Below are 461,373 nucleotides of genomic sequence, written 5' to 3'. Positions count from 1 at the left end.
AAGGGTTCCTTACCGAATCCATTCGCTACTCGTAGAAGATCGCTGCTGAGTTTTTGATTGGACACAACTAAGAACTTCCATCGGCGTCGACAGCCGTCCGCAGCGTGGCGCAATAAGGTGAAGACAGTGGGACCATCGGTGACGCTACTTCGGCAAGCTTGCGATCGACGCGACATGTTGGTTGGTTTGGCAACTGCCGCGATCGCCTTGCCAACGCGAGTGGCGGCTGCGGCGATCACCGGGGACGCCTCGGGGATTGCGGCGATTGAGCGAAAACATGGCGGACGGCTTGGAGTTTTCGTGCTCGATACCGGGAGCGGGCGGACACTCGCGCACCGGGCCGAAGAGCGGTTCCTGATGTGCAGTTCCTTCAAAGGCGTGCTCGCCGCCTGCGTGCTTGCGCGGATCGACGCCGGGATCGATCGGCTCGATTCAATGATCCACTACGGCAGGAGTGATCTGCTGACCTCTTCGCCGGTAACCGAAGCGCATGTCGAGGTCGGCAGGATGTCTGTTGAGGCCTTGTGCGGCGCGATACTGACCCAAAGCGACAATGCCGCTGCGAACCTTCTGCTGGCGCGGATTAATGGACCCGCTGCACTCACCAAATTTGCCCGGCGTCTTGGAGATCGAACCACCCGCTTCGACCGGACGGAGCTCGATCTCAACACGGCATCCGGCTTGCTCGATACGACGACCCCGGCGGCGATCGTCTCGACCGTGCGGATGATCTACCTCGGGCGAGTGTTGAAACCGACGACACTGACAGTGCTCGAGCGCGGGATGATTGCCAACGCCCGTGGACCTAGGCGTCTGCGCGGCACGCTGCCGCGCAGTTGGATCGTGGGTGACCGCACAGGTACAAGCGACGACTACTGCAACGATCTCGCTTTTGCGCGCCGCCCACACGCGGCCCCGGTTGTGATGGCCGCCTATTACGAGGCGCCTGGGCGAACGACGGAAGCGCGGGAGGCCGTACTACGCGAGGTTGGCACCCGGATCGCCGATTGGGCGGTTTGAGCCGCCAGCATGAGACGCGTCGATCTGCGGTTCGCGTGTTGATACGACTTCAGAAGCGGCCACTCGAACACAGATGCGTATCTCGGCAGACGTATGATCTTCAAAGGGCACGGCTGGCCGTGCCCTCAATCAGCGTCGCTACGAAGGGGCGACGCAAACGCTCGCGGATTGGTTCCTTCAAGCAAGTGTATGCAGCTTACGCCGCGAGCATTTGCTGCTTGGCGACGAAGGTTCGCCTTGGACGCCGACCTGGAGGTGACGGGTACCTCATGGCAAGACCTCCGGTTGTAGGAACCTTCCGACGGCGCCTTTGAATGAATAACCGTCTGAAAAGATGAACTACTTTATGCTGTTCGTGCCTCGCCGTGACTCGGCGTGCAAATATCGTCGATCTGCGCTTATGCAGCCAGATTTCATATCCAGACCAACATGGGAATCGCTTTCGACGTCCTGTGGCAAGATGGGATGAATTCTACCGGTTGTGAATTGTTCAGTAAGAGTTCGCAAGCTATCGTCGAAACTGGTTTTGCAGCAGCCGCGAGTTCGACTAAACCCTTCGGGAAAAGTGATGATCGCCATGCCTTCTTGATATCGGCCATACACTGGCACAGCCACAAGGAGACAGGCTTGTTGAGTTCAGTTGATAGACCGATCGGTGGAACGCTTGCGGCGCATTTGCGCGCGACCATGCTGGGCACGAACGGGGAGCACATCGTGTTCTCGCACGGATTTGGCACGGATCAGGCAGCTTGGAGTCAGATTGCTCCCCCGCTATCCGTCGGCGCGCGCTGCGTGTTGTTCGATCTGCCAGGTGCAAGCCCCCTCCTGCCTGCCAGCTTCGACGAGCGGCGCTACCGTTCGATCGCTGGCTATGCCGACGACCTTCTCAACCTCCTCGACGAGCTTGAAATATCGCGCTGCACGTATGTCGGCCATTCCGTTTCCGGCATGGTAGGGGTTCTAGCGGCCATCGAGGCCCCCGAGCGATTCAGCAAGCTGGTGCTCCTCAACGCCTCGCCGCGCTACATCAACTGCCCCGGCTATGTGGGAGGCTTCGAAACCGGCGAGATTGACGCGTTGCTCGAAGCGATGAGCAGCAACTATCAGGCTTGGGTCGCGGGGTTCTCTTCTCTGGTCATGCCAGCCGGGTTGCCCAGCGCGCTTGCCGACTTTTCAGCCGGACTGCTGTCGATGCGCCCCGACGTGAGCACGCGCATCGCTCGCATGATTTTCGAGGGCGATACTCGGCACATTCTTCCGCAGTTGAAAGTGCCGACGCTACTGCTTCAATCGCGTGAGGATGTTGCCGTGCCGCCAGAGGTTGCTGCGTACCTTCTCGCGCAATTACCTGCGGCGGAACTCAAATGGATCGAGGCCGCGGGGCATCTCCCTCACATGTCGGCACCGGATCAGGTTCTGGAGGTGCTGCGTGAACATCTTCACTAGCATTGCCCCGACGCCCCCTGCGCCCGGACCTATGCGCTCGGTTCTCCAGATGCTGCAAGCGATCGAAGGGGTAGACGTCGCCATTCTACTTGCGCATGTCGATGGACCCCTCTTTGAGATTGTCGACGCGACGTGTGCTGGTAAAACAGTTGGGTCGTTTATCGCCCTTGCTGAGGAGACTGTGTTTCCGCCTGCGGGGCGCTCGACGTCCAACTTGCGTATGCCGACTGCCTTCACTCTGATGGCCGACAAGCGACCGTCCTGGATCGGGGCCAAGCAGCTAGCGGGCACTGGCCTGCGCCTCGTTGCCTTATGCTCGCACAATCCGAACTTTCTGGAGAGCCAGCTTGAGGCTGCGGCTGCTACGATGGCCGAACTTGACCGGCACGGCGCCAAGAGTGAACGGCAACGGTTGCAGCAGGGTCGCATCAGTGCGTTGATCCGGAGCTTGCCGGTACCGTTCGTGTTCGTGGACGCGCAGGCGACCGATGCGCTGATCAATGGCGACGCACGCGCCCTATTGAAGCTTTCGCCTACCGAAGTGGGTGTCGAGCAGATTGCAAGTGCCCTGCGCTACCTCATCCAGTCCCAGGGGAATGCCGCACTTCGCCATCAACTGGCTGCAGACCCACGGGCAACCGCAATTTTCTATGCCCACCATCATGGACGCACTTACAAGGTGGACACGCAGTGGATCGACGACGGCCTCGTTGGTCGCATCTGGACCTTCCACGATATCACCGAAGAGCGCCGCTTGGAGGAGGAGTTACGCGTGCTCGCCAGCACGGACCACCTGACCGGCGCGCTCAACCGACGAGCGTTCCAGCTCGCGTTCCGGTCGGAATTGGCGCGATGCCGCCGCTACGGTGTCCCTCTCAGCCTCATCATGCTCGACCTGGATCACTTCAAGCGGGTGAACGATACCTACGGGCATCAGGCGGGGGACGCCGTTCTGAGGGAGGCAAGCCGCCTTATCCGGTCGTTGCTGCGCGATAGTGATATCTTCTGTCGCTTCGGAGGCGAAGAATTTGCGCTGCTGCTCCCCCACACGGACATGGACGAGGGAGCCGTGCTCGCCGAACGCCTCCGCTACGTGATGGCTGAAAAGCCCATAGACGTCGGATCTGCATTGGTGCCGATCACTACCAGCGTTGGGATCGCGGCCCTCCGGCTGCAGACTGATTCCATCGACACGATGATGCGACGGGCGGACGAGGCGCTTTATGCAGCGAAGGCCGGTGGTCGCAATCAGACTGTATCGGCCCCCAGGACAAGTCATCCTAGCGTTTGAAGCTGCGGCCCTTTCGTCGCACTGGAAGAAGGCTTGTCGCCTGCCCAGGCCCAAGCATGAAAGAGCGGCCGTTCCGGAGACGCGTTAGCCGAGCCTCGATGGCGATTCCTGGTTCATACGGCGCCTGAGAATGGCGTTCCTCCCAGGGCAGCATGCGTGCCGATGACCCCGCGATCGATCAGGCCCAGGAAGATACCCTTCGCCGCCTCGACGTTGCCGGTGGCGCTCAGTTCAGCGTGCGCCCGTGTGAACGCGATACTCCACGTTGCTGCGATCAGTCCGGCCGCGAGGTATGCCTCGGGATCATCGGCGGCGCGTCCAACACCGTCTGCCAATACGCCAGCCAAGGCACGCACGAAGTCGTCGCGCATCTGTCGCGCACGTGCTTTCAACGGCTCGCTCGCCTGCGCCGTTTCGACGAACGTTCGGGTGTCCGCGAACAGCGGAAATGCATCCGACGGCTCCTCGATCATCTGGTGCGCGAGCACCCCCAGAGCTTGGACAGGCGAAGTTCCGGGTGCCCGCGACCGGATGGCCTCGAACGCCAGATCGTGTCCGTCCTGCTCGCGGTCGAAGAACATGTCTTCCTTGCGTGGGAAATGGTTGAACACCGTCATGCGTCCGACGTCCGCCGCGTCGGCGATCTCGTCGATCGTCACCTGATCGAAGCCGCGCTCCATGAATAGGCGCGTGGCGACGTTGGATATCGCCTGGCGTGTCGCCAGGCGCTTCCGCGTTCTCCGGTCCGTACCCAGATTATTCATAGCTTGCATACTTATCTATACCGAGTACATAATGAGTCTAGATCCAGTTTGGGGACATTCTCATGGCTTCGTCAACCGCCGTTCTCGTCAGCGGCGCCAGCTTTGCTGGCCTTGCGACCGCATATTGGCTGAACCGGCTCGGCTACCGGGTCACCATCGTCGAGGTCGCTAAAGGGCTTCGGCGAGGAGGGACACCCGTCGACATCGAAGGTGAGACGATCGACATCCTAGCTCGCATGGGCCTCGCCGACGCGGTACGCGCCAAGGCGCTGCCTCCTCGCCATTTTGCGTTCAAGGACGTGGACGACTTCACGCTGGGCACCGTCGGTGTCGACAGCGATGAGGCATCGCCCGGGCGTTACGAGATCCACCGTGACGACCTGCTGGATATCCTGTTCGGTGCCGTCGCGGACGGTGTCGAGCTGCAGTTTGGCCGGTCGATCGATCGGCTGGAGGAAGGGCAGGGCGCTGTCTCGGTCACCTTCGACGATGGCGAGCGGCGCGACTTCGCCCTGGTCTTCGGGTGCGACGGCAATCGGTCGAACACGCGTAAGCTCATCTTCGGCGAGAGCGACCAATTTACCTATTTCATGGGCGGTTACTTCTTCCTGAAGGTGGTCGCGCAGACCGGGCTGCTGTCCGCGAACGTGTCGGAGGTCTTCAGCGTGCCGGGCCGGATGGCGATGCTGAATGGCTATGACGATCGGACTGATATCGGGTTCGGTTTTCGGACCGAAGGCGAGATCGACTACGACTATCGCGATCGGGCGCAGCAACGCCGCCTGATTCAGGAGCGGTTCGACGGGCTCGGCTGGAAGGTGCCCGCGATGCTCGCTAGCGTGGCCGACGACGACGATTTCTACTTCGATCGGATCAACCAGATCAGGATGCCGAGCTGGTCTCATGGGCGCGTCACGTTGGTCGGCGATGCGGGCTATTGCGTCTCGCCACTCGCCGGCTTCGGGGGCTCGATGGCGATCATCGGCGCGGGACGGCTGGCCGCGGCGCTGGACCATTACCCCGGCGACCACGCCGCAGCTTTCCGGCACTATGAAGATGGGTTGCGGCCCTTTGTCGAAGAGGTGCAGGAGCGGGCGACAAGCAATGGGATGTCGATGATGTGCCCCGCGGACGAGGCTGAGCTTGCTGAGCGTAATCAGAAGATTGCAGCGGGCGATATGGGGTTTTAGGGGGCCGATCCGTTCGTTCGTTTCCGCTTCGACAGGGATAGGACGAAGCGGTGGGGCCTCCGTTTGAAAATGCTTGGCGACCAATGAGCGCGGCGGTAATTAAGTAGCGGCCAGCCGGCTTGCATGACCGGGTGTGGGCCTCTTAGACCGCGAAGGTCCAGGAAGCTCAAGCCCGATAGATAACGGGCGTAGCTAAACCCCGTTCGATGGCCCGAACTTCCATTTGGCGGCAAGCATCGCCAGCAGAAGATCGACGTAGCTCCACCCCTCGGCGCGGGCGGCGATTGCCGATAGGCAATCCTGATCTTCGCGCCCTGGGCGGCCTGGCCCCGTCATGTTGGGTTTCATGTTGAGGTCGAACAATTTGAACGTGCCATGGCGATCGGCCCGGCAATCGATCCGGATCGCGGTGCGGGCGTCGACCAGCGCGGCTGCCGACACGCAGCTGTCGATCATCGCCACGATCGCGGGATCGCGCAGCCGCTCGAGGCCGATCGCGATGCTGTTGGCGGTAACCGGAACGTCGCCGTTATACGGGGCTACGCCGCCGCGCTGATCGAAGCGGTAGACGGGCGGCAATGCCCAGTGCGTCAAGGCCCGCGAACCATCCGGACGTGGGGATGCAGGCGGCATGACGGTGACGGTCATCTCGTCCCCCCCAAGAAATTCTTCCACCATCAGCATGTCGCCGAAGGCGGCGGCCTCGATCAACGCAGTCGCGGCATCGCGCAAGTCGCCGAGGCTTTCCACCAAGGTGACGCCCTGGCTGCCACGCCCACGCACCGGCTTTACGATCATCGGAAAGGACATGCCGCGGGCGGCGCACGCCTCCTCGACATCCGCTAGCGCACAGACGTTCTCCTTGCCCGTGCCTGACAGCAGAAACGATCGCGCTACCGGCAGGCCGGCCTCGGCAAGATGGTGGTTGGTTTCGAACTTGTCGTCGAACGCCTGCATTGCTGCGGGAAGCTGCCCGACGATCGCGAAGTCGCCCATTGCCGTCTCGAGCGGATGTCCTTCGAACAGGACCGTGTTCGCCCACAGGACCGATGCGCCCGCAGCGCCTGCGCTACGGATGCCCCCGTCCGTGTCCGGGAACACCCAGTCGAGTGCCTTGGAAGGGTCTGGCAAGGAGGCGGGCGTGACCACATCCACGCCTGCCGTCCGCAATGCGAAAGCGATGTCGGCGCCGCCATCAGAATATCCGCCCGGCTTTGCGTCCTTTCGCAATCCGTCGATCATCGGTGGCGGAAGCGCTTGGTAGAGGATGGCGACCGGCGCTGTTTTCATGCATTATCTCCTGCGCGTCGCGCACTAGCCCGTAGCCGCACGGCAAGGCAAATGGCTGGCTTGCTTCTCGTGCCCGAGGCAGTCGACTTCGGCAGCGAACGTCCTCTTTCCTCCCATTGCCTATGAACGTCAGCTGCAACCTCGCTGATGTAGCGGCGCAATGTCTTTCGATTGGCGACAAAGTGACCGCGCAGGACGAGCCGTCCCTCTAAACGAGAAGCGCGTAATGCGGCCGGCGCACCTGGGCACGTCTCAAGCGATCATGCGCTGGCTCGCGCCCGTGATACAAGCGATTTGACCGGGACGGACTGCGCGATGGGAAGGCCTTGGCGCCGATGGGCCGGAACCTCCGGCCCATCCTGACGCCGCAGAACATCAGAACCCGATGCTTGCGCTCAGCCGGAACGTGCTGTCTTCGCTGCGGCTGCCGATCACCCCGGCATAGCTCGAGGTCAGTCGGATGTTTGCAGCGGGGGCCCAGACCAAATCGATTCCCGCAGCCACGGCATCGCGCGACAGCGGAACGCCGACAATGTCGAACGTCCCTCCACCGGCAGCGAACCGCGCCACGTTGCTTGGTGCCACGCCTTCGACGCGCCGCTGCCACGCCCCAACGCCACGTGCGGACAGTCCGTCAACGATCGGCGTGTCGAACCGCAGACCCGCACTTGCAAAGGCGAAGGACTCGGTGCGCTTGGCGACGGTCAGTGCCGACACACCGCCGATTTCGGCAAAGCCGTCGGTACGGACCCTGAACGCCTGGAATGCGCCGAACGGCTCGACGCTGCCACCGCCGAACGGCACCGCATAGCCTGCCTCGACATAGCTGTGCGCGGTGCTGCCGTCATAGTCTCCGCGCAGGCGATCAGCGAAGCCGGGAAAGGCGACGAACCGGTCGGTGCGGTTGTCGGTCCAGGCATAACCGAGCCCAGCACGGACCCGGATTGCGCCATAGCTGCCCCCGGCATAGCCGAGCAGGTGGATCGCCTTGGCCGTCGCGTCGCTCGCGCGCGCATCGACCGCCAGCTTGGTCCGCGTATAGCCACCCGCGACGCCGACACGGCCATGCGCCGCATCGCCATCGCCGAAGCCGATGTCGAACCCGCCGATCCCGCCGAACGTGTGGCGGTGGACTGCCGCTGCATCGCTGCTGCCATCGTCATCGCCACTATTGCCGAGCAAGGTGCCCCACAACCCGCTGGGCTGGTCGCCGGCCAGAGTCCGCGCCACGACGATACCCTGGACGATCTGCGCATCGTGCACCGTGGCTGCGCGCAGCGACGCATGGACCTCGCCAGTAAGGAGGTCGAACGCGTGCGTAACGGTGTCGCCGTCCGGCACCAGCGTCAGCGCCGCATACGCTGCATTGCCCACGCCGAGCGGCGCGAATGCCGCGGCCAGCCTCGTCTGGTTGGTGGTTCGCGCGAGGCCGAGCAGTCCGGTACCCGTACGTGCGACCTGCGCGACCACCGCGGTCCCGGTATAGCCGAAGCGCAGTTCGCTGCTGCCCGCGCCCGACTGGGTCACGGCGTAGGTGCCGGTCACCCCGCCCACCGCGGCCAGAAGCGTGTAGCGCGTGCCGATCGGGCCGGCGGTGCCCGATATCGCCAGCTGCGCGCCCGGCTGTAGCGTCGCGGTCCCGCCGACGATGATCCGGTCGGACAGGCCTGCCGCATCGATCTCCGCTGCATAGGTCGATCCCGCCTGCTGGACAAAATTGCCGGCGATCGACAGCGTCCCGATGCTCGCACCCGGCGCGATCGTCCCGCCGCTGGCGACCGTGGCGCTGGCGACCGTTCCGCTGCCGCCGAGCGTGCCGCCAGACTGGACCGTCACCGCGGAAGGCAGTGTGCCGGCGACCAGCAGGCGTCCCGACTGGATGCTCGTCGCGCCGGTAAAGCCCGTCTGGTTACCGATCACGACGCTGGCCGTGCCGGCCTTCACAAGCGATCCGGTGCCCGTCAGCGTCGCGCCGAACACGCCATCAACCGTCTGGTCGATGCGCAGCGTCCCCGCATCGGCAATCGCGCCGGTCAGTGTCGTCGTCGCGCCCGCGAGCGTCGCGCCGGCGGCAATGCCGGTGCCGTTGACGAAATTCGAAGCGGCCGTGAGCGTCCAGTTGCCGGACGCGACGTCGAGCCGCTCGAAATTCACGGTGCCCGCAAAACTACCGGTGCCGGAACCGGCCAGGATCACCTGATCGTTACCAGCCCCGGCATCGACACGGCCAGTGATCGATGAACCCGGCATCAACGCGAGTATATCGTTACCCGCCCCTAGGTCGATCGCGCTGCCGTTGCTGCCGCCGACGATGCTGCCCGAATTGACGACCATGTCATCGAACGCGCCGACCAGCGTGATCGCGGCGCTCGTACCACCCTGGACGGTGCCGGCGTTGACGATCGTGGTCGCGCCGTAGGCGCTGCCGGCCGAACCATCGTCGACCAGGATGCCGCGGCTGGCGCCGGCGATGATCGCGCCCGCCGCGTTCTCGATGCGGCCACCGCCGATGGCGATGCCCTCCGCACCGTTGGGCTGGCCGCCCGAATCGACACCGCTTGCGCTCAGCCCGCGGATCGTGCCGAAATTCCGGACCGTGCCGATCCGGTCGATATCCACGCCATCGCCGTCACCATTGGTGGCAACACCGTCCCATGCGCCGGTGATCGTGCCGTAGTTGGTGACGACGCCCGTGCCGTCCGACCCTACCCCCGATCCGTTGCGGCCCTGGATCAGGCCGTAATTGGTGACGTCGACCGCGGTGTCGCTGGTGATACCGTGACGCAGGCCGGAGATCGTCCCGGTCGCCGCGTTGACGACGACGCCGGTCTTCGCCTGCCAGTCGATGCCGTCGTAATTGTTGTTGGCAGCGCCATCGGAGCGGATCAGCCCGGCATTGGTGACGATCGCCCCTTGTCCCGGACGGATCGCGTCCTGGCCGAATGACTGGATCACCCCGCCGGCATAGTTGTTGATGACGATCGACGCGCCGCCCGACGCAGCTGCGTCGAAATCGAGCGCCTGGCCGCCGTTCGTCGTTTGAATCGTGCCCGCATTGTTGACGACGATCGTCCCTCCGGTCGGATTGACGTTGATGCGGATGGCGTCATCGCCGCTGGTGATCATGCCACCAGCTTGGTTGTTGATCGTGATGGTGCGGACAGTTGCGCCGCCCGAGACGTTGATCGCACGGCCTGTCGCGTTAGTGGACGAAATCGTCCCTGCGTTCGTGACCGTCAGATTGCCGGGCACGGTAAGCGTCGTGCCCATCGCGCTCGTGAGGATCGCGCCGCTCGCGACGGTCAGGTCGGTGCTCGCGAGGCTGCCGGTGAGCGCGAGCGTGCCCGCGGTCACAGTGGTCGCGCCGGTATAGGTCTGGGCGCCAAGCGTCAGCGTGCCGGCGCCTGCCTTCGTCACTGTGCCGGTACCGGTGATCGTTCCGGCGAAAGTTGCGGAGGTGCCCTGATCGAAGATCAGCGCGCCGGAATTGGAAACATTGCTGCCGAATGCGGGGGCCGTCGCGGTCAGGCTGGCACCGCTGGCGATAGACGTGCCGCGAGAATAGGTTTGCGGCCCCGTCAGCGTCCAATTCCCGTTGGCAACCGTCAAACGCTCGAAATTGCTGGCGCCGGCGAACATTGCCGCGCCGGCGCTTCCCTTATCGAGCGTGATCGTGTCGATTCCCGCGCCGCCATCGATCGTGCCGCTGACGCCGGTCGTCGAACCCGTCACGATCAGCGTGTCGGTGCCCGAGCCGAAGGTAAGGTTACCTGCGATCGTACCGCCGTTGGCGACATAGGTGCCCGATGCGAACGATTGCCCGAACGGAGTATAGCCCATGTCGACCGAGCCGATGATGGCGCCTGCATTGGCCAGTCTGCCTCCGCTCATCTGGACGGCACCGGTCACCGTGCTGCCGCTGATCGTTCCCGACGCCAGGTTGTCCACGGTGCCGTTGCCGGTGATCGCAGCATCTCCCGTGCTGATGATCACGCCCGAATTGCTGACAGTCCCGGCGTTCGGCAGCGATATGGCGATGCCTGTGACGTTGATCATGCCGCTGTTGGTGACGGATCGCACATCGAGCGTGCCGTTCGACGCGGTGGCGCCCGTTGCCGTGCGGATCGTCCCGCTGTTGATGAGGGATTCCGCGTCGGTGACGGCATAATTGCCGTTGAGAAGAATGGTCCCGGAATTGGTGACGCCGTTCCAAGACCGCACCGCGGCGAATGCCGTCGAGCCTGCGTCGATCGTGCCCGCATTTTCGAAGTTGGACGTGCTCGTGCCGTACACGACAGCCAGGCTCGCGCTGGGCCCACTAGCGGCGGTCAGCGTTCCGCGGCTGACGATCGAAAGGGCATTGACGGGAAGATCGTCCCCCAGGCCCGAATATCCCAGGCCCGAATATCCCGGGAGCGCCAGTATCGAGGCATCGATCAACGGTCGGCCGGCACCAGTCAAGTCGGCGGTCACGTCGATCGTTCCGGTGCCCGCGAAGCTCAATGGAAGGTCGAGCGCGCTGGCGCTCGTCAACGTCAGTTTCGCGCCGCCCGCAACCTCGTAACCGACACCTTCGAATGTCGCACGCGGGGCAATGACTGCCTGCGCGTTCACGCTCGTGCGATACCGGAAGATGTCGAAGCCGGTGCCGCCATCGATCGTGCCTGTGACCCCGCCCGACGGACGCGCGAGATCGGTGACGAAGAGATCGTCGCCGCCGCCCATGCGGACGTCACCATTCACGGTGCCGCCGCGATCGATGAACCAATCCCGTGCCGAACTCGACGAACTTGCCGAGCCGAAATCGACATTGCCGTTGATCGTCCCGGCGTTGGCGACATAGTTCTCGAAGAAGCCGTCGCTTCGAATTGCTGCCTGCGTACCCGAGACGATCCCGCCAACGCGGTTGTCGAGCGTCGCTCCGCTCATGGCGAGACCGACGCCGTTCGATGCGGTGATCCGGCCACTGTTCACCAGCACGAGCGAGCTGAGCCCATATCCGGTCGTCACGCCATCGACCACGCCGCTGTTGGTCGACGTGTCGGCACGCACTCCACCGCCGCCAAGGTCGTTGCTGACGGCCGTTCCCGTAAGCGAACGGATCGTGCCAGTGTTCTGCAACACGCCGCCGACGATCGCGCCGGTGTTGGTCGCAACGATCGTGCCGCTGTTGGTGAACAGAAGGTCGCTGGTCGCCTTTTGAAACGAAACACCGTTCCCGTTGATCGCGGTGATCGTTCCGCTGTTGACCGCCGTGGTGACCCGCAGGGCGACCGCGGAGTCGAAGGACCGCGTGAGCGTCGCGGTGACTTTACGGTCGTTCACGAACAGGAGCTCTTCGAGTCCAAGATTCTCCTGAACATAGTTGTTGCTGATGGCGGGCCCCGCCGTCGTGGTCAGGTCCGTGCCGACGACCACAGTACCGTTGCCGCGGACGAAATAGCCTCCTGCAGGTGGCTGCGCCGCCAGCGTCAGCGTGGCATCGTTGACCAGGTCGAGTTGCAGGACTTCAAAATTGGTCGGCAGTGTAACGTCCGTGAGAACGCGGTTCTGCCCGACGATCAATTCCAGCAGGTCGGTGCCGGTGCCGCCGTCGACCGCGCCGGTCACGTTTTCGATGAGCATGTTCTGACCGATCGTCGTGATCAATCGGTCGTCGCCGCCGTTGAGCATGATCGACCCGTTGACGATCCCTGCGCGCGTATCGATCCTGTCCGGAAAGCCGTCGCCGCCAACGATGCCGCCGTTGATCGTCCCGGCGTTGGTCAGCGACACCTGAAACGTGCTGCGAACCGCGATGGGGCCACCGCTACCGATCACGCCGCCGGACGCGTTGACCAGGTTGAGCGAGCGGCTTCCCGCGTCGATCGCCAGGCCCGTGCCGGCGTTGATGATCCGGCCGCTGTTGCTGAACTGTTGAGGCGTGGAGGCGGTCAGATCGAGTGTCGCCGCCGCTCCGTTAGACAGGATCGATCCGCTATTGACGATTGCCGAGGGGAACACGGAGGTCTCGGTGCCCGGGAAAGCGATCGCACTGCCGGTGCCGCCATCGATCGTCCCGGCGTTGGTCAAGCGACCGAACCACACGTTTATCGCGCCGGCAGATCCCGCTATCGTCGCACCAGCCGCATTCGTGATCGACGAGACACCCACCCGACCGGGATTGTTGAGCGCGACAAGCGCAGTTCCGCCCGGTGCCGAAATCGTGCCGTTATTGTTCAGGATGGCGATCGTGGACGACTGGGCCGAGGAGGAGAGCGCGATCGCTCCAGCCTGGGCAGCTCCCTTCAGGACGGTCGCGTCGGCGGCGACGACGATCGTGCTGGGCGTCGTCACGACCAATCCGTTCGCGTCGGTACCCGAGCAGATCGTCGTACCGTTCGCGATGGTCGGGTCCGGTGCGCACTGTGCCGAGGCGAGAGAGGCGGCCGCACTTAGCGCGACAATGCTCGTGCCAGTGATGAGCGTGGCACGACTAAGCGACAAAGCGCGTCTTGAACCGATCATGGAATCCCCCCGTTCGGCATCGTATCATCGGCGCCGCAGGGGGGTTCTAGCCTTCCGCGCCGCTTCGGCAATAGTCTCCGCGCCGAGTAAGACCAACGCGCTGCCGAAGATCGTCCGCAATAGGCAGGCACTTGTTGACCCTTGAACGCTCGCAAAGGACCTATGTGAGCTCAAACGACCAAGCGATCCGCCGGGTTCTCGATGCCTCGAGCGTTTCGTCTCTCTCGCTGGTGTTCATTGGTCGAACCTGATCAGGTCCTTGAAGATCATCCGGCCCCAGCTCTTGTCGTGCGCCTGAACGAGCAGCCCACCTTCCGAAAGCCCGCCGAGCTGGATCGGCGCGAAGCCGAGATCTTGCCAGAGCGCCGACCTGTGCTGCCGCATCGTCGTCGTCGCTCGACAGGAACACGACACGCCTGCCGCCCTGTAAGGCCGGATCCTGATCGAGCACGGCGGCGACCAGATGGTTGAAGCCTTGACCACCCTGCCGCCGGCGAACGCGTCTGCAAGGACCTTGGCCGAGGGCCGTCCGCCTCGACCGCCTCGGGGGCGTGATGCCGGGACCGATAACGACCGCGGTCGATGCGAAGCTTTCCGGATCGCGCGTGGTCGCGACGGATACCGCAATCCCCTTGCGGGCGAACGTCTTGGCGAGGGTCTGGCCGATCTCGCCGAAACCGATGATTGCGTAGGTCATGATAATTCCCTTGGGGTTTCGGGCGGTCAGAGCTTGTAGCCGCCGCTCTCTTCGATCGTCTGGCCGGTCACCCAGTGGCGGTCGTCGGATGCCAGGAACGCCACGACGGCGGCGATTTCCGAAGGCTCGCCAAAGCGTCCGAGCGCGATGTTGGCCTCGACCGCCTTCACGAGCGCCGGATTCTTTCGGAAGCCCGCGTTCGCGTCGGTCCGCGTGACGCCTGGCGCGACGGCTTTCGCGGCGATCCCGCGCGGCCCCAGTTCGGAGGCGAGCGCCTGCGTCAGGGTGTTGATCGCCGCCTTGGCCATCGAGTAAATCGGCGCCGCCGTTACCGGCTTCGTCGCGGCGGCGGACGAGATATTGATGATCCGTCCGCCATCGGCGAGGCGATCCATTGTGGCCTGGACGATGAAGAAGGGCCCGCGCAGATAGACTGTCATCAGCGTGTCCCAGCTGGCGGGCGTCGCGTCCTTGAAGCCGATCCAGCCGGCGTTGCCCGCGTTATTGACCACGATGTCGAGTGTATTGCTGCCGTTCCGCTTGGTGAACTCGTGGTCGAGCGTGTCGAACAGGACCGGCACGGTGGCCGGGTCCACCAAGTCTGCAGGAATCGCAAACGCAGTGCCACCAGCTTTCTCGATGGCCGCAGCGATTCGTCCGCGCAGGCACTCGGCACTGCGGGCGGAAGCTGGACCCAGCTCTATCGTCACCGTGCTCGCGGCAAGGGTGATGGCGACGCCGCAGCATACGCCAATACCTGTCCGGGAGATACGGCGATCATGCTAGCTGGCGCGTTCGATGTTCCGTCTGGCGCGTATCCGGTCGAGCATCATGCCAGCGAAGCCAGCGGCACCTACATCGGTTCTCAGCCACATTGAGGTGCCAGCATGTCGCGATCGACCAGCCCCCTGTTCGTGGATGCCGTGATCGACTGCATGGGCGAGGGAAGGGCGCCGACCCTTGAGGAACTGTTGCTCGTCGCGCAGCGCATCTGGTCCGATGGCGCCGCATCCCGCTCCGCATTCTCGTGGAACAGCTTGTCGGTATCCTCGCCCGACCGCCTCTGTTCCATGCGGGCGGCCGATTTGGCTTTGCACGGATCGCGTTGACCCGGCGAGTCCGGAGCACGCATGTCTGCCGGCAACGATCCCGAGGACGGCAGAGGAGCCGGGATGTCGCCGCAGCGTCGTCGATCGTCGTTGGTAAAACGGAATAGCTGCGTTTCCGCCTCCATGCAGCGACGCGGCGTCACTCGCACCCTATCTTACGTAAGACGACATCAGATCGCCGTCACGAGCTTGACGACGGCAAACATCAGGATTGCGCCATAAAGAAGATTGGGTTCCTTTCGTTTGGCCATTGGTCGTCATCACCGCAATCCGCAACGCGGTCCGCGTCGGACGTGCTGCTGCAGTCGATCGACCTGGCCGTCGCCGCGGAGGAATTGGGCGCCGACGGTGCATATTTCCGCGTGCACCACTTCGCCCAGCAGCTCGCATCGCCCTTTCCGCTGCTGGCTGCGGTGGGCGCCAGGACCAGCCGGATCGAGATCGGTACCGGCGTGATCGACATGCGCTACGAAAATCCGTTCTACATGGCGGAGGATGCTGGATCGGCTGACCTGATCAGCGGCGGCCGCTTGCAGCTCGGTATCAGCCGCGGTTCACCCGAGCAGGTGGTCGATGGATGGCGTCACTTTGGGTACGCGCCGGCCAAAGGCGAGACCGACGCCGACATGGGGCGTCGCCATGCCGAAGTGCTGCTCGATCTGCTGAAAGGCGAGGGGTTCGCGCAACCGAGCCCGAACCCCATGTTCCCCAATCCAGCAGGGTTGTTGCGGCTCGAACCGCATGCGCCGGGCCTGCGGCGGCGCATCTGGTGGGGTTCGTCGTCGAATGCCACCGCGATCTGGGCCGCGCAGAACGGCATGAACCTGCAAAGCTCGACCTTGAAGGCGGACGAGAGCGGCGAACCGCTCCACGTGCAGCAAGCCAAGCAGATCCGGCTCTATCGTCAGGCCTGGAAGGACGCGGGGCATGACTGGGAGCCGCGGGTATCGGTATCGCGCTCGATCTTTGCGCTGATGAACGATCGCGACCGCGGCTATTTTGGGCGGGGTGAAAGCAGCGACCAGATCGGCGTGATAGACAATATGCGTGCCGTGTTCGGCCGTTCCTATGCGGCCGAGCCCGAACAGCTGATCGAGCAGCTCCGTGCCGACGAGGGCATTGCCGAGGCCGACACAGTGCTGCTCACGGTGCCGAACCAACTCGGCGTCGACTACAACGTGCATGTGATCGAGTCCGTCCTGACGCACGTCGCGCCAGCACTCGGATGGCGGTGGGGTGGCGTGTGTCGCAACGCTTCAACTGGTTCGCCACGTTGAACAGCAAATGTCGGAAGGCCACTCGAACGTCGGCGATGACAATGGCAACGCGTTACGAGTGGGTGTCCAGTTTTAGAATCGTCGACCCAGTTGACCACTATCGTGAGGATCTTCTTCAGCGGCCTAAGCACATCGTCCCGTAGGCCATTGAGTCAGTACACTAAAACTTGGGGGCGGAACCGGCGCCGATGATGCAGCCGCGGCAGTCGCGCCGGTCGATCGTCTCGCAACAGCTGCCGAGCGCCGCTCGCGAGTCAGAGCGGCGCTGGCAGTGCCACACGGTAGACTAGTATTCGGTTATCATTGTCGACGTCGGAATCGCAGGATTGGCCGGACATCTGGCAATGCCGTGCGATGAAGTCGTTGTCGTTGCCGACGAGCAGGAAATAGTCGTTCGGATGGTCCTGCTCCAGCACCGGCACGAGATCCATCGCCTCCCATTTTTCAGAGAGATCCGCGACGGTCAGTCCGACGCGTGCCAACTGGACCGGGTTGAGCATGTTGATCAACTCGACTGAACTGGCCGGGACGATACCGGTTCTCAACGTCGTGCTGGCCGGACTCCGCAGCACGGAGACGATGCCGGTCTCGTATGACGTACCCGCAAGATTGGTCGCGCCTGTAGTGTCGACGAGTAGAATACTTTTGTAGATGATGGGCGTTGTCTTTTCCGCGCCGCGACCCGCGGCATCGCGGGCGAGCATGAGGAACCGGTGGTCGTCGAGCGCGAGGATCTCGCTTTGTGCCGCGGTGCGATTGGGTGCGCTGCCATCGCCGCGGTCGGCATAGGCGGGCAGTTGCACCACGTGATGCGCGATCGGGTGCGCCGGAGTCGGCGTGCGGCTCAGGTCGTACACAAGAATTCGCGTGTTGATCCTACCCGATGCGTTGCCGTTGGCGCTGTCCTGCATAAGCGCACTTTGCAGCGTCACGAACAGCGTGCGACCGTCGGGCGACAGCGACATGCCCTCCGGCCCCTGGTTGTTGCGCCGACCGGTGTCGGGTGCTTCCAACGATCCGAAATAGCGTCGTCCGGCGCGTTGTGGCGCGATCGCGGTGGGGGGGCGGATCACGCCGCGCAAGCGACCTTGCCGATCGAAGTAATAGATGTTCGCGGCGTATTCGTCGCCGATGTAGAAGCTGCCGTCGCGTGCGAATTGCAGCGATTCCGCATCAAACGATACCTTGCCGGCACCTATGCCGTTGGCCGGTGCAGGTAGAGCAATGCTTCGCTCGGTAAGCGTGCCCGTACCCGGATCGGCGCCCGTGAAGGGCTGGCCGCGAAAGTCCCGAAGTTCCAAGCCGCCATCAGGCATCAGATCGAGCGTGCCGCGGGCCGGCGTGAAGCGGATGCGAAACCGGTTCAGCCGTGCGGGATAATCGAAGAAGAGCTTGGCCGCCGGATCGTTGCGACCCCGATCGGGAAGGGTCCAGAGCACGCCTTCGTAGTGATCGCCAACCCGTTTCCAGCTGTCGCGCGCGATCTTCAGCGAGGAGAAGGAACCGAGCGTATCGCCGAGGAAATCGACCGTGTCCGCCGACAGCACACCTGCGCCGACCAGCCCCTGATCGACATAGGTCCGGCCGTGCAGCGAGACGCTGTGCGCGCCGGCGGTCCGATCGAGATGGGGTCGGGTGATGGCCTCCTCGCCGCCGGTGAAGGCGGTGAGGAGATCCATCAGGATCATCAGGGCCGGCAGGCGTCTAGAACGCAACGCCGAGGGTTCCGAAGACCTGCCGTGGTGCCGACGAATGGAATACCAGGATCGATCCCGTGGGGTCGCTCGGCGCGAACACGCTGCTGTCGAAATTGGAGGCATAGCGCTTGTCCGTCAGGTTGGTGACGTTCAGCGACAGCTTCGTGTTCTTCAACGGGCCGAAGTCGTCGAAGCTGTAGCTGAGGCCGAGATCGACCGTAGCATAACCGCCGAACCCCTGGTCGTTGGTATAGGTATAATAGCGCTTCCCTGTATACTTACCCAGCACCGACGCGGAGAAGCCGCCCTGCGTCAGGGTGAGCATGCTCGAGAATAGCTGTTTCGGGGTATCCACCTGCTGCTTGCCTTCGGTGGCATAGAGCACGCAGGTGGTCGTGCAGAAGTTCAGATCCTGATCATAGGTCGTCTTGTTGAGCGACGCCGCATTATACCACGTAATCCACGGTGCCGGCTTCAGGAGGACGCCCAGCTCGATGCCGCGCGCCGTGACGCTGCCGGCATTGTGGAAGGAATTGCCACAGCCCGGGTTCTGTTGCTGGTTTGTCGGGCACGGGTTGTACTGCAGCAAGCGATCGTCGAACTTCACCCAATAGCCGGTCAGTGACACCTGCAGCATCCGGCTGACATACCGATAGCCGCCCTCGACGCTGCGCGACGTTTCCGGCTTCAGCGTCGATCCCTGGACGTTCCAGATCGCCTGCGTCACCGATTGCGGCCCGAGCTTGAAGCCGCCCTGGTACATCGCGATGTTCTCGGCATAGCTTGCGAACAGTTCGTGCCCGCGCGCGACTTCATAGCGTACGCCGGCCTCGGGGAGGAAGTAATCCTTGGCCACCAGCGTGCCAGTCGCGAACTGCGTGGATGCGGGCGGCGCAGCCTTGGCGATACCGGGCACCGCGCGCGCCTCGGACCTGGAATAGGTGCCCTTGAAGCCGAAATCGAAACTGAGCGCATCGTCGAGCAGCAAGACCGTATCCTGCAGGTAGAATTGCCGCGTCGTCCAGTCGGTCTCCTGGACCCACTGCGCCGTCGCCGGCTGGCCACCGAGGAACTGTCCCAGGTCGAACGGGCCCTTCACGTCGTTGCGGATATAGCGCGCCGCGCTGCTGGTGTTGCCCTCCGTCCAGACGCCCGCTTCGAAATGGTTAAAGCCGATCCGCCAGCTCAGGCTGCCGAGGATACCGTCGCGGTCGATGGTATAACGCGTGTCGCGGATCTGCACCGGCAGATCGTCCGCCGTGGTTGCCGTGCCCTGTGTCGAGAGCCCGGAGATGAAGTTGTTGCCGGCACCCTTGTCGGTGTGGCGATAGCCCTGGACGCGCGCGCTTAGGCCCTTGGCGATGTCGATGTCCGCCGCAAGATAGAAGAGTTCGTCGTTCCGCAGGATCTGGCCATTGGTGTAGGTGACGTCGCCGCTCTTTTCCGGCAGCACCGAGGGCGCACACTTGATGGGCGTCGTCGTCACGGCGCAGGCGTTGCGGCTGAGATAGGTCTGCCAGTCGGGCGCGTAACCGCCGAGATCCCAGCCGCGGCGTCCCAGCGTTTCCTTCGATAGATAGGCATCGTCGGCCTGGTTGGTGCGCGAGATGTCTGCAAAGGCGGTGAGGCGGAAACCGTCGGTCTTGTACATGATCTTGGCGTTGATCTGCTTGCTGGTGGACCGGGTATACGCGCCTTGGTCGACGAACAGGTCCTGCCGGGCATATTGGCCCGAGACATAGGCCGACAGGCCTTCATACTCGCCGGTGTCGACGCGGACGAAGGTGCGCAGGGCGTTCTCACTGCCGACCGTCTGGCTGATTTTGAGGCCGAGATCCTTACTTGGATTGCTGCTGGTATACATCACCGCACCGCCGAGGTTGCTGGTCGAGGCGATGCCGAGACCGGCGATCCCCGTCGCGAGATCTGCACGGCCCAAATTCTCCGAAATCAACGCGCGGCTGATCGTGAGGCCGTTATAGTTGTTGTAGGCGCCGTCGCCGAGCGGCATCCCGTCGAGCGTGTAGCCGAGATGCGTCGTGCTGAAACCGCGAACCTGCAGCGACATCGACTGTTCGTTGAGGCCCAGCGCATCGATCGACTGCGCGCTGACACCGGGCAGCACGTTCAGCGCCTTCTGGATGCTGGTGCCGGGCGGCAGCGAGTCGAGGTTCGCCGGCAACAGCGTCGATACCGAGCGGGTTTCACCGGCGCCGACCACGACAATGTCGGCGGCGGTGTCGGCATCTGCGGTGGCCTCTGCAGTCTGGAACTGGGGGTCGGCGGACTGGGCATACGCGCCGGGCGCAAACGCAATTAGTGCCGCGGACGCCATCAGAATGGCGTAGCCGTGACCGCTGCGCAGTCCGCGGCGCGAAAAATATATCATGGTGTTTCCCTGTCGCAGCAGCCGGACGGCCGCCCCCCTCGTCGCGGCTAGACGTCGACTGAGTCATTTCGGTTACGAAACGGCGTCCTTCCGGTGACACCACTGCAGGGCAGTACTGGAACATAAATCTGAACGATTGACGGATGCCCCGATGTTGGGAGTTCGAGACGGCTCGTGGACGACCGAAGGCGGTCAGACATCCGTCCGCTCTGAAAGCTCCAACGCGTCTGCGGCATCGTCGCCAAGGTAGCGAACCCTGCTCTCAATCTTAGCATGGCCGAGCAGGATCTGCACCGCGCGCAGATTTAAGGCTTGGGTAACGGGCAGTCGTCTGTTTGCTGGGGGCCGCCGCTTCTCCGGCTCCCCTTAATGTCGTCGCCAAGCTGGCATCATGCGGCGCAGCTCGCGGTGTCGATCGATCCATTCGTGTTTCAGGGCGCCGCCGATATGGAACGCGACGAGTGTATAGAGCAGGTAGGATAGGTACACGTGCGAGGCGCCGAAACCATCGTGCACGGCATCTCGCGTGGCGGGCGGCAAGCTCAATATCGTGCCGATCCGCGGCCATTCGAACAGCCCGAACAGGAACATCGGGTGGGTAGCCGCATCCTTGTACGCCGAGTCCATGATCCAGCCGGTCAGCGGCATCGCAAAGATCAGTGCGTACAGCAGCCAGTGGGTCACGTGCGCCGCGCCGATTTCCCATTTCTGATACGTGGTCGGCATTGGCGGAGGCCGATGCGTCAGCCGCCAGAGCAGGCGCATGATCGCCAGGCCGAGGATCGTGATCCCGATCGACTTGTGCAGGTCGATCGCCGGGCGCACGCGTTCGTCGGCAAGGTGTGGCCAGAGCCAGGGCAGGGTCACGTTGATGACGATTCCCACCGCGATCAGCCAATGGAAGGCGATGGCGACACCCGTGTATCTAGTACTCATCCGCTATTCGCTCCACCACGCCGTGTCGATTCTTGGTCCTCGACACACTCTGCAATAGCGCGTTCAGCAAGCCAGCGTTAGGCGCTGGCCGATGCACGCTCTCACCGAAATTTTCACCGCGCAATCGCCGCGTCTCTCGCCACGGCGGATCCCGCTGGCAAGCCGGGTGATCAACTTGGCCGCCCCGCTGGTGTTCGTCGTGCTGATCGCGCAGGCGTTTCTGCGCCAGGGGCTCGCCATATGGTCGGTCGGGATCGCGTACATCCTGTACGACACGGCGCTTCTCGTTTTTACGGCCTGGCAGATCCGCAACCTCGCCCAGACCGCAGCGCCGGCCCCAAGCGGCGTGCAGCCGAGCTTCGGCGTGATCGTTGCCGCGCATAACGAGGCAGGCGTGATCCGCCTTGCGATCGACCGGCTTCTTGCCCAGGACCAGCCACCCGAGGCGATCCTCGTCGCCGATGACGGATCCAGCGACGATACGCCGTCCGCGATGGCGGCGGGCTACGCGTTGGCGACGCCGCCACTGGGGGGACTCGTCGAGATCGAGGTCGGGCACACGCGGCTTCAGTGGCTGCGACTGCCGCACGGCGGCAAGGCGCGCGCGCTCAATGCTGCGCTCGAGCGGATCGAGACGGACGTGGTGCTGACCGTGGATGCCGACACGTTGATCGAGCCCGGATCGATCGCGGCGATGCGCGCTGCATTTGCAGCCGAGCCTGAGCTGGTGGCGGCCACCGGGGTTCTGGCGCCGATCTGCGGTCCAAACCTGACCGGTCGGATATTCGAGTGGTTCCAGTCCTATGAATATGTCCGCAACTTCCTGTCGCGCGACGCGTGGATGCGGATCGACGGGCTGTTGCTGATTTCGGGTGCCTTCGCGGCATTCCGGCGCGACGCCGTGCTGACGGTTGGCGGTTTCGATCCCGATTGCATGGTGGAGGATTACGAACTGATCCACCGGCTGCACCGCCATGCGCACGACGTCGGGCTGCACTGGACGGTGCGGGTCGTCGGTGGTGCGCTGGCCCGAACCGATGCGCCGGCCAGCATCCCAGCCTTCCTGAAGCAGCGACAACGCTGGTTCGGCGGCTTTCTGCAGACGCAGTATTGGAACCGCGACATGGTGGGCAACGCGCACTACGGGCGGCTTGGGACGCGGATGCTGCCGGTGAAGGCGCTCGATACGGTGCAGCCGATCTACGGCTTGGCTGCTTTCGCCGTGTTGATCGGACTCGTCGTCACGGGTCGATACACGCTCGCATTCCCGATATTGCTGGTCATGGTCGCGAAGATAGCGATCGACCTGACCTTCCACCTATGGTCGCTCGGCATCTTCAAACGCTGGACCGGGCAGCGCGAGGGCTTGAACCTCGGCCCGGCGATCGTCGCCGCGATCGCCGAGCCGTTCAGCTTTCAGCTCTTGCGTCACGCGGGCGCGATCTATGGCTGGTACGCCTTTCTGCGTGGCGGCCAGACTTGGAGCGCACAGACTCGGACCGCGCTTCAACAGCGCGCGTGACGGAGAGCCGGCGATGTCCGCCGAATACGTACGAGACGGCGGGACGGATTACGCCTTGGGCTAGCAATCCTCGAGGCAGACGAGGCTCAGTAAGAAGCGTTGCCTGGCGAGATGTCCGGGTGTGGGTCGAATCGACGAAGACGAGACCGGTCGATCTCGGTCAGTCTCCGCGAGCGTCTAACAGGGCGCGCAGGCGCTCCGCATCCGCCGACGATGCGGGGTTGTAGATGATCATTCCGAGTTCGGGGCGCCCTTCCACGGCGAACGAGGAGAACTCCATGGCGAGCAGCCCGGCATCTGGGTGGTGGATCCGCTTCACGCCCTCGGTGTGAGCGACCACGTCGTTGTCTCGCCATAGTGCTTCAAACTCGGGGCTGATCCGGGACAGTTCGGCGACCAGATCGGCCGTCGCGGCGCTGTCGTTGGCGCCCGCCCGCGCGACGTCCGCGCGAAAGGCACCGACGACGTAGCGGGCGATGCCGTCCCAATCCTCGTTCCGGGCGCGGACATGGTCGCTACCGAACATCAGGCGAAGGATGTTCCGCCCCTCGCGCGGCAGCTTGGCATAGTCGGTCAGCAACAGTGCCGCCGCCCGGTTCCAGCCGACCACGTCCCACATCGCGGTCTTGATGATCGCCGGGCTCAGCACCATGCCGTCGAGCACGCGCTGAAGTCGGGGGCTGATGCCGTCGACCGGCTGGTAGCGCGCCTCGGGCAGGCGGCCGAGACCGAGCATGTAGATGTGCTCGCGTTCCGGCTCGGTCAGCATCAGGCCCTTGGCGATACGATCGAGTACGTCGGCCGATGGCGCGCCGCCGCGACCCTGTTCCAGCCACGTGTACCATGTCGGACTGATGTTGGCGCGGCTTGCAACCTCTTCGCGGCGCAGGCCTGGGGTACGCCGCCGTCCGCCGCCGAACCCGAATGCCACCGGGTCGAGCCGGGTTCGACGATCGCGAAGATAGGTTCCGAGCGGGTTTGGCGCCTCATTGGCCATGATCGATCCTGTTACACGGTATACCACGATAAGGTCACTACTTTAACATGGTCGAACAGGTCGCGATACGTCGCCTTGGCAACAAGGAGATATTATCATGCGCGTGTTTCTCACCGGCGCGACCGGCTTTATCGGCTCGCACGTCATTCATGAGCTACTGGCTCGCGGCCATCAGGTGCTTGGCCTCACTCGTTCCGACGCGGGTGCCGATCGCCTCGCAGCGGTCGGCGTCGACGTCCACCGCGGCGACCTCGAACAGCCCGAGACGCTCGCAAGTGGCGCCGCGGCGGCCGACGCGGTGATCCACTGCGCGTTCGACCATAATTTCGCGACCTTCTTCGAGAATACCAGGAAGGATGAACGCGCCATCGCGGCGATGGGCGATGCGCTCGCGGGAACGCACAAGCCGATCTTGATCACGTCGGGCGTCGGCATCGGTACGCCGCTCAACGGCGGTCCGGCGACCGAGGACGTGCTCAACCCGCGCCACGCCAATCCGCGGATCGCGACCGAACTGGCCGGCGCGGCGCTGATTGCGCGCCGCATCGACGTGCGCACCATCCGGTTGCCGCAGGTGCACGACACCACCAAGGCCGGGTTGATCACCCCGCTGGTGAGCGAGGCGCGTCGGGCGGGAGCGGTGGCGTATCTCGGCGAGGGGCAGACACGCTGGGCCGCAGCGCACGTCGGCGACGTGGCAAAGCTCTACGTCCTGGCCTTGGAGCAGGGCGAGCCGGGCGCTCGGTACAATGCGTCGGTAGAGGAGGGCGTCACGGCACGCGCCATCGCCGAGGCAATCGGAAAGGGAACCGGGTTGCCTGTCCGCTCCATCGAAGCTGACGAGGTCGAGCGCTATTTCGGCTGGATGGCACCGTTCGCGGCGCTCGACATGACCGCATCGAATGCCTGGACGCGCGCGCGCCTTGGATGGGAGCCGACGGGTCCCGATCTGCTCACAGACCTCGCCGCGATGGACTTTGCGGCGCTCGCTGACGCCTAATCAAACGCCGTTTGCGAGTTGGGGGGATCGCAAATGCCGATCCGAGTAGTGACGCCCGAGAGCTACGAAAATGAACGGATGTCCGTTTTTGGGAAGTTTCTAAACGGCGGTGACCGTCCGTATCTGGGTCACCTGTCGCCGGCTCATGCCAGCGACAGGTGACGGCCGTGATCGCCAATGCGAGATCAGTCGGCCGCGATCGATGCGGCGGTCTCGCGGTAGCCGTGCAGCGAGCGGCCGAGCATCGTCGTCAGGCGCTCGCGGTCGCCTTGTTCCGGGATCATGCCGTCGCTGACGTAGCGCTGGGCCATGAGGCGCATCTCATAGGCCATCCACGGTGGCATGAACGTCGCCATGTTCTGCTCGAAGCCGCTCGTTTCGTCGCCGCCATATAGTACCGGGCGCCCAAGCACCTCGGACCAAATCGCAGCGATATCCTGGCCGGTCAGCGTGTCGGGACCGACCAGGTTGATCGTCTCGTTCGGCAGCTTGGTGGGCGCGTTTTCGCGGCGGATCAACTCGATCGCGGCGACCTCGGCGATGTCGCGCGCGTCGACCATCGCCACGCCCTTGTTGCCGATCGGCATCGGGTAGACGCTGTGCTGGAGGATCACGTCCTTCACCATGACCTCGTTGTCGATGAAGTAGGTCGGACGCAGGATGGTCGCGCCAAAGTCCATCGCCTCCAGCATCCGTTCGGCACCGGACTTCACTGCGAAGTGCGGAACGTTGACGGCACGGTCGGCATCGAACACCGACAGGTAGACGACCCGCTCGATGCCGGCCTCGCGTGCAACGTTCAGCGTGATGATCGCCTGGGTGAATTCGTCGCCCGTTACGGCATTGAGCAGGAACAGCGTGCTGATGCCGGAGAAGGCGGCGCGCAGGCCGTGGATGTCGAGGAGGTCGCCCTGTACCACCTCCACACCAGCTGGAAACGAGGCTTTTGCGGGATCGCGGGTGAGCACGCGCACCTGCGCGTCGCGCTGCAGTAGTTGGTTGACGACATGGCGGCCGACCCGGCCGGTGGCTCCGATAACGAGAATGGTCATGGTGTTCGCTCCTTCGTTTAAGCTTGCTGACAAGACGAAGATGCGTGATCCACGGCGTTACCAATAGACGTGTAATCTGGACACGTCGTCTCACGGGTGGAACGACATGGATCTGCTCGCGCTTGCCGACTTCACGCTCGTCGCCCGCCACGGGGGCTTCGGAAAGGCAGCGCGCGCTGCTCGCCGACCCAAGGCCACGCTGTCTCGACGCGTGGGAGAACTGGAGGCGGCGCTCGACCTGCGGCTGTTCGAACGGGGGAAACGCGATCTCAAGCTGACGGAGGAAGGGCGGGCGCTGTTCGAACGCGCCGGTGCTTTGCTGACCGAACTGGAGGAGACGGCTGCTGCCATAGCCTCGGGTAGCGAGCGCGTACGCGGGCGGCTGCGGATAAGCGCCCCGCTGCTGTTCTCGCAGACGGCGATGGGCCGGCTCGCTGCGGAGTTCGCATGTCGCTACCCCGAAGTCCGGCTAGAGGTGACGACCGATGATCGAGCGGTAGACATGATCGAGGAGGGCTACGATCTTGTGATTCGGGTGGATCCGGCGCCCGATGCGACGCTGGTCGGACGCCGATTCCTCCACGACCGGCTGGTGGTGGTGGCCGGGCCCGACATGCCGCGTCCGGCGGGTCCGATTGTCCCTGTCGTCGTTCGTGGCAGCGATGCGTCGCAACGGTGGGCGATGACCAATTCGGAGGCGACATCGACGTTCGCGGTCGACCCGGTCCTGCGGATGTCTTCCCTGATCATGATCCGTGACGCGGTGCGCGCCGGGGCGGGCGCGGCGCGGCTACCGCTGTCGCTGGTCAGCGGCGACATCGCCAGCGGGCGGCTGAGCCACTGGGGCGATGTTGCGGGATCGGACATCGCGCTATGGGCGCTCTACCCGTCGCGCAGGCTGCTCAGTGCCAGGGTGTCCGCCTTTCTCAACCTCCTGAAACAATCGTTTCCGCAAGCCGCGCCCGAGGAACTCGCTGCCTATCTCGACCGGTAAGGTCCGATGGATACTCAAACTCCAAAGCAATGGGCCTCTCCGAACTCAGCGGAGCGGCCCATTGCTGGCGGTCAAGCCGCTGCACCACCATCGATGTTGAGCGTGGTACCCGTGATGTAACTGGCATCCGGCCCGGCGAGGAACGCGACCGCGCCCGCAATCTCCTCGACCTTGCCGTAGCGGCCGAGTGGGATAAATCCGATCATCTGTTGCGCAAACTCGCCGTTTGCAGGGTTCATGTCCGTGTCGATCGGGCCCGGCTGTACCGTGTTTACCAGGATATTGCGGGAGGCGAGGTCTTTCGCCCAGCCTCGTGCCAACGCTGCCACCGCCGCCTTGGTCGCGCTGTAGACTGCGGTCGCCGGGAAGGCGAGTTCGCCTGAGACACTGCCTATCAGGATGATCCGCCCGCCATCGTTCAGGTGCGACAGCGCCGCGCGGGTGCCGACGTGCAGGCCCTTTACGTTGACGTCGAACTGGCGATCGAAGGTCTCGTCGGTGTCGTCGGCGACGGCGGAAAATTCGGCCACCCCGGCATTGTGGACCAGGATGTCGATCGCGCCCAGCGCCGCGGCAGCCTGCTCTACGCCGGCGCGCTGCGACGCCGGGTCGGCAGCATCGGCCTGGAACGCAAAGGCGGTGCCGCCGGCGCTCTCGATTGCCGCCACTGTAGCGTCTGCTGCGGCCTTGTTGCCGGCATAGGTGATCGCGACGGCCGCACCGTCGGCTGCCAACCGCTTGGCGATCGCCGCACCGATACCGCGCGATCCACCGGTGACGAGCGCTTTTTTGCCCTGAAGAGACATGTCAATTCTCCGAAATGTGGCCCGCGATCACGCCGTCGTGCGCTGTCGGCAGAACAGAGATAAGCTGACACTTCCATAGTTCAACATATCCGAACTATTAAATTGGTGTCGCTGTCTTATATGAGGCTGATGCCCCGTTTCACGCATCCCCGGCTGGAGGACGTTCCACTTGATCTCGCGCTACACGCGCTGGCCGATTCCAACCGATTGGGCATGGTGGCGCGTCTCGCCGCGACGGAGCGGCTAAGCTGCACCGACGCCGCACCATGCGAGTCGATCCCCAAAAGCACGCTGTCGAACCACCTGAAGCTGCTTCGCGCCGCGGGGCTGATCGAGACGACTCAAGCCGGGCGCGAGATGATCAACACGCTGCGACGCTCGGATTTCGACCAGCGCTTTCCCGGCCTTCTCGATGTGGTGCTTGCCAACCGGGCTGCCTGAGCCACGCCTATCTGTGGATAAGCGTTGTTCGAAGCCGATAGGTTCGGCGGAGTGCCTCGTTCCGGACGATTGGCGGCCGAACCGCGCCAAGGGAGAGGCCGAGTGCGCGACACGCCTACGTGTTTGATAGCTCTGGCCGAACAAGCGCCCGAAGCCGGGAATGACTCAAATCGACCTGAGTCTCCGCGATTGGCTCCAATCGCACAGCGAGAGAGGCTACACGGGCGTCAGTAAATTGCCGCTACGCTGCAACTGTTCGATGTCACGACGTGGAGGCGCACCAAACAGGCGGGCATACTCGCGGTTGAACTGCGATGGACTTTCATACCCGACGGCAAAACCCGCGCCGCTTGCGGTCGAGCCTGCTGACAGCATCAGGCGTCGCGCCTCCTGTAACCGCAGCTGTTTTTGATACTCCAACGGCGTCATCTTCGTCACCGCCTTGAAGTGCTCGTGCAGGGACGATGTGCTCATACCTGCGGCGTTGGCGATGTCGCCGATGCGCAGGGGGCGGTCGAACGCCGTGCGGATCGTCGCGATAGCGCGGCTCACCTGGTTGAGATGACTGTCGGCGACCGCCATGGAGCGCAGGGCAGGGCCGTGGGGCCCCTTGAGCAAACGATACAGGATTTCCCGCTCGATCAGCGGCGCCAGCGCAGCGATGCTGTCGGGCTGGTCCAGCAAGCGCATCAGTCGGCATGTCGCGTCGACCAGATCGTCGTCGCTGCGATATACCGCAAGAGCCGGCAGTTCGGCCTTGGGCGCCCGGCCGCCTTCCGCCAGGATAAGGTCCGCCAGCACGGCCTGGTCGATGTCGATCTTGCAGCAAAGGTAGGGAGCGTCGCGATCCGCCTGGATGACATGTCCGACGAGCGGCAGGTCGACCGAGACCAGCAGGTAATGCGCGGCATCGTAGAGAAGGCTCTGTCCGCCGAGCGAGACTCGCTTGGCACCCTGGGCAATTATGCAAAGCGAGGCGTTATAGACGGCCGGCAAGGGCACGGTCGGCTCATCGGCCCGGAACAGCGACAGTCGATCGATTGGCGTGCTCACCATGCCGGTTCTCGGGACATGGCGTGCAACCAGCGTGGCAAGGTCTGCGATCGTGCTCATGAAGAGGACTGTGTTCGCTGTGGCCCATTCTCACAAGCGTGATTGAGGTCGTTTCGGAGGATCGTGCAAGGATCGCGGGCGATCGGTCTCACGCTGGCCGACCTTCCGGTTCCATCTGTGCTCGCCTTCGGGACAACAGGACAGGAACAATCATGAACGACGTCATCGACAAGACCGTGCTGATCAGCGGCGCCTCAAGCGGTATCGGCGAGTCCACCGTGCGGGAGCTGGCGGGCAGGGGCGCGCGCCTTTTCATCGGTGCGCGCAGGACCGATCGCCTCGAGGCGCTCACGGCAGAGCTCGGCGCGAATGTTGCCTGGCGTGCGCTGGACGTGACCGACCCGGCGAGCTTCGCAACCTTCGCCGACGCGGCGGAAGAGCGGTTCGGGCGCGTGGACGTGCTGATCAACAACGCTGGCGTGATGCCGCTCTCACATCTCGCCGCGCTGAAGCAGGATGAGTGGACGCGGATGATCGACGTCAACGTTCACGGCGTGCTGAACGGAATCGCTGCCGTGCTGCCGCGTTTCGTTGCGCAGAAGGCAGGCCACGTCGTGAACGTCGCATCTATCGCCGCGCATTTCGTGATGCCGAGCGCCGCCGTCTACTGTGCGACCAAATATGCGGTCTGGGCGATCACGGAAGGGTTGCGCCAGGAGCATGACGACATCCGGACGACGATCATTTCACCGGGGGTTGTCGCAACCGAACTCGGCAACGACATCACCGACCCGGATATCGCCTCCGCGCTGACCAGCTGGCGCCAAAAGTCGCTGACTCCCGACGCGATTGCACGAGCGATCCGCTACGCATTGGAGCAGCCGGAAGGAGTGGACATCAACGAGGTCATCGTTCGTCCGACCGCAGCCGGGATGTAGGCGGATTGCGCAATTCGGTCCGGGCAGACTTTTGCCGGCCCGGACTGATTGCTCGGGGTGAAAGACCGTCTACAAATCCACAATTGAGCCAGCTGCACCACCGATCAGCAAGGCGCGCGTCAAGATGATCGTGGTGTCAGCATCACGCAGGCTGGCGACAATAGCTGAAACAACAGTGACACCAGAGATCAGGAAGTAGGCAAGCCGACGTCGTGGGGCCATCGACGGCTTCGGACGTACCGTCGCCCGGACCAGGTCGACGGCTACTCTGGCGCCAGATGGGACGTCATGAAGTCGATGAACGCCCGCAACCGCGCCGTCACCTGGCGGCTGGCCGGCCATAATACGCTGAACTGGTCCATCTCGCGGACATGCTGTTCCAGCAACGACAGGAGCCGACCGTCGAGGATCTCCTGCCGTACTGCGAACGGCGGCAGGCAGGCGATGCCGTGTCCGGCGATCGCCAAGTGGATCAGGGGATCGACCACGTTGGCGCTCATCGTTTCCGGCACGATCGTCGCACCCCCGGCAAGGGGCCAGGGCCGCAGCTTGCCCGTACTGGGCGAGCGTTGCCGCAGACAGCGGTGGGTCGCCAGATCCTGCGGCGACGCCGGGCTGCCATACTCGGCCAGATAGGTGGGGGCAGCCACGAGCAGCAGCCGGAAGCGTCCGGCGTTGCGGCTCATCAGCCGACTGTCCGTAGGGTATCCCGTACGCAATACGGCGTCGAAGCCTTCGTCGACGACGTCGACCAGCCGGTCGCTGAAGTCCAGATCGAGCTGGACCTCGGGATATGCGGCCATGAAGTCGGCTAATATCGGCGCAAGGAACATCGCGACCAGCGGCAGGCTGACGCGGAGCCGGCCGCGCGGCGTGGGATGGGTCTGGCCCAACTCCGCACGCGCCGCCTCCATCTCCGCCAGGATGCGCCGGCATCGCTCGAGGAACATGCGCCCCTCCTCGGTCAGCGCCATCTTGCGGGTATTCCGGTGGAACAGGCGCGCTTGCAATTGCTCCTCGAGCCGGACGACCGCCTTGCCGACGGCCGATGCGGTCAGCCCTAATTGACGGCCGGCAGCGACGAAGCTGCCGGTCTCCGCGGCCTGGGCGAATGCGGTAAGCGCAGCGAACTGATCCATAGCGCCGGTATAACGGAATGATGTTCCGCAGTCATCGGAACAGCGGCTGGGTTTTCTTTGTCCGACACTGCTCTAGTTCCAGCGCTCCAGGCACGAGCAGGAGCGCGACATGGCCGCCATATTTACACATTCACCGATGCCGCCGACGTTCATCGTCAACGTCGAGGCCATTTCAGACCCCGGCGATGTCGACCTGTTTTTCTCGGGGCCTGTCTTCTGCGACAAGTTCGAGCAATTGAACGCCGTATCGAGCGGCGACGTAATGCTGCCGCCGGTCGCCGTATGACATCCGCATCCGACCGACTGCCACTGTCAGGACTGGTTGCCTTGGCAGCGGCGGGGTTCGTCACCATCCTGACCGAGGCGCTTCCTGCCGGCCTGCTGCCTCAGATCGGTCGCAGCTTCGGCGTAAGCGAGGCATTGGCCGGACAGTGGGTCAGTGTTTTCGCGCTAGGGTCGCTGCTCGCCGCGATACCGCTGACCGCCGCGACCCGACAATGGCGGCGACGCCCGCTGCTGATCGGTGCGATCGCCGGGTTCGCGGTCGCCAACCTGCTGACGGCGATGACGCACAGCTTCGTCGTGTCGCTCGTCGCACGCTTTGTAGGCGGGGTGTCGGCGGGTTTGCTATGGGCGCTGCTGGCTGGTTACGCTCTCCGCATGGCGCCCGACCGCATGGCCGGACGCGCCATGGCGGTGGCGATGGCCGGCACGCCGCTGGCATTGTGTATTGGCATCCCCGCCGGAACGATGCTCGGCAATCTGGCGGGGTGGCGTACGGCGTTCGTGCTGCTGAGCGCGATTGCCGTAGTGCTGGCAGGCTGGATGGCGCTGCGACTGCCGGATTTTCCGGGCGAGTATGCCGTAGACCGACCCTCGCTGGGACGCGTCTTCGTGCTACCCGGCGTGCGCCCGGTGTTGCTTCTGACGCTTGCCTTCGTCCTCGCGCACAACGTCCTCTACACATACATCGCACCGGTGCTGGCACGGGCCGGCATGCCTGCGCAGATCGATCGCGTATTGCTCGCCTTCGGGGTGGCCGGACTGGTCAGCATTGTGCTGACGGGCATGCTGGTCGACCGCCATCTCCGCCTGCTCACCGGCATCGGCATCGGACTGTTCGCCAGCGCCGCGATGCTGCTAGCGGCTTCCGTGGGTCCTATCGGCGTCTACGCGGCGGCTGTAGCCTGGGGGCTGGGCTTCGGTGGCGCGGCTACCGTGTTGCAGACCGCCTCCGCACGGGCAGCGGGTGCGGCAGCGGACATAGCGCAGGCCATGATCGTCACCGTCTGGAACCTGGCGATCGCCGGCGGCGCAGTTCTCGGCGGTTATCTGCTCGACGGGTCTGGCGCGGGCGCATTGCCGTGGGCAGCGTTGCTGCTGCTAGCGGTTGCCGGGATAACCGCACTGAAGCCCGTTCGAAGTCGCGGCCATGACGATCCTGGCAGTACAATTCAAACCGCACTCGATTTCCCCGATTGACCATCGGGGAACGGGCATGTCGTTTTTGAGAGCAATGAACGGGACATCGCGGTTCGTGGATCGTGCCATGATAGCGGCCGCACCGTAGGAGTTCGCCATGTCGTTTCGCGTACTAGGAATAGATCCACGCCAGTTCAGCCATCTCTACGAACTGCCGGACGCCGACTTGGCGGCTGCCGGCGCAAAGCGGTATGTCGTGGATGCAAAACCCGGCTTTCCCGACCGCATCGAGGTCCGTGATATGGACATCGGGGACTGTGCCATCCTGCTCAACTATGAGCATCAGCCCGCCGACACCCCGTATCGGTCGCGGCACGCCATCTTCGTCCGCGAGGGTGCAAAGGTCGCGCTGGACGTGATCGATACCATTCCCGAGGTGATCCGCATTCGACCGATCTCGCTGCGGGCCTTTAGCGAGGACGGGGAGATGCTGGATGCCGATCTGTCGGACGGTGAAGATCTTGTGCCGCTGATCGAACGTTTCTTCGGCGATCCCGGTGTCGCATACTTGCATGCGCATTACGCAAGACGAGGATGCTATGCCGCTCGTATCATCCGGGCCTGACCTTCCCGGTCCGGGATCGTTTTTCAGGCACTGTGCTTTAGCCGATCCCGAGGATCGGTCAGCTTGACGCAGCGCTGGCCCAAACCCGACCGTTTGCTCCCGGAGAGTGCTGCTTTGCGCCACGAGTTGTGACTATTATGCGGGTTGCAGAGACCTCGGCGGGAAGATGCGGTCATCAGCCCGAACAACGTGGCCGAACCGTTTGCGATAGTCGCTCGGGCTGAGCCCCGTGAGCTTGGCGAACAGCTGGCGAAAGGACACCGGATCGATGTAACCAACATCCCAAGCGACTTTGGAAATCGCATCGGTCGTCGTTTCAAGGAGTTCGCGCGCCTGCTCGATGCGGAGTCTTTGATGGTACTCGTTGGGGCGCAAGCCAGTGGCTGCGTGGAAACGGCGGATGAAGGTCCGCCTTTCCAGGCCGGACTGTTCGGACATGCTGGCAATGGTGCAACCACTAGGACCGTGTGCATGCAAGTGCTGTTGGGCTCTCAGGACCGCGCCGTCGCCGTGGTTCATCTCTGGGGCGAAAGTCTTGTAGAAGCGCTGCTCGCGACCTGGCGGGTCGATCATCATGAAGCGCGCGGTTGCCATCATCGCTGCCGCCCCGAGTAATCTCCGGACGATGACAAGCGCGAGATCGGTCCACGCCATGACGCCTCCGACCGTGATCAGGTCGTCTTCTTCCGTTAGGAGCGCATCGATGTCGACGTTCACGGCGGGGAACATGGTTGCCAGCTCGGGCGCGCACAGCATGTGCGTGGTGGCGCGGCGGCCGTCGAGCAATCCGGTCTGCGCGAGCAGGAACGTGCCGCCGCAGATCGACCCGAGGACGACCCCTTCCGCATGGCGCGCGGTCAGCCAGTCGGCCCATCTGCTGCTGGTCTCGATGCCCAGCGCGGCGGTTTCGCACGGCGGGATGATGACGATGCTCGGACCGGCTCCCGGCGCCGCGCCATCAGGCAGAGAATCGAAGGTTCTCACGATGCCACGGGCGCCGGTATCGGAATAATGGGTGATCCGCAGCACCGGCGCGTCCGAGCCGAGCCGGACGCGACTGAGGTCATCGGTGATCCGGAACAGATCGGTCAGTCCGTGAACGATGCCCAGCATCATCCTGGGGCGTAGGACGATGCCGATCTCCACGGGGGCAGGTGGCTGCGCCATTTGTCACTTTGACCTTGTGGTTTGTCGGTTCGGCCGATCACCGTTCCGGATCCGTTACGGTATCACACATCCGGCGGCGAGACGCCGAAGTTACCGCGAGGAACTATTATGCCAACTTTACTTAGCCCGGACCCTGTCGCTGCGACAGGTGGCTCGCGCCGCGAAGTCCTCGTCGGTGCCGCCGTCGTTGCCGGACTTACCCTCGCCGCGCCGGCTTTCGCTGCCGCCGGGGCAAACCGCACTCCAGGAGAGCAGATCATGAGCACCATCACAGTCAAGGACGGCACCGAGATCTTCTACAAGGAGTGGGGCGCCGGCCAGCCGATCGTCTTTCACCATGGCTGGCCGCTGAGCGGCGACGACTGGGACAACCAGATGATGTACTTTGCCGACAAGGGCTACCGCGTCGTCGCGCACGACCGCCGCGGCCACGGCCGGTCGAGCCCGGCGTCGAAGGGCAACGACATGGACACCTACGCGGCCGACGTCGCGGCCGTGACGATGCACCTCGGTCTCCAGAACGCGGTCCACATCGGTCACTCGACGGGCGGCGGCGAGGTCATCCGCTACATGGCGCGCTACGGCGGCAAGGGTAGGGTCGCCAAGGGCGTGCTGATCGGTGCGATCCCGCCGCGGCTGGCCCGCGCCGCCAACAATCCCAACGGCGTTCCACCCGAGGTATTCGACGGCATCCGCGCCAGCGTCGCCGGCAACCGCGCGCAATTCTATCGCGATTTCTCGAGCGGGCCGTTTTACGGCTTCAACCGTCCCGGCACCAAGATCCTGACCGGCGTGTCGGACAACTGGTACCGTCAGGCGATGGCCGGCGACATCAAGGCACAATACGACTGCATCGCCGCCTTCGCCGACACCGACTTCACTGCTGACCTCGGATTGATCGATCAGCCCGTGCTGCTGATGCACGGCGAGGACGATCAGGTCGCGCCGTTCGCGACGACCAGCCAGTCTGCCGTCAAGCTGCTGAAGCACGGCACGCTGAAGAGCTACCCGGGCTTCCCACACGGCATGGCGACGACCCATGCCGACGTGATCAACCCGGACATCCTCGCCTTCATCCGCGCCTGAAGGCTCCGGGCGGGCGGAGCGAGCGCTCCGCCCGCCAACGGCCACCAACCGAAACGCATGGCGCCGCCAAGCCGCGCGCCTGGGAGCCCCGTCATGTCCGCACCCAACCCGCTGTCCTATCCCGATCTGCGCGCCCTGTTTCCGACCTTGCCCGAGACCCCGATTATCCTGCGCGCCTTCGACTTTGCGCGCGACCACATGAGTCATTCGCTGTTCAACCACGTCACGCGGTCGTGGATCTTCGCGACCAAGATCGCCGTGGTGCGCGGCGACTCCTTCGATGCCGAGATCGTCGCCGTCGCAACGCTGCTCCACGACATTGGCCTGGCGCCGCACGGCGACGGTCCTCACCGCTTCGAGGTGAACGGCGCCGGTATCGCTGCCGCCTTCGTCCGCGAACAGGGTTTCGACGATCGGCGTGCGCAGCTCGTCTGGGACGGTATAGCGCTCCACACCACGCATTCGATCAGCCTGTTCAAGGAAACCGAAGTCGCGCTGTCGTCCCGCGGCATCGGTGTCGATTTCGGCACCGCCGACTATGCGACACTCGATCAGGCCGACATCGAGGCGGTCGTCGCGGCGGTCCCGCGCCTCGACATGAAGCGCCAGTTCGCCGCGTGCGCACTGCACATCGCCCAGACGAAGCCGGAGACTACCTACGAGAACTTCATCCGCGACTTCGGCGAGCGGCTCGTGCCCGGCTACAAGGTCCCGTCCTGGGTCGATGTGATCGCCGGCGGCCCGTATCGCGAATAGCGATCACCAATCCGCGGGCGAGGTAGCGCAGACTGATATCGCGCCGTTGTACGAGGTAAACCTGGGGCAGGAGGTCGAACCCCTCGACGTTCAAGCGAACGACCTGCCGATGTTCGACGCCGATGTGACCACCGCCAGATCCGCGGGCATCTACGGCAGTTCGCTCGCCGAGCGGCAGCGGCAGCGTTGGGGCGCCGACGAGATCGCGTTGAGCGTGCCGATGTGGAATTTGGCATTCCCGACCCTAGCGTCGGCGATCGAGTCGCCGCGACGAAGCCTGACTGCGTGGCTCTATTCACGGTTACCGCAGCGGTAACCTTCAATATCTGGAACGATCATCTGTCCGCACGGCTTCTAGGAGCATCTGCAACCGAGCCAACGACAGGAATCACGATGAGCACGAACCTCATATCCGCCGTATTCGATAATCATGCCGACGCAGAACGCGCGGTTGCGGAACTTCGCGCTGCCGGCGTCGAAGACCGCGCCATTTCGGTGATCGCTCAGCACGATGGCAAGAACACGACTACCGACGGTAACGGCGACACGCAGGAATTCGCCGGCAAGGTTGCGGCCGGCGCGGGCATCGGGACCCTGCTCGGTATTGCGGCGCTTGCCATCCCTGGTGTCGGCCCCTTGGTCGCCGCGGGTGCGATCGCATCCGCCGCGATTCCCGCCGCCGCGATTACGGGCGCGGCGCTTGGTGGTGCCGTGGGAGGTCTTGAGAAAGTGATGACCGACCACGGTGTCAGCCGGGTCGATGCCAGCTATTACGAGGGCCGCATCAACAAGGGTGGCGTGTTCGTGTCCGTCGATACCAGCGCCGCCGGGGTGACCCCGGAAGATGCCGCCGATATGCTGTATCGCTCCGGCGGCCATACCTCGACGCGAACCAAGGTCGCCATGGCGTAATCGCCCACGATCCGGGGGGCGCAGTCGTCTCCCGGATTACGTGCTATGCGGTTGCAGCAAGAACGGGATTTGCTGGTGTTGGACGACCCGTCACTCCTCGTGGTCGAGCCTACGTAAGGAGAGATGGTCGGTTGAGCTCTCCGCGTGGCTTGTGAAGCGGTCCGATCATCACCTGTTGACTGGACAAGTATGTTGCCGCGGACATGCGACTAAAAGCTGCATCCGAGCAAATTGCCGAAGTCAGGAAGCCTATCGACCGCAGCGAACGTCGATCCACGAGGCCCTACATCATGACGACGTTCGCAGCGGGTCGGGTCACCAGGCCGTCGCTTTCATGCGAACGATTTGCATTAGCGCGATGGCACGCGTAGGGGCGTCCCTATTCGGGGGGCATTATGCGGTTTGGGCTTTTCACTATCCTGGCGTTACCGGCCATCGGTACTTCGGTGCCGGTCTGCGCCCAGGCTATGCTGACCTCGGCGGCGGATGATTCAGACGGTAGATCGTCGGACGTTCCCGCAGATATCGTCGTCAGTGCGACGCGCAGCATCCTGCCGCCCAACGCGCTGCCGCTGACGATCGACGTGATCGACCGCGCCGCGCTTGACCAGCAGGTCGCGATTGGCGGGTCCGTGGTCGATGCGGTGTCGAACCTGACCCCGTCCTTCTCCCCGACGCGGCAGAAGCTGTCGGGCGCGGGCGAGACGTTGCGCGGGCGCTCGCCGCTCTATGCGATCAACGGTATCCCGCAGTCGACGCCGCTGCGCGATGGATCGCGCGACGGGTTCACGATCGATCCGTTCTTCATCGACCGGGTCGAACTGATCTACGGCTCGAACGCGTTGCAGGGGATCGGCGGCACCGGCGGGATCGTCAACCAGGTAACCGTGCAGCCGCCGCGTGCCGAAGGTCTTTCGGGCCGCGCGCTGGTGCAGGGGACGACCGACACCGGCTTCAGCGGCGACGGCAAGGGCGGCAAGGTCGCAGGGCTGCTCGCGTGGAAATCGGGGCGCTTCGACGTGATGGCGGGGGGTGCGTACGACAAGCGCGGTGCGTTCTACGACGGGCACGGCAACCGCGTTGGCACCGACCTGACCCAAGGCGAAACGCAGGACTCCCGCAGTTGGTCGGTGTTCGCACGCGCCGGTTATGCGCTCACCGATACCGCGCGGATCGACCTGATCGCCAACCGGTTCGAGCTGAGGGGCGGTGGTAACTACATCGCCAGTAACGGTAATTTCCGCACGAACCTGCCGACCACGTCGGTGCGCGGAACGCCGCCGGGCGATCCGGCCGAGAACCGCACCGAGAGCATCGCCCTGTCGCTGACCGATCCCGATCTGTGGGGCGGCAACCTCGTGACCCAGGTCTTCTTCAACCGCTCGCGCGATACGTTTGGCGGCGAGGTGGCGCCGATCGCGACGTTCCAGGACGTGCGGCTCGCACCGGTCGGCACGCTGTTCGACCAGTCGCAGAACCGCTCGCGCAAATATGGCGGCAAGTTCAGTTACGAACGCGGCATTCCCGGCTTCGAGGCGCTGACCGCGACGCTGGGCTTCGACGCGCTGTACGATCGCACCGAGCAGCGCCTGATCGCGACCGACCGCGTCTGGGTGCCACCCGCCGACTTCCGCAGCCTCGCGCCGTTCGGGCAGGTCAACCTCGCGCTGTTCGACAAGGTCGTGCGGATCGCTGGCGGCGCGCGCTACGAGAATGTGAAGATCGTCATCGACGACTACACCACGCTCGCCTCGTACGGCAGCCATGCGGTTGCGGGCGGCAGCCCGAGCTTCAGCAAGGCGTTGTTCAATGGCGGCGTCATCGTCGAGCCGATCCCCGGCATCCGCGCCTATGGCAGCTATGCGCAAGGGTTTACCGTGCCCGATGTCGGCCGCATCTCGCGCGCGATCAACCGCGACGGGGTCGACCTCGACAGCTATGTCGACATCGCGCCGATCGTGTCGAACAACCGCGAACTCGGCGTCGAGGTGAAGCGCGGGCCGATGAACGCGAGCGCGACCTATTTCTGGTCGACGAGCACGCGCGGGCAGGTGCTGGTGTTCGTCGGCGGCGCCTACGAAGCGCAACGCCAGCGCGTCGAGATCCAGGGCATCGAGGTCAATCTGGAGGCGCGAACGCCGCTGCCGGGGCTGACTCTGTCGACCGGGTTCGCGCATCTCGTCGGCCGCACCGACTCGAACGACGACGGCAAGGTCGATATCGATCTGGACGGCGCGAATATCTCGCCCGATCGCCTGAACCTCGCGGCGAGCTATGTCCGCGGCAAGGTGTCCGCCCGCGTGCAGCAGCAATTCTACCTCGCGCGCAAATATGCCGGGCTGCCCGCCGCAAACGACTTCAGCGGCTACAATATCACCGACGCCTCGATACGGTACGCGTTGCCCGTCGGCGCGCTGACGCTGAGCGCGCAGAACATCTTCGACCATTTCTACATCGATTATTACAGCGACACGGTGCGGCCGACCGACAACGCGCACTTCTTCTCCGGGCGCGGGCGCAATTTCACGCTCGGCTGGGACGTCCGGTTCTAGCATGGCGCTGCTCGATACGCTGCACCGCTGGGCTGGCGGTTTCCTGGGGCTGGTCCTCGCGTTGCTCGGGCTGACCGGCGCGATCCTGGTGCACCGCGATGCGTGGATCATGCTGCCGCATGCCAGCGACGCGCAGATCCAGAGCACGCGCATCCTCGCCGCGACCACCGAGCGGTTGATGGCGGACCCCGCGAACCGGCCGCAGAGCATCACCTTCGCCAACGCCAATCTCGGGCTCGACCGGCTCGATTTCGGCAAGGGCGCAGGCGCCTATACCGATCAGGCGGGTACGATCGTCAGCCAGTGGCAGAGCCAATGGGCGCGGCCTGAATTGTGGCTGTTCGACCTGCATCATCATCTGTTTTCGGGCGACACGGGCGAAACGATCATCGGCATCGCGGGCGTAGCGGGGCTGTTGTTCGTGATCACGGGGACGATCCTGTGGTGGCGGACGCGCAAGACGTTCGCGTTCCGCCCGCTGCCCAAGCGTCTCAGTCGTCCGGCGATCGTCCGGCATCACCGCGATCTGGGAATCGTCGCGGCACCGTTGCTGATCCTGTCGCTGCTGACCGGCGCGACATTGGTGTTCCGGCCGATCAGCGCGCTGTTCCTCGGCCCCAGCGCGCCGGCGACGATCGACGCGGCATTGAAACCGCCAAAGGGGCCCAAGGTCGCGCTCGCCGACCATCTCGACTGGCGGGGCATGATCGTCGCAGCACGCGCGCGCTTTCCCGACGCCGAACTGCGCAGCCTGTCGCTGCCGCGCAAGGAGAGCGGGCTCGTCACGATCCGGATGAAGCGGCCGCAGGAGTGGCTGCCGAACGGGCGGACGACACTGTGGTTCGCGGCGGATGACGGCCGGCTGATCGGCGCGCGCGATGCAGGCTCGTTGTCGACTGTCGTGGCCGCATACAACATCCTGTACCCGCTGCACGCGGCGAAGGTCGGCGGACTCGGCTACCGTCTGGTGATGACCGTATCAGGTATCGTACTCGGCCTGCTCGGCACGTTGAGCGTCTGGAGCTTCTGGTTCAAACGGCCAGCGCGGAAGAAAATGCGGACAGACCGTTCAATCGTAGAAGCCACAGGAACGAACGCCTGAATTGGGGGGAATGGATATCGCTCGAGAGCGTCCATTTCTGGGTCGTAGAAGATCTCGGAAGGTTAATGCATACGATGGATGGTGAATGCATAACCTAATTACCCGGCAGAGGTGTAAGAAGTATCGATCCATCGGTGTTTGCGACCGTGCGAACAGGGAAGCTTTGTTGGACGGCGTCGATGAACTGCGTCGAGTCGGACGTTCCAAAACGTCCGCCGATGCGGAGTGCGGCTAGCCGATTGTCACCAAGAATTATTGGCGCGCGTCGGTATCGGTTGAATTCCGCGACGGCTTGTTCGAGGGTTTCGCCGTCGAGTTCAATCACGCCCTCTTGCCATGCAGTGCGTTGTCGGATGATCGCTTCGCCCAGATGGTTCGTCTCCGCGACCCCGCCGCGTATGGCGGCGCCATAGCCCGCTGCTACGGTGCGCAGCATCCTGCCCCCCTTGCTGATAGCGACCGCGCCGCGGGAGACGGTCAATTCGACCAGTTCCGCGCGGATCCGTACGTTGAACGCGGTGCCCAGCACGCGGAGCAGGCTGCCGCCGACCTGTACGTAGAAGGGGCGTTCCGCGTCATGCGCGACATCGAACATCGCCTCGCCCTGCAACAGGCGGACGACGCGGCGGCTGGTTTCGAACGCGACTGCGATGACCGAGCCGGTGTTCAGGTCGATCCGGCTGCCGTCGGTGAGCGATACCGAGCGACGCGTGCCGATATCGGTGGTGTAGCGTGCGTCGCGCGATCCGAGTGCGAGCGTCGTCGCGATACCGCCGACCGCGCTCGCGGCGAGCAGGCCGGCGAGCAGCGTACGTCGATGCGTCGGCGTGGCGATCCAGTGGGCGGTCGGGTGAGAATCTCCGCGCACGGCGTCGCCTTGCGGGGTGACCGCGCGCAGCCGACCTGCCGTCTCCCACGCGCTCTCCGCCCGGGCGAGAGCGATCGCGTGGAGCGGGCTCTGGCCCGCCCAGTCCATCGCGATCCGTTCGCGCGCGGGATCCGGGGTCGACGAGAGGCTAGCGACCAGTCGCGCCGCATCCGCGTCGATCTGGCATCTGTTCGTGTCCGCGGTCGTATCGCTCAACGTCGGCATCCTCGCGGTCCCTGATCGCCTGCATAATGCGGGTGATCGCCTTGGTCAGGTGCTTTTCGACTGTAGAAACGGACAGACCCAATTCTTCCGCTATCTCGGTCATCGAACGATCGTGCACGCGCCGCAAAAGGAACACGCGGCGGCATTGCGGGGGCAGCGTGTCGACGATCACCTTCAGACGGCGGAGTTCGTCGCGCGCATGAAGCCCGGCCTCGACGCTGTTGTCGACATGAAGAAGATCGAGATCGGCGACGACGTCGAACGAGACGATCTTGTCGCGCCGCGCGATGTCGATGATCAGGTTGCGCGCGATCTGGAACAGGAAGGCGCGGCCGCGATCGATCCGCGTAAAATCGGTGGAGGCATAGGCGCGCGCCATCGTCTCGGCGGCCAGATCCTCGACGTCGTCGCGGTTGCGGACGATCCGGCGCAACCGTGCAAGCAGCGCCGGTTCGTGCGGCAGCACGACGGTCTTGAACCAGGTATATCGATCGATATCGGCAGCCACGACGCACTCCCGGGCGTTCGAGTTGCCTCTCCTAAAAGCGTCTTCGATTCGTAACAAACCACGCCGCCGCGATCCTGTCCAGTGCGTGGAGGTGCGTGAAAGGCGGCGAGACAGTCTGAAAATTTCGTGAACGACGGGTGGCGGGTTTTTATCGGCAACTCGTTCGAAGGGGCAGGACGCTACGGATCGGGGGATCTTCGCCACATGCCAGCCTTCTCTATTGTCGCACGCAGCCTGGCCGGATGTGCCGTTATCGTCGGCCTGCCGACCGCCGCGATCGCCAAGCCGCAAGAGGTCAGCTTCAGGATTGCCGAGCAGCCGGTGCAGGCCGCGCTCGCGCAATTCTCGCAGCAATCCGGGCTGCGTCTGCTCTACCCCTATGAACAGGTCATCGGGCTGCGATCGCAGGGCGTCAGCGGCGCGATGTCGCCCCGCGATGCGCTGACACGGCTGATCCGCGGCACCTCGCTGAAGATCGTCGTCATCAAGGACGGCTATGTCGCGTTGCGCGCCGACACGGCTGCACTGCGGCCGGTCGCGCTGGCGGCGACGATGACGCGACCGATGGCAGGGCAGGTCGTGCAGCGTCGCGATGCCGCGCCGCCGCCGCCCGCGGCCCCGGAGGCCCAGGTGCAGGAGGATGCCGGCAGCGATATCGTCGTCACCGGATCGCGGGGCCAGCCGCGAACGGTCGCGGACAGCCCGACGCCGATCGATGTCATCGGTGGCGCTGACCTGCAACGCACCGGTCGGTCGGGCGTCCTCGCCGCACTCAACACGCTGATCCCGTCGTTCAACCTGCCGTCACGCGCGGGCGGGGGCACGTCCACGGTGATCTCGACGGGCGGCCTGCGCGGGCTGAACCCCGACCAGACGCTGATCCTGGTCAACGGCAAGCGGCGGCACAAGACGTCGCTGATCAACGCGGTATCGACCTATTATAACGGCTCGGTACCGGCGGATCTCGACATGATCCCAACCGCCGCGGTCGATCATATCGAGGTGCTGCGCGACGGTGCGGCGGCGCAATACGGGTCGGATGCGATCGCCGGCGTCATCAACATCATCCTGAAGAAGTCGTCGAGCGGCGGCTTCGCGACCGCCAGCGCAGGCCAGAACATGGACCGAAGCGACGGCGAACTCTATCGCGCCGAGTTCGATATCGGCACGAAGCTGGGCGAGGACGGCTTCCTCAACGTCGCGGTCGGCGCCAAGAAGCAGCTCGCGTCCAACCGTGCCGAGCCGATCGCGTCGACGATCCGCCTCTATCCGCTGGTCGCCGGCCAGCTCGATCCGCGCGAGGCGACGATCGATCGTCAGGTCACCTCCAATTACGGCACGATGCCGCAGGAGAGCATCAACGGCAGCTACAATGCGGGTTATGACCTAGGCGACGTCACGCTCTACAGCTTCGGCACGTACGGCCAGCGCAAGTCGGACCTGAACTACACCTACCGCCCGGCGACCAACGCCAACTCGCTGCCGGGCGTGTATCCCAACGGCTTCTATCCCCGCGTCGTGATCGCCGAGGAGGATTACGAGTTCGCGGTCGGCGCGAAGGGCGTCGTCGCCGGCTGGCACTGGGATTTCAGCAGCACGCTCGGCAAGAATCGTTCGCGGCAGAATGCCGACAACACGATCAACGCCTCGCTCGGACCGACCAGCCAGACCGAATTCTACGTCGGTACGCTGGTGTCGAAGGAGGCGGTCAATTCGCTCGACCTGACGCGTGGCTACAAGGTCGGCGGCGGCAACCTCCAGGTTTCGACCGGTATCCAGCACCGGATCGAGAGCTATCAGATCAAGCAGGGCGAACCCGCGAGCTATGCGGCGGGGACGTATACGAGCAGCCTCGGCCGACCATCGCCCGGCGCTTCGGGTGCGGCCGGGTTCACGCCCGACGATGCGGGCTTCATCAAGCGCAACAACTTCGCGGGGTATCTCGACGTTGCCTATGATCCGACGCGCGACATCACGATCGGCGGCGCGGTGCGCTACGAGCATTATGACGACGAGAGCGGCGATACGCTGATCGCCAAGTTGAATGCGCGCTATGCGATCACTCCGTGGGTTGCGTTGCGCGGGGCGGTGAGCACGGGGTTCCGCGCGCCCGCGCTCGCACAGCAGATCTATGCGTCGACGACGGGGCAGTTCCGCAATCTCGGCAATCCGCCGGTGCTCAACCTGTTGCAGATCAAGACGCTGCCGGTCGGATCGCCTGCCGCGATTGCGCTGGGGTCAGAGCCGCTGACGCCGGAGAAATCGACCAACTTCAGCGGCGGGATCGTCCTGCAACCGCTCGAACGTCTGACAGTGACGATCGATGGTTATCAGATCAAGGTGAAGGACCGGATCGCGATCACCAGCACGCTGACCGGCGCGGCGGTGTCGGCGATCCTGATCGCGAACGGCCAGTCGCCCGATATCAGCGCGCAATATTACACCAACGCGATCGACACGCGAACGCGCGGCATCGACGTCGTCGCGACCTATCGCCACCCGCTGTTCGACGTGGCGACCCTGTCGTGGAACCTCGGCTACAACTACAACAAGACGATCATAACCGGGGTGAAGGACAACCCGGCGGCGCTGGCGTCGCTCGGCGCGGATTACGTGCTGTTCGACCGGCTGTCGCGGAGCAACCTGACGGTCAACCTGCCGCGGACCAAGCTGTTCATCGGCAACGTCGCGACCGCAGGCGACTTCTCGCTGAGCACGCGCGTCGTCCGCTATGGTGGGTTCAAGGCATACGGCAACGCGGTCGTCAGCGATCGGTCGTTCGGCGCGAAGTGGATCACCGATCTCGAATTCGCGTGGCAGGCGACCAAGCAGATGAACCTCGCGGTCGGCGCGAACAACCTGTTCAACACCTATCCCGACCGCAACGACACCGCGACCAACGTCAACACCGGTGCGGGCTTCTATTCCACCGGCGGCGCCTACGGGTTCACCGGCGGCTTCTATTACGGCCGCGTGTCGGTCGAGTTCTGAGGATGAGCATGCGCAACCTTGTGATCGTGAGTGCCGTTATCGCGGCTGGCCTGGTGGCACCCGCCGCAACTTCGAAGACGCCTGTCGCGAAAGGCGGCGAGATCCTGTGGGACAGCTTCGGCGTGCCGCATGTCTATGCGAAGACCGAGGCGGGGATCTTCCACGGCTTCGGCTATGCACAGGCGCAGAGCCACGGCAATCTGCTGCTCCATCTGTACGGCGAGGCGCGCGCGCGGGCGGCGGAATATTGGGGCGACAAATACGCGGCGTCGGACAAATGGCTGATCGCCAACGACGTGCCCGAGCGATCGGCGCGCTGGTATGCGCAGCAGACGCCGCAGTTCCGCGCCGACCTCGATGCGTTCGCGGCCGGAATCAACGCCTATGCCGAGGCGCATCGCGAGGCGCTCGATCCGACCGTGTTGCAGGTGCTGCCGATCCGCGGCGTCGACGTGATGGCGCATGCGCACCGCCTGATGAACTACGTCTATATCGCGTCGGAACAGAAGGTGCTGGCGAACCCGGAGGCGAACGAGGCGGGCGGGTCGAACGCCTGGGCGGTCGCGCCGTCGCGCTCGGCGAGCGGCAAGACCCTGTTGCTCGCCAACCCGCATCTGCCGTGGTCGCCGAGCCTGCTGACCTATTACGAGGCGCATCTGAACGGGCCGGGGCTGTCGCTGTACGGCGCTACGCAGGTCGGGCTGCCGATCCTGCGGTTCGGGTTCAACGACCACTTGGGGTTCACCAACACGGTCAACACGATCCTCGGCTTTACCGCGTACAATCTGAAGCTGGCGGACGGCGGGTATAGTTTCGATGGCAAGACGCTGCCGTTCAAGACGGTGGGCAAGAGCTTCAAGGTGCGGCAGCCTGACGGTACGCTGAAGACGGTCGCGTTCGAGCAGCGATCGAGCGTGCAGGGTCCGGTGTTCGCGACCCCAGACGGGCGCACGATCGCGTTGAAGGTTGCGGGACTCGACCGGCCGGGCGTGCTCTCGCAATATTACGAGATGGGCCGCGCGCGCGACTGGGCGCAGTTCCAGAGGGCGGTGCGGCGCGTCCAGGTGCCGATGTTCAACATCGTCTACGGCGACCGTGCGGGGCACATCCTGTACCTCGACAATGGTATCCTGCCGAAGCATCCGGACGGCGATTTCAGGACATGGTCGCGGCCGGTGGCGGGCGATACGTCGAAGACCCTGTGGACCGACGTGCACGGCTATGACGACCTGCCCAAGGTGCTCGATCCGGCGTCCGGCTTCGTTCAGAATGCGAACGATCCGCCGTGGGTGTCGACATGGCCGCAGGTGCTCGATCCCGCCAAGTTCCCGGCTTATGTCGCGGTGCGCGGGCCGATGAGCCAGCGCGCGCAGATGTCGGTCAAACTGCTCGCCGAGGGGCCGAAGATCAGCTTCGAAGATTTCGTCGCGAAGAAGCTCACGACGCGGTCGCTGATGGCGGACCGGTTGCTGCCCGAACTCGTGCCGCTGGCGGAAGCAAGCGACGACCCCGAACTCAAAAGCGCGGCGGCGTTGCTGAAGGGGTGGGACCACCGGTTCGAGCCGGACTCGCGCGGTGCGCTGCTGTTCGAGACCTGGGCGCTGCTGTTCTCGCCGACCAACTTCACGACGCTCAAGAACTACCGCGAGACTTGGTCGGCGGAACGGCCGCTCGCGACGCCGACTGGGCTGAAGGATCCGGCGGCCGCGCTGGTGATGCTGAAGGCGGCGGTGGCGAAGACGCGGACGCTGTACGGAGCGGTCGATCGGCCGTTCGGCGAGGTCTCGCGCTTCCATCTGGGAGCGGTCGACCTGCCGGGGAATGGCGGGTTCGGGAATACCGGCGTGTTCCGGACGATGACGTGGGGGCCGATGAAGAACGGCCAGCGCACGCCGCTCCACGGCGAGACCTGGGTGTCGATGGTCGAGTTCGGGACGCCGATGAAGGCGGTCGGGCTGATGAGCTACGGCAATTCGAGCCAGCCGGGATCGAAGCACGAGTCCGACCAGCTCTCGTACCTCGCGAACAAGACGTTCCGGACGCTTTGGACGACGCGCGGCGAAGTCGAGAAGCATGTCGAAGAGACGACCAAATTCTAAATTCGGGGAGACGACGGATGATGAAGTTCTGGATGGCGGCAGTGTTGGCTGCGATGACGGCGACACCGGCGATGGCGAAGGACGCGCATAGCGGCACCTGGGTCTCGAACGAGGCGAAGAGCTACTGGAGCGATGGCAAGTTTCCCAAGGGCTTCAAGCTGACGATCGAGATGAAGTTCGAGCCGAACAAGCTGGTCTATCACGCGGTCAACACGACGCGGCCCGAGACGCCGTACATCAACGATTTCGTCGCGACGCTCGACGACAGCGTCAGCCCGATGGACAATCCGCGCTTCAACGAGATCCGGATCAAGCCACTCGATGCGGACACGTTGCAGGTGCTCGAGCAGAAGAACGGCGACGTCATCGTCGGCCAATATTGGCGGTTTGCCAAGGACGGCAAGTCGTTGGTACGCTGGGGCATCGGCAAGGCGCCGGACGGCAAGTCGAAGGCGTTCCTCGAATGGTTCGATCGGGTCAAATGATGCGCAAGATCATCGCCGTTCTCCTTGCCGCGCCACTGATCGTCGGTGCGGCACCTGATCCCAAGACGGCTCGCGCGGTGCACGAGCGCGCGATCGTGCTCGATACGCATTTCGATACGCCGGCCAATCTCGGGCGCGCCGGGTGGAGCATCATGGGCCGCCACGACGTCGCGGTGACGGGCGACCAGGTCGACTATCCGCGGATGGTGGAGGGCGGCGTCGATGGCGGGTTCTTCGCGATCTATATCGGGCAGGGGCCGCGCACGCCCGACGGCGACCGCGCCGCGCGCGATGCCGGGCTGGTCCGTGCCGTCCAGATCCGCGAGATGGTTGCGGCGCACCCGACCGTGTTCCGGCTGGTGACGACCTCGGCCGAGGCGCGCGCGGCGGTCGCGGGCGGCAAGCGGTTCGTGTTCATGAGCATGGAGAACGGCTATCCGTTCGAGGCGGACCTGAGCCTCATGCGGACGTTCCAGCGGCTCGGCGTGACGATGATGAGCCCCGCGCATTTCAAGAACAACGACCTCGCCGACAGCGCCACTGACAAGCCCGAATGGAACGGCCTGAGCGAGAAGGGGCGCGCGTTCGTCGCGGAGGCGAACCGGCTGGGGATCGTGATCGACGCATCGCACAGTTCGGACCTGTCGCTGCGCCAGATGATAGCGCTGTCGAAGGCGCCGATCATCCTGTCGCATTCGGGCGTGCGCGCGATCTTCGACCATCCGCGCAACGTGACCGACGCCGACCTCCGGCTGCTCGCCGCGAAGGGCGGCGTGGTGCAGGTCAATGCGTTCAACGGCTACATGGTGCCGCAGCCGAAGATCGCCGAGCGCGATGCGGCGATGAAGACGCTGATGACCGGCATCGACTTCGAGAAGATGACCGACGCGGGTCGTCGGAAACTGGTCGCGGGGCGCAAAGCGATTGATGCGAAATGGCCGGTGCCGAAGGCGCATTTCGACGACGTGATGAAGCATTTGCTCCACGCGATCGAGGTGGCCGGGATCGACCATGTCGGGATGAGCGGCGATTTCGACGGCGGCGGCGGAGTCGAGGGGTTCGACGACGTCACCGACTATCCGAAGATCACCGCGGCGTTGCTCGCCCGCGGGTTCAGCGCGGCGGACGTGGCGAAAGTGTGGGGCGGCAACGCGCTGCGCGTGCTCGACGCGGCGCAGCGGCTGGCCGACCCAGGCGTGAAGCCGGCGATACCCGTGACGTCGTGATCGCGAGTTCGGCGAGCCGCAGAATGGCCGCCGCAGCCTGAACGAGGGGGAGGAGACCGGGACGCCGTACACGGTGGCCGGTCGGTCTGAAGGCACTCAACGGTCGGTTCGCCGACCCAAAAGGGAGCCTCTCGCATTGACCAAAGCCCGTTATTCCACCGGCACCGCGCTCGCGCTGTCGATCGCACTTGCCGTGCCGACGTTCGCCTCCGCACAGGTTGCGTCGGCGGAGAATGCCGAACCCCAGGCTACCGAGGAACCGACGGGTGAGATCGTCGTCAGCGGGCGCCGCATCTCGCAGGCGGACGAGGCGGTCGGGCAGGATCGGATCACGAGCACGGTCGCCGTCACGCGCGAGGCGCTGCTGTCCGCGCCATCTGGGATCTCCGGACTTAAGATGCTGGAATCGCTGCCGGGCTTCAACGTCCAGACCGACGGCGCGCTCGGGCTCTACGAGTTCGGCAACAGCGTACAGGTGCGCGCGTTCAACCTCGACCAGATCGGCTTCATCCTCGATGGCATCCCGACCGGACGCAGCGACGCGTTCGGCGGCAGCCCGATCTTCCGCTATGTCGACAACGAAAATCTCGGGATCGTCGAAGCCTCGCCGGGTGCGGGCGGGGTGACGATGCCAAGCTATTCCTCGCTCGGTCCGATCGTGTCGTATCGCTCGATCGAACCGCAGGAGACGTTGGGCGTGTTCGCGTCGCAGAGCTTCGGCGACTTCGACATGAAGCGGACGTTCGTGCGCGTCAGCACCGGGCGGGTCGGACCGGTCAAGGCCTATGTCAGCCGGACCAAGCTCGATACCGATCTGTGGCGCGGGGCAGGATCAGTCGACCGCGAACATTGGGAGGCGCTGGCGCACGTCGATCTCGGCGGGTCGAGCTGGGCGCGGTTCAAGTTCGTCTCGAACGACTTTTTCGATTATGATTCCCCGACACTGTCGCGCGCCGAATACAACTCGACCACGCCCGATCTCGCGGGGAACGTCGGTCGGTATCGCGGCTATTACGACCAGCCATTGCCCACATACGCGCCGGTCGCGGGCGGCCCGCAATATTCGAACGCGAACTACACCTATTACTACGGGCAGGCGATCAACGTCCGCAAGGACAAGCTGTACGGTGGCACCGTGCATCTTGGCATTGCCGACGGCGTCCATGCCGAGACGACGGTGTATTACGAGGACAAGGACGGCTGGGGCAGCTCGCCCGACAGCTATGCCAACACGCTGACCTATTATAATCGCCAGCGGCTCGTGTCGGGTCTCTCGCTGACCGCGCCGCGCGGAACGCAGTTCGGCGTGTCGAGCCTCGGCGGCTATCGGCAGGGCATCCTCCAGAGCCTCCACGCCGATGTCGGCGCGCATGCGCTCGATGTCGGGATCTGGGCGGAGGACGAGAAATACCGGCGCTACCAGCGTCGCCAGAATACCCTCGATGGTTCGCCCGCCAGCGATCCGAATTACGACGAACTCGTCTATGCCCGGCGCGACTACACATCGAAGCGCGCGACCGTGCAGATGTACGCGCGCGATCGGATCAGGCTGACCGACAGTTTTAGCGTCGACCTGGGCGTGAAGGCGCTCGATCTGGATTACCAGCAGCGCGGCTACCGCGATTATGCCGATTACGCGCGCACGGTGAACGGCGTGAACGTCGCCGGCTGGGGCCCGCAATATAACCGCGCGCATTATTCGGACTATTTCCTGCCGACCGCGGGTATCCTGTTCAAGCTGCCCGACGACCGATCGCAGCTGTTCGCGTCCTATGCCGAGAACATGGCGATGCCTAAGGGGATGGATGACATCTATTCGATCGCCTATGCTAATTCGGCAGCGGTCGTCGCGGCGCCTGCTCCCGAACGGTCGAAGAATATGGAGCTGGGCGTCCGCACCACGCAGTCGCAGTTCTTCGCGTCGCTGACCGGCTATTACACCAAGTTCGACAACCGCATCCAGTCGATCACCTCGATCCTGCCGGGCACCACCAACGTCACCGAGACCTTCTACCAGAATGTCGGCAGCGTAGAGGCGTATGGCGCCGAACTGCTGGCGAACTTCAAGCCGACCGCGTTGCGGGGCTTTGCGTATTTCAACGCGAACGTGACGTACAACCATGCGCAGTTCCAGGACGACATCGTCGCGGCAACGACGACCTATCGAACGTCGGGCAAATACCTTCCGGACAGCGCGAAATGGACGGTCTCCGGCGGGGTCACGGTCGAACCGACATCGTGGCTGGTTGCCAACCTGACGGGCAAATACACCAGCAAGCGGTTCTCGACGTTCGACAACAGCGCGGGATCGTCGGTTCCCGGGTTCACCGTGTTCTCCGCCTATGCCGATATCGGCGACGGGTTTTCGCTGGGCCCGGTCAAGAACGCGAAGATCCGCGTCAATGTCGACAATCTGTTCGACAAGGACGTACTGTCGTTCATCTCGCCCGCGATTACCGGCGACGGTCTGTTCCGCCCCCTGAGCCCGCGCACCGTACAGCTCAGCCTGTCGGTCGACCTTTGATCTCTGTTTCCAGCGAGGATTTTGCCATGACCGAACAGACTTCTCTTCCCGAGGACGCCCGCGACGACCTGCTCGACCGGGGCTATTCGCGGCGGCAACTCGCGCGGGTCGCGGGGATCTTCGGGGCGGGGGCGGTGGCCGCATCGCTCGGGCGTCCGGCCTGGGCGTCGGCGGGCGTGCCCGATCCGGCTCCGACCGCGAAGGTGCGGATCGGCTCGAACGAATGCTGGACCGGGCCGCTGCTGCCGGGCCAGCGTGCCGCGCAGAAGATCATCGCGAACAGCAACCGTTATGCGCCTGCCGACGAACGCAACGATTTCCTGAAGGCAGTCATGGCGGTGGAGGGCGTGCCGTACGACCATATCGCGCCGTGGCCGGGCTCGAGCGATCCGTTGTCGCGCGCGATCGTCAGCTTCTGTTCGCCGCAGCGGGGTCTGGTCACCGCCGACCCCACGTTCGAGCTTGCCGGGCGAACCGCGGACTGGCTGGGTGCGCCAGTGAAGCGCGTGCCGCTGACCGCCGAGTACGCGCACGACGTGCGGGCGATGCTGGCGGCGGATCCGAACGCGGGGCTGTATTACATCTGCACGCCCAACAATCCGACCGGGACGATCACGCCGATCGCCGACATCGAATGGCTGATCGCCAACAAGCCGGCCGGATCGATCGTGCTGGTGGACGAGGCCTATACGCACTTCGCGGGCGTTCCCGTGGCATCGCCGCTGGTGACGGCAGGGCGCGACGTGATCGTGCTGCGGACCTTCTCGAAGATTTTCGGGATGGCCGGCATGCGGATGGGCTTCACGATGGCGCGGCCGGATATCCTGGCGAAGATGATCCGCTACGACGGCGGGATGCAGTCGGGGGCGCTACCTTTGCCATCGCTGGCATGTGCGACGGCAAGCCTGACCGCGGCACCGCTTATCGCCGCGCGCCGGAACGAAATGGTGCAGGCGCGGGGGATCGCACTCGATCACCTCCGTGCGCGCAACATCACGGTGAAGCCTACCAATGCGAACATGTTCATGATCGACTGGAAGACGCGCCCCGCAAAGGACGTGCAGGCGGCGTTCCGTGCGCAGAGCGTCGAGATCGGGCGGTCCTGGCCGATCTGGCCGACGGTGTCGCGTGTGACGGTCGGGTCGGCGGCGGAGATGAAGGCGTTTTGCCTCGCGCTCGACAAGGTGATGGCTTGAAGTACATCTTGAATTGATGCGTATCCAACGCCTGTCGTGCGGCCAATGCACTTTGACCAACGGTCGTCTCCGTCAGAGCTCCTGATCGGCCTCTCGTTCTGCACTGCCAAGGGACGGTGTCCCTCGGCAGTGCTCTCTGAATTCCGAGAATCGTGGACGCGGATGTCGGTACTGGAATGCGACGATGATGAGCGATGTCGGATTTAGTGCCCGGACAAATCAAGTGGTCATCTGTTCCAAAGCAGACGCCAGCTTGTCCATGTCCGCCATCGTGTTGAACAACGCGGGGGTCACCCGTACGCATGCCCCCGCGGCAGGCCCGTCGCGGTGTACGGTGAATATACCGAACCGGTCCAGCAACGTCTTCGCGATCGCAACATTGTCCGCGGAGCTTGTCTTCCCGGCGACGCGAAACGCGGTGATGCCGCCGTGCAGCGCGGGATCGTCGGGTGTCAGAACCTCGATGCCCCGGATCGTGCGCGCGCGCGTGACCCATCGATTGCGGAGCGCGGCCAGTCGGTCGGCGCGGCGCTTGCTGCCAATCTTCTCCTGAAACGCCAGTGCCGCGGGCACCGTCAGCGGCGCGGCGAAATCAACCGTCCCGGTATGAATGCGCGCATTGATGGTATCGCGGTCCGACGCCGGATTGGCGGGGTCGCGATCGATCGCTGCCAGGCCCGCCCGGTGGATATGGATCGCGCCGACACCCAACGGCGCGCCGAGCCATTTGTGGCAGTTGATCCCGACATAATCGCAATCGAGATCGGCCAGCGTCAGGTCGAGCTGGCACCAGCTGTGGGCGGCGTCGACGATCGTCGCGATCCCGCGCGCACGCGCCATCGCGGCGATTTCGCGGACCGGCAGGACCAGTCCAGTACGATGGCTGAGATGCGTGAGAAGGATCAGCTTGAGACGTGGGTTCGCTTCCATCGCCTGCGCATACGCATCGATCAACGACTGGTGCGTGGCCGGCTCCGGCAATGCGATCCGCACCACCGACACGCCGCGGCGCGGACCAAGACTTTCCATGCACGCCTGCATGCTGTCGTAGTCGAGATCGGCGTAGAGCACGGAATCGCCCGGCGTCAGGCGATTATAGCCCAAAATCAAAGCCTTCAGCGCTTCGGTCGCGTTGCGCGTGAACGCGACCTCATCGGGTTTGACCTGCAACGTCGTCGCCAACGCATCGCGTGCCGCGATCCAGTCGGCGATCATTCCGCGCCGCGTGTAGTAGCTGGTGTCGCGGTTAACGCGCTCGAGGTTGCGTTCATACGCCTCGAGCACGGGACGCGCCATCATGCCCCAATTGCCGTTCTCGAGCTGGATAACCTCCCGCGTCACGTCGTACTGGGACGCGATACCTTTCCAGAACGCGGCTTCGTCGACCGCCCCGGACGGAAAGGTACCTGCCCGTGCCACCGCGGGCAGGGCGGCGGCTCCGGCGAGGAACACGCGGCGATCGACGATGGCCATCAGAAGTTCATCCCGACGCGCACGTAATATTGCCCGCCATCGGTGTCGTACGGGGCATTGCGCGAGTAGATGAGCCCGCGAACGGCTTGGTTGGTGGCCTCCGCCGGATAGGTGTTGGCGACGTTCTCCGCACCGATGCGCAGGTTGAAATGCTCGTCGAACCGGTAGCCCGCCGAGACGTCGAACAAGGCGATCGAGCCGAACTTCTGGAACAGCTCGCCGGTCGCATTGCCGGTGACGTCAGTCCAGCCGCCGTAATAGCGCGCGCGGGCCAATAGCGACACCGCACCGATATCATACCCGATCGAGGCCGTGCCGTTATGTTTGGGCAGGCGTTCCTCGAAGATACGGCGCTGCGTATCGTTGGGGATCGCCGCGGTGACGCCGCTGCGGACCTTGGTCTGGTTGTAGTTGTACGCGAGGCTGAGACTTGCACGGCCCGGTCCGACGCGGTGGGCGTAGGACAGCACCGCATCGATCCCGCGGGTGCGCGTGTCGAAATCGTTGGTGAAGAACGACACCGCCGTAAAGCGCTGCGGGTTGGCGAACGTCGCCGGCACCGCGAACGTCTGCGACTGGCCGAACCGGTTGTCGACGTCGATCTGGTAGATATCGACCGAGCCGGTCAGCCCGATGCGGCTCTGGAAGGTCAGCCCTGCCGTTGCCGTCTTCGATGTTTCGGGCGTCAGCGGCTTGGCGCCGAGCGCGATGGCGAGCGGATCGCTTGGCGACAGGCGGCCCTGGTTGAAGATCTGCAGCGTCGTCGTGTCCAGCCCCTGCGTGGTCTGCGACGTGTTGAGCTGCGCCGGGGTCGGCGCGCGGAAACCGGTCGAATAGGTACCGCGGGCGGCGATGCCCTTGATCGGCTCGAACCGGGCGGACAGCTTGTAGTTGAAGGTGTCGCCGAATTCGGAGAAATCCTCGTAGCGACCGGCGGCGCCGAGCGTCACCATGTCGATCGGCTGCCACTCGAGATCGACATAGCCCGCATAGCTGGTCTGGTCGAAGGTCCCCGCCAGGCTCTGGCTGAAACCGGGAAAGCCGTTCGAATTGGGCGCGAGACCGGTCGCGGCACCGGCGCCGACCGCGTAGGATGCGGGATCGCCGGCCGATACCTGATAGGTTTCGCGACGCCGTTCCGCGCCGAACGCGATGTTCACCGGGTGCGCGGTGCCGACCGGCAGGCGATAGACGAAGTCGGCGTTGAGGTTGAATTCCCGCTGTTCGAGTTGGCCGAGATAGAAGCTGGTCGGGCTTGCCGGCCCAAGCGAGGCGTTCAGGCTTTCGTTCAGCGTATAGGCGATCCGGCTGCGACCGGCGGCCGCGCTCAGGTCGTAGCTGAAACGGTCGCTCAGATCGCCGCGCAGGCCGCCATCGACCTGATAGTCGCTGAACGTCGTGCCGAAGCGCGGCGTGAAGCCGACCGGATAGATACTGCGGAACGAGAAGCCGGGAAACGCGCTGCTCGCGTTGTAGACGCTGCCGGTGCCCGCGGGATTGCGCCAGTTGAAGTCGGTGACGCCTTCGCCCTGTTGCGCGGTACCGAACAGATAGACCGTCGCCGCGTCGGCGAACGCGTAATGCGCGTCGACCGCACCGCGGATGCGCTCCTCGTCGGGCTGTCCCCAGCGCTGCACCGGGTTGGGTACGGCAAGGGTCGGGTTGGCTGCCTGGAACGCGATCGCGTCGGGGCGCTGGCGGGTGCGCGATGTCGCGTCGGATTTGTCATATTCGCCGGTGACGACGATCGCGCCGCGGGTCCCCAGTGCGATGCCACCACGGGCGCCGGTCTTGTATTCGTTGCCGTCGCCTTCGTAATATTGCGAGAACTGCCCGTACGCCTCCATCCCGGCGGTATCGTCGAGGATGATGTTGACGACGCCGGCGATAGCATCCGAGCCATATTGCGCCGACGCGCCGTCGCGCAGCACCTCGATCCGCTGGATCGCGAGCGATGGGATGCCTGCAAGATCGGGCGCCTGCGCACCGCGCGTGCCGAGCAGGGCGGAGCGGTGATAGCGCTTGCCGTTGACCAGCACGAGCGTCTGATCCGCGGACAGGCCGCGCAGGGTAGCGGGGCGGACAAAGGCTTGGCCGTCTGCGGCGGGCAACCGCTGGACGTTGAACGACGGCAGGAGCTGCGCCAGCGTATCGGACAGATCGCCCGATACGCTCGAGCGCACGGCGTCGCCGGACAGGACGTCGACGGGGGCGAGCGTGTCGAACTGCGTCCGCGACCGATCGCGCGTGCCCGTGACGACGATCTGGCCTTCTTCGCTCGGCTCGGTTGCGGTCGATGGGAAGGTCTGTGCCGTCTGAGCCAGCGCAGGCGTGCCGACGAGCAGCGCGACGAGCGCGCCGCTGGTGATGAATTTCATGATGCCCCTAGATGTTGCCGGCCTTGCCTCGGTCGGTTCGAAGGAGCAGCTATGCCATTCATTTTTCGTGTTGATGACGGAACCGCGGCACTTAAAAGACAAGCGATGTTCTCAGCGTGGGCCGGACGAATTCCTATGCATGGGCGTCTGAAACTGGGAAGCAGATGCCAGTCGTGAGCGTCCGCATCGAACGGTATATGTACCCGTAGCTCGTTACGATTAGTCGGGCGCCGAGCCGGTTTCACCGTTGAAGCGGGGGTTTGCGAAATCGATCGGGGAGGGGCGTACCTCCGCAGGCGCGGCGGCGCTTTCGTTCCAGGCACGGCATAGCATGTCGCGGAGCATCGCCGCGCCAGCCGTCGTCTGGGTGTAGACGAGCGCCCGCACGTCCTTGTCGGCGAAATCGGTAAAGCCGTTCCGCTTTTCGAGGATGTAGACGCGTTCCATCTTGTTGCCGGCGTCGTCGAGAAAGGCGAGGATCGCGTCGAACATGTCGCCGTCGCGGTGGCCCGGCGCGCCGATCCGCGGCGAAATATCGGATGCGGTCAGTTTCATCCCATCGACGAAGCCGCTTTCGAACCGGCCGTGGATCGATCGGTCGGTGGTGTAGCCTTTTGGATTGGATCCGCGCCAGCCATCGCTGTTGACCGAGTCGTGCAGAGGCTGCGCGCCGTCGCCGATGTAATGGCCGAGGCGGATGACGTCGAAGGCACAGTGCTGCTCGGCGAACGCGCTGTCGCGACCGGCCGCTTGTGCGGCGCGAACGTCGCGCATGCAGACCACGATCCGCTCATAGGCCTCGATCGCCGCATAGGGGAGGGTGCCGGTCCAGCGGACGTTGGTCCGCGCCGCGGTGGCGGGATCGGTGCGCTTGATCTTCTCGTGCTGCTTGAACACCGCGATGACGAATTCATAGCGTGATCGCGGGATCGGTTTCAGGAAGGTGAACTGCTCCCGGAACCAGCCATGGTTCGGATCCTCCGCGATCTTCGAGAAGTTTTCGGCTGCGCCACGCCAGGTGTCCGGCAGTGAAGCCGACCCGGCGATGTAGTCGACGTGGCGACGCAGGAAGACCGGGCCGTCGTCGGGGATAGCCTCGATTGCGGCGCGGTCGATCACGGCGTGCGCAGTGCCGCCCCAGGCCTGCGCCGACGTGGGCATCCAGGCTACGGCAAGAACGGCGATCGTGGCGAACAGGGCAGGGCGCATCACAGGCTCCAGACGGGATCAGGGATCGAGGGGGTCGCGCGGGTCGATGCGCAGGGATAATGGCGAAGGCCGGAACTCGAGTTCTGTCGGCGACAACCGCCGACCGACCTGGCCGGGAACATAGCCCAGTTCGGCCAGGTTGCGCTGCGCAAAGGCGGCGCTGGCGATCGTCTCGCTCTGCCCTGGATTGCAGACGATCACCGCATCCTTGTCGAGCGGTGCGCCCAGCGCGGCAAGCAGGCGAGTGGCATTGCGCAGGTTGGTCGTCGTGTGCCGGGCATAGGGTTCGACGACGATCGCGTCGGCCGGCACGCCGTAGCGTTCGATCAACGCAGCCCGCATCTGCTCGGCTTCGGTGAAGCGCGTGCCACGGGGATGCGCCCGCCCGCCGGTCAGGATGATTACCGCGATATCGCCTCGTGCAAAGCGATCCGCGGCGAGGCGGATGTGGTATTTGCCGAACGGGCTCAGTGCGGCGTCGGGGGTCTCCGGCCCGACGCCGGTGACGATCATCGCGCTATAGCGCCACCGCGTCCAGTCGAGCGACCTCGCGCGCCTTGTGGCAGCGGCGTTGAGCCCGCCCATCAGCGGATCGAAGCCGATCGCATCGGTTCGGTCGCTGACGTCGAGCAGCGCCAGCGCGAAGTCGACGCTGGTGTCGAGCGCTTGAGCCGATCCTGCGCGAGGAGTGCGCGAAAGCCAATCGGCGGCCTGCAATCGCGCGCGTACCTCGATCGGATCGATCGGGCCGGCGCCATCGATCTGGGGGTATCGCGGCACCTGACCAAGACCGAAGGTACGAAGAACGACGTTGATCCCTTCGATCTCGCGTTTAGCCTGTGCCGCGCTGCCGTCGTCGGCATACGCCGTGCCGGCCGGTACCGCCGTGGCTAGGGTCGCGGTCTCGGACGGGGTCCAGACCATCGCCTGCGTGATGCAGCCGAGGTCGTCGGCGCACGCGGCTCGCCGCTCGGCACGCGTCGCCAACATGACCGCGACGCCCGGTTTCGCCTTCAGCCGCTCGACCCCGCCCGGCTCCGTGCCGATCGCGTCGAGCAGCGGGAAAAGCCGGTGCGACAAGGCGCCGATGACGCGGTCGCCGACCGGCTCGGCCCCGGCAGGCACGCTCGCAAAGCCGAGTATCGCGGCACCAAGGGCCAAGGCGAGCCTCACCAGGATTTGCCGACGACGAGCCGGACGTTGCGGCCGAAGATCGGGCGGCCGTAGATCGCTTCGGCGCTGCCCTGACCACTCAACTGATCGGTACGGGTGTTGCCTTCGGTCAGGCCATGCGCGTTGAACAGATTGTCGCCGACCACCTGCACCTGCCACGTGCCGTGGCGCACCGTCACGCCAGCCCCGGTCGTGCCGTACGCCGGCAGCGCGGTATTGTTGTACAGGTCGACGAAGCGCTTCCCCATATACGTGTAGCGGCCATAGACCGAGACGGCGTTGTCGCCGAGATCGAAGTCGAAGCTCGGGCGGATGTTGCCGTAGATCTTGGGCTGGCGAACGATCTGCTTGCCCTCGGCCAGGACGGGATCGGCGCCGGTCGAGCTCTGGAAGTTCTTGTACTTCGGATCGCTGATCGTCAGCGCGCCGTTGAGCGAGAACCACGAGGTGAGCACCAGCGAGCCGTCGAACTCGATACCCTTGACCTGCGCTTCGCCGATAAAGGGGATGTTGACGTCGTTGCGCCCGGTGGACGGGTCGAATGCCAGGAACGAGGCGTTGAGCGGATCGAAATTGGTATAGAAGCCGGTGACGTACAGATACGAACGGCCTGCCGCCAGCTTCAGACCCGCCTCATACTGATCGGCGATCGTGGTCAGGATCGTCGGGTTGATGCTCATCACCGTCTGCACGCTCGGCGGCGTCTCGAGATGCGAGGCGCGACCGTACACGCCGATGTGCCGGTTGAAGTCGTAATTGGCACCCGCGGTCCAGTTGGTGACGTGCGGCTTGCCCGTCTGGTTGATGATGTTGCCCGTAAACGCGCGCGTCGCATCGTCCGCCAGTGTTGCGCCGTTGCCGAGATTTGCCTGCCCGGTCAGCGCGGCATACCCCGTGTAGCTGTAGCGTTCGTGGCGGATGCCTGCGTCGAACCGGAGGCCCGGAAGCACTTCCCACGTATCGTTGGCGAACACCGCGATCATCTTCGCATCCGAATTGCCGCGCGTGAGTGTCGCGGCATAGTTCAGCACGCCATTGTCGGTGACCGAACCGATCCGCGTTCCGGCGGCGTTATAGGCGACCAGGTCGAGCGTGCGCGGCTTGCCCGCCACCTCGATCAGGTAATTCTGGTAGATCGTCCGGCTGTCCTCGCCGTACAGGCTGCCATACACGCCGAGCTTTAGATCGTGGCTGCCGAACCCCGTCTCGAACTTCTTGGCCACCGAGAGGTTGACCTGGTTCGAATAGAATTTCGAATGGATGTCGCGGTACTGGCCCTGCACGACCAGACCGGAGGCGGCATAGGGATCATAGACGGTGTTGGTCCCGGCGAGCACATAGCCCAGCGACGCGACCGGACCGAACGCCGTCGTTGCGCGTGCGCTGTAACCACTTGCGAAGCTGTTCGCGTCGACCGGGTTGGTCGTCGAATAGAACGCGTTGAAGTCGAGCTTGCCCATCGTGAAGCCGGCCTTGGCGGAGACCAGCCAGCCGTCGAACTCGGCGTCGTATTGCGTGCCGATGTTGATCATCCGCATGTGACGGCCATTGGCAAGGTCGCTCGCCTGGTTCTGGACGACGCCCGCGCCATCGCGGTAGCGCAGATCGACGTTACGCAGCGCCGGGGAGTTCATCGTGCCGGAGAAATAGTCGATGTAGCGATCCAGCGAGACCGCCGGATTGCGCGGGTCGGCGGTCGGGATCGGCAAATAGAACACGTTGTGATCGTTGACGTAGTTGACGCTGAGCCGCAGCGAGCCGTTATCGAGGTCGTGCTTTATGTTGGCCCGGAACTGCCCGCCCTTGTCGTTCGGAAAGCCATTGTCGCGGTAGCCGTCGTGATATCGCACGAACCCACCGACCGCGTAATAGGTCTTGCCGCCGAGAGGCCCCGACTGGACGATATCGGCACGGTAGAGACCGGTGTCGCCGATCGTCACCTGCGCCTTGCCGCGCACGTCGTCGCGCCCCGTAACCTCGATCGCGTTGACGATCGCGCCCGAATAGCTGGCGTAGACCGGGGCGGGGCCGCCGCGCACGACCTCGACCCGCTCGGTCATCAGATCGGGCTTCAGGATCGCGTCGCCGCGGAAGAAAACGCCGTCATTCTCGTGGAACAGCGGCAGGCCGTCCTGCTGGAAACTGACGAAGCCACCGTCGTTCGGCAGGCCGCGGATACGGTAGATGTTCTGCACTTCGCCGCCGGTGATCTCGGTCTGGAAGCCGGGCAACTGGCCGATCAGGTCCGCAAAGTTCACCGGAGCGATCTTTTCGATGTCAGCCTGCGAAACGACGTTGATCGCATAGGATGCATCGAAGCGGCGTTGCGCGCGCGTCGAGCCCGTGACGATGATGTCTCCCTTGACGTCGTCAGGAGCCGCGGACTGGCCACTTGCGGGAACGGGATCGATCGCTTTCGCTGAAACCGCATCGGTGGCCTGGGCTTGAGCGGGTACGGCGAAGGCGGCGTACATCGCCACGAACGCGGTACCGGTTGCGAGAACGGATTTGAGCATGGACCCCCCAGAAGCTCTGCGCCGCCAAATCGGCGATCACGACCCCGTTGGTGTCCAAATGTTACACCCTCAATTATCAGACCAAAAAAATACCAATATTCGGTCGGCTCGCCGGTGGTGACACGGCATCAACCTTAGGACCGGGAGCGGCCGGGCGGCCTCGCCTGCACCCAACTGTCCTGCCATCGGCAAATCAGCTCTTCAAAGGAATGAGTGAAGCGGCGAGGCAGAGTACTGTCGAAAGAGACGGTCGAGTGATCGATCGATCCAGCCTAGCCGACCACGCCGGCATCGGACTTCTTCGACACTTTTGCGAACAGCCAAAGGCCGCCCACCGCCGCGGCCGCGGCTACCAGTTTGGGTCGCGTTCGCAGCGCCGTATAGGTGCTGGGTCGGGCGCGATGACCATGCGTGTCGCCGTGCTCCGTCGACCCGATACTCGGCTCGTACAGATTATCGGGGCGTTGGGCCGGTGGCTTGTTCGTCTTGAAGATCTGCTGCGCGGACATAGCGGCGGCTGCATCCGCAACGGAGGGGAGCATCTGGCCCAAGATGCTGCCGATCCGCGCCGCTCCACCAACGAACAGGCTCCTCACCGGATGCTCGGCCGCGTAAAGGATCGTCCGCGCGACATCCTGCGGTCGATAGAACGGCGGCGGCATGGTGGCCTGACGATCGAGCAAGTTACGCTGGTGCTGGAGGACCGGGGTCGCGATCGGTGCAGGCTTGATGAGCGTGATCGAAATCGGACGACGATCCATCGCGACCTCGATGCGGAGCGCATCGGTATAGCCTTTGATCGCCTGCTTGGAAGCGGAGTACATGCCCATATAGGGGGCCGCCACATCCGACGTAAAACTGCCGAGGTTGATAAGAGCGCCCCCCTGCCTGCCGAGATGCGGCAAGGCGGCCAGGCTGCCGTTCACGACACCCCAGAAATTCACGTCGAACAGCCGCCGTGCATCTTCGAGCGGCAGATCCTCCAATCGGGCGGCAATGGCCACCCCGGCATTGTTGATCCAGGTGTCGATGCGTCCGCAGCGTGCGATAGCCGTGTCGGCAAGCTGTCCGATCGATGCCGGATCAGACACATCGCAGGGGATCGCGATCGCTCGTCCACCGAACGCATCGATCTCTTCGGCAAGCGCAGCCAGCGCGGTTTCACCTCGCGCTGCGATCACGACCATCGCACCCCGGGATGCCGCCATGATAGCGGTTGCGCGTCCGATGCCGCTGGACGCGCCGGTGATCACGATCACCTGTTGGGCGATAGGCTTCAGTTTCATACGCATCGTCGTAGCCTCAGAGGGGGGCAGGTACCGTTCGTGAGCCAAACGCCCGCTGAAGTATTGGGAATGGCCTATATGCCATATCGAACGTGCCCCGCCCGAAGGCGAAGCACGGTCTGATCACGCGGACTTGTCGCCGTCAGGGTTAGTCCTTGGCGCTGCCGGGTTCGGCCATTTTCCGATGCTGTTCGGCGAGAACCGACCCCGGGATGACGTTGGCAAGCACACCCTGGACCTTCGTTTTCCAGCCCGAAAAGATCGATGCCTTGCCGTTCATCAGCGCGTTCCACCCGTCCTTGGCGACATCTACCGGATCGCTCTTGTTCGGATCGGTGCCGACATCGGTGTCGTTCATGTCGGCACGGTCGAAGAACTCGGTGTCGACCGGCCCCGGCATCAACGTCGTCAGGGTGACGCCGTCCGCATCCTTGATCTCGTTGCGCAGCGCCTCGGTGAAGCTGTCGATGAACGCCTTCGAGCCGTTATAGACCGCCTGGAACGCACCCGGGATGTAGCCTGCGACCGACCCCGTCACCAGCACCTTGCCGTCGTTGCGTGCGACCATCGCCGGCAACACCTTCTGGACAAGGTACAGCGTGCCCGTGATGTTGGTGTCGATCACGTTGCGCCAGTCGTCGACCGTCTGGTCGAGAAAGCCGTGCCCGAGGCCGTGGCCGGCATTGGCACACAGCACGTCGACTTTTCGCCCGTTCGTCGCGGTCAGCAGTGCATCGACGCCTTCGATCGTCGACAGGTCCGCCTCGACCGCAGTGACGTCGGTGCCGAACTGCTTAAAGTCGGCGGCGGCCGCCTGGATCAGCGCTTCGTTGGCGACGACCAGGATGTCGTAGCCATCCTTCGCCGCGAGCGTGGCAAGTTCGAAACCGATGCCCGTCGAGGCGCCGGTGATGATCGCGAATTTATCGGCCATGTCGTCAAATCCTCTCAATTGAAGCCGGGCTTGAGCACGACCTTGGTCACTTCGTTCTGGTTGTTCTTGAACATGTCGTAGCCCTTGGGGGCGTCCTCCAGGTCCATCCGGTGCGAGATCAGGAAGGTCGTGTCGATCTTGCCCTCCATGATCGCGTTGAGCAGCGCGGGCATGTAATGCTGGACGTGCGTCTGGCCGGTCTTGAGCGTCAGCCCCTTCTCCATCAGCGCACCGAGCGGGAACTTGTCGATGAACCCGCCATACACAGCCGGCATCGACACGCGCCCGCCCTTGCGACAGGCGATGATCGCCTGGCGGATCGAATGCGCGCGATCGGTGCCGAGGAAGGTCGACGCCTTGATCTGGTCGAGCACGTTGTCGACGAAGAAGCCGTGTGCTTCCAGCCCGACGCTGTCGATCACCGCATCGGGACCGATCCCGCCGGTCATCACCATCAGCGCCTCGTAGACTGCGCTTTCCTCGTAATTGATCGTCTCGGCGCCGAACTTCTTCGCCAGCTCGAGGCGGTGCGGGAAGTGGTCGATCGCGATGACGCGCTCGGCGCCCATCAGGAACGCCGACTGCACCGCGAACAGCCCGACCGGCCCGCAACCCCAGACCGCGACCGTGTCGCCCGGCTCGATCTGCGCATTTTCCGCCGCCATCCAGCCGGTCGGCAGGATGTCGGAGAGGAACAGCACCTTCTCGTCCTCGACGCCGTCGGGGATCACGATCGGGCCGACGTCGCTGAACGGCACTCGGACATATTCCGCCTGACCGCCCGCATAGCCGCCGGTCATGTGGCTATAGCCGAACAGGCCGGCCATCGGCTGACCGTAGAGTTCCTGCGCGATGTCCTGATTGTCGGCGGGCAGGCCATTGTCGCACGCCGAATACTGGTGCTTGCCGCAGTGATAGCAGCTGCCGCACGCGATCGTGAACGGGACGACGACCTTCTGGCCCTTCTTCAGCGTCGACTTGGCGCCGACCTCGACGACTTCGCCCATGAACTCGTGGCCGAGGATGTCGCCGGCCTGCATGGTCGGGATATAGCCGTCGTACAGATGCAGGTCGGAGCCGCAGATCGCGGTCGCAGTGACCTTGATGATGCAGTCGCGGGGATTGACGATCTCGGGATCGTCGACGGTATCGACGCGGACGTCGTGCTTACCGTGCCATGCCAGAGCGCGCATCAGCGTTGCTCCTCGATAAAAATTCCGCGCATCAGGCCATCTCCTCTTCGCGTTGCTTGCGGTTCATCGCGGCGGTCGCGATCTCGCCGGTTTCCATCAATTGCTTGAAGCGACGCAGGTCGCGGCGTGCCTGGATCGCGGGTTCGCGCTGGAACATCTTGGCGATCAGCTTGCCGACGATGCCTGCGGGTGGATCGTAGGCGATGGTCGCGGTGACGACCGTGCCGCGCGCGCCCGCGTCGCGAAACTCGACCCGGCCGCTGTTCGCGACATCCGCACCGGGCTCGGACGTCCAGGCGATCACGCGGTCCTTCGCCTCTTCGGTGACGATCGCATCCCATTCGACCGTCTTGCCGGCGGGCGCCTTCACCACCCAATGCGAGCGCGTGTCGCTGAGGATGTCGATCCGTTCGACGTTCTCCATGAAAGTCGGCAGGTTCGCGAAGTCCCGGAAATACGCGAAGACCTCGCCGACCGGACGGTTGATCGTCACGGCGCGCGCGACGATCGAGCCGCCTTTTTCATCGGGAATTGCCGACTCCGCCAGGGCATCGCCCTTTTTCCACGTCGTCGGTGGGGCATCGTCGGTATGAGCGGTCGTCTCGTCCGTCATGTCGTCTATCCTGTCCTGTGGGGGAACGGTAATCGAGGCCGCCTGGATTACGGCGCCTTCAGCATGATGATGTGATGCGACCGGCCCGACCGCTGCGGCGGTGGTCTTCAGCGCGGCGGCCAGCGTTTCGCCATCCGAGCGCGGCGGATCGCAGCGCAAGGCGCGGAGATACCGACAGTGACGTCGCGTTGGTGGGTTCAGCGGGTTGCGCCGAGGCCGCACCGGAAGGTCCGATCAGCGCCGCTGCAGCGAGAAGCTTTATCGTCACGACATCTTCGCCCTGTTTTTCTTAGCTTCTCAACAGGGGCGTCAGCAGATCGTTCCGGAACTCAGGCATCGGCCTGATCCAAATTAATACAAATTAACTAACTAGTTGGAGGGCTGTCCGGGCCGCCTCGCCAAACCGCACGAGATCATGAAGGCTGGCGTCCCCGGTTCGCGGCGAACCGCGTGACAGCTTGCGGCAAACGGACCGGACCATCTGGCGCGTGGCGTGATCGCGGATCGAGACCGACATGCGCCGGGATGCCTTCGGACGCGTGGCTTTGTCGGTGATCGGTGTCGGCTGCGTTACTTCTGGGAAAGTATTACTGGCCCGGTCGTGCGAAGATGCGCGAGCAATATCTTGCGCGACGACGCCAAGCTCAGGCCGAACCCGCGCAGGAAATCTAGCGACACCGCCACCGCCTGACGCATCTGCGCCGCCTGGTGCGGACCCGGAAGTTCCGGACGACAGATCAGCCCGCCGAAATAATGATCCGCTCCGTCCAGCACCAGCGCGAAGCGATCGCCGCCTGCCGTCGCGCTGTCATAGGCGAGCAGGTGGTTCTTCCACGCATCGGCCGCGATCGCAGCCCCCGGCGCGCCGGGCGGCACGTCGCTGGTTCCGGTCTGAATCAACGCCGGTACTGCAAGGGCGGCATAGCCTGCCGCGTCGATCAGCCCCGGCGCAAGGCCGGGCGGTGAGAAGGCGACCACCGCGCGAGTCCGCGGATCGCGCAACGATCCCGAGACGCCCATCGGCACGACGGCCTGAGCGCCCCCCATCGTCAACGCGGTCAACGCGCCATAACTGTGCCCCGCAGAGATATGCACGCCGCCGACATGCGCCGACAGCGCCCGCATATCCTCGATCCTGGCACCCCAGCTTTTAAGCGCCGGAAACGCCTTGGTATCGGGGTGGTCGGTCGAATCCACGTGCAGCGGCGCCCAGACGTCGAAACCCGCATCGACCCAGGGCAGGATCAACGCATCGTATTTCGCGGGTGACGAGAGCGCGCCGTGCGAGAACAGGATCGTTCCCCGTTGATCCCGCGCGCGCCAATGCGTGACCCGGCTGACCCGCCCGCTCGATGTCGCGAGGTCGAGCGTGCCCGAAGGTGCGGGCGCTGGTGGCGACGCGGCTGTCGCATCATCGAAGGCGATAAGCGTCAGGCCGCTCGCAATCCCTGCGCCGAGCAGGGCGAGCGTCGAGCGTCGGGTGGGATGATCTGGCATGATCCGAGGCTAGGCGACGCGTCGGAAGCTGGCTGGCCGATGCATGGTCTATCCGCTTGTCGGTCAGTCGCAGGCGCGGCGGCTCGGGCCTGTTCCGCAGTTTGAGCGCGCCGGACTGGTCGTCTGTCGAACAGTATCGATCCATGCGCGGGCCGGTTTTCGCACGGCCGCTACCCCCATGCGACGAGTAGGCGATTGCACGGGGGAAGTGGTGTGGCGAACGTGACCGGAACGAACACGACAATCCGGCGGACGCAGGTATTGGTTGCGGGCGGCGGCCCGGTGGGTGCGGTGGCGGCGTATCGGCTCGCGCTGATGGGTATCGACACGGTCCTGGTCGAGGCGTTGCCCGATTGTCCGGAGGACATGCGCGCCTCGACGCTGCATCCGCCGACGCTCGACATGCTCGCGGACCTCGGCGTGCTGGGGGAGCTCGAGCAGGTCGGCCTGCGGGCGCCGACCTATCACTACCGCAACCGGCGCAGCGGCGACGTGATCGAACTCGATCTCGGCGAACTGGCGGACGTGTCGGCGCATCCGTATCGGCTGCAGTGCGAGCAATTCAAGCTCGCCCGGCTGCTGACCGCGAAACTCGACGCGCTGCCCAATGGCGAAACCCGGTTCCAGCGCCGTGTGCTGGCCTATGATCAGGACGCGAACGGCGTCACGGTGTCGATCGAGACGCCGATGGCGATCGAGACGATCCGCGCGGATTATCTGATCGCGGCCGATGGCGCGAACTCGACGGTGCGCAAATGGACCGGGACGAGCTTCGACGGATTCACCTATCCCGAACGCTTCCTGACGCTGTCGACGCGCTATCCGATCGAGCGGCATTTCGACGGACTGGCGGGCGTCAACTACGTGTCCGACCGCGACGAATGGTGCGTGCTGCTGCGCGTGCCGGATTTCTGGCGCGTGCTGGTGCCGACGAACATCGCCGCGCAGGACGTCGACCTGCTGTCGGACGCCAAGAAGAACGCGGTGTTCGACGGGCTGGTCGGCGATGGCGCCAAGGTCGAGACGTCGCATCGCACGCTGTACCGCGTGCACCAGCGCGTCGCGGGCGGCTTCCACCATGGCCGCGTGTTGCTGGCCGGCGATGCCGCGCATCTCAACAATCCGCTCGGCGGGTTCGGGATGAACTCGGGTATCCACGACGTCTGGAACCTGACGACCCGGTTGCGCGACATCATCCTCGACGATGCCGATGCCGACGTATCGCTGGCGCAGTACGACCGGCAGCGCCGGACGATCGCCAACACCTTCGTCCAGTCGCAGACGATCGCGAACAAGACGATGATGGAAGCGGGCGGCGACGGCCGCAGCGCGCAGGAAGTGCGGCTGGCAGCGCTGGCCGCCGATCCGGTGAAGCGTCGGGCGTATCTGCTCCGCCAGTCGATGTACGAGAGTTTGAAGGACGAAGCCGCGATCGGCTGAGGGGCGTACACCCGCAGGTTCTCGCCACCCCGGCGAAGGTCGGGGCCCGATTGGAGAACGTTGCCGACTGAGCGCTGGGCCTCGTTATTCCAACCTCACCAATTGTGCCCCGGCCTTCGCCGGGTGGTGGTATTTGGTCGGTTCCGTGCTTCCTGAACCCGTTCTCTCGCGAAGGCAGGAGTCCACGGTTACAGGCGTACCGTGGCTTCTGTTCTCCCACCTTCGCGGAAGAACAGAAGCCACGGGCCGAGCCTTTGGTCCGAGGCCTACAGGCTCACCCCTCGGCGATCTCCGCGATCGTCGAGCGATACCCCTCATGCGTCGCGGCCTGCCCGGCCTCTTGCGCGTCCTTGCGCATCAGGTAGAACAACCGCTCGAGGAAATCCTGCCGCCACGCCTCGCGCGTCTCCAGCGCAGCCTGGTCGAGTTCCAAGGTCTCGATCCCCGCCGCGAAGTCGATGCCGTGCTTGGCCGCGACGCGCTCGACCGAATCCAGGCGGTCGTGGACGACGGAGATTTCGTTCGCGAGCACCATGATCATCGACATCGCCTGGTCCATACCCGGCGCCTCGTAGAACACCGGCCGCTTCCCCTTGGCGTCCTTGACGACGTGCGGGCGGTCCTGGGTATCGGTCGTCGTCATGCTGCGATTGCCTCTGCGAGGGGTTTGCGGGCGATCAGCACTTCCCAGCCGCCGCCCGGTGCGAATTCGCCGGCGGTGAAGTCACGCTCGGCGACCGCGCTGGCGGACTCCTCACTATAGCCACCGCCCTGCGCGGCGAACTCCATCACCGCCATCGGCGCCGTATCGAAGCGCACCTCGGCCCGGTCGAACCCGGCCTTTTCGGCCAGCGCGACCTGGTCGGTATCGCGCATCGCACCCCAGAACGGCTCGTTGTTATACCAGGTCTCGTTGTCGAGGATGAACTGCGTGAACGGGTCCATCAGGTCGAACGGCGGCAGATCGGCGTGGATCATGTAGCCGCCCGGCGACAGCAGCCGTGCGCATTCGTCGAAGATCCGCGGCATCGCCTTGCCGCTCGTCTCGTGCAGCAGGATATGGCTGACGATCAGGTCGAAATGCCCGTCCGGAAAGCGCGTTTCCTCGGCATTCATCTGCGCGAAATTGACGTTCAGCCCGACCCCGGCGGCGCGAGCGTGCGCGTAACGGATCTGTGGTGCGGCGACGTCGATCCCCCAGATTTCGGCGTCCGGAAACAGCTCGGCATAGGGCAGCGTCGAATGGCCGACGGTGCAGCCCATGTCGAGGATGCGCTTTGGCGAGAACCCCTTGAGGTTGCGCTTCACGTAGTTGCAGACCGACCGCCCCATGTCGTCGTTCATCGGCCCGGTATAGCCCATCGCGTAGAGATACACGCCGCGATCGTAGAGCACACCGACCGACACGTCGTCGGGCGCGACCTCGGTCGCATAGCCGCCCGGCATGCAGTGGATGTCGAGCGCGGTAATGTAGCGCGGCGTCTCGAACTCGTCCGGAATGTCGAGCACGGCGGTCGACCCGGCCGATAGCGCTTTGGCCTTCTCGATCAGCTCGGGCAGCTCGCGCTCGACGCTGATGTTGGTCGATTCCCACAGCAGTTCCTGCGCGGTGCGGTTGGCCGATGCGTAATGCTGGAAATACAGGTCGTCGACCATCGCGGTGCGGATGTCGCGGCGATCGGCCGGCGCGCGACCGTGCTCGCGTTCGAACGCCTTCGATACCCGGCCACCATAGACGGGGCCGAGACCAGGCAACAGCTTGGCCTGGATGAACCCCTTGAAGCTCTTGGTGAATTCCTGACGAGAGGCCTCGTCGTGCGTGACGCGGGGCAGCATGGGATGCAGCGCCTGCTGGAACGTGTTGAGCATATACTGGAACTCCTATGCTGGCTGGGGCCAAGTCTGCGGGAAAAGGGCGGGTGATAAAAGGCGCTGCGGCGATTTATCCACCTGACGGTAAGTGCGGCGTTGCGTCAGTCGGGATCGACGAGCAGCCGCATCTCGACCGTGCCCGCACCGACGCGAAGTGCGGCGGCGGCGAGATACTCCGCCGACCGGGCATAGCCGCGCGCGGCTTCGGCGGACGGATAGCGGCTGACCACGACGCGCTCGCTGGGCGCGACATCGCCTTCGAGCACTTCGGTGATGGCGCCGCGGACGATATACTCGCCGCCATGGCGTTCGCTCAGACCGGCAATGGCCTTGCCGTACGCGCCGAAGCGGACCGGATCGGTGATATTGACGGTCGCGACGATATAGGCGGCCATGGCGATGTCCTTGCAGCTGACGGGTATGCGATCAGCCTAGCTCCGGCCGCCGACGCGCGAAGGCCGTGCGTGCCGTTATCCGCCTGTCGGTCAGAGACCCAGCGCGCCGGGGTTCATCAATCCCTTTGGATCGAGTGCCGCCTTGATCCCGAGCAGCAGCGCGCGTGCCTGCGGGTCGAGCCGGTCGCGATAGGGATAGGCGCGGCCGATCTGGAAATGCGCGGCACCGAACTGTTGGTAGAGCGCGATGATCTCCGCTTTCAGCTGGTGCGTATAGGCGCGCGCCTCCGCATTCTCGGGATAGGGTTTGAGGCCGGCGACATGGTCGGGCGTGAGCGTATGGCGATGATAGTCGGTGCGATCGTCGGGCCAGTAGAGCGCGACCTCGTAGAGGAAGCCGCTCGACCCCGCCGGACTGAACATCGTGCCGGACCAGATGCCGAGCCGCTCCATCTCGGCCTTGCGGGTTTCGTAGAACGCCTTGAGCGCGTCGTGGAACGGCACGACGGCGTCCTGCTGTAGCACGCCGTGGATCGGCACCCAGCGTTCGCCGCTCGGCCCCAGGATGTTGGTCAGCGGTGCGAACGGCAGCGCACGGACGAAGCTCGGCACGCTGTTGGCGATCTCGCGGCCGTGCGGCGCGATCACCGCGCGCAATCTGGCCGCGCGCGCGGTGGTGTCGGTCGCGTCGACGCCCTCGACGATGAAGTGGCCCATGTATTCGCCAGCCCGCATCGCCGCGTCGCCAGCCACCGCCATGCGGATCAGTTGCTTCACGCCGACGAACGCGTTGGGTGCCTTCGCGAACAGGTCCCGAGCGATCTTCAGCTTCGCGGCAACGCCGTCCTGCCGTGCGATCTGGCCTTGCGACAGCGCGAGATCGAGTCCGAAATGCGAATCGTCCAGGCCTTCGCGTTGTGCCCTGCTGACGCCGGCATGGCAGGCGGCGAAGCTGTCGAAGGCGAAGCTGACAGCCTCGAAACGCGGGCGGATCGCGATCAGCGGCAGGCGGATCGTCGCCTTGATACCCAGCGCGCCGCAGTCGCCGGTGAACAGCCCGGTGAGATCGGGGCCATAGAAGCGCGTCGCGGTCGAGGCACCGGTCTTGAGCAGGTCCCCCGATGCAAGCACGACGTCGAGCGACAGTACCGACTGCGCGGAGATGCCGTAGGTGCCGCTGCCGTGGCTGAGCGTATTCTGGCTGACGCTGCCGCCGACCGTCGCGGCCAGCCCCGAAAAGGGCCCCCAGAACGGCGTGCGCAGGCCGTGTACCGCCAGCGCGTCCTTGAGCTTCGCCCAGGTCGCGCCCGCGCCGACCGTGACCACCGCGTTGTCGACATCGATCTCGATACTGTCGAGCGCGCCGGTGTCGAACAGGACGTGCCCGCCGGCATCGAACAGATACCCGTCGGTATAGGACGCACCGCCGCCGCGGGGCACCATCGCGACGCCTGCCGAACAACAGATGCGTGCCGCAGCCTGCAGATCCGCGACCGAGGTCGGGCGCACGATCAGCGCGGGGACGCCGGATCCGCGATAGACGTCGTTGCTCATCACGGCGAGAACAGCCGGATCGTTGCTGACCGCGTCCGCGCCGATCGCGGCGATCAGGTCGTGCATCAACGTCATCATCGTCCCCGGATCGTCAGCGATAGTCTGCGCCTTCCGTGCACCATGCCGGTGCGCGATGCGAGCATGGCGGGCGCGCTATCCGATACCCGATCATTCGATCCTTCCACGATCATGTCCGCCTGTCGGCCAAATCCGACGCTGCGAACGATAATCGGCCAGAGGGCGCCAATTTGGCCGGATGACCAAGGCCTCATCGCTCGAATCCGATCGACCCGACATCGGAATACCCGCCAAGACCCGCGCTCCGTTGATCGTATCGGTCGGCATCGCCGACGCACGCCTGAACGATCCCGCCTGGGCCGCGAAGATCGTCGCGCTGGCGAGGACCGCCCGCGTAGCGCTGTTGCTGCTCGGCGATGGTGGCGCGGCGGGGTTCGATTCAATCGCGATCGGCAAGTCGATGGCGCCGGACGCCGGAGGGCTCGCCTTCGTTCCAACGGTAGATACCGGGTTCGACAATCCGGTGACCGTCGCGCCGTCGCTCGTCGAACTCGACCGGCTGGCGTCGGGCAATGCCGGGTGGCAGCCGACGACGCTCGTGCAGCCGCATACCGCGCAGAGCTTGGCCGGTGGTGTGGATTTCGTCGCGGCCACGCATGCCCGTTGGGCGGAGCACGAGCGACCGGTGCTGGTCCAGAGCGACGCCGATCCCCTCTGGTCGCGAATATCGCCCGACATCGTCATCATCGATCGCGACTCGCCCGCACCGAAGGCCGGCCCCAAGGTCTTGCTGCGTACCTTCACCGCGATGGCGGGGCTCGACCAGATCGAAGCGTTGTATCTGGACGGCATTATCGACGGCATCCACCTGACCCCGCCCGACATGGAGGAGGGGCTTCAGGCGTTTGCGGAAACGATGCTGCCGGCACTGATCGCCCGCGGTCTCGTCCTGGCCGAGGAACCGGAGGGTTCGCTCAGGGCGCGGCTGGGGATCGGCTGACGCAGCATCGAAGATCAACGTTCTCCCGATGTCTGCGGGAGAGCGATGTCCTTCAGCATTGCGCGGTAAACTGGTCGAACACGTCGCCGCCAGTCGCGAACCACGTCTGCGGTCGCGACGCGAGCGCGGCGAGCAGCGCCTCGAACGCATCCATGCGGTATGGCAGGCCGACGATGTACGGCGTCAGGTGCAACGGCAGCAGCCGTCCGCTACCCTGCGCCTCGGCCTCCTTGCCCAGCCAGTCGTGCGCATCGAGGATCTGTTCGGCATAGCTGTCGACCGACTGCTGCTGGACATTGAGGATCTGGCGGTCGGACAGCTCGTGGTTGAGCGGCACGTTGACCAACCCGTTCGCGAACCTCCAGGGCAGCTCGTCATTCGCCCAGTCGACGCAATAGTCGACGCCGAGTTCCTTCAGCAGCGGCACGGTATTGAAGCTCTGCGACCGGGCGATCGAGTGCCAGCCGCGCGGGCGAGTCCCGGCAACACGCTCCAACGCGTCGAGCGACGTCGTGATCAGGGTGCGCTCCTCGTCCACCGGCAGTCCGCTCGCGATCGTGCCGTTCATGTCGGTCGAATGCGCGATGATCTCGTGACCCGCGGCGACCACGTCGCGGATGATCGACGGATAGCGCTCGGCGATCGCGCCGTTCGCCGCGACCGATACGCGCACGCCCGCTTTCGCGAACGCATCGAGCAGGCGATAGAAGCCGACGCGGGTGCCATATTCGCGCGCGGTGTAGTGGCGGTAATCGGGATAGGCGGTCTGCATATGGCCGGGCGCGCGGAACGGCGTGTCCTCCGGCGTGATCGGGAACCACTCCAGGCTGACGACGATCCACGTTGCGACCGTCTTGCCGTCAGGCCACGCGATCGGCGTCCGCGTTGGCAGCGGCTCGTACGCATAGAGATCATGGTCGTAGCCCAGCCGGCGCCTGGCATAGTCGAGATAGGTCGGGTCGAGGCTCATGCGATCTGCCTCCGGTAAGCGTCGGCGATGTCGCCGGCGCGGGTGATCCACGCACGACCGTCGGCGGCGATGTGCCGCAGCACCTCCTCGAACGCGCCGATCCGGTGCGGCTGGCCGATCAGATAGCTGTGGAGCGGGATGCACATCACCGTGCCGCCTGCGCCGCCGGTCGTCTCCGCTTCGTCGGCGAGCCGCTCGTACTGGCGGATCAGCGTCTTGGCGTATTCCCTCGGCGACATGTTGTAGATGAAGAAGCCGTAATGGTCGTTGACCTCGAGACTGTACGGCATCGAGATCAGGTCGCCGGTCGCGGTCTTGACCGGCATCGGCTGGTCGTCGTGATACAGGTCGCAGGTGTAGTCGAGGCCGTATTCGGCGATCAGGTCGAGTGTCCGCGGCGTGTGCGTCAGTGCCGGCGCGAGCCAGCCGCGAATCGTCTGGCCGGTCGCCTCGCGCACCGTGCGGATCGAATCCTCGATGATCGCGCGCTCCTGGTGCTCGTCCATGCCGTAGCTGTAGCGCGTGTTGTAGATGCCGTGGCTGAAGAACTCCCAGCCGCGCGCCGCACCGTCGGCGACGACCTCGGGATGATGCTGGCACAGCGCGACCGACAGCGAGACCGAGCCCGGAAAGCCGTGCTTGCTCATCGCCTCGGCCATCCGCCAATGGCCGACGCGGTTGGCGTGGTCGCGGTGGCTGTAGCCGACCACGTCGGGATGCGGCTTCGCCCAGCTCTTGCGGTGCGGATTGGCGGGCGGATCGATCTCGTAATATTCGAGGTTGGGCGATACCCACACTGCGACCTTCTTGCCATCCGGCCAGACGATCGGCTTGCGATCGCGGTAGGGTATGAAGTCGTATAGTCCGGGATCGGCGGCGCCTTCCCGCATTACCGTGCCTCCAGCCAGTCGATGACGGTCTGCACCGGCCCGACGTCGGCGTATTTGAGCTGCAGGTCGGTCAGGTTGGCGAAGTGATAGCTCTCATGCTTGTCCGCGCACGTCTCGATCGGCACGATGGTGCGATAGCCGCGGCTCAGTGAGTCCACCGCGGCGGCACGGACGCAGCCCGAGGTCGAGCCGCCGGTGATGACGACGGTATCGACCTTGTGCCACACCAGCAGGCTCTGCAGCGGCGTCTCGAAGAACGGCGACGGCATGCGCTTGGTGTAGACCGCATCGCGCGCGTGATCGATCTCGCAGCGATCGTCGAACGCGTGACGGCGCGAGCCGTATGCGATGTTCTGCAAGCTGTCCGGCGTGTCGGTCCGGGTGCCCCATACGCCTGCGTCGCTGGCGTCCTCCCTATAGGCGACATGCGTCCACACGACGGGCATGCCCTTCGCGCGGGCGAGGCGCGATATGGTGTTGGCATATTCGATCTGGCGCGGGTCGGTTTCGTACGCGGTCTTGAACTCGTCGATCCGGGTGTACGCATTCTGGAAATCGATGTTCACGATCGCGAGCTTCTCGCCAAACCCGAATTTCGTGCGCGACGGATTGGCCATCACCGCGTCGAACAACTGCCGCGCGGTCTTGTCCTCGCGGATCATCTTCGTGCCGACGATCGTCATGCTGCGTTCCTCCAGCCCAGCGGAAGACCCGCGTCGGGCAGGAAGCCGAACAGCGGCTCGCCGGGCAAAGCTTCGGCGAGGATTGACCGCACAGCGACCAAAGCGTCGAGGTCGATCCCGGTCCGCAATCCCATCGCGGCGAGCATGAAGCATAGATCCTCGGTGACGATGTTGCCCGACGCGCCCGGCGCAAACGGACACCCGCCAAGCCCGCCAAGCGACGAGTCCAGCGTCGTCAGCCCACATTCGAGCGCCATCAACGCGTTCGCGAGTCCGAGTCCGCGCGTGTTGTGCAGGTGGATGCCGGTCAACGCATCGTCCCCCGCAGCCCGCTTCACGAGCGCGATCAACCGCTTGACGGCGGATGGGTCGGCATAGCCCGTCGTATCCGACAACCCGACCTCGTCGCACCCCGCCGCCATCAATCCTTCCGCGAGCCGCGCGACCTGCGCGTCGGGGATCGCGCCCTCCAGCGTGCAGCCGAACACCGTGGACAACGATCCCTCGAAATGCGGGCGCTCGTCGGCGGGTAGCGCCTTGATCATGTCCGCGATCGTCTTCGCCTCGACCAGCACCTGTGCGTGCGTACGGCGGAGATTGGCCAGGCTGTGCGTCTCGCTGACCGACAGCGGCAGCGTGATCTTGTGTGCGCCCGCCGCGATCGCCGCCGCCGCGCCCTTGGCGTTAGGGACGAGCACGGCCACCGTCAGGCCGGGAATGGTCCTGGCATGCGCGACGATCTCCGCCGTGTCGGCCAGCTGCGGCAGGAGCTTGGCGGGTACGAAGCTGCCGACCTCTATCTCGCGCAGCCCCGCTGCGGCCTCCGCCGTGATCCACGCCTTCTTGGCAGCGGTCGGCATGATCCGATCGATGCTCTGCAAGCCGTCCCGCGGGCCGACTTCGCTTACCAATATGTCGATATCGGTCATTGTTTCCGGTCCTCGGATAGTCGGCGCAGTGCAGTGGCGAGCGATGACGCGCGCAGGGCAGGGTGGCGACGGATCAGGAGAAAGTGACCGGATGTCGGATACGGAAATGCCCTCGCTCGATGGGCTACCCCTCGCAGGCCTCAAGGTCGTCGAGTTCACGCACATGGTAATGGGCCCGTCGACCGGGCTTATCCTCGGCGACATGGGCGCCGACGTCATCCGCGTCGAACCGATCGGCGGCGACCGCACGCGCCGGCTACTCGGCTCGGGCGCAGGCTATTACCCGATGTACAACCGCAACAAGCGCAGCGTGTGCCTTGATCTCAAGTCCGACGGCGGCATCGCCGCAGCGCGCGCGCTGGCGGCGGACGCGGACATCGTCGTCGAGAATTTCCGCCCCGGGGCGCTCGACCGCCTGGGGCTCGGCTATGATGCCCTGTCGGCGGACAATCCCGGATTGATCTACTGCTCGGCGAAGGGTTTTCTCGCCGGCCCGTACGAGAACCGCACCGCGCTCGACGAGGTCGCGCAGATGATGGGCGGTCTCGCCTACATGACCGGCCCGCCCGGCAAGCCGCTCCGGGCCGGCGCCTCGGTGATCGACGTCACGGGCGGGATGTTCGGCGTGATCGGGATCATGGGGTTGCTGGAACGGCGGCATCGCACTGGCAGGGGCGGGCGAGTCAAATGCTCGCTGTTCGAGACCACCGCGTTCTTAGTCGGACAGCACATGGCGCAGAAGGCTGTCACCGGCACCGCGGCGGCGCCGATGCCGGCGCGCATCTCGGCCTGGGCGATCTACGACGTGTTCGCGACGGCGAACGGCGGGCAGATATTCGTCGGAGTGGTCAGCGACCAACAGTGGAGCGCGTTTTGCACAGCCTTTGCGCTCGAAGATTTCGCCGCGGACGACACGCTCGCGCTCAACAACGACCGTGTTCGCGCGCGTGACCGCATCCTGCCCCGCATTCGTGCGCTGTTTGCCACCATCGGCAGTCAGGACCTGCTTGCGAAGTGCGAGGCGATCGGTCTTCCGGTAGCCCCGATCGCCCGTCCGGAAGATCTATTCGACGATCCGCACCTCAATGCGCAAGGGGGGCTGGTCGATCTGAACCTGCCGGGTGGCGCGGTGGCACGCCTTCCTGCGTTGCCGATCGAGGTCGACGGCGAACGCTTCGGCGTCCGTCACAATCTTGGAGACCCCGGCGCGGACTCGCGGACGCTGCTGATCGATGCGGGCCTGTCGAGCGATACCATCGACGCGTTGTTCGCATCCGGTGCGGCAGCATGACGACGGGGTTGACGATTTTCGAGAAGATATGGCGCGATCACCAGGTTGCGTCGCTGGCGGACGGCGGCCTGATCCTGATCGACCGCGTCCTGCTGCACGAACGCACCGGTGGCATCGCGCTGCAAGGCCTTGCCGAGGCCGGTCGCACGGTCGCGGCGCCGCGGCACGTTTTCGCGACGATGGATCACGTCGTCGACACGCTCCCCGGGCGGACGGATCGCACGATCATGCCGACCGGCACCGACTTCATCCGCGCGACCCGTGCGGCAGCGAACGCCGCCGGCATCACGCTGTTCGATATCGGCGATCCGGGGCAGGGGATCGTCCACGTCATCAGCCCCGAACAGGCGATCGTCCTGCCGGGCGCGACGCTCGTTTGTCCCGACAGCCACACTTGCACGCAAGGCGCGCTCGGCGCTCTGGCCTGGGGGATCGGCTCGACCGAAGCCGAACATGCGCTCGCCACCCGGACTCTCCGCGTACTGAAGCCGAAGACGATGCGCGTCACGATCTCGGGCAAGCTCGGACGCGGCGTCACCGCCAAGGACCTCGCGCTTCATATCCTCGCCAGGCACGGATCGAGCGGCGGCCACGGACACATCGTCGAATATGCCGGCGACACCGTCTCCGCGCTCGACGTCGAGGCGCGTATGACGTTGTGCAACATGGCGACCGAATTCTCCGCCTTCACCGCGATCATTGCCGCCGACGACACGGTCTTCGCCTATCTGAAGGGCCGCCCCCACGCCCCCGATGGTGCAGCGTGGGAGGATGCCGTCGCTTATTGGCGAACGCTCCGCACCGACGCCGACGCGCTCTTCGACGCGGAGATCATGGTCGATGCAGCCGACGTCGCGCCGACGATAAGCTGGGGGATCAGCCCGCAGGACTCGATCGCGCTCGACGCCAGGGTCCCCGTGGATGCCCCCGATCGTGCGCTCGCTTATATGGGATTGGCGGCGGGCGACGCGCTGCTCGGCCTGCCGATCGATGGAGCCTTTATCGGTTCGTGCACCAACAGCCGGCTGTCCGACCTGCGCCGTGCCGCCGTGTTGCTGGACGGGCGAAAAGTGGCGGAGGGTGTTCGCGCGATCTGCGTTCCCGGTTCGACCGCGGTCAAGCACGCGGCCGAAGCCGAGGGTCTCGACCGCGTCTTCCGTGCCGCCGGTTTCGAGTGGCGCGAATCCGGCTGTTCGATGTGCTTCTTTGCGGGCGGCGAGAGCTTCGGCGCGCGCGAGCGGGTCGTCACCTCGACCAACCGCAATTTCGAAAGCCGACAGGGCCCCGAAACCCGCTCGCATCTCGCCAGCCCGGAAACGGTGGTCGCGAGCGCGATCGCGGGCCGGATCGCGGATCCCCGCCTGTTGGAACGCTGAGTCATGGAACCCTTCATTCACCTGACCGCCGTCGCGGCGCCGTTGCTGCGCGACAATATCGATACCGATGCGATCATTCCCTCGCGCGAAATGCGATCGGTCTCGAAGACCGGGCTGGCCGACGGCCTGTTCGCAGGCTGGCGCTATATCGGGATCGGCACGCGCGATCCCGATCCCGAGTTCGTCCTGAACCAGTCCGCCTATGCGGACACGCGGATCATCCTGGGCGGTGCGAATTTCGGCTGCGGTTCGAGTCGCGAGCACGCCGCATGGGCGCTCGCCGAATACGGCATTCGCGCGATCGTCGCCTCGTCGTTCAACCCGATCTTCCAGGGCAATTGCATCCGCAACGGCATCGTCCCGGTCACGCTCGACCTGGAAGCGATAGCGTCGCTTGCGACAGCGCTCGCGCCCGACCCTCAGGCATTGCGCATCACCATCGACTTGCCGACGCAAGTCTTGACCGGGCCCGACCGTAAAACCCACGCCTTCCCGATTGCGGACGAGGCGAAGGAGATGCTGCTGGACGGGCTCGATGCGATCGACCTGACGTTGAAGCGTCGCGTCGAGATCGACCACTTCATCGCCGCCGACCGGATGCGGCGTGGCTGGATCTATCCCGGCTGACCGAGTCCGCCGAGGAACTCCATGACATCATCCGCGCTGGCGACATCAAGCATATTTCGCGTTCGTGTCGAACCGGTTGGCCTCTTGCGGTTCGGCGTCGCGCGGTTCGGCATGCGATCGGCGCTAGCATCGGCGAAGACCGCTGTGCGGAACCCACGCAACCGGCATAGGGTCGACCCCTGATCGCACCGTGGACAGTATGGGCGTCGTCGTGCCCCCGCGGTGCCGCGCCCGCATAGATCGTCCTGCGCCTGATGCGCGGGGAGAGTTGCGATGGAACCGCCTGCATTCGGATCGACCGATACGCCGGTGACTCGTGGTCCGGGCGCGGGTGGTCCGGGCGCGGCACGCAGTTCACGCGTCGTCACCGGCGGCGTGACCGGGACGATCGGATATTTCGTCGATGGCCGGGAGACCGGGCGCGAGCGGTTCGAGATATTGCACCATGCGGACGGGCACGTCCTGCGCGCGGTGTGCGAAATCGACGACGAAGCCCTGTTGCGCGACGTGACGGTGTCGATGGACGCGGACTGGCACGCCCGCGACGGGTTTTGCCGGATCGTGAAGGCCGGTGCTCCGTATGCGACGATGTGGTTCGACGTCGGCGACGACAGCGTCCGCATGGCCGGCCGCATCGGCACCCGGGCCAGTGACGCGACGGTGCCAACGCCCGCCCGAATTCCGTATCTCGGGCTCCACCCGCTCCAGGGCGACGCGCTGATTGCAGCGATCCGCGGCACCGAAGATCCGGGACGTTTCGTCGGCATCGCGGCCGTCACCAATTCGGTGTCCCCCAACGGCGACGAAGCCTGCGGGGCGGTGCCGCTGCAAATCGACGTCGCTTATCTCGGGCGGGAGGCGCTGTCGGTGATCGCGGGGGACTTCGCGGCACGCCGGTATGCGATCCGCTGGCGCGACGATTGGCCGGCCGCCGACCTGTGGGTGCGCGACTCCGACTTCACCTTTCTGCGCATGCGCTGGGACTTGGTGCCGACCGTCTACGAGCTGACCGCGGTGTCCGAACTGGCATAGGTCGACCGTCATCGCGCCGGCGCGATGACGGTATTGTCGGCAGGCTGGTCAGGCGGTGCCGGACGTCACGAACCACGACCGGAACACGCCGTCGGACGTCTCTCCGAACTTGAGCGGCGAGTGAGGTCCGGCAAACGCCGTCGACTGGTAACCGACCTTGACGTCCTTGAACCCCGCCGCGCCCATCAGCGCGCCGTAATCCGCGGACAACGCGCCGCGCCAATAGGGCTCGTTGTTGAACTCGGCTTCGATCTCGGCGGAAAGTTCCTCCCACATCATGCCGAACGTGTTCATCAACGGCACTTCGAGATGGATCGCGACGCCGCCCGGCCGGAGCAGGCGACGCGATTCGGCGAGGATGTTCGACGCAGCCGCCTGCGACGTCTCGTGCAGCACGACGCAACTGAACACGACGTCGAACGACCCGTCGGCAAAATTGGTGCGCTCGGCACTCTGCTGCGAAAAGTGGATCGGCGCACCGAGATGCTCGGCGCGGGCATGGGCATAGCGAAGGATCGAGGCGCCGACGTCGATCCCGTGGATCTCGGCGTCGGGAAACCACGTCGCGGCGGGCACGACGCTGGTGCCGATGCCGCAGCCCATTTCCAGGATCTTCAGAGGTTTCAAGTCGGGATAGACGGTCGGCAGATGCGCCATCGCGGTATGCCCACGCAGGTCGTTGAGCATGCCGCCGTTGCGCCCGAGCATGAACACCGCGCCACCGCGATCCATCACTGCGCCCTGCAATAGCGATCCGTCGTCGAGCGCGTTGCCGCCCGGCATCAGGTGGATATCGGCGCCCGTGATGTATGCTGGCGCGACGAAATCGGGATCGAGCGTGACCGACCCGATCGGCGCGTCGATCCGGCCGAGCGTCTCGAGGGTGTCCTTCTGGCGCCCGACGCTCTCGCCGACCGCGGACCAGAGGTGGCGCTGCGATTCACGCTTCAGGCCGATCCAGGTCTTGAAGCTCTCGACGCCCATCATCCGGTCGCGCAGATCCTCGACCGGGCTGTTGGTGTTGGTCAGCGGCGCGGCGGCTTCCAGCTTCTGCGCGATCGCACGCTGAGTCGGCTCCAGCGTACCGCTGACGAACACCTTGAGGTCGCGGACGAACATCTGCTCGACGAGTTCGTCGTGGTTCGGTTGCGCGATCATCGGATGGCCGAGCATCGCGGGGCTGCCTTCGTTCATGCCGGTCATGCTGCATCCTCGGAATGGGGCTCGGAATGGGGCTCGGAAGCGGGGTTAGCGTTGGTGTCGGAGAGCGCGGCAAGGTCGGCTTCGCCGGCTTCGTGAAGCGCACGGAAAATCTTGGTCATGCTCTGCTGGCGCAACAGGTCGCGCTCGGCCTGCGCGGCCGCATCGGGGACGAACGCGTCGATCGCGCCCGGTGCCAGCACGGCGTTCTCGACCAGAAGCCGCTCGCACGCGTCGATCCGTGCGCGCATCACCGTCTGTTGCGACGCGAGCGCGACGATCATCGACATCGTCTGCGCATCCACCAGCCGCTGGCCGGGAATAGTCGCCAACCCCTTGGGGGTCGTGGGAAGGGGGGTCGTCATGTCGGTCCTCTCCGAGCTGCCACAGCCTAACCAAGGCTGGAAACATGTCGGAAAACTGGCCGCGCTAGTGTGTATCGGCAATGCGCAATCTCGACATATGGCTATACCGGATTAGTATAAAGGGTCACGTTGGATCGCGCTGCATGTGGGTGCGCAGCGATTGCAGCACCGCCGCGACGCCTTCTGTAGGGATCGCCGACTTCAGCGTGATCATGCTCAGGGCGTAGGGAAAGTGAAGCTCCGGCATGTCGAGCACGCGCAGCGTCCCACCGGCGAGCTCCCGCTCGACCAGGAATCGCGGCACGATGCCGATCAGCGACCAGTCGAGGATGGCGGTCATCAGCAGATGCATCGAAGAACAGTTCAGCCGCTGCGCCGGCACGGTCAGGTTTCGCCGGAAGAACGCGCTCTCGAAGCGATAGCTGACCGACATCTGGTGCGGCACCACCCAGTCATAGTCGCTGAGGTCCGCCATGCTCCGCTCGGCGGCGAACACCGGATGGCCGCTGCGCGCGACCGGGATCATCTCCTCGTCGGCGAGTTCCTGAAACGTCACGTCGGCATGGTCGCTGCGCCGCCCACTCATATAGTCCGGCACGATGCAGAGCGCGGCATGCACGGCATGCTTGCGGACCTGTTCGAGCAGTTCCTCGAGCGTGCCGGTCGAGATCACGATGTTGCGCTTGTCGGGATGCTGAGTGAGCGCGCCGAGCGCCGCGGGCAGGCCGCGGTAGAGCAGGCTGGGCGAAACTCCGATGCCGACCTGCTCGATCTCCTCTTCCTGCGGCGTCTCGAACAGCGATTGCGCGCGCGCGATCTCGTTGATGATCGATATCGCATGGGGCAGCAGGCGGCGGCCTTCCTCGGTGATGGCGGTGCCGCGTGTCGTGCGCTCGAATAGCTTGGCCCCCATCGCTGCCTCGAGCTGTGCGATGCTGCGAGACAAATTCGGCTGGCTCGTCCGCATCTTGCGGGCGGCGGCGGCAAAACCGCTGCTTTCGGCGACATTGACGAAATGTTCGAGCGCGCGGAGTTCAATAGCCATAACGCATTCGTATAAGCATATAGTGGAAACAGGTATAGACCATCAGCGCATACAGCCGCAGGTTTAACCTATGATGGGCTTAACCACATTGCTGGACAGCGGCGCGGCTCGGACCATTTCGGACCGGAGCAAGGCGCCCGCCATACGTCGCGGCTATGTCGACGGTCGCTACGGCCAGATCCATTACCGCCACGCCGCCGCGCCGGGGGCGTCCGCTCGTCCGCTCGTGCTGCTGCATCAGAACCCCGCATCGTCGTTCGAATACGAGCCGCTGATCGCCGCGATGGCGACGGATCGCCATGTCGTCGCGTTCGACACGCCGGGCTATGGCATGTCCGACGATCCGCCGTCAGCATTGTCGATGGCCGGCTATTCGGGATGCTTGGTCGACGCCGCCGCGCAACTCGACCTGACGGGCAGGGCGGGATGCGATGTCTTCGGCGTGCACACCGGCGCGCTGCTCGCGATCGAGTTCGCGCTCGCGGCGCCCGACGCGGTTCGCCATGTCGCCTGTTCAGGCATCCCCATGCGCAGCGCCGCCGAGCGCGCCGACCGGCTCCAGGCCGCGCACGATGCGACCGACGCGCTGGACGAAACCGGCGTGGGCGCCTTGGCACTGGCCGAGCCCCTCTGGGATTTCATCGTCACGCAGCGCCTGCCGGGCGTGCCGCTCCGTCGTGCCGCGCAGCTCTGGGCCGACAAGCTCGCGCCGATCGACCGCGCGTCCTGGGCGTATCAGGGTGTCTGGAGCTACGACTATGAAGCGCGCCTGCCGCTGATCCGGCAACCCTTCCTGCTGATCCAGCCACCCGAGGAAATCGCGGCGCAATCACGCGCCGCGGCCGCGCTCGTATCCGATGCGCGGATCGTCGAGATGGCAGGCTTTCCTCGCGACAGTCTCGAGTTACCCCAATCCCTCGACCAGATCGGGCAGGCGCTGCGGCGCTTCTTCGACGGTCCGCACCTTTAGGAGATCTGCATTGGCCACCGTCTTTCAGGAGCCCCGCGTCGAGACGCCGCTCGTCAAAGCCATCGTCTCGCATTCGGTGCTCGACCCGAGCTTCATCGCCGCGGAGATGACGCGCCGCTACGCGCTGTCGGGCAAGGTCACCGCGTTCCTGCTCTATCGCGGCATGAACGACGTCTACCTCGTCCAGGACGAGAACGAGCGGTACGCCGCGCGGGTCTGGCGCAAGACCTACCGCGACGTCGACGACGTCGCCTATGAGCTCGATTTCCTCGATTACCTCCGTAACGAAGGCTTCGCTGCCTCGACCGGCGTTCGGGCGAAGGACGGCAATCTCTATTTCAAGGTCGACTCGCCCGAGGGCGAGCGCGCGATCGCGCTCTACGACTGGGCGCCGGGGCACAAGTTCGGCGACATGCTCGACATCGGCATCGCCGAGCGGATCGGCGCCACTTTTGCGCAGATGCACCTGCACGGCCTGAAGTATCAGGGCGACACCCCGTTCTCGTCCGACAATACGTGGCGCTTCGAGGAGACCGTGCCTGCGTTGCTCGCCTTCGTCTACGACCGCCCCGACGACCTGCGCGACTATGCGATCATCGCCGAGCGGCTGAAACAGCGGCTGATCGATCTCCAGGCCGAAGACGTGCCGATGGGTATTTGCCACTGCGACTTCCACCCAAGCAACGTCCACGTCTCCGAAGACGGACAGATCACGCTGCTCGACTTCGACGGGCTCGGCGAAGACTATATGATGCAGGACGTCCAGAACTATGTCTGGGGCAATTTGTTCTACGGTTTCTCGCCAAGCTACGGCGAGGCGTTCGAGCGCGGTTACGAGACCGTGCGGCCCTTCACCGAAGCCGAGAAGGCGAACAAGGAGCTGTTCCTGCTCGCCAAGGCGTTCCGCCTGATCGCCGGCATGGCGGAATCGTCGAAGAGCGTGGGGCGCGGTACCCTGCGGTTCCGCGGGCTCGACTGGCTCGGCGACTATATCAAGTCGCGCGCACGTCCCCTGGGCCTGCTGTAAGCGCATGAACGGCCGGAACCCCACCGCCGCATCCGCGTCCTTCGATCAGGGCTATCCGCGGCCATTACGCGCCTGGACGATCTTGTTGCTGCTGTTCGTCGCATCGATCGTCTCGGTGATCGACCGCGGGCTGCTCAACATCGTCGTCGATGGCGTCAAGAGCGAACTGCACATCTCGGACGTGCAGGTCGGGTTGTTGCAGGGGCTGGCATTCGGGTTGTTCTATGCGGTGATGGGCGTGTGGCTCGGCATCGTCGCCGATCGCACCTCGCGGCGCTGGTTGATCGTGATCGGCATCTTCGTCTGGAGCTGCGCGACAATCGGCGGCGGGCTGGCCGGATCGTTCGGGGAATTGTTCCTGTCGCGCCTGCTGGTCGGGTTGGGCGAAGCGGCGCTGGCGCCGGCCGCGATCTCGCTGATCGCAGACCTTTTCCCGCCCGGGCGGCGAGGGCGAGCGGTCGGCTTCTACATCATGGGTCAGGCGATCGCGCAGGGCGTGTCGATTTCGGTTGCGGGCTTCCTGCTGGGTGCCGCGGCACGGGGCGATTTTGCCGGCTGGCCGATACTGGCCGGGTTGGCCCCATGGCGGATCGTGTTCATCGTCTGCGGCCTCGCCGGTACGCTGGTCGCGCTGGCCTTCCTGACAACGCGCGAGCCTTCACGGCGTGGTGCCGTGACGACTACAACCACGATGGCGGGGCGTGAGACCTGGGGGGCGCAGGTGTCGCGGACACTCGGGCATTTCTGGACCGAGCGCAGCAAGTTCGTCGCCGTCTATGTCGGGTTCGCCGCGTTCTTCCTCGGCACCTACGGCGCCTTTGCGTGGCAGGTCGCAATGATCTCGCGCAAGTTCGGTGTCACGCCGGCAGAGGTCGCGCCGCTGCTCGGGCCGATGGCGATCGTCTCGGGGCTGCTCGGCCCGATCGTCGGCGGCTGGATCGTCGATCGGATCGTCAAGCGGTCCGGGCATGGCGCGATCCCGAAGCTGCTGGTTGTGCTGCCGTTCGTCGCCCTGCCATCGGCGTGCGCGGTGCTCGCACCCACCCTGACGCTCGCCTGCGTAATGTGCGCGTCGCTTGCCGGGATCACGGCGATGGTCGGTGCGGCGACGCTGACCTATCTGCAGGCGGAGGCGCCGGCCGACATGCGCGGCATGGCGATCTCGATCACCGGCCTGATGAACACGGTGTTCGGCGCCGCATTGGGGCCGGTGCTGGTCGCCATGCTGACCGAGCATGTGTTCGGGCGGCCGGAATTGGTCGGCTACGCGATCCTGTGCGTCGCGGTGCCCGCCTATTTGGTGGCGGCATTCTGCTTCGCACGTGCCGCGGGTGCCAACCGCACCCTGGCTTTCCGGATGGCGACGGCATGATCCTCGATACGACAGACTGGCTCGCCCAGGACGACGCGCTGCTGGATGCCCTGCGCGAGGGGGGCCCGATGAACCTGCCGCGCGCGTACGAGGTGACGGAGCGGTTCGATATCGACGGTATCGTCGTCGGCGATCCGCTCAACGTGTATCACATGCTCGGCTATTGGCCGCAGATCGGCACGACGCGGCTCGGCCAGCCGCCGACGACCTTCGCGATCCTGTCGCGCGACCAGCGCCAGAAGCCCGCGATCGTCACCTCGCATTTCATCTATTACTATACCTTCGCCGATGGCGGCCCGCGCTCGGGAATCCAGAGCTACCTGTTCGTCGAGGCGGGCGATGCAGGCGACGCGGATGCACCGGGGACGCGACACGGCATGTTCGCCGACCGCGGCGCGGATCCGCGGTCCGACGTCGAGCTGCGGCGCGATGAGGGGACCGACGCCGCCCTGGCAATCGAGCCGCTGCTGTACGACGCCGGCGGCGCCTTGACCCGCGCGTTGAAGGCGATGGGGCTGTGGAATGGCCGCGTCGCGTTCGACCATGCGGTGATCGCCGAAGTCTGCGCGCGGCACGATCGGCCGGGCACGCTGGTCCCCGCCGACAACATCCTGCGCTGGATCCGGATCGCCAAGTCGCCGCTCGAACTCGCGCTGATGCGGCGTGGGGCGGGGGCCAATGCCGCCGCGGTGAACGCGGTGGTCGCACAGCTGCGCGAGGGGGCGAGCTATCATCAGGTCCGCAACATGTTCGCGGTCGAGAGCGCCAGGCGCGGCAACCGTTCGGTCTTCATGACGGTCGACCGCGTGTCCTCCGACCTGCCGACGAGCGACCGCATCCGCGATGGGCAGTCGCTGTTCCTCGACGGCGTCGGGCACTTCCAGAACTACCACGGCGACTATGCGCGCACCGTGTTCGTCGGCGAACCATCGCTGGCGGCCCGGCGTGCAGCGGCGGCGGCAACGCTCGGCTGGCAGGCGATCCGCGAGCAGTTGCGGCCCGGTCTCGACTATGCCGAGATCGCCGCGCTCGGCCATGCCGCACTCAAGAAGGCAGGGGTCGCGGACATGATCGGCTTCGGCCCGCACAGCGTCGGCCTGATGCACTCCGACGAACCGGGGCTCGAGGCCGGCGGCTTCTACAAGAAGCACAATCTGACGCTCGAGCCCGGCATGGTGCTCAGCGTCGACTGTCCGGTGGTCGAGGTCGGCATCGGCGGCTCCATCCATATCGAAGACCTGGTCGTGATCACCGCGGACGGCTGCGAGCCGATCCATGCGGTGGGCGACCACGTCATCACAGTCTGAGGGATCAGTATGTTACTCTCCGCATGTATCGATCCGTCGTCGGGCAGGGCCGCGGCGCTCACCGCAAAACTCGCCGCGATCGATGCGACCGGGCTCGATGTCCTGCTGCTCGGCGACGATTCCGGTAATGTCGTCGTGCCTGCGGGTATTGAGGCGTTGGTGACGATGCCCTGGGTGCTGGGCGTAGTGCGCAGCGCGGTCGTCGTCGGTGTGCTGCCGGCGCTGCACAGCCTGCCGTTCCACGTCGCGCGCGCGCTGTCGGCCATCGACATCCTGAGCAACGGGCGGTCCGGCTGGATGCCGACCTGCGCCGACGCCGCACGCTTCGACACCGCTTATGGCGCGAACTACGTGCTGCCGGCTGGCGAGGCTGTGGTGAAGTATGACGACTTCATCGGCGCGACGCAGGCATTGTGGGATAGCTGGGACGGCGACGCGCTGGTGCTCGACAAGACGAGCGGCGTGTATCTCGACAGCACCAAGGTTCGCCGCGTGCATCATGACGGGCCGTATTTTTCGACCGTGGGTCCGCTCAACGCGGCACGCCCCAAGCTCGGCTATCCGCTGCTGTTTCGCGAACCCGCCGACGAGATTGCCGATGCTACAGCGCCGGCGGACGTCGTGCTGATCGCCGCAACGTCGATCGACGACGCCAAGGCCCAGATCGCAGCTGCCTCGGCCGCACCCTATCGCCCAGCGATCCTGCTCAGGACCGCGGCCGGCGACGTCGCCGCGACGCTCGCAATCGCGCAGGCGGTGGGCGCAGACGGCCTCCACCTGACCGGCCATGCCGATGCCGCGACGATCGCGGCCGCCCGCGCGCTGGTGCCCGCGACTGCATTCCGGGCCGGCGATTGCTGGCGGAGCCGCATCGGCGTGCCTCGCCCCGTCAACCCCTTCAGCAAGGCCGCGTAAGATGGAAAACCTCAATGGCCGCCTTCACCTCTGGGCCTTTCTCCAGGGGATCGGCTTCTATCCCGGCGGCTGGCGCGACGAGGACGCTACCCCTGCCGCGGTGTTCGACCGGACCTATTACGAGCGGGTCGCACGCGCCGCGGAAGCCGGCTGTTTCGACGCGATCGTGTTCGGCGACCAGCTCCAGGGCCGCGACGCCGCAGGGCGCACGCCCGGTCGCCTCGCGATCCCGACGCTCGATCCGTTCACGCTGCTGTCGGTGATGGCCGGTGCGACCAGCCATATCGGCCTGGTCGCGACCGTCTCGACGACGTTCAACGAACCTGCCGAGGTCGCCGCCAAGTTCGCCGCGCTCGATCATCTCAGCGGCGGTCGCGCCGGCTGGAACATCGTCACCACCGCGCACGTCAACGCCGCGCTCAATTTCGGCGAGACCGAACTGCTCGACAAGACGCTGCGCTACGAGCGTGCCCAGGCGTTCCTCGATGCGACCGAGGTCTTCTGGCGCAGCGCCTGCGACGGCAAGTCGGAAGCGCTCAAGAACGCCTGGTTCGATTTTGCCGGCAAGCTCGCCATGCCGTGCCCACCCCAGGGTCGTCCATTGATCGTCCAGGCCGGGCAGTCGCCCGACGGTCGCGCGTTCGCGGCCGGCAGCGCGGAGGCGATCTTCTGCGCCGCGCCGACGATCGAGGCGGGTCGAGACTATCGCAACGACATGCGCGCGCGCATCGCGGCGGCCGGTCGTGATCCGAACCTGGTCAAGATCATGCCGGGTCTCGCCTTCATCCTCGGCAGCACCGAGGACGAGGCGCGGGCGACTCAGGCCCGGATGCACGAGTTCGCCGACGACGCGCTCTGCATCGAATATCTGAGTGAATCGATCGGCTACGACCTGACCGTCCACGCGCCCGACGCCCCGATCCCGATCGAGGAGATCGCCGCGACGTGCGAATTCCCGCCCGCCGATATCCGCAAGATGATGGCCCCGGCGATCGAGAGTGGCCGCAGTCTTAAGGATTTTTGCCGCGACTATGCCGGCAAGCCGCGCGGCCACGGTATCTTCGTCGGCACGCCCGAGCAGTTCGCCGATCATATGGAGACATGGATCGACGCAGAGGCGTGCGATGGCTTCACGTTGCAGCCCGCCTTCATGCCGCTCGAACTGGACGTATTCTGCGCGGAGGTCGTGCCGATCCTCCAGCAGCGCGGGCTACTCCGCAAAGCCTATCAGGGGTCGCAACTGCGCAACCATCTCGGCATGGCTGCATGACGACCGCGGGCTTGATCGAACGTGCGTTCGTCTCGATCGACGAAGGGCAGGTCCACCTGCGGCAGATCGTCGCCGCCGATCCTGTCCACGCACCGCTGTTCCTGTTCCACGCCTCGCCCTCGTCGTCGCGCTGGATGGCGCCGTTGATGCAGGCGCTCGCAGGGCAGGGGCGAACGGTGATCGCGCCCGATACGCTGGGCAACGGCGACTCCCCCGCGCCAGCGATCGCCGAACCCGACATCGCCTATTTCGCCGACAGCGTCGTCCGCCTCGCCGACGCGATGGGGATCGATCGGTTCGACGTGTACGGCACGCATACCGGCGCGCGGATCGCGTGCGAGCTCGCAGCGGCCTATCCCGACCGGATTGGGCACGCGGTGCTCGATGGCATCACCGATTATGGCGATGCGATGCGCGACAAGATCCTCGCGCAGTATGCGCCCAAGATCGTCCCCGACGAATATGGGGCGCATCTCGCCTGGGCGTTCAACTTCGTCCGCGACCAGGCGCTGTTCTTCCCGCATTTCGAGAAGATCCCGGCCAACCGCCTCAATGGGCCGATGCCGTCGCCGCAAATTCTTCATGACGCTGCGCTCGACGTGCTGAAGGCGTTCGACACCTATCCGCTGCCGTATCTGGCGGCGTTCCGCTACCGCGCGCTCGAGCGGATGCCGCACATCGCGGCGCCGGTGCTGCTGCTGAAGGCGGATAGCGAACTGGCGATCCTCAACGCCTCGGTCGCCGCCGCCGCTGGTGCCATTCCTCGCGCGACGATCGCCGCAGTCGCCTCCGATCCCGCATCCAAGGCCGCCGCGATCGGCGCTTTCCTCGATATGCCGGCATGACCGGCACAGGATCACACATCATGACGGCACCATACGCGTCCACAGCACCATCCTCGGCGAGCGATACCCGCCTGTCGATGGCGACCTGCCTGGGGTTCGGGGTCGGCACGGTCGGCGTCGCGGTGATGCTGAACGCGGTGACCGCCTATTTCCCCGCGCTGATGACGACCGTGCTCGGCAAGTCGCCCGAGATCGCCGGCTACCTCCTGATGGCGTCGAAGCTGTACGACGTGTTCGCCGATATCCTGGTCGGCACGATGAGCGACCGGACGCGCAGCCGCTGGGGCCGGCGCCGTCCGTTCCTGCTGTTCGGCGCCGTCGTCTCCGCGGGTTCGTTCCTGATGATCTTCGCGCCGCCGGCGATGAGCGACACGATGGTCACGGTCTACATGCTGGCGGCGCTGATCCTGTATTCGACCGGTTATTCGCTGTTCAACGTGCCGTACATGGCGATGCCGTCCGAGATGACGGAGTCGAAATACGAACGCTCGCGGCTGTTGTCGTTCCGCACCGTGTTCGTCTCGATCGGCCAGCTGATCGCGATCGCGGGTACCGCCGGGATCATCAGCTGGGGCGGCGGCGGCGCGCGCGGCTACATGGTGATGGGGTTCGTCATGGCGCTGGTGATCGTCTCGGCGATGACCGCGTCGTTCTTCGGCACCGCCAACGCGCCCGAACTGGAGCCCAAGCCACATGCCCCGCATATGGACGGCAGCCAGTTCCGGCTGATCCTGCGCAACCGGCCATTCATGCTGCTGGTGGGCGCCAAGATCTTCCAGTTCCTGTCGTTCGCGAGCGCCGCGACGACCAGCCTGTTGTTCATGCTCAACGTGCTGAAGGTCGGCTATGCCGGCCAGATCAAGTTCGCGATCGCCAGCAACATCACGGTCGCGCTGTCGATGCCACTCTGGCTGTGGCTGGAACGGCGGATGGGCAAGCGCAACGCGTATCTGATCGGCGTCGCGTGCATGTGCGCGGTGTCGCTCAGCTGGCTCACCGCGGACGCATCGATCACCGATGCCGGGCTGGTCGCGCGGGCGATCGTCGCCGGGTTCGGCTCGGGCGGCATGATCCTGCTGTCGATCTCGATGCTCGGCGATACGCTGGCCTATGACCGCGACATGACCGGGCGGCACCGCGAGGGGCTGTTGTCGAGCGTGATCGCGGTGATCGAGAAGACGGCGTTCGCGTTCGGCGTCGGGCTGGTCGGCGTCTATCTCGGCTATGCGCACTACATGCCGACCAAGAACGGCCAGCTGATCACGCAGCCCGCGTCCGCGATCACATCGCTCTACGTCGCGTTCGCCGTATTGCCGGTCATACTCTACGCCTGCAACGCGGTGTTCATGACGCTCTACCCGCTCGGCGGACGCAGCGACGTCGTACGTCGGCCCCAAGTTTGATCGAGATCAAGAACGTGCCAGGGGCGGCAGGCACGTCCGGCATACGCCACCAGGCAGCCGGCAAACCGGCTCAAGACGGATCATCTTGCACCCCGGCATCGCCGCGAAGGACCAGCACATGAAAATTTCGGTTCGATCGATAGCGGGGCTCGGCGCTGTGCTGGCGGCACTGGTCGCTGCCTCACCCGGTCCCGTATCTGGCGGCGTACCGGCCCGCCTTTCCGTCGAACGACTGCGGACCGAGCTTGGCCGGCCGGGCGACCGCTATGTCGACGTAGCCGGTGTCCACGTCCGGTACCGGGACGAGGGGCGCGGACCGGTGCTGCTTCTGTTGCATGGATCGCGCAGCACGCTGGACGCATGGGACGGCGTCGCCGCCGAATTGAAGGCGCGGTACCGCGTCGTGCGGTTCGATCAGCCGCCGACCGGGCTTTCGGGGCCGGTGTCCGACGCGGTGGTGGCTCGGATCGGCGCCCCCGAAGCGTTCACCGCGGCGTTCCTCGATGCGCTGAAGATCCCGAAGGCGACGCTGGTAGGGGTCTCGAGCGGCGGCACGCTCGCCTATTATTTTGCCGCGACCTATCCAGCCCGTGTCCAAGCGCTGGTGCTGTCCAACACGCCCTCGGATTCGGTGACCAACCTGAAACTGCCTTCGACGCCTGCGCTCGACGCATCGCTCGCAGCCGCAAAGGCTACGGGGATCGAGGGCCGCGATTTCTGGCAGGCATATCTCTCGTTCCTGTACGGCGACCAAAGCCGGCTCAGCTCCGCCACGGTCGACTATTTCTATCATAGCAACCTGCGCACGGCCGAGCCCAACAAGTTCAAGCTGCACGCGCTGACCGCGGATGCGCCGACGACGATGGCGCGACTGCACGGCGTCAAGGCGCCCGTGCTGATCCTGTGGGGCATGCGCGATCCGGTGATGACGCCGACCGAGGCGACCGCGCTCGTCGCGCATCTCGATTCCGCGCGCGTGATCAGCTTCGTCGGCATGCCCGATGTCGGCCATTATCCACCGATGGAAGTGCCGCACCGCTTCGCGCTGATGGTCGATGCCTATCTGCAGGCGACGCAACCATGATCCGGGTTGCGCATGCCATCGCGGTGGGCGCCCTGCTGCTCGCTACCGCCACGCCTGCCGCGACCGCCGCGCCTGCCGCTACCGCTACGCCCGCCGCGCCCGCTGAGCCGGACGTGCGCTTCGTCGTCGGTGGCGGTGGCGTGCCGATCGCGATCGAGGAATGGGGAAACCGGGCAGCGCCCGCGGTGGTGCTGATCCACGGCGCCGGGTTTGCGAAGGAATATTGGGCGCCGCAGCACGCTGACGCCGCTCTCGCCAGGCGTTTTCATATCGTGGCGTTCGACCTTCGCGGGCACGGCGCGTCCGGCAAGCCGTGGCGCGAGGAGGACTATGCCGACACAGGCCTGTGGGCCGACGATCTGGCGGCCGTCATCGCAGCGGCGAAGCTCGACCGGCCGACGATCGTGGCCTGGTCGATGGGGGGCTATGCCGCGATCGACTATGTTCGCAAATTCGGCACCGGGTCGCTTGCCGGACTGATGATGGTGTCGACCACCGGCGGGCTGATCCCGGCGAACAAGGTCGTCCGGGCGGACCCCGCCTACGGCCGGGCCAACACCGATCTCATGTCAGGCGAACTCGAGCGCTTCGCCGCCGGCGGCGAAGCGCTCGTACCGTTCATGTCGAGCCGCACCCTGTCGCCTGCGACGCGCGCGGCCTGGTCGCGGCAGCAGTTCAGCTGGCCGGTCTATAGCCGACGCGCGATGCGCGGCTTCCGCATCGACAATGCCGATCTGGCGCGCAAACTGCCGCTCCCGATACTCTTCGTGGTGGGGGGCAAGGATGCCGCCATGCCCGTCGCCGGGCTGAAGACGCTTGCCGCGAGCCTCCCGCACGGCCGCGTGATCAACTTTGCCGACGCCGGCCACACCGTCAGCGCCGATACGCCAGTCGCGTTCGACGCTGCGCTCTCCCGTTTCGTCGACGACGTCCAGTCGCCTGCCAAGCCTTAGGAATTGCCCATGACCCGCTGGATCAAAGGCGCGCTCGGCGTCGTCGCCCTGTTGCTGATCGCCGGGCTCGCATGGTACGTGCCGGCCCGCGCCGGCTGGTTCGCCAGCGATCGCGCGACGTTGGTCGAACGCTATGCGAGCGCGCCGTCGCAGTTCCTGACGATCGATGGCGTCGATGTGCATGTCCGCGTCGAGGGCAGGGGGCCGCCGGTGCTGATGCTGCACGGAACCGGCGTCAACCTCCACGAATGGGATCCGCTCGTCGCGCGACTGAAGCCCTATTACACGATCGTGCGGATGGATTGGCCGCCATACGGCCTCAGCGGGCTCGATCCCAAGAACGGCTACACGACCAAGCGCGCGGCGGAACTGGTCGGCGGCGTGCTCGACCGCCTGGCGATCCCGAAGATCGCGGTGATCGCAACCTCGAACGGGTCGAACGTCGCGTTGCAATATGCCTCCGGGCATCCCGAGCGGATTACCGCGATGGCGTTCTCGATCCTGCCGCTCGAACGCCCCAGCCAGACTCGCGCGGTCGACTGGAAGATCCGGGCGATGATGGCGTTCAACAAGGCGGTGCTGCCCGATTATCATCCGAAGATCTTCTACAAATGGGTGTTCGAGGACACCTCGCATCCCGGCTGGGCAGTGCCGCCCTACCTGCCGCAGATGATGTACGACCAGGCGAACCTGCCCGGCGCCGTGGCGCGCCAGCAGTCGTTCCTGAAGTCGAACGCCGTGCTGTTCAAGACCACCGACGTCGGCGCGATCGCGGCAACGATCCGCGCGCCCGTGCTGCTGCAATGGTGCGAACGCGACACTGTCATCGCGCAAGGGGCGGAGGCGTCGGTCCGGCGCTTCGCCAATACGCATGTCGAGCTCGTGCGCTATCCCGATGTCGGGCACTGGCCGATGTGGGAAATCCCCGACCGGTTCGCCAAGGACGTGAAGACGTTCCTGGACAAGGCGATCCCGGCGCGATGACGGCTGCACGCGGCGCGAATTATCCACCCAGCGGTCAACGTCCCGCATCCATCTTATAGAAAATATGTGACAGCATCATGATTGCTGCGAAAGAAGGTTGCCCCAGCAGCCCGTCTATTATCGATACGGCAGAGCAAATCACCGGAGCCGTTCAAGGTCTCGGATAGAAGCGCCGGCCGCAGGAAGTGTTCATGAACGCGCGATCGCCGGTCCGCCGGCGAGTGATCGGTCCCCTGATCGGGGTAGGTCGCGCCCAATTGGTATTTATGGGGATTTTTGGATGAACAACCTGAAGCAATACGCCCGCTCGACGTCCGCATTGGTGCCTATGCTGATGATCGGCGTAGCCCTGGCGATGCCGGCCGCTGCCCAGGTCGCCGATCCCCAGACGCCGACGGACAGTACGTCCCCCTTTTCGCCTGTGTCCCCCGCGCCTGTGTCCACCGCGCCTGTGCTCTCCGCGGAGACCGCGCCGCAGACCGCCGGGCCGGCCGAGGTGAAGTCGGATGCGCAGCCGGGCGGCGACATCGTGATCACCGCACGCAGGCGGTCCGAGGACATTCTGCGGACGCCGGTCGCGGTCACCGCGCTATCGGCGCAGGACCTGGCAGTACGCGGCATCACGACGATCAACGACATTGCGAACTTCACCCCCGGCGTAAACGTCAACAATAACGCAGCCGGTCGCAACGATCGCTCGTTTCAGCAGGTCATCATCCGCGGCTTCACACCGTCGGCAGCGACGAACCCGACATCGGCGCTGTTCATCGACGGCGCGCCGGTCGCGTCCCCGAGCGCCTTCTCCTCGATCAGCGATCCCGAGCGCGTCGAAGTTCTGAAAGGTCCCCAGTCCGCGTATTTCGGGCGCAGCACGTTTGCCGGCGCGATCAACGTCGTCAACAAGGTGCCGGGCAGCGTACTCGCCGGATCGGTCGGCGGCATGATCGGTACCCGCGACAACTACAAGCTGCATGCCGACATCGAGGGTCCGATCCTCGGCGACAAATTGACCTTCCGCATCAGCGGCGACCGTTTCTCGAAGAACGGTTCCTATGAAAACAAGGCTGTACCAGGCCAGACGCTGGGCGATCAGAAAACCACCAGCGGGACGGTCATGCTGGTCGCCAAACCGACGGACCGGCTGACCATCAAGGCGTTCGGGCTCTTGTCCGAGGACAAGGACGGCGCACCCGCGCAAGGCCTGATATCCGCCTACACGATTGCCAACGCCGCCGGCACGGTGGTGGTACCCGGCCAGTCCAACTGCACGCTGACCGGTCGTTCGTCGACCGGAGCGGCGGTGTCCAACGCGTTTTTCTGCGGCACCGCGCCGAAGCTCAGCAGCACGACCCCCTCGTCCAACACCACCAACGATTCCGTCATTCAGAACTTCCTCGCCAACCCGAATGGCCGCCTGATCGATCCGGACGACGGCGTGCAGGGCTACGGCCTGGTGCGGCGCTATTATCACTTGCACCTCGGCGCCGATTACGAGGTCGGCGACACCGGCGTAACGGTATCGTCGCTCACCAGCTATAACAACGAGCGCTACAGCCAGCTGTCGGATCTGGACAATTACGGCGATACGACAATCGCCAACCTAACGACCACCGGTCGCAGCTATTTCGACTTTCCGTATCTGGTCGAGCGCATCAATCGCGACTTTTCGCAGGAGTTGCGCGCGAGCTACGATCAGGGCGGGCGGTTCAAGGCGAGCTTTGGCGGTAGCTATCTGAACAGTTTCTCACAGGGCGGTCTCGGCGGCGGCAATGGCGCGCTCGGCACCGACACCTATGCGTCGGTGGTCAGCGGCGCGACCCGGTCGCGTACCTTCGGGGCGTTCTACGGCCTGTCCTATGCGGTCACCGACAAACTGACCCTCAACGCCGAAGGCCGCTATCAGATCGACAAGCTGTACGCCTATGCGCAGCCGACCGGCTACACCGCGACCACCGATCTGTTCGTTCCTGCCGGCTTTTATGCGGGCGGATCGAAGCTGCTGAACCAGAACTACAAGAACTTCCTGCCGCGCTTCATCGCCCAGTATCAGGCGACGCCGGCGGTGATGGCGTACGCGTCCTATTCGAAAGGCGTGAACCCGGGTCTCTTCAATACCGCATTCTTGACCGCCAGCGTAGCCCAGCAGAACGTGGCCAGCGCCGCGGGGATCAGCGTTGCGGTCGCGCCGGAAAAGGTCACCAACTACGAGATCGGCGTCAAGGGCCGGTTCTTCGACAACAAGCTTCGCCTGTCGCTGGACGGCTATTTCGCGCCGTGGCGTAACCAGATCAACGCCATCACGGTGAACGTCGTGGACACCGCGACCAACACCACGCAGATCATTCGCGGCTCGGCCAATACCGGCGCCGTCGACATGAGCGGCATCGAGCTCGATGGCACGTTCAATGCGACCCGTGCGATCGCGCTCAATTTCTCGGCGGCGCTGACCGACAGCAAGATCAAGAAATTCCAGAACGTGACCGTGACCGCCTATTCCGGGATCACCGACTTCAGCGGCAACGAAAATCCGAATACTTCGAAGTATGCGGCTACTGCGGGGGGGCAGTATACCGGCGACATTCGGGGGCTGGACGACGCGTCGTGGTTCGGTCGCGTCGATTATTCCTTCAAGTCCGGGATGTGGTCCGACGCCGCCAATCTGGTCAAGACCGCGGCGAGCCATACCGTCAACACGCGCATCGGGGTGAGCCAGAACGGTTTCTCGATCGAGGCGTTCGTCAACAACGTGACCAACAACCGATCGTACACGACGATCGCCGATGCGAGCGTCCTCACCAACAACTTCCGCTACAGCACGTACAGTTCCGCGCTGATCGTCGGTCTTCCCGACCTGCGGACCTACGGCCTGCAGATGAAGTACAAGTTCTGATCGCGCCCGCGCACCGCCCAGGTAGGGTCGTGCGCGGGGCCTTTGCGAGACGGGCGATCTGATCCGATGCGTATGCCTGCCGACGACCCCGCCGCGTCGCCCTTCGCCTTTCCCGTTTTCCGTGCGGTCTGGCTGGCCAGCACGGCATCGCATTTCGGCGGACTGATACAGTCGGTCGGCGCCGCGTGGCTCATGCTGTCGCTGACGCATAGCGCACGATCGGTCGCGCTCGTGCAGACGGCGGCGACGCTGCCGATCGTGCTGTTATCGCTGCTCGCCGGAGCGGTAGCGGACAATCGCGACCGCCGGCACGTCATGATCGCCGCGCAACTGTTCATGCTGCTGGTCGCCTTCGCGCTGGCGATCCTCGGATGGCTGGAACTGCTGACCCCCGCGCTGCTCCTCGGCAGTACGTTCCTGCTCGGTTGCGGTGCGGCTTTCCATGCGCCCGCCTGGCAGGCTTCGGTCGGCGATCTCGTACCACGTCGCGTCATTCCCGCTGCGATCATCGCCAATGGCCTGGGGTTCAACCTGTCGCGGACCGTCGGTCCTGCCGTCGGCGGCCTGATCGTCGCGGCTGCGGGCGCGACTGCGGCGTTTGTCGTGAACGCGATCAGCTTTATCGGGCTTGTCGTCGTGCTGTCGCGGTGGCGACCGGCGGCAGGCGAACGGCCCGCCCGTCAAAGGATCGGCGCATCGATGCTCGGCGGTGTCCGACATGCGATCGCGTCGCCGGTGTTGCGCGTGACCATGATCCGCGCCGCGCTGTTCGGCACCATGTCCAGCACGATCCTGGCACTGATGCCGCTGGTCGCCCACAATCTCGTCGGCGGCACCGCACAGATTTTCGGCGCATTGCTGGCAGCCTTCGGTCTCGGATCGATTCTCGGCTCGTTCGTCAGCCGACGGTTCCGCCAGTCGCTGTCGAATGAAAGCGCGGTGCGGATCGCATCCGTGGCTGTCGCCTGTGGAGCGATCGGCGTTGCTGCCGATCTCGGCTTTACCGTGACGGCATTGGCACTCCTGGCCGCTGGGGCGGGGACCGTGCTGGCGCTGTCGACGTTCAACGTGGCGGTCCAGATGTCGGCGCCGCGCGTCGTGCTGGCTCGCAGTCTCGCGCTTTACCAGATGGCCATTTTTGCCGGGATCGCCTTGGGCAGCGGCGTGTTCGGCTCGGTGGCGCAGGCACGCGGTGTGTCCGTCGCGCTAGCCTCGGCTGCGATTTTGCAACTGCTCGCAATGCTGCTCGGCTGCCGCTGGCCACTGCATGATCATGATGCTGGATAGGGTTTCGGGTGAGGCAACGGCGCTGGCCGATCTGCCGGATCGTTGCAGCCGATAGCAGCGCACGCGTGCCTCTGCCCGGAACCGTACAGAAACGTCGCCGGGCATTCGGGCGTTAACATCCTGATACAACAGGAGCTTTCCATGCCCTATCTACCCTATCGCGACGACATCGAGACGCTCGAACCCGGTGAACAGGAGAGTATCGACGGCATCATCAAGGGGATGACGCAGGAGAGCCAGGCGGTCGAGAAGCGTGACGGCCATGCGGTCCGCGCCAGCCATGCCAAGAGCACGGCGTGCGTCGTCGGCGAAATGGTCGTTGCCGCCGATCTGCCGCCGGAACTGGCACAGGGGTTGTTCGCGAATCCGGGCACGTTCGACGTCGCGGTTCGCTTTGCCCAGGGACCCGGTGAGAAACTGGGAGACCGGGTCTCGACGCATCGGGGGATGGCGATCAAGGTTTTCGGCGTCGCCGGTGAAACGCTGGCGGGGCATGACGTGCCGACGCAGGATTTCGTGCTGGCGAGTGGCACGACGTTTCCCGCTGGAACCGCAGCGGGGTTTCTTGCGCAGGCGAAGACGATCGGGATGACCGTGCCGATGCCCGAAGGCGTCAAGAGCGCAGCGGCATCGATCGCGCGCAACATCAACAAAGTGCTGAACGCGGTCGCGGGAGGGCCCAGCGCGACGCTGGACTTCTATGGCCATCCGTTCGGCCACGCGCTGGTCGATCATTATTTCAGCCAATGCCCGGTCCGCTATGGCGATTATGTCGCCAAGATCGGTGCGTTCCCGATTGCGGCAGAGCAACTGGCGCTCGGAGATTGGCGCCTCGATCCGCATCAGGACGAGGACGGATTTCGTCATGCGGCGGTCGACTATTTCAAGGCCGACGATGCAGTCTTCGAATTGCGCGCACAGATTTGGGCCAATGCGGCAACGCAGCCGATCGAGGACACGTCGGTCGAGTGGCCGACGCAGGACAGCGAGTATCGCACCATCGCTACGATCCGTTTGCCGCAACAGGATGCCTATGACCGCGACCGGGTCCGGTATTTCGACGAGGTGATGACGTTCCGCCCGGCGCATAGTCTGGTGGCGCATCGCCCGCTGGGCGGCGTGATGCGAGCGCGCATGCAGGTGTACCGCGCGCTCAGCGATTTCCGACATCGCGAGACTGGCATCGTCGCAGCGAACACCGCCAGCGTCGCGGACATTCCAGCCTGAGGCCCTCCGAGACGAGGGTCATGAAACTCCACGGTGGGGCGATCGCAATCCTGATCGTACCCCGCGCTAAGGAACCCCAGCGCGCACAGCCCAAAGGGGCAGGCGAGTGGCACAGTGACCGTCGCCTGTCTCGAGAGGGGCGGGGGCAGTGGTTCTCGAGAACGATCTCGATCCCGGCGCGCTGTGGTCCTCGGACGAGTCGATCGCGCACGCGTGCGCGTTCGCCACTGCCGGGGGTGTCCTTGTCTGCTGCGGGCAGGACAAGGATCCCCGTCGATCGTAATGCCTCGATCAAGCAGTTCGTGCAGCCGAGAGGCGGTTTGCTCCTGATCAGATCGTAGATCGCAACCGTGACGTCACCGTGCCGCCGCGATGCTGCCGGACTGAAGGGCGTCGGTGGGTACTGCGTCCTTTGGTTGCGGGCCTTGGAATGCACCGCGACGGAGCTCATCCGCGAGTTGGTGTAGGGGCGATGCGACTGCCGGGTCCGCAGGCGGATGCCCACAGCGCCTCCGATACCTTCGACAGCGATAGGAGCGGCCGGACGAGTGCGATCGCGATTCTGGTCGCGTATGTGTCGTCGGCAGCCAACGTCACCTTTCCCGATGCAAGCGCCGACTGCGCGAGCGACCGGGGCACCCAGGCGACGCCGCGCCCGTCGATCGCCATCGACAGCAGCGCAGCGGCAAGCCTGGATTGAAGCACCGTAACGAGAGGCGGTGGGAGACCGCGGGACGCCCAATCGGCCGCCAGGATCCTGCCCAAGCCGGATTCCGCACTGTATGCCAGATATGGCACTTCGGCAGTCTCCAGCGCCCATCTTGGCGCGCCGGTGCCGTCCGGCTGACAGACCGGTACCAGCATATCTTCGCCGACTTCGACGCGTATGAAATCCGGCGTGTCGAGCGACGTCGGCAGGAGCGGATGATGGTGGGACAGGAGGAAGGATGCTTCTCCGCGCTGCATCATGGTCTCGCAAGACTGCATGCTGTCGGATTTCAGGTTGATCGGTTCGTGCGGGGCGTGCGCGACGATCCACTGCGGGAAGAACGTGAACGACAGCGCATGGGTGGCAGCGATGGTCAGGACCGACGCGGCCTCGCTGGCAACGTCGAGCGCCGCCGTCCGCGCACGATACAGGTCACGTACCGCTACCAGGATATAGCGATGGAACTGCTCGCCGGCAGGGCTGAGCGCGGTGCCGGCCGTCGTGCGCGTGAATAACGACGTGCCGACCCACTGCTCCAGCGATCGGATTCGTCGGCCGAAGGCGGGCTGCGTAATGTTCCGTCGTCGAGCCGCACGCGAGAAATTGCTCTCTTCGACGAGAGCCAGGAAATCTTCCAGCCAATCCAGTTGCACGGCTCGTCCCGGGTTGTCGTCCGGAAATCGGACCACCGGATATGTTTATGCCAAATCGGCATAACTGCCAACCATATCGGCATTTGATCCAGCGTGTCGGAACGGCAAGAGCGTTCACACAGCACAACCAAGGATTAGAAAATCGGCTATGACGTGATAATCTTACGCAATCGATAATCAGGTACCGATCAGCATCACGACCGATCGCCGTGGGGATCGTTTTGTCGATCAGGCGCGTCGCTGTCATCGCCTACCGACGCGTCGCTCAAGCGCATCGCGAAACAGGGGCGAGGTGCCCCTCCGCTGACCGCTCCATACCGGCGGCGCAATCCGGGCCACCCTTACCACGTTCCAGGAGGAGCAATCATGCGCATCATTGACGTCTGCGAGATCACGCAGCCTATCTCGTCCCCTATCCGCAACGCCTACATCGACTTCAGCAAGATGACGACGAGCCTTGTCGCGGTCGTCACCGACGTGGTTCGCGACGGCAAGCGCGTGGTCGGCTACGGGTTCAACTCGAACGGTCGCTATGGCCAGGGCGGACTGATCCGCGAACGCTTCCGCGACCGGATCCTGGAGGCGGAACCGGACAGCCTGCTCGACGACACGCGCGACAATATCGATCCCGCCAAGATATGGGCGGCGATGATGACCAACGAGAAGCCGGGTGGGCATGGCGAACGCTCGGTGGCGGTCGGTACGCTCGACATGGCGGTCTGGGATGCGGTCGCCAAGATCGAGGGCAAGCCGCTGTTTCGCATGCTGGCCGAACGCCATCACCGCGAGGCTGATCCGCGCGTGTTCGTCTATGCGGCGGGTGGGTATTACTACCCCGGCAAGGACACCAATGCGCTGTGCGCGGAGATGCGCGGCTATCTGGACCGCGGTTACACTGTCGTGAAAATGAAGATCGGCGGCGCGTCGATCGAGGAAGACCGTGGCCGCATCGAAGCCGTGCTGAATGAGATCGGTTCGGAAGCGCGACTGGCGGTCGATGCAAATGGCCGCTTCGATCTCGAGACCGGGATCGCCTATGCCAAGATGCTGCGCGAATACCCCCTGTTCTGGTACGAGGAGATCGGCGACCCGCTCGATTACTCGCTGCAGGCGGCGATCTCGGACTATTATCCCGGCCAGATGGCGACGGGCGAGAACCTGTTCTCGCATCAGGACGCGCGCAACCTGTTGCGGCATGGCGGCATGCGGCCCGATCGCGACTGGCTGCAGTTCGACTGCGCGCTGTCCTACGGGCTGGTAGAGTATCTGCGGACGCTGGACGTGCTGAAGCAGTTCGGCTGGTCGCCGTCGCGGTGCATTCCGCATGGCGGGCACCAGATGTCGCTCAACATCGCGGCCGGCCTGGGGCTGGGGGGCAATGAGAGCTATCCGGACCTGTTCCAGCCCTATGGCGGCTTCCCGGACGGCGTGAGGGTGATCGATGGCCACATCACCATGCCCGAACTTCCCGGCATCGGGTTCGAGGGTAAGTCCGACCTTATCAAGGTGATGCGCGAACTGGCGGAATGACACGGCGCGGCAGGGCGGGACTGCCGGTCGTGCCGGTCGACCATCATGCGCGCCAACCTGGGGAGCCCGGGTCCTGGAGGCGCGGAGGCAACGTCTGGTTCGTGCGCGCGTTGGCACCATCGACAACGAGCGGCGAACCGATGCGCGCCGTACGCACGAGGAATTCAGCATGTTTCGTCCAGGTTTCGCCGCCTTCGCACTTGTATTGCCCGCTTCCCTTCCAGCGCAGCAGCGCCCGGCACCCGTGGAGGTGGTCGCCGAATTGCGCGGCGCGATGCCGACCGGCGTCACGGTTGCACCGAACGGTCGTATCTTCGTCAACTATCCGCAATGGGGTGACAACGCGCCGTTCGCGGTCGGCGAACTGAAGAACGGCAAGGTTACGGCCTACCCCGACGTCGCGACCAACGACGGGGCCCGCGGCGCGGCGCGCGATCATTTCGTCAGCGTCCAGAGCGTCGTGGCCGATAGCGCCAACCGGCTTTGGGTCCTGGATACCGGCGCGCCCAAATTTTCCGCACCGGTGGCAGGTGGGGCCAAGCTGGTCGCGATCGATCTTGCAACCAACCGTATCGTCAAGACTCTCGTCCTCGATCAACCCGACGTCGTGCTGCCGACCACCTATCTCAACGATGTCCGGTTCGACCTTCGCCAGGGTGCGCAAGGCGTCGCCTACATCACTGACAGCTCGATGAAGGGGCCGGGGGGGCTGATCGTCGTCGACCTGGCCACCGGCAAGGCTACGCGGCGGCTGTCCGGTCATGCGTCCACCATGCCCGATCCCGGCTTCGTACCGACGGTGGAGGGGCAGGCGATCATGAACCGGCCGGCGGGTGGCGCGCCGTCGCCTTGGCGGGTCGCGACCGACGGGATCGCGATCTCGCCCGATGGGGGAACACTCTATTATTGCGCGCTGTCGAGCCGCCATTTCTACAGCGTGCCGACGGCCTTGCTGCGCGATCCGACCAAGTCCGATGCAGATATCGCGGCCGCCATCCAGGACCTCGGGCCAAAGGCGCCGTCGGACGGGTTGAGCGAAGACAGCAAGGGGAACATCTACGCCGGCGATTACGAGAACGGGGCGATCCGCCGCTATTCGGCAGCCCGCTGGACGACGATCGCCAAGGATCCACGCATCCTCTGGCCGGACACCCTTTCGGTCGGCACCGACGGCTGGCTCTATTTCACGTCGAACCAGCTTCATCGCCAGGCGAACTTCCACGGTGGACGCGATCTGCGCAAACAGCCGTATCAAGTGCTGCGGATCCGGATCAGCACTGGTCCGGTCCTGCTCAAGTAACGTCGGTGCGCAGCTGAAGACCACGACAGCCGCCAAGGAGCGGGGCAAGGGGTATACGTGAAGGGTGTCATGAGACCTGCGGCATTCCTAACCATGTGTGCGCTCATGGCGTTCTTGCCGGGCCCGGTCACAGCCGCGGCCGTCGAAAGCGGGCGGTATCCCAATCTCGTTGCGCGGCTCGATCCGGTTGTGGGCCCTGCGGAGGTCAATGCGAAGATCGCCGATTACTGGCACAGTCTGTTCGAAGGCGACGAGGATAGCCGGGTCTTCTACGCCGCCGCGCCGACAGCGGATGGACCGTCGGCCTATATCCTCGACGTCGGCAACGCAGACGTGCGGAGCGAGGGCATGTCCTACGGGATGATGATTGCCGTCCAGACCGATCACAAGGCTGCGTTCGATGCGCTGTGGAACTGGGCGGCGACGCACATGCGCTACCGCGATGGCCCGCGCGCCGGCTATTTCCGGTGGCAATGCAAGCCGACCGGTTGCGACGCGGACACCGTTCCCGCCTCCGATGGCGAGGCCTATATCGCCACCGCGCTGCTGATGGCGGCCGAGCGGTGGGGCAGCGGCACCGCGCTATACGACTATGCGGCGCAGGCCGACAGCGTGCTGGACGTGATGCTGCACAAGCAGGAGATGAACGGCGGCATCGTGGCCGGGGTCACCGACATGTTCGATGCGCGCACCGACCAGGTCGTCTTCGTGCCGGTCGGCGACAGCGCGACCTTTACCGACCCGTCCTACCACTTGCCGGCCTTCTACGACTATTGGGCACGGCACGCGACGGGCTGGCGCGGACGGCGTACCCAGGATCGGCGACGGTGGCGAAGAATCGCGACGACCAGCCGAAAGTATCTCGCGCGCGTGGTGGACCGGCAAACAGGTCTCGGCCCCGATTACGCGACGTTCGATGCGCGCCCGGTGGCGATCGGCGGGCACGACGACTTCCGGTACGATGCCTTCCGTACCGCAGCGAACTGGTCCGTGGACCAAGCCTGGTGGGGGAAAAATCCATCCGCCGCGACGCTCAGCGATCGGGTGCAGCGCTTCTTCGAGGCGCGAGGTAGCCGCTATCCGTCGCTTTACCGTGTCGACGGAACCGTCCTGGACCCGGCGCCATCGTCGGCGTTGATTGCCAGCAACGCGGTGGCGTCGCTCGCCGGAGGGCAACCCTTCCGACCGGCGTTCGTCTCCACGCTATGGGCGCTCGACCCGCCACGGGGGCGATGGCGCTATTATGACGGACTGCTGCAGTTCATGGCGGTCCTGCACGTGTCCGGGCGGTTCAGGGCGTACGAGCGACCGGTGGCGCGACGCGGTGCGCGCGCTCCCAATCTAGCGCCTGGCTGAAGGTCGTCGTCCATACGTCCCGACGATGCGCCTTCAGCCAGTCGACCAGCATCCGGTGAGCTTCGGCCGACACTGCGAGATGGTCGCCGCCGACGCCGTGGAACAGGAAGACCGCGATGCCGCCCGCGGCCTCTGCCTCTCGCGCGTAGGCGATCAACTGGTCGCCAGTCGTCCCCTCGGCAAATCCGCGTGCCGGGATCTGCATGAGATCGCGGCTGGCGGCGTCGATGGCCAGATCGGTCGATGTCGCCGAAACGCCGCGGACATAGCTGACCAGGCGCGACGCCCGCAATGGCGCGATATAGTCCGCGCCGCCCGCCAGCGTCTGCCCGCACGGCGTCGCGAACCCGTGGCGTTCGCGACCGTCGAGGGCGGCCAGCAGGACGTTCTGCTGCTCGATTTCCTTCAGCATGCTGGCCGGCGTGTACGCCTCAGCAGTGTAGCGCGGGTCGGCCGGAAACGTCGCGGCAGCGCAGGGATGGAATATCGTGTGGTTGGCGAGCTCGTGACCTTGCGAGGCGGTGCGGCGCCAGCGAACGACGTCGGATTGCCGTACGCCCGACAGGAAGAACGTCCCCTTGAGCCCGGCTGCGTCCAGCGCCGGTACGGCGGTAGCGAGCTGGGATTCGAGGGCGTCGTCATAGGTCAGTACGATCGCGGCCTTCGTCCCGTCCGGCCACGCGGTGCGCGCGGATGCCGATGTCGAGAGTAGCGCTATCGCCATGATCGCAAGACCGGCAGCCGCCATTCGACGCCCCCGCTTTCCAACAGTATCGAGACTCATGCAGCCGCTCCCATGGGCTATTGTCATCGCTGTCAGCGCTAGCGATAGGGTGATCCGTATCGCCGTGCTAACGCTAGCAGGCGTCCGGATGCAATGACCGCGTTGCGGAGGGCACCGCTTTCTCAAGGGCCGGTGGCCGTTGCCAGTGGAACTCAAGACTAACACAGGTCAAACCAGTATGAGACCAACCGAGAGCAGCGGGAATCGGGGCGAGATGGCGATACAGGATGGCGCAGCGGATTCCGGTCAGACACCCGCAAAGCCAGGGTCCTTCGACCATGGGGCACGATTGGGGATAAGCCTGTCGGGTACCAATCTGGAGCGCGCAGGCGATTACAATCAGCGTACGGTGCTGCAGGCGATCCGGGTAAGCGGCGAGGCCAGCCGGACCGATCTTGCGGCGATTACCGGGCTGACCGCACCGACGATCGCGAACATCACGCGGCGGCTGCTCGACGCCGGCCTGATCAGCGAGGCGGGGCGGCGGCAAGGCGCGCGGGGCCAGCCCGCGGCGCAACTCGTCATCAATCCCGCCGGCGGGTTCTCGATCGGCATCAATATCGATCGCGATCATATCACGATCGTCTCGATCGATCTGGCCGGCACCGTGCTGACGCGCGCGACGCTCGAAGTCGCCTTCGCGATGCCCGACCAGGTAGCCGCATGGCTCCGTGACGAGGTTGCCGCGATCCGCGCATCGAAGCTGGTCGACGAACGGCGCATGCTGGGCGTCGGCGTGGCGATGCCCGACGATCTCGGCCGGGTCACGTTGCCGCATCGCCCGTCCGCGTATGAAAGCTGGAACGAGATCGACGTCCAGGCGATGGTCGAAGGGATTGTCCCGTGGTCCGTCCATGTCGACAACGATGCGGCCGCGGCGGCGATCGGCGAGGCGCAATTCGGTTCGGGCATGGTGCTGAGCAGCTTCTTTTACGTGTTGGTCAGCGCGGGCCTGGGCGGCGGACTGGTCATAGACGGTAATTACTTTCGCGGTGCAGGCGCGCGCAGTGGCGAGATCGGCTTCATGCCCGACATGACGCGACGCGCAGCGGGCCAGACCGTGCAGGAGACGGTATCGCTGTCTGCACTCTACGCAAGGCTCGATGCCGGCGGATGCGTGATCGACGGAATCCAGGCGCTGACGCGCGACGACCCTGCGGTCGCCGTGATCGTCGAACGCTGGATCGAGGACGCGGCGCAATCGCTTATCGAACCGTTGATCGCGGTCAGTTGCCTCGTGGATCCCAGTGCCGTGCTGATCGGTGGTCGTCTGCCGGCGGTACTGGTCGACGTGCTCGTCGATCGGTTGAACGTGATGCTTGCCGATGCCCAATTGCCGTCCGCGGCGCGGGTCATCCGGGCGACGATGTCGAACGATGCGCCCGCGATCGGGGCGGCGATCCTGCCGTTCCTCGATCACATTCTGCCCTCGGAAGCGATCCTGATGCAGGTCGGCCGTACGGGGCGGAATGATTAATGCAATTTACCTTTTTAATCTGCGGCAATCTGGTTAGGTCGGGTTCACAACAGCCGCAGCGACAGAGCGACGGTGGGAGAGAGCAGCGTCAGGCGACCTAGGTCCCGGCGCCGAACATCGCGCATCGCGTTCCCATCCGATCTCTTCGTCGCGCGACGACGGGCGGAGGGAGAGACGGACGATGGTCCAGATTGGTATCGATTTCGGCGGCACGAAGATCGAGGCGGCAGCACTCGATGACGATGGACGCTTCCTGAGCAGGCTGCGGGTGCCGAACCCCGGTGACTACGATGCGGCGGTCCGCGATGTCCACGCGCTTGTCCATGCGGTCGAAGCCGAGGCGGGCGGGCAGGGTGATGGCGCCGCCGGATCGATCGGTATCGGTACGCCGGGATCGATTTCTCCGCGAACTGGACTGATGCGCAACGCCAATTCGCTGTATCTGAACGGACGCCGGTTTCGCGAAGATCTGGAAACCGCGATCGGCCGACCGGTGCGGATGGCCAACGACGCCAATTGCCTCGCCTTGTCCGAAGCCGTCGACGGCGCCGCCGCCGGCGCGCGCTCCGCGTTCGCGATCATCGTTGGGACGGGCTGCGGCGGTGGTCTCGTGGTCGACGGGCGGATCGTCCAGGGTGCGAACGGTATCGCGGGCGAATGGGGCCATGTGCCGCTGCCTTGGCCCAACGCGTCCGAGCTGCCCGGGCCGGAATGCTGGTGCGGTCAGCGCGGCTGTCTCGAAAGCTGGGTTTCGGGAACGGGTTTCCGCCGCGATCACGAAACCGTCGCCGGGCAGGCCTGGGATGGCGCCGCCATCGTCGCGGCTGCACGCGCAGGCGATCCGGACGCGATGGCGACGCTGGAGCGCTATGTCGACCGCCTGGGTCGCGCGCTTGCCTTGATCGCCAATCTGATTGATCCGGACTGTTTCGTGCTCGGCGGCGGCATGTCGAACGTTGCCGAGATCTACGACCGACTGCCCGATGCGGTGCGCCGTCATACCTTTTCCGACGGCTGGGATGCGAAGATCGTGCAGGCGGTGTGGGGCGACAGCAGCGGCGTCCGTGGCGCGGCGCGGCTGTGGCCGGTCTAAGGGAAATCTCACACGCGGAGGCGAGGATTCAAATTCCAGGTCAGTCGGATGTAAGCCTGTATGGTACTGAGACTTGCTCCCCGCGAAGGCGGGAAGTTGGGCTGGGCGTCTGTCTTCGCGGGACACCGCAGCGCTACGGTGCGCTCCGCAAGCCGCATACCGCGCCGCGTAGATCGTTGCCCGGTTTTGGGCCGCCGTTGACGAAGCCGAGATAGGTCTTCGTCGCAAGATCGTAGCGCTTCCACACCGGCAGTCCGGCAGCATTCGGATCACCGGTGCGCGCAAAGGCCAGCCAATAGGCTTGCATCGGCGGCGCCCCGGCTTCGAGATCCTGCGCGCCCGTCATCACGTAGCGAATCTCACTGCCATGCGTCACCGGCTTGGCATCGGGTGCGCTGTAGTCGAACTGGTATTGCCAGACCGGCTGGCCTGCACGCGTGCGCGCGGCGGCAACCGTCGTCACCGGGCAGCGGAAGGTGATATCGTTGGACAGGATCAGGTCCAGATCTCCCAGCCGCGGATCGGCAACGGGTATCGTGTCCACGCCGTACGCCTTGCGAGCTATGGCAGCGTTGCTCCCAAACGCCTCCCCGATCGCTTCGCTGGCGCGCGCGATGCCACCGTGCAGCGTCAGTTCGCGGGCATTGCTACCGACGATCAGCGGGGCAGGGTTGCCGCCTCTTGCCAAGGTCGTGGCGGGCGGTTCGGTCAGCACGCGCCCATCGACGACCGCCTGCAGCCAGATGAAGCTCTTGTCGGCGAGGCCCGGCACCTCGACCGCCTCCGTCGCTTCGATCAGCCTGGCGACGGGAAGCGCCCGCAGCGCGGTGGCGGTTTGCGGGATGCTGGCCTTCGCGGCGATCAAGATGCCGAGGCGCTCGTTCTCGGTCAAACTGCGCGGCGGCGTGCCGAAGCCCGGCGTGCCACTTTCCTCGATCGCCTTCGCGAACAGCCCGCGCGAGCCGGGACTGAGCAGGTGCAGGCCAACGTCCATCGCGCCGGCGCTTTCGCCGAACAGCGTGACATTGGCGGGATCGCCGCCGAACGCGGCGATATTGGCCTGCACCCAGCGTAAAGCTGCCTGCTGATCCATGAGCCCATAATTGCCCGACGCGCCTCCGCCTTCGTGGGTCAACGCCGGATGCGACAGGAAACCGAGTGCGCCGAGGCGATATTGCAGGCTGACGAGCACCACGCCGTTACGCACCATCCCGGACTGGATCGTTCCCGCGCCGCCACCCGCATAGTTGGAGCCGCCATGGATCCACACCATCACCGGCAATCGTTTCCGCGGCGTCAGGTCGGGCGTCGCAACCTCGAGGTACAGGCAGTCTTCGCTCGCGAAAGTTGCGGCCTGCGTGTTCCAGCCGCGATCGACCTGCGGACAGGACGGTGCCGACCTGGTCGCGTCGCGCGTACGCTGCCAGCGTCGCACCGGCTTTGGAGGCTTCCAGCGGAGCGGCCCGATCGGCGGCGCGGCGTAGGGAATCCCGCGGAACAGATGGCGGCCGTCCGCGGTGACCTCGCCGCGCAGAGCGCCCTGCGGCGTCGGCACGACCGTCGCGGCGAGCAGCGCGGCGAGGAGGATCACCGGGCGATGATCGCGCGTGTCGGAGCGGGCTTGGCCAACGCAGCCTTGAACGCACGCTCGGCGACCGGCGCCATCACCGCATAGCCCGCAGGGGTAGGATGAACGTGATCCGATGACAGGCCTGTGCGCATGCCGGTCGTCCCTGGTGCGACCAGCGCAGACCAGTAATCCGCGTAGGTCGAGCCGGTCGCCGCGGCATAGCCTTTGAGCCACGCGTTCATCGCAACGATCTTGCTGCCCGTATCGAGCCCCGGACGCCAAGGATACTGGTCCGCGGGCGGGATCGAGGCGAGGATGACGCGGATGCCGTTGGCTTGCGCGAGTTCGGTCATCGCGCGGATATTGGCCTTGCTTTCGTCGGGCGTCATCGGCCCGGTGTTGAACGCGATGTCGTTGGTGCCGGCCATGATCTGTACCACCGCAGGTTTCAGCGCGATGACGTCGGCGGGGAAGCGCACCAACATCTGCGGCGTGGTCTGGCCCCCGATCCCGCGACCGATCCGGCCGCCTTGGAAGAAGGCCGGGACCTGGTCGAACCAGCCCTGCGTGATCGAATCGCCGATGAGCACGATCCGTGGCTGCGCTCTGACGGACGCGGGCAGGGCGGCGTTCGCATCGCGGTAACGGCCCAGATACGCCCAGTCGGTATGCAGCCGTTCCTCCGCCTCCTTCGCCCATTGCGCCTTCTGCTCGGGCGTCGGGTCGGCGGCGAAGGCGGGGAATGCCACGGCGAAGGCGAGCGCGGCAATCAGCAGGCGGGTCGGTTTCATCGGAGTGTCCTTATCGGATCGGAACGAGACGGATCGCACCGCCGCCCGATCCTGCGAGTGTCAGGTTCAATGTATCGCGTGCGGTGACGATGCGCGTGGTCATCACAACGTCGGTCGGGCCTGCGCCGTCCTGCCAGATCGTCGCGGTAAAGCGGCCGCTGCCCAGGAAGTCGAGCGGTACGTCCAGGGTACGCGCGGTCTCGTCGGTCATCGCGCCGACGTACCAGTCCCTGCCCGACCGGCGCGCGGTGACGATCCGTTCGCCGATCGCGCCGGAAACGACCCGTGTCTCGTCCCAGGTCGCAGGGACGGCGCGGACGAAATCGAACCCTGCCGCGCCCGCATAATTGTCCGGGCTGTCGGATACCCCCATGAACGGGCTGTCGAACACGACATACATCGCAAGTGCCTGGCCACGCGTCGTCTGCACCATCGGCGTCTGCGGTTCGATCCGGAACGTTGCGGGCGTCGCGTTGCGGAAGCCACCGGGGGTATAGTCGTACGGTCCCGCCAGCCCGCGCGTGAACGGCAACGTGACGTTGTGCCGAGCGGTGATGCGCCGCGTCCATTTGTTGTATTCCGCGCCGAGCACGCCTTCCTGCGTCAGGAACTGCGGCCAGGTCCGCGTCGCGCCGGTCGGGTGATACGCGCCGTGCAGGTCGAGCATCAGGCAATGGTCGGCGCTCGCCTTGAAGATACGCTGGTAGAACTCGACGATCTGCTGGTCGCTGCGGTCCATGAAATCGACCTTGAAGCCCTTGATCCCCATGCCAGCATAGCGCGCGAATACCGCGTCCATCTTCGCATCGAGCACGCGCCAGTTGGCCCAGAGCCACAGCCCGACCTTCCGATCCGCGGCGTAGCGGACGAGACGGGGCAGGTCGATCGCTGGGACGGTGGTCATGATGTCGGCACCCGGATACACCACGGGTCCGCCGCCGCTGTTCACGTACCAGCCGTCGTCGATCAGCATGTACGGCAGGCCGTTGGCGGCGGCGAAGTCGATATATGCCTTGATCGTCGCGTCGTTCATGCCCGCGCTGGGCAGCGCCTTCAGCGTCGGGCCGTTCCACCAGTCCCACGCGGTCTTGCCCGGCTTCACCCATGAGAAATCGCCCTTGGGGGCTGGGTTGAGGCTGGTCAGGATCGTCGATTCGATCAGCTTGCCGGGCGTGTCGCCCAGCATCACGACGCGCCACGGTGTGGTCAGCCCGGTCGTTCGGATATCGGCCTTCACCGCGACACCGGGATCGTCCAGTCTCGGCGATAGTCGCGTGGCGAACCCGAGCGCGCCGGTCTCGCGGCCGGTCAGGTACGAGCCCGAATAGTCGCGCAGATCCGCCTCGGTCAGCGCAAAGCTGGTGTCGCCGATGCCGGTGCGGCAGGTCACGGGGGTCTCGAACAGGTTGTGCGGGCGGACCTGCGACGCGTTCAGCGGGTCGTACTCGCCCTCATGGCTGGTATCGAAGCGGCCGAGATTGAGCCCCCAGCAGCGATAATCGGCGGGGAAGGCGAATTCGGTCAGTTCGCCCGCCAGTCGCAGGTCGTTGAAGCCGGGCTGGACCGGCAGGCGGTAGCGGAACGCGACGCCGTCGTCATAGGCGCGAAACACGATTTCGAGCAGCCGCCGCGCGCCGCCCATCTCGGTCAACCCGAGTGTCAGTTCGGTATAACGGTCGCGCGCGGAGGACGTCTTGCCCGCAAGCACAGCGTAGCGCGTATCGGCGTTCGCCCGCGTCGTGCTGGTGACCGCGGTGTCCGGGCCAAGCTTCTTGTAACTCTCGAACGCGAGGCCGAGCGGCGACGGCGCGATCACCGGCCGGCCGTGGAAGGCGATCGCGTAGGTCGGCCCCCTAGTTGCCGCATCCTGGCCAATGGTCACGTCTATCGAACCATCGGGTGACTTCAGGTGGCGGTCCTGCGCCGACACGGACGCGCCAGTGCCCAGCAACGCGAGGGCCAGAAGCGTCTTCATCAGCGCACCTTCACAACAGTTGGCGTGACATTCCAACCGCGCAACGCGACGGTCGTCCTGCCCTTTGTCGCGGACACCGGGTAGCGGATCTCGATGCGGCGGCGCGTGCCGGGCAGCAGCGACACGTAGTTGTCGGTGAAATAGGCGGGCAGAACCTGCGTGCCGTCGCCGTTCATCACCGTCAACTTGGTCGCGAGCGCGGCGACCGCCCCCATGTTCGACAGGTCGAGGGTCGTCGCAATCTCGTCGCCATCGCGGCGACTGGTCGCGGTGGCGGCGACCCGCGCCTTGGCCATCGTCGTCATCCCCCGATAGGCGGCGTCGTCGGCACCTTGCCAGTAGACGTTTTGCGACAGGATCTTGCCCGTCGCATCGGTGACGTCGAGCGACACCAGCACCATCCCCCGTGCCAGCAACGGCGCGAGATCGAGCGTGAAGGCATCGACGACGAGACCCGCACCCGCGGCGATGGTCGCGCGCTGTTCGGAGAGCACGCGGTTGTCGAGCGACGTCACCTTCGCATGCACCACCGCACCCGTCAGCGCCGCGCCGTTGTTGACCAGCACCACCTTGTGATCGGGCAGGTTCATCTGGACGTGGACCGGCTCCGACGCCTTCTTGGTGCCGTAGAACGCGGCGTGCGTGTCATAGTCGGACGAGAAGATCTGCCACGCCGAGGACGGCCAGGCGGGCTGCGTCATCCACAGCATCCTCGCGGAGTTGGTGGTCCACAGCCCCGCGTTGAACCCTTCGAAGATAGCGCGGTAGAAGTCGTACTCCATCATCTGCGCCTTGCGTTCGAAGTCCGGCAGGCTGGTGCCCGCACCATAGCGTGTCGCTAGCGCATCCATGTACGTCTTGATCGCGCCGTTCCCGGTCTGGTGCCAGTCGTGATACGCCCACGCATCGCCGATCGGCCACAGATCAGCCTTGGGCAGCGCCCGCGTCCATGCCTCCAGCGTCGGGAAGCTGGGTGTGCCAAGCTCGACCGAAAAGCCCTTGGCGTGATCGGTGAAGTAGGTGGACTCGGGCCGCCAGTTATACGGGCCGCTGTTCTGCAGGTTCACGCGGTTCGACGAGCCCATGTAGAGGCGCGTGCCGTCGTCGCGGTTGATGATGCCCTGCAAAGCCTCGTTGAGGATCGGCTGCGGCACACCCTCGTTGCGACCGAACCACACCACGATCGAGGGATGGTTGCGGAACCGCTTCACGACGTCCTCGGCGTTGGCGGCGAACAGCGGCACGTCCTGCGCCTCGATGTTGTAGTCCTGCGTCGATTCCCAGAAATCGTTGAGGATCATCAGCCCGTGTTCGTCGGCGAGATCATAGAACGTCTCCTCGGTATTCTGGCCGACCCAGTTGCGGATGATGTTGAGGTTGGCATCCTGATGCAGTCGGAAGAACGGCAGCAGGCGCGCGCGCTCGGTCCGCTTCATGAAGTCGTCCATGCCGATATTGCCACCGCGCGCGGCGATCCGCACGCCGTTGACCTTGATCAGCAGATACGGTGCGAGCCCGGCATCGCCGGCGATCGGCGTCACTGCCGGTGAGGCTTCGGCGCCGGGAACGAGCGAGGCAGCCCAGCCATTCGCCGTCTGGCGGATGCCCTGGTGCGTGCCGTCGACGACCTGCGTGTGGAGCGCGCGCGCCTTGGACAGGTCGATCCCGACGCGGCGCAGCGTATCGGTCTTGTCCATCAGCGAAATCTCGTACGTGACCTGCCGCATGCCGAAGCGCAGCGTCTTCGTATCCGAGACCTCCCCGCCCACCGCGCTCGTCAGCGTCAGGTCGTGCAGCGCCGGCGCGCCATAGCCGTTCGGCCACCAGAGTCTCGGGTTGCGAACCGCAAGCGCCGGAAACTCGGCGGGTGCCATCGTCACGTCGGCGCTGGCATGCGGGGCAAGCGCGACCGACTTGGTCACCGTCACGTCGTCGAATTTCGCGCTGACGGTCGCCGTGGTCGGCTGGTCGGTCAGGTTGCGGACGGGTACGGTGATCTCGACATTGGCGAGTGTGTTGTCGGCGTCGGGCAAGGTCGTCACGACCTGCGCATCGCCCAGCGCCGCCGCGCCGGTCGCGACCAGGTCGACGCCCTGCCACAGCCCGGTGTTGCGGTCGCGGATCGACGGAATCCAGTCCCAGCCCTCGGTAGCGACGAAGGTCGGGCCGTCGAGCATCTGCATGCCGCCATTCTCGCCGACGCCCGCGGTCATCGACTCCTCGTGCGCGAGGCCGGGATGCGGCGGCGGCGACACCTTGACGGCAATGACGTTGCGCCCCGGCGCGAGCTTGCCGGTGACGTCGAACCGGCCACGAATGAACGCCCCCTTCATCGTGCCGAGCCGTGCGCCGTTGAGCCAGATCTCGGCGGCGTAGTTCACGCCCTTGAAGTTCAGTTCGAGATGCCTGCCGAGCGTTTCGGCCGGAACGTCGATCTCGGTGCGATACCAGTAATCCTGCCGCGCGAGGCGTTCCGGGATCGCCATGTTGTTCAGCCCGAACGCCGGGTCCGGATAGACGCCGCGATCGACCAGCGTCGTCAGCACGGTACCGGGCACGGTGGCGACGTACCAGGAGTTCGCGTCATAGCCCGCGCGCGATACCGCCGCGCCGTCCGCCCGTACCGTCGGCGCTTCAGCCAGCCGCCAGCCGGCTACGGTCCACAGGCCGGGCGACCGCTGCGCCAGGGCCGGGCCGCGTGGTACGGGTTTCGCGACCGGCTTCGACAAGGGCGCGCGGCTTCGCGGCAACGTGGCGGGATCCTGCGGGCTGACCTGTCCGAGCGACTGACGGACCTGCACCGGCCATCCCGATCGTACCGGGTCACGCTCGGCATACCCGGCGGGAAGCTGGGCGGACGGGGCCGTCTGAGCGAGCGCGGTCGACGCCAGCAGCGACGTGAGCGTAGCCACGAAAATACGGATCGAACGGTCGTTCATCAGTCATCCCCTGTTCGGCAGCCGGATCTCTGGCCGGGCTGCGCGATGGACCTCAGAAAGCACGCGGCGAGGAAAAAGCCAAATGATTTGGCAAATCACATCGTGCGGGGGGACGACGCGGAGTTGGCGATGAACTCGGCATGGCTCGGCAACGCCTGCACATCGCGCAACGTCGTAGCGCGGATCTGGCGGACGGCGTCGGCGACGCGGTCCGCATCGAGCGCATCGACGATCGGATCATAGCCGACCGGGATCACGTTCTGGCCGAGCAACACCTGCACCCAGCTGGAAATCCCGAACAGTTCGTCGTCGTAGCGGAAGATGCGGCCCTTCTCCCGGAACAGCGCGATCTTTCGCGTCAGGCTGTCGGGGATCGGCATCGTCCGGACGTGCCGCCAGAACGGGGAATCGTCGCGGCGGGTGGCGTGATAGTGCAGGATGATGAAGTCGCGCACCGACGTGTAGGCGTCACCCATCAGGCGGTTATATTCGTCGCGTTCGACGTCGGAGAAGCCGCGGTCGGGGAACAACGCGAACAGTTTCGAGATGCCGGTCTGGATCAGGTGGATGCTGGTCGATTCAAGCGGTTCGAGGAACCCGCCGGCGAGGCCGAGCGCGACGACGTTGCCCTCCCACATCTTTGCGCGACGCCCCGCCTTGAACCGCAATTGGCGTGGTTCGGCGGTCGGTTTCGAATCGAGATTGGCCAGCAGGACCGACGTCGCCTCGTCGTCCGAGAGATGCGCGCTGGAATAGACATGGCCGTTGCCGGTGCGATGCTGGAGCGGGATGCGCCATTGCCAGCCGGCGGTGCGCGCCGTCGCCCGCGTGTAGGGCAATAGCGGTGCGGTCGGTTCGGTCGGCACCGCGACCGCGCGGTCGCAGGGCAGCCAGTGCGACCAGTCCTCGAACGGCACGCCCATCGTCTCGCCGAGCAACAGGCTGCGAAACCCCGAGCAGTCGATGAACAGGTCGCCATCGACCGATCGGCCATCGTCGAGACGGACGGCGTGGACATGACCGGTGTCGGCATCGCGATCGGTGCCGGTGATCCGCCCTTCGATCCGGGTGACCCCGCCAGCTTCGGCACGGCGGCGGAGGAACGCGGCGTAGAGTCCCGCGTCGAAATGATAGGCGTAGGCGAGGGGTTGCTGGCCGTTGGGCTGGCCGAACTTGTGCAGATAGGCGGCGACCGCGGAGGGGGCGTACGCGTCGAGCGCGCCGATACCGGGACGATCGCGCAGTTTCAGCCAGAGCTGATGGAAGGCGAGCCCCTGGATGTCGCGGCCGTGTCCACCGAAAGCGTGCATGTAGCGATCGTGACCTGTATCCCAGCCGACGAATTCGATGCCAAGTTTGAAGGTTGCACCGGTCGCACGGAGGAAGTCGCGTTCGTCGATCCCGAGCAGCGCGTTGAAGCCCAGGATCGGCGGGATCGTCGCCTCACCGACGCCTACCGTGCCGATCGCATCGGATTCGATCAGGACGACCTGGCGCTGGCCGTCGTCGAGATAGCGCGCGGCGGCGGCGGCGGCCATCCAGCCGGCGGTCCCCCCGCCGACGATGACGACCTTGCGAATCGGCCCACGGTTCGGATCGGTCATCGGGCACGCTCCAGTTGCGCGAGATAATGGGGGTAGGGGGGCAGCCGCGCCGGCAATGCCGCCGTCGCGTCGGCAAGCCGCTTCAAGGTCGCCGCGACCGTCTCGGGCGGATGGGCCGATGCGATCGGATCGGGTACGCGCGGGATCACGCCAAGGCCCAGCAGCAGCCCGTGCCAGTCGTCCGTGTCGAAGCTCTCGTCCTCGTAGAACGGCAGGCGTCCGCGGTGCGCGAATTGCTCGAGCGTATGCGCGAGGCCGTCGGGGCGGGGCAGGCGGGATGCCCTCTTCCAGAACGGCCCACGCGTGCGCCCGGTCGGCAGATAGTGGGCGGCCTGGTAGTCGCGGACCCGCGAGGCCTGGCGAACGCTCTGCGCGTTATATTCGGCGAGTTCGGTCGGTGCGCAGTCGCAGCCCGGCAGCAGGTCGATCGCGCGCAGGATGGCGGCGTGCGCGAGGTGCAGGTTCGCATCGGCGAGCGGATCGAGCACGACCGCGGCGTCGCCCAACGCGAGCACGTTGTGCCGCCACGGTTCGCGACGGGCACCCGGCGCGAGCGCGACGATCGTCTCGCCGGCGGGCAGGATCCGCCGCGCGCTCGACTCCGACGTCTGATCGGACGCAAACGCCAGGCCGACCATGGTCCGGTCGCGCAGCGGGCTGGCAAATCGCCAGCCGGCGGGCACCGCGACCAGGTCATCGGTCGGTGTCGGCAACTGCACCGGCGCCGTGCCGAGCAGCAGCTGATCGACCGGCAGCCCAGTCCGCCAATCCTCCCACTGCACATCCAGCGCCGATCGCAACGACGCGGCAGGGCCCGAGCAGTCGAGATACAGATCGGCGACGATCCGGCGCCCGTCGGCTAGGCGGAGTGCGGCGACGCGGCCATCGACGGTGCGCTCCACATCGGCAAAGACGCCGGGGGTGGGAACGATGCCGATATGCCGGGCAAGCGCGCGCAACAGGTCGCGGTAGCGGGGAGGATCGAGCCGCAGAGCATAGTCGAAGCCCGAGACGGGCGAGGTCGCGTCGTCGGACGGATGGACGAATTTGTCCCCCGCGGCGAGCACCGTGGCCACGGAGAAGGCATCGAACCCGGCGACCTTGCCGCCCCGTCGCGCGTTCAGCCAATGCTGGTGAAACGCACCGGGCGCGATCGCACCGCCACGCTCCCCGTGAGCCAGCACGAACGGCGCCCCGTCGGCAGTCCAGTCCGACAACCGCGTACCGATCCGGTGCGTCGTGCTTGCCGCCAGCAGGTCGCGCTCGCGCAGTCCGATCCGATCGTGAAACTCGGCGATCGAGGATAATGTGCCGGGGAGGCGGTCGGTCAGCGCCGCGGGATCATCGGGCGTCTCGACCAGCGTTACCGACAACCCTGGCAACGCACGCGCGAACGCGATCGCCGCGGACAGGCCGACGATCCCGGCACCCAGCACGGCGATGCTGGCGACAGGTGCGCGGCTGGTCACGCGGCGATCGTCGCGTTGCGGCGCGCGATGAACGCGGCATGGTCGGGCATCGCGCCGGCGGTCGAGGCGACAGTGTCGCGCAAGCTGGCGAGCGCGCGATCAAGACCGTCGAGGCCCGGTCGATCCGCGCGCTGGTCCCACGCCTGCGGGATGATCCCCTGGCCGAGATACACCGCGATCCAGCTCGGTTCGAGGAACAGCCCCTCGCTATACCGGGTCACGCGACCGGCGCGGCGGAACAGTTCCATCTTGTCGGCGAGCGTCGTGGGGATGTCCATCGTCCGGACATGGTTCCAGAAGTCCGAATCGTCGCGGGTGGTGGCGTGATAATGCAGGATCAGGAAATCGCGGATCCGGTCATACTCCATGTCGACCATCCGGTTGAACTCGGTCCGGTCGGTCGCTGCGATACCCTGCGATCCTGCGCGTTGCGGGAACAGCTCGATCAACTGGGTGATCGCCATCTGCGCGAGGTAGATGCTGGTCGATTCGAGCGGTTCGAGGAATCCCGACGCGAGGCCGATCGCGACGACGTTGCCGACCCAGCTGTTGCGGCAGCGACCGGCACGAAACTTGAGGAAGCGCGGGTCGGCGAGCGGCGTGCCCTCGACCGACGCGACGAGCGCCTCGGCGGCAGCCTGATCCGTTATGTGCGCGCTGGAATAGACATAGCCATTGCCGACGCGGTGCTGCAACGGGATGCGCCATTGCCACCCGGCCGGTTTCGCCGTCGCCCGCGTATAGGGTTCGATGGGGCCGTCCGGCGACGTGCACGGCATCGCGACGGCGCGGTCGCAGGGCAGCCATTTCGACCAGTCTTCCCACGGTTCGGCCATGGCGTCGCCGAGCAACAGGCTGCGGAAGCCGGAGCAGTCGACGAACAGATCGCCCTCGACGGTCTCGCCCGAGTCCAGACGTAGCGCACGAACATCGCCACTAACGGCGTCCTGCTCGACCCGGACGATCCGCGCCTCGGTCCGGCGCGCGCCGTGCGCTTCGGCGAAGCGGCGGAGATAGGGGCCGAACAACGTCGCATCGAACTGATAGGCATAGCCGAAGCTCGCGGCGAGATCGTCGGGCGCGCCGTCGGGAATGGCGAAGCGATGCCGCCGGGCAGCGGCGACCGCGACCGAATAGTCGCCGATCGGGCCGGCCCGTCCCTCGGCCGCGAGCCGGAGCCAGTAATGGTGGAAGCCGACATCGTCGAGCGGCCGACCGAACGTGCCGAAGGGATGGATATAGCTGTCGCCGATCGCGCCGAAATCGCGGAAGTCGATGCCCAGCTTGAACGTCGCGTGCGTCGCCCGCATGAAGTCGGCTTCGTCGAGCCCCAGCCGCTCCACGAACGCGCGGATATGCGGCAGGGTCGCCTCGCCGACGCCAACGATGCCGATCTCCGCCGACTCGATCAGGTGGACGGAGCAGGCGGACGGCAACAGGCGCACCAAAGCGGCGGCGGTCATCCACCCCGCCGTGCCGCCACCGACCACCACGACCCGTGTTGGCGCGTGCTCCATCTTCGCCATCATCCTCTCATTACACCATTTTATGGCCCTTACGTCGGTAGGACCGTTTCGAGCCTGTTACACTTTAGCAACACATCGGCAACGTCTGACACATCTGTATATCAAATTGTCTTATTCGACTTGTGGTCTCAAAAATAGCTGCCTAACACCTTGGCAAGGCGAACGAAGGACGTTCGTCGATCTGGGGAAGCGCGATTAGATCGTCTGCTCGAAGAGCGGCGGCGATAGCGCTAAGGATGCTTAGGGGTTTATCATGGCTGGTGTTGCATCATCGCGGGCGATAGCTCGCGCGTCGCGTCTTATTGGCGCAAGCGTTTCGGTTATCGCAATCGCCGTGATGGCGCCCTCGGCGTTCGCGCAGGTCGCCGATCCCGCTGCGGCCGATCCGCAGGCAGTGCCGGCCCCGGCCGGTTCGGGCGTCGCAAGCACGACGTCGGGTGCGACCAGCCTCGACGCCGCCACCGCAGGGACCGCACCCGGCTCGGCGAGCAACACGACCGGCACGTCGGGCGCATCGCAGGACGCCGGCAACCCGACCCCCGATCCCGAGCGTGAAGAGATCGTCGTCACCGGCATCCGCCAGAGCCTGGCCAACGCGCAGAACATCAAGCGTAACTCCGACACGGTCGTCGACGCGATCACCGCGGAAGACATCGGCGCACTGCCCGATCGCTCGGTCAACGAAGCATTGCAGCGCGTTCCCGGCGTGTCGATCAGCCGCTTTGCCGCCCCCAACGACTCCGCGCATTACTCCGCACAGGGTTCGGGCGTCGTGATCCGCGGCCTCAGCTATGTCCGCGGCGAGTTCAACGGCCGTGACGCGTTTGCGGCAGGCGGCGGTCGCGAGATCGGTTTCAACGATATCCCGGCGGAAATCGTCGGCTCGGTCGAAGTGTTCAAGAACCTCACCGCCGACCTGGTCGAGGGCGGCATTGCCGGCACCGTCAACATCAACACGCGCAAGCCGTTCGATTCGAAGAAGGACCTGTTGTTCCTCTCGGCCGGCATGAACCTCGGCGACCTCGAGAAGCGTGGCGCACCGCAGTTCGTCGGGCTCGTCTCGAAGCAGTTCGACCTGGGCGGAGCAGGCCGGTTCGGCATTCTCGCCAGCGGCACCTACCAGAAGCTGTACAGCCGTTCGGACTCGGTGTTCATCTCGTCGATGCTGCCGCGCTACAACGACGACAAGAACGGTAACGGCGTCCAGGATGCCGGCGAAGGCCGCGTGCTGAATGCGGGCACGCCGTACCAGTCGACGTTGTTCGATTCCTTCCCGCTGCCGGCCGGCCGCAACGTGGTGTACGCACCGCTGGGTGCCGGTTCGCGGACCCAGGACTTCGATCGCACGCGCGTCGGCTATTCGGGCGCCGCGCAGTACGAGACCGCCTCGGGCAATCTCCTGGTCACCGCACAGTTCGTACGTGCCGAATCGACCGAGGACTGGCTCGAGCACACGGTCGAACCGAACGTGTACTACGGCGACGCCAACACGGTGTTCCCGGTCGGCGGGTCGGACTTCACCTATGACGACGATGGCGTCTTCACGAGCGGCACGCTCGGCAAGCGCAGCGGCGCCGTGCAGGGCAATGGCCCGAACGGGTACGGCGTCCTGTCGCAATTCTCGCCCAACGGCGTGTTCACGACCGAATCCAACCGTCACTTCTTCTCGAAGTCGATCTCGCAGGATCAGTCGCTCAACATCAAGTTCGAGCCGATCGATCGCCTTCACCTGAACTTCGACGGCCAATATGCGACCTCGAAGGTCAAGGTGCGCGACGACATCCTCGATACCGCGACCTTCAGCCAGACGTCGATCGACCTGCGCGGCAAGATCCCGCAGATCACCTCGATCACGCCGGGCTTCGACACGACGAGCTATTTCGCCAACCCGAACTCGATCTATTTCCGCGATGCCTTCAACGGTCGCCAGGATAACGACGGCCACGAATGGGCCTTCCGCGGCGATGCCCAGTTCGACGTCAGCGACAACGCGTTCCTGCGCAACGTCCGGGTCGGCGGTCGCTATGCGGACCGCAAGCAGCTGGTGCGGTCGGCCGACTACAACAACTGGGGCTATCTGTCGGAGACCTGGGCGGCAAACGGCCCGGTTAGCTATGCGGCGCTCGGTCAGGACCAGCAGACGCTGCACAGCTTCTCGAACTTCTTCCGCGGCCAGACCAACATGCCGCCGAGCGCGACGTTCGTCGCGGACGATATCCTGCGCGATCACGACGCGTTCACCGACCTTTTGCGCAAGATCACCGCATTGGGTGGCGGGGGCTACACCGCGCTGGAAGACCGCAAGAATCCCGATGGCACCCCGGTCACCGACGGCGCGTATCTGAACGGCGAATTCTTCCGCAACCGCGAGCGCACGATGGCTGCCTACGCCCGCGCGGATTTTGGTGTCGAGGATTTCGGCAACGGCATGAGCCTGACGGGCAACATCGGCGTGCGCTTCGTCCGCACGAAGGATGATTCGACCGGCTCGCTCACCTATCCGACGCCCACGAGCATCTTCGATCCGTCCAGCCTCGGGCTCAACCCGGCCGGTGTCGCGTACTCGAAGGATGTCGGCGGTTTCTGCCAGTCGCAGCGCGACAAGCCGCCAGCATCGGGAACGATCAACGCGATCTGCACCGTGTCCGCAGCGCAGCAGGCGGCGATCATCGCTTATGCGAACGGAGGCTCGACGCCCGATATCGCCAAGCAGAAGTTCAATTTCTGGCTGCCTAGCGCGAACGTGAAGCTTCAGGTCACGCCGACCTTGCTGTTCCGCGCAGCCGGATCGAAGGCGATCTCACGGCCGAACTTCGGCGATCTGCGAAACTTCGTCGGCGTCGGCGTCTCGTCCGGCAACACGGCGGGCAACTACCAGTTCTCGGCGTCGTCGCAGAACCCGTTCCTGCGCCCGGTCGAGGCCACCCAGTTCGACCTGACCAGCGAGTGGTATTTCTCGAAGGTGGGCTCGCTGACCGCGACGCTGTTCCAGAAGACGTTGTCGAACATCATCGTCGACAATTTCGGCTATACGCGGACGCTGACCAACAACGGCCAGACGTTCGACGTGCAGGTCAACGGCCCCGCCAACGTCAAGGGCAAGTCGCGGATCAAGGGCGCCGAACTCGCATACCAGCAGACCTTCGACTTCCTGCCCGGTGTGCTCAGCGGCCTCGGCATGCAGGCGAACTACACCTATGTGAAGGCCGGCAAGATCCCCAACCCGGTGCCCGCCAATGGCTCGGCCGACGGCAGTCGTCCGCCGCAGGACGTCGCCGGTCTCTACGACAACTTGCCGTTGCAGGGCCTGTCGAAGCATACCGTCAACGTCGCCGGCTTCTACGACAAGGGTCCGTTCTATGCGCGTGTCGCGTATAGCTGGCGCTCGAAGTTCCTGCTGACCAACCGCGATTGCTGCTTCCCGTATCTGCCGGTCTACGCGTTGCCTACCGGCCAGCTCGACGCATCGGCGTTCGTGACGGTGAACGAGCACTTCAAGCTGGGCGTGACCGCGTCGAACCTGCTCGACGAGACGACCAGGACCAACTTCCTGCTGAACGGCGCGGGGCTCGAAGCACCACGCAGCTTCTTCAAGAACGACCGGTCGTACACGCTGTCGGCGCGCATGACCTTCTGAGGTAGCGGGATCCGGGGCCAGGGATTACACGCACGCGATGAGCGAGATCCCTGGCTTGCCGGTTGCCGAAACCGGCGCGATCGACGCGGTCCGGTTCGAAGCCGAGATCGCGCATGGCTACCGTCCCGTGGTCATGCGCGGGCTTGCGGCGGACTGGCCGGCGGTGCGGGCGGCGCAGCGATCCGATCGCGCGATCGGCGATCATATCGTGTCGTTCGATGGCGGACGATCGGCCGACGTCATGGTCGCACAGAGCGACGTGCGCGGGCGGTTTTTCTATGACGACGACCTGAGCGGGTTCAATTTCGAGCGTGCCAAGGCGCCGATCCCGACACTGGTGGACCAGCTCATCGCGCTGCAGGGGGTGACGGGTGCGCCTGCCATCTATGCCGGCGCTGCCGCGGCGGGCGAGTTCCTGCCGGGCTGGGCCGAGGCGAACGTCCTGCCGTTGCCGACTCCCGATGCGGTGCCGCGGGTGTGGATCGGCAACGACAGCCGCGTCTCGACGCATTACGACGTATCCAGCAATGTCGCGGTCGTGGTCGCGGGGCGGCGACGGTTTTGCCTGTTTCCGCCCGAGCAGGGGCCGAACCTGTATGTCGGGCCGCTCGACGTGACGATCGCCGGCCAGCCGGTCAGCCTGGTCGATCTCGAGGCGCCCGACCTGCAGCGTTACCCCCGGTTCGCCGAGGCGCGCGCGCAGATGCAGGTGACCGTGCTGGAGCCGGGCGATGCGATCTTCATACCGTCGATGTGGTGGCACGACGTGAAGGCGCTCGGGCGGTTCAACGTGCTCGTCAATTACTGGTGGGGACAGGCGGGCGCGGCGTCGCCGTTCCCCGCGCTGATCCACGCGATCCTCGCGATCCGCGACCTGCCGGCGGGTGAGCGCGCGGCGGTGCGGGGGTGGTTCGATCAATACGTGTTCGGAGACGCGGCGCAGGACGCGGCCGCGCATCTGCCCGAAGCGATGCGCGGCGTACTCGGAAGCCCGTCGCCGGAGCGGACCGACGCGATCCGCGGATACCTCGCGCGGACGCTGGAACGGCTCTAGCGCCCTCGCGTCGCGTCGAGGAAGGCCGCGGTCCAGACCAGCGGCGCGTTCCAGTTTATGGCGACTTCGTTGACGGTGAACGCGCGATAGTCGTCGATCCAGCAGGTTTGCGGCGCGCATCCCTTCATCGGGCCGGGTTCGTTCGCCGCCGCGGAGTTGGGGCCGCCCGATAGTACGCCGGTAGGGGGTGCCGGGTAGCGCTTGTCCGCCGCGGCGGCCCAGAAGCGGTGGTGCGGGTGCTGCATCGGGCGCGTGCCGATACCGGTGACGTAGGATCGGTCGAGCGGATTGCGGCCGAGGATATAGTCGAGGCTCGCCACGACCGCATCGCGGTAGGCGGGCTTGCGGTCGATCTGCCACGCGACGCCAAGCACGATCGCGCGGTTGAGGATCGAGCTGTTCGATCCCCAGGGATAGTTGGTGCCGCCAAAGGGTATGCCGTAGCCGATGCGCTTGCCTTCGGCGACGAAGCCGTCCGCGAGCGCGGTGATCCGGCTGCGGAGTTTAGCGCGATCGTCCGTGGGCAGCGCGTCGGGCACGGTCGCCAGCGTCAGTGCGCCCGCCAGCCTGAGCGAGCCCCAGCCGATATCCGCGCCGGGATCGGTGAAGATCCCGTCCTTGCGCAGGCGATCGAGGAAAACCGGTTCGCTCGTGGTCGCGTAGAGTTGCGCGGCGGCGAAGGTGAATTCGTCGCGGACGTCCGGGTCGCCGTAGCCGCCACTGCCGGTGAAGTCCGAACTCGTGAGCAGGTTCGGATGGCGAAGGGCCGCGGCCCAACCGCGTCGCGCCGCGGTGAGGCATTTGGTGGCGAAGGCCGGGTCGATCGTTCGCCAGACCCGCGCGCACTGTGCTGCGACACCGACCATGTTGAGCGTTGCCGCGGTCGAGGGCGGGTAGAGGAATCGGCGTTCGTGATCGTCGGCAGGCGCTGTCGGGAGGCCGGTCCAGTTCTCGTCGGCGATCTTGGTGTGGACCAGGCCACTTGCGTCGATCGTCTCGAACCGGGTGATAGCCTTGCCTGCCACGCCAGCGTCCGGGGCGATGGCGAACTTGGTGCCATCGGGAATCTGCATCGCAAGCAGGAATGCGACTTCGACGCGGGCTTCGTCGAGCAGGTCGTCCTTGCCGTTGGCGCGTTCGGGCAGCGCGAGGCGGCCATCGGCGAAGGCGTTGGCGTCACCGAAGGCGGCCAGGCGCTCGTGGAGATCGAGCAACGTCCAGGTCGAGACCCCGCCGTTGACGACGTATTTGCCTTGGTCGCCCGCATCATACCAGCCGCCGGTCGCATCGATCTTGTAGCTGCACCCGGGCCATTTGACGCCCTTCTGATCGCGGCCGGCGAAGCAGGTGGCGACGTCGGGCGTATGGCCGGCGGGGCGGGCCAGATCCTTGCGTTCGACGAACGCGGGAAGAATCGGGACGCCGCTGCGCTGCTGGTAGAAGAACGCCATCGCCGCGGTCGCGATCGGCGCGAACGGGCGATCGGCGATCGCGAAGGGGTGGCTCGCGGTCGCGCCGACATGCAGGCGATAGCCGGTGCCGGGCGTCCGGACCGTGCCGAAGTCGATCCGGTGGACGCTTTCGCCCGAGGCCGCGTCGGCACCGACCGGTATCGTCTGGCCCGACGCGACGGTCTTGCCGTTCGCATCGGTGAGCGTCCACGCGAGTGGCTGGGCCTGCGTCGATGGCAGGACGGCGATCTTGGGACCGCGCGTCTCGAATCCCGCCTGGTCGATCCTGATCGGCGCGGGCGGGGCTTGCGTGGCGGCCGTCGTCAGCAGGACAGCCGCCGCACCGAGCAGAAGCCGGCTCAATCGCCGCACTTCGTCATCGGGACCGGCGCGGAGTCGATCTTCACGTCGGAGATCGACAGGCCGAGCTTGCCGTCGGTCGCTATCACGAACGGCGCGGTGACGTGCGCCATGTCGATGCCGCGCTTGGCGAAGCACTGCAGCGGGACGATGACCTGCTGCCAGTCGCCCGGCTTGCCGGCGGCCAGCGTCCTGGTGATCGGCACCGTGATCGCCTTGCCGTCGTTGCTGACCATGCCGAGACCGACTGGTGCGCTGCCGACGCGGTCGACGCGGACGTCGACGACCAGGCTGAGTTCGCCGTTGCTCTCGCGCGTCAGGTCGAGCGGGCCCGACGCCTCGACCCGCGTTTCGGCGGGGCCGCCGGTCCAGACGAACGCGCGCGCGTCTTCCTGGCGGCGGCGGTCGACCGCGGAGGCGGTGAGACGCTTGGTCGCGGTCGTCGCGTTGACGCCGAGCAGGCGCACCTTCGACTGGCCCTGCTCGACCAGCGCGAGCGACCAACCCTCGGGAACGCGGCCCTTGCCGAAGATCGTGCCGTTCGACGATGCCGCCATGCCGGCAGGGCGGGTTTCGTCGAGCTTCGGCACGCTGCCCGGCTTGGCGTAGCTGAGCCCGTAGCCAAACGCGAACAGCGGGTCGTAGCCGGGGTCGGAGCGGTTCAGGACATACTGGTCGGGACGCTTGGGCCAGGAAAAGCTCAATTTGCCGCGGAAGTCGTTGGCGACGCTGCCGTCCTTCTTGCGGAACAGCACGTCCGCCACGCCGCCGCCTTCGCTGCCCGGCAGGAACGCCGCGACGAACGCATCGGAGGCGTTGAGTTCGGCATTCACCCAGAGCGGCCGACCCGACAGGAACACCGCGACGACCGGAACGCCCGCCGCCTTCAATTTCCGCAGGAGGTCGAGGTCGGACTTGTCCTCGGGGCTGAATTCGAGGTTCGGGCGGTCGCCCTTGAACTCGGCATAGGGCTGTTCGCCGAACACGACGATCGCCGCGTCGGGCTTCTTGGCGAAGCTGCCGTCCGCCGACAGCGTCGCGGTGCCGCCGGCGTCCTTGACCGCGGTGCTGATCCCCGACCAGATCGTCTCGGCGTTGGGGAAGTTCGCGTTGGTGGTGCCGCCGCCCTGCCAGGTTAGCGACCAGCCGCCGGCCTGTTGCGGGATGTTGTCCGCGCCGCCGCCCGCGACGAGGATGTTGGCCGAGGGCTTCAACGGGAGCAGGCCGCCCTCGTTCTTGAGCAGAACCATCGATTCCCGTGCCGCGCGGCGGGCGATCGCGCGGTGGTCGGCGGCACCGATCAGGTTCATCTTGCCGGCGAGCGCGCGCGACGACGGGCGACCGCGATCGAACGTGCCTGCACGGATCTTTACGCGGAGAATACGGCGGACCGCGTCGTCGAGGCGCGCGGCAGGGATCTCGCCCGATTGCGCCTGCTTCAGCGTGTTGGCGTAGAGCGTCTTCCAACCGCTGCCCGAATACATGAACATGTCGAGGCCGGCGTTGATTGCCGCGGCGCAACTCTCGTTCGAGCAGCCGTCGACCTGCCCGTGGCCGTTCCAGTCGCCGACCACGAAGCCGTCGAAGTGGAGGCGATCCTTGAGCACGCCGGTCAGCAGGCTCTTGTTGCCGTGCATCTTGGCGCCGTTCCAGCTCGAGAAGCTGGCCATCACCGACTGCGTGCCGGCCTCGATCGCGGCGGGGTAGCCGCCGAGATGGATGTCGCGCAGCACGGTTTCTGGAATGCGGGCGTCGCCCTGGTCGCGCCCGCCGGTGCCGCCATCGCCGAGGAAGTGCTTGGTGGTCGCGATGACGCGGTCGGGTGCGAGGAACTCCTTGGTGCCGACCTTGCCCTGGACGCCTTCGATCACCGCGCCGGCGTAATCCGCCTGGATCTGTGGCTCCTCGGAATAGCTCTCATAGGTGCGGCCCCAACGATCGTCGCGGACGACCGCGAGCGTGGGTGCGAAGGTCCAGTCGATACCGGCGGCGGCGGTCTCGATCGCGGTGACGTGGCCGATCTCACGCATCAGGTCGCGGTCGCGCGCTGCGCCGAGGCCGATATTATGTGGGAATAGGGTGGCGCCGGGGATGTTGTTGTTGCCGTGGACCGCGTCGGTGCCCCAGATCACGGGGATCGCGGGGCGGCCGTCGCTCCGCACCATCGAAGCGTCGTAGAAGTCGTCGGCGAGTTTCAGCCACTCGACCGGCGGCGCGAGGTCGTTGCCGTGCGGGCCGGCATTGCCGCCGTTGAGGATCGAGCCAAGCTTGTAGGTGCGCAGGTCGGAGGGCTCGATGCTGGCGATGTCGACCTGGATCAGCTGGCCGATCTTGTCCTCCACGGACATGCGTTTCATGATCGCGTCGATCCGCGCCTCGACCTTCGGATCGCGCAACGGACGCGCATTGGCGGTCGGCCAGATTTCCGGATGCGCGACGGCGGATAGCGGCGGGGTCGGTACCGCTACCGGCGTGGCGGCCGATTGCAGCAGAAGCGCGATCGTGAAGGTCGAAAAACTCGCAGACATCATACTCTCCCCGGTCGGTACGCGATCGTGATCCGTACCTTTGCCCCTCTGCTACCGGGTGCCGGCAACAATATGCAAATCATTTGGTTATTTGTGCGTCCAGATCTCTGGATGCGCGTCGATATAGGTAGATAACGCTGTCCTGATCCGGGCATCGTCAGCCGTCGAAGGGTGCGCGTGGCAGCCGGTGAAGGCAAGCCCGGTGACAGGCACGAAAGCGACGTCTCGCTGACCCTCGGCCTTTAGGCGTGCGGCGACCTTGCCGACTTCGGATGCGATCTCGCCGTCGGCCATGTCGGTTGCCCACAGGAGTACATGCGCGTGCGGATTTTGTGCGCGCAGGCGTTTGACGAAATCGACATAGTGCTGCTCGTAATCGGCATGCAGCGCATCGCGCGTCTTCCACGGTTCGCCGGGGTGGAGCGGCGTGGTGAAGTCGTTGGTGCCTAGCGCGATGACGAACAGGCGGGGACGCCAGGCCGGGTCGGCGTAGCGCGTGGCCTTGTCGAACAGCGTGAAGGGATAGGCCACAGGCACGGTATCGGCAGCCATGCCGTCGTAATTGCGGACGATGCCGCGGCCGGAGATCGCGTTGACCTGGTAATCCGCGCCGTAGCGGCGGGCGGTCAGCGCGGGCATGGCTTGTGAAGCGTCGGTTGTCGCCCAGACTTCGTCCTGCGTGCAGTCGCGTTTGGTCGAGATGTTGCCGTAGCCGACGGTGTGGGAATCGCCGATGAACTCGATTTGGCGCGTGCGGGCGGGGGCGGGCAGGGCGCGTGTTTCGGGGCCGGCGTAGAAGCCGCCGAAGACGGTCGGTGCGGCCTGACTTTCGCTGGCGACGTCGACGCGGATGGTATGGCGGCCGTTCGCGAGACCGGCGACGCGGTAGAGACCGGACTTCGGCTTGACGAGTTTGGCGACGGGGGCACCATCGACGGAAACGCGGAGGATCACGTCGCCCGCGCCGATCTTCATAAGTGCGCTCGGGCCGCGGAACGCTGCCTCGAAATACGTGCCCGGCCACTGGCGCGTATAGCCTTCAGCGGTCCGCGCGACGCGACCGCCGACGTGGGTGGGGAGCACGGCACCGGCTTTCCCGGTCGTCGGGGTCACCGTCGGCGGGGCGGCGATGGCCGACGTCGACAGCAATGTCGCGGCGAACAGCCCCAGGATCGTCTTCATGCCTTCACCTTCAGCGCTGCGGGGAGTTCATCCTTGGTCACGTAGCGCTTCGACGCGAAGTCGCGGCGCAACTGGTCGGGCGTGTTCTGGTCGGCGCCGGTGAGCCAGCGCGTGTGCCACGTCATGAACCAGAGCCAGTCGGCGTTAGGGCCGAGGAGCGCCGGATCGGGGACCGGACCGTTCTCGTGCAGGCAGATCGGCAGCGTGTCGGCGACGATCGCCTTCACCTGCGCGAACATGGGCGCGAGGTTGCCGTGGTCGTTCGCGTAGATGTCCGCGCCGGCGACGTCGACCGTCGCACGGCCCGGATACCAGGCGGGATCGACGTTCTGCCCGGCCCAGCCGAGTACCCAGATCAGGTTGTTAAGGCCGTGGACGCGTGTGAACTGGTCGTACATCAGCGCCCACAGCGCCTTGAACGCGTCGGGGCCGTGCTTGCCCCACCAGAACCAGTCGCCACTGAATTCGTGGAAAGGGCGCCACAACACCGCGACGCCGCGGTCTTGCAGGACCTTCAGCAGGCGCGCGACCTCGGTCATGTCGCGCATCATCGCGACGTTCTGCGGCGTGCCGGATTTGAGCGCGGCGGCGACGTCGATATCCTTCTTCGAGTTCTCGTAGCCGGTGCCGATGTCGGGGGCGCCCCAATGCCAGCACAGCGTGACGATACCGCCGGACCGCGCCCAGGCGGTTGCCCGGTCGTTTACCGCGTCGTTGTCGCGCGGGTCGATATAGTCGAGGCCGAGGATCGCGGGCAGCTTGCCGGTAACGCGCTGAAGATAGTCGAGTTCGCCGTTCGGGTTCGGCTGGGCGGAACCCTGTTCCTGCTGGCCGGTCAGCGTCTTTCGACCGTACTGGCTCCACAGATATGCGTAGAGTTTTCGTGCGGCCGGTGACGCCTTCGGGTTACTGAGCGTATGGTTCGGGACCGCCGCCAGCGCGGGCACGCCGTGCAGCAGGCCCAGCGCGGCCGTCATCCCCAGCGTTTCGCGTCGGCTGAGCATCACAGGGCTGCCATCGCCGATGCGTGCGCGCGGATCACCGCTTGCGTCGCGGTGTCGCTGTCGAACACGCCGTACCAGCCCTGCGGTTCGTGCGGCGGATCGCCCATGTAGCTGAGGTCGCCGCGCTGGAACCGGTGATCGGCATGCGGCGTCCGCGCCTCGCCGTTCCACGCCCAGAAGTTCGAGCCTGCGAGCGGTCCGCCGGCCTTCGCATTGGTTTCGATCGCGGCGTAGATCTGGCGGTAGAAGCGATCCTTGTAGACCGTCGTGATGGTCGGGTCATAGGCGGTCTTGCCGTCGCGCGGGTAGCCGAACTCCTCGATCACCAGCGGCTTGCCTAGCGTGGTCGCGAGCCGGATATGCGCGTCGATATAGTCGGCGACCTTGGCTGCGCCCGCGTCGTAGGTGCCGGCGAGATCGCCCGCGTCCATCCACGTCCAGTTGTTCGGCCAGATGTGCGTGGTCAAATAGTCGATCGACGTCGAGCGATGCGCGGCGAGCACGACGTCCTCGCGCTCGATCGAGCCCTTCAGGCCTTCGGAGCCGGTCGAGACGAGATGGTTCGGATCGAGCGTCTTGATGTAGCGCGCGGTCTCGTCGATCCACCGATAGAAGGCGGGCAGGTTGGGAACGGCGACCTTGTCGCCGCCCGCCGGACGCGGTTCGTTCGCGAGCTGCCATGCCATGATCGTCGGGTCGGCGGCATAGGCCACACCCGTCACGCTGTTGGTGCGCGAGACGACGGCGCGGATATAGTCGCGGTACATCGCCTGCGCCTGGCCGTTGGTGTAGAACGCCGCGTTCCAGTCGGCGAACTCGGGCCACGGGTGCGCGGGGTCGTTCATGTTGATGAACCTGCCGCCGTTGACCCACGACAGATACGTCATCATCCCGCCCGACCATTCCCAGAAGTTGGTCAGGTAGATGACGCCGGTCATGTCGCGCTTCGCCAGCTCGGCGAGCGTCCAGTCGAGGCCCTTGAGCAGATCCTCGTTGTAGGTCGCGCTCTTGTCGCGGAAGCCGGGCGTGATCGAGTTCTTGAGCGGCGACAATTCGGCCGAGCCGAGGATGCGCAGGTTGCGCACGCCGAGCGCCTTCAGCCGGTCGAGCTCGCGCCCGAGGCGGGCACGGTTGCCGTATGCGGTCTCCGCGCCGAGCCATGCACCGTACCAGATGTTCGCGCCGGCATAGCGATACGGCTTGCCGTTGCGTTCGAAGCCGTGGCCCGCGACAGTGACGAACGACGAAGCCGGCTGTGCGCTACCAAGCCCGCCGGTCGCGAGATGCCCCGCATTCGTGCAGCCGGCCACGAGTGCCACCCCCGCGAGCAACGCCGCGCGCCTGTCGATTACCGCCAATGCCAACTCCCCTGTAACGCCCGTGTTTCAGAACCGGTCGCGATCGTTCCGTATCGGATCGACCTTTAGGATTGCGCTCCGCCCGGCGCTACCGCGGAATGTAACGAACGGATTAATTCGGTGAATCCGATGGCGACCGAAGTTCGCCCGTCGCATCGGCCAAGCGGCTTGACTGCTAAATCTACATATGTTGGATAGACATATGGCTCGTGATCGTCGACCCTCGAAACAGATGCTGGCGCTATTGGCGACGATGTCCGACCGTCCCGGACACTGGCGGCACGGGTATGAGCTCATGAAGGAGACCGGCGTCTCGTCCGGTACGCTCTACCCGTTGCTCCTGCGCATGACCGAGCAAGGATTGCTGGCCGCCGAATGGCGCGAACCGGTGCAGGCGGGGCGGCCTCCGCGTCATGCCTACCGGCTGACGGTCGCCGGTATCTCACTCGCGCGAAGCGTTGCCGAGAGCCATTCCGGATGCTCCGCGGGAATGGTCCGGATATGATCGCGACGCTCTCCCGGTGCGTGATGGCGCTTGCGATCGCCGGTCTGGGTGATCGTAATCGCGAATGGGGGCTTGCGATGCAGGGCGAATTCGAGGCTTCGATCGACGACGGCAGGCCGTTGTTCTTTGCGTTCGGGTGCCTGCTGGGAGCGTGGCGCATGCGATTGGCCGACCCGGACGGACGCTTTGCCCTGGCGAGCTACGCGCTCGCGGTCGGCCTGATCCTGCCGCTGGCGTCGGTGCTGGGCGTCGGCGCGATCGTCGGCTTTCCGTATCTCGATTTCGCGCAGGACAATGTCGTCGGTATTCTGGCCGTAAACGGTGCGCCGACGACGCTTCTCGACGACGGCAACCGGGCCGCCGCGTCGTCGCTGTCGATGGTAGTATTACTACTGGCGGGCACCAGCGTTCTGATCGCGTGGGCAATACTCGATCGCAATTGGGTCCGCGTTGCAGCGGTCGAGCGGTTGACGATGGCGGCGACACTGACGCTGTTGATGTTCATCGCGCTGCTCCGCTTCGACGAAACCCGCATGATTTTGCCAATTCTGGGTTTCGTGGTCCAGCACGTCGTGGTCCTGATGCTGATGCAATGGCATTGGCGGCTGGACCGGGACACCGCGAGCTCGCATCTTCAAGACTAGCCATACTCGGTTCGTTCGACACTGTTGATCCTGTTAGCCCGCAAAAGGTAGCAAACCCATGCAGTCGCCCAAGAGTATGCGTCAGGATACTCGATGGGCACCTCGCATTACTTTCGCAGCATGCTTGTTGTCTTGGTCGGCGGCGGGAATATCGCAGTCCGGAATGCCGTCGGGCGTACCGGTCAAGGCCGATCCAGATCCATTACAAGACCAGCCCGATGCGTCGAATTCCCGCCCGGATATCGTGATTGTCGGCAGGCGAGGGCAGGTGGATACGGCGATCCAGCCGCTGGCGACGCTCGACGCAGGGGCGATAAGCGCCACCGGGGCGACCTCGATCGACGAGCTGCTGCGGACGATCCGCGGCGTGACGCAGTCGGGCGACGGGCAGGAGCCGATCTTCCTGCTCAATGCGCAACGCGTGTCGGGATACCAGGAGATCGGTAACCTGCCGCCGGAAGCGATCGAGAAGGTCGAGGTGTTTCCGGAGCCGGTCGCGCTGCAATACGGCTATCCGCCGACCCGGCGGATCGTGAACTTCATCACCAAGCGCCGGTTTCGCCAGCTATCCTTGAAGCAGGCCGCCGGGACGTCGACACGGGGTGGTGCCGGCAACGCGAACGCGCATGTCGATTACACGCGTCTGCGGGGAGACGGCCGTCTCACGTTGTCGCTGGACGCGCGACATACCGATGCGCTGTTGCAGACGCGGCGTCGCGTCCTGCCCGATCCGGACGTGCCGTTCGATGCACGCGGGAATGTCACAGGGACGCTGGCCGGGGGCGAAATCGATCCCGCCTTGTCGGCACTGGCTGGTCAGTTCGTGACGATCGTCCCTGTGCCGAACGGGCCTCTACCCATTGGCATGGTCGGACTCGGCGGCTTCGTGGCGGACGCAAATCGGCCGCGGCTGTTCGACCTGTCGCCGCTGCATACCCTCGCGCCATCGAACGATACTTTCCACGGCGAGGCGGTGATCGCCAACCGGATCGGACGGAGGCTGTCGGGTTCGTTGACGCTGACCGCGGACCATAGTCGCGAGCGAACCGTGTTCGGGCCCGCGAGCACGACCTTGCTTATTTCCGGCGACAACCCGTATTCGCCGTTCGGCCGCGATTTTCTGCTCCAGCGCTACCTCGTCGAGGCGCCACCACTCAGCCAGCGCACCGATATCACCACGCTGCACGCCGGCAGCGTGGTGCGTGGCGCATGGCGGGGGTGGCAATGGGACTGGACCGGCACGCTCGACACGCAGCACAGGAACGGCATCGTCGCCAAGGCGATCGACATGACGGCGGCCAATGCGGCGATCGCCGGAGGTGCCGACCCGTTTCGGCCGCTCGATCCCGCGCTCCTCGCCAAGCGGCTGGTCGACCACACTGTTCAATCAACCTACGGCGCCGGCACCAAATTCGTCGCGACCAACCGCCCGCTGCGCCTACCGGCCGGTCGCGTCACGCTGACGGCCACGTTCGAAGGCGAGCAGATCGGCACGGACAGCAGGACGCGCGGTGCCAACCCGTCCGCGATCGCCTTCGATCGCAGCCGCGTCGAGGGGGCGGTCGCGCTCGACCTGCCGATCGCGTCGCGGCGCGAGGACGTACTGCCATGGGTCGGCGAACTGTCGGCCAATGCCTCCGCCACGGTCCGTCACGTAGGCGGTTTCGGTAACCTGTCGGACTCGACGCTGGGCGCGAACTGGGCGCCGTTCGCGGGTCTCCAGCTGCTGGCGCAACTCAAGCGGTCGGCGGTTGCGCCGACGCTCGACCAGCTCGCCGCACCGCAGATCTCGGCGCCCCAGATTCCGCTGTTCGATTTCGCGACCGGTCGTTCGACGCTGGTCACGCTGTTTCTGGGAGGCAATCCCGCGCTGTCGGCCGAGCGTCGCCGGACGCGGTCGATCGGGGCGACCGTGAAGCCCTTCGCCAAGAGCGAGCTGCGTATCGGCGCCACGTACGAGGCAACTGACATACGCGACGGCATTCAGACCATCTTCGCGATCACCCCGGCCGCGCAGGCAGCGCTGCCCGAACTGTTCGTGCGCGACGGCACCGGCGCGCTGGCGTCGGTGGCATTCCGCCCAATCAATGTCTTCCGGGAGCGGCAACGGACGCTGAACATCACGCTTGCCGCCAGCGGGCAGATCGGGCGCGCCAAGCCACCGACGACACCGGACGGACGCCCGCCCGATCGCCCGACCTTCTATGGCGGCATCGGCCCCACGGTCCGCTTCGCCGACCGGCTCGAGCTCAGGCCGGGCGCACCGACGCTGGATCTGCTGGACGGCGATACGTTGTCGGGTGGCACCGCGCAGCGACTTGCCGGCTATGGCTATGGGGGGCTGAGCTATCTGGGCAATGGCGGCACATTCGACTTCTACTGCACCGGCGGAGCAACCGTCCGGGGAAGTGTCGCCGCATCGACACTCACATTCGCACCGCTATGCAAGATCAACCTCACCGGCTCGCTGAGCATCCACCATTTCCTGCCCCGCCGGGACTGGACCCGGCATCTCGGCCTTAAGATAGAAATCGCCAACGTAACCGGGGCGCGCCAAAGGGTGCGCGACGCGACCGGCCTCGTTCCTTACCGGTACCAGCCGGATTTGCTCGATCCGGTCGGACGCGCCGTCGTGCTTTCGCTTCGCAAGCTGTTTTGATGTCGTCGCGAGCGGGGGCACGGACAGTAAAACACCAATAGAATCATAGTCATGCGACCAGATCGGGGATCGAGGCGTTCGGGCAGAACCGAATTCACGCTGTTGCGTTGGGTCGGTGAAGGAGACGCAGAATGCTGATTTTCGCCCTCGCCCTCGCGATTGCAGGCTCACCCGAACTCGATCGGTGTCTCAACACGGGGGACGCGGCGCAGGGTATAACCCCGGCAATGGCGGCGTGTTTCGGCGCGGACTATCGACGCGCCGACACGCGACTGAACGCGACCTATTCTGCCAAGATGAAGCGCCTGCCCGTCAGTCGCCAAGCGGCGCTGCGTGCGTCGCAGCGCGCCTGGATCAAGCAGCGCGACCGCGCCTGTCCGATCGAGACGGGGGACGGTGTCGGCACGATAGAGCGGCTGAATCATCCGGCCTGTCTCACCAAACAGACCGATCGCCGCACCACATGGCTGATGCGCTATCGGTGACCCTCGCCGCGTCGAAGATCTACGGCGCGGCCCGAGGTACGGCGCTTACGTCATCGTTACGGCGGCGCGGCCGTGCTCGATGATCGCGGTACCCGACGTCTTTACCGGGGCGTCGGGACGCCCGACCGTATCGACGGTGCGGAAATCGGTCTTCCACTCGTCGGCATTGACCTCGCAGAGCAGGTAGCCGCGGCGGTCATTGGTCCAGGCGAGGAATGGGTTGCGTGCGCGGATGCGGTCTCCCCCGACCCGGCGATCCGCGCCATCGCCACCCGAGGTAATCGACGTACCGACGAACTCGACGGCGACGGCCTCTCCCTGGCCGGCCTGGGTACGCAATACGCCGGCATAGTTCTGATGCTCGTCGCCGGTCAGCACGACGGTATTGCCGAGCCCCTCGACCATTTTCAGCACGCGTTCGCGCGGGGCGTCGTAACCGCCCCAGCTGTCCATGTTGCGGATCGGCGCGGGCTCGTCGCCGGTACGCCGGTCGAGCGGCATCATCATCACCTGTTGCGCCAACGCGTTCCAGCGCGCTTTCTTCTGTTTGAGGGCGGTGGCGAGCCATGCCTCCTGTGCCTGTCCCATGACCTGCGCTGCCGGGTCCGCCCACCCCTTGCAACGCGTCTTGAATCCGTCGTCGCAGGGCTGGTCGGTGCGGAACTGCCGGGTGTCGAGCAGGTGCAGGTCGAGCAGGTTGCCGATCGTCGCGCGACGATAGATCTGCATCCCGGCGGGGCCCGGAAACGCGGACCGGCGCAGCGGCATGTGCTCGTAATAAGCCTGAAAGGCCGCGGCTCGGCGGAGTGCGAACACCTCGGGCGGATCATTCTCCTGGTCGATCTCGCCGACCCAGTTGTTCTCGACCTCGTGATCGTCGAACGTCACGAACCACGCCGCCGCGGCATGTGCGGCCTGAAGGTCCGGGTCGGTCTTGTACTGGGCGTAGCGGCGGCGATAATCGGCGAGGTCGAACAGCTTCTGCCCGGCATGTTCCCGGACGAAGCGGCGCGGCTTGCCGTCATAGCCGACCGGCATCGGTGCGCTGCGGCCTTCGTAGATATAGTCGCCGTAATGGAAGACGAAGGCGGGATCGTCGGCCGCGAGGTGACGATAGGCGGTGTAGAGACCGTCCTCGTAATTCTGGCAGCCGGCGACCGCGAAGCGCAGCCGGTCGAGTGGCGCGCCGGCGAGCGGCAGCGTGCGGGCGCATCCCGTGGTAGAGCGCTCGCTGCCGACCGTGAAGCGATACCAATAGGGGCGATCCGGCAGCAGGCCGGCGACCTCGACATGGACCGAGTGGGCGAGCTCGGGACGCGCCAGCGCCTTGCCGCCGGCGACCAGCGTTGCAAAACGTGCGTCGGTCGCGACCTGCCAATCGACCTCGACCGGCTGCATCGGCATGCCGCCATGCTCGGCGAGCGGATCGGGCGCGAGCCGCGTCCAGATGACGAAGCCGTCCGCGGCCGGATCGCCCGCCGCGATGCCGAGGCGAAACGGGTAGGCGGCGAACAGCTGTTGCGCGCGCAGGATCGCGGGCGCGCCGATCATCGCCGCGGTGGCGCCGATCATCGTGCGGCGGTTGAGGAGCAGGCGCGAGCCGGTCGTGTCGGTCATGGGTGTCTCGTCAGTAAAGGGGTTGGGCGACGAGTGCCGCTTCGCGTGTGCAGAGTGCCGTGTCGGGCTTCGCCGCGGCACCAGCCTGTCGGAGTGCCGCGATCTCCTGCCTGGCCGCGGCGAGATCGGCGGTGAAGGCAGGGTTGCCCTGCATCGCGGTCAGCGTCGATGACGCCGACAATCGTCCAGTTTCGACGGCGCTGGCATTATGGACGCCGCAGACGACCCGGCTTTCGCCAAATGCACGACCGCGTGCAAGCAGGGCGGTCGCGCGATCGGGGGCGATCTCCGCCAATATGGTCGCGACCGTCCAGCCCGCGGTCGTATGGCCCGACGGATAGTCATAGCTGTCCGCCACCTCTGCCGCGGGCTGACAGATCGGGCCCCGGTCGATCAGGAACGGGCGTTGACGCTTGTAGAAGGTTTTGGCGATGCCGGTCTGGCGCGCCGTGTCGAACCCGGCGCGACGGATCAGCGCTGCTGTCCGCGGCGCGGCCTCGGGCGTGAGCGTCATCCCCAAGGCGCAACTGAAGTCACGGAACAGATCGGCGGGCGCGAGCTTCACGTCGTTGGTCGCCATCGCCCAGCGGGGACTGCCCTGCAACGCACGCGTCGCCTTGAAGATCGCCCGGTCGGCAAGCCCGCGGGGGTCGGTGGGCTTAGGGGCAGGCGGCAGGACGGCCAGCACGTCGAACGCGCCCGGCTCGAGATACCCTGCCGGCCCGAATGCCTGCTGGGCGCCGGCAACCGCGCCAAGGCTCGCCAGCGTGGCGGCGATGAGAAGCGACAAACGCGTCATGGAGTGGAAGTCCTGCCTTGGATCACGGCGAACCGCGCGCCGATCGAACGCCGATCGAACGCCGATCGAACGCCGATGATGGACCGCGAATATGTCAGTCACGTTGCATCGCGCTTTCCCAGCGCGCCGCGGTGTCCGCTGGTGGCGGACCGTCGAGCACGAGCAGCAACCGCGCCTCGCCGGTGCCGGCGATCGGGGGCGAGCGGTGGATGATCGCCTGATCGCCGGCGAGGATACGTCCCTTGAACAGGCCGACCGCGCCGGTGTCGAGCGATCGCGGTATGTCGACCGCGGACGCGTCGGCGGTTTCGACGGACCGTTCGATCCACTGGGTGCCCGATCCACGATAGGTGCAGATCAGGCGGACGGAGACGTAATCGGCGTGCCAGCGCTTGCAGGCGTCGCCGACCACCCGTTCCAGCCGGATCACGACCTGCGACAGGTCCATGATCGCGGCGAGGGATGCGGCGAGCGCGGCGATGTCCGAAGCGAGTGCCGCGTGCCAGGCGGCCGGCGATTGCCGCGCGAACGCAGCGGTCAGCGCCGCGCTTGCGTGATCGACCGGGGTCGTCATCTGGATGGTGCCGAAGCCATCGAGCGTTCCGACGGGCACCGACGGCCGCTCCCAGATGGCGAGGTTGACCAAGGGGTCGAGGATCGCGGCGATACCATCGACGGACTGCGCGCGATGGACGTGTGAGCGGGTTGGAGCGGGAGGCGACAGGGCAAGTGGCGACAGGGCAAGTGGCGACAGGGCGAGTGGCGACAGGGCGAGTGGCGGTAGGGCGTTCATCAGCCAGCCTCTCGCATGCCCCAGGCGGGGAACGGATCGGGGAGGTGCGCCCATAGCCGCGGCGTGAACGCGGCCGCGGGAACGAGGCATGCATCGAGGCGACGCCGGATCTCGACTTCGTCCATGTCGATGCCGATGAAGACGAGCTCCTGCCGTCGGTCACCCCAGATCGGCGACCATTTCGTGGCGACCATCCGGTCCCACGCTTCACCGTCCGGGCGCTTCTCCTCGGGGACGCATGCCCACCAGCGACCGAGTGCCTCCGTCACGGATTGGGCGCCGGCTTGTGCGAGTTCGCCGCACCAGTCGGGGCGGGTGGCGATCCAGAAGTGTCCCTTCGCACGCACCACGCCCGGCCAGCCGCCTTGCGTGAAATCATGGAAGCTCGCCGGGTCGAACGGTGCTCTGGCATGATAGACGAAGCTCTCGACGCCGTATTCCTCGCTCTCGGGGCGGTGGTCGGCATAGCCGAACAATTCCTTGGCCCAGAGTGGATGCAGTTCCGCCTTCTCGTCGTCGAACAGGCCGGTGTCGATCACGGTGTCGAGGGGCACGCGTCCGTGCCGCGCCTCGATAATGCGGGCATCGGCGTTGAGCGACGCGACCAGCTTGCGCACCGTCTTGAGCTGCGTGGCATCGACGAGATCGGCCTTCGTGATGACGATCACGTCCGCGAACTCGATCTGCTCGACCAGCAGTCCGACCAGACTGCGGCGATCGTCGTCGCCGAGCGCCGCGCCGCGATCGGCGAGAAAGTCGGTGCTCGCATAGTCGCGTAACAGGTTGGCCGCATCGACCACGGTCACCATCGTGTCGAGCCGCGCGACATCCGACAGGCTTTCCCCCTGCTCGTCCTCGAACGAGAAGGTCGCGGCGACGGGAAGGGGCTCGGAGATGCCGGTACTCTCGATGACGAGGCAGTCGAACCGCCCGGCCTCGGCCAGCGCACGCACCTCGACGAGCAGGTCCTCGCGCAGCGTGCAGCAGATGCAGCCATTGGTCATCTCGACCAGCGTGTCCTCGCCGCGCGACAGGGCGGTATCGCCGCTGCGCACTAGGTCCGCATCGATGTTGACCTCCGACATGTCGTTGACGATCACCGCCACTCGCCGCCCTTCGCGGTTGGCGAGAATATGATTGAGGAGCGTGGTCTTGCCGGCACCGAGGAATCCGGAAATGACCGTTACGGGTAAAAGCGGCTTCACAGTCTGGATCATCGAGTTGCCTAATATCATGATGCAATGAGATATCATTACATCATGACAAACGATCGTGGCAAGACTCTACGCGTAGGGCGAGAGGAATGGACTGGCTGGCGCGACGATGCCTGGAGGCGGCGCTCTATACCGCCGTGGCGAACCGGCCCTGCGTCGGGCTGCGGCGATGATGAAATCTTCGTCATCAAGCAGCCTGGTCGCTTATCGTACGTTAATCCGGGAGACATAGGTGGAGCCGACAGCGATGAGACGTAATCTGGCGCGCGCCCTTGGCTGGATCATCGCGGTGCTCGGCGGTTTTTTCGCAGTCGCCGGCACTGTCCTGTTGTTGCTTCACGGTTCTCCTTATTACCTTATCGCGGGCCTTGCGATGATCGCGAGCGGCGCCCTCGTCGGTCGGGACGATGCGCGTGGTCGGTGGCTGTTCGTAGGTATCTGGATCGCTACGTTGGTGTGGGCGGTCTGGGAAGTCGGCTTCGACGGATTGCAGCTCGTTCCACGCGTCGTGGCGCCGACCGTTCTCCTCGTGTTGGTCCTGCTCTTGGGATGGCGACGCCGAACGGGAGCGTCTCGCTCGTCTGGCTTTTCACGCGCCACGCCTGCCGTAGCGGCTGGTGTTGCAGTCGTATTCGTCGGTCTGCTTGCGTTGCGCGGACGTGATGTCGATGCGCAAGGTCCGATCGACACCCTGCCGGCTGGCCCCACGCAGGCAGCGACGGGCGAGGCCGACGGCGATTGGAAGGACTATGGCGGCACGGCGTCGGGCCGGCGTTATTCGTCGATCGCGGACATCACGCCGGCCAATGTCGCGCGGCTCACTCTGGCCTGGACGCAGCGAACCGGCGATCTGCCGGTCGCGGCAGAGACCACCGAGCACAAGCGCGAATATCATTCCGAGGCGACGCCGATCCACATCGGCAATACCCTCTACACCTGCACGCCGCATTCGTTCGTGCAAGCGATCGATGCGACCACGGGCCGCACCCGGTGGAGCTGGCACGAGTCGGCGAACGTGCAGGGCAACAACTATCTCGTCTGCCGCGGGGTGGCGTATTTCGACGCACCCGCCGGGACGCCGTGCCCGCACCGCATTTTCGCGCCGACCTTCAATGCGCGGCTCGTAGCGCTCGATGCCGAGACCGGGCGGGTATGCCGGAGCTTCGGCGAGAACGGCAGCATCGACCTGCGTGCGAACATGGGCGTGTCGAACGCATCGGACCAGATCGGGACGTCGCCGCCGATGGTCGTCAACGGGCGGTTGATCATCGGCGAGCGGATCACCGACAACGTCAACCGCAACATCCCGAGCGGCGTGGTGCGGGCGTATGATCCGGTATCGGGGAAGCCGGTATGGGCGTGGGACGTCGGCCGGTCGCAGGACGCGATCGCGCCGCTGCCCGCAGGTCAGGTCTATACGCGTGGCACGCCCAACGTCTGGGGCGCGATCACCGCCGATGCCGCGAACGGCCTTGTGTACCTTGGCACGGGCAATGCCTCGCCGGATTACTGGATCGGCTATCGCCGGCCGTTCGACGACCGGTTCGGCAGCTCGATCGTCGCGCTCGACGTTGCGACGGGCAAGCTGCGCTGGAGCCGGCAGCTGGTTCACCACGACATGTGGGACATGGACCTGCCGATCGGGCCGTCGCTGTTCGACTACCGCGCGCCCGACGGGCGGACGATCCCCGCGCTGCTCCAGACGACCAAGATGGGCCAGGTCTATTTCCTCAACCGGCTGACGGGCGCGCCGATCGCCGCAGTTGCCGAGCGACACGTGCGGACCGCCGGTGCGACGCCCGGCGTCACGGTATCGCCGACGCAGCCTTTCTCGGTCGGCATGCCGTCGTTCACCCCGCCCGCGCCGAGCGAAAAGGCGACGTGGGGCGCGACGCCGATCGACCAGTTGCTGTGCCGGATCGACATCCGCCGCTCGCAGGGCGCTGGGATCTACCAGCCGATCGGCCTGACGCCGATCATCGGCCACCCAGCGTTCGACGGCGTGACCGACTGGGGCGGCGCGGCAGTCGATCCGGTGCGCGGGATCATGACAGTCAACACGATGGAGATGCCGTTCAAGCTGTGGCTGATGCGCCGCGACGACCCGCGCGTCGGGCCGTTGATGGCGCAGAAGCAGGGCGGCGAGAACGCGCGTCAGGCGCAGTTGCAGACGCAGTACAACACGCCGTACGTCGCGGTGGTGCAGGCGTGGATCGGTATCTTCGGCGCACCGTGCAACGCGCCTCCCTGGGGGCATCTGACCGCGGTCGATCTGAAAACGAAGAAGATCCTGTGGCGCGAGGTGCTCGGCACGGCGCGCGATACCGGCTTGTTCGGGTCGCATCTGGGCGTACCGATCAAGACCGGCGTGCCGAACCTCGGCGGATCGATCGTCACCGCGGGTGGGCTAGCGTTCATCGCGGCCACCACCGACCAGTATCTGCGCGCGTTCGACCTGAACACTGGCAAGGTCGTCTGGAAGGCACGGCTTCCGGCGGGGGCGCAGGCCACGCCGATGACGTACCGAGGTGCCGACGGGCGGCAATATGTCGTGATCACTGCGGGCGGGCATGGTGCGCTCGGGACGCGGTATGGGGATTATACGCTGGCTTATGCCCTGCCCCGAACGTGATGGGTGTGGGGCCGGTCGCGCGGGCTCCTCATTTGGTCAGCGTTAAAGACGGTCCGCCATTGTCGATCGGCAGTGGCGGACCGTCTGTAAGTTAAAGACGTCAGCGCGCTCGCCGCTTAGTATGGCGGACGGGATAATTAGGGGGATACGTGGTCGGACGGGTCAAGCGAGTGATATCGCGTCTATCGCTAGTCGCGACTCTTGTCGGTCTGGGCGGTTGCACGGCGTTGTCGCACGGGTTCCTCAATCCGCAAGGGCCGGTGGCCGGGCATGAACGCGACTTGTTCGTCACCGTCTCCATCGTGCTGCTGTTCGTCGCGGGGCCGGTGCTGCTACTGACGCCGCTGTTCGCGTGGCATTACCGGCTGTCGAACCGCAGCGATGCGTACCGGCCGAAGTGGAATTTCTCGTGGTGCGTCGAGGGACTCATCTGGATTCCGCCTGCCGGAATTGTGATCGGGCTCGCCGTGCTGCTGTGGCACTGGACGCAGATCGACGATCCGTATCGGCGGTTGCCAGGTGCGGCGCCGGTCGAGGTGCAGGCGATCGCGCTCGATTGGAAATGGGTGTTCATCTATCCCGATCTCGGCTTCGCGGCAGTCGATCGTCTGACCATTCCCGCCGGACGCCCGGTGCATATCAAGCTGACCAGCGGCACGGTGATGCAGTCGATGCTGATCCCGCAGCTCGCCGGGCAGATCTATGCGATGGGCGGCATGACGACCGATCTGAACATCCAGGCGCACCGGCCGGGACGGTTCCGCGGCGAGAACACGCAGTATAACGGCGCCGGCTTCCAGCATCAGAAGTTCGACGTCGTTGCGGTGTCGCCAGCCGACTATGACCGCTGGGCGGCGGCTGCACGAAGCGGCAAGCGCACGCTCGACGCACAAACTTGGCGACGGCTGTCCGCGCGGTCGATCATCACGCACCCCGTCGAGTTCGCGCATGTCACGCCACACCTTTTCGACCATGTCGTCGCCGCGACCGGCGGCATGACCCATTCTTCTCCGAAAGCCGTTCGATGACCGTTTCCGTTCCCCTCTGGCCAGCGGTGCTCGGCCGGTTCGGCTGGCAGGATTTGCCGTTCGTGCGCGCATGGGAGAACCCGACGATCAGCGAGATCATCGGCGCGTTCGCGGGGGCGCTGGTGGTGGTCGGCGCGGTCGTCGTCGCGGCGCTGCTGACGCGCTATGGCAAGTGGCGCTATCTGTGGACCGAGTGGCTCACCAGCCTCGACCACAAGAAGATCGGCATCACGTATATCGTCGTCGCGTTCGTGATGCTGTCGCGCGCGCTGGTCGAGGCGGTGCTGATGCGGATGCAACAGGCGGTCGCGATCGAGAACCCCGGCTTCCTGTCGCCCGATCATTTCGGCCAGCTATTCTCGACGCACGGCTCGATCATGATCTTCTTCATGGCGATGCCGTTCCTGACGGGGATGATCAACTATGTCCTGCCGCTCCAGATCGGCGCGCGCGACATGGCGTTTCCCTGGGCCAATTCGATCGCGCTGTGGCTGACGATCGGCGCTGCCGGCCTGATGATGGCAAGCCTTGTGGTCGGCGAGTTCTCGACCGGCGGATGGAGCGGCTACCCGCCCTATACCGAGCGCGCATTCAGCCCCGGCGTCGGTGTCGACTACTGGATCTGGGCGGTGACATTGGGGTCGATCGGCTCGACGATGGCGGGGATCAACATCGCCTGCACCGTCTACAAGCTGCGCGCGCCCGGCATGCGGTTCATGCGGATGCAGATGTTCGCATGGACCAGCCTGTGCACATCGATCCTGATGATCTTCGCGATGCCGCCGTTGACCGTCGCCACGCTGTTGCTCGCGCTCGACCGCTATCTGGGGTTCCATTTCTTCACCAACGACCTTGGCGGCAACATGATGAACTATGCCAACATGTTCTGGCTGTTCGGTCATCCCGAGGTCTACATCCTGATCCTGCCCGCGTTCGGCGTGTATTCGGAGGTCGTGTCGACCTTCTCGACCAAGGACCTCTACGGCTACGCCTCGCTGGTAATTGCGACGATGGCGATCGCGGTGCTGAGCTTCACCGTGTGGGTCCATCATTTCTTCACGATGGGGCAGTCGGCCAACGTCAACGCGGCGTTCGGGATCGCGACGATGACGATCGGCGTGCCGACCGGCGTGAAGATCTACGACTGGATCTGGACGATGTTTCGCGGCGAAGTGCGCTTCACCGTGCCGATGCTCTACGCGCTCGCGTTCATGATGACGTTCGTGCTGGGCGGCTTTACCGGCATCATCCTGGCGATGCCGCCGCTCGATTACCTCGTCCACAACACGCTGTTTCTGGTTGCGCATTTCCACAACATGCTGATCCCGGGCCTGCTCTACGGGATGCTGGCGGGCTATCATTACTGGTTCCCCAAGGCGTTCGGGTTCCGCCTCGACGAGCGCTGGGGGCGGATTGCGTTTACCTGCTGGGTGGTCGGGTTCTACCTCGCCTTCTTCCCGCTCTACGTGCTCGGCGCGAGCGGGATGGCGCGGCGGACGCAGGCGATCTTCGAACCGTCGTTCCGGCCGTGGCTGTACGTCGCTGGCGTCGGTGCGTTCGTCCTGCTGGCGGCACTGACGTCGCTCGGCATCCAGTTGTGGGTGAGCATACGCGACCGTGCCAAGACGCAGGTGGAGGCGGGCGACCCTTGGGATGGCCGCGGGCTCGAATGGGCGGTCAGCGCACCGCCGCCCGAGTATAATTTCGCGGTGCTGCCGCTGATCGACGGGCGCAACCCGTTCTACGATCACAAGCATGACGAGGGGCAACCCGATCCCTACGCCTCGCCGCCAGCCTACGAGGACATAGTCGTGCCGCGGGGCAGCGCGACCAGCGTCGTGATCGGGCTTGCCGCGGCGGTCGCCGCGTTCGGGCTGATCTGGGAGATATGGGGGCTGACCATCGTGGCGCTCCAGGTGATCGTCGCGGCGGTCGTGCTGCGCAGCTTCGGTCGCGACCAGCATCGCACCATTCCCGCCGCCGAAGTCGCGCGCGAGCACGAGGCCTGGCTCACGCGCGTCCGGGCCACGCCCGCGATCCCGCGCCAGCTAGAGACCGCGGCAGTCAATCGTGGCCTTGCGGAGATCGTGGCATGAGCGAACCCGAGCTGGCGCATGCCGGCCTCAACCTCGGCGACACCGGTGCCCTGACGCAGGACCAGGCGGAGAACGCGATCTTCGGCTTCTGGATATTCCTGATGAGCGACGCGGTGATCTTCGCGCTGCTGTTCGCGACCTACGGCACGATGCTCGCCAGCACCGTCGGCGGCCCGACGCCCGCCTCCGAGTTCAAGTTGCTGCCCGCGTTCGTCGAGACGCTGTTGCTGCTGACGAGCAGCGCGACGTTCGGCCGCGCGACGATCGCGATGAAGTACGACGAACCGCGCCGCGTGTTGTTCGGCTGGCTCGGCGCGACGCTGGGATTGGGGCTCGTCTTCCTTGCGCTCGAAGCGAACGACTTCGCGACGATGTTCGCGCACGGCGCCTATCCGATGCGCAGCGGCTTCCTGTCGTCGTTCTTCGCGCTGGTCGGGCTGCACGGGCTGCACGTCGCGGTCGCGTGCTTCTGGCTGATCGTGATGGTCGTCCAGGTCTGCGCGTACGGCCTCGACGCGTGGGTTAGGATCAACTTGTTGCGGCTAGGGTTGTTCTGGCATCTGCTCGACATCGTCTGGATCGCGATCTTCTCGGTCGTCTATCTGCAAGGGAATATCGGATGAGCGACCGGACCCGCGAACTGCGCACCTATGCGGTCGGCTACGGCCTGTCGCTCGTGCTGACCGTGGCGGCCTTCGCGATGGTCCGTTGGCCGTCATTCGGCGCGCGCGAGATCTTCGGCACCGTGCTGGCGCTGGGGCTCGTCCAGATGGCGGTGCAGTTCCGCTGTTTCCTCCATATCAGCCTCAAGCGCTCGTCGCGGCACGACCTGCAATTGATCCTGTTCTCCACGCTGATCATTGCGCTGATGGTCTCGGGAACACTCGTGATCCTGTTCAACCTGCGCGATCGGATGATGGGGTGAGGGCAGGCGGATGCGTCTGCTCTGTTTTGGTCACAGCCCCAGGGGGCGCAGTTCCCGAATGAGGTCGATGAGCAGGCGGAGACCGGCGGGGACCTGTCGGCGGCTCGAGTAATAGACGTGGTAGCCGGGCTCCGTCGTCGCCCAGTCGCGCAGCACGGTGCGCAGTTCGCCGCGCGCGCAATAGGGCGCGAACAACGGTTCGGGACCGTACATCAGGCCGGCGCCGCCAAGTGCCAGCCCCAGCATCGCGCGACCTTCGTTGACGTAGATCTTGCTGGGTACGCTGACCGCGAATTCGCCGTCGGGTCCTTCGAAATCCCATCGGTAGATCCGGTCGTCGCCCAGCCGGACACCGAGGCAACGGTGCTGCTGGAGGTCGTCGGGGTGCCGGGGTTCGCCGAATCTGTCGAGATAGGCGGGCGAGCCGGCGACGACCCAGCAGATATCGCCCGAGATACGCTGCGCCACCATGTCCTCGGGAACGGTGCCGCCGTGGCGGATGCCCGCGTCGAACCCACCGCCGACGATATCGACCATGCGGTCGGTGGCGACGATGTCGAGGTCGATGTCCGGATAGCGATCGATGAATTCGGGCACCACGCGGCTAAGCAGCAGCGTCGCCGCATCGACGACCACGTTCAGCCGGATGCGACCGGTCGGCGCATCGCGGTAGCGGTTGAGATCCTCGACCGCCTGGTCGATCGCCGAGAAGGGCTGCGTGATCGCATCGCGCAGTTCCTCGCCTGCGGCGGTCAGCGTCACGCTGCGATTGGTCCGGTTGAGCAACCGGACGCCGAGCCGGCCCTCCAACCCCTTGAGCGCATGGCTCAGCGCCGACGCGCTGACGCCGAGCTCCAGCCCGGCGACGCGGAAGCTGCGGTGCTTCGCGATCGCCAGGAAATAGCTGAAGTCGGCGAAGTCGGATCGGCTCGTGACCATGTCCTGCTGGATATCCCCTGAGCCCTATGCGGCCGACCCCAGATACTGCGCATCGGTCACCGGCTCCAGCCAGTCGACCGGGCTGCCGTCCAGCGCCTCCTGGATCGCGATATGCGTCATCGCCGTGGTCGACGTGGCGCCGTGCCAATGCTTGTGGCCGGGCGGGCACCAGATCACGTCGCCGGGGCGGATCTCGACGATCGCCTCGCCCTCGCACTGCGTCCAACCGCAGCCGGCGGTGACGATCAACGTCTGGCCCAGCGGGTGGGTATGCCAGTTGGTCCGCGCGCCCCGTTCGAAGGTTACCGCCGCGCAGCTGTGACGGGCGGGGTCCTTCGCGGTGTTAAGCGGATCGATGCGGACCGTGCCGGTGAACCAGTCGGCGGGGCCCTTTTGCGACGGCTGCGACCCTGCGCGTTTGAGTTCCATGATCGTATTCCTTTCAGGTGTCAGACGAGGTCAGGCAGCCCGTCGATATGTTTCTCGAGCGTCACCGGATACTCGCGCACGCGGACCCCGGTGGCGTTGTAGACCGCGTTGGCGATCGCGGGCGCGACCCCCGACAGGCCGAGTTCGCCGACGCCCTTGGCTTTCAGCGGCGACATGGTCGGGTCGACCTCGTCGATGAAGGCGACGTCGAGATGCGGGACGTCGGCGTGAACGGGGACCTCGTAGCCCGCGAGGTCGTGGTTGACGAACAGGCCGAAGCGCGTGTCGACCGCCATCTCCTCCATCAGCGCAGCGCCGATGCCCATCGTCATGCCGCCGATCACCTGACTGCGCGCGGTCGTCGGGTTGATGATCCGCCCCGCCGCGACGACCGCCAGCATCCGCCGCACGCGGACGGCGCCGGTATACCGATCTACCGCGACCTCCGCGAAATGCGCGCCGAATGTCTGTTGTGCAAAGCGCTCCTGGAGGTCGCCATAGTCCATGACGTCCTCGGCAACGATCGCGCCGTCCTGCGCTGCGTCCGTCAGTCGCACGGACCCGCCGGCGGAGCGGACCTGACCGTCCGCGAAGACGACATCCGCGGTATTGAAGCCGAGCTTCTGCGCAACGAGATCGCGGAGCTTCGCGCAGGCCGCATAGACGCCTGCGGTCACCGACGCCGCGCCTTGCTGGCCGCCCGATCCGGGCGTTTCTGGGAAGGTGGAATCACCGAGCTTGGCGGTCACGCGGTCGAGCGGCACGCCCATCATCTCGGCGGCGGTCTGCGCGACGATCGTGTAGCTGCCTTGGCCGATGTCGGTCATGTCGGTCTCGACGACGATGCGGCCATCGGGTTCGAGCCGGACACGCGCGCCTGCCTTGGAGATCGGTGCGCCGCGGATCGCACTCGCCATGCCCATGCCGATCAGCCAGCGGCCTTCGCTGCGACTGCCGGGCTTTGACTGGCGGGCGTTCCAGCCGAACCGGTCGGCGCCGGTGCGCAGGCAGGCGATGAACGGCCGCGTCGAAAAGCGACGGCCGGGCTTTTCGGGATCGACCTGGGTATCGTTGGCGATGCGCAACGCGACCGGGTCGATGCCGAGTTTCTCGGCGAGTTCGTCCATCGCGATTTCGAGCGCCATCATGCCGGGTGCCTCGCCGGGCGCGCGCATCGCATTGCCCTCGGCAAGGTCGAGCGTGGCGAGGTAACGGCGAAGCAGGCGGTTCTCGCCGTGGTAGAGCAGCCGCGTCGGGATTGTCGCAGCCTCGGTTCGCCCGCCTGCCAGATTGCCCGACCAGCTGTCGTGACCGATCGCGACCAGCCGCCCGTCCTTGCCCGCGCCCAGCCGAACACGCTGGAACGTCTTGGGCCGGTGGATCGTGTTGTTGAACATCAGCGGGCGTTGCAGGACGAGCTTGACCGGGCGGCCCACGACGCGCGCGGCGAGCGCGGCCAGCGCGAGATCGCTCTGCGTCGTGCCCTTGCCACCGAATCCGCCGCCGATGAACGGCGACAGCAGCCGGATATTCTCCTTAGGGATGCCGATAATCCGGCCGAGATCGCGGGTACCCCAAGCAAGCTGCTGAATCGACGTCCAGCACGTCAGCCGCTCGCCGTCCCAGCGCGCGATCGTCGCGTGCGGCTCCATCATGGCGTGTGCCTGATCGGGGACGGTGTAGTTCTGGTCGACCTTTACCGCAGCATCCGCGAAGGCCTTGTCGAAATTGCCGACAATCGTTTCCGGCGGGCCGCCGAACGCTTCCTTCGGCGCGAGCGGTGCGGAGGGCTTCTGCGCGGCGAGATCGAAGCGGCCGGGTGCGCGGGCATAGTCGACGCGGATCAGCGCGGCGGCGGCGCGTGCCTGTTCGAACGTGTCGGCAACGACGACGGCGACCGCCTGGTGATAATGGTCGACGAGAGGCCCGGCGAGGACGCGCTGGACATAGAATTCGCCGGTGCCGGTCGGCCCGGCATTCTCGTGGGTGACGACGGCGCGGACGCCCGGCGCGGCCAGCGCGCGCGTCGCGTCGATCCGGTCGACGCGCCCCTTCGCGATCGCGGCGCCGAGGATCCAGCCATAGGTAAGGTCGGGTCCGACATCATGCTCGGCTGCGTAGCGCGCGGTGCCGGTAGTCTTCAGCTTGCCCTCGACCCGCGGATGCGCGCGGCCGACGACGGTGAGACGGTCGATCGGCGTCTCGCCGGCGGGGGTGTCGAATTTCACGAAGTGACCTTGAGACTTGCGAGGAACGCATCATGCGTCATCGGCCGCGAGAACATCGGGAAGTTCTTGGTGACTGCGGCGTCCTGCTCCTCCGCGCTCAGCGTCGCGGTACAATCGGTCAGCGTCACCACCTGATAGCCGCGCTCATACGCCGAGCGCATCGTCGATTCGACGCAGCAATTGGTCAGGAAGCCGGCGATCGCAAGCCCGGTGATGCCGCGCTGACGCAGGATGAAATCGAGGTTGGTGCTGGCGAAGCAATCGAGGCCGCGCTTGCCTTCGACGACGATGTCGCCCTCCACCGGGGCCATCTCCGCGGCGATCTCGACGCCCCAGCTGCCCTTGCGGAAGGCGTTCGCGCCGACGATGCCGGCGAGTATCCCGTAGGGCTCAGACGGAACCTCGGGATAGCCTTCGGCGAAGTTGATCGGCGCATGCAGGATCGTCACGCCCTGCGCACGCGCCGCCGCCACGACCGCACGGCTGTGCGCCAGCATGTCGGTGTCGCGCATCACCGCGGCGACGGCGTCGTGCTGCGCGCCGCCTTCGTTCACGAAGTCGTTCTGATACTCGATCAGCAGCAGCGCCGTGGTGTTCGGGGTCATGGGAACTCCTGTCGATCGAGTGTCGGGTGTGCAGGCAATGCCTCAGGCAACCGCAGGCAGGCGGTCGAGATGCTTGTCGAGCGTCAGCGGATAGTCGCGGATGCGCACGCCGGTCGCGTTGTAGACCGCGTTGGCCACCGCGGCGCCGACGCCACAAAGTCCGAGCTCGCCGACACCCTTCGCCTTCATCGGATTGGCCTTGTCGTCGGCCTCGTCGAGGAACACGACGTCCTGATGCGGGATGTCGGCATGGACTGGCACCTCGTACCCGGCGAGGTCGTGGTTGACGAAGAAGCCGAACCGCTTGTCGACCGCGAGATCCTCCATCAGCGCGCTGCCGACGCCCATCGTCATCGCGCCGATCACCTGGCTGCGCGCCGATTTCGGGTTGATGATCCGGCCGGCGGCGCAGACTGCGAGCATCCGGCGCAGGCGAGTCGCGCCGGTATAGGCATCGACGCCGACCTCGACGAAATGCGCGCCGAATGTGGACAGCTGCCAGCTCTTGTCGAGATCGCCGAACTCGATCTTGTCCTCGGCGACGAGTTCGCCCGCCGATGCCGCCTGGCGCAGGTCGGCGGACCGGTTGCCGCTGGTGACCTTGCCGTCCGCGAACACCGCGTCGGCCGAATTATAGCCGAGCCGCTGCGCCACCGCCTCGCGCAACTTGACGCAGGCGGCATAGACGCCGGCGGTCGCGTTGGCCGCGCCGAACTGGCCGCCCGAGCCTGCCGAGACCGGGAAGGCCGAACTGCCGAGCTTCACCACGACCGTGTCGAGCGGCACGCCCATCATCTCCGCCGCGGTCTGTGCGATGATCGTGTAGCTGCCGGTGCCGATGTCGGTCATGTCGGTCTCGACCGTGACGACGCCATCCTTGCCGAGCCGGACGCGCGCGCCCGACGCCATGTTCATGTGGTTCCGGAACGCCGATGCGACGCCCATGCCGACCAGCCAGCGGCCGTCGCGGACCTGGCCCGCCTTGGCGTTGCGGCTGGCCCAGCCGAACTTGGCCGCACCATCGGTGAGGCAGCGCACGAGCTGCCGCTCGGAAAAGCGCCGCTCGGGCTTTTCGGGATCGACCTGTGTGTCGTTCTTCACGCGGAAGGCGACGGGGTCCATGCCGAGCTTCTCGGCCATCTCGTCCATCGCGATCTCGAGCGCCATCAGCCCCGGTGCCTCGCCCGGCGCGCGCATCGCATTGCCCTCGGGCAGGTCGAGCACGGCGAGCCGCATCGATGTCAGGCGGTTGGCGCCCGCGTAGAGCAGCTTGGTCTGGTTTACTGCGGTTTCAGGCGAGCCGTTCGGCTGGTCGCCCGATCCGCTTTCATGCGCGATCGCGGTGATCGTGCCGTCCCTGGTCGCGCCGATCCGGATGCGCTGGCGCGTCGCCGGGCGGTGCGTGGTGTTGTTGGCGATGAACGGCCGCGGCAGCGCCACCTTGACCGGCCGCCCGGCTGCCTTCGCACCGAGCGCCGCCATCACCGCGTCGGTGCGCAGGAACAGCTTCCCGCCGAACCCGCCGCCGACATAGGGCGACTGGAAAGTGATCTTCTCTTTCGGGATACCGAGCGTCTTGGCCAGATCGCCGCGACCCCAGTCGATCATCTGGTTCGAGGTCCACACCGTCAGCTGGTCGCCGTTCCACGACGCGATCGAGGCGAATGGCTCCATCATCGCGTGGCTGTGATCGGGCGTCGTATAATGCGCGTCGAGCTTGACCGGCGCGGCGGCGAAGGCGGGCTCGAACTTGCCGACGCGGTCCTCGGCAGGCGCGTCCTTTTCGGCGGGCTTCAACGGTGCGGTCTTGAGCGCGGTGTCGAGGTCGTAGCGGCCGGTGGCGCGCGCATAGTCGACGCGGACGAGGTTGGCGGCGGTACGTGCCTGCTCGAACGTCTCGGCGACGACGATCGCGATTGCCTGGTGATAATGCTCGATGTCGGGACCGCCGAGCAGCTTCACGGTATTGAAATTGCCCTTGCCGAGCGGGCCGGCGTCCTGCGCGGTGACGATCGCGATCACGCCGGGCGACGCCTTCGCCGCAGTCAGATCGATCGCATTGATGCGACCCTTGGCGATCGCCGACCCGACGATCTGGCCGTACGCGGCGTTGGGCATCTCGCGGTGGTGTTCATAGGCATAGGGCGCGAGCCCGGTGGTCTTCAGCGGGCCATCGATGCGGTCGTGCGCGTGGCCGACGACCTTCATCCGGTCGATCGGGTTGGTGCCCGCGGGGATTTCGAATTTCATGGTCTTCAGGCCTTCGCATCTGCGATGACGGCGGCCAGCGCGCGGGTGGCGAGCGGCAGCTTGAACGCGTTGTCCTTGGTCGGCGTCGCGCCCTGGAACGCGCGGGCGGTGACCGCGGCGGCGCCTTGCTGGAGCAGCGCGTCGGCGGCTTCGACCCGCCACGGCTTCGGCGCGACGCCGCCGAACGCGACGCGACCGGTGCCGTCGGGCTGGATCACCGCGGCGACCGAAACGAGCGCATAGGCGTAGGACGCGCGGTCGCGCACCTTCTCGTAAAAATGCTTGCCGCCGAGCGGGCGGGGCAGGGTGACCGCGGTGATGAGTTCGCCCTGCTTCAGGATGGTATCCTGTTCGGGGTGGTTGCCCCAGAGCCGGTGGAAGTCCGCGATCGGGATCGCGCGGCGGGCGCCGGTCGCGTCGACCGTCTCGATCACGGCGTCGAGGACGCGCATGGCCACCGCCATGTCGCCGGGGAAGGTTGCGATGCACGCGTCGCTGACCCCGATCACGCCGAGCTGGCGCGAATAGCCGCCGATCGCGGCGCACCCGGAACCTGGCTTGCGCTTGTTGCAGGCCATGTTGGTGTCGTAGAAATAGGGGCAGCGCGTGCGCTGGAGCAGATTGCCTGCGGTGGACGCCTTGTTGCGCAACTGGCCCGATGCGCCAGCGACGATCGCGCGGGTCAGCACGCCGTAGTCGCGGCGGACGCGTTCGTCGGCGGCGAGGTTGGTGTTGGTGACCAGCGCGCCGATGCGTAGGCCGCCTTCCTTCGTCGGCTCGATCTTGTCGAATCCGAGATCCTGCACGTCGACGAGATGCGTCGGCACCTCGACCTCGAGCTTCATCAGGTCGAGCAGGTTGGTGCCGCCTGCGATGAACTTGGCCGCCGGGTTTGCCGCGACCGCGCGTGCCGCGCCGCTTGCATCCTTGGCGCGCTCGTAGGTGAAGGCTCTCATACGTTCTCTCCCGCAACGTCGGCCATCGCCTCGGCGATGTTGGAATAGGCACCGCAGCGGCAGATGTTGCCACTCATCCGCTCGCGCATCTCGATGTTGGTCGCGCGTGGCTTAGCGGTCAGGTCGTCTTGGACATGGCTCGGGATGCCGCGCTTGATCTCGTCGAGCACCGCGACCGCCGAACAGATCTGGCCGGGAGTGCAATAGCCGCATTGGTAGCCATCATGCTTGATGAAGGCGGCCTGCATCGGGTGCAGCTTGTCGGGCGTACCGAGGCCCTCGATGGTCGTGATCTTGTCGCCTTCGTGCATGACCGCGAGGCTGAGGCAGGAATTGATCCGGACGCCGTCAACCATCACGGTGCACGCGCCACACTGGCCGTGGTCGCAGCCCTTCTTGGTGCCGGTGAGGTGGAGATGCTCGCGCAGGGCGTCGAGCAGGGTGGTGCGGGGATCGAGCGACAGCGTCTCGCGCTTGCCGTTCACCGCGAAACTGACGGGCATCATCGGCGCAGCCTTGGTCTGGGAAGAAGGGGCGGCAGCGGCAGGAGTCGCCGCGACGACAGCGGTCGCGGCGCTACCGGCGAGCAGCCCACGGCGCGATACTTCGAGTTCGGAGATGTCCGACATGAAACTCAATTTCCTTCCCGACCGGCTCGCGCCGGGCCAACATGATTTCAGGCTTGGGCCCAAGCCACGGTATGTTCCGTGCATACCAACGCGGCGATGCGGTTTTCGTGTCGGTGGTATGGCTCAACGGAGCGATGAGGGTTGTTCATCACCCGGCGGCGGCGTTGCGATCATGCCGCGCGACGACGAGCGCCGCGATTGCTGCCACGCCGAGTAACGCCGCGCTGCTGAGAAACTCGGGTACGGCGCCGGCGGTATCGTACACCACGCCGCCGACGGTCGCGCCCAGCGTGATCGCCAGCTGGACCACCGCGACCATCAGGCCGCCGCCCGCTTCGGCGTCTTCGGGCAGCGTCCGCGCAAGCCAGGTCCACCATCCGACCGGCGCCGCGGTTCCGGCAAAGCCCCATATCGCGAGCAGGAGCGCAGTCGCGATCGTCGACCCGCCGAATAGCGCGAGGCCGACCGCGACGACAGCCATCGCCGCGGGCAGCACCCATAGCGTCAGGAAGAGGCGCTCGACGACGAACCGACCGATCACGACGGTGCCGACGAAGCCGGATGTGCCGACGATCAGCAGCATCAGCGAGAGCATGACGACGCTGACGTGCGTGACCTGTTCGAGGAACGGCCGCAGATAGGTGAACAGCGCGAACTGGCCGACGAACAGCATGGCGATAGCGAACAATCCGAGCAGGACCGCCTTGCTGCGGAGCAAACCGAGCATGGCGCGCGCCGACTGACGCTCGGCGACGGGCAGTTTGGGTAATGCCGCTGCCTGCCAGACGAGCGCGGCGATCGCGACCGGCACGACGCAGAAGAATGCACCGCGCCAGCCAATCAGGCTGCCGAGGAAACTTCCGAGCGGCGCGGCGAGCGCGGTCGCCAGCGCGGTGCCGCCGCTGATGATCGCCAGCGCCTTGCCCACCGACTCCTCGGGCACCAGCCGGATCGCGATAGCCGCCGACATCGACCAGAACCCGCCGATCGCGACACCGAGCAGCGCGCGACCCGTCATGAACACGAGATAGCTCGGCGCAAACGCGACCATTGCCCCAGACACGATCAGCATGGCGATCAGGGCCAGCACGACATTTCGCCGGTCGACCCGCCCGAGCAGCACCGAGAAACTGAGACTCGTGACGACCGCGAACAGGCCCGAGATCGCGATCGTCTGCCCGGCCTGCCCCTCGGTCAGGCGAAGCGTATCGGCGATCGGGCTGAGCAGGCTGACGGGCAGGAATTCGGATGCGACGAGCACGAAGCTGCATAGCGCCATCGCATATACGGCACCCCAGCGCGGGCTGCGAGCGTCGCCCTGTGTGGCGTCGCATAGGGCTGTGGGGGCAGCAACGAGGGTGGCCATACCGGCACGTCCTTCCGTCGATCAAAGATGTGCGTGAACTAGATCCCGTCGAGCGCGGTTTCCGGTTCTGGGATGGGCCACGAAATAGGTGTGCCGGGGGGAATGGCAATTTAGCGCGACGTTGATGCAGCGATGAGCCCTGCTCATCACCGTATGTCGTTCATGGGGACTAGCGGGCCGTGCCGCGTACCGAACGCGTTCGCGCCGGCGCATCGTCTTTGCACAAATGCCGGCTACCCGACGGCGCAGCATCTGCTGGGTCCGACGTGGCCCGCGGGCTTGTGCATCGAGGGGCCGGCCGGCGGTGCGGGTTGCGGTCGCCCCGTGGTCACGTAAAGCGAAGCGCCACGGGTGCTAGAGGGACGGCGTTTGCGGGCGTCGGCCAACCGTCGGTCGTCCAGCCCCGAACGTCACGTCGAGCCGAGCAGAGAAGGGCGCGCGCTCCGTACTTCGCGCCCCGCCGACGCTTACCGCGTGAGGACCGTCGCCGGAATCGTGCCGTCCGGGTTGATCCCGTTACCCACCGACGCACCCTGAAGCAGTGGTAGAAGTCCGAGCAAGCTACCCGTATCCTCGGTGAGCGTTGCCTGGCGGTTGGTGGGATGCGCCGTCAGATCTCCACCGGTCTCGACGACCTGGCTGCCCCAGCTATCGGCCAGGGCGAGCAGTCGGTCGATGAAGGGATAGGATGCGCTGGCCACGACGGACGGGAAGGGCAACCGCGTAGATGGACCCTGCCGAGCCGCAGCCGCAATCGCGTCCTCGCCGAAGCCGATAGTGAGCGGCGAGAGGAACAGCGCACCCTGGACCGACTGCAGATAGCTTCGGGGCGACAGTTGCGCCCACCACGCCACGGCAAGGCATGCGACCCCTTGCGCGAGAATGACGGCGGGCTGGCGGCGGCGCGAGAAGACGGCGTCGAGCTGCAGCGCCCACCGACCGCTCTGGAATTTAGACAGATCGAGTTCGACCCCGGGCACCGACCCGGATTGGGCGGGATTTCCCTTTATCGTAACGATTACCGCGTTTTGGGGATCGATAGGCGTCGGATACCATAGGGTCATGACAGCTCTCCCAGAGACACGGTTGCGAGCGACTTGCACGTGTCGACTCGAGACCGGACGTTTCGGCGGGTTGAATGTCCCTCTCGGGCATGGGGATTCCAAAGAAGAAAAGATATCCGGCGCGAAAGCGGCGGATGATCGCGTGACTCGTCGTCAAGCGGGCAAAGCGGCCTTTCGCATTTGCGATGATTTCTTCGCATCGAATTCGCGAGGAGTAGTAGAGTATCGTCCGATCGGTATTCCGGAAGGGCACGACGCGTGAACCAGTCCATATACTCGAGGTATCAGACCGTATCGGTGATGCCTTTCCCTCTCTTGCTCATGCGCTTGCTCGCGCACGAGGCGGGGAGCGATGCCGGACTTGCGCCCGACCATGCCGTGCGGGAATTGCAGCGTTGCGGGCTGTGCCGGACCGGGTATGCAGGCACGAGCCTCCGTGGCGATCCAGGACGGCCCCGCCGCGCCAACCGCTTCTCTCGCGGGTTTGGCATGGGTCGTTGCGGACTCTCACGCGCATGATCCGTCCGGTTTTGAAAATGGGCGACCCGCGCCTTTACCGGGTCGCGCAGGAGGTCGCCCATCTCCGCGATCCCGATGTGATGGCGATCATCGCGGACATGCACGAGACCATGGCCAACGCCAGCGGCGTGGGGCTTGCGGCGCCGCAGATCGGCGTCGATCTGCGGATCATGGTGATCGGATTCGAGACCAACCCACGCTATCCGGACGCGCCGCCGGTGCCGATGACGACGCTCGTCAATCCGTGGTTCGAGCCGCTGTCGCAAGGTAGCGAAGGCGGCTGGGAAGGCTGTCTTTCCATCCCCGGTATGCGGGGTTGGGTGCCCCGCGCGACGCATATCCGCTATGGCGGGACGCAGGAGGACGGTGCGCCGCTCGTCCGTGAGGCACGAGGCTTCCATGCGCGGGTGTTCCAGCATGAGTTCGACCATCTGAACGGCATCTTGTACCCGCAACGCATCGTCGACTTCACGAGGTTCGGGTTCGTCGAGGTCTTGTTTCCTGACAGCAGCTTGTCGGTGCTCGAATAGGCTTGCTGACGCAGGGGCCGTCCGAAGGTCGTTCCGACTAGGCGCAACGACACCCGCAGGCGTCGAACGGGACACAACGGTGCCGGGTGATTACGCGTTGGGTGCTGGCGGCGTTCAACCCTTGCTGGCAGTCGGCCGCCAACCCCCGAAACGCGCGTACAGCGTCGGCAGTACGAACAAAGTCAGCAGCGTGGCCGAGACGAGGCCGCCGATGACGACGGTCGCCAGCGGCTTCTGCACCTCGGCGCCGGCACCGTGGCCTAGCGCCATCGGCACGAAGCCGAGGCTCGCGACCAGCGCGGTCATCGCGACCGGCCGCAACCGGGCAAGGGCACCGTCGTGCGAAGCGCGTGCCCGGTCCATGCCGCGCGCCATTAGGTCGTGGATCGACGAGACCATCACCAGACCATTGAGTACCGCGATCCCCGACAGCGCGATGAAGCCGACCGCGGCGGAGACCGAGAACGGCATGCCGCGCAACACGAGCGCAAGCACGCCGCCGACCAGCGCGAGTGGCACGCCGGTGAACACGATCGCCGCGTCGCGGACCGAGCCAAGCGCACCGTAGAGCAGCAGCATGATGACCGCGAAGCAGACCGGCACGACGAGCATCAGACGGTCGCGTGCGGAGGCGAGGTTCTCGAACTGTCCGCCCCACTCGACATAGGTGCCGGGCGGCATCGTCACCTCCGCGTCGATCGCGGCGCGCGCGTCGGCGACCACGCCCGCGACGTCACGGTCGCGGACGTTGGCCTGGACGACCACGCGGCGCTTACCGTTTTCGCGGCTGATCTGGTTGGGTCCATCGACGACCGCGATGTCGGCGACGGTCGACAGCGGCACGAACCCGCCTGCCGACGTCGGGACGGGGATCTGCGCGACTTGAGTCAGGTCCGAGCGCGACGCTTCGGACAGGCGGATCACGACGGGGAAACGGCGATCGCCTTCGAAGATCATGCCGGCCTCGCGTCCGCCGATCGCGGCGGCCACGGTGTCCTGCACGTCGCCTGCGGTGACGCCGATCCGCGACATCGCCATGCGGTTCGGGCGGATGTCGAGCATCGGCAGGCCCTCGGTCTGCTCGACGCGAACGTCGACCGCGCCGCGGGTCTTGCGCAGGACCTCGGCGATGCGGTCCGCCGCGGCATTCATGCCACCGAAGTCGTCGCCGAAGATTTTGACCGCGATGTCGCCGCGCACGCCGGCGATCAGTTCGTTGAAGCGCATCTGGATCGGCTGGGTGATCTCATACGCGTTGCCGGGCAGCGCGGAAAGTTGCTGCTCCATGCGCGCGACCAGCGCTTCCTTGGCGAGGCTCGGGTCTGGCCATTCCGCCTTCGGCTTCAGGATGACGAAGGTGTCGGTGGCATTCGGCGGCATCGGATCGCTCGCGATCTCGGACGTGCCGGTGCGCGAGAAGGCGAAACGGACCTCGTGCTGGCGCGCGAGCATCTTTTCGACCTGGAACTGCATCGCCTGGCTCTGGTCGACGGAGGTGCCGGGGATGCGGACCGCCTGGACGAGGATGTTGCCCTCGTCGAGCTGCGGCAGGAACTCCTGGCCGAGCGTGGTGAAGGCGACGCCTGCCAGCGCCAGAGCGCCGACGGCGATGCCCAGCGTGATGCTCGGGCGGCGCATCGCCTTGCCGAGGCCTGGTTCGTAGCGACGACGTAGCCAGCCGATGATCCGGCTTTCTTTCTCGTCGACGCGCCGGCTGAGCGCGATCGCGATCGCTGCGGGGACGAACGTCATCGACAGGACGAACGCGAAGACGAGCGCGATGATGACGGTCAGCGCCATCGGTTCGAACATCTTGCCCTCGACGCCGGTAAAGGTGAGCAGCGGGGCGTAGACGAGGATGATGATCGCCTGGCCGTAGACCGACGGGCGGATCATCTCGCGCGCCGATGCGGCGATCAGGTCGAGCCTTTGTCGAAGGGGCAATGGCTTGCTGCGACCGTGCTGCGCGTCGCCCAGGCGGCGGAGCGCGTTCTCGACGATGATGACGGCCCCGTCGACGATCAGCCCGAAATCGAGCGCGCCGAGGCTCATCAGGTTCGCGGACACCGCGGCCTTCAGCATGCCGATGCTCGTCAGCAGCATCGTGATCGGGATCACCAGCGCGGCAATCAGCGCAGCGCGGAAATTGCCGAGCAGCACGAACAGCACGACGATGACGAGCACCGCGCCCTCGGCGAGATTGCGGGCGACGGTCGCGATCGTCGAATTGACGAGTTCGGTGCGGTTGAGCACCGGCTTCACCACGACATCGACGGGAAGCGCCCGGCCGATCTCGTCAAGCCGCGTGCCGACGCCGGTCGAGACGGTGCGGCTGTTCTCGCCGATCCGCATGACGGCGGTGCCGACGACGACCTCGTGGCCGTTCTCCGACGCGGAGCCCATCCGCAGCGCCTGGCCGGTGCGGACGGTGGCGATCTGGCTGAGCAGAATCGGCACGCTTTCACGCGTCGCTACGACGGTGCGCGCAAGCTCGTCGGCGTTGCGGATTCGGCCATCGGCGCGGACCGCGAGGCCTTCGCCGTTACGATCGACGATGCCGGCACCCGCGCTGGTGTTGTTGCGTTCGAGCGCGGTCGCGAGATCGTTCAGCGTGATCTTCATCGACGCCATCCGCTGGATATCGGGGACGACGAGATACTGCTTGGTATAGCCGCCGAGGCTGTCGACGCCGGCAAGGCCCGCGCTGCTCTTCAGCTGCGGCGTGACGATCCAGTCCTGCACCGTGCGCAGATACGTTGCCTTGTCGGGTTCGCTGACGAGGTGGTCGCCCTCCGGCGTGATGTAGCTGCCGTCCTTCTGCAGGCCCGGCTCGCCGTTGCGGTGGCGGACCTGGTCGAGCTCGCGGTACTCGACCGTCCACATGAAGATGTCGCCAAGGCCGGTAGCGATCGGTCCCATCTCGGGTACCACGTCGTCCGGCAGATCCTCCTCGGCGGTCCGCAGCCGCTCCGCCACCTGCGACCGTGCGAAGTAGTTATCGGTCTTCTCGTCGAACACCGCGGTGACCTGCGCGAAGCCGTTGCGGCTGAGCGACCGGGTGTATTCGAGGCCGGGGATGCCGGCGAGCGCGGTCTCGACGGTGAAGGCGACCTGCTTCTCGATCTGGTCGGGCGAGAGCGCGGGCGCGCGCACGTTGATCTGAACCTGGTTGTTGGTGATGTCGGGGACCGCGTCGATCGGCAGCCGCTGGATGGCGAACACGCCGGCGAGCGCCGCGGCGAGCGTGAGCAGCAGGACGAGCCAGCGCTTCTCGACGGCGAGCGTTACGATACGGGAGAGCATGGTCTAGTCCTCGTCCTTCGCCGCACTCTTGCCGAGTTCGGCCTTGAGCGTGAACGAGTTGGTGGAGGCGATGCGCTCCTCGCCGGTCAGGCCGGCGGTCACGGTGACTGCGCCGCCATTGGTGCGGCCGAGCGTCACCGGGGTCGCGCGAAACCCGGTCGCGGTGCGGACGAAGACATGTGGCCGGTCGCCGATCATCTGCACCGCGGCAGAGGGCACGGCGACGCTGCGGTCGCCGCTCGCCGGGAGCAGCACCGACACGCCGACATTCTCGCCGACGCGCCAGATGCTACCCGTATTGTCGATCGTCGCGATCACGGGCACGAGACGCGTCGTCTCGTCGAGGATCGGCGAGACGAAGGTGACGCGGCCGTCCTGGCGGCGGCCGGCGGACGTGACTTCGACGCGTGCACCCGGCCTTACGCGGCCCGCGTCCGCGGGAACGAGCGACATCGTGACCGACACCTTGGCGAGGTTGGCGACGCGGAAGATTTCGGCGTCGGCCGCGACCTGTTGTCCGAGCGTGGCCGACCGGGCGATCACCTGGCCAGCAATCGGCGAGCGTACCGCGATGCGGTTGAGCGCGCCGCCTCCGCCACCCGTAGCCGACAGTTGCTGCCGGGCGAGCCGGAGCGCGATGCCGGCCTCGGTCGCGGCGGTTCGGGCGGCGACAAGGTCCTGCTCGGGCGACACGCGCTCGGCGAACAGCCGTTGTTCGCGCCGAAGGTTCGACTGGGCGAGCGCTGACCGCGCACCGGCCGCCTCGACCTCGGCGTTGAGCGACGCTGCCTCACGGCTCTCGATGATTGCCAGCGTCTCGCCGCGGGCGATGGATTGGCCGAGGTTGCGGGTGAGCGACACCAACCGGCCGCCGATCGGCGCGGCCACGACCTGGACGCCCTGCGGATCACCCTCGATCGTCGCGGGCAATTCGATCGCACCGGCGACGCCGCCGACGGTCGGGCGCGTGACCTCGATACCGGCATCGGCGATCTGCTGTGCTGATAGGATGGCGACCGCCGGATCGCCGGAAGTCTTCTCGCCATCCTCGCTGGTCACCGCGTTGGCAGCGGGCGCCGGGTCGGGGGCGGGGCCACAGCCTGCAAAGGCCAGAGCGGCGGCGGCAGGCGCGATCGCCCGCAGGATCGTGCGGTTCATCGGTCGGTATCCTTGGCAATCGGCGCTTCGGCAGTCAGCCTTTCGAGGCGCGCGCGAGCATCGTGATAGCTGGCAAGCGCATCGATCGCCGCCGTCCTGGTGTCGAGAAGGCTCCGCTCGGCATCGAGCAGGTCGAGCTGTCCGAACTTGCCTTCGCGGTAGCCGATACGCGCGATCCGCGCGGCCTCGACGGCGGCGGCGAGCGCAGGCCCGGTCGCGTTGCGCGCCGTGGTCGCGGCGTTTGCCGCCTCGGCCTGCGTGGTCGCGATGTCCTGTTCGGCGTCGATCAGCGCCACGCGGCGCAACGCGTCCGATTGGTCGCGCTGCGCGTCGGCCACGGCGACAGCCGATCGGCCACCGTTGAAGACGTTCAGCGGGATGGAGACGCCAAAGACGGCAGCGGTGTCGTTCGTCTGCTCGAGCCGCCTGGCGCTGGCGGTGAGCGTCACGTCCGGCACGCGCTGGCTACGCGCGAGGCGCACCTGCGCGGTGGCGGTGTCGAGATCCGCGCGTGCGGCCGCGACGAGAAGCATGCCGGTCGAACCGGATTGCCGGATCGGACCGGGCGCATCCACCTGCTGGAACCAAATGGTGTCGAGTGCCCCGATCGGTATCTGGAGAAGTCGGGAGAGGTTCGCCACAGCGACCAAGGCCGATCGTTCGGTGCGTTCCATCATGCCCTCGGCAGCCACGCGCGCAAGGGCGGCGCGCTGTTCCTCGAGCGGTGACGCGCGGCCTGCCTGCACGCGGATCGTGGCAGCCCGGAGGACGTCTGCGGCGATGCCGACCTGATCGTGGGCGATCGTGATACGACGCTGCGCTGCCACCGCCGTGACGTAAGCCTGCGTGATCCGCAGGCGGAGGTCGGCGCGCGCGATCTCCGCCTGTATATCGGCACGGCCGATCTGCGCCTCGGCGACGGCGATCCGCGCGCGTCGCTTGCCCCCGCGTTCGAACGGAAGCGCCAGTCCGACCGTCGTCTCGGACGATCGCAGGCCCCGATACATACCGGACCCGGCGACGTTCTCGCTTTCGGCGACGATCGACGGGTTCGGCCGAAGCGCCGCGACCCGGCGTTGCGCTTCGGCGGCACGTACGCCGGCCGATGCTGCATCCTGGAAGGGCGAGGACGTGCCGGCGCGGGCGAGTGCCTCTGCGAGCTTCAGGATCGGCTCGGTGGATGTCGGCGGACGGGTCTGGGCCTGCAGCGACGGTGCGCAGACGCCTGCGACCAATATGGCCGCAAAGATACGATGCATGGAATGCTCCTGACGATGAGGACGCGGGCGCGCACGGCGCACCCGATCGACAAGTCAGGCTTGGGGCGGTCGCAAGGCCGTGTCGGCATCCCGGCCGAAGAGCGCGACGCCAGCGACACCGGTAAGCGTCGCGCGGACAAGCCCCTCGACGCTAGGCAGCGTGTCCGAGTCCGGCGTACTCATGTGATGCGCGTGGCAGCCGCCATGATGATGCGGATAGCCCTTGTCCGCATCGGCCGCGACCTGATCCCCGTCGCCATCGGCGTGCGACGCGGCCTCGTACTGGCTGGTTTCGATGCAGCCGCCGACCTCGGCCGCATGCGCGACGCCGACCCATGCGGTAAGCACGAGCATCAGACAGGCAAGGAAGGGCAGAAGCCTACGCATCGACGGTGCGAATAGCAGGTTACCGCGCCAATGTAACCGCACCCCGGCCGGATCGCCCAGGGGAGCAGGTACGCGTGTTCGTCGACCATCAGGGAGCGCCCGTGCGGAACCCGGATTGATGGGCGCCGTGGAGCTTCCGGCTCTGCGTAGTTCCCGAGGGTCACATCGGGAACTGCCAACCGATAAATTCCGCCGACTTGATCCTTTGTATCGTGATGCCGCGCTTCGTCGAGGCTCGGCAAGGATCGTAAAGCTTTGGCGGGGATGAACGATGGTCGTTGGCAAGCGAGATCCGGCAAGAGGACGTCATGCGGTAATCCTGTGTCATCCCGGTCCGGCGAGCTTCAATCACGCGATCGCGGCGGCGTATTGCGATGCGGTCCGCGGGGCGGGGCAGGAGGTCGTCTTCCGCGACCTGTATGCGATGGGGTTCGATCCGGTGCTGAAGGCGGCGGAGCGGCCGACCAACGTCCCCGCGGTCTATGGCGCGGATGTGCTGGCCGAGGTCGACGCGATCGCAGGCTGCGACGTATTCGTGCTGGTCTACCCGATCTGGTTCGGGACGCCGCCGGCGATGCTGAAGGGCTATGTCGAGCGCGTATTCGGCGCGGGCGTCCAGCCCGAGACGCTGCAGAGCAGGGTGCAGACCGACCTGCTCGGCGGCAAGCGGCTTGTCAGCTTCTCGACGTCGGCGGCGAGCAAGATCTGGCTCGACGAACAGGGCCAGGGGCAAGGGCTGAACAGCGTGTTCGACCAGTATATCGTCCACGCCTTCGGGATGCGATCGCAGGAGCATCGCCGTTTCGCGCATATCACGCAGGATCTCCGCAAGCAGTTCGCCGACCAGTATCTCCGTGACGTCGCGGCCCAGGCGCAGCGGACCTGCGCGCAGATCGCATTCGGGGACGAAGCCTTGCTGGCCGATCCCGCGCTCGTCGCTCGGATGGCAGGCTGATCCATCCGCATCTTCAAGGAAGTTTCATGACCCGTATGATGCAAGCCGCCGTCGTCGAGGCGTTCGGCAAACCGTTGATCCTGCGTGAATGGCCGGTGCCGGTAGCAGGACCGGGACAGATCGTCGTCAAGACCGAGGCATGCGGGGTGTGCCATACCGACCTGCACGCCGCGCATGGCGACTGGCCGGTCAAGCCGTCACCCCCCTTCATTCCGGGGCATGAGGGGATCGGCATCGTCGTCGAAGTCGGCGTGGGCGTAACGATCGTCAAGCTGGGTGACCGGGTCGGCGTGCCGTGGCTCTATTCCGCCTGCGGACATTGTGAATACTGCTTGTCCGCGTGGGAGACGGTGTGCGCCGAGGCGGAGTTCGGCGGCTACACGCGCAATGGCGGGTTTGCGGAATACATCCTCGCCGACCCGAACTACGTTGCGCATATTCCCGCCGGCCTGTCCGCGGTCGAGGCGGCGCCGATCATCTGCGCGGGCATCACGACGTACAAGGGTATCAGGGAAACGGGCGCGAAACCGGGCGAGTGGATTGCGATCTCGGGCGTCGGCGGTCTGGGGCATCTGGCGGTGCAGTACGCCAAGGCGATGGGGTTGCGCGTGGCTGCCGTCGATGTCGACGAAGGCAAGCTCGCGCATGCCAGGGCGCTGGGTGCGGAACTGTTGATCGACGCGCGCAAGCCCGACGCGATCGCGGCGCTGAAGGACGGGACCGGGGGCGGCGCGCACGGCGTGTTGATCACCGCGCCTTCGTTGACCGCGTTCAATCAGGGCGTGGCGATGACGCGACGCAAGGGGACGTGCGTGCTCGTCGGCCTGCCACCGGGCGACTTTCCGATGCCGCTGTTCGACGTGGTGGCGCAGTGCATCACGGTGCGCGGATCGTTCGTCGGGACACGCAAGGACATGGCCGAGGCGCTCGCGTTCGCGGCCGACGGCAAGGTGAAGGCCGACATCGAAGTGCAACCATTGTCTGCGATCAACGACATCTTCGACAGGCTCCAGCGCGGGCAGGTCGCATCGCGCGTCGTCCTCGATTTCGGGAGCTGAAGATGGCCGATTCTGCAACGCTGGCGCCTGCGAAGACGCACCCTCTGTCCCCCGACATGCTGCGCCGGATGGACGCGTATTGGCGTGCCGCGAACTATCTGTCGGTCGGTCAGATCTACCTGCGCGACAATGCGCTGCTCGATCGGCTGCTGACGATCGCGGACGTGAAGCCGCGGCTGCTCGGGCATTGGGGGACGACGCCCGGGCTGAACTTCCTGTACGTCCATCTCAACCGCCTGATCGTCGAGCATGACCTCGACATGATCAACATCATCGGGCCGGGGCATGGTGGGCCGGGGCTGGTGGCCAACACGTATCTCGAGGGCTCGTACACCGAGCGTTATCCGGCGATCGAGCGGAGCCGGTCGGGCATGCACCGGCTGTTTCGACAATTCTCGTGGCCGGGTGGCATCCCGAGCCATGTCGCGCCCGAGACGCCGGGATCGATCCATGAGGGCGGCGAGCTCGGGTACTCGCTTGCGCATGCCTATGGCGCTGCGTTCGACAACCCGGACCTGATCGTCGCGTGCGTAATCGGTGACGGCGAGGCGGAGACGGGCGCGCTGGCGGCGAGCTGGCATTCGAACAAGTTCCTCAACCCTGCGCGTGACGGCGCGGTGCTGCCGATCCTGCACCTGAACGGCTTCAAGATCGCCAACCCGACGATCCTCGCGCGGATCGACGGGCATGAGCTCGATGCGTTGCTGCGCGGCTATGGGCATGAGCCCTATTATGTCGGCGGCAGCGATCCGGCTGCGGTCCACCAGCAGCTCGCCGCCGCGCTCGACAAGGCGCTGGCGCGGATTCAGGCGATCCAGGCGGCGGCGCGTGTCGAGGGCGCGACGCCCGGGCGGCCGCGCTGGCCGATGATCGTGTTCCGCACGCCGAAGGGCTGGACCGGACCGAAGTTCGTCGATGGCAAGCCGGTCGAGGGTACGTGGCGCGCGCATCAGGTGCCGATCGCGGACTTCAAGGATCCGGAGCATCTGCGCCAGCTCGAGGAGTGGATGCGGAGCTACCGGCCCGAAGAGCTGTTCGACGCGAGCGGCAAGTTCCTCGAGGAGTATGCGTCGCTAGCGCCGACCGGGCATCGGCGGATGGGGTCGAACCCGCACGCCAATGGCGGCGAGCTGATGGTGCCGCTGTCGCTGCCCGATTTCCGTGAGTTCGCGGTGGCGGTCGACGCGCCGGGGACGGTCAGGGCTGAGGCGACGCGCGTGCTCGGGCGGTATCTGCGCGACGTCATGAAGCTCAACCTCGCCAGCGTGAACTTCCGCCTGTTCGGCCCTGACGAGACCGCGTCGAACCGGCTGGCCGACGTGTACGACGTCTCGGGGAAAGTCTGGATGGCGGAGGTCGAGGCGGTCGACGAGCATCTCGGGCCCGACGGCCGCGTAATGGAGGTGCTGAGCGAGCATCTGTGCCAGGGCTGGCTGGAGGGGTATCTGCTGACCGGGCGGCACGGGCTGTTCTCGTGCTACGAAGCGTTCGTCCACATCGTCGATTCGATGGTCAACCAGCATGCCAAGTGGCTGAAGACGACCAGGACGATCCCGTGGCGGCGGCCGATCGCGTCGCTCAATTACTTGCTGACGTCGCATGTCTGGCGGCAGGATCACAACGGGCTGTCGCACCAGGATCCGGGGTTCATCGATCATGTCGCGAACAAGACCGCGGACGTCGCGCGGATTTACCTTCCGCCCGATGCGAACTGTTTGCTTTCGGTCGGCGATCACTGCCTGCGCAGTCGCGGCTATGTGAACGTGATCGTCGCGGGGAAGCAGCCGGAGTGGCAATGGCTCGGGATCGACGCGGCGGTGCGGCACTGCACCGCGGGCGCGGGGATTTGGGACTGGGCGGGCGACGACGCGGACCCCGACGTGGTGATGGCGTGCGCAGGCGACGTGCCGACGCTGGAGACGTTGGCCGCGGTGACGATGCTGCGTGCGTACGTGCCCGATATCCGCATCCGGGTCGTCAACGTGGTCGACCTGATGGTGTTGCAGCCACGCTCCGAACATTCGCACGGGCTCGACGAGCGCGAGTTCGACGCGATGTTCACAGCGGACAAGCCGGTGATCTTCGCGTTCCACGGCTATCCGGCGATGATCCACAAGCTGACGTACCGGCGCGCGAACCACGCCAATATCCACGTCCGTGGCTACAAGGAGATGGGGACGACGACGACGCCGTTCGACATGGTCGTGCTGAACGATCTTGACCGGTACCGGCTGGCGCTCGACGCGATCGAGCGGGTGCCTCGGCTGCGCGACCGCGTGCCGCGCGAGACGGCGCGGTACTGGACGACGATGGAGCGGCACAAGCTCTACATCGCCGAGCAGGGCGACGATCTGCCGGAGGTGCGTGACTGGCAATGGTCGCGGTAGTTCTTGCACTCAACAGCGGGTCGTCGTCGCTCAAATACGGGCTGTACGCGGTCGATCCGGAGCCCGTCCTGCTGGTTGGTGGGACGATCGAGACGCCGGACGATGATGGCGACGACCATGCGCGCTTCTTCGACACGATAGAGGCGGCGCTGAAGGGGTGGCCGGTGCCGACGGTGATCGGCCACCGGATCGTCCACGGCGGCCCGCACCGCGACGCGCATTGCCGGATCGACGGTGCCGTGATGGCGGATCTGGATGTAGCGTGCGCGTTCGCGCCGCTGCACGGCCCCGCATCGCTGGCGCTGATCCGGGCCGCAGAGGTACGCTATCCGGGCGTGCCGCAGATCGCGTGCTTCGATACCGCGTTCCATGCGGACATGCCCGACATCGCAAGGACGCTCCCGATCCCGCGCGAATACCAGGCGACCGGCGTGCGGCGCTACGGCTTCCACGGCCTGTCCTGCGAGTCGATCCTCCGCCAACTCGGCGGCGATATGCCCCCACGGCTGGTGATCGCGCACCTCGGCAACGGCGCGAGCGTGACCGCCGTGCGCGATGGCCGATCGATCGACACCAGCATGGGGCTGACCCCGTCGGGCGGCTTGATGATGGCGACCCGGACGGGCGATATCGATCCCGGCGTGTTGCTGTACCTGCTGCGAGAAACCGAGATGGACGCCAAGGTGCTGGCGACGATGGTCGATCATGCTGCCGGGATGACGGGTATCTCGGGGCTGTCCGGCGACATGCGCGTTCTGCGCGTTGCCGAGACCGACGACGCTGACCTCGCCATCCGCATGTTCGAACGCTCGGTGTGCAAGCAGATCGCGGCGATGATCGTCTCGCTCGGGGGTGCTGACCTGCTCGTGCTGACGGGGGGCATCGGTGAGAACGACGAGCCTACCGTCCAGGCGATCCGTACGGGTCTCGCCTGGGTTCCGGGTCTCGAGATCCGGATATTCCCCTCACAGGAGGACGCGCAGATCGCGATCCACGCCGCCGCGCTCGCCTGACGAGCTTGGCGAGGTACGTGCTTTCCGAGTCCCGACGCTTTCGCCCGATCGCGCTACTGTCTTGATACGGATCAGCCCATCGACACCCGCATCGTGCGGCAACGAGGCGAGCCGGCGGGGAGCTCGCCATGAACGCTATCCATACCGAGATACTCTATTTCCGGCGACGCATCGACGCGACGCTGGCGATGGCCGATGCGGCGGCCGGGCCTTGTGCGCGGGTCGTGCATGAGACACTCGCGCGGCTGTATCGCGACAGGCTCGAGGCGCTTGTCGCGACGTTGCCGTGCCTGGTCGTGGAGCCTGTGGTTGCGATCCCGCGGCGTGTGATCCGGGCCGAGCGTACGGTCACGCCGCCGACGCTTCGGCATGCGGCGGCGCGGCCACGCCTTACGCTGAAGCTCGCCTGCTAGGCATGTAGCAACCGGGGGCGGCCTACGGGGGAGCCATGGGGGCGCCCCCGCCAACCATTCGTTTCAATCAACCCTCGGCGTTCCAGCTGGACCAGCTATGGTCGATCGAGGCGGCGATCGCGGTGAGGAGGGGGGCGTCTCCGGTGGTGCGGTGGAGGATGCGGTCGCCGTGACGTTCGGCGGCGTGGGTCAGCGTCGCGTGCGGCATGCCACCGTCGAGCAGAATGGCTTTCCCCCGCCAGCCGGACGCACGCATCGCGTCGAGCGTATCCAAGCCACTGCCGCCGATCCCGTCGATATCGACGACGATGCACGACACGTCGCGGGAGCGGGGATCGGCGAGCAGCGCCGCGCCGGTGGCGTAGGAGCGCACGTCATAGCGTTCGGACAGCAGCATGATCTGGCGCGCGCGGCGGATCGTGGGGTCGCCATCGACCAGCGAAACGCCGATGCCGGCATGCGATAGGGTAGAGTGGTCGGTCATCGGGCGGTCCTTCTCGCTCATCGATGACACGCGCACATCGTCCCGTCTGTACGTAGAAAGCGAGGGGGGCGGGGCGGCGCTCAGGCCGGTTCGGCGGGTTCACCCAGTCCGGCCGAAAATGCGATGCGGAGGACGTCCGACAAACTGCGGGCGGCAAGCTTTTCCATCAGGTTCGAGCGGTGGACTTCGACGGTGCGGGTAGCGATGTCGAGGTCGTAGGCGATCAGCTTGTTGGGGCGACCCAGCACCATGCCGTCGAGCACGTCGCGTTCGCGCGGCGTGAGCACGGCGAGCCGGACGAGCGCGTCGGCGGCGGCGAAATGGTCACGGCCGGAGCGCGCCGCGTGCGCCAGTGCTGTCTCGATCGCAGCAAGCAAGACGTTGCGCTCGAACGGCTTTTCCAGGAATTCGATCGCGCCGGCCTTGATCGCGCGGACCGCGAGCGTGACGTCGCCGTGGCCGGTTAGCATGATCACCGGTAGGGTATTGCCGCTCCGGGCCAGGCGTGCCTGAACCTCCAGCCCGTCGAGATCGGGCATACGGACGTCGAGCAGCAAGCAGCCACGCGTCTCGCGCGTCACCGACTTCAGGAAATGCGTGCCTGAGGGATAGGTCTCGACCGCATAACCCGCCTTGCGCAACAGGAAGCTCACCGACTGGCGGATCGCCTCGTCGTCGTCGACGATATGGACCGTGCGGAGTGGGTCAGTCATCGGTGTCGCTTTCCTGGAAGGCCGCGAGCTGCACGGTGAAATGGAACGCGGTGCCGCCCGTGGCGACGCCGTCCGCCCAGATGCGCCCGCCATGCGCCTCGACGATCGTCCGGCAGATCGACAGGCCGAGCCCCATGCCGTCCTCCTTGGTCGTCGCGAATGCCTCGAACAGGCGCGCGCGGACTTCGGTGTCGATGCCGGAGCCGGTGTCGGCGACGATGACCTGCATACACCCCTCGCGCTCGGGCGCGGTGGCGATCGACAACGTCTTGATCGGCGACGAGGCCATCGAATGGATCGCGTTGCGGATGAGGTTTACCAGTACTTGCTGGATCTGGATGCGATCGACGCGGACCATGATCGCGCCGGGCGATGCGCTACTGACGACGGTGATCCCTGCCTCGTGCGCGCCGAGTAGGCCGAGGCTGGTCGCCTCCTCGACGAGCAGGTCGAGACGTTCGTCGCGGAACCCGGTATCGCCGCCATCGACGAACGCGCGCAGCCGGCGGACGATCGTGCCCGCCCTCAGTGACTGCGCCGCTGCGAGGTCGAGCGCCTCGGCGATATCGGCCAGGAGAGGGTCTGCGCTGCCGTCGATCATCGCGCGTGTCGCCTCGAGGTAATTGGCGATCGCGGTCAGCGGTTGGTTGATCTCGTGCGCCAGCGTCGAGGCCATCGTGCCCATCGCGCTGACGCGGGAGACGTGGACGAGTTCGGACTGGAGTTCCTGCACGCGGCGTTCGGTCGCATGGCGGTTGGTGAGATCGCGGATGAAGCCGGTGAAGATCCGTTCGCCCGCGATCGAGGCTTCGCCGACGGCAAGTTCGATCGGAAACGTCTCGCCCCCTTTTCGCATCGCGCGTTCGAGCCGGACGTTGCCGATCACGTGGCGCTCGCCGGTGTAGCGGTATTTGCGCAGGTGCGCGTCGTGATCGCGTGCCTCCACCGACGGCATCAGCATCGCGACGTTCTGGCCGATCACCTCGCTCGCCGCATAGTCGAAGACGAGTTCGGCCGCCGCGCTGAACGAGGCGACGATGCCGTTCTCGTTCATCACGATCATCGCGTCCGGCACGGTATTGAGGATCGAGCGGAGATGGTGTTCGCGGCGCACGATCGCGGCTTCGGCAGCCTTTTCGTGGGTAATGTCGCGGATCACCTTGCCGAACCCGCGCAGCGCGCCGGCGTCGTCGTGCAGCGCGGTGATCGTCACGTGCGCAAGGAATTCGGACCCGTCCTTGCGGACTCGCCAGCTCTCCTCCTCGATCCGGCCATCGCAGTGCGCGCGGGCGAGGTCGGCTTCGGGCTTACCCGCCGCGATGTCGTCGGCGGGATAGAAGATCGCGAAATCGCGGCCGATGATTTCCGCTTCGGCCCAGCCCTTGATCCGCTCGGCGCCGCGGTTCCAGATCGTCACGCGGCCCTGGGGATCGAGCATGTAGATCGCATAGGTCGTCGCGCCGTCGATCAGCAGCCCCAGTTCTTCCGCCAGCGCCGCATCGCCGCGCGCTACCGCCTGGCGCTCGGTATCGTGCGACGACTGCGACGCGATCATGCGGGCGGTGCGGTGGCTCGGGGAACGCAGAGGCAAGTCATTGAGACACGGGCCTTGTTCGACACACTGATCCGATCCGGAAGGGGGCAAGAATACGACGCCCTCATTCGAAACATGACGCATGTTAGTACAAAGACTCGCTATACGCTAACAGTCCTTCGATAAGCGTGATCGCAGACAGGATCGTGGAGCCAACGAATAGTCTTCGGTTCGCATCGGCAACAGGGTCGGGATACTTGCTGATGGCGACGCTCGTCGCGGTTCAGTGCGACAACAAGGTGCAACGCCGGTCGCGCAGCAACAGGTCGCGGGTGATGCCGCCGAACGCCCATTCGCGGATCCGGCTATGGCCATAGGCGCCCGCGACGACGAGGTCGGCCTCGACGTCGTTCGCGATCCCCGCGAGCGTGTCGATGCTGGTGCCCTTCATCCGCGCGACGATCTTGTCCGCGTCGACGTCGTGGCGCGCGAGCCAGGCGGCAACATCGTCGATCGGCTTCCGCGCGTCGATCGCGTCGATCGTGACTTCGACGATCACGACCCGGTCCGCGGCTCGAAGCATGGGCAGCGCATCGCCGATCGCGCGGCGGCATTCGCGCGTATCGGTCCACGCGACCATGACGGTCGAGAAGGTCGCGGTGGCGGCGCCGTCGGGTATGACCAGCACAGGGCGGCCTGCGCGCAGGATGAGATCGCCGGTGTCGGCATGTGTCGCGAGGTCGGCAAAGCCCGGCCCTGCGCTGGTGATGACGAGATCGGCGGCGCGCGCATTCTCCGCGACGACGTGCGCGAGGTTGGCGAGCGTCGGGATCGAGCGCCATTCGAGCACGTGCTTCGCGAGCCGTTCGTGCGCGTGGAACTCGGTCTTGGCGCGGGCGAGTTCGTCGGCGACGATATCGCGCTCGATCACCGCATATTCGCCACCGAGATAGCCATCGCACGTGCCGATCTGCACCGGCTGGCACGCGGCGATGCCGATCACCGCGGCATCATACTGGTCGGCGAGCGTGGCCGTGACGTCGAGCAACGCCGCGTTGGGACGGCCGCCGTCGAGATGCACCATCAGGGTCGAATAGGTCATGCGCGGTCTCCCTCTTTCGCCGGACTGTCGACGTTTGGGCGGGAGTGGGAAAGGATCGGGAATTACGCATAAGCGTGCGGGCTGCGTAGTTCCCGACGCTGTCCCCGATCGGCTACGTCGATAGGGTTGCGTCATCGGCTCGGGCCTCTCCGCGCTGTCTCCAGGAGAGTGTCATGTCCCACGACGCAAGATTGCAGAAAGCCGTGCTCGCCGAACTCAACTGGGATCCGAGCGTCCCTGCCGGGCATATCGGTGTCACTGCGAACAACGGCGTCGTCACGCTGAGCGGCCACGCGGGCAGCTATGCCGCGAAATATGCCGCCGAACGTGCCGCGGCGCGGGTCGATGGCGTGAAGGCGGTCGCGGAGGAGATCGAGGTACAGTTGGAGGACCGCTTCAAGCGCGGGGACGAGGCGATCGCCAGCGCGATCGTCGAGCGGCTCTCCTGGGATACGACGGTGCCGCACGACAGCATCAAGGCGCAGGTCGAGGACGGCTGGGTCAGCCTGCGCGGCGAAGTGCGCTGGCATTTCCAGAAGGATGCAGCCGAGGCGGCGGTACGGCCGCTTGCGGGTGTCGTCGGCGTGGTCAACCACGTCACGCTGAAACCTCGCGTCGACGTGACCGATGTCAGCAATGACATCCGCACTGCGCTACACCGCTCGTGGTTCTTCGACGGCGACACGATCAAGGTGTCGGTCGACGGCGGCACCGTGCGGCTCACCGGCTCGGTCGATTCGCCGCACGACCGGATGGTCGCCGAGCGTACCGCCTGGGCGGCGCCGGGCGCGGTGAAGGTCGAGAACATGCTCGAGATCGCCTGACACCGGGACGCAGTAACCACCACGGCGATCGCCACGTAGCCGACCAGGACGGTTGGCTGCGGGGCGGCCGTGCCGACCTAACGATTGCGCTGCGACGCGGTTGGCGCGATGAGCGAGGACGCGGACCGTTTCTTGCGGAACGGTCCGCGTCGCTCTCCGAGGCCCGTTCGCGAAGGCAGCGACCGCGCCGAGCGGTCGCCCCATCCTGGCCGTCTGGGGCGGTGCTTCGAAGGCAGTTTGTCAGGCTGACAGCGTCATCCGCAACATCATCGATGCCGGATCGCCTGGACAGGCCGACGCGATCCAGCCGCGTTCGCGTTCCAGGTCGATCGCCTGATGATTGTCGCGGCTCTCGATCGACTCGAGCGTCGCGATCCCCTTCGCACGCGCGAATGCTGCGACGTGATCGAGCAGGGTCCAGCTGATCCCGCGGCGTTTGAAGTCGGTGCGGATCGCGAGGGCGACCTCGGCGCGGACGAGGCTTTCGTCGGCGGCGAGCATCGCGGTGGCTACGATCCGGTCGGTGGCGGGATCGAAGGCGAGGAAGTTCTCGGTATGATCGTGATCGACCGTGACCAGCGCGCGAAGCTGGTCGTCGCCGACATTGTGGATCGCGCTGAGGAAGCGGAACCGCAAATCCTCCTTGTCGACATGCTCGAAGAACGCCCCGAGCGCGGCTTCGTCGGCGGGAGACGCAGGGCGGACGTGGAACATGTAGCCGTCGCGCGTCGTCAGGTCGGCGCTCCACGACGCGGTCGATGGTGTAGGCGAAGCGCCTGCACGCTCGCTGACGAGTTCGACCATCTTGATGTCCCTTTGCGATTGCGCGCCGTCGATGGCGATGCACCTCGTGCCTACCGACAAAGACGGGGGTCCCGCAGCGTCGGGAAACACGTAGTTTCCGACGCTACCGACGCGATCGGCGGACGCTAGGGTGGCTCCGGAGGGCGATCTCCGCCCGTCGAGGAGACCGCATGACGATCGACATCCGGCGAATGCAGGATCTGGCGCGCGAGATCGTCGGGCTGCAGGGCGAACTCGACCGCGAGATCGAAAGCCGGCGGCGCGCGCTGGGCGTCGAGCTTACCGGCCGGATCGTCGGTTTCGAACACGGTGTACTCGATGCGCAGCGGCGGCTCAAAGTCTCGGTGCTGCGCTTCGTCGCGCGTTCCGACCTGATCTCGATCGTCACCGCGCCGGTGATCTATTCGCTGATCGTACCGCTGCTCGTCGTCGACCTGTGGGTGAGCGTGTATCAGGCAATCTGCTTCCGTGCGTACGGCATCGCGCGGGTGCGGCGGCGCGACTACATCATGTTCGACCGGGCGCATCTCGGCTATCTGAACCGGATCGAAGCCCTCAACTGCGCCTTCTGCTCCTATGCCAATGGCCTGGTCGGGTTCGTTCGGGAGGTCAGCAGCCGGACCGAGCAATATTGGTGCCCGATCAAGCACGCGCTGCGCGTCAGCGATCCGCTCCACCGCTATTACGAGTTCCTCGAATATGGCGATGCCGATGGCTATCGCACGCGACTGGCGGAATTCCGCGACCGGTTGCGCGAGGGCGAGGCGGATCGCGCCGCCTGATTGACCGTCGTCAATGTCGAGCGCGAAACGGCATGCGACCGAGGCTCGATGGAGAGCCGCGATGACCGAGCATGACGAGTTTGCCGCGCAGGTCGTGCCGTTCGCAGGGCGCTGGCACGTCATCCACGACCTCGATCTGGCGCGGCTGATCGCGGCCCACGCGCGGCTTCGCAACGTATGCGATCGGCTCGAGGCGTGCGCCGACGCGTTGCCCGGCCGCCTACCCGATGCCGAGACCGAGGCAGTCTGTCGCGACCTTCGCGACGTCCTGGTCAGTCACCCGCGCGATGAAAATGCAATGATCGATGCGCTGTTCGCGCGTGGTTTCGGCGATCCGCTCACCGCCGTGGTGGCGATACGGATGCGAGCGCGTCATGTCAGCGATGTGATCCAGGCCGAGGACATTCTCGCCGCCCTGTCGGGTGTCTCGGCACCGTGCGCGGAAGCGTTCGGGTATATGTTGCGGAGTTTTTTCGGCGGGTGCCGGCAGGCGATGGACTTTACCCAACTCGCGGTCCTGACGCTCGGAGCTGGGCGACTTACGCATGGCGCGCGCGACATGCTGGTGCGCGGGCTTTGCGAGCGCAGCGCGGTCTAGGCTGCCTCAGCGCACCCTTGCAACGCATCCGGGTCGGAGATCGTGATCGCGCGGCCACCGGGCAGGGCGATCACGCCGGCGGTCTTCAGCCGGGTCATCTGGCGGCTGACCGTTTCGATCGTCAGGCCGAGCACGTCGGCGATCTGTCCGCGCGTGAGCGGCAGGTCAAACGTCATCGGCCCGTCCGGCGTTGCGCGACACCCCGTCGCCGTGGCGCGCAACGCCATGTCCAGCAGGAAGCCGGCGATCTTCTCCTGCGCGGATTTGCGCGCGAGCGACAATATCCGCGTGCGGGCGACACCGAGCGCGGCCAGCGTCCGCTGCAGCAACAGGCGCTCCATCCGCACATGATCCTCCAGCACGCGCTCGAACGCGTCGCGCGGGAAGATGCACAGCTCGGACTCGGTCAATGCGGTGATCGTGAAGTCGGCTTGGCCGGCATAGGGCTGGCCGACGAAATCGGCGGGATACAACAGCCCGACGATCTGTTCGCGGCCATCGGGCGTCGCCGCCACCAGCTTGAGCACGCCCGACAGCAGGTTCGCGCAGATGATACTCTCGTCGCCCGCCCAGATCAGCGTCTGGCCGCGCGCGATCTTGCGACGGCGACCAAGCGTGTTCAGTGCACCCAGCTCGACGTCGCTGAGGCTGCTGCACAGGGCCTGGTCGCGGACCGCGCAGTCCGCGCAGATGTCGTGGTGAGCCATTGATCCAGTATAGTATGAAGGCCCGCGATATCCGCGCGAAATCTTTACGCGACCGTTACGAGTTTGCAGGGGCGTCCGCATCGTCTTCGATCGGCAAATGGAACTCGTGCCAGATGCCGTTGAGAATGCCGAAGCCGACGGCGAGCCCGAGGCCGAGCACCCACGTGAAATACCACATGATCAGATATCCTTAGCGTTGGAAATCAATAGAAGTCGGGGTTGGTCGCGACCTTGTGCGTGGTCACGCGGCCGAACATCACCTTGTATGCCCAGGCGGTGTAGGCGACGACGATCGGCAGCAGCACGGCGGTGACGAACAGCATGATGCCAAGCGTCTTGGCGCTCGACGACGCGTTCCACACGGTGAGGCTGGAATGCGAGTCGATGCTCGACGGCAGGATGAAGGGGAACATCGACAGCCCGACGGTCGCGATGATGCCGAGCGCCGACGCCGATGACCCGGCGAACGCCGCGCTCTCCGATCCGCGCCGGATGCCGAACAGCGCGAGCGCCGCGCCGCCGAAGCCGAGTACCGGGGCGATCATCATCCACGGATACAGGCCGTAATTGGCGAGCCACCCGCCGCGCGCCAGTTCGCTGGTAGTGCGCAAGGGATTGGACGGGCCGGAGGGATCGATCGCGCCGACGATGCGGTAGCCGATGTCGCCATAGGCGACGAACGCCCAGCCAGCTGCGAACAACGCGAGCGACGCAAGGCCCGCGACCGTGCCGAACTTGCGCGCGTGATCGTGCACCGCGCCGTGCTCGACCTTGATCGCCAGCCAGGCGCTGCCGTGCAGCACCAGCATCGCGACGGACAATAGTCCGCACAATAGCGTGAACGGCGTGAAGAGCCCGAGGAAGCTGCCGTCGAAGAACGCGCGCAGGTCGCTGTCGAGGCGGAACGGGGCGCCCGACAGGACATTGCCGACCGCCACGCCGAACACGAGCGCGGGGACGAACCCTCCGACGAACAACGCCCAGTCCCAGCGCGACCGCCATGCCGGATCGGGCCGCTTCGAACGGTATTTGAACCCGACCGGGCGCAGGATCAGCGCCGCGAGGACGAGGAACATCGCAAGGTAGAAGCCAGAGAAGCTGATCGCGTAGACGAACGGCCACGCCGCGAAGATCGCCGCGCCGCCGACGATAAACCATACCTGGTTGCCTTCCCAGGTCGGCCCGATCGCGTTGATCACCATCCGCCGCTCGGCGTCGGTGCGCCCCACGAACGGGAGCAGCGCCGCGACGCCGAGATCGAAGCCGTCGGTCAGCGCGAACCCGATCAGCAACGTACCAAGCAAAACCCACCAGATCAGACGCAGCGTTTCATAATCGAACATCGTCGTGTCTCCTGTCAGGCGGTTATGGCGGCGGCGGGGATCGGGCCGGGCGCGGGCTGTGGATCCTCGTCATGCTCGAACGGTCCCTTGCGGATCGTTGCGAGGATCAGCCGCACCTCGATCACCGCCAGCGTGCCGTAGATCGCGGTGAAGCCGATGATCGTCGTCCACAGCACACCGCGGGTCAGCGACGACGCAGCCAGGAAAGTCGGCAACACGCCTTCGATCGCCCAGGGCTGGCGACCGATTTCGGCCAGCATCCAGCCAAGCTCGATCGCGATCCACGGCAGCGGGATCGCGACGACGGCGAGCTTCAGGAACCAGCGCGTCTGGGTATGCATCCTGAGCGAGGTCAGCACGAACGCGGTGGCGAACAGCGCGATCATGAAAAAGCCGATGAACGCCATGATCCGGAAGCTCCAGAACATCAGCGGCACGTTCGGCACCACGTCCCATGCGGTCGCCGCGATCAGCTGCGGGCTGGCCATGCGCGGATCGGCGGCGTGGCGCTTCAGCAGCAGCGCATAGCCGAGGTCGCGCTTGTGCGCCTCGAACCGCGCCCGCTGTGCGACGTCGGTGCGGTCGACCTTCAGATGCTGGACCGCGTCATAGGCGATGACGCCCGAGGTGATCCGCTCCTGCGCCTTCAGCACGAGTTCGGACATCCCGGTCACCTCCTTGTCGAGGCTGCGCGTCGCGATCAGGCCGAGCACCCAGGGCACCTGCACCTCGTACCGCGTCTCGCGTAGAGCAACGTCGGGCATCCCGAACAGCGTCAGCCCGGCGGGAGCGGGGGCGGTGTGCCAGGCAGCCTCGATCGCGGCGAGCTTCATTTTCTGGTTGTCGGTCAGCGCGTAGCCGCTCTCGTCGCCGAGCACGACGACCGACAGCGATCCGGCGAGCCCGAACGCGGCGGCGACTGTCATCGAACGGCGTGCGACCGCGGTGTATCGCCCTTTCAGCAGCCAGAAGGCCGAGATGCCGAGCACCACGACCGAGGCGCAGACATAGCCCGCGCTGACGGTATGGACGAATTTGGCCTGCGCGATCGGGTTGAACAGCACTGCGCCGAAATCGCTGACTTCCATCCGCATCGTATCGGTGTTGAACTCGGCGCCGGTCGGATTCTGCATCCAGCCGTTCGCGACCAGGATCCACAGCGCTGACAAATTGGTGCCGAGCGCGACCATGCACGTGACCGTGAGATGGCCGAGCTTCGACAGGCGTTCCCAGCCGAAGAACATCAGTCCGACGAACGTCGCCTCGAGGAAGAACGCCATCAGCCCCTCGATCGCCAGCGGCGCGCCGAAGATGTCGCCGACGTAGTGCGAGAAATACGCCCAGTTGGTGCCGAACTGGAACTCCATCGTCAGCCCGGTGGCGACGCCCAGCACGAAGTTGATCGCGAAGATCCGCCCCCAGAACCGCGTGATGACGCGCCAGATCGGCCGGTTCGTCATCACGTACACGGCTTCCATGATGACCAGCATCATCGACAGCCCGAGCGTCAGCGGCACGAACAGGAAATGGTACAAGGCGGTCAGCGCGAATTGCAGCCGCGACAGATCGATGACCCCAAGGTCCATGGTTATGCTCCCTACACGGCCGTCGACGGTCGTGTCTGGACGCCGGGCTAGGCGAGGCCGGCGGCGCGAACATTGACCGCGGTCAAAGACGCGCGCGGGCTTGGCCCTGAATGCGGAGGACATGAATAGTATTGCCAAAGACCGCGCGCGCGTCTCCCGCGCCTATCTGAAGGTGGTCGTCGCAGACGGCGGCGGGGTGCGACTATCGACGAGCCTGCTGCTGCTCGACACCGTCGCGGCGATCGGCTTCGCGGCCGGGTTGGCGGGCGGCGTGGTCGCGGTGCCGAATGGTGTCGCGGCGATGCTGCCCTGGGCGTTGCTTGCGGGCGTTTCGGCAATCGGGCGCGGCGTGTGCGCGATGCTGGCGGCACGCGTCGGCGCGAGCGGCGCGTACCGGGCGAAGACACGGTTGCGGCGACGGATCGTCGCTGCGGCGCTGCACCGGGCGCCGGGATCGGATGCGACGACGGGCACGCTGATGAGCGCTGCCGTGGATGAGGTCGACGCGATCGATGGCTATGTCGCGCGCTTCCTGCCCGCGCGGATGGCGGCGTCGATCGCGCCGCTGATCGTGCTCGCCGCCACCGCAGTCGCCAGCCCGATCGCCGCCGCAATCCTGGTGGCGACGTTCTTTCCGTTCCTCGCTGCAATGATCCTGGCGGGCGGCGCCGCCGCGGATGCGTCACGCCGCCAGTTCGTCGCGCTCGCCCGGCTGTCAGGGCTGTTCGCGGACCGGATCGGTGCGCTGCCGATCGTGCTGGCCTTTCGGGCGGAAGGGCGCGAGGCTGCTGCGCTCGGCGACGCCGCGGAGGATCTGGCACGGCGAACGATACGCGTGCTGCGCGTTGCGTTCCTGTCGTCGGGTGCGCTGGAGTTCTTCGCCGCGCTGTCGGTCGCGCTGGTCGCAGTGTATGCCGGGTTCAATCTGTTGGGCCTGCTCCCGTTTCCCGTGCCCGAGACGCTAGACCTCGGCCGCGCATTCTTTGTGCTGGCGCTCGCCCCCGAATTTTACGCACCGATGCGGCGGCTGGCGGCGGCGTACCACGACCGGCAGGCAGCGGAGACTGCGGCCGAGCGATTGGCGGTGGTCGAGCAGGCTGAGGTTTCACCGCCGTCGTGCATACCGGTGTGGTCCGTCGTCGCGCCAACGATCCGCTTCGACTCCGTCTCGATCCGCTATGACGGGCAGGACAACGCTGCAGTATCCGGCGTATCGTTCGAGGCGCACCCCGGCATGATCGTCGCGCTGGTCGGCCCGTCGGGGAGCGGCAAGAGCAGCCTGCTTCACCTGCTTCTCGGTCTTGCTCCCTTGTCCGAGGGCCGCGTCACCATTGGCACTTCTCTCCTCCCTGGAAGGGAGGGGCCCGGGGTGGGTCGGTTTCCACATACTCAGCCGGCAGTGCCCCAAGCCGACCTACCCACCCCCAACCCCTCTCTTCCAGGGAGGGGAGAGCAACAAAACTTAAGCCTATGCACAATCGGCAGCATCGCGCCGATCGCCGCTTGGATGGGGCAGTCGCCGCTGATCCTGCCCGGGACGATCGGCTCGAACATTGCTCTGGCCTACACGAGCGCATCGGCCGGGCGGATCGCGGAGGTCGCACGGACCGCGGGGCTGTCACCGATGCTGCTAGCCCGCGGCGGATTGGACGCGGTGATCGACGCGCGTGGTAGCGGATTGTCCGGTGGGGAACGGCGCCGGATCGCACTCGCCCGCGCGCTGTTGAAGCCGGCGCCCGTGCTGTTGCTCGACGAGCCGACCGCGCACCTCGACGCCGCGTCCGAAGCGCACCTGATCGATGCGATCGCGCGCGCCTGCGTAGGGCGCACCACGATCATCGCGACGCACAGCGCACGGCTGGCTGAGATCGCGGACATCGTCATCGACCTTGGAGAGCGGCCATGACCGGGTTCGACACCCTCATCGCCGACGAGCGTCGACGGCAACGCTACGGCCTGTGGCGCGCGAGCGGCTATGCGGCGGTCGTCGCGATCGCCTCGGTCGTGTTGCTCGGGCTGTCGGGCTGGTTCATCACTGCCGCCGCGGTTGCGGGGCTCGCCGGGACGATCGCCGCGCAGGGCTTCAACTACATGCTCCCGAGTGCCGGCATCCGCCTGCTCGCGATCCTTCGGACCGCCGGGCGTTACGGCGAGCGGCTCGCCAGCCACGACGCGGCGTTCGGCGCGCTCGCTCGCATCCGCCCCGCGCTGTTTCTCGGTCTCGCGCGCGGTCCACTGGACCACGCACTCGCGCTGACGCAGGGCGAGGCGACCGCGCGCATCGTACAGGACGTGAACGTCGTCGAGGCGCACTTCGTCCGGCTTTCCGCCGTGCCCGGGATGATCGCGGCGCTGGCGAGCGGTTTGGTGTTGTGCGCCTTGGGAGGGTGGCGGCCGGCGGTGGCGCTACTGCTGTGCCTGGCCGGTCTGCTGGCGGTTGCAAGCGTCCTGGCCCGCCGCCTCGATGCACCGGGGCGCGAGGTGCAGCGTGCGAGCGGGGCGCTCAAGGACGCGTTTGCCGGTGTCGCCGATGCTGCGGCCGAACTCCGCTGCTATGGCGTCGAGGCGCAGGCGATGGAGGCCGTCGATGCGTGCAGCTTGCGCCTCGCGGAAGCGCAACGCGCGCAGGCCGTCGTGGCCGGTTGGTTCGAGTTCATCCAGGCGGTCGCCCTCGGCGTGGCAGGCGTTGCTGCGCTGATCCTCGCTGCACCCGCGGGCGCACCGATCGCGGCCTTGTGCGCGCTGGCGGCGGTCATGGCGATCGACGGCGCCGGACCGGTGTTGCGCAGCCTGGCCCAGCGAAGCGCCGTGCGCGAGGCCACAGCCCGCCTCGACGATCTGCTGGCCTGCGAGACGATGGAGGACGAGCCGACAGCGTGCCTTGGCACCGCGCGATCGCTAGATCTGCTCGGAACGCACCTTACTATGGGCACCCGCATCGCGCTGGTCGGGGCATCGGGGACGGGCAAAACCACGCTCCTGGAAAGTCTGCTCGGCCTGCGTGGCGTGAAAGCCGGCACCGCCTCCATCGACGGCAAGGATATCGTCGACGTCCCGCTCGCCATCCGCCGCACGACGTTTGGCTGGGCACCGCAGGACGCTGCTTTGCTGGCTGGGACGATCCGCGACACCCTCGCGCTCGGCGATCCGTTGGCTGACGATGCTGCGATGTGGGCGGTGCTGGCCGACGCTGCGCTGACCGACGTGATCGAAGCCCTGCCGGAGGGTCTGGACAGTTGGATCGGAGAACACGGCGTGCGCCTGTCGGGTGGCGAACGCCGGCGGTTGGCACTTGCCCGCGCCTATCTCGTCCGCGCGCCGTGGCTGTTGCTCGACGAACCGACCGAAGGGCTCGACGCCGCTACCGAGCGCTGCGTGGCCGAACGTCTGTCCGCCCGGCTCGCCAGAACCGGGCAGGGGCTGGTCATGGTCAGCCACCGTCCGGCGATGGTCGCGCTCTGCGATCTGCACCTCGCGGTCGCGCCGGTATCGGATGCGATCGTCGCGCCACCCACGGATATTGTACCGCAACCGCGTCGGTATAGCCGAGATTGAAGACCGTCGGACTCTTCGCCGGCCGTTCGACGCGGCGATAGAGCGTGCCGAACACGCGGTCCCAGGCGAAGTTCGTGATGCCGAAATTGCCCGTCTCGTCGTGGAAATGATGCTCCATGTGACGCGCCTTCATCGTCGCCAGCCACCTGACCCGCGGCTTGTACGAAAGATGCTGGATGCAGTGGAAGAACTCGTAGACGCAGGTGCACAGCAACCCGGTCGCGAACCCCGCCGCCGCACCGCCGGTCCCACCGATCAGCCAGCCCGGTACCGCGGCGACCAGCAGCAGCGTCGGCAGGGTCGTGTACAGCGCGCCGAACAGCACCTCCAAATGATTGGGATCGCGGTGATGATCGTAGTGGATCCGCTTCCATATGCCCGACAGCAGCGGCGTCCTGAACATCCAGTGCGAGTGCAACACCCAGCGGTGCAGCACGTACCAGATCAGCGGATAGGCGATCACGACCAGCGCGATCGTCGCGACGGTCGGCACCGCACCCGCCGGATGCCACGCGAAGAGGGCGGCCGACACCGCGACCAGCGCCAGATAGGCGACGATCGCATGATGTCGGAGATACGCGACCGTCAACTCGCCCAACGTCATGCGATCGAGATAGTGCGAGCGGCCCCAGAACGGGGCCGCTCGCCGGGTCGCATCGGTCGTCACAGCCGGATGCCGAGCCCGACCCCGAACACCAGCGGATCGAGACTGATCGCGACCCGCTGCGTACCCGCCGCCGCCGTCCGCAATCGCGCGGTCGTGTCGATATCGATGTATTTGACGTCGAGGTTGAGAAACACTTTCGGCGTGATGTCGATATCGACGCCGGCCTGCGCCGCCCAGCCGAAGCTGTCCTTCATGCGGACGTCGGTCGATCCCACGGCCGCGACCAGCCCGTCCGACGCCTTCTCGTTCCAGAAGATCGTGTAGTTCACCCCGGCACCGACATAGGGACGGATCTTGCCCGTCGGGTTCAGGTGGTATTGCGCGGTGAGCGTCGGCGGCAAAACCCAGGTCGAGGCAAGCTTGCCGATCGAGCCCGTAGTGCCTGAGCGGCCATCGGCGTGATGCTTGGTGGTCGACGCGATCAGCTCGAAGCCGATGTGATCGGTCGCCATGTAGGTGACGTCGACCTCTGGCATGAAGCTGTTGTTGACGCTGACATGCTCGCCGGGAAACGCGGGGATGACGCTGCCGGACTTCTCGTTCGGGGCGACCAGTATCGTCCGCACGCGCAGCAGCACGTCGCCGGCGGCGATGCCATGGCGTGGTGTCGCATCGCTCTGCGCGACGGCAGGAGCGGCCACGACCATACCCGCAAATACCGCACCGATGGCGAGGCTCTTGATCGACACATTCATGGTCCGGCTCCTGTAACCCAATGGCGTCGGGCTAGGCGCGCGTCGCCGCGAAGGCGTTGACCCCGGACAAGGATCGGGTTGACCGCGGTCAAAGACGTCACGCCCGCTGCCGCCCACGTCGGGGTGTATGTGGACCTATTATCCAGAGCTGCTCGCGGTGCCGGTACCGCGCTACACCAGCTATCCCACCGCCGCCGAGTTCACCGACTCGGTCGGCCCCGCGGACATGCACGCTGCGCTGGCCGGCATCGGCGCGCACGAAACCGTCTCGCTCTACGTGCACGTTCCGTATTGCCGACAGATCTGTTGGTATTGCGGCTGCAACACCGGCGCGGCCAATCGCAGCGCTCGGCTCGACGCCTATCTTGCGCGGCTGGAACAGGAGATCGTGCTGGTCGCCGACCGCGTTGGACATGCGAGGATCGGCCGGATCGCGTTCGGCGGCGGCAGTCCGAATGCGGTTGCACCGGCGCAGTTCGCACGGCTGGTAGAGCGCATCGTCACAAGTTTTCGTTGCGACGACCCGGTCCTCTCCGTCGAACTCGACCCGCGCGGGTTCACCGCGGAATGGGCCGCGATGCTGGCAGCGTACCGCGTGTCTCGCGTCAGCCTCGGCGTGCAGACGCTCGATCCGGCGATCCAGGCCGCCATCGGGCGTGTCCAACCGACCGACGAGGTCAGCCGCGTCATGGCGCTACTCCGCAAGGCGAACGTCGGATCGATCAATTTCGACCTGATGTACGGCCTGCCGAACCAGTCCGAAGCGGCACTCGAGGCGACGCTGCTCGACAGCCTCGCGATGGAGCCCGATCGGCTCGCGGTGTTCGGCTATGCGCATGTGCCAAGCATGATCCCGCGCCAGCGACGGATCGACGCGACCGCGCTTCCGGGTGCGCAGGCACGGTTCGGTCAGGCCGCCCTGGCGTATGCGACATTGACCGAGGCCGGCCATGCCGCGATCGGCTTCGATCATTTCGCCAAGCCTTCCGATGCGCTGGCCCAAGCCAGCGAGAACGGCACATTACGGCGCAATTTCCAGGGATTTACCGAAGATCCTGCAACGACGCTTATCGCGCTGGGTGCAAGCGCGATCAGCGAGTTTCGCGGCGCCCTGCTGCAGAACGAGAAGAGCACGGGCCGCTATCACGTCGCGCTCGCGGCAAGCCGGTTTGCCACCGTGCGCGGCATCCGCCGGACCGCTGAGGACCGGATGCGGGGAAAGGCGATCGAAGCCGTCCTGACGCGAGGCTTCGCTGATCTGTCCGGATTACCGGACTTTGCCTCGGTACACGATCGGCTCCTTCCCTTCGAGAACACAGGCTTGGTGGATTGGGACGGCACGACGCTCCGCCTCTCCCCTGACGCTCGCCTCTATGCCCGCTCGATCGCCGCGACGCTCGACGCCTACAGGTCTCCCGGCGCGCGACAATTCAGCACCGCGGTATAGGTGTCGCGCGCAAACTCGCCCCAGCGGGGATTCGCCGATCGCGTGCGACCGTAAAGGGCGGGACCAGATCATCGCTGTATCGTAACGAGCAAGGGGCGTGCTTACCGGCTTGGTGGAGTGGCATGCCCAGCATCCTGGTGCGCGATGTAGCTGTCGAGCGCGCTGGCGGCGTTGAGCATGTGGGCGCGCATCCGACGCGCTGCCTCTTCGCCGTCGCCTTGTGCGATCGCGCGCATCACGGCGTCGTGTTCGGCGCGAGAATTGGCGAGCCGGCGGTCCTGGCGGAGTTGCATGCGGCGGAAGGCGTTGAGACGGGTACGGACCGCGATCGCCTGCTCGGCGAGGAAGTCGTTGTGCGCGGCACGGTAGATCGCCTCGTGGAACTCGCGGTTGAGCGCATCGTAGGCGTCGACATCATTTGCCTCGACCGCGGCCTCGCTCGCTTCATGGATGCGCAGCAGGCGGCTGCGTTCGAGCGGCGTGATGCGGTAGGTCGCGAGCCGGACGCACACCGCCTCGATCTCCGCCATCGTCTCGAACATGTCCATCACTTCGTCCGCCGTAACATGACGGACGATGACGCCGCGGCGCGGGCGGATCTCGACCATGCCGCTGGTCGCCAGCTGCCGCAGCGCCTCGCGGACCGGCGTGCGCGACGCGCCATAGCGGTCGGCCAGCTGCTGTTCATCGAGCATCGTGCCGGGCGCCAGTTCGCCCGACGAGATCGCATCGGTCAGCGCGTTACGGATCCGGTCGGATAGCAGGCCGGTGTCTTCGATGTCGATAACGCCCACGTTTCCTTAGCCCCCCACGATCGCGCGGACGATCAGGTACAGGATCGACGGCGCCACCAGACAGCCTAGCCCGGTATGGAAGGTCGCGGTCAAGGCGCCGTAGGGGACGAGCCGGCGATCGGTCGCGGCTAGCCCGCCCGATACGCCGCTAACCGTACCCATCAGCCCGCCGAACACCATCGCGCTGCGCGGGTTGTTCAGCCCGATCAGCCCGGCGACCAAGGGCGTACCGACCATCACCATCACCGCCTTGAACACGCCGGTGGCGATCGACAGCGCGATGACTGGCGAACTCGCACCGATCGCCGCACCCGTCACCGGGCCGACGATATAGGTCACCGCGCCCGCACCGATCGTCGTCATCGAGACCGCATCGGTATAGCCGAACGACGCCGCGACCAGCGCACCGACGATGAACGGCAGCACCGTGCCGAGCAGCAGCGCGACCACGCCGATCAGCCCCGCCTTCTTCGCCTGTTCGACGTCTACCTCGCAGGCAGTGGCGACGATCGCGAAGTCGCGCAACATCGCGCCGCCCATCAGGCCGATCCCGGCGAGCATCGGCAGGTCGGCGAGCCCCTTGTGCCCGCCGGTCGCGATCCCGCCCCAGAAGGCGAGCGCGAGACCGATCAGGATCGCGATCGCCGAACCGTGCACGCGGCCCATCGTCAGTTTGGCGGACAGCATGTTGGACAGCCACATGACGATGCCGACGACCGCGAATGCAGTGAGCAGCGCGTTGGCGGTCAGCACCTTGGTGATCATTTCCATGTCGGTGCGCCTCAGTGCGTCGTTGCAGGGGATGGGGCGAGGGCTGCTTCGGCTTCGCGGGCTTCGCGCGCCTCGATCTCGTCCATCGTCTCGGGCGTACCCGACAGGCGGCTGATGAGCGCGACCGCGCTGAAGCACACCAGCAGCGCACCGACGCCGGCGATCAGCACCACCGGTCCACCCTCGACCGCCGCGACGACATCCTGCTGCGCCGCCATCGCGACGACGATCGGGATATACAGCGCGCCCCAGAAACCGATCCCGCGCGAGACGCCCTCGACGTAGCGGCCTCGCGCCTTCAGCCACATCCGCGCGGCGATCAGCAGGATCATCGCGATGCCGACCCCGCCGACATTGGCTTTCACGCCGAGCAATGCGCCGAGACCTTCGCCGAGCAATTGCCCGATCAACGTGCAGATCGCGAGCAGCGCGACTCCGGCGATCATGCAACGCGTCCTGGATCTTGGGCGGGGCTGGGTAGAGACTTGCTCATAGCGGATCCTCTCACTGTATTCGATCTATCGTCTTATACGTCTTTAAGTATGCACAGGGTTGCGTTTGGAGCAATAGAGAATACAAAGAGCGCAGAATAAGCGTCAGGAGGCGATGCGTGCGGCAGTGGAATACGCGGAAGGCTTTGCGCGAGGAGCGGATCGAGGCCGGGGCAGGTTTAGCCACCGGCAAGCTGGTCCATCCCGAAACGCTCGTCGATTTCCTCGAAGCCGTGTTGCGGCCGGGCGACCGGGTCTGCCTGGAAGGCGATAACCAGAAACAGGCGGACGTGCTGGCCAAGGGGTTGGCGGCGATGGACCCGGCGCGGATCCACGACCTGCACATGGTCCAGTCGGGCGTCGTGCTGCCCGAGCATCTCGACGTGTTCGACAGCGGCATCGCGAAGCGGCTCGATTTCTCCTATTCGGGGCCGCAGTCCGCGCGGATCGCGAAGATGCTGTTCGGCGGCAAGATCGAGCTGGGCGCGATCCACACCTATCTCGAACTGTTCGCACGCTATTTCGTCGACCTGACGCCGCAGGTCGCGCTGATCGCCGCGGTCAGTGCGGACCGCCATGGCAATCTTTATACCGGCCCCAATACCGAGGACACGCCGACGGTGGTCGAGGCAACCAGCTTCGGCAGCGGGCTGGTCATCGCGCAAGTCGGATCGATCGTCGATACGCTGCCGCGCGTCGATATCCCCGGCGATCAGGTCCATTTCGTGCTCGACGCGGGCAAGCCATTCTATGTTGAACCGCTCTTCACGCGCGATCCCGCGGCGATGACCGAGACGCAGATCCTTACCGCGATGCTGGCGATCAAGGGACTGTACCAACCCTATGGCGTGCGCCGGCTGAACCACGGCATCGGCTTCAACACCGCGGCGATCGAGCTGCTGCTGCCGACCTATGGCGAGAAGCTCGGGTTGAAGGGCAAGATCTGTACGCATTGGGCGCTCAACCCGCATCCGACGCTGATCCCCGCGATCGAAGCGGGCTGGGTCGAGCAGGTGCACTGCTTCGGCTCCGAGGTCGGCATGGAGGATTACCTCGCCGCCCGGCCCGATATCTTCTTCACCGGCCCCGACGGATCGCTACGCTCGAACCGCGCCTTCAGCCAGACCGCGGGGCTGTACGCGTGCGACATGTTCATCGGCTCGACGCTCCAGATCGATCTTGCCGGGCACAGCTCGACGATCACCGCGAACCGGATCGCAGGCTTCGGCGGCGCGCCGAACATGGGATCGGACGCGCGCGGCCGACGGCACCCGAGCGCGCCGTGGCTCCAAGCCGGGGCGGAGGCCGATCCCGATACCGCAGCACCCTTGAGACGAGGGCGAAAGCTGGTGGTGCAGATCGGCGAGACGTTCGGCGAGGGCAACGCGCCGCTGTTTGTCGAGAAACTGGGCGCGCTCGAACTCGCCGAGAAGCTCGATCTCGATCTGGCACCGATCATGGTCTATGCCGACGACACCACGCACATCGTCACCGAGGAGGGCATCGCCAACCTGCTGCTGTGCCGCACCGCCGACGAGCGCGAGCAGGCGATCCGCGGCGTCGCGGGCTTCACCGAGATCGGTCGCGGCCGCGACAAGGCGATGGTCGAGCGATTGCGCGAACGGAAGATCATCCAGCGGCCCGAGGATCTCGGTATCGATCCGCTCGATGCGAACCGGAACATGCTCGCCGCCCGATCGATCAAGGACCTCATGCTCGCCTCGGGTGGGCTGTACCGGCCGCCGAGCCGCTTCCGGAACTGGTAGGACACTCATGGAAATTCTCCATTTCGATATCGCCGCGCCAATCCCGGCAGGCGGCACGCGCGCAATGGCGCTCGTCGGCGTGGTCGCGTCGGGCAATCTCGAGGTGCTGGTCGAGCGCGGCGACGCACCCGATCGGTGCGCGATCGCGATCAGCACCGCGGCACACGGCTTTCGCGACCTGTGGGACGCGGTGGTCGCCGATTTCGTCGGCAGGCGTGCGGCCGGCGGCTTGCGAATCGCGATCAACGACGGCGGCGCGCGACCCGACACCGTGTCGCTGCGGCTCGCGCAGGGCGTCCGCATGATCGAGGAGCCCGAGACATGAGCAATTTTCGGCAGAGCTGGTACGAGGCGGGCGCGCGCGAACGGATCGCGGCACTGGTCGACACCGGCAGCTTCGCCGAGTTCGTCGGGCCGGAGCAGCGTGAGACGAGCCCGCATCTCGGCATCTTCGACTTGCCCGCGCAGTTCGACGACGGGATCGTGGTCGGCAGCGCGACACTCGACGGCACGCCGATCCTGGTCGCCGCGCAGGAGGGCCGCTTCATGGGCGGCGCGTTCGGCGAGGTGCACGGCGCCAAGCTGACCGGATTGTTGCGCGCGGCGAAGGCGCTCGGGCGCGATGTGGTGATAGCGTTCGACACCGGCGGCGTGCGCTTGCAGGAGGCCAACGCCGGCGAGATCGCGATCGCCGAGATCATGCGCGCGGTCGCCGAAGCACGGATGGCGGGCGTCCGCGTCGTCGGCCTGATCGGCGGCCGGGCCGGCTGCTACGGCGGCGGCGGGTTGATCGCGGGGTGCTGCTCGACGCTGATCGTGTCCGAACAGGGCCGCATCAGCGTGACCGGCCCCGAGGTCATCGAGACCAACATGGGCGTCGAGGAGTTCGACTCGCGCGACCGCGCGCTGGTCTGGCGGACGATGGGCGGCAAGCACCGCACGCTGATCGGCGGCGCGGACGTGTTCGTCGATGACGACGCGGCGGCGTTCCGCGACGCGGCGCGCACGGCGTTGGCGCGTCCGGCAAAGCTCGATGCGGATATTTTGGCGGCCGAGCAGGCGCGGCTCGAACGGCGGATCGCACGGTTCGGGGAGTCTGCCGACGCGACCGACATCTGGCATGCGCTCGGGGTCGACGACCCGAAGGGGATCCCCGATATGCCCTCGACCGCCTTTGCCAGCCTTGCCGCCCAGTATCGGGAGAGCGCCGATGACGCCCGCTGAGATCCTCGCATCGTTGTTTCCCGCCGGACATTCGGTGTCCGCCGAGGGCGACCTGCTGTTCGGACAGGGGGCATTGCCGGATGGCGCCCTGGTGCACGTCGTCGGCGCCACCGCGCGCGCGCCGATCGGCATCGACCAGGCGATCCGACTGTCAGCCGCGGTGCTGGAGATCGCCCGCAGCGATGACGCCACGCCGATCCTGTTCCTGGTCGACAGCGCCAGCCAGCGCATGAGCCGCCGCGACGAACTGCTCGGACTCAGCGAATATCTCGCGCACCTCGCCAAGTCGCTGCTGCTCGCCGAAGCGCGTGGTCACAGGACGATCGGACTGCTCTACGGCGGCAGCGCGGCGGGCGCGTTCATCGCCACCGCTCTCGCTTGTGGCACGCTCGTCGCACTGCCCGGCGCGCATCCGGAAGTGATGGACCTCGCCTCGATGGCCCGCGTGACGAAGCTGCCGATCGATGTGCTCGAGGCAAAGGCGAAGACCACGCCGGTCTTCGCGCCGGGTCTCGACAACCTCGTCAGCGTCGGTGGCATCGCGCAGGTCTGGAATCCAGCCGAGAGTCTCGCGGACCAGTTGCAGGCGCTTTTGGCACGTCCGCGTGAGCGCGACGACCGGGCCGCACTCGGCGCAGAGCGAGGCGGTCGACCGAAATCGGCGCGGATCGCGAGCCAAGTCGTGGCGGCGGCGCAGGCGTAATGCGGTTCGAGCGGCACCGCCTGGTCTACCTCGATCCGGCTTGCTGGGACGGTATACTCGCCACCCATCCGGCACTCCGGCCGGTCCCGGCGGTGGTCGACTGGGTCGCAGCGGGACACCCGCTGATCGCCCGTCGCGCGGTATGCGACGACGCCGCAGGGCTGGTACCACTTGGCCTGCCGCTCCCGCCATCGCTCGGCAAGCAGCGTCTCGCCGTGGCCGTGCCAGTGGATGCGATCTCGTCAGACTTGCCGCCGCCCCTGCTTGCCGAGGCAAAGCAGATGGCGCCGGCTGCCTGGCAGGAGACGATCACCGCTCTGGTCGCGCTCGATCCCGAGACGCGGTGCTTCGGCAGCCTGGCATGGGCCTACCTGACCGGCCTGCCGTACCTGTCGGAGACGTCCGACCTGGATGTCATCTGGCAAGTCGCGACCGGCGATGACGCGGCACGGCTGGCTGCAGCCCTGGTGCGCATCGACGCCGAGGCGCCGATGCGGCTGGACGGGGAGATCGTGACGCCGACCGGGCTCGCGGTGCAGTGGCGCGAGTTTGCGTCGGACGCGCCCGAAGTCCTGGCGAAGACGGCGAACGGCAACTGGATGACCGCGCGAACCGAGCTGTTCGCATGACCGTGCTTGCCCGCTCCACCACGGCGTTCGACGGCGACGGCATCGGCCGGATCGCCACCGACTGCCTCAAGCTGGAGATCGCGACCTACCCCAAGCCGGGCCTCGTCAGCCCGGTCGATACCGGCGCGCACGACGACATGGACGCGGCGATGATGGATCGCAGTGCCGATGCGCTCGAACCGTTCTTCGCAAGGCTCGCCGCAGTTGGCGCGGCCGGCGCAGGGATGGACCGCCTCCGCGCGATCGGGATAGAGGCCGAGGTCGCGATGATGGCGGCGACCGGCGGCGTCAACACGCACCGCGGCGCGATCTTCGGCATGGGGCTGCTTTGCGCCGCCGCCGGGTTTCGCGCGGCGTACTGCGTGCCGGGCACGCTGGGCGAAACTGTCGCGCAACGCTGGGGCGCGGAGATACTGCGCGGGCCGGTGCTCCTCCACAGTCACGGTAGCGCCGTCGCACGACGTCATTCCACTGGCGGGGCCAGGTCCGAAGCGGCGGCCGGTTTTCCCTCGCTCTACGACATTGCCTTGCCCGCGCTCGGCGAAGCGCGGCGACAGACCGGGGATGAGGAAGCGTGTCGCGTCTACGCGCTGATGGCACTGATCGTCGGGGTCGACGACACCAATCTCCTGTACCGCGGCGGCGCGGAAGGACTCGCCTTCGCGCAAGCACGCGCGCGCGCGTTCCTCGATGCCGGGGGGGTACGCGACATCGGCTGGCGCGGACGTGCGACTGCTATGCATGAGGATTTCACGGCGCGGCGGCTCAGCCCCGGCGGCTGCGCGGACCTGCTTGCAATAGCCTTATTCGTCGAAATCACCGAGGCATGACGCTTGCGCTGCTGTGTTCCGGTCAAGGTCGGCAGGATCGCGCGATGTTCGACCTGTTCGTCGACGATGCGCGTGCAGCACCTATCCTGACCGAGGCGGGTGCGTTGCTAGGTCAGGATATTCGCACCTTCCTGCAAACCGTGGACGATGCGACGCTGTTCGCCAACCGGACGAGCCAGATCCTCTGCGTCACCCGTGGGCTCGTCGCCGCAGCCTGCCTTGCGCCGACGATGCCATTTACGGTCGCCGGGTACAGCGTCGGCGAGATGACGGCGTGGGGCGTGGCCGGCGTCTGGACGCCCGAGCAAACGCTTCGACTGACGGCGTCACGCGCGGAGGCGATGGACGCGGCGAGCGGTCCGAACGACGGCTTGGGTTTCGTACGGGGGCTTGCGTGCGACCATGTCGAGGCGCTCGTGGCGGGCTTTGACTGCGCCATCGCGATCGTCAATCCCGGGCAGCTTTTCGTTATCGGCGGCGCGCGCGAGACGGTCCAACGCTGCTGCGCCGCTGCGATGGAGGAGGGCGCAATCGCCGCCCGGCCGATCGCGGTGCACGTCGCGTCGCACACTCGACGTCTGTCGCATGCGGTTGGGGTATTCCGGGCGCAGTTGGAAACATCCGAACCGGCAAGACCCGTCCGTGGACGCACGTTGATCACGGCATCCGATGCATCGATCGTGAGCGGCCAGCGCGACCTTCCCGGACTTGCCGCGCAGATCGACACCATGATCGACTGGGCGGCTACCCTCGAGGCGTTGGTGGAACGCGGCGTGGACCGCCTGCTTGAACTTGGGCCGGGGACTCCGTTGGCGGATATGGTCCGGACGACGTATCCCGCGCTGGCGGTCCGGTCGTTCGACGATTTTCGCAGCCTGCAGGGCGTCGCGGGATGGATCGCGGGCACGGCGTATGGCGCCTGACACGCGACCCAAGCCCGTATTCCCGCGACCATCGCTTCGATCCGACAGGTTGCGGACGTAAGCGGCGGTTCCGCACTGGCGACTGCCAGCTCGTGCGGAACCGCTCAATGCCCGGTTACGGACGGTTGTCGAGTTCCGGGACCCCGCTGCTCCGGTCCGCATAGGCATCCAGAAAGGTCTGCCGCTCCTGCCAGCGCTTCCAGAAGGCATCGACATGCTCGTAGCGCTCGTCGAGCGGCATCGCGTTGGCGGGGCTTTTGCCGGCATAGTCGCTACGTTTCCCCAGGGCGGCACTTGAGTGCGCTTGGGATCAGGTGAGATAGGCGTGGACGATCTCGACCAACTCTTCGGCTGCGACGGTACGAGGATCGTCACGCGAGGTTCCGGGATCGATCATGTGCTCCCGGATATGATCCTCGATCACCTCGGCGATGAAACCATCGAGCGCGCCGCGGCACGACGTCGCCTGCTGCAGGACGCGTGCGCATTCCCGATCTTCCTCGATCGCACGTTCGAGTGCTTCGATCTGTCCTTTCAGCCGCTTGAGCCTGTTGAGCAGCTTCTTTTTCTCTTTCTCGACATGGCTCATGGCCGACGCGCATCACCCTCTTGAACTATACTCCCCCAGGGTATAGCGGGCGCTCGTCGAGACGCCAAGGCTCCCGGCGGATGGCGCAATCGCGGCATCGATAACAAACAGGACGCGCATGAAACCCCGATCTACCCCCTTGTCCGGCGATGGCGACAGTAGCGGCTCTGCCCTGCTGACGATCACGGCTGGACGTCCCGGGTTCGGTCAAGCCGTTCGGGGATCGCGGGTGCGGTCCGACTGAGCGTCTTTCCCGGACTCACTCACGAGCCCGGAAGAGACGCCCGATGACCCACATTGCTTTCCGCGCGATCCAGCATGATCGCGCCATTCACGCCGCGCTTGCCGCCGCACCGCTTCATCGCGGCCGTATCCTCCGGGGATGGGCGGCGAGCGAGCCACGCACGCTAACCGAGCGCTCGGCATGACGCACGCGCGTCACGCGCCGGCTTTAGTGCTTCACGCCTGCGGAAGAGGACGGCGTGGTGGCTGATCCGGTGGTAAATGGTGGCCGGGTTCGTTCGTTCTCGCGGATCCTGCGGCTTACGCAACCCAACCGGGCGGACGTTATCGCATTCGTGCTGCTGATCGGCATCGCGGCCTTGCTGGTCCGGGGTACGGAGGGGGTTGCCGAGCCATTGTCGCGCCTGCGGGTCGAGCCCGTGACGCTCGATCCGCGCTACCTTCCCTATTATGCGCTGCGCACGGTGATCCGCATGTTCGCGGCGTTGGCGGCGAGCCTGGTCTTCACGCTCGTTGTCGCGACGCTCGCGGCCCGTAGCCGCAGGGCCGGACAAATCATCGTGCCTATGCTCGACATCCTGCAATCGGTGCCGATCCTCGGGTTCCTGACCTTCACCGTGACCTTCTTCATGGGACTGTTCCCCGGCCGGATCCTGGGCGTCGAACTGGCGGCGGTGTTCGCGATCTTCACCAGCCAGGCGTGGAACATGGCGTTCAGCTTCTACCAGTCGCTGCGCTCGGTGCCGTCTGACCTGGACGAGGTGACCCGAGGCTTCGCGCTGTCGCCGGTGCGCCGTTTCCTCCGCCTCGACTTGCCGTTCGCCACTCCGTCGCTGGTCTGGAACGCGATGATGTCGATGTCGGGGGGCTGGTTCTTCGTCGTCGCGTCGGAAGCGATCACGGTCGGCAATACGACCGTGACGCTGCCCGGCGTCGGATCGTGGCTGGCACTCGCCATCGCGCGCAAGGATTTCGGCGCGATCGGCCTTGCCGTGCTGGCGATGGGGATCGTCATCCTGCTGTACGACCAGCTCGTCTTCAGGCCGGTCGTCGCCTGGGCGGATCGCTTTCGCTTCGAGCAGACCGCCAGCACCGAGCGGCCGCGATCCTGGGTCTACGACCTGTTCCGCCGCACGCAGCTGTTACCGGTGGTGTTCGCGCCGGTAACCGCGCTCGGCCAACTGCTGCTGACGCTCGACCGGAGCACGGCCCGCGCGCAGCAGGTACGAGTTCGCGAGCCGAGCATGGTGCTGGAGCGATTGTGGCAGGTGGCGGTTCTGGTCGCGGTAGTCGCCGCACTCTGGCTCGCGGGACGCTATGTCTTTGCGACGCTGGGACTGGGCGATGCGGTCGCGGTATTCGGACTTGCCTGCATCACCATGCTGCGGGTCGTCGTCCTGATCGCGCTCGCGAGCCTCGTCTGGGTTCCGATCGGCGTCTGGATCGGCCTCAACCCGAAATGGGCTGAGCGCCTGCAACCCGTCGCGCAATTCCTCGCGGCGTTTCCCGCCAACGTGCTGTTCCCGTTTGCGGTGATCGCGATCGTCCATTGGCGCCTGTCGCCCGACATCTGGTTGTCGCCGTTGATGATCCTGGGGACGCAGTGGTACATCCTGTTCAACGTCATCGCCGGCGCAAGCGCGATCCCGACCGACCTGCGCGAAGCCGCCGGGATGTTCGGCGTGCGCGGCTGGCAATGGTGGCGTCAGGTCGCGCTGCCGGGCGTGTTCCCCTATTACGTCACCGGTGCGCTGACCGCGTCGGGCGGATCATGGAACGCCAGCATCGTCGCCGAGGCGGTGTCCTGGGGGACGCAGAAGGTCGAGGCGCACGGGCTCGGCACGTTCATCGCCAAGGCAACCGAGGCCGGCGATTATCCGCGCGTCGCGCTCGGCATCGCGGTGATGTCGATGTTCGTGATCGCCTTCAACCGGCTCGTCTGGCGTCCGATGTACGCCTTTGCCGAACGCCGTCTCCGGCTCGCCTGATGTCGAAAGGACCAGACATGGCAACAGCATTTCTCCGCGCCCCGGCCAGCCGCTCGCTCGTCGAGGTCGAGCATGTCAGTCATCGCTACGGCCGCGGCGACAGCGGCGCGCCGGTGCTCGACGATGTCAGCCTGACGCTCCACGAGGACGAGGTGGTCGGGTTGCTCGGTCGTTCCGGCTCCGGCAAGTCGACGCTGTTGCGCTCGATCGCCGGGTTGATCCGGCCGGACGAGGGGAGCGTACGGTTCGCCGACGTCCCGGACGGCCCTGCGCACACGATCAGCATGGTCTTCCAGACCTTCGCGCTGTTCCCGTGGCTGACCGTGCTCCAGAATGTCGAGCTTGGCCTCGAGGCGCAGCGCGTTCCGGCGGACGAGCGGCGCACCCGTGCGCTGGCGGCGATCGACCTGATCGGGCTCGACGGGTTCGAGAACGCGTATCCCAAGGAATTGTCGGGCGGGATGCGCCAGCGCGTCGGGCTGGCCCGCGCGATCGTCGTCAATCCGTCGCTGCTGTTGATGGACGAACCCTTCTCCGCGCTCGACGTGCTGACCGCGGAGACCTTGCGGACCGACCTGCTCGATCTGTGGGCGGAAGGGCGGATGCCGATCAAGTCGATCCTGATCGTCACGCACAATATCGAGGAGGCGGTACTGATGTGCGATCGCATCCTCGTCTTCTCGTCCAACCCGGGCCGGGTCGCGGCCGAGATCACGGTCGACCTGCCGCAACCACGCGACCGGCTGGACCCGGCGTTCCGCGCGCTGGTCGATGACATTTACGCGCGAATGACTGCACGGGCGCCCGCGGAGCCGGTACGCGACGGCCTGTTTCCCGGCACCGGCATCCAGATGGTGCTGCCGCGGGTCTCGACCAACGCGCTGGCCGGGCTGATCGAGGAGGTCGACGCCAGCCCGTTCGACGGCCGCGCGGCGATGGCAGACCTTGCCGACCAGCTCCAGCTGGAGATCGACGAACTGTTTCCGATGGCGGAGACGCTACAGCTGTTGCGATTCGCCGAGTTGCAGGGGTCGGAGATCCTGCTGACGCCGGCCGCGCGGCGCTATGCGCAGGCCGATGTGGATGCGCGCAAGGCGCTGTTCGCGCAGGCGTTGCTCGCGCATGTCCCGCTCGCACAACACATCCGGCGGATCCTCGACGAGCGTGTCGGTCACGTCGCGCCCGCCCGCCGTTTCCGTGACGAGCTGGAGGATCACATGTCCGAAGACTATGCCGCCGAAACGCTGCGGACGGTGACGCACTGGGGCCGCTATGCCGAAGTGTTCGCCTATGACGAGGACATGGACCGGTTCAGCCTCGATGATGCCGTGTGATGCGCCGCCTTCCCGCGCTACGAAGGCCTGGGATGACGCGAGAGCGGATCGGTTATGACATTTGCCAGGTCGACGTGGGGAAGTCTGTCGCGGACATCGAACGAGCATGCGAGCAGACCGTTGGGGCAGTAGCGATCGTCGTCCCAGCCTGGATGGTCGAGGATCGGGTAGAGGCACACGCCTTCGATCGGTACGCCGAGCGACTGGGCGATGTTCACCTCGCGCAGGATCATGCGGAGCCAGGCGGGGCGGGCGCTACCTTCGATACCGGTTTCGGCGATGAAGATCGGGCGGCCGTAGCGCGCGTACGCATCGGCGAGGATGGCGTGGAGCGGTCGGCTTAGGGGGTGATCGTACGACAGCGGTGGGCCGCCGTGGATCCACTGGTTGTTGTGGTAGAAATTGACGCCGATGATATCCAGCAATGGCGCGCGGCCGCCGATCTGGGGCCAGGCTTTCCCGGCGATCATGTCCCAGGCCTGGTATTGCGCGAGGCGGTGGCCTTCGGCGGCGGGGGCATCATTGGGGCGGGCGGGGTCGGTGATGACGTTGATGACCGGGTCGGCGTGCACGAACCTTGCGGCGGGGTCGACCGCGAGGATCGCTTCCATCGCGGCGATTGATGCGCGGGCGAGTTGGACCTTGAGTTCGTAGCCGCGGCCTCGGGCGAACGGGTTGAGATAGGCTGCGTCGCCGCCGCCCCAGGCGAAGAACGAGATCTCGTTGACCGGGGCATAGAAGCGGGTCTCGCCGGGCGCGGCCGGGCCGATGTGGCGCGCGGCGGCGGCGGCGAAGGCGGCGAAGCGCGTGACGAAGGCGGGCGTCCAGATGTCGATGTCGTCGGGCCAGCCGTAATGCAGCAGGTCCCAGATGACTTCGGTGCCGATCGCCTTGGCGGCGTCTAGCTGGCGATCGAGGCTGGACCAGTCGTAGCGGCCGGGTTCGCGTTCGATCAGATGCCAGCGCAAGCCGTCGCGGACCGTCAGGATGCCGAGCTTGGCGAGTTCGCTGTAGTCATGCGCGGCGAGGGTGTCGTGATGGCTGGCCGCGATGACGTCGACGCGCTTGCGGTCGTGCGCACGCCGGTGGGTGGAGGATTCGAAGCCGCCTTGCAGGAAGCTCCGGAATAGTCCGGTCGGGCGAGGTAGCGGCGGTCGGTCGGTAAGGACTTTGGCGAACAGCGCTTCCCAGAGGGGGACTACGGCGGCGACGGCGTATTCGCTGTCCACCTTGGCACGGAGGGCGGTGCCGAGGCGGGTTCGGAGTGCCGGGTCTTCGAGCAGTCTGGTGATCGCAGTAGCGACCGCGGGCGGATCTTCGTGGGGCACGAACAGACCGCTGACCCCGTCAACGATCTGTTGTTCGGAGCCGTTGTCGCGCGTTGCTATGATGGGGAGGCGTGCCGCGCCCGCTTCGGCGATGACGTGCGGCATGCCTTCGCCGCGCGAGAGCCAGACGTAGACGTCGAGCGCGGCGAGCAGGTCGGGCACGTCGTCGCGGTCGCCGAGGAAGGTCAGCGCGGTGTCGAGGCCGAGCGCGTGCGCGCGGTTGCGGAGTGCGGCGGCGTATTCGGGGATGAAGGCGTCCGGTCCGCCGATGATGACGAAACGCGCCCGGGGGTGGCGGGCGTGGACGAGCGCGGCGGCTTCGATGAAATCCTCGACGCGCTTCTTCGGGTCGAGACGGCCTAGCCAGCCGATCAGCGGTACGTCTTCGGTGATCCCTAGCGCCGCTCGCACGGGGGCTCGCCGGGCTGGGTCGAAGGCGTGCGTGTCGACCATCGACGGGATCTCGATCGCGTGGTGTTCGCGGCCGGGCATGCGGCTCGCGGCAGCGTCGCGGATCGAGGCGCAGACGCCGACATAGCGCGCGGTGAAATGCTTGGGGCCGGCGAGCGCTTCGGAGACGAGGCCGCCATGCTCGATCAACGGTGGGCGGAGGTGCATGCGTTCGAGCGCGGGATAGATGTCGGCGACGTTCTGGCACGAGACGACGACGTCGTACGCGGGCAGCTTGCTCGCGAGGTAGGCGACGGTCTCGTCGAAGCCGAGCGCGTAGGGCGTGCGGTCGACGGGAACGCCGATCGCTTCCAATTGCGCGTGCGTCTGCTCGGGCATGCCGTCTTTTCGGAAGCACGCGACGACCTCGATCCGGTAACGCGTCGGGTCGAGCGCCTGGGCGAGCAGGCGCACCTCCGTCTCCTCGCCGCCGACGACGAGCCAGGCGAAGACGAACAGGATGCGGATCGGGCGGGCGTCGGCGGTAAGCGCGGTACTCAATCGCCGACCTTGAAGACGATCTGGAGGAATTCGGGCCGCTCGCCGACCAGCCGCGCGATGAAGGCGGGGGCGTCGTCATAGGGTACGACGTGCGTGATGAGTTGCGCGCGGATCTCCTGGCCACGCGCGAGCAGCAGCTTCACCGTCTCGTTGGCGAGGCGGCGGCGATCCCATTGGAAACCGAGCCCGCGCGGGACGCGGTTGATCTGGGCGCAGCGGAGGTTGAGGCCGTTGTGGTGGAATTCCTCGCCGAGCCGGAGCCGGTCGGCGCCGCCCTGGTAGAAAGCGAGATCGATCACCGTGCCTTGTGGCCTCAGCGCGCGCATCGCGGCGTGGAGGCTGGCGGCGTCGGCGCGAGTCTGGAACACGACGTCCGCGCCGCGGTCGTCGCCGCCGTGGAGCCAGCGTGCCTTGGCGTAGGCCCAGGCCTGATCCTCGGTCATCGCGGTGATGCCGAGGCATTCGGCGCGCAGGCGGCGGAAGGGGGACGGGTCGGCGATCACGACTTCGCTCGCGCCGGCGGCCTGGGCGAACAGGGCCGTCAGCATGCCGACGATGCCTGCGCCTATCACCAAGGCGGGGCGGCCGCGGATGCCGTCGCCGAGGTTGACCACGTTGGGGCCGAGTAGTTCGGCGTCTGCGTGAAGAATGCCGTTGGCAGCGATCGGACCCATCTGGCCGATATAGATGCCGAGGATCGGATCGAGCTCGGGCGGGAGCTTGGTCAGCAGGTCGTTGAACGGGTCTGCGGTGTGGCCGGTCTTGTGGCCGAAGACGGTGCCGACGACGTCGCCGTTGGTGAAATCGTCGACCCGGCTGTCGCCGACGCGCGCGCATTCCATGTAGCCGAGGAACGGCACCGGGTATTGCGCGCTCGGTTCGCCGGGGACGAACACGCCGCGACCTGCATCCCAGCGCGAGTGGAGATACGGGTTGCTGTTCTTGACGAAGGTGAGCTCGGTGCCGGCGGAGAACCCAGTGTAGAGCAGGTCGAGCCGGACCTGACCGTCGCCCGGAGGTGCTTCGTCATAGCCGAAGAAATAGGCCTGGCCGGGCCGTTCGACGCCGAGCGAGCGGACGTGGCGCCACTCAGACATGCCCCATCTCCTTAGTTGCCTCGCGCTCGCGGACGTCGATCGCGCGGCCTTCGACGGCGGAGCGTTCGATCGCCAGCGCGAGGCGGAGCGTTTCGAGCGCGGCGGGGTAGGGGCAGCGGATGCGGTTCTCGCCCCCGCGAACCGCGTCGATGAAGTCGCGATCCTCGAGCACGACCGGATCGCTGCCGGTGCCGCGCACCGGGCGGCCGCGTCCGATGTCGATCATCACGTCGCGGTCGGTCAGTTCGATCGCGAGGCCCTCGCCGAACAGGTGCAGCCCGACGCGGTGGTTCCAGTTGAGCAGGCACGTGGACGCAAAGTTGGCGATCGCGCCGCTGGCGAAAGTGAGCATCGCGGTGCTGGTGGTGGCGACGTCGAGACCGGGGAAGGCGGCGCGGTCGATGTGGCCCGACTGGCCGTAGACGCGGACGACGTCGCCGACGAGGTAGCGCGCGAGATCGACGAGATGCGTGGTCTGTTCGAGCATCTGGCCGCCCGATGCGTCCTTCTTCCACCACCAGCGCGGCGGCGGGGTTGAGTCGAGCCAATAGCCGGAGAGCAAGCGGGCGGGGGTCGCGGAAAGCAGCGCCTTCACCTCGTCCACGGTGTCGAGATAGCGCCAGTGATAGCCGACCGCGGTGACGAGGCCGAGCCGATCGACTGCGGCGGCGACGTCCTCTGCGGTGCCGAGGTCTAGCGCGACGGGCTTCTCGACGAAGAACGGCAGCTTGTGCTCGATCGCGAGACGTTCGGGTTCGCCGTGCGCGAAGGGTGGCACGCAGATGTAGAGCGCGTCGAGTTCGACTGCGGCCAGCATCGCTGCGGCATCGTCGAATGCACGCGCGCCGAAACGGGCGGCGGCTTCGGTCGCGCGCGCCATGTCGACGTCGGCGACCGCGACGATCGCGACGTCGTCGAACTGCTCCAGCACGCCGAAATGACGGTTGGCGATGCCGCCCGCACCGATGAACCCGATCCGTGTCCGTTCCACGCCGTCTCCCTTTGTGTTTTGGTCTTGCACCGCGGCGTACACCGCGCGCGTGTCGGCGATCATGCGATCGGCCGAGAATAGGTCCTGCTGGCGCTCGATCGCGGCGCTGGCCATTGCTTTCAGGCTGTCGCGGTCGGCTAGCAGCGCGACGACGGCATCGGCGAAACTGGCCGGGTCCGCGGCGGTCAGGCGACCGGTGACGCCGTCCTCGATCGCTTCGGCATTGCCGGGCGCGACGGTGGCGACGACGGGCAGGCCGGCGGCCATCGCTTCGAGCGCGACCAGCGGCAGGCCCTCGAAGGCCGACGGCAGGACGAGCAGGTCTGCAAGCGTCATCAGGTCGGCGACGTCGCTGCGGGTGCCGAGCATGCGCACGGTGCCGGCCAAGCCCTTGGCTGCGATGGCGCGTGCGGTTTGGGTGAGGAGGGGACCTTCGCCAGCCAGCAGCACGATCAGGTCCGGGTGCGCGGCGCGGATTGCTGGCAGCGCGTCGAGAAGGAGCGCATGGCCCTTTTGCTCGGCGTAGCGCGCGACCATCAGGAGGACGGGGGCATTGCCGACGCCCCATTCGCCGCGGAGGGCTTCGCGCGAGCGAAAGGGTTTGTGCACGCCGACGCCGTTGTGGATCGTTGCGACAAGAGCCGGATCGACGCCGGCTGCGCGGTGGCTGTCGCCGACCGCGTCCGAGACGCAAATCAGGCGTGCGAGCGCGGCCGAGGTGTCGCGGTGTTCGTCGCGCTGCGCGGGGTCGGTGAGGAGGTAGGGGAGGTGTTCGGTGCGGATCACGGGCACGCCGGCCGCATGCGCAGCGCGGACGGCGGCGTGGCCTTCCCATCCGATGCCCGCATGGACGTGTACGATGTCGGGCGCGGCGCGGTCGAGCCAGCGCGCGAGGTTTGCATCGTCGTCGAGCGCCTTGACCGCATAGCCCTTGGCGGCGGCGTGTTCGAGCAGGCCGGTGCCGGGGCGCGCGGCGACGACGATCTCGTCTCCGCCCAACCCTTCGGCAAGCGTCATCATGTGTGCGCCGACGCCGGACGGGGCGAGGCTGTCGGTCAGCAGGCAGATGCGGGTCATTCGGCGGCCATCACGGGAGTTTCGAGGACGGCGGACTTGGCGACCATGCGGCGATACGTCGCGAGCGCCTGCCCCACGACTTGGTCCATATTATAGTAGCGATAGGTCGCGAGCCGGCCGACGAAGGTCACGCCTTCCTCCGCATCGGCTAGCGCCTCGTAGCGTTTGAACAGCGCCTGGTTTTCGGGGCGGGGGATCGGGTAATACGGGTCACCCTCCGCACTCGGGAATTCGTAGCTGATGCTGGTCTTCGCGTGAAGCTGGCCGGTTAGGTGCTTGTACTCGGTGATGCGCGTCTGCGGCACGGTTTCGTCCGGGTAGTTGACGACCGCGACCGGCTGGAACTGCGCGACGTCGTGCGTTTCGTGGCGGAACTGGAGGCTGCGATAGGGCAGCTTGCCGAAGCGGAAGTCGAAATATTCGTCGATCGGGCCGGTGAAGACGATGTGGTCGACGTCGATGCGGTCGATCACGTCGCGGTATTCGACGCCGAGATCGAGCGTGATGCCGGGGTGGTCGAGCATCGCCTCGAACATCCGCGTGTAGCCGTTCGCGGGCATCGCCTGGAATTTATCGGTGAAATAGCGGTCGTCGGTCGAGGTGCGCGTCGGCACGCGCGCGGTGACGGTGCGGTCGAGTTCGGACGGGTCGAGACCCCATTGCTTCCGCGTGTAGCCGCGGAAGAACGTCTCGTAGAGATCGCGGCCGACTGCGGCGACGACGACGTCTTCGGAGGTGCGGATGTCCTCGACCGATTCCGCGCGGCTGGCGAGGAAAGCGGCGGCTTCCGCATCGTTCTCGAGCGACAGGCCGTAGAGTGAGTTGAGCGTGGTGCGGTTGATCGGCATCGGGACGAGCTTGTCGTCGACGCTGGCGAGGACGCGGTGTTCGTACGGGCGCCACTCGGTGAAGCGCGAGAGATAGTCGAACACGTCGGCGGAGTTGGTGTGGAAGATGTGCGGGCCGTAGCGGTGGATCAGCACGCCGGCCGCGTCGTGCTCGTCATACGCGTTGCCGCCGATGTGCGGGCGGCGGTCGACGACGAGGACGCGCTGGCCGCTGTCGCTGGCCAGGCGTTCGGCGAGGACCGCGCCGGCGAACCCTGCGCCGACGATCAGCGTGTCGTAGCGTTCGCGTTTCGCAGGCGGACGGAAGGCGCGTTTTGCGTGGAGGACGCGGTCGATCTCGGTGGCCATGGCGGTTTGCGTGCGGTCCCAGGATTGCGTGGCGAGCAGGCGCTCGGCTTCGTCTCGCCATGCGCCTTCGCGGGGGAGGGCGAGCGCGGCCTCGCAGGCGGCGACGAACGAAGTCGCGTCGGACGCGATCGTCACGGCCGCTGCGTCGCCGTAGTGGCGGATCACGTCGACGATCGGTGTCGAGACGACGGGCAGCCCGCCGGCGAGGTATTCGGGCGTCTTGGTCGGGCTGATGAAGCGCGTCGCGGCGTTGATCGCGAACGGCATCAGCGCGACGTCCCAGCCGGAAAGGTACGCTGGGAGTTCGTTGTAGCCGCGCCCGCCGAGCCAGTGGATGTTGGCGCGGCGCGGCAGGTGCGCGGGGTCGATCTTCACGACCGGACCGATCATCACGAACGACCAGTCTGGCCGCTGAGCAGCGACCGCGTCGAGCAGCGCGAGGTCGATGCGTTCGTCGATGACGCCGAAGAAGCCAAGCTTCGGACCGGGGATATGGCGCTGGTCCTCGGGTTCGACATTGCCGGTGCGGGCTTGGGCGAAATGCGCGACGTCGACGGCGGAGGGGAAGGCGTGGACGTCGCGGTGACGGCCGCGCTTGGCTTCGTACAGGCTGTAGCCGCCGGTGAAGACAAGGTCGGCGCGCGCGAGCAGCCCCGCTTCGCGGTCGAGCAAGGCTGGGTCGGCGAAGCGGAACGCAGACAGTTCGTCCATGCAATCGTAGACGACCGCGGCGACGTCTAGATGTTCGGCGAACGGGAACATCATCGGGGTGTAGAACCAGAGCACCGGCTTCGCGCGAACGCTCGTCGCGACCAACATGTCGAGCAATTGCCGTAAGCCCGCCTCTACCTGCTGGGCATTCCACCAATGCGGGAGGCGCGGGCGCAGCGCGATTACATTGTCGGCGGGAAACTGATGGTGTTCGAGGAAAGGCAGCGGATGGTCGCAGGGGATGTGCTCTTCCCACACGAACACGCTCTGGTTCTGCGCGAACCGCTTCATCAGATGCTGTGGACGCTGCGTGACGAAATCCCAGCGGAGGTGCGAGAAGCAGATCAGCGGCGGGGCGTTTGCGTCATCGGAACTAGAGAGGCTGGGGGTGGGTCCGATACCGTGCACGCTCTTCCAATCCGCGAAACCGCGGTGATCCGCGTTGTTGATGGAACCTAAAACCATGTTCCGACCGAGTCATCCCGGTCGGCCATGTATTTGTCATTGCTTTGCATCATGTATTTGCTCGATTATTTGCGCCAATCGCGACACGCTGTGCGTCCACGTCCAACGCTCCAATACGGCGTCGCGGGGCCGAAAATTGGCTGTGGTTTCACGCATTGTAAGGATCGCATCGGCAAACCCGTTCGTCGAAGCGATCATGCCGGTCTCCGGCAGTATGAACTGCAATCCGCACCGCAATTCGGCGTTGGCGAGTACGGGCAGGCCGGCGAGCATGTATTCGGTGAGGATCGCAGGAGCGCCATCGTCGATGCCACAGACGACACCGAACTTGGCGCGGTTCATCAGGCGGTTGACCTCGTCGATGGGGACGCCGGGCGGTCCGACGAACTCGATCGACAGGTTCTGGTCGCGCGCGCGGTCTCGCAGCATGTCGGCATCCTCGCCGTAACCGAAGACGCAAAGCGCGCGGACGTCGCGCGGCAGTCGTGCGAGCGCGTCGAACAGGATGTCGTGGCGCTTGTACGGCTGTGCGGCGGCGACGTAGATCAGGTCGAGGTCCTTGGGCGTGCCGAGCGGGCGGAACTGGTCGATCGCGGCGAACTCGGGACCGACCGGCAGGATCGCGGTCGGCATGCCGGGGTGGCGGGCCTCGACCTCGTCCGACTGCCACTGCGCACCGGTCAGGACGAGATCGAAATGTTCGCTGACCTCCGGCGGTACGCGGAGCGAAGGCGCGTCGATCGAATTGTACAGGATGATGCTGTTCGCGCACAGCGCCAGCAGGTCGGGGGCGACGCCGAGACCCAGCACGACGAGGATATGCGGCGCGCCGAAGGTTCGCACGAAGCTTGCCATCTCGGTGGACGCGAACGGCGCACGATGATGGTCGAGCCGGAATGCGCGCCTTGCCAGTACCGCGCTATCTCGATGGAACGGCGGCTCGTCGTCGCCGCGCCAATGGTGCCAGATTTCGGCCTGGTCGACGATACCGGCGGCGATCAGCGCGAGCGGGAGGCGTTCGAGATATCCGCCTGCCACCTCGATTGCGGTCTCGGCTTCGTTTTCGGAATCCTTTCCGGTCCAGGGCTGGCTTGCCGGATCGTGAGCATGGGCCGGTAGGCGATCGGTGTCCTGCTGGACCTCCGCGTCGAATGGGCCGTCCACCCAGTCGCTGATGACCACGACGGATCGCCGAACCGTCAAGTTTGCCGCTGCCGTCCGTGTCGCCATCGTTGCTCTCCCTCGTCGCATTCAACGCGCGTCGACGAGGATGTGCCCACCGGTTTTCGATCGGGCTTTTCGATCGGGGCTCTTAGTCTAGCGGGGCTATGCTGGCGCTTCCGTCGGGTACGGATCAGTTACCGGTACGGTAGATAGCGGAGGCCCCGGCGTCTGCGGATATGCCCGGCCGTTCTGATCGGGCGTGGTCGTCCATGCGTCGGCTCGGGGCACCGACCAGAAACCCCTGCACCTGGTCGCATCCGCATTGGCGCAGGTCCGCCAGCTGCGCCTCGGTTTCGACGCCCTCGGCGACGATGGTGAGGCCCAGGCTCTTGCCGAGGCCGATCGTCGCCTTGACGATCAGGGCAGCGGATGTCTGCGTCTGCATCGCCGCGACGAAGCTACGGTCGATCTTGATCTTGTCGAACGTGAATTCCTTGAGATTGCTGAGCGACGAATGCCCGGTGCCGAAATCGTCCATCACGATCTTCGCCCCGTAGCCGCGCAACGCCTTGAGGATGGTCAGGACGTTCTCGCGCTGAAAGCCCAGCAATGTCGCGCTTTCGGTAACCTCGACGTCTAGTCGGTCGAGCGCGATGCCCCAGTGCAACGCCGCGTCGTGGATCTCCGCGGCGAGGCCGGGCGAGCGGAACTGGAGCGGTGACAGGTTGATCGCCAACGACAACGTCGGATCCCATGTCGACGCGGTCGCCATCGCCCGATCGATCACCCAGGAGCCGATCGGCTTGATGAGCCCGGTCGATTCGGCGACGGGCACGAAGACCTCTGGCGCGATGTCGCCGAGCAACGGGTGATGCCAGCGGAGCAGCGCTTCGTAGCCGACGATCCGCATCGACGCGGTGTCAGCGATCGGCTGGAACGCGAGATGCAATTGCTCTTCTGCGATCGCCTGATCGAGATCGCGCGCGAGCCGGAGCCGCAGATTCTCCTCTTCCTTTAGGTGCTTGTTGAAGAAGCGCGCGGTATTCCGGCCATCCGCCTTGGCGCGGTAGAGCGCGACGTCGGCGAGTTCGTGCACCTCTTCGCCGGACTGGCCCGGTTCGGCCAGCGCCACGCCGATGCTCATCCGTATCGCGGTGTCGTCGTCGGCGGACTCGGCGGTCTTCCGGTAGATGCGCGAGAGCAGCGCTTCGGCGGCGGCCGGCTGGGACTGCGCGACCTGGATGATGGCAAATTCGTCGCCACCGATGCGCGCGACGAGATCGTCGGCACGCACGCACAGCGACAGGAGTTGGGCGGCACGCTTTAGCGCGCGATCGCCGCCGGCATGACCGAGGCGATCGTTGATCGCCTTGAACGCGTCGAGATCGATCGCGAACACCGCCACGACGTCGCCGGTCCGCATGCTGCGCGACAGTTCGTGCGCGAGACGGCTTTCGAAGAGCAATCGGTTGGCGAGGCCGGTCAGCATGTCGTGGTGCGCGAGAAACTCCGCGCGACGCTCGGCCGTGCGGCGGCTCTCTACCGCGCTGCGATATTCGGATAGCCCGCGCGCCAGATCGCCCAACTCGTCCGCGCGTGCGAGGCCCGGTATTCCTCCGTCGCCTTCGCCGACCTTGAACTCGCGCAACCGCGCGGCGATCGCGGTGATCGGCAGCAGCAGGTTTCGCCGAAGCCACAGCGTCATGCCGAAGATGATTGCGACGATGACCAGCCCGCCGAGCAGGACCGCGAGGACGTCGGTGCGGCTCTCGCGCTGGTTCTTGTCGGCGGCCTGCCAGATTTCGAGCGCGATCGCTTCGCGCGCGCGACTCCGGTTGGTCTCCAGGACGCGTAACGCATCGAGGAACGGCGGCATCATCGCCTTGACCCGCGACGGTTCGGTGCGCGCGACCGCGATCAACGTCTTCGATGTCCGCGCGAAGTCCACCGCATCGCGACGGGTCTCCAGGATCGTCATCCGGCCAGGGTCGGGCACGAGCGTGCGAAAGGATGCGGCGGACGACGAGAGTTGCTCGAACTGGTCGGCCTGGCGAATGAGGCGGGTCCACCGCGTCGCCGGTACCGGGATGCCGCGCTCGGCTTGGCGCGTCGTATCGCCGACGTCGATGCGAAGCCGTCGCTGCGCGCGATCGAGCCGGTCCTCGACGCGGAGTGCATCGCTCAGCAGCGTGATACGGAGGTCTGCCTGGTGGATCTTGTTGCCGACCGAAAGTCCGATCGCAAGCAGACCCAGCGCCAGCACGATGACCGTCGCGCACGCAATCGACACTCGCGCCGATATCGAAAGTCGCACAGGCTTCTCCTCGAAACCCAATTGACCGGAAAGCCTTACCGTAAGGTTAGAGCGACCGTGCTTAGCAAGATGCGGTCGCGACTTCCATCGGTTCGTGCCGGTGGCAGCGCGGTCGCACCTGCCCGGGGAACAGCGCCCTTCGTGTCGCGTACCGGATTGCAGCGAGCCCGCCGGCCCCCATCTTCAGCGGATGAACGACAATCTGATCCGCCTCGGGCTGCTCGACGAAGACGACATCATCCTCGACGAAGCCGCGCTTTCCTTGGCCTTGCTCGACCATCCGGAGATCGACGTCGCACCGTATCGCGCGTTGATCGACGCCGCCACGATACGCCTCGCCGCGGCCGGCTCGGGTGCGATCAGCGCGGAGGACCGCGCCGACGCGCTCGCGCTGGTCCTCGGAGAGGAGTTTGGCTTCGTTGGAGACCGCGATACCTACGACGACCCGGCAAATGCCGACATGATCCGCGTGATCGATCGTCGCCGCGGCCTGCCGGTCAGCCTGTCGATCCTGTATGTCGGCATCGCGCGCAGGCTTGGTTGGCAGGCCGATGCGCTCGACGTGCCCGGTCATGTGCTGGTCATGGTCGGAGCCGAGGCGGCGCCTGTCGTCATCGATCCCTTCCGGCAGGGCGCGCGGGTCGGGCCCGAACAGCTTGCCGCACTGGTGCTGGCCTATACGCCGGGCCCTGCCGCCGCCGTCAGCCACGTCGCCGCGATGGGGAACCGCGCCGTGCTCGTCCGGCTATTGCTCAACCAGGCGACCCGCGCCGAACAGGCGGGCAAGGGACGACGCGCGCTCGAGCTCTACGCGAGGATGACCCACATGGCGCCGGAGCATGGCCATGCCTGGTGGGAACGCGCACGTCTGGAGCTGGTCGATGGCGACGTCGCGGCGGCACGGCACAGCCTGAGCGCGATGTTGGAGATCACGCGCGATCCCGATCTTCGGGCGAAAGTGTCGGCAACCCTGGAGTCACTCGTCGCATGACGTGCCCCGGACGATGATGCGCTATGGGGTGGCAGGACTAAAATGTCGGCGTTACATAGGGTTATGAACGCATCCTTCCTGGCCGCATCGATCCTGACCGCCACCGTCGTCATCGCGACCCCGACGCCCGTCGAAGCGCAGGCCGTCGCGGCCGGGCGCTGGGACGTGACGTCGACCGTCACCGAACTCGACGTGCCGGGTGTGCCCGGTTTTCTCGTCCGGATGATGCGCGGCAAGTCCAAGGCCGAGCACAAGCGGCTCGTGGCAGGACAGGGGATCGAGGCCTTGATCGCGCCCGATCCCAAGGCGCAGTGCCGCGTCGAGAACCAGCGGATCGCGGACGGACGCTATGCCCAATCGCTCAGCTGTCCGCAGAAGCGGGGCGAGCCCATGAAAATCGCGCGGTCCGGAACGTACAGCGCGACCGGGTTCGTCGGCATCGCGACCGTTGCCGGCACGACACCGAAGGGCGCGATGCGGATCGTGCTCGCGCAGCGTGCCGCGCGCGTCGGGAACTGACCCCCCGATCAGGTTGTCCGGGAAGAGTGGCGTCGGACGGTCGGGGCGTTGGTGGCTTGCCCACCCTCGCGAACCTGCCATACCGGGCATGACCAGGAGACTATGATGCGCTTCGTTCAGATTGAAATCCTGCCGTCGGGCAAGGCACTCGTCGACATCGACAAGCTGACGCATGCGGTGCCGCAGGAGGGTGGCAGTCGGCTGTTCCTGGGAGCGCAGCATCTTGATGTGCCGTACGGGCTGGACCAGATCGAGAATGTCCTGGCCGGTCGCGAGCCGAACGACGACGGCGAGAACGGCATGACCGGTTTTCGCGTGTCCTGAAGGTCCGGTCTTTCGGCGGCCGGCATTGGGCGATGCGGTGCCGGATCAACCGAAGAGGCGCGAATATTCCTGTTCGGGATGACCATAGGTGTCGCCCGCCAGGGCCATGAGCTTGTCGCGGTTTTGCACCAGGACCCTCGCCCGTAAAGCGCGGATGGCATGATCTTCTTCAAGCCGGTGAAGCGCATCGGTGATGCTGCTGCGACGCACGCCGAGCATCAGGCGAAACTCCTCGTGCGTCATGCAGATCTCGTCCGCCTGCACACGGTCGTGGTATAGCAGGATCCAGCGCGCCATCCGTCGCTCGATCGGATGCGCCAGCGACGAGACGATCGTCCGACCCATCTGCAACATGAAGACATGGACGAACCGCAACAGCGCCTTGCGAAGCGTGGCACTGGCATCGACGGCAGCGATCAGTACGGCAGCGGATATGCGCAGCGCGTGGCCGTGCTCGGCGCGCATCGTCACGTCGTAAGGCGAACGATCGTCTCCCATCAGCAGCGGCCAGCCGATGAACCCCTCCGCACCGACCAGGCCGACGGCATAGCGTCGGTCGTCGTCGAGCGAATCGAGCACGCCGGCAATACCCTGTTCGAGAAAGCAGATGCTGTCGATCGGATCGCCGGCGCGGGTTATGTAGTCGCCGACCGCGAATGAGACGCGCTTCAGATGCGGTGCCAGCAACGCGAAATCCTGGGCAGACAAGCGCGCGAGAAGCTGGTTGCCGGATATACCCTGCTCGTGTCGGGACGCGTCGAACGTGGGCGCAAGATCGACCGGGGAACCGGCGTCGGCCCGTCCCAGAAATGGTATGATGGACGACATGACCGACCCGGCTGTTGCGACGCACCAGGGGTTTGGCACGGTTCCGTACAGAAACGTCGGACCTTCCTGTTTGTTCATGCTGGGCAAACAGGAGGAAATATGTCCGTAATTTCAAAGCGTCCGCTGTCACGTGCGGTCCTTATCGGCGCGTTGCTCGCGGCGTCCGCCGGGGTCTCTGCTCAGTCCGCGCGCTCGCCCAGCGCGCCACCACCGGCCGCGCCGCCTGCCACCGCGATCCAACCGCCCAAGGCCGCGCCGGACATGCAAATGGTGCTCGACGCGCTCGCCGGTCTCGGTGGCAAGCCGATCGAGACGTTGACGCCTGCCGAAGCCAGAATGCAGCCGTCCGCCGCCGATGGCGCCAAGGCCGCGATGGCGAAGAAGGGCCTCTCGACGGAGCCGGATGGTTCGGTCGTGACCCAGGACGTGCCGTACGGCTCCGACGCACAGCAGTTCGCGCGGATCTACAAACCGGCCGCAGCACCCGCTGGCGGCGCCGCGATGCCGGTCCTCGTCTATTATCATGGCGGCGGCTGGGTGATCGCGGACGTCGCGACCTATGACGCCGCACCGCGCGCGATGGCCAAGGCGTTGAACGCGATCGTCGTATCGGTCGAATATCGCCATGCCCCGGAGTTCAAGTTCCCGGCACAGCACGACGATGCGGCCACGGCCTATCGCTGGACGTTGCAGAACGCGGCGAGCTGGGGCGGCGATCCCGCCAGGATCGCGGTGGCGGGCGAGAGCGCCGGCGGCAATCTGGCCGTCGCGACTGCGATCTACGCGCGCGATAATCGCCTGACCGTGCCCCGCTACATCGTGTCGGTCTACCCGATCGCCAACAGCAGCATGACGCTGCCGTCGCGCCGGGATGCGGCCAATGCCAAGCCGCTGAATGCGGCGATGCTGAAGTGGTTCGGCTATTACTACCAGACCACGCCGGCCGATGCGCAGGATCCGCGACTGAACCTGGTGAAGGCGAATTTGCGCGGGTTGCCGCCGACGACGATCATCAATGCGCAGATCGACCCGCTGCGCTCGGATGGTGAGACGCTCGCGGTGGCGATGCGCGCGGCTGGCGTGAAGGTCGAGCAGAAGACCTTCCCCGGCGTCACGCACGAGTTCTTCGGCATGGCGAAGGTGGTTCGTGGCGCGAAGGATGCGAACGACCTTGCCGTCGCACGCCTGAAGACCGCGTTCGCGGCTGCACCGCGCCGCTGATCGATCCGGCGGGACGCCGGTTGATGCGTCCCGCCGACACCATCCCCAAAGCTTCTACAGGAGGTCCCGATGACCAAAGCCCCCGTGCGATACCATGCCGATGTCGAGACGATCGCATCGGACGAGCGTGAAACGATAGCGGAGCTGTGCTCGGCGTTCGACGTCATCCTCGAGCGGACGGCGGAGGACTATGGTCATGCCGTGAGGTCGGTCCACGCCAAGGCGCACGGCGTGCTGGTGGGTGAACTGACCGTCGACGGCGACCTGCCCGCGGAGCTGGCCCAGGGTCTTTTCGCGAAGCCCGGAACGCACAAGACGTTGCTGCGGATGTCGACCAACGCGGGCGACATCCTGCCCGACGCGATCAGCCTGCCGCGCGGCCTGGCGATGAAGGTATTCGATGTCGACGGCGCCCGGTTGCCGGGCTCGGAAGGAACGGCGCAGGATTTCGTGATGGTCAACGGCACCGTTTTCCAGGCGAAGACCGCGGACAAGTTTCTCGGCAACCTGAAGCTGCTTGCCAAGACGACTGATCGGCTTGAGGGGACGAAGACCGTCATGTCGTCCGTGCTGCGCGGCGTGCGTGGTGCGCTGGAGACGGTCGGGATCGAGAGCGCGGCGATCAACTCGCTGGGCGGTGCTCCGAACGTCGAGCCACTCGGAGAGACCTATTACAGCGTCACGCCGTTCCGGTTCGGCGACTATATCGCGAAGTTCAGCATGAAACCGGTGGCGCCGGCGATGACCGCGCTGACGGGCGGTCTGATCGACGTCGACGGTCGTCGGGATGCGATCCGCGAGGACGTGCAGGCCGAGATGCGCGGGATCGACGCGGAATGGGAATTTCGGGTCCAGCTTTGCCGCGATCTCGACCGCCAGCCGATCGAGGATCCGACGGTCGAATGGGACGAGGCCGAGGCGCCGTTCCACAAGGTCGGCACCGTCCGCGTTGCTGCGCAGGACAGCTGGGATCCGGCACAGGTCCAGCAGATCGACGAGCAGACGCGGTTCGGCGTCTGGACGGGAATTGCGGCACACCAGCCGCTCGGCAACATCAACCGGGCGCGCAACGAACCCTATCGCCACTCGGCCGACTTCCGGGCGCGCGTGAACGGCTGCCCCTATCACGAGCCGGTCGCCTGAGCGGCCCGCGCGTACCCATCACGCCCGACGACGACCATTTAAAAACGAAGGACATTTCCATGACGCTCGACGGCAAGAAGATTGCGATCCTGATCTCTCCTCGCGGGACCGAGGAGCCCGAGTTCAGCAAGCCCAAGGCGGCGGTCGAGGCGGCCGGCGGCACCGTGACGGTCATCAGCCTGAAGGCGGGCGACGCGAAATCGGTGAACAACGATCTCGATCCCGGCGCCAGCTTCGCGGTCGACAAGACGATCGACGACGTCTCGGCTTCGGAGTTCGATGCACTGATCATTCCGGGCGGCAGCGTCGGTGCGGATACGCTGCGCGGATCGAAGCCGGTCGTCGCGTTCGTCCATGATTTCTTTGCTCAGGCAAAGCCGGTCGCTGCGATCTGCCATGCGCCCTGGACGCTGGTCGAGGCCGACGTGCTCAAGGGGCGGACGCTCACCTCGTTCCCGACGCTGCAGACCGATATCCGCAATGCCGGCGGAACCTGGGTCGACCAGGAGGTGGTCGTCGACAACGGACTCGTCACCAGCCGCAACCCGGACGACCTGCCGGCGTTCTGCGCCAAGCTCGTTGTAGAATTCGCGGCAGGCAAGCAGGCCGGCAATGCCTGAGGCCGGGACCTTGCCTACGCCCACAGTCGGGGCGGGAGACGGCAGGCGGTTTGCCGGCGCCGTCGCTGGCGCGCTCGTCGCGGGCATCGGCATCACCGCACTGTTGATGTCGGGCGAACGCAAGAGCGGTACGCCGTCCGAGCTGGCGGACATCGAGCGTGCCGGGTTGGCGAAGCTCGGCCAGAGCGCACCAGCCGACGATGCGATGCCCGATCCGCGCGAACAGGCGGTGATCCAGGGCGGTCATCTGTTGCTGTCGGGCGCGGCTGGTGTCGCGTACGCGCTGGCGACCGACGAGGAAGCGTCGGTGGTTGCCAGCGGGATCGGGTTCGGGCTCGCCTTCTATGCGGCGATGCACTGGGTCGCGGGTCCGCTGCTGGGGTTGAAGGCGCCCGAGTGGCGATCGGACAAGGCTACGATCGGAACGCACACGCTGCTTCACGTCGGTTTCGGTCTGGTCACGGCAGCTGGCGCGAAGCTGGCGGCGAAACGGTAGGGAAGGATCGGCGATGGCCTCCAATGCGTTCGACCGTACGACTCATGGCGTCGATCCCGTTGGGGGGCTGGCCGCCGAGGGGAGAGGCTGATGCCGACGTTCACGACCAAGGATCTGGCAATCGCGTATGAGGACGACGGCCCGCGCGATGGTCGCGTCGTCCTGTTGCTGCACGGCTGGCCCGACGATGCCACGACATGGGACGGCGTCCGTCCGGCCTTGCGCGACGCCGGGTTGCGCCTGATCGTGCCGACATTGCGCGGGTTCGGCGCGACCCGCTTCGTGTCGGATGCACCTCGCACCGGCAACAGTGGAGTCCACGCGCTCGACATGATCGCATTGCTGGATGGACTGGGCGTGGCGCAGTTCGCCGTGGTCGGGCACGACTGGGGATCGAACATCGCCGAAGCCCTGGCGGTTGGCTGGCCCGACCGGGTCGAGCGGATCGCGATGCTGTCGACCCCGCCGCGCCTGGGCGGGATGAAGACGCCGCCCTTCTGGCACGCGCAACGGCAATGGTATCACTGGTTCATGGCGACCAAGCGCGGCGCAGAGGCGGTACGCGCCGATCCCAAGGGGTTCGCGCATGTCCACTGGGTCAACTGGTCACCCGAGGGCTGGTTCGACGACGCGACGTTCGATGCCGTCGCAAAGTCGTTCGAGAATCCCGACTGGGTCGACGTGACGTTGCACAGCTATCGATCGCGGTGGGACGAAGCCGAGCCCGATCCAAACAGCGCGTGGCTGGAGGCGCGGGTCAAGGCGACGCAGACCCTGTCCTTGCCGACGATCTATATTCACGGTGACGTCGACGGCGTGAACCCGCCTGCCACCGCCGACGCGGTCGCCGAAAAGTTCACCGGGCCGTTCGAGCGGATCATGATCGAGGGTGTCGGTCATTTCCCGCAACGCGAACGGCCGGCGGAGGTGGCGCGGTTGCTGATGTCGCTGCTCGGTGCCGCGACGCCGCGCGCTACTTCGTGAGGTCGGTCAGCAGCGAGCGGTAATAGGTGATCGCGAGCGGAATGTTGTCGATCGGGGTACGTTCGTTCAGGCCGTGGCTGAAATCGTCGGACTGCTTGATGTAGATCGGGCTGACTCCGTAGCTCGGTACGCCGACCGAGCGGTACCACATCGAATCGCTCGCGCCCGCGGACATGCTGGGAAAGATCGGTACGCCGGGACGGATCTTGCCCATCGCCGCCTTGACCGCACCGGTCAGGTCGGCGCGCAGCGGCGAGGCATCGGTCGGGTTCGAGCCTTCGGTGACGTCGCTGAATTTCACACCGGGGTCGGCGGCGACCTTCGCCAGTTCGGCCATCACGGTTGCCGGCTTCACGCCGGGGAAGATGCGGCAGTTGATGTTGGCGGTCGCGCGCTGTGGCAGCGCATTGAGCGCATGGCCGCCGCTGACCATCGTCGTGACGCAGGTGGTGCCGATCTGGCCGACATACCCGGTGTTGGCGGCAAGCGTCTCGATCGCCTTCTGGTCCGTCGGATCGGCGACGAACGCACGCATCGCCGCGCCGAGTTCGGGCGTCTGGCGCGGCGCGACGCCCTCGAAATAGCCCTTGGTGATCGGCGACAGCTGCGGCGTGAAGCGATATCCGCCGATCTTCACCAAAGCCGCGGAAAGCTCGTTGATCGCGTTGACCTTCCGCGGCGCGGAGGAATGGCCGCCGGGGTTCGTCACTTCCATCTGGAAGTCGGCATAGGTCTTCTCGGCCGCGCCGATCGTGAAATACTCGGGCTTGCCGTTTTCCGCGTACAGTCCGCCACCGCCATCGATGTTGAGCGCCATCTCGCTGGCCTTGAGCTTTTCGGCGATCAGCGACGAGGTCTTCATCACGGTCTCCTCGTCGCCCGACAGCGCGAGGACGATGCCGCGCTTGGGTTTGTAGCCCGCCTTCTTCATGTCGAGCAGCGTGGCGATCGCGAGCGCGGCGTCCAGCTTCATGTCGGTCGCGCCGCGGCCGTAGAGATAGCCGTTCTCGACCACTGCGGTGAACGGATCGCGCTGCCAGTCGGCGGGCTTGGCCTCGACCACGTCGATATGGCCGGAGACGACGATCGGCTTGAGCGCCGGATCGCTGCCCTTCCATGTCGCGATCAGATACGCGGTGTCGTCGACTGGCGTGATCGTCACGTCATCGGCCGCGAAGCCACCCGCGACCAGCGTAGCCTTCAGGTAGGCGGCGAGCTGCGGAGTCTGGTTTCCGGGACCGCGCACGCTGCGAAACGCGATCATCTTCTTGGCGATCTCGAGGCCGTTGGCGGCGGCGGCCGGTGTCTGCGCCGAGGCGGGCAGGGCGGTCATCGCGGCGGTGCAGGCGAGAAGCAGCTTGAGCTTGGACGTCATCGTGATCTTTCCTCGGAGAAATCTGATCCTCCCCCGCCAGGGGGAGGTGGCTGGCGCTTGCCAGTCGGAGGGGGAGGAAACGGGCAACCTCTGTTCCGTGTCCTCCCCCTCCGTCGCCGTCGGCGCCGACTCACCCCGGCGGGGGGAGGATCGTTTGGTCATTCGGTCTTAGAATTTGGCCCCGGCCCTAAGCCCGATCGTGCGCGGCGTGCTGCTCACGATGTAGGTGCGCTGCGAACACGTTCCGCACTGCTGGTAGCGTGACAATTGCGCGCGTTCGTCCCACAAATTCTGGACGAACAGTTCGAGCGTGTAGCCGGACAGGTCCGCACCGATCGAGGCAGTCGCCGTCGTATACGCCTTGAGCCGACCCAGCGTCGCCGCCTGCGCCAGCCGGATATCCGCGGACGCCGAACTCTGATGCGCCACAAGCCCCTGGATATACGCCTTCGCCGTGCCGATGGGCACGCTGTAGCGTGCCGTCCCGCTTGCCTTGAAGCGTGGCGTGATCGGCAGGCGAGTGCCCTTCGGTGCGAGCACGTCGGTCCCGGTGCCGCTGCAGACCTGCGTCGCGCACAGATCGTTGCGGGTCTTCGCATCGGTGTAGGCGGCCGCGGCAGTCAGCGACAGGCCCCCCGTCGAGATGTTCGCATCGGCCTCGGCACCCCTGATCCGCGCGTTCGGCCCGTTCTGGATGATCGTGAAGCTGTTCAGCCCGAGGAACGAAAACTGGAACTTGTCCCACGCCTGCTGATAGATCGACGCGTTGACGCGCAGCCTGTCGAACACCGTCGTCTTCAGGCCCAGCTCATAGTTCGTCAGGAAATCCGCATCATACGGCGCGACGTCGCCGCGCCGGTTGATCCCGCCCGGCCGGAAGCCGCGCGAGAAGGTGGCATAGGCCATGACCTTGTCGCTCGGCTTGAACGTCAGGTTGAAGCGATAGGTGGCGCCCTGGCCCTGTGTCCGCTTCGGGATCAGGCCGGTGGTCGTGTAGGTCGCAAGGTTGGTACAGGGCGAGCCCGCGACGGCTGCCGGCAACAAGGTCGAGGTGTCGCCGCCGTTCAGATACGCCTCGCGCAAGGTCTGGCCGTTCGCGAGATAGCAGCCCGCGACGCCCGTCTGACTGCTGCCCGCCGCGTTGAACGGCGTTGCCGTGTAGGGCCGCCCATCGGTCGGATCGACCGCCGGATTGCGCCCGAAGCCGTAGAAGCCGATCAGCGAATTGTCGTAGATATAGGCGCGGCCACCCGCGGTCGCCGTCAGGTTCGGCAGGATGTCGAAGCTCGCCTCGCCGAACATCGCGTAATCCTTGTCGACGCGCTTCTGCTTGGTCAGCCACAACGTGCCGGGCGAGCCGTTGACCGACACCGCGGTGCCGAGATTGGCGATCTGGTAATCCTGGAAGATCGCGTTGGTCTGGCGCTGGTAGAAGGCGCCGGCGACGATCCGGAACCGGTCCTCGACCGGCGATGCGACGCGCAGTTCCTGGCTGGTCTTCTTGAAGTGATCGGTGCCGATGATCTTCTGGCGTGGATCGATCGTCCGGCCGGCATTGTCCTGGTAGTAGAAATAGCCGGCGAGGCCGCCGACCGAGGAATAGGCAGAGTCATAGGCTTCGGCGTAATCGGTATAGTCGCTCGACGTGTAGGTCTTCCGGTCGAGATACGCGCCGGCATAGGTGACGTCCCAGTTGCCGACCTTGCCCTCGATCGTCAGCGCTCCCTGGATGAAGCGATCGCGGCGGAATTCGGGAAAGAAATGCTGGACCTGGAGATCGCCGACCTTCGGGTCGTAGCCATAGGTGCCGTGGTTGCGCTGTTCCTGGTACAGGACGGTCGGCGTCACGGTCCAGTTGCTGTCGAGATCGACCTTCAGCGCGGCGCGGCCACCATAGGTCTCGGTGTCGTTGTAGTTCTTCTTCACGAATGCCGCGTTGTCGACGACGATGCCGCCATTCGCGGACGTGCACGATGTCGCGGTCGGTTCGGGCAGGTAGCTACGGCATCCGGCGACGTTGTCGATGAAGCCGGCATCGCGCTGGTAGAAGCCGACCACGCGCAGCGCGGCGGACTGCGACAGCGGCATGTTGAGCATACCCTCGATCTTGCTGCCGACGCCGCCCGACTTGACGCTGTTCACCTCGCCATCGACGCGGCCGTAAAAGCCGCTGGTGTCGGGCTTGTTGGTGATGATGCGGATCGTGCCGGCTTCGGACGAGGCACCGTATAGCGTGCCCTGCGGGCCGGCGAGGCTCTCGATCCGGGCGACGTCGTAGATGTGGACGTCGAGCGTGCCGCCGATCGTCGTGACCGGCTGCTCGTCGAGATAGGTGCCGACCGAGGGCAACGGGCCGGAGTGGTTGCCGTCGCCACCCGATGCGACACCGCGCATGTAGACGACGGTCGAGCCGGGTTGCGTCGTCTGGAACGACACCGACGGCAGCAATTGCGTATATTGGTTGAAGTTCGAGATGTTGAGATCGTCGAGTCGCTTGGTGCCGATCGCCTGGATGCTGATCGGAACGTTCTGGATATTCTGGTCGCGCTTCTGGGCGGTGACGACGATGTCGCCTTCATATTCGCCCGCCTGGGGCGCGGTCGCGTCGGCGGCTGGCGTCGCGGTCGGCGTGGTCTGCGCGAAGGCAGGCGTAGCGATGGCCGACGACGCCAGCAGCGACGCGATCATTATGCGACGATCGATTATGTGCATGCTCGTTGTCCCCACGACGATTTGTGTCCGCAATCTGTGTTGCGACGCAACAAACGTCAAACAAAGCTTCGTGGGGTGCAACATTTTATGACGCATCCGTGACGTTTTCGCCACGGGTAGGATTCTGGCGTCAATCCGTCGCGGCGAGGCCCAGTGCCGATCGCAGCGGGCCCAGCCAGCGGTCATAGGGACGCCAAGCATCGACACCGTCGCGGTTTATGGGCCGGCGCACCTGTTCGGAACTCGCCGTACGGACTGCGCGCTCGGTCTCGTGGAAGGCCAGGCAGGCGGGCTCGAACGCAAGGCCGCAGGCGGACAACAACCTGCGGACTTCGACTTCGGTATCAGCGAGCAGCGCTTCGTGGTCGACGCGGTGGACGCGGCCGGGCAACACCGTGTCGACGTGCGTCATCAGCCGGACATAGTCCCGGTAATAGCGACCGAGATCGTCGAGAGCATAGCTGAACGCCTGGCCCCGTGCGTAGTGTTGCTTGAAGTTCGAAAAGCAGCAGTCGAGTGGATCGCGGCGTGCATCGATGATCCGCGCGTTTGGCAATGCGAGATGGATCAGCGGCAGGTGCGCCCAGTTGTTGGGCAGCTTGTCGATGAAGAACGGACGGTCGGAGCGCCGCTGGATCGCGGCACGACGCAGATAATCCTCGCCGATCTCGCGCAGCGCATCGGCGGAGAGGGTGGCGACGCCCTCCGGATAGTCGGCGATGTGGCGAGCGAGCGCGGGCATGTCGGGCAGTTCGGTGGTGCCCTCGACAAGGCTGTGGCTGGCAAGGATCTGCTCGATCAACGTCGATCCCGCGCGCGGCATGCCGAGGACGAAGATCGGGTCGGGCGCGGTGCATCCCTGGTCACGGCGCGCGCTCAGGAAATCGGGTGTCAGCACCGCAATGCTTCGATCGACGAACGCGGTGGTATCATCGGCATCGTACACGATCCGCGTCCGGCGCAGCGCGTTGCCGGCGTCGTAATGCGCGAACGATCGCAACGGATCGCGGCGATCCTCGAACGCTTTGCCGAGTGCGAAATCGAGATGGAAGCGGTCCTCCACCTCCAGGTCGTCGCGAGCAAGCGCGGTCTCCATCGCCGCAATGTCGGCATCGTCGAAGCGCACCGTCTTGAGGTTGGCCAGGCTCCACCACGCGTCGCCCAGCGTCGGCAACAGCGACAGCGCGCGGCGATACGCGGCGATGCCGTCGTCGCGGCGCCCGACGGTCTTGAGCATGTGACCGTAGCTCAGCCACACGCGTGGCTGGCTCGGCGCGTCGTGCAGCACCTGTTCGTAGAGCGCGATCGCGTCTTCGAATCCGCCGAGCCGCCCGAGTGCGGCCGCTTTCAGATTGGCGTGGCCGGGATTGTCCGGTTCGTCGGCGATCACTGCGTCGAGCAGCGTCAGTGCTTCGGGCGCGCGATTCTGGCGGTACAGCACGAGTGCAAGGTTTGCGCGCGCCGCGGTGAAGCCCGGCGCCAGTTCGACCGCGCGACGCAACAACGTCTCGGCATCCTTGTACCGCCCGATCCGCCCCGCCAGTTCGGCGAGCATCCGGATTGCGCGCGCATCGAACGGGTCCTGCTTGAGGTACGCCTTCAACAGCGGTTCGGCGACGTGAAGCTGGTTGTCGTGGAGTGCGAGCGCGGCCTGCATCAGGTCGCTTGGCCAGCGGGGTGGGGGAGACGGCATCATCGCGCCGGACAGTCGTAGTCGTCCGCGCCCGCGTCAAGCATGTGTCGCATCCGCGTTCGTACGGGTTGTCGATGGGGGCATCCGATCATCCGGTGCGTCCCGTCGTCGAGGCACAGGTTTCGCCTGCACAGCGTGCCTTGCCCGGTGGTCGCGCCAGCAGTTTCGATCACCCGCGCGGTCGTATGCCGGCTCGAAGTGGTGTTGCTCAAAAGGGCAATTTTCGACGGTCGGCGACGCCTTGCCGCTCGGCTCTCGTACCACTTCAGGCAGGTCGCAGGTCGCAGGTCGCGTCGTCATCGTCCGCAACCTGTTCGGAGCGTTACACGATCACGTCGGTCTTCGAGCGCAAGGCCGACCAAACTATCCGGCAGGAACCATGCGTTGACGCGTTCGGTCATGCCGACGATCGTCGAAACGATCGCGACGCGACCCGTCAGTCGATCCGCAGGCCGTCGGTCAGCGTTTCCAGCAACGCGTCGACCTTTGGAACGAGCTGCCGGCTCCTCGGCCAGACCAGATGCAATGGCAGCCCGCGAGTTGCCAGGTTCGGAAGAATCTCGACCAGTTCGCCGCGTTCGAGCTCGTGCTTGATCAGCCACGTGGCCAGTTGCGCGATGCCGAAACCGGCCTTCACCGCCCCGACCTGCGCCTCGGCGCTTCCCAATATGATGCGCGCTTCCATCGGCCGCTCCTCGACATGACCGGTCTGGTCGGCGAACCGCCAGTTGATGACGCTGCCGTCGCTGCGACCATAGACGATGCAGTCCAACCCGGACAGTTCGTGCGCGGTCGTGGGCGTATGGCGCCGCTCGAGATAGGCCGGCGCGGCGCAGAAGATGACGCGTTCGCTGCCAAGGTGACGGTGCCCCAGATTGTCCGCCCATGGTTCCGACGCGCCGATCCGGATCGCGACGTCGACGCCCTCCTCGACGATGTCGATCTTGCGGTCCGTGAAGGTGATGCTCGGGCGAAGGTTGGGATGGCGCTCGGCAAAGGCGAGCAGCAGGGGCATCGCCTGCATTCGCCCGAACGCGATCGGCACGTCGACCTTCAGCCGTCCGACGATCTCGGAGCGATGTGCGGCCAGTACCGCCTCTGCATCGGCGAGGTCGCCGAGCACGCGGACGCATGTCTCGTAAAAAGCCGCGCCGACATCGGTCAGGGTCAGGCGGCGCGTGGTGCGTTCGAACAGCCGGCTGCCCAATCGCGCCTCGAGCCGCGCGACGCTCTTGCTGACCGCTGAATTGGTCAGGTTCAGGCGCGCACCGGCGGCGGTGAAGCTGCCGGCATCGGCGGTGCAGACAAAGGCTTCGATACCCTTGAGACGTTCGGAAGGAATCATCGGCGTGCTCCCATTGTGGAATAATATTCGCCCTATGCAGGAATTAATGCCGCAGGACGCTGGTTTTCGTCGCGCGTAGAAGGGCGCGATACAGGAGTTTGCCGATGTCGTCCCAGAGCCATACCCTTCACGCCGACTCGCCGGGTGGAACCCCCGCGGGGCATGGCTTGGCCGTGCTGTTGCTGGCGATTTCCGCCTTCGTCATCGTCACGACCGAATTCATCATCGTCGGGCTGCTGCCCGGTCTCGCACGCGACCTCGGCATTTCGATCACGGTCGCGGGGCAACTCGTCACGCTGTTTGCCTTCACCGTCATGCTCGCGGGGCCGGTCCTGACCGCGATGCTATCCCATTTCGAGCGCAAGCGGCTGTTCGTCGTCATCCTGGTGATCTTCGCGGCGGCAAACGCGCTGGCGGCGGCGGCCCCCGATATCTGGGTGCTGGGCCTCGCGCGGTTCCTGCCGGCTTTGGCGTTGCCGGTGTTCTGGGGCACCGCGAGCGAGACCGCGGGCGAACTCGCCGGACCGGAGAAGGCGGGCAAGGCGGTCGCCAACGTCTATCTCGGCATTTCCGGCGCGATGGTGCTCGGGATTCCGTTGGGAACGCTGGCATCGACCGCGTTCGGCTGGCGCGGGACGTTCTGGGGGCTTTCGGGGCTGTCGCTGCTGATGGCGGTGCTGTTGCTCGTGGTCATGCCGACGCTGGCACGTCCGGCGCGGGTCAGGCTGGCCGAACAGGCGCGGATCCTCAAGGACCCGTATTTCCTTGGCAACGTCATCCTGTCGGTGATCGTGTTCACCGCCATGTTCACCGCCTACACCTACCTCGCCGACACGCTCGAGCAGATCGCGCATATCCCGGCGACCCAGGTCGGCTGGTGGCTGATGGGCTTCGGGATCGTCGGTCTGGCCGGCAATTGGCTCGGCGGACAGTTCGTCGGTCGGGGACCGTTGTTGGTAACGGCGATTACGTCACTCGTGCTGGCCGTCGGGATGGCCGCGACGACGCTGGTCGCAGGGGCACACGCCTGGCTCGTGGTTGCGTTAGCCGTCTGGGGCATCGCCAACACCGCTCTCTATCCGATCTGCCAGGTGCGCGTGATGCAGTCCGCCAGCCATGCGCAGGCGCTTGCCGGCACGCTAAACGTGTCGATGGCCAATGCCGGGATCGGTCTGGGCGCGATCATCGGCGGGTCGGTGATCCAGCATCTGGGGCTTGGTGCGGTCGGCTATGTCGCGGCTACGATCGCGATCTTGGCGGTGCTGGTCACGCCGATCGTCAACCGGCTCACCGCGCGTGTCGCAAGCTGATGCATGAGAAGCGACCGGCGGACCGTGTTGGCGCGCGGTCGGTGAGCGGCCGCGTCGCTGTAGTTGACGCGCTAGCTATGTTTCCCAAAGCTATCGGGATATCTCGATCGGCTCCTGTCCGGAGCCATGCAGTGAAATAGCACGCGTAGGCGCTTGCGGAGCGTTGCTTGATCGCATCTTTCCCGTCTTCGTAGGCAATGTAAGACGAATTTCCTCGCGACTTCGTGGGACTGGACGGGCAAAGACGGTAGCGAAGACCGCGATGCATGGGGTGTCGGGCAGGAGCAACGCGTTCATGAAAGCGCCGGTCAATGCGGGAGCCAGGTCGTAGCGGACACCGGCTCAACCCAGTTGGCCGGATTGTCGGCCGTGCTAGCGACGCATCGTGCGCAACTCGTTCGATTCTTCACCGGTCGAACCGGTAGCGTGGCGGAGGCCGAGGACGTCGTGCAGGAAATCTGGCTTCACGTCGGCCAGCCGCCCGAGCATATGGCGGCCGGCCCGATCGCCAACCCGCTGGCCTACCTGCACCGGGTCGGCATGAACATCGTGCTTGACCGAGTTCGCGCGACCGGGCGTCGCCAGCGCCGGGATGCGGGATATGTCGAGGCGAACACCATGGTCGTTGGCGTCGAGGCGATCGATGATACGCCTTCCGCATTCGATACGGTCGCGGGGCGAGAACATCTCGAGCGCTTAGCCGCGCTGCTCGCCGGACCGCCCGAGGGTGCGATGCGCGTGTTCCGCCGACACCGGATCGATGGTGTACCGCATGCCGAGATCGCGGCCGAGCTTGGTATATCGCGGAGCGCCGTGGAAAAGCATATCGCGGTGGCACTTCGGCATTTGAGAAAAGCGCTCGATGATTGACTGGCATGAACTGCGGTTCGGTCCGCGTCGCGGCGTCTTCGAGATAGGTCGTTATATCAGGGGCGGGGGGCATCCGCCGAAGGGAGGGCAGCATGACGGATTTTCGGAGCGCGATCGACGCCGCCGCTGACTGGCATGCACACCTCGATTCGCCGGATATGGACTGGGATGCGTTCGGTCTGTGGCTTGAAGCCGATCCCGTACACCGGGCGGCGTACGACCGGATCGCGGTGCTGGACGCGGAGATTGGCGCCGCTGCGCCGGCGATTGCTCCCTTGCTGCCGGCAAATGACGACGAGCCCGTTGCGGTATCCCGGTCCGCAGGCTCGGCACGATGGCGATGGGCGGCGGTCGCGACCAGTGGCGCGCTGGCGGCCGGACTGGCAATGCTCGTGGTACCGGCGGGACTGGTGGGAACATCGGGCAATGCCGCGCCCGACGTCTATGTCACCGGCCGCGGCGAGACGCGATCGGTGACACTCGCGGACGGCAGCCGCATGCAGATCGATCGCCGATCGAGAGTGTCGGTTTCCGGCGGGGGCAGTCCGGTGATCGAGATCGCGCAAGGGGCTGCGAACTTCGCTGTCCGCCATGATCCGTCGCGCGTCCTGATAGTCCGCGCGGGTGGATACGACGTGCGCGATCTCGGAACGCGGTTCGACGTCGTCAGCGCGAACGGCCAGGTCGCGGTCACCGTCTCCGAAGGCTCGGTCAATGTGGCACCGACCGGCGGCGATCCAGCGGACGCGACGACGCTGAATGCCGGACAGGGCCTCGACATTATTCCTGCCAAGCAGATCGCGGAACGCCGACAGGTCGACCCGACGCGGATATCGGACTGGATCGATGGGCGGCTCGACTATGACGGTGCGCCACTATCCGTCGTCGCGGCCGATATTTCGCGGTACGCCGGGGCGCCCGTGTTCGTCGATTCCTCGGCGGCGGGCCTGCGCTTTTCCGGGATATTGACGATTGGTGATGGATCGCGGCTCGTCGACCAGCTTCGGGCGGTGCTGCCGATCCGCGTTCGGAAAGTCGATGGCATGGTGCATCTCGCTGCCGCCGGCTCGCGCTGAGCCGAGCATTGCCTGGGAGGATCTCATCAAGACCATCACTATCGTCGGCCATAATATCTCGGACATTCCGTCATTTTATGCCGAAATCAATCGTGTCATGATGGCAGATGAAAGCTGGGCGCTTGGCGAAAGTCTCGATGCGTTCGACGACCTATTCTATGGCGGCTATGGCGCGATCGCCGGACACGCGGACGTGACGATCGTCTGGCAGGATATCGAGACGAGCAGGTCGGCGCTCGGATACGAAACGACGCGTGCGTTTCTACGTGGCAAGCTGCGACATCCGGAAATCTACGACATAGCCGCGATTGGCAGACAGCTCGACGCCCTCGAGAACGGCGACGGACGTACATATTTCGAGACCGTGGTCGCCATCGTTGGCGATCACGACCATGTCACGCTGGTCGGCGCGTGATCGTTAGCTTGCGGGACGCTCCACAGCATTAGTTTAAGGTCGCAAAAAACTGTTCGGCCGTCCCTGCGCTCGGCTTACGGATCCAATGCCGCCTGCGAGCTTGAACGCATCATCGGATCACGCGCGTGCGAACAGTCACGTGAGCGACCCTGCGAATACCACCGCCGCCGGTACGCATCACCTGCCCCATCACACGTCGGCACCAGGTGAAACGTAAGCAACATTGACCCTTGCATTTCCCTGCTGCGCTGCGGCAAAGGGGGAGGGTCGGGCAGGTCTGGCGGCTCCGGGAGTCGCCACCAGTCGTGCCGCGTTCGGATTGGAGCACGTCCGTGATCGGTATCGTCAGGGTCGCCTTATCGCGCCCGCTCACCTTCATTGTCATGGCCATTCTGGTCGCGGTCGTCGGCGTGCTCGCGGCCGTGCGGACGCCGGTCGACATCTTCCCGGACATCAAGGTGCCGGTGATCGCCGCCGCGTGGACGTACCAGGGCCTGTCGCCCGACGATATGGCGGGGCGCATCATCACCCCGTACGAGCGCGTGCTGTCGACCACCGTCAACGACATCGACCATATCGAGAGCCAGTCGATGCCCGGCATCGGCGTCGTGAAGATCTATTTCCAGCCGGGTGCCGACATCCGCACCGCCACCGCGCAGGTCACGTCGGTGTCGCAGACGGTGCTGCGCCAGTTGCCGCCGGGCGTCACCCCGCCACTGATCCTCAACTATAGTGCGTCGACCGTGCCGATCCTGCAACTCGCGCTGTCGGGCGTCGGGCTGTCCGAGGGCAAATTGTTCGATACCGCGGTCAACCAGATCCGCCCCGGCCTCGTAACCGTGCCGGGCGCGGCGATCCCGTATCCGTCGGGTGGGCGTCAGCGTCAGGTGCAGATCGATCTCGATCCGCAGGCGCTGCAATCGAAGGGCTTGTCCGCGCAGGACGTCGGCCTCGCGATCGCCGCGCAGAACCAGATCAACCCGGCCGGCTTCGCGAAGATCGGCGGGTTCCAGTATAATGTCCGCCTCAACAACGCGCCGGGGTCGATCGACGAGCTCAACAACCTGCCGGTCAAGGTCGTCAACGGCGCGACGATCTACATGCGCGACGTGGCGCACGTCCGCGACGGCAGCGCGCCGCAGACCAACGTGGTGCATGTCGACGGGTCGCGGTCGGTGGTGATGACGATTCTCAAGAACGGATCGACCTCGACGCTGGCGATCGTCCAGGGGATCAAGGATGCGCTGCCCGCGATCCAGGCGACCCTGCCCGACAGCCTCAAGATCGTGCCGATCGGCGACCAGTCGCTGTTCGTGAAGGCGGCGGTCGAAGGCGTCGTCAAGGAAGGCGCGATCGCGGCGGCGCTGACCAGCGTCATGATCCTGCTGTTTCTCGGGTCGTGGCGCTCGACGGTCATCATCGCGATCTCGATCCCGCTCGCGATCCTCGCCGCGATCATCGCGCTGTCGGCGACCGGCCAGACGCTGAACGTCATGACGCTCGGCGGATTGAGTCTCGCGGTCGGCATCCTGGTCGACGATGCGACGGTGACGATCGAGAACATCAACTGGCATCTGGAGCAGGGCAAGAGTGTTCGCCAGGCGATCCTCGACGGCGCCGCGCAGATCGTCACCCCGGCGTTCGTGTCGCTGCTGTGCATCTGCATCGTGTTCGTGCCGATGTTCTTCCTGCCGGGCGTCGCGGGCTTCCTGTTCGTGCCGCTCGCGCTGTCGGTCGTGTTCGCGATGATCGCGTCGTTCGTCCTCTCGCGGACGCTGGTGCCGACGATGGCGATGTATTTGCTCAAGCCGCATGCGGGCGACGTCCACGCAGCGGGCACGCCGACCTCGCGCAATCCGTTGGTCCGGCTCCAGCGCGGGTTCGAGGCGCGGTTCGAGCGGTTTCGAGGCGGTTATGGTCGCCTGCTGGAGCGCGCGCTGGCGACCGGAAAGCCGTTCCTGCTCGGCTTCCTGGCGGTGGTCGCGCTGTCGATGCTGCTGATCCCGTTCCTCGGCCAGAACTTCTTCCCCGCGGTCGATGCAGGGCAGATCACGATGCACGTCCGCGCGCCGATCGGCAGCCGGATCGAGAGCACGTCGGCGCAGTTCGACCGGATCGCGCGGAGGGTGCGTCAGATCATCCCCGCGAACGAACTCGTCTCGGTAGTCGACAACATTGGCCTGCCGATCAGCTCGATCAACGCGACCTACAACAACTCCGGCACGATCGGCCCGCAGGACGGCGACATCCTGATCCAGCTCGCGCACGAGCATGCGCCGACCGCCGATTACGTGCGGAAACTGCGCGAGACGTTGCCGGGCGCGTTCCCCGGCGCGACCTTCTCGTTCCTCCCGGCGGACATCACCAGCCAGATCCTGAACTTCGGTGCACCCGCGCCGATCGACGTGCAGATCACCGGCAAGGATGCGACCGGCAACTACGCCTACGCCCGGACTTTGCTGCGGAAAATCGCGGCGATCCCCGGCGTCGCCGATGCGCGCATTCAGCAATCGGCGCGCTACCCGGAACTCCGCGTCAACATCGACCGCAGCCGGATCGGTCAACTCGGGCTGACCGAGCGCGACGTGACCGCCAGCGTCGGATCCTCGCTGGCCGGCACGATCCAGACCGCCCCGGTCTATTACCTCAACCCAGAGAACGGCGTGTCGTACAGCGTCGTCGCGCAGACCCCCGAATACCGCGTCGGATCGATGAGCGACCTGTCGAACATTCCCGTCACCGGCACCAATGCGGGCGGTACGTCGCAGGTGCTCGGCGGGCTCTCCACGGTCGTCCGCGGCACCTCGCCCGCCGTCGTCTCGCACTACAACATCGCACAGGCGATCGACATCTACGCGACCCCCAACGGCCGCGATCTCGGTGCGGTGGCGGGCGACATCAAGCGCGTGTTGGCGGATGCCAAGGCGTCCGCGCCGAAGGGCACGAGGGTCGCACTGCGCGGCCAGTATGCGACGATGAACAGTGCGTTCTCAGGCCTGTTCTTCGGGCTGATCGGGGCGATCGTGCTGATCTATCTGCTGATCGTCGTGAACTTCCAGAGCTGGCTCGATCCGTTCGTCATCATCACCGCGCTGCCCGGCGCGATCGCGGGCATCGTCTGGATCCTGTTCCTGACCGGAACGCCGCTGTCCGTTCCCGCCCTGACCGGAGCGATCATGTGCATGGGCGTCGCGACGGCCAACGCGATCCTGGTGGTGAGTTTCGCGCGCGAGCGGCTTGCCGAACTAGGCGATGCTTACAAGGCGGCGATGGAGGCAGGGATGACTCGCTTCCGCCCGGTGCTGATGACCGCGCTCGCGATGATCATCGGCATGTTGCCGATGGCGATGGGCCTCGGCGAGGGCGGCGAGCAGAACGCGCCGCTCGGCCGTGCGGTGATCGGCGGGCTGATCGTCGCGACGTTCGCGACGCTGATGTTCGTGCCCGTCATCTTCAGCCTCGTTCACCGCAAGGACGCAGAGCGCGCCGCCGCCAAAGCCCGCCGCGACGAGATTTTAGAGGAAGCGCATGTCTGAGATCGTTCATTCGGATCCCGTCGCCACCGAACCGCAGCGCGGGTCGCTCAGGAAAGTCGGCATCGTCGCGGCGATGATGGCACTGGCGCTGGTGGCGTTCGGCATCTTCACGCGGCACCGCTCGGACTCGCAACTCGCGAACTGGACGACCGCACAGTCGACCCCCATCGTCACCGTGATCCGTCCGACCGCCGAGGGTGCGAGCGATGCGCTGACGCTGCCGGGTAACGTCCAGGCTTACAACAGCGCCGCGATCTACGCGCGGACCACGGGCTATATTCGCAAATGGTTCGTCGACATCGGCGATCCAGTCCGCGCTGGTCAGACGCTCGCCATCCTCGACGCACCCGAGGTCGACCAGCAGGTCGCCGCCGCGCAGGCCGATCTCCAGACCGCGCGCGCGAACCGGTCGCTCGCCGCGTCGACCGCGACGCGCTGGCGCGATCTGCTCGCCAAGGATGCGGTGTCGAAGCAGGAGACCGACGAGAAGATCGGCGACCTCGCCGCCAAGTCCGCGATCGCCAACGCCGCCTCGGCCAATGTTCGTCGGCTCGGCGCGTTGCAGGGCTTCACCCGCCTGACTGCGCCGTTCTCGGGCGTCGTCACGAGCCGCTCGACCCAGGTCGGCGCACTGGTGACCGCAGGGACGGCCGCGTCCACCCCACTGTTCACGATCGCCGACGTCAACCGAATGCGCATCTACGTCCGCGTACCGCAGGCCTATTCGGGACAGACGCGGCAGGGGATGCACGCGACGCTGACCGTGCCCGAATATCCGGGACGCAACTTCGACGTGACGCTGACCCGCAGCGCCGATGCGGTCGATCCGCAGTCGGGCACCGTTCTGGTCGAGTTGCAGGCGGCGAACACCGATCGCGCGCTGAAGCCGGGTGCCTATGCGCAGGTTAAGTTCCCGGTCGGTGCGGGCGGCACCGGCGTGCGGCTGCCGTCGAGCGCGCTGGTGATCGGCGCGAAGGGCACGCAGGTCGCGGTCGTCGGCAGCGACGGCAAGGCGTATCTCAAGACGATCACGATCGGCCGCGACGATGGCGACAGCGTCGCGATCAGTGCAGGTCTCACCGCCAGCGACCGCGTGATCGACAGCCCGCCGGACTCGCTCCAGACCGGCGACCCGGTCCGTATCGCGCCTTCGACAGGACCGGCCCGTGCGAAGCGCTAGGCTGGGCGCTACAGCGATCGTGGCGGCAAGCCTGGCCGGGTGCTCGCTCGCGCCGCCATACAGCATTCCGCCGAACCCGGCTGCGGCGGCGTACAAGGAACTCGGACCGCAAGGGCAGGGGCCCTGGCAGCCAGCAGCTACCGACACGTCGCTCCCCGCCGCGTGGTGGACCGCGTTCGACGATCCAACGCTGACCGCGCTCGAAGCGCGGATCGAGGCGGGCAATCCCGACCTCGCCGCCGCCGTCGCGCGCTACGATCAGGCGCGCGGTCTGCTCGGCGAGTCCCGTGCCGCGCTACTGCCGTCGATATCGGTAGGAGCCGACGGCGGCCGTTCGCGCGTATCCGCCGGCCGACCGCTCTCGCCGGGTAACGCAGCGACCTACAACAACCTCTCGGTCGGCGCGTCGCTGGCGTACGAGATCGACCTGTTCGGCCGCGTCCGCAATTCGGTCCGCGCGGATACCGCGTCGGCGCAGGCCAGCGCGCAGGATGTGGTCGCGGTCCGCCTTGGGTTGCAGGCGTCGCTGGCGGACTCGTACTTCCAGATGCGCGGTCTCGATGCGCGGACCGTGTTGCTGCGCCAGACGGTGGCGGCGTTCCAGCGCGCCTATGACCTGACCGACACGCGCCACACCGGCGGCATCGCCTCGGGGATCGACGTCAGCCGCTCGGCCGCGTTGCTGTCGAGCGCGCGCGCGGAACTGTCGGCGGTCGCCGGCGCACGTGCGGCGTTCGAGCACGCGATTGCCGCTTTGGTCGGCGAGACCCCCTCGACCTTCGCGATTCCCGTCGCCGACACGTTGCAGCGTCCGCCCGCGATTCCCGTCGGCGTACCCTCCACACTGTTGCAACGCCGCCCCGACATCGTCGCGGCCGAGCGCCGGATCGCGGCCGCCAACGCCCAGATCGGCGTGGCACGCGCAGCACAATACCCGTCGTTCACGCTCGGCGGGTCGGGCGGGTTCGAGGCGGGCAACGGCAACATCCTCCGCGCCTCGAACAGCTTCTGGGCACTCGGGCCACTGTCCGCCGCGCTCGCGATCTTCGACGGCGGCGCGAGGAAGGCCCGCGTCCGCATCAGCCGCGCGCAATATGACGAGGCGGCGGCGTCCTACCGCTCGACCGTCCTTACCGCCTTCCGTGAAGTCGAGGACGACCTTGCCCGCTCACGTGCCTTGGTGGCCCAGGAACGCGACCAGCAGGCCGCGACCCGCGCCGCCGAACGCACGCGCGACCTGGCGCTCATCCGCTACCGCGACGGCGCATCGGATTATCTCGATGTCGTGACCGCGCAGACCGCCGCGCTCGACGCGCAACGCCTGTTGCTCGAAGTACAGAGCACGCGGCTACAAATCGCGGTCGATACGGTCAGGGCGATCGGCGGGAGCACCGCGGCGTAAGGCACGCGCGACGCTACCCGAACCGGAGGAGCCTTGTCCGCTCCCGAATCTGAATCCGGCGTCGTTTGCAGACGCCGCCGACCGGTCAGCGCTGTTTCTTGGCCGTCGTCGCGGTGAAGTCGGGTTCCTTGTTCGCCACCCAGTCGACGAACTTGCGCACGGCCGGGTTGGCCAGCAGGCTTTCGACGTCCATCCCGTGTCGCTGGAGTTCGGCGTTGGTGAAATTAACCATCAGCGTCTGCTGGCAGATCGGATGCATCGGCACGACGTCGCGTCCGCCCCGGCTCTTGGGGACGGGATGATGCCAGATGACCGTCTTGCCGGTGGGACGTCCGCACAGCCAGCACGGTACGACCGCGACCGGCGCGTCCTGCTCGTCCTCGTCGTACGCGACGGGAGAGGGACCATGTTTCGAATGTTTACGGGCCATGCGTCTACCTGAAGTCTCGAACCTTGCGCGCTATGCCCTTAGCCTCGCGACCGGCAGGATGACACCGGCATCTCTCATCATAGGAGCCGGGCGCCCGACACGGGTCGGACGCCCAGCCGGTTTCACCAGATATGCACGCGCTGTGCGGGCGCGAGATACAGCGCGTCACCCGGCTTCACGCCGAACGCGGTGTACCAGGCGTCGACGTTCCGGACGATGCCGTTGACGCGGTAGAAGGGCGGCGAGTGCGGATCGGTCAACAACCGCGCGCGGGCCGCACCCTCGCGCAACTTGGCCTGCCAAGCCTGCGCATAGGCCAGGAAAAACCGCTGGTCGCCGGTCAGCCCGCCGATCACCGGCGCCTTGCCGTGATCCGCCTGATACTTCTGGTACGCGGCATAGGCCGTCTCGACGCCGCCGAGATCGCCGATGTTCTCGCCGAGCGTCAGCGCGCCCTTCACGTGCACGCCGGGGATCGGCTCATACGCGTCATACTGCTTCGACAGCGCCGCGGTGCGCTGTGTGAAGGCGGCGCGGGCCTCAGGCGTCCACCAGTTCTCGAACTTGCCCGAGGCGCTGAACTGGCTGCCCTGGTCATCGAAGCCGTGGCCCATTTCGTGACCGATGATCGCGCCGATCGCGCCGTAGTTCACCGCTGCATCCGCCTTCGGATCGAAATAGGGCGGTTGCAGGATCGCCGCCGGGAAGGTGATCTGATTGTTGAGCGGATCGTAATAGGCGTTCACGGTCTGCGGCGTCATGCCCCACAGCGTGCGATCGACCGGCTTGCCAAGCCGCGAGAGGTCGAGGCGATGCTGGAATTCGCCCGAGCGCATCGCATTGCCGACCGGATCGCCGCGAACGACGTTTAACGATGCGTAGTCGATGTACTTCACCGGATGCCCGATCCGCGGATCGAACGCGGCGAGCTTGGCGAGCGCCTGCGTCTTGGTCGCCGGGTCCATCCAGCCGTTCGCCGTGATCCGCTCCTTGTAGGCGGCGCGCAGATTGGCGATCAGCTCGCCCATCTTGGCTTCGCTCTCGGGCGGGTAATGGCGCTTCACATAGACTTCGCCGACCGCCTCGCCCATCGTACCGTTGACCAGCGCGATACCGCGCTTCCACCGGGCGCGCTGCTGCGGCTGGTCGGCCAGCGTCTTGCCGTAGAAATCGAACGTCGCCTGGTCGAACGCCTTGGGCAGGACGCCCGAATTGGCAACCGCGAGATTGAACTTCATCCAGTCCTGCCACGTCGATACCGGCGTCGCGGCGAAGATCTTGCCAAGCTCGGTCAGCGCGGTCGAGTTGGTCATGTAGACGGTCGGGAAATTGCCGTAGCCCGCGGTCGACAGCAGCAACGGCCAGTCGAACTCGGGGGCCAGCGCCTTGCGGCCCGCCGCATCCATCGGCTTGAGCATCGCCTTGAGGTCGCGCGACTGGACCGGCGACCACTGGACCTTGGCCATTGCCGTCTCCAGCGCGACGATCCGGTCCGCCTTGGCCGACGCGTCCGCGATCCCCGACAGGGTCAGCATCTTCTCGACATAGGCACGGTAGGCGGTGCGGAAGGTGTCGTATTTCGGACCCTGTTCGAGATAGTAGTCGCGGCCGCCCATGCCGAGCGAGCCCTGGCCTGCAGCGACTGCATAGCGCTTCGGATCGGCCGGATCGGGCAACTGGCCGACCTCGACCGGCGAGGCATAGCCGACCGTCGAGAACAGGACCTGCAGCTTCTGCTTGTCGCCCGCGGCGTCGATCTTGGCGAAATACGGCTTGAGCGGTGCCGCACCAGCGCGCTCGATCGCGGCCTCGTCCATGAAGCTCGCATACAGGTCGCCGAACTGCTTGGCGCCCGGCCCGACCGCGGCGGGATCACGCGCGGCATCGTCGAGGATCGTGCGGACCTGCTGCTCGGCCTGGTCCGCGAGGATGACGCTGCCGCCGGCGGACGTGCGATCCGCGGCGATCTCAGTGCGCTTGTTCCAGCTGCCGTTTGCGTAGGTCCAGAAATCGTCGCCGGGCTTCACCGCCTTGTCGGCAGCGGTCAGGTCGATCCCGAACGATCCATAGCGGGTGCCGGTCGGGGCGGTCTGCGCCAGTGCGGACACCGACAGCGCCGCGACAGCGACACCCAGCGACAGGCGCGAGAAATGGTTGAACGGCATCGAAGCTCCTTGGGAAAAGGGGGCAGCACCCCCGGTGGTACGGGACGGGAAGAGACGGATCATGCCGGGTCGCGCCGCATCAGGCGGGCAAGCGCGGCAAAGTTCGGCTTCTGCCCGGCGTTAAGCAGACTGGCGCGGAACACGCGGGCCAGCAACACGAACTCGATCGCGATGAACGCCGCGAGCGTGAGCGCGCTGCCGACGACCTCCCACACCGACACGCCGCTACCGAGCCGTGCGAGCATCGTGAACGGCGTGTAGAGCGGGATCCATGTCAGCACCTTCAGCGCGGTGGCGCCGGTGTTCGACAGGATGCCCTGCGCGACGACCGTGAACGGCATCGCGATCACCATCAGCACCGGCGTCAGGTAGCTTTGGGCATCCCGCATCGAATCGCTCATTGCGCCGATCGCGAGCAGGATCATCGACACCATCAGATAGCCCGCCAGGAAGAAATACAGCATCACCAGGATGATCCAGGGCGAGGCGAGGGGGGCGAGCGCCATCCGCAGGAACTCGCCGACCGCACCTTGCGTGGCGAAGGCGGCGCCGGTCGCGCACAATCCCCACACCGCGACCATCGTCAGCCCCACCGCGACCGTCCCGGCGAGCTTGCCGTACAGGAGTTCGTCGGGGCTGATGCACGCGAGCACGGTCTCGATCAGCTTGTTCGACCGCTCCTCGACCAGCCCCTGCAGGATCCAGTTGCCCGACAGCAGCAGCGACATCAGCAGGATGTATGCGCTCAGCAGCGGCACGATCGAGCGCACCAGCATCCGTTCGCGCCCGCCGCCCGGCGCCGGGGTCGAGATCGCGATCGCCGGAACCAAGGTGGTCGCAGCCGCTGCGCGGTCGGCAGCGAGTCCGCTCGCCTTGAGATAGGCGGTCCGCACCCGCTGAGTCAGGACGGACTGGAGCGGCTGGACGAAGTTCGCGCCCGGCTGTTCGCTGGACCAGAGCCGTGCGGCGGTCGTGCGCGTGCCGAACCCGCGGGGGATATAGACCGCATAATCGAGCGGCTTGGCCTTCTTGTCGCCGAACTCGCCCGGCTGGATCAGCGGCTTGAGCAGTCGATCAAGTGCGGCAGGATCGGCGTTCGTGATCGCCGGTGGCGTCGGGACGATCGCGAAGTCCGCCTCGGGCGGATCGAATGCCGGCGTCTCCGACGTCGCCACGCGTTTCATCGTCGCCAACGCCGCTGGCATGCCGCCCGCCTGCACGAATGCTGCGACGTCCGCATCGCCGTAGAGCCGGTCATGCTGCGCCCACACGGCCGTCGGGCTTGCACGATCCAGGTCGTAGCGCTGCGCGTAACGCGACAACGCCGTCAGGATCCGTCGCTGCCGATCGCCGTCGAGCCGCTCGCGGATCGCGCTGGCCTCGCGCCCGTCGGCATCGATCAGCATCACGCGCTGGATCTTGTCGGAGCCCATCACCTTGGAAGCGATCGGACCGATCGCAAACGCCAGTGGCAAGATCAGCAGCGTGAGCCAGAAGCTGCGCATGCCGGTGATCTGACGGAACTCGCGCATCGCGACGAGCAAGATGTTGTGGATCATGCCGCTTGCTCCCCCTCGGGCGCCGAATGGTTGCCAACCAGATGGATGAACACCTCGTGCAGGCTGACGCGATGCTGATCGAACCGGCGCAACGTGATACCCTGTTCGGTCAGGCACTGCAGCACGTCGGCGGGGTCGATCCCCTCACCTAGCGTGACGTCGTAGGTTCGCCAGCCATCCACATCCACCTCGATCGCGTCGGCCCGATCGACGCCAGGGCACCGCATCGGCGTATCGCGCGCGACGATGCTGAGCCGCGCGGGCAGCCGCCCGCGTGCCTCGGCCTGCGTGCCCTCGAACACTTTTCGCCCCTGCGACAACAGCAGCAGCCGATCGCAAAGCCGCTCGGCATGCTGCATCACGTGCGTCGAGAAAATCACCGTGGCGCCGCCGCGCGCCGCGCCCAGGATCTCGTCTTCCAGCAGCCCCTGGTTGACCGGATCTAGCCCTGAAAACGGTTCGTCGAGCAACAGCAGTTTCGGACTGTTGACCAATGTCGCGGCAAGCTGGACCTTCTGCGCCATGCCCTTCGACAATTTGTCGATCTGCATCTTCGCCGCATCCGCCAGCCCGAAACGTCCGAGCAGGTCGTGACCCTTGGTCCGTGCCGCGCCGGCGGTCATGCCCTTCAGTCGGCCAAAATAGGTGACGGTGTCGATCGCCGTCATGCCGCGGTACAGCCCGCGCTCCTCCGGCATGAAGCCCAAGTCTGCGGCGTTCTCGCGCCCCGGCGGACAACCAAGCACTTCGATCCGTCCGGACGTGGGCCGGAGGATGTCGAGGACCATCCGCAACGACGTCGTCTTGCCCGCGCCGTTGCCGCCGAGAAACCCGAAGATCTCGCCGGGCTTCACCGCAAAGCTCAGCGCGTCGACCGCGGTGTGATCGCCGAACCGCTTCGTCACATCGTCGAGAACCAGTGCGTCCATCGGCTATTCCCCCGTTTCCAGAACATCGTCGGCAACGCGCAGCAGATCTCCCGGCTGGCAGTCGAGCACACGGCAGATCGCCTCCAGCGTCGTGAAGCGGATCGCCTTCGCCTTGCCGGTCTTGAGGATCGAGAGGTTCGCAAGCGTGATATCGACCGCCTCGGACAGCTCGGTCAGCGTCATGCGACGCTTGTGCAGCATGTCGTCGAGGCTGACCGCAATCCCCATCAGACCGTCGTTGCCAGATCGTCACGCATCCGCGCGCCGATCCGGAACACCCGGGCCAGCACGAAGATCATGACGACCGCGATCCATCCGCCAAGCGACGGACTCCAACTGGTCGAGTCGAGCTTCAGGACCGCGATCCAGCGCTGTAGCCCGCCCAGCACGAGGTCGAGGCATTGCAGGACCAGCATCGCCCAACCGATCCGCGACAGTAGCGTCGCGTTCGCATCGACGAACGGATCGCCCGCCTGCACGGTCGCGACGATCCGCAACAGGCTGTCGAAGATCGGATGGATCGCGAACGCCGATGCAACGCCGAGGGCCGCGAGAAGTCGCATCGCCGTTACGGCCTGCGCCACGTCGAGCGAAGGCCCGTATTTGACCGCCAGACGGTGCGAGAGGAGGTCCCCGAACGGCCAGGACATGACCAACGCGACCGCGAAGACGGCGAGCAGGATGATATTGAGGACGAGCATCACGCGAAGCAGCATCGCCGCGCCTCGCAACACTCGATCTTTCGGGATACTCGATGGCCTATCCATATCGCAAAACGATATCCAGCCTATCGATAAACGACAAGGTCTTTTAGATCGGAATTGGACACACGCTCTTTGACTGGTCCACCTGAGTTGCTGGACGTGGTAGAAATTTCACTAGCCAAGCGCGTACACGTCCGCGATCGTGATGTCCGTCTCTAGCGGTGCGGGCGCGATCAACGTCGGATCGTCAGCGCCGGTATCGACCGATCAGCGCACGCCGGAGCATCCGGTCTTCGAGCGAATAATAAAGCGCGATCCGATCGCCGGCGGCGACGGTCGAAGCGGCAAACGCGATGTCGGTGGCCTCGCGGTCGACTGCGGGCGGCGGCAGCAAAAGTGGTTCCAGCCCGCGACCGGTCACGCGCGAGAAATCGCGGCTGAAACTGGCCCAACCAATCCGCCAGCGCGCGTCGTGCGTCGCGCCATTGTAGAACATCACCGGATCTTCGTCGGCGGCCTGCCATATAGGTCCGGTCGACAAATGCCAATTGTCCCAGCTGTCGTCACGGATACCGAACGGATCCGGCAACACCGTCCACGGGCCCTTGGGCGTCGGGCCGCCAGCCATGCCGATCCTCGAGGCCCCCTCCGCGGCATATTCGTAGAATAGTCGCCAATCGCCGTTCGACGTTTGCGCCAGCGTCGCTTCCTTGATGTTGCCTTCGCCAGGCGGCGCCTTCAGCACCAGGTCTTCCTTGACCAGCGCCGTCAGGTCGCGACCGGCTGCCAGGATCATGCATCCCTGCGTTCGGGCCGCGTCGACACCCGTATAGTAGACCAGATACTCATGGCCGTTCGTCAGCACGGTAGGATCCTCGCACCCGCCAAGGTCTTCCGCCCCGGGGCCGGGCACGATCGCCAGCCCTGCGTCCATCGTGAAGGCAAGGCCGTCGCGGCTTTCTCCGCGCGCGATGATACCGGTCGGATCGTGCGGCCCGAGCGGATGCGGTACCCCGCGGACCATGATCCGGTAGAGATCGCCTTCCCGCCATACGAACGGACTCATCAGGTCCATGCCGTCGACCACCGAGGCAGCCGAAAGTGTCACCGTGTCGAGGTGTTCGACCGAATAGGTCAGCATCACGCGCCCTGCGCGACGGTCAGCGACAACGCACCGTCGATCGTCACGGTCGTGCCGGTGATATAGTCGGCTGCAGGCGACAGCAGGAACGCGACAAGCGCCGCGACCTCGTCCGGTCGCCCCGCGCGCTTCCACGGTATCGCCGCTTCCTTGGCGGCCAGCTCCTCCGGATGGTCGAGGGCGGACTGGTTCATCGGCGTAAGGATCATGCCGGGCGCAACGCCGTTGACCGCGATGCCCTTGGGCGCGAGTTCGAGAGCCAGTGTCGCCGTCAATTGCGACAGGCCGCCCTTGGCGGAATCGTAATCGACCCCGCCTGGGCGAGGCGCGCGTTCGTGGATCGACGATATATTGACGATCCGGCCTTTCGCAGCGTGCGCTTCGAGTGCCCGTACCATCCGGCGGCAGGTCAGGAACGGGCCGTACAGATCGGACCGGATAACCCGGTCGAACTGCGTCAACGCCATGTCGACGAGCATGACGCCGCTCATGTTGAGCCCTGCCGAATTGACGAGCAGCCCGACCGTACCGAACGTCCGTTCGGCCTCGGCAAACAGTCTTTCGACCGCCCCTTCGTCACCGACGTCCGCTTGCACGGCGATCGCCCGGTCGGCACCGCCGATCGAGGAGCACACCGCGTGCGCCGCCGCCTCGTCCTTGAAATAGGTGATCACGACGCGCGCACCGCCGTTGCCCAACGCCTTTGCGCACGCAGCACCGATACCGGATTCGCCACCGGTGACGATCGCGACTTGATTTTCGAACATGGTCATGACCGATGAACCGGCCAGCCGGTGCCAAGTTTCATGAATTCGCCGACATGCGCGCGATGTCACGGAGACAGCCTGTCGTCGTTCGGTAACGGGCAACCAAATTTTGTCGACACCATAGCTCAATCGACTCGCAATATCCCAGCAATTTGGGGGATGTTACAGGCGTCGAACGAAGCGAGGTGAGGATGCGGCAGTCAGCACAGGGCAGATCGGTTAGCTGGCCGACAATGGTCGTCGCGCTCGCAATCTACGGCGGATGGTTCGTCGTCACGCTCTACCATAGCGCGATCGCGACCCCCGTGCTGATGCTGGCAGGCGGATGGCTGCTCGCGTGGCAGGGCTCGCTGCAGCACGAGACCATCCATGGTCATCCGACACGCTCGCGGTGGATCAATACGGCCGTCGGGTTCGCGCCGCTGTCGCTGTGGCTGCCCTATCGGCTGTATCGGCGTAGCCATCTGGCGCATCACGGTGCGGCCATCATCACCGATCCGCACCATGATCCGGAATCGCGGTACCGCACCCGAACGGACGCCCTTTCGATGGCAGCGGGGTTTCTTCAGGCGACGCTTTTGGGACAGATGGTTTTCGGGCCGCCCATCACGATTTGCCGGTTTTTGATCGTGGAGGCTCGCCGCCTGGTCCGCGAACCGAAACGCGTCGTTCGCGACTGGCTCCCGCATCTGATCGCCGTAGCGCTCGTCGTCTGGTGGCTGGATCACGTTGGTCTCGGCGTCGTACGCTATGTCATGGTGTTCGTGTACCCGGGCATGGCGCTGACGATGCTGCGATCCTACGCCGAGCATCGTGCGGACCTGACGACATTCGGCCGCGCCGCCAGCGTCGAGCGCGCGGGCGTGTTCGCGCTGCTGTTCCTGAACAACAACCTGCATGCCGCACATCACGAACGGCCGTTGCTGAACTGGTACGAACTACCGGGCTATCACGACCGCAACCGGGCACGGCTCATCGAACAGGGGGCGCCGATCTACCGGGGCTACGGCGAAATCGTTCGACGGTTCGCGATCTTCGCACATGACGACATGGTGCATCCCCGCCACCGCGGCATACCGTCGTGACGCGCGGCACCGCCTCGTTGGGGATGTACGATCATCCCGCGCAGCACGTTGCCAACGATCGCTTGTGGACCGCGATCGCGCGCGCGCTTCGCCGAGCAAACGTGCCAAACGTCCCCGACGAACTGGACCGTAGCCGCAACGTCGAGGCGATCTGGCGCGATCCGGGACTGTTGTTCGGACAGGCCTGTGGCTACCCGATGCTGGCCGACCCGACCTTGAACCTGCGAATGTTGGCGCTGCCGATCTACGCGATCCCCGGTTACGGCAACGCCGCAGCGCAGGGTAGCGTATTGATCGCCCGCGCGGAAAGCGGTCACCAGCCGCTCGAGGCGTTTCGCGGTTGCCGTGCGGCGATCAACGATCCACGCTCGAACACCGGCATGAACCTCTTTCGCGCCGCTTTGGCACCGGTAGCGGCACAAGGACGGGTTGGGGGACAAGGACGCGCTGGCCCGTTTTTCCGCAGCGTCGTCGAGACGGGATCGCACCGTGCCAGCATCCTCGCGGTCGGTACGGGCGAGGCCGATCTCGCCGCGATAGACTGCGTGACGTACGCCGCGATCGACCGGTTCGAGCCGGCGTTGACGTCGCGCCTCGCGATCGTCGCGCACAGTCCGGTATCGCCGTCGCTGCCGTTCGTCACGTCGCGTGCGACAGATGGCGCCACCGTAGCGGCTCTTCGGCTTGCGCTCGATCATGCGATCGCCGACCCGGACTTGGGGGACGTCCGCGATGCGCTGTTCCTCGTCGGCGTCGCACCTGCCGAACGATCGTCGCTGGCGCCGATCGCAGCCTTGCAAGCCGACGCCATTCATGCCGGCTATCCGGAGCTTTGCTGACCATGTCGAAGGATCCGACGATGCCGCAGACCGATGCCCCTATCGAACTCGCATCGACCATCGACGAACTGCGGGCGGCGCGTACTGCGTGGCGATACGACAGCGACGGCCGGCATAACGTCGCGCGGTTTCCGTCTCGAACCGAGATTGGCCGAGCGATCGACGATCTCGTCGCGGCGCTGTTTCCCGGTCGGCTGGGCGGGTTCGCAGGGCCGGCGGACGCCGAGGACGCGTTCGTCGAGGCGCACTTGCGGCGGGCGCTGGCCGTGCTGCAACGGCAGATCGAAAGCGAGTTCGATTACTGGCAAGGCGAGGCATTGCTATCGTTCGACGTCAGCCAGGCGAAAATGATCGTCGGGCTGTTCGCGGCGGAACTGGGGCCTGTCCGCGAACTGGTAGACGACGATGTTCGCGCCGCTTTTCTCGGCGATCCCGCAGCCCGCAGCGCGGACGAGATACTGGTCTGCTATCCGGGAATCGTTGCGATCCTGTACCACCGGATCGCCCATGCGCTCTATGGCCTGGGGGCGCCGATCGTGGCGCGGATCATCTCGGAACTCGCCAACAATCATACGGGCATCGACATTCATCCGGGCGCGACGATCGGTCGGAGCTTCTTCATCGATCACGGCACCGGCGTCGTCATCGGCGAGACCGCGATCATCGGCGACCGCGTCCAGATCTACCAGCACGTTACGCTGGGTGCGCGGAGTCCGCTTGGCGTCGTCGATCTGTCGGCGCGAGAGCGTCTGGCACGACACCCCATCGTCGAGGACGATGTGGTGATCTACGCCGGGGCGACCATTCTCGGCCGGGTGACGATCGGCCGGGGCGCGACGATCGGCGGCAATGTCTGGCTGCTCGAGGATGTGCCGGCCGGAAGTGTCGTCGCACAGCCGACCGCCGTCATCCTGAAGGGGGCCACCGCCGATCAACTGCATGAGGCGTTGCGGGGGCGTTCGACGTGATGCGCTTTGCATGCTGCCGTCGCGAAGACGGACCGCTGAAGCCGGTCATCGGCGTGCTGTGCTGCAACGAGATCGTCGACCGGCCGATCCAGGCCGTCGCCACGCGGTTCGTTCAGCCACTGGTCCGTTACGCGGGCGCGACGGTTCTTCTGGTTCCGGCGGTGGCGGACGCGATGGATACGCGCGCGCTTGCAGGTCGGCTTGACGGCTTGCTGCTCACCGGATCGCGATCGAATGTCGCTGGAGCTCGCTATGGCAAGACCGATGACACCGACAATGCGCTCGATCTCGACCGCGACGCCGTTGCGCTGGAGCTCGCCGGGCGAATGATCGAGGCCGGCCGACCGGTCTTCGGCATCTGTCGCGGTTTGCAGGAATTGAACGTGCTGTTCGGGGGTACGCTGACCGATACGCTCGATGACGGCCATCACCGCCAAACCGATGATGCGACGGCGTATGAGACTTTGTTCGATCACGTCCATGACGTGACGTTGCAATCGGGCGGTCTGCTGTCCGCAGTGATTGGGCAACCGAGCATTTCCGTGACCTCGGTGCACCGGCAAGGCATCGATCGGCTGGGGGAGGGGCTTCGCGTCGAGGGTCGGGCGAGATCGGATGGATTGGTCGAAGCCTTCTCGGCCCGACCCTGTGGCGGGGACGTGTTGGCGGTTCAGTGGCACCCTGAATGGGACGTCGCGGAAAGCGAACCGAGCCAGGCGTTCTTTTCGCTCATCGGACGATCGCTCAAGGGCGACTAGGGTCTGATCACCCTATGGCAGAGGAAGCTCTCCTATCGCCTCGCCGCCGGGTATATCCATCATTTAGATAGGGTATTGCGCCAAGGCAGTATCGGTTGTAGCTTTTGGTTCCAGGATCGGATTCCAACTTTGCGATCTTAATTGTGACCTGACTAACTCGGAGATGTTTTCATGAAGAAAATCTTGATCGGCCCAGCGTTGGCAATGTTGGTCGTCGGCATGAGTGCATGCTCCAAGACGGCGGATACCGGAAACGTTTCGGCAGCCGACTCGAATACCGTGATCGAGGAAACCGATACCAACCTTTCCGCCGTCGACGGTGTCGCAACGGACAACTCCGCTGATCTAGGCAATGAGCTGGACAATGGCGCGACTGGCAACGCGCTCTAATAGCAGGCATCTGGGCCGTTGAGGCCCGGATACCTAGTATCTTCGAAAACGCAGCGTTTGCCCATAACGGCGAGCGCTGCGTTTTTTCGTTGTTCGTTATCAGAAAGCGCCATTAAATCGGTCGATCATTTGGTCTTGTTTGCGAGGCATTTCGGCGCACAGCGCGATATTTCTATTCCTATTCGAATGGTGTGTATTAAGCTTGAGGTACGTCGAGGCGAAGTGAAGCTCCCTGGACGTAACTTGGAGGCCCGTCGAAAACGGCGGGCCTTTTTTTATCGTTCGGGCCTGACGATGATCGGGTTCTTACGACTCGAGCGTCAGGGCGCGAGGCGCTTGTCCCTGCGATGCCAGTCACGCGTCGCACGCCGCCTATCGTGCGACGATGTCCGGTTCCTCTGGGGTGCGATCTGGACAACAAACACTAGGCTGTGGGGATCATGCACAGCTACGCATCGTTAGGTGCTCTATAACGAACACCCACGTTCGAATGTACCTGGAAGGTCCTTGCCGATGAACGCTGCCGAAGTCTTCACGACGCTCGATATCGAACTGAAGCCGGACCCATCGCGCACCGTGGTACGGCCGTTCAGCTTTGGCTACCCGGCGGCGTTCGCACGGGATCGGCTGCCCCGTGCCCAGGTCGTCGTCGACCGCATCGAGGCGTTGGACGACACGATGCGGGCCCGCATGCGCGATCTGTTGCTGACGCCGATGCGCGAACGGCATCGCAACGTCGAGCAAGTCCTTCTCCGGCGTTTCGACGAGGTTCGCGGCGATATCGGCGAAGGCGAGTTCGACGAAGACGAGCGGCTGTTGATCGGCGCCTATTTCAGCCAGGAATATGCGTTCGAATCCGCGGCGCTGTTCAACCCGAGCATCGTGTGTGTTCCCGACGCGCCCCCGTCGATGCCGGGCGGACTGCGGTTCATCATGTCGCTGCGCGGGATCGGGGAAGGGCATATTTCCTCGATCACGTTCCGTACCGGGGAGTGGGGACCCGGCGATCGGCTGGTGATCGATCCGCCGAGCGAACATGGGGTGCCGCCGCAGATCGAGCGGCAGGACGATGGGTGGGTTCGCCTGGTATGCGAGGACAGCCAGGAAGCATCGGAGACCGTGATCTTTCCGGTGTTGCCCAGCCAGCGCCAGGGCATAGAGGATCTGCGCCTCGTCAACTTTACGGATCACGACGGGGTCCGCAGCGTCATCGGCACGTACACGGCCTTCGACGGCAAAGATGCGCGTCAGGAAATGCTGCGCGGCGTCGACCTGCGCACGGTCGAGATGCGACCGCTGGTCGGCGCGATGACCGGGTACAAGGGAATGGCGCTTTTCCCGCGGCGGATCGATGGACAGTTCGTGATGCTCGGCCGACAAGACAGCGAGAATATCTGGCTGCTGCGGTCCGACGACATGAACATATGGGAGACCGGCGAGCCCATCATGGCACCCAAATATCCGTGGGAGTTCGTCCAGCTTGGAAATTGCGGATCGCCGACCGAGATCGACGAGGGCTGGCTGGTGTTTACGCACGGCGTCGGGATGGTACGCGGCTATTGCATCGGTGCGTGCCTGCTCGACAAGGACGACCCGTCGAAGGTGATCGCGCGGACGCCGTCCCCCTTGCTGTTCCCCAGCGCCGAGCAGCGTGGTGGATACGTCCCCAATGTCACCTACAGCTGCGGGGCTCTAGTCAACGGACGAAGGATATTGCTGCCGTACGCGATCGGAGACGAATTCTCCGCTTTCGCCGTGGGGACGGTCGACGACGTGCTGTCGGTCATGGTGCCGGCTTGAACGGGTGGCGCAAGAGGATGAGCCACTCCTCAGGCTAGCTAGATCAGCGCAGGCTACTGCCCTCAAGGGCCAGAGCCGCCGATCGCAAGGCGATTATCCGGTCGTTTGCCGTGGGCGATAGCCTTCCCCACGCGAACGCCGACCGCTCGGCGGCACCGTCGCGCCACATGCGGGCGGCGACGCGTTCCAGATCGGACGGGGTCGGCGTTCGCCCGGTCGCAACGCAATCGATGATCTGATCGATCACGAGCGGGCTGGTACTGAACGTCATGACAACCTTTCCTTTGCAGAGACTTACCTCTGCCAGCCTTTGATGGCACGGCCGTGACAATCGCAGGCGCGCACCAAAATTCGATGCGGACGTAACGCGCCCGCACGGTCACGGCCGGGTCCCGCGCCAAGACCGCTGCCTCGGAGTGCCGGCGTGTCAATCCTTGATTGCGTTGTGCCGGGTCACGCGCGACAAGCGTCGTCGATCGGAGATTTCATGCGCCTAGCTATCGCCCTCATGCTGCTGCCCACGGTCCCGCTCGTCCAGGCGAACGCGTCCCCGCTGGTCCAGGCTAACGCAGCCCCGTCGAGCGCGACGGCAGCGCAGGATGCCGCGCTGCTTCAGTTCCTCGATCGAGCGTATGACGAACAGCTGAACCTCAGTCCGGAGTCGCAGACCCAATTGGGCTTGAAGACGAACTATGACCGGCTGGACGACTATACGGACGCGGCGGCGCTTCGCTCCGAGGCGCTTGCCGAGCGGCAGTTGACGGCGATGCGCGCCCGGTTCCGACCCGAACAGCTCGGGGACAGTGCGCGCGTGAGCTACCGGCTGTTCGAATATGAGGTCGAACGCGGACGTCAGTCGATCGAGTTCCGCAAATTGCGCTTTCCCGTATCGACCAATGGCAGCCCCGCCGGCGAGATACCGGTACTGCTGATCAACAACCACAAGGTCGACACCGTCGGCGATGCGAACGCCTATGTCGCACGCCTCCGCGATACCGAGCGGGTGATGCGCGAGGTTGCCACGACGATGCGCGAGCAAGCGGCCGCCGGGATCGTGCCCAACAAGGTGAACTTCGCGCCGGCACGCGCAGATGCACGCGCCATCGTGACGGGCGCACCGTTCGATTCCGGCCCGGACTCGAGCGTCTGGGCAGATTTCAGGAAAAAGGTCGGTGCACTGAACGCCCCGGCGGCGGTGAAGACGAAACTGCTCGCCGACGGCAGCGCCGCGCTGACCGGACCGTTCCGTCGCGGCTATGATACGCTGTTCGCCGCACTCGACGCGATCGAGCCGCAATCCAAGGGCAATTTCGGCGCATGGAGCCTGCCCAATGGCGCAGCCTACTACGCCGATCGCCTGAAGACGTCGACGACGACGGATCTCACCGCCGACCAGATCCACGAACTCGGCCTGAAGCAGGTCGCCGCGATCCGGCAGGAGATGGAGGCGATCAAAACGGAGGTGGGCTTCACGGGGACGCTCGAAGCGTTCTTCGACCAGATCCGGACCGATCCGAAGTTCAAATATCCCAATACGGCCGCTGGACGTGAACAGTATCTGGGCGATGCGCGGGCGGTCATCGCCTCGGTGATGGTCGCGGCACCGCGCTATTTCCGTGTTTTGCCGAAGGCACCGCTCGAGGTACGCGCCGTCGAGAAGTGGCGCGAGGGTACGGCGTCAACCGCCTTCTACAATCCGCCATCGGCCGATGGATCGCGACCCGGCATCTATTACGTCAACCTGGTCGACATGAACCAGACGCAGAAGGTGCAGGTCGCGGGCATCGCCGCGCACGAGGCCGCACCGGGGCATCATTTCCAGATCGCCCGGCAGCAGGAACTGACCGGCATCCCCAAGTTCCGCAAGTTCGGCGGCTATGGTGCCTATGTCGAAGGCTGGGGTCTGTACTCCGAGCGGCTCGCGAACGAGATGGGCGTCTACAAGGATCCGTATGCGCGGTTCGGCATGCTGTCGTTGCAGGTCTGGCGCGCGATCCGTCTCGTACTGGATACAGGCATCCATTCCAGGCGGTGGACGCGCGAGCAGGCCATCGCCTATTTCAAGGCGAACAGTTCGGTGTCGGATAAGGACATCGAACGCGAGGTCGATCGGTATTTCAACTGGCCCGGGCAGGCGACGTCCTACATGGTCGGCCAGTTGAAGATCACCGAATTGCGGCAGCGCGCCGAGCGCGAACTTGGACCCCGGTTCGACATCCGCGATTTCCACGAAGCGATCCTGAGCCAGGGTGCGCTGCCGTTGGACGTGCTCGACGAACAAGTGAACCGGTATATCGCGGCACAGCGGAAATAGGGCGCGCTACAGCACGCGCCCTGAAATTCCGGATAGATTACCCGCCCTTACGCGCGCGCTCGGCCATCTCGTTCAGCTGGGCCACAGCCTCGGGAAAGCGGTGGTCGGCCTCGGCGTTGCGGAACGGACGTACCCGTTCCACCAGGATCTCGCCCGAATCTGGCTGCTGCGTCCAGATCGTCATCACTTCGTCCGCGAAAGCGTCCAGCGGCATGTAGCCCGGCCGGGTCTCCTGTCCCGGCGTCAAACCGGTCTGTACGCCGGGCGGCGCGATCTCGAGGATCTCCACCTTGCCCTTGAGGACGCGTCGTAGGCTGACGGTGTACGAATGGATCGCTGCCTTGGTCGCCGAATAGGTCGGGGCTGCCGTCAGGGGCACGAATGCGAGCCCCGATGTCAGGTTGACGATCACGCTGTTTGCCTGCGCCTTCAGATGATCGACGAGCGAGTCGATCAAACGAATGGGCCCGAGCAGGTTGGTGACGATCGTCGCCTCGGCATCACCCAGATCGCGACGGCTCGATGCATCTTCGAGTTTCATGATGCCGGCGTTGTTGACGAGGACGTTCAGTGCAGGGTGTTCAGTCGTCAGGCGTTGTGCGAAATCCTTGATCGCATCGGCGTCGTCGATGTCGAGGAGCATGGCGCTCATCCGCTCACGACCGGCGATCGCCTCATCGAGGGGGTCCTGGCGCCGGCCGGCAACGATCACGAAATTGCCTGCATCATGGAGCCGGTGCGCGAGCGCGGCACCGATGCCCGAGCCGCCGCCGGTAATGAGAATGGTGTTGCCGGTCGGGTTCATCGCACGTCTCCAGAGTTTGCGATCCTACAACGCCGTCGCCATGGGTTCGGTCCCGACGGAAACTACCTAGGAATGAGGGCTTTCGCCGCGGGCATGGCAGCATCAGGGGTTGAGCGGTGACGCCACGCGTTGCATTGCCTCGATCAGGGAATTGCAGTCGGGTGAATGTGAACATGGTCGATCCGTCAGCGCGCGCGTGGAATGGAACTGCGGTCCGGACCTGGCTGGAATGCCGGGTCGCGGCCGCACGCTCAGACCAGGTCGTGGCGGAACGCGGGGGGAGGGATCGACAGGACGATTGCGACAAGGCCACGGCGGAGGAAATGGTCTGTTCGCTGATGAAGGCCAAAGCGCACGCCGATACGCAGGACGCCTTCACGACCGAATTGCGCGTGCTGCTCGATCGCGACACCTATATCTGGCGCGGCATCTATGACGACACGCGGTTCGACCGTCACGTCCGATCGTACGTCAGGAGACTGGTCAAGATGACCAAGACGAATACCGGGTTCGAAAACACCACGCACTATCAATGACATCGCGCACCGCCCCCGAAAGGCGTATGCAATTTTCATGGTACCGACCTTCATGACATCGACCGAAGACAGGCTCAAAGACCTCGGCTGGACCGAACAGTTCAGCGCGCAATTGACCGCCGAGGACGCACTGCTGTGCCATCCGGTGCGGGTCATGGCGGTGCACCGCGGCAAGATCGCGGTATCGGACGGGACGACGCAGCGGTTCATGACGCCGCATATCCAGGGCGCGCAGCCGTCGGACGATCATCCCACGGTCGGCGACTGGCTGCTCGTCGATACGGCGACTTTGCTGCCGATGCGCGTTCTCCAGCGGATGAACCTGTTCAAGCGTCGTGCGCCGGGCGATCCGCGCCGGGAGCAGATGATCGCGGCCAATGTCGACACGGTGTTCATCGTCGCATCGTGCAACCAGGATTTCAGCGTCGCGCGACTGGAGCGGTATCTGGTACTCGCGCGCGACGTCGGCGTGACGCCGGTCGTCGTGCTCACCAAGGCCGATCTGACCGATGATGCGGAAGCCTTCGCCGAGAAGGTCCGCGCGATCGAGCCCGGCCTGCACGTTGAGACGGTGAACGGCCGCGATCCCGCCGACGTCGTCCGCCTCGCGGCCTGGTGCGGCAGGGGCAGGACCGTCGCGTTCCTGGGATCCTCGGGCGTCGGCAAGTCGACTCTCGTCAATTCGCTGCGCGGGTCGGACAGCATCGCGACCCAGGCGATCCGCGAGACCGACGGCACTGGTCGGCACACCACGACGGTACGGGAGATGCACCGTCTCGCCGAGGGCGGCTGGCTGCTAGACCTTCCCGGCATGCGCGAGCTGCAGCTGTCGGACGCCGCGTCGGGCATCGCCGAAGTCTTCGACGACTTCAATCTCGCCGCCGAGGACTGCCGGTTCTCGAACTGTTCGCACGGGGTCGAGCCGGGTTGCGCGGTGCAGGCGGCGATCGCAAGCGGCGCACTGACATCGGTCCGGTTCGATCGCTGGCGCAAGCTCGCTGCGGAGGAGAGCGCCAACACCACCGTGCTGACCAAGCGGCGACCGCGATAGCACCGAATCGAAGCAGGTCGGGTCGGCGTATCGATGCACGATGCGGTGGGCTGAACGATGGGGTCCATCGCTAGGCCGGGATGCGCCGCTGTAAAAGGCGCAGCGTGATGTTTGAGGAACGCAGGCCGACGCCGTATAAACCCGATCGCGCGCCGTGACGCGCGATCGGGCAGGATAGTCAGAGGACGCGGTTGATCAGGTTCTCGATCCGCTCCTGCTGGCCCGAGACCGGCTTCGGATCGATGCCGCGCTCGATCGCGAGGTCGGCGATGCCGGCAAGGTCGAGCCCACCGATCGCGCCACCGAATTCACCGTCCCAGCCGGCATAGCGCTTGGTCTTGATCGCATCGATCCGGCCGTCCTCGATAAGCTTGGCCGCATTGAGCAGGCCCTTCGCGACGACGTCGATCGCGCCGACATGACCGTAGAACAGGTCGGCCGGGTCCATGCTCTGGCGCCGCACCTTGGCGTCGAAGTTGAAGCCGCCGGTGGTGAACCCGCCGGCGCGGATGATCTCGAGATTGGCGAGCGTCAGTTCCTCGACCGAGTTCGGGAATTGATCGGTATCCCAGCCGTTCTGCGGATCGCCGCGGTTAGCGTCGATCGAACCGAAGATGCCGAGCGCCGCGGCGGTCGCGATCTCGTGCTCGAACGTGTGGCTGGCGAGCGTCGCGTGGTTCGCCTCGATGTTGACCTTGACCTCGTTCTCCAGGCCATAGCGCTTGAGGAAGCCGTACACCGTCGCGGTATCGAAGTCGTACTGGTGCTTGGTCGGCTCGAACGGCTTGGGCTCGATCAGGATCGTGCCGGTGAAGCCGATCTTGTGCTTGTGCTCGACCACCAGGCTCAGGAAGCGACCGAAATTGTCGAGCTCGCGCTTCATGTCGGTGTTGAGCAGCGTCTCGTAACCCTCGCGACCGCCCCACAGCACGTAGTTCTGGCCACCGAGGCGGTGTGTCGCCTCGAACGCGTCGCGGACCTGCATCGCGCCGAACGCGAACACTTCCGGATCGGGGTTGGTCGCGCCGCCGGCGGCAAAGCGCGGGTGGCTGAACAGGTTGGCGGTGCCCCAGAGCAGCTTGCGCCCCGATGCGGCCTGGAGTTGTTCGAGATGATCGACCGCTTCGGCGAAGAACTTCCGGTGCTCGGTGATGTTGGCGGCGTCGGCCATCACGTCGACGTCGTGGAAGCAGTAATAGGGCACGTCGAGCGTCTTGAAGAACTCGAACGCGACCTCGCGCTTCATCGCAGCGGCGGCGCTGTCGTTCGCACCGCGGTGCCACGGGCGATCGAACGTGCCGCCGCCGAACACGTCGGAACCGGGCCAGCAGAAGGTGTGCCAGAAGCACGCGGCGAAGCGGAGGTGATCCTCCATGCGCTTGCCGAGGACCATCTTGTCCTTGTCGTAGAAGCGGTACGCCAGCTCGTTTGTGCTGTCGGGGCCCTCATATTTGATCTGGGGGATATCGGCGAAGAAGTCGGACATCAAAGCTTCCTACGATTTTGGGGTGATGCGGGAATAGGCTTGGCGGAACGCGGCCTTCTTCTCGGCGAGCGCCGAGACGAGGGCAGGGTCAGGGACGATGGTGTGCGAGACGGGGGGCGCGACGCAGATCTCGGCGGGGTCGCCGCCGTCGACGCCGAGCTGGGCAAGCCGTGCGGCACCGAGCGCGGGGCCGACCTCGCCGCCCTGGAGGTAGACGAGTTCGACCTCCATTGCCGCGGAGATCACCTGGCCCCAATAGCGCGAGCGGGCCCCGCCGCCGATCACCGCGAGGCGCTCGACCGTCGTGCCGGCCTCACGCAGCACGTCGAGGCCGTCGGCGAGCGCGAACGCCACGCCTTCCAGCACCGCCTGCGACAGGCGGCCGGCGTCGGTGTCGTTGTCGAGGCGAAGGAACGCGCCGCGCACTTCTGGGTCGTTGTGCGGCGTGCGCTCGCCCGAGAGGTAGGGGAGGAAGATCTCGGGGCCGCTGGCGGGACCAGCGGCCTCGGCGCGCGCGAACAGGTCGGCGGCACCGGCGGCACCAGTGATCCGCGCGACCCAGTCGATACACGACGCAGCCGACAAATGGACCGACATCTGGTGCCACATGCCGGGAAGCGCATGACAGAAGGCGTGGACCGCGCGCGCCGGATTGGGGCGGAAGTCGTTGGTCGCGACGAAGATGACGCCCGACGTGCCGAGCGACAGCAACGCATCGCCGTCCTTGACGACACCGACGCCGACTGCGCCCGCCGCGTTGTCGCTGCCGCCTGCCGCGACCGGAACCTGCGGCATGCCCCAAAGTTCGGCGACCTCGGCGGTCAGCGTGCCGGTGATCTCCGACCCTTCATACAGCGCCGGCATCTGCGCCTGCGTCAGTCCGCAGGCGGTGAGGATCTCGTCGCTCCAGCAGCGGCCGCCGACGTCGAGCCACAAGGTACCCGCGCTGTCGGAAAGGTCGGAAGCCTTGTCGCCGGTCATCAGCAACCGGACATAGTCCTTGGGCAGCAACACCGTGGCGATCTTCGCAAAGACCTCGGGTTCATGCTCGCGGACCCACAGCAGCTTCGGCGCGGTGAAGCCCGGCATCGCGATGTTGCCCGAGATCGTGCGCAGATCGGGAACGGCGCGCTCAAGTGCCTCGCATTCGGCGAAGCAACGTCCGTCGTTCCACAGGATCGCGGGGCGGAGCGGCCGGTCGTCGGCGTCGAGCAACGTCGCGCCGTGCATCTGGCCGGCGAGCCCAACGCCGCGCACCGAGCGGCGGACGCTCGGGTCGATCGCCTGGACCGCGGCTATCGTCGCCTTCCACCACGCATCCGGATCCTGTTCGGACCAGAGCGGATGCGGCCGCTGCACGGTCAGCGCGGCAGTGCCTTGGCCCACCACGCTGCCATGCTGGTCGAGCACCACGGCCTTGACACCCGAGGTGCCGATATCGATTCCAAGGAACATCAGTTGACGAACGGATCGATGGTCGGGATCGAGCCGTCGGGCGCGAACTTCAGTTCGGTCACCTTGACGTTACGCAGGTGGTTCTTGTTGCTCATCTGCGTATCCGCATAGAACAGCCACCATTTCCTGTTCCATTCGACGATCGAATGGTGGCTGGTCCAGCCCTGGACCGGCTTCAGGATATGGCCGCGGTAAGTGAACGGGCCGTACGGGTTGTCACCGGTCGCATAGTTCAGGAAGTGCGTGTCGCCGGTCGAGTAAGTGTAGTAATATTTGCCGCCGCGCGTGAAGACCCAGGACGCCTCGAAGAAGCGGCGTTCATGGTCCCCGCCGAGCACGGGCTTGCCGGCCTCGTCGAGGATCTGGACGTCGCGCGGTGTCTCGGCAAAGCTCTTCATGTCGGGATTGAGCTTGGCGATCTTGCCCGAGAGCGCGGGCTGATCGTCCTTGCCGAGATCGGTGTCGGAGCCGTTGGCGTCGAACTTGCCGTCCTTCCAACGCTGGAGCTGGCCGCCCCAGATGCCACCGAAATACATGTAGCTCGCGCCGTTCGCGTCGGTGAACACCGCAGGGTCCATCGAGAAGCTGCCGGCGATCGGCTTGGGATCGGCCTTGAACGGACCGACCGGGCTCTTCGAGGTGGCGACGCCGATGCGGAACGTGCCGAGGCCGTTCTTATCGAGCTGTTTGTCGCGCGCCGGGAAGTACAAATAATAGGTGCCGTTCTTGTAGGCGGCATCGGGGGCCCACATCTGCTGCGACGCCCACGGCACGTCCTTCACGTCGAGCGCGACGCCGTTGACCTTCACCGGGCCGCCGATGCGGTCCATGCTTAGGACGCGGTAGTCGCGCATCGCATATTGATTGCCGAGGTCGTCGTCCGGGATCTTCACGTCGATGTCGTGGCTCGGATAGACGTAGATCTTGCCACCGAAGACGTGCGCCGACGGATCGGCGGTGTAGATGCTGGTGACCAAGGGCTGCGACAGATAGCGCTTGCCGTCGGGGCTGCGCGGTTCCTTGCCGGCGGATGCGGGTTTCGACGGGGCGTTTGTCCCACCGGTCTGGGCAACGGCGATTGTCCCCGTTGCGGCAAGTGCGGCAATGACGAGCGTGGGCGCGAGGCTAAAACGCATCGGTGCGTGGTCCTTCCTAATGTTCACCATCTGCTGTGGTGTCGAACGTCTATATGCTTGGGTAGCGCTACCGTGCGAAACGTGTCAACTCTTAGCACGCTCGGCGGACGACTGTCGACACGACCTAAGTCGCATCTGCACCTACTGGGCTCACTTCCTCCACGCATAGGGACCGACCAGCGTGCCGACGAACTCGCCCGCCGTCTTGGTGCTGAGGAAGCGGGCATCGACGTCGCGTGCCAAGGTTCGCTTGCCGCCGCCACCGTTATAGTCGAACGCCATCGTGCCGCCGTTGGCGCGGATCGTCAGCGTGACGGGCCCCGAGCCGACGACGGGGGCGGAGGCAACCAATTGCTCCTTGCCCTTGTCGGTGGTGTAGAGCGCGACGACGGGTTTCCCGGCGATCCGGGTGATGCCAAAGAACAGATAGTTCGCATCGCTCTGCATCGCGACCAGGCCTGCGCGATCGCCATCGGTGTCGGGGGTGAAGCGGACCGTCGTCGACATCGTCGCGACGGCATGCTGCTGGCGGCGTCCGACGAACGACGGCACCTTGGAAAGATCGCCGATGCGTCCGCCGCGATCTAGGATCAGGTCGCCGTGGTCAATCCGGTAGAAGCGCGTCTTGGGCGTGCGTACGCCGACCCATTGCATCGCCAGCTTGCTGCCGTCGAAGTTGTCGACATAGCCGAAGTCGCCGCTGGTCGGGATGCGGCTCGGCGGGCTCGCAGGCAGCCTGGGCTTGGCGCCGACGAACGGAACCGGCTGGCCCTTCGGCAGGATGATCGGCCAGCCGTCCTTCCATGTTACCGGTAACAAGAACGTCTCGCGGCCGATATTGTAATAGTCGCCCTCATATGGCCGCACGCCGAGGAAGGTCGCGAACCAGTCGCCGTTCTGCGTCTCGACCAGCTTGGCATGGCCGGTCGAGGTGACCGGGTTGGGTCGCGCCGGGTCGAGGTCGCGCTGTGTCAGGATCGGATTGCCCGCGAACGGCACATAGGGCCCGCGGAGTGACTCCGAGCGCAGCGCGACCTGAGAGTGGTTGACGCTGGTGCCGCCCTCAGCTGCGGTCAGGTAATAATAGCCGCCCTTGCGGAAGATGTGCGGTCCTTCGATCCACACGGGCTTCTTGGAAATGTCGACGCCGCCGTTGATAAGCTGCGTGCTGTCGCCGACCATTTTCCCCGCGCGCCAATCATATTCCTGGATCCAGATCGCGCGGTGGCCGTCGTAGCGCGGTGGTTCGGCGGGGGCGCGATTGTTGACGATATAGGCCTTGTCGCCTTCCCAGTAGATCGACGGGTCGATGCCTTCGAACGGCAGCCATGTCGGGTTCGACCACGGCCCCGCCGGGTCCTTCGCGGTGATGACGAAATTGCCTTTGCACTCGACGCACGTGTTGACGATGTAGAAGACGCCGTCGTGGTACGAGATGTCGGGTGCGAACACCGCCTGCGACGTGCGCATGCCGGTGAAGTCGAGCTGCTCAGGCCGATCGATCGCGTTGCCGATCTGCGTCCAGTTCACCAGGTCCTTCGATTTGAAGATCGGCAGGCCGGGGTAGTGCGCGAACGAGGAGAGGACGAGGTAATAGTCGTCGCCGACGCGCGTTACCGACGGGTCGGGATAATAGCCCGACAGGATCGGGTTGCGATATTGATTGGGGCCGACGGTGACCTTCTCCTGCGTGTGCCCGTCATAGCTGAAGCTGCTGAACCGTGGCGCGTCGCTGGCGAACGCCGGCGTTCCGAGAGCGAGACCGGCGAGCAGTGCGAATTTCTGGATTTTCATGGCGGTTCTCACTGGGTTGCGCTGGCTGTCTGGGCTGGCTTGGATGCAGGCGCTGCGGCAAGCTCCTGCGCGGCTTGCGCGAGTTCGATCCACATCGCGCCTTCGGGGATGACGTATTCATTCTCGCCCCAGAAGAACGGCCAGTCTTCATGGTTTTCGGGAAAGTCCGGCTTGATGATCAGCACGCCCGGCACGACGCCGCCGGCGATGAACGAGAAGTCGGCGCGGTTGTTGCCGTAGGCGACTTCCTTCGAGACGGTGCCGACCGCCGAGACGAACGACACGTCCGACGCGGGGTGGTTGCCGACCAGGAACTCGAGCCCGCGGAACACCGCGTCGGCGGGCATGATCTCCGGGAACGCCTTGTGCAGCGTGTACGCGTTCATCGCATAGCCAAGCACGGTGCCGCTGCCCGCCCAGCCGCCGGTGGTGATCGGCACGCCGAACGGGTTGGCCTTGGCTGCGGTCTCGGCGGAGGCGGCATAGGCGCGCACCGCCGGAATCATCGCCGCGCGATAGGCTGGCGGCATGAATGGGATCGCCACCACCGCATCGCGCAAATTGAAGGCGAACGTCTTTTCCATTGCCGGCCACAGCGACTGTACCGCGGCGGCATAGCGCGGATCGCGCGTCGTGCGGAGCAGCTCGACCGCAGCGGAGAAGCGCTCCGCGTCAAGCGGCCCGCCGGTAGTGTTGCCGTGCTGGTACAGGTCGGGCGCGTGCGATTGTTCCTCCGCCCAGGTGCGCGTTGCGATCCCCAGCGCCTTCTTCGACAGCGCCGGATCGACCTCGGCGAGCGCGCGCGATGCGGCGGCGAGGCCGGCGATCGAGCCGTAGTTGAGCGCCGAGGCCTTGGTCGTGAACGCCCAGCGATCATCGGGCGTCCCGCTGCGGCCGTTCTTTTCCTCGCCGAGCTTCAGCGCCGGATCGTAGACCAAGCCGTCGGTCTTGGTCGAGGCATCGCCGAGGTGCGTGTATTGCGCGACGTCGGGCTCGACGATGCCGTGGATCGCGTGGCCGACCGCGTCGAACTGCGCGACGAGTTGCAACGTGCCGTGGCGGATCTGCTGGACGAGATCGGGCGTGCCGTCGGGCACGTGGATCTCGGTCTTGCGCCGCGTCCAGTCGATCGCGGTCGTGTCGCGCATCGGATGCCAGCGCTCCCAGCTGTCGACCAGCGAGCGGATCACCTGATATTGCGACTGGGTGCGGATGTCATAGTCGCCCGCGTCGAACCATCCGCCGACCGCGAGGCCGGGGATGTGCTCGCCCGACTTGAACTTGGTGTCGGTGGTCGGGCCCTGCGCATAGAGGTCGATATGCTCGTGGCCGGTCGGCGCCTGACGCGCATCGTCGCGGTGCGCGTCGCCGTGCCAGACGCGGTAGCCTTCGTTGACGAACATATGGTCCATCGCGACCGGGAAATAGACGTCGAGCGTCGGGTGCCATGCGCCGGCATAGGCGTCGGCGGCGATCCGGAACGGTGCGGTGCGCGTGGTGCCATAGTCGAGCACATAGGTGCCGGGCTGGCGGACTGCGCTGAAATCGAGTTGCAGATAGCTGTAGCGGAGATAGTCGCCCCAGCGCTTGGCGGGCGCGGTCGGCACCGGCGTCATGCTACCGTCCTCACCGACGCGGAGCAGGCGCGCGGGGAGCAGGCGGCGATCGTTGCGATCGATCTCGATCGTCGCGACCTTCCGCGCGTCGGGGGTGTAGCCGAGCTGCGAATGCGCGATCACCGGGGGACGGAGCCAGCCCGGTACGCTGTTGGGCTGGATCGTCCATTCGAGCACGGTGCCGGTGCGCCCTGCCGGAAGCAGCGAGCGCAGCACGAACCAGCCATTCTGCGCCTGGTTGCGACCGTCGAACAGCTGCACCTCGGCGGTCGAGCGGATCGTCACGCGCCGTGCCGGATCCTCCGGCGCGAGCACGAAGCGGCTGCCCCTGGCGATCGCGGTCGGCTCGGCGCCGGGACCTTCCGCGCGACCGCTCGCCGCATTGCGCTGCGGCGTCTGGATCATCGCGTCGGCCGGATAAACCGGGAACGTACCGCTCACTCCGTCCGCCATGTAGCTGTGATGGAAATAGGTGGCGGGGAGGAATTCGAGGTTGAACCCGGCCTTCCCAGCGAGCGCGGCCGGCACCGGTTGGTCGAGGATCACCGACACCGCGACCGCGCCGCCCCGCTTTTCCGAGCGCACGCGATAGCGCCATTTATAGTCGGGATATTCGAGCGTGACGGTGATCGCGCCGGTCGCGGCGTCGATCTTGCGGTCGACCAGGCGTCCGATCGCATCCCACTGCCCGGGCGTGGAGGACAGGCGGACGTCGCCGTTGGTGGCGATACGTTCGCCCTGTTGGATGATCTCGACGCCGCTGATCTTCGAATCGGCGAACAGGCCGTCATACCAGTTGGAGAAAACGAGGACGTTGGCGGCCGGCGCCTCGTAATACCCCGCCGCGTTGAGCGTCAGGTCGGTCGACGCGGCGGGCGGGCTTGTCTGAGCGATTGCGGGTGCGGCGCTCGCGAGCAGGGTCGCGATCAGGCAGATTGCGGGTTTGGCCGCCATGGGTTTTCCTCTCCGGTATCGTCATGCGGCGTTGGATTCGCCTGCTATTCCCGAGACTATAGCGCTAACAATCGCAGATGCCACCTGCTGTCGCCTTTCCCGTATGGACAGGGTAGCGGTATCACTCTAATACTCATACAAGATTGCAAAGGGCACGCGACGGTTTCGGTTTCGAGACGTCGGAGAACAGCCTGCACGCAATCGCTAGGGAGAAGAGGATGACCGGGCCAACCGTCGATCGTCGTCGTGCGATGCTTGCATCGATCGCCACCGGGGCAGGGCTGATGCTGCCCGCAATTGGTCGCGCGCGTACTGCGCCTGCACCATCCGCATCGCGAACGGGCTCCTGCTCGACGCCGCAATCGGCAATCGCGCGGACGCAATACGGTCCGGTCCGCGGCTATGTCTCGGACGGCGTCTACACTTTCAAGGGCGTGCCTTACGGTGCGGATACCGGCGGCGAGAACCGCTGGCTGCCCGCCAAGCCGCCGCAGCGCTGGACCGAGACGCGTGACACGCTGTCCTACGGCGCGAACTGCCCGCAGACGCTGCATGATTTCAGCGCGGTCGAGCACACGTTCCTCCAGCAATGGACCGACGGGTTCATCGGCGAGGACATGCTGAAGCTGAACGTCTGGACGCCGTCGCTGTCGGGCAAGCGGCCGGTGATGGTGTATTTCCACGGCGGCGGGTTCGCGTTCGGATCGTCGTACGAACTCGCCTCGCACGACGGCGCGCAGATGGCGCGGCATCACGACGTGGTCCAGGTGTCGATCAACCACCGGCTGAACGTACTCGGGTTCCTCGACCTGACCGAAGTCGGCGGCGCGGCGTATGACACGTCGGTCAACGTCAGCATGACCGATTGCGTTGCGGCGCTGCGATGGGTGCAGGAGAACATCGCGCGGTTCGGCGGCGATCCCGATACGGTGATGATCTACGGCCAGTCGGGCGGCGGATCGAAGGTGACGACGTTGCTCGGCATGGCGACCGGCAAGGGCCTGATCCACCGTGCGGCGGTGCAGTCGGGCGGCGGCGGGTCGCTGCCGACCGCCGAACAGTCGCGCGATTTCGCGCGGCGCGTGCTGCGCGAACTGAACATCGGTCCGAAGGATCTGGGCGGGCTCCAGCGGATCGCGTGGAAGCCGTTGTTCGACGCGGGCAACAAGGTCGCGACCGAGATCAATGGTCCGCGCGGGCCGATGGGGCCTTCGCTGACGCCGCGCGTAGGCTGGAACCCGACGCTCGACGGCAAGGTGATCGACGTCCGGTCCTACTCAGACATCGCGCCCGAGGTGTCGCGCGACGTGCCGGTGATGATCGGCAACGTCAGCGAGGAGGGGATGCGCTGGGGCTATAATCCGAGCGAGGCGCAGTGGCGGACCGATCTCACCGCGCAGATGGGCGCCGACAAGGCGGGCCGGCTGATCGCGACGATGCAGCAGGCGCACCCGGAAAAGGCGGTGCGGACGCTGGCGTACGGCGTGCAGGGCCTGCAGAACCGCAACCGCGTGCAGGACATGGTGCGGCTGAAACACGCGCAGCGCGGCGCGCCGGTGTACCAATATCTCTTCCAGTGGCAGTCGCCGCAGCTCGGTGGCGTCGCGGGCGCATGGCACACCGCCGATCTCGCCTTCTGCTTCGACAACACCGCGCTCTGCGACCAGGGCACCGGCAATACGCCCGAAGCACAGCGCGTCGCACGGACGATGTCGACCGCATGGGCGAACTTCGCGCGGACCGGCAATCCGAGCCAGCCGGGCCTGGCCTGGACGCCGACCGATCCGCAGCGCTGCCAGACGATGGTGTTCGATACCACGAGCCGCATGGTCGACGATCCCGAGGGCGCCGCGCGGCGTATCCTGCTGTCGTGAGAATGGTGTGACGGACAATCTGGGGGAGAAGGCAATGCGTTGGTCGATCGGATTTGGGCTGTTTGCCAGCGCATTGGCACTGGCGACGCCGGTGCTGGCGCAGGACGCGCGGATGACCGCGACGGCGGCGCCGGCCGAGCCGACCGCGATCCCGCTCAACACCGGCGGCGTGAAGGGACAGGCGGCACCCGAAGCGTGGTTCAGCCAGTACGGCGTGGCGATGACGCGCAATGTCACGTCCGCGACGCTGACGCCGTTCCTGCCAGATCCGGCCAAGGCGACCGGAGCGGCGGTGATCGTCGCGCCGGGCGGCGGTTTCCTGATGCTGTCGATGGAGAATGAAGGCTGGCGCGTGGCCAAGGCGCTCGCCGACCGGGGCATCGCCGCGTTCGTGCTGAAATACCGGCTGAAGCCGACGCCGGCGGACATGAGCGGGTTCGAGCAATCGGTCACGGCCATGTTCGCGGGCGCCGCGCAGCCGCAACGCCGGATGAGCCCGGACGAAGCGATCGCCGGCCTCAGCGATCAGATCGCCGATGCGCGAGCCGCGGTTGCCTTGGTGCGGACGCGCGCGACCGAGTGGAAGGTCGACCCCGCCCGCGTCGGCATGGTCGGCTTTTCAGCGGGAGCGATGACGACGATGGCGACCGCGCTGGCCGCGCCCGACACGCATCTGGCCTTCATCGCGCCGATCTATGGATCGATGGAGGCGGTGAAGGCCCCGGCCGACGCGCCACCGCTGTTCGCGGTGCTCGCCGCCAACGACCCGCTGTTCGCCAACAAGGGATTCGGCCTGATTGAATCCTGGCAGAAGGCGGGGAAGCCGGTCGAGTTCCACCTTTACCAGGCGGGCGGGCACGGCTTCGGGCTGGGCAAGAAAGGCACGACCAGCACCGGCTGGTTCGAGGACTTCATGCACTGGCTCGACGCCAACGGCATGCTCGTACGGCGATGACAAGATGCAGGGGGAGACGGGAATGACGCGCTTCACGAGGGTTCGGGCGATCGGGCTGCGCGCCGCGCCGCTGTTGGCGTTGGGGGCGCTGGCCGGGATGTCGTCCGGCGCGAACGGGCAGGATACGGCGCCGGCACCGGCGACCGGTCTTGCGCCGAATTTCCAGCCGGTGACGCAAGGCGCCACGACGCCCGACAGCGACGGGTTCCTGCGTCGCTGGTTGTTGCTCGAGCCGATCGACAAGCCCAACCGCAGCAATACGGGCTTCACCGCCACCTATGTCCGGCAGGCGCTGACCACGCAGTATTTCCCCGGCCAGTTCACCGCGATCCCGCGCAACGGCCAGGTCGTGAAAGCGGCTCAACCGCTACGCTGGCACGCGCTGGATTCCGGCGCGTTCGACGTCAAGCTGTTCAGCTTCGCCAAGGGGCTCGGCAAGCCGACCTACGGCGTCATCTTCTGGGCGGTGACGATCGTCGACAGCCCGCGCGAGATGCGCGACGTGCGGCTGGCGGTCGGGTCGAACTCGGCGTCGATCTGGTGGCTGAACGGCAAGGAAACCGCCGGGCTGTTCAACGATCGCCGCATGGTGATGGACGACGTGCTGTCGGACCGCGTGACGCTGCGCAAAGGTCGCAACGTCCTGCGCGGCGCCGTCATCAACGGACCCGGCCTGAGCGACTTCTGCGTGCGCTTCGTCGACGAGATCGGCCGCCCGATCACCGACCTCAAGACCGATGTCCGCTAGCATGGAGACCCTCATGACGCGTCTTGCCGCCGCCGCTCTCGGGCTGTCCGCGATCCTCGCCGTCGGCGCGTCGCCCGCCGCCGCGCAATTGCAGGGGGAGACGTTCATCCACGATCCGTCGACGGTGACCGAGTCCGACGGCAAATACTATACGTTCGGCACGCGTGGCGGAGGCCTGGTCTCCGACGACGGCTGGACGTGGCGCAGCGGGCCCGAGCGTCCCGGTGGCGGCGTCGCGCCCGACGTGATCAAGATCGGCGATCGCTATTACGTCGCCTATGCGGTCGGTGGCGGCGGCATGTCCGGCGGGCATGCGAGCCAGGTCAAGATCATGTGGACGCTGTCGCTCGATCCGACATCGCCGCGGTTCAAATATCACGACGTCGGCGTGGTCGCGTCGAGCGACGGGGTGGAGACCGCCGACGCGATCGACCCGGCATTCCTGTACGTCGATGGCCGCCTGTGGCTGACCTACGGCACTTATTTCGGGCCGATCCGCATCATCGAACTCGATCCAAGGACGGGCTTACGCGTCGCAGGCAATCAGCCGGTCGACGTCGCGATCGATATGGAAGCCACCGCGATGATGCACCGCGACGGCTGGTACTACCTGCTCGGCACGCACGGGACGTGCTGCGACGGGCCCAATTCGACCTACCATATCCGCGTCGGCCGATCGCGTAGCCCGCTCGGACCGTATGTCGATCACATGGGGACGCCGCTGCTGCGCGGCGGCGGCAAGCTGGTCGTCAGCGCACGCGGTCGCAACATCGGCCCCGGTCATTTCGGGCTGATCGAGCTCGATGGCGGGGTCGAGAAATTCTCGATGCACTACGAGGCGGACATGGATCGCAGCGGCCGCAGCGTGCTGGGGATCGAGCCGCTCCGCTGGACCGACGGCTGGCCGGTGGCGGGGAAGAACGTCGTCCCCGGCACCTATGAAGTCGCCTCCGAACGCAGCGGTTACGCGCTCGGCCTCGCCACCGATGTCGTCAGGATCGCGTTCGACCCGCGTCGCGCCTTCATGGCCAAGCCGACTGATCCGGTCAGCCCGATCCCCGACCAGTCTTTGGCGCAGGATTCGGCGGGCTGGCCGCAGGGCCGCATCCGCGTCGACCTCGCCGACTATATGAACCGGCCGCACCAATTGTGGACGATCGCACCGGCGGCGGGGGGCGGCGGGTATTTCGGTGCGCCCTATTACACGATCACGATCGCCGGGACCGCGCGCGTCCTCGCAGCGACCGGCCAGGGCGAGGTCGAGACGGTGCCTGCATTCACGGGCGCGACCGAGCAGTTGTGGCGGATCGACCAACTCACCGACGGCACCTACCGTATCATGCCGAAGTCCGTACCGGGTGGTCGCGCAAACCTGGCGCTCGTCGCGATCGGCGCCAGCACCCCGACGCTCGCCGCGTTCGATCCGACCAGCCCCGCCGGGCGCTGGACCTTCAAGCTTCCGTAGTCGATCCCGGCCGACGTTGACGCCGGCCGAGATTGAACTACTCCTACAAGTATCGAAAAGATGGGGCTGCCTCATGGTGGCCGAAAGGGAGAGTATGGACCTGTTGACGCACCGCACTTCACAGTCGGGTTCCGGCCAGACGCGCGGCCTCAAGCGCGCGATCGCCGCACTGATGCTCGCGGGGGCTGGCTTCGCGACGTCGGCCATTGCGCAGGACGCTGCGGCACCGACCGTGACGGCCACGTTGCAGGCGGACAAGCCGGGTGCGGTCGTCCACCGCGACGTGTTCGGGCAGTTCGCCGAGCATCTCGGTCACGGCATCTATGGCGGGATCTGGGTCGGCAAGAACTCGCGCATTCCGAACGATGGCGGCTATCGTCGCGACGTGCTGGATGCGCTCAAGGCGATCAACGTGCCGATGGTGCGCTGGCCCGGCGGGTGTTTTGGCGACGAATATCATTGGCGTGACGGGATCGGCGCGACCAAGGCGCGGCCGACCAAGGTCAACACCAACTGGGGCGGCGTCAACGAGGACAACGCGTTCGGCACGCACGAATATTTCGGGCTGATGGACCGCCTCGGCGCCAGCACCTACGTATCCGCCAACGTCGGCAGCGCACCGCCGTCCGAGACCGCGCAATGGGTCGAGTATATGACCGCCGCGAAAGGCACGACCGTGCTGGCCAAGGAGCGCGAGCGCAACGGCCATGCCGCGCCGTGGAAGATCCAGTATCTCGGCATCGGCAACGAGCTTTGGGGCTGCGGCGGCAACATGCGCGCCGAATATGCCGCCGACCTGACCAACCGCTATGCGCAGTTCGCCAAGTCCGCGAACGGCCCGATGCTCAAGATCGCGAGCGGCCCGAGCGACTCGAATTACGAGTGGACCGAGGCGATGATGCGGATCGCCGGCAAGAACATCGATGGTCTGGCGCTGCATTACTACACCCGGCCGCGCGACAAGGACTGGAAGGACAAGGGCGCCGCGATCGGCTTTCCCGAGCGCGAATGGGCGTCCACCATGTCGCACACGCTGGAGATGGAGGAGTTCATCACCAAGCATTCGGCGATCATGGACAAGTACGATCTCGCCAAGCGCGTGATGCTCGCGGTCGACGAATGGGGCACGTGGTACGATCCGACGCCGGGCAGCAATCCTGGGTTCCTCGAGCAGCAGAATTCGTTGCGCGATGCGGTCGTTGCCGGGCTCAACCTCAACATCTTCGCGCACCATGCCGACCGGGTCCGGATGGCGGCGATCGCGCAGATGGTGAACGTGTTGCAGGCGATGCTGCTCACCGACGGCGCGAAGATGGTGAAGACGCCGACCTATTGGGTGTTCGACCTGTACAAGCCGTGGCAGGGCGCGACGTCGCTGCCGATCCAGGTGACCTCGCCCTGGTATCACAAGGACGAAGTGGCGGTACCTGCGGTCAGTGCGTCGGCGGTGCGCGATGCGGCGGGGCAGGTGCATGTCGCGCTGGTCAACCTCGACCCGAACCGCGCGATGCCGGTGTCGGTATCGCTCGCCGGATTGCAGGCGACGCAGGCGAGCGGGCGGATCATCACCGGCACCGCGATGGACGCGCATAACAGCTTCGACGCGCCGGATACGGTCGTGCCGCAGCCGTTCACGGGCGCGCAGGTGGCAGGCGGCAATCTGACGCTCACCGTACCGGCGAAGTCGGTGCTGGTCCTCGACCTGCGCTGATCGGGCGATGACCGTCGAACCCACGCGTCGCGACATGCTGGAAGGCGCAGCGGCGGTCGCCGTCGCTGCGCTTGCCGGACCCGGTGCCGGACCGGGCAAGGCTTGGGCGGCGGCACCGGCCGATGGTCCGCGGCTCTGGTATCGGCAGCCTGCCGTCGCCTGGACGGAGGCGCTGCCGGTCGGCAATGGCCGGCTTGGCGCGATGGTGTTCGGCGGGACCGCCAGCGAGCGGTTGCAGCTGAACGAGGATACGCTGTGGACCGGCGGGCCGTATGATCCGGTCAACCCGGCAGCGCACGCGGCGCTGCCCGAGGTGCGGCGGTTGATCGATGCGGGCAAGTTCGTCGAGGCGCAGGCGCTCGCCAATTCGCAGGTCATGGGACTGCCCAAGACTCAGATGGCGTATCAGCCGGTCGGCGACCTGTTGCTGGAGATGCCAGGCGTCTCGGGGGAAGTCGGCGACTATGTCCGGCAGCTCGATCTCGACGCGGCGGTCGCGACCACCAGTTTCACGATGGACGGCACGCGGTTTCGCCGCGACGTGTTCGCGTCGCCGGGGGATCAGGTGATTGCGGTGCACCTTGTCGGCGATCGGCCGTTCGACCTGCTGGTGGGGCTCCAGTCGCCGCAGCTTGGCGCCAGCGTCTCGATCGACGGTGCGACGGTGACGCTCGCCGGCCATAATGGCGAGCGGGCGGGGATTGCGGGGCGGTTGCGGTTCGTGGCGCGCGCGCGGGTTTCGACGGTGGGCGGTGTCGTTTCGAAGGATGGCAGCCGGGTTGGCGTTACGGGAGCACGCGCGGTCACGGTGCTGGTGGCGATGGCGACCAGCTATAGCCGGTTCGACGATGTGAGCGGCAATCCGGAAGCGGCGACGCTTGCCACGCTCGATCGCGCGAGCCGGCGCGGGGTCGAGCGGATCCGCGCCGAGACGAGCGCCGCGCATCGTGCGCTGTTCCGTCGCGTGACGCTCGATCTCGGACGCACGGCGGCAGCGGACAAGCCGACCGACGAGCGCGTCCGCGCCAATCGCGCCGGCGACGATCCCGCACTGGCGACGCTGTATTTCGAGTATGGCCGGTACCTGCTGATCGCGTCGTCGCGACCGGAAACACAGCCGGCGAACCTCCAGGGTATCTGGAACGACGAGATCAAGCCGCCGTGGGAATCCAAATACACCGTCAATATCAATACCGAGATGAACTACTGGCCGGCGGAGGTGACCGCGCTGGCCGAGTGCACCGCGCCGCTGGTGCAGATGGTCCGCGAACTGGCGATCACCGGTGAGCGCACGGCGCGGACGATGTACGGTGCCCGTGGGTGGGTGTGTCATCACAACACCGATTTGTGGCGGGCAACTGCGCCGATCGACGGGGCGCAATGGGGGCTGTGGCCGACCGGTGGCGCGTGGCTGTGCACGCATTTATGGGATCGCTACGACTACGGGCGCGACCTTGCCTATCTGCGCTCGGTCTATCCGCTGATGCGCGGGGCGGCGTTGTTCTTCCTCGATACGCTGCAGACCGATCCGGCGACCGGCGCGCTGGTGACCAATCCGTCGCTGTCGCCCGAGAACATCCATCCGGCGGGCGCGTCGATCTGCGCGGGGCCGGCGATGGACATGCAGATCCTGCGCGACCTGTTCGATCAGGTTGGGCAGGCGGCGGCGTTGCTGAAGATCGACGCGCCGTTTGCGGCCGAGGTCGCGGCGGCGCGCGCGCGCTTGGCGCCCGATCATATCGGCGCGCAGAGCCACCTTCAGGAATGGCAGCGCGACTGGGACGCGGCGGCGCCCGAGCCGCACCACCGCCATGTCTCGCATCTCTATGGGCTGTTCCCGAGCGACCAGATCGATCTCGACCGAACGCCCGCGCTGGCACGGGCGGCGCGGCGGTCGCTCGAACTGCGCGGCGATGAGTCGACCGGCTGGGCGACCGCATGGCGTGCGAACCTGTGGGCGCGGTTGCGCGACGGCGATCACGCGCACCGTATCCTCGCCTTCCTGCTGGGGCCCGAGCGGACCTATCCCAATCTGTTCGACGCGCATCCGCCGTTCCAGATCGACGGCAATTTTGGCGGCACGCGCGCGATTGCCGAGATGCTGATGCAGAGCCGGGGCGAAGAGATTTTAGTGTTGCCCGCGCTGCCGAGCGCTTGGCCGACCGGGTCCGTCACAGGGTTGCGCGCGCGCGGACGGTGTTCGGTCGACCTGCGTTGGCAGGGGGGCGAACTGGTCGAGACGGTGGTCCGCGGCGAGATACCGGGGCGTCGCGTGATCCGGCTCGGCACGCGGCGGGTCGAGGTCGTGCTGACCCCGGGGAAAGCGGTGAGGCTTCGCGGCAACGCTCTCTCGCGCGCGTGAACAAGCAAAAGGGGATGTCCGTGAACAAGCTTCTCGTCGCACTCGGTACCGCGTTGATGCTGTCGACCGGCCTTGCTTCGGCGCAGGTCAAGACGCCCGGACCGCCGCCCGTTGCCGGTGCGAAGCCAGTGACGATCGAGCGGATCACCGTCCACTCGCCCGCGATCGAGGGTAATCTGGAAGGCGAAAGCCCGGACCGCGCGGTGCTGGTGGTCCTGCCGCCAAGCTATCGCCAGAACCCGACGCGGCGCTATCCGGTGGTCTATGCGCTGCACGGCTATTCGATCGGCGCGGAGCAGTGGATCGGCGAAATCCACGTGCCGCAGACGATCGAGGGTGCGTTCGCGAAGGGCGCGCGCGAGATGATCGTCGTGATCCCCGACAGTAAGACCGCGCATAACGGATCATTCTATTCGAGTTCGGTGACGGTCGGCGATTTCGAGACGTTCGTTGCGCGCGATCTGGTCGGCTATGTCGACGGCCATTACCGGACGATCGCGGACCGCCGCAGCCGCGGGCTCGCAGGGCATTCGATGGGCGGCTACGGCACCGCGCGGATCGGCATGAAGCATCCGGAGACATTCGGCGCGCTTTACATGATGAGCCCGTGCTGCCTGTCGACGCGGGCGCTCGGCACGCCCGATGCGGCGACCGAGAAAGCCATTGCGGGACTGCGTTCGCCGGCGGACAGCGCGACCTTGTCATGGGGGCAGCGCGCGCAACTCGCGACCGCGGCGGCATGGTCGCCCAACCCCAAGGCGCCGCCGCTGTATCTCGACCTGCCGGTCAAGGACGGCGTGGCGCAGCCCGACGTACTGGCGCGCTGGGCCGCCAATGCGCCGCTGGCGATGCTCGATCAATATGTCGGCAATCTGCGGCGCTATGCGGCGATCGGGATCGACGTCGGCGACCGCGACGGGCTTAAGGACGATGCCGGCAAGCTCCACGCCGCGCTTGACAGCTACGGGATCGCGAACAGCTTCGAGGTGTATCCGGGCGATCATACCAGCGGCGTCGCCGGCCGCGTGCAGGACAAGATGATGCCGTTCTTCTCGCGCGCGCTGGCGTTCGGCAAATGAGGGTCGCGGTGGCGGTCGCGCTGGGGTTGCTGGCGACCGCCGCGTCGGCACAGGTATGGCGATCGGACCAGGGCGACGGGAGCTTCCGCAATCCAATGCTGTTCGCGGACTATCCCGATCCCGACATCATCCGCGTCGGCGGCGACTATTATTTCGCGACGACGACGTTCGCGAACACGCCCGGGATCACGATCCTGCACAGCCGCGATCTGGTCAACTGGACGCTGGCGTCGCACCTCGTCGATCGGCTGGAGGGCAAACCCGAATACGACCTGAAGGGCGGCAACGCGTACCGGCACGGGCTGTACGCGTCGTCCTTACGCTACCACGCTGGCACCTATTATCTCGCCAATACGCCGGTCGGGCAGAAGACGCGGATTTGGTACGCGAAGGACGTGCGCGGGCCATGGCGCTATCACGAACTGGAGCGCGAGGCGTTCGATCCGGGGCTGTTCATCGAGCCGGACGGGCGCGCGTATCTGGCGACCGCGAGCACCGCGGACGGCACGATCACGCTGCTGACGCTCGACAAGGATCTGGCGCACGTCACCGCGTCGCAGAAAGTGCATTATATCAAGGGCGCGGAAGGGTCGAAGATCATCCGGCGCGGTGCATATTACTACCTCTTCAACGCGCTGCCGCCGCGGCCGGGGCTGACCGTGTCACGATCGCGCAGCCTGTTCGGGCCGTGGGAAACGCGCGACCAGATCGACGACAAGACCGGTGGGCACCAGGGCGCGCTGGTCGACCTGCCCGATGGTCGCTGGTTCGGCTTCGTGATGGAGGATAGCGGCGCGATCGGGCGGATGACGAACCTCAGCCCGGTGTTCTGGCAGGACGACTGGCCGGTATGGGGGACGCGCGAGGCACCCGGTCGCGTGCCGCGGCGTGCCGCGAAACCGATCCTGGGTGCGCCGTTCGCGGAGCCGGCGACGTCGGACGATTTCGGCAAACCGACGCTCGGATTGCAGTGGCAGTGGAACCACAATTCCGAGCCTTCGCGCTGGTCCTTGTCCGAGCGGCCGGGGTGGTTGCGGTTGAAGCCGACGGTCGCGACCGGGTTCTGGAGCGCGCGCAATACGCTCGTGCAGAAGGGGCAGGGGCCGGCGGGCCGGGCCGAGGTGAAGCTCGACATCCGCCATCTGGCACCGGGGGATCGCTGCGGGTTCGGGACGTTCGGGCAGTTCAGTGGGAATATCACGGTGCAGGGCGCGGCGGGGGGCAAGGCGACGCTGGCGATGGAGGTGACCGAGGACACGGTCGCCGGCGCCCGAACCGAGGTTCGCGCCACCGCGCCTTTGCCGCGGACCGAGGCGCTGTGGTTGCGGACCGACATGGACTTTACGACCGATCGTGCGCGCGTGGCGTATAGTGTGGACGGGCGGCGCTGGACCGGGCTGGGCGTCGACTTCCCGCTCGCGTTCGCGTGGCGGACTGGGACGTTCCAGGGGGAGCAGCTTGCGCTGTTCTGCTATGCGCCGACGGCGAGCCGGGGGTGGCTGGATGTCGACCGGTTCACGCTTTCTGCGTTGCCGCCGGGCGCGCCGGAGCGGGTGCGTTAGTGTCGTTTCCAAACCTCCCGTTCGTGCTGAGCGAAGTCGAAGCATCGCCCTCAACAGGCGTGTACGCTGGTGGAGGGTACCCTTCGACTACGCTCAGGGCGAACGGGGAAGGGGGGCTTCTCATCGCTGTTTGCTGAGCGTGACGTCCGCCCAAGCTGCTGGGCAAGGTGTGCTCGCATTTGGACTGTCCACACCTCTCCCGTTCGCCCTGAGCGAAGTCGAAGCACCGCTCTCCACGGGTGTTAAGCTCGTGGCGAGGGGCCCTTCGACTGCGCTCAGGGCGAACGGGAGGGGGTGGCCTCTCCGGTCGCTATTTGTAGAGCGTAGCGTCCGCCCAGATCGCAGGTTGCGGCGTCCAGGCATTCGCCGCCGCACCACTCCCCCGCGCCACCAGTTCGACGATCCGTACACCCACCACCTTCGCCTCCAGCGGTACCGCGGCCTCACCGAACCCCATCGGGCGGGACTTGGCGAGCAGGCGACCGTCGCCCCATACCTCGAACACCGTCGTACCCGAACGTGGCTGGCCGGAATCGTTGATGCCGACCTTGGCGGCGAACCGCGCGTAACCCTGGTTGCGGACTTCGAGGCGGGAGTTTGCGAGCACGCCGATCCCCGTGTCGAAGTCGGTGCCGGCCACCCGCAACAGCTTGCCGTACGGTGCGCGGTCGGCTTCGGCGCCGCCCCAGCCGCCATATTGCGGGTGCTCGCCACCGCCGCGCGTGCCCGTCCACGGCGTGATCGACTGGTAGATCGTCGGATCCGGCTGCGGCACGACCACGCCGTCGGTTGCCGGATTGACGCGTCCGGTCTGTTCCGAAAGGTACAGCCCGCCCGGCAACCGCCGCGTGCCGGTCGCGCGGAAGATCAGCGTCTCGTGCGGCGCGAGCGTCACCGCGATCTCCTTGCGGAAGCTCTGCTCCTTCTTGGTCCAGAGGTCCTTCAGGCGCACGTCGGCGGTCGGCAGCATCTTCAGCTGCTCGGCGGTCAGCACGGCCTTGGCGGGCGAGGCGGTTCGGTTGAACAGCGCGACGCCCTTGCTGCCGTCCGCGAGCGTCTTGACGAAGGTCTGCACCTCGGACGAGTCATAGGCGAGCACCGCTTGGTTGCCCACCGCATCCTGGTTCAGCGCGACGATGTCCGCGTTGCCGAAGATCGCGAGCAGGTCCGGCGTTAGTTTCCGGAGATCGTAGCCGATGATCAGCGGCGCGTTGAGCATCGCCCACAAGGCGAAGTGCGAGCGCGCCTCTGCGCTATGTCCCGCGTCGAAATCGCCGGTGCCGACGAACAGCATGTCGGGGTCGTTCCACGATCCCGGGTGCGCATAGAGCGCGCGGTGCGTGACGGTGTCGAGGTTAGTCAACATCCGCGGCCAGACCGGCTGGATGTCGTCGCTCGTGCGCGAGGTGTTGCCGACGTCCTTGCCCCAGGCGCGCACGTCGCCCGCGCCCCCCAGGCACAGCGAATAGACGTAGGGCCGGTCGCCCGCGTGCGTGTGCAGCGCGGTGTGGACCTGTTCGTAGAGGCGGCGGATGCCGGCGATGTCCGTTCCGCCGAGCGACTGCATGTCGACGAGGGGCGTGAGGGCGCGGTACAGGCCGGACTTCACGCGCGGTGCGTCCACCGGCAGGCCGCGCGCGCCGCAGCCGTCGACCTTCAGGAAATCGAAGTTCCATTCGGCGAAGAACAGCGCGATGTCCTGGTCGACATGGCCGTACAGCCCGACCTCGCGCTCGGCGACGCTGCCTTCGGGCTGGTTCTTGAAATCGGGCGTGTAGATCTGGCCGCAGGTGTTGCGGCCGATGTCCGAATAGATGCCGACCTTGAGGCCCATCGCGTGGAGCCGGTCGGTGAACGGGCGGAAGCTGGTGTCCGCACCGGTCGCGGCGGACGGGAAGTGGCTGGTGCGGATCAGCAGCCGGCCGTCGGGCTGGCGACGCTTCAGCCACCAGCCATCGTCGATATTGACGTAGCGATAGCCGATGTCGCGTAGCTTGGTGTCGATCAGCGCCTGCGCCGAGGCGAGCACCTTCTCCTCGTCGACGTCGCTGTTGAAGGCGTTCCACGAACTCCACCCCATCGGCGGCACCGGGGCAGAGCCATCGGTGTTCGCGCTCCATTTGCCGGTCGCGGTCAGCGGATCCGCCAGTGCCGCGATCGGCGTGCAGAGCGCGACCAACGCGGTGCCGAGCGTCGCGAGTGTTCGCACGCGGCTCACTTGGGCAATTCCGCCGACTGGCGCGCGGTGAAGCTAGCCGTCTGCCCTGCGACCCCCGTGCCAGGCTGCCCCGCGCCCACCGTCACGCGGTAGGTGCCGGCAGCGACCGAACGTGCACCGTCCAGCGCTACCGAACTCAGATCGCGCGGCGACAGGTCGAACGTCACGCTGCGTGCTTCGCCGGGGCGGAGTGCGACGCGCTGGAACCCGCGCAGCGCGATCCGTGGGGTGCCCGGCCGATCGGGGAAGTCGAGATAGAGTTGCGCGACCTCCTCGCCCGGCCGGTCGCCCTGGTTGGTCAATCGCGTGGTGACGCGCAGGCCGTTCTCCGCGCCGCCGCGGGCGGGCGTGACGGTCAGCGGCGCATAGCCGAACTTGGTGTAGCTCAGCCCGTGGCCGAACGGATAGACCGGCGTGCCCGCGAAATAGCGATAGGTGCGGCCCTTCATCGCGTAATCGCCAAACGGCGGCAGGTCGCCGACGCTGCGATAGAAGGTGAGCGGCAGGCGGCCCGACGGGTTGGTGCGGCCGGTCAGGATGTTGGCCGCAGCGGTGCCCCCGGTCTCGCCCGGATACCAGGCCTCCAGCACGGCGGCGGCATTGTCCTTCGCCCAGGCGAGATTGATCGGGCTGCCGTTCATCGTGACGAGCACGATCGGCTTGCCGGTGGCCTTGGCCTGTTCGAGCATCGCGATCTGGTCTGCGGGCAGGTCGAGCGTCGTCTTGTCGCCCCCTGAGAAGCCCGGCACCGTCACGCCGGTCTCCTCTGCCTCCAGGTCGGAGGTGAGGCCGACCACCGCGACCAGCACGTCGGCCGCGGCGGCGGCGCGACGAAGCTCGGCGGACGGCGCATCCGACACGCGCTTCCACACCAGGTCGATCCCGCTGCCCTCGGCGCGGATCGCATAGCGCTTGCCGCCCTCGAGTTTCACCGTCGTCATGCCGGGCAGGTCGTTCCAGCGCGTCTTGCGTCGGTCGGAGATCATCTTGCCGTCGAGTGTCAGCGTGCCACCCGATCCCGACAGGCCGACGCGGTAGGTGCCGCTTTCGGGGGGCACCAGGAAGCCGGTCCATTCGGTGCGGTGGACGTCGGTGACGCGTGCGAGATCGAGGTTGCGATCGCCGACGTCGGGCTCGATCCGCGTGACCACCGGCTGGGGCTGATACTTGGCGGCGGCGACGAGCTTCTCGCGCGTGCCGCGGGCATATTGCGCAGGCATCGGCGTCGTCGGATTATAGTAGCGCGCGAGCAGGCCGGGCTTGCCGTCGGGCGTGAGCAGCGCGGACGTCGGGACGCGGTCGCCGTCCGTGACGGATTCCCCGAACGGCACGAGCGTGACCTGGCTCGCACCGAGCGCGGTCTTCAGCCCCTCCAGCACCGATACCGGCTGGCCCGACAGCGGCGACGAATAATTGCCGCGCAGCACGCGCGTCGCATCGCCGAGCGGGCCGATCACGGCGAGCTTCACACCAGGCTTGAGCGGCAGGATGCCGTCGTTTTTCAGCAACACCATCGATCGCTCGGCCGCCGCCAGTGCCAGGCGGCGATGCTCGGGGGCACCGACGACGCTGGTCGGCAACGCCTTGGGGGCGCCGGCAAGTCCGGGCAGGTCGCCGTTACGATACCGCGCGGTGAACAGACGAACGAGGCTCTGGTCGACGTCCGCCTCGGTGATCAGGTCGCGGCTTAGCGCGTCGCGGTACCGGGTCTCCAGGCCTGCGGTATCGCCCAGCGTCTCGCCGTTGCATTCGTTGTCGACGCCCGCGCGCATCGCGGCGGCGACCGCGGCGGCGCTGTCGGGCGCGTATTTATGGTTGTCGGCGATGTCCTTCACCGCGTCGCAATCGGACACGACATAGCCCTTGAAGCCCCACGCACCGCGCAAATGCTCCTTGAGCAGCAGGTCGCTGGCGCAGGCCGGCTGGCCGTCGATGCGGTTATACGCGCACATCACCGAGCCTGCGTGCCCGTCGACCAGCGCCGCGCGGAAAGCGGGGAGGTAGGTGTCCTCCAGGTCGTGCGCGGAGATGTAGACGTTGGCCTGGTGGCGCGTGCCCTCGGGACCGCTGTGGACCGCGAAGTGCTTGGGCGTGGCGATCACCTGCGGGCGATCGGGGTTGGGGCCCTGCATCCCGGTCACGAACGCGACGCCCATCGTCGCGGTCAGGAACGGATCCTCGCCATAGGTCTCCTGCCCGCGGCCCCAGCGCGGATCGCGGAAGATGTTGATGTTGGGCGACCATGTGTCGAGCCCGGTGCCGATATGCCCGTTCCTGCCGGTCTCGCGGCCCAGCGTATGCAGCCCGCGCACCTCCGCGCTGATCGCGCCCGCGACGTCGTGGACGATCGGCGCGTCGAAGCTTGCGGCAAGGCCGATCGGCTCGGGGAAATTGGTGGTCGCGAGCGGCCCGAGCGCGCCGTGCAGCGACTCGGTCCACCAGTTGTACGCAGGCACGCCGAGCCGCGGAATGGCGGGCGCGACGTTGAGCAACTGCGGCAGTTTTTCTTCGAGCGTCATCCGCGACACCATCGTCCGCGCCATCTGCTCGGCCAGGTCGGTCGCGGTCCGCTGGGTCGGTGCAGCGGCCGGCTCGCGCGCGATGGCGGGGGAGAATGCGAGCGCAAGCCCGGCCGTCGCCATGGCTTTCGCCTTCATGGTCATGCGCATCGTCCGTCTCTCCCGTTGCGGCGCGCTTGTGCGGCCGTTCTTGTTCTTCGCACCCATTCGAAGCTTATCGCGCCGGCAGGACCGGCACTTCGAACGTGCCGACGGGCAGCGGTGCGTCGTCGGCAAGGTTGGTCGCCGGGGCGTCGGCCCAGGCGTAGCGGACGCGTGTGACGGGTTGGCCATCGCCGGGCAGCGTCACCTCGGACCCCGCGACCTTGCCCGGAGCGTAGCGGCAAGTGCCGACCGCGGCGCCGCACAGTTCGAAGCCGATCGCCTGCGCGGCACTGCGGGCATGCAGCGCGCCCGTCACGCCGCTGAACCGCACCGTGACGCCGCCATCCGCACTACGCCGCGCATCCGCGACGGCAGGGCCGGACGGCGAAACTTTCTCGCCGTAGACCGCGGCGCGCATCACGCGCGCGAGCCTTTGCCCGACCTCGTGCTTCTCGCCGGGATGGATGTCGAGCGCATCGCCGAGGTCGAGCGCGACGGCGATGCCGGCATGCGGGTCCGCCGCCGCGACGCGTCGCTGCACATCGCGGACGTCACCCCATCCGCTTTCGCTCGGCGCGATCGCCGGGCTGCCGTAATTGGCGAGCTGGACGATCCCGAACCCGGTTTCGGGCGTGCCGAAGCGGTGGCGCCAGTCGGCGATCAGCGCGGTCATCCGGCGGTCGTAACCCGGGATGCCGGTGTCGGACTCGCCCTGGTACCAGGCCATCCCGGCGAACTTCGTAGCACCAAGCGGCGCGATCATCGCGTTGTAGAGCGTGCCAGCGCCGTTGATGTCGTCCCACGGCACGCGCGGTGCGGCGCCAGCGAGCCGCTTGGCGATCGCATAGCGCCAGCCGGTACCAAGCGGCACGCTGGTCCCGTCAGCGAACGACAGCCGCATCGAATCCGCCGGACCAGTCATCCCGCCATAGGCATAGACGTCGTCGTCGTTGACGGTAACCACGTTGCGCCCCGCCTTCAGGCTGCCGGCGGGCAGGGCGTAAACCCGCGATTGCGACGCGAGGCTGCTCCCACCCACGCCCACGCCGTTGACCCAGGTGCGGTCCGCGTCGTCGACCATGCCCAGCACCAATGTCGCCGGGCCGCGTGCCTGTTCGGCGGTCAGCTGGACCTCGTGCTGGTACCAGATCATGCCGTTATAGTCGGCGAGTGCGGGGACGCCCCAGGTCTCGAAATTGGTCATCGCGGGCACCGAATGCCAGTCGAGTACGGCATCCGGCTGCCACGGTTCGCGGCCGGCGGCGTCGCCCGAGCCGTCGCGCCACCAGCTTTCCCAGATCGTCGATGCTTGCCGGTTGGCGGCGGCGGGATCGCGGGCATAGAGCGTGAGCAGGTCGGCGGGGGCGCCGAGCCCGGCCTGGCGCAGCGCGGTATCACTCATCCACGCGCTGATCCGCGAGCCGCCCCAGCTCGAATGCACCGCGCCGATCGGTACGCCCGACGTGCGGCGCAGCGCCTGGACCATGTAGAAACACGCGGCCGAGAAGCTGGGCGCGGTGGTCGGGCCGGACACCGCCCAGCGGGGCTGTTCAGCAAACCGCGCGACCGGTGCGGCGGCGGAGACCTTGGCGATCGTCAGCAGGCGCAGCTTGTCGTCGACCTCCGGGTGCGCGTCGGGGAACAGGCCTTGGCCCTGGTCGACGCGGAGTTCCATGTTGCTCTGGCCCGAACACAGGAACACGTCGCCGACCAGGATATCGCGCAGGACGGCCGCACCGCTGGGGGCGGCAATCGTCAGGTCGTACGGCCCGCCGGCGGGGAGGGCGGGCAGGCTCGCCGAAAAGCTGCCGTCGCGCGCGGCCTTGGCGGTGACGCTGCGCCCGGCGAGCGTGATCATCACGGTTTCGCCGGCTGCTGCCTGTCCGCTCAGGACGATCGGCTGCCCACGCTGGATCACCGCGTGGTCCCCCAGCACGCCGTCGAGGCGCGGAGCCGCCGACGCGGCGGTCGCGCCGATGGTTAGGATCGCGCCGATGGCCAGGCACGCTGTGACGGTCCGCATGTCCCTACTCTCCTAAAGGCTAGATCGGCTGGAGGCCGTGCCGGACGATCCGGTCGATCAAATCGCGATGGCCGGGCAGGCTGCCGACAAGTCGCTGCGTCTGAACTTGATTTTCGTAGCGCGCGCGCCGGGCCAGCGCATCGTCCGCCTCGATCGCGCCGGGCATGATCGCGGTCCGCGCGCCCATGCCGTACAGCACATATTGGTAGCTTGCAGACGGAAAGACCTCCTCCGCGCGATCGAATTCCTCATGGAGCCAGGGCGACTGGTACAGCCACAATTCCATCAGTTCGCGCAGCCGGTCCGGAATGCTCTCGGGCCGGACGTTGTCGCGCCAGAAGTCCGTGTCGGTCCGTTTCGTCAGCGCATAATGCAGCTTGAGGAAATCGATGATCCGACCCCAGCGATAGGTCGTCGTCTCGTTGAACCGTCGCGCGACGACGTCCATCACTTCGCGGCGGGGCGGCATCTGTTCGGCGATCATCTTCGCCGACAACTCGATCAGCACGATCGCCGATGCCTCGAGCGGCTCGAGAAACCCCGCCGCCAGCCCCACGGCAACGCAGTTGCGCACCCAGAACGTTTCACGGTGCCCCGCACGGATCGACAGCTTGCGGACCGACAGGTCGCGCGCGGCCGGGCCGATATAGGCACGCAGTTCGCCTTCCGCCTCGTCGACGCTGATATGGCTGCTCGAAAAGACATGACCGACCCCGCGCCGCGTCGGCAGCCCGATATCCCAGATCCAGCCGGCGGATTGCGCGGTCGAGATCGTGTGGCTCGCGATCGGATCGTCCGGCAGGTCGTAGGGGACCTGAATCGCCAGCGCGGTGTCGCAGAACAGCACGTCGCTGCAACTGCGGAACGGGACGCCCATCGCCTTGCCGATCAGCAAGGCGGCAAAACCGGTGCAGTCGACGAACAGGTCGCCGGCGATCGTTATACCCTGGGCGGTATCGAGCCGCGCTATATCGCCGCCCTCATCGAGATGGACCTCGTTCACATCGGCCAGCACGTGCCGGACACCAAGTGCCTCGCAGCAATGGCGCTGGAGGAAATGCGAGAACTTGCCGGCGTCGAGGTGATAGGCGTAATTCGCCTGCCCGTCATATTCGGGCGTGGTCATCGTCTTGGGGCCGCGTCCGGCGTCGCACAGGCGACCTTGCGGCGTCACCGTGTCGCAGAAACTGTCGTCGCCGCCCTCCGCCAGCCAGTGCGGGGCGAGGTTCACCTGCCCGAACTGCTCGGGCAGCATCAGCGGATGGTAATACCCGTCGTCGACCGCCCCCGTGGTCCAGCGGTTGAACCGGGCGCCCTGCTTGAACGACGCGCTGCAGTGACGGAAGAATTCGGTTTCGGAGACGCCCATCCGCTTGAGCGTGGTCCGCAGCGTCGGCCAGGTGCCTTCGCCGACCCCGATCGTCGGCACGTTCGGCGACTCGACGAGCGTCACGGTGAAGCCGTGCGGGCGCCGCCCCTGGTGCTTGGCCGCGATCACGCCCGCGGTCAGCCACCCTGCGGTGCCGCCGCCGACGATAACGATGTTCTGAATTTCGTGCATGGTGCAGCGTATTCGAAAAAAGGCGGAGCACGAACAGGTCATGCTCCGCCAGGGGGAGGGGGATCAGAAGCGGAAGCGAACGCCGGCGGTGTAGCGGCGGCCGTAATCGAACACGTCGAGCAGCTGGTTGTCGTAGCGCCCGTGCGTGCTCTGCTGGTTGTTGTTGACGTTCAACGCTTCGGCAAAGACGCTGAACTGCTTGTTGATGTCGTAGCTCGTCGACAGATCGACCTGAAAGCTCTGGTCGACGAAGGTCGGCTCCGACCCGAACGCCCCGGTATTCTGGTTCTGGCCGAACTGGAGCAGATACTTGTCGCGCCAGTTGAGCGCGGTCCGGAACTGGAACCCGCCCTTGTCGTAGAAGCCGACGAAGTTCGCCGAATTCGCCAGCCCCGTGACCGCGAAGCCGGTCTGCGAGATGTTCTTGTCGTCATACGGCCGGTTGGTGTTGACGAAGGTCGCGTTGGCCTGGAACCCGAAGCCCGAGCTGCCGAACACCTGCTGCCACGCCAGTTCGACGCCGCGGACGGTCGCGTTGGGTCCGTTGACCTGCTGCGATACGGCAAAGCTCGCCAAGGTGCCCGTTGTCGGGTCAACGAGCCCGTTGATCGACTGCCGCGTCACGCCGCCGATGATGAAGTTGCTGACGTTCTTCAGGAAGAAATCGACCGACAGGTACGAGTTGCGCTGATAATACCATTCGGCGGCAACGTCGAAATTGTCCGCCAGATACGGCTTCAAATTCGGGTTGCCGCCGCTGGCCGTCAGCGCGCCGACGCGCTGACCGTTGCCGACGTTCAGCACCGGGTTGAGCACGCTCAGGCTCGGCCTGGTCAGCGTGCGCGAGGCGTCGAAGCGCAGCAGCAGCGTATTGGTCACTTCGAGCTTCGCATCGATGCTGGGCAGAAGATACGAATAGGAGCTGTTGGTCGTGTTCGGCACGATCGCGGTATAAGTCGGGATGCTGAGCAACGACGGATCGGCGGTGCTGGTCGTGATCGAGGTCGGCAGACGACCTTGACCGGTCGCGCGCAGGTTCGTCGTCTCGTTACGGACGCCCGCGTTGAACGTAAACGGCATGTCGCCGATGTCGGCCTTGAAGTTCACGTTGAAGTATAGCGACCACGTCCGCTCGCGCACGTTCAGCACGCTGCCCGGATCTACCGCCTCGTCGAACGCGCCGCGGAAGCCGAGCAGGCCGTCGCCGCTCGTCGGGCTCGGATAATTGAAGCCCGGAATGTTCTTCGCGTATGGATTGCCCAGGCTCGTCAGGTAATTCTGGTACGCGGTCGGGCTGAACACGAACACCGACGGCGGCAGGCTGCCGTTGAAGCCCGGAATGAAGTCGTTGAGGCTGATCGAGCCCTGGTAGATGTTCGCAGGAACCGGCGAAATACCCGTCGTCCGCCCCGATGGACCGCCATAGCCCGCATAGGCCTGCCAGAAGTTGTTGGTGAACGTGCTCTGGTTGCGGAAGTTGAACGTGTCCTGGTAATATTGGCCGCCGGCCTTGATCGTCAGGTCGTCCTGCTTCCACGTGGCGTTGCCGCGGAACTGGAAGAGTTCGTCGGTATTCTTCTGCGTCTGGTTGACCGTGACGTGCGTGCCGATCAACGACTGATCCGCCCAGCGCGCGCCGTCGCCGGCGGGACCGAAGTTGCTGATCGTCGGGAACGCATCGCTGCTCTTGCCGTCGACCTTGAAGCGCAGCACATTGCCCAGGGCGTTGCCGTAGCCGATGTCGCCATTCTTGCTGCCGATCACGTTCCCCGGATTGAGCCAGCTCTTTGCGTAGGAGCCGTCGGCTTCGAGCGTCAGGTGTTCGGTCGCATCGTATTTGACGTTGAGGCCGGTCTGGTTGGTCTGCAGGATCTGCTTGTTTTCCGCCGCAGTGAAATCGGTCGGGCTGCCGGCCTGCGTGAAGTCCACCGCCGTGCCGTTCTTGTCGAGCGTGACGTTGCGCAGATCGCCCTGACTGAACCACACGCCGAACGCGTAATTGTCCTGGTTGATCGTCTGGCGCGAGAAATTGTTGTCCAGCGTGACCATCAGGTCGTCGGTCGGGTGATACTGGAACGCGACGCGCGCATCGACGCGCTCGTCCTTCACGCGCTGCTGCTCGGCGCCATATTGTTGCGGGAACCAGCCGGGCAGGTTCTGGCGATTGTTGGGATTGGCGTAGTTCGCCGACGTCGGATCGCTGGTCGGCGCGCAATTTGCGGCCCCGGCGTTGCCGGTCAGCTGGCACGGCGCGAAATTGCCGCCGGGCCAACCCGACACGTAGACGCGGTTGGTCTCGGTATCGCGCCGCGTATAGATCGCGTCGGCCAGGACGCCGAACGTCTCGTCCGCGTTGGTGCTACTGATGAGCAGGCCGGTGGTCGGCACGACCTTGCCAGAGCGATCCTGGATCGAACCCGAGCCGGTGGCGGCAAGACGGAAGCCGGGGTGATCGAACGGCTTGGGGAACTGGATGTTGACGGTCGCGCCGATCGAGCTCGATGCGAGCGTCACGTCGGGCGTCTTGAAGACGCTCAGCTGGCCGATGAAGTCGACGCCGACGGTGCTGAAATCGATCTGGCGCCCGCCGGTCGCGGTCGAGATGCGGCGACCGTCATACAGCGTCGTGTTGAAATCGCCGCCGAAGCCGCGAACCGTGATGCCGGTCGGCTCGCCGCGCGACCCCGAGCGCTGGATCGATACACCGGGCAGGCGCTGCAAGGCGGCGGCGACGTTGGAGTCCGGGAATTTGCCGATATCTTCGGCCGAAATGACGTCGACGACACCCGACGAGGTGCGCTTCAGGTCGAGGTTGCGCTGGAGCGAACCGCGCAGACCGGTAACGATGATTTCGTCGCTTTCGCCGGCAGCGTTACCTTGCGACACATCGGCGGCAGTCACCGCGTCCTGCGGGCGCCCGGCCTCGGCTGCGGTCGTCGTGTTAGCGGTAGCCGTAACGGCAGGCTGTGCTGCGGCGGGTTGCGCCGTCGTGCTGTTCTGAAGGTTGCCCTGGTCCTGTGCGGACGCCGGAAGCCACCAGATCAACGCAAGAGCGCTCGATGCGCAAGCGATCCTCCTCGTCCGCTGTGCGGCGCGGTGGAAGCCAATTCCTGCGTGCTTTTGTACTGTCATTTCAACATCCCCTCATGAGAAATCGCGCCGCCCTTCTGATATGGGGCGTGTGCGACCTAGTTTTCGAACAGCCGAGTCGGGGTGTTCTTCCACCCTCTTTTCCTCTGCGGTAGCGCTCACAGTACGCAGCCGGAGGGCTATTGCAAGCTTTTGTATGAGTGATTGATACGCCTTTGCATTCGTGTCGCGCTGTGCAATCTGACGGACAAACACGTCGGTTCGGAGAGGGGTACGGGGTGGCCGTTTGGGAAGTGCTGACGCGTGCACGACATGCGACGCTGGGCGTATCGCGCGCCGCCGATGGGGAACGTCATTTCGCGCAGATCGTCGTCGACGAGTTCGTTCGTGCGTCGGCTTATTATCCCATCCTCTTCACGAAGCATCCCGAGACGGGGGCGTTCTACGCGGGCGTCGTCATGGGTATCGAGCCGGGCCATAATCTGGTTGCCGTCCGTGGTGCGCTGCCGGACTATCGACCTGCCGACCTCGAACGCCAGGGGTTCTACGTCACCGATGGCCAATTGGTTGTCGACCTCGATCATCCGGTCTTCGGCGAACCGGATGGCGCGGCGTTGTTCGATCTCGATGGCGAGCCTGCACCGATGTTGCGTCGGGTCCAGCACGCGTTGCATACCTTGCAGGTCGGCATCCCCGAGACGGACGCGTTCATCCAGAGGCTTCTCGCGCATCGTCTGCTCGAACCGATCGACGTGACGATGGACTTCGATGACGGCGAGCATCTGCGTCTGGATGGCCTGTACACGATCAGCCTCGATGCGCTGCACGCGCTTCCCGATGCGACGGTGCTCGCGCTGTTCCGGAGCGGCGACCTGCAACTCGCCTATGCGCAAACCGGCTCGGTACGCCATTTGCGCACGCTTGCGCGGATGCGAAACGATCGAACCGGCGGGGATGCCGCATGATCGACGCGCCCCCGGCGGAGGCGCTGACCGTTCCCGACGCCTTCCGGGCGATGGTGATGGAACGGGGCGAACCCGTGGTTCTTCGCGGCGTAGCGCGGGATTGGCCGATGTTTGCAGGCGCTGCGACCCCCGGCGGCGGCCTGGACGGCGTGGTCGAGCAGCTGAAGCGATTCGATGCAGGGCGCACCGCCGAAGTGTTTGTCGGCGATCCTGCTATCGGTGCGCGTTATACCTATGACGAGGCGCTGACCGGGTTCAACTTCGAGCGTCGCGCAATGCCGTTCGGCGCGGCGCTTGCCGAAATCCTCGATGGTGCCGGCCGGCCCGCGGCATCCAGCATGTACATGGGATCGCTGCCAGCCGAGACGTATCTGCCGGGTATCGAACAAACCACCCGGCTTGCCTTTGTTCCCCCGACCGTCCAGCCGCGCATCTGGATCGGCCATGCGTCGACGGTCGCGTGCCACTATGATCAGATGGACAACGTCGCCTGCGTGGCGGCGGGGCGACGGCGCTTCACGCTGTTTCCGCCAAACGCGATCCACGATCTGTATGTCGGACCGATCGATTACACGATGGCCGGCCAGCCGATCAGCCTGGCGGTCGACAGCGATCGCGGCGATCCGCGCTACCCGAGGTTCGAGCGGGTCCGCGACCGTGCGATCGTGGTCGAACTGGAGCCGGGCGACGCGCTGTACGTCCCGAAGCTCTGGTGGCACAAGGTGGAGGCGCTCGGCGACGTCAACGTGCTCGTCAACTTCTGGTGGGACGCGTTCGCGACCGGCCCGGACCGCCCCTATACCGCGATGATGCTCGCGCTGCTGGCGATCGCCGAACGCCCCCCGGCCGAGCGCGCCGCGTGGCGTGCATGGTTCGATCACTACGTCTTCCGCCCGGACGGGCACCCTCTGGCGTTTTTGCCTGCCGAGCGGCACGGCGTGCTCGGCGCCGGTTCGAAGGAGAATCATGGCCGCATGCGGACGATGATCATGCGCCTGCTCAGGGGCGGGTGAGCGCCGGATATCGCAGCACAGTGGTGACGTTTGCGCTACCGAGGGTGCTTGGGGCACTCACTCGGCGGGCGGTGTCTCCAGGGGCAGCGACGCAGTCGACTGGCGCTCGACTATGGCGTGGGGGAGTACGTGATCGGCGCGCTTGCCCGAACGTCGCGATGGCATGCCGATCTCCGAAACAAGCAGGCCCAGCGCCTCCGCAGCGAGGCGTCGCACCGGCTGGTGTACCGTGGTCAGCGGCGGCCAGAGCATGACCGCCGCCGTGGTATCGTCGAAGCCGACGACCGTCAGTTCGCCGGGCACGTCGAGGTGCCGCCGGTGCGCGACCGAGACGACCGCCGCCGCCATGTCGTCGTTGCTGGCAAAGATCGCGGTCGGGGCGGGGTTGGCCTGGAGCAGCTGGTCACCCGCCGCGAGCCCCGACGCAAAGCTGAAATCACCCTGCGCGATCGTCGACCGCACGCCGCCGGTTTCACGCACGGCCGCGTAGAACCCGTCGAGTCGCTGCAAGCTGGCGACCTGGTCCGGGTTGCCGACGACGAAGCCCAGGCGGCGATGCCCGAGGTCGATCAGCCGGCGCGTCATCTCGTAGGCAGCGAGGCGATCGTCGATCCGGACACAGATCGCATCCTCGATGCCGAGGGTACCGATACCATGCGCGCCAACCGCCGCGACCGGTACGCGAGCCTTGCGCAGGACATCCAGGACGGCGGCGGACTCGCTGAGCGGGGGGGCGCAGATCAGGCCGGAGATACCCGATGCGACGAGGTCTTCGAGCGCAGCCTGGTCGGGAGGGCGACCGTTCTCGCCCTTGAGCAGGATCAGGCGCGCGCCGCGCGTCGACGCTTCCTCGAACACGCCCGTCAGGAAGTCGCTCATGAAGGCGGCGCTGGGGTTCGAATAGATCACGCCGATCTTCAGCTCGGCGGCGGTCACCAGGCTGCGCGCCGCCAGGTTGGGCGTATAGCCAAGCGCGCGGATCGCGTCCTGCACGCCCGCCCGCGTCTGCGGATCGACGCCGGGGCGATCGTTGATGACGCGCGAGACCGTCATTGGCGATACCCCGGCCTGCGCGGCCACGTCGATGATCGTCGGGCTGCGCAAGCGCCCAGCGCGTTCCTTCACACCGTTCCTCTCACGTTTCGCGCCACGACGCGGGTCCTGTCGAACGCCCTTGCCCTATACCTTAGTAGACATGATGCAACACGACGACCGTCGAGTGGACGAAGGAACGGCATACGACTGTTCCGATGTTGACGTTACCATTACACCACGTAACAAGAGCGGCGGCGCGCCGGCCTTGGGTCGCCGACGTCGAAATCAGTCCGGCATGTCGCCAAAGGGAGTAGCCGGTGCGGCGTTTTTCGAACCTTCGCTGGACGATCATCGGCTTGTTCGTCGTGGCGATGGTCATCAACTACCTCGCGCGCAGCGTGCTGGGAGTCGCCGCGCCGGCGATCATGGCCGAACAGCATATCAGCGCGGTCGAATATTCGTGGATAACCGGGGCGTTCCAGGTCGGGATCATGTTCCAGCCGGTCGCCGGCTATCTGCTCGATCTGGTGGGCTTGAAGATCGGCTTCACGCTGTTCGTCGCGGTCTGGTCGATGATCACGATGGCGCACGGACTGGCCACGGGCTGGCTCGGGTTCGCCGGACTCCGCGGTGCGCTGGGTTTGGTCGAGGGGTCGGCCCAGCCTGCCGGCATGAAGCTGGTCGCCGAATGGTTTCCGGCAAAAGAGCGCGGCGTGGCCGGTGGCATCTACCAGATCGGGGCGTCGTTCGGCGCGGTGTTTGCCCCGCCGCTCGTCGCCTGGGCCGTGCTCAACCATAGTTGGCGCGCAGCCTTCTTCGTCGCGGGTGGCCTGGGGCTGCTCTGGGTGATCGCCTGGCTGGTCTGGTACCAGACCCCTGCGCGGCATCGGCATCTGTCGGCTGGCGAACGCGCCTACATCGTCGAAGGACAGGAGGTCGCGCTTGCCGTGACGCGGCAACGCCCGCCGCTGTGGGCGCTGCTGCGCCGCCGAAACCTCTGGGCGATAGCCGGTGCGCGCTTCCTGGCGGATCCGGTCTGGGGGATGCTGTCGCTCTGGATGCCGCTGTATCTGGTCCAGGTGAGGCATTTCGATCTCGGGCAGATCGCGCTGTTCGCGTGGCTGCCCTTTCTGGCGGCCGACCTGGGCTGCCTGTTCGGCCCCGCGGTCGTCGCATGGTTGCAGCGCCGCGGCGTCGACCTGATCGACGCGCGACGCTGGGCGTTCACGCTCGGCGCGGTGCTGATGACGGGCATGATGTTCGTCGGGACCGCGAGCAGTCCGGTCGCGGCTATCGCCTTGTTGTGCCTCGGCGGGTTCGCGCACCAGACGCTGTCGGTGACCGTCATCACCCTGGCATCGGACCTGTTCCCGCAGGATCAGGTCGCGACGGTCACCGGCATGTCCGGCACCGCGGCCAATCTCGGCGTGCTGATCTTCACCCTGGTGCTCGGTTCGCTGGTAGGCGCCGTCGGGTATCAACCGTTCTTCGTCCTGCTCGGCCTGCTCGATCTCGCCGGCGCCGCGCTCCTCTGGTCTTTGATACGAAAGCCTGCATGACCATTCGCAATCCGATCCTGCGCGGGTTCAATCCTGATCCCTCGATCGTGCGCGTCGTCGACGATTACTATGTCGCGACCTCGACGTTCGAATGGTATCCCGGCGTCCAGATCCACCATTCCCGCGATCTGGCAAACTGGCAGGTCGTCGCTCGGCCGCTCAGCCGCGCGAGCCAGCTCGACATGCGCGGCAATCCGGATTCGTGCGGTGTCTGGGCACCGGACCTGAGTTATGCGCACGGTCGCTTTCACCTTTTGTTCACCGATGTGAAGCGGTACGGGCAGACCACCGTCGACGGTGCAGGGGGCGCCTCGTTGCGCGATTTCCACAATTACATGGTGACCGCTGAGCAAATCGACGGCCCGTGGTCGGACCCGGTACACCTCAACAGCAGCGGCTTCGATCCCGCCCTGTTCCATGACGACGACGGGCGAAGCTGGCTCGTCAACATGCTGTGGGACCACCGGCCGGACCGTCGACGGTTCGCGGGAATCGTCATCCAGCAGATCGACCTCGATACCGGCCGAATGGTCGGTGAACGCCGCGGGATCTTCGAAGGCACTGCGCTCGGCTTCACCGAGGGACCGCATCTCTACAAGCGCGACGGCTGGTATCACCTGCTCGTCGCGGAAGGGGGAACCGAGCGTAGCCACGCGGTCGTCATGGCGCGGTCGCGCGAACTGTTCGGCCCTTACGAGGTTCATCCCGACGGTCCGGTCCTGACTGCCATTGGCACCGGGCGGACGACACCGCACGGCGCGGACTTGCAGCGCGCCGGGCATGGCGATCTCGTCGACACGCCGACGGGCGAGACGTACATGGTCTACCTTTGCGGCCGTCCGCTGCCGCGCAGCGATCGGTGCGTGCTAGGCCGCGAAACCGCGATCCAGCCGATGCGCTGGGGCGACGACGGCTGGTTGAGGACGTCGGACGGACAGGGGCGTCCGCAACTGGACGTGGCGACCATCCCGGGTTCGCCGGAGCACAGCCCGCTGATCGAGCATACCAATTTCGACAGCAGCATCTTGCCGACGACGTTCCAGTGGCTCCGTACGCCCTATCCAGACCAGTTGTTCAGCCTGGAAGCACGCCCCGGCCATCTCCGCCTGCACGGTTGCGAGACGATCGGCAGTCATTTCGTCCAGTCGCTGGTCGCGCGCCGCCAGCAGGCGTTCCGCTATCACGCGGAGACCCGGACGGATTATACGCCGCATCACTTCCAGCAGGCCGCCGGACTGGTATGCTATTATAACGCGACCAAATTCCACTATCTGCATGTCACCGCCGGCGACGACGGCCAGCGCCAGCTCCAGGTCCTGTCTGCGATCCCCCGCGATACCCAAAGGAGCACGCTGACACCGGCCGTCTCGATCGGGCTGGGCCCCGTGGCGTTACGGGTGCAGGTGGATCACGAAACGCTCCACTTCGGTTACCGGCTCGGCGACGCACGCGAATGGGTCTGGTTGCCCGAGATATTCGATGCCAGCATCCTGTCGGACGAGGCGACCTTGCCAGGCATGCCCAACTTCACCGGAGCTTTTGTCGGCATGGCGTGCCAGGATCTGTCCGGCACGGGGCATCCCGCGGACTTCGGCTATTTCCACTATGAGGAACAGCGCGATGCGTGAGCGACAGCCGGCTTGACACGTCCGATGCGGCGACCGAACTGACGGCAACAGCCCTAGCAGGACGATCCCGTGACTAGCACCCCGACCGAGACCCAGTATTTCGAAAGCTTCGACGGGACGCGAATCGCGTGGCGCGAAGTGGGCGAGGGCCGGCCGGTGGTGTTGATTCACGGCTATTTCTCCGACGCGAAGACCAACTGGATCCGCTACGGTCATGCCGCGAAGATCGCGGCAAAGGGCTTCCGGGTGATCATGCCGGACCTGCGCGCACACGGCGAGAGCGACAAGCCGCACGGGCTGGAGGCGTATCCGGCCGATGCCCTGACACAGGACGGACACGCGCTGGTCGCGCACCTCGGGCTGACGGAGTATGATCTTGGCGGGTATTCGCTGGGCGCGCGGACGACGTCGCGGATGCTGGCGACCGGCGCGACCCCGCGCAAGGTGATCTTCTCCGGCATGGGGCTTGAGGGACTGACGCAGACATCGCGCCGCGCCGGGCATTTCCGCAATATCCTGACGAAGCTCGGCCAGCATGTTCAGGGCACGCCGGAATGGCTGGCCGAAGCTTTCCTGAAGACTACCGGCGGCGACCCGGTCGCGTTACTCGGCATTCTCGAAACGTTCGCCGATACCCCGCTCGAGACCGTGAAGGCAATCCAGCAGCCGACACTGGTGGTCTGCGGCGGGGAGGATCAGGACAACGGCTCGGCACCGGACTTGGCGGCGGCGCTTCCGAACGGAACATATGTCGAAACCCCCGGCGGCCACATGAGCGCCGTCGTGAAGCCCGAACTCGGTCAGGCGATCGCCGACTTCCTGGCCGCGTGACTCGGAGCGGGCGCAACTCAGACAGTCGATCATCGTCAACCCGGTTGACCGCGCCGCGCCGCTTCCGCACTCTGGACGCATAATCCAGGGGAAGCACATGATCCGTACCGTCTCTCTGATCGCGCTCGCGTGCGCGATCGCCGCGCCTGCCGCCGCCCGGGCCCAGGCCGCACCCGCATCGACCGCCACCGGCAAGCCGACTGTCGCGCAGGCCGACGCGTTCGTTGCGGAGGCCGAGGCGGCGATGGCGGCGGCCTCGCTCGACGCCAACCGCGTGGCATGGGTCAACGCGACCTACATCACCGACGATACCGATGCGCTGGCGGCCAAATCCGGCGCGGAGATGACCGATCTCGGCGTCAAGTACGCGCTCGGTGCGGCGCGGTACGCGTCGCTGCCGGGACTGTCGTTCGATACCAAGCGCAAGCTCGACCTGCTGCGTGGTGGGCTGACCCTGCCGGCACCGACGCGGCCCGGCGCATCCGAGGAACTGTCGACCCTGACCACCAAGATGTCGTCGTCCTACGGCAAGGGCATGGGCACGCTCGACGGCAAGCCGATCAACGGGTCGGATATCGAGGCCGCCATGGGCTCGACGCGCGATCCCGCCAAGCTGACCGAGATGTGGACGAGCTGGAACGACAAGGTCGGTGCGCCGATGCGCGGCGACTATGCGAAGATGACGTCGATCTCCAACGAAGGCGCACGCGAGCTCGGCTACAAGGACGTCGGCGCGTTGTGGCGCTCGGGCTACGACATGACGCCCGAGCAGTTCGCGGCGCTGACCGACACGATCTGGAAGCAGGTCGAGCCGCTGTACATGGCGCTCCACACCTACACGCGGTGGAAGCTGAACGAAAAATACGGCGACGCGGTGCAGGCGAAGACCGGGCCGATCCGCAGCGACCTGCTCGGCAACATGTGGGCGCAGGAATGGGGCAATATCTACGATATCGTCGCGCCGAAGGGTGCGGGCGACCTCGGCTACGATACCGGCGAACTGCTCAAGGCGAAGGGTTATGACCCGCTCAAGATGGTGAAGCAGGGCGAGGGCTTCTATTCGTCGCTCGGCTTCGCACCACTCCCGGACACGTTCTGGAAGCGGTCGCAGATCACCAAGCCTGCCGATCGCGACGTGATCTGTCATGCGTCGGCGTGGGATATCGACAACAAGGACGATATCCGGATCAAGATGTGCACGAAGGTGAACGCGGACGACTTCGTCACCATTCATCACGAGCTCGGCCACAATTACTACCAGCGGGCGTACAAGGCTCAGCCGTTCCTCTACGCGAACGGCGCGAACGACGGGTTCCACGAGGCGATCGGCGATACCGTCGCGCTGTCGATCACGCCGGATTACCTCGTCAAGATCGGGTTGCTCGATCAGGCGAAGGCGCCGAGCGCGGACAAGGATATCGGGCTGCTGCTGCGCCAGGCGATGGACAAGGTCGCGTTCCTGCCGTTCGGGCTGCTGATCGACAAATGGCGCTGGGGCGTGTTCTCGGGCCAGATCCCGGCGACCGGCTATCAGGCTGCGTGGGACGCGTTGCGGCTCCAGTATCAGGGGATCAAGCCGCCGGTCGTACGCGACGAGACCAAGTTCGATGCGGGCGCGAAATACCACATCCCGGCGGCGGTGCCGTACACGCGCTACTTCCTGGCGCGTGTGTTGCAGTTCCAGTTCTACAAGGCGGCGTGCGACCAGTCCGGCTGGAAGGGGCCGCTGCATCGCTGCTCGTTCTACGACAACAAGGCGGTGGGGACGAAGTTGAACGCTATGCTGAGCATGGGCCAGTCGAAGCCTTGGCCGGATGCGTTGCAGGTGTTCACCGGGAGCCCGGAGATGTCTGGCGCGGCACTGGTCGAGTATTTCGCGCCGTTGAAGGTCTGGCTGGACGTCCAGAACAAGGGCAAGCCGACCGGCTGGTAAGGCAGCCACCTCTGGCCGGGATCGTCCGGCCAGAGGCGCTACGGCTTGCGCGGCATCGTCACGCGCGTCGTTGCGAAGGCGCCCAGCACCATCAGCGCGCCGCCGAGGTACAGGATGTTGCGAGGTTCGCCGCCCATGACGGAGTGGTAGAACAGCGGCACGGTCAGGCTCTCGATGATCATCGGGATGACGATGAACATGTTGAAGATGCCCATGTAGACGCCGTTGCGCTCGGGCGGGATCATGTCGATCAGCATGATGTACGGATTGCCCATCATGCTCGCCCAGCCGATTCCGATGCCCAGCATCGCCACGAACAGCGCCGCCTCGGTGCGCAGGCCGGGGATCGCCAGCATCGCCACGCCCGACGCGAGCAGGCAGGCGGCGTGCGCGCTCTTCGCACCCCAGCGGCGGGCAAACGGCACCAGCGCGATCGCCGCGACGAACGCCACCGCGTTGTAGAACGCGCCGAGCTGGCCGACGGTCAGCACCGTATCGCGGAACGCCGCGCTCTTGGCATCCGACGTCCCGTGCAGCGACCGCGCGACCGCGAAGGTGATGAACTGCCAGTACGCGAACATCGCGTACCATTGGCACAGCATCGCCAGCGCTAGTTGCCGCATCGGCCGCGGCATCTCGACCAGCGCGGTATTGAGGTCGCGGAGCGTGCCGCCGAGCGTCAGCGGCTCCTTCGCCAGCCGCACCTTCTCCTCGGCCGGCAGCGGCAGTTCGGGGACGCGGACAACCGACCAGACGATCGTCGCCAGCGACAGCACCGCGCCGATCAGGAACGCGATCCGCGTGATGTCGGGGATGCCGTTGCCGTCGATCGCATCCTTGTTGAAGCCGATCCACACCAGCAGCGATGGCGCCAGATAGGACAGCGTCTGCGCAAGCCCGGTGAACGCCGACTGCGTCAGGAAGCCCGCAGCACGCTGGTCGTCGGGCAGGCGATCGCCGACATAGGCGCGGTACGGCTCCATCGTCACGTTGTTGGCTGCGTCGAGCACCCACAACAGGCTGGCCGCCACCCACAAGGTCGGGCTGTACGGCATCGCCAGCAGGCACAGGCTGCACAGCACCGCGCCGATCAGGAAATATGGCGTGCGACGGCCGATCCGGGTCGAGGTCCGGTCGCTCATCGCGCCGATCAATGGCTGGATCAGCAGCCCGGTCATCGGTCCGGCGAGCCACAGCAGCGGCAGGCTCGCTTCGTCGGCACCGAGATAGCCGTAGATCGGCGCCATGTTGGCCTGTTGCAGACCGAACGAGAATTGCAGCCCGAGGAAGCCGAGGTTCATCTCGATCAGCCGCATGAGCGACAGGCGGGGTTTGGTCGAAAGGCCGAAGTTCATCATCGTCATGCCTTTTGTACGATCCCGCGAGGCGTGGACCGATCGATCCTCCCCCGCCAGGGGGAGGTGACGCCGAAGGCGATGAAGGGGGAAGACACGAAACAGCGGTTCGTCTTTACCTCCCCCTCCGTCAGGCTATGCCTGCCACCTCGTCCTTGCGGGGGAGGATTGCGAAAGTGCACGATCACGTCGCCGGACCTGCCCAGATGACGCCCCAAGGTTCGACAGCGAGGGAGGCATCACAAGGCTGTTCGGACAACCGATCCTGCCAGCCCGCCAAGCCATCAACCTGCATCGCAGCGTCGGAAAAATTCAGGAACACCCGGTCACTACCGCAGCCGATCCCGAGCAGGGCAGGGGAGCCCGTCGTAATCGCTACCGGCGAACCGGCGCCGCCGCTGGCAATACGTGCCGCCCGCAGCGCTTCCAGATCGCCGCTGATCCGCCGCGCGGTGGGACCATCGAGCGCCGCCCAGTCCATGTCCGGCCGGTGCAGCCAACGACCTTCATGCGCGCGTTCGGGATCGTCCAGATAGCCGGTGTCGTTGAGCAATCCCGCTTCGTCGCCCATGTACGTCGTCGCCAGGCCGCCGCTCGCGATCGACAGCGCGTTGAGCAGCGCGATCCGCCGGAACGCCATTTCGCGCGCTGCCTCGTCGTCCGCCGCTTCGAGCCCCGCCAACGACGCCATCGTCCCGTTCGAGCCGTGCAGCACCGAGCCGTCCGACTGGAACGGCGCGCCACGTGCCCAGCTGCCATCGCCGCCTTCGAGGAACCGCGCCGCGACCTTCAACCGGGCGACAGGATCGGGATCGATCCCGGCGAGGTCGCCGATCACCGCGCCCCAGCCGATATCGTCGTGGCAGCGCGCATAGCTAAGCCAGTTGGCGCCGCGGGGCAGGCCACCGCTCGCCTCGACGATCGCATGCGGCAGGGTGGCGGACTGTTCGGCCAGCGCGACCCAGCCAGCGACCATCAGCGAGTTGTTGTAGACCAGATGGCATTCGGGCTCGAACCCGCCATCCCAGTCCGCGCCTTCGTCGGCACCGAAATACGGTGGCACGAGCGCGGTCGGGACGATCGCCTCCGCCTTCAGCAACGTCGCGGGTGCCACGATGTCGAGCGCGGCGCGCAACGCCCGAACGATGAAATGCGCTTCGGGACGATTGCGGCAATCGGTGCCGATCTGCTTCCAGAGGAACGCGATCGAGTCGAGCCGGAACGCCTCGAAACCGTGGTTCGCCAGCCGCAGCATCGTATCGACGATCGCGAGCATGACTTCGGGATTGGACCAGTTGAGGTCCCACTGGAACGGATAGAAGGTCGTCCAGACCTGCCCGCCCATCGCCGGCACTTCGGTGAAGTTGCCCGGCGCGGTGGTCGGGAACACCTGCGGGAGGTTTGCCTCGTATGCCCGAGCCTCGCCCTCGCTCAGAACATGATAGAAGGCGCGATAGCGCGGATCGCCCGCCAGCGCCGCCTTCGCCCAGGCATGATCGTCCGCGGTGTGATTGAGCGCGAGATCGACGCACAGGCTGATCCGCCCCTCGCGCAGCCGGGCGGCAAGCCGCTCGACCTCGTCCATCGTCCCCAACCGCGGTTCGATCGCGAGATAGTCCGCCACCGCGAAGCCACCGTCGCTATCGCCCTCGCGTGCCTTGAGCAACGCGAGCAGGTGCAGATACCGAACCCCGAGCGACTCGAGATGGTCGACCTTGCCGATCAATCCTTCGACCGTTCCTGCGAACCGGTCGACATAGGTCGAATAGCCCAGCATGTCGGGCGCGACGAACCAGTCCGGATCGGCCAGCCGCGCGTCGTCGAGCGCGACCATCGCCGCTGGCCGTTCGCTCGCCCGGTCGCGGAGGATCGTCTCCATCCGCGGCCAGAGCGACGCCAGCCGCTCCGTACCATATAACCGTTCGAGCTGGCGTTCGAGCCGGGGGGCGAGCGCGTCGAGGCGCCGCTCGGTAGAGGACAAAGTCACGCTCACCCGCCCGATCAGAAGCCGAAGCGGACCGCGGCGGAGATCGTCCGGCCGGTGATCGATCGTGCGCGGACGATGCCGTTGGTCGGGATCGCGCCCTCCTCGGCTTCGGTGATGCCCTTCACGTCGAACAGATTGTTGCCGTTGACTGACAGCGTGACGTTCTCCGCCGGATGCACCGACACGAACGCGTTGACCTGCGTATAGCCGGGCATCTTGAGCACGTTGTTGTCCTGCGTGAAGCTGTCGGTGGTGCCGATCACGTTCGCGCCGACGGTCAGCCGGCCGACATCGACCTGCGGGGTCGCCTGGAAGATGAACTTGGCCTGGCGACGCGGGCGATTGCCCTCGACCGCGGGGTTAAGCACGTCCTTGGTGATCTCCGCATCGGTATAGGTGCCGCCCGCCGACAGTGAGAACGGTCCGCGTGCGATCCGCCCTTCGAGCTCGACGCCCTTCGCTTCATATTGGCGATTGAAGAAGCGCTGCGTCGTGGCCTCGAAATTCTGCTCCTCGGTGCGCGCCCAGAAGCCGGTGGCGTAAAGCGAGAGGCCGTTCTGGCGGAACTTGAACCCGCCTTCGAGCTGACGGACGAAATCGACTGCGGCGCTCTCGTCGGTCAGGCCACCCGTAGTCGTATTGATCGACGGGCCGAACAACAGGCGATCGGCATTGGCGCGGCCGCCGCGGCTGTAGCGGGCGAACACCGCCGTGCTGTCGGTCAGGCGATAGTTCGCGCCGCCCGAGTAGGACAGATAGTCATAGTTGTAGTTGAGCGGCGACCGGACGTTCGGGATCACCGCAACCTGCCGCTCGGCGGCCGAGATCACGCCGTCGCCGTTGATGTCGACCGTCGTGATGCCGCTGCCGAAGCCCGCCCCCAGATCGGCGCCGGCGACGCTGCCGCGGGCCCGGCCGAAGTCGTAGCGCAGCGAGCCGTCGATGTTGAAGCGACCGATCTCCAACCCGAGCTGTGCGAAAGGTGCGTAGGTCGTGTAGTCGAGATCGTACGACCGGCGGCAGCAATTGCCGAAGCCGTATGCCGAATAGCCCGGCGTGCCGTTCTGCGTGACCGGAACGCCTGCCGCGGTGCGGACGTCGACCAGTACCGAGCGGCCGTCATCGGCGACGGTCTGGACGAACGAGTTCCATAGCCAGTCGCTCTTGATGTCCTGGCGCGAGGCGTAGAAGCCGCCGGTGATCGCCAGCGTCCCCGAACCCAAGGGCACCGACCCGTTGAGGCGGATGTCGTTGGTGATGTTGTTCAGGCTCTTCAGGTCGACGTCGAACAGCACGACGTTGGCGAGCAGGCCGTTGCCGTTGAGCGACGCCGGGTTGGTGATTCGCTGGCCGGCCTGTGCGCCGCTGGCATAGAACAGCTGCGATCCTGCGCCGCCGATGCTGTCGGCGATCGTCTGCGCCGAGCCGACGGCGGACGGGAAGGGCGAGGTGAAGCCGCCCGAGATGTCCGAATAGCGGAACCGCTCGACCACGTTCCAGCCGTCCGCGACCGGGATCTGCGTCTCGAGCCCGGCCGAATAGACGACCGGATGCTGGCCATCGGCGATCGAGCGCGTAACGAGTTGGTTGTTGCCGTCGAGCGTCTGCACGGTGCGGATATTACCGCTGTGCAGCGTGCCGTTGTTGATCGAGAAGTTGGTGATGTTGCTGTAGGTCGGATCGCTGTTCGTGCCGGTCACCTGCACCGGGTTCGGCAGATAGCCGATCGCGCGGTCGTCGAGATACTTGCCGTACAGGCGGACATAGCCGCCATTGCCGAACGACTTGGTGATGTTCGCCTTGAACTGGCCGCCCTTGACGCCGTCATAGCCGACCTGCCGCTGGCCATCCCCGATCCGGTAGAAGCCGCCGAAATGATAGGTCAGCGTGTCGGACAGCTTGCCGCCCTGGTCGAAATCGACGCGGAACTCGCGATAGTCGAGCCCGCTGGTCAGCTGGAACGCGCCGCCTTCCTGCTCGCCGGTCTTCGAGATGAAGTTGATGACGCCGCCGGGCGAGTTCGATGCGAAGGTCGAGGCGGAGCCGCCGCGGACCGACTCGATCGTCCGCACGTTGAAGTCGGCGCGCAGGAAATTGTCGGCGTTGCCGAACGTGATGTCGCCGAATTCGAGGATCGGCAGGCCGTCTTCCTGCAACTGGAGGAACTTCGAGCCGCCCGACGCGACCGGCAGGCCGCGGACCGAGATGTTCGCATTGCCGTCGCCGCCCGAGGCCTCGACGCGAATGCCGGGGAGGTTGCGGAGCAGTTCGCCCGAGGTGCGCGGCGCAAGCTGGACCAGCGCGTCCGAGTTGATCGAGCTGGTCGTGATCGAGGTATTGAGGCGGTTCGTGCCGCGCGCGACGGCGGTCACGACGATGTCGTCCTGCGGGGCGTCGGCAACGGGTGCAGCGGCGGTATCGGCAGGCGTCGCTGCCGGATCGGCCTGCGGAGCGGTCTGTGCGGCCCCTGCGGTAGCGAACGATGCGGCGGCGATGCCAGCCAGCAATGCGTGACGTACTTTCATGCGACTCTCCCTGCGCGACGGCTTTCTGAGAAGCCCAAGGCCGCCTACTATCGCGCTTGCAATCGATTGCAACAGATTTTCGCAATCGATTGCAGAAATCAGGCGGACTGTCTCCTAATCAGCACAGGGGTAACGATCGCAGACTCGGCGGGCTCGCCGGCGACACGCTTCAGCAGGCGATCGACCATCAGTTCCGCCCCGATCGCAAGATCTTGCCGGATCGTCGTCAACGGCGGTGACGTGTGTGCCGCCAACGAGACGTCGTCATATCCGATCACCGCGGTCGTGGTGGGAACGTCGATCCCCGCCTCGGCCAGCGCGCGCAACACGCTCATCGCCGCGACGTCCGATGCAGCGAAGATCGCGTCGGGAACGGTGCCGCCTGCGAGTTGCTCGGCCACCGCGGCATGAACCGCCTCGGGACTCATCGGCGTTGCCAGTACCGTGTGCGTCACACCGGCCTCGTCGGCCGCCGCGGCGAACCCGGCAAGCCGGTCCGCAAACTCCGGCGGGGCCGGGTCGCCAACGAACAGCAGTCGCTGACGCCCTTGCGCGATCAGATGCTCCGCTGCGAGCCGACCGCCCGCAACATTGTCCGAACCGATCGTCAGGTGATGCTGGCCGGAACGGTTCGCGCCCCACACGATCAGCGGGCGATAGCGCTGTGAAACCCGCTCGATCGCCGCGAACTGATCCGACTGGCCGACCAGCAACAAGCCATCGATGCGGCCGCTGTCGACCAGCCGTTCGAGCCAGTCGTCGGCATCCGGAATGACCCGCGACAGCAGGATATCATAGCCGCGCTCGACCAGCAGGTCGGCGAGGAATCCGAGCAGCGACAGGAAGAACGGATCGGTCAGATGCTGCGTCTTCGCGTGCCCCAATGGCAGCACGAGGCCGATCGCGCCCGTACTCTTCATCCGCAGGTTACGCGCGAGCTGGTTGGGCCTCACGTCGTGCTCGCGCGCCAAGGCCCGGATCCGCGCCTGTGTCTGCGCATTGACCGAACTATGGCCCGCCAGCGCGCGCGAAACGGTCGCGGTCGAAACCCCGGCGAGTACGGCCAGATCGGCGAGTTTCATGGCACATCATCCTCGTCGTCGCCGAACCGATGCTTCCATTACTATCGCCGATCGCCCGCCGCAATGATGCGTCAGAAGTCCTTACGCAGCAGCAGCCCGGCATAGCGCTTGTCGTCGCGCGGCACGAACCGGACGGTGCCCGCGAACGTGCCCGCGGTCAGGAACGACGAATAGGACGTGTTCGTAAGATTCTTGACGTACGCGCGCAATTGCCAGCCGGACGTATCGCTCAGCACCGCGACGCTCGCGTTCCAGATCGCGTAGGACGGCTGCACCGTGCTCGGCGTTTCGGACAGCGCATATTGCACCTTGCTGCTGAACGTCACGTCGGTCTGGAGCTCGAGCGCGAGCGTGTCGGTGATGCCGAACTTGTACGCCGCATTCTCGTACAGCTTGATCTTCGGCGCGTAGGGGAGCGGCTGGCCGTTGATGTTGCAGCTCGTCGGCGCGCCGGTCGGGCACAGGAAGTTGCGCACCGTCGCATCGGTATAGGCAGCGGAGATGTCGAGCGTCAGGCCCTTGGTCGGGCGCAGCGTCACGTCCGCCTCGACGCCGCGCGAGCGGACCGATCCGGCGTTGATCAGCCGGCTGACCTGCGCGCCGGCGACGACGTCGTTGAAGCTTGCCTGATACCCGTCGAAATTGGTCGTGAACGCGGCCAGGCTATAGCTCAGCGCACGGTTCGCGGTGCTGCCCTTCAGCCCGATCTCGTAGGAGTTGGACGTCTCCGGGCTCAGCGGCACTTCGTCTAGCGGCGTCGTCGCGTTCAGCGAGCGCATGTTGAAATACACGTTGTACGCCGGGCCCTTATAGCCATGCGAATAGGTGAAATAGGTCTGCGCATGGTCGCCCAGGTCGTACTGGAGCCCGAGGCGATAGCTGTCGCCGCGCTTGTCCGTTCCGCCGCTGGTGTTGTGATATGCCCGGATACCGGCGGCGTCGAGCGCGGACGATCCGGTGTTGAGCGGGTCCGCGGTCGAGGTGCGGACGTGATAGTAATCCAGGCTGTCCCACGTCGAGCGATAGCCGGCGATACCGCGGAAACGCTTGGTGAAATTGACGTTCGCCTCGCCGAACACCGCGTAATTGTCGTTGGTGATGCCGTAGTTCGCGACGCCCGTGGTCGTGGTCTGCGCGCCGCTCGCCGCGAGCGAGGTCAGCGTGCGCCGATACTGCTCGTCGGTCGTCGCGTGCAGGTAATAGGCGCCGACGACATAGTCGATCAGGCCACCCTTGGGCGAGGTGAGGCGCAGCTCCTCGGAGAATTGCTTGGTGTTGACGCTGCCGGCATCCTGCCCCGACGGGAAGGCGGTCGAGAGCGCGGCGACGCTGTCGTAATCCTGGCGCTGGTTGTTCAGCCACTGCCGCCAGCCGGTGATCGAGGTGACGTGATAGTCGCCGAGCGCGAGTTCGCCGGTGAACGACCCGCCGTAATTCTCGTCCTTCACGTCGGTGATCGAATTGTTGTTGGTCTGGCGATTGCTTGGACCTGCGGTAATCCCGCTCGCCCCAAGCGCTGCGGCGAGGGTCGTCGAATTGGTGACGACACCGGTCGGATAGGCGGTGCGGCTGGTGGCGGCATAGACGCTGGTCGGCGTCGTATCGTGCGAGTTGAGATAGTCGCCGATGATTGTGAACTTCAGGTCGTCGGAGGGCGTGACGACCAGCTTGCCGCGCGCGCCATAGCGGCGGTACCCGTTGACGTCCTTCCCCTGCGCGACGTTGCGGACGTTGCCCTTATAGTCGTCGTACAGCCCGCCGATCAGCGCCTGCACCTTGCCGGGGACGAGCGCACCCGAGATGCCGGCCTTGATCCGGTATTCCTCGTCCGAGGTGATGCCCGCCTCGCCGAACGCGCGGAACTCGTCGGTCGGGCTCCGCGTGACGATGTTGACGACGCCGGCCGAGGCGTTCTTGCCGAACAACGTGCCCTGCGGCCCGCGCAACACCTCGATCCGCTCGACTTCGCCGAGATCGAGCGTCGACTGGCCGGGACGAGTGAGGACGACGCCGTCGAGCACGGTCGACACCGATGGCTCGACGCCCGGCGAGGTCGTGATCGTACCGACGCCGCGGATGAAGATCGTGCGGTCCTTGTTCGACGCGCCGCTGCGGAAGCCGACCGACGGGATCGTCGCGGCGATATTCTCGACCGTGTTCAACTGGCGCTCGGCAAGCGACTGGCCGCTGACCGCGGTGATCGCGATCGGTACCGACTGGAGCGTCTCGTTGCGATAGCGCGCGGTGACGATCACCTCGTCGCTCTGCGCAGCCGGGGCGGGCGTAGTGGTCGGCACCGTTGCCGGTGTCGTCGCAGGCGTATCCTGCGCAACAGCCGGCGTGGCGAGCGCTGCGAGTGCGGTGCCGGCGAACAGCGCGACACGGCGTCGCTGGGTGCGTGGGTCGATCATGGGTTCCCTCCCCTGAAGTGATGCCGCCTTGTAATTCCCATTCGTACGATGGGTATAAAGAACGATATGCAGGCGCGTCGTATCAGCTTTAGCGCGCCTCGACTGGTCGCAATGTCGGCAACAGCAGCTGTATCCAGCCGACCGCCAGCAGATACGAGACGCTCGCGAACAGGAATAACGGGAGATATCCGAGGCCTGCGGTGAGAACGAGCCCTGCGACCTTGGCGATCACCATCCCCCCGACATTGCCGCTGAACGATCCGAACGCGGTCACCCGCCCCAGTTTCTCCTGTGGCACGACATCGGCGATCAGCGCGAAGAGATTGGTCGAAAATGCCTGATGTGCCGCCAAGGTCAGCGCCATCAACCCGATCGTGACCGCGTAATTGCCCGCATACAGCACCAGCGGGATCGGCAGCACGCAGAGCGCGGCGACCAGCAATATGCCCTTCCGCACCGCGTTGACGCTATAGCCCAGGCTCAGCAACCGCGTCGAAACGCCGCCGCCGAGCAACGACCCGACCGCCGCGCCACCATAGGCAATCGCGAGCGGCACGCCGAGGGCGACGCCGGTCAGCCCATATTGCCGGTGGAAAAAGTCCGGCAGCCAGAACAGCAACAACCACCACGTCGCGTCCGACAGGATTTTCGCGCCCGCAACCGCCCAGGTCTGGCGATTTCGCAGGATCGGGCCGTAATCGGTCGGCGCTCCGAGATCGGTCGCGGCCGGAAGGGGCGGGGAGAAGCGTACGCCCCGTGTCGCGATCAGCCAGACCGCGGCCCAGACGAGCCCAAGCGCACCCGCCGCCACGAACGTCCCGCGCCATCCGACCAGCAGCGCGACGCCGGGAATCGCGAGCGGCGCCAGGATCGCACCGATGCTGTTGGCGGCATTGGTCGCGCCGAACCCGCTCGATCGCCAGTTCTTCGGCAGCACCGACGCAATCGTCTTGATCCCGGTCGGCGTCCCCATCGCCTCGGTCGCCCCTAGGCTGACGCGGATCATCACGAACTCGGTCATCGACCGTGCCCAGCCATGCGCCATCGCCGCGATGCTCCATGCGGCGACGCCGATCGGGTTCGCCCATTTGACGCCAAGCTTGTCGACGATCCACCCGGTGAACAGGAACGCGAACGCCGCGCCGCCCTGGAACCACGCGGCGAGCGTCCCGTAATCGTCGTCGCTCCAGCCGAGGTCGGCGGCGATCGTCGGTTTCAGCACGGAAATGATCTGGCGGTCGACGAGGTTGAGAATGCCGGCAGTGACGACGAGCGCGAACAACAGCGCACGGGCGCGGGCGCTAAGTTGCGCGACGGTCTTGGTAGGCTTGGTCATAAGCCCCCAGCATGGACGACGCGCGAGCGGTGGCCAGCCAGTTTCTCTTCGCCGAGCCGGTTATTTGGTTGCAGGGGGTGGGGCTCACTCACTCCCCCGATCTGACCGGCGGTTATCCCACTCGAGCGAGAAAGCTTGTTTCCCCGCGAAGGCGGGGACCCAGACTGGGCTCCCGCCTTCGCGGGAGAACAAGGAGGGAAAGGGGGGGGCGGCCGCCAACCCAGCACCACCACCCCGGCGAAGGCCGGGGCCCAGTTGGGGGACGGTGCCAACTGCGCGTAGTCCCTAGTTACTGCGACCTTTCCAACTGGGCCCCGGCCTCCGCCGGGGTGGCGCTATTGTGGGGTGGGTGCGTAATTGAACCGAAGGCGACCAATCAAATCACCAAAGGCCCATGCTCGATCCGCGGCAACACATGCCGCGCGAACAGGTCCGCCTCGGCAGCATGCGGATACCCGGAGAGAATAAACGCATCGATCCCCTCCGCCCGGTACGCATTCAGCTTAGCCAACACCTGATCCGGATCCCCAACGATCGCCGCCCCGCACCCGGACCGAGCCCGCCCGATCCCGGTCCAAAGGTTCGCCTCGGCATACCCATCGTCCGACCCCTCGCGCAGCTCCGCCTGACGCCGCACGCCAGCCGACTGCGAATCGAGCGACCGCTCCCGGATCGCCCGGCCCTCGGCATCGTCGAGCTTCGACAACAGCCGATCAGCCGCAGCGCGGGCTTCGGCTTCGGTCTCGCGGACAACGACGTGGACGCGGTAGCCGAACTTTAGCGTGCGCCCATGCTTGGCCGCCCGCGACCGCAGATCGGCGATGATCGCCCGCACCGCGTCCATCGTATCCGGCCACATCAGATACACGTCGGCATTGGTCGCCGCCGCATCGCGCGCAGCCTCCGACAGCCCCCCAAAATACAGCGCCGGGCACTTACCAGACAGCGTCGTCACGCGCGGCGGATCGACCTTGAGCTTCCAGAACTCGCCATCATGGTCGAGCGGCTTCCCATCGAGCAACGTCCGCAGGATGTGCATCGCCTCGACCGTTCGCGCGTACCGCGGCGCGCTCTCCAGCTTCTCGCCCGGCAGGTCGCTGGAGATGATGTTGATCGCCAGCCGCCCGCCGAGCATCCGGTCGATCGTCGCGATCTGCCGCGCAAGCTGCGGCGGCCAGCTCTCGCCGATCCTCACCGCCATCAGCAGCCGCAATCGCTTGAGCATCGGCGCGATCCCCGCAGCGAACGCGGTCGTGTCGATCCCCAGCGCATAGCCCGACGGCAGCAGGATGTTGTCGTAGCCCGCGGTCTCGGCCTGCATCACGATGTCGCGGCAATGCTCCCAGCTCGACTTCAGCGCGTCGTCGGGCACGCCGAGAAACTCGTAATCATCGTCGCACAGCGCGGAAAACCAGCTGATCTCGCAAGGAGGCAAATCCGTCATGGCAAATTCTCACCCATCCCGGCCTGCAGCACGGCATACCATTCGGCCCGCGTCCACTCGACCTTGTAAGCATCCGCCGACGCCGCGATCCGCGCCGGGGTCTGCGACCCGACGATCGGAATGATCCGCGCCGGATGCGCCATGATCCACGCGAGCGTCGCCGTCGCCGCATCGACACCATAGCGCGCACCGTGCTCGGCGAGCAGCTTGGCAGCCGGATGATCGCCCTGCGCCAGCCGCCCGCCGCCGAGCGGCGACCACGCCATCACCGCGACATCGAGCCGCATCGCCTGGTCGAGCGTCCCGTCGAACAGCGGCGCGGTCCGCAGCGGCGAGAACTCAGGCTGCGTGCTGACGATCGGCTGGCTCAGAAAAGCCTGCAACGCGTCGAATTCGCCCACGCTGTAGTTCGACACGCCGATGCTGCGGATCTTGCCCGCCTCGACCATCCGCGTCAGCGTCTCCGCGACCTCGTGCGGATGCGTCAGGAAGTCGCGGCGGTGGATCTGGTACAGGTCGACCTGCTCCACACCCATCCGCGTCAGCGACGCTTCCAGCGCATCGTCGAGATACGTCGCGCTCGAATTATACGGGATGCCGGGACGGATGCCCGCCTTGGTCGCGATCACCATTTTTGCACGCAATGACCGGTCCTCGGCCAGCGCGCGCCCGAACAGCGCCTCCGCCGACCCGAACCCGGCGGGCACGTCGCAGCCATAGATGTCCGCGGTATCGAAGAAATTGATTCCGGCCGACAGCGCGGCTTCGATCATCGCATGGACCGGCGCGACATCTCCGGCCAGCCGCCACATGCCCCAGGCTATCGGCGAAACAAGGATTTCGCTCTTGCCGAGCGGGCGAAGGTCGTTGGAAAGGCGGATCGTCGTCATGCAGGCGGCCATGGCATAGGGAATGACAGCTTGGTAGCCACGATCAGATACGGTGTCGTCGGAACGGGCATGATGGGCGTCGAACACCTTCGAAACCTGGCGATTTTACCCGGCGCCGAAATCGTCGCGATCGCCGATCCGGTCGCGACCTCGGTCGGCTGGGCGACAGACGCGCTCGGCGACCGCGCCGCCGATGTCGCACGGTTCGACAGCGTCGAGGCGTTCGCAAAGGGCGCCGACGTCGACGCGATCATCATCGCCTCGCCCAACAACACGCACCGCGACGTGCTCGAACGGCTGTTCGACATGGGCGCCGCGATCCTCTGCGAGAAGCCGCTGGCCACGACGATCGAGGACGCCCGCTGGATCGTCGAGCGCGCCGCTGGCCATGCGAAGCCGTTCTGGACGGGCATGGAATACCGCTTCATGCCCCCCGCCGCGGCGTTCATCGAGCAGGTCCACGCAGGGCGTGTCGGCCGTTTGCAGATGCTCTCGATCCGCGAACACCGCTTCCCGTTCCTCCCCAAGGTCGGCGACTGGAACCGCTTCTCCGCCAATACCGGCGGCACGATGGTCGAGAAATGCTGCCATTTCTTCGATCTGATGCGGCTGATCGTCGGGTCCGAAGCGGTCCGCGTGTATTGCTCGGGCGCGATGGACGTGAACCATCTCGACGAACGCTATGACGGCCAGCGTCCCGACATCATCGACAACAGCTTCACGACGGTCGATTTTGCGAATGGCGTTAGGGCGATGCTCGATCTCAGCATGTTCGCAGACGGTGCTGAGAACCAGGAGGAGATGTCCGCCACCGGCGACGCGGCGCGCCTCGACGTCCTGATCCCCGCAGGCGAACTCGTCTATTCCCCCCGCGTCGGCTTCCTCAACCCGAAACAGGTCGAGCGTAGTCACATCGCCGTCGATCCCGCCGCCAAGGCCGCCGGCTCGCACGAAGGCGCGACCTACTACCAGCACGCCGCCTTCGCCGCGGCGGTCCGCGGCGAGGGGCCGGTCCAAGTGTCTGCGGAGGACGGCCTGCGCGCCGTCGCAATCGGCACGGCGGCCGAGATCAGCGCCCGCGAATACCGCGTCGTGACGATGGCCGAACTCGGTCTCTAGAAGAATGCCCCCGCATCGCTCGTACGATGCGGGGGCAGCCGGTTCAGGCCATCTTCCCGATCACCTTGTCGAGCGTCAGCGGATATTCACGGACCCGGACGCCGCACGCGTTGTAGACCGCATTGGCGATCGCCGCACCGACGCCGCACAGGCCCAGCTCGCCGATCCCCTTGGCCTTCATCGGCGAGGATTTGGTGTCGACCTCATCCATGAAGAACACGTCCTGCATCGGAATGTCGGCGTGCGCGGGCACGTGATATTCGGCGAGGTCGTGGTTGACGAAATAGCCGAACCGCGTGTCGACGACCGCGTCCTCCATCAGTGCCGCGCCGACGCCCATCGTCATCGCGCCGATCACCTGGCTGCGTGCCGATTTCGGGTTGAGGATACGACCCGCAGCGAACGCACCACTCATGCGACGGACGCGGATCTCGCCGGTCGCCGAATCGACACCGACCTCGACGAAATGCGCGCCGAACGTGGCCTGCGCGTACGTCTTGGTCAGGTCGCCGAACTCGATCGAGTCCTCGGCCGAAAGCCCGGCATCGCCCGCGGCTTCCGACAGCGAGACGCTGCGGTTGCCCGACTTCACCTTGCCGTCCTCGAACACGACGTCGCTCGAGTTGAACCCGAGCTTGCGCGCCACCGAATCGCGTAGCGCCATGCACGCCGCATAGACGCCCGCGGTCGAGCTGTTGCCGCCCCACTGGCCGCCCGAACCCGACGAGGCCGGGAAGCTGCTGTCGCCAAGCAGGACGATGACCTTGTCTATCGGCACGCCCATCATCTCGGCTGCGGTCTGTGCAATGATCGTGTAGCTGCCCGTGCCGATGTCGGTCATGTCGGTAGCGACCGTCACCACGCCCTTCTTGTCGATCCCAACGCGCGCGCCCGACTTCATCGTGACGTTGTCGCGGAAGGCCGAGGCCATGCCCATGCCGACGAGCCAGCGGCCGTCGCGGACTTGGCCCGGAACCGGGTTGCGCTTGTTCCAGCCGAAGCGCTCGGCGCCGGTCCTCAGACAGCCGACCAGGTCGCGCTGCGAGAACTGGCGCGACGGCTTTTCCGGATCGACCTGCGTATCGTTGATGATCCGCAGCTGCACCGGGTCCATCTTAAGCTTTTCGGCCAGCTCGTCCATCGCCGCTTCAAGCGCCAGCAGGCCAACGGCCTCGCCCGGCGCACGCATCGCATTGCCTTCCGCGAGATCGAGCACGGCGAGACGCGTGGCGGTCATGCGATTGGCGCCCGCGTACAGCAGGCGGGTGGCGTTCGGCGCGGTCTCGGGACCGCCACCGGGAAGATCGCCCGACCAGCTCTCGTGCGCGATCGCGGTGATCTTACCGTCCTTCTGCGCGCCGATGCGGAGGCGCTGGATCGTCGCCGGGCGATGCGTCGTGTTGTTCATCACCTGCGGCCGCGCGAGCGCGAGCTTCACCGGCCGTCCACCGATCGCACGCGACCCGAGCGCGGCCATGACCGCATCGCTGCGGACCCACAGTTTCGACCCGAACCCGCCACCGACATAAGGCGACATCACGTGAATGTTTTCCTTCGGCAGCAACAGCGTCTCGCTCATGTCGCCGACTGCCCAGGCGATCATCTGGTTCGACGTCCACAGCGTGAGCTTGCCGTCCTTCCACGCCGCGGTGGTGGAGTGCGGCTCCATCATCATGTGGCTCTGGTCTGGCGTGGTGTAGCGCTCGTCGACCTTGACGGCCGCCTTGGCGAACGCACCTGCGAAGTCACCGACGGCGGTGTCGGGCGTGCCACTCTTTGGCTTGGTGGCCGAGGCTTTTGATGCGGCGAGATCGAAGTTGCCGGCGGTCCGCGCGTAGGTGACGCGGAGCAGCTTGGTGGCGGCGCGTGCCTGCTCGAACGTCTCGGCCACGACGACCGCGACGGCTTGGTCGTAATGCTGGACGTCGGGCCCGGCGAGCATCCGTGCCGTGTGGTTCTTGGCTTTGCCGAGCTTACCGGCGTTCTGGTAGGTCACGACCGCGAGCACGCCTGGAGCGGCCTTCGCATCGGCATCGTCGATGCTCTCGATCCGGCCCTTGGCGATCGCCGCACCCAGGATGTAGCCATAGGCGGCGTTCGGCGCGACGTCGTTGCGCTCATAGGCATAGTGCGCGGTGCCGGTGGTCTTCAGCTTGCCATCGACGCGGTCGAGCGGCTGGCCGAGCACCTTCATGCGGTCGGTCGGGTTCGCCGTGGCGGGGGTATCGAACTTCATGGCGATCAGGCCTTTGCGTCTTCGAACACGGCGCCGATGGTGCGTTCGACCAACGGCAGCTTGAACGCGTTCTGGGAGGTGGTGCGGGCGCCGGCGAGGACCGCCGATGCGGTCGCCTTGGCGCCATTCGGCATCTGCGCCTCGGCGGCTTCGACACGCCACGGCTTGTGGGCAAGGCCACCGAAAGCGAGTCGTCCGCGACCGCCCGGCTGGATCACGGCGGCAACCGAGATCAGCGCGAACGCATAGGAGGCACGATCACGCACCTTCTGGTAGATGTGCGTGCCACCGATCGGCTTGGGCAGCGTGACGGCCGTGATCAGCTCGCCGGGCGCGAGCGACGTCTCGATGTTCGGCGTCGCGCCAGGGAGACGGTGGAAGTCGGCAATCGGGATCGCCCGAGTCTGCCCGGCGGCGTTCACCGTCTCGACCGTCGCATCCAGCACCCGCATGGCAACCGCCATGTCGCTCGGATGCGTCGCGATGCACGCGTCGCTCGTGCCCATCACCGCGAGGTTGCGGTTGAAGCCGCCGATCGCGGCGCAACCGCTGCCGGGCTGACGCTTGTTGCAGGGCTTGGTGGTGTCGTAGAAATACGGGCACCGCGTCCGCTGAAGCAGATTGCCCGCGGTCGTCGCCTTGTTGCGAAGCTGCCCCGAAGCACCGGACACCAGCGCGCGGCTGAGCACGCCGTAGTCCTTCCGCACGCGCGCATCGGCGGCGAGGTCGGTGTTGCGGACCAGCGCGCCGACCCGGAGGCCGCCGTCGGAAGTCGGCGTGATCTTGTCGAGACCAAGGCCGTTGACGTCGATCAGATGCTGCGGCGTCTCGATCTGGAGCTTCATCAGGTCGAGCAGGTTGGTGCCGCCAGCGATGAACTTCGCGCCCGGCGTGCGGATCGCGGCGCTGGCCGCTTCCTTCGCCGAGGTGGCACGCTCGTAGGTAAAGGCCTTCATGCGGAGCGCTCCGTCCCGGCGACGTCATGGATCGCGTCGATGATGTTCGAATAGGCACCGCAGCGGCAGATGTTGCCACTCATCCGCTCGCGCAGTTCGTCGGTGCTCACCGTTGGCTGGGCCGAAATATCGCCAGTGACATGGCTGGGGATACCGGCCTTGATCTCGCCAAGCGTCGCGACCGCCGAGCAGATCTGGCCGGGCGTACAATAGCCGCACTGGTAGCCGTCATGCTTGACGAATGCGGCCTGCATCGCGTGCAGCTTCTCAGGCGTGCCGAGACCCTCAATCGTCGTGATCTCCTCGCCCTCGTGCATGACGGCCAGCGTCAGGCAGCTATTGATCCGGCGACCGTCGACGATGACCGTGCACGCACCGCACTGGCCGTGGTCGCAGCCCTTCTTGGTGCCGGTGAGCTTCAAATTCTCGCGCAGCGCGTCGAGCAGCGTGGTGCGCGTGTCGACGTTGAGCTTGGTGGTGCGGCCGTTGACCTTGAGCGTGACGGGCATCGTCGGCGGGGCCGCCTGCGCGGTACCCTGCGTCTGAGCTTGTGCCGCAGGCGCCGCGGCCAGCGTAGCCGACGCGACACCGCCGGCGATCACGCCACGGCGCGACACCGGAAAACCTTCATCCTGATGCATATAAACCCCTGTATATGTTGGCCTAACGGGTGAAGCGCGGCAAAGTTGCGCTACTAGGCATTTGGTTCCGTGAATTTTGCGTCACGGAGGTTTCGGTAGGGTATTGAAATGCGGACGATTTCTTCCAGCGTGTCGGTGCGATTGTACCACCTCGACGACAGCGGCGAGGGCGGGGCGGCAACGACGCTGTTCTATGGGCCGCTCGGGGAAGCGCTCGCGATTGCCGCCCAGCAGGAGGAGGACGTCCAGGCCGGGCTGTATCTCGCCACCGAGAACGACGTCGTCGCGTATTTGGATCTGGAGGACTAGGACGCCAAGCTAACGATCTAGCGCTGCTCTACCCCAATAGCACCACCCCGGCGAAGGCCGGGGCCCAATTGGAAAGTTGGCCGTAACGGTGCGTTGCCAGCCGTTACCAAGCGCTCCCAATTGGGCCCCGGCCTTCGCCGGGGTGGTATTCGTGTTCAGATGCTTCACGTTCCCGGCGTGAACCCGTCATCGCGGTCCGGCGGCGTCGGCGCATGCACTTCGGCGCAGATAGACCGCAGCGCGCCCTTCATCCCTTCCTCGAACGTCGGATGATAAATCGGCAGATCGAGCACCTCGGTAGCGGTCCAGCCGCTCTGGATCGCCCACGCGATCAAGTGCGCGCTATGCTCGACCGCTGGCCCCGCCATGGTCGCACCGGTCAGACGCCCGTCGCGGCGATCCGCATAAAACCGGACCAGCCCGGCATTGCACGCCTCGACCTTCGCCCGGCCCTGATCGTCATACGACGCAGTGCCGATTACGCTGTCGGCATCGTCGTCCTTGGCGATCTTGCCGATCACCGCGACATTGGGGTGCGTGAAGGTGATCGCGAACGGCACGGTCCGCTTGCCCGGCGTCACCTCGGGATAGCTCGCCGCGTTACGGCCGGCGATCGTCCCCTCCGCCGATGCCTCGTGCAGCACCGCGCGATCATGATCGGCATCGCCGGCAATGAAGATCGGCGCAGTGCCGCATTGCATCGTCTCGCAATCATACTCCGGCATCCCGTGATCATCGAGTGCGAGACCAGTGGTCTCTAGTCCGATATCCTTGATCCGTGGCGGACGACCGGTCGCGACAAGCAGATAGTCGAACCGCCGTTCGCCCGACGCGGATCCGGTCCAAGCCAGCTTGACGCCGTCGCCATCCGGCTCGACCGTGAGCTCGACCCCGAGCAAAATCGGCATCTCGCGCGACAGGATCGCGTGATAGGCCTCGGCGACGTGGGAGTCCTTCAACCCGCCGATCGTCTCGCCGGTGTCGAACACCATCGTCTCGACGCCAAGCCGCGCCATCGCCTGCGCCAGTTCCAAGCCCAGAGCGCCAGCACCGACGACGCCGATCGATTCGGGCAGGTCGGCGAGTTCGAAGATGCTTTCGTTGGTCAGCACGCGGTCGCGCACCGCGTCGAACATCTCGGGAATCGCCGGGTTCGATCCGGTCGCGATCACCACGGACTTCGCGTGGACCTCGCTGCCGTCGCTCAACGACAGGATCGTCGCACCCGCAAATTTTGCGCGTGCTTCGATCTTCACTTCCTCGGGCAGCTTATCGATCGATTTCTCGACCCCTGCGACGAACGCATCGCGCTCCTTACGGACTCGCGCCATCACCGCGACACCGTCCACCTTGCCCGACGCTTCGACCCCGAACACCGATGCGTGCTTCACCGCGTGCATCGCATTTCCGGCCGCTATCAACAGCTTGGAGGGCATACATCCCACGCTCGCGCAGGTCGTGCCGCCGAAGCCTTCGTCGATCAGCAGCGTCTTGGCGCCGTTGCGACGCGCGCTGCGCTCGGCGGCAAGGCCGGCGGTTCCGGCACCGATGATTGCCACGTCGCAGGTCAGCTTGGTCATAAGTCTCTCCGTTGCCGGAGAATTCCGGGGCCACGGTCAACGAAACCTTCGATGCCGCCCAGCCGTTCCGCGGTGCAGCACATTCCTAGTCGAAGGACGCTTATGTTAACGCTTCACCACCTGAACTACTCGCGCTCGATCCGCGTGATCTGGCTGCTCGAAGAGCTCGGCATCGAATACGATCTCGTCAAATACGAGCGTGACGAGAACTTCCGCGCACCGCCCGCGCTCAAGGCGATCCACCCGCTCGGCAAGGCGCCGGTGCTGGTCGACGATGCGCTGACCTTGGCTGAGAGCGCGCCGATCCTGTCGTACATCGACGAGCGGTACGGCAACCGCCGCTTCTCGCCACCGATCGACAGCGATGCGGCCGCCGTGCACGACGAATGGCTGCAATATGTCGAGAGCTCGGCGTCGTTGCCGATCATGATGACGTCGCTCGGCAAGCGGATGGGCGGCCTGCCCGACGCCCTCAGCAAGTTCACCGGGCCAGAAGTGACCAAGACGCTCGACTATATCGGCGCGGGCGTCGGCGATGGCCCGTATCTGATGGGGGAGCAGCTGATGCTGGCCGATATCCAGATGTGCTACATACTCGCGATCGCCGAGAGCGACGGATTGCTCAAGGAGCACCCCGACGTCGCGGCCTATCTGGATCGCCTGCGCGCCCGTCCCGCGTTCATCGCCGCGACTGAAATCGGTGGCCCGCTGATGCCGGCCCGCCGTTAAGCCTGCCGCGAGGGGGTGACGGCCGCGTTACCCCCCGAAGCTGCGGCCACCAAAGCCGCCGCCGAAGCCACCGCGCGAGATCACCGAACTGCGCGACTGTACGCGGGCGGGGGCCCTGGCGGTGGTAGGCGTAAACGCATCCGACCCTACCCGCGTCCGGCCTGTCACATAGTCCCGGTTGATCCGGCCACCCGCACCGCCGTAATAATTGCCATCGCGGTCGCGGTACATCGGTGCGCCGCGGTTGCCGAAGCCGCCGTTGAGCGCCTGCCCGACCAGGAACCCGGTCAGCAGCGGCGTGAAGAAGCTCCCGCCGCTGCCGTTGTTGCGCGGCTCGCACTGCGCGGCGCCATATTGCTCCTCGCAGGTCTGGCGATCCTCGAACCGAGGCCCGGTCTTCGCCGCGTCGGCCTTGGCTTGCTCGAACGCGGTGTCGCATTGCACCGCCGAAAGCGCGCCGGCTGCGCGGCATTCCGCTACCGACGCATAGCTCTGCGCCTCGACGGGCTTGCCGCCGACATCGCCGTCGCACGCGGTCAGCGAAATGCCCGATCCTGCGATCAGGCTGGTGAGGACGATCGATCTGGAACGCTTCATCGCAATGCCCCTCAGTTCGTCATGCAGGCGGCGTTGAGGATGCCGACGCACAGCGAGATGCTGCCCATATAGGTCGCCGCCGCGATTTCACCGCGGACGATCCGGTCGTTAAAGTCGCGCATCACGAAATGCTGGACGACCAGGAACGTGACGATCTGGATCACGCCAGCAAGCAACGCCCACACCGCGAACTCGACCAGCGAAACGGTATGCGTCAGCGCGGACGCGAGTGGCAGGACATAGCCGAGCAACGCCGCGCCGAGCGTGATCGCCGCGGCGGTATTGCCTTCGCGGATCAGCGACTTCTCGTGATACGGCGTCGCGACCTGGTAGACGATCTTGAACAGGATCGTGAACGCCCCCGCCGCGACGAACGCGATCAGGAAGGCGAGCGCGCTGGCGCCGAAGCTATATTGGTCGATCATGGCATTTCCCCCGGAGCCGTCTCCGCGTGACGCTAGGCGCGGAACTCGCCGAGTTCCAGTGCCACGCCCAGCATGATCTCGAACGAGACGTCGCCGGACTCGGTCTCCATGTCGATCGCGAGCAACAATTCGCGGCCGTCGTCGCCCGGCAGGTCGCGGCTGAACAGCATGCAGGTCTGGAAGATCCGGCGGTCGACGATCCCGTCACGGTCGTCGTGCAGTTCCTCCCAGAACGTCACGGGCTCCTGCTCGCTCGCTTCAGGGCCGAACCATGCGCGGCTGTATTCGGGCAGTCCCTCGGCGGTGAAGGTACGCGCCTTGAGCCGGCTCTTCCACGCCGGCCGCTCGGCAGCCGACGACGGATAGCTGCTGTGCCACGGTGCGAACAGCGTGACATCCGTGACGTCCTGCCCGTCGCGGTCGTTCGACACCGCTTGGAACATGATGTCGTCGTCGGTGTAGAACCGGTGGACGAACCCGCCTTCGTTGAGGTCGATCAGCCCCTGCGCGACGATCACCAGCGTATCGCGGTCGAACGGGAACAGCAGTTCCGACCCGAACCGCCGCCACGCGAGCGGATCGACCGTTACCGTCCGCCCCAGCGTGACGTTGCGGACGACGGGCAGGGCGTTGCCGTCAAGCGCTGGCTTGCGGCCGAACAGGCGATCGAACATGCAATCCTCGCGTCTCTGTGGTTGGCGTGCCTCTTAGGCCAAAGCGCGCGGGCTCGCAAAGCGCAACCCCGTCATCCTGACGAAACACCCTGGTCATCCTGACGAAAGTCAGGACCCAGAGCCAACAGCGCCGCCCTCCGTGACCCTGGGTCCTGACTTTCGTCAGGATGACGGAAGTGGGGAGGGTGGCAGGCGCTCGCGAAAAGCCTATGTGTGCGGTCGAGCGACAAGCACGGGAGTTCTTGCATTGACCGACATCTGGACCGTCCGCAGCCTGAAGGCCGCGCTCGACACGTCCGAGCCCGCGAAAGCCGGCGAGTTTTCCGCTCGGATCCTGGAGGGCGCTGACCCGGTGCTGCTGGTGACGATGCACCACCACGGCGACCTCGAATTGTTCGTCAACGTCAGCGAGGCGCAGATCGCGTGCTCGACGCTACTGTGGCCGTGCGACGAGCAGGAGGATCAGCTGGCGTTCAACACCTTCCTGCTGAAGTCGCAGAAGCTGGTGCCGCTGTCGAACTTCGGGATCGGCACCGTCGATGGCCGCGACTATTACGAGCTGTTCGGCGAACTCGCGACGTCGAGCCGGCTCGATACCGTGATCATCGAGCTGCGCACGCTTGCCGAGAATGCGATCGATGCGGCCACCGACCTGCGCCACGCGCAGATTCCCGCCGCCTGAACTGATACAAACGGAGAGACTGGCATGGCCATCTGGAGCAAGCTTTTCACCCTCGGTCGTGCCGGCGCGCACGAAGCGGGCGCGGCGGTCGTCGATGCGAACGCCCTGCGTATCCTCGACCAGGAAATCCGCGATGCCGACAAGGCGCAAGGCAAGGCGCGCGACGATCTCGCGGGGCTGGTAGCGCGTCGCCGTATCCTCGAAACCGAGGTCGAGAGCTTCCGCGCTCAGGCAACCAAGTACGAGGCCTCCGCGCGGATCGCGGTCGAGAAGGGCAACATGGACCTCGCGCGCCAGGTCGCACAGCGGATCGCCGATCTCGAGCAGGACATCGCGCTGAAGTCCCCGCAGGTCGAAGACATGCGCGCCGCCGAGGAGCAGATCCACACCGCCGTCGCGCAGACCGATCGGAAAATCGAGCAGCTCCGTCGCGAGGTCGAGGTCGTCAAGGTCAACGAGTCGGTGCAGAAGGCGCAGGCTTCGGTCGCGTCGGGCAGCATGGGTGCGGGCAACAAGCTCGGCTCGGCGGCGGACAGCCTCGCGCGCATTCGCGAACGCCAGGCGATCCGCGGCGAGCGGATTAAGGCGGCGGGCGAGCTGGAAGACCGCCGCACCGGCGCTGATCTCGACGAGAAGCTGCGGCTGGCAGGCATCGGACCTGGGCAGTCGTCTGCGGATGACGTGCTCGCGCGCCTGACGGCGCCGAAGACGCCGGAACTCGGCCAGACGCTGCAGATCGAGCAGCGCGACGACTCCAAGACGTCGGACTCCTGATGCGCCGGATCGCGGTCGACCCGCGCGGCGACTGGCGCGAACGGGCCGACGCGATCGGGTTCGTCTATCACGACACGGATGGCGAACCCTATTGGGACGAGGGTGCGGCGTACGCCTTCACGCTGGCGGAGATCGAAGACGACCTCGAACCCGCCGCGGAACAATTGCATGCGATGTGTCTCGATCTGGTCGACGAGGTGGTCCGCGACCAGCAACTGATGGAACGCCTCGCGATCCCGCGCGAGCAGTGGAACTACGTCGCGGAGACATGGCGGACGCGCCAGCCGTCGCTCTACGGGCGGTTCGACTTCGCCTATGACGGGACGGGGCCGGCCAAGCTCTATGAATATAACGCCGACACGCCGACCTCGGTGTTCGAATGCGCGACGTTCCAGTGGATGTGGTTGGAGGATCTGCTGGCCAGCGGTGCGTTGCAGGCCGGGACGGACCAGTTCAACAGCCTGTTCGACAAGCTGCGCGAGCGATTCCGGGCGCTGTTCCCGAGCGGCGGCTTCGTCCATTTCGCCGCGGATGCGTCGGCGGTCGAGGACCGCCAGACGGTGCGGTTCTTCGAGGATCTGGCGTCGCAGGTCGGGATCGAGCCGAAGTTCGTCGAGATGAAGGACATCGGCCTCGCCGCCGACGGCCGTTTCGTCGATACCGAAGGTTTCGAGGTGCAGGCGGCATTCAAGCTGTACCCGTGGGAGTTCATGCTCCGCGAACCCTATGCGCCGAACCTGTCACGCGCCGACGTGCGCTGGATCGAGCCGGCGTGGAAGTCGATCCTGTCCAACAAGGGTATCCTGCCGCTGTTGTGGGAGCGTCATCCCGAGCATCCGAACCTGCTCCCCGCGTTCTTCGACGACGATCCCGCCGCGAAGATCCTCGGCCCGAAATATGTGCGCAAACCGCTGTTCTCGCGTGAAGGCGCCAACGTCGAGGTGATCGGCGATAGCGGCCACGCCGTGCTCGACCAGGGCTATGGCGCGGAGGGCGCGATCCGCCAGGCCTATGCGCCTCCACCCATGTTCGACGGTCGCCATCCGGTGATCGGCGCGTGGATGGTCGGCAACGAAGCCGCCGGGATCGGCGTTCGGGAGGATGACACGGTCGTAACGCGCAATCTCGCGCGGTTCGTGCCGCATATCATCGAGGCGAAAGATGACTGACGAGCGAGACCTGCCCCCGCTGCCGCCGATGGAGCGCCTAGTCGAACTGATGTTCGACGCCGCGCGGACCGGGCGGGACGAGATGATCCCGGCGCTGCTGCAGGCGGGCGTCGATATCGAGGTGACCGACGCGAAGGGCTACACACCGCTGGTGATCGCCAGCTACAACGGCCAGGCCGAAGCCACCGCGGCCCTCCTCGCGGCAGGCGCACAGGTCGATGGCGCAGCGGATGCGCGCGGCAACACCGCGCTGATGGGCGTGTGCTTCAAGGGCTATACCGAGATCGCGCAGATCCTGCTCGACGCGGGTGCCGACGTGAACCGGCGCAATGGCGTCGGCCAGACCGCGCTGATGATGGCCGCGCTGGTAAACAAGACGGCGATCATTGATATGTTGCTGGAGCACGGCGCGGACCCGGCGATTGCGGACGCGGCGGGGAACAGCGTGCATTCGCTGGCGGTGTCGCAGGGTAATGCGGCGTTGGCCGAGCGCTTCGCAACGACCGGTTAGCTATCCCAAATTGTTCACCCGCGAAGGCGGGTGCCCAGTCTGGGCACCCGCCTTCGCGGGTGAACAAGCTTACTGCACTTCGTTAGCCATCGACCTCGAGCGCGGCCCCGGCATGCGTCTTCGGCAACACCGCCCCGACATGCGCCTCGCCCCGAGCGTCGGCCAACCGCATCTGTCGCTCGCGCTCGGCATATCCCGCCCGCTGCGTCTCGTCCCGCGCATCATGACACGACGGGCAGCTGATTCCCTCGACGTATAATGGCGACGAACGGTCCCCGGCGCTCACCGGCATCCGGCACGCATGACACAGCACATGACTTCCGAGCGCAAGGCCATGTCCGACCGCAACCCGCTGATCGAACACGAAACATTCCCCCTCCCACAAGCTCTCCGCCGCGGGCACGGTCTCCAGATATTTCAGGATGCCACCCTTGAGGTGATACACCTCGTCCAGCCCCTCGGCCTTCAGGAACGCAGTCGACTTCTCGCACCGTATCCCGCCGGTGCAGAACATCGCGATCTTCGGCGGCGGGCCATCCCCGACCAGTTCGTCACGATGCTCACGAAACCACGCCGGAAAATCCCGGAACGTCCGCGTCTGCGGATCGACCGCGCCAGCAAACGTCCCGACCGCGACCTCGTAATCGTTGCGCGTATCGATCAGAATCGTCCCAGGCTCGGCGATCAGCGCGTTCCAGTCCTCGGGCTCGACATAGTGGCCGACGCCCTCCAGCGGATCGATCGCGGGCTCGCCCATCGTCACGATCTCGCGCTTCAGCCGAACCTTCATCCGGTGGAACGGCATCGTTTCCGCGCGCGATTCCTTGACGTCGAGATCGGCACATCCCGGCAGCGCGCGGATATGCGCGAGTACCGCATCGATCCCCGCCTCGGACCCCGCGATCGTCCCGTTGATCCCCTCGGCAGCGAGCAGCAGCGTCCCCTTCACCCCGTTCGAACAGCACACGAGCGCGAGCGGCGGCTGGATCGCGGCGATGTCGGCGAACGGCGTGAAGCGGTACAGCGCCACGACGCGGATGGGCAGGGTTTCGGTCATCGGTTCATCGTGCAGAGGAGGAGTTGCGCCCCCTTAGCGCAAGTCGCCCGCCGCGTCAGCCTGCGGTGACGATCATCCCGTCGACCACCGCGACTGGCCAGGGCGTCAACCGCGTTCCCCCGCACGGTCCGCCGACGCACGCGCCGCTGTCGATCTCGAACAGCGCGGAATGCCAGCTACACGCGATCAGGTCCCCGCGCGGCGTGAGATAATCGTCGAGCACCTGCGCGAGCGGCAGGCCCATGTGCGGGCAGCGATCGACATAACCGAACACCGCGTCATCCTTGCGCACGATGAAGCCGTGGAAGCGGCCGGCGCGCATCTGGAGCACGAAGTTCCGCGCCTTGCCGTCCACGATCGCGTCGAGCGGCGCGAGCTTGATCCCGGCCGGCGTCGCGATCAGCCGTTCGCCGTCGCTCATGCGAGGTCGGCGTCGGGTTGCCGGTCAGGATGCGCTGCGGCGAAAGCGGGGAGGGCGCGGGCGTTCTCTGCTGCCGCCTTGAGCTTCGGGTAAGGGGTAAGATCGACCGCGAACCGTTCGGCGGAGTAGACTTGCGGGACGAGATGGCAATCGGCGATCGTCGGCGTCGTCCCGAACGCGAAGCCGTCGCCATAGTGCGAGATCTGCGTCTCGAGCGCGGCGAAACCGTCGCCGATCCAACGCGCGATCCAGCGGTTTACCGCTGCCTCGTCGGCCCCGAACTCGGTGCGCAAGGCGTTCAGGATGCGGAGATTGTTCACCGGGTGGATGTCGCAGGCGATCGTCGCCGCCATCGCACGGACGATAGCCCGGTCGCTCGAGGCGGCAGGAAGCAGCGGCGGATCCGGGTACGTCTCGTCGATCCATTCGAGGATCGCGGGGCTCTGTGTCAGGACCGCGTCGTCGGTCTCTAGCGCAGGCACGAGTCCCTGAGGGTTGAGCGCACGATACCCCGCCTCGCGTTGCGCTCCTGTGCGAAGGTCGTGCGCGACCTGCCCATAGTCCAAGCCCTTCAGGGCAAGCGCGATGCGGACGCGGTAGGCGGTGGTCGAGCGCCAATAGCCGTGCAGCGTCAGGCTCACTTCGGCAGGATCGCCTTGGGGAAATCCGACCAGACCGCATCGTAATCGAGCTGCGAATGCTTCAGCGCATAGGCGGTCGGCTTATACGGCCAGCAGCTCTCCAACATGAACGCCATCGTCCCGTCGATCTTGTGTGGCTTCAGGTCAGCCGCACTCGCACCCTGCCAGCTCGCCAGATCCGGTCCGTGGCCGGACATTAGATTGTGCAGCGAGATACCGCCCGGCGCGAACCCCTCCGCCTTCGCATCGTATGCGCCGGTGATCAGCCCCATAGCTTCGGACATGACGTTGCGGTGGAACCAAGGTGGCCGGAACGTACCCTCGGCGACCATCCAACGTGGCGGGAAGATCACGAAATCGGCGTTCGCGCGACCGGGCACGTCGCTCGGCGAGGTCAGAAGCGTGAAGATCGACGGATCCGGATGATCGAAGCTGACCGTGTTGATCGTGTTGAACCGCGACAGGTCGTAGCGCCACGGCGCGAGATTGCCGTGCCACGCGACGACATCGAGCGGCGAGTGATCGAGCGTCGTGGTCCACAGCGAACCCATGAACTTCTGAACGACCTCGACCGGTTCGTCGCGATCCTCGAACCAGGCAACCGGCGTCTCGAAATCGCGCGGGTTGGCGAGGCCGTTGGCGCCGATCGGGCCGAGATCGGGCAGGCGGAACAGCGCGCCGTGGTTCTCCGCGACATAGCCGCGCGCTTCGCCATCGGGGAGTTCGGCACGGAAGCGGACGCCGCGCGGGATCAGCGCGATCTGGCCGGGAGCGATGTCGATCCGGCCGAGTTCGGTCAGCAACCGGAGCCGGCCGGCTTGGGGCACAAACAGCAACTCGCCGTCCGCGTCCATGAACACACGCGAGGTCATGTCGGTGTTGGCGGCGTAGACGTGGAGCGCGACGCCTTCGAGATCGGCGGGATCGCGGTTGGCGAGCATCGTCGTCATGCCGTCGATCAGGTCGGTATTCGGAGCGGGGGCCTCGATCGGATCCCAGCGGAGGCGGTTGGGCGCGAGCGGTGCGTCGGTGGTGCCGGGCGCGAACCGCTTGGCGCCGGCGTAGCGCTCGAACGGCGGATGCTCGGCAGTAGGGCGCATCCGGTAGAGCCAGCTGCGCCGGTTCTCGTGGCGCGGTGCGGTGAAGGCGGTACCGGAAAGCTGCTCGGTATAGAGGCCGAACGCGGGGCGCTGCGGCGAATTGCGGCCGATCGGCAGCGCGCCGGGGATCGCCTCTGTCGATACGTGGTTGCCGAAGCCGGGCTGATACGCCGCGTGTGGCTCGGTCTGGCCGGCGGTCTCGCCTGCAGCGTTGGTCGGCTGGTGGATTGTCATGGCTTCCTCTCCGTCACCTGTTCCGATCAACGCCCGAACCGCCGGCCGTTCAAACTTTTACCCCTCGCCCCTCGGGGGAGAGGGAGGGAGACGCGCTCTTGCGCGGCGGAAGGGTGAGGGCACGTGCTTGCGTCGCCCGTGCCCTCATCCTCGGCGCTTGCGCGCCTTTCCCTCTCCCCAAGGGAGAGGGATTAAAAACTCATGCGTCGACAGTGATCACCCCGCGCCGGATCTGGTCCAGCTCGATCGACTCGTACAACGCCTGGAAATTACCGTTGCCGAAGCCTTCATTCCCCTTGCGCTGGATGATCTCGAAGAAGATCGGCCCGAACATGTTCTCGGTGAAGATCTGGAGCAATAGTCCCTCCTCGCCGACATTGCCGTCGATCAGGATCCGGTTGCGGCGCAGGCGCTCCAGGTCGTGGCCGTGGTTCGGCACGCGCTTGTCGACCAGCTCGTAATAGGTCTCGATCGTGTCCTGCAGCTTGACGCCGCGGGCGCGCAGCTTCTCGACCGTCTCGAAGATATCGTCGGTGGTCAGCGCCAGATGCTGGATGCCTTCGCCGTTGTAATCCTTGATGAATTCCTCGATCTGGCTCTTGTCGTCCTGGCTCTCGTTGAGCGGGATGCGGATCGCGCGGTCGGGGGCAATCATCGCCTGGCTGAACAGCCCGGTCGCCTTGCCCTTGATGTCGAAATACTTCTGCTCCTCGAAGCCGAAGATCTGGCCGTAGAACTCCGCCCAGGTCCGCATCTGGCCACGCTTCACGTTGTGCGTGAGGTGATCGAGCAGATCGAGCCCGACGTTGTTAGCGGCTTCCGCTTCGGCCGCGCCCGGAACCGAATTCCAGTCGTCGTACAGGCTGCCGGCCGCGCCATGCCTGTCAACGAGATACAGCAGCGAACCACCGATTCCCTCAAGCACATAGCTGCCCTCGCCGAGCGCGCCCATGCTGGCATCTGCCGCCTTGGCGCCGCGTGCGAGCGCCGCGTCGAACGCTTCCTTGGCGTCATGAACGCGGAACGCCATGCCGCTCGCCGACGGGCCGTGATCCGCGCGGAACGCTGCCGCATGACCACCGTCCTCGCGGTTGAGCAACAGGTTGATGCGGCCCTGCTTGTAGCGCGTGACGGCCTTGGTGGGGTGAGTCGAGGCGGCGACGAACCCGAACTGCTCAAACTGCGCGGCCATCCGGTCGGGATCGGGCGAGGTGAACTCGGCGAACTCGAACCCGTCGAGACCCATCGGGTTTACGTCCATATGGTCCATGATCACATCCTGACAATTGGTATCCGTTGTTACCAATCTGGCGGCTTGAACAACTGGTGTCAATCGTTACGATTTTGATATGCCCAACTCCGATGCCACCCGCGCACTCGTCCTGGACGATTTCATCCCGTATCGCCTGTCGATCACCTCGAACCTCGTCAGCGAGGCGGTGGCGGACACGTACGAAGCGCTGTTCGGGCTGACGATCCCCGAGTGGCGGCTGGTGACGGTGGTGGCGGAAGCCGGCGGGATTACGCAGCAGCAGATCGGCCAGCAGACCCGCATGGATAAGGTGACCGTCAGCCGCGCCGCGATCGCGCTGGTCGAGCGCGGGTTAATGCACAGGCACGCAAATCCCGAGGACCGCCGATCGCACCTGTTGCGTCTCACGGACGACGGCCACACGCTTTATGCCTCGGTCGCGCCGAAAGCGCTCGACCTCGAACGCCGCATCTTTGCCGGGTTTTCGGAGGCGGAGGTGAAGCAGTTCGTGGCAATGTTGCGACGGATCGACGCCGTGACGATCGACCTCGTTCAGGATTCCCACGGTGGCATCGGCGACCAGAGACCGCGCAGGTAATCGAGCAACGCGGTCGTGCCCGACGACACGGGGCCGCGCGCATGTACTGCGTAGATGCCGACCTCCGCCGATCCGGCCAATTCGGGCAGGACCCGCACGAGTCTACCGCTCGCGAGATCCGCGCTGACATCCCATAGCGAGCGCAGCGCGATGCCGACGCCCGCCAGCGTGAGTTCGCGCACGACCTCGCTGGAATTGGTTGCGACATAGCTTCGGCGGTCGATCGTGACGTCTCCGTCGGGGCCGGCAAGGCGCCACGGCATCTGACCTTTCGCTGCGAGCAGGCGGTGCTCCTTCAGATCGGCGGCGTCGTTCGGCGCGCTGTAATTCGGTGCAGCACAGAGGACGCGACGGCTGTCGGCGAGGCGATAGCCGGTGAGGCTCGGCGGTACGGCCAGGGCGATCCGGATCGCCAAGTCGAGTCGGTCGCCGATGACGTCCGAGAAGCCGTCCGATAGGTCGAGGTCGAGTTCGATCGCCGGATACGCGTCGAGGAACGGCTTCAGGTGCGGGGCGATGTGGAGGCGACCGAACGACGTTGGGGCGCTGACCCGCAATGGCCCGGCGGGCGTATCCGCGCGCTCCGATACCCGCGCCTCGGCGTCGCGGATCGCCGCGAGTATCTCCACCATGTCGCGATGATACGCCGCGCCGCGCGCGGTGAGGTCGAGGCGGCGAGTGGTCCGGTTGAGCAACCGCACGCCGAGCCGGGCCTCCAGCCGCGCGATCCGCTTCGACACCATCGCCGGCGAGATACCCATCGAACGCCCCGCCGCACTCAGGCTGGCGGTTCGCACGACTTCGGCGAAGAGGACGATATCCGGATCCATTCGTTCTCCAGGCGATCAGCAGCTTTCGGTTTATAGTGTCTAGCGGCGAAGGTGGCGCGCGTCTATCGTGCCGGCAGAGCATAGGAGAGCAGCATGGCCCAGATGATCGACACCTATCAGCATCGGGCGGGTCTGAAGATCGCCGCATCGCTGGCGGACTTCATCGAGACGCAGGCGCTGCCAGGGACGGGTCTCGATGCAGCGCCGTTCTGGCAGGGTGTGTCCGATATTTACGCCCGCTTCGCCCCCGAGAATGCCAGACTGCTGACCGTCCGCGACGACCTCCAGACGAAGATCGACACCTGGCACGAAACCCGCACCGGCAAGCCGATCGAGCAGGCCGAGTACCAAGTGTTCCTGCGCGAGATCGGCTATCTGGTCGACGAGCCTGCGCCGTTCGCGGTTGCGCCAACCAACGTCGATGCGGAGGTCGCCTCGCTCGCGGGAGCGCAACTGGTGGTGCCGATCCTCAACGCCCGCTTCCTGCTCAACGCTGCGAACGCACGCTGGGGGAGCCTGTACGATGCGCTCTACGGTACCGATGCGATCCCCGGCGCGGCATCCGGCAAGGGCTATGACACGGCGCGCGGCGCGCAGGTTATCGCATGGGCGAAGGCATTTCTCGACGACGCCGTGCCCCTGGCGAGCGGGCCGTGGACTAACTGGACCGGGGGTACGCCTGAACTTGCCGATCCGGGCCAGCTAGTTGGGCATGCCAGCAACAATATTCTGTTACGTCACAACGGCCTGCACATCGAACTCGTGATCGACTCTGAGCATGCGATCGGTCGCGACGACCCTGCGAACCTCGCCGACGTCGTGCTCGAATCCGCGCTGAGCACGATCGCCGATCTGGAGGATTCGATCGCCGCGGTCGATGCCGAAGACAAGGTCGCCGCCTACGCCAATTGGCTAGGGCTGATGAAGGGCGACCTTACCGCCAGCTTCGACAAGGGCGGCCGCACGGTCACGCGGTCGCTCGAACCGGATCGCAGCTATACCGCTCCTGACGGCAGCGCTTTCACGCTCCCCGGCCGCAGCCTGATGTTCGTGCGCAACGTCGGTCACCTGATGACTACGCCCGCGATCCTGCTCTCAAACGGCAATGAGGCGCCTGAGGGGATACTCGACGGCATCGTCACGTCGCTGATCGGCTTACACGACCTGAAGACCACCGGCCCGATCCGCAACAGCCGCGCGAGCTCGATCTACATCGTCAAGCCGAAGATGCACGGCCCCGACGAAGCCGCCTTCACCAACCGGCTGTTCGATGCGATCGAGGACCTGCTCGGTCTCGCGCGCCATACGATCAAGGTCGGCGTGATGGACGAGGAGCGCCGCACCTCGGCAAACCTCGCCGCCTGCATCGCCGCGGTGAAGGACCGCGTGGTGTTCATCAACACCGGCTTCCTCGATCGGACCGGTGACGAGATGCACACCTCGATGCGGGCCGGGCCGATGATCCGAAAGGGCGACATGAAGGCCTCCTCGTGGATCAAGGCGTATGAGGATCGCAACGTCCAGATCGGGCTCGCCTGCGGCCTGAGCGGCAAGGCGCAGATCGGCAAGGGCATGTGGGCCGCGCCCGACCGAATGGCGGACATGCTCGAGCAGAAGATCGCGCATCCGATGACCGGGGCGAACACGGCGTGGGTACCGTCGCCGACCGCGGCCACGCTGCACGCGACGCACTATCACCGCGTCGACGTGTTCGCGCGGCAGTCGGAGCGCAAGGCCGAGCCGATCGCCTCGCTCGATGCGCTGCTGACGATCCCGGTCGCGAGCGGGCATAACTGGCAGCCGGACGAAGTTCGCGAGGAACTGGAGAACAATGCGCAGGGGATTCTCGGCTATGTCGTGCGCTGGGTCGACCAGGGCGTAGGCTGTTCGAAGGTGCCGGACATCCACGACATCGGCCTGATGGAGGACCGCGCGACGCTGCGGATCAGTTCGCAGCACATGGCGAACTGGCTCCTCCACGGCATCGCCACGCCCGACGAGGCGGATGCGGCACTGCGGCGGATGGCGGCGAAGGTCGATGCGCAGAACGCGGGCGATCCGCTGTACCGGCCGATGGCGGGGCATGAGGACGACAGCCTCGCATTCCAGGCCGCCCGCGCGCTCGTGTTCGATGGCCTGACGCAGCCGAGCGGTTATACCGAGCCACTGCTCCACGCGTTCCGCGCGCGGGCAAAGCAAAGGGACGCCGCCTGATGCCACTCTACGAGATCGAGGGTAAACGCCCGACGCTGGCCGACGACGTCTGGGTCGCGCCGTCCGCCGACGTGATCGGCGACGCGCGGCTAAGCGAGGGGGCCAGCGTCTGGTTCGGCGCAGTGATCCGCGCGGACAACACGCCGATCCTCGTCGGCGCGCGCACCAATATCCAGGAGGGCGCGATGCTGCACTCCGATCCCGGCGCGCCGCTTACAATCGGTGTGGGCTGCACGATCGGCCATCACGTGATCCTTCACGGCTGCACGATCGGCGACAACGTGCTGGTCGGGATGGGCGCGACGATCCTCAACAACGCGGTGATCGGCGACAACTGCCTGATCGGCGCGAATGCTCTGGTGACGGAAGGGAAGATATTTCCGGCGGGAAGCCTGATCGTCGGCGCCCCGGCCAAAGCCGTACGCGAACTGACTCCGGAAGCGATCGCGGGGCTGAAGATGTCCGCAGCAGCGTATGCGGCAAGACAGCGCGTGTACGCCGAGGGCCTGAGACTGGTCGAAGTTTAAGATCCTCCCCCGTCAGGGGGAGGATCTTATGGGCGGCCTTAGAAGCTCACCCGACCACCGAGCGACAGCACGACCGCCGAGGCGTTGCGCAGCGCACCCGAGGTCAGGATGTTGGTCTGCGCGGCAGTGCCGACATATGCGGCCGTGACACGGTCGATCGTCGTGTTCTCGAAGTCGACATATTGCGCAGCGGCGTCGAGCGCGATGTGACGCGAGAGCTGGTACGAGCCACCGGCCGCATAGGTCCAGCGATCGGCATCGGGCACGCGTGCGTCGCGCGAGCCGTCCTGCGTCGGCGACTTGGTACGCTGCAGGCCGGCACGCACCGTGAGCTTCGGCGTGACGGCATAGTCGAAGCCACCCGCGAGGCTCCAGCTATCCATGTAGTTCTCGGGGATCGCGGTGTTCAGCGGCGCGCCGAGATCGATCGTGTCGAACTTGCTCCAGTTGTACGCGACGACCTGCGCGTTGAGCGTCAGCTTGTCGGTGCCGCGGAACCGGCCCGCGACGATCACCTGGCCCGGCGTGTTGAACGCGGCCTTGGCGCCCGACACCGTGGTGTTCGACGACGCGAGCGGACCGACGAGACCGCTGACGGTGAGATCGCCCTTCAGGTTATGCCGGATGCTCGACTTGTAGCTGATGCCGACCGTCGCGAAGTCGTTGTGGAGCTGGACGCCCGCGGTCCAGCCGAAGTCCCAACCGTCGCCGCTCAGTTCCTGGCGACCGTCAGGCAGCGAGGCGAGCAGGTTGGGCAGCGCGTTGCTCAAGGTCGCGTCGGTATATTCGACGTTCAATGCACCGCCGACGCGCAACCAGTCGGTCACCGCCACGCCGATCGACGGCTGGATGTCGATCGTCCGCAGCCGCGTCTTGTCGGCGCTGTACCGTGCCCAGCTGTCGGCGTCGTAGTTGGTCGTGAAGCTGAACGGCGAGGTCACCGCGAGGCCGACCGCGATCCGGTCGGTCAGCGGATACGCGATCGCACCCGACGGCACGACGCCCTTGTTGATCGGATCACGCGAGTTCGACTGACCGCTGATCCCGGTGCAGGCCTGGCCCGGGCGGCAGATCCGCGTGCCCGTGTCGACCACGTCACCCTTGGGCAGGATCGCGGACGCGCTGAGCGTCGCGCTGCCGTCGCGAATACCCGCGATCGCGGCCGGGTTCCACCACAGCGAGTCAGGACCGGTATCGGCGCCTTCGCCCGAGAACGCGCGGCCGGCGCCACGCGCGGACTGCGCCTGGAGATAGAAGGCGTCGGCATAGGCGGTGCTGGCGAATCCGAACGCCGAAACAAGGGCGGAGACGGCGAGCAGCGGGGCTTTGGTGCGCAGAATCATGAGAAAGTCCTGAAAGCTGTACTGATGATGGAAGAAGATCGAGCAGCGCGTCAGCGCACGCGCATCCAGGTTTGCGTCTTGCAGAGCGGGAAGAAGACGCAGCCGCGCAGCTTGAGCTGGTTCGCGCCGACCGGGGTGATCTTGCCGCTATAGGTCTTGCCGTCCTCGGCATTGTAGACCTGGCCGCTGCTCCACACGCCGTTCGTGTCGGGCTTGAACCCGCTAAGCATCTGCATCCCCTGGATCGGGCGATTGCGCAGCGCGGTGTTCGCATTGTTCGCGTCCTTCATCGAAGGATTGGCGCGAAGCGCATCGGAGGTGAGGATCTTGCCGCAGATCGACGGGCCGCAACGGGCGATCTCGACGATGGCGTTGTGCGTCTCGGTCTTCCAGCGGCCGATGACGGTCTCGGGCGTTGCAGACGCGCCGGCGAGCAGGGCGGTGGCGATCAACAGGGACATCTTCTATCCTCTCCTAGTGTCGTTGGTGACGCCGCATGCGTGCGGTCGTCGAATTTCTCGTAAGGCCGTCGACGTTACCGCGACCCTGTTGCCGTATACGGCAGTTACCGATCCCGACTAGAATTGTACGAAGACAAGTCAAGTCTTCTTACTGATTCCGGCTGGTGAAAAAGTGTTCACATGCCTTTTCCCGTCATTCCCGCGGAGGCGGGAACCCATAAGCGCTAACGTTGCGATCACGCTGCAAAGTCAGCCCTTATGGGGCCCCGCCTGCGCGAGGATGACGAAGGTCAGTTCCGAAGGGGCTTGCCGGTCTGCAGCATGTGGACCACCCGAGCCTGCGTCCGCGGATCCTTCACGCTCGCCATGAACGCCGCGCGTTCCAGGTCGAGCAACTGGTCCTCGGTCACGGTGTCGACCAGATCGGCCTCGCCCCCGGTCAGCACCTCGGCAAGACGATCCGCGACGACGAGGTCGTAGTCGGTCGCCATGCCCTTCTTGTGGAAGTCCGCCACCGCCATGTTCAGCCCCGTCCGGCCGCTCGCGCCCGCCAGTCGGAAGGTCGGCTTCTCCGGCGCAACATAGCCCTCGACCATCGACAACGCCTTGGCCTTCGCATCCGCCAGCAACCGGTCGCGGTTCATCGTGATGCCATCGGCCTTGCGCAGGATCATCATCTCCTTCGCCTCCGCCGCCGACTTGGCGACCTGAGCGGTGGAGACCGCCTGGAACACCTTGGTCAGCACCGGCATAGGCCCGTTCGGGAGCGTGCGCGACTTGGTCCAGCGGTCGAGCATCTCGCCATTGCCGCCCCAGCCGGGAACGAGCCCGACGCCGCATTCGACGAGGCCGGCATAGGTCTCCGCATGCGCCTGCACCGCGTCCGAGTGGAGCAGGATCTCGCATCCGCCGCCAAGCGCGAGCCCGGCCGGCGCGCTGACGACCGGGAAGGGCGCATATTTCAGCGCCTTGTACGCCTGTTGCCCGCCCGCGACGCTGGCCTCGACCATGTCCCACAAGCCCGCGCCGACCGCGAACATCGCCGCGCCCAGGTTCGCGCCCGCCGAGAAGTTCGACGCCTCGTTATACACCACCAGCGCGTTGAAGCGCTCGCGGACGACCGGGATAGCCTCGTTGATGAGCGCCACGACCTGATCGTCGAGCGCGTTCATTTTGGTGTGGAACTCGAGCGCCGCGACGCCATTGCCGACATCCCAGAGCGATGCCGACAGGTTCGTGAGGATCGGCTGCGAACGGAGCTTGATGTCCTCCAGCAGCTCGACACCGTCCGCACGCGGCACGTCGGCATACTCGCCGCCAGCCGTGAGATACTGGCGCTGGCCGTTCTCGACGCGGTAGAACGGACGATCGCCCGCGGTCGTCAGGATCGCAGGAACGTCGCGACCTTCCTCGGCAAGGCGCGCGGCGAGCACGCCGGGACCCATCCGGTCGATCAGCTCGAACGGCCCGTATTTCCAATTATACCCAAGCTTCATCGCGTCATCGATCGCGACGACATCGTCCGCCGCCTCGCCGACGAGCATCGCTGCGTAGGACAGCACGCTGCCAAGAATTGTCCATGCATAAGTGCCGATCTTGCCCGGCTCGGCGATCAGCGCCGCTATGTCCTTGCCGGTCTTGCCCGGCAACTCCGCGGGCTTGGCTTCCGCACGATACTCGGCGGTCGCGAGATCGAGCGACAACTTAGTCCGCGTCGCCTTGTCGAAGCGGTAGAAGCCGCCCTTGCCCTTGCGGCCGGTGAACCCTTCCGCGATCATCTTGTCGACCAGCGGCAGCGGGCGGACCGTATCGAAATACGGATCGCCAGCGGGGAGCGTGGACGACAGGCTCTTCGACAGCAGCGGCATCAGGTCGACGCCGACGAGGTCGACGAGCCCGAAGATGCCCGTCTTCGGCACGCCCATCGGACGGCCACCGATCTGGTCGGCTTCCTCCACGGTCAGCCCCTGGTCCATCGCCGCGTTGATCGCGATCGCCAGCCAGTAGGTGCCGATGCGGTTGGCGATGAAGCCCGGCGTGTCCTTCGCCCGCACGATCCGCTTGCCCATGAAGCGATCGACGAAATCCTCGACCTTCTCCGCGACCGCGACGTCGGTGTGCTCGCCGCGGACGATCTCGACCAGCCGCATGTAGCGCGGCGGGTTGAAGAAGTGCGTGATGAGGAAGTCGGCCTTGAACTGGTCCGACCGCCCCTCAACGAGGTTGCCAAGCGGGATCGTCGACGTGTTCGACGACACCGCGGTGCCCGGACGCTTGAGCGCCTCGAGCTTGGCATAGAGCGCCTGCTTGATGTCGAGCCGTTCGACGATCGCCTCGACGATCCAGTCGCACTCGGCGACCCGGTCGAGATGATCATCGATGTTGCCCGTCTCGACCAGCTTGGCCGCACGCTTCGACATGAAGGGGGCGGGGTCGGTCTTGAGCATCTTGGCGACCGCGCCCTTCGCCACTGCATCACGATCGTCCCCCTCGCGAGGAACGATGTCGAGCAGCAGCACCGGGATCCCAGCGTTCGCGACCTGCGCAGCAATACCTGCGCCCATCACGCCTGCGCCGATGACGCAGACCTTCTTCACAGCGTCGACCATCATGCGCGCTCCAGCACCGTAGCGATGCCCTGACCGCCGCCAATGCACTGGGTAGCGAGCGCATAACGGCCACCTTCGCGCGCCAAAAGCGATGCCGCCTTGCCGACGATCCGCGCGCCGGTCGCACCGAGCGGATGACCGATCGCGATCGCGCCGCCATCGAGGTTGATCGTCTCGTCCTTCAGCCCGAGGTCGCGGATGCAGGCGATCGCTTGGCTCGCGAACGCCTCGTTGATCTCGACCACGTCGAGGTCGGCGACGGTGATCCCGGCGCGCTCCAGCGCCTTCTTCGACGCACCGATCGGGCCAAGCCCCATCGTCTCGGGCGCGCAGCCCGACACGCCGATCGACTTGATCCGCGCGAGGATCGTCAGCCCGTGCTTCTTGGCGAACTCTTCCGAGGTGACCAGCACCGCCGACGCGCCATCTGTCAGCGGCGACGACGTGCCGGCGGTCACCGAGCCATCCGCGCTGAACGCGGGCTTCAGGCCAGCGAGCGCTTCGGTCGTCGTGCCGGCGCGGATCGTGCCGTCCTGGCTGACCGGACCCGCCTTGGTCTGGATCGTCACGATCTCGTCGGACAAGCGGCCATCGGCGCGCGCGTCGGCAGCCTTGTCCTGGCTCTTCACCGCGAACGCATCCTGTTCGGCGCGCGTGATCTGGTACTGCCGCGCGACGTTCTCGGCGGTCTCGCCCATGCCCATGTACGCGCCGGCGCTCTTCTTCGCGAGCTCTGGGTTGGGGAGGGGGTTGTAGCCGCCCATCGGCACCCGGCTCATCGATTCGAGGCCCGCGCAGATGAACGCCTCGCCCGCGCCGACCGCGATCTGGCCGTAAGCGATATGGATCGCGCTCATCGACGAGCCGCAGAACCGGTTGACGGTCATGCCGCCGACCGAGATCGGCAGGTCGGCGATCTGCGCGATCAGCTTGGCGACGTTGAGGCCCTGCTCGCCCTCGGGGAACGCGCAACCGAGGATGATGTCCTCAATCTCGGCGGGATCGACACCGGTCTTGTCGAGCAACCCGCGAATCGTCTGCGCAGCGAGGTCGTCCGGACGGACGCGGGCGAGCTCGCCCTTGCCGGCGAGGTGGAACGGCGAACGGGCGTACCCGGCGATGACGACGTTGGTCACGATGATCCTCTCATATTGCGGTCGACCCGGTTAACGCTTGCGGGTTACCCTTAAGGTGCGATACCTCACCTTTACGTCAAGGTGAAGCGCCCGACAATATGGGTTTATGCGCACCGGGTTTGGAGAGCGAGATGCAGGAGACTTCCGTAGGTAACGCCGTCGGCGCGCCATTGCTGGGCGAGCCGCGTCTGCTGGGCGACATGCTCGACCTGTCGGTGCGCCGGTTCGGGTCGCGCAACGTGCTCGATTTTCTGGGCCGGACGCTGACCTATGCCGACCTCGGCGAGTCGGTCGACCGCGCCGCTCGCGGGCTCCAGGACAAGGGCGTCGTGAAGGGCACGCGCGTCGCGCTGTGCCTGCCGAACACGCCCTATTACCCGATCCTGTTCTTCGCGATTCTCAAGGCGGGCGGCATCGTCGTCAACGTCAACCCGCTCTATGTCGAGCGCGAGCTGGCGCATCTGCTCGAGGATTCGGGCGCGACGATCATCGCCACCTGCGACATCGCCGAAATCCACGCGCGCGTCCTCAAGGTCGCGGGGCAGATGGGCGTGAAGAACGTCATCACCTGCCCGATCGCCGGCGCGCTGCCGACGTTGAAGTCGATCGCCTATCGCATCTTCAAGCGCGCCGAGATCGGCCATGCGCCGAGCGATGCGCGCCATTCGACGTTCGACACACTATTGAAGGCGAAGGGCGCGCCGGCTCCCGTCGCGGTCTCCCCGGATGAGGTCGCGGTTCTGCAATATACCGGCGGCACGACCGGCGAGCCCAAGGCAGCGATGCTCAGCCACGCGAACCTCGTCGCGAACGCCGATGCGATGGTCGTGTTCGTCGGCGGCGAGCAGCCCCACCAAGATCGCGTGCTCGGCGCGCTGCCGCTGTTCCACGTCTTCGCGCTGACCACCGTGCTGACCTACTCGATCCGCACCGGCGCGGAGATGATCCTGATGCCGCGCTTCGAACTCGGGGCGTTGCTCAAGACGATTGCGCGGACCAAGCCGAGCTATTTCCCTGCGGTCCCGACGATCTACGCCGCGATCACGACGGCGGCCGAGACGCAGGCGATCGACCTGTCCTCGATCCATGCGTGCATCTCGGGCGGCGCACCGCTTCCCGCAGAGGTTCGCACCGCGTTCGAAGCGGCGACCGGCGCCAAGCTCGTCGAGGGTTACGGCCTGTCCGAAGCCTCGCCGATCATCACCTGCAATCCGATCGACGGCATCAACAAGCCGGGCTCGGCGGGCTTGCCCTTTCCCGGCACGACGATCGAAATCCGCGACCGCGAGGACCCGACCCGGCTGCTGCCCGCGGGTGAGAATGGCGAAATCTGCGCGCGGGGCCCCCAGGTCACGCAAGGCTATTGGCACAAGCCCGCCGCCACCGCCGAGCTGTTCGCGGACGGCGCGCTACGCACCGGCGATGTGGGGCACCTCGACGCGGACGGCTATCTGTTCATCGTCGACCGGATCAAGGATTTGATCCTGGCGGGCGGCTACAACGTCTATCCGCGCGTGATCGAGGAAGCGTTGTACGAACACCCCGCGGTGCTCGAAGCCGTGGTGATCGGCGTGCCCGACAAATACCGCGGTCAGGCGCCCAAGGCGTTCGTCGTGCTGGCCGAAGGTGCGGCTGCTACCCCGCTCGAACTACGCGATTTTCTCCGCGACAAGATCAGCAAGATCGAGCTTCCCCGCGAGGTGGAAATTCGCAACAGTCTGCCCAAGACGCTGATCGGCAAGCTATCCAAAAAGGAACTTGTCGCTGAAGAAGCCGCAAAGGCAGCAGCGTCGGAGGCGAGGGGAGTAGACGCGTGAACGACCGACAGGACGATCTTACCGGCATACAGGAGGTATCGCGCATGCTCGGTGTGAGCGCGCGGACGTTGCGGTTCTACGAGGACAAGGGGCTGATCGAGCCCTGCCGGATCGGCACCACGCGGGTCTACACGCGGCGGGAAGTCGCCCGGATGCAGCTGATCCTGCGCGGTAAACGTCTCGGTTTCACGCTGCGCGACATCGAGGAGTTCCTCGACCTCTACGACGCCGATCCGCAGCATGTGGAGCAGATGCGCGCGCTGGCCGAACGCTGCCGCCAGCGGATCGACCTGCTGGATGCCCAGCGCGAGGCGATCGTCCAGACCCGCGATGAGCTTGAGAAGATCGAGCAGGAAGCCCTCGCACGCATCCCCGCGGGCGACTGATCTGTGATTGCTCGTTAGAGACGAGTGCCAAGCCCATGACAACGATACCATTTGACGAGAATGCACCACCCCGGCGAAGGCCGGGGCCCAATTGGGAAAGCCGAGGTAACGACGCGCAGCGCTGATAAGCGACGTCCCCCAGTTGGGCCCCGGCCTCCGCCGGGGTGGTGCACAATATAAATCGAGGAACCGTAAAATCCTCCCCCGCCAGGGGGAGGTGGCTGGCTCTTGCCAGACGGAGGGGGAGGAAAGCGAAATCGCTGCCCCGTATCCTCCCCCTCCGTCACCTCCGGTGCCACCTCCCCCTTGCGGGGGAGGATTTCGAACGGTGTCCGCTGCGAAGCTTAAAGCCCCACCACGCCGCCATCGGTCTTCGTAATCACGATCGTCGCCGACCGCGGCCGCGAAGGCGTCGCCACCGCGCCCGCCTGATTAGCCGGCCAGCTGCTCGTGATGTTCGTCGGCCCGCCATTCTCACCCGGATGCTGGATGTTCACGAACAGGGACCGCCCGTCCGGCGTCGAGTGAATGCCCGTGATCTCGCATTCCTTCGGCCCGACCAGGAAGCGACGCAGTGCCGCCCCCGGTGCCTTGCCGACCCGTGTCGTCACCGAACCGGTCGCCGTACCGATCGTGTTCGTCACCGTCCGCGTACCGCCATCGTTGACGATCCCCGGTACAGACGCGAGCAGCATGCAGTTGGTGACGTCGGTATACGCGCCATCGTCGGTCTCGATCCACATCACCGGCGCGATCGTCCCCGAAGCGTTGCTCGGCAGGCCGAACCAGAGGCCATCGGGCGACGAGAAGTCGTTGGTCGCGTCGAGCCCCGACAGGTTGATGTTGGTCGCATCCAGATCGCTGCCCGCACCGAACGCATAGATGTCCCATGCGAAGGCCAGCGCCTCGGACGTGTCGCCGGTCTCGCGCAGGCGAATGATATGCCCGTTGGCGTTACCCGTAGTCTGGCCACCGGTGGTCTTCGGATCGACATAGGCACGCGGGTTCGGCGCATCCGCCGTTGCCACGGTGCGCGACGAATTGTTGGTCAGCGTGCAGTACATCTCGCCCGTCGCGGGATTGACCGCAGTCCACTCCGGCCGATCCATCCGCGTCGCGCCGAGCGCATCCGCGGCCAACCGCGTGTTGATCAACACGTCGACCTGGCTCGAAAACGGATACGCTGCGTTGGCGGAGGTGAGGGGCCCCTGACCAAACACCAGCGGCAGCCATTGCCCGCTACCGTCCGCTGCGAATTTCGCAACGTAAAGCGTTCCAGCATCGAGATACTTGTCGCCGATCGCCAGGCGGTTTGCAGCCGTCGCATCCGCAGCCGACCACGGCGTCGCCGACACGAACTTGTAGATATACTCGTTCTGCGCATCATCGCCCATGTAGAACGCCGGCTTCACGCCTGCGATCGTGCGGCCGATCTGGCACCCTTCATGGTTCATGCGACCCAGCGCGGTCCGCTTGCGCGGCGTCGAGGTTGCATCGAACGGATCGATCTCGACCACCCAGCCATACTGGAAGATTTCATTGCGGAAATCGCCCGTACCGTCGGCAGGCGCGCTGGCCTGGGCGGTGATGTTCCAGCGCGAGTAGAGCGTGCTGGTCGTGTCCGCGGGCGTCACCGTCGACCACCCGTAATTGCCGCCGGTGTTGCTCTCGGACTTGCCATAGCGCGTGAGCGAGGTGTTGGCCTTCACGCCGGCTGGGCCGCTTGCCGCGCGACGCGTTGCGTCACCCACTTCGCGCTTGAAATACCCGGCCCAGTTCTCTTCGTTCGTCAGGTACGTATGCCAAGGCATTGTGCCATTGGCACAATTGTTGATCGTGCCGCGCCCAGTCGTAGCGTCGGGCGAATAGCGCGTCTTGAGGCTGTCGGCACCACGGACCGGCCCCGAAAAGCTCATCGGGGTCAGTGGCGTGATCCGGCGGTTGAACGACGATGCGGTCGCGTAGCTCCAGGCGGTGGCGCGGTTGATCTCGATCACCGACACGCCGTGACACTCCATCTCCTTCAGGGCTTCGGCTTCGGGACGGACGCCACCGGTCGTGGTCGCACCGTTCGGATGCAGATAGGCCTGCGTGATGTTCTCATGGTTCAGGACGAGCAGGCCGCGCGTGTTGCCGTTGGCGTCCGGCGTCCCGGTCGCCGACATCCCGAAATAGCTCATGCCGTCGTGATGATCGCCCGCGCGCTTCGAGAAGGTCGCGTCCGTTCCGTCATTGGCATAGGCTCCGACGCCGCTGCCGATCGGATCACCCAGCCGGTACAATACGGTGACCGCATACCCTGCTGGAACTGCAACGACATCCGCGAGGCTCTTCGCAACTGCCGTGAACCCGAGCGACGCCGCGCCCACCGTCACGCTGGTGGTCGCCGTGACCGACCCGCTTGCCGACACGGCGGTGAACAGGAACGTCAGGACGGTGCCGGCCGCGGCGCCGGGTACGACGAACGTAGCGACCGTCGTCGCTGCGCCGGCCAGCGTGACCGTCGGCCCCGCGGTCTGCGTCCAGTTCACGCTGTCGACCTGGCCGATTGCCGCACCGGTCAGCGTCGCGACGCGACCAGCGGTCGAACTGCCACCGGCGGTTGCAGTCGCCGTCACGGGGTCCGAACCCCCGTCATTGTCGTCGTCACACCCGGTCAGCAGCATGCCGCCGAACACTGCTGCGGCGGTTGCCGACATGCCGCCCATCAACGTCTGGCGTCGCGAATAGCGCACGTCGATCAGATCGTTCAGATGCGGGTTGGTGGTCGGGTTGGCGTCGATATCGCCGTCGGTATAGATGGTCTCGAACGTCATGCTTGGTCCCCCCGGGATGGTTGTTTTCACGTTGCTCGGTGTCGAAGTCAGAATTTTGCGCCCAGCTCGACGCCGTAGAAGCGCGGCTCGCCGGCGATGTAGGTCGGGACGCCGAAGCTGCCGCCGGTGTTGCCCGCATCGATCAGGTAGCGCTTGTTGGTCGCGTTCCGGACGAAGCCACCGACGCTGTACTTGCCGCGCGCGAACTCCAGGCCAGCACGCAGGTTGACCAGCGTGAAGCCGCGCTGGCTGATCGCCTCGCTGTTCGGGATCTCGAAGAAGACCTTCGATTTGTACGTGACCGTCGGCGTTGCGTAGAGGGTCGCGGCACCCACCGGCACGCGCAGGAATGCGCCCGCCGATGCGGTGAACTTGGGCTGGAGACGGAAGCGACTGCCGCCATAATTGCCGTTCGCTTCGGTATCGCTGATCTTGCTGTCGATGTAGGCAAACGTACCGAACAGCGACAGAATGCGACCGAGTTTGAGGTTGCCTTCCAGCTCGACGCCAACGTTCTTGGCGGACCCGGCGCTCAGCGTGACGGCCGGGACCGTCTGCGTAGTGACCTGGAAACTGTCATACGTCTGGTAGAAAACGGATGCCGCACCACTGAATGGTCCGGCCCGCCCCTTGATCCCGCCTTCGTAGTTCCAGACGTTCTCCGGATCGACGATCGACAGGTTCGGCCCGACCCCGAAGGTCGTGTTCTGCGCCGACAGTTGGACGACCGGCGAGCGGCGGCCCTTGCTGACCGTCGCGTAGACGTTGACGTCGTCGGTCAGCCTCAGCAGCGCGTTGAAGCGCGGCAGGATCGCCGTGAAGCTCTTTTCCGCGACGAACTTGACGCCGTTGGTGTTGGCCGTTCCGAGCAGGCTCGTCTTCACGCCGAGCGCGGCCAGGATGACCGAGTTCGGCTGGATCGACGAATATCCCGACTGGCGGTCTTCGATCAGGATGCGGGCGCCAGCCGTCAGCTCCAGCTGTGGCACCGGGATGTAGGTCGCGTCGGCGAACACCGAATAGGCGTCGTTATTGCCGTAATTGGTGAATTCCGACGAATACGGGATTGAGGTCGCGCGGCCGCCGGTCAAGGCCGCGGTCGCCCGGGTCGCGGGCACCGTGCCGTTGGCCGCGACGCAACCCGTTCCGGTCGGGATGCCCGCCGCGTTCAGCGCGGACCGGATTCCAGCGAACGAAGAGGATACCGAGCAGGCGAGATACGTGCCTTCCTCGGTCGCGAAGGGCACGCGCTGGTAGCCGTTCTCGAAGAATGCGTTCCAGCCGACCGAGGCGCGGTATTTCGGGCCCTCGAAGGCGAAACGGCTTTCGTGGCTCCACTGGTCGCCCTTGGCATCCTCGGCGAACTCGAGATACGCGGCCGGGCCGCCGTCCGCGTCGAAGATCTCCAATGCGTCGAACCGGCGATAGCCGTTGACCGTGGTGAAGGTGACGCCCGGCGAGAGGTCCGCGGTGATCGTCAGGTTGGCGTCGTAGACGTTGCGGGTCAGGCCAAGCTTGCGCGCGCCCAGCACGCTCTCGCTGTTCGGCGAACCCGACAGTTCCGCATAACCATAATCGCCGGTCTGCCCGCCGGTCGGCGCGAACGCGCGGCTCTTGAACGCGGTCCCCGGATTGCGCTGCCCATCATAGGTGAGCACGAGATCGGCCGTAATGCTGTCGCTAGGCCGATAGCGCAGCGAGCCACGAACCCCCCGCTGATCCTGCCCATTCAAGTCATCCTGATCCACCCCCCCCTGATTCTGGTTCGGCACGTTGGCGTCGCCGGCGATGTTGCGGACATACCCCTTGCGATATTTGTACGCGAAGGCGATGCGGCCCGAGAGTATGTCGTTACCGGCGTTGAGGAAACCCGACACCTGCGTCCGGTCGAAATTGCCGTACGACGCGTCGATCCCGCCAGAGTATCCCGGCTGCGGCTTGTTCGAGATCAGGCTGATCGCGCCGACGGCGGCGGCGGTGCCGAACAACGTCGCCTGCGGACCCTTCACGACCTCGATCCGCTCGAGGTCGTACAGATCCTGCCACGCGCCGCGCGACCGACTGATGTCGATGCCGTTGTAGTAGAGCGTCACACGCGCGCCCTGCTGCGAAGAGCCGTTGTCCGAGGTAATGCCGCGGATCACGAAACCGGGGTTGTTCGCGCTTTGCTCCTGAACCTGGAGGCCCGGGATGAAGGCGGCGACCTCATCGAGTTCCGATACGCCGATCGCCGCCATGCGGGCGCCGGTAAGCGCCGTGACGGTGACGGGAACGTCGGCAATCCGCTGCTCGCGCTTCTGCGCGGTGACCACGATCTCGTCTGCGCTGAGATCGTCCTGGCTGCTGTCGCCGTCTGCCTGTGTGTCCGATTGTTGCGCCGACGCCTGTGCCAGTGCCGCGGTCGAGCAGGTGGTGGCGAGCGCCGCCAACGCCAGACGCGTGAAGATTGGTATCATTAATGTCCCCCTTGTTGCCGACGCACTAGGCGAGGGGGATGACGTTTCGAAGGCGTCTTCATGAAAGGAAAATGACTATTTAGTAACGACGCTGTCACATCGTTGCCGCCGCACTGTCTTCGATCGCGACTAGCAGGCCAACGACACTTGTTACGAAAGTCCGACGATGACGATCAACCGCCGCGATGCCATGAAGAACGTCCTGAAGCTCGCGGGCTCCGGCGCAACGCTCGCGTTGCCGGCCGTGGCAGTGCAGGCGGCAAGCGCGGCCAAAACCCGCTTCGATCACGGCGTCGCGAGCGGCGATCCTTCGGTTGACGGCGCGATCCTCTGGACCCGCGCGTCACCGATCGAGACCGCGCATGCGACGGACATCGCTCTGACCTGGCACGTTGCCCAGACCGAAGGCGGTAAGCCGATCCGCTCCGGCAGCGTCAAGGCCCGCGCGGCGCGCGACTTCACCGCCAAGATCGAGGCGACCGGACTTCAGCCAGGCCGCGAATACCACTACTGGTTCGACGCTGCAGACGGCACACGCTCGCCGGTCGGCCGGTTCCGCACGTTGCCAAAGGGCAAGGTCGCCGATGTCGTCATGGCCGTAGTGTCGTGCCAGCTCTATGCGGGCGGCCTGTTCAATGCGTATGACGCGATCGCCAAGCTCGACCGGGTCGATACGGTGCTGCACCTCGGCGACTATATCTACGAGTACGGCGTCGATGGGTACGGCGCGGACATCGGCAAGAAGATCGGCCGCCTGGTCGAACCGCGTCACGAGATTGTCAGTCTCGCCGACTACCGGATGCGCCACGCGCAGGTGAAGCGCGACGTCGACATGCAGGCAGCCCACGCCCGCGCCGCGTTCATCTGCGTCTGGGACGATCACGAGGTCGCCAACGACGACTGGATGCACGGCGCCGAAAACCACGACCCGAAGACCGAGGGCGATTGGGACGCGCGCAAGGCGGCGGCGATGCAGGCGTATTTCGAATGGATGCCGATTCGCGATCCCAAGCCCGGCCAACCTTGGGCGGCGATCAACCGCAGCTTCGATTTCGGCGACCTCGCGACGTTGGTGATGGTCGAAACACGTCTGCTCGCGCGCAGTCATCAGGTGGTGTCGAAGGGCGAGGATATCCTGCCTGACGAATACGCATCGATGCTGGCCGAACGAGCACGGCCCGACCGCGAACTGCTTGGGCCGGCGCAGCTCGCCTGGGTCGAGAACACGATGGCGACGTCGGTTGCCGCAAACAAGCCGTGGCAGGTGCTCGGCAACCAGGTGGTCATGGCGAAGGTCGCCGGGCCCGACTTGGAACGCCAGCTCGGGCCGGTCGCGTACGCCGCGCGCATGGCAAAGCTGCCGGCGATGTGGCGCGAGCGGATCGCCGCGGGGATCGCCTCGTACCGGGCAGGGCTTCCGTTCGGATTCGACAGCTGGGACGGCTATCCGCCTGCCCGCGAACGTCTTTACGCGGCATTCCGGCGCGCCAAGTCGCGGCCGATCGTGCTCTCCGGCGACAGCCATGCGGCGTGGGCGAACGATCTGCACGATGCGTCGGGTAGACTGGTCGCCGCGGAGTTCGGCTGCACCGCGATCACAAGCCCGTCTTACGGGTCGCTGCTCCCCGGCATCGGCGCACTCATAGCGGACGCCAACAAGGGCGAGGTCCGCTTCTGCGATCAGGACGGCAAGGGGTTTACGCTGCTGACGCTCACGCCGGAACACGCCACGGCGGATTCCATCACGGTGTCGACCGTGATGACCAAACCATATACCCAAGCGACCGCGGCCCGTTTCCGTACGCACGCCGATCGCCCCGATCAGCCGTTGGAAAAGATCGCCTAATATTAAACGGGGGGGCGTTCGGAGGCTTGGGCTCCTGCAGCATTCGATCGACGTCCGCGCCAATGGCGGATCGCGGTCATCACCACCGCGACGACGACTGCGAGAATCGCGACTCCGGCCAGCTTGTGCTTCGGCATGATGCTGTGGACCGCGTCGAGCAGCGTGTCGCCGAACAGGTAACCGATGCCGGTGAACATCACGCCCCACACCGCCGCGGAGATCGCGTTGAGCGTCATGAACGTGCGCGCGGGGACGTGCGACGTGCCGATCGCGATCGGGCTGATCGTGCGTAGGCCGTAGAGGAACCGGAAGCCGAGGATGAAGATTGTCGGGTGGCGCTCCAATGTGTCGAGTGCCTTGGCAAACGCAGGCTTTGCGGCGATCTTCCGAACGCGCGCAGTGTCGCGGTAACGGCGCCCGGCAAGGAAGAAGAGCTGGTCTGCCGCAAACGACCCGGCGACTGCCGCCGCGGCGCTTCCCCACAGCGGCAGCAGGTGCTGGTGCGCCAGCACGCCGCCGGTCACGACCGCGGTTTCGCCTTCGAGCCCCGCACCCAGGAATATCGCCGCGAGGCCGTATTGTGCGATAAGCGTTTCGATCGACATCGCTCGCCCTTGCCGCAGCACGGCGTTCTCCGCCAGCACCATCTATTCGCGTCGCTACAGGTGTTTATCGGGCAGTCGAACGCGTCTACCGACCGAGGTAATCCATTTTGCCGATCGGTACGCCGCGCATCCGCAACAGCGCGTAGGCGGTCGTCACGTGAAAGTAGAAGTTGGGCAGCACGAACCCGAGCACATAGCTTCGTCCCGTGAAGTCGAATGTTTGGCTCGGCGTGATGACCGTGACGGGCGTATCCTCCTTGCCGTCGATTGCATCGCGCGGGACACCATCCAGGAACGCGACCGTTGCCGCAATCCGCTGCTGCAGGGCGGTGAAACTCGTCTCGTCGTCGACCATCGCGACCGTCGGTACGCCGCCGATACGGACCATCGCGCCCTTGGCCGTATCGCTCGCACGCTGGACCTGCGCGGTCAGCGGCGCCATGTCGGCGATCAGTCGCGTGCCGAGCAGGTCCGCCTCGGCGATGCCGTTTTCCTGCGCATACGCCTCTCCCGTCCTGAGGATCGCCGAAAGGCTGGCGAAACCCCGGCGGAATGCAGGGACGGTGAGGTCATGGAGTTTGGTCATGCGGCTGGCGTAGGCGCGCAATCAAGGCTGGTCGAGGAGGAACGCCGCAAGCTGGTTCCAGGCGGGCTGCTTTGCGGCGAGACCGATCGTGTGCAGCGGGCTGCTGGAGGGAAGCGCGACGACGGTCGGCCCCGCGAAGTTCGGTCCGAGCAGCTTCATGCCTTGCTTGAGCGCGGTACCGCCGTTGAAGGCGACCGCGCGAAGCTTACTTAGTCGCGTGATGAATGTGACGATATCGTTGCCTTCGACCTCGACGATTGCCGAATCGCTACTCCCCGCCCGCCGCGCCGATCCTATCACGTCCCACAACGCCACCTTGCTCGTACGCAACGCGGTGAGCCGATCGCCATAGTCGAGCGCGACGAGATCGCGTCCGACGACCGGCGTCATCAGCTGCCAGAACTGGTTCTGCGGATGCGCGTAATATCGCTGCGCGGCGAGGGATCGATCGCCCGGCAGGCTGCCCAGAACCAGGATACGCGCATCGGGATCGAAAATCGGCGGAAACGAGTGCTTGAGCGACATTAAGTTCCCCGGAGTGGCACGACCGCAAGACTATGCGATACGCCGGTTATAACCTAGGACCAGCATACATGGTCGCACCACGCGCGGTACGATCACAGGAAGGACTGCCACTTGGCACTGAACGGACACCTACCGCCGCTCGCACGGACCGGTATCGACGGGCTCGACGACATTCTGAATGGAGGGCTTACGCCGGACCGGATGTACCTCGTCGAGGGCACGCCAGGCACCGGCAAGACCACCCTGGGACTCGGCTTCCTGCTGACCGGCGCATCGGTCGGCGAGGCCGGGCTTTATATCACCCTGGCCGAGACCGAGGTCGAGCTGCGTGCGGTGGCGCAGACGCACGGCTGGTCGCTGGACTCCTTGTCGCTGTTCGAGATGGTGCCGGCCGACGGCCTTGGCGAGGATCACGAACAGACCCTGTTGCACCCCAGCGAGGTGGAACTGGGCGAGACGATACGAGACGTCATGGCAAAGGTCGACGAGCTTCGCCCGAAGCGCGTGGTGATCGACAGCCTGTCCGAACTGCGGCTGCTCGCGCAGAGCCCGATCCGCTATCGGCGCCAGATCCTCGCGCTCAAGCACTTCTTCTCGACGCGCGCCTGCACCGTCCTGTTCCTCGACGACAAGAGCGGCTCGGGCAGCGACCTCCAGTTGCACAGTATCGCGCATGGCGTGATCTCGCTCGAACAGACCTTGTCGGGGTTCGGCGCCCAACGCCGCCGCATGCACGTCGTCAAGATGCGCGGCGTACGGTACCGTGGTGGCTATCACGATTTCGAGATCGAACGCGGCGGGCTGTGCGTGTATCCGCGTCTGATCGCATCCGAACACGTCATGAAATATTCGGACGATGCCGTATCGACCGGGTCCGTCGAACTCGACACGCTGTTGGGTGGCGGACTGATCCCCGGCACCGCGACGTTGCTGACGGGCCCAGCGGGCGTCGGCAAGACGACTGCGTCGGTCCAGTCGATGATCGCGGCGTTGAAGCGCGGCGAGCGGGCCGCGTATTTCTTGTTCGATGAACGATTGCCGACCTTGCTGAAGCGTAGTGCGTCGCTGGGCATGGACTTGATGCCGTTCGTCGAGAACGGCCAGCTTGAGTTGCGGGCGATCGATCCGGCCGAGATGTCGCCTGGCGAGTTCTCCGGCGCCGTGCGTGCAGCAGTCGAACAGCACGGCGCGAAGATCGTCGTGATCGACAGCCTCAATGCGTACCTTCAGGCGATGCCCAACGAGCAGTTCCTGATCCTACAGATGCACGAGATGCTAACGTATCTCGGCCAGAAGGGGATCGTCAGCCTCCTGATCCTCGGTTTGCACGGCATTACCGGCGATGTCAGGTCGGATGTCGACCTCAGCTACCTGTCCGACACCATCGTCCAGCTCCGCTATTTCGAGGCACATGGCGAGGTTCGGCAGGCGATTTCGGTCATCAAGACGCGTACCGCACGGCACGAACGCACGATCCGAGAGTTTCAGATCGGTAGCAACGGATTGTTGGTCGGCGAGCCCCTTCGCGAATTTCAGGGCGTGCTGACCGGTGTTCCGACATTCTCGGGCGAAGGAAAGACGTTGATGGCCAGTCGGATGGGGATGCGGGACTCGCGCGACTGACATGGACGATCGCGTCCTGATACTGGCGCCCCGCGGGCGCGATGCGGCGATCGCGTCGGACCTGCTCGGCCGGAACGATATCGTCGCTTACGTGTGTCGCGACCAGATGGACCTCATTGCCCAGCTCTCCAAGGGCGCGGGCGCGGTGATGCTGACCGAGGAAGCGCTGGCGACCGAGGAAGTCGCGCCGCTTGCCGAATGGGTTGCGACGCAGCCTAACTGGGCGGACATACAGTTCGTCGTCTTGGCAAACGGCACGAGGACGCCGCGGACGGCGCGCGCGACTCAACGCCTCACCGACCTCGGCAACGTCCTGCTACTCGAGCGGCCGCTGCATGCCGAGGCGATGCTGGGCGCGATCCGGTCGGCGCTGACGGCGCGGCGACGGCAGTATGAGTTGCGCGACGTCGCTGTGACGCTCGAACGTGCGGTGCTCGACCGGACCAGCGAATTGCGATCCGCGCGCGAAAGCCTGGAGATCGCGCTCGAGGCCGCAGGTATGGGCAGCTGGGACATCGACCTGACGACCGGTGAATCCCGTCGGACGCTCCGCCACGATGCGATCTACGGCTATCCGGAAGGCCGGCCCGACTGGACCATGGAAACGTTCCTGAGCCACATCGACGTCAAGCAACGCGGTACCGTCACGCGCGCGATGACCGAGGCGACGCGAACCGGCAGCATCGACGTCGAGTACCGCATCGATGCGGCTGACGGGGCGTCCCGGTGGTTGGTCGCCAAGGGCAGGGTCCAGTATGACGATGCCGGCAAGGCATCGCGGATGACCGGCGTGGTCTCCGACGTCACCGATCGCAAGGAAGCCGATGCGCAGCTCGCGCAGGCGCAGAAGATGGATGCCATCGGCCAACTCACCGGTGGTGTCGCACATGATTTCAACAATCTGCTGACGCCAATCGTCGGCAGTCTCGATCTGCTGCGTAGGCGGCACAAGGATGACGAGCGTACGCAGCGAATGATCGGTGGCGCGTTGCAGGCGGCGGAGCGGGCTGCGACGTTGACCCAGCGACTTCTTGCGTTCGCCCGGCGGCAGGCTTTGCAACCACGCGCGGTCGACATCGGCGCGTTGATCGACGGACTCGTCGACTTGATGCGAAGGTCGCTCGGGCCCTCGATCGCGGTAACAATCGAAATTCCGCGGCATCTTTCGTCGGCTCGCGTCGATCCCAACCAGCTCGAACTGGCGCTGCTCAATCTCGCTATCAATGCGCGCGACGCGATGCCCGGTGGCGGCAAGCTCACCCTGACCGTCAGCGAGGTCGTGGTCGACGAGCGCAACGTGGTCGGCCTCGCACCGGACCGCTACGTCCGGATTGCGGCGATCGATACCGGCGTCGGCATGGATCGCGCGACTCTGGCCCGTGCGACGGAGCCGTTCTTCTCCACCAAGGGCGTCGGCAAGGGTACCGGGCTCGGGCTGTCGATGGTCCATGGCCTTGCCGCGCAGTCGGGCGGTACGCTTCGCCTGACGAGCGAACCCGGTTCGGGCACGACCGTCGAACTGTGGCTGCCTGCAACCGACGAGGTGGCCACCGACACCGTCGAGAATACCGCCGAGCCGGTCATCGCCCGCCGTGCGGCCAAGGTCTTGCTGGTCGACGACGAGGACCTCGTACGCGCGGCCACCGCCGACATGTTGCGCGATATCGGCTATGTCGTTGTCGAAGTATCTTCCGCCAGCCAGGCGCTGTCGGCGATCCGGTCGGGCGTCGATGCGGACATACTGGTCAGCGACTATCTGATGCCTGGCATGACCGGCGGACAGCTCATCGCCGAATTGTGGTCGTCGGGAAATCGCATCCCGGCCTTGCTGGTTACAGGCTATGCGGCGGCGGGCGAGGACGTGCCCGAAGGCGTCATCCGTCTTTCGAAGCCGTTTCGCCAAACCGATCTTGCCGCGCGTGTCGACGACCTGTTGCGCACGTCGCCGCCGGGGCGCCCCAAGCTGCGCGCGGTCGAGTGATACCGGACCGGGCGAACCTCGCCCGGTCCGGTACGTGTTCGAAGTTTAGAAGCCCTTCTTCAACGAGACGAAGAACTGCCGCGGCGCGCCGGCGAGCAACGTCTGGTTGTCGCCGCTCGCGGTGAAGCCGTTCGAACCGATCGTTGAGATATACTTCTTGTTGGTCAGGTTGGTCACGTTGCCCTCGATCGCAACGCCGTGCATCGCGCCGTCGCCTTCGAAGCGGTAGCCGATGCTGGCATCGACCAGCACGCGGCTCGGCACCGACTGGTCGTTGAGGTAGGTGAAGTAGCGCTTGCTCATGTAATCCGCGCCGACCCGGCCGGTGAAGCCCGACTGTTCGAGCACGATCTCGCCCTTGACCATGTGCTTGGGCGTGTCGACGACGGTGTCGCCCTTGCGGACCTGGACAGAGCCGGAGGCGTCGGTGACCGTGTCCTGGTATTCCGCGTTGGTGTAGGAATAGCTCGCGAACAGCGAGAGCGGGCGGAACACGCGGTAATTGGCGGAGACTTCCGCGCCGTACGTGCGCACGCTGCCCGCGTTGTTGAGCGTCGGGGCGTTGCCGAGGATGCCGACGCCGTTGGCAAAGGCGAGCAGGCGGTTCGAGAAGTCGACATAATAGCCGACTGCCGACGCCTGGAACGGTCCGCTATGCAAGCGGACGCCGCCTTCCGCGGTCTTCGATCGCTCGGGCTTGAGGCGCCCGCGGACGGCGTTGAAGCCGGCCTGCGTCGCCGCGAACGGCCCGGTGGTCGCCGACGACACGAACGCGCGCATGTTCTCGGTATAGTCCGCGAACACTTCGGCCGCCGGGGTCAGCTTGAACAGGATGCCGGCCTGCGGCTGGAACCAGTCCTTCGCCGAGATGCGACCGACCGCGAGTGGCGACGTCGTGTCGGGCAGCATCGTCGCGCTGTTGACGACATAGGCGCCCTTCCACCCGGCGTTGACGATCAGCCGGTCGCCCGCAAGCTTCAACGTATCCTCGACGTGATACTGCATCGTGTCGGTGCCGTATTTGCCGTCCCACTGCGTCGCAAACGGATTTTTCTGGAAATCGAGCACGTCGCGGTTCGGTGTTGCGCTGTCGGTCATGCCGTAAAAGCGCCGCGCCTGCGTGAAAGTATTGGTCTCAAGCCAGCCGCCGACTTCGAAGGTGTTCGCGCCCGTCTCGTACGCGATATTGCTCAGCGCGCCGCCACGCTTGATGCTGTATTCGGTCGTCCGGAAGCTGAGCGGGCTGGTCGCCGTGATCGCACTGCCGTCCTGGTTGAGCGCCCCCGCCGGGGTCTGCGCATAGGGCGTGATCCACGATCCCTGGCCCTTGTTGTCGTGATAATAGCCGGTCGTGACCATCGTCAGCTCGGGCGTCAGGTTCGCATTCAGCGTAACGCCGCCGAGATAGTCGCGCCGGACGCCACCGGCATCGAAATACGCATCGTCGACGGTGCCGAACCCGGCCGGGAAGGTCGTGCCGGTACCGGCCCATGGCGCAACGAAGCCCACCGAAGAGCCGTTGTTCGCCTTGGTGTAGCTCGCGAGCGCCGCCTGGTTCTGGTAGGTTTTCCCAATCTGCAGAGCGAGCGGATAATTGTTGGCGATGTTGTCGTTGCGCAGGCCGCGACGGCTGATGATGTCGTAGCTGAGATCCTGGTAATCCTGCTCGCGGCGATCGGAGAAGTTCACGAACGCGGACAGGCTGCCGAACGCACCGAGATCCTTGACGATCTTGCCGTTGGCCTGGTGCTGGCGCTGGACGCCATCGCCCTTCCACTTGTCGGTGGTGAGGTAGCCATAGCTCAGATAGCCCTTCAGGCCGCCGCCGAGGTCGCCGGTGTCGAGCCGTGCATAGCCGCGATACGTGTTATCGGAGCCATAGGTGCCGCCGCCGGTGACGTTCGCGGTATCGCGCGGTTTGTCGCTGAAGAACTGGATCGTGCCGCCGAGATTGCTGGTCGAAGCAGTGCCGAGCGCACCGGCGCCCTGCGCGACTTCGGTGCGGGCGACGTTCTCGGAGATGATCGCGCGGCTGATGTGGAGGCCGTTGACGTTGCCGTAGCTCATGTCGCCGAGCGGCACGCCGTCGAGCGTGAAGCCGAGCTGGTTCTGGTTGAACCCACGCAGCGAGATGCGAACCGCCCATTCATACGCGCCGAACGGGTCGGACGCCTGGAAATTGACGCCGGGAAGCTTCTCGATCGCCTTGAGCGGGCTCGATCCGGGGGTGAGGCGCGCGAGGTCGACTGCGCTGACGCTCTGGACCTGACGGCTCTGGCCGAAACCGAGCACGACGATATCCGCCGAAGCCTCAGGTACCGGAGCGGCCTGGACATCTGCCGGCGCGCCTACCTGGGTTTCCGGTGCGGCTTCCGGCGCTGCCTGGGCGAAGGCGGCAGGCGTGGCGAGCGCCGCGAGTGCGACACCGGCGAAAAGCGACGATATGGTCTGCATGATGTCCCCTGAAGCGCGACGGCGCTCAGCGGCCCTTTGCCGATCCGCGTTACGCGTCGGCGACAGATCGAAGACGGTTTCGAGACGATCGGCGATATTGTTACGGTAGTGACCTGAACGCCTCTATCGCGGGGCGGGGAGGGGTCGCCGGTTACTTCAAGAGGCCAATAAGACCGCTATTACCCGCGCATCATTCGCGCGATCGTCTTTGCGGCAGCGGCACCATAAGGCGGCTTGAGGCCGGCGAGCTTGGCGACGTCGAGCCGCGTTTGCTTGAAGACCGCGCGCGCGTGACTGAACGTGCGGAAGCCGTCGATGCCGTGATACGCGCCCATCCCGGACGGGCCGCTGCCACCAAAGGGGAGGTCCTCCATCGAGACGTGGAAGATCACATCGTCGATCGTCACGCCGCCCGAGATCGTCCGGTCCATTACGCGGCGGCGCTCCGCTTCGTCGCTGCCGAAATAATACAGCCCGAGCGGGCGGTCGCGGCGGTTCACCTGCGCGATGGCATCGTCGATCCCGTCGTAGCGGCGGACGGGCAGGACCGGGCCAAAGATTTCCTCCTGCATCACGATCATGTCGTCGGTCGCGTCGCGGACAATGTGCAACGGCATCTTTCGCGAGTTGGCGGCGCCAAAATCCTCGTTCGCCGGGTTCACGACCTCGACGGTTGCGCCTTTTGCTTTCGCATCGGCAATCCAGTCGGTGAGGCGCTGGTGATGGCGATCGTTGACCACCGACGTATAATCGGGGTTCGCGAGCAACGTCGGATACATGGCGCTCGCCGCCGCCCTGATGCCGTCAACGACCTCGGCTTCATCTGCCGACGGAACGAGGAGATAGTCGGGCGCGAGGCAGATCTGCCCGGCATTCATCATCTTGCCGAGCGTCACGCGTTCGGTCGCGCGCGCGATGTCCGCCGATGCGCCGAGGATCACGGGTGATTTGCCGCCGAGTTCGAGCGTGACGGGCGTAAGGTTGTCGGCGGCGGCGTGGAGGATGTGACGGCCGATCGCGGTTGCACCGGTGAAGATCAGGTGGTCGAACGGGAGCGCGGCGAAGTCCTTCCCGACATCCGCACCGCCGGTGACGATCGCGAGTTCGTCCTGCGCGAAGTATTTCGGTACGAGCGCTTCGAACAGCGCGGCCGTGGCAGGCGTGTACTCACTCGTCTTCGCCATCGCGCGATTGCCCGCCGCGAGCACCCCCGCGAGCGGCGCCATCAACAGGTTAACCGGGAAATTCCACGGCGCGATGATGCCGATGACACCCTTGGGTTGATACTCGACCCAAGCCTTTGCGCCGAGCAGCCCCAGCGGGAACTGGACCGCGCGCCGCTCGCGTTTCATCCAGCGGTCGAGGTGCTTGGCGGCATGCGCGATCGGTGCGAGCGAGGCACCGATATCGGTGATCATCGTCTGCTCGCGGCTACGATGCCCGAAATCCTCCGACACCGCGTCACAGAACTGCACAGCGTTATCCCGCACCATCGCCGCGGCGCGCTTTAGGCGGTCTAGACGGACGGCCTTGGAAACGGGGAGATCCGCCATGAACGCTTCGCGCTGGTCGGCGAGGATGGTCTGCATATGCGTCATTTAGGTGTCCTCGAGAGCTACAGGCTCGAATAGGTCAGGTTGTCAGTTCACTGCCGGAGGTTCGGGCGGCGCATATTGGTGGACGAACCTGAGCGAGAAGCCGGTTTCTCCCGCTGCCCGTCGTTTCGGATCGGTGATCCTTTGCTCGAAGAAGAACAAGGACTCGCTCGTCCTGTCCGGCAGCGTGCGCGTCTCGCCGACGGCGTGAATGTGAATGTCGCCCTGATCATCGTCCCAAGGTTTGATCGGGACGAACCCGCCGATTGCGTTTTCATAGGTTTTCGCGATGGCCCGATAGGCATCCAAGTTGCCGATATCCGGCGCGCTCCAACGGACGGAGCAGGCATGGAAGGGCGGATACTCGATCCATAACGTCGCACCCTTATCGTTCAGGTCCCACGCACGTGCAGGATCATCCAGCATCGTCACCTTCACGTCGGATTGGGACAGTTCTCGCGCACCTCGTGCGACCATCATCGCCTCGACTGCCTTGTCATCCAGAAAGCGGTTAAGACAGATATCGTCGTATACTTTGATCAACCGCAAGGCACGCTCGTCCGCGGGTGGAACGGCCGCTGTCGTTACGAAAGCCAGCAAGAGCAACATCGCTTTCTCCCATTCACCCCGGCTGTGTTCGCCCGGTACGGCCTGATACCGGCGTCAACCTACACGCTCTCGCGACAGGTGCTAGACTCACGCGCCGACAGGCAAATCCCGGAACGCCTGATCCTTGTCGACGCGAATTTCACCAGGGAGGCCGAGCACGCGTTCGGCTATGATGTTCTTGAGGATCTCGTCGGTGCCACCGGCGATGCGCAGGCCGGGCGCCCACATCGTCGCGGCGTGGAAGGCGCCTTTAAGCGGGGTGAGCGCGGGGTCGGATATGATGCCGTACTGATCGCCCGCCTCGACTGCGGTGTTGCCGATCGCCTGCAACTGGTTGGCGGCGACGATCTTGCCGATCGAGCTTTCGGGCCCCGGCACCTGGCCCTTCGACAGCGCGGTGATCGTCCGCATCCGGGTGTTGCGCAGGCCCTCCGATTGCACCCACCAGTCGGCAAGCGTCTGGCGGAACGCGGTGTCCTTCAGCAGCGGGCCGTCCGCGCCATTGGCCTGCGCGGCGAAGGCGAGGATGTCCTCGGGCCCGACGCCGCCACTCGTGCCGATCGCGAGACGCTCGTTCATCAGCGTGAACAGCGCGACCTTCCAGCCGCCGTCGACTGGGCCGAGGCGTTGCGCATCGGATATCCGGACGTCGTTGAACCACACTTCGTTGAAGCTCGACCCACCGGACATCTGGTGGATCGGGCGGATCTCGATCCCCGGCGCCTTCAGGTCGAGCCAGAACATCGTCAGGCCCTGGTGCTTCGGCACGTCGGGATTCGTGCGGACCAGGACGATGCCATAGTCGCTGTAATGTGCGCCCGAGGTCCAGACCTTCTGGCCGTTGATCACCCACTCGTCGCTGCCGTCCGCATTTTTGGCGCGCACCGCACGCGTCCGGATCGCGGCGACGTCGGAGCCGCCGGCGGGTTCGGAGAAGAGCTGCGACCAGATTTCGTCGCCGCGCACCGCGGGGCCGACGAAGCGGTGCTTGGTCGCGTCGTCGGCATAGGCCATCACGGTCGGCACGCACATGCCGAGGCCGATTGTGAAATAGCTGCCGTCGACCGCGTGCTTCGCCTCTTCCTGCCCGAAGATGACGCTTTCGATCGGGGTGCCACCGCCGCCCCCCCATTCCTGCGGCCAGGTGATGCACGCATAGCCGCCGGCCGCTTTGCGCGCCTGCCATGCCTTCGCCTTGGCCATGTCGTCGGGGTAATTGCCCGCGTCATGCTCGGCGATATTTGCGTCGAGCCAGTCGCGCGCGGCGGCGCGGTAGGTGGCTTCGGCGTCGCTGTCCTTGAAGTCCATGTGCTACTCCGATCAGGCGGCCCGGCTAGGCGGCGTTGCGCATTTCGAGTTGACCGACGAGGCGTTCGCGCCAGGCGGCGGGGCTGCCGGCGACGAGCGCGAGCTGGCGCGAGCGGCGGTAATAGAGGTGGCAGTCGGACTCCCAGGTGAAGCCCATCCCGCCATGCGTCTGGATGTTCTCCTTCGACGCGAACCAGTATGCGTCGGACGCGGCGACGCGCGCGGTGGCGGCGGCGAGCGGCAATTCCGCAGCGCCCGCGTTCAGCGCCCACGCGCCGTAATAGGCATTGGAGCGCGCGAGTTCGTTCTTCACGTACATGTCGGCGAGCTTGTGCTTGATCGCCTGATAGCCGCCGATCTGCCGGCCGAAGGCATACCGATCGAGCGCGTAGCCCTTCGCCATGTCGAGACAGCGATCCGCGCCGCCGAGCTGCTCGAAGGCTAGGAGTACGGCGGCACGGTCGAACACTGCCTGCATCGCGGTAATGCCGTCGTCGGTGCCGAGCTTCTCGCAAGGGGCGTCGGTGAAGGTGAGGCGGGCGGCGCTCCGCGTCGGGTCGAGCGTTTCGAGGACTTCCGCAGTAACGCCAACGCCCTTTTCGATGAGGTAGAGGCCGTCGCGGGCTAGGACGACGATCAGGTCGGCGACGTCGCCATCGGTGACGGGGATCTTCTCGCCGGTGAGCTTGCCGCCGGAAACGGTGGTGCGGATCGAGCGTGCGGTGACCGGGCCGGCGCCCTCCGAGGTGGCGAATGCGCCGATCACGTCGCCCGCCGCAATCCTCGGCAGCCACCTGACCTTCTGAGTGTCGGTGCCGTAGAGCATCAGCGCTTCTGCGGCGAAATAGACGGTCGAGGCGAACGGGATCGGTGCGCAGGCGCGGCCAAGTTCCTCGGCGATCGCGCAGAGTTCGATATGGCCGAGGCCTAGTCCGCCGAACTCCTCGGGGATCGCAGCGCCGAGCCAGCCCTGTGCGCCGACCGCTTTCCACAGGTCCGCGTCATACACTTTGGCGGAGTCGTCTAGCACGGCGCGGACCCGGTCGCTGCCGCAATGCGCGCCGAGGAACTTGCGCGCTTCGTCCTTGAGGAATTTCTGGTCGTCGGAATAATCGAAGTTCATGCGGACTCCTTGGCTTGCGCCCAATATTCGTCGCGGAGCAGGCGCTTGTAGAGCTTGCCCGTCTCGTGCCGCGGCAGCGTGTCGCGAAAGTCGATCCGGCGCGGCGCCTTGACGTGGCTGAGGTTAGCGCGGGCGAACGCGCTGAGTTCGGCCGCGAGCTGCGCGCGGTCTTCGGTGGGGTCGGCGGGGCAGATTATCGCCACCACCTGTTCGCCCATCTCGTCGTCAGGCGCGCCGATCACCGCGACGTCGGCGACTTTCGGATGCGTAACGAGGAGGTTCTCGATCTCGGCGGGATAGATGTTCACGCCGCCCGAAATGATCATGAAGCTCTTGCGGTCGGTGAGGTAGAGGTAGCCCTCCTCATCGAGCCAGCCGACATCGCCGAGCGTCGTCCAGCCATGCGCGTTGGCGGCCTCCGCGGTCTTGGCCGGATCGTTGTGATATTCGAACGCACCGCCGCCCGCGAAATACACGTCGCCCTCCGCGCGCGGGGGCAATGCGTTGCCAGCCTCGTCGCAGATCATCGTCTGCGCGGTCAGGTTGCGGCCAACCGAGCCCTTGTGCGTCAGCCATTCCGCGCTGGAGATCGCGCAGAACCCGTTGCCTTCGGTACCGGCGTAATATTCGCCGATGATCGGGCCCCACCAGTCGATCATCGCCTGCTTGACCGGCAGCGGGCAGGGGGCGGCGGCGTGCCAGACTGCCTTCAGCGACGACACGTCGTAACGGGCGCGGACTTCGGGCGGGAGTTTCAGCAGGCGGATGAAGTGCGTAGGCACCCATTGCGCGTGCGTGACGTGGAACCTCTCGATCGCGGCGAGCGCGGCCTCGGGGTCGAAATGCTCCATCACGACGACGGTGCCGCCGACCTGGTGCACCGCCATCGACCAACGCAAGGGCGCGGCGTGATAGAGCGGCGCGGGCGAGAGATAGACCATCTCGGGCGTGAACCCGTACAGCCCCTTGCCGAGCATCACGAGCGGCGAGACGTTGGTCCCGAACGGCTCGTCGGACAGCGCGTGCTTGACGCCCTTGGGTTTGCCGGTGGTGCCGGAAGAATAGAGCAGGATGCCGCCGGGGGAAGGGTCGGCAATGGGCGTGGCGGGCTTCGCGTCGCGCGCGGCTTCGTAAGACGCGTACCCGTCGATCGCGCCGTCGACGACGTAGCGGCGCACGTCATCGAGCATCGGCATCAGCGCGGCGGCAACCTCCGCGCAGCCCTTGCTTACGATCAGCACGCGACAATTGCCGTCGCGGATGATGTACGCCGCCTCGCTCGCGGTAAGTTTCGACGAGAGGCCGGTGCAGTAGACGCCGGTGCGTTCGGCCGCCCACATCACCTCGAGATACCTCGGCGAATTGTCCATCAGCACCGCAATGCCGTCGCCGCGCTTCAGCCCGAGCGAGCGGAGCAGATGCGCGCCCCGGTTCGCCCGCTCGTCCAGGTCGCGATACGTCACCGTCTCGCCCGTCGCCGCCATGATGTAGGCGGGCTTGTCGGGCGTCGTCAGTGCGTGCGCGACGGGGTGCATCAGACGCGCTCGATGATGATCGCCGGCGCCATCCCGCCGCCCGCGCACATCGTCACGAGCCCGCGCTTGAGGTCCCGGCGTTCGAGCTCGTCCAATATCGTGCCGATCAGGATCGCGCCGGTCGCACCGATCGGATGGCCGAGCGCAATCGAGCCACCGTTGACGTTTACCTTGTCGCGGTCGAGCTTCAGGTCGCGGATGAACTTCTCGGCGACCACCGCGAACGCCTCGTTGATCTCCCACAGGTCGATGTCGTCGACCGTGAGCCCGGCCTTCGCCAGCACTTTCCGCGCGGCGGGGACGGGGGCGTTGAGCATCAGCGTCGGGTCGTCGCCCATGTTCGCCATCGCGACGATCCGCGCGCGCGGTTTGAGGCCATGCTTGGCAGCATAGTCGGCGCTGGCGAGGAGAATCGCGGCGGCGCCATCGACCACGCCCGATGAATTGCCAGCGTGATGGACATGCGCGATCTCCAGATCGGGATAGCGGCGGTTGATCTGCTTGCGGTACGTCGTGCCCTTCTCGTCGAGCGGAATGTCAGCGATCCCGGTGAACGAGGGGCGCAGCGCGGCGAGGCCTTCGGCGGTGGTGTCGGGGCGGGGATATTCGTCCTTTTCGAGCACCAGCGCACCGGTATCGTCGGTGACCGGGACGAGGCTGCGATCGAACCGCCCTTCGGCGATCGCCACCGCGGCCCGGCGCTGGCTCTCGAGCCCGAGCGCTTCGAGCGTCTCGCGGTCGATCCCCTCGATACTGGCAATCGCGTCAGCGCAGATGCCCTGGTTCGATTGCGGGTGTGCGGCATCAAGTCTCGCGTTACCCGAGCCGATCCCGAGCGGTCGCTTCCCCGCCGCCATGTCGTCCTGCATCATCGTCGTGGTCAGCGACATCATCTCGGTGCCCCCGGCGATGACGAGGTCTTCCATCCCGCTCATGATCTGCGCCGCGGCGAAGTTCACCGCAGTGATCCCGCCGCCACAGAACCGGTCGAGGGTCGTCCCGCTCGCCTTCACGTCATAGCCTGCGTCGAGCGCCGCCATCCGCCCAAGATCGCCGCTCTGCTGGCCACGCTGCGTCGAGGTCGACCAGATGATGTCGTCGACATCGGCGGTATCCAGCTTGTTTCGTTCGGCAATCGCCTTCAGGACGGTCGCGGCTAGGTGTTGGGGGTGCATGTGCGCAAGGGCGCCCTTGCCGGTCTTGCCGATCCCGCGTGGGGTACGGACGGCGTCGATGATCAGTGCCTCGGCCACATCGCTCTCCTGTTGCACCCGCCGGTTCGGTCGTGGTGCCTGAAGCCGGATTGCGTCCGGCGTCGGTACGGCGTAACATTCGTTATGGGGAATGGCTTGTCAAGCAGGGTATTGGTGGAAGAGGCGGCGGTGCCGCGTGGCGATCTGGCACCGCGCGACTGGTTGGAAATTGGCCTACAGCTGTTGAAGGATGGCGGGCTGCGCGCGCTGAAACTTCGCGGCCTGGCGCAGACGCTGGGCGCATCGACGGGTAGCTTCTATCATCATTTCAGGGACTTCGATGGGTATCATGCGGCGCTCGCGGGGTATTTCGTCGAGGCGCATATCGACCCCTTGATCGTATCGCTCTCCGCGTCGGATCTTTCGCCGGTCGAGCGGATCCGTGCGTTTGCGGATCATGTCCGCGATCACGACATGGCCCAGCTGGCGCTGGCGATGCGGGCCTGGGGGAAAAGCGACGTGCGGGCGGCGGCGGCGATCCGCGACCATGACGACAAGGTGATGGCGTTCCTGATCGCCGAACTGGCCGCCCATGGGTTCGAGCCGGTCGAAGCCGGCATTCGCGGCTATGCGCTGCTGGCGATCGGTCTCAGCCAGGTCCATGCAGACGAGGGGATAGAGCGTAGCGTGTTGCGTGAGGGATTGCTGACCTTGCTGTGCGAGCGCTAGCGTAGCGAACTGACGCGACTCCGTAAAAACGGAGCGTGAACAAGAGGATGCGGGCATGCAGACGTATGACTACGTAATTATCGGCGCGGGCTCGGCCGGCTGCGTGCTCGCCGCGCGACTGACCGAGGATCCGGCGGTGACGGTGCTGCTGCTCGAAGCGGGGGGCCGCAACGATGGCGTCCTGGTGCGGATGCCCGCCGGCGTCGGCGAACTCATCAAGAGCAAGAATGCGAGCAACTGGGGCTTCTCGACCGAGCCCGAGCCGCATCTCGACGACCGTCGTCTGTGGTGGCCGCGCGGCAAGGGGCTGGGCGGCAGCTCGTCGATCAACGGCATGATCTACACGCGGGGGCATCCGCAGGACTATGACGAGTGGCGGCAAATGGGCTTGCCCGGTTGGTCGTTCGACGACGTGCTGCCCTATTTCAAGCGGCTCGAAGGGCATCATCGCGGTGAATGCCGTTTGCATGGCGGCGGCGGTCCGCTGACGATCTCGGGCGGCGAGTCCGACAGCCCGTTCTACGACGCGCTGGTCGAGGCCGGGCGGCAGGCAGGCTATCCGGTTACCGAGGATTTCAACGGCGCGAGCCAGGAGGGGTTCGGGCGCTACGACCTGACCGTTGCGGATGGGAAGCGCTGGAGCACGGCAGCGGCGTATCTGCGGCCGGTGCTGACGCGGCGCAACCTGACTTGCGTGACGGGCGCGCGGACAACGCGGATCCGGATCGAGAGGGGGCGTGCGGTCGGCGTCGACTACGTCCTCGACAAGGGCGGGCGGACCGAGAGCGTGACCGCTACGCGCGAAGTGTTGCTGTGCGCGGGCGCGGTGCAGTCGCCGCATATCCTCCAGCTGTCGGGAATCGGCGATCCCGACCGGCTGACTGCGGCGGGGGTCGGCGTGGTGCACGCGCTGCCCGGCGTCGGCGAGAATCTGCAGGACCATCTTGATGTCGTGATGAACTGGAAATCGCGCGGGCTGCGAACCGGCTACGCGATGACCAAGGGTGTCGGGATGATCGGCGTCGGGCTCAATTACCTGTTGCGTGGCAAGGGCGCGGGGCGGCAGCAGTTCCTCGAGGCTGGCGCGTTCGTGTCGTCGCGCGAGGGGCTGTCGCGGCCCGACGTGCAGATCCACGCGGTGCTCGCGATCATGCAGGACCACGGCAAGGTGAAGGCGACCGAGGACGGCTTCACGTTGCATCTCTGCCAGTTGCGGCCGGAGAGCCGCGGACGGATCGGGTTGCGCTCGGCCGACCCGTTCGCGGATCCGACGATTGCCGCGAACTATCTCGCGACCGCGGAGGATCGCCGAGTGATGCGTGCCTGCGTCGGGATCGGCCGCGATGTGGCGCGGCAGGCGGCGCTCGATCCCTACCGGGCGGGGGAATTGTCGCCGGGCGAGGACGTGCGGACCGATGACGAGATCGACGCCTGGGTAAGGCGGACGGCGGAGACGATCTACCACCCGGTCGGGACGTGTAAGATGGGCGCTGCGGACGATGCGCTGGCAGTGGTCGATGCGACCTTGGCCGTGCGCGGGCTTCAGGGGTTGCGGGTGGTGGACGCCTCGGTGATGCCGACGCTGATCGGGTCCAACACCAACGCGCCGACGATCATGATCGCGGAGAAGGCCGCGGACATGATCAAGGGGCGGCAACTGGCGCGGGCGGCCTGAGGGCCGCTACCAAGCATCACCCCAGCTACGAGGCACCACCCCGGCGAAGGCCGGGGCCCAATTGGAAAGGCCGTAGTAACGAAGCGCAGCCCTTAGTTAGCAACGTCCCCCAATTGGGCCCCGGCCTCCGCCGGGGTGGAGAAGGGCTGTGAACCGGGACCATCCTTATCCGTGCCCCCATTGGCGTCTCCCCTCTCCCTTCTGGGAGAGGGGCGGCTTGCAGCGACTTGGCCAGGGGGAGGGGGTGGTCGATCTTAACGCGGCGCCATCCGGATCGCGCCATCCAGCCGCACATCCTCCCCATTGAAATACCCGCATTCGATCATCGTCAGCGCCAGCGCCGCAAACTCCTCCGGCCGCCCCAAGCGCTTGGGAAACGGTACCGACGCCGCCAGCGCATCGCGCACCTGCTGCGGCGCGGCCGCCAGCAACGGTGTGTCGAAGATCCCCGGCAGGATCGTATTAACCCGAATCCCCTCGCTCATCAGGTCGCGCGCAATCGGCAAGGTCATCCCGACCACGCCGGCCTTCGACGCCGAGTAGGCGGCTTGCCCCATCTGACCATCCTCCGCCGCAGCACTCGCGGTATTAACGATCGCCCCACGCTCGCCGTCTTCACCCGGCTCCAACGTCAGCATCCCAGCCGCCGATTTCGCGAGACAACGGAACGTGCCGACGAGGTTGATCTGGATGATCCGGTCGAACGCATCGAGCGGGAAATGCTTGATCGAGCCGTCCTGCTTCGATCGCCCCGCAGTCTTCGCCGCATTCCCCGTGCCCGCACAATTGACCAGGATCCGCTCCTGGCCATGCGCCGCGCGCGCCGCCGCGAACCCCGCATCGACGCTGTCGTCGGACGTGACGTCGACCTTGCAAAAAACGCCGCCGATCTCCGCGGCCAGCGCTTCGCCCTTGTCCGCCTGGAGGTCGAAGATCGCCACCTTCGCGCCCTTGGCGGCCAGCGCGCGCGCGGTCGCCGCGCCTAGGCCCGACGCGCCGCCGGTCACCACGGCGGCACTGTTTGCGAGGTCCATGCATCTCTCCTATCAAAGCCCCAGGATCCGCGCCCCGGTTGCAGAACATTAGTTATGCCGGTATTCGAGGCTTGCCAAGCCGGCATGTCGTTGAGGATCCGTCGATGAGCCACGCCATGTTGCAGAACGCCAGTCCGCACTGGCTCCCGCGCCAGGCCAAGGGCGCGCTCGATCATATCCCGGGCAGCAACGGCCTGCCGTTCGTCGGCAACACGTTCAAACTACTGGCCGATCCGATCGCGTTCTCGGAGGGCATGGTAGCGCGGTACGGCCCCGTCTATCGCAACCGAGCCCTAGGCGGCACCGGGGTCAACCTGCTCGGTCCAGACGCGAACGAACTGGTGCTGTTCGATCGCGACAAGATCTTCTCGTCCGAACAGGGCTGGGGGCCGCTCCTCAACATGCTGTTCCCGCGTGGCCTCATGCTGATGGATTTCGACAAGCATCGCGCCGACCGAAAGACGCTGTCGGTGGCGTTCAAGCCCGAGCCGATGCGGCATTATGCGATCGAACTCGATGCGGGAATCCAGGCCGCGATCGCCGGCTGGGCCGGGCAGACCCTGCGCTTCTACGATGCGGTAAAGAAACTGACGCTAGATCTTGCCGCGACCAGCTTCCTCGGCGTGCCGCTCGGCGCGGAGGCGGACCGGATCAACCAGGCGTTCGTCGACGAGGTGCAGGCAAGCGTCTCGCCGATCCGCAAACCCTGGCCCGGCACGCAGATGCGCAAAGGGGTCCGCGCCCGCGCCTATCTGGTCGACTTCTTCGAGCGTGAAATCCCGGTACGACGTACCGGAAACGGGCAGGATTTCTTCTCGCAATTCTGCCGCGCGACCGATGACGACGGCGCGCCGCTGACCGCGCTGGCGATCGCTGACCACATGAACTTCCTCATGATGGCCGCGCACGACACGATCACCTCGTCTGCGACCAGCTTGGTCATGCTGCTCGCGCGCAACCCGGACTGGCAGGAGCGGCTCCGCGAGGAGGTCGCGTCGCTCGACCCGGACGTGCCACTGACCGAGCAACTCGATCGCCTTGTCCTCACCGAATACGCGTTCAAGGAATCGCTGCGGATGATGCCGCCGGTTCCGTCCATCCCGCGGCGTGCGCTCAAGGATTTCAGCTTCGGCGGGTATGATATTCCGGCAGGCACGAACGTCGGCACCGGCATCACCTATACGCACCGGATGGCCGAGCATTGGCCCGATCCCGACCGCTTCGACCCGCTGCGGTTCACGCCCGAGGCGTCGAAGGGCCGCCACCGGTTCGCCTGGGTGCCGTTCGGCGGCGGCGCGCACATGTGCATCGGGCTGCATTTCGCGACGATGCAGATGCGGCTGCTGATCGCGCATCTGCTCACGCGCTACCGCATCGAGGCGGCGGCGGGCAGCGGCGACGCGTGGCAGGTCTTTCCGATCCCGCGGCCGAAGGACGGCCTGCCGGTGATCTTCGTGCCGCTTGCCTCGACGTAGGAGTATGTCATCGTCGGGCGGTTCATTCGAAGGAGCCATCCGTTGCGCTTGACCCTTGCCCTCCTTCTGCTCGCGGCGACGCCTGCCTTTGCCCAGCAACAGCCGACCGCGCCGGTACCTGACGGTCCGACGCGGAGCTTTACCGGGAGCGACCTGTTCGGCCTGACGATCGCGGCCGACCCGCAGATCAGCCCGGACGGCAAGACGATCGTCTATGTCCGCCGCACCGGCGACGTAATGACCGACACAATGCAGTCCTCGCTCTGGCTGATCGACGTCGCGAGCGGTCGCCAGACACCGTTCGCCACCGACGGCAGCAGCCCGCGCTGGTCGCCCGACGGGGCCAAGATTGCCTATGCTGCGCGCGACGGAGAGGGATCGCAGTTGTTTGTCCGCTGGATCGGCGGCGCCCAGAGCGCGCGCGTGACGAGTTTCCCCGGCGGTCCGCAGGCGCTCGCCTGGTCGCCGGACGGGACCAAGCTCGCCTATATCGCGACGGTGGCGGGCGAGGGGACCAAGCTCGGCACGCAGCCGCCCAAGCCCGAGGGCGCGAAATGGGCCGAGCCGCTGACGATCATCGACCGCGTCAACTACCGCAACGACGGGCCGGGCTATGTGAAGCCGGGCTACGACCATCTCTTCGTGGTCGGTGCCGACGGCGGCGCCGCGCGGCAGCTGACATACGGCAAGTTCGACGATGGCGGCCCGCTGTCTTGGACGCCCGACGGCCGCAGCATCGTCTTCGCCGCGATCCGCGGGCCCGCCGCCGACCGGCAAGTAATGAACTCCGACGTGATCGCGGTCGATGCGACGAGCGGCACGATGCGGACGCTGACGACGCGCGACGGTCCCGATGCGCAGCCGCGCGTGTCGCCCGACGGCAGCAAGATCGCCTGGCTCGGTTTCGACGACAAGCGCCGCAGCTACGAGAACACGCAGCTCTATGTCGGCGACCGCGACGCCGCCACTCCACGCTCGCTGACCGCCACGCTCGATCGCGCGATCGAGGACGCGGTGTGGTCCGCCGATGGCCGCAGCCTGTATGCGAGCTATGACGACCACGGCCAGCGCCGCGTCGCGCGGATCGGTCTCGACGGCCGCGTCACGCCCCTGATCGACAACGTCGCGGGCGGCGGACTCGACCGGCCCTATACCGGCGGCGAGTTCTCGGTCTCGAAGGGCGGCACGATCGCCTACACCGGCGGTGACGCGAGCACGCCCGCCGACGTCTGGGTGCTGGCGGGCGGCAAACCGCGCCGCCTGACGACGCTCAACGCAGTGCTGATTGGATCCAAGGCGCTCGCACAGGTCCGAAAGATCGCGGTGACCGCGCCCGATGGTCGCCCGATCGACGCATGGCTCGCCACCCCGCCGGGCCGCGTCGCGGGCCAGCGCGTGCCGTTGATCCTCGAGATCCACGGCGGTCCGAACGCTGCCTATGGCCCCGGCTTCGCGACCGACATGCAGCTCTACGCCGCCGCCGGCTATGCAGTGCTCTGGACTAACCCGCGCGGCTCGACCTCCTACGGCGCCGAATTCGCGAACCTGATCGACAAGACCTATCCCGCCGCCGATTACGATGACCTGATCGCCTCGGTCGACGCGGCGATCAAGGACGGCACCGCCGATCCGGACAATTTGTTCGTGACCGGCGGATCGGGCGGGGGGCTGCTGACCGCGTGGATTGTCGGCAAGACCGACCGGTTCAAGGCGGCCGCGACGCAGAAGCCGGTGATCAACTGGATCAGCGAGGCGCTGACGATGGACGCCACGCTATTCACCTCGCGCTACTGGTTCACCAAGCTGCCGTGGGAGGACCCGATGAGCTACTGGAACCGCTCGCCGCTGAGCTTGGTCGGCAACGTCAAGACGCCGACCCTGGTCGTGGTCGGCGAGGACGATTACCGAACGCCGGTCAGTGAGTCCGAGCAATACTACGCGGCGCTTCAGATCCAGGGCGTCCCGACCGCGCTGGTGAAGGTGCCGGGCGCCAGCCACGGTGGCCTCGCTGCACGGCCGTCCCAATCCGCTGCGAAGGCGTCGGCCATCATCGCCTGGTTCGATCGATACCGGAAACCGACGGTAGCGCCAGTATCGACAAGGGCCAACTGACCCGGTGGACACGTCGCCGAACTTGGCACGATTGCCAAAGCGCGGTACCGATCGTGCGGGACGCGGCTTCCAGCCGTTTCCCGTGATCGCGTCGGTGCCCGGAAGGGCTTGATTGGGAATGCGGTGCGGACGGTTCGCCGTCCTATGCCGCGGCTGTCCCTGCAACTGTAAGCGGCGAGCGAAGCGCACGAGCCCTTTTAGCGAGGGCAGCCACTGGGCGAAAAGCCTGGGAAGGTGATGCGCCGAGCCTTGACCCGCGAGCCAGGAGACCTGCCGGCGTCTGGTCGCTCTTGTCCCGGTCCAGGGGGTGGCCGAGGCACGGTGAACGCCGTCTGAGCGACGACCATGTGGCGGGGGCCGCATCGGCGTCGTGCGTCGGCCGCTCATGGCGTCCGGTCGTCGCACTTCCCGGCCGTTCGCGGCAGGCCCCGGTCCTCGTCGGACGCTCGGGGTTTTTGCATGACGACTTTGACGATCGAGAGACCGACGCGAACATCCACCCGCAAGCGCATCGGCTGGATGTTCGCCGCGCTAGTCGCAGCCAACATCGCCGCATGGGGCTGGGCGTTCTCGCTGTTCCATGCCCAACCACTGATGCTGGGCACCGCGCTGCTCGCATGGGGCCTTGGTCTGCGGCACGCTGTCGATGCGGATCACATTGCGGCGATCGACAACGTGACGCGCAAGCTAATGCAGGACGGCCAGCGTCCGATCGCGGTCGGCTTCTGGTTTGCGATCGGCCATTCCGGCATCGTGCTGATCGCGGCCGTCGCGATCGCGCTGACCGCGACCGCGCTGTCGCAGTTCGAGGCGTTCAAACAGGTTGGCGGCGTGATCGCCACCATCATCTCCGCGGTATTCCTGTTCACGATCGCGGCGATGAACCTGATCATCCTCCGCTCGGTCTGGCGCACCTTCGGTCATGTCCGCGGCGGCGGCACCTACGTCGAAGAGGATCTCGACCTGCTGCTCGGCAACCGCGGCCTGCTCGCGCGGCTGTTCCAGCCGATGTTCCGGCTGGTGACGCGGAGTTGGCACATGGCGCCGCTCGGCTTCCTGTTCGGGCTCGGGTTCGACACCGCCACCGAAGTCGCCATCCTCGGCCTTTCCGCCAGCCAAGCCGCGGACGGTCTCTCGATCGGCGTCGTCCTCGTTCTTCCCGTGCTGTTCGCGACCGGGATGGCGCTAGTGGACACGGCTGACGGCGTCGTCATGCTCGGCGCCTATGAATGGGCGTTCGTGAAGCCGATCCGCAAACTCTATTACAACATCACCATCACCCTGATCTCCGCGATCGTCGCGATCGCGATCGGCGGGATCGAGACGCTCGCGTTGCTCGGATCGAAGCTCGGCTTCACCGGCGGCATATGGGACGTCGCAACGGCGCTCGGCGAGAATTTCAACGGCCTCGGCTTCGCGATCATCGGGCTGTTCGTCCTGTGCTGGGTCCTGAGCTTCGCAATCTATCGCTGGAAACGCTTCGACGAGATCGAAGTCACGCACGGATAGCTGGCGGCATCGCGGAAAGTCCTTTAAGTCGCCCGACAGAGGGTTGGTTCGACCGATCCTCGTTGATCGCGCCGGTGCCTTTCGAGGCTTGAATGGGAATGCGGTGCGGGAGGTTCGCCTCCCAATGCCGCGGCTGTCCCTGCAACTGTAAGCGGTGAGCGAGATGTACACGTCCCTCCGCGTGAGGGGCAGCCACTGGGGAAACCTGGGAAGGCGTACGTCGAGCTTCGACCCGCGAGCCAGGAGACCTGCCAGCGCAATGGTCGCTCTTGCCATGACCCAGGGGGTGGTCGCGGCACGGTACTCCGTCTGAGCGACGAACGCGCGCGACCGAAAGGTCGTGCGTGCGTGCGCTTTTAGACGTCGAGGAGAATAGCAATGTCTGACCTTTCGAAGGTCCCCGTCACCATCGTCACCGGCTTCCTCGGAGCCGGCAAGACCACGCTCATCAGCCACCTGATCCGCAACGCCGGCGGTCGCCGCCTCGCGGTCGTCGTCAACGAATTCGGCACGCTCGGCATCGACGGTGACATACTGAAGGGCTGCGCGATCCCCGATTGCCCCGCCGAGAACGTGATCGAACTCGCGAACGGCTGCATCTGCTGCACGGTGGCGGACGACTTCATCCCGACCGTGGAGGCGCTGCTCGCACTCGATCCGCGCCCCGATCACATCCTCATCGAGACTTCCGGGCTCGCGCTGCCGAAACCGCTGCTGAAGGCGTTCGACTGGCCCGCGATCCGGTCGCGCATCACTGTCGACGGCGTCATCGCGCTCGCCGACGCCGAGGCAGTCGCCGCCGGTCGCTTCGCACCAGATGTGGCGGCGCTCGACGCGCAGCGCGCCGCCGACCCGAGCGTCGATCACGAAACGCCCTTGTCGGAGGTATTCGAGGACCAGCTCGCATGCGCCGATCTCGTGCTGTTGACGAAGGTCGATCTTGCCGGACCCGAAGGTGTCGCCAAGGCGCGCGCGGTGATCGCAGCGGAGTCCGCAAAACCGCTCCCGGTGATCGATCTGACAGACGGCATCATCGATCCCCGCGTGATCCTCGGCCTCAACGCCGCCGCCGAGGACGACATCGCCAGCCGCCCCTCGCATCACGACGGCGAGGACGATCACGAGCATGACGATTTCGACAGCGTCGTCGTCGAGCTGGGCGAAATCGCCGACCCCGCCGACCTCACCGCGAAGATCGAGGCACTCGCCCGCAGCGCCGACATCCTCCGCGTGAAGGGATACGCCGCCGTCACCGGCAAGCCGATGCGCCTCCTAGTCCAGGCGGTCGGCGCGCGCGTCCGCACGCAATACGACCGCCCATGGCGCGCGAACGAACCACGCCGCACGCAGCTGGTGGTGATCGCGGAACACGACCGGATCGACGAGGCCCGTATCAAGGCCGCGCTGGACGGCTGAGGCCCACGATGCACGTCGTCTTCCGCGAGACTCATGGGCTGGAGGAAAGCGCGGTCCCGCAGGACCTCGCCCAATCGCCTGCGGATCTCGTTGTCCTGTCCTTTTCCGACGGCGACCTCGGCGCGTTCGCCGCGGGCTGGAGACGGGCGGACGCCGCCGGACGCCGCTTGCCCTCGCTCCGGCTCGCCAACCTGACCGCGCTTCAGCACCCACTGTCGGTCGACACCTATGTCGAACAGACGCTGGCCGGCGCAAAAGGTATCCTAATCCGGCTGATCGGCGGCCGCTCCTATTGGAGCTACGGCCTGCAACAGGTCGAAAACCTCGCGCTGGAGAAGGGTATCGCGCTTGCCGTCCTCGCCGCAGACGGCCGCACCGACATGCGCCTCGACGCCGCATCGACGATCCCGCTCTCGACGCTCCGCCGGCTGGCGCACCTCTGCGACACCGGCGGCGCGGTCGCGGCGCAAGCGGCGCTGGCCCAGTTCGCACTCGCGGCAGGCTGTTACGCCGGCCCCGTCACCGGCGTCCACGCGATCGCCGACGTGGGCGGCTGGCAGCCCGACGACGCCGTGACGTGCCCCGCCGCCTTCGCCCTGAACGCGACACGCCCCCGCATACTGATCGTCTTCTACCGCTCGTATCTCACCGCCGCGGACCTCCACCCAATCGAAGGTCTCCACGCCGAACTTTCCGCGCGTGGCTTCGACGTCATCGGCCTCTTCGCGCCATCGCTGAAAGCCCCGGACGCGGCCGGCTGGCTCGCGCGATGGGTCAACGCCCTAAACCCCGCCGCGATCGTCAACGCCACCGCATTCTCCGCACGCGGCGCGACCGACATCGCGCCGCTGGACGGCGCGGACGTCCCCGTTTTCCAGATCGCGCTCGCCACCTCGGACCGCGCAGCCTGGATGGGCGCGACCCGAGGCCTGTCGCCCGCCGACCTGGCCATGCATGTCGTCCTTCCCGAGGTGGACGGTCGCCTCTTCGCGGGCGTCGCCAGCTTCAAGGAAGCGGCCGACCGCGACGGCGACCTTGAATACACGCGCCGCGAACACCGCGCCGATCCCGCACGCATCGCCGCCATTGCCGCACGCGTCGAAGCGTGGATCAACCTCGCGAGCAAACCCATCGCCGACCACCGCGTCGCGATCGTCCTCTCGACCTACCCGGGCAAGGCGTACCAGATGGCGCACGCCGTCGGTCTCGACGCGCTCGCCTCCACGCAGGCGATCCTCGCCGATCTCATCGAAGCCGGCTACGCGATTACCCCCGATGCGAGCGACCTCGCGACTACGTACATACACTGGCCGCTCGCCGAGTACCGCAAAGCCGTCGCGCACCTGCCGGAAGCCCTCCGCAAGGACCTCCAGGAAAGCTGGGGCGAACCCTCTGGGGACTTCACCTTTACCGCGATCGACCAGGGTGGGGCGCTTGTCGCCCTCCAACCCGAACGCGGCCGAGCCGAGCAACGCGCCGAGGAATATCACGACCTCTCGCGTTGCCCCTGCCACGCCTATGTCGCCTTCTACCTGTGGCTGCGCACGCGCGGCACCGATGCGCTCGTCCATGTCGGCGCGCATGGCACGCTCGAATGGCTCCCCGGCAAGTCGGTCGCGCTGTCCGACGCCTGCTGGCCCGAAGCCCTGACCGGCGCGATGCCCGTCATCTACCCGTTCATCGTCAATGACCCCGGCGAAGCGGCCCAGGCCAAACGCCGCATCGGCGCTGTCACGCTAGGCCACGTCCCGCCACCACTCGAACGCACGCGTACCGGCACTGGCCTCGGCCGCCTCGAAGCGCTGCTCGATGAATTCTCCAACGCCGACGGCTTGGACCCCGCACGACGCGACCGCCTGCAACGCGACATCCGCGACGAAGCCACTGCCACCGGCCTCGCCGCCACGCTGGGCCTCGACGACGTGCAGTCGCAGTCGGACGCCATTACCCGCATCGACACGTTCGTATGCGACGTAAAGGAGAGCCAGTATGGCGACGGCCTCCACGTTTACGGTCGAGGCGAGCACGGCGCAGCCGAACGCATCGGACTCATGTCCGCGCTCCAGGGAAAGCGCGTCGCGTCCGGCCCTTCCGGCTCGCCGTGGCGAGGCCGCGCCGACGTCCTCCCAACCGGGCGCAACCTCTACACCACCGACCCTCGCGCAGTCCCGTCACGCGCCGCGCATACCCAAGGCGTAAAGCTCGCCGACGAACTCGTCCGCCGGCACCTGCAGGACCATGGCGACTACCCCCGCAACCTCGTCGTCGATCTCTGGGCCTCCGCCACGATGCGGACCGCGGGTGAGGAATTCGCCATGGCGCTCCACCTGCTCGGCGCGGAACCCGTCTGGGACATGCAGTCCGACCGCGTCACGGGCGTCGAGATCCTCCCGCTCGCCAACTTCGATCGCCCCCGCATCGACGTCACGCTCCGTGTTTCCGGCCTGTTCCGCGATGCCTTTCCGACGCTCTGCACGATGTTCGGCCAGGCCGTCCGAGCGCTGGCCGCACGCGACGAACCGGCGGACTGGAACCCGTTCGCCGGCCAGACGCCGACCCCTCGCGTCTACGGTCCCGAACCCGGCCGCTACGGCCTGAGCATGGGCGACGCCGCCGAAACCTACACGCCGGCAGCACGCCTGACCGCCGGCACGGCATGGCTCTCCGCCTCCAGCCACGCGCTCGATGACGGCACCGACAGCTTCGACCCCACCGGCATCCGCAACCGCGTCGCCGCGGCCGACGCCTTCGTCCACGTGCAGGACCTCCCCGAGACCGACCTCCTCCTCGCCGCCGACTACGCCGCCCACGAGGCGGGCTTTGCCGCCGCGCAATCGGTCGCTGGAGGAAACGCCACGCTGTATCACCTCGATGCGCGCAACCAGGACCAGGCCAAGGCCCGCACGCTTCGGGAAGAGATCGCGCGGGTCGTCCACGCTCGGGCGGCAAACCCGGCCTGGGTCGACGGCATGATGCGCCATGGCTTCCGCGGGGGCGCGGAGATCGCCGCCACGCTCGATCACCTCGGTGCCTTCGCGCACCTTGCCGGCGCGGTCCGCCCCGAACTGATCGACCTTTATTACGATGCCACATTGGGCCGCGACGACGTCGGTGCATTCCTTGCCAGAGCGAACCCTGGCGCGCTCGCTGCGATGCAAACCCGCTTCGCCGCGCTCCACGCCGCCGACCTATGGCCAACCCGCCGCAACTCCATCCTCGCGCAGCTGGACCTGCCGGCATGAGCACGTTCGTCGTCAAGGGCTGGTGCCCCGACGCGTGGCGCCCGATGATGGCCGGCGACGGCCTGTTGGTGCGCGTCCGTCCCCCGCTCGGTCGCCTCACGCGCGCTCAGGTGCTCGGCCTGTGCGACGCGGCGACACGACTCGGCAGCGGCCGGATCGACGTCACCAGCCGCGCCAATCTCCAGATCCGCGGCGTCCGCGAGGGCAGCTGGCGCACGCTGATCGACACCTTGCTCGACTTCGGCCTCATCGATCCCGATCCGACCAGGGAAGCCCGCGCCAACATCCTCGTCGCGCCGGAGTGGCAGGCAGGGGACGACACCCACCGCATCACCGAAGAGTTGCGCGCACGCCTGTCCGAACTGCCCGACCTTCCCGGCAAGGTCGGCTTCGCCATCGACGCTGGCGTTGCACCGCAGCTGCAGGACGCTCCCGCCGACTTCCGCATCGAACGCGCCGCACCCGGTCGACTGATCCTCCGCGCAGACGGCCGCAAGCTCGGCACGCCGTTATCGCCCAGCACCGAGGTCGACCGCCTCATCGGGCTCGCCCGCTGGTTCGTCGAAAGCGGCGGCACCGTCAGCGGCCGCATGGCACGACACGACGCGCCTCTCCCTGACTGGGCGGCCGCAACAACACCGCCGGCAGCATTCGTACCCCATGTCCAACCCGGCCCGCATCCGCTCGGCGTCGCGCTCAGCCTGCCATTTGGCCGTGTCTCGGCGACCGCGCTGACGCGACTCGTGGAAGCCGAAATCGCCATCGAAGCGATCCGCCTTGCGCCACGGCATATCATGATCTGCGAGGCAGGCGTGCAGCTCGTGTCCGCGTCAGACTCCGCCGACTTCATCACCGATCCTTCTTCGCCGTTACTCCGCACGGATGCCTGCGTCGGCGCGCCCGCCTGCCCGCAAGGCAGCGTTGAGACCCGCGCGCTCGCCCGCCGCCTGGCCCCTCATATTACCGGCCGTCTCCACGTCTCCGGTTGCGCCAAGGGATGCGCGCGCGCCGCCCCCGCCGACGTAACGCTGACCGGTCGCGAAGGCCGTTACGATCTCGCCTTCGACGCTCGCCCCGGCGCACCGCCCTACCGCACCGGCCTCGACGCCGCGCAGATCCTCGCTCAATTCGGAGCCACCTGAATGCCGTACGCCTACGAAACCGACGGCGCCGCGATCTACCGTCATTCCTTCGCGATGATCCGCGCCGAGGCCGATCTAACCCGGTTTTCGGCCGAGGAAGAGCCCGTCGCCGTCCGCATGATCCACGCGGCGGGGCTGGTCGGCCTCGCTGGACACATCCGCTTCACACCCACATTCGCGGTCGAAGCCCGCCGTGCATTGCAAGCCGGCGCGCCGATCCTGTGCGACGCCCGCATGGTCACCGAAGGCATTACGAAGGCCAGATTGCCTGCCGACAACCGGATCGTCTGCACGCTCCACGCTTCCGAAACGCCCGAGCTCGCGCGTACGATGGGCAACACTCGATCGGCGGCGGCACTCGAGCTCTGGCGCCCCCATCTCGCCGGCGCCGTCGTCGCGATCGGCAATGCGCCGACCGCGCTGTTCCATCTGCTCAACATGCTCGAAGACCCGGATTGCCCGCGTCCGGCGGCGATCATCGGCTGCCCGGTCGGCTTCGTCGGCGCGGTGGAATCGAAGGCGGCGCTGTGGGCCGACCGGCCCGTGCCTTGCGTCGTCGTCGAGGGCCGGATGGGCGGCAGCGCGATCACCGTTGCCGCGATCAACGCACTCGCGAGCGGCACCGAGTGACGCCCGGCATGATCCACGGCGTCGGTTTGGGCCCGGGCGCACAGGACCTGATGAGCGTCCGCTCGGACCGCCTCGTCCGCGGCGCACGCCACATCGCTTATTTCCGCAAAGCCGGTCGTCCAGGCCAAGCCCGGAAGATCGTCGACGGCATGCTCCGCGCCGACGTGATCGAATTCCCCATGGAATACCCCGTCACCACCGAAATCCCGGTCTCGGACCCCCGCTACAACGACCAGCTCTCGACGTTCTACGCCACCTGTATCGACCACCTCGCAGCACTTACCCGCGCCGGCGAGGACATCGTCGTGCTCTGCGAAGGCGATCCGTTCTTCTACGGCTCGTTCATGCACCTCTACACGCGGCTCCAGCCGATCGCGTCCGTGCAGGTCGTGCCTGGCATCACCGGCATGTCGGGCGCGTGGACCGCAAGCGGCGCGCCGATCACCTGGGGCGACGACGTGCTGACGGTCCTCATGGGCACGCTGCCCGAAGAAGACCTCGTGCGCCGGATCCGCGACACGGACGCACTGGTGGTGATGAAGATTGGCCGCCATCTCGACAAGCTTCGCCGCGCCGTCGCCGCCGCCGGTCGTGAGGGCGAAGCGTGGCTGGTCGAATATGCAGCAATGGCGGACCAGCGTGTGACGCGGCTATGCGACGCGGAGGCGATCACGCCCTATTTCTCGATCCTTCTGATCCACGGGCAGGGGAGGCGACCGTGACCGGCTGGCTCGCCATTGCCGGGCTCGGGCCGGGCAACGAAGCGCTAGTGACCCCCGAAGTCACCGCCGTGCTTGCACAGGCGACCGACGTCATCGGCTACATCCCCTACGTCGCGCGCGTCGCTGCTCGCGAAGGCCTGACGCTCCACCCTACCGACAACCGCGTCGAACTCGACCGCGCTACCCATGCGCTCGAACTCGCGACCCGAGGCCACCACGTCGTGATAGTCTCGTCCGGCGACCCCGGCGTGTTCGCGATGGCTGCGGCGGTATTCGAGGCACTCGAAGCCGGCCCGCCGGAATGGCGCGACCTCGATATCCGCGTGCTTCCCGGCATCACCGCGATGCTCGCCGCAAGCGCGCGTGCGGGCGCGCCGCTCGGCCACGATTTTTGCGCTATCAACCTGTCGGACAATCTGAAACCCTGGGATTTGATCGAACGCCGCGTGCGTCTGGCGGCCGAAGCCGACTTCGCGATCGCCTTCTACAATCCGCGGTCGAAAGCACGTCCCGACGGATTGATCCGCATCTTCGAAATCCTGCGCGAGACTTGCCAGGACGATCGACCGGTTCTGTTCGCCCGCGCCGTCTCGACGCCTGGGGAAGCGCTCCACATCGTCCCGTTGCCGGAAGCCCGCGCGGACATGGCCGACATGCGGACGATGATCATCATCGGTTCCAGCCTTACGCGCATCATAGAGCGCCCGGCAGGGCCGATCCTCTACACGCCGCGGTCGGCACGATGATCGTGCCAGCGCAAGACATCCGCAACCGCATGGACCTCGCGTCTTGCGGGCAGGGCCGGCCGATCGATCATGATGACCGGCAATCCGAGCGCGCGCGCCGCATCCAGTTTTGCCGATGCCCCCGTACCGCCGGCGTTCTTGCAGACCACGATCTCGATCGCATGCGCTTCCATCAACCGCCGGTCGCCCTGGACATCGAAAGGCCCGCGATCGACCACCAGATGATGATGCGGCAACGCCGGCGGTCGGTCGGGCACGTCGACGAACCGCAGCAGATAATCGTGCTGAGGCTGCACTGCGAACGCGTCGACATGCATCCGCCCCAGCGCCAGCATCACGCGCCGCGGTGGCCCGGCCAAGGCCGCGACGGCACCGTCGATATCCGCCACGTGCGTCCACCGATCGCCAGCAATCGGCACCCAGGCCGGTCGCGTCAGCGCAATATGCGCGACGCCCGCGCGCTCTGCTGCGACGACAGCGTTCGCGCTCATCCGCGCCGCGAAGGGGTGCGTAGCGTCGACCAGATGCGTCACGTTGTGCGCGCCCAGATACTCGACCAGACCGTCGACGCCGCCGAAGCCCCCGACGCGCACCGGGATCGGCTGCGCTTTCGGGGTGGCGACACGTCCGGCATAGCTCAGCACCGCAACGTCGCCGCGCTCGGCCAGCAGCGGGGCCAAGGTCGCGACCAGCGCACTCGCCTCGGTCGTGCCGCCCAGCACCAGGATGTTCGACATGGCTGACGCTCCCTGGCTAACGATCATCGGCCTTGGCGAAGACGGCGCAGATGGCCTGTCCGCATCGGCAAAATCCGCATTGGCGCAAGCTGACCTGGTGACCGGTGCCACTCGCCATCTCGCACTGCTCGGCGACGTTAAGGGCGCGGTCGAACCATGGCCAGTCCCGTTCGACGACGGGATAGCGCGCTTGCTGTTTCACCGCGGCAAGCGCGTCGTGATGCTCGTGTCCGGCGACCCGTTCTGGTTCGGGGCGGGAACGTCCGTGACCCGCCACCTCGCATCCGGCGAGTGGCTGGCGCACCCCGCAGCCTCCACGTTCGGCCTTGCCGCCTCCCGCCTCGGGTGGCCGATCGAGACCACGGCCTGTCTTGGCCTTCACGCCGCGTCCTTCTCCCGCTTGCGTCGGCATATCGCCCCGGACCGCCGCGCGATCGCGCTCGTCCGCGACGGCACGGCGGTTGCCGCCTTGGCCCGATATCTGTGCGATCTGGGTTTCGGGGACTCGCGCTTGCACATTCTCGAAGCTCTCGGCGGCCCGCGCGAGCGCATGCGCGACACCGCAGCGGCTGACCTCGACTATGACGACATCGCGCATCCCGTCGCGGTCGGGATGGTCTTCGCCGGTGAAGGCACGGTCCTGCCACATGCGTCCGGCCTGCCGGACGCGTGGTTCGAGCATGACGGCCAGCTTACCAAACGCCCGATCCGCGCGCTGACGCTGTCCACCCTGGCACCAAACCCCGGCGAAACGCTATGGGATATCGGCGCGGGATCCGGCTCGATCGGCATCGAATGGTTGCTTGCCCACCCGTCGACACAAGCCACCGCGTTCGAAACGGACTCCGTCCGTGCCGCCCGAGCCGCCAGCAACGCCGCGGCCTTGGGTGTCGACCGGCTCCGTGTCGTTGAAGGCCGCGCACCCGACGCGCTCGAAGGTCAAGACATGCCGGATGCGGTCTTCATCGGCGGAGGCCTGTCCAAAGCATTGCTCGACGCACTATGGGCAAGACTGCCAGCGGGAACGCGCCTAGTCGCGAACGCCGTCACGCTCGAGTCCGAAGCGCTGTTGGCGCATTGGCACGGTCTGAGAGGGGGCAGCCTGCTGCGGATCGAACTGTCCGACGCCGCCCCGCTGGGCACGCGACGCGGCTGGCGCGCGAGCTATCCGGTCGTGCAGTGGAGCGTGACGCTGTGATCGTCGCCGGCTTCGGTTTTCGCGCGGAGGCCACGTTGTCCGCTCTTCAAGAGGCGCTCGCCAGCGCACAGCACGGCCAGCCGCGTGTCACGCTGCTCGCCACGCCACAGGGCAAGGCGGCGCTAGTCGAGCGTCTTGCCGAGGCGATCAACGTACCACTGGTAGCCATCCTCCCCGACGCCTTACGCTCGGTACAGACCCCAACGCAGTCGACCGCCAGCCTCGAAGCCCGCCAGACCGGCAGCGTCGCCGAAGCCTGCGCACTCGCCGCCGCAGGCCCCGGCGCGCGGTTGCTCTCACTTCGCCACATCTCCCCCGACCGGATGGCGACCTGCGCCATCGCTCGGTCGGGCACTCAAGGACCCGCCGCATGACCGTCCATTTCATCGGCGCCGGCCCCGGCGCGCCCGACCTCCTCACGCTCCGCGGCCGCGACCGGATCGCCGGATCGCCGGTATGCCTCTACGCCGGCTCGCTGATCCCCGCGGCGATGCTCGATCACTGTCCGCCGGGCGCACGCATCGTCAACACAGCGCCCTTGTCGCTCGACGAAATCATTGCCGAGATCCAGACGGCGCACGATGCCGGCCGGGACGTCGCGCGTCTCCACTCCGGCGACCTGTCGATCTGGTCGACGATGGGCGAACAGCTCCGGCGACTCCGCGCGTGCGGCATTCCGTTCACGATCACCCCAGGCGTGCCCGCCTTCGCCGCTGCCGCCGCCGCGCTGGAGGTCGAACTGACGCTCCCCGAACTCACGCAGTCGGTGGTGCTGACCCGTACGCCGGGTCGCGCCAGCACGATGCCGCCTGCCGAGACACTGACCGCCTTCGCCGCGACCGGCGCGACGCTCGCGATCCATCTGTCGGTCCACAATCTCGCGGCGGTAATCGCGGACCTTACGCCCGCATACGGCGCCGACTGCCCGGTCGCGATCGTCTGGCGCGCGAGCTGGCCCGACCAGCAGATGGCGCGCGCCACGCTCGCGACGATCGCCGATGGGGTAGCGGGCAAACCCGATCGCACCGCGCTGATCCTCGTCAGCCAGGCGCTCGCTGCCCTGGATTTTGCCGAGAGCAGCCTTTACGCGCAAGGCTATGACCGCCGCTTCCGCCCGCAGTCGGCGGACTCGAAGTTCGTAAGGGGCGAGGCATGACCCCCGGCCTGATGATCGCCGCGCCAGCATCGGGCACCGGCAAGACCACCGTAATGCTCGGGCTTCTCAGCGCGCTCCGCGACGATGGCCTTGTGGTGCAGCCGTTCAAGAGCGGCCCCGACTATATCGATCCCGCCTTCCACCGCGCCGCCAGCGGCCGCGCGTCGTTCAACCTCGACAGCTGGTCGATGCCCTCGGCGATGCTCGCGACCTTGGCCGCGAAAGCCGACGACGCGGACTTCGCTCTCGCGGAAGGCTCGATGGGCCTGTTCGACGGCGTTGCGAAGCCGGGCACGGCCGGCAATGGTGCCAGCGCCGACATCGCCCGCCGGATGGGCTGGCCGGTCGTCCTGGTGATCGACGTCTCGGGACAAGCGCAGTCCGCCGCAGCCACCGCGCTCGGCTTCAGCCGCTACGATCCCAGCGTGCGGATTGCCGGCGTGATCCTCAACCGCGTCGCCAGCCCCCGCCACGAACGCCTCGCGCGCAGCGGCATGGACGCGGTCGGAATCCGGGTGTTCGGCGCATTGCCCCGGCGCGGCGACCTGAAGCTACCCGAGCGCCATCTCGGACTGGTGCAGGCGGTCGAGCATCCCGATCTCGACGCGCGAATCGCCGAATATGCCGGCTTCCTGCGCGCGCATGTCGACATCCCTGCGCTCCGCGACGCGGCGGCCGCCAGTACCAGCCCGGCAAGCGCGCCGAGCTGGATACGCCCTCCGGCACAGCGCATCGCGCTCGCCCAGGACGCCGCCTTCTCGTTCACCTACGCGCACGTGCTCGAAGGCTGGCGACGAGCCGGCGCTGAAATCCTGCCCTTCTCCCCGCTCGCCGACGAGGCCCCGTCGGCGGACGCAGACCTCGTCTGGCTCCCGGGCGGGTATCCCGAACTCCACGCTGGCAAGCTCGCCGAGGCGCGCCGGTTCCACGCAAGCCTGACCGACTTTGCGAAGACCCGTCCGGTCCACGGTGAGTGCGGCGGCTACATGGCGCTCGGCGAGGCGCTGATCGACGCGGACGGCGTTCGCCACCGGATGGCAGGGTTGCTCGGGCTGGTCACCAGCTACGCCCAGCGGAAGATGCATCTGGGTTATCGCCATGCGACCTTGCTCTCGCCGATGGGCGGCGGCGGGGCTGGCGCGGGCCTCACCGGCCATGAATTCCACTACTCTACGATCCTCGATCAGCCGGATGCGCCGCTTGCGCACGTCACCGACGCCGAAGGCAATGCCGTCCCCGAAACCGGCTCCTATCGCGGCCACGTATCGGGCAGTTTCTTCCACATGATCGCCGCAAATCCATGACCGGTTTCGTCTCGTTTGTCGGCTCCGGGCCCGGCGATCCCGAATTGCTGACCCTGAAGGCGGTTTCGCGGTTGCAGCTAGCGGACGCGGTGCTGTTCGACGACCTGTCCTCGACAGTGCTCGGCCACGCGCGCGCCGGCGCCGACCTGGTCGCGGTCGGGAAACGCGCCGGTCGTCCATCGCCGAGCCAAGCGCACGTTTCGCAACTGCTGGTCGAATACGCCCAGACCGGCATCCGCGTCGTCCGCCTGAAATCCGGCGACGCGGGCATGTTCGGCCGTCTCGAGGAGGAGATCGCCGCGCTCAGGGCAGCCGGCATACCGTTCGAAATCATCCCCGGCATCAGTGCCGCCAGCGCCGCCGCGGCAGCAGCGCAAATTCCGCTCACGCGCCGGCTCAGCGCGCGCCGGGTCCAGTTCGTCACCGGCCACGACGTGACCGGCGACCTGCCGGAACAGCGCAACATGGCCGCGCTCGCCGATCCCGAAGCGACGACGGTGGTCTTCATGCCGAAGCGCACTTTTCCAGCGCTGGCCGCATCGCTGATCGAGCACGGGCTTTCCGCGGATACGCCGGCGCTGATCGCCGAGAATGTCGGCCACCCCGACCAGTCCCTGACCCGCTCGACGATCGCCAAACTCGCGGCGCAGTTGCAGGCAGGCTTCTCCGGCAAACCCGCGTTGATCCTCTACGGGCCGCTCATGGACCCGGAGACCAACAGCGAATGATCGATCTCCACCTGATCGGCATCGGCACCGGCAACCCCGATCACCTTACGCGCGCCGCGATCGCTGCGATGAACGCCGCCGACGTGATCCTCCTGCCGCGCAAGGGGGATGCGAAGTCCGATCTGATCGACCTCCGCCGCACCATCTGCGCAGACGTGTTGACCGGCACCACCCGCGTCATCGAGTTCGACCTGCCGGACCGCGACACGTCCGCGCCCTATCTCAGCGCCGTCGACCAATGGCACGACGCGATCGCGCTCGCTTGGCGGGACGAGATCGCGCACCACTTGCCGAACGGCGGTCGCCTCGCGTTGCTTGTATGGGGCGATCCGTCGCTTTACGACAGCACGCTCCGGATCGCCGATCGGCTCCGCGCCGAAGGCTTGGCGATGCGGGTGACGGTCGAACCCGGTATCACCAGTCTCCAGGCATTGACCGCGGCACATGCCATACCGTTAAATAGGGTCGGCGCGCCGGTTCTGATCACCACGGGACGGCGTTTGCGGGCAGAAGGCTGGCCTGCGGAGGTCGATACGATCGCGGTCATGCTCGACGGCGATTGCGCGTTCCAGATGCTGGATGCGCCGGGTATCTTGATATGGTGGGGTGCGTATCTGGGAATGCCGCATCAGGCACTGATCGCTGGCTCTCTGCACGAAGTCGCCGAACGGATCATCCGGACTCGTGCCAATCTTCGCGAGCGGCATGGCTGGATCATGGACATCTATATCCTGTGCCGCGACCAGTCCGGCAACCCAGGTTAATCTGAACCTTTGATTGCTAGCGCGTTCAGGCAGCATCCGGAGTGTCGGGGGTAAGCGGCCCCAGCACAACAACGTCGGAGTCCGACCATGGTGAAGATCGTCATCATCGCCTTCGCGACGATATGGGGAGCATCGATGCTGTTCGGCGTGACCCTCCTCGTCGGCAGTCGCTACTCGACCCGCATCCGCCGGTTCGTGAGCGACGACTGAAGCGCGCGCCAGTCTATCGCTAATCGGAGCGGACGGCAGCGCCAAAAAGGCAGCCGTCGTCCGCCTCCGTCGTCCTCGTTATTCGAGGTCGTCTTCGTCGACGATGATCGTCGTCGCATTCGGCTTGCGCTCGATCGCGGCCAGGCACGCGTCGACGATATCGTCGTTGAACCGGTTGAACAGCTCGATGCCGTCGTCCTCGGGTTCGTCGCCGCTCAGTTCCTTCAGAACCGCGTACTTGACCGCGAACTCATACTCGTCGCCGTCGAACTCGCCGGAAAATTCGATCTGCTTCTGGATGTCGTTGTCGACGACGCTCGCCTGATCGATTTCGAGGGTATTTGCCATGTCGGAACTCCTGGGGTTTGACCGCCTACTGCCTGCGAGCGGGCGGCAGTGCAAGCGCTCAACCCGGTGGCTTGCTAACCGATTGTAACAAGGGCTGGGGCAGGGCAATGATAGGGGCATCACTCCTGCCATTGTGAGTCGTCAATGTCGCGTTCCAGCCTGCTTCGTTCCGCCGCGCTTCTCTGCTGCATCGCCAGCGCCGCATCTGCGCAAACCCCCGCCAAATCGTCACGCGTCAATCCGCTGACCGTCCCCAGCACGCTGCCGTTCCAGGCGCCGCGCTTCGACCAGATCAAGGACACCGACTACCAGCCCGCGCTCGAGCAGGGCATGGCCGAGCAGATCACCGAAATGAAGGCGATCGCGAACAATTCCGCGGCGTCGACCTTCGCCAACACGATCGAGGCGATGGAGCGCTCGGGCCGCACGCTCGACCGCGCGAGCCAGGCGTTCTTCGGCGTGTCGCAGGCGAACACCAACGACGCGCTCGACGCGGTACGGTCCGCGGAGGCACCCAAGCTCGCGCAGCACAGCGACGCGATCTATCTCGACCCCAAGCTCTTCGCGCGCGTCCAGGCGCTGTATGCTAAGAAGGACTCGCTCGGGCTCGATGCCGAGCAGAAGCAGGTCCTCGAGATCTATCACAGCGATTTCCTCCATGCCGGCGCGCAGCTGAACGATGCCGACAAGGCCAAGCTGCGGTTGCTCAACACGCAGATCTCGACCGCGACGACCGACTTCCAGCAGAAGCTGCTCGCCGGCACGAAGGCGGGGGCGCTGGTGGTCGACGACAAGGCCAAGCTCGCCGGGCTGAGCGATGCGGAGATCGCCGCCGCCGCGGAAGGCGCCAAGGAGCGCGGGATGCCCGGCAAATACGTGTTGTCGCTCCAGAACACGACGCAGCAGCCGGCGCTCGCCTCGCTTTCTGACCGTGCAACGCGTGCGGCGCTCTTCGACAAGAGCTGGACCCGCTCGGAGAAGGGTGACGCCAACGATACGCGCGCGCTGATCCAGAAGATCGCGCAGTTGCGCGCGCAGAAGGCGCAGCTGCTCGGCTATCCGAACTATGCCGCCTATTCGCTGTACGATCAGATGGCGAAGACCCCGGCGGCGGCGAAGGGCTTCATGACGCAGCTCGTCCCCGCGACCGCTGCGGAACAGCGCCGCGAGGCCGCCGAGTTGCAGAAGACGATCGACGCGACCGGCGCTTCGTTCCCGCTCGCGCCGTCGGACTGGGATTTCTATTCGGACAAGGTGCGGAAAGCCAAGTACGACCTCGACCAGAACGAGCTGAAGCCGTATTTCGAGATCAGCCGCGTGCTGACCGACGGCGTATTCTTCGCGGCCAACCAGCTCTACGGCGTCACCTTCAAGGAACGCCGCGATATCCCGACCTATCAGCCGGACATCCGCGTGTTCACCGTCTACGACAAGGACGGCTCCGAGCTCGGCCTGATGTATTTCGATTACTGGAAGCGCGACAACAAGGCGGGCGGCGCGTGGATGTCGAACTTCGTTGGCCAGTCGAAGCTGCTGAAGACCAAGCCGGTCGTCTACAACGTCGGCAACTTCACCAAGCCCGCGCCGGGCCAGCCTGCGCTGATCACGTTCGACGACGTGACGACGATGTTCCACGAATTCGGCCATGCGCTGCACGGGCTGTTCGCGAACCAGACCTACCCTTTGGTCTCGGGCACCAACACCGCGCGCGACTGGGTCGAGTTCCCGTCGCAGTTCAACGAGCATTGGGCGCTCGATCCCAAGGTGTTCGCAAACTATGCCAAGGATTACCGCACCGGCGCGGTGATGCCGCAGGCGCTCGTCACGAAGATCAAGAACGCGGCGAAGTTCAACCAAGGCTATGAGCTTGGCGAACTGGTTGCAGCGGCGACGCTCGACCAGGATTGGCATTCGCTGCCGGCGTCGGCCGGGCCGCAGGACGTCGACGCGTTCGAGACCAAGGCGCTCAATTCGATGGGCCTCGACACGAAGGACGTGCCGCCGCGCTACCGCACCAGCTATTTCGCGCACATCTGGGCGGGCGGCTATGCGGCGGGGTATTACGCATATCTGTGGACTCAGATGCTCGATAACGACGCGTATGCGTGGTTCATGTCGCATGGCGGGCTGACGCGCGCGAACGGCCAGCGCTTCCGCGACATGATCCTGTCGAAGGGGCATACCGAGGATTACGGTCCGATGTTCAAGGCGTTCTACGGCAAGGATCCGGATATCGGCCCGATGCTCGACGACCGCGGCCTGACGGCGGGCGCAAAGTAGGGACTTGCGATCGATCGGCGGCGATGATGTAACCTAGCCCGGTTGCGCCATCGCCGCCTGATCTTCGTCCACCGGGAACAGCATCGCGGGATCGCCCGGCTGCCAAGGGACCGGCCTGACCATGACCCGCGCGAACAGGGCCGAAGCGAGATGCCCGGCCAGCCATCTCTGCAACCGGTCGAATGGCAGTCCGTTGAAATACGACCGGTCCGTCTCCGCGAACTGTCTGACGAACGGCATGATCGCCAGGTCGGTCATCCTATGCCCATCGCACCCCAGCGTATCGGAACCGGCCAGCCTCTCGTCCATGTCCCGCAACAGGTTGGTTGCGACGTCACGGTGCGCGCTCGCGTCAACACCGTAGCGGTCGGCGTATTTGTATCGATCCAGATGGTATTTGAAGGCACCGTCATTGGACGCGATCAGCGCCGCATCGGCCTCGTTCGGCCACGCTGCCTCTGGCCGGTCCGCCGTGTCGCGTAAAACCGCCCACTGCATGATGCCCAGGCTTTCGTCGATCACCGATCCGTCCGGCAGGACGAGGACAGGCACCGTTCCCTTGGGCGAGGCTTCCAGCATGGCCGACGGCTTGTCGCGAAGGACGACCTCGCGCAGTTCGACGAGCCGGGCGTTCGCGGCGATCGCGAGACGCGCACGCATCGCGTAGGGGCAGCGGCGAAAGCTGTAGAGTATCGGCATCATCTGCTCGCCATAGCGCAGGCCCGCGCGGCCGTCGTGCCATGCCGACCACGACCGGTGCCGCGGCACCGATCGTGGTCTTCAGGCCGCTGTCAGCTCAGAAGCGATAGCCGATCGTCGCCTGCACCGTCCGCCGGTTGCCGTACCAGCACCAGTTGTAGTTGGCGAAGCACGACGTCAGATACTTCTTGTCGAAGATGTTGGCACCGTTGACGGCCAAGCTCAGCCCGCGAAGCGACGGAGCGAACTTCGCCAGATCGTAGCGGATCAGCGCGTCGTACACCGTATAGGACGGGCTGTTCCGACCAGCGGTTTCGCCCGGCGTGACGCCTGCATAGACCTGATCGACATGACGCAGCGCGCCACCGATCGTTAGCCCTTCGAGGCCACCGTGCGGTGGTGTCCAATCCAGCGCGAGCGTCGTGCCGCCCCGCCCGACCGTTTCAAGTCCACGACCGACGCGCGACGGATCGTTCAGGTCCTGCGTGACCTTAACCCGCTGGCGGCTATAGGCTACCCGCGCATTGAAACCGTAGGGCAGGGGCGCGGTGCCTTCGAACTCGACGCCCTGCGACCGGACCTCCCCGGTCTGGGTCGAGACCGAGAACGTCGGCGTCGAGGTCAGCACGTTGGTCTGGTCGATCCGGAACCACGCGCCGGACAGCAGGATCTGCGTACCGGGCAGCGTGAACTTCGCACCGGCTTCAAGCTGCTTGCCGAGCGACGGATCCGCGATGCCGAAGCTGCCATCGGGACGCAGCACGGTGCCTGCCTGTTGCTCGAACGACGTCGAATAACTGACATACGGCGCCAGACCGAACGGCAACGTGTAGAGCGCAGCGGCGCGGTAGGTGAACTTCTCGTCGTTCTTCGCCGCAGCGCCGATCTGCTGCGCGCGCGCCCAATCCTGGCGTCCACTGACCACGACGCGAAGCTCGCCGAGCACCATCTGGTCCTGCGCGTAAAGGCCCTGCTGGCGCTGGCGCGCGTTGATCGTGAACTGCCCGCCGATCGCTTCCGGCGTGGTCGGTACCACCACCGTGCCATAGACCGGGGCAAAACCATTCAGCGACGGCGCGGTGCCGAACGCGGCGACCTCGGCCGAATGCGCGACCTGGCGATCGACACCGAACAACAGCGTATGCTTGACCGGACCGGTCTGCACCGTGCCGGTCAGCTGGTTGTCGAAGGTCCAGTTGTTGAGCTGTTCGCGCGTCGCATAGGAGGCGCGGCTATAAGTCTGCTGCGTCGGGTCGGTCGCGTCGAGGCCGCCCGCGGTATAGATCAGCCCGAGGTTCGACTTCACATACTGATACCGGCCCGACGAGCGGAACGCCCAGCCGCCGCCGAAATCGTGACGGAAGATATACGTCAGCGCGGCCTGCTCGCGACTGAATCGGTTGCCCGCCTCGCCGCCGTCGAAGCTGGTCGGCAGCTTGCCGTTGGGGTTGGCGATCAACGTGCCGCTGGCCGGGAACACGCCGTAATCGCCATTATACGGATCGTGCGAATAGGCGCCGAGCAGCGTGAAACTGGTCGAGCTTCCTGCACCCGCTGTCACCGCGCCCGACACGGTCTGACGCTCGCGCTTGCCGAACTTCTGCTGCGTATCGGCGCCGTTCGCGCTGCCGTTGATGCGCCACAGGACGCCTTCACCCGCGCGCCCGCCGATATCGGCATCGACACGGTAGAGGTCATAGTTGCCGTACGTGCCGCTGATCGCACCATACAGGGCCTGATCGAGCGGCAATTTGCTCGACTCCGCGACGAGACCGCCTGGGCTGGACTGGCCGTAAAGAACCGACGCAGGGCCCTTGATGACCTCGATTCGATCCAACCGCGAGACGTCGACCTGCGGCACCGCATAGCCGGAGGCGCTGCCGAACTGCTTCAGGCCGTCGAGATAGACCGGCGCGTCGAACCCGCGCAGCTTGAACTGGTCATAGACTTCGCCACTCGATCCGCGCGTTTCCGGCGTCACGCCGGCAACGAAGCGCAGCGCCTGGTTCAGGTTCTGAAGGCTGCGTCCGGCGATATCGTCCGCCGTGATGACCGTGATCGACTGCGGCGTCTCGGCAAGCGGCGTGTCCGTCTTCGTCCCGGACGACGCTTGGCCCCGGGCATGCAGACCGGTCACCACGATGACGCCGGCACCGGTTTCATCGCGCGTCGCGGGACCAGCGACCGGGTCGGTCTGCGCGAAACTTGGCGTAGCCAACGTTGCGGAACCAAGCAGTAAGGCAATGCCAAGGCGGTGTGTCATGCGAACCCTTTTCGTTATGCGCCCCCGCTAATGTTTATGATAACTATTATCAATAGTGCGTTCGTCGATTTTGAGAGCCGAGACGCGCCAAGGCGAGTGGTATGCGAGACGGGCGGCGCTTCCCAACGCGCGGTCTGGTGGTAGCTTGTCGATAGCGATGCGCAGCCCACCGGCTGCTGCGTCCTGGGTGCCCCGCCTGGATACGAGAGTGTCGCACGGACGGGCGGGGCATCCCGTTCACTTGAAATTAACCGAGAAACCGCATAGCGCGAGCCAGAGGCATCGCCATAGTATCGCGTACCTTCAGCGCCCCGCCGGTTTTCAGTCACACGGGCGGGCGGGGCGCTATTCTCCCCCGTATCCCTGGCCGTCCCGTATCGCTGGCCGTCAGTTCAGCCCTAGCCGGGACAGGCGGGCATCGACGAGGTCGAGTTCTCGTCCCAACTGCTCGGCAAGATCGATCCCGATCTCGCGCCGCCGGGCAAGATCGAAGATCGCGTTCCGCTCGGCGCGCACAGCAGCAAGCCGCATATCCCGTTCGATCTGACCATCGCCCTGCCGCGCGCGGTCGTCGGGTTGCGCCGTCAGGCTGTCGATCCGTTCCCGGTACTGGTCCATCAACCGCGCGGCGATATCCGTGACGCGATCGGGATCGTCACGCCCCTCGGTCATCTTGTGCTGAACGCGGTCCAGCTCTGCGATCGCGGCGTTTGCAGCGACCAGCCGTGCTTGGTCCCGCGCCGCACCGACCCCCGTCTCGGCGGGCAGGCTCAGCCCCCTGAGTAGTAACGGCAACGCGACGGCGGCGATCACCAGCGACGACAGGATTACGCCCGACGCCAGAAAGATGACCAGATCGCGTGCCGGAAAGGGGGTGCCGTCGCTCAGGCTCAGCGGCAGGGTCAGCGCACCCGCCAGCGTGATCGCGCCGCGTGCGCCGGCGCAGGACATCGCGGCGATGATCCGGCGCGGAGGGCTGGCACTGCCCGCGACATCGTTGCGACGCCGCGCCCGGAACAGCGTGAACTGCAGCGAGACCCAGACCCAACCGTAGCGCAGGAGTGCGAGGCCTGTCACGATCGCGAGGACGTAGATTGCGAGCCACCACGGGCTGGCGTGACCCGCGGACGTCACGGTGTCGCGGGCGCGGACGAACACGTCGGGCAGCTGCTCCCCGAGCAATACGAAGATGACGCCGTTCAACGTAAACTGCAGCATGTCCCATACCGCGCGCCGACGAATGCGCGTACCTGCCGCGACCGCGGTGGTGGCGTCGGTGAACGTCATCGCGATCCCCGCCGCGGCCGCTGCGAGTACGCCCGAGGCATGGATGTGCTCTGCCAGCAGGTAGGCGGCGAACGGGATCAGGAGGCTGACGAGAATGTTCGAGCCGGCCTCGTCGCCGAAGCGGCGGGCGAACGCACTCTTGCTGGCGACGATGCCCAGCGCGACGCCCACCCCGATCGCAACGCCCGCTATCGCCATCCAGGCGAACGTCGCGGCGGCCTGCGCGAGCGAAAAGGTCCCCGTGAGCACGGCTGCGATCGCAAATCGTACGCAGACGAGGCCCGAGGCGTCGTTCAGCAACGCCTCGCCTTCGAGGATGTGCATCATGCGCTTCGGGATCGGCGCCTTCTGCGCGACGGCCGATACCGCGATCGGATCGGTCGGCGACACCACTGCCGCCAGCGCGAACGCGACGCCCAGCGGCATCGCCGGGATCAGCCAGTGCACGAACAGGCCCATGCCGAGTACGGTGAGGAACACGAGGCCGAGCGCGAGACCGAGCACCGCGCCGCGATCCCGGAACAGTTCGTCCTTGGGTATCCGCCAGCCGTCGAGAAACAGGAGCGGGGGGACGAGCAGCAGGAAGAACAGTTCGGGATCGAGCTCGACCCGGACATGCGCGACCGTGCCGATCACTGCGCCCAACGCTATCTGCACCAGAGGGCGAGGCAGTGCCGAGGGTAACATGCGCGAGGCGATGCCGCTGACCACGACGGCCAGCAGCAGGAACAGGCACAAGGTTACGATCTGCAAACCGGACTCCCTTTCGATATAGACAGTCGCTCAGTGCGATCGTGCGACCATGGACTGGCAGGCGTTCGATGGACATACGGCCAGGAACACAAGCGCGTCCGATGCTTAGCAGCCCGGGGCAGATCGCGGAAGCGTCCGCCCCCGGTTCAGATCTCGTCCGGGGCGAACCCTAGCGCGGAGGTCAGTGCCGAGCGGGCAAGGGTACATTGCTCCCAGAGGCGAGGGTCGCCGAGATCGTCGGGCGCGATCGCCTCGGGCCAGTGCCGCGCGATCGCAGCCTCAACGCGCGTGCAGGCATCGTCGTCGAGAAGGAAGCGCGGATCGATCGCAGCGCGCGCCTCCGGCGTGACCTGCACGCGCAACCGAAGGCAGGCAGGTCCGCCGCCGTTACGCATCGATTCGCGTACGTCGACGATTTCGAGCTTCCGGATCGGACCGCCGCCGGCAACCAGTTCGTTCAACCAGCCCCAGACGTCTTCGTTCTCTCGCGCTTCGGCAGGAAGGATGAGCGCCATGCCCCCCGCCGCCGGCACCGTCACCAACTGCGAATTGAACAGATACGTCCGGATCGCGGTGTTCAGGCTGACTCGGCTCGCCGGTACTTCGACGATGACCGCGTCGGGCATCCGCGCCTGAACCGCGGATCGGACCGCCGACGGATCCGCAAAGGCGTGCTCGTGCGCGAACAGGACATGACCGTTCGAGACCGCGACGACGTCATTGTGGAACGCGCCCGCGGCGATCGCCTCGTCGCTTTGCCGAACGACAAGGACACGGGCGGGATCGAGGCCATGGCGACGGGCGACGGCCTCGCTCGCCACGCGATGCTGGCGGGCGGGGAAGCCGCCGGCTTCTCCCTTGCCGTAGACGAGAATTTCGACCGGACGCGTATCGCCCGCTGCGCCGGGCGGCGGGACCAGCCGCATGAAGTTCGCCGCCCCCTCGTCGCCGAACGCAGCCGGCACCGGGGAATGGACGCGGAAGAAGCGCGGGTCTGCGAACGCAAGCCGCAGTTGCCGTTCGGTCTGCTCGGCCTCGCTCGCTCGGTGCGGCATCGTCGACAGGTTGGCGATCGAGATATGGCAGAGTCCGTCGGCGGTATCGGTCGCCGGTGAAACCGTCCCCGCATTTGCCGTCCACATCGCCGAAGCCGACATCGCGTTGGCCATCAATCCGCGGTCGGACGCCCACGCGGTGGCGCAGACTTCGGCATCGCTGCCGACGAACCCCAATGCGCGGAGCCAGCCGACATTGGGTCGGACATGCGGCAGGAACACGCCTTGCTCAAGTCCAAGCGCCATCAATCGGCGCATCTTTGCCACGCCTTGCAAGGCCGCCATCCGTGGCGCGGATACCGCACCGGCGTTTGCCGAGGATGCGCGATTGCCGAGCGAGAGGCCGGCATAGTTATGCGTCGGTCCGATGATCCCATCGAAGTTGATCTCGATCACGCATCTCTCTCCTGGGCACGAGTCACTCGTCCGCCTTCACGAACGACTACAATAGGATGTGTCGGCGGCGACGCCAGATGCGTAGGCACATTGCCCGACGCATACGGCCTGAACGGACGCCCCCGCGCGGTTCGATGCCGGGGTCGGCATAGCGACTATGCGTGCCCGGTGCGGGACGATGCGAGGTTTCGGACCGGGCGAGGCTGTGGCACTAGGTTCTGCATGGGCGGGACATCAAGAGCAGCGGGTCTGCGCAAGGGGAGCGTGGCTTGGCTGCGCACGGCGATCGTGGCAGCGGCTGCCATGGTTGCAGGCGGCGGCCCTGCGCAAGCCCAGGACGATCCCGGATTTCAATCCTACATGGTGCAGCTGCGCCAGCAGGCTCTGGCCGACGGCGTCAGCGTCCGGACGGCGGACGCGGTGTTTCCGGGCCTGACGCTCAACCCGCGGGTGATCGAACTCGATCGGGGGCAACCCGGCGCCACGAACACGAGCAGCGCGATCCCTGCCTTCGCACCGTATCGCAGCCAGCACGTCGATGCCGCACGGATCGCCCGAGGCCGGCAGACGTATCTGGCGCAGCGCTCGCGGTTGCAGCGGATCGAGCAGCAGACCGGCGTTCCCGAATCGATCATGGTCGCGATCTGGGGCCATGAAACGAATTACGGCAGCTATACCGGCAATTTCGACCTGCTTCGCTCGCTGGCGAGCCTCGCCTATGAGGGGCGTCGCCGATCGCTGTTCGCCGGCGAGTTCATCGCCGGGCTGAAGATGCTCGATCGCGGGGTTACGCGCGAGCAGCTGAAGGGCAGCTGGGCAGGGGCCACCGGCAATCCGCAGTTCCTGCCGTCGATCTACCTCCGCCTGGCGCGCGACGGCGACGGCGATGGCCGCGCGGACATCTGGAACAGTCCGGCCGACACGCTTGCCTCGATCGGCAATTACTTCACGGACGCGGGCTGGCGCGCGGGCCAGCCCTGGGGCGTCGCGGTCACCGTACCTGCGGGCCTCGACCGGTCGCAGGTCCGCAACCGACTGGTGTCGCCGCGCTGCCCCCGCGTGTTCGAGCGACACAGCGGCTGGCGGACGATCGCCGAGTGGCGTGCACTCGGCGTGACGTCGCAGGGCCGAAGCTTGCCCGCGGACAGCGTGATGGCGACGCTGCTCGAGCCGGACGGGCAGGGCGCTACCGCCTATCTGCTGACGAGCAACTACCGCGTCATCCTCGACTACAATTGCTCGAACTTCTACGCGCTGTCGGTCGGATTGCTGGCCGATGCGGTCGAGCGCTAGGGCCCTCTGCCTGGCGTTCGCGCTGGCCGCGTGCAGCAACGCGCACGATAGCGTCGGCGCGACCTTTCCCGCAGGCGGGGGACTTTACGGCAGCTATCAGGATACCGGCCTGGCGAGCTGGTATGGCGAGGAATTGTCCGGCAACCGTACGGCATCTGGCGAAGCGTTCGATCCCGCCGCGATGACCGCCGCCCACCGGACCTTGCCACTCGGATCGTTCGTCGAGGTCACCTGCGTCGAGACCGGGCGATCGATCCTGGTCCGGATCAACGATCGTGGTCCGGGCCGTCGAGACCGGATGATCGATCTGTCGCGCGCCGCGGCGCATCTGCTCGGCACCGATGGGCGACAGATCGCCAGGGTAAGGATCCGAGCGATCATACCCACGGTACAGGATGTATCGCTGTTGCGCGCCGGGAAAGCCGCCAGGGCGCGGATGCCGGTTTTTACGCAGGCCGCGAGTTTCGATGCACTCCCCGCGCGCAAGCCGCTGCCTCCGCTCATCCCGGGACGACGATACGTGTTGCAGGTCGCGACCTTCTCGAACGAAGATCGTGCGACGGCGTTGGCTGAGCGCCTCGATGCCGATGTCGTCGAACGCGGCGGACTGTACCGCGTCCGCATCGGCCCGTTCAAAGATGCCGTCAGCCTGCAACGCGCGCGTGACGCGGTCGCCGAGCGCGGCTATGGCGATGCCCAAGTCCTGCCTACGGATTGAGTTCCCTTTTACTCACGGAATACCCCATGAAGAAGCTGATCGTCGCACCGCTCGCCGCCCTCGCGCTGGCGCACCCGTCCATCGCCGCCGCACCGCAGTTCCAGACCGCGGCGCCGATCGCCTACATGGAAGACCTTTCGTCGGGCGCCGTGCTGTTCGAGCGTGACGCCAATCGCCGCATGCCGCCGGCCTCGCTCGCCAAGATGATGACCGTCTATGTCGCGTTCGACATGGTCAAGAAGGGCGAACTGAAGCTCGACCAGATGATGCCGGTCCGCCCTGAGACCTGGGCGAAATGGCATGGTCCGTCCGCGGGTTCGACGATGTTCCTCTCGTCGGGTGAGAACGTCAGCGTCGCCAACCTGCTGTACGGCATCGTCACGCTGTCGGGCAACGACGCGTGCATCGTGCTCGCCGAGGGCATCTCCGGGTCGGAGCAGGCGTTCACCGAGCGGATGAACCGGAAGGCCGCCGAACTGGGTCTCAAGGACAGCCATTTCGGCACCGCGAACGGCTGGCCCGACAACGGCGTCACCTATGTCACCGCGCATGATCTGGCGCAGCTTGCCGCGGCGACGATCACCAACTACCCCGATCTCTACAAGCAATTCTATTCGAAGCGCGATTTCACCTGGGGCAAGACGATGGGCGGCAGCGCCATCACCCAGGCGAACCGCGACCCGATCCTCGGTCGCGTCGCCGGTGCCGATGGGCTGAAGACCGGCCACACTGAGGAAGCGGGCTACGGCTTCACCGGGTCCGCGATCCAGAACGGCCGCCGCTTGGTGATGGTCGTCGCCGGCCTGACCAGCGCCGGCCAGCGCGCGGAAGAGTCCGTCCGCTTCATGGAATGGGGCTTCCGCGCGTGGCAGTCGAAGCCGATCGTCGCAAAGGGCAAGAAGATCGAGACCGCAGCCGTCCAGATGGGCGACAGCTCGTCGGTCGGCCTCGTCGCCCCCAAGGCACTGACGGTGACGCTGCCCGCCGGCACCTCGCCGACCATGACCGCCAAAGTGGTCTATGACGGTCCGATCAAGGCGCCGATCAAGGCGGGCCAGCATATCGCCGATCTCGTCGTGACGACGTCCGACGGTCTTCAGCAGACGATGCCGCTGGTCGCCGAGAAGGATGTCGCGGTCGCTGGCTTCTTCGGTCGCGCATGGGCAGGGCTGACCGGCTTCTTCGGCTGATGACTTCGGCGCCGACGGCGTTGCCGGCATGACGCCGATCATCGGCAATACCGCCGCGCAGTCTGCCTTCATGGCGGCGATGCGCGGCGGTTCGCTGCATCACGCATGGCTGATCGCCGGACCGCAGGGCGTCGGAAAGGCGAGTTTCGCCCGCGCCGCAGCCATGCGGATGCTGGCGGACGCGGCCGAGCCCGATGGCGGCTCGACCGATCTTGCGGTTCCCGAGGGAAACAGGACGCGGTCGCTCATGGAGGCGGGGTCGCATCCCGACTTCCGCGTGCTGGCACGCCTGCCGAAGGATCCCGAGAAGCCCGACCAGGATCTCGCCCGCAGCATCACGATCGCGCAGGTCCGCACGCTGCAACCGTTGTTCGCGACCACGCCATCGATGAGCCCCCGCCGCGTGGTCGTGATCGATGCGATTGACGATCTGGAGCGGGGCGGGGCGAATGCGTTGCTCAAGAACCTAGAGGAACCCCCGGCCGGGACGATCTTCCTGCTTGTCAGCCATGCGCCAGGCCGATTGCTCCCCACGATCCGCTCGCGGTGCCGGCTACTCCGGTTCGAGGCGCTCTCGGACGGCGAGGTCGCGACCGCGATCCGGACGTTGCAGCCCGATGCGGACGAGAGCGAGGTCGCGGCGCTGGTTCGAGCCAGCGACGGCGCGCCCGGTCGCGCGCTCCGCTATGCCGGGCTCGACATTGCCGCAATCGACGATGCCATCGCCGCGATCGCGCAAGACGGCGACCGGGATAATGGACGCCGGCTGAAGCTGGCCAGGGCTCTGGGGCTCAAGACCGCGCAACCCCGTTACGAGGCGTTCCTAGACCGTGCCCCCGCGTTCATCGCCGATGCCGCACGGGCGCGGTCGGGGCCAGCGCTGCGATCCGCGCTCGACGCGCACGCCGCCGCGCGCGAACTGGCGGGGGCCGCGATCGGCCTGTCGCTCGATGCGCAGGCCACCGTGTTCGAGATGGCCGGGATCGTCGCGACATTACGCCACTGATCCGGCCGCGCAGGCTTCACCTGATCGGGGCGATGCTCTAGGAGCGCGGCATGGCCGACCCTTTCTATATCACCACCGCGATCCACTATCCCAATGGCCGTCCGCATATCGGCCATGCGTACGAGATGATCGCCGCCGATGCGATCGCGCGCTTCCAGCGCCAGGCGGGGCGTGACGTCCTGTTCCAGACCGGTACCGACGAACACGGTCTGAAGATGGTCCAGGCCGCGCGTGACCGCGACATGCCAGTGCGCGAACTTGCCAACGAAATGTCGTCGTATTTCCACGAGATGGCCGACCGTCTTGGCATCTCCTATGACCGGTTCATCCGCACCGTCGACGAGGATCATTACGCCGCGAGCGCCGCGATCTGGCAGGCGATGGCGGACGCAGGCGATCTGTATCTCGACCGCTACGAAGGCTGGTATTCGGTCCGCGACGAAGCGTTTTACGACGAGTCAGAGCTGACCGGGGAGGGCGACGATCGCCGCTCGCCGCAAGGCACGCCGGTCGAATGGACCGCGGAGGAGACCTGGTTCTTCCGCCTGTCGAAATATCAGCAGCCGTTGCTCGATCTCTTCGCCGCCAACCCCGATTTCATCCGCCCCGAAAGCCGCCGCAACGAAGTGATGCGCTTCGTCGAGGGTGGCCTAAAGGATCTGTCCGTTTCACGGACCAGCTTCGACTGGGGCGTGCCCGTACCCGGCAGCCCCGGCCACGTCATGTACGTCTGGGTCGATGCGCTTACCAACTACCTGACCGGGATCGGCTATCCCGACATGACCGGCGACAAGGCGAAATACTGGCCGGCGGATATCCATCTGATCGGCAAGGACATCGTCCGCTTCCACGCGGTCTATTGGCCCGCGTTCCTGCTCTCGGCGGGCATCCCGCTGCCCAAGAGCGTGTTCGGCCACGGCTTCCTTCTCACCCGCGGCGAGAAGATGTCGAAGTCGGTCGGCAACGTCGTCGATCCGATGGCGCTCGCGGATGCGTTCGGCGTCGATGCGCTGCGGTATTTCTTCCTTCGCGACGTAAGCTTCGGCCATGACGGCAGCTACTCGCCCGAGGCGATCGTGACGCGAGTCAACGCCGAGCTGGCGAATAGCTTCGGCAACCTTGCGCAGCGGACTTTGTCGTTCATCGCCAAGAACTTGGGCGGCGAATTTCCCACGGCTGGTACGGTTCAGGATGCCGACGGGATACTGATCGAGGAGGTCGTCGTCGCCTGTGCCGGGTTCAAGTCCGCCTTCACCGACCTCGCGCTATCGCAAGGCATCGAGGCGTGGATGCGCGGCGTGTTCGCGTGCAACCAGTATATCGATGCGCAGGCACCCTGGGCGCTGCGCAAGACCGATCCCGAGCGGATGAACGCGGTTCTTCGTACGCTGGTCCGCGCGATCCGCATGCTCGCGATCGCGATCCTGCCGGTAGTACCGGACTCCGCTGGGAAGGTGCTCGAGCAGATCGGCGCGACCGAGCGCGACCATGCCGCGATAGACGACGACGGCTGGTACGATCGTGTGGCGGCTTCCGACTTCCGGATCGCACCGCCGGCGCCCGTATTCCCGCGTCTCGAACTGCCTGCGGAGGCCTGATGCTCGCCGACAGCCATTGCCACCTGAACTACAAGGGCCTCGTCGAGGACCAGCAAGCGGTGCTCGCACGGGCCAGGGCGCGCGGCGTCACGGCGATGCTCAACATCTCCACGCGCGAGAGCGAATGGGACGATATCGTCGCCACCGCCGAGCGCGAGCCTGACGTCTGGGCAACGATCGGCATCCACCCGAACGAGGCTGACGTGTATCCCGACGTGGACGCCGCCAAGCTGATCGAGCGCGCCCGGCATCCACGCGTAGTTGGTCTAGGCGAAAGCGGCCTCGACTATTTCCGCGATACCTCGGACCGCGCCCGCCAGCAGGCGAGCTTCCGCGCACACATCGCCGCGTCGCGCGAGACTGGGTTGCCGATCGTCGTCCACACCCGCGACGCCGAGGACGATACTGCGGCGATCATGGCCGAGGAGATGGGGAAGGGGGCCTATCCCGGCGTCATCCACTGCTTCACCGCGAGTGGAGCTTTCGCCGACAAGGCGCTGGATATGGGGCTTTACATCTCGATCTCGGGGATCGTGACGTTCAAGAACGCGAGGGACCTTCAGGATACCGCCGCGCGCCTGCCGATCGAGCGACTGCTGATCGAGACCGACGCGCCGTTTCTCGCGCCGGTGCCGCATCGGGGCAAGACCGGCGAACCTGGGTTCGTGGCCGATACCGCGGCGTTTCTTGCCAACCTTCGCGGCGAAAATGTCGAGGAACTGTCGCGCCGTACGGCCGAGAACTTCCACACGCTGTTCGGCAAGACGCGGGTGTCAGGGGCAGCGGCATGAAGATCACGATCCTCGGCTCCGGCACATCCTCCGGCGTGCCGAGGATCGGCAACGACTGGGGCGAATGCGATCCGACCGAGCCGCGCAACCGGCGCACGCGTGCGTCCGCGATCGTCGAGCATGACGGTACGCGGATCCTGATCGATACAAGTCCCGACATGCGCGAGCAGTTGCTGGCAGCCGATGTCGACCGGGTCGATGCGGTGATCTGGACGCACGATCACGCCGATCATTGCCATGGCATCGACGATCTCCGCCAACTTTTTCATGCAGTCGGAGAGCCCGTTCGCGGCTACGCCCGGCCGTTCACGCTGGCAGCGCTGGACGCGCGCTTTACCTACGCTTTTCACGGTCGCCCCGGCTATCCGCCGACGATCGCCGCCGAAGTCCTGCCTGATCGGTTAACGATCGGCGGGATCGATATTTCGGTGACCGACCAGCCGCACGGTAGTATCCATGCCGCCGGCCTGCGGTTCGAGGCAGCCGGAGTCTCAATCGGATACGCGACCGATTTCAACCTGATGACCGACGACATGGCCAGCCTGTATCAGGATCTGGACATCTGGGTAGTCGACGCGCTCCGCCGGCGACCGCATCCAACGCACATGGAACTTCCCGCCGTGCTTGCTTGGGTGGAGCGCCTGACGCCGAAGCGGACCGCGTTGATCCATATGGACAACACGATGGATTATGCGACGTTGCGTCATGAACTGCCGAGCGGCGTCGAGCCTGGCTATGACGGGCTGATCCTGATCGCATGACCGACGACCGCGCAGCCCAGTTTGCGCTGTACGCAGTCATGCTGATCCTGCCGCTGTCGGCTTTGGTCGCGCGCCGATTGCCGTTGAAGCTGGTGCTGAAGATGGCGCTGGCCTGGGTCGCGATCTTCGCGATCGGCCTGCTGATCGCGAGCCAGCGGGATCGGCTGTCTGGCTTGAAGTCCATGTTTTCCGATCAGCAGGTGAGCGGAACCGAAACTCGGATTCGCATGGCGGACGACGGGCATTTCTGGGCGGATGTCGATATCGACGGTGTCCGCCGCCGGATGCTGATCGATAGCGGGGCGACGACGACTGCCTTGTCGGCTGCAACGGCCAAGGCTGCCAGCCTGGACAGCGACGAAAGCCCGTTTCCAGCGATCATCGAGACCGCCAACGGTACGGTAACGGCGCGCACCGCGACCGCCAAGAGCGTGACGATCGGCACTGTCACCGCAACCAACCTCGGCATCGTCACGTCGCCGGCGTTCGGCGAGACCGACGTGATCGGCATGAACTTCCTATCGAGGCTGGGATCGTGGCGGGTCGAGAATGCCACGCTCGTTCTCACACCGACCAGGCAGTAGATTTTACATAATATATATTATCGATCTAACATCATCTTTTAGATCGCACGCTATCAATCGGAGTTCCTGATGATCGAACGGCTCGTTTCCATCATGGCGCGACTGCGTCATCCGGTCGAAGGTTGCGAATGGGATCGCGTTCAAACCTGGTCGACCATCGCGCCCTACACGATCGAGGAAGCCTATGAGGTCGCCGACGCGATTGCGCGCGATGACCCGGCGGACCTCAAGGACGAACTCGGCGACCTGTTGCTCCAGGTGGTGTTCCACAGCCGTATCGCCGAGGAGTCCGGCGCGTTCACCTTGGCTGATGTCGTCGCCGCCATCAGCGACAAGATGGAGCGTCGTCATCCTCACATATTCGGCGACGCAACCTCCTCGCCAGGTTGGGAAACGATCAAGGCCGCCGAGCGCGCGGAGAAGTCCGATCACAGCGCTCTCGCCGGCGTGGCGATCGGCCTGCCCGCCTTGGCTCGCGCGGAAAAATTGCAGAAGCGTGCCGCGCGCGTCGGCTTCGACTGGCCGGATGCGGCTGGGCCTCTCGCCAAGATTGTCGAGGAAATAGAAGAGGTTCGCGAGGCCGGTTTAGACACGGTAGAAGAGGAAATCGGCGACCTGCTGTTTGCCGTAACCAACTGGGCGCGGCATCTCGGTGTCGATCCCGAAGCTGCGCTCAGGGCCGGCAACGCCAAGTTCGAAGCACGTTTCCGGGCAATAGAGGCCGATGGCGGCGACGCGTTCGCCGCCATGACACTCGATCAGAAGGAAGCGCTATGGCAGGCGGTCAAGCATCGCGGCGGCTGAATCGGTCGTAGTCGGTCTCGGACAGCCGGACATCGTAGGTCGTATCGAGCTCGTCGCTGACGCTGCCCAGCACTTCGCCGTGCGCATGGAGCCACGCCGCCCCCGCTCCGTCGCTCGCCTCGATCGTGATGCTATAGCGTCGATGGGCGCCGGTCAGCTTCGCCGCCACCTGCTCGACGAGATGTTGGACCCCTTCCCCGCTGAGCGCCGAGATAGCCACGACATCGTCACGATGCGCTGCCTGCCCGGCGATCTCGTCATGCGTGTCGGCATCGAGAAGATCGAGCTTGTTCCATACTTCGAAGCGCGGCGTGTTTTCATCGACGCCGATCTCCGCGAGCACGGTCTCGACATCGACCCGTTGGGCTTCGGAATCAGGGTGTGCGATGTCGCGGATATGGACGAGCAGGTCGGCCGACACCACCTCCTCCAGCGTCGCCTTGAACGCCGCGACAAGCTGCGTCGGCAGGTCAGAGACGAACCCGACCGTGTCCGATAGGATCGCCTTGTCGATGCCGGGTAGCTGGATCTGCCGCAGCGTCGGATCCAGCGTCGCGAACAGCAGGTCCTCCGCCATCACGTCGGCACCGGTCAGCCGGTTGAACAGCGTCGACTTGCCCGCATTGGTATAGCCCACCAGTGCAATCACCGGCCAGGGCGCGCGCTGACGGCGTTCGCGGTGAAGTCCCCGCGTGCGACTGACCTGCTCCAGCTCGCGCTTGAGCCGGGCCATACGGTCGCGGATCAGACGACGATCCGCCTCGATCTGCGTTTCGCCCGGGCCACCGAGGAAGCCGAAGCCACCCCGCTGACGCTCGAGATGCGTCCAACTGCGGACCAGACGCCCTGCCTGATAGTCGAGATGCGCGAGTTCGACCTGCAATCGGCCTTCGGCAGTCGCCGCACGCTCGCCGAAGATCTCGAGGATCAGTCCGGTCCGGTCGATGACCTTGGTTTCGAGCGCTTTTTCCAGATTACGCTGCTGGATCGGAGTAAGGCTCGCATCGAACACGACGAGCCCCGCCTCCTCCATCCGCACCTGCGTTGCGAGCAGTTCGACCTGCCCGCTTCCGATCAACGTCGCCGGCTTGGCCTGCCGCACGCGATAGGCAATTCGTTCGACGACCTCCACGCCGATCGCCGCCGCGAGTCCTGCGGTCTCTTCCAGGCGCGCATCGACGTCACGCGTCGCGTCGCCTTGGTCGGGAAGCACGACAATAGCGCGCGCGCCACGCGTGAATTCGCCCCGGTCGCGTTCGAAACCACTACTCAATCGTCATCGTCCGATTCATCCGTGTCGGTAGGCTCTTCGGCAAGATTCAGCGGGCGCGCCGGCTGGATCGTCGAGACAGCGTGCTTGTAGACGAGTTGCGCCATACCCTCGCGCTGCAGCAGCATGCAGAACAGGTCGAACCCTGCGATCTGACCCTGCAGCATGACGCCGTTGATCAGGAACATCGTCACGCTGTCTTCGGATTTGCGTACCGCGTTGAGAAAGATATCCTGCAACAACGGATGCTTCTTCTGGTTTTCTCCCACAGCGTCGACGATAGCCGACACATCCATGGGGCCAGCAGGCATGATCGTCGAGATCGCATGCTTGTAGATCAGCTGCGACTGGCCATCGCGGCGAAGCAGAACGGAGAAATTGTCGAACCATGTAACGATGCCCTGGAGCTTGACGCCCTTGACGAGGAACATGGTGACCGGCGTCTTGGAGCGCCGGAGTGCGTTCAGGAACAGATCCTGAAGCGAGCCTGGTTTATCGGCCAATGGGATAACCCTTTGTTTTTGGCGGGACTTTGCCCGCGAGGCGCCGTTTCCCGGCGTCGGAGATGCACCCGATTGCCGGGTGCGGTACTGATCTATGATCGCCGCCCTCCTATATCCAGAGGGCGGCAAAATTGCGGCGTCTATTCTTCGCGTGTTTCGGTGATGCCGAGCAGCTTGAGCTTCCGATGCAACGCCGATCGCTCCATGCCGATGAAACTAGCCGTTCGCGAGATATTGCCGGAAAACCGTCGGATCTGGACACGGAGATATTCACGCTCGAATGTCTCGCGCGCCTCCCGCAGCGGCGACCCCATGATCGCGGTTCCTCCGGCCGCGCCCATGTCGCCCTGATCGCCCAGCACTTCCGCAGGCAGCAGGTCCAGGTCGATCCGGCCGATGCGGTCACCCGGCGCGAGGATGATCGTCCGTTCGACGACGTTGCGTAGCTGGCGGACGTTGCCCGGCCAATCATAGGATTGCAGCGCGACCATCGCATCGGGTGCGATTTCCGGCGTCGGGACACGACGTTCGGACGCGTAATGCGCGATGAAATGCTGGACCAGCGCGGGAATGTCCTCGCGGCGATCGGACAATGGCGGGATCGTCACTGGGACGACGTTGAGGCGGTAGTACAGGTCCTCGCGGAACCGGCCCTCGGCTATCTCGAACACAAGGTCGCGGGCCGTTGCCGAGACGACGCGAACGTCGACCTTGACGACCCGCGTGCCACCGACACGCGTGAAACTCTGGTCGGTCAGCGCGCGCAGTATCCGGGCCTGGGTCGTAATCGGCATGTCCGCGATCTCGTCGAGGAACAACGTGCCGCCATGTGCCTGCTCGAACAGGCCTGGCCGGACGAGATCGCCCGCCTCCTCGACGCCGAACAACTCCTCGTCGACGCGTTCGGGGGTCATCCGCGCGGCACTGACGACGATGAACGGCGCGTCCGTCCGGAGGCTCCAGCCATGCAGCAGGCGAGCGGCGACTTCCTTGCCAACGCCGGCCCCACCCATGATCAGCACGCGGCTGCCGGTTGCGGCAACGCGCTTCAATGTCGCTCGAACGCCGTTGATGGAGCCCGAACTGCCGGTCAGGTCGGTCTCGCGCCCTACCGTAGCCCGCAACGTCGCAACCTCGCGACGCAGCCGTTCGGTCTCCGTGGCCCGCGCTACCATCAACAACAGCCGTTCGGCCTCGAACGGCTTTTCGATGAAATCGGACGCACCGCGCCGGATCGCCGCAACGGCGGTATCCAGGTTGCCGTGGCCGGAGATCACCAGCACCGGAATGGACGGATCGCGACGCTTGATCTCGTCGAGCAGTTCGAGCCCGTCGAGCCGCGATCCCTGGAGCCAGACGTCGAGGAGCACCAACGATGGACGTCGCGCCGCGATCGCCTCCAGCGCGGAATCACTGTCGCCAGCGTCGCGAGTGTCATAACCCTCGTCCTCCAGGACGCCGGCGACCAGTTCGCGAATGTCACGTTCGTCGTCCACGACGAGAATATCGAGCGCCATCAAATCATGTCCGGTTACGAGTCATGGTGGCGAGTTGGCCGTCCCCTGCCCCTTCGGGTAGCGGCCCTTTCGCGTCGAGCCCCCCTTGGTCGTACCCTCCCTGATCGAGGGCCGCCAACGCCTTGGCATCGAAGATCATGGTGACGAGCGTGCCACCACCGGGGCGATCGGTAAATCCGATCGTTCCGCAATGTTCCTCGATGATCTTCTTGACGATGGCAAGTCCGAGACCCGTACCACGGGCTCGTGTCGTCACATAGGGTTCCATGATCCTGTCGCGATCGACGGGCAGCCCCACGCCAGTATCCGCCACCGCGATCGTTACGCTCCGCCCAGGATCCTGGCTCAGCGTCATCGTCACCGAACCCCCAGGTTCACCCCTGGTTTCAATGGCTTCGACAGCGTTCTTGACGATGTTGGTCAGCGCCTGGCCGATCTGTCGACGGTCGCAGATGAGAGTCATGCCAGGATCGTCGTTGACCAGCTGGAAGCCGATCGTCGGGTGCGCCACTTCGTGTAGGAAAAGTGCCTGTCGCGCCGCATCTACCAGGGATTCCTCGCGGAACACCGGTTTCGGCATCCGTGCGAACGACGAGAACTCGTCGACCATCCGACGCAGGTCGCCAACCTGCCGAATGATCGTGTCGGTCAGCCGCGAGAAGGTGCCGTCCTGCATCTCGGCCTTGGCACCATAACGGCGTTGCAGGCGCTCGGCAGCGAGTTGAATCGGCGTCAGCGGGTTCTTGATCTCGTGCGCGATCCGGCGTGCGACGTCGGACCATGCCGCGCGGCGCTGATCGAGCAATTGCTGCGTGATGTCGTCGAACGTCAGAATCGGTCCTGTGGCGGGCCGCGCGATGCGCACCGCCAACGTACGGACGTCCCCGCCCTGCCCGACCTCGACGATCGCCTCGCGATCGCCCCCGTCGAGCATCGCATCGAGTTCGGGCGCGATATCGACCAGACGACGACCGACCAGCCCGCCGGCATCGGTTCCGAGCAACGTCGTCGCGGAGTCGTTGGCGATCGTGATCGTTCGCTCGCGCCCGGTCGCGACGACACCGGCCGAAACACCGGCCATGACCGCCTCGATCAGCGCACGGCGGCTTTCCAACTGGCCGTTCGCGGTGACAAGTTCGGTATTCTGTTCCTCGAGCCGCCCGGTCATCTGGTTGAAGGCGTTGGCCAGCGTGCCGACCTCGTCGCGACTGCGCGGATCCGGGACGCGCGCGGTCAAGTCACCCGCGGCGACGCGGCGAGCCGCATCGACAAGCTCGCCGACCGGCCGCACCAGACGATCGGCAACGGCCAGGGCGATCCATACCGCGATACCCACGATCAGCAGCGATATCAGCAGCAGTGCCGCATTGAAGCGCAATTGCAGGCTGCGCGATCGGGCGAGGAGGGATCGGTAACTCTTCAGGACTTCGTTCGCGCGGGTCGTCTGCTCGGACAGTAATTTCGTATCCTCGACACGGCCCGCGTACAGGAACAGCTCGTCCGATCCTGGCAGCATCGTGATCGTCTGGATGCGATCACCAGTTACCGCGAGGACTGCGCTCTTGCCCGACCGTAGCTCGGCGATCGCCTTGGGCGTGACGCGGCGCGTAAAGTCGATCTCATAAGGGTTGACGATCGCGAGCGTCTGGATCCCTTGCTGCGGGGACACCTTGAACAAGGCCGCCTCGGACAGGCTGCGGTAATAAACCTGCTGGTAGAACCAGCCCGAAAAGTCCGGGCTCTCCAGCGAGCGCTCGCGAAAATACGCAGACATGTCGCTCGCCATCGTCACGGTCGCTTCCTGCCACCGGTTGAGCTGGCGCCCGTAGGATGACTGGGCCAGCCCTGTGGCGTTCTCGAGCATCCCGCGCGCCTGATCGGAGTACCAGAACTGTACCCCGTACTGGAACAGCAATGACGCGAAGATCGTCACCAGCAGCATCGGGACCGCAGCGACGAGGGAGAACAACGCGACGAGCCGGACGTGGAGCCGCCCTCCGCCACCGACGGGCGAGCGAGCCGCACGCCGCATCGCCACGCGTCTACCCAGAAGCATGAGCAGCGCGATGCCCGGAACGAGATTGGCGACCAGAAGCAGCGCGACCAGCGGGGGCGCGAGCAGGCGTTGCGGCGCGTCGGTTCCGGTAATGACGAAGTAGCTCGCAACGCCAATCGCGATCGCGACGCCCAGTACGAGCGCCTCGACTGCAGGCGTCACTGCAAACCGGTTTGCGGGCCCGTCATCATCCATCGGTAGCGTCGCGGAAGCGATCATCGTTGCCCCGATACAACGTCGACCGTTGCCGCGAAACCACATAATGACAGAATTACCGTCGTTCCGGTTCGTTTGCGCGGTGCGCGTCGCTGCCGATCGTCTGGCCGCCGATGTCGATGCCGAGCGTATCCAGGCGCTTGCGCAGGGTATTGCGGTTGATTCCCATCGCGCGGGCGGCGCGGAGCTGGTTCTGACCGTGACGCGCCAGCATCGCCTCGATCAAGGGCCGCTCGACTTCGTCGATCACACGGTCGTAGAGCGTGCCGTTGTCGAGCGCTGCCGGATCCTCGCGTGCGATCCGCTCGATCATCGCGCGGACCGCCTGTCCGATGTTCAGGTCGACCGGGTCGGCAAGGCTCGTCTGCCTGCCGAGCATGGCACGGATCGCATCCGCATCGATGACCTCGTCGCGTGACAGGACGGCCAGTCGCCGCATGAGGTTCTCGAGCTCGCGTACGTTGCCGGGCCAGTCGTGCCCGCCAAGGGCGGTGACCGCATCGCTCGCAAGCTGCCGGCGCGGAAGGCCCTGGGCCGCTGCGTGGTCGAGGAAATGGCGGGCCAGCAGCGCGATGTCCTGTCGACGCTCGCGCAACGCCGGCAGCATGATCGGTACCACGTTGAGGCGATAGAAGAGGTCCTCGCGAAACTGCCCGGTCGCGACGTGTGCGGCGAGGTCGCGGTTGGTGGCGGCGACGATGCGGACGTCGACTCGGATCGTGCGGGCACCCCCGACGCTGGTGAATTCGCCGGACTGGAGTACGCGGAGCAGGCGGGTCTGCGCCTCCATCGGCATGTCGCCGATCTCGTCGAGGAACAACGTGCCGCCCGACGCCTGCTCGAATCGCCCGGCGTTGCGCGTCGCCGCGCCGGTGAACGCGCCGCGCTCATGCCCGAACAGCTCGGCCTCGATCAGTTCGCGTGGGATCGCCGCCATGTTGATCGCGACGAACGGCGCGGTGCTACGAGGACCCAGATCGTGGATCGCGCGCGCGACGAGTTCCTTGCCGGTCCCCGATTCGCCCGAGATCAGCACGGTCAGGTCGTTCGAGACGACGCGCGCGATGATCCGGTACACATCCTGCATCGCCGCCGAGCGACCGATCAGCGGGAGCGCGCGGTCCTCGTCGTGGAGCGCGTCCTCCGACACCATGCCGCCGCGCGCAAGGGCGCCGGTCACCGCGCTGGTCAGCACGTCGAGATCGAACGGCTTCGGCAGATATTCGTACGCGCCGACTTCCGCCGCGCGGACCGCGGTGGTCAGCGTGTTCTGCGCGGACAGGACGATGATCGGCAGCAGGGGGAAGCGCGCGGCGACGCTGCGGACGTGATCGATGCCGTCCCCGTCGGGAAGTATCACGTCGGTAATCAACACGTCGGGGACCGACGAGGCGAGCGCGCGTTCGAGCTGGGCGAGACTGTCGGCGACGGTAACCTCATGCCCCGCCCGGCGAAGCGCCTGCCCGACGACGGTCCGGATCGCGGCGTCGTCGTCGACGACCAGCACGGTGCTCATGACGCGGCTCGCGGGAGCAGCAGGCGGAGGACGGTCATTTCAGGCGTACCTTCCCGGGCGTATTGAACGATGCCGCCCATGTCTCGCGTGAGTTTGTCGACGAGCGCGAGGCCTAGCCCCTGCCCTTCGCGCCGACCGGACACGAACGGATCGAACAGGTGATCGGCTATGTCTGCGGGGGCACCGGGGCCGTTGTCGAAGACGCAGATCTCGATCGGCAGCGGCAGCCGCGGCTTGCCCGGCGCAGAACTGACGGTGATGCCGTGGCGATAGGCGGTAGTCAGAACGATCCGGGGTTCGCGTTCGTTTCGAACCGCTTCGCGCGCGTTCTTGAGCAGGTTTATGACGATCTGGAGCAGCGCGTCGCGGTTAATTTGCGCGGGCGGCAGCGACGGATCGAAGCGCTCCTCGATCGCGATGCCGCGTGCAAACCCGGCCAGCGCGAGACGGCGGGCATGACCCAGCAGCGGGTAGATGTTCTCGCTGGCGAGCGGCAGCGGTCGCGTGTCGCTGAAATCCTGCATCCGGTCGATCAACGCGGCGATGCGGTCGACCTCGGTGACGATGAGCGTGGTGAGTTCGCCCGCGCCGAGCAACTGCGCCGCACCACGAATGCCCGACAGCGGGTTCTTAATCTCGTGCGCCAGCATCGCCGCTGCACCGACCGCCGCCCTCGCCCCCGCTGCGCGATCCGCCGAATGCCCGAGCCGCCGAGAGGTCGCCGCGGCATGCAGCGTGATCGCCCGCCAGCCGGGATAGTCGGCGATCTGCGTCTCGGCGAAATCGACGCGCAGCTTGACGCCACGCGCGGTCGATATCTCGGTGTCGTAGACGGCCAGGCCATGGCCGTCGCGGTTGCGCGGGTCGTCTGGCGGCGGGATGATCGCATCGAGCGGCTGGCCGATCATCAGCCGTTCGGAAAGGTTCAGCAACTGTTCGGCAAGCGCATTGGCATGCGCGACGCGGTGGTTTGGATCGACGACGACGACCGCGACCGGGAGCGCGGCGAACAGCTCCGCGAAACCCGGCCGCACGCGAGAGCGCGTGTCAGGCTGCTGCAAGGTCGCGCCAGGGAGCGTAGAACTCGGCAAGCATCGCCTTGACCTGCTTGGGATCTGGAACCTGGTTCACCTTGTTGCGGAACTCGGCCGAACCGGGCAGCCCCTTGGTGTACCAACCGATGTGCTTCCGCGCCATGTTGACGCCGGTCTCGATCCCGTAATGTTCGAGCATCGCCTCGTAATGCCCTGCGATCGCGTCATATTGCTCGGTGATCGATGGATCCTCAATACGACGACCGGTGGCGAACCACTCCATCACCTGGCCGAGCACCCAGGGGCGGCCATAGGAACCGCGACCGATCATCAGGCCATCTGCGCCCGACTGGTCCATCGCAGCCTCGGCGTCCTCGATCGTGCAGATGTCGCCGTTGACGATCACCGGGACTGTTACCGCGTCCTTGACCTTACGAACGAAGCCCCAGTCGGCGCTGCCCTTGTACATCTGGTTGCGCGTGCGGCCGTGGACGGTGATCAGCTTGATGCCGAGGTCCTCGGCGATCCGCGCGAGATCGGGCGCGTTGAGGCTGTCGTGGCACCAACCCATCCGCATCTTGAGGGTCACCGGCACGTCGACCGCCTTGACGGTGGCGTCGATGATCGCGCTGGCAAGCTTCGTGTCGCGCATCAGTGCCGAGCCAGCATCGCCGTTGACGACTTTCCGCACGGGGCAGCCCATGTTGATGTCGATGATCGCCGCGCCGCGATCCTGGCTGAGCTTCGCGGCCTCGCCCATCTCGTAGGGGGTGCAGCCGATCAGCTGCATCGACACCGGCTCCTCGAGCCGATCCCACGCTGCCTTCTGCAACGACTGGCGCGTCTCGCGAATCGCCGCCTGGCTGGCTACCATCTCGGTAACGTTGAGGCCCGAGCCATAGCGTCGCACCAGCGTGCGGAACGGCATGTCGGTGACGCCGGTCATCGGCGCGAGCACGACGGGGCTTTCGATCCGGACGGGACCGATCTGGATAGGGGCAAGGTTACGCATGAATGTGCCTGAAAAAGAGGCATACCTTTACCCTACCTGGCCAATTCAGGCAAGGCTGGCGAGCGAACGGACGACGCGCTAGGTGGCAGGCATGGCATCAGCACAGCGTATCGTCGCGATCATCGTCGCCGCCGGAACTGGCGCGCGTGCGGGTGGATCGGTCCCCAAGCAGTTCGCGCTGATCGCTGGTCAGCCGATGATTGCCTATTCCCACGACGCGTTCGTGACGCATCCGGCGATCGCCGAAACGATCGTTGTCATCGCAGACGGGCAGCAGGCCTTGGCAATCGCAGCGCTGGGGGACGCGTCGATCGTGGTGGGCGGAACCACGCGACGCGAATCGGTGACCAACGGCCTCGCGGCGGTCGGCGACGCGACGCACGTACTGATCCACGATGCCGCCCGCCCCTTCCTGTCGCATGCGGTCATCGATTCGCTCGTCGCCGCCTTGAAGACCCGGGACGCGGCCATTCCGGTGCTGCCGGTGACCGATACGCTCGCCCGCGGCAGCGTCCTGCTCGGCGATATCGTGCCGCGCGCGGACCTCAACCGGGTGCAGACTCCCCAGGCGTTCGCCGTGGAGGCACTGCGCGCCGCGCATGCCGTCTGGCCCGCGGACGAAGAAGCGACCGACGACGCGCAGATGGTGCGACGGCTTGGCGTCGGCGTCGCGTTGGTGCAGGGCTCGGCGATGCTCGAGAAAGTCACGCACCCAGAAGATTTCGCGGCCGCCGAAGCGCGTGTCGCGTACGAGACCCGTACCGCGATGGGCTTCGACGTCCACCGCCTCGAAACCGGCGAGGAGCTCTGGCTCGGCGGCGTCCTGATTCCGCACGACAAGGGGCTATCGGGGCATAGCGACGCCGACGTCGCGCTCCACGCGCTGACCGATGCGCTGCTCGGCACGATCGCGGCCGGCGATATCGGCACGCATTTCCCGCCGAGCGACCCGCAGTGGAAGGGCGCCGACTCCGCGCAGTTCCTCCAGCATGCCGCCAAGCTGATCGCCGACAAGCGCGGCCGGATCGATTTCGTCGACCTGACGATCATGTGCGAGGCGCCGAAGATCGGCCCGCATCGCGCGGCGATGACCGCACGGATCGCCGATCTGCTCGGGCTTTCGCTCGACCGGGTCAGCGTCAAGGCGACCACCACCGAACGTCTCGGCTTCACCGGGCGCGGTGAGGGTATCGCCGCGCAGGCCGTGGCGACCGTCCGCGTTCCCGGATCGTCCTTGTGAAGATTGCGGCAACGCTCGCTGCGATCGCGCTCCTGGCCAGCCCCGCGGTCGCGCAACCGCGATGCATCACGGGCCCCGAGGCCGAATCGCTCACGCTCGTGGCGATGCCCGACATCCTCCGCGAAACCGGCCGCGTCTGTGCGGCACAGCTTCCCGCCAGAAGCCTCATCCGGTCACAGTCGAGCGCACTGATCGACCGTTATCAGATCGAGTCGGACCGGGCATGGCCGGCAGCGCGTGCTGCGATCGTCAAACTCAGCGATCCCGCCGTCGACGCGATGCTCGATTCGGAGTTTGCACGACCGTTGCTGACGACGTTGCTGGTACCGCAGATCGTCGGGCGGATCGCGACGCGCGATTGCGGGACGATCGACCGGATGGTGACGCTGCTCCAGCCCTTGCCACCGCGCAACACCGCGGGCATCGTCGTCGAGACGTTGCGGTACCTCAAATCCCAGAAGTCGCGCAGCGGTGATATCGCCGCGGTGGCGATGCTGCTCTGCCCGGTGGAGACACGCTGATGGATACGATCCTTCCCGCCGAACTGGTCGACGCCGCACGAAAGGTGGTCGAACAGAACCGCGCGATCGGCCGCAGGGTCGCGGTCGCGGAAAGCTGCACCGGCGGACTCGTCGCTGCCGCATTGACCGAGATTCCCGGATCGTCCGACGTGTTCGAGGTCGGCTTCGTCACTTATTCGAACGCCGCCAAGCTCGGCGTGCTGAAGATCAGCTCGGACGTGCTCGAAACGTTCGGTGCGGTCTCGATCGCCGTTGCCTGGAGCATGGCGCAGGCCGCGCTCAAGCAGTCGGGCGCGGACATCGCCGTCGCTATTACCGGCGTAGCAGGGCCCGGTGGTGGTTCGCTGAAGAAACCGGTCGGCACCGTCGTGTTCGGCCGCGCGGAGAAGGGTCGCGACCCTTCCGACGTTCACGCCGATCGCAAGGACTTCGGCGATCTCGGCCGCGGTGGGATCCGGCTTCAGGCTGCGTTGTGCGCGCTCGAGCTCTTGCTGCCCGACGCATCGGCCCCGGAAATCTCGGCACCGTAAAGCTCTGCGGCGCGCGTCTCGAACGCACCGATCATCTTCCGTAACGCAACGCCGAACACCTGCCCGGCGATCATCTCGAACATCCGGTTCTTGAACGCGAAATCGACGGTGAAATCGACCGCGCAGCCCTGTGGCTCAGGCCGGAAATGCCATTCGTTGCGCAGATATTTGAGCGGGCCGTCCACGTAATCGACATTCAGTTCGCTCGGCCGGACCTTCTGCACGCGCGACGTGAACGTCTCGCGCAAACCCTTGAAGCCGACGATCATGTCGGCGAGCGTTTCCGTCTCGCTGTTCGAGCGTACCCGCATCGCGCTGACCCAGGGCAGGAACTCGGAATAGCGGCCGACGTCGGCCACCAAATCGAACATCTGCTCCGGCGTGTAAGGCAAATGGCGCGTTTCCGAATGCTTCGGCATCAGATGCGCGCAACGCCTAGCTTGATATCACGGTTCGCGCGCAACCGTTCGAAGTCATCGCCCGCGTGATAGCTGGACCGGGTCAGCGGCGACGACGCGACCAGCAGGAAGCCCTTCGCACGCGCGATCGAGGCATAGGCATCGAACGCCTTGGGTGGCACGAACTCGGCGACCTTGGCATGGCGCGGCGTCGGCTGGAGATACTGGCCCATCGTCAGGAAATCGATATCGGCGCAGCGCATGTCGTCCATCACCTGATGAATCTCGAGCCGCTCCTCGCCAAGCCCGAGCATCACACCAGACTTGGTGAAGATCGAGGGATCGTGCTTCTTTACGCTCTCCAACAGCCGCAACGACGCATAGTAGCGCGCACCGGGCCGGATCGTAGGGTAGAGCCGCGGCACCGTCTCGAGGTTGTGATTGTAGACGTCGGGCCGCGCCTCGACGATTGACTCGATCGCGGCCTGCGCCTTGTTGCGGAAGTCCGGGGTCAGGATCTCGATCGTCGTGGTCGGGTTCGACGCGCGGATCGCCTGGATGACCTTCACGAACTGCGACGCGCCGCCATCGGGCAGGTCGTCACGATCGACCGAGGTGATGACGATGTGGTTCAGGCCCATCTGCGCGGCCGCATCCGCGACATTCTGCGGCTCCATGCGATCGACCGCGCGCGGCATGCCGGTCTTGACGTTGCAGAACGCGCACGCCCGCGTGCAGGTATCGCCGAGGATCATGACCGTCGCGTGCTTCTTCGACCAGCACTCGCCGATGTTGGGGCACGCCGCCTCTTCGCACACCGTGGTGAGGCTTTTCGAGCGCATCAACTCACGGGTCTTTGCGAAGCCAGCGGAGGTCGGCGCCTTGACGCGGATCCAGTCGGGCTTGCGCGCACGGACCGGCGCAGCCATCGGGGTCATGTCGTTCATGCACGCCAGATAGCCCCGCGCTGCCGCTGAGACAATGGTGGCGGGCCATGTCGGCGGGTTGGAACCATCGGACGAACCGGATAAAATCATGGAACCAGTTCCAACATGACAAGTTTGTCATGTTGCATCGCAAACTGATATGGAAGGCTAACCGTGCCAACTCACTTTCCGGAAATGATCGAAGGCTATCACCGCTTTAAGGACGGTCCCTGGGAGGAGCAGCGCGAGCGCTGGAAGGAATTGCAGGACGGCCAGAGCCCCAAGGTGATGATCATCGCCTGCTCGGACAGCCGCGTCGAACCCGCACAGATCTTCGATACTCTGCCGGGCGAAGTCTTCGTCGTACGCAACGTGGCAAATCTCGTGCCTCCGTTCGAGACCGGTGGCGGCCATCACGGTGTCTCCGCGGCGATCGAGTTCGCCGTCACGCAGTTGAAGGTCGAAGAGATCGTCGTGATGGGCCACGAGAAATGCGGTGGCTGCAAGGCTGCCCTCACCCAGGCGTTCGCCGATGCCGAGCGCGGTGCAGGTGGCTTTGTCTCCGATTGGGTCAGCCTGCTAGACGGCGCACGCGAGAAAGTCGTCGCGAAATACGGCGACAGTGAACAGGCCGGTCGCGAGATGGAACTCGAGTCCGTCCGCACCTCGATTGCGAATCTGCGGACGTTCCCGTTCGTGACCGAAGCCGAAGCCGCCGGCAAGCTGGCCTTGCGCGGCGCCTATTTCGGTATCGACAAGGGCCAGATGCTGTTGCTCAACGAGGATGACGAATTCATCCAGGCCGAGGCAGCAGAGGCCAAGTCCGCGAAAGCCTGACGCGTCAGCGAAGGCCCAGCGCCTTCTCCGCCACCTTCTTGACCTTCGGGTCGAGGGGTGGCGGCACCATCGATACGCCGGCTTCGAGGCGGTCCGCTATCAGCGTCAGCGCTGCGATCCGGGCCGCCTTCTTGTCGTTACCGTCTATGACGGTCCATGGCGCGGTCGCGGTGTCGGTGCGCGCGAACATCTCTGCCATCGCCTCCAGATACTCTTCGCGCCGCGACCGGTTGTGGAAATCGTCAAGCCCGGTCTTCCAATGCTTCCACGGATCGTCGAGCCGCGCCGTCAATCGCCGGTCCTGCTCCTTCTGCGTGGTGTGGATGAACAGCTTGATGAGGGTGGTGCCGCTCTCGACCTGCTGCGCTTCGAACGCGTTGATCTCGTCGTAGCCGTGACGCCATTCGGTCTCGCTGGCGAACCCTTCGACTCGCTCGACCAGCACCCGGCCGTACCAGCTGCGATCGAACACCGCGATGTTGCCGTTGGCCGGCAACCGGTTCCAGAAGCGCCACAGAAAATGATGCGCCTTCTCGTCCGCGGTCGGCGCCGAGATCGGCCAGACCTTGTAGTTGCGCGGGTCCCATTCGGCCGACAGGCGCTGGATGATGCCGCCCTTACCTGCCGCATCCCAGCCTTCGAACATCACGATCGCGCGCGTGCCGCCGACGATATGCGCCACCTGGATATGTTCGAGCCGCTTCTGGAGCGCAGCCAAGTCGTGCTTGTACTTGCCGTCATACTCTTCACCGTCTTCGTAGTCGGCCAGATGTATCGTCATGCGTTGCGCTCCATCACCCACGTCCCATTACCCTGCGTTGGGCGCGACCGCCTTCGTCACGTCCTTCGGGCCATCGACCGTCAACCGGATGTTCAGTTCCTTCAGCTGCTTGGCGCTGACCGGGCTCGGCGCGCCCATCATCAAATCCTCGGCCTTCTGGTTCATCGGGAACAGCACGACCTCACGGATGTTAGGTTCGCCCGCGAGCAGCATCACCATCCGGTCGATCCCCGGTGCCGAGCCGCCATGCGGCGGTGCGCCGACCTTGAACGCGTTGATCATGCCGGCGAAGTTCGTGTCGACGTCGGCCTGCGTGTAGCCGGCGATCTCGAACGCCTTGTACATGATCTCCGGACGGTGGTTCCGGATCGCGCCCGACGACAGCTCGACGCCGTTGCAGACGATATCGTACTGATAGGCGAGGATATCGAGCGGATCCTTGTTTTCCAGCGCGTCCATCTCGCCCTGCGGCATCGAGAACGGGTTGTGGCTGAAGTCGACCTTCTTCGCGTCCTCGTCATATTCGAACATCGGGAAGTCGACGATCCAGCAGAACTCGAACCGGTTCTCGTCGATCAGGCCGAGGTCGGCGCCGATCCGCGCGCGGGCAGCGCCCGCGAGCTTCGAGGCGGGCAGTTCCTTACCGGCGGCGAAGAAGATGCCGTCGTTCGGACCGAGACCCATTTCGGCGATCAGCTTCCGCGTGGCTTCCTCGCCGTGGTTCTTGGCGATCGGGCCGCCGAGTTCGCCGTTCTTCTGCGTGATATAGCCGAGCCCGGCATGTCCTTCCGCGCGCGCCCAGTCGTTCATGTCGGTGAAGAACTTGCGGCTTTTGTCGGCGGTGTTCGGCGCGGGGATGGCGCGGACCACGTCACCGCCGGCGACGATTCCCGCAAACAGGCCGAAGCCCGAATCGACGAAGTGATGGCCGACGTTGTGGATCAGGATCGGGTTGCGCAGGTCGGGCTTGTCGCTGCCGTATTTCAGCATCGATTCGCGGTAGGGGATGCGCTTGAACGGCAATGCCGAGACCTGACGACCCTTGCCCTGCCAGTCGGCGAACTCCTCGAACACGCCGTGCAGGACGGGCTCGATCGCATTGAACACGTCGTCCTGCGTGACGAAGCTCATCTCGAAATCGAGCTGGTAGAATTCGCCCGGCGAGCGATCGGCGCGCGCGTCCTCGTCGCGGAAGCACGGCGCGATCTGGAAATAGCGGTCAAAGCCCGCAACCATCAGGAGCTGCTTGAACATCTGCGGCGCCTGCGGGAGCGCGTAGAACTTGCCCGGATGAACGCGGCTAGGCACCAGATAATCGCGCGCACCTTCGGGCGACGATGCGGTCAGGATCGGCGTCTGGAATTCGGTGAACCCTTGCGAATTCATCCGATTGCGCAGCGACGTTATCACCTGGCTGCGGAGCATGATGTTGGCGTGCAGCCGCTCGCGACGCAGGTCGAGATAACGATAGCGCAGGCGGATATCCTCGGGATACTCGGCCTCGCCGGCGACCGGCATCGGCAACTCGCCCGCCATCGACTGGACGGTCGCGGCGGTCGCGCGGATCTCGATCCCGCCGGTCGGCAGGTTCGGGTTCACGGCTTCCGGCGCACGTGCGGTCACCTTGCCGGTGATCGTGACAACGCTTTCGCTCTTCAGTCCCTCGATGACCTTGAAGACCGGACCGCTGACGTCGGTGACGATCTGCGTGATGCCGTAGTGATCGCGCAGATCGATGAAGACGAGGTCGCCGTGATCGCGCTTCTTGTGGACCCAGCCGGAGACGCGGACCTCTTCGCCGACCTGTTCGGGGCGGAGGGCGGCGCAGGTGTGGGTGCGATAGGCGTGCATAATGGGTCTTCTCGGACGATAAACAGGTGCCTCGCGCTTCCCTTCCCTTCCGGGCTTTGTCAACCCGAACGAGGCTCGCTATGGACGGGCGATGCATATCCACCCGCTTATCTCCGACAGCGCCACGCTCGCCAATCTGTGTGCGCGTATGGCCGACGCCGACTATGTGTGCGTCGACACCGAATTCATGCGCGAGAGCACCTATTACCCGGAACTCTGCCTGATCCAGATCGCCGACGACAAGGAGGCCGCGGCGATCGACCCGATGGCACCGGGGATCGACCTGAAGCCGCTGCTCGACCTGCTCGTGGAGAATCACGACGTGCTGAAGGTGGTTCACGCCGGCGGGCAGGACATCGAGATCGTTTACAACCTCACCGGCAAGACGCCCTTCCCGTTGTTCGACACGCAGGTCGCGGCGATGGCGCTCGGCCAGGGCGAGCAGATCGGCTATTCGAACCTGGTCGACAGCTGGCTCGGCATCGCGGTCGATAAGGGCGCGCGGTTTACCGATTGGGCGCGGCGTCCTCTGGATGCGCGACAGATCGAATATGCGATCGGCGACGTCACGCATCTTTCGAAAATCTTCCCCAAGATGCTTGAGCGGTTGCGCAAGACCGGGCGCGGCGTGTGGCTCGATCAGGAGATGGAGCGACTCGGCGATACCGCCAATTATGCGAACGATCCGGATCTGGCGTGGAAGCGCGTGCGGATCTCGGGGCGCAAGCCTGACGTGCTGGGCCGGTTGAAGGCGCTCGCGCGGTGGCGTGAACTGGAGGCGCAGGCGAAGGATCTGCCACGCGGGCGAATCGTCAAGGACGAGACGCTAGGCGACATGGCGGGGCATCCGCCCAAGAAGCAGGCGGACCTTGCACGGGTGCGTGGGCTTTCGGCGACCTGGGCCGGCAACGACATCGGTGGCCGCCTGATGGCAGCGATCGAGGGCGCGCAGCCGCTCGGCGACGACGAACTGCCGCCGCGAGACGATCGCAAGCCCGGGCTTGGCAAGGAGGGTTCGCTGGTGGCGGACCTCCTCAAGCTGCTCCTGAAGATTCGGTCGCGAGACATTGATGTCGCATCGAAACTTCTCGCGCGCACCGATGAACTGGAGGCTCTGGCCGCTGGTGTGCGGACTGGGTTGCCGATGCTCGAAGGCTGGCGGTTCGATCAGTTCGGCCGCGACGCGCTCGATTTGGTCGAGGGGCGGCTGGCGTTTGCGGTCATCGGCGGGAAGCTGAAGATGACGCGTACGGAGGATGCCGCATGAGGATCGTTCTGGTTGCAGCCCTGCTCGGGTCAGCGGCGTGTACGCCGGTGGAGATGCGCGGCGAGACGCCCGCCGCTTCGCCGGTCGCCGCCGCCTGCAATGCCGACTCGCTGGGCGATCTGGTCGGCAAGCGCGCAAGCGATGCCCGGGCCGACGTGATGCAGACGCGATCGGGTGCGCGCACGCTCCGCTGGATCGCGCCGAACACGGCCGTGACGATGGATTTCCGTGCCGATCGTCTGAACGTCTATGTCGATGCGAAGGGCCGGATCGAACGCTTCACCTGCGCTTGAACCTATTAATTCTCCCCTAGAAGGGGAAGATTCAGGAGAGAGCCAGTACGGGCTTGCGTCCTAAGGCGGCGGCAAGCGCGTTATGGCGACGTTCCACCGCCTCGCCGTAGAGCCCACGATCATCAGGGCGTAGCGTCAGCGTAAGTGATACCCCGTCATCTGTAAGCCCTGATCGCTTCAGCGGTCCGGCTAAACCGCCGCTCATCCGCTGCCCTAACCGCATAGCGAGGCCCCAAGCAGTCGCGCTTTTCACCGCTGCCGGAGACGCGAGGCGACCAACTGTTTCACCGGCGGAGAGATCGCCACCAAGGCTCGTGTAGAGAGCTTGCGCCAGCATCCCGCGACCGGGCGCGTCAATCGCGACCCAATTGCCATGCAGCGCGACCTCGACGCCGCGTTCGGCGCGGAACTCGGGGTTGGCGCGCCAGCCTACGTCGGCAAGGAGGCATGCGGTGTGACGAATGCGGGCCATTGCGGGCGGTTCAATGGTGAACAGCGGTGCGATCCAGCGATCGAGGAGATCGCCGTGCTCGGGGAAGCGGCCGAGCAAGCGACCCTCTTCGCGCGCTGCGACGATTAGCGGATCGAGCGTGCGGTCAGCGGACTTCAGGTCTTCGTAGAGCAGGCCTTCGCGCAGACCATAAGCGGATACGATCGTCGTCCGGCTGCCGAGCTGGCGCATCAGTACGCCGAGCAACGCCGCGGCGTCGGCGAGCGTTGCCGTACGTCCCGACGACAGCCCCGGGATCGCCTTCAGGCGCGGCTTGGAAAGCTGCGGGATCGTCCGGCTGAGCCGGGTGATCGTCGCCGCGGTCATCGAATATTGGTGGATGATCGGCAGCGGATAGTCCGACAGCTCCATGTCGAGCCGCGCCAGTGCGCGCCACGATCCGCCGACCAGATAGAGTGGAAGCCCCTGCCCCTTCGCCGTCCAGCCCGCCTCGCGCACCAGGCGCGCCACGTAGCGGGCGAGCACCTTGCCGCGCTTCGCCCGGATCGGACCGATGCGAAGAACGCCGAGCGGGAACGAGACGCGGTCCTCGATCTTGCCGCGGCGGACGCGGACGAGTTCGAGACTGCCGCCGCCGAGATCGCCGACTATGCCATCCGCCTCGGGGATCGCGGACAGGACACCGTAGCCGGCCGCGCTGGCTTCCTGCTCGCCCGACAGCGTCTCGACGGTCAGACCGAGTTGTTCAGCCGCGGCAATGAGTTCGCCGCCGTTTTTCGCATCGCGTACCGCCGCTGTTGCCACCGTGCGGAGCGTCGAGCATTCCATTTCCTTCGCCACCGCCGCGAACCGCGCCAGCGCGACGCGTGCCGTCTTCAGCGCCGACTTCTCGATCGCGCCGGTAGCGGCAAGCCCGCGCCCAAGCCCCGCCAGGACCTTCTCGTTGAACCGGATCGCGGGCAACCGCGGCGGCCCCTGGTAAACCACCAGACGGATCGAGTTCGAGCCGATGTCGATGATCCCCGTGCGAGGGTGATCGTCGGTCTCGGCCTTGGGCCGGGAATTGCCGAACAGGATATTGGTAACGCTCATCGTTTTCGACGGAGCGATAGCGTCGGCACGGCATTGCTGGTCGCGAGCGAGGCGCCTCGGCCGGAAAGCGAAGGATTCGTCATGAAATACCGATGCAGGTTGAACGGGCGGTCGCCGGGATCGACGCGGCTATATTCGCCATCGGGGCCTAGCTCCCAACTCTGCTCGTTGTCGATCAGGTTCGCGACCATCACCTGATCGAGGATCTGGTCGTGGACGGTCGGGTTCAAGATCGGCAGCATATATTCGACGCGGCGGTCGAAGTTGCGCGGCATCCAGTCGGCCGACGAGATGAACAGCTTCGCGCCGTCATTGGGGAGCGCCTTGCCGTTGCCGAACGCCCAGATCCGGCTGTGCTCGAGGAACCGCCCGATCACTGACTTCACGCGGATCGTCTCGGACAGACCGGGAACGCCGGGGCGCAGGCAGCAGATGCCGCGGATGATGAGGTCGATCTCGACCCCCGCACCGCTCGCTTCGTAGAGCTTCTCGATCACCGCAGGGTCGACCAGCGAGTTCATCTTCGCCCAGACGCCGGCGGGCTTGCCGGCGCGCGCGTTGGCGATCTCGACGTCGATCAGGTTCATCAGGTTCTGGCGAAGGTCACGCGGGCTTAGGCTGACACGCGCCATGTCGGTCGGCTCGACATACCCGGTGATGTAGTTGAACATCTGCGCCGCATCGCGCCCGACCGCAGCGTCGGCGGTGAAGAAGCTGAGGTCGGTGTAGATCTTGGCGGTGACCGGGTGATAATTGCCCGTGCCGAAATGGCAGTAGGTGCGAAACGCCTGGCCTTCGCGGCGGACCACCAGCGAGACCTTGGCGTGTGTCTTCCAGTCGATGAAGCCGTAGACGACCTGCACGCCCGCGCGCTCCAGTGCGGAGGCCCAGACCATGTTCTGTTCTTCGTCGAACCGTGCCTTGAGCTCGACGACCGCGGTGACGGACTTGCCCGCCTCGGCCGCGGTGATCAGCGCGTTAATGACCGCAGGCTGTTTGCCGGCGCGGTAAAGCGTTTGCTTGATCGCCACCACATCCGGGTCGTTCGCCGCCTGTTTCAGGAAGGCGAGCACCACTTCGAACGTCTCGTACGGATGATGGACGACGATGTCCTTCGCCTTGATCGCTGCGAAGCAATCGCCGCCGAATTCGCGGATGCGTTCGGGGAAGCGCGGCGTGAACGGCGGGAACTTCAGGTCGGGGCGATCTTCGTCGACCAGCCCGTCGAGATCGACGATGCCGAGCAGGTTGCCGCTCTCGGTAATGATCGCGTCCGCACCGCCGAGCTCATCCTTGAGCACCGCCGCCAGCACGTCCGGGATGCCGGTTTCGAGTTCGAGGCGGATCACGCGGCCGCGGCGACGGCGCTTGATCGCGTTGGCGAAGTAGCGAACGAGATCCTCGGCTTCTTCCTCGATCTCCATGTCGCTGTCGCGCAGGACGCGGAAGCTGGCGGCGGCCAGGACTTCGTAGCCGGGGAAAAGGACCGGCGCGAACCGCTTCAGGATCGATTCGATCGAGATGTAGCGTGCGGGCTCGCCGGGGAGGCGGACGAAGCGCGTCATCGTGTGTGGAAGCATGACGAGCTCGCGGACCGGCTCGTTATCCGAACGGCGGACGAGGTCGAAGATCACCGACAGGCCGCGGTTCGGGATGAACGGAAACGGATGCGCGGGGTCGAGCGCCTGCGGGGTCAGGATCGGGAAGATCTGATCGCGGAAATGCGTTTCGAGCCACTCGTCGGCCTCGCCTTCGACGGCCTCGCGGCGCAGGACGAACAGTCCGGCCTCGTCGAGCAGCACGCGCAGGTCGCCCCACACCGCCTGCTGACTGGCCATCAGTTCGTCGGCCTCGCGGACGATAGCCGTCAGCTGCTGGCCCGCGGTGAGGCCGTCCGCCGAGCGTCGGTCGACGTCCTGCGTCTGCTGTCCCTTGAGGCCGGCGACGCGGACCATGAAGAACTCGTCGAGGTTGGAGCCCGAGATCGACAGGAAGCGAAGCCGCTCGAGCAGCGGGTGCGCGGGGTTGCAAGCCTCCTCCAGCACACGACGGTTGAACGCGAGCCAGGAGAGTTCGCGGTTGAAAAACCGGTCGTTCGGCTCTGCGCCGATGGGATCGTCGTCGTCTTCCGATTGGCGGACGATATGGGCTGGACGGTTCATCGGGCCTCTTGGGAGCTTATGGTGGCGTGAAGAGCGGGAGGTCGAGAGCGAGTTGCGGCCGGAGGATCAGCCCGGCCTCGGTGAGTGTGGTTCGTGCAAGAGGAATGGACAAGCGCTTGCGGCGTTCCATCGCCTCCTGATCCAGCGCATCGACGGTTCGCGTTACGGTAATATGACTGCGCTCGATTCTGGTCGCGAGCCAGTCGATCAGATCGGGCCGCGCATCCAGGCTGCGACGCTCGAACAAATGCGCGAGCAGCAGCCGCATAAGTTCGTCGTCGGGTGCGCCGATCGCCGCGATCGGGCTGGCGGCGAGGCGCGAGCGGAGGTCGGGGAGCTTCACCTTCCATTCGGGCGGCGCAGCGTCGGCGACGATCAGCAGCGGCTTGTGCTCCTCCTGCGCGCGGTTCCAAGCGTGGAACAGCTGCGCCTCGGGCACGCGCTCGGCATCGTCGATGATCGTGCCACCGCTCTTCGCCGCGAAGATCCGCGCGAGCAGGCTGCGGCCCGATTTGCGCGGGCCGGTGAGGATGGCAGTCATGACGGGCCAGGTGGCGGTGTGCTCCAGCGTATGGACGGCCCGCGAGTTGGAGGGGGTAACCAAGAAGGCATCGTCGCGAGGGTCCGCCGGCCACCCGAGTGGCAGCGCAATTTGAGTCATCTTGGTCGCGCTCACCCTGTCGTCGCATTGTCCGCGGGCAAGTCCGGCGGAAGAAGTTGGGCGACCCGGCGGATGCGGATCGTCTGGCCGGAGCCGAACACTTGGTAGCCGCGCGCTTCGAGCGCGGTCTTCAGCGCCGCAGGGTCGCCGTCGTACGCGACGCGCATCAGCGAGACGCCACCTAGGGCTAGGCTGGTCGTTGCCGCCGAGCGGACGCCGGGGATCGCGCGGAGTGCTGCTTCCGTAGACGAGACGGCGGTCGCTGCGGGCGTATCGAACTGGACAATGACCGAGATGCCCTCGCCGCCGGTCAGGACCGCGGTGTTGGCGTCGGCGGTCTCGTCGGTCGGCAGGTCATCGATCACTGCAGCTTCTGGCGACGGTGGTGGCGAAAGGCTGTAGTCGACGCGGAGCGAGCCGTTGCGACGCGCCTGCTGGTAGAGGTCGTCGATCCGCTTCACGCCGGTGTCGAGCAATTGCGCGATGCCGTCGGGCGTACCGACTCGCAGCGTGAAGCTGCCGATCAGGTCGTTGTCGGGGCCGTGGCGTGCTTCGAACACTCCGATCACCGGGCCGCCGGGCCATTGGCGATAAAGCTTCACGACCGGGGTGAGCACGTCGCTCGCGCCATATTGGTCGAGGATCGTCCGCCACCAGCCGCGGCCGGGGCGCTGCGTCTGGCCGACGTTGAGCAGGAGCGCGTCGGGGCCCGAGCCGGACGGGCGGACATAGTCGATGCTGCTGTTGCCGGTGCGATAGCGCGCCCAGGCCTGCTGCCACTGCGTGCTCTGTTCGAATGCTTGGCCGACGCCGCCCGAATATTGGACGGGGATGACGAGCATCGGCTGCGAGCGATCCGCATAGGTCGAGATACCGAGGATCGATCCGGCGCGACCACGGTCGAACAGCACGCCGAGCTTGGCGATGTAGCGCTGCGGGCCGATCTGTTCGTTCTCGACGACGATGCCGGAGACGAGCGAATCGAGCGTGCCGTCGGAGACGAGGCCGCCACCACTGCCGAGCCGGTTCGACAATTGCACCCAGGCTTTTCGCTGGGCGAGCCGCCAGCCGCTGTAGCGCGCGGCGTCTGCGGTCTTGCCGGCTACGTCGACCATGACGCCGCTCACCTCGTACGCGCTGCCGCTGTCGACCGGAGCCGCGCCTCGGCTGCCGCCTTCGATTTGCGCGAGCACGGCTCCGCCGCTCAATAATAGGGCGGCACCAGCAAGCGCGGTGGGAAGGGCACGGATACGCATCAAGCGGGCCTTTTGGCGAAGCAGACGTGGAAATCCAAGCGCGATGTGGCTAGCAGCACCGATCATGACCGATACGCCAGACTCCGCCACTCCCGCTTCGGGCCCTTACACCTACGCTCAGGCGGGTGTTTCGATCGCCGCGGGCAATGCGCTGGTGCGGGCGATCGCCCCGCTCGCGCGCTCGACCCGCAGGCCGGGGGCGGATGCCGATCTCGGCGGGTTCGGCGGGATGTTCGACCTCAAGGCAGCGGGGTTCGTCGATCCGTTGCTGGTCGCGGCGAACGACGGCGTCGGCACCAAGCTGAAGCTGGCGATCGAGTGGGATCGGCATGAGGGTGTCGGCGTCGACCTCGTCGCGATGTGCGTCAACGACCTGATCGTCCAGGGCGCCGAGCCGCTGTTTTTCTTGGATTATTATGCGAGCGGGAAGCTCGACGCCGCGGTCGCCGAGCGCGTCGTCGCCTCGATTGCGGAAGGCTGCAAGACCGCCGGCTGCGCGCTGATCGGTGGCGAGACCGCCGAGATGCCGGGCATGTATGCAGACGGCGACTACGACCTCGCGGGCTTTTGCGTGGGCGCGGTCGAGCGGACAAACGTGCTGACCGGGCGGGAGATCGCGGCGGGCGACGTGATGCTCGGGCTCGCGTCGTCGGGGGTGCATTCGAACGGGTTCTCGCTGGTTCGGCGCCTTGCCGCCGATCGCGGGTGGAAGCTCGATCGGCCTGCGTTGTTCGACCAGGACCGATTGCTGATCGATCATCTGATGGCGCCGACTCGCATCTACGTCGCCAGCCTGCTGCCGTTGCTGCGCGAGCGGCGGATCAAGGGACTGGCGCACATCACCGGCGGTGGCCTGCTCGAGAACATCCCTCGCGTGCTGCCCGACGGCGTGCATGCGGTGGTCGATGCGGATGCGTGGGAACAGTCGCGGCTTATGGCGTTCCTGCAGGCGCAAGGCGCGATCGAGCCGGAGGAGATGGCGCGGACGTTCAACTGCGGGATCGGCATGGTCGTGATCGTGAGTGCCAACGAGGCCGAGGCGGTGACCGCGGCGCTGGAGACGGCGGACGAGACGGTGTTCACGATCGGGCGGATCGAGACCGGCTCACATGGCTGCACGGTCCGCGGGTCGGCCGGCACGTGGAGCGCGCGCGAGGACTGGACCGCGACGCATGGCTGACAAGACGCGTGTCGGCGTGCTGATCTCCGGGCGCGGATCGAACATGATGGCGCTGGTTGGCGCGTCGCGCGCGGCGGACTGTCCGTACGAGATTGCACTGGTGGCTTCGGACAAGCCGGACGCGGCGGGGCTCGAATGGGCTCGGTCGGAGGGGGTGGCGACGTTCGCGCTCTCGCCGAAGGGTCTGGGGAAGCCGGCCTATGAGGCGGCGATCGATGCGGCGTTGCGCGAGGCTGGTGTCGAGGTCGTTGCGCTCGCCGGGTACATGCGGTTGCTGTCGGACGGGTTCGTCGCCGCGTGGCGGGATCGGATCGTCAATATCCATCCGTCGCTGCTGCCCAAGTACAAGGGGCTCGACACGCACGCGCGGGCGATCGCGGCAGGCGATGCGGTCGGCGGATGCTCGGTGCATGTCGTGACCGAGGAACTCGATGGCGGCGTGGTGCTGGGTCAGGCCGAGGTGCCGATCCTTCCCGGCGACGATGAGGACGCGCTTGCGGATCGCGTGCTGGCGGCGGAACATGCTTTGTACCCGAAAACCTTGGCGGAGTTCGTGACGCGATGACCGATCTGTCCCCCCTCGACCGCGTTCGTGCGGCGGCGCTTGCCTTGCCCGAGACCGAGGAGAAGGTTTCACACGGCCAGCCGACTTTCTTCGTGGCCGACAGGCAGTTCGCGCAGTTCCGGGCGGATCATCACGGCGATGGACTGACCATGGTGTGCGTGAAGACCAGCGGCACCGACGAACAGATGACGCTGATCGAGGCGAACCCGTCAGTGTATTCGCGGCCGGCCTATCTCGGCGCGACCGGCTGGGTCGGGATGAATGTTGCTGGCGATCCCGACTGGGCGCTGGTCGAGGACAGGATCGCGCGGAGTTGGGAACTGGCGGCCCCTGCCCGTTTGCTGGAGGCTGGCGGGCGATGAGCACCGAGACTCCGACCGAACGGCGCGAGGCTGCGGCGACGCGGCGGCGTTGGGTGACGCTGGCCGAGGTCGTGGCGGTGGCTGGCGTACTCATCGCCGCGCTGACGCTGTGGACCAACTGGTCGGATCACCGCGCGAACGAGGCCGACAAGATGGCGGCGCAGTCGAGTGCGGCGCGCGAGCGGACGAAGATCGATCTGTCGGCGATTGTGCAGGATGGCGGCAGTACGCTGTTGTTGAAGGACGCGCGGCATGATCTCCAGGACGTGACGATCACTTTCCCGCGTGCGCTGGGCGTATTGCCGCAGCGGCCGCCGGCTGAACCGATCATCGACGGGTCATGGGTTTCGGATGCGATGTTGAAGCTTACCGATGGTGGGTCGGACGATCGTGCGGGGCGGTTGCCGGTGCTGGTCAGCGTGCAGTATTTCGATGGGGATACGACGCGGTCGGCGAGCGGGATCTACGATGTGATCTGGAAGACGCATGGTCGGAGGATACTGGGTCGCTCGTTCAAGCTTGAGGGACTGCGAGTTCGCCAGCTTGGTGGGGATCAGGCGAAGCTCGATGCTATCTGGGCGAAAGAGAAGCCGGCAGCGTAAGCTACGCTTCCTGAAATTAAGTATAGTTTGTTCCCCCGCGAAGGCGGGGGTCCAGACTGGGCTCCCGCCTTCGCGGGAGAACAAGAAGTCGGGAGCTACGGCTCTCTCAGACCACTCGTGCGTAGACCGGGTCGTCGTGGAGGGTGGTGCCGACCGTGAACTGGCGGGCGCCGATCACCTCGAATCCCTGCCGTTCGTAGAAGGCTCGGGCGCGGGTGTTCTGGTCCCATACGCCTAGCAGGACTCGGGATCGGCCTGCCGAAGCGGCATCTTCCAAGGCGCGGGCCATCAGCACGGCGCCCAGGCCTGAGCCTTGGGCCTGCTTCATGAGATAGATGCGGCGGAGTTCGATGTCCGCGGGGCCGGGTTCGATCGGGAAATCCGGCGCGGTCAGTACCGTGTACCCGATCGGCGCGTGACCGGGCTCGTACTCGGCCAGCGTCACGATCGTCGCGGGATCGGACAGCCACGTCTCGAACGTGGCGATGCTGTTCTTCGTCGTGCAGTGGGCGACGATGTCCGCCCCCGTCAGCACGGTCGCATAGGTATCGAGGAACGTGGCGGATGCGACGAGCGATAGCGCGGGCGCATCGCCCGGCTCAGCCCGTCGCAACCGCCAGGTCATCAGCCGATGATTTCTTCGGGCTTGAAGAAATAGGCGATCTCGATCTCGGCGTTCTCGTCCGAATCCGAACCGTGGACCGAGTTGGCTTCGATCGACTCGGCGAGTTCCTTGCGGATCGTGCCTGGCTCTGCGTTGGCGGGGTTGGTGGCGCCCATGATGTCGCGGTTGCGCTGCATCGCGTTCTCGCCTTCGAGAACCTGGACGACGACAGGGCCCGAAATCATGAACGAGACGAGTTCGCCGAAGAACGGACGCTCCTTGTGGACCGCGTAGAAGCCTTCGGCCTGCTCGCGGGTCATCTGGATGCGCTTCGAAGCGACGACGCGCAGGCCGGCTTCCTCGAGCATCTTGGTGACCGCACCGGTCAGGTTGCGGCGGGTTGCGTCGGGCTTGATGATCGAAAAGGTACGGTTCGCGGCCATGATGGTCACGGGCTCCTGTGTTGACGGTAATCGGATGCGCCGCGCTTAGGCGGGGGGCGCGGTTAAAGCAACCTATGCGGCCTGTTCCCAGCGGCCGGAGTCGTTCTGTTTCCAGTAGCGGCGTTCGATGCCGTCGCGGTCTGCCAGTGCCTTCCAGGCGAGGCGAGCTTCGCGGATGGCTTCGTCGTCGAAGATGTGGAAGGCTCGGTCAAAGGTTAGGATAAGGTCACGCCAACGTCCGTCTACCACCGCGACATTGCGGGCGGCGTTTGCGGGAGCGGCTTCCTGGATATCTTGAGTAATTAGAATGGGTTGAGCGGTATCGTCGGTGCTGCCGGCCTGGGCGTGGGGGAGGAAGCTCTCGGGAGCATAGGACCAGAGCAGGCGGTCGAGCGCGACGCGTTGTTCTTCGGGTTCGGCAACGATCAGGAGGCGGCCGCCGGTTTGGACGACACGCTCGGCGATGCGTGGGAGGACGCGGTCGAGGGGGCTAGTTAGGTGGTAGAAATCGACCTGCATACTTACTCCCCGCTGTTCCCCCGCGAAGGCGGGGGTCCAGGGTCACGATCGGTGTCGGTACTTAGCTGGGCCCCCGCGTCCGCGGGGGAACGGTCTACTCTCGGAGCTTACCCCTCGAAATTATCGGCGACGAACTGGTCGAGCAGGCGCACGCCGTAGCCGGTTGCGCCCTTGTCGTGGTTCGTCCCCGGCTTGTCCGACCAGACCATGCCGGCGATGTCGAGATGCGCCCACTTCACGCCTTCGTCGACGAAGCGCTTGATGAACTGTGCGGCGGTGATCGAGCCGGCGCCGCGGGGGCCGACGTTCTTCATGTCGGCGATCGGCGAGTCGATCAGCTTGTCGTAGGCGGGCGACAGCGGGAAACGCCAGAGCGTGTCGCCGGTGGTCTTGCCCGCCGCGATCAGCTGGTCGGCGAGCGCGTCGTCATTGGCGAAAATGCCGCCATTCTCGGTGCCGAGCGCGACGATCATCGCCCCCGTGAGCGTCGCGAGATCGACGATCGTGGTCGGCTTGTGCGCCTGCTGCACCCAGGTCACGCAATCGCACAGCACGAGGCGACCCTCGGCGTCGGTGTTCAGCACTTCGATCGTCTGGCCCGACATCGAGGTGATGACGTCGCTCGGGCGAAGTGCTGCGCCGTCGGGCATGTTCTCGACCAGGCCCATGACGCCGACGACGTTCGCCTTCGCCTTGCGGCCGGCGAGCGCCTTCATCGCCCCGGCGACCGCACCCGCGCCGCCCATGTCCCACTTCATGTCTTCCATGCCAGCGCCGGGCTTGATCGAGATGCCGCCCGAATCGAACGTCACGCCCTTGCCGACGAACGCCAGCGTCGGCGCATCGGCCCCTGCCCCGTTCCACTTGAGCGCGAGGATGCGTGCTTCACGGCGCGAGCCCTGGCTGACGCCGAGCAGCGAGCCCATGCCGAGCTCGGTCATCTGCGCTTCGTCGAGCACGGTGATCTCGAGCCCGAGACCTTCGACGTCCTTCGTCACCTTCTCGACGAAGCTCTCGGGGTAGACGACGTTCGGCGGCGACGTGACGAGCCAGCGCGTCAGGTCGAGACCCTCGGTGACCGCGGCGGCCTCGTTCCAGGCGGCATCGGTGCCGTCCGGCGCACCGGCGATGGTTATCTCGGTCAGCGTCGGCTTCGACTTCTCGGCGAGCTTGGTGCGGTACGTGTCGTAGCGCCATGCGCGCTGGGCGGCGGCAGCGGCGAAGTGCGCAGCTGCCTTGGCAGTCGGCGTGGCGCCGGCCGAGAGGTCGGCAACGACCGAGGTTGCACCCGAGGTCAGCAGACGTGCGGTGATCGCACCGCCGGCCTTCTCCCAATCGGCGGTCTCGCCCGCACCGACTCCGACGAGCAGGACCTGACGAACCGCGCCGTCGACCGGCACGAACAGCTCGACCACCGAGCCTGCCTCGCCTGCAAAGCGTGCCGCAGTCGCTGCGCTGGTCGCCACTGCCTCGCCGTCACCGCCGATCGCGCTCCACTTGATCTTGGCCACGCCGTCCTTTGCAACGGGGACGGCGAGGATCGGGGCGTTGGCGGGAACGGTCGGGGCGAAGACAATCTGCATGAAGAAACCTCGGGAAGCTTTTGAACGGTAGGATGGGCTTGGCTCTAAGTTGATGCCGCGGGCTTGGCAAAGCAAGGTGGCGGCCTGTCATCTCACGGCGATTGCAGCGAAGCGCCGGTGGTGCGATAGGCGGGCGATATGGCGGCAAACGGCTGCCCAGTGCCAAAGGGGTTGGTTCGGATCGTGTTGCGTATCGACCTTTTGACGGGTTGCGCCCTTTCGCTCGCGCTGGCGACCGGACTGGCCACGGCTGCGACCCCCGCTTCAGCCCAGGATTTCCAGAACCGTCCGGTTGCGCCACCGGTGCCCGAAGCGCCGGTCGCCAACGCATCGACAGCGACGCCGGCGGAAGACCAGGTACAGTTCAGCTCCACCGCGCTGGAATACAACACCAACACCGATATCGTCACCGCGACGGGTGAAGTCCGGATGTTCCGCCAGGGCAGCCGGCTGCGTGCCGACAAGGTCGTCTGGAACCGCAAGACCGGCAAGGTCGTCGCGACCGGCAACATCGCGGTCACCAACCCCGAAGGCGACATCGCGTACGGCGACGAGATCAACCTGACCGATTCGTTGAAGGACGGCGTGGTCGACAACATGCTCGTCGTGCTCGAACAGGGCGGAAGGCTCGCGGCCAAGCAGGGCATGCGCGACGCGGACGGCACGGTCAACCTCAAGACCGCCGCCTACACGCCGTGCAGCGTGACCAACACCGCAGGGTGTCCCAAGGAACCGACGTGGAAGATTACCGCGGTCCGCGTCACCTATCGCCCGGAGCGGAAGCGCATCTTCTACAAGGGCGCGCGGCTTCACCTGTTCGGCCTGCCGAGCCTGCCGCTTCCCGAATTCTCGAACCCGGTCGGTGGAGGCAGCGACAGTGGCCTGCTCTCGCCGAACGGGGGCTATAGCCGCGTCAACGGCGCCGAAGTCAGCGTCCCCTATTACTGGAAGCTCGCCCCGAACCAGGGGCTGATCATCACGCCGCACATCTACAGCAGCGTGCTGCCGATGGCGCAGGTCGATTATTCCGCGCTCAACTCGAAGGGTGCGTTCAAGATTCGCGCCTATGCGACCGAAAGTCGCCGTAGCGACGATCTGACGACCGCCGACCCGACCGACACGAGCATGGCGTTCCGCGGCTATATCGACGGCATGGCGCGGTACCAGTTGTCGCCGAACTGGACCGCGAGCGGATCACTCCGCCTGACAACCGACCGGACGTTCCTGCGTCGCTACGACATCTCGCGCGACGACCGGCTGCGTACCACGGCGAGCCTGGAGCGGATCGATGACAGCAGCTATTTCTCGTTGAGCGGCTGGTACGCGCAGACGCTGCGCGTGAACGACAGCCAGGGCCAACAGCCGATCGCATTGCCCGAGATCGATTATCGCAAGCGATTCGACGATGGTCTGGTCGGTGGTCGGTTCCAGCTCCAGTTGAACACCCTCGCGCTGACGCGCACCGATGGCCAGGACACGCAGCGCGCGTTCGCCAGCCTGCAATGGGATTTGCGCCGCCTGACCAACTGGGGTCAGGAGGTCACCTTCACGGCGTTCGCGCGCGGCGACCTGTACAATACCACCGACACGATCGCGACGACCAACATAAGCTATCGCGGGCTCGAAGGGTTTCACCAGCGCCTCATCGGCGCGGCGGCGGTGGACATAAAATGGCCGTTCATCGGCACATTTCTTGGTGGTACGCAGCGCTTTACGCCGCGCGTGCAGTTCGTCGCAGCACCGAAGGTCGCCAACCTTTCCTTGCCGAACGAGGATTCGCGCGCCGTCGATCTCGACGACACCAATCTCTTTTCGCTGAACCGGTTTGCCGGTTACGACCGGTTCGAGGATTCGTCGCGTGTCACCTATGGTGGCGAATGGGCGCTCGACCTGCCGGGTATCACTTTCACCACCAATGTCGGCCAAAGCTATCGTCTGGATCTGCGGCCGACGATCCTGCCCGACGGCACCGGCCTCAGCGACCGGTTCTCCGACATCGTCGGGCGAAACGAACTCCGGTTCCGCGATTTCGTCTCGATCATTCACCGCTATCGCCTCGACAAGGACAGCTTCGCAATCCGCCGCAACGAGGTCGACGCAACGATCGGCTCGCGCGCGACCTATGTGCTGGTCGGCTACCTCAAGCTCAACCGCAACATCGACGCGTCGATCGAGGATCTTCGCGACCGCGAGGAAGTCCGCGTTGCGGGTCGGGTACAGTTCGCGCGGTTCTGGTCGGCGTTCGGCTCGGGCGTGGTCGATCTGACCAATGCGTCGGAAGATCCCTTGTCGCGCAGCGACGGCTTTACGCCGATCCGTCACCGACTGGGCGTGCAGTACGAGGACGACTGTCTGCGTCTCGGCGCAACGTGGCGGCGGACGTACAACGACACGGGCGACGCGCGTAAGGGCAACAGCTTCCTGTTGACGCTGGCCTTCACCAACCTCGGCCGCTAAGCCCGCGTTCAGCTACTTTGGGGCAAACCGCGCCGGATATGTGCCGTCATGGCAATGACGGTACGATGCACGGCGTGTGATGATGGGATACCGACACTTGAAGCATGATGTTCGACTGGCGGCGCGTGGCGGCCGTGTGATCGGTTCGGTGGTTCTGGCCGCATTGGCGGCAAGCGCGATCGCGCAGACCGTGCCCCCCAAGCGTGCACAGGGCAGGCCAGCCCCGGCTCAGGCTGCCCCTGCCCAGGCTCAGGCTGCCCAGGCTCAGGCGGCGCCGACCGGTTCGGGCCAGACGGTCCAGGATCAGAGCGTGCCGGACAATACCGGCCTCGACATCCCGACCAATCTCCAGATTTTCGGCAAGGTCGATCCGAACGTTCGCAAGCCGACCGCGATCGTCAACGATACGGTGATCACCGGCACCGACGTCGACCAGCGCGTCTCGCTGGTGGCGATGGCGAACGAGGCGAAGCTCTCGCCGGAAGATCGCGAGCGGCTCAAGCTGCAGGTGCTCCGCCAGCTGATCGACGAAACGCTTCAGATCCAGGAAGCGAAGACCGCCGACATCACGATCACCCCTGCCGAGCTGACGCAGAGCTACGACGCGGTGTCGAAGCGGTTCAACCGCACGCCGGTCGCGATGCGCGCGTTCCTGCGCGAGTCCGGGTCGTCCGAGCGGTCGCTCAAGCGCCAGATCGAAGGCGAGCTCGCCTGGCAGCGCTATCTGCGTCGCCGTGTCGAGCCGTTCGTCAACGTCGGTGACGAGGAGGTGAAGTCGATCATCGACCGTCTTCAGGCCGCCAAGGGCACCGACGAGTTCAACCTCAAGGAAATCTATCTCGCGGCGACGCCGGCGAACAGCCAGCAGGTCTATGCGAACGCCAAGCAGATCCTGCAGGAAATCCAGAAGGGCGCACAGCCATTCGAATATTACGCGCGCCAGTTCTCGGAAGCGTCGACGCGTGCGGTCGGTGGCGATCTCGGCTGGATCCGTGCGGCGACCTTGCCGGCGCAGTTGGCCGAAGCCGCAACGACGATGCAGGTCGGCCAGGTGGCTGGACCTATCGAGGTCTCGGGTGGCTATTCGATCCTGTATCTGACCGACAAGCGACAGGTGCTGACCGCCGATCCGCGTGATGCGAAACTCAGTCTTAAGCAGCTGACGTTGCGCTTCCCGCCGAACACCAACCAGGCACAGGCGACCGCGCGTGCGCAGGCGTTCGCCAAGGCGACGCAGGAGTTGCGTGGCTGTGGTACCGTCGAGAAGGTGGCGGCCGGGATCGGCGCCGACGTGGTCGACAACGATACGGTCCGGATCCGCGACCTTCCGCCGCAGCTTCAGGAAGTGATGCTGAAGCTCCAGGTCGGCGAGTCGAGCCCGCCGTTCGGTTCCGCGGAACAGGGCGTTCGCGCGCTGGTGCTGTGCGGTCGCGACGAGGCGGCTGGCGGTTCGGTACCGAACTCCGAGCAGATCCAGGGGCAGCTCGAACAGCAGCGCGTCAATCTGCGCGCCCAGCAGAAGCTGCGCGATCTGCGGCGCGACGCCGTGGTCGAATATCGGTGATCGCGGCATGACGCGCGTTCAGCCGCTGGCGGTGTCGATGGGCGATCCTGCCGGGATCGGGCCCGAGATCATCGCCAAGGCCTGGGACGCGCGTGAGGCGCACTGCCTGCCGCCGTTCGTCGCGGTCGGTGATGCGCGGGCGATCGAGCGAGTCTGGGCGGGACCGATCGCACGGATCGCTGATCTGAGCGCAGCGGCAGCGGTTTTTGGCGAGGCGTTGCCGGTGCTGACCGTGGGCGACGCGGGTGCGATAGTACCTGGTGAACCCGATGCGGATGGCGCCCGGTGTGCGCTGCACTCACTGGAGTTGGCGGTCGGACTGGTTCGTACCGGCGCGGCGCGTGCGCTGGTGACGGGGCCGGTGTCGAAGTCACAGCTGTATGCGATCGGCTTCAGTCATCCTGGGCAGACCGAATTCGTGGCCGAGCGCTACGGGGTTGCGGGCGACAATGCGGTGATGATGCTCGCCGGACCATCGCTGAAGGTGGTGCCGATCACGACTCACGTGCCGCTCAAGGACGTGTCCGCACTGCTGACCGTCGACCTGATCGTCGCCAAGGCGCGTGCGACCGCCCGCGGCCTGCTGCGAAACTTCGGGATCGAGAACCCACGGCTCGCCTTCGCCGGGTTCAATCCGCATGCTGGCGAACAGGGTGCGCTTGGCCGAGAGGAGATCGAGATCATCGCGCCGGCGATCGCGATCCTGCGCGAAGAAGGCATCGACGCGACCGGGCCGTTCGCGGCGGACACGATGTTCCACCCGCGGGCGCGTGCAACCTATGACGTCGTCATGTGCTGCTATCACGACCAGGCGCTGGTGCCCTTAAAGACGATTCATTTCGACGAGGGCGTGAACATGACGCTGGGCCTGCCAATCGTGCGGACCTCGCCCGATCACGGCACCGCGTTTGCGATCGCCGGCAAGAACCTTGCCGAGCCGGGCGCGATGATCGCGGCGATCGCGATGGCGGGCGAAGCGGCGGACCGGCGCGCGCAGACCGCTGCCCAGTCGTGAGCGAGGCTGCAGTGACGGAGCTTCCCCCGCTGCGCGAGGTAATCGCGCGTTATGGACTGAATGCGAGCAAGGCGCTCGGGCAGAACTTCCTGTTCGACGGGCAGTTGCTCAAGCGGATCGCGGCGGTGCCGGGCAATTTGCAGGATGCCGAGGTGCTCGAAGTGGGGCCCGGTCCTGGTGGCCTGACGCGCGCGCTGCTCGCGGCGGGTGCGCGGGTGACGGCGATCGAGCGTGACCGGCGGTGTATTCCTGCGCTGGCGGAGCTTGACGAGGCGTATCCGGGGCGGCTGCGGGTGATCGAGGGCGACGCGATGGAGATCGATGCGCCTGCGCTGTTCGAGGGCAAGCCGCATATCGTGTCTAACCTCCCGTACAATATCGGCACGGCGTTGCTGGTCGGGTGGCTGTCGACGTCGTGGCTGCCATGGTGGCAGTCGTGCACGCTGATGTTCCAGAAGGAAGTCGCCGAGCGGATCGTCGCAAAAACCAACGACGATCATTACGGGCGACTGGCTGTGCTGGCACAGTGGCGCTCGACCGCGCGGATCGCGATGCCCGTGCACCGGTCGGCGTTCACGCCGCCGCCGAAGGTTATGTCCGCGGTGGTGCATCTGGTGCCGGTGGAAGCGCCCGAGAGCGTGAACTTCGCTGTGCTCGAGCGGCTGACGGGCGCGGCGTTCGGGCAGCGGCGGAAGATGCTGCGGCAGAGTTTGAAGGGCGTGCCGGGCGCTCTCGATGCGCTGGAGCGGATCGGGGTGGAGGCTACGCGTCGGGCCGAGACGCTGTCGGTCGAGGATTTCGTGGCGTTGGCGAAGGCCGTCGGCTGATCTTCTCCCCTCCCTGAAAGGGAGGGGTCGGGGGTGGGTCGGCTTCCGTATGAGGTGACGGTGGCGACGCAAGCTGGCCTACCCACCCCCTACCCCTCCCTTTCAGGGAGGGGAGCGCGTTAATCCTTGGCGGCTACCGGGGTCTTCTCGACTTGAGCCGTGGCGATCGGCGGGCCCTTGGCGATCACTGCCGCGAGTTGTGTAGCCTCAGGGCAGACGCCCTTGCAGAGCGTACGGATCTTCACGAGGTTATCCTTCGCGCGGACCACGGCACCCTTTGCGACCAGTGCCTCGCCCTGCCCTTTCAACGCGGCGACGTCGTTCGGCTCCAGCAGCAAGGCCTCGCGGTACAGGCGGATCGCCTTGCCTGGCAGGTCACGCGTTTCAGCGACGCGTGCCAGCAGGAGGAATGCGGCTCGGTTGCGCGGATCGACTGCGACCGACGTTTCGAGCACATCCGTTGCGCCGTCGAGATTGCCCGCCGTCATCAGCGAACGCCCCTGCGCCAACAACTGCATCGACCGCGCGTCGATCTGGGCGTCGGGGCGTTGCCCGCTGAGCGAAGTCGACACGCATACGACGGTCAGCGCGGCGGCAAGGGCAACGGACGAAAAACGCATCATCGTCTCCAGGCGGGATACAGGTTTGGCCGTAAGTTGAGCCATAGGTCGGCTGGCTAGCACGCAGCCCGGAGGCGCGCGACAAAAAAGCCGTCGGTGCCGTCCCGGCCGGGTTCGAGGCGGACGCCGTGGCCGTGCTTCGCGCCGGCGGGGAGCGACAGGGCTTCCGTGGTCCAGCCGGGATGCGCGTTGAGGAACCAAGTAACCTGGTCGGTGCCCTCGGCGTCGAGCAGCGAGCAGACGATATAGACGAGCGCGCCGCCGGGCTTGACCAGCGTGGCGGCCACGGAGAGCACCTGCTGCTGCGTCGATTGCAGCCGCGAGACGCGGTCGGGGGTTAGCCGCCAGCGTGCCTCGGGGTTACGCCGCCACGTGCCGGTGCCCGAGCAGGGTGCGTCGACCAGCACGCCATCGGCGCGACCGGCCCATTCGCTGAGCGCCTCGATCTCGCGCGTCGGGTTGAGCAGGCGGCTCTCGACGATCGTTGCACCGGCGCGGGTAGCGCGCGGGGCGAGCCGCGAAAGGCGGTTGCGGTCGGTGTCGCAGGCGAGGATCACGCCTTCGTTCTGCATCGTCGCGGCGAGTGCGAGCGTCTTGCCACCGGCGCCGGCGCAGAGATCGACGATGCGTTCGCCGGGCTTCGCCTGCATCGCGAGGCCGACGAGCTGGCTGCCTTCGTCCTGCACCTCGAGCGCGCCTTCGTTGAAGAGCGGGAGTGCTTCGACGTTGGTGCCGGTCGGGAGGCGGATGCCATCCGGGGCGTGCGGGGTGGCTTCGGCGTCGGGGAGTGCGGCGAGGACGGTGGCGCGGTCGGCGATCAGCGTGTTGACGCGCAGATCGAGCGTGGCGCGGCCGGCTAGGTCTGTAAGGGCGGCACCGTCGAGGCCGGAGGCCCGGAGGGCCTTGGACAGCCACTGCGGTGCGACGCCCGCGCGGGCGCGCGGTTCGTCCTTGGCGATCGGGGCGGGCGCATGGGTGGAGCCGTCGAAGGTTGCCGCCACTTGCGGGTCGGCGTCAGCGACGAGCAGCATTGCAGCGCGACCGCCTTCGGGGCGGTCGCCGGCCGTGCGGATCGCGGCGTAGACGAGGTCTCGGACCGCGCGGCGATCCTTCGAGCCGGCGTAGCGGCGGGTCTGGAAATAGCGCGCGATCAGCGTGTCGGCGGCGGCGCCGGACTCGCGGGCGGCGGCGATGATCTGGTCGAGGAGTTCGATCGCGGCCTGGGTGCGTGCTGGGGGAGTCACTTGTTGGCTCCAGTTTGCAGGTAGAGCGGGAGGGTTTGGTACGGAGTGTTCGTCATCATCCCCTCCCCTAGCCCCTCCCGCGGGCGGGAGGGGAATAATTTCGGGACCCCGCCTCCAGGGGCTCGGCCCTTCCCTTCGTCATCCCGGCGAACGCCGGGACCCATGGACATGGTGGACCCGGCGATAGCGTGTAACCACCACCCGGCACGCAACCATGGGTCCCGGCGTTCGCCGGGATGACGGAGGAAGGCGGCAGGACGACGGATGGCGGCGGTAGTCTGTGAGTTAGCCTGCGGCCTGTGGAGAACCGCCACGGCACATATCGTCCGTCATCCCCGCGCAGGCGCGGATCCATATCCTTGAACGATTGCGATCTTACCGCGACGTCAGCCAGTATGGGTTCCCACCTTCGCGGGAATGACGGAAAGCGGGGGCAAGCCGCAACCCGCTCCCCTCCCTGGAAGGGAGGGGTTGGGGGTGGGTTGGCCCGCTATAGCCACCATCGGACGAGCTTGCCGGAAACCAACCCACCCCCGGCCCCTCCCTTCCAGGGAGGTGGGAAGTGCCCTTAGCGCGTCGGGTAGTTCGGCGCCTCTCGCGTGATCGTCACGTCGTGGACATGGCTCTCCATCAAGCCGGCACCGGTGATCTGCACGAACTCCGCACGAGCCTGGAGATCCGGGATCGTCGCCGAGCCGGTATAGCCCATCGCCGCCTTGATGCCGCCGACGAGCTGGTGAACGACATCCCTCGCCGGGCCCTTGTACGCAACTTGGCCCTCGATACCCTCCGGCACGAGCTTCAGCTGATCCTTGATGTCACCCTGGAAATAGCGATCCGCCGACCCGCGGCCCATCGCGCCGACCGAGCCCATGCCGCGGTAGGATTTGTATGCCCGCCCCTGGTACAGGAACGTCTCGCCAGGTGCCTCGTCGGTGCCCGCGAGCAGCGAGCCGATCATCACGGTCGATGCGCCGGCAGCGAGCGCCTTGGCCATGTCGCCCGAGGTGCGGATGCCGCCGTCGGCAATCACCGGCACGCCAGCCTTGTGGCCAGCCTCGGCGCAATCCATCACCGCGGTAAGCTGCGGCACGCCGACGCCGGCGACCACCCGCGTCGTGCAGATGGAGCCGGGGCCAATGCCGACCTTGATCCCGTCCGCGCCCGCACCGATCAGCGCGCGCGTCGCTTCGCCGGTCGCGACGTTGCCCGCCACCACCTGCACCGAGTTCGACAGCTTCTTCACCCGCTCGACCGCACGGCCGACGTCGCGGTTATGGCCGTGCGCGGTATCGATCACGATCAGGTCGCAGCCAGCGTCGACCAGCTGTTCGGTCCGGTCGAAGCCCTTGTCGCCTACCGTCGTCGCCGCCGCCACGCGCAGGCGGCCCGCCTCGTCCTTGGTGGCATCGGGGAACATCACCGCCTTCTCGATGTCCTTGACGGTGATCAGACCGACGCAGCGATACTGCGCATCGACGACCAGCAGCTTCTCGATGCGGCGGGCGTGGAGCAGGCGGCGTGCCTCTTCCTTGCCGACTTCGGTCGAGACGGTGGCGAGGTTCTCGTGCGTCATCAGCTCGCTGACGGGCTGTTTTGGATCGCCCGCAAAACGCACGTCGCGGTTGGTGAGGATGCCGACGAGCTTACCGTCCGCCTCAACCACCGGTATCCCGCTGATCCGGTGGCCGGACATGAGTGCCTGCGCCTCGCCGAGAGTCGCGGTCGGCTTGATCGTGATCGGATTGACCACCATGCCAGACTCGAACCGTTTTACCTGACGGACCGCGATGACCTGCTCCTCGACGGTCAGGTTGCGGTGAAGCACGCCGATGCCGCCGAGCTGCGCCATGACAATGGCCATGTCGGCTTCGGTGACGGTGTCCATCGCGGACGAGAGGATCGGGATGTTGAGCGCGATGCCGCGCGTCAGCTGAGTCCGGGTATCGGCCTGGCTTGGCAGCACGTCCGATTCCCCCGGATACAGGAGGACGTCGTCGAAAGTGAGGCCGAGGCGGATATCCATGAGAGCTGCCGTTCCTGGGTGTGAGGTGGCGCGCCATGTAACCAAAGGCGCGGCGTACGGCTAGGCCCTGTCGCGCGCGACGTGCTATAGCGGTGCGATACACGGATGGGGATGTTCGATGGGCTTGACCGTTGCCGCACTCTTATTGGCGCTAGTGCTGCTGTACCTCTTCACCAGCATCAAGATCGTCCACCAGGGCTATCAATACACGATCGAGCATTTCGGCCGCTTCACGACGGTCGCCCGGCCCGGCTTCAATTTTTACCCCGCGTTCTTCTACCGCGTCGGTCGGAAAGTGAACATGATGGAGCAGGTGATCGACATCCCCGGCCAGGAGATCATCACCAAGGACAATGCGATGATCTCGACCGACGGGGTCGTGTTCTTCCAGGTGCTCGACTCGGCCAAGGCGGCGTACGAGGTGTCGGACCTGTACCAGGCGCTGTTGCAGCTCACGACGACCAACCTGCGCACGGTGATGGGCTCGATGGACCTCGACGAGACGCTGTCGAAGCGCGACGAGATCAATGCGCGGCTGTTGAACGTCGTCGATCATGCGACGACGCCTTGGGGCGTGAAGATCACGCGGGTGGAGATCAAGGACATTCGGCCGCCGGCCGACATCGTCAACGCGATGGGGCGGCAGATGAAGGCCGAGCGCGAGAAGCGGGCCAACATCCTGGATGCCGAGGGTTCGCGGGCTTCCGAAATCTTGCGTGCCGAGGGGCAGAAGCAGGCGCGAATCCTCGAGTCCGAAGGGCGCAAGGAATCGGCGTTCCGCGATGCCGAGGCGCGTGAGCGGGCGGCGGTTGCGGAGGCTTCGGCGACGCGCGCGGTGTCGCAGGCGATCGAGGAGGGTGGCGCGCAGGCGATCAACTATTTCATCGCGCAGAAATATGTCGAGGCGATCGGCAAGTTCGCGACCTCGCCCAATGCGAAGACGATCCTGTTCCCGGTCGAAGCGACCCAGTTGATGGGGACTCTTGGCGGGATCGGCGAGTTGGCGAAGGATGCGTTGCGCGATGCGACCGCGTCTCCGCCGGCCAAGCCCGAGCCGCGGAAGGGTCCGTTCGAGTTGCCGAAAAGCTGATGGACGCGATCGGGGCGACTGGCGCCTGGCTGATCGCAGCGCTGGTGCTGGGGATCGCCGAGCTGGCGGTGCCGGGGGTGTTCCTGGTGTTTCTCGCGATCGCTGCGGCAGTGACCGGGGTGGCGGTGTTCGTGTTGCCGGACTTGCCGGTGGCGGCGCAGTTGGCGGCGTTTGGGGTCTGGAGCGCGGTTACCGTGCTGATCGGGAAGCGCTGGTATCGGGATTATCCGGTGGAGGGCGGCGATCCGATGTTGAATGATCGCTCTGCGCGGCTGGTGGGCCAAATCGTGGTGGTGGAGGCCGCGCTGACAGGCGGGCGCGGTCGGGTACTGGTGGGCGACGGGAGTTGGCCGGCTCGAGGAGAAGATGCTGAGGTCGGGACGCGCGTTCGGGTAACGGTGGTTATCGACGGCGAGGTGGTGGTGGAGCCGCTTTAGTAAGCCTCCATGCTGAGGAGGTCCGCGCTACCTGCTCCCCTCCCTGGAAGGGAGGGGTTGGGGGTGGGTCGGCTTCCGTATGAGGTGACGGCAGCGACTCGAGCCGGCCTACCCACCCCCGGCCCCTCCCATCAGGGAGGGCGGGTCTTCGGACCCCTCTCCCTTGGGGAGAGGGAAGCCGCGTAGCGGCGAGGGTGAGGGCACGCGGTACCACGTGCCCTCACCTTCCCACCCGACTTCGTCGTGTGGGCCCCTTCCTCTCCCCGAGGGGAGAGGAGTTTAGGCCGTCTCTCTCACCTTTGGCGCTGCCTGCCGGACGCCTTCGTCGACATGCTCGGCGAACTGGGCGAAGTTCTCGACGAACAGGTCGACCAGCCTGGCCGCAGTCGCATCGTACGCGCCCTTGTCAGCCCAAGTCGTCCGCGGATCGAGAATGGCGGTGTCGACGCCCGGTACGCTCACCGGCACCTGGAACCCGAAGTTCGGGTCCGTGCGGAACTCGGCATCATTCAGGCTCCCGTCGAGCGCGGCGTTCAGCAGCGCCCGTGTGGCCTTGATCGGCATGCGGTTGCCGACGCCGTATTTGCCGCCGGTCCAGCCGGTGTTGACCAGCCAGCAATCGACGCCGCCCTTCGCGATCCGCTCCTTGAGCAGATTGCCGTAGACCGACGGATGCCGCGGCATGAACGGCGCGCCGAAGCAGGTCGAGAAGGTCGCATCCGGCTCGGTCACGCCGATCTCGGTCCCCGCGACTCGCGCCGTGTATCCGGAGAGGAAGTGGTACATCGCCTGATCGGGTGTCAGCTTTGCGATCGGCGGCAGCACGCCGTACGCATCCGCGGTCAGCATGACGATGTTGCGCGGCACCGGCCCCATGTTCTCGGCCGAGGCATTCGGAATGAAGTCGATCGGATAGGCACCGCGGCTGTTCTCGGCGAGCGTGTGATCGTCGAGGTCGAGCAGCCGCGTCGCCGGGTCCATCACGACGTTCTCGAGCACCGTGCCGAACCGCTTCGTCGTCGCGAAGATCTCCGGCTCGGCGTCGGCGGAGAGGCGGATCATCTTGGCGTAGCACCCGCCCTCGAAATTGAAGACGGCGGTGTCGGACCAGCCATGCTCGTCGTCGCCGATCAGCGTCCGGCTGGCGTCAGCCGAAAGGGTGGTCTTGCCGGTGCCCGACAGGCCGAAGAACACCGCGGTGTCGCCGTTCGCGCCCATGTTCGCCGAGCAGTGCATCGGCATCACGCCAGTCGGCGGGAGGAGGTAGTTGAGCAGCCCGAACACCGACTTCTTCATCTCGCCGGCATATTTCGTGCCGCCGATCAGGATCAGCTTGTCGGTGAAGTTCACCGCGATCACCGTCTCGCTGCGGCAACCGTGACGCGCGGGATCGGCGCGGAAGCTCGGCAGGTCGACGATCGTGTAGTCCGCGACGAAGTCCTTCAGCGCCGCCTGTTCGGGCCGAACCAGCATCGTCTGGATGAAGAGGTTATGCCAGGCGAGTTCGGTGACGACGCGGACGTTGACGCGGTGATCGGCCTGCGACCCGCCGTACAAATCCTGGACGAACAGCTCGTCCTTGGCGGCCAGTGAGGCGAAGAAATCCTCCTTCAGTGCGGCGAAATGCGCAGGCTCCATCGCCTTGTTGCTCTTGCCCCACCAGACCGTCGCGTCGGTCTCGGCATCGCGGACGATGAACTTGTCCTGCGCCGAGCGGCCGGTATGCGCGCCGGTCTCGACCACCAGTGGCCCGTCGGCGGACAGCGTCCCCTCGCCCCGCTCCAGCGCCGCCTCGACGAGCTGCGCGGTGACCAGGTTCCAGTGTAGATTGGCGCGGGTTTCGATCCCCTGCGCGGATAGGCCGACGGCCGGAATACGCTGGCTCGACACGGGCTCTCTCTCCTAAGTTTTATCGCATACGTATGTATGTCGTTGCTCCCGGCTGTACGGGGCGGCTTTCCGCCGGTCAAATACGCCGACAGGCAACGCTGTCCCGATACGGCTCTAGTTGAGTGCCGCCCCGGTTTGCCCTACGCCGACACGCCAACGACCGAGGCAAAGCTCCCCAGATGACGGCAACGATCGCGCTGGTCGACGACGACCGCAACATCCTGACTTCCGTGTCGATCGCGCTGCAGACCGAAGGCTTCGTCACGCGCGTCTATTCGGACGGCGAGACCGCGTTGAAGGCGCTGACCGACAACCCTCCGGACCTCGCGGTATTCGACATCAAGATGCCGCGGATGGACGGGCTCGAACTGCTCCGCCGGCTGCGCGAGAAGAGCCAGATCCCGGTGATCTTCCTGACCAGCAAGGACGACGAGCTCGACGAGGCGCTGGGGCTGGCGATGGGCGCGGACGACTATATCGCCAAGCCATTCTCGCAGCGCCTGCTGATCGCGCGTATCCGCGCGATCCTGCGCCGAACCGAACTGACGCAGTCGCCGGGCACCGAGACCGAGGCGGAAGCCGCCGGCCCGCTCGATCGAGGACGCCTCAGCATGGACCCGGCACGGCATCGGACGTTGTGGGGCGGCGAGCCGGTCACGCTGACCGTGACCGAGTTCATGATCCTCGAGACGCTCGCGCAGCGTCCCGGCATCGTCAAGACGCGCAACCAGTTGATGGATGCGGCGTACCAAGACGATATCTATGTCGACGACCGGACCATCGACAGCCACATAAAGCGACTCCGCCGCAAATTCAGGCAGGTCGATCCCGCCTTCGACGCTATCGAGACATTATATGGTGCCGGGTATCGATTTTCTGAGGAATGAGCTGGGCGTCGACGGCCGCGACCTCACGCTGCGCTGGTCGGGGCAAATATCGCTCACCCGGCGCATCCTGGCCGTCAACATCTTCGCGCTGCTGCTGCTGGCAGGCGGGTTCTTCTATCTCGATTCCTACCGCAGCCGGGTCGTCGACAACCGCGTTGCGCAGACGGCGCGTGAGGCACGGCTGATCGGCGAGGCGATCGCCGCGGTCGATCCGGCGTTGCGCGATCCGTTGGTGGTCAGGCTCGCGCGCGATACGGGGGCGCGGATCCGGTTGTTCGATCCGGCAGGACGGACGATCGTCGACAGCCGCGTGCTGGGGCTGCGCAACTTCGTGCTGATGGACCCCGACAAGGAAGATTGGGACCAGACGATCGCCCGCTTCCTCGACGCGGCGATCGACGTGATCGTGATGGCCCCCCGCCCCCCGCTTTACCGCGAGCGTAGCGGCGCGCAGCAATGGCCCGACGTCGCGGTAGTCCGCGGACGCCGCCTCGTCTCCACGACGGTGTGGCGCGCGCCCGACCGTACGCCCGTGCTGACCGCCGCCGCGCCGCTTCGCGCCGGCGGAGTGGTGATGACGACGGTCAACGCGCGCGACATCACGAAGACGGTCAGGATCGAGCGGTTCCGGCTCAGCATGGTGCTGCTGGGCGTGTCGATCGTCTCGATCCTGCTATCGCTGTTTCTTGCCCGCACGATCGTCCGCCCGCTCCGCCGCCTTGCACGGGCGGCAGTCCGCGTCCGCCTGGGCCGGGCGCGTGAAGTCGTGGTGCCTCGCCTGCCTTCGCGTCGCGACGAACTCGGAATGCTCGCGCGCGCGCTCTCCGACATGAGCCTTGCCCTCAGGGCGCGGATCGACGCGACCGAGGCGTTTGCCGCCGACGTCACGCACGAGATGAAGAACCCCCTCGCCTCGCTCCGGTCCGCGGTAGAGGGATTGTCGCGCGTGAAGGACCCGGCGCTCCAGTCGCAATTGCTCGCGATCGTCCGCGACGACGTGCATCGCCTCGACCGGTTGCTCTCGGACATTTCCGAAGCCTCGCGACTCGACGCCCAGCTCAGCCGTGCGAAGTTCGAACCGGTCGATATCCCCGCGATGATCGACGGTCTGGTCGCGCAACGCGATGCGCGCGGTATCGAGCGCGGCATCCGCCTCCGGTTCGATCGCAACCCCGGCGAGCGCGCGATCATCTTGGGCGAAGGCGCGAGGCTCGAACGCGTGTTCGAGAACCTGATCGACAACGCGCTGTCCTTCTCGCCCGACTCCGGCCTGATCGCGATCTCTGCCGTCCGCGAGGGCGAGGACCTCGTCGTCCGCGTCGAGGACGAAGGTCCGGGCGTTCCCGAAGACGCGCGCGAGGACGTATTCAAGCGTTTCCACTCGGTCCGCCCCGACAGCGAGACGTTCGGCCAGCATTCCGGGCTGGGCCTCGCGATCGCTCGTACGATCGTCGACGGCCATCAGGGCGCGATCTTCGTCGAATCGCGCGAGGACCGGTTAGATGGTGCACGCTTCGTCGTAAGGCTACCGCTCGCCGAATTGCAGGAGTAAGGACGCCTCGTGGTCGTCCCCTCCTCCGACAGGCTCCACGCCACCACGGTCGCGATCGACGGCGTGGCGGTCATGATCGAGGGCGCATCGGGATCGGGCAAGTCCGACCTCGCACTGCGCCTGATCGATCGTGGCGCGATCCTCGTCAGCGACGATCAGACGCTCGTGGTGCGTTCCGGCAAGTCGTTGGTCGCGCGCGCGCCAGCGACGATCGCAGGACGGATCGAGGTTCGGGGACTCGGCATCCTCGCCATGCCCCATGTCGAGGACGTTCCCGTCGGGCTGCTCGTCCGCGTGGATGGCGCGATCGAGCGGATGCCCGAACGCCGCGCGCGAAAGATCGCCGGGATCGACGTCCGCCAATTCGTCGTCGATCCTTTCGAAGCCTCCGCCCCGATCAAGGTCGAACTCGCATTGCGCAATCCGGAGCCATCAGCATGACGCGTTCAGAATGACTCGGCCAAAGGACATCCTGCTCGTCACCGGCATGTCCGGGGCGGGCAAGTCGACCGTCCTCAAGACGCTGGAGGATCTCGGCTGGGAGGTGGTCGACAACCTACCGCTGCTGCTGCTCGACCGGTTGCTCGCGGCGCCACTTCCCGAGGGATCGCCCAACGAGTCGCAGCCGCTCGCGATCGGCATCGGCGCCCGGACGCGCGATTTCGATCCCGAACGCATCGTCAGCCGGATCCGTGATCTCCGCGACCGTCATGGCCTCGAGATCGGGATGCTGTTCCTCGACTGTTCGGGTGCCGAACTCGAACGCCGCTATTCCGAGACCCGTCGACGTCATCCGCTGGCACTCGATCGTCCGGCGAACGATGGCATCGGCCGCGAGCGTGAACTGCTCGCGCCGTTGCGGGACTGGGCGAACCGGCTGATCGATACGACCGACATGGCCGCCAACGAACTCGCGCAACAGATCCGCGCGAGCTTTGCGGGCGGGGAACTCGGCGAACCGACGCTGTCTATCCGATCGTTCGGCTTCGCCCGCGGCCTGCCGCGCAACGCCGACCTCGTGTTCGACATGCGGTTTCTGCGCAATCCGCACTGGGATCACGACTTGCGCCCTGGCACCGGACTCGATGCCGACGTGTCCGCCTACATCATGGACGACCCCGCCTACGAAGCCGCCGTGAGCCGGATCGAAGAGTTGCTGATGCTGTTGCTGCCGCGGTACAGGGCTGAGGGCAAGTCGTACGTCACGGTCGCGTTCGGATGTACCGGAGGGAGACACCGGTCGGTCCATGTCGCCGACCGGGTGGCGCGACGGTTGCGCGACGCGGGATTTTCGCCCAGTATCGCACACCGCGACCTGGGGGCCGCTCCACAAGATGCGCTCGAAGGGTCACCGGTCGTCTTATGAGTATGAAACGCTGACATGATCGGCCTAGTTCTGGTAACGCACGGTCGATTGGCCGAGGAATTCGTTCGCGCGATGATCCACGTCGTCGGTCCGCAGGAACGCGTCGCGCCGATCGCGATCGGTCCCGACGACGACATGGAAGAGCGCCGCGCGGATATCGCCGCGGCGATCGAGGCGGTCGATGTCGGGCGCGGCGTCATTGTGCTGACCGACCTGTTCGGCGGCACTCCCTCTAATCTCGCCATCTCGCTGATGGAGCGCGGGCGGATCGAGGTGATCGCAGGGATGAACCTGCCGATGCTCATCCGGCTCGGTTCGGCGAGGAAATCGATGACCGTCGTCGCGGCGGTTGCGGCGGCGCGCGAGGCCGGGCGCAAATACATTTCGGTAGCCTCCGAGGTTCTCGGCGAGGCGGCGGCGTGAGCGAAGTTTCTCGTACCGTCCAGATTACCAACCGCCGCGGGCTTCACGCCCGCGCGAGTGCCAAGTTCGTGACGCTCGCCTCGTCGCATCCAGTCGAGGTCAGCGTGACCAAGGACGGGTCGGACCATGTCACCGGCACGTCGATCATGGGACTGATGATGCTCGGCGCGGCGATGGGCGATGCGATCACGATCAGCGCGAGCGGTGATGGCGCGGAGCAAACCGTGGCGGCGCTCGCCGAACTGGTCGAAGCGAAGTTCGGCGAGGATTGACCGTCTTTCTCCCCTCCCGCTTGCGGGAGGGGTCGGGGGAGGGCATGAGCGACGGCGTGTTTACAAACCCCTCCCCCCACCCCTCCCGCAAGCGGAAGGGGAGCTAGATGCCCCGCGAGATAACCGCCTTTTCGAACCCGCTGATCAAGTACGTCCGCGACCTGCGCGACAAACGACATCGGCGTGCGGCCAAGCAGTTCCTTGCCGAGGGCCTGCGCATCCTCACCGAGGCGCGCGAGACCGGTCGCCTGCCGCGCACGCTGTTCTACGCTGCGGCCAGCGCGAACCATCCGCTCGTCCACGCGCTGTCGATGGACGTCGAGGATGCCGGCGGCGATTCGATCCAGACCACGCCCGATATTCTCTCGAAGCTGTCCGGCAAGGATAACCCGCAGGCGGTCGTCGGCGTGTTCGATGAGTTCGACGCGACGCTCGAAGACCTCGATCGCACCGCGTCGGGCATCTGGCTGGTCGCGGAGCGCCTGCGCGATCCCGGCAATCTCGGTACGATCCTGCGCACCGGCGATGCAGTCGGCGCAGGCGGGCTGATCCTGATCGGCGAGTCCGTCGATCCGTTCTCGGTCGAGGCGGTCCGCGCCAGCATGGGAGCGCTGTTCACGATACCCGTCGTGAAGACCGAGTGGGAGCCGTTCCACACCTGGCTGCGCACCGGCCCCGGCCAGCTCGTTGGCCTCAGCCTCGACACCGACACAGACTATCGCGCGGCGACCTATACCGGCCCGACCTTCCTGCTCACCGGCAACGAAGCGCAGGGCATGCCGCCCGAGATGGCCGAGGCATGCGATGTGCTCGTCAAGATCCCGATGCTCGGCAAGGCGGACAGCCTCAATGCCGCCGTCGCGACGGCCGTGATGGCCTATGAAGTGCTGGCCCGGCAGGAAAAACCTGCCCCCCTGGCCTGAACCGTTAATTTTGCCCGATTGGCGATGCTTAGCGAGTCCGGTTCAGCTAAGGGAGAGCTACGTCGTGCGAAAGCATCGACCAGATACAAGACAGGACGATTATGGCTCGCGGTTTCGATGATGGACGAATGAAGACTGGCGTGATCCGGTCGGTGCTCGCGGCGGCCCCGCTGTTGATGGCAACCCCGTCGTTCGCGCAGGTTACGCCGCCGCCGGTCGTCCCGACCACGCCCGCAGCGATGCCGACGCCGACGCTCGCGCCACCGGTGATCACCGTGCCGCCACTCAACGACGCGCAGGCCGCGCTGCTCGACAAGCTGCTCAATGGCGACATCGTTGCGCAGGGGCTGAAGTCCGCCGCAACCGCATCGACCAGCGCGCCGAGCAAGGACGAACTCGTCCGCGCGGCGCTCGATCACGCGCGTGCGGTGCATGCCGGTCGCCTCAGCGGCGCGGATTTCGAGAAGGATTGGGGCCTGCGTCCGCCTGCCTATGATCCGACGCCTGCGTTTGCCGACGCCGTTCAGCTCGACCGGATCGCGGCATGGTTCGCGTCGCTGCCACCGCCCTATGCAGGCTATGACGGCCTGCGGAAGGGCCTCCAGAACTATCGCTCGATCGCTTCGGCGGGCGGCTGGGCGACGCTTGCCTCCGGTCCCGACTTCACGATCGGCGCGACCGGCCCTCGCGTGATCGCGTTGCGGAAACGTCTCGCTGCCGAGGACAAGGACGTCGCCACCAGTGGCGACCGGTTCGACGCGCCGCTGGTGGAGGCCGTACGCCGTGCCCAGCGTCGCTACGGGCTCAACCCCAGCGGGATCGTCTCGACGCAGACGCTCGCCGCGCTCAACGTCTCTGCGGGCGACCGGGTGCGGCAGATCATGGCGAACATGGAGCGCTGGCGTTGGCTCCCGCAGGACCTGCCGCGCGACCGTATCCAGGTGAACATCGCCGCAGCCGTGTTGACCGTGTTCGACGGCGATACGCCCGTGCAGTCGATGCGCGCGGTGACCGGACGTCCGGGCGACGAGACGCCGATGCTGTCCTCGACGATCCACAGCATCGTCATCAACCCGCCCTGGAACGTGCCGACCTCGATCGCGACCAAGGAGCTTTGGCCGAAGGAACGCGCGAATCCCGGCTATTTCAAGCGCAACGGCATCAAGGTGATCGACGGTACGCGGCTTCAGCAACAGGCCGGCGACCAGAGCGCGCTGGGCCGGTTCAAGTTCGATTTCGCCAACGACTATTCGGTCTATCTCCACGATACGCCGAGCCGTGCGAAGTTCGCGAGCTTCAGCCGACTTGCGAGCCATGGCTGCGTTCGCCTTGAAAAGCCTGCGGAACTTGCCGACCTGCTGCTCAAGGGCGATCCTGCGTGGACGCCGGAGATGGTCGACGCCGCGGTCGCCAAGGGTGACACGGTCCGCGCGCGCTTGATAAAGCCCGTATCGGTCTATCTGCTGTATTGGACCGCGTTCGCCAGCGGCAACGGCCAGATGAACTTCCGCGCCGATCCCTACAACTGGGACGGCACCCTCGCTTCCAAGATCGAGGCGCGCACCGCTCGCCAGACGATCGCCGCTCGCTGAGAGGACCAGACATGACGATGTCCACCCGCACCCGTACCGCCATCGCCGGCGGCCTGCTCGCCGTGATGGCACTGGCCGGTTGCTCGCGCTCCGAACCCGAACAGCCGCCGACGGATACCAACATGGTCGAGGACACCGGCGTGACCGAATCCGAGGCGGCCCCGGCGCCAGTCGAGGCTGCACCAGTCGAGGCGGCCCCGCCGGCGCCGGCCGTGGTCGAACCGCCGCGCGAGAAGCCGGTCGCGCCGGACGAGCAGATGCTCGACGATGCGGATGCAACCGGAATGACTTCGCGCGTTACGCGCGACGAGGCGCCGGTCGAGAACGACGTCGCACCGCAGCAGTAATCGCCGCCCTCTCGATCCTCCCTCTAGCGGGGGAGGATCGGGGGTACATCACGCCGCCATCGCCGCCATCACCCGATCGCGCAGTTCGACGGGACAGATCAGCAGGTCGGGCATGTAGACATCCCGACAATTATACACGAGCGGCGATCCGTCGATCCGGCTGCAATGCAGGCCGAACGCTGCCGCGACCGCGACCGGTGCGGCGGAATCCCATTCATACTGGCCGCCCGAGTGAAGGTAGATGTCCGCTTCGCCGCGGACCACCGCCATGGCTTTCGCGCCCGCCGACCCCATCGGGATCAGCGTTGCCCCCAGCACCTCGGCGACCTTCACTGCCTCGGGCGCAGGCCGGGTCCGACTGACGACCATCCGTAGCGGATCGCCCGGCACCGGCACCGGCGCAGGCTGGTCGGAGCGCAGGACGAGACCCAGCCCCGGCAACGCGACTGCACCGACCGTCGCGACCCCGTCGATCGCGAGCGCGACGTGCACCGCCCAGTCGTTGCGGGCCTCGCCATATTCGCGGGTGCCGTCGACCGGATCGACGATCCACACGCGCGACATCGCCGTCCGCGTGCCGTCGCAACGACGCTCCTCGGACAAGAGTCCGTCGTCGGGCCGCGCATCCTGCAGCGCATGGACGAGGAAGGCGTTGGCCGTCTCGTCGCCCGCCTTGCCGAGCGCGCCGGGCGAGAACACACCCGAGCGTCGCACTTCGAGCAGCAACCGCCCCGCGGTCTCTGCCAGATGCGCAGCAAGTTCACCGTCGGTCATCACGGTCATGGGATCAGCCTCATGGTATCAGCAACGCAACGATCGCGTCGGCCGCCTCGTCGGGCGTCATCCCCGTCGTATCGATCCGGATTTCCGGGTTAGCCGGCGCTTCATAGGGAGAGTCTATCCCGGTGAAGTTCGCCAGCTTGCCCGCCCTCGCCTTCGCATAGAGCCCCTTCACGTCGCGCCGTTCGGCCTCCGCGAGCGGCGTGTCGATATGCACCTCGATGAACTCGCCCGGCGCGATCATTTGCCGCACCATCTCGCGTTCGGCGCGGAACGGCGAAATGAACGCAGTGATCACTATCAGCCCTGCATCGGTCATCAGCTTGGCGACCTCGCCGACGCGGCGGATGTTCTCGACCCTGTCCGCGTCGGTGAAGCCGAGATCGCGGTTCAGGCCATGGCGGACATTGTCGCCGTCCAACAGGAAGGTGTGCCGGTTCATCCGGGCGAGTTTCATCTCGACCAGATTGGCGATCGTCGATTTCCCCGCACCCGACAGCCCGGTGAACCAAAGCACCGCCGCCTTCTGGTTCTTCAGGCTAGCGTGCGCCTCACGCCCGATGTCCGTCGCCTGCCAGTGCACGTTCTGCGCGCGCCGCAGCGAAAAGTGCAGCATCCCTGCCGCGACCGTCGCGTTGGAGATCTTGTCGACCAGGATGAACCCGCCGAGCAGGCGATTGTCGGCATAGGGTTCAAACACGAGCGGTCGGTCAGTCGACAGATTGGCGACACCGATCGCGTTCAGTTCCAGCGTCTTGGCAGCAAGCCGCTCCATCGTATTGACGTTGATCGCGTATTTCGGCTGCTGGATGGTCGCCGTGACGGTCTTTGTCGCGAGCTTGAGCCAATAGGAGCGCCCCGGCAGCATCTCCTCGTCCGCCATCCACACGACCGTCGCCTCGAACTGATCGGATGCCTCGGGGGGTGAGTCCGCTGCGACGATCACGTCCCCGCGCGAACAGTCGATCTCGTCCGCCAGCGTCAGCGTCACCGATTGACCGGCGACAGCGCGCGGCAGATCGCCGCCGAACGTTACGACGCGGGCGATCGTCGAGGTGCGCCCGCCCGGCAGGATGCGCACCGCGTCACCTGGCGCGATCGATCCGCTCGCGACCAGCCCGGAAAACCCGCGGAAATCGAGGTTCGGCCGGTTGACCCACTGCACCGGCATCCGGAACGGGCCGGCCTGATCCTCACTGACGTCGAGCGTCACCGTGTCGAGATGGTCGATCAGCGTCGGCCCGTCATACCAGGACGTGTTGGCGCTCGAACTCGTAATGTTGTCGCCCTTGAACCCCGAGATCGGCATTGGCGTGAAGCCGGCGATCCCGATCGAGTCCGCGAACGTCGCATAGTCCGCGACGATCCGGTCGTAGGTGGCTTGATCGTAGCCGACGAGGTCCATCTTGTTGACCGCGAGCACGAGGTGCCGGATGCCGATCAGATGCGCGAGATAGCTGTGCCGCTTGGTTTGCGTGAGGATACCCTTGCGCGCATCCACCAGGATCACGGCGAGATCGGCGGTCGACGCGCCGGTGATCATGTTGCGCGTATATTGCTCGTGCCCCGGGGTATCCGCGACGATGAACTTGCGCTTCTCGGTCGAGAAATAGCGATAGGCGACGTCGATCGTGATGCCCTGCTCGCGCTCGGCAGCGAGCCCGTCGACCAGCAGCGCGAAGTCGATCTCCTGGCCTTGCGTGCCGACCTTCTTCGAATCGCTCTCCAAAGCGGCGAGCTGATCCTCGAAGATCATCTTAGAATCGTAGAGCAAGCGCCCGATAAGCGTCGACTTTCCGTCGTCGACCGACCCGCAGGTGATGAACCGCAACAGGCTCTTGTGCTGGTGCTGAAGCAGATAGGCGTCGATGTCCTCGGCGATGATGTCCTGCACCTGATAGGCGGACTCCTGCGTGCGCGTAGCCATCAGAAATAGCCCTCCTGCTTCTTCTTCTCCATGCTCGCCGAGCCCGCTTCGCGGTCGATCGCGCGGCCCTGGCGTTCGCTGGTGGTGGTCAGCAGCATCTCCTGGATCACGGCGGATAGATTGTCGGCGTCACTCTCGACCGCACCCGTCAACGGGTAGCAGCCGAGCGTGCGGAAGCGGATCGAGCGCTCGACCGGCACCTCGCCGGGTTCCAAACGGAAGCGATCGTCGTCGACCATCAGCAGCATCCCGTCGCGCTCGACGGTCGGGCGCGGTGCGGCGAAATAGAGCGGGACGATCGGAATGTCCTCGAGCTGGATATATTGCCAGACGTCGAGCTCGGTCCAGTTCGAGATCGGGAAGACGCGGATGCTTTCGCCCTTCGCCTTCCGCGCGTTGTAGAGGTTCCAGAGCTCGGGGCGCTGCTGCTTGGGATCCCAGCGGTGATTTGCCGCACGAAACGAGAAGACGCGCTCCTTCGCACGGCTCTTTTCCTCGTCGCGCCGGGCACCGCCGAACGCCGCGTCGAACCCGTGCAGGTCTAGCGCCTGCTTGAGTCCCTCAGTCTTCCACATATCGGTGTGGAGTGCGCCGTGGTCGAACGGATTAATCCCGCGCGCTTCGGCCTCGGGGTTCTTGTAGACGAGCAGTTCCATCCCGCTCTCCGCCGCCATCCGATCGCGCAGGTCGTACATCGCCTTGAACTTCCACGTCGTATCGACATGCAGCAGCGGGAATGGCGGCGGTGACGGGTAAAAGGCCTTCCGCGCGAGATGCAGCATCACCGCGGAGTCCTTGCCGACGCTGTAGAGCATCACCGGGCGCTCGCACTCGGCCACCACCTCGCGCAAAATATGAATGCTCTCCGCCTCGAGCCGCTGGAGATGCGTGAGCGACACGGGGCCGGTATCTGGAAGTTTCGTCATCCCCCTCGAAGTAGGACGTCGGGGCGGCCCGTACAGCATCGTATTTCTCGCCCGCCCCAAAGATCGAGCACTAGCCTCCGATTGGATCCAGCATCAGCGGCGCATGGCGATCGACCAGCGTCGCGCTTGCGGTGTTGAGCCCGATCACCTCGACCTCGCGCCCGTGGCGGCGGAGTTTATCGACGACGGTTTCGAGTGCGCCGACCGCGGTGACGTCCCAGAGATGCGCGTTGGTCAGGTCGATCCGAACGGCGCGCGCGCTTTCGCGCAGGTCGAAGCGATCGGCGAAGATGTCGGCGCTGGCGAAGAAGATCTGCCCGCTTACCCGGTAGATACGCGTGTCGCTTGCCACGTCGTGATCGATCGCGACGTCCATCATCCGGGTGACTTTCCAGGCGAAGAACACGCCGCTGAGCAGCACGCCGACCCCGACGCCGAGCGACAGGTCGTGCGTCGCGACGGTGACGACGACGGTCGCGACCATCACCACGCTCGACATCTTCGGGTGCCGCGCGAGGTCTCGAAGCGAGCTCCAGGAGAAGGTGCTGATCGACACCATGATCATGATCGCGACCAGCGCCGCGACCGGCACCTGCGCGACCCACGGGCGTAGCGGCACCATGACGATCAGCAGGAACACGCCTGCTACAAGCGTCGAAAGCCGGCCGGTGCCGCCATAGCGGACGTTGCCGACGGTCTGGCCGATCATCCCGCACCCGGCGATCCCGCCGAACGCGCCCGCGGCGATGTTGGCCAGCCCAAGCCCGGTGCATTCGCGCGCCTTCGAGCTGGTCGTCTCGGTCAGTTCGTCGACCACGCTGGCGGTCATCATCGATTCGAGCAGGCCGACAGCAGCCATCGCGAACGCATAGGGGGCGACGATCCGCAGCGTATCCCAGGTCAGGGGAACGTCCGGCAACCCGAACGAGGGGAGCGAGTCCGGCAGGCGACCGAGATCACCGACCGTCTTCAGCGGCATCGGGAACCACATCGCGATCGCGGTGAGGACGACGATGCAGATCAGCGGCGACGGGATCGCGCTGGAAATCCGCGGCACGAGATAGATGATCGCGAGGCCGCCAGCGATCATCGCATAGGCCTGCCAGCTGACGCCGACCATCTGCGGCACCTGCGCCGAGAAGATCAGGATCGCGAGCGCGTTGACGAACCCGGCATGAACCGACTTCGAGACGAACCGCATCAGCACGTCGAGCTTGGCGAGCCCGAACGCGATCTGCAGTACGCCCGCGAGCATCGTCGCGACGAGCAGATATTGCAGGCCGTGCGCGTGGACGAGTGCGGCAGCGACCAGCGCGACCGAACCGGCCGCGCCGGAGATCATCGCGGGGCGGCCGCCGGCGAACGCGATGACGATGCCGATCACGAACGAGGCGAACAGGCCGACTTCGGGATCGATGCCGGCGACGAACGAGAACGCGATGACCTCGGGGATCAACGCGAAGGTGCCGACCATGCCGGCGAGAACGTCGCGACGCGCAGCCGTCGGGCCGCTGAACCATTCGGCTCGGTAACGGGAAGATGATGTCATGGGTGTATCCGCATAGGACGCAAGAACCGCGGCGGTTGCGCGGGCGGTTCGTTTCTCAGGCGTCGGTGCGTTGTCCGGCGGATCGGCGGCCGGAATAGCCACCCGGAATTGCACCGGGTCCAGGGCGAGTAAGGGTTCGTTAGCGGAGCGGGTGCTGCATTGCAACATGCCGTGCGGATGGGGAACGCGACCTACACACCTCCGTCATGCCGGGCTTGTTCCGGCATCCACGGCTCCGCGTCATCTGCGGCGTTTAATCGCCCAGGACCGTGGACCCCGGAACAAGCCCAAGGTGACGGAGTGGATTGGGCGACCTCGCCTCGGGACGCTGATCAGCCCGTTATGTGAACAGATCCACGACCTCGGTGCCCTCGCCCACTGCCTGCAACAGCAAGGTTCGGTGGCAGTGACACGGGTCCCGCTCATAGCAGAGCAGCGCGCTCGGCTTCTCCGCTGCCAGCCCGAGCATGATCGCCGCCGCCGCCTGCGCCTCCGGAAGCTTCAGTTGCTCGTCATACACCGCGGTCAGCGTCGCGACGTCACCCTTCTTCGCCGCGTCGCGTCCGCGCTTTGGTGTCCCGAGCGCCTTAAGATGCACGTAATCGATCTCGACCTCGCGCAACGCCGCGGCGAGCGAGGTCTTCGAGAACCCCGGCCGCCGCGACAGCGGGAGTGCGCGGACGTCGATCACGCGCGCTACCCCCGCCGCGTTCAACGCCGCCAGGAAATCGGCCATCGTCGTCGCCTCATAGCCGATCGTGAAGATTTTTGTGGGGTTGGTCATGAGAACGAAGTGGGATTGCACCGCCGACACGACAACCGCTGACACGAAGGGCGTCCCGCGCTATCTGACCGGAATGACCCACGATATCCATGTCATCGGCGGCGGCCTCGCCGGTTCCGAAGCCGCCTGGCAACTCGCCGAAGCCGGCCTCAAGGTGCGCCTCTCCGAAATGCGCGGCAGCGGTGAAGAGACCCCCGCCCACCAGACCGACGGCCTCGCCGAACTCGTCTGCTCGAACAGCTTCCGCTCGGACGATGCGGAAAGCAACGCGGTCGGCCTGCTCCACCAGGAACTGCGCACGCTCGGCTCGCTGATCATGCGGCAGGCGGACATCCACCGCGTCCCGGCCGGCTCCGCGCTCGCGGTCGACCGCGACAACTTCTCGAACAGCGTGACTGAGGCGATCGACCAGCATCCGAACATCACGCTCGTCCGCGAACGCATCGACGCATTGCCGGACGGCCCGACGATCATCGCCACTGGCCCGCTGACTGCCGCCTCACTTGCCGCCGGCATCGGCGCCGAGACCGGCCGTGAGGCACTCGCCTTTTTCGACGCACTCGCTCCGATCGTCCACCGCGACTCAATCGACATGGACACCGCGTGGTTCGCGTCGCGCTGGGACAAGGGCGAGGGCAAGGACTACATCAACTGCCCGATGGACAAGGACCAGTATCTCGCCTTCCACCAGGGCCTGATCGATGGCGAGAAGACCCCGTTCAAGGAGTGGGAGAAGGACACGCCCTATTTCGACGGCTGCATGCCGATCGAGGTGATGGCCGAGCGCGGCGTCGACACGCTGCGCTACGGGCCGATGAAGCCGGTCGGGCTCGACAACCCGAAGACCGGGCGCTGGCCGCACGCGGTCGTCCAGCTTCGGCAGGACAATGCGCAGGGCACGCTGTGGAACATCGTCGGCTTCCAAACCAAGATGAAGCACGCCGACCAGGTCCGGCTGTTCCGGACGATTCCGGGTCTCGAGAACGCCGAGTTCGCGCGGCTGGGCGGGCTGCACCGCAACACCTTCATTCGCTCGCCCGAACTGCTCGACGAGACGCTGCGACTGAAGTCGCGCCCCAACATCCGCTTCGCCGGCCAGATCACCGGCTGCGAGGGCTACATCGAGAGTTGCGGGATCGGCATGCTCGCCGGGCTGTTCGCCGCGGCCGAACTCACCGGCAAGACGCTGACGCCGCCGCCCTATGCGACGGCGCTCGGTGCGCTGCTCGGCCACATCACCGGCGGTGCCGAGGTCGAGACGTATCAGCCGATGAACGTCAATTTCGGGCTGTTCCCGCCGATCCCCGGCCGGACGAAGAAGACCGATCGCAAGCGGATGTACACCGATCGCGGTCGCGCGGCGCTCACACAGTGGCTCAACTCTCCTCGGCAGGAGCCTGAACCGGTGGACAATTCACCCGAGCTGGCCCCTTCCGCTTGACCGCGGTCGTGGCAAATTCGGGTGCGGTCATCGCGCCGGATTTGTCACGGTCGGCGTCCGCGAACTTGGTCGTCGCCTTCACCGCCCATTCGTCGAACGACAGCTTGCCGTCGCCGTCGACGTCGAGCCGGGCGTAGGCCTTGCGCCGCTGGACCAGATATTCCTCGCGCGTGATCTTTGCGTCGCGATCCTTGTCGTAGCGATCGAAGCGCTTCTGTTCGCGAGTCTTTTCCGTAGCTTCGGGGGCGGTCTCGGGTAGCGGATCGCTCGCGACCGGCGCGCCGCCGGCTTGCGTTACCGGTTGCGGGGGCAACAGCGGTCTTGGCCGCGCATCCCCGTTGAAAATCATGAACCCCGCGACGATCAACGCGATCACCGCGGTCCCGCCTGCCAGATACCGCCACATCGCCGCTGCCCCCACTGCCCACTCGGCACGCTAGGCGCTGTACGCGGCGATCCCCATCCGATTGGTCAGTATCCGGTCAGTCTGTGCCAAGCCAACCGCCCGACCCGCTTCGACGCGCTTGGGCGCACTATAGCGGACATCTCGAACCGTGCCGACAACGCCATTGCGCCCAGCGCGCGCGCGTCGCGTGGCCAGCGACCTCTTAGCGCACGATCGAGGCGCGCGACCGCGGACGATCGCGCCACCGCGCGTTCTGCTGGATCGCTCAGGCGCAAGGACAAGTCCGCGAGCGCCCATCCTTCGCCCGCAAGGCCGATGCGATCATCCGCGACGGTCAGCACCGTGCCGGCCATGTCGAAGAGTTGCCGACCACGCTGCGCGGCGAACCGGTCGATCGCCGCCGTGTCGAGGCTCGGTTCGAGCAGGACGTCCCAGCCGTCGGTCAGCCCTGCCAACCGGGCGCCGGACACGCCGGCCGGCAGGACCGTGGCGTGAAGGTCGCGCAGGACGGGCTCGGCTGGCGGAGTTGCGGTATCCAGTCGCGCCAGTGCCTCGTACCACCATGTCAGCCGCATCTGGCCGACCAACGGTTCGCGCGTCGTCTGCAGGATGCCCGAGAGTTTGTCGTCCAGCGCGAAAAGGGATGCGAGCGCAGCCCGTGCCGGTGTCGGCGCATAGCCTATCGCCAACGCACGCAAGGGATCATCCGAGGTCATTCCCCGCGCATACCGGCAGCGGCCGTCGGCGAACAGATGATTACGCTGCGCTTAACCATATCCCTTGAGCCGGGCTTACAGGGTCGTACCGCAATTGACGGCGCGATCGCTAGGATTCTGTCGGAACAGTCATGACCATCACGTACGGCCTGCGCACCGGAAAGTCGGAAACCGTCCTCGGACGTTTGCGGCGCGACGTTCGCGGCAATACGATCGCGATCATGGCGGCGGCGATGATACCGCTCGCCGCGCTCGCAGGGTCGGCGATCGACGCCGCGCGGCTGTACGTGGTCAAGGTCCGCCTTCAGCAGGCGTGCGACGCGGGGGCGCTTGCCGGGCGCAAGTTCATGACCAGCACCGACGGCACCGCGCTCGATGCGACGGCCACGGCTCAAGCAAATGCGTTTTTCAAGAACAACTTCCGGCTCGGCTGGATGGGGACGAAGACCGCGGTGTTCACGCCGACCAAGACCACGGACCAGCAGGTCGCGGGCGCGGCGAGTTCCCAGGTGCCGATGACGATCATGAAGATGTTCGGCGCCGGCGACGTGACGCTGAGCGTGAAATGCGAAGCGCGGTACGACGTCGCGGATGCGGACATCATGTTCGTGCTGGATACCACGGGGTCGATGGCGTGTACCACGGCCGATGGAACGGCCGGGTGCAGCCAGCCGGTCGCGACCTACACGCAGGACGGCAACGTCAACTATTACACCGTGGAAAAGACCGGTTCGAAGCTGTCCGGCCTTCGCAGCGCGGTGCTCAATTTCTACGATACGCTGGCGGGCAACGTCGATCCTACCACCAACATCCGCTATGGGTTCGTCACCTACACGTCGACGGTCAACGCCGGGTACGCGGTGAAGGAACTGTCGTCGGACTATCTGGTGAAGAACTGGAACTATGAAAGCCGCCGGTTAACGGGCGACGTCAACACCGGCGACTCCGTCAAGAAAACATATTACCTTGTTTCTCTCGAGACCTGCAACAGT

Annotated in this window: 381 protein-coding genes, 2 pseudogenes, 2 riboswitches and 1 other annotated feature (1 of these 386 cut by a window edge); of the genes and pseudogenes, 192 read left to right on the top strand and 191 right to left on the bottom strand. The window is 65.9% G+C overall.

Annotation, left to right across the window (positions count from 1 at the left end; translation table 11 throughout):
- Positions 1–174: 174 nt before the first annotated feature.
- From bla to BM244_RS05605, 3 genes are all read left to right on the top strand, one after another.
- Positions 175–1,020 carry a class A beta-lactamase gene (gene bla, locus BM244_RS05615; protein ID WP_093397902.1) on the top strand — a complete coding sequence of 282 codons (846 nt, stop codon included), beginning with the start codon at positions 175–177 and terminating at the stop codon, positions 1,018–1,020.
- Positions 1,021–1,449: 429 nt separating this feature from the next.
- Positions 1,450–2,466, top strand: coding sequence for an alpha/beta fold hydrolase (locus tag BM244_RS05610; protein WP_217649084.1), 1,017 nt, complete (start codon positions 1,450–1,452; stop codon positions 2,464–2,466).
- Complete coding sequence (locus BM244_RS05605; RefSeq protein WP_139226869.1) at positions 2,450–3,757, top strand: GGDEF domain-containing protein; 1,308 nt, start codon at positions 2,450–2,452, stop codon at positions 3,755–3,757. Before BM244_RS05610 ends, BM244_RS05605 begins: the two co-directional genes overlap by 17 nt.
- Before the next feature lie 113 nt (positions 3,758–3,870).
- On the opposite strand, the gene BM244_RS05600 is transcribed toward BM244_RS05605, so the two are convergent.
- The gene (locus BM244_RS05600; RefSeq protein ID WP_302847250.1) at positions 3,871–4,521 is read right to left on the bottom strand and encodes a TetR/AcrR family transcriptional regulator; all 651 of its coding nucleotides are present in this window, start codon (positions 4,519–4,521) and stop codon (positions 3,871–3,873) included.
- Positions 4,522–4,583: 62 nt separating this feature from the next.
- Between BM244_RS05600 and BM244_RS05595 the strand changes: the two genes are divergently transcribed.
- On the top strand, positions 4,584–5,711 hold the full coding sequence (locus BM244_RS05595; protein WP_093397898.1) for an FAD-dependent monooxygenase: 1,128 nt from the start codon (positions 4,584–4,586) through the stop codon (positions 5,709–5,711).
- Positions 5,712–5,903: 192 nt separating this feature from the next.
- On the opposite strand, the gene BM244_RS05590 is transcribed toward BM244_RS05595, so the two are convergent.
- The 4 genes from BM244_RS05590 to BM244_RS05575 all read right to left on the bottom strand — a co-directional run bounded on the left by BM244_RS05590 (position 5,904) and on the right by BM244_RS05575 (position 14,915).
- On the bottom strand, positions 5,904–7,001 hold the full coding sequence (locus BM244_RS05590; RefSeq protein ID WP_093397897.1) for an ATP-binding protein: 1,098 nt from the start codon (positions 6,999–7,001) through the stop codon (positions 5,904–5,906).
- Positions 7,002–7,376: 375 nt separating this feature from the next.
- Complete coding sequence (locus BM244_RS05585) at positions 7,377–13,508, bottom strand: autotransporter domain-containing protein (protein WP_093397896.1); 6,132 nt, start codon at positions 13,506–13,508, stop codon at positions 7,377–7,379.
- A 160-nt stretch (positions 13,509–13,668) separates the two neighbouring features.
- Positions 13,669–14,205, bottom strand: a complete 537-nt coding sequence (locus BM244_RS05580; protein WP_254784279.1) for an NAD(P)-binding domain-containing protein — start codon at positions 14,203–14,205, stop codon at positions 13,669–13,671.
- 26 nt (positions 14,206–14,231) lie between these two features.
- Entirely contained in the window at positions 14,232–14,915 is a 684-nt protein-coding gene (locus BM244_RS05575) for an SDR family NAD(P)-dependent oxidoreductase (protein WP_254784278.1), read from the bottom strand.
- A gap of 177 nt (positions 14,916–15,092) precedes the next feature.
- On the opposite strand from BM244_RS05575, the gene BM244_RS05570 reads away from it, so the two are divergent.
- On the top strand, positions 15,093–15,314 hold the full coding sequence (locus BM244_RS05570) for a hypothetical protein (RefSeq protein ID WP_093397894.1): 222 nt from the start codon (positions 15,093–15,095) through the stop codon (positions 15,312–15,314).
- A 218-nt stretch (positions 15,315–15,532) separates the two neighbouring features.
- The gene (locus tag BM244_RS05565) at positions 15,533–16,591 is read left to right on the top strand and encodes an LLM class flavin-dependent oxidoreductase (RefSeq protein ID WP_093397893.1); all 1,059 of its coding nucleotides are present in this window, start codon (positions 15,533–15,535) and stop codon (positions 16,589–16,591) included.
- 254 nt (positions 16,592–16,845) lie between these two features.
- On the opposite strand, the gene BM244_RS05560 is transcribed toward BM244_RS05565, so the two are convergent.
- The 4 genes and pseudogenes from BM244_RS05560 to BM244_RS05550 all read right to left on the bottom strand — a co-directional run bounded on the left by BM244_RS05560 (position 16,846) and on the right by BM244_RS05550 (position 21,613).
- On the bottom strand, positions 16,846–18,270 hold the full coding sequence (locus BM244_RS05560) for an esterase-like activity of phytase family protein (RefSeq protein ID WP_093398151.1): 1,425 nt from the start codon (positions 18,268–18,270) through the stop codon (positions 16,846–16,848).
- 25 nt (positions 18,271–18,295) lie between these two features.
- A complete protein-coding gene (locus BM244_RS05555) occupies positions 18,296–20,677 on the bottom strand; it encodes a TonB-dependent receptor (RefSeq protein WP_254784276.1) in 2,382 nt (793 codons plus the stop codon).
- Between the two features lie 192 nt (positions 20,678–20,869).
- Positions 20,870–20,983 (bottom strand): annotated as a pseudogene (locus BM244_RS23470) (integrase); the annotation flags it as partial.
- A 60-nt stretch (positions 20,984–21,043) separates the two neighbouring features.
- On the bottom strand, positions 21,044–21,613 hold the full coding sequence (locus BM244_RS05550) for a cytochrome b (protein ID WP_093397892.1): 570 nt from the start codon (positions 21,611–21,613) through the stop codon (positions 21,044–21,046).
- Between the two features lie 91 nt (positions 21,614–21,704).
- Between BM244_RS05550 and BM244_RS05545 the strand changes: the two genes are divergently transcribed.
- Positions 21,705–23,135 (top strand): glycosyltransferase family 2 protein, encoded by a 1,431-nt coding sequence (locus tag BM244_RS05545; protein WP_093397891.1) that lies wholly within the window; start codon positions 21,705–21,707, stop codon positions 23,133–23,135.
- Between the two features lie 160 nt (positions 23,136–23,295).
- Here the strand turns inward: BM244_RS05545 and BM244_RS05540 are convergent, their stop codons facing one another.
- The gene (locus tag BM244_RS05540; protein WP_093397890.1) at positions 23,296–24,132 is read right to left on the bottom strand and encodes a helix-turn-helix transcriptional regulator; all 837 of its coding nucleotides are present in this window, start codon (positions 24,130–24,132) and stop codon (positions 23,296–23,298) included.
- Positions 24,133–24,229: 97 nt separating this feature from the next.
- Here BM244_RS05540 and BM244_RS05535 point away from each other — a divergent pair, with 97 nt between their 5' ends.
- A complete protein-coding gene (locus BM244_RS05535; RefSeq protein WP_093397889.1) occupies positions 24,230–25,132 on the top strand; it encodes an SDR family oxidoreductase in 903 nt (300 codons plus the stop codon).
- A gap of 185 nt (positions 25,133–25,317) precedes the next feature.
- On the opposite strand, the gene BM244_RS05530 is transcribed toward BM244_RS05535, so the two are convergent.
- Entirely contained in the window at positions 25,318–26,184 is an 867-nt protein-coding gene (locus tag BM244_RS05530; protein ID WP_093397888.1) for an SDR family oxidoreductase, read from the bottom strand.
- A gap of 106 nt (positions 26,185–26,290) precedes the next feature.
- Here BM244_RS05530 and BM244_RS05525 point away from each other — a divergent pair, with 106 nt between their 5' ends.
- Positions 26,291–27,178: a LysR family transcriptional regulator gene (locus BM244_RS05525; RefSeq protein WP_093397887.1), complete on the top strand. Its 888-nt coding sequence runs from the start codon at positions 26,291–26,293 to the stop codon at positions 27,176–27,178.
- Positions 27,179–27,249: 71 nt separating this feature from the next.
- Here the strand turns inward: BM244_RS05525 and BM244_RS05520 are convergent, their stop codons facing one another.
- Positions 27,250–27,984, bottom strand: coding sequence for an SDR family oxidoreductase (locus BM244_RS05520; RefSeq protein ID WP_093397886.1), 735 nt, complete (start codon positions 27,982–27,984; stop codon positions 27,250–27,252).
- A 129-nt stretch (positions 27,985–28,113) separates the two neighbouring features.
- Here BM244_RS05520 and BM244_RS05515 point away from each other — a divergent pair, with 129 nt between their 5' ends.
- On the top strand, positions 28,114–28,425 hold the full coding sequence (locus BM244_RS05515; RefSeq protein ID WP_093398149.1) for an ArsR/SmtB family transcription factor: 312 nt from the start codon (positions 28,114–28,116) through the stop codon (positions 28,423–28,425).
- Between the two features lie 216 nt (positions 28,426–28,641).
- Here BM244_RS05515 and BM244_RS05510 read toward each other — a convergent pair whose 3' ends face one another.
- Complete coding sequence (locus tag BM244_RS05510; protein WP_093397885.1) at positions 28,642–29,538, bottom strand: AraC family transcriptional regulator; 897 nt, start codon at positions 29,536–29,538, stop codon at positions 28,642–28,644.
- A gap of 152 nt (positions 29,539–29,690) precedes the next feature.
- Here BM244_RS05510 and BM244_RS05505 point away from each other — a divergent pair, with 152 nt between their 5' ends.
- The gene (locus BM244_RS05505) at positions 29,691–30,416 is read left to right on the top strand and encodes an SDR family oxidoreductase (protein ID WP_093397884.1); all 726 of its coding nucleotides are present in this window, start codon (positions 29,691–29,693) and stop codon (positions 30,414–30,416) included.
- A gap of 263 nt (positions 30,417–30,679) precedes the next feature.
- Here BM244_RS05505 and BM244_RS05500 read toward each other — a convergent pair whose 3' ends face one another.
- Positions 30,680–31,555, bottom strand: coding sequence for a LysR family transcriptional regulator (locus BM244_RS05500; protein ID WP_093397883.1), 876 nt, complete (start codon positions 31,553–31,555; stop codon positions 30,680–30,682).
- A 109-nt stretch (positions 31,556–31,664) separates the two neighbouring features.
- Between BM244_RS05500 and BM244_RS23010 the strand changes: the two genes are divergently transcribed.
- From BM244_RS23010 to BM244_RS05490, 3 genes are all read left to right on the top strand, one after another.
- The gene (locus BM244_RS23010; RefSeq protein WP_175518075.1) at positions 31,665–31,841 is read left to right on the top strand and encodes a nucleoside-diphosphate kinase; all 177 of its coding nucleotides are present in this window, start codon (positions 31,665–31,667) and stop codon (positions 31,839–31,841) included.
- The gene (locus BM244_RS05495; RefSeq protein WP_093397881.1) at positions 31,838–33,037 is read left to right on the top strand and encodes an MFS transporter; all 1,200 of its coding nucleotides are present in this window, start codon (positions 31,838–31,840) and stop codon (positions 33,035–33,037) included. The genes BM244_RS23010 and BM244_RS05495 overlap by 4 nt, the downstream gene beginning before the upstream one ends.
- Before the next feature lie 97 nt (positions 33,038–33,134).
- The gene (locus BM244_RS05490) at positions 33,135–33,602 is read left to right on the top strand and encodes a DUF1203 domain-containing protein (RefSeq protein WP_093397880.1); all 468 of its coding nucleotides are present in this window, start codon (positions 33,135–33,137) and stop codon (positions 33,600–33,602) included.
- Positions 33,603–33,737: 135 nt separating this feature from the next.
- On the opposite strand, the gene BM244_RS05485 is transcribed toward BM244_RS05490, so the two are convergent.
- Entirely contained in the window at positions 33,738–34,748 is a 1,011-nt protein-coding gene (locus tag BM244_RS05485) for a GlxA family transcriptional regulator (RefSeq protein ID WP_217649081.1), read from the bottom strand.
- Positions 34,749–35,027: 279 nt separating this feature from the next.
- Between BM244_RS05485 and BM244_RS05480 the strand changes: the two genes are divergently transcribed.
- From BM244_RS05480 to BM244_RS05455, 6 genes are all read left to right on the top strand, one after another.
- Complete coding sequence (locus BM244_RS05480) at positions 35,028–35,855, top strand: alpha/beta fold hydrolase (protein WP_217649080.1); 828 nt, start codon at positions 35,028–35,030, stop codon at positions 35,853–35,855.
- Positions 35,856–35,948: 93 nt separating this feature from the next.
- On the top strand, positions 35,949–36,611 hold the full coding sequence (locus tag BM244_RS05475; RefSeq protein WP_093397876.1) for an HD domain-containing protein: 663 nt from the start codon (positions 35,949–35,951) through the stop codon (positions 36,609–36,611).
- Positions 36,612–36,657: 46 nt separating this feature from the next.
- Complete coding sequence (locus BM244_RS05470) at positions 36,658–36,927, top strand: hypothetical protein (RefSeq protein ID WP_093397874.1); 270 nt, start codon at positions 36,658–36,660, stop codon at positions 36,925–36,927.
- A gap of 77 nt (positions 36,928–37,004) precedes the next feature.
- Positions 37,005–37,523, top strand: coding sequence for a general stress protein (locus tag BM244_RS05465; protein WP_093397873.1), 519 nt, complete (start codon positions 37,005–37,007; stop codon positions 37,521–37,523).
- Between the two features lie 467 nt (positions 37,524–37,990).
- Complete coding sequence (locus BM244_RS05460; RefSeq protein ID WP_093397872.1) at positions 37,991–40,075, top strand: TonB-dependent receptor; 2,085 nt, start codon at positions 37,991–37,993, stop codon at positions 40,073–40,075.
- Position 40,076: 1 nt separating this feature from the next.
- Positions 40,077–41,177 carry a PepSY-associated TM helix domain-containing protein gene (locus tag BM244_RS05455; RefSeq protein ID WP_093397871.1) on the top strand — a complete coding sequence of 367 codons (1,101 nt, stop codon included), beginning with the start codon at positions 40,077–40,079 and terminating at the stop codon, positions 41,175–41,177.
- Positions 41,178–41,271: 94 nt separating this feature from the next.
- On the opposite strand, the gene BM244_RS05450 is transcribed toward BM244_RS05455, so the two are convergent.
- Both BM244_RS05450 and BM244_RS05445 read right to left on the bottom strand, forming a co-directional pair.
- Complete coding sequence (locus BM244_RS05450; RefSeq protein WP_139226867.1) at positions 41,272–42,261, bottom strand: FecR family protein; 990 nt, start codon at positions 42,259–42,261, stop codon at positions 41,272–41,274.
- Positions 42,194–42,778 carry an RNA polymerase sigma factor gene (locus BM244_RS05445; protein WP_093398148.1) on the bottom strand — a complete coding sequence of 195 codons (585 nt, stop codon included), beginning with the start codon at positions 42,776–42,778 and terminating at the stop codon, positions 42,194–42,196. Before BM244_RS05445 ends, BM244_RS05450 begins: the two co-directional genes overlap by 68 nt.
- A 204-nt stretch (positions 42,779–42,982) precedes the next feature.
- Between BM244_RS05445 and BM244_RS05440 the strand changes: the two genes are divergently transcribed.
- From BM244_RS05440 to BM244_RS05415, 6 genes are all read left to right on the top strand, one after another.
- Positions 42,983–45,769: a TonB-dependent receptor gene (locus BM244_RS05440; protein WP_093397868.1), complete on the top strand. Its 2,787-nt coding sequence runs from the start codon at positions 42,983–42,985 to the stop codon at positions 45,767–45,769.
- 8 nt (positions 45,770–45,777) lie between these two features.
- The gene (locus BM244_RS05435) at positions 45,778–47,868 is read left to right on the top strand and encodes a penicillin acylase family protein (protein WP_093398147.1); all 2,091 of its coding nucleotides are present in this window, start codon (positions 45,778–45,780) and stop codon (positions 47,866–47,868) included.
- Positions 47,869–47,885: 17 nt separating this feature from the next.
- A complete protein-coding gene (locus tag BM244_RS05430; protein ID WP_093397866.1) occupies positions 47,886–48,353 on the top strand; it encodes a hypothetical protein in 468 nt (155 codons plus the stop codon).
- The gene (locus BM244_RS05425; protein ID WP_093397865.1) at positions 48,350–49,579 is read left to right on the top strand and encodes a dipeptidase; all 1,230 of its coding nucleotides are present in this window, start codon (positions 48,350–48,352) and stop codon (positions 49,577–49,579) included. The genes BM244_RS05430 and BM244_RS05425 overlap by 4 nt, the downstream gene beginning before the upstream one ends.
- A gap of 271 nt (positions 49,580–49,850) precedes the next feature.
- Positions 49,851–52,103 carry a TonB-dependent receptor gene (locus tag BM244_RS05420; protein ID WP_254784312.1) on the top strand — a complete coding sequence of 751 codons (2,253 nt, stop codon included), beginning with the start codon at positions 49,851–49,853 and terminating at the stop codon, positions 52,101–52,103.
- A gap of 26 nt (positions 52,104–52,129) precedes the next feature.
- The gene (locus BM244_RS05415; protein ID WP_093397863.1) at positions 52,130–53,299 is read left to right on the top strand and encodes a pyridoxal phosphate-dependent aminotransferase; all 1,170 of its coding nucleotides are present in this window, start codon (positions 52,130–52,132) and stop codon (positions 53,297–53,299) included.
- A gap of 219 nt (positions 53,300–53,518) precedes the next feature.
- Here BM244_RS05415 and BM244_RS05410 read toward each other — a convergent pair whose 3' ends face one another.
- The 10 genes from BM244_RS05410 to BM244_RS05365 all read right to left on the bottom strand — a co-directional run bounded on the left by BM244_RS05410 (position 53,519) and on the right by BM244_RS05365 (position 67,571).
- On the bottom strand, positions 53,519–54,772 hold the full coding sequence (locus BM244_RS05410; RefSeq protein WP_175518074.1) for an aminotransferase class V-fold PLP-dependent enzyme: 1,254 nt from the start codon (positions 54,770–54,772) through the stop codon (positions 53,519–53,521).
- Positions 54,772–57,150: a TonB-dependent receptor plug domain-containing protein gene (locus BM244_RS05405; protein WP_093397862.1), complete on the bottom strand. Its 2,379-nt coding sequence runs from the start codon at positions 57,148–57,150 to the stop codon at positions 54,772–54,774. Before BM244_RS05405 ends, BM244_RS05410 begins: the two co-directional genes overlap by 1 nt.
- Positions 57,151–57,369: 219 nt before the next feature.
- Entirely contained in the window at positions 57,370–58,359 is a 990-nt protein-coding gene (locus BM244_RS05400) for a phospholipase C/P1 nuclease family protein (protein WP_093397860.1), read from the bottom strand.
- An 18-nt stretch (positions 58,360–58,377) separates the two neighbouring features.
- On the bottom strand, positions 58,378–59,532 hold the full coding sequence (locus tag BM244_RS05395; protein ID WP_254784275.1) for a YdcF family protein: 1,155 nt from the start codon (positions 59,530–59,532) through the stop codon (positions 58,378–58,380).
- On the bottom strand, positions 59,529–62,048 hold the full coding sequence (locus BM244_RS05390) for a TonB-dependent receptor (RefSeq protein ID WP_093397859.1): 2,520 nt from the start codon (positions 62,046–62,048) through the stop codon (positions 59,529–59,531). Before BM244_RS05390 ends, BM244_RS05395 begins: the two co-directional genes overlap by 4 nt.
- 272 nt (positions 62,049–62,320) lie before the next feature.
- Positions 62,321–63,340, bottom strand: a complete 1,020-nt coding sequence (locus BM244_RS05385; RefSeq protein ID WP_093397857.1) for an SDR family oxidoreductase — start codon at positions 63,338–63,340, stop codon at positions 62,321–62,323.
- 142 nt (positions 63,341–63,482) lie between these two features.
- Positions 63,483–64,268, bottom strand: coding sequence for an SDR family NAD(P)-dependent oxidoreductase (locus tag BM244_RS05380; RefSeq protein ID WP_093397856.1), 786 nt, complete (start codon positions 64,266–64,268; stop codon positions 63,483–63,485).
- Positions 64,269–64,282: 14 nt separating this feature from the next.
- Complete coding sequence (locus tag BM244_RS05375; RefSeq protein WP_093397854.1) at positions 64,283–65,461, bottom strand: zinc-dependent alcohol dehydrogenase; 1,179 nt, start codon at positions 65,459–65,461, stop codon at positions 64,283–64,285.
- 31 nt (positions 65,462–65,492) lie between these two features.
- Positions 65,493–66,074 (bottom strand): SRPBCC family protein, encoded by a 582-nt coding sequence (locus BM244_RS05370; protein ID WP_093398143.1) that lies wholly within the window; start codon positions 66,072–66,074, stop codon positions 65,493–65,495.
- Between the two features lie 570 nt (positions 66,075–66,644).
- Positions 66,645–67,571, bottom strand: a complete 927-nt coding sequence (locus BM244_RS05365; protein ID WP_093397853.1) for an alpha/beta hydrolase family protein — start codon at positions 67,569–67,571, stop codon at positions 66,645–66,647.
- Between the two features lie 213 nt (positions 67,572–67,784).
- Here BM244_RS05365 and BM244_RS05360 point away from each other — a divergent pair, with 213 nt between their 5' ends.
- On the top strand, positions 67,785–69,011 hold the full coding sequence (locus BM244_RS05360; RefSeq protein ID WP_254784274.1) for an FAD-dependent oxidoreductase: 1,227 nt from the start codon (positions 67,785–67,787) through the stop codon (positions 69,009–69,011).
- A gap of 274 nt (positions 69,012–69,285) precedes the next feature.
- Here BM244_RS05360 and BM244_RS05355 read toward each other — a convergent pair whose 3' ends face one another.
- From BM244_RS05355 to BM244_RS05340, 4 genes are all read right to left on the bottom strand, one after another.
- On the bottom strand, positions 69,286–69,654 hold the full coding sequence (locus tag BM244_RS05355) for a hypothetical protein (RefSeq protein WP_093397852.1): 369 nt from the start codon (positions 69,652–69,654) through the stop codon (positions 69,286–69,288).
- Positions 69,651–70,880, bottom strand: coding sequence for a class I SAM-dependent methyltransferase (locus BM244_RS05350; protein WP_093397850.1), 1,230 nt, complete (start codon positions 70,878–70,880; stop codon positions 69,651–69,653). The genes BM244_RS05355 and BM244_RS05350 overlap by 4 nt, the downstream gene beginning before the upstream one ends.
- Positions 70,881–70,984: 104 nt before the next feature.
- Positions 70,985–71,278, bottom strand: a complete 294-nt coding sequence (locus BM244_RS05345) for a DUF1330 domain-containing protein (protein ID WP_093397849.1) — start codon at positions 71,276–71,278, stop codon at positions 70,985–70,987.
- A gap of 90 nt (positions 71,279–71,368) precedes the next feature.
- Positions 71,369–72,910: an FAD-binding oxidoreductase gene (locus tag BM244_RS05340; RefSeq protein ID WP_093397847.1), complete on the bottom strand. Its 1,542-nt coding sequence runs from the start codon at positions 72,908–72,910 to the stop codon at positions 71,369–71,371.
- A 178-nt stretch (positions 72,911–73,088) separates the two neighbouring features.
- On the opposite strand from BM244_RS05340, the gene BM244_RS05335 reads away from it, so the two are divergent.
- On the top strand, positions 73,089–73,850 hold the full coding sequence (locus BM244_RS05335) for a hypothetical protein (protein WP_093397846.1): 762 nt from the start codon (positions 73,089–73,091) through the stop codon (positions 73,848–73,850).
- 52 nt (positions 73,851–73,902) lie between these two features.
- On the opposite strand, the gene BM244_RS05330 is transcribed toward BM244_RS05335, so the two are convergent.
- The 4 genes from BM244_RS05330 to BM244_RS05315 are packed head-to-tail and all read right to left on the bottom strand — an operon-like array spanning position 73,903 to position 77,322.
- Positions 73,903–74,820, bottom strand: a complete 918-nt coding sequence (locus tag BM244_RS05330; RefSeq protein ID WP_093397844.1) for a polysaccharide deacetylase family protein — start codon at positions 74,818–74,820, stop codon at positions 73,903–73,905.
- Positions 74,817–75,710 (bottom strand): polysaccharide deacetylase family protein, encoded by an 894-nt coding sequence (locus BM244_RS05325; protein ID WP_093397843.1) that lies wholly within the window; start codon positions 75,708–75,710, stop codon positions 74,817–74,819. The genes BM244_RS05330 and BM244_RS05325 overlap by 4 nt, the downstream gene beginning before the upstream one ends.
- Positions 75,710–76,393 (bottom strand): isochorismatase family protein, encoded by a 684-nt coding sequence (locus BM244_RS05320; protein WP_175518072.1) that lies wholly within the window; start codon positions 76,391–76,393, stop codon positions 75,710–75,712. The genes BM244_RS05325 and BM244_RS05320 overlap by 1 nt, the downstream gene beginning before the upstream one ends.
- Complete coding sequence (locus BM244_RS05315; protein WP_093397841.1) at positions 76,390–77,322, bottom strand: hydroxymethylglutaryl-CoA lyase; 933 nt, start codon at positions 77,320–77,322, stop codon at positions 76,390–76,392. Before BM244_RS05315 ends, BM244_RS05320 begins: the two co-directional genes overlap by 4 nt.
- Positions 77,323–77,413: 91 nt before the next feature.
- On the opposite strand from BM244_RS05315, the gene BM244_RS05310 reads away from it, so the two are divergent.
- From BM244_RS05310 to BM244_RS05295, 4 genes are all read left to right on the top strand, one after another.
- Positions 77,414–78,613, top strand: coding sequence for a CaiB/BaiF CoA transferase family protein (locus BM244_RS05310; RefSeq protein WP_093397840.1), 1,200 nt, complete (start codon positions 77,414–77,416; stop codon positions 78,611–78,613).
- Complete coding sequence (locus tag BM244_RS05305; protein ID WP_093397838.1) at positions 78,610–79,989, top strand: 3-isopropylmalate dehydratase large subunit; 1,380 nt, start codon at positions 78,610–78,612, stop codon at positions 79,987–79,989. Before BM244_RS05310 ends, BM244_RS05305 begins: the two co-directional genes overlap by 4 nt.
- 3 nt (positions 79,990–79,992) lie before the next feature.
- Positions 79,993–80,616: a 3-isopropylmalate dehydratase small subunit gene (gene leuD / locus BM244_RS05300; protein WP_093397837.1), complete on the top strand. Its 624-nt coding sequence runs from the start codon at positions 79,993–79,995 to the stop codon at positions 80,614–80,616.
- A 273-nt stretch (positions 80,617–80,889) separates the two neighbouring features.
- Positions 80,890–81,648, top strand: a complete 759-nt coding sequence (locus BM244_RS05295) for a hypothetical protein (protein ID WP_093397835.1) — start codon at positions 80,890–80,892, stop codon at positions 81,646–81,648.
- A 48-nt stretch (positions 81,649–81,696) separates the two neighbouring features.
- On the opposite strand, the gene BM244_RS05290 is transcribed toward BM244_RS05295, so the two are convergent.
- From BM244_RS05290 to BM244_RS05280, 3 genes are all read right to left on the bottom strand, one after another.
- On the bottom strand, positions 81,697–82,851 hold the full coding sequence (locus BM244_RS05290; protein WP_093397834.1) for a class I SAM-dependent methyltransferase: 1,155 nt from the start codon (positions 82,849–82,851) through the stop codon (positions 81,697–81,699).
- Complete coding sequence (locus BM244_RS05285) at positions 82,848–83,213, bottom strand: hypothetical protein (protein ID WP_139226866.1); 366 nt, start codon at positions 83,211–83,213, stop codon at positions 82,848–82,850. Before BM244_RS05285 ends, BM244_RS05290 begins: the two co-directional genes overlap by 4 nt.
- Before the next feature lie 124 nt (positions 83,214–83,337).
- Positions 83,338–84,258 carry a LysR family transcriptional regulator gene (locus BM244_RS05280; RefSeq protein WP_093397831.1) on the bottom strand — a complete coding sequence of 307 codons (921 nt, stop codon included), beginning with the start codon at positions 84,256–84,258 and terminating at the stop codon, positions 83,338–83,340.
- Between the two features lie 70 nt (positions 84,259–84,328).
- Here BM244_RS05280 and BM244_RS05275 point away from each other — a divergent pair, with 70 nt between their 5' ends.
- The 14 genes from BM244_RS05275 to BM244_RS05210 all read left to right on the top strand — a co-directional run bounded on the left by BM244_RS05275 (position 84,329) and on the right by BM244_RS05210 (position 101,792).
- Positions 84,329–85,228, top strand: a complete 900-nt coding sequence (locus BM244_RS05275; RefSeq protein ID WP_093397829.1) for an alpha/beta fold hydrolase — start codon at positions 84,329–84,331, stop codon at positions 85,226–85,228.
- Positions 85,229–85,238: 10 nt separating this feature from the next.
- Complete coding sequence (locus BM244_RS05270) at positions 85,239–86,255, top strand: phosphotransferase enzyme family protein (RefSeq protein ID WP_254784273.1); 1,017 nt, start codon at positions 85,239–85,241, stop codon at positions 86,253–86,255.
- 4 nt (positions 86,256–86,259) lie between these two features.
- Positions 86,260–87,627: an MFS transporter gene (locus BM244_RS05265; protein ID WP_093397826.1), complete on the top strand. Its 1,368-nt coding sequence runs from the start codon at positions 86,260–86,262 to the stop codon at positions 87,625–87,627.
- The gene (locus tag BM244_RS05260) at positions 87,624–88,934 is read left to right on the top strand and encodes a M24 family metallopeptidase (protein ID WP_093397824.1); all 1,311 of its coding nucleotides are present in this window, start codon (positions 87,624–87,626) and stop codon (positions 88,932–88,934) included. The genes BM244_RS05265 and BM244_RS05260 overlap by 4 nt, the downstream gene beginning before the upstream one ends.
- Before the next feature lie 9 nt (positions 88,935–88,943).
- A complete protein-coding gene (locus BM244_RS05255; protein ID WP_093397822.1) occupies positions 88,944–89,849 on the top strand; it encodes an LLM class oxidoreductase in 906 nt (301 codons plus the stop codon).
- Between the two features lies 1 nt (position 89,850).
- Positions 89,851–91,119, top strand: coding sequence for an LLM class flavin-dependent oxidoreductase (locus BM244_RS05250; RefSeq protein ID WP_093397820.1), 1,269 nt, complete (start codon positions 89,851–89,853; stop codon positions 91,117–91,119).
- Positions 91,116–91,964 (top strand): alpha/beta fold hydrolase, encoded by an 849-nt coding sequence (locus BM244_RS05245; RefSeq protein ID WP_093397819.1) that lies wholly within the window; start codon positions 91,116–91,118, stop codon positions 91,962–91,964. The genes BM244_RS05250 and BM244_RS05245 overlap by 4 nt, the downstream gene beginning before the upstream one ends.
- Positions 91,965–91,984: 20 nt before the next feature.
- Positions 91,985–93,367 carry an MFS transporter gene (locus BM244_RS05240; protein ID WP_175518070.1) on the top strand — a complete coding sequence of 461 codons (1,383 nt, stop codon included), beginning with the start codon at positions 91,985–91,987 and terminating at the stop codon, positions 93,365–93,367.
- A 118-nt stretch (positions 93,368–93,485) separates the two neighbouring features.
- Positions 93,486–94,451 (top strand): alpha/beta fold hydrolase, encoded by a 966-nt coding sequence (locus BM244_RS05235; RefSeq protein ID WP_139226865.1) that lies wholly within the window; start codon positions 93,486–93,488, stop codon positions 94,449–94,451.
- Positions 94,448–95,404, top strand: a complete 957-nt coding sequence (locus tag BM244_RS05230) for an alpha/beta fold hydrolase (protein ID WP_093397813.1) — start codon at positions 94,448–94,450, stop codon at positions 95,402–95,404. Before BM244_RS05235 ends, BM244_RS05230 begins: the two co-directional genes overlap by 4 nt.
- A gap of 9 nt (positions 95,405–95,413) precedes the next feature.
- Positions 95,414–96,388 (top strand): alpha/beta fold hydrolase, encoded by a 975-nt coding sequence (locus BM244_RS05225; protein WP_093397811.1) that lies wholly within the window; start codon positions 95,414–95,416, stop codon positions 96,386–96,388.
- A 280-nt stretch (positions 96,389–96,668) separates the two neighbouring features.
- Positions 96,669–99,278 (top strand): TonB-dependent receptor, encoded by a 2,610-nt coding sequence (locus BM244_RS05220; protein ID WP_093397809.1) that lies wholly within the window; start codon positions 96,669–96,671, stop codon positions 99,276–99,278.
- A 66-nt stretch (positions 99,279–99,344) separates the two neighbouring features.
- On the top strand, positions 99,345–100,565 hold the full coding sequence (locus BM244_RS05215) for an MFS transporter (protein WP_093397807.1): 1,221 nt from the start codon (positions 99,345–99,347) through the stop codon (positions 100,563–100,565).
- A gap of 141 nt (positions 100,566–100,706) precedes the next feature.
- Positions 100,707–101,792, top strand: a complete 1,086-nt coding sequence (locus BM244_RS05210; protein WP_093397805.1) for a catalase family protein — start codon at positions 100,707–100,709, stop codon at positions 101,790–101,792.
- Between the two features lie 447 nt (positions 101,793–102,239).
- Here BM244_RS05210 and BM244_RS05205 read toward each other — a convergent pair whose 3' ends face one another.
- On the bottom strand, positions 102,240–103,154 hold the full coding sequence (locus tag BM244_RS05205) for a LysR family transcriptional regulator (RefSeq protein WP_175518068.1): 915 nt from the start codon (positions 103,152–103,154) through the stop codon (positions 102,240–102,242).
- Between the two features lie 366 nt (positions 103,155–103,520).
- On the opposite strand from BM244_RS05205, the gene BM244_RS05200 reads away from it, so the two are divergent.
- From BM244_RS05200 to BM244_RS05190, 3 genes are all read left to right on the top strand, one after another.
- A complete protein-coding gene (locus BM244_RS05200) occupies positions 103,521–104,684 on the top strand; it encodes a mandelate racemase/muconate lactonizing enzyme family protein (protein WP_093397802.1) in 1,164 nt (387 codons plus the stop codon).
- A 169-nt stretch (positions 104,685–104,853) separates the two neighbouring features.
- Positions 104,854–105,984 (top strand): L-dopachrome tautomerase-related protein, encoded by a 1,131-nt coding sequence (locus BM244_RS05195; protein WP_093397800.1) that lies wholly within the window; start codon positions 104,854–104,856, stop codon positions 105,982–105,984.
- A gap of 105 nt (positions 105,985–106,089) precedes the next feature.
- Positions 106,090–107,340, top strand: coding sequence for a family 8 glycosyl hydrolase (locus tag BM244_RS05190; RefSeq protein ID WP_175518066.1), 1,251 nt, complete (start codon positions 106,090–106,092; stop codon positions 107,338–107,340).
- On the opposite strand, the gene BM244_RS05185 is transcribed toward BM244_RS05190, so the two are convergent.
- A complete protein-coding gene (locus tag BM244_RS05185) occupies positions 107,276–108,124 on the bottom strand; it encodes a polysaccharide deacetylase family protein (protein WP_254784272.1) in 849 nt (282 codons plus the stop codon). The two genes, BM244_RS05190 and BM244_RS05185, sit on opposite strands and share 65 nt — an antisense overlap.
- A 289-nt stretch (positions 108,125–108,413) precedes the next feature.
- Between BM244_RS05185 and BM244_RS05180 the strand changes: the two genes are divergently transcribed.
- Both BM244_RS05180 and BM244_RS05175 read left to right on the top strand, forming a co-directional pair.
- Entirely contained in the window at positions 108,414–109,601 is a 1,188-nt protein-coding gene (locus BM244_RS05180; protein WP_254784271.1) for an ROK family transcriptional regulator, read from the top strand.
- Positions 109,602–109,782: 181 nt separating this feature from the next.
- Positions 109,783–110,694, top strand: coding sequence for an ROK family protein (locus BM244_RS05175; protein WP_093397793.1), 912 nt, complete (start codon positions 109,783–109,785; stop codon positions 110,692–110,694).
- Between the two features lie 133 nt (positions 110,695–110,827).
- Here BM244_RS05175 and BM244_RS05170 read toward each other — a convergent pair whose 3' ends face one another.
- The 7 genes from BM244_RS05170 to BM244_RS05140 form a co-directional block, all read right to left on the bottom strand.
- Positions 110,828–112,285: a carboxylesterase/lipase family protein gene (locus BM244_RS05170; protein WP_175518064.1), complete on the bottom strand. Its 1,458-nt coding sequence runs from the start codon at positions 112,283–112,285 to the stop codon at positions 110,828–110,830.
- The gene (locus BM244_RS05165) at positions 112,282–113,055 is read right to left on the bottom strand and encodes a GDSL-type esterase/lipase family protein (protein ID WP_093397790.1); all 774 of its coding nucleotides are present in this window, start codon (positions 113,053–113,055) and stop codon (positions 112,282–112,284) included. The genes BM244_RS05170 and BM244_RS05165 overlap by 4 nt, the downstream gene beginning before the upstream one ends.
- A gap of 10 nt (positions 113,056–113,065) precedes the next feature.
- Positions 113,066–115,030 carry a glycoside hydrolase family 97 protein gene (locus tag BM244_RS05160; protein ID WP_093397789.1) on the bottom strand — a complete coding sequence of 655 codons (1,965 nt, stop codon included), beginning with the start codon at positions 115,028–115,030 and terminating at the stop codon, positions 113,066–113,068.
- Entirely contained in the window at positions 115,030–117,969 is a 2,940-nt protein-coding gene (locus BM244_RS05155) for a glycoside hydrolase family 2 protein (RefSeq protein WP_093397787.1), read from the bottom strand. The genes BM244_RS05160 and BM244_RS05155 overlap by 1 nt, the downstream gene beginning before the upstream one ends.
- 95 nt (positions 117,970–118,064) lie before the next feature.
- Positions 118,065–119,573, bottom strand: a complete 1,509-nt coding sequence (locus BM244_RS05150; RefSeq protein WP_093397786.1) for a tryptophan halogenase family protein — start codon at positions 119,571–119,573, stop codon at positions 118,065–118,067.
- On the bottom strand, positions 119,570–121,042 hold the full coding sequence (locus tag BM244_RS05145; RefSeq protein WP_093397785.1) for a tryptophan 7-halogenase: 1,473 nt from the start codon (positions 121,040–121,042) through the stop codon (positions 119,570–119,572). Before BM244_RS05145 ends, BM244_RS05150 begins: the two co-directional genes overlap by 4 nt.
- Complete coding sequence (locus BM244_RS05140) at positions 121,039–122,568, bottom strand: tryptophan halogenase family protein (protein WP_368086051.1); 1,530 nt, start codon at positions 122,566–122,568, stop codon at positions 121,039–121,041. The genes BM244_RS05145 and BM244_RS05140 overlap by 4 nt, the downstream gene beginning before the upstream one ends.
- A 337-nt stretch (positions 122,569–122,905) precedes the next feature.
- Here BM244_RS05140 and BM244_RS05135 point away from each other — a divergent pair, with 337 nt between their 5' ends.
- Together BM244_RS05135 and BM244_RS05130 are read left to right on the top strand one after the other, a co-directional pair.
- Entirely contained in the window at positions 122,906–126,205 is a 3,300-nt protein-coding gene (locus tag BM244_RS05135; protein WP_254784311.1) for a TonB-dependent receptor, read from the top strand.
- Positions 126,206–126,242: 37 nt separating this feature from the next.
- On the top strand, positions 126,243–127,259 hold the full coding sequence (locus BM244_RS05130) for a cupin-like domain-containing protein (protein WP_093397780.1): 1,017 nt from the start codon (positions 126,243–126,245) through the stop codon (positions 127,257–127,259).
- Here BM244_RS05130 and BM244_RS05125 read toward each other — a convergent pair.
- The 5 genes from BM244_RS05125 to BM244_RS05105 all read right to left on the bottom strand — a co-directional run bounded on the left by BM244_RS05125 (position 127,256) and on the right by BM244_RS05105 (position 135,142).
- Complete coding sequence (locus BM244_RS05125; protein WP_254784270.1) at positions 127,256–129,073, bottom strand: glycoside hydrolase family 9 protein; 1,818 nt, start codon at positions 129,071–129,073, stop codon at positions 127,256–127,258. The genes BM244_RS05130 and BM244_RS05125 overlap by 4 nt on opposite strands.
- On the bottom strand, positions 129,070–131,598 hold the full coding sequence (locus BM244_RS05120) for a glycoside hydrolase family 3 protein (RefSeq protein WP_093398139.1): 2,529 nt from the start codon (positions 131,596–131,598) through the stop codon (positions 129,070–129,072). Before BM244_RS05120 ends, BM244_RS05125 begins: the two co-directional genes overlap by 4 nt.
- Positions 131,599–131,685: 87 nt before the next feature.
- Complete coding sequence (locus BM244_RS05115) at positions 131,686–132,780, bottom strand: SGNH/GDSL hydrolase family protein (protein ID WP_093397778.1); 1,095 nt, start codon at positions 132,778–132,780, stop codon at positions 131,686–131,688.
- On the bottom strand, positions 132,777–133,784 hold the full coding sequence (locus BM244_RS05110; RefSeq protein WP_254784310.1) for a glycosyl hydrolase: 1,008 nt from the start codon (positions 133,782–133,784) through the stop codon (positions 132,777–132,779). The genes BM244_RS05115 and BM244_RS05110 overlap by 4 nt, the downstream gene beginning before the upstream one ends.
- The gene (locus tag BM244_RS05105) at positions 133,784–135,142 is read right to left on the bottom strand and encodes a glycoside hydrolase 5 family protein (protein ID WP_217649079.1); all 1,359 of its coding nucleotides are present in this window, start codon (positions 135,140–135,142) and stop codon (positions 133,784–133,786) included. Before BM244_RS05105 ends, BM244_RS05110 begins: the two co-directional genes overlap by 1 nt.
- Positions 135,143–135,344: 202 nt before the next feature.
- Here BM244_RS05105 and BM244_RS05100 point away from each other — a divergent pair, with 202 nt between their 5' ends.
- The 4 genes from BM244_RS05100 (at position 135,345) to BM244_RS05085 (ending at position 139,435) form a co-directional block, all read left to right on the top strand.
- Positions 135,345–135,647 (top strand): PadR family transcriptional regulator, encoded by a 303-nt coding sequence (locus BM244_RS05100; RefSeq protein ID WP_368086050.1) that lies wholly within the window; start codon positions 135,345–135,347, stop codon positions 135,645–135,647.
- Entirely contained in the window at positions 135,644–136,291 is a 648-nt protein-coding gene (locus tag BM244_RS05095; protein ID WP_093397775.1) for a hypothetical protein, read from the top strand. Before BM244_RS05100 ends, BM244_RS05095 begins: the two co-directional genes overlap by 4 nt.
- A gap of 268 nt (positions 136,292–136,559) precedes the next feature.
- Positions 136,560–138,950, top strand: coding sequence for a TonB-dependent receptor (locus BM244_RS05090; RefSeq protein WP_093397773.1), 2,391 nt, complete (start codon positions 136,560–136,562; stop codon positions 138,948–138,950).
- 131 nt (positions 138,951–139,081) lie between these two features.
- Entirely contained in the window at positions 139,082–139,435 is a 354-nt protein-coding gene (locus tag BM244_RS05085) for a lysozyme inhibitor LprI family protein (RefSeq protein ID WP_093397772.1), read from the top strand.
- Positions 139,436–139,480: 45 nt separating this feature from the next.
- Here the strand turns inward: BM244_RS05085 and BM244_RS05080 are convergent, their stop codons facing one another.
- From BM244_RS05080 to BM244_RS05065, 4 genes are all read right to left on the bottom strand, one after another.
- Entirely contained in the window at positions 139,481–141,052 is a 1,572-nt protein-coding gene (locus BM244_RS05080; RefSeq protein WP_254784269.1) for an alkaline phosphatase D family protein, read from the bottom strand.
- Between the two features lie 10 nt (positions 141,053–141,062).
- Complete coding sequence (locus tag BM244_RS05075) at positions 141,063–141,851, bottom strand: acid phosphatase (protein ID WP_093397770.1); 789 nt, start codon at positions 141,849–141,851, stop codon at positions 141,063–141,065.
- A gap of 94 nt (positions 141,852–141,945) precedes the next feature.
- Positions 141,946–142,644 (bottom strand): DUF1826 domain-containing protein, encoded by a 699-nt coding sequence (locus tag BM244_RS05070; RefSeq protein ID WP_175518062.1) that lies wholly within the window; start codon positions 142,642–142,644, stop codon positions 141,946–141,948.
- Positions 142,644–143,861: a GTP-binding protein gene (locus tag BM244_RS05065; protein ID WP_093398135.1), complete on the bottom strand. Its 1,218-nt coding sequence runs from the start codon at positions 143,859–143,861 to the stop codon at positions 142,644–142,646. Before BM244_RS05065 ends, BM244_RS05070 begins: the two co-directional genes overlap by 1 nt.
- 244 nt (positions 143,862–144,105) lie before the next feature.
- On the opposite strand from BM244_RS05065, the gene BM244_RS05060 reads away from it, so the two are divergent.
- From BM244_RS05060 to BM244_RS05040, 5 genes are all read left to right on the top strand, one after another.
- Positions 144,106–146,490 (top strand): membrane-bound PQQ-dependent dehydrogenase, glucose/quinate/shikimate family, encoded by a 2,385-nt coding sequence (locus tag BM244_RS05060; protein ID WP_093398134.1) that lies wholly within the window; start codon positions 144,106–144,108, stop codon positions 146,488–146,490.
- Positions 146,491–146,660: 170 nt separating this feature from the next.
- Complete coding sequence (locus tag BM244_RS05055; RefSeq protein ID WP_093397767.1) at positions 146,661–147,518, top strand: ubiquinol oxidase subunit II; 858 nt, start codon at positions 146,661–146,663, stop codon at positions 147,516–147,518.
- On the top strand, positions 147,515–149,614 hold the full coding sequence (locus BM244_RS05050) for a cbb3-type cytochrome c oxidase subunit I (protein WP_093397766.1): 2,100 nt from the start codon (positions 147,515–147,517) through the stop codon (positions 149,612–149,614). The genes BM244_RS05055 and BM244_RS05050 overlap by 4 nt, the downstream gene beginning before the upstream one ends.
- A complete protein-coding gene (locus BM244_RS05045) occupies positions 149,611–150,237 on the top strand; it encodes a cytochrome c oxidase subunit 3 (RefSeq protein WP_093397764.1) in 627 nt (208 codons plus the stop codon). The genes BM244_RS05050 and BM244_RS05045 overlap by 4 nt, the downstream gene beginning before the upstream one ends.
- Entirely contained in the window at positions 150,234–150,539 is a 306-nt protein-coding gene (locus BM244_RS05040; protein WP_093397763.1) for a cytochrome o ubiquinol oxidase subunit IV, read from the top strand. The genes BM244_RS05045 and BM244_RS05040 overlap by 4 nt, the downstream gene beginning before the upstream one ends.
- A gap of 30 nt (positions 150,540–150,569) precedes the next feature.
- Here the strand turns inward: BM244_RS05040 and BM244_RS05035 are convergent, their stop codons facing one another.
- The 9 genes from BM244_RS05035 to BM244_RS04995 form a co-directional block, all read right to left on the bottom strand.
- Positions 150,570–151,478: a LysR family transcriptional regulator gene (locus tag BM244_RS05035; protein ID WP_093397761.1), complete on the bottom strand. Its 909-nt coding sequence runs from the start codon at positions 151,476–151,478 to the stop codon at positions 150,570–150,572.
- 24 nt (positions 151,479–151,502) lie between these two features.
- Entirely contained in the window at positions 151,503–151,907 is a 405-nt protein-coding gene (locus BM244_RS05030) for a (R)-mandelonitrile lyase (RefSeq protein ID WP_093397760.1), read from the bottom strand.
- Between the two features lie 20 nt (positions 151,908–151,927).
- Entirely contained in the window at positions 151,928–154,135 is a 2,208-nt protein-coding gene (gene paoC, locus BM244_RS05025) for an aldehyde oxidoreductase molybdenum-binding subunit PaoC (RefSeq protein ID WP_093397758.1), read from the bottom strand.
- Positions 154,132–154,740 carry a cysteine hydrolase family protein gene (locus tag BM244_RS05020; protein ID WP_093397757.1) on the bottom strand — a complete coding sequence of 203 codons (609 nt, stop codon included), beginning with the start codon at positions 154,738–154,740 and terminating at the stop codon, positions 154,132–154,134. Before BM244_RS05020 ends, paoC (BM244_RS05025) begins: the two co-directional genes overlap by 4 nt.
- Positions 154,741–154,782: 42 nt before the next feature.
- Positions 154,783–156,990: an aldehyde oxidoreductase molybdenum-binding subunit PaoC gene (gene paoC / locus BM244_RS05015; protein WP_093397755.1), complete on the bottom strand. Its 2,208-nt coding sequence runs from the start codon at positions 156,988–156,990 to the stop codon at positions 154,783–154,785.
- Between the two features lie 5 nt (positions 156,991–156,995).
- Positions 156,996–157,946, bottom strand: coding sequence for an FAD binding domain-containing protein (locus tag BM244_RS05010; protein ID WP_093397753.1), 951 nt, complete (start codon positions 157,944–157,946; stop codon positions 156,996–156,998).
- Complete coding sequence (gene paoA, locus BM244_RS05005; RefSeq protein WP_093397752.1) at positions 157,943–158,575, bottom strand: aldehyde dehydrogenase iron-sulfur subunit PaoA; 633 nt, start codon at positions 158,573–158,575, stop codon at positions 157,943–157,945. Before paoA (BM244_RS05005) ends, BM244_RS05010 begins: the two co-directional genes overlap by 4 nt.
- A 148-nt stretch (positions 158,576–158,723) precedes the next feature.
- On the bottom strand, positions 158,724–159,941 hold the full coding sequence (locus BM244_RS05000; protein WP_093397750.1) for an MFS transporter: 1,218 nt from the start codon (positions 159,939–159,941) through the stop codon (positions 158,724–158,726).
- 467 nt (positions 159,942–160,408) lie between these two features.
- Positions 160,409–160,921: an alpha/beta hydrolase gene (locus tag BM244_RS04995; protein WP_175518060.1), complete on the bottom strand. Its 513-nt coding sequence runs from the start codon at positions 160,919–160,921 to the stop codon at positions 160,409–160,411.
- A 599-nt stretch (positions 160,922–161,520) separates the two neighbouring features.
- On the opposite strand from BM244_RS04995, the gene def reads away from it, so the two are divergent.
- Positions 161,521–162,054 carry a peptide deformylase gene (gene def / locus BM244_RS04990; RefSeq protein ID WP_093397747.1) on the top strand — a complete coding sequence of 178 codons (534 nt, stop codon included), beginning with the start codon at positions 161,521–161,523 and terminating at the stop codon, positions 162,052–162,054.
- Between the two features lie 114 nt (positions 162,055–162,168).
- On the opposite strand, the gene BM244_RS04985 is transcribed toward def, so the two are convergent.
- From BM244_RS04985 to BM244_RS04970, 4 genes are read right to left on the bottom strand one after another with little or no spacing between them, the layout of a single operon-like run.
- Positions 162,169–165,357 carry an efflux RND transporter permease subunit gene (locus BM244_RS04985; protein WP_093397746.1) on the bottom strand — a complete coding sequence of 1,063 codons (3,189 nt, stop codon included), beginning with the start codon at positions 165,355–165,357 and terminating at the stop codon, positions 162,169–162,171.
- Between the two features lie 3 nt (positions 165,358–165,360).
- Positions 165,361–166,515, bottom strand: a complete 1,155-nt coding sequence (locus BM244_RS04980) for an efflux RND transporter periplasmic adaptor subunit (RefSeq protein WP_093397744.1) — start codon at positions 166,513–166,515, stop codon at positions 165,361–165,363.
- A complete protein-coding gene (locus BM244_RS04975; RefSeq protein WP_093397743.1) occupies positions 166,512–167,774 on the bottom strand; it encodes a TolC family protein in 1,263 nt (420 codons plus the stop codon). The genes BM244_RS04980 and BM244_RS04975 overlap by 4 nt, the downstream gene beginning before the upstream one ends.
- Positions 167,775–167,828: 54 nt before the next feature.
- The gene (locus BM244_RS04970; protein WP_139226863.1) at positions 167,829–168,161 is read right to left on the bottom strand and encodes a hypothetical protein; all 333 of its coding nucleotides are present in this window, start codon (positions 168,159–168,161) and stop codon (positions 167,829–167,831) included.
- Positions 168,162–168,432: 271 nt separating this feature from the next.
- Between BM244_RS04970 and BM244_RS04965 the strand changes: the two genes are divergently transcribed.
- The 5 genes from BM244_RS04965 to BM244_RS04945 all read left to right on the top strand — a co-directional run bounded on the left by BM244_RS04965 (position 168,433) and on the right by BM244_RS04945 (position 173,987).
- Positions 168,433–169,116 carry an NAD(P)H-dependent oxidoreductase gene (locus BM244_RS04965; RefSeq protein WP_093397740.1) on the top strand — a complete coding sequence of 228 codons (684 nt, stop codon included), beginning with the start codon at positions 168,433–168,435 and terminating at the stop codon, positions 169,114–169,116.
- Positions 169,117–169,142: 26 nt separating this feature from the next.
- Positions 169,143–170,174 carry an alcohol dehydrogenase AdhP gene (gene adhP, locus BM244_RS04960; RefSeq protein WP_093397738.1) on the top strand — a complete coding sequence of 344 codons (1,032 nt, stop codon included), beginning with the start codon at positions 169,143–169,145 and terminating at the stop codon, positions 170,172–170,174.
- 2 nt (positions 170,175–170,176) lie between these two features.
- Positions 170,177–172,561: a phosphoketolase family protein gene (locus BM244_RS04955; RefSeq protein ID WP_093397737.1), complete on the top strand. Its 2,385-nt coding sequence runs from the start codon at positions 170,177–170,179 to the stop codon at positions 172,559–172,561.
- Positions 172,549–173,574 carry an acetate/propionate family kinase gene (locus tag BM244_RS04950; protein ID WP_093397735.1) on the top strand — a complete coding sequence of 342 codons (1,026 nt, stop codon included), beginning with the start codon at positions 172,549–172,551 and terminating at the stop codon, positions 173,572–173,574. Before BM244_RS04955 ends, BM244_RS04950 begins: the two co-directional genes overlap by 13 nt.
- 128 nt (positions 173,575–173,702) lie before the next feature.
- Entirely contained in the window at positions 173,703–173,987 is a 285-nt protein-coding gene (locus BM244_RS04945; RefSeq protein ID WP_093397734.1) for a hypothetical protein, read from the top strand.
- Between the two features lie 67 nt (positions 173,988–174,054).
- Here the strand turns inward: BM244_RS04945 and BM244_RS04940 are convergent, their stop codons facing one another.
- From BM244_RS04940 to BM244_RS04925, 4 genes are all read right to left on the bottom strand, one after another.
- Positions 174,055–174,471: a response regulator transcription factor gene (locus BM244_RS04940; protein WP_175518058.1), complete on the bottom strand. Its 417-nt coding sequence runs from the start codon at positions 174,469–174,471 to the stop codon at positions 174,055–174,057.
- A gap of 80 nt (positions 174,472–174,551) precedes the next feature.
- The gene (locus BM244_RS04935) at positions 174,552–175,184 is read right to left on the bottom strand and encodes a response regulator transcription factor (protein WP_093397730.1); all 633 of its coding nucleotides are present in this window, start codon (positions 175,182–175,184) and stop codon (positions 174,552–174,554) included.
- Positions 175,177–176,739 carry a PAS domain-containing sensor histidine kinase gene (locus tag BM244_RS04930; protein WP_175518056.1) on the bottom strand — a complete coding sequence of 521 codons (1,563 nt, stop codon included), beginning with the start codon at positions 176,737–176,739 and terminating at the stop codon, positions 175,177–175,179. The genes BM244_RS04935 and BM244_RS04930 overlap by 8 nt, the downstream gene beginning before the upstream one ends.
- A gap of 262 nt (positions 176,740–177,001) precedes the next feature.
- A complete protein-coding gene (locus BM244_RS04925) occupies positions 177,002–177,820 on the bottom strand; it encodes a universal stress protein (RefSeq protein ID WP_093397729.1) in 819 nt (272 codons plus the stop codon).
- A 173-nt stretch (positions 177,821–177,993) separates the two neighbouring features.
- On the opposite strand from BM244_RS04925, the gene BM244_RS04920 reads away from it, so the two are divergent.
- Positions 177,994–178,644 carry a BON domain-containing protein gene (locus BM244_RS04920; protein ID WP_093397728.1) on the top strand — a complete coding sequence of 217 codons (651 nt, stop codon included), beginning with the start codon at positions 177,994–177,996 and terminating at the stop codon, positions 178,642–178,644.
- Between the two features lie 240 nt (positions 178,645–178,884).
- Here the strand turns inward: BM244_RS04920 and BM244_RS04915 are convergent, their stop codons facing one another.
- Positions 178,885–179,448 (bottom strand): GNAT family N-acetyltransferase, encoded by a 564-nt coding sequence (locus BM244_RS04915; RefSeq protein ID WP_093397726.1) that lies wholly within the window; start codon positions 179,446–179,448, stop codon positions 178,885–178,887.
- A gap of 170 nt (positions 179,449–179,618) precedes the next feature.
- On the opposite strand from BM244_RS04915, the gene BM244_RS04910 reads away from it, so the two are divergent.
- Together BM244_RS04910 and BM244_RS04905 are read left to right on the top strand one after the other, a co-directional pair.
- Positions 179,619–180,230 carry a hypothetical protein gene (locus BM244_RS04910; protein ID WP_217649078.1) on the top strand — a complete coding sequence of 204 codons (612 nt, stop codon included), beginning with the start codon at positions 179,619–179,621 and terminating at the stop codon, positions 180,228–180,230.
- A 61-nt stretch (positions 180,231–180,291) separates the two neighbouring features.
- Complete coding sequence (locus BM244_RS04905; protein ID WP_175518054.1) at positions 180,292–180,828, top strand: hemerythrin domain-containing protein; 537 nt, start codon at positions 180,292–180,294, stop codon at positions 180,826–180,828.
- Here BM244_RS04905 and BM244_RS04900 read toward each other — a convergent pair.
- Genes BM244_RS04900 through BM244_RS04885 form a run of 4 tightly spaced genes read right to left on the bottom strand, consistent with a single transcriptional unit; the run spans position 180,825 to position 184,464 of the window.
- Positions 180,825–181,535, bottom strand: a complete 711-nt coding sequence (locus tag BM244_RS04900; protein WP_093397723.1) for a Crp/Fnr family transcriptional regulator — start codon at positions 181,533–181,535, stop codon at positions 180,825–180,827. The two genes, BM244_RS04905 and BM244_RS04900, sit on opposite strands and share 4 nt — an antisense overlap.
- Before the next feature lie 55 nt (positions 181,536–181,590).
- Positions 181,591–181,713 (bottom strand): cytochrome bd-I oxidase subunit CydX, encoded by a 123-nt coding sequence (gene cydX, locus BM244_RS04895; RefSeq protein ID WP_082470763.1) that lies wholly within the window; start codon positions 181,711–181,713, stop codon positions 181,591–181,593.
- Between the two features lie 25 nt (positions 181,714–181,738).
- On the bottom strand, positions 181,739–182,878 hold the full coding sequence (cydB, locus tag BM244_RS04890; RefSeq protein ID WP_093397722.1) for a cytochrome d ubiquinol oxidase subunit II: 1,140 nt from the start codon (positions 182,876–182,878) through the stop codon (positions 181,739–181,741).
- A 14-nt stretch (positions 182,879–182,892) separates the two neighbouring features.
- The gene (locus tag BM244_RS04885) at positions 182,893–184,464 is read right to left on the bottom strand and encodes a cytochrome ubiquinol oxidase subunit I (protein ID WP_093397720.1); all 1,572 of its coding nucleotides are present in this window, start codon (positions 184,462–184,464) and stop codon (positions 182,893–182,895) included.
- Between the two features lie 121 nt (positions 184,465–184,585).
- Between BM244_RS04885 and cydD the strand changes: the two genes are divergently transcribed.
- Both cydD and BM244_RS23855 read left to right on the top strand, forming a co-directional pair.
- Entirely contained in the window at positions 184,586–186,370 is a 1,785-nt protein-coding gene (gene cydD, locus BM244_RS04880; RefSeq protein WP_093398131.1) for a thiol reductant ABC exporter subunit CydD, read from the top strand.
- Positions 186,367–187,797 (top strand): annotated as a pseudogene (locus BM244_RS23855) (amino acid ABC transporter ATP-binding/permease protein); the annotation flags it as partial. The gene cydD and the pseudogene BM244_RS23855, both read left to right, overlap by 4 nt.
- Before the next feature lie 97 nt (positions 187,798–187,894).
- Here the strand turns inward: BM244_RS23855 and BM244_RS23460 are convergent.
- Both BM244_RS23460 and BM244_RS04865 read right to left on the bottom strand, forming a co-directional pair.
- The gene (locus tag BM244_RS23460) at positions 187,895–188,623 is read right to left on the bottom strand and encodes a sterol desaturase family protein (protein ID WP_093398130.1); all 729 of its coding nucleotides are present in this window, start codon (positions 188,621–188,623) and stop codon (positions 187,895–187,897) included.
- Between the two features lie 59 nt (positions 188,624–188,682).
- Positions 188,683–189,375, bottom strand: coding sequence for an OmpW/AlkL family protein (locus BM244_RS04865; RefSeq protein WP_254784309.1), 693 nt, complete (start codon positions 189,373–189,375; stop codon positions 188,683–188,685).
- 133 nt (positions 189,376–189,508) lie between these two features.
- On the opposite strand from BM244_RS04865, the gene hemN reads away from it, so the two are divergent.
- Entirely contained in the window at positions 189,509–190,828 is a 1,320-nt protein-coding gene (gene hemN, locus BM244_RS04860; RefSeq protein ID WP_093397719.1) for an oxygen-independent coproporphyrinogen III oxidase, read from the top strand.
- A gap of 101 nt (positions 190,829–190,929) precedes the next feature.
- Here hemN and BM244_RS04855 read toward each other — a convergent pair whose 3' ends face one another.
- From BM244_RS04855 to madL, 3 genes are read right to left on the bottom strand one after another with little or no spacing between them, the layout of a single operon-like run.
- Positions 190,930–191,622: a GntR family transcriptional regulator gene (locus tag BM244_RS04855; RefSeq protein ID WP_254784268.1), complete on the bottom strand. Its 693-nt coding sequence runs from the start codon at positions 191,620–191,622 to the stop codon at positions 190,930–190,932.
- Positions 191,623–191,628: 6 nt separating this feature from the next.
- A complete protein-coding gene (gene madM / locus BM244_RS04850) occupies positions 191,629–192,393 on the bottom strand; it encodes a malonate transporter subunit MadM (RefSeq protein WP_093397717.1) in 765 nt (254 codons plus the stop codon).
- 11 nt (positions 192,394–192,404) lie between these two features.
- Positions 192,405–192,839: a malonate transporter subunit MadL gene (gene madL / locus BM244_RS04845; RefSeq protein WP_093397716.1), complete on the bottom strand. Its 435-nt coding sequence runs from the start codon at positions 192,837–192,839 to the stop codon at positions 192,405–192,407.
- Positions 192,840–193,003: 164 nt separating this feature from the next.
- Here madL and mdcA point away from each other — a divergent pair, with 164 nt between their 5' ends.
- From mdcA to BM244_RS04810, 7 genes are read left to right on the top strand one after another with little or no spacing between them, the layout of a single operon-like run.
- Positions 193,004–194,650: a malonate decarboxylase subunit alpha gene (gene mdcA / locus BM244_RS04840; protein WP_093397714.1), complete on the top strand. Its 1,647-nt coding sequence runs from the start codon at positions 193,004–193,006 to the stop codon at positions 194,648–194,650.
- 7 nt (positions 194,651–194,657) lie between these two features.
- Complete coding sequence (gene mdcC, locus BM244_RS04835) at positions 194,658–194,975, top strand: malonate decarboxylase acyl carrier protein (RefSeq protein ID WP_093397712.1); 318 nt, start codon at positions 194,658–194,660, stop codon at positions 194,973–194,975.
- Entirely contained in the window at positions 194,972–195,874 is a 903-nt protein-coding gene (locus BM244_RS04830; protein ID WP_093397711.1) for a biotin-independent malonate decarboxylase subunit beta, read from the top strand. The genes mdcC and BM244_RS04830 overlap by 4 nt, the downstream gene beginning before the upstream one ends.
- Positions 195,861–196,577, top strand: coding sequence for a biotin-independent malonate decarboxylase subunit gamma (gene mdcE / locus BM244_RS04825; RefSeq protein WP_093397709.1), 717 nt, complete (start codon positions 195,861–195,863; stop codon positions 196,575–196,577). The genes BM244_RS04830 and mdcE overlap by 14 nt, the downstream gene beginning before the upstream one ends.
- Positions 196,577–197,206: a malonate decarboxylase holo-[acyl-carrier-protein] synthase gene (gene mdcG / locus BM244_RS04820; protein ID WP_093397707.1), complete on the top strand. Its 630-nt coding sequence runs from the start codon at positions 196,577–196,579 to the stop codon at positions 197,204–197,206. The genes mdcE and mdcG overlap by 1 nt, the downstream gene beginning before the upstream one ends.
- A complete protein-coding gene (mdcB, locus tag BM244_RS04815; protein ID WP_093397706.1) occupies positions 197,203–198,036 on the top strand; it encodes a triphosphoribosyl-dephospho-CoA synthase MdcB in 834 nt (277 codons plus the stop codon). Before mdcG ends, mdcB begins: the two co-directional genes overlap by 4 nt.
- On the top strand, positions 198,033–198,959 hold the full coding sequence (locus tag BM244_RS04810) for an acyltransferase domain-containing protein (RefSeq protein ID WP_093397705.1): 927 nt from the start codon (positions 198,033–198,035) through the stop codon (positions 198,957–198,959). Before mdcB ends, BM244_RS04810 begins: the two co-directional genes overlap by 4 nt.
- A 115-nt stretch (positions 198,960–199,074) precedes the next feature.
- On the opposite strand, the gene BM244_RS23750 is transcribed toward BM244_RS04810, so the two are convergent.
- Positions 199,075–199,200 (bottom strand): hypothetical protein, encoded by a 126-nt coding sequence (locus BM244_RS23750; RefSeq protein ID WP_302847246.1) that lies wholly within the window; start codon positions 199,198–199,200, stop codon positions 199,075–199,077.
- A gap of 69 nt (positions 199,201–199,269) precedes the next feature.
- Positions 199,270–199,548 (bottom strand): metal/formaldehyde-sensitive transcriptional repressor, encoded by a 279-nt coding sequence (locus tag BM244_RS04800; RefSeq protein ID WP_093397704.1) that lies wholly within the window; start codon positions 199,546–199,548, stop codon positions 199,270–199,272.
- Positions 199,549–199,835: 287 nt separating this feature from the next.
- Here BM244_RS04800 and BM244_RS23005 point away from each other — a divergent pair, with 287 nt between their 5' ends.
- Genes BM244_RS23005 through BM244_RS04790 form a run of 3 tightly spaced genes read left to right on the top strand, consistent with a single transcriptional unit; the run spans position 199,836 to position 203,113 of the window.
- Positions 199,836–199,976, top strand: coding sequence for a hypothetical protein (locus BM244_RS23005; RefSeq protein ID WP_175518052.1), 141 nt, complete (start codon positions 199,836–199,838; stop codon positions 199,974–199,976).
- 57 nt (positions 199,977–200,033) lie between these two features.
- Entirely contained in the window at positions 200,034–201,779 is a 1,746-nt protein-coding gene (locus tag BM244_RS04795; protein WP_254784267.1) for an ABC transporter permease, read from the top strand.
- Positions 201,780–201,796: 17 nt separating this feature from the next.
- Positions 201,797–203,113: an ABC transporter ATP-binding protein gene (locus BM244_RS04790; RefSeq protein WP_093398126.1), complete on the top strand. Its 1,317-nt coding sequence runs from the start codon at positions 201,797–201,799 to the stop codon at positions 203,111–203,113.
- Between the two features lie 17 nt (positions 203,114–203,130).
- Here BM244_RS04790 and BM244_RS04785 read toward each other — a convergent pair whose 3' ends face one another.
- The 6 genes from BM244_RS04785 to BM244_RS04765 form a co-directional block, all read right to left on the bottom strand.
- On the bottom strand, positions 203,131–205,392 hold the full coding sequence (locus tag BM244_RS04785) for a glycosyltransferase family 4 protein (RefSeq protein WP_093397702.1): 2,262 nt from the start codon (positions 205,390–205,392) through the stop codon (positions 203,131–203,133).
- Positions 205,389–206,489 (bottom strand): zinc-dependent alcohol dehydrogenase, encoded by a 1,101-nt coding sequence (locus BM244_RS23365; protein ID WP_217649076.1) that lies wholly within the window; start codon positions 206,487–206,489, stop codon positions 205,389–205,391. The genes BM244_RS04785 and BM244_RS23365 overlap by 4 nt, the downstream gene beginning before the upstream one ends.
- The gene (locus BM244_RS23360) at positions 206,482–208,557 is read right to left on the bottom strand and encodes a glycosyltransferase (RefSeq protein ID WP_217649075.1); all 2,076 of its coding nucleotides are present in this window, start codon (positions 208,555–208,557) and stop codon (positions 206,482–206,484) included. Before BM244_RS23360 ends, BM244_RS23365 begins: the two co-directional genes overlap by 8 nt.
- Entirely contained in the window at positions 208,554–210,929 is a 2,376-nt protein-coding gene (gene glf / locus BM244_RS04775) for a UDP-galactopyranose mutase (RefSeq protein ID WP_254784266.1), read from the bottom strand. Before glf ends, BM244_RS23360 begins: the two co-directional genes overlap by 4 nt.
- A gap of 36 nt (positions 210,930–210,965) precedes the next feature.
- Positions 210,966–212,159 (bottom strand): glycosyltransferase family 4 protein, encoded by a 1,194-nt coding sequence (locus tag BM244_RS04770; protein ID WP_093397699.1) that lies wholly within the window; start codon positions 212,157–212,159, stop codon positions 210,966–210,968.
- A gap of 124 nt (positions 212,160–212,283) precedes the next feature.
- The gene (locus BM244_RS04765; RefSeq protein ID WP_093397698.1) at positions 212,284–214,383 is read right to left on the bottom strand and encodes a putative bifunctional diguanylate cyclase/phosphodiesterase; all 2,100 of its coding nucleotides are present in this window, start codon (positions 214,381–214,383) and stop codon (positions 212,284–212,286) included.
- Between the two features lie 214 nt (positions 214,384–214,597).
- On the opposite strand from BM244_RS04765, the gene BM244_RS04760 reads away from it, so the two are divergent.
- The 3 genes from BM244_RS04760 to BM244_RS04750 all read left to right on the top strand — a co-directional run bounded on the left by BM244_RS04760 (position 214,598) and on the right by BM244_RS04750 (position 216,241).
- Positions 214,598–215,398: a SirB1 family protein gene (locus BM244_RS04760; protein ID WP_093397696.1), complete on the top strand. Its 801-nt coding sequence runs from the start codon at positions 214,598–214,600 to the stop codon at positions 215,396–215,398.
- A gap of 63 nt (positions 215,399–215,461) precedes the next feature.
- Positions 215,462–215,917: a DUF3617 domain-containing protein gene (locus BM244_RS04755; RefSeq protein WP_093397695.1), complete on the top strand. Its 456-nt coding sequence runs from the start codon at positions 215,462–215,464 to the stop codon at positions 215,915–215,917.
- A gap of 105 nt (positions 215,918–216,022) precedes the next feature.
- The gene (locus BM244_RS04750; RefSeq protein ID WP_139226860.1) at positions 216,023–216,241 is read left to right on the top strand and encodes a hypothetical protein; all 219 of its coding nucleotides are present in this window, start codon (positions 216,023–216,025) and stop codon (positions 216,239–216,241) included.
- Between the two features lie 45 nt (positions 216,242–216,286).
- On the opposite strand, the gene BM244_RS04745 is transcribed toward BM244_RS04750, so the two are convergent.
- The gene (locus tag BM244_RS04745; RefSeq protein ID WP_175518050.1) at positions 216,287–216,949 is read right to left on the bottom strand and encodes a Crp/Fnr family transcriptional regulator; all 663 of its coding nucleotides are present in this window, start codon (positions 216,947–216,949) and stop codon (positions 216,287–216,289) included.
- Between the two features lie 219 nt (positions 216,950–217,168).
- Between BM244_RS04745 and BM244_RS04740 the strand changes: the two genes are divergently transcribed.
- The 5 genes from BM244_RS04740 to BM244_RS04720 all read left to right on the top strand — a co-directional run bounded on the left by BM244_RS04740 (position 217,169) and on the right by BM244_RS04720 (position 221,533).
- Positions 217,169–218,290 carry an alpha/beta hydrolase gene (locus BM244_RS04740; RefSeq protein ID WP_093397690.1) on the top strand — a complete coding sequence of 374 codons (1,122 nt, stop codon included), beginning with the start codon at positions 217,169–217,171 and terminating at the stop codon, positions 218,288–218,290.
- Positions 218,291–218,359: 69 nt separating this feature from the next.
- Positions 218,360–219,433: a catalase family protein gene (locus BM244_RS04735; RefSeq protein WP_093397689.1), complete on the top strand. Its 1,074-nt coding sequence runs from the start codon at positions 218,360–218,362 to the stop codon at positions 219,431–219,433.
- A 59-nt stretch (positions 219,434–219,492) separates the two neighbouring features.
- The gene (locus tag BM244_RS04730) at positions 219,493–220,053 is read left to right on the top strand and encodes a type 1 glutamine amidotransferase domain-containing protein (protein ID WP_093397688.1); all 561 of its coding nucleotides are present in this window, start codon (positions 219,493–219,495) and stop codon (positions 220,051–220,053) included.
- A 10-nt stretch (positions 220,054–220,063) separates the two neighbouring features.
- On the top strand, positions 220,064–220,549 hold the full coding sequence (locus BM244_RS04725; RefSeq protein WP_139226859.1) for a hypothetical protein: 486 nt from the start codon (positions 220,064–220,066) through the stop codon (positions 220,547–220,549).
- Between the two features lie 90 nt (positions 220,550–220,639).
- On the top strand, positions 220,640–221,533 hold the full coding sequence (locus tag BM244_RS04720) for an alpha/beta fold hydrolase (protein ID WP_093397685.1): 894 nt from the start codon (positions 220,640–220,642) through the stop codon (positions 221,531–221,533).
- On the opposite strand, the gene BM244_RS04715 is transcribed toward BM244_RS04720, so the two are convergent.
- From BM244_RS04715 to BM244_RS04695, 4 genes are all read right to left on the bottom strand, one after another.
- Positions 221,523–222,908, bottom strand: a complete 1,386-nt coding sequence (locus BM244_RS04715) for a M20/M25/M40 family metallo-hydrolase (protein ID WP_093397684.1) — start codon at positions 222,906–222,908, stop codon at positions 221,523–221,525. The two genes, BM244_RS04720 and BM244_RS04715, sit on opposite strands and share 11 nt — an antisense overlap.
- 168 nt (positions 222,909–223,076) lie before the next feature.
- Positions 223,077–225,596, bottom strand: a complete 2,520-nt coding sequence (locus BM244_RS04705; protein ID WP_368086049.1) for a TonB-dependent receptor — start codon at positions 225,594–225,596, stop codon at positions 223,077–223,079.
- Between the two features lie 154 nt (positions 225,597–225,750).
- Entirely contained in the window at positions 225,751–227,313 is a 1,563-nt protein-coding gene (locus tag BM244_RS04700; RefSeq protein ID WP_254784308.1) for a tetratricopeptide repeat-containing sulfotransferase family protein, read from the bottom strand.
- Positions 227,314–227,749: 436 nt separating this feature from the next.
- Positions 227,750–228,658 carry a LysR family transcriptional regulator gene (locus tag BM244_RS04695; protein ID WP_093397679.1) on the bottom strand — a complete coding sequence of 303 codons (909 nt, stop codon included), beginning with the start codon at positions 228,656–228,658 and terminating at the stop codon, positions 227,750–227,752.
- A gap of 104 nt (positions 228,659–228,762) precedes the next feature.
- On the opposite strand from BM244_RS04695, the gene BM244_RS04690 reads away from it, so the two are divergent.
- The 7 genes from BM244_RS04690 (at position 228,763) to BM244_RS04660 (ending at position 238,447) form a co-directional block, all read left to right on the top strand.
- Positions 228,763–229,968 (top strand): MFS transporter, encoded by a 1,206-nt coding sequence (locus BM244_RS04690; RefSeq protein ID WP_093397678.1) that lies wholly within the window; start codon positions 228,763–228,765, stop codon positions 229,966–229,968.
- A 369-nt stretch (positions 229,969–230,337) separates the two neighbouring features.
- The gene (locus BM244_RS04685; RefSeq protein ID WP_254784265.1) at positions 230,338–230,838 is read left to right on the top strand and encodes an RNA polymerase sigma factor; all 501 of its coding nucleotides are present in this window, start codon (positions 230,338–230,340) and stop codon (positions 230,836–230,838) included.
- A 92-nt stretch (positions 230,839–230,930) separates the two neighbouring features.
- Positions 230,931–231,914: a FecR family protein gene (locus tag BM244_RS04680; protein WP_093397675.1), complete on the top strand. Its 984-nt coding sequence runs from the start codon at positions 230,931–230,933 to the stop codon at positions 231,912–231,914.
- A 97-nt stretch (positions 231,915–232,011) separates the two neighbouring features.
- Positions 232,012–232,329, top strand: a complete 318-nt coding sequence (locus BM244_RS04675) for a barstar family protein (protein ID WP_254784264.1) — start codon at positions 232,012–232,014, stop codon at positions 232,327–232,329.
- Between the two features lie 332 nt (positions 232,330–232,661).
- Positions 232,662–235,865, top strand: a complete 3,204-nt coding sequence (locus BM244_RS04670; protein ID WP_093397673.1) for an efflux RND transporter permease subunit — start codon at positions 232,662–232,664, stop codon at positions 235,863–235,865.
- Entirely contained in the window at positions 235,858–237,045 is a 1,188-nt protein-coding gene (locus BM244_RS04665; protein WP_093397672.1) for an efflux RND transporter periplasmic adaptor subunit, read from the top strand. Before BM244_RS04670 ends, BM244_RS04665 begins: the two co-directional genes overlap by 8 nt.
- A 19-nt stretch (positions 237,046–237,064) precedes the next feature.
- On the top strand, positions 237,065–238,447 hold the full coding sequence (locus tag BM244_RS04660; protein ID WP_254784263.1) for an efflux transporter outer membrane subunit: 1,383 nt from the start codon (positions 237,065–237,067) through the stop codon (positions 238,445–238,447).
- 85 nt (positions 238,448–238,532) lie between these two features.
- Here BM244_RS04660 and BM244_RS04655 read toward each other — a convergent pair whose 3' ends face one another.
- The 8 genes from BM244_RS04655 to BM244_RS04620 form a co-directional block, all read right to left on the bottom strand.
- The gene (locus BM244_RS04655; protein ID WP_093397669.1) at positions 238,533–238,877 is read right to left on the bottom strand and encodes a hypothetical protein; all 345 of its coding nucleotides are present in this window, start codon (positions 238,875–238,877) and stop codon (positions 238,533–238,535) included.
- A gap of 122 nt (positions 238,878–238,999) precedes the next feature.
- Positions 239,000–241,042, bottom strand: a complete 2,043-nt coding sequence (locus tag BM244_RS04650) for a M13 family metallopeptidase (protein WP_093397667.1) — start codon at positions 241,040–241,042, stop codon at positions 239,000–239,002.
- Positions 241,043–241,101: 59 nt separating this feature from the next.
- Positions 241,102–242,601, bottom strand: a complete 1,500-nt coding sequence (locus tag BM244_RS04645; RefSeq protein WP_093397666.1) for an ABC transporter permease — start codon at positions 242,599–242,601, stop codon at positions 241,102–241,104.
- On the bottom strand, positions 242,598–243,530 hold the full coding sequence (locus BM244_RS04640; protein ID WP_093397664.1) for an ABC transporter ATP-binding protein: 933 nt from the start codon (positions 243,528–243,530) through the stop codon (positions 242,598–242,600). Before BM244_RS04640 ends, BM244_RS04645 begins: the two co-directional genes overlap by 4 nt.
- A gap of 3 nt (positions 243,531–243,533) precedes the next feature.
- Positions 243,534–243,758 carry a helix-turn-helix domain-containing protein gene (locus BM244_RS04635; protein WP_093397663.1) on the bottom strand — a complete coding sequence of 75 codons (225 nt, stop codon included), beginning with the start codon at positions 243,756–243,758 and terminating at the stop codon, positions 243,534–243,536.
- Positions 243,758–244,246 carry a DUF2975 domain-containing protein gene (locus BM244_RS04630; protein ID WP_254784262.1) on the bottom strand — a complete coding sequence of 163 codons (489 nt, stop codon included), beginning with the start codon at positions 244,244–244,246 and terminating at the stop codon, positions 243,758–243,760. Before BM244_RS04630 ends, BM244_RS04635 begins: the two co-directional genes overlap by 1 nt.
- Before the next feature lie 235 nt (positions 244,247–244,481).
- Positions 244,482–245,375 carry a glycoside hydrolase family protein gene (locus BM244_RS04625; RefSeq protein WP_093398124.1) on the bottom strand — a complete coding sequence of 298 codons (894 nt, stop codon included), beginning with the start codon at positions 245,373–245,375 and terminating at the stop codon, positions 244,482–244,484.
- Positions 245,375–246,142 carry a glucose 1-dehydrogenase gene (locus tag BM244_RS04620; protein ID WP_093398123.1) on the bottom strand — a complete coding sequence of 256 codons (768 nt, stop codon included), beginning with the start codon at positions 246,140–246,142 and terminating at the stop codon, positions 245,375–245,377. The genes BM244_RS04625 and BM244_RS04620 overlap by 1 nt, the downstream gene beginning before the upstream one ends.
- 233 nt (positions 246,143–246,375) lie before the next feature.
- Between BM244_RS04620 and BM244_RS04615 the strand changes: the two genes are divergently transcribed.
- The 6 genes from BM244_RS04615 to BM244_RS04590 all read left to right on the top strand — a co-directional run bounded on the left by BM244_RS04615 (position 246,376) and on the right by BM244_RS04590 (position 251,982).
- Entirely contained in the window at positions 246,376–247,227 is an 852-nt protein-coding gene (locus tag BM244_RS04615) for a fatty acid desaturase (RefSeq protein WP_254784261.1), read from the top strand.
- Entirely contained in the window at positions 247,224–248,066 is an 843-nt protein-coding gene (locus BM244_RS04610; protein ID WP_093397658.1) for a phosphate/phosphite/phosphonate ABC transporter substrate-binding protein, read from the top strand. The genes BM244_RS04615 and BM244_RS04610 overlap by 4 nt, the downstream gene beginning before the upstream one ends.
- Positions 248,067–248,068: 2 nt before the next feature.
- Positions 248,069–249,034, top strand: a complete 966-nt coding sequence (epsC, locus tag BM244_RS04605; protein WP_093397657.1) for a serine O-acetyltransferase EpsC — start codon at positions 248,069–248,071, stop codon at positions 249,032–249,034.
- Positions 249,034–249,792, top strand: coding sequence for a gamma-glutamyl-gamma-aminobutyrate hydrolase family protein (locus tag BM244_RS04600; RefSeq protein ID WP_175518107.1), 759 nt, complete (start codon positions 249,034–249,036; stop codon positions 249,790–249,792). The genes epsC and BM244_RS04600 overlap by 1 nt, the downstream gene beginning before the upstream one ends.
- 171 nt (positions 249,793–249,963) lie before the next feature.
- Positions 249,964–250,182: a hypothetical protein gene (locus BM244_RS04595; protein WP_093397655.1), complete on the top strand. Its 219-nt coding sequence runs from the start codon at positions 249,964–249,966 to the stop codon at positions 250,180–250,182.
- 513 nt (positions 250,183–250,695) lie between these two features.
- A complete protein-coding gene (locus BM244_RS04590) occupies positions 250,696–251,982 on the top strand; it encodes a glycoside hydrolase family 130 protein (RefSeq protein ID WP_093397654.1) in 1,287 nt (428 codons plus the stop codon).
- Positions 251,983–252,025: 43 nt separating this feature from the next.
- Here BM244_RS04590 and BM244_RS04585 read toward each other — a convergent pair whose 3' ends face one another.
- On the bottom strand, positions 252,026–252,253 hold the full coding sequence (locus tag BM244_RS04585) for a hypothetical protein (protein WP_093397652.1): 228 nt from the start codon (positions 252,251–252,253) through the stop codon (positions 252,026–252,028).
- Positions 252,254–252,469: 216 nt separating this feature from the next.
- Here BM244_RS04585 and BM244_RS04580 point away from each other — a divergent pair, with 216 nt between their 5' ends.
- Entirely contained in the window at positions 252,470–254,296 is a 1,827-nt protein-coding gene (locus tag BM244_RS04580; protein ID WP_093397651.1) for a DUF885 domain-containing protein, read from the top strand.
- Positions 254,297–254,333: 37 nt separating this feature from the next.
- Here BM244_RS04580 and BM244_RS04575 read toward each other — a convergent pair whose 3' ends face one another.
- On the bottom strand, positions 254,334–255,101 hold the full coding sequence (locus BM244_RS04575) for an SDR family oxidoreductase (RefSeq protein ID WP_093397649.1): 768 nt from the start codon (positions 255,099–255,101) through the stop codon (positions 254,334–254,336).
- Positions 255,102–255,274: 173 nt separating this feature from the next.
- Here BM244_RS04575 and BM244_RS04570 point away from each other — a divergent pair, with 173 nt between their 5' ends.
- Together BM244_RS04570 and rsgA are read left to right on the top strand one after the other, a co-directional pair.
- Positions 255,275–255,637 (top strand): hypothetical protein, encoded by a 363-nt coding sequence (locus BM244_RS04570; protein WP_093397648.1) that lies wholly within the window; start codon positions 255,275–255,277, stop codon positions 255,635–255,637.
- Positions 255,638–255,689: 52 nt separating this feature from the next.
- Positions 255,690–256,688, top strand: a complete 999-nt coding sequence (gene rsgA, locus BM244_RS04565; protein WP_093398121.1) for a ribosome small subunit-dependent GTPase A — start codon at positions 255,690–255,692, stop codon at positions 256,686–256,688.
- Positions 256,689–256,866: 178 nt separating this feature from the next.
- On the opposite strand, the gene xylA is transcribed toward rsgA, so the two are convergent.
- The 5 genes from xylA to BM244_RS04540 all read right to left on the bottom strand — a co-directional run bounded on the left by xylA (position 256,867) and on the right by BM244_RS04540 (position 265,129).
- Positions 256,867–258,177, bottom strand: coding sequence for a xylose isomerase (gene xylA / locus BM244_RS04560; protein ID WP_093397646.1), 1,311 nt, complete (start codon positions 258,175–258,177; stop codon positions 256,867–256,869).
- A 6-nt stretch (positions 258,178–258,183) separates the two neighbouring features.
- Complete coding sequence (xylB, locus tag BM244_RS04555) at positions 258,184–259,629, bottom strand: xylulokinase (RefSeq protein WP_093397645.1); 1,446 nt, start codon at positions 259,627–259,629, stop codon at positions 258,184–258,186.
- The gene (locus BM244_RS04550) at positions 259,629–260,765 is read right to left on the bottom strand and encodes a glycoside hydrolase family 43 protein (protein ID WP_093398120.1); all 1,137 of its coding nucleotides are present in this window, start codon (positions 260,763–260,765) and stop codon (positions 259,629–259,631) included. The genes xylB and BM244_RS04550 overlap by 1 nt, the downstream gene beginning before the upstream one ends.
- 150 nt (positions 260,766–260,915) lie before the next feature.
- A complete protein-coding gene (locus tag BM244_RS04545; RefSeq protein ID WP_093397644.1) occupies positions 260,916–262,559 on the bottom strand; it encodes a glycoside hydrolase family 43 protein in 1,644 nt (547 codons plus the stop codon).
- Positions 262,560–262,567: 8 nt separating this feature from the next.
- Positions 262,568–265,129: a glycoside hydrolase family 9 protein gene (locus BM244_RS04540; RefSeq protein ID WP_093397642.1), complete on the bottom strand. Its 2,562-nt coding sequence runs from the start codon at positions 265,127–265,129 to the stop codon at positions 262,568–262,570.
- Between the two features lie 218 nt (positions 265,130–265,347).
- Between BM244_RS04540 and BM244_RS04535 the strand changes: the two genes are divergently transcribed.
- The 8 genes from BM244_RS04535 (at position 265,348) to BM244_RS04500 (ending at position 276,885) form a co-directional block, all read left to right on the top strand.
- On the top strand, positions 265,348–267,003 hold the full coding sequence (locus BM244_RS04535; protein ID WP_093397641.1) for a carboxylesterase/lipase family protein: 1,656 nt from the start codon (positions 265,348–265,350) through the stop codon (positions 267,001–267,003).
- Positions 267,004–267,037: 34 nt separating this feature from the next.
- Positions 267,038–267,958: an alpha/beta hydrolase gene (locus BM244_RS04530; RefSeq protein WP_093398119.1), complete on the top strand. Its 921-nt coding sequence runs from the start codon at positions 267,038–267,040 to the stop codon at positions 267,956–267,958.
- A 22-nt stretch (positions 267,959–267,980) separates the two neighbouring features.
- Positions 267,981–268,706 carry an acetylxylan esterase gene (locus BM244_RS04525; RefSeq protein WP_093397639.1) on the top strand — a complete coding sequence of 242 codons (726 nt, stop codon included), beginning with the start codon at positions 267,981–267,983 and terminating at the stop codon, positions 268,704–268,706.
- 1 nt (position 268,707) lies between these two features.
- The gene (locus BM244_RS04520) at positions 268,708–270,171 is read left to right on the top strand and encodes a family 43 glycosylhydrolase (protein WP_093397637.1); all 1,464 of its coding nucleotides are present in this window, start codon (positions 268,708–268,710) and stop codon (positions 270,169–270,171) included.
- 172 nt (positions 270,172–270,343) lie between these two features.
- Positions 270,344–271,882 carry an alpha-N-arabinofuranosidase gene (locus tag BM244_RS04515; RefSeq protein ID WP_093398118.1) on the top strand — a complete coding sequence of 513 codons (1,539 nt, stop codon included), beginning with the start codon at positions 270,344–270,346 and terminating at the stop codon, positions 271,880–271,882.
- A 7-nt stretch (positions 271,883–271,889) separates the two neighbouring features.
- On the top strand, positions 271,890–274,244 hold the full coding sequence (locus BM244_RS04510) for a glycoside hydrolase family 95 protein (RefSeq protein WP_093397636.1): 2,355 nt from the start codon (positions 271,890–271,892) through the stop codon (positions 274,242–274,244).
- Between the two features lie 20 nt (positions 274,245–274,264).
- On the top strand, positions 274,265–275,323 hold the full coding sequence (locus tag BM244_RS04505; RefSeq protein ID WP_368086048.1) for an alpha/beta hydrolase: 1,059 nt from the start codon (positions 274,265–274,267) through the stop codon (positions 275,321–275,323).
- On the top strand, positions 275,320–276,885 hold the full coding sequence (locus BM244_RS04500; RefSeq protein ID WP_093397634.1) for a glycoside hydrolase family 43 protein: 1,566 nt from the start codon (positions 275,320–275,322) through the stop codon (positions 276,883–276,885). Before BM244_RS04505 ends, BM244_RS04500 begins: the two co-directional genes overlap by 4 nt.
- Before the next feature lie 310 nt (positions 276,886–277,195).
- Here the strand turns inward: BM244_RS04500 and BM244_RS04495 are convergent, their stop codons facing one another.
- The 5 genes from BM244_RS04495 to BM244_RS04475 form a co-directional block, all read right to left on the bottom strand.
- Entirely contained in the window at positions 277,196–279,103 is a 1,908-nt protein-coding gene (locus BM244_RS04495) for an NPCBM/NEW2 domain-containing protein (RefSeq protein WP_368086047.1), read from the bottom strand.
- Positions 279,100–281,772 carry a glycoside hydrolase family 3 C-terminal domain-containing protein gene (locus BM244_RS04490; RefSeq protein WP_093398115.1) on the bottom strand — a complete coding sequence of 891 codons (2,673 nt, stop codon included), beginning with the start codon at positions 281,770–281,772 and terminating at the stop codon, positions 279,100–279,102. Before BM244_RS04490 ends, BM244_RS04495 begins: the two co-directional genes overlap by 4 nt.
- Before the next feature lie 64 nt (positions 281,773–281,836).
- The gene (locus BM244_RS04485) at positions 281,837–283,789 is read right to left on the bottom strand and encodes a sialate O-acetylesterase (protein WP_093397633.1); all 1,953 of its coding nucleotides are present in this window, start codon (positions 283,787–283,789) and stop codon (positions 281,837–281,839) included.
- A 19-nt stretch (positions 283,790–283,808) separates the two neighbouring features.
- Positions 283,809–285,350, bottom strand: coding sequence for a tryptophan halogenase family protein (locus tag BM244_RS04480; RefSeq protein WP_093397631.1), 1,542 nt, complete (start codon positions 285,348–285,350; stop codon positions 283,809–283,811).
- A 63-nt stretch (positions 285,351–285,413) separates the two neighbouring features.
- Positions 285,414–288,482: a TonB-dependent receptor gene (locus tag BM244_RS04475; RefSeq protein WP_093397630.1), complete on the bottom strand. Its 3,069-nt coding sequence runs from the start codon at positions 288,480–288,482 to the stop codon at positions 285,414–285,416.
- 236 nt (positions 288,483–288,718) lie between these two features.
- On the opposite strand from BM244_RS04475, the gene BM244_RS04470 reads away from it, so the two are divergent.
- Together BM244_RS04470 and BM244_RS04465 are read left to right on the top strand one after the other, a co-directional pair.
- On the top strand, positions 288,719–289,405 hold the full coding sequence (locus BM244_RS04470; RefSeq protein ID WP_093397628.1) for a SapC family protein: 687 nt from the start codon (positions 288,719–288,721) through the stop codon (positions 289,403–289,405).
- Complete coding sequence (locus BM244_RS04465; RefSeq protein ID WP_093397627.1) at positions 289,402–290,418, top strand: cupin-like domain-containing protein; 1,017 nt, start codon at positions 289,402–289,404, stop codon at positions 290,416–290,418. Before BM244_RS04470 ends, BM244_RS04465 begins: the two co-directional genes overlap by 4 nt.
- 57 nt (positions 290,419–290,475) lie before the next feature.
- Here BM244_RS04465 and BM244_RS04460 read toward each other — a convergent pair whose 3' ends face one another.
- Complete coding sequence (locus BM244_RS04460; protein WP_093397625.1) at positions 290,476–291,543, bottom strand: LacI family DNA-binding transcriptional regulator; 1,068 nt, start codon at positions 291,541–291,543, stop codon at positions 290,476–290,478.
- Positions 291,544–291,770: 227 nt separating this feature from the next.
- Between BM244_RS04460 and BM244_RS04455 the strand changes: the two genes are divergently transcribed.
- From BM244_RS04455 to BM244_RS04440, 4 genes are all read left to right on the top strand, one after another.
- A complete protein-coding gene (locus BM244_RS04455) occupies positions 291,771–293,012 on the top strand; it encodes an MFS transporter (RefSeq protein ID WP_254784260.1) in 1,242 nt (413 codons plus the stop codon).
- Positions 293,009–294,640, top strand: a complete 1,632-nt coding sequence (locus BM244_RS04450; RefSeq protein WP_093397624.1) for a glycoside hydrolase family 43 protein — start codon at positions 293,009–293,011, stop codon at positions 294,638–294,640. Before BM244_RS04455 ends, BM244_RS04450 begins: the two co-directional genes overlap by 4 nt.
- 123 nt (positions 294,641–294,763) lie before the next feature.
- Positions 294,764–295,471 (top strand): alpha/beta fold hydrolase, encoded by a 708-nt coding sequence (locus BM244_RS04445; protein ID WP_254784306.1) that lies wholly within the window; start codon positions 294,764–294,766, stop codon positions 295,469–295,471.
- Positions 295,472–295,568: 97 nt separating this feature from the next.
- On the top strand, positions 295,569–297,404 hold the full coding sequence (locus BM244_RS04440) for a M2 family metallopeptidase (RefSeq protein ID WP_093397621.1): 1,836 nt from the start codon (positions 295,569–295,571) through the stop codon (positions 297,402–297,404).
- 38 nt (positions 297,405–297,442) lie between these two features.
- On the opposite strand, the gene BM244_RS04435 is transcribed toward BM244_RS04440, so the two are convergent.
- The 8 genes from BM244_RS04435 to BM244_RS04400 form a co-directional block, all read right to left on the bottom strand.
- Complete coding sequence (locus BM244_RS04435; RefSeq protein ID WP_254784259.1) at positions 297,443–298,768, bottom strand: MFS transporter; 1,326 nt, start codon at positions 298,766–298,768, stop codon at positions 297,443–297,445.
- A gap of 175 nt (positions 298,769–298,943) precedes the next feature.
- A complete protein-coding gene (locus BM244_RS04430; RefSeq protein WP_139226858.1) occupies positions 298,944–300,746 on the bottom strand; it encodes an alpha-amylase family glycosyl hydrolase in 1,803 nt (600 codons plus the stop codon).
- Between the two features lie 14 nt (positions 300,747–300,760).
- Complete coding sequence (locus tag BM244_RS04425) at positions 300,761–303,271, bottom strand: TonB-dependent receptor domain-containing protein (protein ID WP_093397618.1); 2,511 nt, start codon at positions 303,269–303,271, stop codon at positions 300,761–300,763.
- Positions 303,272–303,369: 98 nt separating this feature from the next.
- Entirely contained in the window at positions 303,370–304,353 is a 984-nt protein-coding gene (locus tag BM244_RS04420) for a LacI family DNA-binding transcriptional regulator (protein ID WP_093397616.1), read from the bottom strand.
- A gap of 71 nt (positions 304,354–304,424) precedes the next feature.
- Positions 304,425–306,764 carry a TonB-dependent receptor gene (locus BM244_RS04415; protein ID WP_093397615.1) on the bottom strand — a complete coding sequence of 780 codons (2,340 nt, stop codon included), beginning with the start codon at positions 306,762–306,764 and terminating at the stop codon, positions 304,425–304,427.
- 88 nt (positions 306,765–306,852) lie between these two features.
- Positions 306,853–308,100, bottom strand: a complete 1,248-nt coding sequence (locus BM244_RS04410) for an MFS transporter (RefSeq protein WP_093397613.1) — start codon at positions 308,098–308,100, stop codon at positions 306,853–306,855.
- 376 nt (positions 308,101–308,476) lie between these two features.
- Positions 308,477–309,544, bottom strand: a complete 1,068-nt coding sequence (locus BM244_RS04405) for an LLM class flavin-dependent oxidoreductase (RefSeq protein WP_093397612.1) — start codon at positions 309,542–309,544, stop codon at positions 308,477–308,479.
- The gene (locus BM244_RS04400) at positions 309,541–310,434 is read right to left on the bottom strand and encodes an aldo/keto reductase (RefSeq protein WP_093398112.1); all 894 of its coding nucleotides are present in this window, start codon (positions 310,432–310,434) and stop codon (positions 309,541–309,543) included. Before BM244_RS04400 ends, BM244_RS04405 begins: the two co-directional genes overlap by 4 nt.
- Before the next feature lie 30 nt (positions 310,435–310,464).
- On the opposite strand from BM244_RS04400, the gene BM244_RS04395 reads away from it, so the two are divergent.
- Positions 310,465–311,553: a Gfo/Idh/MocA family protein gene (locus BM244_RS04395; RefSeq protein WP_302847244.1), complete on the top strand. Its 1,089-nt coding sequence runs from the start codon at positions 310,465–310,467 to the stop codon at positions 311,551–311,553.
- 43 nt (positions 311,554–311,596) lie between these two features.
- Here BM244_RS04395 and paoC (BM244_RS04390) read toward each other — a convergent pair whose 3' ends face one another.
- Genes paoC (BM244_RS04390) through paoA (BM244_RS04380) form a run of 3 tightly spaced genes read right to left on the bottom strand, consistent with a single transcriptional unit; the run spans position 311,597 to position 315,386 of the window.
- Complete coding sequence (gene paoC / locus BM244_RS04390) at positions 311,597–313,789, bottom strand: aldehyde oxidoreductase molybdenum-binding subunit PaoC (protein WP_093397610.1); 2,193 nt, start codon at positions 313,787–313,789, stop codon at positions 311,597–311,599.
- Positions 313,790–313,794: 5 nt separating this feature from the next.
- Positions 313,795–314,745, bottom strand: coding sequence for an FAD binding domain-containing protein (locus BM244_RS04385; RefSeq protein WP_093397609.1), 951 nt, complete (start codon positions 314,743–314,745; stop codon positions 313,795–313,797).
- Complete coding sequence (gene paoA, locus BM244_RS04380) at positions 314,742–315,386, bottom strand: aldehyde dehydrogenase iron-sulfur subunit PaoA (RefSeq protein ID WP_093397607.1); 645 nt, start codon at positions 315,384–315,386, stop codon at positions 314,742–314,744. Before paoA (BM244_RS04380) ends, BM244_RS04385 begins: the two co-directional genes overlap by 4 nt.
- A 108-nt stretch (positions 315,387–315,494) precedes the next feature.
- Between paoA (BM244_RS04380) and BM244_RS04375 the strand changes: the two genes are divergently transcribed.
- On the top strand, positions 315,495–315,695 hold the full coding sequence (locus BM244_RS04375) for a hypothetical protein (RefSeq protein WP_093397606.1): 201 nt from the start codon (positions 315,495–315,497) through the stop codon (positions 315,693–315,695).
- A gap of 164 nt (positions 315,696–315,859) precedes the next feature.
- Here BM244_RS04375 and BM244_RS04370 read toward each other — a convergent pair whose 3' ends face one another.
- Positions 315,860–317,275: a dihydrolipoyl dehydrogenase gene (locus BM244_RS04370; protein ID WP_093397604.1), complete on the bottom strand. Its 1,416-nt coding sequence runs from the start codon at positions 317,273–317,275 to the stop codon at positions 315,860–315,862.
- Between the two features lie 102 nt (positions 317,276–317,377).
- Between BM244_RS04370 and BM244_RS04365 the strand changes: the two genes are divergently transcribed.
- Positions 317,378–318,004 carry a glutathione S-transferase family protein gene (locus tag BM244_RS04365; protein ID WP_093397602.1) on the top strand — a complete coding sequence of 209 codons (627 nt, stop codon included), beginning with the start codon at positions 317,378–317,380 and terminating at the stop codon, positions 318,002–318,004.
- A gap of 27 nt (positions 318,005–318,031) precedes the next feature.
- Here the strand turns inward: BM244_RS04365 and BM244_RS04360 are convergent, their stop codons facing one another.
- The 3 genes from BM244_RS04360 to BM244_RS04350 are packed head-to-tail and all read right to left on the bottom strand — an operon-like array spanning position 318,032 to position 319,700.
- Positions 318,032–318,601: a DUF1190 domain-containing protein gene (locus BM244_RS04360; protein ID WP_093397601.1), complete on the bottom strand. Its 570-nt coding sequence runs from the start codon at positions 318,599–318,601 to the stop codon at positions 318,032–318,034.
- A gap of 11 nt (positions 318,602–318,612) precedes the next feature.
- On the bottom strand, positions 318,613–319,026 hold the full coding sequence (locus BM244_RS04355) for a DUF350 domain-containing protein (protein ID WP_093397599.1): 414 nt from the start codon (positions 319,024–319,026) through the stop codon (positions 318,613–318,615).
- Between the two features lie 32 nt (positions 319,027–319,058).
- On the bottom strand, positions 319,059–319,700 hold the full coding sequence (locus BM244_RS04350) for a DUF2491 family protein (RefSeq protein ID WP_093397598.1): 642 nt from the start codon (positions 319,698–319,700) through the stop codon (positions 319,059–319,061).
- 247 nt (positions 319,701–319,947) lie between these two features.
- Here BM244_RS04350 and BM244_RS04345 point away from each other — a divergent pair, with 247 nt between their 5' ends.
- The 4 genes from BM244_RS04345 to BM244_RS04330 are packed head-to-tail and all read left to right on the top strand — an operon-like array spanning position 319,948 to position 322,836.
- Positions 319,948–320,382: a YjfI family protein gene (locus BM244_RS04345; RefSeq protein WP_056049210.1), complete on the top strand. Its 435-nt coding sequence runs from the start codon at positions 319,948–319,950 to the stop codon at positions 320,380–320,382.
- Positions 320,383–320,406: 24 nt separating this feature from the next.
- Positions 320,407–321,156 carry a PspA/IM30 family protein gene (locus BM244_RS04340; RefSeq protein ID WP_056058968.1) on the top strand — a complete coding sequence of 250 codons (750 nt, stop codon included), beginning with the start codon at positions 320,407–320,409 and terminating at the stop codon, positions 321,154–321,156.
- A complete protein-coding gene (locus tag BM244_RS04335) occupies positions 321,156–322,325 on the top strand; it encodes a glutathionylspermidine synthase family protein (protein WP_093397597.1) in 1,170 nt (389 codons plus the stop codon). Before BM244_RS04340 ends, BM244_RS04335 begins: the two co-directional genes overlap by 1 nt.
- Positions 322,318–322,836 carry an ankyrin repeat domain-containing protein gene (locus BM244_RS04330; RefSeq protein WP_093397595.1) on the top strand — a complete coding sequence of 173 codons (519 nt, stop codon included), beginning with the start codon at positions 322,318–322,320 and terminating at the stop codon, positions 322,834–322,836. Before BM244_RS04335 ends, BM244_RS04330 begins: the two co-directional genes overlap by 8 nt.
- Before the next feature lie 82 nt (positions 322,837–322,918).
- Here BM244_RS04330 and BM244_RS04325 read toward each other — a convergent pair whose 3' ends face one another.
- The 5 genes from BM244_RS04325 to hppD form a co-directional block, all read right to left on the bottom strand.
- Complete coding sequence (locus tag BM244_RS04325) at positions 322,919–323,893, bottom strand: oxygen-dependent tRNA uridine(34) hydroxylase TrhO (RefSeq protein ID WP_093397594.1); 975 nt, start codon at positions 323,891–323,893, stop codon at positions 322,919–322,921.
- 55 nt (positions 323,894–323,948) lie between these two features.
- Entirely contained in the window at positions 323,949–324,314 is a 366-nt protein-coding gene (locus BM244_RS04320; RefSeq protein ID WP_093397592.1) for a Rieske (2Fe-2S) protein, read from the bottom strand.
- Entirely contained in the window at positions 324,311–324,955 is a 645-nt protein-coding gene (gene maiA / locus BM244_RS04315; RefSeq protein ID WP_093397591.1) for a maleylacetoacetate isomerase, read from the bottom strand. The genes BM244_RS04320 and maiA overlap by 4 nt, the downstream gene beginning before the upstream one ends.
- On the bottom strand, positions 324,952–326,289 hold the full coding sequence (gene hmgA / locus BM244_RS04310) for a homogentisate 1,2-dioxygenase (protein ID WP_093397589.1): 1,338 nt from the start codon (positions 326,287–326,289) through the stop codon (positions 324,952–324,954). The genes maiA and hmgA overlap by 4 nt, the downstream gene beginning before the upstream one ends.
- 199 nt (positions 326,290–326,488) lie before the next feature.
- Entirely contained in the window at positions 326,489–327,559 is a 1,071-nt protein-coding gene (gene hppD, locus BM244_RS04305) for a 4-hydroxyphenylpyruvate dioxygenase (protein ID WP_093397588.1), read from the bottom strand.
- Positions 327,560–327,638: 79 nt separating this feature from the next.
- Between hppD and BM244_RS04300 the strand changes: the two genes are divergently transcribed.
- On the top strand, positions 327,639–328,139 hold the full coding sequence (locus tag BM244_RS04300; RefSeq protein ID WP_175518046.1) for a MarR family winged helix-turn-helix transcriptional regulator: 501 nt from the start codon (positions 327,639–327,641) through the stop codon (positions 328,137–328,139).
- On the opposite strand, the gene BM244_RS04295 is transcribed toward BM244_RS04300, so the two are convergent.
- Positions 328,094–328,969, bottom strand: a complete 876-nt coding sequence (locus BM244_RS04295; protein ID WP_093397586.1) for a LysR family transcriptional regulator — start codon at positions 328,967–328,969, stop codon at positions 328,094–328,096. The two genes, BM244_RS04300 and BM244_RS04295, sit on opposite strands and share 46 nt — an antisense overlap.
- Before the next feature lie 93 nt (positions 328,970–329,062).
- On the opposite strand from BM244_RS04295, the gene BM244_RS04290 reads away from it, so the two are divergent.
- A complete protein-coding gene (locus tag BM244_RS04290; RefSeq protein WP_175518044.1) occupies positions 329,063–331,183 on the top strand; it encodes a malate synthase G in 2,121 nt (706 codons plus the stop codon).
- The gene (locus BM244_RS04285) at positions 331,183–331,710 is read left to right on the top strand and encodes a gamma carbonic anhydrase family protein (protein WP_093397585.1); all 528 of its coding nucleotides are present in this window, start codon (positions 331,183–331,185) and stop codon (positions 331,708–331,710) included. The genes BM244_RS04290 and BM244_RS04285 overlap by 1 nt, the downstream gene beginning before the upstream one ends.
- A gap of 38 nt (positions 331,711–331,748) precedes the next feature.
- Here BM244_RS04285 and BM244_RS04280 read toward each other — a convergent pair whose 3' ends face one another.
- From BM244_RS04280 to BM244_RS04265, 4 genes are all read right to left on the bottom strand, one after another.
- Positions 331,749–333,053: an OmpP1/FadL family transporter gene (locus tag BM244_RS04280; RefSeq protein ID WP_093397583.1), complete on the bottom strand. Its 1,305-nt coding sequence runs from the start codon at positions 333,051–333,053 to the stop codon at positions 331,749–331,751.
- Positions 333,054–333,103: 50 nt separating this feature from the next.
- Entirely contained in the window at positions 333,104–333,514 is a 411-nt protein-coding gene (locus tag BM244_RS04275) for a DUF2147 domain-containing protein (protein WP_093397582.1), read from the bottom strand.
- Between the two features lie 290 nt (positions 333,515–333,804).
- Complete coding sequence (locus BM244_RS04270; protein WP_093397580.1) at positions 333,805–336,123, bottom strand: 3-hydroxyacyl-CoA dehydrogenase/enoyl-CoA hydratase family protein; 2,319 nt, start codon at positions 336,121–336,123, stop codon at positions 333,805–333,807.
- A complete protein-coding gene (locus tag BM244_RS04265; protein ID WP_093397579.1) occupies positions 336,123–337,259 on the bottom strand; it encodes a thiolase family protein in 1,137 nt (378 codons plus the stop codon). Before BM244_RS04265 ends, BM244_RS04270 begins: the two co-directional genes overlap by 1 nt.
- Before the next feature lie 131 nt (positions 337,260–337,390).
- Here BM244_RS04265 and BM244_RS04260 point away from each other — a divergent pair, with 131 nt between their 5' ends.
- Both BM244_RS04260 and BM244_RS04255 read left to right on the top strand, forming a co-directional pair.
- Complete coding sequence (locus BM244_RS04260) at positions 337,391–339,076, top strand: long-chain-fatty-acid--CoA ligase (RefSeq protein WP_254784258.1); 1,686 nt, start codon at positions 337,391–337,393, stop codon at positions 339,074–339,076.
- Complete coding sequence (locus tag BM244_RS04255) at positions 339,073–339,462, top strand: MerR family transcriptional regulator (RefSeq protein WP_093397577.1); 390 nt, start codon at positions 339,073–339,075, stop codon at positions 339,460–339,462. Before BM244_RS04260 ends, BM244_RS04255 begins: the two co-directional genes overlap by 4 nt.
- 344 nt (positions 339,463–339,806) lie before the next feature.
- Here the strand turns inward: BM244_RS04255 and BM244_RS04250 are convergent, their stop codons facing one another.
- Positions 339,807–342,278: a PhoX family protein gene (locus tag BM244_RS04250; protein WP_093397576.1), complete on the bottom strand. Its 2,472-nt coding sequence runs from the start codon at positions 342,276–342,278 to the stop codon at positions 339,807–339,809.
- 47 nt (positions 342,279–342,325) lie between these two features.
- Positions 342,326–344,734: a TonB-dependent receptor gene (locus BM244_RS04245; protein WP_093397574.1), complete on the bottom strand. Its 2,409-nt coding sequence runs from the start codon at positions 344,732–344,734 to the stop codon at positions 342,326–342,328.
- Between the two features lie 166 nt (positions 344,735–344,900).
- On the opposite strand from BM244_RS04245, the gene BM244_RS04240 reads away from it, so the two are divergent.
- A complete protein-coding gene (locus tag BM244_RS04240) occupies positions 344,901–346,580 on the top strand; it encodes an alkaline phosphatase D family protein (protein ID WP_093397573.1) in 1,680 nt (559 codons plus the stop codon).
- A gap of 2 nt (positions 346,581–346,582) precedes the next feature.
- Here the strand turns inward: BM244_RS04240 and BM244_RS04235 are convergent, their stop codons facing one another.
- From BM244_RS04235 to BM244_RS04225, 3 genes are all read right to left on the bottom strand, one after another.
- Positions 346,583–347,185: a DedA family protein gene (locus BM244_RS04235; protein ID WP_093398107.1), complete on the bottom strand. Its 603-nt coding sequence runs from the start codon at positions 347,183–347,185 to the stop codon at positions 346,583–346,585.
- A gap of 85 nt (positions 347,186–347,270) precedes the next feature.
- Positions 347,271–347,771 (bottom strand): DUF1993 domain-containing protein, encoded by a 501-nt coding sequence (locus BM244_RS04230; protein ID WP_093397571.1) that lies wholly within the window; start codon positions 347,769–347,771, stop codon positions 347,271–347,273.
- Between the two features lie 21 nt (positions 347,772–347,792).
- On the bottom strand, positions 347,793–348,296 hold the full coding sequence (locus BM244_RS04225) for a DNA-deoxyinosine glycosylase (RefSeq protein WP_093397570.1): 504 nt from the start codon (positions 348,294–348,296) through the stop codon (positions 347,793–347,795).
- Positions 348,297–348,407: 111 nt separating this feature from the next.
- On the opposite strand from BM244_RS04225, the gene BM244_RS04220 reads away from it, so the two are divergent.
- Positions 348,408–349,919 carry an ATPase domain-containing protein gene (locus BM244_RS04220; RefSeq protein WP_093397569.1) on the top strand — a complete coding sequence of 504 codons (1,512 nt, stop codon included), beginning with the start codon at positions 348,408–348,410 and terminating at the stop codon, positions 349,917–349,919.
- A gap of 1 nt (position 349,920) precedes the next feature.
- A complete protein-coding gene (locus BM244_RS04215) occupies positions 349,921–351,900 on the top strand; it encodes a PAS domain-containing hybrid sensor histidine kinase/response regulator (RefSeq protein WP_093397567.1) in 1,980 nt (659 codons plus the stop codon).
- 45 nt (positions 351,901–351,945) lie between these two features.
- On the opposite strand, the gene BM244_RS04210 is transcribed toward BM244_RS04215, so the two are convergent.
- The 7 genes from BM244_RS04210 to BM244_RS04180 all read right to left on the bottom strand — a co-directional run bounded on the left by BM244_RS04210 (position 351,946) and on the right by BM244_RS04180 (position 361,777).
- Positions 351,946–354,354 carry a TonB-dependent receptor gene (locus tag BM244_RS04210; RefSeq protein ID WP_093397565.1) on the bottom strand — a complete coding sequence of 803 codons (2,409 nt, stop codon included), beginning with the start codon at positions 354,352–354,354 and terminating at the stop codon, positions 351,946–351,948.
- Between the two features lie 179 nt (positions 354,355–354,533).
- Positions 354,534–355,952 carry a coniferyl aldehyde dehydrogenase gene (locus BM244_RS04205; RefSeq protein ID WP_093397564.1) on the bottom strand — a complete coding sequence of 473 codons (1,419 nt, stop codon included), beginning with the start codon at positions 355,950–355,952 and terminating at the stop codon, positions 354,534–354,536.
- A gap of 42 nt (positions 355,953–355,994) precedes the next feature.
- The gene (locus BM244_RS04200; protein ID WP_093397563.1) at positions 355,995–356,558 is read right to left on the bottom strand and encodes a hypothetical protein; all 564 of its coding nucleotides are present in this window, start codon (positions 356,556–356,558) and stop codon (positions 355,995–355,997) included.
- Positions 356,559–356,645: 87 nt separating this feature from the next.
- Positions 356,646–357,866: an acyl-CoA dehydrogenase family protein gene (locus BM244_RS04195; protein WP_093397562.1), complete on the bottom strand. Its 1,221-nt coding sequence runs from the start codon at positions 357,864–357,866 to the stop codon at positions 356,646–356,648.
- A gap of 25 nt (positions 357,867–357,891) precedes the next feature.
- Positions 357,892–358,989, bottom strand: coding sequence for an acyl-CoA dehydrogenase family protein (locus BM244_RS04190; protein WP_093397561.1), 1,098 nt, complete (start codon positions 358,987–358,989; stop codon positions 357,892–357,894).
- Positions 358,986–360,524, bottom strand: coding sequence for an acyl-CoA synthetase (locus tag BM244_RS04185; RefSeq protein ID WP_093397560.1), 1,539 nt, complete (start codon positions 360,522–360,524; stop codon positions 358,986–358,988). The genes BM244_RS04190 and BM244_RS04185 overlap by 4 nt, the downstream gene beginning before the upstream one ends.
- A complete protein-coding gene (locus tag BM244_RS04180) occupies positions 360,524–361,777 on the bottom strand; it encodes an acetyl-CoA C-acetyltransferase (RefSeq protein ID WP_093398106.1) in 1,254 nt (417 codons plus the stop codon). The genes BM244_RS04185 and BM244_RS04180 overlap by 1 nt, the downstream gene beginning before the upstream one ends.
- A 96-nt stretch (positions 361,778–361,873) precedes the next feature.
- On the opposite strand from BM244_RS04180, the gene BM244_RS04175 reads away from it, so the two are divergent.
- Both BM244_RS04175 and BM244_RS04170 read left to right on the top strand, forming a co-directional pair.
- A complete protein-coding gene (locus tag BM244_RS04175) occupies positions 361,874–362,446 on the top strand; it encodes a TetR/AcrR family transcriptional regulator (RefSeq protein WP_175518043.1) in 573 nt (190 codons plus the stop codon).
- Between the two features lie 55 nt (positions 362,447–362,501).
- Positions 362,502–364,121 (top strand): choline dehydrogenase, encoded by a 1,620-nt coding sequence (locus BM244_RS04170; protein WP_093397557.1) that lies wholly within the window; start codon positions 362,502–362,504, stop codon positions 364,119–364,121.
- A gap of 254 nt (positions 364,122–364,375) precedes the next feature.
- On the opposite strand, the gene BM244_RS04165 is transcribed toward BM244_RS04170, so the two are convergent.
- Positions 364,376–365,155, bottom strand: a complete 780-nt coding sequence (locus BM244_RS04165) for an SDR family NAD(P)-dependent oxidoreductase (RefSeq protein ID WP_093397555.1) — start codon at positions 365,153–365,155, stop codon at positions 364,376–364,378.
- A 104-nt stretch (positions 365,156–365,259) separates the two neighbouring features.
- Here BM244_RS04165 and BM244_RS04160 point away from each other — a divergent pair, with 104 nt between their 5' ends.
- The 9 genes from BM244_RS04160 to cobJ all read left to right on the top strand — a co-directional run bounded on the left by BM244_RS04160 (position 365,260) and on the right by cobJ (position 378,149).
- The gene (locus BM244_RS04160; RefSeq protein WP_093397554.1) at positions 365,260–366,630 is read left to right on the top strand and encodes a cytochrome P450; all 1,371 of its coding nucleotides are present in this window, start codon (positions 365,260–365,262) and stop codon (positions 366,628–366,630) included.
- A gap of 42 nt (positions 366,631–366,672) precedes the next feature.
- Positions 366,673–368,742, top strand: a complete 2,070-nt coding sequence (locus BM244_RS04155; protein ID WP_093397552.1) for an alpha/beta hydrolase family protein — start codon at positions 366,673–366,675, stop codon at positions 368,740–368,742.
- Between the two features lie 75 nt (positions 368,743–368,817).
- A riboswitch (cobalamin riboswitch) is annotated at positions 368,818–369,035 on the top strand.
- A gap of 226 nt (positions 369,036–369,261) precedes the next feature.
- The gene (locus BM244_RS04150) at positions 369,262–370,251 is read left to right on the top strand and encodes a HoxN/HupN/NixA family nickel/cobalt transporter (RefSeq protein ID WP_093398105.1); all 990 of its coding nucleotides are present in this window, start codon (positions 369,262–369,264) and stop codon (positions 370,249–370,251) included.
- Positions 370,252–370,306: 55 nt separating this feature from the next.
- Positions 370,307–370,522: riboswitch (cobalamin riboswitch) on the top strand.
- 107 nt (positions 370,523–370,629) lie between these two features.
- A complete protein-coding gene (gene cobW, locus BM244_RS04145) occupies positions 370,630–371,667 on the top strand; it encodes a cobalamin biosynthesis protein CobW (RefSeq protein WP_093397551.1) in 1,038 nt (345 codons plus the stop codon).
- A gap of 8 nt (positions 371,668–371,675) precedes the next feature.
- Positions 371,676–374,909, top strand: coding sequence for a cobaltochelatase subunit CobN (cobN, locus tag BM244_RS04140; protein WP_093397549.1), 3,234 nt, complete (start codon positions 371,676–371,678; stop codon positions 374,907–374,909).
- Positions 374,906–376,051, top strand: a complete 1,146-nt coding sequence (locus tag BM244_RS04135) for a cobalamin biosynthesis protein CobG (RefSeq protein ID WP_093397548.1) — start codon at positions 374,906–374,908, stop codon at positions 376,049–376,051. The genes cobN and BM244_RS04135 overlap by 4 nt, the downstream gene beginning before the upstream one ends.
- Positions 376,052–376,681, top strand: a complete 630-nt coding sequence (locus BM244_RS04130) for a precorrin-8X methylmutase (protein ID WP_093397546.1) — start codon at positions 376,052–376,054, stop codon at positions 376,679–376,681.
- An 8-nt stretch (positions 376,682–376,689) separates the two neighbouring features.
- A complete protein-coding gene (gene cobI, locus BM244_RS04125) occupies positions 376,690–377,403 on the top strand; it encodes a precorrin-2 C(20)-methyltransferase (protein WP_093398104.1) in 714 nt (237 codons plus the stop codon).
- Entirely contained in the window at positions 377,400–378,149 is a 750-nt protein-coding gene (gene cobJ, locus BM244_RS04120) for a precorrin-3B C(17)-methyltransferase (protein WP_093397545.1), read from the top strand. Before cobI ends, cobJ begins: the two co-directional genes overlap by 4 nt.
- Here cobJ and BM244_RS04115 read toward each other — a convergent pair.
- On the bottom strand, positions 378,125–378,886 hold the full coding sequence (locus tag BM244_RS04115) for a cobalt-precorrin-6A reductase (RefSeq protein ID WP_093397543.1): 762 nt from the start codon (positions 378,884–378,886) through the stop codon (positions 378,125–378,127). The genes cobJ and BM244_RS04115 overlap by 25 nt on opposite strands.
- On the opposite strand from BM244_RS04115, the gene cbiE reads away from it, so the two are divergent.
- The 7 genes from cbiE (at position 378,876) to BM244_RS23745 (ending at position 384,246) form a co-directional block, all read left to right on the top strand.
- Positions 378,876–380,084 carry a precorrin-6y C5,15-methyltransferase (decarboxylating) subunit CbiE gene (gene cbiE / locus BM244_RS04110; protein ID WP_093397542.1) on the top strand — a complete coding sequence of 403 codons (1,209 nt, stop codon included), beginning with the start codon at positions 378,876–378,878 and terminating at the stop codon, positions 380,082–380,084. The genes BM244_RS04115 and cbiE overlap by 11 nt on opposite strands.
- Positions 380,081–380,458, top strand: a complete 378-nt coding sequence (locus BM244_RS04105) for a cobalamin biosynthesis protein (RefSeq protein ID WP_093397540.1) — start codon at positions 380,081–380,083, stop codon at positions 380,456–380,458. Before cbiE ends, BM244_RS04105 begins: the two co-directional genes overlap by 4 nt.
- Positions 380,455–381,240 (top strand): precorrin-4 C(11)-methyltransferase, encoded by a 786-nt coding sequence (gene cobM, locus BM244_RS04100; protein ID WP_093397539.1) that lies wholly within the window; start codon positions 380,455–380,457, stop codon positions 381,238–381,240. Before BM244_RS04105 ends, cobM begins: the two co-directional genes overlap by 4 nt.
- Positions 381,237–382,544: a cobyrinic acid a,c-diamide synthase CobB gene (locus BM244_RS04095; protein WP_093397537.1), complete on the top strand. Its 1,308-nt coding sequence runs from the start codon at positions 381,237–381,239 to the stop codon at positions 382,542–382,544. Before cobM ends, BM244_RS04095 begins: the two co-directional genes overlap by 4 nt.
- Positions 382,541–383,272 (top strand): uroporphyrinogen-III C-methyltransferase, encoded by a 732-nt coding sequence (gene cobA, locus BM244_RS04090; protein WP_093397535.1) that lies wholly within the window; start codon positions 382,541–382,543, stop codon positions 383,270–383,272. The genes BM244_RS04095 and cobA overlap by 4 nt, the downstream gene beginning before the upstream one ends.
- A complete protein-coding gene (gene cobF / locus BM244_RS04085) occupies positions 383,269–384,036 on the top strand; it encodes a precorrin-6A synthase (deacetylating) (RefSeq protein WP_093397534.1) in 768 nt (255 codons plus the stop codon). Before cobA ends, cobF begins: the two co-directional genes overlap by 4 nt.
- A gap of 87 nt (positions 384,037–384,123) precedes the next feature.
- Positions 384,124–384,246 carry a hypothetical protein gene (locus BM244_RS23745; protein WP_302847239.1) on the top strand — a complete coding sequence of 41 codons (123 nt, stop codon included), beginning with the start codon at positions 384,124–384,126 and terminating at the stop codon, positions 384,244–384,246.
- 78 nt (positions 384,247–384,324) lie between these two features.
- Here the strand turns inward: BM244_RS23745 and BM244_RS04080 are convergent, their stop codons facing one another.
- On the bottom strand, positions 384,325–384,594 hold the full coding sequence (locus BM244_RS04080; RefSeq protein WP_093397532.1) for a DUF1488 family protein: 270 nt from the start codon (positions 384,592–384,594) through the stop codon (positions 384,325–384,327).
- A gap of 144 nt (positions 384,595–384,738) precedes the next feature.
- On the opposite strand from BM244_RS04080, the gene BM244_RS04075 reads away from it, so the two are divergent.
- Positions 384,739–386,874, top strand: a complete 2,136-nt coding sequence (locus BM244_RS04075) for a M3 family metallopeptidase (protein ID WP_093397531.1) — start codon at positions 384,739–384,741, stop codon at positions 386,872–386,874.
- A gap of 33 nt (positions 386,875–386,907) precedes the next feature.
- On the opposite strand, the gene BM244_RS04070 is transcribed toward BM244_RS04075, so the two are convergent.
- The 4 genes from BM244_RS04070 to BM244_RS04055 all read right to left on the bottom strand — a co-directional run bounded on the left by BM244_RS04070 (position 386,908) and on the right by BM244_RS04055 (position 393,327).
- Positions 386,908–387,573 carry a glutathione S-transferase gene (locus BM244_RS04070; RefSeq protein WP_093398103.1) on the bottom strand — a complete coding sequence of 222 codons (666 nt, stop codon included), beginning with the start codon at positions 387,571–387,573 and terminating at the stop codon, positions 386,908–386,910.
- A 97-nt stretch (positions 387,574–387,670) separates the two neighbouring features.
- Positions 387,671–389,836, bottom strand: coding sequence for a TonB-dependent siderophore receptor (locus BM244_RS04065; RefSeq protein WP_093397529.1), 2,166 nt, complete (start codon positions 389,834–389,836; stop codon positions 387,671–387,673).
- Between the two features lie 387 nt (positions 389,837–390,223).
- Entirely contained in the window at positions 390,224–391,876 is a 1,653-nt protein-coding gene (locus tag BM244_RS04060) for a Na+/H+ antiporter (RefSeq protein ID WP_175518039.1), read from the bottom strand.
- A gap of 146 nt (positions 391,877–392,022) precedes the next feature.
- Complete coding sequence (locus tag BM244_RS04055; RefSeq protein WP_093397528.1) at positions 392,023–393,327, bottom strand: N-succinylarginine dihydrolase; 1,305 nt, start codon at positions 393,325–393,327, stop codon at positions 392,023–392,025.
- A gap of 303 nt (positions 393,328–393,630) precedes the next feature.
- On the opposite strand from BM244_RS04055, the gene BM244_RS04050 reads away from it, so the two are divergent.
- The 9 genes from BM244_RS04050 to mazG all read left to right on the top strand — a co-directional run bounded on the left by BM244_RS04050 (position 393,631) and on the right by mazG (position 402,072).
- Positions 393,631–394,620, top strand: coding sequence for a lytic murein transglycosylase (locus BM244_RS04050; protein WP_254784303.1), 990 nt, complete (start codon positions 393,631–393,633; stop codon positions 394,618–394,620).
- On the top strand, positions 394,604–395,338 hold the full coding sequence (locus BM244_RS04045) for an SPOR domain-containing protein (RefSeq protein ID WP_093397525.1): 735 nt from the start codon (positions 394,604–394,606) through the stop codon (positions 395,336–395,338). The genes BM244_RS04050 and BM244_RS04045 overlap by 17 nt, the downstream gene beginning before the upstream one ends.
- Before the next feature lie 26 nt (positions 395,339–395,364).
- Complete coding sequence (locus BM244_RS04040) at positions 395,365–396,528, top strand: D-alanyl-D-alanine carboxypeptidase family protein (RefSeq protein WP_093397523.1); 1,164 nt, start codon at positions 395,365–395,367, stop codon at positions 396,526–396,528.
- A 28-nt stretch (positions 396,529–396,556) separates the two neighbouring features.
- Positions 396,557–397,534: an AAA family ATPase gene (locus BM244_RS04035; RefSeq protein WP_093397522.1), complete on the top strand. Its 978-nt coding sequence runs from the start codon at positions 396,557–396,559 to the stop codon at positions 397,532–397,534.
- 50 nt (positions 397,535–397,584) lie between these two features.
- Positions 397,585–399,132, top strand: a complete 1,548-nt coding sequence (metG, locus tag BM244_RS04030) for a methionine--tRNA ligase (protein ID WP_093397520.1) — start codon at positions 397,585–397,587, stop codon at positions 399,130–399,132.
- Positions 399,132–399,923: a TatD family hydrolase gene (locus tag BM244_RS04025; RefSeq protein ID WP_093397519.1), complete on the top strand. Its 792-nt coding sequence runs from the start codon at positions 399,132–399,134 to the stop codon at positions 399,921–399,923. Before metG ends, BM244_RS04025 begins: the two co-directional genes overlap by 1 nt.
- Complete coding sequence (locus tag BM244_RS04020; RefSeq protein WP_093397517.1) at positions 399,920–400,684, top strand: MBL fold metallo-hydrolase; 765 nt, start codon at positions 399,920–399,922, stop codon at positions 400,682–400,684. The genes BM244_RS04025 and BM244_RS04020 overlap by 4 nt, the downstream gene beginning before the upstream one ends.
- Positions 400,681–401,268: a retropepsin-like aspartic protease family protein gene (locus BM244_RS04015; RefSeq protein ID WP_093397516.1), complete on the top strand. Its 588-nt coding sequence runs from the start codon at positions 400,681–400,683 to the stop codon at positions 401,266–401,268. Before BM244_RS04020 ends, BM244_RS04015 begins: the two co-directional genes overlap by 4 nt.
- A gap of 69 nt (positions 401,269–401,337) precedes the next feature.
- Positions 401,338–402,072, top strand: a complete 735-nt coding sequence (gene mazG, locus BM244_RS04010; protein WP_093397514.1) for a nucleoside triphosphate pyrophosphohydrolase — start codon at positions 401,338–401,340, stop codon at positions 402,070–402,072.
- Here mazG and hflX read toward each other — a convergent pair.
- From hflX to dusB, 7 genes are read right to left on the bottom strand one after another with little or no spacing between them, the layout of a single operon-like run.
- On the bottom strand, positions 402,053–403,345 hold the full coding sequence (gene hflX, locus BM244_RS04005; protein WP_093397513.1) for a GTPase HflX: 1,293 nt from the start codon (positions 403,343–403,345) through the stop codon (positions 402,053–402,055). The two genes, mazG and hflX, sit on opposite strands and share 20 nt — an antisense overlap.
- Complete coding sequence (gene hfq, locus BM244_RS04000; RefSeq protein ID WP_302847238.1) at positions 403,342–403,974, bottom strand: RNA chaperone Hfq; 633 nt, start codon at positions 403,972–403,974, stop codon at positions 403,342–403,344. The genes hflX and hfq overlap by 4 nt, the downstream gene beginning before the upstream one ends.
- A gap of 11 nt (positions 403,975–403,985) precedes the next feature.
- Positions 403,986–405,362, bottom strand: coding sequence for a nitrogen assimilation response regulator NtrX (locus BM244_RS03995; RefSeq protein WP_093397511.1), 1,377 nt, complete (start codon positions 405,360–405,362; stop codon positions 403,986–403,988).
- Positions 405,363–405,366: 4 nt separating this feature from the next.
- Entirely contained in the window at positions 405,367–407,637 is a 2,271-nt protein-coding gene (locus BM244_RS03990) for a sensor histidine kinase (RefSeq protein ID WP_093397510.1), read from the bottom strand.
- 52 nt (positions 407,638–407,689) lie between these two features.
- Complete coding sequence (gene ntrC, locus BM244_RS03985) at positions 407,690–409,150, bottom strand: nitrogen regulation protein NR(I) (protein ID WP_093397508.1); 1,461 nt, start codon at positions 409,148–409,150, stop codon at positions 407,690–407,692.
- On the bottom strand, positions 409,147–410,184 hold the full coding sequence (locus BM244_RS03980; protein ID WP_254784256.1) for a two-component system sensor histidine kinase NtrB: 1,038 nt from the start codon (positions 410,182–410,184) through the stop codon (positions 409,147–409,149). The genes ntrC and BM244_RS03980 overlap by 4 nt, the downstream gene beginning before the upstream one ends.
- A gap of 13 nt (positions 410,185–410,197) precedes the next feature.
- Positions 410,198–411,196 (bottom strand): tRNA dihydrouridine synthase DusB, encoded by a 999-nt coding sequence (gene dusB / locus BM244_RS03975; RefSeq protein WP_093397505.1) that lies wholly within the window; start codon positions 411,194–411,196, stop codon positions 410,198–410,200.
- Between the two features lie 91 nt (positions 411,197–411,287).
- On the opposite strand from dusB, the gene BM244_RS03970 reads away from it, so the two are divergent.
- Genes BM244_RS03970 through BM244_RS03960 form a run of 3 tightly spaced genes read left to right on the top strand, consistent with a single transcriptional unit; the run spans position 411,288 to position 413,487 of the window.
- Complete coding sequence (locus BM244_RS03970) at positions 411,288–412,436, top strand: bifunctional 2-C-methyl-D-erythritol 4-phosphate cytidylyltransferase/2-C-methyl-D-erythritol 2,4-cyclodiphosphate synthase (RefSeq protein ID WP_093397503.1); 1,149 nt, start codon at positions 411,288–411,290, stop codon at positions 412,434–412,436.
- Positions 412,433–412,957, top strand: a complete 525-nt coding sequence (locus BM244_RS03965) for a hypothetical protein (RefSeq protein WP_093397502.1) — start codon at positions 412,433–412,435, stop codon at positions 412,955–412,957. The genes BM244_RS03970 and BM244_RS03965 overlap by 4 nt, the downstream gene beginning before the upstream one ends.
- The gene (locus BM244_RS03960) at positions 412,957–413,487 is read left to right on the top strand and encodes a CinA family protein (RefSeq protein WP_093397500.1); all 531 of its coding nucleotides are present in this window, start codon (positions 412,957–412,959) and stop codon (positions 413,485–413,487) included. Before BM244_RS03965 ends, BM244_RS03960 begins: the two co-directional genes overlap by 1 nt.
- Here BM244_RS03960 and BM244_RS03955 read toward each other — a convergent pair.
- Together BM244_RS03955 and lipA are read right to left on the bottom strand one after the other, a co-directional pair.
- Positions 413,418–413,906 (bottom strand): type II toxin-antitoxin system RatA family toxin, encoded by a 489-nt coding sequence (locus BM244_RS03955; protein WP_093397498.1) that lies wholly within the window; start codon positions 413,904–413,906, stop codon positions 413,418–413,420. The genes BM244_RS03960 and BM244_RS03955 overlap by 70 nt on opposite strands.
- On the bottom strand, positions 413,906–414,832 hold the full coding sequence (gene lipA / locus BM244_RS03950) for a lipoyl synthase (protein ID WP_093397496.1): 927 nt from the start codon (positions 414,830–414,832) through the stop codon (positions 413,906–413,908). The genes BM244_RS03955 and lipA overlap by 1 nt, the downstream gene beginning before the upstream one ends.
- A 174-nt stretch (positions 414,833–415,006) precedes the next feature.
- On the opposite strand from lipA, the gene BM244_RS03945 reads away from it, so the two are divergent.
- Positions 415,007–415,648 (top strand): carbonic anhydrase, encoded by a 642-nt coding sequence (locus BM244_RS03945; protein ID WP_093397495.1) that lies wholly within the window; start codon positions 415,007–415,009, stop codon positions 415,646–415,648.
- Between the two features lie 4 nt (positions 415,649–415,652).
- Here BM244_RS03945 and BM244_RS03940 read toward each other — a convergent pair whose 3' ends face one another.
- Both BM244_RS03940 and aspS read right to left on the bottom strand, forming a co-directional pair.
- A complete protein-coding gene (locus BM244_RS03940) occupies positions 415,653–416,429 on the bottom strand; it encodes a polyphosphate kinase 2 family protein (RefSeq protein WP_093397493.1) in 777 nt (258 codons plus the stop codon).
- A 27-nt stretch (positions 416,430–416,456) separates the two neighbouring features.
- Positions 416,457–418,280: an aspartate--tRNA ligase gene (aspS, locus tag BM244_RS03935; protein WP_175518037.1), complete on the bottom strand. Its 1,824-nt coding sequence runs from the start codon at positions 418,278–418,280 to the stop codon at positions 416,457–416,459.
- Positions 418,281–418,371: 91 nt separating this feature from the next.
- Between aspS and rnd the strand changes: the two genes are divergently transcribed.
- Both rnd and BM244_RS03925 read left to right on the top strand, forming a co-directional pair.
- Positions 418,372–419,547 carry a ribonuclease D gene (gene rnd / locus BM244_RS03930; RefSeq protein ID WP_056048878.1) on the top strand — a complete coding sequence of 392 codons (1,176 nt, stop codon included), beginning with the start codon at positions 418,372–418,374 and terminating at the stop codon, positions 419,545–419,547.
- Positions 419,544–419,840 (top strand): I78 family peptidase inhibitor, encoded by a 297-nt coding sequence (locus tag BM244_RS03925; protein WP_093397492.1) that lies wholly within the window; start codon positions 419,544–419,546, stop codon positions 419,838–419,840. The genes rnd and BM244_RS03925 overlap by 4 nt, the downstream gene beginning before the upstream one ends.
- Before the next feature lie 31 nt (positions 419,841–419,871).
- Here the strand turns inward: BM244_RS03925 and BM244_RS03920 are convergent, their stop codons facing one another.
- From BM244_RS03920 to BM244_RS03905, 4 genes are read right to left on the bottom strand one after another with little or no spacing between them, the layout of a single operon-like run.
- Positions 419,872–421,383 (bottom strand): Ppx/GppA family phosphatase, encoded by a 1,512-nt coding sequence (locus BM244_RS03920; protein ID WP_093397490.1) that lies wholly within the window; start codon positions 421,381–421,383, stop codon positions 419,872–419,874.
- Complete coding sequence (locus BM244_RS03915) at positions 421,380–423,545, bottom strand: RNA degradosome polyphosphate kinase (protein ID WP_056481892.1); 2,166 nt, start codon at positions 423,543–423,545, stop codon at positions 421,380–421,382. Before BM244_RS03915 ends, BM244_RS03920 begins: the two co-directional genes overlap by 4 nt.
- 16 nt (positions 423,546–423,561) lie before the next feature.
- Positions 423,562–424,206, bottom strand: a complete 645-nt coding sequence (locus BM244_RS03910; protein ID WP_056482954.1) for an HdaA/DnaA family protein — start codon at positions 424,204–424,206, stop codon at positions 423,562–423,564.
- A gap of 11 nt (positions 424,207–424,217) precedes the next feature.
- The gene (locus tag BM244_RS03905; protein WP_093397489.1) at positions 424,218–425,462 is read right to left on the bottom strand and encodes a heavy-metal-associated domain-containing protein; all 1,245 of its coding nucleotides are present in this window, start codon (positions 425,460–425,462) and stop codon (positions 424,218–424,220) included.
- Between the two features lie 64 nt (positions 425,463–425,526).
- Here BM244_RS03905 and purM point away from each other — a divergent pair, with 64 nt between their 5' ends.
- Genes purM through BM244_RS03885 form a run of 4 tightly spaced genes read left to right on the top strand, consistent with a single transcriptional unit; the run spans position 425,527 to position 428,171 of the window.
- A complete protein-coding gene (gene purM / locus BM244_RS03900; RefSeq protein WP_093398099.1) occupies positions 425,527–426,642 on the top strand; it encodes a phosphoribosylformylglycinamidine cyclo-ligase in 1,116 nt (371 codons plus the stop codon).
- Positions 426,635–427,207, top strand: coding sequence for a phosphoribosylglycinamide formyltransferase (gene purN, locus BM244_RS03895; RefSeq protein WP_093397487.1), 573 nt, complete (start codon positions 426,635–426,637; stop codon positions 427,205–427,207). Before purM ends, purN begins: the two co-directional genes overlap by 8 nt.
- Complete coding sequence (locus BM244_RS03890) at positions 427,204–427,569, top strand: MmcQ/YjbR family DNA-binding protein (protein ID WP_093397486.1); 366 nt, start codon at positions 427,204–427,206, stop codon at positions 427,567–427,569. Before purN ends, BM244_RS03890 begins: the two co-directional genes overlap by 4 nt.
- The gene (locus BM244_RS03885) at positions 427,566–428,171 is read left to right on the top strand and encodes a hypothetical protein (protein WP_093397484.1); all 606 of its coding nucleotides are present in this window, start codon (positions 427,566–427,568) and stop codon (positions 428,169–428,171) included. Before BM244_RS03890 ends, BM244_RS03885 begins: the two co-directional genes overlap by 4 nt.
- A 106-nt stretch (positions 428,172–428,277) precedes the next feature.
- On the opposite strand, the gene BM244_RS03880 is transcribed toward BM244_RS03885, so the two are convergent.
- The 4 genes from BM244_RS03880 to BM244_RS03865 all read right to left on the bottom strand — a co-directional run bounded on the left by BM244_RS03880 (position 428,278) and on the right by BM244_RS03865 (position 431,320).
- Positions 428,278–428,796, bottom strand: coding sequence for a GNAT family N-acetyltransferase (locus BM244_RS03880; protein WP_093397483.1), 519 nt, complete (start codon positions 428,794–428,796; stop codon positions 428,278–428,280).
- Positions 428,796–429,218: a nucleoside-diphosphate kinase gene (gene ndk / locus BM244_RS03875; RefSeq protein ID WP_093397482.1), complete on the bottom strand. Its 423-nt coding sequence runs from the start codon at positions 429,216–429,218 to the stop codon at positions 428,796–428,798. The genes BM244_RS03880 and ndk overlap by 1 nt, the downstream gene beginning before the upstream one ends.
- A 72-nt stretch (positions 429,219–429,290) precedes the next feature.
- Positions 429,291–429,737 (bottom strand): DNA polymerase III subunit chi, encoded by a 447-nt coding sequence (locus tag BM244_RS03870; protein WP_093397481.1) that lies wholly within the window; start codon positions 429,735–429,737, stop codon positions 429,291–429,293.
- Positions 429,738–429,844: 107 nt separating this feature from the next.
- Positions 429,845–431,320: a leucyl aminopeptidase gene (locus BM244_RS03865; protein WP_093397480.1), complete on the bottom strand. Its 1,476-nt coding sequence runs from the start codon at positions 431,318–431,320 to the stop codon at positions 429,845–429,847.
- Between the two features lie 192 nt (positions 431,321–431,512).
- Between BM244_RS03865 and lptD the strand changes: the two genes are divergently transcribed.
- The 4 genes from lptD to rsmA all read left to right on the top strand — a co-directional run bounded on the left by lptD (position 431,513) and on the right by rsmA (position 437,183).
- Positions 431,513–433,777: an LPS-assembly protein LptD gene (lptD, locus tag BM244_RS03860; RefSeq protein ID WP_254784302.1), complete on the top strand. Its 2,265-nt coding sequence runs from the start codon at positions 431,513–431,515 to the stop codon at positions 433,775–433,777.
- Between the two features lie 97 nt (positions 433,778–433,874).
- On the top strand, positions 433,875–435,341 hold the full coding sequence (locus BM244_RS03855; protein ID WP_254784255.1) for a peptidylprolyl isomerase: 1,467 nt from the start codon (positions 433,875–433,877) through the stop codon (positions 435,339–435,341).
- A 7-nt stretch (positions 435,342–435,348) separates the two neighbouring features.
- Positions 435,349–436,356 (top strand): 4-hydroxythreonine-4-phosphate dehydrogenase PdxA, encoded by a 1,008-nt coding sequence (pdxA, locus tag BM244_RS03850; RefSeq protein ID WP_093397476.1) that lies wholly within the window; start codon positions 435,349–435,351, stop codon positions 436,354–436,356.
- An 11-nt stretch (positions 436,357–436,367) separates the two neighbouring features.
- Entirely contained in the window at positions 436,368–437,183 is an 816-nt protein-coding gene (gene rsmA / locus BM244_RS03845) for a 16S rRNA (adenine(1518)-N(6)/adenine(1519)-N(6))-dimethyltransferase RsmA (protein WP_093397475.1), read from the top strand.
- Positions 437,184–437,302: 119 nt separating this feature from the next.
- Here the strand turns inward: rsmA and BM244_RS03840 are convergent, their stop codons facing one another.
- The 3 genes from BM244_RS03840 to guaB all read right to left on the bottom strand — a co-directional run bounded on the left by BM244_RS03840 (position 437,303) and on the right by guaB (position 441,073).
- Positions 437,303–437,803 carry a tetratricopeptide repeat protein gene (locus BM244_RS03840; protein ID WP_175518035.1) on the bottom strand — a complete coding sequence of 167 codons (501 nt, stop codon included), beginning with the start codon at positions 437,801–437,803 and terminating at the stop codon, positions 437,303–437,305.
- A gap of 56 nt (positions 437,804–437,859) precedes the next feature.
- Positions 437,860–439,047 carry an RsmB/NOP family class I SAM-dependent RNA methyltransferase gene (locus tag BM244_RS03835; protein ID WP_093397472.1) on the bottom strand — a complete coding sequence of 396 codons (1,188 nt, stop codon included), beginning with the start codon at positions 439,045–439,047 and terminating at the stop codon, positions 437,860–437,862.
- Between the two features lie 568 nt (positions 439,048–439,615).
- Positions 439,616–441,073: an IMP dehydrogenase gene (gene guaB / locus BM244_RS03830; RefSeq protein WP_056048837.1), complete on the bottom strand. Its 1,458-nt coding sequence runs from the start codon at positions 441,071–441,073 to the stop codon at positions 439,616–439,618.
- A 118-nt stretch (positions 441,074–441,191) separates the two neighbouring features.
- Between guaB and BM244_RS03825 the strand changes: the two genes are divergently transcribed.
- The gene (locus BM244_RS03825) at positions 441,192–442,163 is read left to right on the top strand and encodes an SPFH domain-containing protein (RefSeq protein WP_093397470.1); all 972 of its coding nucleotides are present in this window, start codon (positions 441,192–441,194) and stop codon (positions 442,161–442,163) included.
- Complete coding sequence (locus tag BM244_RS03820) at positions 442,163–442,600, top strand: NfeD family protein (RefSeq protein WP_093397468.1); 438 nt, start codon at positions 442,163–442,165, stop codon at positions 442,598–442,600. Before BM244_RS03825 ends, BM244_RS03820 begins: the two co-directional genes overlap by 1 nt.
- Before the next feature lie 279 nt (positions 442,601–442,879).
- Here the strand turns inward: BM244_RS03820 and BM244_RS03815 are convergent, their stop codons facing one another.
- The gene (locus BM244_RS03815; protein ID WP_093397467.1) at positions 442,880–444,490 is read right to left on the bottom strand and encodes a phosphoenolpyruvate carboxykinase; all 1,611 of its coding nucleotides are present in this window, start codon (positions 444,488–444,490) and stop codon (positions 442,880–442,882) included.
- Between the two features lie 179 nt (positions 444,491–444,669).
- Here BM244_RS03815 and BM244_RS03810 point away from each other — a divergent pair, with 179 nt between their 5' ends.
- The 9 genes from BM244_RS03810 to BM244_RS03770 all read left to right on the top strand — a co-directional run bounded on the left by BM244_RS03810 (position 444,670) and on the right by BM244_RS03770 (position 451,852).
- Positions 444,670–445,377 (top strand): response regulator transcription factor, encoded by a 708-nt coding sequence (locus BM244_RS03810; protein WP_056058673.1) that lies wholly within the window; start codon positions 444,670–444,672, stop codon positions 445,375–445,377.
- Positions 445,346–446,929: a sensor histidine kinase gene (locus BM244_RS03805; RefSeq protein WP_093397465.1), complete on the top strand. Its 1,584-nt coding sequence runs from the start codon at positions 445,346–445,348 to the stop codon at positions 446,927–446,929. Before BM244_RS03810 ends, BM244_RS03805 begins: the two co-directional genes overlap by 32 nt.
- Positions 446,930–446,938: 9 nt before the next feature.
- A complete protein-coding gene (locus BM244_RS03800) occupies positions 446,939–447,370 on the top strand; it encodes an HPr kinase/phosphorylase (RefSeq protein WP_093397464.1) in 432 nt (143 codons plus the stop codon).
- A 10-nt stretch (positions 447,371–447,380) separates the two neighbouring features.
- Positions 447,381–448,295 (top strand): RNase adapter RapZ, encoded by a 915-nt coding sequence (gene rapZ, locus BM244_RS03795; protein WP_093397462.1) that lies wholly within the window; start codon positions 447,381–447,383, stop codon positions 448,293–448,295.
- A gap of 15 nt (positions 448,296–448,310) precedes the next feature.
- On the top strand, positions 448,311–448,718 hold the full coding sequence (locus BM244_RS03790) for a PTS sugar transporter subunit IIA (protein WP_093397460.1): 408 nt from the start codon (positions 448,311–448,313) through the stop codon (positions 448,716–448,718).
- Positions 448,715–448,990 (top strand): HPr family phosphocarrier protein, encoded by a 276-nt coding sequence (locus tag BM244_RS03785; RefSeq protein ID WP_093397459.1) that lies wholly within the window; start codon positions 448,715–448,717, stop codon positions 448,988–448,990. Before BM244_RS03790 ends, BM244_RS03785 begins: the two co-directional genes overlap by 4 nt.
- A 107-nt stretch (positions 448,991–449,097) precedes the next feature.
- A complete protein-coding gene (locus BM244_RS03780; protein WP_093397457.1) occupies positions 449,098–449,913 on the top strand; it encodes a TrmH family RNA methyltransferase in 816 nt (271 codons plus the stop codon).
- A 128-nt stretch (positions 449,914–450,041) separates the two neighbouring features.
- Positions 450,042–451,505 (top strand): L,D-transpeptidase family protein, encoded by a 1,464-nt coding sequence (locus BM244_RS03775; RefSeq protein ID WP_093397455.1) that lies wholly within the window; start codon positions 450,042–450,044, stop codon positions 451,503–451,505.
- A gap of 11 nt (positions 451,506–451,516) precedes the next feature.
- Entirely contained in the window at positions 451,517–451,852 is a 336-nt protein-coding gene (locus BM244_RS03770; protein WP_254784254.1) for a hypothetical protein, read from the top strand.
- A 48-nt stretch (positions 451,853–451,900) separates the two neighbouring features.
- Here the strand turns inward: BM244_RS03770 and BM244_RS03765 are convergent, their stop codons facing one another.
- The 5 genes from BM244_RS03765 to BM244_RS03745 all read right to left on the bottom strand — a co-directional run bounded on the left by BM244_RS03765 (position 451,901) and on the right by BM244_RS03745 (position 457,818).
- Positions 451,901–452,626: a 3'(2'),5'-bisphosphate nucleotidase CysQ gene (locus BM244_RS03765; protein ID WP_093398097.1), complete on the bottom strand. Its 726-nt coding sequence runs from the start codon at positions 452,624–452,626 to the stop codon at positions 451,901–451,903.
- Between the two features lie 19 nt (positions 452,627–452,645).
- Entirely contained in the window at positions 452,646–454,559 is a 1,914-nt protein-coding gene (cysN, locus tag BM244_RS03760; RefSeq protein WP_093397453.1) for a sulfate adenylyltransferase subunit CysN, read from the bottom strand.
- Complete coding sequence (gene cysD, locus BM244_RS03755) at positions 454,559–455,485, bottom strand: sulfate adenylyltransferase subunit CysD (protein ID WP_093397451.1); 927 nt, start codon at positions 455,483–455,485, stop codon at positions 454,559–454,561. Before cysD ends, cysN begins: the two co-directional genes overlap by 1 nt.
- Before the next feature lie 70 nt (positions 455,486–455,555).
- Positions 455,556–457,034 carry a SulP family inorganic anion transporter gene (locus BM244_RS03750; RefSeq protein ID WP_093397449.1) on the bottom strand — a complete coding sequence of 493 codons (1,479 nt, stop codon included), beginning with the start codon at positions 457,032–457,034 and terminating at the stop codon, positions 455,556–455,558.
- 68 nt (positions 457,035–457,102) lie between these two features.
- Positions 457,103–457,158: a sequence feature (sul1 is cis-regulatory element that is thought to sense ions involved in sulfur or methionine metabolism; They are found in Alphaproteobacteria), on the bottom strand.
- A gap of 216 nt (positions 457,159–457,374) precedes the next feature.
- On the bottom strand, positions 457,375–457,818 hold the full coding sequence (locus BM244_RS03745) for a DUF488 domain-containing protein (RefSeq protein WP_093397448.1): 444 nt from the start codon (positions 457,816–457,818) through the stop codon (positions 457,375–457,377).
- Positions 457,819–457,891: 73 nt separating this feature from the next.
- Here BM244_RS03745 and trmFO point away from each other — a divergent pair, with 73 nt between their 5' ends.
- Positions 457,892–459,259 (top strand): methylenetetrahydrofolate--tRNA-(uracil(54)-C(5))-methyltransferase (FADH(2)-oxidizing) TrmFO, encoded by a 1,368-nt coding sequence (gene trmFO / locus BM244_RS03740; protein ID WP_093398095.1) that lies wholly within the window; start codon positions 457,892–457,894, stop codon positions 459,257–459,259.
- On the opposite strand, the gene BM244_RS03735 is transcribed toward trmFO, so the two are convergent.
- Together BM244_RS03735 and BM244_RS03730 are read right to left on the bottom strand one after the other, a co-directional pair.
- Positions 459,195–459,665 carry an EF-hand domain-containing protein gene (locus BM244_RS03735; protein WP_093398096.1) on the bottom strand — a complete coding sequence of 157 codons (471 nt, stop codon included), beginning with the start codon at positions 459,663–459,665 and terminating at the stop codon, positions 459,195–459,197. The genes trmFO and BM244_RS03735 overlap by 65 nt on opposite strands.
- Positions 459,666–459,730: 65 nt before the next feature.
- Positions 459,731–460,381, bottom strand: coding sequence for a squalene/phytoene synthase family protein (locus BM244_RS03730; RefSeq protein ID WP_093397446.1), 651 nt, complete (start codon positions 460,379–460,381; stop codon positions 459,731–459,733).
- Between the two features lie 131 nt (positions 460,382–460,512).
- Between BM244_RS03730 and BM244_RS03725 the strand changes: the two genes are divergently transcribed.
- Positions 460,513–461,373, top strand: the start of a protein-coding gene (locus BM244_RS03725) for a TadE/TadG family type IV pilus assembly protein (RefSeq protein WP_093397445.1). The gene runs 1,062 nt beyond the window's last position; 861 of the gene's 1,923 nt are visible here — the first part of the coding sequence; the start codon lies at positions 460,513–460,515; its stop codon lies beyond the right edge, outside the window.

The sequence above is a fragment of the Sphingomonas sp. OK281 genome (genome assembly GCF_900115295.1).
Taxonomy (GTDB): Bacteria; Pseudomonadota; Alphaproteobacteria; order Sphingomonadales; family Sphingomonadaceae; genus Sphingomonas.
This window is presented reverse-complemented; position numbering and strand designations above follow the sequence as displayed.

Coding starts and splice junctions, on each gene's coding strand:
- BM244_RS04570 (WP_093397648.1), top strand. CDS start 255,275: ATGGTCGATCCGTCAGCGCGCGCGTGGAATGGAACTGCGGTCCGGACC.
- BM244_RS05340 (WP_093397847.1), bottom strand. CDS start 72,910: ATGATGACGTTGATGCACGACCTGATCGCCGCGATCGGCGCGGACGCG.
- BM244_RS04115 (WP_093397543.1), bottom strand. CDS start 378,886: ATGTCGAACATCCTGGTGCTGGGCGGCACGACCGAGGCGAGTGCGCTG.
- BM244_RS04705 (WP_368086049.1), bottom strand. CDS start 225,596: ATGATCGCGTCGCTGCTGGCGTCGTCGGCCATCGCTACGCCTGCCTTC.
- BM244_RS03960 (WP_093397500.1), top strand. CDS start 412,957: ATGGATACGATCCTTCCCGCCGAACTGGTCGACGCCGCACGAAAGGTG.
- BM244_RS04520 (WP_093397637.1), top strand. CDS start 268,708: ATGGAGACCCTCATGACGCGTCTTGCCGCCGCCGCTCTCGGGCTGTCC.
- BM244_RS05095 (WP_093397775.1), top strand. CDS start 135,644: ATGATCGCGACGCTCTCCCGGTGCGTGATGGCGCTTGCGATCGCCGGT.
- BM244_RS04230 (WP_093397571.1), bottom strand. CDS start 347,771: ATGACCAAACTCCATGACCTCACCGTCCCTGCATTCCGCCGGGGTTTC.
- BM244_RS04215 (WP_093397567.1), top strand. CDS start 349,921: ATGGACGATCGCGTCCTGATACTGGCGCCCCGCGGGCGCGATGCGGCG.
- cobA (WP_093397535.1), top strand. CDS start 382,541: ATGACCGGTTTCGTCTCGTTTGTCGGCTCCGGGCCCGGCGATCCCGAA.
- BM244_RS04675 (WP_254784264.1), top strand. CDS start 232,012: ATGATGGCAGATGAAAGCTGGGCGCTTGGCGAAAGTCTCGATGCGTTC.
- BM244_RS04035 (WP_093397522.1), top strand. CDS start 396,557: ATGACGCCGATCATCGGCAATACCGCCGCGCAGTCTGCCTTCATGGCG.
- BM244_RS05230 (WP_093397813.1), top strand. CDS start 94,448: ATGATCCGGGTTGCGCATGCCATCGCGGTGGGCGCCCTGCTGCTCGCT.
- BM244_RS05465 (WP_093397873.1), top strand. CDS start 37,005: ATGAGCACGAACCTCATATCCGCCGTATTCGATAATCATGCCGACGCA.
- pdxA (WP_093397476.1), top strand. CDS start 435,349: ATGACGCGCGTTCAGCCGCTGGCGGTGTCGATGGGCGATCCTGCCGGG.
- BM244_RS04285 (WP_093397585.1), top strand. CDS start 331,183: ATGCCACTCTACGAGATCGAGGGTAAACGCCCGACGCTGGCCGACGAC.
- mazG (WP_093397514.1), top strand. CDS start 401,338: ATGATCGAACGGCTCGTTTCCATCATGGCGCGACTGCGTCATCCGGTC.
- BM244_RS05325 (WP_093397843.1), bottom strand. CDS start 75,710: ATGCGGGAAGGCGCCGCCGATCCCGGACTATACGACTTCATACCCTAC.
- BM244_RS04235 (WP_093398107.1), bottom strand. CDS start 347,185: ATGTCGATCGAAACGCTTATCGCACAATACGGCCTCGCGGCGATATTC.
- BM244_RS04590 (WP_093397654.1), top strand. CDS start 250,696: ATGAACGCTGCCGAAGTCTTCACGACGCTCGATATCGAACTGAAGCCG.
- BM244_RS05410 (WP_175518074.1), bottom strand. CDS start 54,772: ATGGCCATCGTCGATCGCCGCGTGTTCCTCGCCGGAGCCGCCGCCCTG.
- BM244_RS03840 (WP_175518035.1), bottom strand. CDS start 437,803: ATGCGTTTTTCGTCCGTTGCCCTTGCCGCCGCGCTGACCGTCGTATGC.
- BM244_RS05260 (WP_093397824.1), top strand. CDS start 87,624: ATGATCCTCGATACGACAGACTGGCTCGCCCAGGACGACGCGCTGCTG.
- BM244_RS04545 (WP_093397644.1), bottom strand. CDS start 262,559: ATGAAAATCCAGAAATTCGCACTGCTCGCCGGTCTCGCTCTCGGAACG.
- BM244_RS04170 (WP_093397557.1), top strand. CDS start 362,502: ATGCAGACGTATGACTACGTAATTATCGGCGCGGGCTCGGCCGGCTGC.
- BM244_RS05530 (WP_093397888.1), bottom strand. CDS start 26,184: ATGACCATTCTCGTTATCGGAGCCACCGGCCGGGTCGGCCGCCATGTC.
- BM244_RS04420 (WP_093397616.1), bottom strand. CDS start 304,353: ATGAAACTCGCCGATCTGGCCGTACTCGCCGGGGTTTCGACCGCGACC.
- BM244_RS03945 (WP_093397495.1), top strand. CDS start 415,007: ATGATCGAAGGCTATCACCGCTTTAAGGACGGTCCCTGGGAGGAGCAG.
- leuD (WP_093397837.1), top strand. CDS start 79,993: ATGGAACCCTTCATTCACCTGACCGCCGTCGCGGCGCCGTTGCTGCGC.
- BM244_RS04925 (WP_093397729.1), bottom strand. CDS start 177,820: ATGACCTATTCGACCCTGATGGTGCATCTCGACGGCGGCCGTCCCAAC.
- cobF (WP_093397534.1), top strand. CDS start 383,269: ATGATCGATCTCCACCTGATCGGCATCGGCACCGGCAACCCCGATCAC.
- BM244_RS04680 (WP_093397675.1), top strand. CDS start 230,931: ATGACGGATTTTCGGAGCGCGATCGACGCCGCCGCTGACTGGCATGCA.
- BM244_RS05430 (WP_093397866.1), top strand. CDS start 47,886: ATGATGAAGTTCTGGATGGCGGCAGTGTTGGCTGCGATGACGGCGACA.
- BM244_RS03745 (WP_093397448.1), bottom strand. CDS start 457,818: ATGACCAACCCCACAAAAATCTTCACGATCGGCTATGAGGCGACGACG.
- BM244_RS05050 (WP_093397766.1), top strand. CDS start 147,515: ATGACCGTTTCCGTTCCCCTCTGGCCAGCGGTGCTCGGCCGGTTCGGC.
- madM (WP_093397717.1), bottom strand. CDS start 192,393: ATGGAAATGATCACCAAGGTGCTGACCGCCAACGCGCTGCTCACTGCA.
- BM244_RS04020 (WP_093397517.1), top strand. CDS start 399,920: ATGAAGATCACGATCCTCGGCTCCGGCACATCCTCCGGCGTGCCGAGG.
- BM244_RS04250 (WP_093397576.1), bottom strand. CDS start 342,278: ATGACGTTCGAGACCATCTATACCGACGGCGATATCGACGCCAACCCG.
- BM244_RS05115 (WP_093397778.1), bottom strand. CDS start 132,780: ATGAAGACGATCCTGGGGCTGTTCGCCGCGACATTGCTGTCGACGTCG.
- BM244_RS04635 (WP_093397663.1), bottom strand. CDS start 243,758: ATGGGGATTGCGGTCAGCCTCGACGACATGCTGCACAAGCGTCGCATG.
- BM244_RS04360 (WP_093397601.1), bottom strand. CDS start 318,601: ATGAAGCGTTCCAGATCGATCGTCCTCACCAGCCTGATCGCAGGATCG.
- epsC (WP_093397657.1), top strand. CDS start 248,069: ATGTCGAAGGATCCGACGATGCCGCAGACCGATGCCCCTATCGAACTC.
- BM244_RS03775 (WP_093397455.1), top strand. CDS start 450,042: ATGAAGACTGGCGTGATCCGGTCGGTGCTCGCGGCGGCCCCGCTGTTG.
- BM244_RS03820 (WP_093397468.1), top strand. CDS start 442,163: ATGGACGCGATCGGGGCGACTGGCGCCTGGCTGATCGCAGCGCTGGTG.
- BM244_RS04730 (WP_093397688.1), top strand. CDS start 219,493: ATGACGCTCGACGGCAAGAAGATTGCGATCCTGATCTCTCCTCGCGGG.
- BM244_RS05495 (WP_093397881.1), top strand. CDS start 31,838: ATGACATCCGCATCCGACCGACTGCCACTGTCAGGACTGGTTGCCTTG.
- BM244_RS04760 (WP_093397696.1), top strand. CDS start 214,598: ATGAACGACAATCTGATCCGCCTCGGGCTGCTCGACGAAGACGACATC.
- BM244_RS05165 (WP_093397790.1), bottom strand. CDS start 113,055: ATGAAACCGACCCGCCTGCTGATTGCCGCGCTCGCCTTCGCCGTGGCA.
- BM244_RS04355 (WP_093397599.1), bottom strand. CDS start 319,026: ATGATCGACCAATATAGCTTCGGCGCCAGCGCGCTCGCCTTCCTGATC.
- BM244_RS04040 (WP_093397523.1), top strand. CDS start 395,365: ATGAAGAAGCTGATCGTCGCACCGCTCGCCGCCCTCGCGCTGGCGCAC.
- paoC (WP_093397755.1), bottom strand. CDS start 156,990: ATGAAATTCGAAATCCCCGCGGGCACCAACCCGATCGACCGGATGAAG.
- cobI (WP_093398104.1), top strand. CDS start 376,690: ATGATCCACGGCGTCGGTTTGGGCCCGGGCGCACAGGACCTGATGAGC.
- paoA (WP_093397607.1), bottom strand. CDS start 315,386: ATGCATCAGGATGAAGGTTTTCCGGTGTCGCGCCGTGGCGTGATCGCC.
- BM244_RS05135 (WP_254784311.1), top strand. CDS start 122,906: ATGGCGCCCTCGGCGTTCGCGCAGGTCGCCGATCCCGCTGCGGCCGAT.
- BM244_RS03805 (WP_093397465.1), top strand. CDS start 445,346: ATGGTGCCGGGTATCGATTTTCTGAGGAATGAGCTGGGCGTCGACGGC.
- BM244_RS04340 (WP_056058968.1), top strand. CDS start 320,407: ATGGCCATCTGGAGCAAGCTTTTCACCCTCGGTCGTGCCGGCGCGCAC.
- BM244_RS05060 (WP_093398134.1), top strand. CDS start 144,106: ATGAGACGTAATCTGGCGCGCGCCCTTGGCTGGATCATCGCGGTGCTC.
- BM244_RS05490 (WP_093397880.1), top strand. CDS start 33,135: ATGTCGTTTCGCGTACTAGGAATAGATCCACGCCAGTTCAGCCATCTC.
- ntrC (WP_093397508.1), bottom strand. CDS start 409,150: ATGAGCACCGTGCTGGTCGTCGACGACGACGCCGCGATCCGGACCGTC.
- BM244_RS05365 (WP_093397853.1), bottom strand. CDS start 67,571: ATGCCAGATCATCCCACCCGACGCTCGACGCTCGCCCTGCTCGGCGCA.
- BM244_RS04025 (WP_093397519.1), top strand. CDS start 399,132: ATGCTCGCCGACAGCCATTGCCACCTGAACTACAAGGGCCTCGTCGAG.
- BM244_RS04065 (WP_093397529.1), bottom strand. CDS start 389,836: ATGACACACCGCCTTGGCATTGCCTTACTGCTTGGTTCCGCAACGTTG.
- BM244_RS04375 (WP_093397606.1), top strand. CDS start 315,495: ATGCGGACGATTTCTTCCAGCGTGTCGGTGCGATTGTACCACCTCGAC.
- BM244_RS05390 (WP_093397859.1), bottom strand. CDS start 62,048: ATGCTCAAATCCGTTCTCGCAACCGGTACCGCGTTCGTGGCGATGTAC.
- BM244_RS05210 (WP_093397805.1), top strand. CDS start 100,707: ATGCCCTATCTACCCTATCGCGACGACATCGAGACGCTCGAACCCGGT.
- BM244_RS05455 (WP_093397871.1), top strand. CDS start 40,077: ATGGCGCTGCTCGATACGCTGCACCGCTGGGCTGGCGGTTTCCTGGGG.
- BM244_RS05235 (WP_139226865.1), top strand. CDS start 93,486: ATGAAAATTTCGGTTCGATCGATAGCGGGGCTCGGCGCTGTGCTGGCG.
- BM244_RS05560 (WP_093398151.1), bottom strand. CDS start 18,270: ATGGATCTCCTCACCGCCTTCACCGGCGGCGAGGAGGCCATCACCCGA.
- BM244_RS04400 (WP_093398112.1), bottom strand. CDS start 310,434: ATGACGACGATCCGCCTTTCCAACGACCTTCGCCCGCTCGGCAAGAGC.
- BM244_RS04385 (WP_093397609.1), bottom strand. CDS start 314,745: ATGAAGGCCTTTACCTACGAGCGTGCCACCTCGGCGAAGGAAGCGGCC.
- BM244_RS04475 (WP_093397630.1), bottom strand. CDS start 288,482: ATGACAGTACAAAAGCACGCAGGAATTGGCTTCCACCGCGCCGCACAG.
- BM244_RS04200 (WP_093397563.1), bottom strand. CDS start 356,558: ATGTTGCTCTTGCTGGCTTTCGTAACGACAGCGGCCGTTCCACCCGCG.
- BM244_RS23745 (WP_302847239.1), top strand. CDS start 384,124: ATGGTGAAGATCGTCATCATCGCCTTCGCGACGATATGGGGAGCATCG.
- BM244_RS23365 (WP_217649076.1), bottom strand. CDS start 206,489: ATGTCTGAGTGGCGCCACGTCCGCTCGCTCGGCGTCGAACGGCCCGGC.
- BM244_RS04750 (WP_139226860.1), top strand. CDS start 216,023: ATGCGCTTCGTTCAGATTGAAATCCTGCCGTCGGGCAAGGCACTCGTC.
- BM244_RS04625 (WP_093398124.1), bottom strand. CDS start 245,375: ATGCTGACCTATTCGGTCGAACACCTCGACACGGTGACACTTTCGGCT.
- BM244_RS04365 (WP_093397602.1), top strand. CDS start 317,378: ATGTTAACGCTTCACCACCTGAACTACTCGCGCTCGATCCGCGTGATC.
- BM244_RS04480 (WP_093397631.1), bottom strand. CDS start 285,350: ATGCACGAAATTCAGAACATCGTTATCGTCGGCGGCGGCACCGCAGGG.
- BM244_RS05480 (WP_217649080.1), top strand. CDS start 35,028: ATGAGCACCATCACAGTCAAGGACGGCACCGAGATCTTCTACAAGGAG.
- hemN (WP_093397719.1), top strand. CDS start 189,509: ATGTGGACCTATTATCCAGAGCTGCTCGCGGTGCCGGTACCGCGCTAC.
- BM244_RS05100 (WP_368086050.1), top strand. CDS start 135,345: ATGGCTCGTGATCGTCGACCCTCGAAACAGATGCTGGCGCTATTGGCG.
- BM244_RS05240 (WP_175518070.1), top strand. CDS start 91,985: ATGACGGCACCATACGCGTCCACAGCACCATCCTCGGCGAGCGATACC.
- BM244_RS05510 (WP_093397885.1), bottom strand. CDS start 29,538: ATGAGCACGATCGCAGACCTTGCCACGCTGGTTGCACGCCATGTCCCG.
- cydD (WP_093398131.1), top strand. CDS start 184,586: ATGAATAGTATTGCCAAAGACCGCGCGCGCGTCTCCCGCGCCTATCTG.
- BM244_RS05590 (WP_093397897.1), bottom strand. CDS start 7,001: ATGAAAACAGCGCCGGTCGCCATCCTCTACCAAGCGCTTCCGCCACCG.
- BM244_RS04550 (WP_093398120.1), bottom strand. CDS start 260,765: ATGCGTTTTAGCCTCGCGCCCACGCTCGTCATTGCCGCACTTGCCGCA.
- BM244_RS04050 (WP_254784303.1), top strand. CDS start 393,631: ATGGTTGCAGGCGGCGGCCCTGCGCAAGCCCAGGACGATCCCGGATTT.
- BM244_RS04830 (WP_093397711.1), top strand. CDS start 194,972: ATGAGCAATTTTCGGCAGAGCTGGTACGAGGCGGGCGCGCGCGAACGG.
- trmFO (WP_093398095.1), top strand. CDS start 457,892: ATGACCCACGATATCCATGTCATCGGCGGCGGCCTCGCCGGTTCCGAA.
- BM244_RS05160 (WP_093397789.1), bottom strand. CDS start 115,030: ATGAAGACGCTTCTGGCCCTCGCGTTGCTGGGCACTGGCGCGTCCGTG.
- BM244_RS04770 (WP_093397699.1), bottom strand. CDS start 212,159: ATGGCGACACGGACGGCAGCGGCAAACTTGACGGTTCGGCGATCCGTC.
- purM (WP_093398099.1), top strand. CDS start 425,527: ATGACCGATACGCCAGACTCCGCCACTCCCGCTTCGGGCCCTTACACC.
- BM244_RS03925 (WP_093397492.1), top strand. CDS start 419,544: ATGAGGATCGTTCTGGTTGCAGCCCTGCTCGGGTCAGCGGCGTGTACG.
- BM244_RS05330 (WP_093397844.1), bottom strand. CDS start 74,820: ATGAGCCTCGACCCGACCTATCTCGACTATGCCAGGCGCCGGCTGGGC.
- BM244_RS05110 (WP_254784310.1), bottom strand. CDS start 133,784: ATGCTCAGCCGACGCGAAACGCTGGGGATGACGGCCGCGCTGGGCCTG.
- BM244_RS03870 (WP_093397481.1), bottom strand. CDS start 429,737: ATGCAGGTCGATTTCTACCACCTAACTAGCCCCCTCGACCGCGTCCTC.
- BM244_RS04620 (WP_093398123.1), bottom strand. CDS start 246,142: ATGTTCGAAAATCAAGTCGCGATCGTCACCGGTGGCGAATCCGGTATC.
- BM244_RS04915 (WP_093397726.1), bottom strand. CDS start 179,448: ATGGTCGAACTCGTCAGCGAGCGTGCAGGCGCTTCGCCTACACCATCG.
- BM244_RS05515 (WP_093398149.1), top strand. CDS start 28,114: ATGCCCCGTTTCACGCATCCCCGGCTGGAGGACGTTCCACTTGATCTC.
- BM244_RS04410 (WP_093397613.1), bottom strand. CDS start 308,100: ATGACCAAGCCTACCAAGACCGTCGCGCAACTTAGCGCCCGCGCCCGT.
- BM244_RS05290 (WP_093397834.1), bottom strand. CDS start 82,851: ATGACCGGCATGAACGAAGGCAGCCCCGCGATGCTCGGCCATCCGATG.
- BM244_RS05120 (WP_093398139.1), bottom strand. CDS start 131,598: ATGTCTGCGAGTTTTTCGACCTTCACGATCGCGCTTCTGCTGCAATCG.
- BM244_RS05010 (WP_093397753.1), bottom strand. CDS start 157,946: ATGAGAGCCTTCACCTACGAGCGCGCCAAGGATGCAAGCGGCGCGGCA.
- BM244_RS04655 (WP_093397669.1), bottom strand. CDS start 238,877: ATGGCCCGTAAACATTCGAAACATGGTCCCTCTCCCGTCGCGTACGAC.
- BM244_RS04630 (WP_254784262.1), bottom strand. CDS start 244,246: ATGCTGCTTCGCGTGATGCTCGTCCTCAATATCATCCTGCTCGCCGTC.
- BM244_RS05585 (WP_093397896.1), bottom strand. CDS start 13,508: ATGATCGGTTCAAGACGCGCTTTGTCGCTTAGTCGTGCCACGCTCATC.
- guaB (WP_056048837.1), bottom strand. CDS start 441,073: ATGGATATCCGCCTCGGCCTCACTTTCGACGACGTCCTCCTGTATCCG.
- BM244_RS05610 (WP_217649084.1), top strand. CDS start 1,450: ATGGGAATCGCTTTCGACGTCCTGTGGCAAGATGGGATGAATTCTACC.
- BM244_RS03940 (WP_093397493.1), bottom strand. CDS start 416,429: ATGACGATACATCTGGCCGACTACGAAGACGGTGAAGAGTATGACGGC.
- BM244_RS04205 (WP_093397564.1), bottom strand. CDS start 355,952: ATGACGCATATGCAGACCATCCTCGCCGACCAGCGCGAAGCGTTCATG.
- BM244_RS04955 (WP_093397737.1), top strand. CDS start 170,177: ATGGCCGATTCTGCAACGCTGGCGCCTGCGAAGACGCACCCTCTGTCC.
- BM244_RS05200 (WP_093397802.1), top strand. CDS start 103,521: ATGCGCATCATTGACGTCTGCGAGATCACGCAGCCTATCTCGTCCCCT.
- BM244_RS03910 (WP_056482954.1), bottom strand. CDS start 424,206: ATGACTCAAATTGCGCTGCCACTCGGGTGGCCGGCGGACCCTCGCGAC.
- BM244_RS05350 (WP_093397850.1), bottom strand. CDS start 70,880: ATGCTCAACACGTTCCAGCAGGCGCTGCATCCCATGCTGCCCCGCGTC.
- BM244_RS05255 (WP_093397822.1), top strand. CDS start 88,944: ATGTTACTCTCCGCATGTATCGATCCGTCGTCGGGCAGGGCCGCGGCG.
- BM244_RS05245 (WP_093397819.1), top strand. CDS start 91,116: ATGACGACCGCGGGCTTGATCGAACGTGCGTTCGTCTCGATCGACGAA.
- BM244_RS05525 (WP_093397887.1), top strand. CDS start 26,291: ATGGATCTGCTCGCGCTTGCCGACTTCACGCTCGTCGCCCGCCACGGG.
- BM244_RS05415 (WP_093397863.1), top strand. CDS start 52,130: ATGACCGAACAGACTTCTCTTCCCGAGGACGCCCGCGACGACCTGCTC.
- BM244_RS05140 (WP_368086051.1), bottom strand. CDS start 122,568: ATGGCGAAGATGGAGCACGCGCCAACACGGGTCGTGGTGGTCGGTGGC.
- BM244_RS23360 (WP_217649075.1), bottom strand. CDS start 208,557: ATGACCCGCATCTGCCTGCTGACCGACAGCCTCGCCCCGTCCGGCGTC.
- BM244_RS04405 (WP_093397612.1), bottom strand. CDS start 309,544: ATGACGGATTTGCCTCCTTGCGAGATCAGCTGGTTTTCCGCGCTGTGC.
- BM244_RS05375 (WP_093397854.1), bottom strand. CDS start 65,461: ATGCGCGCTCTGGCATGGCACGGTAAGCACGACGTCCGCGTCGATACC.
- BM244_RS05275 (WP_093397829.1), top strand. CDS start 84,329: ATGATGGGCTTAACCACATTGCTGGACAGCGGCGCGGCTCGGACCATT.
- BM244_RS03780 (WP_093397457.1), top strand. CDS start 449,098: ATGCCCCGCGAGATAACCGCCTTTTCGAACCCGCTGATCAAGTACGTC.
- BM244_RS04435 (WP_254784259.1), bottom strand. CDS start 298,768: ATGACGATGATGAACTTCGGCCTTTCGACCAAACCCCGCCTGTCGCTC.
- BM244_RS04535 (WP_093397641.1), top strand. CDS start 265,348: ATGACCGGGCCAACCGTCGATCGTCGTCGTGCGATGCTTGCATCGATC.
- BM244_RS04485 (WP_093397633.1), bottom strand. CDS start 283,789: ATGCGGACCGTCACAGCGTGCCTGGCCATCGGCGCGATCCTAACCATC.
- BM244_RS03955 (WP_093397498.1), bottom strand. CDS start 413,906: ATGCCGAAGCATTCGGAAACGCGCCATTTGCCTTACACGCCGGAGCAG.
- BM244_RS04370 (WP_093397604.1), bottom strand. CDS start 317,275: ATGACCAAGCTGACCTGCGACGTGGCAATCATCGGTGCCGGAACCGCC.
- BM244_RS04225 (WP_093397570.1), bottom strand. CDS start 348,296: ATGTCGCTCAAGCACTCGTTTCCGCCGATTTTCGATCCCGATGCGCGT.
- BM244_RS04330 (WP_093397595.1), top strand. CDS start 322,318: ATGACTGACGAGCGAGACCTGCCCCCGCTGCCGCCGATGGAGCGCCTA.
- lipA (WP_093397496.1), bottom strand. CDS start 414,832: ATGAACGACATGACCCCGATGGCTGCGCCGGTCCGTGCGCGCAAGCCC.
- BM244_RS05320 (WP_175518072.1), bottom strand. CDS start 76,393: ATGACGATCGTCGGCACGAAGATGATCCGCGAGGACAAGACCGCGCGG.
- mdcB (WP_093397706.1), top strand. CDS start 197,203: ATGACCGTGCTTGCCCGCTCCACCACGGCGTTCGACGGCGACGGCATC.
- BM244_RS04130 (WP_093397546.1), top strand. CDS start 376,052: ATGCCGTACGCCTACGAAACCGACGGCGCCGCGATCTACCGTCATTCC.
- BM244_RS05190 (WP_175518066.1), top strand. CDS start 106,090: ATGGCGTTCTTGCCGGGCCCGGTCACAGCCGCGGCCGTCGAAAGCGGG.
- paoC (WP_093397610.1), bottom strand. CDS start 313,789: ATGAAGTTCGATACCCCCGCCACGGCGAACCCGACCGACCGCATGAAG.
- BM244_RS23750 (WP_302847246.1), bottom strand. CDS start 199,200: ATGCCGCTCGACGAGCGCTACGAGCATGTCGATGCCTTCTGGAAGCGC.
- BM244_RS04240 (WP_093397573.1), top strand. CDS start 344,901: ATGACGATCAACCGCCGCGATGCCATGAAGAACGTCCTGAAGCTCGCG.
- BM244_RS03770 (WP_254784254.1), top strand. CDS start 451,517: ATGACGATGTCCACCCGCACCCGTACCGCCATCGCCGGCGGCCTGCTC.
- BM244_RS04210 (WP_093397565.1), bottom strand. CDS start 354,354: ATGCAGACCATATCGTCGCTTTTCGCCGGTGTCGCACTCGCGGCGCTC.
- BM244_RS04695 (WP_093397679.1), bottom strand. CDS start 228,658: ATGATTCCTTCCGAACGTCTCAAGGGTATCGAAGCCTTTGTCTGCACC.
- BM244_RS03865 (WP_093397480.1), bottom strand. CDS start 431,320: ATGCAGATTGTCTTCGCCCCGACCGTTCCCGCCAACGCCCCGATCCTC.
- BM244_RS04350 (WP_093397598.1), bottom strand. CDS start 319,700: ATGTTCGATCGCCTGTTCGGCCGCAAGCCAGCGCTTGACGGCAACGCC.
- BM244_RS05385 (WP_093397857.1), bottom strand. CDS start 63,340: ATGCGTATGAAACTGAAGCCTATCGCCCAACAGGTGATCGTGATCACC.
- BM244_RS04015 (WP_093397516.1), top strand. CDS start 400,681: ATGACCGACGACCGCGCAGCCCAGTTTGCGCTGTACGCAGTCATGCTG.
- BM244_RS05400 (WP_093397860.1), bottom strand. CDS start 58,359: ATGCGCCCTGCCCTGTTCGCCACGATCGCCGTTCTTGCCGTAGCCTGG.
- BM244_RS04975 (WP_093397743.1), bottom strand. CDS start 167,774: ATGCATCGTATCTTTGCGGCCATATTGGTCGCAGGCGTCTGCGCACCG.
- BM244_RS04945 (WP_093397734.1), top strand. CDS start 173,703: ATGAACGCTATCCATACCGAGATACTCTATTTCCGGCGACGCATCGAC.
- BM244_RS04985 (WP_093397746.1), bottom strand. CDS start 165,357: ATGCTCTCCCGTATCGTAACGCTCGCCGTCGAGAAGCGCTGGCTCGTC.
- BM244_RS05070 (WP_175518062.1), bottom strand. CDS start 142,644: ATGAACGCCCTACCGCCACTCGCCCTGTCGCCACTCGCCCTGTCGCCA.
- BM244_RS05080 (WP_254784269.1), bottom strand. CDS start 141,052: ATGACCGACACGACCGGCTCGCGCCTGCTCCTCAACCGCCGCACGATG.
- BM244_RS05380 (WP_093397856.1), bottom strand. CDS start 64,268: ATGGCCGATAAATTCGCGATCATCACCGGCGCCTCGACGGGCATCGGT.
- adhP (WP_093397738.1), top strand. CDS start 169,143: ATGACCCGTATGATGCAAGCCGCCGTCGTCGAGGCGTTCGGCAAACCG.
- BM244_RS05065 (WP_093398135.1), bottom strand. CDS start 143,861: ATGATCCAGACTGTGAAGCCGCTTTTACCCGTAACGGTCATTTCCGGA.
- BM244_RS04245 (WP_093397574.1), bottom strand. CDS start 344,734: ATGATACCAATCTTCACGCGTCTGGCGTTGGCGGCGCTCGCCACCACC.
- cysD (WP_093397451.1), bottom strand. CDS start 455,485: ATGACGAAACTTCCAGATACCGGCCCCGTGTCGCTCACGCATCTCCAG.
- aspS (WP_175518037.1), bottom strand. CDS start 418,280: ATGCACGCCTATCGCACCCACACCTGCGCCGCCCTCCGCCCCGAACAG.
- purN (WP_093397487.1), top strand. CDS start 426,635: ATGGCTGACAAGACGCGTGTCGGCGTGCTGATCTCCGGGCGCGGATCG.
- BM244_RS04195 (WP_093397562.1), bottom strand. CDS start 357,866: ATGGACTTCAAGGACAGCGACGCCGAAGCCACCTACCGCGCCGCCGCG.
- BM244_RS04800 (WP_093397704.1), bottom strand. CDS start 199,548: ATGAGCCATGTCGAGAAAGAGAAAAAGAAGCTGCTCAACAGGCTCAAG.
- BM244_RS04970 (WP_139226863.1), bottom strand. CDS start 168,161: ATGCGTAGGCTTCTGCCCTTCCTTGCCTGTCTGATGCTCGTGCTTACC.
- BM244_RS04500 (WP_093397634.1), top strand. CDS start 275,320: ATGAGGGTCGCGGTGGCGGTCGCGCTGGGGTTGCTGGCGACCGCCGCG.
- BM244_RS03730 (WP_093397446.1), bottom strand. CDS start 460,381: ATGACCTCGGATGATCCCTTGCGTGCGTTGGCGATAGGCTATGCGCCG.
- cobM (WP_093397539.1), top strand. CDS start 380,455: ATGACCGTCCATTTCATCGGCGCCGGCCCCGGCGCGCCCGACCTCCTC.
- BM244_RS04045 (WP_093397525.1), top strand. CDS start 394,604: ATGCGGTCGAGCGCTAGGGCCCTCTGCCTGGCGTTCGCGCTGGCCGCG.
- bla (WP_093397902.1), top strand. CDS start 175: ATGTTGGTTGGTTTGGCAACTGCCGCGATCGCCTTGCCAACGCGAGTG.
- BM244_RS05600 (WP_302847250.1), bottom strand. CDS start 4,521: ATGAATAATCTGGGTACGGACCGGAGAACGCGGAAGCGCCTGGCGACA.
- BM244_RS05195 (WP_093397800.1), top strand. CDS start 104,854: ATGTTTCGTCCAGGTTTCGCCGCCTTCGCACTTGTATTGCCCGCTTCC.
- BM244_RS05555 (WP_254784276.1), bottom strand. CDS start 20,677: ATGATATATTTTTCGCGCCGCGGACTGCGCAGCGGTCACGGCTACGCC.
- cysN (WP_093397453.1), bottom strand. CDS start 454,559: ATGGCTACGCGCACGCAGGAGTCCGCCTATCAGGTGCAGGACATCATC.
- BM244_RS04950 (WP_093397735.1), top strand. CDS start 172,549: ATGGTCGCGGTAGTTCTTGCACTCAACAGCGGGTCGTCGTCGCTCAAA.
- BM244_RS03890 (WP_093397486.1), top strand. CDS start 427,204: ATGACCGATCTGTCCCCCCTCGACCGCGTTCGTGCGGCGGCGCTTGCC.
- hppD (WP_093397588.1), bottom strand. CDS start 327,559: ATGGACCATATGGACGTAAACCCGATGGGTCTCGACGGGTTCGAGTTC.
- BM244_RS04810 (WP_093397705.1), top strand. CDS start 198,033: ATGACGCTTGCGCTGCTGTGTTCCGGTCAAGGTCGGCAGGATCGCGCG.
- glf (WP_254784266.1), bottom strand. CDS start 210,929: ATGGTTTTAGGTTCCATCAACAACGCGGATCACCGCGGTTTCGCGGAT.
- BM244_RS05355 (WP_093397852.1), bottom strand. CDS start 69,654: ATGACGACGACCGATACCCAGGACCGCCCGCACGTCGTCAAGGACGCC.
- BM244_RS03885 (WP_093397484.1), top strand. CDS start 427,566: ATGAGCACCGAGACTCCGACCGAACGGCGCGAGGCTGCGGCGACGCGG.
- BM244_RS03750 (WP_093397449.1), bottom strand. CDS start 457,034: ATGACATCATCTTCCCGTTACCGAGCCGAATGGTTCAGCGGCCCGACG.
- BM244_RS05550 (WP_093397892.1), bottom strand. CDS start 21,613: ATGAGTACTAGATACACGGGTGTCGCCATCGCCTTCCATTGGCTGATC.
- BM244_RS05155 (WP_093397787.1), bottom strand. CDS start 117,969: ATGAACGACCGTTCGATCCGTATTTTCGTGGCTACGCTCACGTCGCTG.
- BM244_RS03765 (WP_093398097.1), bottom strand. CDS start 452,626: ATGACCGACGGTGAACTTGCTGCGCATCTGGCAGAGACCGCGGGGCGG.
- BM244_RS03825 (WP_093397470.1), top strand. CDS start 441,192: ATGGGCTTGACCGTTGCCGCACTCTTATTGGCGCTAGTGCTGCTGTAC.
- BM244_RS04755 (WP_093397695.1), top strand. CDS start 215,462: ATGAACGCATCCTTCCTGGCCGCATCGATCCTGACCGCCACCGTCGTC.
- BM244_RS05265 (WP_093397826.1), top strand. CDS start 86,260: ATGAACGGCCGGAACCCCACCGCCGCATCCGCGTCCTTCGATCAGGGC.
- BM244_RS05225 (WP_093397811.1), top strand. CDS start 95,414: ATGACCCGCTGGATCAAAGGCGCGCTCGGCGTCGTCGCCCTGTTGCTG.
- BM244_RS03790 (WP_093397460.1), top strand. CDS start 448,311: ATGATCGGCCTAGTTCTGGTAACGCACGGTCGATTGGCCGAGGAATTC.
- BM244_RS04160 (WP_093397554.1), top strand. CDS start 365,260: ATGAGCCACGCCATGTTGCAGAACGCCAGTCCGCACTGGCTCCCGCGC.
- ndk (WP_093397482.1), bottom strand. CDS start 429,218: ATGGCCGCGAACCGTACCTTTTCGATCATCAAGCCCGACGCAACCCGC.
- BM244_RS04425 (WP_093397618.1), bottom strand. CDS start 303,271: ATGAAAGTACGTCACGCATTGCTGGCTGGCATCGCCGCCGCATCGTTC.
- BM244_RS04510 (WP_093397636.1), top strand. CDS start 271,890: ATGACCGTCGAACCCACGCGTCGCGACATGCTGGAAGGCGCAGCGGCG.
- BM244_RS05075 (WP_093397770.1), bottom strand. CDS start 141,851: ATGACGCGTTTGTCGCTTCTCATCGCCGCCACGCTGGCGAGCCTTGGC.
- rapZ (WP_093397462.1), top strand. CDS start 447,381: ATGACTCGGCCAAAGGACATCCTGCTCGTCACCGGCATGTCCGGGGCG.
- BM244_RS05425 (WP_093397865.1), top strand. CDS start 48,350: ATGATGCGCAAGATCATCGCCGTTCTCCTTGCCGCGCCACTGATCGTC.
- BM244_RS04415 (WP_093397615.1), bottom strand. CDS start 306,764: ATGATCGACCCACGCACCCAGCGACGCCGTGTCGCGCTGTTCGCCGGC.
- BM244_RS23005 (WP_175518052.1), top strand. CDS start 199,836: ATGACCCACATTGCTTTCCGCGCGATCCAGCATGATCGCGCCATTCAC.
- BM244_RS04440 (WP_093397621.1), top strand. CDS start 295,569: ATGATCCGTACCGTCTCTCTGATCGCGCTCGCGTGCGCGATCGCCGCG.
- BM244_RS04295 (WP_093397586.1), bottom strand. CDS start 328,969: ATGGATCCGGATATCGTCCTCTTCGCCGAAGTCGTGCGAACCGCCAGC.
- BM244_RS05220 (WP_093397809.1), top strand. CDS start 96,669: ATGAACAACCTGAAGCAATACGCCCGCTCGACGTCCGCATTGGTGCCT.
- metG (WP_093397520.1), top strand. CDS start 397,585: ATGGCCGACCCTTTCTATATCACCACCGCGATCCACTATCCCAATGGC.
- BM244_RS05175 (WP_093397793.1), top strand. CDS start 109,783: ATGGTCCAGATTGGTATCGATTTCGGCGGCACGAAGATCGAGGCGGCA.
- BM244_RS04905 (WP_175518054.1), top strand. CDS start 180,292: ATGACCGAGCATGACGAGTTTGCCGCGCAGGTCGTGCCGTTCGCAGGG.
- BM244_RS04260 (WP_254784258.1), top strand. CDS start 337,391: ATGCAGGAGACTTCCGTAGGTAACGCCGTCGGCGCGCCATTGCTGGGC.
- BM244_RS23460 (WP_093398130.1), bottom strand. CDS start 188,623: ATGACGTTGGGCGAGTTGACGGTCGCGTATCTCCGACATCATGCGATC.
- BM244_RS04720 (WP_093397685.1), top strand. CDS start 220,640: ATGCCGACGTTCACGACCAAGGATCTGGCAATCGCGTATGAGGACGAC.
- BM244_RS23010 (WP_175518075.1), top strand. CDS start 31,665: ATGGCCGCCATATTTACACATTCACCGATGCCGCCGACGTTCATCGTC.
- cydX (WP_082470763.1), bottom strand. CDS start 181,713: ATGTGGTATTTCACGTGGGTGCTCGGCCTCGGGCTCGCCGTCGGCTTC.
- BM244_RS04615 (WP_254784261.1), top strand. CDS start 246,376: ATGGTCGTCGCGCTCGCAATCTACGGCGGATGGTTCGTCGTCACGCTC.
- BM244_RS03905 (WP_093397489.1), bottom strand. CDS start 425,462: ATGCGTATCCGTGCCCTTCCCACCGCGCTTGCTGGTGCCGCCCTATTA.
- BM244_RS04935 (WP_093397730.1), bottom strand. CDS start 175,184: ATGACTGACCCACTCCGCACGGTCCATATCGTCGACGACGACGAGGCG.
- BM244_RS04665 (WP_093397672.1), top strand. CDS start 235,858: ATGTCTGAGATCGTTCATTCGGATCCCGTCGCCACCGAACCGCAGCGC.
- BM244_RS04165 (WP_093397555.1), bottom strand. CDS start 365,155: ATGGACCTCGCAAACAGTGCCGCCGTGGTGACCGGCGGCGCGTCGGGC.
- BM244_RS04740 (WP_093397690.1), top strand. CDS start 217,169: ATGTCCGTAATTTCAAAGCGTCCGCTGTCACGTGCGGTCCTTATCGGC.
- BM244_RS04075 (WP_093397531.1), top strand. CDS start 384,739: ATGTCGCGTTCCAGCCTGCTTCGTTCCGCCGCGCTTCTCTGCTGCATC.
- mdcG (WP_093397707.1), top strand. CDS start 196,577: ATGCGGTTCGAGCGGCACCGCCTGGTCTACCTCGATCCGGCTTGCTGG.
- cobN (WP_093397549.1), top strand. CDS start 371,676: ATGCACGTCGTCTTCCGCGAGACTCATGGGCTGGAGGAAAGCGCGGTC.
- BM244_RS05405 (WP_093397862.1), bottom strand. CDS start 57,150: ATGAAATTCATCACCAGCGGCGCGCTCGTCGCGCTGCTCGTCGGCACG.
- rsgA (WP_093398121.1), top strand. CDS start 255,690: ATGACATCGACCGAAGACAGGCTCAAAGACCTCGGCTGGACCGAACAG.
- BM244_RS04320 (WP_093397592.1), bottom strand. CDS start 324,314: ATGAGCGACGGCGAACGGCTGATCGCGACGCCGGCCGGGATCAAGCTC.
- hmgA (WP_093397589.1), bottom strand. CDS start 326,289: ATGACAATCCACCAGCCGACCAACGCTGCAGGCGAGACCGCCGGCCAG.
- BM244_RS04640 (WP_093397664.1), bottom strand. CDS start 243,530: ATGGACGCACTGGTTCTCGACGATGTGACGAAGCGGTTCGGCGATCAC.
- BM244_RS04080 (WP_093397532.1), bottom strand. CDS start 384,594: ATGGCAAATACCCTCGAAATCGATCAGGCGAGCGTCGTCGACAACGAC.
- BM244_RS05335 (WP_093397846.1), top strand. CDS start 73,089: ATGACCAAGGCCTCATCGCTCGAATCCGATCGACCCGACATCGGAATA.
- BM244_RS05295 (WP_093397835.1), top strand. CDS start 80,890: ATGGAACCGCCTGCATTCGGATCGACCGATACGCCGGTGACTCGTGGT.
- BM244_RS05345 (WP_093397849.1), bottom strand. CDS start 71,278: ATGGCCGCCTATATCGTCGCGACCGTCAATATCACCGATCCGGTCCGC.
- BM244_RS03735 (WP_093398096.1), bottom strand. CDS start 459,665: ATGTGGCGGTATCTGGCAGGCGGGACCGCGGTGATCGCGTTGATCGTC.
- BM244_RS05185 (WP_254784272.1), bottom strand. CDS start 108,124: ATGAGTCTCGATACTGTTGGAAAGCGGGGGCGTCGAATGGCGGCTGCC.
- BM244_RS04325 (WP_093397594.1), bottom strand. CDS start 323,893: ATGACCGAAACCCTGCCCATCCGCGTCGTGGCGCTGTACCGCTTCACG.
- BM244_RS05435 (WP_093398147.1), top strand. CDS start 45,778: ATGCGCAACCTTGTGATCGTGAGTGCCGTTATCGCGGCTGGCCTGGTG.
- BM244_RS04940 (WP_175518058.1), bottom strand. CDS start 174,471: ATGACCGACCACTCTACCCTATCGCATGCCGGCATCGGCGTTTCGCTG.
- xylB (WP_093397645.1), bottom strand. CDS start 259,629: ATGTTCCTTGGAATCGATATCGGCACCTCGGGTGTCAAGGCCGTGGTG.
- BM244_RS04690 (WP_093397678.1), top strand. CDS start 228,763: ATGTCGTCCCAGAGCCATACCCTTCACGCCGACTCGCCGGGTGGAACC.
- BM244_RS04700 (WP_254784308.1), bottom strand. CDS start 227,313: ATGCCGTCTCCCCCACCCCGCTGGCCAAGCGACCTGATGCAGGCCGCG.
- BM244_RS05580 (WP_254784279.1), bottom strand. CDS start 14,205: ATGACCTACGCAATCATCGGTTTCGGCGAGATCGGCCAGACCCTCGCC.
- BM244_RS05250 (WP_093397820.1), top strand. CDS start 89,851: ATGGAAAACCTCAATGGCCGCCTTCACCTCTGGGCCTTTCTCCAGGGG.
- BM244_RS04645 (WP_093397666.1), bottom strand. CDS start 242,601: ATGATCCACAACATCTTGCTCGTCGCGATGCGCGAGTTCCGTCAGATC.
- madL (WP_093397716.1), bottom strand. CDS start 192,839: ATGATCGCCGGAGTCGCGCTGCTCGCGATCTGCACGTTGATCGGGCAA.
- BM244_RS04515 (WP_093398118.1), top strand. CDS start 270,344: ATGCTCGCGGGGGCTGGCTTCGCGACGTCGGCCATTGCGCAGGACGCT.
- BM244_RS04600 (WP_175518107.1), top strand. CDS start 249,034: ATGCGCTTTGCATGCTGCCGTCGCGAAGACGGACCGCTGAAGCCGGTC.
- BM244_RS04790 (WP_093398126.1), top strand. CDS start 201,797: ATGGCAACAGCATTTCTCCGCGCCCCGGCCAGCCGCTCGCTCGTCGAG.
- BM244_RS05280 (WP_093397831.1), bottom strand. CDS start 84,258: ATGGCTATTGAACTCCGCGCGCTCGAACATTTCGTCAATGTCGCCGAA.
- BM244_RS04885 (WP_093397720.1), bottom strand. CDS start 184,464: ATGGACCTTGGGGTCATCGATCTGTCGCGGCTGCAATTCGCGCTGACC.
- BM244_RS04185 (WP_093397560.1), bottom strand. CDS start 360,524: ATGCACCCCGTCGCGCACGCACTGACGACGCCCGACAAGCCCGCCTAC.
- BM244_RS05370 (WP_093398143.1), bottom strand. CDS start 66,074: ATGACGGACGAGACGACCGCTCATACCGACGATGCCCCACCGACGACG.
- BM244_RS04920 (WP_093397728.1), top strand. CDS start 177,994: ATGTCCCACGACGCAAGATTGCAGAAAGCCGTGCTCGCCGAACTCAAC.
- BM244_RS04190 (WP_093397561.1), bottom strand. CDS start 358,989: ATGAACTTCGATTATTCCGACGACCAGAAATTCCTCAAGGACGAAGCG.
- BM244_RS05000 (WP_093397750.1), bottom strand. CDS start 159,941: ATGGCCACCCTCGTTGCTGCCCCCACAGCCCTATGCGACGCCACACAG.
- BM244_RS05285 (WP_139226866.1), bottom strand. CDS start 83,213: ATGACGACCCCCCTTCCCACGACCCCCAAGGGGTTGGCGACTATTCCC.
- BM244_RS05505 (WP_093397884.1), top strand. CDS start 29,691: ATGAACGACGTCATCGACAAGACCGTGCTGATCAGCGGCGCCTCAAGC.
- cobW (WP_093397551.1), top strand. CDS start 370,630: ATGTCTGACCTTTCGAAGGTCCCCGTCACCATCGTCACCGGCTTCCTC.
- BM244_RS04585 (WP_093397652.1), bottom strand. CDS start 252,253: ATGACGTTCAGTACCAGCCCGCTCGTGATCGATCAGATCATCGATTGC.
- BM244_RS03915 (WP_056481892.1), bottom strand. CDS start 423,545: ATGAACCGTCCAGCCCATATCGTCCGCCAATCGGAAGACGACGACGAT.
- BM244_RS05315 (WP_093397841.1), bottom strand. CDS start 77,322: ATGACCGATATCGACATATTGGTAAGCGAAGTCGGCCCGCGGGACGGC.
- cbiE (WP_093397542.1), top strand. CDS start 378,876: ATGTTCGACATGGCTGACGCTCCCTGGCTAACGATCATCGGCCTTGGC.
- dusB (WP_093397505.1), bottom strand. CDS start 411,196: ATGCGTAACCTTGCCCCTATCCAGATCGGTCCCGTCCGGATCGAAAGC.
- def (WP_093397747.1), top strand. CDS start 161,521: ATGATCCGTCCGGTTTTGAAAATGGGCGACCCGCGCCTTTACCGGGTC.
- BM244_RS03995 (WP_093397511.1), bottom strand. CDS start 405,362: ATGGCGCTCGATATTCTCGTCGTGGACGACGAACGTGACATTCGCGAA.
- BM244_RS04525 (WP_093397639.1), top strand. CDS start 267,981: ATGACGCGCTTCACGAGGGTTCGGGCGATCGGGCTGCGCGCCGCGCCG.
- BM244_RS03970 (WP_093397503.1), top strand. CDS start 411,288: ATGGCATCAGCACAGCGTATCGTCGCGATCATCGTCGCCGCCGGAACT.
- BM244_RS04275 (WP_093397582.1), bottom strand. CDS start 333,514: ATGTCCCTGTTGATCGCCACCGCCCTGCTCGCCGGCGCGTCTGCAACG.
- BM244_RS05440 (WP_093397868.1), top strand. CDS start 42,983: ATGCCAGCCTTCTCTATTGTCGCACGCAGCCTGGCCGGATGTGCCGTT.
- BM244_RS04450 (WP_093397624.1), top strand. CDS start 293,009: ATGACCATTCGCAATCCGATCCTGCGCGGGTTCAATCCTGATCCCTCG.
- BM244_RS05595 (WP_093397898.1), top strand. CDS start 4,584: ATGGCTTCGTCAACCGCCGTTCTCGTCAGCGGCGCCAGCTTTGCTGGC.
- BM244_RS03880 (WP_093397483.1), bottom strand. CDS start 428,796: ATGACCTGGCGGTTGCGACGGGCTGAGCCGGGCGATGCGCCCGCGCTA.
- BM244_RS04650 (WP_093397667.1), bottom strand. CDS start 241,042: ATGCCGTTCAACCATTTCTCGCGCCTGTCGCTGGGTGTCGCTGTCGCG.
- rnd (WP_056048878.1), top strand. CDS start 418,372: ATGCATATCCACCCGCTTATCTCCGACAGCGCCACGCTCGCCAATCTG.
- paoA (WP_093397752.1), bottom strand. CDS start 158,575: ATGTCGGACATCTCCGAACTCGAAGTATCGCGCCGTGGGCTGCTCGCC.
- BM244_RS04465 (WP_093397627.1), top strand. CDS start 289,402: ATGATCGACGCGCCCCCGGCGGAGGCGCTGACCGTTCCCGACGCCTTC.
- BM244_RS05570 (WP_093397894.1), top strand. CDS start 15,093: ATGTCGCGATCGACCAGCCCCCTGTTCGTGGATGCCGTGATCGACTGC.
- BM244_RS04930 (WP_175518056.1), bottom strand. CDS start 176,739: ATGATCGCGTCGCAGTCGTCGCACGATACCGAGCGCCAGGCGGTAGCG.
- BM244_RS04270 (WP_093397580.1), bottom strand. CDS start 336,123: ATGGTCGACGCTGTGAAGAAGGTCTGCGTCATCGGCGCAGGCGTGATG.
- BM244_RS05035 (WP_093397761.1), bottom strand. CDS start 151,478: ATGGTCACGAGCCGATCCGACTTCGCCGACTTCAGCTATTTCCTGGCG.
- BM244_RS05540 (WP_093397890.1), bottom strand. CDS start 24,132: ATGGCCAATGAGGCGCCAAACCCGCTCGGAACCTATCTTCGCGATCGT.
- BM244_RS04280 (WP_093397583.1), bottom strand. CDS start 333,053: ATGATTCTGCGCACCAAAGCCCCGCTGCTCGCCGTCTCCGCCCTTGTT.
- BM244_RS04595 (WP_093397655.1), top strand. CDS start 249,964: ATGAAGAAAATCTTGATCGGCCCAGCGTTGGCAATGTTGGTCGTCGGC.
- BM244_RS05520 (WP_093397886.1), bottom strand. CDS start 27,984: ATGTCTCTTCAGGGCAAAAAAGCGCTCGTCACCGGTGGATCGCGCGGT.
- BM244_RS05310 (WP_093397840.1), top strand. CDS start 77,414: ATGTCGGATACGGAAATGCCCTCGCTCGATGGGCTACCCCTCGCAGGC.
- BM244_RS05305 (WP_093397838.1), top strand. CDS start 78,610: ATGACGACGGGGTTGACGATTTTCGAGAAGATATGGCGCGATCACCAG.
- mdcE (WP_093397709.1), top strand. CDS start 195,861: ATGACGCCCGCTGAGATCCTCGCATCGTTGTTTCCCGCCGGACATTCG.
- BM244_RS05085 (WP_093397772.1), top strand. CDS start 139,082: ATGCTGATTTTCGCCCTCGCCCTCGCGATTGCAGGCTCACCCGAACTC.
- BM244_RS05215 (WP_093397807.1), top strand. CDS start 99,345: ATGCGTATGCCTGCCGACGACCCCGCCGCGTCGCCCTTCGCCTTTCCC.
- BM244_RS04580 (WP_093397651.1), top strand. CDS start 252,470: ATGCGCCTAGCTATCGCCCTCATGCTGCTGCCCACGGTCCCGCTCGTC.
- BM244_RS05030 (WP_093397760.1), bottom strand. CDS start 151,907: ATGGAACTCAAACGCGCAGGGTCGCAGCCGTCGCAAAAGGGCCCCGCC.
- BM244_RS04735 (WP_093397689.1), top strand. CDS start 218,360: ATGACCAAAGCCCCCGTGCGATACCATGCCGATGTCGAGACGATCGCA.
- BM244_RS04530 (WP_093398119.1), top strand. CDS start 267,038: ATGCGTTGGTCGATCGGATTTGGGCTGTTTGCCAGCGCATTGGCACTG.
- BM244_RS04150 (WP_093398105.1), top strand. CDS start 369,262: ATGTTCGCCGCGCTAGTCGCAGCCAACATCGCCGCATGGGGCTGGGCG.
- BM244_RS04575 (WP_093397649.1), bottom strand. CDS start 255,101: ATGAACCCGACCGGCAACACCATTCTCATTACCGGCGGCGGCTCGGGC.
- BM244_RS05475 (WP_093397876.1), top strand. CDS start 35,949: ATGTCCGCACCCAACCCGCTGTCCTATCCCGATCTGCGCGCCCTGTTT.
- BM244_RS04335 (WP_093397597.1), top strand. CDS start 321,156: ATGCGCCGGATCGCGGTCGACCCGCGCGGCGACTGGCGCGAACGGGCC.
- BM244_RS05040 (WP_093397763.1), top strand. CDS start 150,234: ATGAGCGACCGGACCCGCGAACTGCGCACCTATGCGGTCGGCTACGGC.
- BM244_RS05045 (WP_093397764.1), top strand. CDS start 149,611: ATGAGCGAACCCGAGCTGGCGCATGCCGGCCTCAACCTCGGCGACACC.
- BM244_RS04540 (WP_093397642.1), bottom strand. CDS start 265,129: ATGGCGGCCAAACCCGCAATCTGCCTGATCGCGACCCTGCTCGCGAGC.
- BM244_RS04300 (WP_175518046.1), top strand. CDS start 327,639: ATGCCCAACTCCGATGCCACCCGCGCACTCGTCCTGGACGATTTCATC.
- BM244_RS04980 (WP_093397744.1), bottom strand. CDS start 166,515: ATGAACCGCACGATCCTGCGGGCGATCGCGCCTGCCGCCGCCGCTCTG.
- BM244_RS04910 (WP_217649078.1), top strand. CDS start 179,619: ATGACGATCGACATCCGGCGAATGCAGGATCTGGCGCGCGAGATCGTC.
- BM244_RS03810 (WP_056058673.1), top strand. CDS start 444,670: ATGACGGCAACGATCGCGCTGGTCGACGACGACCGCAACATCCTGACT.
- BM244_RS05460 (WP_093397872.1), top strand. CDS start 37,991: ATGCTGACCTCGGCGGCGGATGATTCAGACGGTAGATCGTCGGACGTT.
- BM244_RS05130 (WP_093397780.1), top strand. CDS start 126,243: ATGAGCGAGATCCCTGGCTTGCCGGTTGCCGAAACCGGCGCGATCGAC.
- BM244_RS04965 (WP_093397740.1), top strand. CDS start 168,433: ATGGTCGTTGGCAAGCGAGATCCGGCAAGAGGACGTCATGCGGTAATC.
- BM244_RS04715 (WP_093397684.1), bottom strand. CDS start 222,908: ATGACGTCCAAGCTCAAGCTGCTTCTCGCCTGCACCGCCGCGATGACC.
- BM244_RS04290 (WP_175518044.1), top strand. CDS start 329,063: ATGGCCCAGATGATCGACACCTATCAGCATCGGGCGGGTCTGAAGATC.
- BM244_RS04900 (WP_093397723.1), bottom strand. CDS start 181,535: ATGGCTCACCACGACATCTGCGCGGACTGCGCGGTCCGCGACCAGGCC.
- BM244_RS04070 (WP_093398103.1), bottom strand. CDS start 387,573: ATGCCGATACTCTACAGCTTTCGCCGCTGCCCCTACGCGATGCGTGCG.
- BM244_RS04095 (WP_093397537.1), top strand. CDS start 381,237: ATGACCCCCGGCCTGATGATCGCCGCGCCAGCATCGGGCACCGGCAAG.
- cydB (WP_093397722.1), bottom strand. CDS start 182,878: ATGTTCGATTATGAAACGCTGCGTCTGATCTGGTGGGTTTTGCTTGGT.
- BM244_RS03920 (WP_093397490.1), bottom strand. CDS start 421,383: ATGAGCGTTACCAATATCCTGTTCGGCAATTCCCGGCCCAAGGCCGAG.
- BM244_RS05535 (WP_093397889.1), top strand. CDS start 24,230: ATGCGCGTGTTTCTCACCGGCGCGACCGGCTTTATCGGCTCGCACGTC.
- BM244_RS05545 (WP_093397891.1), top strand. CDS start 21,705: ATGCACGCTCTCACCGAAATTTTCACCGCGCAATCGCCGCGTCTCTCG.
- BM244_RS05150 (WP_093397786.1), bottom strand. CDS start 119,573: ATGACCGATCCGAACCGTGGGCCGATTCGCAAGGTCGTCATCGTCGGC.
- BM244_RS03990 (WP_093397510.1), bottom strand. CDS start 407,637: ATGATCGCTTCCGCGACGCTACCGATGGATGATGACGGGCCCGCAAAC.
- BM244_RS04490 (WP_093398115.1), bottom strand. CDS start 281,772: ATGCGCATGACCATGAAGGCGAAAGCCATGGCGACGGCCGGGCTTGCG.
- mdcC (WP_093397712.1), top strand. CDS start 194,658: ATGGAAATTCTCCATTTCGATATCGCCGCGCCAATCCCGGCAGGCGGC.
- BM244_RS04135 (WP_093397548.1), top strand. CDS start 374,906: ATGAGCACGTTCGTCGTCAAGGGCTGGTGCCCCGACGCGTGGCGCCCG.
- BM244_RS05500 (WP_093397883.1), bottom strand. CDS start 31,555: ATGGATCAGTTCGCTGCGCTTACCGCATTCGCCCAGGCCGCGGAGACC.
- BM244_RS05020 (WP_093397757.1), bottom strand. CDS start 154,740: ATGACCCCGAACACCACGGCGCTGCTGCTGATCGAGTATCAGAACGAC.